The following is a 456528-nucleotide window of genomic DNA, read 5'->3' on the forward strand; positions in this document are numbered from 1 at the left end:
CGGGCAGCAATCGCCCGTCCTGGAGCATCCGCCAGCCTTTGCCCTGACCACCCTGGCCCCGGGCAGTGCCAGCGGCCGCTTGCTGGGCGGCAACCTGTCGATGATCTGCGCCACCATCGGTTCAGCGTTTGAGCTGGACGATGAAGGCATCATTCTGTTTATCGAAGACGTCAACGAGCCTTTGTACCGGGTCGATCGCCTGCTTACGCACTTGCGTCTGGCAGGTAAGCTGAATCGGCTGCGTGGTGTTCTGGTGGGGGATTTCGCCGGGGTTGATAGCGTGGCGCTGCACCGGCTGCTCCAGCAGGAGCTGGGGCCTTTGGGCATACCGGTACTGGCTGGCTGGCGCAGCGGGCATTGCAATCCAAACCTGACGTTGCCACTGGGGGCTCAGGTCAGGCTGGATGCGGACCAACAGCAGTTGGTGCTCGAACAGCCAGTTGTAACCTGACCCTTACCCCTTCGCACCTACTGGCGCAAACTCTCCAGCAACTTGTGACTCGGGTAGCCGTCTGCCGGCCAGCCCAGGGCTTGCTGTGCGCTGCGGATTGCTTTGCGGGTGTTGGCACCAATGATGCCATCGGCATTGCCGGCATCGTAGTTGCGCTGGCTGAGCAGGGTTTGCAGCTCGACACGCTCGGAACGGCTCAGCGGTCGCTCATCTTTTGGCCACTCGCCCAAAATAACCCCGCCGCCGTTGAAGCGCTCGGACAACAGGCCCACGGCCAGTGCATAGGACGATGAGTTGTTGTAGCGCAGAATGGCGCGGAAGTTATCCAGCACCAGGAAGGCCGGGCCCCGGTAACCGGCAGGCAGTAGCAGGGTGGCACTTAGCTGTTCGGAGCCGGCAGGCAAGGTGGCGCTGCCTGTCAGTGAAACGCCCAGTTTCTGCCATTCGCCGACGCTTTTTCTGATCGCGCCATCAGCCAGTGCATAGTCGAAACCGGCGGGCAGTCTCACTTCAAAACCCCAGGGCTGGCCTTGCTTCCAGCCGGAGCTCTGCAAATAGTGGGCAGTCGATGCCAGGGCATCCGCCGAGCTGTTCCAGATATCCCGACGGCCGTCACCATCGAAATCCACTGCGTGGGTTTCATAGGTGGTCGGAATGAACTGGGTCTGGCCCATGGCGCCGGCCCAGGAGCCGAGCATCTTGTCGGGGGTTACATCGCCTTCCTGGATGATCTTCAGTGCGGCGATCAGTTGGCTCTGCGCAAATTCCGGACGGCGCCCTTCGTAGGCCAGGGTGGCCAGTGAGCGAATCACTGACTTATTGCCCTGGAACGTACCGAAGTTGCTTTCCATGCCCCATACCGACACCAGGGCCTGGCGATCAACGCCATAACGCTGCTCGATCTGGCTCAGCAGTTCGGCGTTTTGTTCCAGCAGGCGCTGACCATTACGCACGCGCAACGGCGATAGCGCGCCATCGAGGTATTCCCACACCGGACGGCTGAACTCGGGCTGGCTGCGGTCGGCCTTGATCACGCTCATGTCGGGGGTGAGGCCGCTAAAGGCGTTATCGAACACCTCGGGGCGGATCCCGGCCTTGAGTGCCTGCTCGCGGAAGTTGGCTTGCCACTCGCTGAAGCTTTGGGCGGGGGCAATGACGGGCATGTCGGCGATGGCCACACCAGGGGTCGCCACGGGAGCGGCGGGTGTGACAGGCAGAGGCTGAGCATCGGCTGCGGTGGGCTTTTCTGCGCAGGCGACTAGAAGAATGACGCTGGAAGCAGCGATCAGTTGGCGCATCGGCCAACCACGTTTATGACTTAGGGGCATGCGCAGGTCCAGGTAATGCAAAACAGATGCAGACCTTATCATCCCCGCCGTCAGGCAGCCAGAAAGTAAAAAGCCTCCCGGTCTCTCGACTGGAAGGCTTCGCGGCGGTAGCTGCCTTTGCCTTTGGCGGGGCGTTCCTGGCGGCTGCGGAACAAGGGTTGGGCGACGATGGATTTGGCCTTGTTGGGGCGCTTGCTCATGGCATTTGCTCTCGCTTGGTTTGAACAGACGCAAATCATCGGCCAGATTTTTTGCGTTGTCCAGTACCGTCAAAGCCAGCTCCCGCAGGATTATTCCGCAGGTAGATTCAGTCGTTGCCCACACATCAGCAGTGTTAATCGACTCAGGCTGCTCCAGGCGGACCCGCCTGCCTGCCCCTTGATTTGTGCGTCGATGCGTTGCGCGTCCATCAGCAGTTGTGCCCAGCGTTGCGCTGAATAGCGTTGCAGGGCTTTGCTCATCAACGGTTTGCGCTTGTCCCAGACGGGCGGTCGGGCCTGGCTGAAGGCTTTGTCCAGCGGGATGCCCTGGCTGTATTGCAGCGCAATATTGGCCAGCACCCGGAGTTCGCGGGCCAGTGCCCACAAGATGACCGGCGGCTCAACACCCTCACCGCGCAGGCCTTCAAGCATGCGCAGGGCGTGGGCGGCCTCGCCATTGAGTACGGCATCGACCAGGCCAAACACATCAAACCGCGCGCTGTCAGCCACTGCAGCCTGTACGGTTTCGACAGTGATCTGGCCTTCTTCAGCCATCAGCTTGAGCTTTTCGACTTCTTGCGCGGCTGCCAGCAGGTTGCCTTCGACCCGTGCCGCAATCAGTTCGACAGCGTCCTGGCTGGCGGACAGGCCCGCCTGAGACAAGCGCTGGCGAATCCATTGCGGCAACTGACTGGCATCCACTGGCCAGATCTGTACGAACTGGGTTTGCGGGCCCTCGATCAGTGCTTTGCCCCATTTGGTCTTCTGTGCGCTGCCATCGAGCTTGGGCAGGCTGACGAGCAATAAAGTGTCTTCGGCAGGGCGCGAGCAGTATTCGATCAGGGCAGCTGCGCCTTTGTCTCCGGGCTTGCCCGAAGGCAGGCGCAGTTCCAGCAGACGCTTTTCGGCAAACAGCGACATGCTGGCGCCCGCTTGCAACAACGAACCCCAGTCAAAACTGGCGTCGGCGCTGAAAACCTGGCGCTCATCGAAACCTTGCTGGCGTGCAGCGCTGCGAATGGCATCGGCCGCTTCCTGGCACAGCAGCGGGTCATCGCCGCTGACGATGTAGACCGGGGCAAGGCTGCCTTGCAGGTGTTTGGCGAGTTGGGCGGGGGCGAGTTTCATAGGGGCTTGATAGATAGCGGGGCGCCTGAGCGCCCCGTATGCCTTACTGGTTTTGCAGTTCGAGTGGCGACTGTTGAGGGGTTGCCTCTTGAGCCTTGCGTGCAGCGTCGAGGGCTGCGGCCTCGGCCCGGGCCTTCTCGTCAGCGACCTTTTGCAGATCGGCCAGGCGTTCTGGTGTCAGTTGCTCAAGACGCAGGACCATTTGTTGCACGAGATCGCGGCGCATTTCCTTGCGAGCCATTGCTGCTTCCTGGGCGGAACCGGTGATGTTGCTCGGGTCCTGCAGGTAAATCTTGTGCACTTCTAGCTTGTTGTTGAGCAATGCCAGATTGTTATTACCCTGAATCTCGTAGTTAAGTACGTTCGTCAGTTCATATTCGACCGAGTTACCGGTACCGGCGTAGCTGGCTGCTCGCTGGGATTCTTGTTCGTTGGTCAGTATCAGTTTGTAAGGTGCGCTGGCGGTGATTTTAACGCCGCTGTTTTCCAGCGTCTGGCGCAGCTCGCGCACAGTATCGCCGTAAGCGTTACGCGCGGTGAGATCAAGCTCGGTGATTGTCAGCTGATTGGTGCCGGTACCGCGCAGCTGGAAGCCGCAGGCACTCAACAGAACAGCGAGACCCATCACCAGCAAATTGCGTTTGATCATGTGTAGCTCCCCTTGAAACCAGATAGGCCGACTGAGCGGCCCTGAAGGTTTTATTGGGCGCCCGCACTGGGGGCGGGCGCCTGTTCCAATTTAGCTGGCGACGATATTGACCAGTTTGCCTGGCACAACGATCACTTTGCGGATCGTCAGGCCTTCGGTAAAGCGCAGCACGTTTTCGTTGGTGCGGGCAGCCGCCTCAACGTCTTCACGGCTGGCGCCGGCCGGCATCTCGATATGACCGCGCAATTTGCCATTGACCTGGATAACCAGCTGCAAGGTGTCTTGAACCAGTGCATTTTCGTCCAGCGTCGGCCATGGCGCGTCGATGACTGCACCGGCGTGGCCCAGCTGGTTCCACAGCTCATGGCTGATGTGCGGCGTGATGGGGGCCAGCACCAATGCAACTGTCTCAAGGCCTTCCTGCAGCAAGGCGCGATCCTGTTCGGTGGCTTGCGGTGCTTTTTCGAGCACGTTCATCACGGTCATCACCTGGGCGACGGCAGTGTTGAATTTGTGATGCTGACCGACATCCAGGCTGGCTTGCTTGATGGCCTGGTGGATAGCGCGACGGATTACTTTTTGCCCGTCGTTCAGGGTAGCGATGTCCAGTGCTTGCGGCAGGCCCTGGCCAACGTGGGCGTGAGCCAAGCGCCATACGCGCTTGAGGAAGCGGTGTGAACCTTCAACACCCGAATCCGACCACTCCAGGCTGGCGTCAGGCGGCGATGCAAACATCATGAACAGGCGGCAGGTATCGGCGCCGTATTGTTCGATCATGGATTGCGGGTCAACACCGTTGTTCAGCGACTTGGACATCTTCTGCGTGCCGCCGATTTCCACCGGCAGGCCGTCGCTCTTCAGCGTGGCGCCGATGATCTTGGCCTTGGCGTCACGTTCGATGACAACGTCGTCAGGGTTGAAGAAGTCCTTGCCGCCGTTGTCCAGCGTACGGAAGTAAGTGTCGGCGATCACCATGCCCTGGGTCAGCAGGTTCTTGAACGGCTCGTTGGAGCTCACCAGGCCTTCGTCGCGCATCAGCTTGTGGAAGAAGCGTGCATAAAGCAGGTGCAGGATGGCGTGTTCGATACCGCCAATGTACTGATCAACCGGTAGCCAGTGGTCAGCCGCCGACTTTTCAACCAGGCCGCCTTCATAGTGGGGCGAGGCGTAGCGGGCGTAGTACCACGACGACTCGACGAAGGTGTCCATCGTGTCGGTTTCGCGTTTGGCCGGTGCGCCGCATTTAGGGCAGCTGCACTCGTAGAACTCAGGCATGCGCGCCAATGGCGAGCCGGCGCCATCGGGCACGACGTCTTCCGGCAGCACGACAGGCAACTGGTCTTGTGGTACCGGAACGTCACCGCAGGTATCGCAGTGCACGATCGGGATCGGGCAGCCCCAGTAACGTTGGCGGCTGATGCCCCAGTCGCGCAGGCGGAACTGGGTGCGGGATTGACCCAGGCCTTTGGCGGTCAGGGCCGCTTCCATGGCGTCGAATGCAGCCTGGAAGTCCAGACCGTCGAATTCGCCGGAATTGATCAGGAGGCCGTGTTCGTTATAAGCCGCTTGCCACGGAGCCGGTGTCTCGTCGCCAGCGCTGGTGCGAACAACCGGCTTGATCGGCAAGTTGTACTTGGTGGCGAATTCGAAATCGCGCTCGTCATGTGCCGGAACAGCCATGACTGCGCCATCGCCGTAATGCATCAATACATAGTTGGCGACCCATACCGGGAGCTTTTCACCGGTCAGCGGGTGCTTGACGAACAGCGGGGTTGGCAGGCCCTTTTTCTCCTGGGTCGCCATGTCGGCTTCGGCAACACTGCCGCCCTTGCATTCAGCGATGAACGCTTGCAGCTCGGGATTGCCTTGTGCAGCCTGGGTCGCCAGCGGGTGCTCGGCAGCCACGGCCACGTAAGTCGCGCCCATCAGGGTGTCTGGACGGGTGGTGAAAACCTTGAGCGTACCCGCTTCGCCGATGGAGTCGACGTCGTAGGGGAACTGCACTTCCATGCCGCGGGATTTGCCAATCCAGTTGCGCTGCATGGTTTTGACCTGCTCCGGCCAGCCGGGCATGTCATCGAGGCCTTCAAGCAGTTCATCTGCGTAGGCAGTGATCTTGAAGTAGTACATCGGGATTTCGCGCTTCTCGATCACCGCGCCGGAACGCCAGCCGCGGCCGTCGATCACTTGCTCGTTGGCCAGAACGGTCTGGTCAACCGGGTCCCAGTTCACGGTGCCGTTTTTACGATAGATCACGCCTTTTTCGAACAGGCGAGTGAACAGCCATTGTTCCCAGCGGTAGTAATCGGGCTTGCAGGTAGTGATTTCCCGGGACCAGTCCACAGCCAGGCCGAGACTGCGCAGCTGGGTTTTCATGTAGGCAATGTTTTCGTAGGTCCACTTGGCCGGCGCGACGTTGTTCTTCATCGCGGCGTTTTCGGCAGGCATGCCGAAGGCGTCCCAGCCCATGGGCTGCAGGACGTTTTTGCCAAGCATGCGCTGGTAACGGGAGATCACGTCACCGATGGTGTAGTTACGCACATGCCCCATGTGTAGCTTGCCGCTTGGGTACGGGAACATCGATAGGCAGTAGTAGGTTTCCTTGCCTAGATCTTCGCTGACTTCGAAGGACTTTTGGTTGTCCCAGAATGATTGGGCGGCGGCTTCTATTTCACGGGGCTGATATTGTTCGTGCATGGCTACTTGTACTAATAAAGGGTGGCCTAATCCTCTTCAACTTATACCGGCTATTGTGTTGCCCGGTCAGGTTGGAGCAGGGGTTACAGGAAGTCCCGTAGCATACATGACCCCACTCTATCGAGGGAAACCCTGATTGTCTCATCACTCCGTTGGTCGCAGCAGCACGCTGGTTTTTGAAGCGCAGCTAAACTCTGCGAGGGGAAGAACTATTTCCTTAATGAGGTGAACGGATGGCAGAGACGCAACGCAAAGCTATAAAAACGCAGGTGTATGAGCGGCTGATTGATCGTTTGAGTGTGGCTCTTGATTCAGCAAACACGGCAGTTCGATTACGAGACGAACGTCCTGTCGAGCTGGAACTGCGTGGTTTGAGTCGTGCCGAGTTGGAGTTGATCAACGTCTATTTGAACCGGATCGGGCGTGAGGCTGATGGACGCTCGCAAGGCAGCATGAACGAACGGGATACCCGCCCCAAGGCCAAGGTCATCTGGCTGAAGGACAGGGTACAGGGAGTATAGGGGCACTCGGCGTTTCGGCCGGCCCATGATGCAAACTGTGTCACGACACAGGTACCCTCGGTATGACGTAACAGGTGTTTGAGTTTTTGACCTGCCCTGTTGATGCGTCGCTTTAACCCCCTTAGGCTTCGGGCATCTGTGGAGATGCCCGATGCCTATTCGATATTTCGTTAAACAACTTCTTTTACCCCCCGGAATTCTCTTGCTGTTGCTGGTGCTCGCCTGGTGGCTACGTAGCACCCGTCCGCGGCTGGCCGGCGTGCTGTTTGCATTGGGGGTAGGCGGTTTGTGGCTGATGAGTTTGCCGGTGGTCGTGCAATGGGGCGCCCGCGCGATCGAGCGTGAGCCGGCATTGGCCCCCAGCGAATGGTCGACCCTGGCCGGGCGTGCGGATGCCATTGTGGTGCTCGGCTCCGGACGCGAGCGGGGTGACCCTGCATGGGGCAGCGACCAGCCCACGGCAATGGGCCTGGAGCGCCAGCGTTATGCCGCCCGGCTGGCCAAGGCTTCGGGTTTGCCGGTATTGACCACGGGTGGCCTGCATTACGGCACACCGCCCAGTGAGGCACAGATGATGGCGGACTCGTTGCGCGATGATTTCGGGGTGCAAGTACGCTGGAAGGAAGAGCAAAGCCGGACCACGTGGGAAAACGCACAGATGACGGCCGACATCCTTCTGGCGCAAGGCATCAAGCGGGTAGTGGTGGTCACCCAGGCCTGGCATATGCCGCGTTCGGTGTGGAGTTTTCAACAGGCAGGGTTTGAGGTAGTGCCGGCCCCGGTCGGTTTCTTCAGCGCTGATAGCGAGAGACCGCTGGGTGGCTGGATGCCAGAGTACAAATCGTTCTGGCAGTCCGGGCTGTTGCTTAATGAAGCGGTGGGGCAGATTGCCTACCCCTGGTTGTATCGCTGACTGCACAGTGTTTTTTTGCGGGAGCTGGCTTGGCAGCGTGCAGGAAGTTCGATTTATCCTGCCGGCTGTGGCGACTCCATCGCTGACAAGCCGGCTCCCACAATATTCCTTTTAGCTGTGCTTGCGCATCACACCGTCTTGGCAATCCGGCTGGTGATCAGTGCCCAGCCTAACAACAGGCAGCACAAAATGATCAGTGGCCAAGAGCGCCATTGCAGATAAGGTGTGAGGTTGTGCATCGGCACCACTTCGCCGTACAGGATGCCGCGCTCGAATTGCGGAATTTGTGTGGTGATTTGCCCGTTCGGGTCAATCAGTGCAGTGACACCATTGTTGGTTGCCCGAATCATCCAGCGCCCGGCCTCAAGCGCGCGCATTTGCGCCATCTGCAGATGTTGCAGCGGACCAATAGAGGTGCCGAACCAGGTGTCGTTGCTGATGGTCAACAAAATATCGCTCTGGGCGGCAAGGCCGGCCACGAATTCCGGGTACACCACTTCATAGCAAATCAGCGGCGCGATCTGATAGCCCTTGGCTTGCAGCATGGCCTGGTCGGCCGGGCCGCGAGCAAAGTCGGACATCGGCAGATCAAAGAACGCAATGACCCCGCGCAGCACGTCCTGAAGCGGAACGTATTCGCCAAACGGCACCAGCTTCTGCTTCAGATAGCTGCCATCCCCCTCGCCAACGGCGGTGATACCATTGAAATAGCGCGATTCATGGCGCACTTCCTGGCGAATCGGCACGCCGGTAATCAGCGCTGAATTCCGCTCGGCAGCAAAGCGGCTCATCATGCTCAGGAAGCCTTCGGCGTTCTCCTTGAGCACCGGGACCGCTGTTTCTGGCCAGATAATCAGGTCGGCCCGTTTAGAGCTGAATGTCATGTCGCGGTACAGCGCCAGCTGCGCATCAAGCTGTGCCGGGTCCCATTTCATGCTTTGTTCGATGTTGCCCTGAATCGCCGCAACACTTAGCGGGTCACCCGAGGGGCTGGTCCAGGCGTGATGCTTGAGCGCCATGCCGATGCCCCACGGACCGATCAACAGCGCGGCGCCGGCAACCACAAAGGCTTTGTTTTTGGCCTTGATCAGGCGTGGCAGGTTGCACAGCAAGGCTGCGGTCAGTGCCAGAGTGAAGGAAATCAGCCACATGCCTCCCAGCGGGGCGAGCCCGGCCAGAGGTCCGTCAAGTTGGCTGTAACCCGAATAGAGCCAGGGGAAACCGGTGAGGAACCAGCCGCGAAAGGCTTCCTGGACCACCCACAGCGCCGCAAACGCCAGCGTGTCCGCCAGTGGAGCTTCATTGCGCCGGATCCAGCGTGCCCAGATCCAGGCTGGCAGGGCGAAGAACCAGGCAATTGCCGCCGTAAAGGCCAGCATCAACAGTCCCGCCAGCAGCACGGATGCGCCACCAAAGTGGTGAATGCTGTAGTAAATCCAGCTGGTGCCGGCGCCGAAGAGGCCAAAGCCATAACACCAGCCACGGCCCAGCGCCTGTTTTGGCGACAGGTCGCGCAGACCGAGATAGAACAGGGCCAGGGCTACCAGTGCCAGTGGCCAGATATCGAAGGGGGCCAACGCCAGGGTTGTCAGTGCGCCGGCCACCACGGCCAGCAAGTTACCGGGCCAGCCGGGGGGTGTTATCCAGCGCATTTCAATCCTTAGGGTTTGGGTTTAGCGGGCAATAGGCGTCAGACGAATCAAATGAATCCGGCGGCTGTCAGCATTCAGGATGCGGAAGCGGTAAGGACCTATTTCAGTGATTTCGTTGCGTTTTGGCAAGTGCCCGAATGCACTCATGACCAGGCCGCCCACGGTATCGAATTCATCGTCGGAGAATTCGCTGTCGAAGAACTCGTTGAAGTTCTCGATGGGGGTCAGGGCCTTGATCAGGAAGTCGCCGCTGGGCAGCGGTTTGATATAGCTGTCTTCTTCAACATCGTGCTCGTCTTCGATATCGCCGACGATTTGCTCCAGCACGTCTTCAATCGTCACCAGACCGGCCACACCGCCGTATTCGTCAATCACGATGGCCATGTGGTTATGGTTGGCGCGGAACTCGCGCAACAGTACGTTAAGGCGCTTGGACTCAGGGACAAAGGTCGCCGGACGCAGCAAATCCTTGATGTTGTACTTGTCGCCGTTCTCTTGAAGGATCAGCGGCAGCAGGTCTTTGGCCAGGAGGACGCCCAGGACGTCGTCGTGACTTTCGCCGATCACCGGGTAGCGCGAGTGCGCCGCATCGATGATCGCCGGGAGAAACTCGCGGGGTGTCTGGGTCGCCTTGATGCTGATCATCTGCGAGCGCGGAACCATGATGTCCCGTACCTGCAGGTCAGCCACCTGGATGGCGCCTTCGACGATGGCCAGTGCTTCACTGTCCAGCAGTTTGTTCTGGTGTGCTTCGCGCAGCAGCTCAAGCAGCTCCTGGCGGTTTTTCGGCTCATGGGCAAAGGCCTGGGTCAGTTTACCTAACCATGACTTTTGCCCGTTGCTCGATCGGTCTTCGCTCATAGCGATTTACTCGTATCCCTTGGTAGTTTTAGTGGGTGTTAATCAGCTTCGTCGTCTGCATAGGGGTCAGGGTGACCCAGCTCTGCAAGCAACGTTCGTTCCAGCGCTTCCATCTCTTCGGCTTCTTCATCTTCTATATGGTCGTAACCCAGAAGATGCAAGCAGCCGTGAATCACCAGGTGAGCCCAGTGGGCGTCCAGCGCCTTGCCTTGCTCTGCCGCTTCGCGCTCAACCACCGCAACACAAATCACCAGATCACCGAGTAACGGAATATCCAGGAATTCGTCTGGCACGTCGGCCGGGAAGGACAGAACGTTGGTTGCGTAGTCTTTCTGGCGCCAGGTGCGATTGAGTTCACGGCCTTCGGCTTCGTCGACCAGGCGAATGGTCATTTCCGAGTCGGCAGTACGTTGGCGCAAAGCCAGTTCGCACCATTGGCGGAACCGGGCTTCGTCGGGGGCAGGCGCATCAGTGGCCCGTTGCAGGTCAAGCTCAAGCATCGCGGCGGTAATCCTTTGCAGCGGGCAGTGCGGCCAGCTTGTCTGCAGCTTCCTGTTCATAGCGCCCGTAGGCTTCTACGATGCGCTGCACCAGAGGATGGCGCACGACATCTTTGGACTGGAAGTGGGTGAAACTGATGCCCGGTACATCCTTGAGCACTTCGATGACATGGTTGAGCCCGGACTTGGTGCCTTTTGGCAGGTCAATCTGGGTAATGTCACCGGTGATCACGGCGGTAGAGCCGAAGCCGATACGGGTCAGGAACATTTTCATTTGCTCGACGGTGGTGTTCTGGCTTTCGTCGAGAATGATGAAGCTGTTGTTCAGCGTGCGACCGCGCATATAGGCCAGGGGCGCCACTTCAATGACCTGGCGTTCGATCAGCTTGGCCACATATTCAAAGCCCAGCATCTCGTACAGCGCGTCATACAGCGGGCGCAGATACGGGTCGATTTTTTGCGACAGGTCGCCGGGCAGGAAACCGAGCTTTTCGCCCGCTTCGACCGCCGGGCGCACCAGCAGGATGCGGCGGATTTGCTCGCGCTCCAGAGCATCCACGGCACAGGCCACGGCCAGGTAGGTCTTGCCGGTACCGGCCGGGCCAATGCCGAAGTTGATGTCGTTGCCCAGGATTTCTTTGACGTAGCGCTGCTGGTTGATGCCGCGAGGGCGAATCATGCCCTTTTTGGTGCGCAAAGCGATGCTGGCTTCAGCCACCGGGTTGCTGTCCAGGTCTTCTACTGCTGATTCTTGCAGGAACAGATGCACCATGTCCGGCGAAAGTTCGGAAGCCTTGGTTTCGCGGTACAGGCGGCGCAGCAGGTTTTCTGCGGAGGAGGTCAGTTTGGGGTCGCCGATCAATTCGAATTGATTGCCGCGATTGCGGATTTCGATCGTGAGACGTTGTTCGATCAAGCGCAAATGCTCGTCGAATTGTCCGCACAGATTGGCGAAGCGGCGAGCCTCAAAAGGCTCAAGGAGAAAACGATGTGGTTCGATGGGTGCGTTCAAGGTCGTATTTAGCCGCCCTTAGGCAATTGAGATGAGTTGAAGGATAACGCTAGCAGACCTCGTACGAAAGGACTTCGCTAAATGTTTGACCTTCACTGCAGGAGCGAGCTTGCTTGCGAGCTTTTGAAAGCCAGCAGCTCGCTCCTGCAATATGGAAGGGTTGCTTAATTCAGCAGCGAGCCCCGCAGCGAGTGCGGCTGGGCGGCATCGATGTGTACGTCGGCAAATTGCCCGATCAGTTGCGGGTTGTCGCAGCGGAAGTTGACGATACGGTTGTTCTCGGTTCGGCCTTGCAGTTCACCGGGGTCTTTCTTCGAGTAGTCGGTGACCAGGATCCGCTGGGTTGAACCCACCATCTGTCGGCTGATCTCGAAACCCTGCTGATTCAGGCGATGCTGCAGCGCGTTCAGACGCTCTTTTTTACGCTCCTCCGGCGTCTCGTCAGCCAGGTCAGCCGCCGGAGTACCGGGGCGCTGGCTATAGACAAAGGAGTAAGAGAAGTCGAAGCCGACGTCTTCGATCAGCTTCATGGTCTGTTCGAAGTCTTTTTCGGTTTCGCCGGGGAAGCCGACAATAAAGTCTGAGCTGATGCAGATGCCCGGTACCGCAGCGCGCAACTTGCGCAGCTTGGACTTGTACTCCAGCGCCGTATGGTTGCGCTTCATCGCAGAGAGAATGCGGTCCGATCCCGACTGCACCGGCAAGTGCAGGTGTTTCACCAGTTCCGGCACCTCGGCGTGGGCCTGGATCAGGCTGTCGGAGAACTCCAGCGGGTGCGAGGTGGTGTAACGAATGCGCTCGATGCCGTCGATCGCCGCCACTACGCGAATCAGTTCGGCAAGGTCCGCCAGGCGGCCGCCTTCGGTCAGGCCGCGATAGCCATTAACGTTCTGACCCAGCAGGGTCACTTCACGTACGCCGTTTTCAGCCAGGTGCAGGACTTCGGCCAGCACGTCGTCGAAGGGGCGGCTGACTTCTTCGCCGCGGGTGTAGGGCACCACACAGAACGTGCAGTACTTGCTGCAGCCTTCCATCACCGAGACGTAGGCGCTCGGGCCGTCGATGCGGGGCTCCGGCAGGTGGTCAAACTTTTCTATTTCCGGGAACGAAACATCGACCTGCGGCAGCTTGGTGAGGCGTGCGGCGTCGATCATTTCAGGCAGGCGGTGCAAGGTCTGCGGGCCGAAAACCACGTCGACATAGGGCGCGCGATCACGGATCGCCGCGCCTTCCTGGCTGGCGACACAACCGCCCACGGCAATCACCATGTCGGGATTGGCCAGTTTCAACTCGCGCCAGCGGCCCAGCTGCGAATACACGCGGTCCTGGGCCCGTTCCCGGATCGAGCAGGTGTTAAGCAGGATGACATCAGCGTCTTCAGCGCGCGCTGTGACTTCCAGGGCCTGATGTTCACCCAGCAGGTCGACCATGCGCGAGCTGTCGTACTCATTCATCTGGCAACCGTGGGTTTCGATGTAAAGCTTCTTGGCCATGGGTGTTCATCAAGTGATTCAAAGAACCGCACATTATAGGGGGCATGGCCGCTGCTTCCTAGGGTGGCTATGCTATAGTTTGCGCCCTCTTTTTTATCCTTAGATGTTTACCCGCCCACCATGACCAAACGTGAAGCTCCAATCTACAAGGTGATTTTCCTCAACCAGGGCCAGGTGTTCGAAATGTACGCCAAGCAGATCTATCAAAGTGATCTGTGGGGTTTCCTGGAAGTAGAGGAATTCGTCTTCGGGGAGCGTACGCAAATGGTCGTCGATCCGAGCGAAGAAAAGCTCAAGGCTCAGTTTGAAGGTGTTGTGCGCAGCTTTGTGCCAATGCACTCGATTGTGCGCATCGACGAGGTTGAGCGCCTGGGTACGCCAAAGATCAGCGAAGCACGTGGCATGAGCAACGTGATGCCGTTTCCGTTTCCGATGCCGGAGAAGTAGGGCTCAGGAACCTGTGCCGGCCCTGGAGTGATGCGGGCAGGTCAGGGTAGCGGTGAGAACGGCGAGCGTCCGTCGGCCGATTGCAGTTCCAGCAAGTACTTGCGGAAAATCTGTCCCAGCACCTGGGTCGCGGTTTCGAGTTGGTCGCGGGGCATTTGCTCCGCCACCAGGTCGGCAGTGTCCAGTGCATCTTCGGCGCCATTGACGGCTGCCATTTTCAGCACGATATACGCCTGAATGTTATTGGCCGGTACGCCTTCGCCCTTGTAGAACATGGTGCCGAGCTGGAACTGGGCCATGGCGTGGCCTTGCAGCGACGCTTGCTCGAAGTAGCTCAGAGCCTTGTTGAGGTCGCGCGGGGTGTTTTTACCGTCGTAATAGAACTCGCCTAACTCGTATTCGGCTTCTGCATCCCCGTCTTTTGCCGCAGCTTCGCATGCAGCCAATGCCTCAGCCAGGTCTTCTGGTTGAGTATTCAGGGTGCAGCGACCCATTGCTGGGATCAACAACGAGTTACCGCCTGCCTGGACAAGCAGCGGCTGTAGGAGCAACAGGCAGCCCAGAGCAAGGGCGCGGCCGGTGCGGTTCATGGGAATCGACGTACCTCTGAAAGGCGGGCAAGCCCGGCCATGGGATGTATAGGCGCGCATTATGAAATAAGCGGAGGCAACCTTACAAAGTCTTTACTCGTTTTTCTGCTGCCTGAGCGCGATATCCATTGATTTAAGACGATTTTGGACAGGCGGCATAAACGAATGAGCCATAACCGGGATAAAAAACCGGCAAGGGGCTAAACCCTGCCGGTTTTGCGGGTTACTTCAGCGCGGCAAATGCGCGTTCCGCAGCATCCAGTGTCAGTTGCAACTCGGCATCGCCATGGGCGATCGAGGTGAAACCTGCTTCAAAGGCACTCGGCGCCAGGTACACGCCCCCTTCGAGCATCAGGTGGAAGAAGCGTTTGAACAGGTCGGCATCGCTGGCCATGACGTCTTCGAAGGTGACGATGTCATCGGCGCTGCTGAAGTACAGGCCAAACATGCCTCCGGCCTGGGTTGTAACAAATGGAATGCCGGCGGCATCGGCACGTTGCTGCAAGCCGTCGAGCAGGCGGGTGGTGTAGTCGCTCAGCTCGGCGTGGAAGCCCGGACGGCTGATCAGGCGCAGCGTGGTCAGGCCCGCAGCCATGGCCAGCGGGTTTCCGGACAGGGTGCCGGCCTGGTACACCGGGCCCAGTGGCGCGATGTGCTGCATGATTTCGCGTTTGCCGCCGAAGCAGCCTACTGGCATGCCGCCACCAATGATTTTGCCAAAGGTGCTCAGGTCCGGGGTTACGCCGTAATGGGCTTGGGCACCGCCCAGGGCGACGCGGAAACCGGTCATCACTTCGTCAAAAATCAATACCACGCCGTGTTTGTCACACAGGCTGCGCAAACCTTGCAGGAAGCCCGGAGCAGGTGGCACGCAGTTCATGTTGCCGGCCACCGGCTCGACAATGATGCAGGCCACGGTGTCGCCGACTTCGCTCAGCAGCTGTTCAACCGCGTCGATATCGTTGAAGGCAGTGGTCAGGGTGTGTTTGGCGAAGTCTGCAGGAACCCCGGCCGAACTCGGTACGCCTTGGGTCAGTGCGCCGGAACCGGCCTTGACCAGCAAGCTGTCCGAGTGCCCGTGATAGCAGCCTTCAAACTTGAGAATGTTGTCGCGACCGGTAAAGCCACGGGCCAGACGAATGGCACTCATGGTGGCTTCGGTGCCGGAGCTGACCATGCGCACCATTTCCATCGACGGCACAATCGAGCACACCAGATCGGCCATTTCGGTTTCCATGGCCGTCGGAGCGCCGTAGGACAAACCGTGCTCCAGTTGCGCCCGTACCGCATCCAGCACGTCCGGGTGGCTGTGGCCCAGAATCATCGGGCCCCACGAGCCGACGTAATCCACGTAGCGCTTGTTGTCTTCGTCGGTGACGTAGGCGCCTTCGGCGTGCTTGAAGAACAACGGGGTGCCGCCCACGCTTTTGAATGCACGGACAGGCGAGTTAACGCCGCCCGGAATGTGTTTTTGGGCGTTGGCAAACAGGGTTTCGGAACGAGACATGATGGGCTCTCTCTGAATCAGGATTCGGTATTTAAATGCGTAGCAAAGCGTTGAAGGCGCGAGCGCGGCGGGTCACTTCCCGGGTGCTGTCAGCACCAAACAGGCCGTGTACCACTGCCAGCAAATCGGCGCCGTGTTCCACCAATGGCGCTGCGTTATCCAGGGTGATGCCGCCAATCACACAAATCGGCAGGGCCAGTCGCGAGCGTGCCTGATCAAGCACGTCCAGGGTCGCGGTGGGAGCCCCGGGTTTGGTGCTGGAATTGAAGAAGCGGCCGAAGGCGACATAACTCGCGCCTTCCCCGGCGGCCTGCTCGGCCAGTTCAACCTGACTGTGGCAAGTGGCGCCAATGATCGCCTGTCGGCCCAGCAGGGCACGGGCGGGTGTCAGCGGGCCATCGGTCTGTCCGAGGTGCACGCCGACGCCAAGGCGCGCCGCCAGCTCGGCATCATCATTGATGATCAGGTGCGCCTTGTAGCGCTCACACAAAGTGCGCAAGGCCTCGGCTTCGCGAAGGCGGCGGGCGTCGTCGCTGCTTTTGTCGCGATATTGCAACAGCGTCAGGCCGCCATCGAGGGCCGCCTCGACAAAAGGCAGCAGCTTGCCAGCCAGCAGCTGGCTGTCAGTGATTGCATACAGGCCGCGCAGGGTCATAGGTCGAGCCTCATGGTTACGAACAGAAGTCCAGCGGCAAGCGACGCGGGACAAACTGTCCCTGCCCCAGCTGCTCGGCATCACGCAACGTGCGCCACGTGTAATTGAGTGCGGTTTCTACTGCGCTGACCAGATTTTCGCCGATGGCCAGGCGCCCGGCCAGGGTGCTGGCCAGGGTGCAGCCCGAGCCGTGATAGCTGCCAGGTAAGCGATGGCAGGTAAAGGTGTGACGGCTGCCGTCGCGGCTGTAGAGGCGGTTATGGACTTCGTGTTCATCGCCGTGTCCGCCGGTGATGAGCAGGTGCTGGCAAAAGGGCAGCAGCTTTTCGGCGCATTCATCGGCGCTGCCGTCGGGCAGTTCGGCGAGGATGCGGGCTTCGGGGAGGTTCGGCGTGGCGATGGTGGCCAATGGCAGCAGTCGCTCGCGCATGGCATAGCCCACTTCGTCCTTGCCCAGTCGTCCGCCACCGCCGGCCCGCAGCACCGGGTCACAGACCATCGGCAAGTGCGGGTGGGCCTGAAGCAGTTCGACCACGGTGTCGACCATTTCCAGTGAGCCGAGCATGCCCAACTTGACGGCCGCAACCGTGGAGTCGCTGAGCACGGCATTGGCCTGGGCCAGTACCCACTCGCGATCCAGCACGCGGAAATCGCTGACATTGACGGTATTCTGCACAGTCAGGGCGGTGACCACGGGAGCGGCATGACAACCTTGAACCAGCAGGGCTTCGATATCTGCCTGCAAGCCGGCACCCCCACTGGGGTCATGGCCGGAGAGACAGAGGACAACGGGGCGAGAACTGTAGATATTCATGGTGCGCGAGCTTACCACCAAACGCTTTTTTGGGGCGGCTTGCTCCGCGTCGGTCATCTGGCAGCCAGCAGATTTCATTTGCCGTTAAAAACATCCGGATAAATCGCGCCATGTCCTCTGTAATGGCCGTAATAGAGCCTTCGCTCATAATTTTACGGTGATGTGCATCTGCCACTAATGGCTATGCTAGAGTGACGTCAAATTAATAACAGGTCGTCGGGTCGACGTGCTCTCCAAGGGAACAGGAGCTTGCGCACGTCACCGGGGGCTACCGCTGGGGCTGTATGCGCTATTTGTTCGTGATGTTATTGGGCTGGCTACCGATGCTGGTCAGCGCAGTGGACTTCGATGAAGCCACCCAGAGCCTGCCCTTGGGCCGGGTAATGCAAGTATTCGAAGACGTTGACGGTCAGGCGACGCTGGCAGATGTTATCGCCCGGGACGGTCTGTTCCGCAACCATGAGAAAGACTCGTTGAATGCGGGCTACTCGCACTCGGCTTTCTGGCTCAAGGTGGACTTGAGCTACCTGCCGCAGAACCCGAACATCCATCGCACCTGGCTGCTGGAACTGGCCTACCCGCCAATGGATCACATTGATCTGTATCTGGCCGACGCTTCAGGCAACTATCGCCTGGCCGAGCGCACCGGCGATGCACTGCCTTTCGACAGCCGCCAGATAAAAGAAAACAATTACCTCTTTGAGCTCAACTTCAGCCCGGGGCAAAGCCAGACCGTGTATTTGCGTCTGGCCAGCCAGGGCTCGGTCCAGGCGCCGCTGACGCTGTGGTCGGCGCAGGCATACCTCGAACAGCAGCCGGTACGGATTTATATCCTGGGCCTGATTTACGGCGTATTGCTGGGGATGCTGGTCTACAACCTGTTTATCTACCTCAGTGTGCGGGACACCAGCTACCTCTATTACATTTTCTATATCGCCTCGTTCGGTTTGTACCAACTGTCCGTCAACGGCGCGGCGGTGCAGTACTTCTGGCCGAACAATCCGTGGTGGGCCAATGCCGCCACGCCATTTTTGATTGGCTCGGCGGCATTTTTCGGTTGCCAGTTCGCCCGCACCTTTTTACACACCGCCTCCCACAGCCGCTGGCTGGACCGTGCCCTGATGTTGCTGATGGCCGTGGGCGTGCTGGTCATGGTGCTGGCCCTGACCACCAGCTATGCCGTGTCGTTGCGCCTGGCAACCGGCCTGGCCCTGGCATTCATCGTCACGATCTTTACCTCCGGCGTCGTGGCCTGGGTGCGCGGCTTGCGGGTGGCGCGCTACTTTGTGATCGCCTGGTCGGCCTTTTTGCTCGGCGGTCTGGTCAATACCCTGATGGTGCTGGGCTATCTGCCCAATGTATTCCTGACCATGTATGCCAGCCAGATCGGCTCGGCCATCGAGGTCGGCCTGTTGTCGCTGGCGCTCGCGGACCGGATCAATGCCATGCGTGACTTGCAGGCGCGGACGTTGCAAGAGTCCGGGCAGAAACTGGCCGCAATGAACCAGCAACTGGCCCACACCAACCAGCTTAAAGATGAGTTTCTGGCAACCGTCACCCATGAATTGCGCACGCCAATGAACGGTGTGATCGGCTCTCTGGAGTTGATCAAAACCCTGGACATGGGCCCTGAGCTTGAACTCTACACCCAGACTGCCGAGGGCTCGGCGCGAGAAATGATGCATATGGTCAATGGCATCCTGGCCCTCACAGAGCTGCAGGCCGGCCGGCTTGGCATGCGCGCGCAGTCCTTTGCTTTGAGCGAGCTGGTGCAGAGCCTGAGCGATCAGTACGGGCCGACTGCACGCAACAAGGGGCTGCAATTTTCCTATGAGATAGCGCGCAACCTGCCCGATCAATGGGTCGGCGATGTCGACAAGATTCGTCAGTGTCTGGAGTGCTTGCTGGATAACGCCATCAAGTTCACTCGCGTCGGCGGGGTGATTCTACGGGTCACCGGCAAAACCGCAGGGCCGGGACGCTGGGCGCTGGCCTTGAATGTGATCGACAGCGGAATCGGCTTTGTCCACATTGAAGAGGCCGAGCTGTACCAGAACTTCTTCCAGGTCGATGGCTCCATGACCCGCAGCTACGGTGGTCTGGGTATCGGTCTGGCGATCTGTCGGCGTTTGGTGGAACTGCTGGGCGGGCGCCTGACCCATCACTCGCAGCCGGGCCAGGGTTCGCAGTTCCAGCTGTTGCTGGAGCTTGAATCGCCGCTTGAGAGCACGCAGCAGGCTGAGGGCCTGAGCCGAACCCCGAACGAGTGTGTGGTCTTGCTGGTGGAGGACAGCAGCCCCGGCCAGGTAGTACTGCGCGGCATGCTGCTCAAGCTGGGTTATCGGGTGCTGAGTGTCGACAGTGGCGGGGAGGCAATCGATGTTCTGCGTCGCGAACGGGTAGATGCCGTGGTGCTGGGATGCCCGTTGAACCTGGTCTCGGGGACGTCGATGGGCGGCCAGCTGCTGACCCTGGCGGCCTGTGCGAAGCTGCCGGTACTGGCGCTGTTTGAATCTGAAACCGAGGCCCGGCAAGCGCTGCAGCAGGTCGATGGCATCACTGACTACCTGATCAAGCCCGTGCGTTATGAAGACGTACAGCACCTGATGTCAGAGTGGTTGCTGCAGGGGCCTGAGGGCAAAAGCGCCGGACTTTAGACGCTTATACCCCTTGTGATGATGGTCATGCGTGCTTCACTGGGTCCACCAGATTGATTCTTGGAGCCCGCACCATGAACCTGCATCAGTACGCCGAAACTCACCAGGTCACCAATCAGCCGCCCTCTCTGGACGGCGTCAACCTGTACCGCATCGACCTGCCGCTCCAGCACTGGGGCCGGCACTTCGGTGCGGGCTGGGCGCAATCGCGGATCGATGACTACGGCGCACTGGCAGGTGGCCCCTTGATGGCCGCGGGTTTTCTGGCCAATGAAAACAAACCGGTATTTGTCAGCCATGACCGTTTTGGCCATCGCATTGATCTGGTGGAGTTTCACCCTGCCTATCACGAGTTGATGCGAACCGCGATCGAGCACGGTTTGCCATCGTTGCCCTGGACCGACCCACAGCCCGGCGCCCATGTGGCACGGGCCTGCATGACCTACCTGCACAGCCAGGCCGAAGCCGGCAGCGGCTGCCCCCTGACCATGACCTTTGCCAGCGTTCCGGCCTTGCGCCTGCAGCCGGACATTGCGCAAATCTGGTTGCCGAAAATTCTCGCGCCCCATTACGACCCGCGCAATGTCGATATCAGCCACAAAGCCGGTGTGACCATCGGTATGGCCATGACCGAGAAGCAGGGCGGGACCGACGTTCGCGCCAACACCACTCGCGCCTACCCCGTGGGCGCGGCCGGGCCGGGGGAGGCTTATGAACTGCTGGGGCACAAATGGTTTTGCTCGGCGCCAATGTGTGATGGTTTCTTGACCCTGGCGCAAACCGACAAGGGCCTGAGCTGTTTCTTGTTGCCGCGCCATCGCCCGGACGGCAGCCGCAACGAGTTCTATATCCAGCGTCTGAAAAACAAGCTGGGCAATAGCTCCAATGCCTCCAGCGAAGTCGAGTTTCGCGGCGCGCTGGCGTGGATGGTTGGCGAGGAAGGGCGCGGCGTACCGACGATTATTGAAATGGTTGCCATGACCCGCTTCGACTGCATGGTGGGCTCCAGTGCCTTGATGCGTCAGGCGCTGACCCAGGCCAGCCATCACTGTGCCCACCGGCTGGTGGGTGGCCGGGTGCTGGCCGAACAACCCTTGATGCAAAACGTCCTTGCGGACCTGGCCCTGGAAAGCGAGGCCGCCCTGGCCTTGAGCCTGCGCATGGGCCGCGCGCTGGATCACCTGGATGATGGGCAAGAAGCCAGATTCTCGCGTTTGGTAACGGCGGTGGGCAAATACTGGATCTGCAAGCGGGCCCCGGCCATGATCAACGAGGCCGCCGAATGTATGGGCGGTGCGGGGTATGTCGAAGACAGCATCCTGCCGCGTCTGTATCGCGAGGCACCGGTCAACTCAACCTGGGAGGGATCGGGCAACGTGCAGTGTCTGGACGTGCTGCGGGCCCTGTCCAAAGAGCCGGGGGTGCTGGATGCGCTGTTTGCCGAACTGGGGGACGGGCATGGCAGCGTGCATCTGGCGCAGCACATCGGGCAGTTGAAAAAAGCCTTCACGGACACCGATGACATTCAATACCGGGCGCGGCAACTGACAGAAGATATCGCCCTGGGCCTGCAGGCCAAATTACTGCTGGAGGCGGGTGACAGTGACGTCAGCGACGCATTTATCGCCAGTCGCCTGCAAGGCAGCGGCCGGGCCTACGGAACTATGCCCCGGGGCCTGAACGTCGCCGCGATTGTCGCCCGCTCAACTGCGCAGCTGTGACGCGCACCAATCTGGTAGTCGCTGCCGCAGGCTGCGATGGGCTGCGTAGTGGCCCTTAGCGCAGCCTGCACCCGCGACGACAAGGCCCTGTGCTTTGATCTGCGATGCAGGCAAGATAAAGGCCTGCCAGTTCAGAAGACAGGATGCTTATTGTGACCGAAGCTTTTATTGTCGTTTCAACCGCTGAAGAGGCCGTAGACCGGCTAGCGGCCCTGCACGAACGCGCAACCGTTGCGTTGAGCCAGGCACTCAAGCGTTACCTCAAGGATCGAGTCGAACCCAGCGCCGAAGAACGTGCCCTGTTCCGCTACCCGGAGCTGCGCCTGACCAACACCATCCATGGCGAAATCCCGACCATTACCCGGGCATACGCCAAGGTTCAACTGCCAGGCACTTACAGCATCACCGTGACCCATCCCGGGGCGTTCCGAAACTACTTGCTCGAGCAACTGGTGCCCTTGATGCGCGACTTCACGGTCGAAGTCGAAGTCGGGGTCAGCCAGCAAAATATTCCTTACCCGTATGTGGTCGAACAGGGCGATGAGCTCGCCGGTTCCGGGGTGACTGCCGCCGCACTGGCGCGAGTATTCCCCAGTACCGACCTGTCTGCCGCGACCGATGCGATTGCCGACGGCCTGTACGACTGGGAAAACACCGATCCGCTGCCGCTGGCCCTGTTTGACGCCGCCCGTGTCGACTTCTCGCTGCGTCGCCTGGTGCACTACACCGGCAGTGACTGGCGCCACGTCCAGCCGTGGATCCTGCTGACCAACTACCATCGCTACGTTGACCAGTTCATCCTGCATGGCCTTGAGCAACTGCGCGACGACCCGCGGTTTGTGCGCATGGTGATGCCGGGCAACGTGATCATCGAAAAATCAATGGACTACGGCGAAGCCCAGGCCATTGCGGCAGGCGTGGTCTGGCATCGCTATCAAATGCCGGCATACCACCTGCAGGCCAATGACGGGCATGGCGTGACCCTGGTCAATATCGGCGTGGGCCCGTCCAACGCGAAAAACATCACCGATCACCTTGCGGTACTGCGACCGCATTGCTGGCTGATGATTGGTCACTGCGGCGGTCTGCGTCAGTCGCAAACCATTGGCGACTACGTGCTGGCACACGCCTATATGCGCCGCGACGGAGTCCTTGACCGGGTGGTACCGCCCAATATTCCGATTCCGGCCCTGGCGGAAGTACAGCTGGCGCTGCAGGAAGCTGCGGCCCAGGTCACTGGCGAGCGCGGCGATGAACTGAAAAAACGCCTGCGTACCGGGACTGTCCTGACCTACGACGACCGTAACTGGGAACTGCGCTGGGCCCAGGAGCGTCCGCTGATCAACCTGTCCCGGGCCGTGGCGGTGGACATGGAAAGCGGCACCATTGCCGCCCAGGGTTATCGTTTGCGTGTGCCTTACGGCACCTTGCTCTGCGTCTCGGACAAGCCGCTGCACAGTGAAATCAAGTTGCCGGGCTCGGCCAATGCGTTCTATGAACGGGCTGTGAGCCAGCACTTGAAAATCGGTATCGCTGCCGTGGACTTGATGCGCTGCCAGCTCAACTCGCTGCACTCGCGCAAACTGCGCAGCTTCGACGAGCCGCCGTTCCGCTAGTGGCGGCGGGTCATTTAGCGATCAGGGGCCAGGGCTGTTGCACTGAAGCGCCAACAGCCCCTAGCATTGTCTGCCCTGATCGCCAGATGTCCTGTTTGCCATGTCCCGTCCTGTTCGCCCCGCCCCACGCCGCCCGGCACAAAAAGGTTGTGCCCCTCAAGCTGCCAGTCGTCGTGTGGCCAAAGCGCCGCCGGCTGATCCCAAGCTGTATCTGTTCAACAAGCCGTTCGACGTGCTCACCCAGTTCAGTGATGAAGGCGGGCGGGCGACGCTCAAGGACTTTATCCCCATTCCCGGCATTTACCCGGCAGGGCGTCTGGACCGGGACAGTGAAGGCTTGCTGCTGCTGACCAACGACGGCCAGTTGCAGGCGCGAATTGCCGACCCCAAACACAAACTGCCGAAAACCTACTGGGTGCAAGTGGAGGGCGAGGCCACGCCCGAACAGCTGCAACAGCTGCGTGACGGCGTGCAACTCAATGACGGCAAGACCTTGCCCGCCGAAGCACGGGCCCTTGAGGAACCGCAGCTATGGCCGCGCAACCCGCCCGTGCGGTTTCGCAAAAGCGTGCCGACTTCATGGCTGGAGCTGGTGATTCGCGAGGGCCGCAATCGTCAGGTGCGGCGCATGACGGCGGCGGTGGGTTTGCCGACCTTGCGCCTGGTGCGCGTGCGCATTGGTGACTGGACGATTGAAGGGCTGGACCAGGGGCAATACAAGGAAGTGCCGGCGCGGCTATAGCGCGCCCGACTCGATCAAACCGATAACCACGCTCTTGATGATGAACGCAGCAACGCCCAGGCCCAGCACGAAAAACAGGATAAATGAGCCGAAGCGCCCGGCTTTGGATTTCTTCGCCAGATCCCAGACGATAAAGGCCATGAAAATGATCAGGATGCTGACCAGAATCGTCATCATCCACTCTTCAAGCAGGGCAGGGTCCATCAGTGTTCTCCAGCGTCATCGGGGATAAAAACCGGGAACAGTATACGCCAGGGCATTGCAGCGGATATTGATCCAGGTGCAGACACTTGATCTGCTCCGGGAGCCGGCATGCCAGCTCCCGCAGGCTTTCAGGTGCGCAGGTGGGTCAACGGCAACTCAGTGCTGTTGAGCACTTGATTGAGCACAAAGCTCGAGCGCACGCTGGTCACGCCATCAATGCGGGTCAGGTGGCCCAGCAGCAGTTTTTGATAGTGGTCCATATCGGGCACCACCACTTTCAATTGATAGTCCGCGTCCATCCCGGTTACCAGGCTGCATTCCAGTACCTGGGGCAGGCTGCGGATCGACGCTTCAAAGTTCTCGAAACGCTCTGGCGTGTGCCGGTCCATGCCGATCAGCACGTAGGCAGTCAGGCTTAACCCGAGCTTTTTTCGATCCAGCAACGCGACCTGACGCGCGATATAGCCGTCATCCTCCAGTTGCTTGACCCGCCGCGAGCAGGGAGAGGGAGACAGGCCGATTCGCTCGGCCAACTCCTGGTTCGAGATGCGCGCATCGCGCTGTAATTCCGCCAAAATACTCAGATCGTACCGGTCGAGTTTGCTCACGAAGACACCCTTTCTCATAACTATTGCGTGAAAGTATCCGCTGTAAGTTAAAAATTGCGCAAGTCATGTTTTATTGAGCAATATTAGCAATCCTTTGCTGCGGTCGCGGGCCTATTCTTAACACCAGAATCACTGCCCGGACATACAGTCCACTGCGGCCCGCCGAATCAGGCCAGCCGCGGCCGCCAGCCCCACAGGGGTGTACCGGCCCCCGGGCTACGCACTGTCCAGAAGACGGCGCGAGGTGAGCCAACATCACGAGTGTTGAGCCAGGACAGAAAAATTCAAAGGGCGACCGACGGGTCGCCCTTTTTTATTGTCCGAAAAAAAGGCGCGCAACTGATAGTCTTTCGCAGAACCGGTTCGCGGTTTTCCAGTCTTATCTATACGCCCTATCCCTCCGCGAGAAACAGCATGAAACCGCACATCTGGCGTTTGGCTACAGTTGGCTTGCTTTGCGTGAGTATCAGCGGCCAGGTGTTGGCCGAAGAACAGCGAGGCGATGAAGGTTCTCAGCACGCCCGCCCCGGTAACGGGCAGCAACACGGACAGCCACACGGGCAACAGGGACAGGGCGGCAATAATCAGCCGCGCCCGGAACACAATCAGGGGCGACCCCAGGGCAACCCGGGCAATCAGCCGCGCCCCGAGCACAACCAGCCCCAGGGCGGGCAGTGGCAAAGCCGTCCGCATCAAGAGCCCAACGGTCCCGGCCGACCGGGCCAGCCCGGCCACAACCTGCCGATCCAGCCCCGGCCCGATGCCGTACACCAGAGCCAGGCGCCGAACCGTGGTGGCAATCAGAACTGGCAAGGCGGCGGGCATGGCTCACGGCCGGGTAACAATTTTGGCCCCGGCAACAATCATCCCAACGATCAACGCTGGGCAGGTCGCCCCAGCGGCCATGGCAATGGCTGGGGCGCCGGGCCGCAATACCGGCCGGGTTATATCGTCGACCGATTCCCGGGCCAGCACTGGCAGGTACCTTATCGCGGTCAGAACTACTTCTTTTCCGGTGGTTACTGGTATCGCCCACAAGGCCCGCGTTACATCGTGGTGCAACCGCCTTACGGGATTCGCGTAGGGTATTTGCCCGACTATGCGCGGGAACTATGGATCGGCAGCACCTTGATGTTCCTGGCGGCGGGGGCCTATTACCAGTATCAGCCTGCAACCCAAGACTACATCGTGGTTCAGCCGCCCGTGACACAGCCGCAACCGCAGCCGGTAAGCAATGGTTATGACGTGGTGGCCTACCCGGCGAACGGCCAGAGCCCTGCGCAAATCAACCAGGATCGCTACGACTGTTACCGTTGGGCTGTGCAACAAAGCGGCTTTGACCCGGCCCAGGTCACCTATGCGCCTTCACCGGTAGTGGTTCAAACCTACCGGCAGGCGCAAGGCAACTGTCTGAGCAGTCGCGGCTACCAGGTCAACTACTGAGGGGTTGCCCTGGGCTTGACCACTTCCTGGGGGTCGGCGTGCACCAGCACTTCGGCCCGCGGGTAGGCCTTTTCGATTGCCGCTGCCGCTCTGTCACTGATGGCGTGAGCCTCTGACAGGCTCAACTCTCCCGGCAATTCCAGGTGCAGCTGCACAAACCAGATACTGCCGGAAATTCGCGTGCGCAGATCGTGGGCGCCCAGTACCCCGGGCACGCTGCAGGCCAGCTTCAGCATGTTATCGCTGACGTCGGTCGGTAACTCCTGGTCCATCAGCACCGCAAAACTCTCACGGGCGATCTGGATAGCGCTCCAGAGGATGTACACCGCAATCCCCAGACCAAACCAGGCATCAAGCTGCGGGAAACCGACGCTGGCCAGCACCAGTGCCACTAAAATACTGCCATTGAGCATCAGGTCGGAGCGGTAGTGCAGCGAGTCGGCCCGCACTGCATTGGAGCCCGTGGCCTTGATCACGCGGTGTTGCAGGATCAGCAGGGCCACGGTCATCACCAGGGAAAATATAATCACGCCAATCCCGATCCACGGCGCGCCCAACGGCTCCGGATTTTTCAGGCGCTCGAAGGCCTGAAAAGCGATCAGCACCGCACTCACCCCGATAAACAATGCCTGGGCCATGCCCGCCAGCGATTCGGCTTTGCCGTGGCCATAGCGGTGATCGTCGTCAGCCGGGCGCAACGCGTAATGCACGGCGAGCAGGTTGAGAAACGAGGTCACGCCATCGAGGAGTGAGTCGGTCAACCCGGCGAGCATGCTGATCGAGCCACTGAGCCACCAGGCGATGGCCTTGGTCACGATCAGAAGACTCGCCACCGCCACCGAAGCGCGGGTGGCCAGGCGTAACAGGCGAGCGTGTTCCGGGCTACTGGTCATGGGCCATCCTTATCTACGGGCTTCAGGCTGCGGGGATCAAACCGTACATGGCCAACTGTTGCACGCTGCCTTTGTGCTGGATCAGGCGCGGGTCGTCCAGCGGGAAGCTGCGGCCCAGTTCACTTTCGAGAATGGCCTGGAGCTTGCTGTTGTCCACTTTGCCATCTGCGCCTATGGCTTCGCGCAGTTTTTCCGGGGCAATTTGCGCGGTTTTACCCGGCGGGAAATAAATCGCTCCGGTGGCGAAGTCGACCCCGAAAGCGATCAGGCCCGGAATCACATAAAACAGCAGGCCCACGGCATCGAGCACGGCAATCATGGGATCGATCTTGCCGTCGATCTGGCCGCGTCTGTCAGGGAAGAAAATACTGCCGCAAGCAGTTAATTGGCTGAGCAGGGCTGCAACCACCACGCCGCCAATCACACGGGAAGACATACGCATACAAAAGACCTCGAAGAAGCTTGAAGAGTCGAAACCGGGATTAAGACCGTGCTTAATGCCGAACTGTTCGCCGTTATACTCGTCGCTCTGTTCTGGAGCCACCATGATTTCTCTGCCGATTGATGAAGTTTTACCCGCGCTGCGCCAGGCCTTGCGTGAACGCCACGAAGCGGTGCTCGAAGCACCCCCCGGCGCCGGTAAAACCACCCGTGTTCCGCTGGCCCTGTTAAACGAGCCCTGGCTCGCCGGGCAGAAGATTCTGATGCTCGAACCCCGGCGTCTCGCGGCCCGTGCGGCAGCTGAGCGTCTGGCCAGCGAACTGGGGGAAAAGGTCGGCGAAACCGTCGGATACCGGATCAGGTTAGACAGCAAGGTGGGGCCCGCCACCCGCATCGAAGTTGTCACCGAAGGCATCCTCACCCGCCGCTTGCAGCACGACCCGGCGCTGGAAGGCGTGGGCTTGCTGATCTTTGACGAGTTCCATGAGCGTAGTCTGGATGCCGACCTGGCCCTGGCTTTGAGCCTCAACGGCCGCGAGCTGTTTCGCGATGAACAGCCGCTGAAGATCCTGCTGATGTCCGCCACCCTTGACGGCGAGCGGCTGGCCAGTTTGCTGGACGACGCGCCGGTGCTGCGCAGCGAAGGGCGGATGTACCCGGTGGCCATGCGTTGGGGGCGGCCGTTTGTGCCCGGTGAGTTTATCGAGCCGCGGGTGGTGCAAACGGTGCTCGATGCAATCAATGATGACAGCGGCAGCCTGCTGGTGTTTTTGCCCGGTCAGGCCGAAATTCGTCGGGTCCATCAACAATTGGCTGACGCGCTGGCTTCGCGCAGCGACATCCTGCTCTGCCCGCTGCACGGTGAACTGGACCTGAACGCGCAACGTGCGGCGATCGAGCCCGCTCCCGGGGGCATGCGCAAAGTGGTGCTGGCGACCAACATTGCCGAGACCAGCCTGACCATCGATGGCGTGCGGGTCGTGATTGATGCCGGGCTGGCGCGGGTGCCGCGCTTTGATCCCGGCAGCGGCATGACCCGTCTCGACACCCAGCGCATCTCGCGGGCCAGCGCCACCCAGCGCGCCGGCCGGGCCGGGCGTCTGGAGCCCGGCGTCTGTTATCGCCTGTGGTCCGAAGACCAGCATGCACAATTGGCCGCCTATGGCAGTGCCGAAATTATCCAGGCCGATCTGGCCGGGCTGGCGCTGCAACTGGCGCGCTGGGGGGTAACCCCGGAGCAACTGATCTGGCTTGATGGGCCACCCGCGGCAAGTTATGCACAGGCCCGGCAGTTGCTGGAACGCCTGGGCGCCTTGCGCGACGGGAAACTCACGCCCCACGGCGAAGCCATGGCCGAGCTGCCTGCGCATCCGCGCATTGCTCATTTGTTACTGCGCGGGCAAGACCTGGGGCTGGCCGACATGGCCTGCGATGTAGCGGCGCTGCTGGGCGAACGCGATATTTTGCGCGGCGCCGGGGCCGATGTGCACAGCCGGCTGACCTTGCTCTGGGGCGAAAGCCGCGCCGCGCGGGGCGGGCAGGGCGGTGTGCAGCGGGCCAAACAACTGGCCCGGCAGTATCGGGGCTACTTGCGCGGCAAAGCCACGCAACCGGTCGCAGATCCCGATCACCCACGCTGGCTGGGGGCCTTGCTGGCGCTGGCCTATCCCGACCGCGTCGCGCAACAACGCAAACCCGGGGGGGCGGAGTATCGGCTGGCCAATGGTCGGGCTGCGTTGTTCAGCGAGGTCGACGGCCTGATGAAGCAGCCCTGGCTGGTGATCGCCGACCTGGGCAGCCGTCAGGGGCAACGTGAAGAACGGATCTACCTGGCGGCCGAGTTTGATCCCGGGTTGCTGGACAACGTGCTCAGCGAGCAAGTCAGCGTTGTCGACCAGCTCGACTGGGACGAGCGTGAAGGGGTGTTGCGTGCCGAACGCCAGCGCAAGGTCGGTGAGCTGGTGCTCAGCCGTGAGCCGTTAACCGGGCTGGACGCAACTGCGCGCACCCGGGCGCTGGTCAATCTGGTCCGGCGCAAGGGGCTGGAGTTGTTGCCCTGGAACCCTGAGCTGCGCCAGTGGCAGGCGCGGGTAATGCTGCTGCGCCAGCTGGATCTGAGCGCCCAAGCGCAAAGCGAATGGCCGGATGTGAGTGATGCAGCGCTGCTGGCTTCCCTTGAGGAATGGCTGGCGCCGTATCTGGAGCGCGTTTCGCGTCTGAGTCATTTCGCCAGCCTCGACCTGTCCAACATAGTGCATAACTTGCTCAAATGGCCCTTGCCCCAGCGGCTGGATGAGCTGGCGCCGCATCACATCAAAGTGCCGTCGGGGTCGTCGGTACGGCTGGACTACAGCGAACACCCGCCGATTCTGGCCGTGCGCCTGCAAGAACTGTTCGGCCTGGCAGATACTCCGCGCATTGCCGGTGGCCGGCAGGTAGTCAAGCTGCACCTGCTGTCGCCGGCGAGGCGTCCGGTGCAAGTGACTCAGGATCTGGCCAACTTCTGGCGCAGCACCTACATTGAAGTAAAAAAAGATTTGAAGGGGCGCTATCCGAAACACTACTGGCCCGACGACCCGTTGGTGGCCGAACCGACAGCCCGGATCAAACCGCGTAAACCTTGAAGCTCGACCCCTGACCCCATAGACGCGAGCTGTTGTCTTTAAAAGCTCGCTCCTACAGATGCAGATATAGGGGCGCTCAATCAATCGGTAACAGAAGCCGTCCCAGCACCGGCAGGTGGTCGGAAATGGTCAGGGTATCTTCCTGGCGCACATAGCCTTCGATGCGTTGCAGTTTCGGGCTGTAGAACAGGTAGTCCAGGGTGCGGTCAGGGGCTTCGGCACGCGGGTCGTTGGGGAAATGGGTCAGCCACAGTTCACGGTCGATGCCGGTGGCTTCAGGGTTGCTGGGGATCATCGGGTACTTTTCCCACAGCAAGTGCAATTCACTGTCCGGCGAATAACCCGCTCGCAGTTCGGCGGGCAGGCGCAAAAACTGGCCAATCGGCAACAGGTTGAAATCACCGCCAATCAGCCAGGGCGTGCCCTGGCTTTCGAATTTGTCGAGCAACACACCGGTGGCCTGCATTTGAAGGAGCAGGTTGCTGTTGTCCAGGGTCGGGGCATCGAACTGGGTGTTGATGGCAACAATTTGCCCGCCGTCGTTAAGCGGCAGGTAGTTAACCAGCAGCGCAGGTTTTGGCTGGAACTGACGGCTGATGATATTGGCTTCGGCCACGGGCAATTGCAGGCGCTCGGCGTGTTCGATCTGGTAACGGCTGAGGGTGACCAGTTTGCGCCCGACACTCCCCAGAATATGCCAGTCGGGGACGAAGTCAGCCTTCCAGGTAAAGGCCTGGGTGCTGCAGGGGTATAGATCGACCAGGCGCTCCTGCAGTAGCGCGAGCTGGTCTTGATAGTCACTGGCCTTGGCGTTTTCATCGAGCTCTTGCAGCAGTACCAGATCGGGCTGCTCATCGCGTATCACCCGCGACACTTCATCCAGGCTGAAAGCCATGTCTTCACGGGTCGGGCGCAGGTCCGGACCGCTGCCATCAACCAGGTTGTACCAGAACACATAACGCTTGCCTGCCAGGTACTGGACATTCCAGGTCATAACCTTGAGCGCCTGGCCCGGTACCAGCACCGGGGCTGTGGCCGGGCAGACGAGTGCCAGCACCTCTTTGGCATCGGGTCGCCACGTAACGCTGTAAATCAGACTCGCCAGCGCGGCTGCAAGCAGCAGCAAACCTGACAGGATGGGGCGTAATAAACGTGGCATGGGCTCGGCTTAAGACGTAGCGGGAATTGCCGAGGATACCGGACAGCTGTCCGGCACCCAAGGAGAGGTATACAGCGAATCGTCCCTCTTACTTGTCGGATGGTTCGCCGATGAGCATAAACAAGCGATACAGCACGACTGACAAAAACAGCTGCAAAAAGCTGTTGGCACTTTCCAGGGCCAGCGCGAGCAACGGGTTATCGTCCTTTTGGAACAGCGAGAAGCTCAGCTCCTTGAGCATCATCAACGGCCCGAGTACCGCCAGCAAGCAGACAAAAATCCGCCAGAAGTGTCCGCGGCTCATGGCGAAGCTCGATTTCAGGGCGGCCAGTGGTGGATCACCGCGCAATACCAGGCGGTATTCGGCAAACGCAAACACCACGGTCAGAAAAATCCCGGGAACGAAAAACATCGATAGCCCGAGCACGATCAGCAATGTACTGATGGCCGCGAGCAGGGCGAATCTGGGCCACAGCGTCAGTGCCTGGGCCAGCAGCTCACGATTGCGCGGGCTTTCGCCACGGCTGCGGGCGTCGAGAAACAGAATCAGCGCGCCGGTGTACAGCGGATACAGAAGCAAACCCACGAGCAGGCCATAGCCGGGCGATGGGTCGGGGCCCACGGCGTTATCCACCATGAGCTGCAGCACGGCCTCAAGGATCACCAGCGGCAAGCACAGCGTCACGATTTGTCCCAGATTGCGCTGGAAGAAGTACAGGGAGTCGCGAATAACAGTCAGCGGATTCATTGTCAGGTATCAGCAGTCAAAAGCGGTGCGTCACTTTAACCGATGCCAGGCGATGGAGAGCAAATGTAAACGTTCTTGTTACGACCCGCCCGGTGTTTGTGAGCACGCCGGGCGGTTTATCCGCGCAAGTCCTCGACAGGCTGGCATACTGCGGCCTTGTTTTTCAGCAGCTGCCCGATTGCCTGGGCACCATGGGGTTTGCCGGTGAAAAGAATTGCGGTCTTCGCAGATGTGCAGAACCTCTATTACACAGTTCGCCAGGCTTATGGCTGCCACTTCAATTACGCGGCGTTGTGGGCTGACATCAGTCAGCGCGGTGAAATCGTCGAGGCCTATGCCTATGCGATCGACCGGGGTGACAGCAAACAGCAGCAGTTTCAGCAGATCCTGCGCAACCTCGGTTTCACGGTAAAACTCAAACCCTACATCCAGCGCAGCGATGGCTCGGCCAAGGGCGACTGGGACGTGGGTATAACCATCGACATCATGGATGTTGCGGCCAATGTCGATGAGGTGGTGCTGGCTTCGGGTGACGGTGATTTCGATCTGCTGCTCGAACGCATTGCCAGCAAGCACGGGGTTGAAACCGTGGCTTATGGGGTGCCTGGCCTTACCGCCAATTCATTGATTCGTGCTGCTGGCCGTTATGTACCGATAGAAGGCAGCTTGCTGCTCAAGTAATTTCCATTTTTTACAGGATTGACCCGGTTTGGAACGCATCGCCGTAATTGACTTTGAAACCACAGGTATCTCCCCGAGCAGCAGCTGCCGGGCGACCGAAATTGCGGTGGTGATTCTTGAACAGGGGCGCATTGTCGAGCGTTACCAGAGCCTGATGAACGCGGGTGTGCGGGTGCCGGGCTTCATCGAGCAACTGACCGGCATCAGCAACGCCATGTTGCGCACGGCGCCATCTGCGCAGCAGGTGATGAACGAGGTCAACGAGTTCGTCGGCACCACGCCTTTGCTGGCTCACAACGCCGCGTTCGACCAAAAATTCTGGGACTTCGAGATGGGGCTCATCAAGCGCACCCGCTTGCAGAACTTTGCCTGCTCGTTGCTGCTGGCCCGGCGTTTGATGCCGGCGGCGCCCAATCACAAGCTGGGTACCCTCACCACCTTCGCCCAGTTGCCCCATACCGGCCAGGCTCACCGGGCCATGGCCGATGCCGAAATGGCAGCCAACCTCACGACCCATCTGGCTGAGCAACTGCGTCAAAAGCACGGCCTGCGAGAGTTGAGCCACGATCTGTTGCGCAGCCTGCAAAAAATTCCTGCCGCCAAAATCAACGAACACCTCAAGCGCTGTCGCGGGTTCTGAAGACCAGGGCCTGTGTAGGCGCGAGCTTGCTCGCGAGCCTTTAGCAGCGGCCCTGTCGCGGCCAAAAGTGTACGGCCACTTTTGGCCGGTTCTGTAACTTAATATTGCCCCCGGCTTTGGCTAAACTCCTCCATCCCCTGCCTTTGCCTTCGAGCTGCCTCCATGCCTGCCGCACGTCGTTTCCCGCTACAACTGATCGGTGCCTTTTTTGCGTTGTATGTGATTTGGGGTTCGACCTATCTGGTCATCCGTATCGGCATCGAGTCCTGGCCGCCGCTGATGATGGCCGGGGTCCGCTTTCTGGTGGCAGGCAGCTTGATGTACGGTTTCATGCGCTGGCGCGGGGCGCCCGCACCGACCTTCGTGCAGTGGCGCGCAGCCGGCATGATCGGTTTTCTGTTACTGGCGTGCGGCAACGGCGGGGTGACGCTGGCGGAACACTCCGGGGTCGCCTCGGGTGTCGCGGCGCTGGCCGTGGCCACCGTGCCGTTGTTTACGTTGCTGTTCGGCTATTTCTGGGGCGCCCGCAATACTCGTCTGGAATGGGCCGGGATTGCCCTGGGACTGATCGGTATCGGCATGCTCAACCTGGGTTCCAACCTGCAGGCCAGCCCGATAGGCGCCGCGATGATTTTGTTTGCCGCCGCCGCCTGGGCATTCGGTTCGGTGTGGAGCCGGCACTTGCCGCTGCCGGCCGGGCCCATGGCCAGTGCCGCCGAAATGCTGGTGGCGGGCGCCGTGCTCTTGATTGGCAGCCTGTTGAGTGGCGAGCGCATGACCCAGATGCCCACTGCCGCAGGCTGGGGCGCATTGCTCTATCTGGTGTTCTTCGGTTCGATCATTGCCTTCAGTGCCTACATGTACCTGCTGAAAAACGTACGCCCGGCGGCGGCCACCAGTTACGCCTACGTCAACCCGGCCGTGGCGGTGATGCTGGGCATCGCATTCGCCGGCGAGACCATAGGTTTCGAGGAGTGCCTGGCGATGGCGGTCATCATCAGCGCCGTGGTGTTGATCGGTTTGCCGCAGTGGCGCAAGCAGAAACCGGTCTGAATTAGGGTAAACTGCGCGCCATTGCAACTTATGCACCCCTGCGCTGACCTTTTTCGACGGTATCCCCATGACATTCGCCACCCTTGGCCTGATCGAACCCTTGCTGCGCGCTCTTGAGACGCTCGGCTACAAGACCCCAACCCCGGTTCAGGCCCAAGCGATCCCCGCAGTGCTGGCTGGCCGCGACCTGATGGCCGCCGCCCAGACCGGCACCGGCAAAACGGGCGGTTTCGCCCTGCCGCTGCTGCAGTCGCTGACCATGGAAGGTCCGAAAGTTGCCAGTAACATGGTGCGCGCCCTGGTACTGGTGCCAACCCGCGAACTGGCCGAACAGGTTCACGAGAGCATCCGCCAGTACGCCGAGCATTTGCCGTTGAGCACCTATGCGGTCTACGGCGGCGTCAGCATCAACCCGCAAATGATGAAAATGCGCAAAGGGGTTGATGTCCTGGTGGCCACTCCGGGTCGTCTGCTCGATCTCTATCGGCAGAAGGCGATCAAGTTCACCCAGCTGCAAACCCTGATCCTCGATGAAGCGGATCGCATGCTCGACCTGGGCTTCTCCGAAGAGCTGCGGGATATCTACCGCGTATTGCCGAAAAAGCGCCAGACCCTGCTGTTTTCGGCAACCTTTTCTGATGCCATCCGCCTGTTGGCCGAGCAGATGCTCGACAACCCGCTGAGCATCGAAGTCAGCCCGCGCAACGTAGCGGCCAGCAGCGTCAAGCAATGGATCATTCCGGTCGACAAAAAGCGCAAGCCGGAGCTGTTCCTGCATTTGCTGCGCACCCAGCAATGGAAGCAAGTGCTGGTGTTTGCCAAGACCCGTAACGGTGTCGATGAACTGGTGGGCAAGCTGCAAGGCCTGGGCATCAACGCCGACGGCATTCATGGCGACAAGCCGCAGGCCACGCGTCAGCGTGCGCTGGACCGGTTCAAGGCCAGCGAAGTGCAAATCCTGGTCGCGACCGATGTTGCCGCCCGTGGTCTGGATATTGAAGACCTGCCGCTGGTGATCAACTTCGACATGCCGATCGTGGCCGAAGACTACATCCACCGCATTGGCCGCACTGGCCGTGCCGGTCAGAAGGGCGAAGCGATTTCGTTTGTCTGCGCCGATGAAGTGAACATGTTGTCGGCGATCGAGATGCTGACCCGTCAGACCTTGCCGCGCCATGAACAACAGGACTTCGAGCCGGAGCACCGCGTCCCCGAGACTGATGCAACCGGTCAGGTGATCAAAAAGCCGAAGAAGCCGAAAAAACCGAAAACCTCAGGCGGTGGTGGCAAGCGCAACCTGGGTAAATGGGTCGACAGCGGCGAAGCTGCACCGGTTGAACCTTCGGTCAAACCCGTGCGTAAAGTCCCTGTGTTCAATACCGGCCCGCGCAAGCGCAAGCCGTAAGCCAAACCTGCTTGTCCGCGACGTCATCGCGGGCAAGCTCGCTCTCGCAAGCGTCAGGCTTTGAGCCAGCTCAAAAGCCCCAACCCTGCGGCCCTGCCACTGGCAAAACAGCCTGTTAGCAAATAGCCGCCGGTGGGGGCTTCCCAATCGAGCATTTCCCCCGCGCAGAACACCCCCGGGATGGCTTTAAGCATCAGGTTTTCATCCATCGCTTCAAACCGCACGCCTCCCGCGCTGCTGATGGCTTCGTCCAATGGACGGGTTTTTATCAGGTTCAGCGCCAACCCCTTGATTGCCTGAGCCAGCCTCTGCGGGTCGGCAAAGCACTCGGCCGGCGTCAATTCGCGCAGCAGCGCGGCTTTCACCCCGTCTATCCCCAGTTGACTGTGCAGATGCTTGCTCATGGAGCGCGAGCCGCGAGGTTTGGCCAGTGCTGCGGCAACTTTATCCACAGGCTTGCCCGGCAGCAGATCGATCAGGATGGTGGCCACCCCCTGTTGATTGATCGCCTCACGAATCGGCGCCGACCAGGCGTAAATCAGGCTGCCTTCAATGCCGCTGGCGGTAATCACGCACTCACCCAGACGCGGGGTGCTGTTTTTCAGGGCAATCGCGATGTTCTTCAGGGGGGCTCCGGCAAACTTGCTGCGCAGCACTTCACTCCAGCCCGCCACATCAAACCCGCAGTTGCTCGGCTGCAGCGGCGCCAGTTCCACCCCGCGCCCGGCCAGAAGCGGCATCCACGCCCCGTCCGAGCCCAGGCGAGCCCAACTGCCGCCGCCCAGCGCCAGTAACACCGCATCAGGCTTGAGTTGCTGCTCTCCTGTCGGGCTGTCGATCCTTAACTGGCCATCGGCATGCCAGCCCAGCCAGCGATGGCGGGTGTGGATAACTACCCCGGACTCGCGCAGACGCTTGAGCCAGGCGCGCAGCAATGGCGCGGCTTTCATATCGGTGGGAAATACCCGGCCTGAACTGCCGACAAAGGTTTCGATGCCCAGGTCGTGAATCCACTGGCACAAGGCCGTAGCATCGAAGGCCCGCAGCAGCGGAGCCATTTGCGGGGCGCGCTCGGCGTAACGTGACAGGAATGCCGGGTAGGCTTCGGAATGAGTGATGTTCATGCCGCCGACACCGGCCAGCAGGAATTTGCGTCCGACCGAGGGCATGGCGTCATACAGATCGACCCGCACCCCGGCCTGGCTCAGCACTTCAGCGGCCATCAGGCCTGCGGGCCCACCGCCGATAATGGCGACGTGGCGGGAAGGGGAGGTGGTGGGCTCTGTCATGGCGGGGCTGCAAATCGGCGAAATAAGTCGCGCATTCTACCTGACTAATCTCCATATGCCCTGCAAGACCGCTGCCCCTGCAGGGGGTGGGTTGGCCTTGTGGGCGCTGGCTTGCCAGCGATGGCATCGATGCCAGGATAGAGCCAATTGCGTCGCCTGCATGGCTGGCAAGCCGGCGCCCACAGAAGATGGATGTTGTCTGTATGAAAAACATACAGCTCTCTGCAGCCCATAGACTACGTGGCCTGCAAGAGCTTTCACTCAGGTTATCCACAGGCAGTTCCACAGGCATTGTGGGTAATTAGTAGCAGCCGGAAGACAGCCAGACCTTTTGTGCACTGTGGTGCAGGATCCCGTGGCGTCGGGCCAGGGCTTTGCGATCTTTGCTGTAACCGCCGCCTATAACACCGACGACTGGAATATCCCGTCCCAGGCAGTGGCGCATCACGCTCTCATCGCGCGCGGCGACGCCGGCATCGGTCAGCTTCAAATAGCCCAGGGCATCGTCCTTGTGCACATCGACACCGGCGTCGTACAGCACCAGATCGGGCTGATACAGCGCCAGCAGGTAATTGAGCGCGTCATCCACCACTTGCAGATATTCGGTATCCCCCATGCCCATGGGCAGGCCAATGTCCCAGTCGCTTTGTGCCTTGCGTGCCGGAAAATTCTTTTCGCAGTGCAGGGAAACGGTAATTGCATCCGGCGTATGTTCAAGAATCCGCGCCGTGCCATCGCCCTGGTGTACATCGCAATCGAAGATCAATACCCGGTTTACCCGGCCGCTTTCCAGTAGATAGCGGCTGATGACTGCCAGATCATTGAAGATGCAGAAGCCCGCGGGGTGGTCGTAGTGGGCGTGATGAGTGCCACCTGCCAGATGACAGGCCAGCCCGTGCTCAAGGGCCTGTTCGGCCGCCAGCAACGAGCCGCCGACCGCGCGGATGGTGCGGCGTGCCAGCGCTTCACTCCAGGGCAGGCCCAGGCGTCGCTGGTCCTCGCGGGCCAATTCACCGGCCATGTAACGCTCGATGTAGGCGCGGTCATGGGCGAGGGCGAGGATATCCACAGGGCACAGTTCGGGGCGCAGCAAATCGGCGTCGCGGGTCAGCCCGGACTGGACCAGGTGATCGCGCAGCAGGCGGAACTTGTCCATCGGGAAGCGATGCTCCGCCGGGAACTCAGGGCTGTAGTCATCGTGGTAAATCAGAGGTAAAGGCATGGGATTTCGCACCGAACGAGCGTTTGATATTAACAGCGCTGTACACTGCGAGGTATTCGAAAAGCCCGGTAACAAATCGGAGATAACAGATGGAGCAGATTAAAGAGCTCGAAAGTGCCCGTTTGCGGTTACGCCCGTGGCGTGACACAGATTTGCCCGAGTTCGCTGCGATGTCTGCCGACCCTCAGGTGATGCGCTATTTTCCTGCGCCCTTGAGCCGTCTGGAAAGTGCCGCGCTGATAGGCCGGATTCGTGGTCACTTTGCCGAATACGGCTACGGATTGTGGGCGCTGGAGCGCAAGGATACCGGGGCCTTCATCGGTTTCACCGGGTTGTCCAATGTCAATTTTGCCGCACCTTTCACGCCGGCCGTGGAAATTGGCTGGCGCCTGGCCCCGGAACACTGGGGCCTGGGCTATGCCAGCGAGGCGGCCTGGGCGGCGCTGCGCTGCGCCTTTGACCGATTGGCACTGGATCAGGTGGTGTCATTTACCAGCCAGTTGAACCTGCCGTCGCAAAAGGTCATGCAGGCGATCGGCATGCAGCACGATCCGGACGGTGATTTTGAACATCCCCGGCTGCCTGAAGGGCATCCGCTAAGGTCACATGTGCTGTATCGCATTACGCGGGCACAGTGGCTGGAAACCCTGCACGGCTAGGCAGGCCGAGAGCGGCGAAAGCCAGAATTTTGTTGTCCGGCGTAGCCAAGGCTACCCCGGTATTGCTCTGTGTGAGGAGAATCCGAATGAGCCAAGTGTTGGAAGATCTGGTCAATTTACTGACCCTGGAACCGATCGAAGAGAACCTCTTTCGCGGTAGCAGTCAGGACTTGGGCTTTCGCCAGTTGTTCGGCGGTCAAGTGCTCGGACAATCGTTGTCGGCCATGAGCCAGACAGTCGAAGATGCGCGGCACGTGCACTCGATGCACGGCTACTTTTTGCGCCCGGGGGATGCCGGGTTGCCGGTGGTCTATCAGGTGGACCGGGTGCGCGATGGCGGCAGTTTCAGCACGCGCCGGGTGACCGCGATCCAGAAGGGTCAGCCGATTTTCACCTGTAGCGCTTCATTCCAGTACGACGAAGGCGGCTTTGAGCACCAGACTCCGATGCCCGATGTGGTGGGCCCGGAAAACCTGCCTTCGGAACTCGAAATGATTCGTCAGCGTGCACATCTGATCCCCGAATCGATGCGTGAAAAGTTGCTGTGCGCCAAACTCATCGAATTTCGTCCGGTGGTGGGCGAAGACCCGTTCAACCCCAAGATCACCGACCCGATCAAGTACGTCTGGTTTCGTGCCGATGGCGCACTGGCTGACTCGCCGGCGCTGCACAAATACCTGCTGGCCTATGCCTCGGACTTCGGTTTGCTGACCACCTCGCTGCTGCCCCATGGCAAAGGCGTGTGGCAAAAGGACATGCAGGTAGCCAGCCTTGATCACGCGCTGTGGTTCCACCAGGACCTGCGGGCCGACGACTGGTTGCTGTACGCCATGGACAGCCCGTGGGCGGGAAATTCACGCGGGTTTTCCCGGGGTAGCGTCTTTAACCGCGCCGGCCAGCTGGTTGCGTCTGTCACACAAGAAGGTTTGATTCGTCATCGTAAGGACTGGGCATGACACTCAAGGAAGTAAAACACTGGGTTTTTGATATGGACGGTACTTTGACCGTCGCGGTGCATGACTTTGACGCGATTCGTCGGGCGCTGGACATCCCTGTGCAAGTGGATATTTTGACCCACCTCAACGGCTTGCCTGCCCACGAGGCGCAAGCCAAGCACGCCTGGTTGCTGGAGCACGAGCGTGAACTGGCACTGGCCTCAACCCCGGCACCCGGGGCGGTAGAGTTGGTGCGCGAGCTGGCGGCCCGCGGTTGTCGCCTGGGAGTGCTGACCCGCAATGCCCGGGAGCTGGCGCATATCACCCTGGAGGCCATTGGTCTGGCCCCGCTTTTTGCGCCGCAGGATGTTCTGGGTCGCGACAATGCTGCGCACAAACCCGACCCCGACGGCCTGTTGCAACTGGCCCGGGCATGGGTGGTGGATCCGTCACAGATGGTGATGGTGGGGGATTATCGTTTTGACCTGGATTGTGGTCGTGCGGCGGGCAGTAAAACGGTACTGGTCAACGTGCCCGAAAATCCGTGGCCGGAACTGACAGACTGGCATGCCCGGGACTGTTTCGAACTGCGCAAGCTTATCGCCTGACCCTGTAGAAGCGAGCTCTTCGCGGCCTCTTTGAAAAGCTCGCGAGCAAGCTCGCTCCTACAGATGCAATTGCAGCCATCTGCATGGGGTGCCTTCCGGTCTGGAGGGTGAGGGCTGGGATCTGCCGCATGTTTGCACTGCACACCCCCTGTAGGAGCGAGCTTGTCTCGCGAGCTCTTCGCGGTTACAGGTTTATGGGGGGGAGGGTTGCTCGCCGAACAACACCTTCTGCCCCTCGGGGGAGGTGAACATCCGGTCGCCGTTGTGCCCGACCCCGGGCACTTCTATCAGTCGCTGATTGAGCCCCTGCGGATGGCGCTGGGTCAGATACTCGAAGTAATTCTTGCCCCGCACCAGCCTGAACGCGCCCTGGGCCTCGGCTTCGCAACCCTTGTCGAGGGCCGGGTGGTTCGGGTCGATGTCTTTGGCTCCGAGCAAGTAGGTAATGTCACGTCCGACATAGGCCTGTTCCAGTTGCTCGGGGCTTTCTCCCCGGGCGTAGGCTGGCAGGTGCTGGAGCCCGTATTTCCAGCTATTGAAACCCGGGCAACTGGCCGGATCGAAGGTGGGGATCGGTCGCTGCGCATTGAAATAGGCGTAGGACGAAGGGTTGGCAATCACATAGCGCAGCTTGATCCCGTGCTCCTGCAACGCTTTGCCAGCACGGGTTGTCAGTGCGTAGCGCTGCACCACTTGCGCGCCTCCCGAGTGTCCGGCGACCACTATCTCGTGCAGGGCCGGATAGCGTTTACCATCAGCAAGACGCTCCAGGATCTGATCCAGCGCCGCATAAGAACTGAGGGGCGCAGGACTTGTGGCGGGTGCGCCGGCCATCCAGTCATTGGCGTGCCAGCGCAATATATCGGCGGGCAGGCTATGGCGGGCAGCGTCGCTTTCATTCAAAAACTGTGGGGCGATGATCAGGGTTGTGGATAACTGTCCGGCCCGGGTCGCCGCCTGTTCAACGCTGTGCAGGTAGGTCTGGGCATTGCGCAAACGGCCATGGATCACAATCAGGGCCCGCTGCACCTGGGGGAGCGGCTGTTGCCAGTCCTGGCTCAAGCCCAGCGCCAGTTGTGCGGTGCCGATTTGCAGATGTTCGGGGCTCAGTTCCCTGACCCCCTGTTCTGCAGCCCGTGCCGCCGTGCAGACCAGCAGCAGCCCGAGCATCGAAACCATCAGGCGCGTGCCCATTTACAGCCTTGCTGCCGAAAAGGTGTCGCACTGGTTGATATCACCTTGGGCGAAGCCGGTCTTGAACCACTTCACCCGTTGCGCCGACGTGCCGTGGGTGAAGGAGTCCGGCACTACACGGCCCTGGCTTTGTTGCTGCAGGCGATCGTCGCCGATGGCATTGGCGGCGTTCAGGGCTTGCTCGACATCCCCCGGCTCCAGCCAGTTCAGGCGCTTTTGCGCATGGTTGGCCCAAACCCCCGCCAGGCAGTCGGCTTGCAGTTCCTGGCGCACCAGCAATCCACCTGCACCCTCCATGCGCTGGCCTTGTTGACGGGCCATTTGCATTTTTGACGAGATACCCAGCAGGGTCTGCACGTGATGGCCTACCTCGTGGGCGATCACATAGGCCTGGGCGAAGTCGCCACCGGCCTTGAAGCGCTGGGACATTTCCTGGAAGAAACTCATGTCCAGGTAAACCTTTTGGTCCGCCGGGCAGTAAAACGGCCCGGTGGCTGCCGAAGCAAAACCGCAGGCTGAATTCACCTGGCCGCGAAACAGCACGAGGGTCGGGTCTTTATAGGTACGGCCGGCCTGTTGAAAAATCTGACGCCAGGTGTCCTCGGTATCGCCCAGCACCGCGCGCACGAAGTCGGCCTGTTGATCATTGGCCGGCGGCGCATGCCCGGCTTGCTGGGTGACCTGGGGCGAGGATTGCTCGCTGAGCTGGCCACTGAGTTGCCCAAGGATTTGCATCGGGTCCTGGCCGGTCAACAAGCCGAACCCGACAATCACCACCACCGCCATCAGGCTCAGGCCTTTGCCGCCGCCAATGCGCATCCCGCCGCCCCCGGTGCTTTGATCGCGCACGTCTTCCACGTTGTCGCTGCGTCGGCCTTTTTTCCAAAGCATGGGGCAATCCTCTGATAAATCCTGTTGATAGTGTTGTTGCTGAGCCGGGGCTTCGCCAGACCGGTTGTCAGACGCCTTTCAAGAGCGCAAGGAGTATGGCAGTTACCGCGCCAGGCAAGGTAAAAGCAGGTGTCGGCACGGGTGACAGATTAGCCCGGCCCGGCAAAAAGACCGCCAGTGCCTGAATAGAGTTCCGGGCCCCGCGCTGAAGTGGTTGAATACCGCCTGTCCTCGCCCCGGAGTTGTCAGCCCTGTGAACATTGATACCCGCATCAAATACCGGCACCTGGTGTGCTTTCTGGAGATGGCACGTCAGGGCAGTCTGGCGCGGGCGGCGGATGTGCTGGCGGTGAGTCAGCCGGCCATGTCAAAAACCCTCAAGGAGCTGGAACAGCTACTGACGGTCAGCCTGTTTGTGCGCAGCAAAACCGGGGTCAGCCTGACCGAAGCCGGTGTGGCCTTCCTGCGCTATGCGACGCCCTCGGTGCAGGCCCTGCGCGAAGGGGTGAATGCCTTGCGCGGGGGCGAATATGCGGGCGGGACGGTACGCCTTGGCGTGTTGTCGACCGTTGAAAGCCTGCTGATACCCGAACTGGTGAGCCGCCTGCATGCGCGGCACTCTTCGCTGGTGGTGAGTGTGGTGACGGGGCCGAGTGCCTACCTGTTATCGCAACTGCGGGTGGGAGATGTCGATCTGGTGGTGGGGCGGATGACAGATAGTCCGGAAATTCAGGGGATGAATTTTGAACACCTTTACAGCGAATCCATGACCCTGGTGGTGCGCGCAGGCCATCCGCTGACGCAATTGCCGCTGGATCGCAGTCGGCTGGAACACTATCCGCTGGTACTGCCGCTGGCCAATACCACCATCCGCGCCTTTGCCGACAGCCTGTTCGTACAGTGCGGTATCAGCCAGTCCCGTCAGCGTCTGGAAACCCTGTCGATTACCCTGAGCCGGCGTTATGTGCTGCACAACGATGCGGTCTGGATAGCGCCGCTGGATGCTGTGCGCCTGGATCTGGCGAGTGGTGAACTGCAAGAAGTCGACCTCGGCCAGCGCGAACCCGGGGGCTCGATCGGGATTTGCAGCAACGCCCATGTTCCAATGTCGGTGGCGGCACAGGGCTGTGTCGAGGTGCTGCGGGAGCTGGGGCAGGCCTACTGCGAGGGTATTTATCCATAACCGTATGGTTATGGGTTGAGTCTGGCTTTTCAGTAGTCCTTGCCTGCCTGTTGTTTGAAAATGACCATTATATGCCTGCCCCCCGCCCTGGCTTTTGTCGGAGCGAGGGAGGGGCCTGGCCTTTATAAAAACAACAGGAGATCGACATGTCTGATGCAGACAGCCGGCGTTTTGTCATCCGTGACCGCAACTGGCACCCCAAAGCCCTGACCCCCGATTACAAAACCTCCATTGCCCGTTCGCCGCGGCAGGCGCTGGTGAGCATCCCGCAATCGGTCAGTGAAACCAGTGGCCCTGACTTTTCCCACCTGCAACTGGGCAAGTTCGACAACGACCTGCTGTTGAACTTCAACAACGGCGGTTTGCCGGTGGGCGAGCGGATTCTGCTGGCGGGTCGGGTATGCGACCAGTATGGCAAGCCGATTCCCCACACTCTGGTCGAGCTTTGGCAAGCCAACGCCGGTGGCCGTTATCGCCACAAGAATGACCGTTACCTGGCACCCCTTGACCCCAATTTTGGTGGCGTGGGTCGTACCCTCACCGACAGTCAGGGCTACTACAGCTTCCGCACCGTAAAACCGGGGCCCTATCCTTGGCGTAACGGCCCCAATGACTGGCGCCCGGCGCATATCCACGTTTCCATCAGTGGCCCTTCCATAGCGACGCGCCTGATTACCCAGCTGTATTTCGAGGGTGATCCGTTGATCCCGATGTGCCCGATCGTCAAGTCGATTGCCAATCCTGACGCCGTGCAAAGCCTGATTGCGCGGCTGGACATGGGCGCGGCCAATCCAATGGATTGCCTGGCGTATCGCTTTGATATCGTGCTGCGCGGTCAGCGCAAGACTCACTTCGAAAACTGCTGAGGAGCCCGTCATGCCTATCGAACTGCTGCAGGAAACCCCATCGCAAACGGCTGGCCCTTATGTGCATATCGGTCTGGCACTGGCCGCGGCCGGCAACCCGGCACGGCCCGTGGAAATCTGGAGCGAAATGGCCAAGCCCGGCGCCCCGGGCGAGCACATCTTGCTGCTGGGCAACGTGCACGACGGCAATGGCCACCTGGTGCGCGACTCCTTTCTGGAGCTGTGGCAAGCCAACCATGAAGGGGTCTACGACGAAGACTTTGACTCGGAAAAGGCCTTCAACAGTTTTGGCCGTACCGCCACCACCTTTGATGCCGGTGAGTGGACGCTGAACACCATCAAGCCGGGGGTGGTGAACAACGCAGCCGGCGTGCCCATGGCGCCGCACATCAACGTGTCGTTGTTTGCCCGGGGCATCAACATCCACCTGCAAACCCGCCTGTACTTCAGCGACGAGCCTGAAGCCAATGGCAAATGCCCGGTGCTCAACCTGATTGAGCAACCGCAACGTCGCGAAACCCTGATCGCCCGGCGCTGCGAAGTGGACGGCAAACCAGCCTACCGGTTTGACATCTACTTGCAGGGGCCAAACGAAACGGTGTTTTTCGACTTCTAAGGCCCGGTAAACAACACACTCCCTGCAGGAGCGAGCTCCTTAAAGCCCGCTCCTGCACAAGAGTGTTCAGGCCCGTGTGCGACGTTGCTGCAAGGCAGCTGCCAGACCGCTGATGCAGATAATGGCGATGCCGATACGGGTGGTGAAGTCTGGCGTGTGATCAAAAAGCAACCAGCCCAATATTCCGGAAAACACGATCTGGCAATAGCTGAATGGCGCCAGCAGTGCCGGGGCGGCGACGCGAAAAGACTGGGTCAACAGCAAGTGCGCGGTCATGCCGAATGCGCCCAGGGCAAGCATTTGCAGGCCGTGGGCCAGAGTCGGGGTATGCCAGAAGAACGGCACCAGCGCACTCATCACCAGCACATTGAATAGCCCGGCAAAGAAATTACTGGTGGTGGGGCTGTCATACAGGCTGAGTTTGCGGGTGAGAATCTGATAGCAGCTGAAGCACAGCGCTGCCGCCATCGGTAATAACACCGCAGGGGTGAACAGCTCACCGCCCGGATGAATAATGATCACCACCCCGATAAATCCGCAAACCACGGCCAGCCATTGGCCGAGTGAAACTTTTTCCCCCAGCAGGGGCCCGGACAATGCTGCCACCAGCAGCGGCGCCAGAAAGTTGACCGCGGTGTTTTCGGCCAGTGGGATATACAGCAGGCCGTAGGTGAAAAACAGCCCTGAACCCAGCAGGCATATCGCCCTTAGAACCTGAAGCAAAGGGCGCTTGCTGCGTAAGACCCGCAGCCCCGACTGCGGCAGGAAAATCCCCGCCATCAGCAGGGTGTGCACCAGATAACGGGCCCACACCACCATCACTACCGGGTAAAAGCCACTGAGGTATTTGGACAGTGCATCGTGACTGGAGAACAGGGCCGTGGCCGCCACGATCAGCAAGATGCCTTTCAAAGGCTGGTTAACCCCTGAAAGGGGGGTGGGCATTGTCATCGAATACCTCAAGGTGGTGCTGGGTGTGGAGGTCTGGCCCGCTTTTTATACTTGTGGGATTTTTCGCGGAGCCATGAAGTACATCCACACTAACGCAATGAAGTACATCGCCGGAATCATAGTGAACAACAATGTGTAATTGTTGTTGGTGACGGTCAGTACATAGCCGACGAACTGGGTCATGAACATGCCGCCGATGGCGGCACACATCCCGCCAAAGCCGAACACTGTGCCCATCATGTGTTTCGGCGTGTAGTCCATCACCATGCTCCACACGTTGGCCGTCCAGGCCTGGTGTGCGCCGAGTGCCAGGGCAATCGCGCCGACAGCCACCCACAGCTGGCTGGAGCCTGCGGCCATCACCACGCCAATGATGGCGATCGCACATAACAGCATCGACACCAGGCGCGCCTTGACCGCAGCCATGCCGCGCTTGATCAGCACCGAAGACAGAATCCCGCCACCGACGCTGCCGAAGTCAGCAGTGATGTAAATGATGATCAGCGGGATACCCATCTGCGTGACGCTGATCCCCAGATTGTATTGCTGGTTCAGGAAGGGCGGCAGCCAGTACAGATAGAACCAGAACACTGGGGCCGTCATGGCGTAGGACAGGGCGAATGCCCAGGTGCCACGCATCTTGAGGATGGTGGCAAAAGAAACGGTGGTCTGTTCAGGCTCTTTTTCTTGCTGGATGTAGTTCAGTTCCTCTTTGGACACAGTCGGATGATCTTCAGGGTTGTAGTACTTCAACCCCCAGAAGATCAGCCAGATGCCACCCAGTGCGGCCATGCACAAAAAGGCGGCTTGCCAGCCCCATACATGCAATACCAGTGGCAGCATCATCGGGGTGAACATGGCGCCGACGTTGGTCCCGGCATTGAAAATGCCGCTGGCCACCGCCCGCTCGCTGGCCGGAAACCACAGGCGCGTGGTCTTGACGCAGGCCGGATAGTTGGCCGCTTCGGTCAAGCCGAGAATAAAGCGGCAGATCATGAAGCCGGCAGCCGAGGTGGCCAGGCCATGGGCGCCAGTGGCCAGGCTCCAGAGCAGCACTGCGCAGAAGAACACCCGCTTTACGCCCACCCGGTCAATCAGCCGGCCTTGCAGGACGAAGCCGATGGCGTAGCCCACCTGAAACCAGAAGTTGATGTTGGCGTAGTCCATCGCCGTCCAGCTCATTTCTTTGGCCAGAATCGGTTGCATCACACCCAGGGCGGCGCGGTCGATGAAGTTCAGGGTGGTGGCGAAAAACACCAGCGCGAGCATGCCCCAGCGGGTCTTGCCGATCGCCATGGTGCCGCGGATCTTGTCGCCGATACCCGCGTGTGGACCTTGGGCAGGCTTGGTACGTGCAGTCTGAGAAGGGACCATGGTTGTTTATCCGTTTCTTGGAATTGTTATGTGGTGAAGCTGGAGCAGCAGATTGATGGTGGCGACTGGACAAAAAGTCGTCAATTCGAGATAGGCCATAGTGTTCGATAATCGCCCGCAAAACTAACCGTTTAGTACACAGTGATTGCTCAATAATAGGGCGCCCTTAATAATCAGGCTATTAAGAAATGCTGTCGTTTGCAGGCTGTGCCAATTCAGGGAGTAAAAAATGAAGCGTTCGATTGCCACCGTTTCTTTGAGCGGCACTTTGCCGGAGAAACTGGACGCCATTGCGGCGGCAGGTTTTGACGGGGTCGAGATCTTTGAAAACGACCTGCTTTATTATGACGGCAGTCCGCGCGAGGTGCGCCAAATATGTGCCGACCTGGGCCTGGCCATCAGCCTGTTTCAACCCTTTCGTGACTTTGAAGGCTGCCGCCGCGATCGTCTGGCCCGCAACCTTGACCGCGCCGAACGCAAATTCGATTTGATGCAGGAACTGGGCACGGACCTGGTGCTGGTGTGCAGCAATGCCGCTGCTGACGCCCTGGGTGAGCGGCAGATTCTGCTGGATGACTTGAGCCTGCTCGCTGAACGTGCCGGCGCGCGCAATTTACGCATCGGCTACGAGGCCCTGGCCTGGGGCCGTCACGTCAATACCTGGCAACAGGTCTGGGACCTGGTACGGCAGATTGATCATCCGAACCTGGGGGTGCTGCTCGACAGCTTCCACACCCTGTCGCTCAAGGGCGATCCGAGTGCCATCGCGCAGATCCCGGGAGACAAGATCTTCTTCGTGCAGATGGCCGATGCGCCCGTGCTGGCGATGGACGTGCTGGAGTGGAGCCGGCATTTCCGCTGCTTCCCGGGGCAGGGCGAATTCGACCTGCCAGGCTTTTTGGCGCCGATCATTGAGAGTGGCTACACAGGTCCCTTGTCGCTGGAAATCTTCAACGACGGTTTTCGTGCCGCGCCTACCCGGGCCAATGCCGCCGACGGCTTTCGCTCGCTGCTGTATCTCGAAGAAAAAACCCGTGAGCGTCTGGCTCGCCAGGCCGAACCGGCAACTCTGCTGGAGCCGTTATTCGCGCCGCCAAAGGCGAGCGACTACGACGGCATCGAGTTTCTCGAATTTGCCGTGGATGACAGTCAGGGCGCCCAGTTGACGCAATGGCTTGAGCGTCTGGGTTTCTCCAGGGCCGGTCAGCACCGTTCGAAAAATGTGAGCTTGTTGCGCCAGGGCGATATCAATCTGATTCTCAACGCTGAGCCTTACTCCTTTGCCCACAACTTCTTCGAGGCCCACGGGCCGTCGTTGTGCGCCACGGCGATACGGGTACAGGACAGCACCAGCGCGCTGGCCCGGGCCGTGGCCTACAAAGGTCAGCCCTATCGCGGCCTGGTCGGCCCCAATGAGCTGGAGCTGGCGGCCGTACGGGCGCCGGATGGAAGCCTGATTTATCTGGTGGACCAGGACGCCGCCGGCAACCCCTTGTACCAGTCGGACTTCAACCTCACGCCTGCCCGGGCCGCGTCGGGCGGACTTAAACGCATTGACCACATGGCAATGGCGTTGCCTGCAGACAGCCTCGACAGCTGGGTGCTGTTCTATAAAAGCCTGCTGGACTTCGAAGCCGATGACGAAGTGGTACTGCCTGACCCCTATGGCCTGGTAAAAAGCCGGGCCTTGCGCAGCCGCTGCAGCTCCATTCGCTTGCCACTGAATATTTCCGAGAACAGAAACACCGCTATCTCACATGCCTTGTCGAGCTATCGCGGTTCCGGCGTACATCACATTGCATTCGAGTGTGACGACCTGTTTGCCGAAGTCAGTCGTGCGAAAGACGCAGGGGTACCGCTGCTGGATATCCCGCTCAACTACTATGACGACCTGGCGGCGCGCTTTGATTTTGATGATGAGTTCTTGAGCGAACTGGCCTACTTCAACGTGCTGTACGACCGTGACGCCCAGGGCGGTGAGTTGTTCCACGTGTACACCGAGCCTTTTGCCGGGCGCTTTTTCTTTGAGCTGTTGCAGCGTAAAAACGGCTATGCCGGTTATGGCGCAGCCAACGTTGCAGTTCGCCTGGCAGCGATGGCCAAATCCCGCAGTGGCGCGGCACGTCAGGCCAAGTTATAGGCCGGGCGACTTCCTTCGACGAACGGGGCAGCCCATAATCGCGGGCATTCCCTGATGGCCGTGAGCCTTTAATGACCCAGATTCCAGAAGTCGACAGCGGTGCCACGGCCCCGGCTGTCGAGCCGCGTAAAAGCCGTAAAAACAACCCGGAGAAGACCCGCGAGAATATTCTGCACGAAGCCCTTGCCGAGTTCGTGGAGCAGGGGTTGGCGGGGGCCCGGGTGGACGCGATCGCGGAGCGTACCAACACCTCCAAGCGCATGATCTATTACTACTTCAGCAGCAAGGAGCAGCTCTACGTCGAAGTGCTGGAGAAGCTCTACGGTGAGATCCGGCACATTGAGGGCCAGTTGCATCTCGAAGAGCTGGCGCCGGTGCCGGCGATTCGCAAATTGGTGGAATTTACCTTCGATCACCATGACCTTAACGCGGACTTTGTACGCATGGTCAGCGTCGAAAATATTCACAAGGGCGAGTACATCAAGCGCTCGTCAGGTATCAAGGCCTTGAACGACACAATCGTGCATGCGCTGGAGGATATCTTGCAGCGCGGGGTTGAGCAGAAAGTGTTCCGTGCGGGGCTCAATGCGCTCGACGTGCATTTGCTGGTGAGTTCTTTCTGTTTTTATCGGGTGTCGAATCGCTACACGCTGGGTGAGATTTTTCAGATCGATTTGTCTGACAGCCAGATAAAAAAGCGCCAACGCGAAATGATTACTGACTCGATTTTGCGCTATCTGCAGGCGTGATCGCCGGGCATGCCCGGCAGACTATTGGTAGCCCCTGCCGGGGGGCAGGGGCTACCAATGAGTGATGCAGGCGGTTACCGGCGAACCAGCAATACGCCCGATTCCATGTGGTGGGTCCAGGGGAACTGGTCGAACACGGCGCAACGTTCGATACGGTGGGTATCGTGCAGCTGGGCGATGTTTTCCGCCAGGGTGGCCGGGTTGCAGGAGATGTACAGGATGTTGTCGAAGCGTCGGGTCAGCTCGCAGGTGTCCGGGTCCATGCCCGCACGTGGCGGGTCGACGAAGACGCTGCCGAACTCGTAGCTTTTCAGGTCGATGCCCTGCAAGCGGCGGAACGGACGTACTTCGTTCAGGGCCTCGGTCAGCTCTTCGGCGGACAGACGCACCAGTGTCACGTTATCCACAGCGTTGTCGCGCAGATTGTTCAGCGCGGCATAGACCGAGGTCTTGCTGATTTCGGTAGCCAGCACCTTGCGCACGCGGGTGGCCAGCGGCAGGGTGAAGTTGCCGTTGCCGCAATACAGCTCCAGCAGATCATCCTGACGTTCGCCCAACGCTTCGTATGCCCAGTTGAGCATCTTCTGGTTGACCGTGCCGTTTGGCTGGGTGAACGCACCTTCGGGCTGTTGATAAGTGAAGGTACGGCCTGCCACTTCCAGCTGCTCGACCACGTGATCACGGCCGATCACCGCGCGTTTACCTTTGGAGCGGCCAATCACGCTGATATCCAGATCTTTGGCCAACTGCTCGGCAGCGGTTTGCCAGTGCTCGTCCAGCGGGCGGTGATAGCACAATGTGACCATCGCATCGCCGGACAGAGTGGTCTGGAACTCTACCTGGAACAGCTTGTGGCTCAAGGCCGAGCTGGCTTTCCAGGCGGCCTTGAGCTGCGGCATCAGTTGATTGATGCGCAGGCTGGCAATCGGGAAGTCTTCGATCAGGATCGGCGTGCGCTTGTCATCCGGCGCAAACATGGCGTAGTGACGTTCGCCCCCTTCGCGCCACAGGCGGAATTCGGCCCTCAGGCGAAAGTGCTTGAGGGGCGAGTCGAACACCTGGGGTTCAGGTGCATCGAAGGGCGCCAGCAGCTCGCGCAGGCGATTGGCCTTGGCTTCGAGCTCAATGGCGTAGGTAGCAGAATCGAACGGCAAAGCACTCATGCGTTAAACCAACCCAGCTTGATCACAAACAGAATCGACAGAATGATCAGCGGTGCATTGAGCTCGCGCGCGCGGCCCGACAGCAGCTTGATCACGGTCCAGGAAATAAAGCCGAAGGCGATGCCGTTGGCGATGGAATAGGTGAACGGCATCGCCAGCGCGGTGATCACCACCGGAGCGGCAACGGTGATGTCGTCCCAATCGATTTCGGCCAGGCCGCTCATCATCAATACGGCGACGAACATCAGCGCAGGGGCGGTAGCGAATGCCGGAACGCTGGCGGCCAGTGGCGAGAAGAACAGCGCCAGCAGGAACATGATGCCGACCACGATGGCGGTCAGACCGGTACGGCCGCCGGCGCTCACGCCTGCTGCCGATTCGATGTAGCTGGTGGTGGTCGAGGTACCCAGCAACGAACCGGCCATGGCCGCGGTGCTGTCGGCGATCAGGGCGCGGCCCATTTTCGGCATGTGCCCGTCTTTGCCCATCAGGCCGGCGCGCTTGGCAACGCCGATCAGGGTGCCGGAGTTGTCGAACAGATCAACGAACAGGAAGGCGAAGATCACGCTGATCAGACCGATGTCCAGTGCGCCTTTAATGTCCAGTTGCAGGAAGGTCGGGGCCAGGGATGGCGGCATCGACACTACGCCACCAAATTCGGTGACACCCAGTGCAATCGAAGCAATGGTCACGGCCAGAATGCCGATCAGTACCGCACCGCGCATTTTCAGGGCTTCAAGGCCTACGATCAGGGCAAAGCCCAGAGAGGCGAGAATCACTTTGGGCTGGCTCAGGTCGCCCATGCCCACCAGAGTGGCTTTGTTGGCGACGACGATACCGGCGTTACCCAGCGCAATCAGCGCCAGGAACAGGCCGATGCCGGCGGCAATGGCCGAGCGCAGCGGCAGCGGGATGCTGTTGATGATCCATTCGCGGATACGGAAGATCGACAACAGGAAGAACAGCACCGCCGAAATGAATACCGCCCCCAGCGCCACTTGCCAGGTGTGGCCCATGTGCAGGACCACGGTATAGGTGAAGAAGGCGTTCAGGCCCATGCCCGGAGCCAGGGCAATCGGGTAGTTGGCGATGATGCCCATGGTGGCCGAGCCGATGGCGGCTGCCAGACAGGTGGCGACAAATAACGCGCCTTTGTCCATTCCCGTTTCGCCGAGGATGCTCGGGTTCACGAAGAGAATGTAGGCCATCGCCAGGAAGGTGGTGATACCCGCAAGAATCTCGGTACGCACATTGGTGTCGTGTGCTTTGAGTTGAAACAGCCTTTCCAGCATGCCAGTCCCCGTGGCGCCAAATGCGCCGTGATTAAATCGTTTTCAACAGCAAAGCACAGATTAGGGATCTGTTGATCCTTGGCTGTCGTCCCCTCGGGGCGCGTGTCATGACCAAGCGTCAACAGACCCTGATAGCCTGAGAATTTCTGTCTGTCGGAAAAAGCCGCGCATCATACCAGCAGCTCGGACGTCTGGCTGCTTTGGATGCCCTGCGGCGTCATGTTTTGTTACCTCAAGGGCACAGGCATACTGCGTGCCAGTTATCGGGGGCAAGCCATGAAGTGCACGATCAAACCTGTTTTTGTCTGTTTTAGCCTGTTGCTCAGTGCTGCGTTGAACGCCGCACCGGCGATGCCCTTGAGCCGCGTCGAAATACTCAAGGTGGTATCCACTTCCTGCGCCGTAGAGGATGTGTCCGATGGTCGCGAACAGACCAAATGCGACCATCAGGCTCCCGGCATCAAGGTGTACGTGCTTGAACGCGGCTATGGCGGCCAGCCCAATGTGAGCCTGGACGGCCAGGAAGTGGATGGCGTTCGCACCCCGGTGTGCAATCAGGGTGAAGGACTGGTGACCTGTAATGGTGCCGGTACTACGGTGGGCTACCTGTACAGCTTCGATCTGGGTAACCGGCAGGGCGGCTGGTTCCAGTTCAGCAACACCTCCCTGACGCCCCCGCACAATCGGCTTGGCGCCAGGCTGTATATAAAGTAGCCAGACCCATGGCGGCGAAGCTGACCTAAGCTGATAGCTCCTCTGTGCGAGAAAGCCTATGACCTATAGAGCCCTGATTCCTGTCGCTGAAGGTGTCGACGACCTGCAAACCGTGACTTTGATCGATGTTCTGCGCCGTGCCGAGGTCGAGGTGGTGGTGGCCAGTGTCGAGGGCCGGCGCATGTTGACCTGTGCCCGAGGCACGCGCCTGACAGCCGACGGCATGCTGGTTGACCTGCTGGCCCAGGCTTTCGACCTGATTGTGTTGCCCGGTGGTGCGGTGGGCTGCGAGCACCTGGCGGCCCACCAGCCTTTAATGCAAATGCTGGCCGATCAGGCCCGGGCCGGCGGTTTTTACGCCGCCATTGCCGAGGCGCCTGCCCTGGTGCTGCAGCCTGCCGGGGTACTCAAGCAGCGGCGCATGACATGCCTGCCATCGGTCAGTGACCGGCTTTCGGGGTGCAACTTTATTGACCAGCCGGTGGTGGTGGATGGCAACTGCATAACCGCCCAGGGTTGCGGGGCGGCTTTGGCATTTGCTCTCGCGCTGGTCGAGCAGCTCTGCGGCAAGGCGCGATGCAATGCGCTGGCGGCCCGGATATAGGGGCGGCGCCCCAGGTATCAGGGCTGAGCAGGTGGTTTGTCTTCCACCATCCGGTCGCGGTTGGCCAGGCCGGGGAACAGTTTTATCCACAGCCCCGTGACGACCAGGGTGCCGACTCCGCCCAGCACCACCGCCGGCACGGTGCCCAGCCAGTGCGCTGTAGCCCCTGATTCAAATTCGCCCAACTGATTGGACGCGCCAATAAACAAGCCATTGACGGCACTGACGCGCCCGCGCATTTCATCCGGGGTTTCCAGCTGCACGAACGAGGCACGGATCACCATGCTGATCATGTCGGCCGCGCCCAGTACCACCAGCACCAGCATCGAAAACCAGAACGAGGTCGACAGCCCGAACGCGATGGTGGCGACACCGAATACCCCCACGGCAGTAAACATGATGCGCCCCACCTTGCGCTCGACCGGGAACCTGGCCAGCCACAGTGACATCAGCAAGGCCCCAACCGCAGGCGCCGAACGCAACATGCCCAGGCCCCATGGGCCGGTGAGCAGGATGTCTTTGGCAAACACCGGCAGCAAGGCGGTGGCGCCGCCCAGCAACACCGCGAACAGGTCGAGGGAGATGGCGCCGAGGATGTCCGGGCGGCTGCGAATAAAACGAATGCCGGCCAACAGTGAGTCCAGGGTGGCCTTGCCTTTGTTCAGTGCAGTCTGGCGCGCGGGCAGGTTGCTCATCAACAGCGCGGCTATGAGGTACAGCACCACCGTGGGACCGTAGACCCAGACGCTGCCAAACGCATAGAGCAATCCGCCCAGCGCCGGTGCGACGATGGTGGCCGACTGCTGGGCTGCTTGAGCGGCCGCCACGGCCCTGGGGAACAGGGCGATAGGCACGATTGAGGGCAGCAATGCCTGGGTGGTGGGCATTTCAAATGAGCGGGCGCCCCCCAGTAGAAAGGCCAGGACAAAGATCAGCTCGCGGCTGATATGGTCGGTTGCACTGCTGATGGCCAGGGTCAGGGCAATCATGGCTTGCAGCGTCTGGCACAGGGCTGCCACCCGGCGCCGATCATAGCGATCGGCCACATGCCCGGTGTGCAGCATGAACATCACCCGCGGTGCGAACTCGATCAGCCCGACCCAGCCCAGATCCATCACATTGCCGGTGAGTTGGTAGACATTCCAGCCAATGGCCACGGTCAGCATTTGAAAGGCGCTGGCGGTGAAGATGCGGGCGAACCAGAAGGCCACAAATGGCCGGTGATGACGTAGCAGGAGCGTTTGACTGGTCATTGAAAGGGTCGGGGCAGAGGGCTGGGGAGATTGAGATTATCATCATTGTGTAACAAATAATGACTCGAATTGGCCAGGCGGAGGGGGGCTGAAACTCTGTTGTCCGGGGCTTTTTCGAGAAAACATTCAATTCCTGCAAGGGTGTATTACTGGCCCTGGGACATCATGTCACGCGGCAACAAACCACATTAGCGCCCTGATGGGAATGGACTACTCTTTCAGCAATGTTTGATCCAGGTCAAAACCCGTTGCGGTTTATCTGGATGGCCAGCCGGCCAGACCCCTTGCGTGGTGGATGAAAAAGCGGACACCGATTCGCTGAGGCCATTATCGGCAGGGAAGTTGGATACAGGCGCCGCTTCTGTGTCCTGAACCACCTGATACCTGATAGAGGAAGACTTATGTTCGGTTTGGAGGCTCTGGATCTCGCCCGAATTCAGTTCGCGTTTACCGTGTCGTTTCACATCATCTTTCCCGCCATTACCATCGGTCTTGCCAGTTATCTCATGGTGCTCGAAGGCATGTGGCTGAAAACCCGTGAGGACACCTACCGCGACCTGTACCATTTTTGGTCGAAGATATTTGCCGTCAACTTCGGGATGGGCGTGGTGTCCGGGCTGGTCATGGCCTATCAGTTCGGCACGAACTGGTCGAGGTTCTCTGACTTCGCCGGAGCCGTTACCGGCCCCTTGCTGACTTATGAAGTACTCACCGCATTCTTCCTTGAGGCCGGTTTTCTGGGGGTCATGCTTTTCGGCTGGAACCGGGTCGGTCGCGGCATGCATATGTTCTCCACGGTGATGGTGGCCCTGGGTACATTGGTTTCGACCTTCTGGATTCTGGCGTCCAACAGCTGGATGCAGACGCCGCAAGGCTTCGAAATCATTGATGGCCGGGTTATTCCGGTGGACTGGCTGGCAGTTATTTTCAACCCTTCCTTTCCTTACCGTCTGGCGCACATGGCCACGGCTGCCTTTTTGGCCACGGCGTTCTTTGTCGGCGCTTCGGCAGCCTGGCACCTGCTGCGCGGCCGAAACACCCCCGCCATTCGCCGCATGCTCTCGATGGCGATGTGGATGGCACTGGTGGTGGCACCGGTGCAAGCCTTTATCGGCGACGCCCACGGCCTGAATACTCTTGAGTATCAACCGGTAAAAATCGCTGCGATCGAAGGTCACTGGGAGAACAAACCCGGTGAAGCGTCGCCGCTGATCCTGTTTGGCATCCCGAACATGAAAACCGAGACTACGGACTACAAGATCGAAGTGCCGTACCTGGGCAGCCTGATCCTGACCCACAGTCTGGACAAACAGATCCCGGCAATGAAGGACTTCCCGGCCGCGGACCGTCCGAACTCGACCATTGTGTTCTTCACATTCCGGATCATGGTTGCGCTGGGCATGCTGATGATCTTTATCGGCTTGTGGAGCCTGTGGCTGCGCAAGACCGGGACACTGTACGAGAACCGCTGGTTCCTGCGTCTGGTGTTGTGGATGGGGCCGTCGGGTCTGGTGGCGATTCTGATGGGCTGGTTTACCACTGAGATCGGTCGCCAACCGTGGGTGGTGTACGGGCTCATGCGCACCGCCGACGCGTCGTCCAATCACAGCGTTACGCAAATGAGCATCACGCTGGTCCTGTTTGTGCTGGTGTACTTCGCGCTGTTCGGTGTGGGTCTGGGCTACATGATGCGTCTGGTACGCAAAGGCCCGATTACCCATGAAGGCGATACACACAACGAAGGTGGTCCAGGCCAGCCACGCACGCCTGCCCGTCCTCTGTCTGCTGCCCACGAGGGTACGGATGAAGGCCACAGCGACAGCCTGACTAAGGGGAATTGAGTCATGGGTATTGATCTGCCACTTATCTGGGCAATCATCATCATCTTCGGGATCATGATGTACGTGATCATGGATGGCTTCGATCTCGGGATCGGCATTCTCTTCCCCTTTATCAAGGGCGAAAGTGACCGCGATGTGATGATGAACACTGTTGCTCCCGTCTGGGACGGCAACGAAACCTGGCTGGTGCTGGGCGGCGCGGCATTGTTTGGCGCCTTCCCGCTGGCCTATGCGGTCGTATTGTCAGCCTTGTACCTGCCTTTGATCCTGATGCTGCTGGGCCTGATCTTTCGCGGTGTGGCCTTTGAGTTTCGCTTCAAGGCCAGGCCCGAGAAACGTCATATCTGGGACAAGTCGTTCATTGGCGGTTCTCTGGTGGCTACGTTTTTCCAGGGGGTGGCACTGGGGGCCTTCATTGACGGCATACCGGTAGTCAACCGGGAGTACGCCGGGGGCGGCATGGACTGGCTCTCTCCTTTTACCGTGTTCTGCGGCCTTGCACTGATCGTGGCCTATGCCCTGCTGGGGTGTACCTGGCTAATCATGAAAACCCAGGGCGACCTGCAACAGCAGATGCACAAACTGGGGCGCCCGCTGGCCCTGGCAGTACTGGTGTTGATGGGCATCGTCAGCCTGTGGACACCCTTGGCCCATTCTGAAATTGCTGCGCGCTGGTTCACCCTGCCAAATCTGTTCTGGTTCCTGCCGGTACCGATTCTGGTGTTGCTCACGATGTTCGGTTTGTTCAAAGCGATTGCCCGCAACGCCAACTACACGCCGTTTCTGTTGACCCTGGTGTTGATTTTCCTGGGCTACAGCGGTTTGGGCATCAGCCTGTGGCCGTACATCATCCCGCCATCAATCACGATCTGGGAAGCTGCCGCACCGCCGCAGAGCCAGGGCTTTATGCTGGTGGGCACCTTGTTCATCATCCCGTTCATTCTGGGTTACACCTTCTGGAGCTACTACGTGTTCCGCGGCAAGGTCACCCACGAAGACGGTTATCACTAGTTAGAAGTGCCGCTGCGGCCTGATGGTCGCAGCCTTTTCCCGAGAGGAGGCCGCAACATGGCTGGCAAGGACTATCTACATGAGGTGCAAGAGGCCGAGAAAAAGCCGTTATGGCAACGGGTCGGCTGGCTGCTGGTGATCTGGACCGCCAGTGTGGCGTCATTAGGCGTATTCGCCTGGCTGATCCGACTGTTCATGACCGCTGCGGGCATGAAAAGCCACTGATGGTCGCCACTCATAAAAAAACCCTCTACGGAGGGTTTTTTTGTTTGTGGGTAATTCTCTGGCCCGGCCCGGAGTAGGGGCGAGCTCTTTACCAGGCCCATATTGATCACAGAGTGAGCGCGGCCTTCTTGAACAGCGCGCGAGCAATCGAGTGTGGCCCGGCTGCTCCCGCTGGGGGCTGTGCTTACTTGCGCGCCTTGAGAATGACGAACTTGGGCGTAGCCGCCACTTGTTCAACACCGCGAAACAGTTTGGCCAGCTTGCTGTGATAACCCAGATGGCGATTGCCGACGATATACAGCGCGCCGCCGACGACCAGGGCTTCCCGGGCTTGTTGAAACATGCGCCAGGCCAGAAAGTCGCCCACCACTTGCTGCTGGTGAAAAGGCGGGTTGCACAGCACGACGTCCAGCGAATCAGGTTCTTGCCCTGCAAGGCCGTCTGCGGCACGTACTATTACCTCACGCTCCCCCAGCGCTGCCTGCCAGTTTTCGCGAGCGGACTGCACGGCCATAAACGACTCATCGACCAGCGTGTACTGCGCATCCGGGTTATTCAGGGCACTGGCGATGGCCAGCACGCCATTGCCGCAACCCAGATCTGCTACCCGGGCCGAGCCCAGGTTTTTGGGAAGGTGGGGCAGGAATGCACGGGTGCCGATGTCCAGCCCTTCACGGCAGAAGACGTTGGCATGGTTGAGCAGCTCGATGGCCGGTTCGTCCAGTAAGTAGCGCGAAGGGTAGGGCGAGGTAAACGGCTCTTTGGCTTCAGGGGTGGCCATCAGCAAGCGGGCTTTTTTCACGGCCAGCGAAGCCTGGACCGGGCCGATATAACGCTCCAGCAAATCACCTGCCGCGCGGGGCAAATGCTTGATCATCGCGCCGGCAATCACCTGTGCGCCCGGGGCCAGCTGGCCTTGCAAACGAATGAGTTGCTCTTCGAGCAGGGCCAGGGTTTTGGGTACGCGCACCAGCACACAATCGAAAGGGCCAACCAGAGGCTGGCTGGCGGGGATGACCGTGACGGCATCGAACGCCTGGCCATTGCGCACCAGATTTTTTTCCAGCGCCTGGATGGCGAGGAACGAGTCGCTGCTGCTGGTGACCTGCATATTGGCCACCAGACTGATCGCCAGGGCCCCGAAACTGTCATTGAACACCAGAACCCGGCTGTTGGCGGGCAGACCCTGTTCGGCCAGATGGTTAAGCAAATACTCGTCCGCAGCGTCGAAAGCCTGTAGCGGCTCGTTTTGCTGTTCTGGTTGGCGGATCAAGCGGAGTTGGGCGAAAGGGCTTTCGAGCACAGGCATTTTTACAAACTCTGGGGAATCAACAGTGGCAACCGGGCCGCAGGGCCACTTCGCAGCACTGGCGTCCGTGGGTTTTACAGATGCAGGCGATTTTACTTTTTTTTGCCGGGGATTACCTGATGCGTTTACCCGGCGGGCAACATCCGCCTGGCAGTGGGTGCAAAGCCAGCACAAACCGTCGGTGTTCCTGTGTCTGTCTTTGCGCGACACTACTGCACTAGCCAATGGAGTGCGACATGACTGCCAGTGCAGAAAAATTTACCCGCCAGACGCTGCTTGAGGTTACCCCGCTGACCCCCGGTCTTTTCACGTTGCGTACCACCCGCGACCCGGGTTTTCGTTTCACTGCGGGTCAATTCGCCCGTCTGGGCGTGACCAAGGCCGATGGCAGCACGGTGTGGCGGGCCTATTCAATGGCGTCCTCACCCCATGACGAGTTCCTGGAGTTCTTCTCCATTGTCGTGCCGGGAGGCGAGTTCACCAGTGAGCTCAGTCGTCTGGAAGTTGGCGATACCCTGCTGGTCGAGCGCCAGGCCTATGGTTTTTTGACCCTGGACCGCTTTGTTGACGGGCAGAATCTGTGGATGCTGGCGACCGGGACCGGCATCGCGCCATTTCTGTCGATCCTGCAAGACTTTGAAGTATGGGAAAAGTTTGAGCATATCGTGCTGGTTTACAGTGCGCGGGAAACCAGAGAACTGGCCTATCAGGGCTTGATTGCCGGTCTGGTTGAGCGTGATTACTTGTCGGAATATGCACATAAATTTACCTATGTGCCGATTGTCACGCGCGAGCAGCATGAGGGGGCTTTAAGCGGGCGAGTTACCACATTGATTGAAAATGGAGCACTTGAAGAGCGGGTAAAGATCAGCCTGACGCCCGAACATTCAAGGGTGATGTTGTGTGGCAATCCGCAAATGATCGATGACACCAGAAAGTTGCTCAAAGCGCGGGGGTTGCAACTAAGCCTGAGTCGCCGTCCCGGGCAAGTAGCGGTTGAAAACTACTGGTAACCGGCCGGCCATAAAAAACGGCGCCCGCAGGCGCCGTTTTTTTATCGGATCGTCAAGGTCGATCGTGTTGCGCCTTGAGCAGATCGCGAATTTCGCTCAGCAGCACTTCTTCGGCAGTCGGTACGGGCGGTGCGCTTGGAGCCACAGCCTCTTCACGCTTCAGGCGGTTGATCGCCTTGACGCCCATAAAGATGGCGAACGCGACGATGATGAAGTCGATCACGCTCTGGATGAACTTGCCATACGCCACAACCACGGCAGGTGCATCACCAACGGCGGCTTTGAGGGTAATGGCCAGGTCACTGAAGTCCACACCTCCGATCAACAGACCCAGAGGTGGCATGACTACATCGCCAACGAAGGATGAAACGATTTTGCCGAATGCCGCGCCGATAATGATACCGACGGCCATGTCGACCACATTCCCTTTGACCGCGAAGGCCTTGAACTCACTTATCACGCCCATAGGTTATTCCTTGTTACATATGAAGTTGGTGAGTGCAGTGTAAGTCAGCCTTGCCGATCTTGCCTGCTGTGATGCTTATTGGCTGTTTAATCGACCGGCTCAAGTGCCGATAGTTTTATAAAAAGCGCGGAAACTTGCGGTCGATACCCCCTCAGCTGCCTTAATGCCAGACTTTTATTTCAATCAGGTAGTTGCGACCTTTCTATTTAGAATTTGCTCCCCGGCCCTCTAGCCTTTGGTCAGCGCCCCGATGCGCACCTAATAATCAGAGGACTTACCCATGACCATCCCCCTAGGCTCTGGAGCGTTTTCACAGCGTCGCCTGCTGTGTGTTTTGAGCGCCAGCCTGCTGTCGGTTTCAGTACAGGCCGCCACCTTGACTCGCGACAACGGTGCCGCAGTCGGCGATAACCAGAACTCGCAAACGGCAGGGGCAAACGGCCCGGTATTGCTGCAAGACGTGCAGTTGCTGCAAAAACTTCAGCGCTTTGACCGCGAACGCATCCCGGAGCGTGTGGTGCATGCCCGCGGCACCGGGGCTCACGGCACCTTTACCGTGACCAGTGACATGAGTGATCTGAGCAAAGCCAAAGTATTTGCCGCGGGTGAAACCACGCCGGTGTTTGTCCGTTTTTCGGCTGTGGTGCACGGCAACCATTCGCCGGAAACCCTGCGTGATCCACGGGGTTTCGCCACCAAGTTTTACACCGCCGACGGTAACTGGGACTTGGTAGGCAACAACTTCCCGACCTTCTTTATCCGCGATGCGATCAAGTTTCCGGACATGGTGCATGCCTTCAAGCCCGACCCGCGCACCAACCTTGACGACGACTCACGGCGCTTCGACTTCTTCTCCCATGTACCCGAAGCCACCCGCACCCTGACCGAGCTGTACTCCAACGCAGGTACGCCGGCCAGCTATCGCCAGATGGACGGTAATGGGGTACACGCCTACAAACTGGTGAACGCCAAAGGTGACGTGCGCTATGTGAAATTCCACTGGAAAAGCCTCCAGGGCCTCAACAATCTGGATCCCGCACAGGTCACCCGGGTTCAAGGCCGTGATTACAGCCACCTGACCAACGATCTGGTGGCCCATATCAACAAGGGCGATTTCCCCAAGTGGGATTTGTACGTGCAGGTACTCAAGCCGCAAGATCTGAAAACCTTCGATTTTGACCCGCTGGATGCAACCAAAATCTGGCCGGGGGTACCTGAGCGCAAAGTCGGGCAGATGGTGTTGAACCGCAACCCGGCCAATGTGTTTCAGGAAACCGAGCAGGTCGCTATGGCCCCGGCCAATCTGGTGCCGGGTATCGAGCCTTCCGAAGACCGTCTGCTGCAAGGCCGGGTGTTCTCCTATGCCGATACGCAGATGTACCGCCTTGGTGCCAACGCCATGCAGTTGCCGATAAATGCCCCGCGCAATGGTGTCAACAATGGCAACCAGGACGGTGCGATGAACATCGGTCATACCGTCACCGGGGTGAATTATCAGCCGAGCCGCCTGATGCCGCGCGAAGAGCCGCAAGCTGCGCGTTACAGCGAAATGCCAGTGTCGGGCACCACCCAGCAAGCGAAGATTCAGCGTGAGCAAAACTTCAAACAGGCGGGGGATCTTTACCGTTCCTTCAGCAACAAAGAGCGTCAGGATCTGATTGAAAGTTTCGGTGAGTCTTTGGCGACAACAGACGATGAGAGCAAACACATCATGCTGTCGTTTCTGTACAAGGCCGACCCTGAATACGGCACCGGCGTGACCAAAGTGGCCAAGGGTGACCTGGGCCGGGTCAAGGCACTGGCCGCCAGACTGGTCGACTGACTTAGTTACCAATCCTGCAGGAGCGAGCTTGTTCGCGAGCACGCTCGCTCCCACAGGGCGGTTAAGGTATGAACCTATGAGAACGCTTTTATCCCTGACTCTGCTTATTGTCAGCGGGCTTGCCCTGGCCGCCGAACCCGATGTACAGGCCGAACTCCGGAACTATTACTTCGATGCGGCGCGCCGTGGTGACGTGGCCATGCTCGATACCTTTATCGAGTCCGGCTACAGCCTCAATGTGCAAGACAGCAAGGGTTATACCGCGCTCATCCTTGCGGCCTACAACGGTCAGGGCGAGGCGGTTGAGCACTTGCTGAAGGCTGGCGCAAACCCCTGTGCCCAAGACTTGCGCGGTAATACAGCCCTGATGGGCGCGATTTTCAAGGGCGAAGTCCGGATTGCCCGCCGTTTACTGGGCACTGATTGCAACCCCGATCAGCGCAACGGCGCGGGGCAGACCGCTGCCATGTATGCAGGCCTGTTTCAGCGGGCCGAATTGCTCAAGGATTTGTCGCGCAAGGGGGCGGACCTGAATGCCGAAGATGCACAGGGCAATAGTGCCGCCCGGCTGGCCGATGGCGAAATCCGTATGCCGCGATCGCACTAATACGGGTGTGCTGGGCTATCATCGCGGTTTTTCCGTGGAGTTCAGATGGCCAAGCCCAAGCGCATATACGGCTGCACCGAGTGCGGCGCAACTTTCCCCAAGTGGGCCGGGCAGTGCGGTGAGTGCGGCGTCTGGAACACCCTGGTCGAAACCATTGTTGAAAGTGGTGCTGCCGCGCCACCCAGCGGGCGCACCGGCTGGACCGGGCAACAAGCCCAGATCAAAACCCTGGCCGAGGTCAGCATTGCTGAAATCCCGCGCTTCTCCACCGCCTCGGGCGAGCTGGACCGGGTGCTCGGTGGCGGTCTGGTGGACGGCTCGGTGGTGCTGATCGGCGGCGATCCCGGTATCGGTAAATCGACCATTCTCCTGCAAACTTTGTGTCATATGGCCTCGCGCATGCCTGCGCTGTATGTCACCGGCGAGGAATCGCAGCAGCAAGTAGCCATGCGCGCCCGCCGTCTGGGCTTGCCCCAGGATCAGCTCAAGGTCATGACCGAGACCTGCATCGAAAGCATCATCGCCACCGCCAAGCTGGAAAAACCCAAGGTCATGGTGATCGACTCGATCCAGACCATCTTCACCGAGCAGCTGCAATCGGCCCCGGGTGGCGTGTCGCAAGTGCGTGAAAGTGCGGCATTGCTGGTGCGCTATGCCAAGTCCAGCGGCACTGCGATCTTCCTTGTGGGCCACGTCACCAAAGAGGGCGCGCTGGCCGGGCCCCGGGTGCTGGAGCACATGGTCGACACCGTGCTGTATTTCGAGGGCGAGTCAGACGGTCGTTTGCGTTTGTTGCGGGCGGTAAAAAACCGCTTCGGCGCAGTTAACGAACTGGGCGTGTTCGGCATGACCGACAAGGGCCTGAAAGAGGTCTCCAACCCGTCTGCGATTTTCCTCACCCGGGCCCAGGAAGAAGTGCCCGGCAGTGTGGTCATGGCCACTTGGGAAGGCACACGCCCGATGCTGGTAGAGGTGCAGGCACTGGTGGATGACAGCCACATGTCCAATCCGCGCCGGGTCACCCTGGGCCTGGATCAAAACCGCCTGGCCATGTTACTGGCCGTCCTGCATCGCCATGGTGGAATTCCGACCCACGATCAGGATGTATTCCTCAACGTGGTGGGCGGGGTCAAGGTGCTGGAGACCGCGTCCGACCTCGCACTGATGGCCGCCGTGATGTCCAGCCTGCGCAATAAACCGCTGCCCCACGATCTGCTGGTATTTGGCGAGGTGGGGTTGTCGGGTGAAGTACGACCAGTGCCCAGCGGTCAGGAACGCTTGAAAGAGGCGGCCAAGCACGGTTTCAAACGGGCCATCGTGCCTATGGGCAACGCCCCCAAAGAGTCGCCGCCGGGTCTGAAGGTAATTGGCGTGACCCGTCTGGAACAGGCGCTGGATGCATTGTTTGAGTAGCGCTTCAAACAGCGGCAAGCACCGCGCAGGCCTGACCGCGCAAACGGATCAATAGCCAAGCATAAAACCGTAAAAGAAGGCTCTAGACCAAGGTAAGGGGGTGGTCTTTAGAGCTGGGGGCGCTAAACTCCGGTGGCAGTCTTTCTTGTCCAACTGGCCGGAATATAAAAATGAATAATAAAAATAGCCTGCTACGCCACATCCCGTGGCTGGTGCTGGCAATTGTAGGAGCCTGCGCCCTTGGCGTAGTGGCCTTGCGCCGAGGCGAGGCGGTCAACGCCTTGTGGATCGTAGTGGCAGCCGTTGCCATCTACCTGGTCGCTTACCGTTATTACAGTTTGTTTATCGCCACCAAGGTGATGCAACTGGACCCACTGCGGGCGACACCGGCGGTGGTCAATAACGACGGTCTGGACTATGTCCCGACCAACAAACACATTCTTTTCGGTCACCACTTTGCAGCCATCGCCGGCGCCGGGCCTCTGGTCGGGCCGGTACTGGCTGCGCAAATGGGCTATCTGCCGGGCACGCTCTGGCTGATTGCCGGGGTAGTGCTGGCCGGTGCAGTACAGGACTTCATGGTCCTGTTCATGTCCGTTCGTCGCAACGGTCGCTCCCTGGGCGACATGGTGCGCGAAGAGATGGGCAAGGTGCCTGGCACCATCGCGCTGTTTGGCTGCTTCCTGATCATGATCATCATCCTCGCGGTGCTGGCGCTGATCGTGGTCAAAGCCTTGGCCGAGAGCCCGTGGGGCATGTTCACAGTGATGGCCACCATCCCGATCGCGATGTTCATGGGCATTTACATGCGCTACATCCGCCCGGGCCGTATCGGTGAAATCTCGATTGTCGGCGTGTTGCTGTTGCTGGGTTCCATCTGGCTGGGGGGCCAGATTGCGGCCAGCCCGGAGTGGGCGCCGATATTTACCTTCACCGGTACGCAAATCACCTGGATGCTGATCGGCTACGGCTTTGTGGCGGCGGTGCTGCCGGTGTGGCTGGTACTTGCGCCCCGTGACTACCTGTCCACCTTCCTTAAAATCGGCACCATCGTGGCCCTGGCGATCGGCATTCTGGTCACCATGCCCGAACTGAAAATGCCGGCCCTGACCCAATTCGTCGACGGCACCGGTCCGGTGTGGAAAGGCGGTCTGTTCCCGTTCCTGTTCATCACCATTGCCTGCGGGGCGGTGTCGGGTTTCCACGCACTGATTGCCTCGGGTACCACGCCAAAACTGCTGGATAACGAATGCAACTCCCGTTATATCGGCTACGGCGCGATGCTGATGGAGTCATTCGTGGCCATCATGGCAATGGTTGCCGCGTCGGTGATCGAGCCTGGTGTGTACTTCGCCATGAACAGCCCGGCAGCCATTGTCGGCGGTGACGTGGTGACTGTGGCGCAAACGGTGAGCAGCTGGGGCTTTGCAATTACCCCGGACGCACTGACGGCACTGGCCCATGACATCGGTGAAACCACGGTTCTGGCCCGTGCCGGCGGCGCACCGACCCTGGCAGTGGGGATCGCGCAGATCCTGCACAACGTGCTGCCGGGCGAAAACACCATGGCGTTCTGGTATCACTTCGCCATTTTGTTTGAGGCGCTGTTCATTCTGACCGCGGTCGACGCGGGCACCCGTGCCGGTCGCTTCATGTTGCAGGACTTGCTTGGCAGCTTCGTGCCAGCCCTCAAGCGCACCGAGTCGTGGCCAGCCAACGTGCTGGCAACCGGTCTGTGTGTGGCGATGTGGGGTTACCTGCTGTACCAGGGCGTAATCGACCCGCTGGGCGGCATCAACACCCTGTGGCCGTTGTTCGGTATTTCCAACCAGATGCTGGCGGGGATTGCGCTGATGCTGGCCACCGTCGTGCTGATCAAAATGAAGCGCCAGCGCTACATTTGGGTAACCATGCTGCCAGCGGTCTGGCTGCTGATTTGCACCACCTACGCCGGTTTCATCAAGCTGTTCGACGCCAACCCGGCGGTCGGTTTCCTGGCCCTGGCGAAAAAATACAGCACCGCACTGGATGCCGGCCAAGTGATTGCCCCGGCGAAAAACATCGACCAGATGCAGCACGTGATCATCAATGCCTACACCAACGCCGGTCTGACCGTGCTGTTCCTGTTCGTGGTGTTCAGCATTCTGTTCTATGCCGTTAAAGTCGGTGCCGCGGCCTGGGGGCGTAAAGAACGTACGGATAAAGAAGCGCCGTACCACTCCCTACCGGATGCATGACAGAGGATTGCAAGCATGTTCAATGACCTGAGTCGCCTCGGTAAATACCTCGGTCAGGCCGCGCGCCTGATGGTCGGCATGCCCGACTACGACAATTACGTCGAGCATATGCAAACCAAACACCCGGACAAGCCGGTAATGACCTACGAAGCGTTCTTTCGGGAGCGCCAGGAGGCGCGTTACGGCGGCAAGGGCGGGCCCAAGTGCTGTTAATCCGCTAAGGGCGGGTTGTATCTGACTGTGGGAGCGGGTTTGTCCGCGATGGCATCGACTGTCGATACCTTCGCGGGCAAGCCCGCTCCCACATTTTTTTGTGTTCAACAGGAGACCCGACATGACCTCTCCAATCCCCGTCACCATCCTCAGCGGATTTCTCGGTGCCGGTAAAACCACCTTGTTGCGTCATCTGCTCAAGGCCGAGCACGGGCTGAAAATCGCCGTGATTGAAAACGAATTCAGCGATGCCGGAATCGACACCCAGTTGTTGGGCGATGAGCCGGTGCAAGTCATGACCCTGTCCAATGGCTGTGTGTGCTGCACCATTTACACTGATCTGACCAAGGCGCTGTACCTGTTGCTTGAGCGTCTGGACAGCGGTGAAATCACCTTCGACCGGCTGGTCATCGAATGCACCGGCCTGGCTGATCCGGCGCCGGTGGCACAAACCTTCTTTATTGACGAAGAACTGCGTGAGCGTTATCTGCTGGACGGCATCATCACGCTGGTGGATGCCGCCCACGCCGAGGTTCACCTGAGCCAGACCATCGCCCAGGCGCAAATCGGCTTTGCCGACCGGCTGTTGGTGAGCAAGCGTGATCTGGTGGATGACACCACATTTGATGCGCTGTGCCAGCGCCTGACCCGGATCAATCGCCGGGCGCCGATCCGGGTGGTGGAGCACGGCAAGATTGATCTGGCCGAGCTGCTGGATGTGCGCGGGTTCAACCTGAATGCAGATCCAGGTGGCGGTCTGAATTTGCGTCCGGTACAGCCTGCGGCTTCTGCGGACCGTATTTCCAGCATGGTGCTGCGCACCGAAAAACCGCTGGATATCGACAGCCTCAGCACCTTTATGAACGAGCTGCTGGAAGAGCACGGTAAACAGCTGCTGCGTTACAAGGGTGTATTGAATATTGCCGGTGAAGACCGGCGCCTGGTGTTTCAGGGTGTGCTCAAGCTCTACGGTTTTGATTGGGACACCGAATGGGCCGAGGGCGAGCTGCGCGAAAGCGTGATGGTGTTTATTGCCGATGAATTGCCGGAGGCCACCATTCGCGAAGGGTTTGCACGGCTCTGATCCATCACCGCCTTATATCTGTAGGCGCGGGCTGTTTATGGTTTGAAGAAGCTCGCGAGCAAGCTCGCTCCTACAGGGCGTATCCGCAGAGCGCCCAGAAAAAAGCCCGGCTAGAAAGCCGGGCTTTTTTTCAGCTGTTTGCTATCAGTTGCCGTAAACAGGCAGCTTGGCGCAAATGGCTTTGACCTTCTCGCGAACGGCATCAATAACGGCTTCGTTGTTGATGTCGTCAAGGATGTCGCAGATCCAGCCTGCCAGTTCACGGCATTCTTCAACCTTGAAGCCGCGGGTGGTGACAGCCGGAGTACCGAAACGCAGACCCGAGGTAACGAACGGGGAGCGTGGATCGTTCGGTACGGAGTTTTTGTTCACGGTGATGAAGGCTTTGCCCAGAGCGGCGTCAGCATCTTTACCGGAGATGTCCTGCTTGATCAGCGACAGCAGGAACAGGTGGTTTTCAGTACCGCCCGAGACCACGTCAAAACCGCGCTCGATGAACACCGAAGCCATGGCCTGAGCGTTCTTGACCACTTGTTGCTGGTAAGCCTTGAACTCAGGCTGCAGCGCTTCCTTGAAGCACACGGCCTTGGCCGCGATAACGTGCTCCAGCGGACCGCCCTGGGAACCCGGGAAAACAGCCGAATTCAGCTTCTTCTCGATGTCGGCGTTGGCTTTGGCCAGGATCAGGCCGCCACGTGGACCGCGCAGGGTTTTGTGGGTAGTGGTGGTCACTACGTCAGCATAAGGAACCGGGTTCGGGTAAACGCCCGCTGCAACCAGACCGGCCACGTGTGCCATGTCGACGAACAGGTAGGCGCCGACTTTGTCTGCGATAGCGCGGAAACGAGGGAAGTCGAGGATCTGCGAGTAGGCAGAGAAACCGGCCACGATCATTTTTGGCTTGTTCTCAACGGCCAGACGTTCAACTTCGTCGTAGTCGATCAGGCCATTGGCGTCGATACCGTACTGGATGGCGTTGTACAGCTTGCCCGAGGACGAAACGCTGGCGCCGTGGGTCAAGTGACCGCCGTGGGCCAGGCTCATGCCCAGAATGGTGTCACCGGCCGACAGCAGGGCCAGGTATACAGCGCTGTTGGCCTGGGAGCCGGCGTGCGGCTGAACGTTGGCGTAATCGGCGCCGAACAGTTCTTTTGCACGGTCGATGGCCAGTTGCTCGACGACGTCGACGTATTCGCAGCCACCGTAGTAACGCTTGCCCGGATAACCTTCGGCGTACTTGTTGGTCAGAACCGAGCCTTGAGCTTCCATGACCGCTGGGCTGGTGTAGTTTTCCGAAGCGATCAGCTCAATATGTTCTTCCTGGCGCTGAGCTTCTTGCTCCATGGCGGCAAAAAGGTCGGCGTCGAACTTGGCAAGTGTCAAATCACGGCTGAACATGGCGGTCCTCAAGGATCGGGGGCAGAAAAGGAGGGCATTCTAACCCAATGGGTTTTATCTGGCATATGAAAGCGATTCACGGCGTTCCTGATCAAACTGCAAGCAGGTAACGGCCACTTCAAATGGGTAATTCATCACTGGCAGTGTGCCGCTGCTTGGCCAGTAACTGTTTCTCTAACTGGTGTGCCGGCAGCGGTCGTCCCAGCAGGTAGCCCTGGACTTCGTCGCAGCCGTGCTCGCGCAGGAAAACCAGCTGTTCGTGGGTCTCGACGCCTTCGGCGATGACCGCCAGATTCAGGCTGTGGGCCATTGCAATAATGGCCCGGGCAATCTGGGCGTCCTGCTCGCCACAGGGCAAACCGTCGACAAAGGTACGGTCGATTTTCAGTACGTCGATCGGGAATTGCTTGAGATAGTTGAGCGATGAATAGCCGGTGCCGAAGTCGTCGACGGCAATGCTCAGGCCGAGATTTTTTAGGCTGGCCAGAATTTGCAGCGCCTCGCTGACTTCGCGCATCAGGATGCTTTCGGTCAGCTCGAGCTCAAGACACGCCGGGGGCAGGCCCGTTTCCTTGAGGATGTTGGCAATCCGGTTGCCCAGCTGGCCGTCCGAAAACTGGCGCGCCGAGATATTGACCGAGACTTTGGGCACCCGCACCTTGGCCTGATGCCAGTGTTTGAGTTGGCGACAGGCTGCGGCCAGCACCCAGTCACCGACGTCGACCACCAGGCCCAGCTCTTCGAGCACCGGGATAAAATCCCCGGGCGGCACCAGTCCGCGGCGCGGGTGATTCCAGCGCAACAGTGCTTCAACCCCGGTCAGGCGTTTGCCGTCGCCACTGAATTGCGGCTGGTAATAGAGTACGAATTCTTCCTGCTCCAGGGCATGGCGCAAATCGCTTTCCAGTTCCAGGCGTTCCAGGGCGCTGGCGTTCATGTCGGCCTGATAGAACTGGAAGTTGTTCTTGCCGCGCTCTTTGGCGTGGTACATCGCCGTATCGGCGTTTTTCATCAACTGGCTGAGTTCGTTTCCGTCTTGCGGGCTCAGGGCTATGCCGATACTGGCCGTGACGAAGAATTCACGGCTTTCGAGGACAAAGGGTTGTACCAGGCTGGCGAGGATCTGTTCGGCCACGCTGATGGCCCGGTTCAGGGCCATTTGACGGGTTGCCCGTGGTTGCAGGAGCAGGGTGAACTCGTCCCCGCCCATGCGCGCCACGGTATCGTCGTCGTCCACACAGGCCAGCAGGCGGGTCGCCATGTCTTTGAGCATGCGGTCGCCGGCGGCGTGCCCCAGGGAGTCATTGATCGGTTTGAAACGGTCGAGGTCGAGGAACATCAGGACCACCCACGACTTGTTCCGGTCGCCCTGTTGCAGTGCGGTGTGCAGGCGATCCTGAAACAGTGTCCGGTTGGGCAGGTGGGTCAGGGCATCGTAATAGGCCAGGCGGTGGATTCGCTGCTCACTGGCCTTGCGTTCGCTGATGTCACTGAAAAAACACACGTAGCTGGCCAGGTCGCCTTCATCGTCCAGCACCGCGGTGATCCCGACCCATGCCGGGTAGTGTTCGCCGCTGCGGCGTTTGAGCCACACCTCGCCCTCCCATGAGCGGTGCTGATTGAGTTGCTTGATCACGTAACGCAGATGCGCCTGTTGCTGTTCATCCACGGTCAGCATGCTTGGCAACTGGTCGAGCACTTGCGCTACGGCGTAACCGCTGACCCGGCTAAAGGCCTCATTGGCCTGGACGATATAGCCGGCCGGGTCGGTTATCAGGATCGCCGAGGTTGAGTGTTCGAATACCGTAGCCGCCATTCGCAGGTCTTTTTCTGCGTTGCGCTGCTGACTGATATCGCGGCCAACGCCGAGGATGCCCTCGAACGTATTGCTCTCGTCCCACACCAGTACCAGACGCAGCTCGATGGGGATTTTGCGTCCGTCAGCCCGCAAGCAGTCGAGCAGGAACACCTGGGTTTGCACTTGAGTGCGCAGGGGCGCCAGTTGCTCGGGGGTGTCCAGCGCAGCGCTGACCCGCGCCAGCAGGCTGTAGATACCCGCCAGTTGTTGCGGATTGGCGATGGTCGATTGCCAACCATTGTTGAACACCCATTGCGCGTCGTAGCCCAGCACAGTCTGTACCGACGGACTGACGTAATTCAGGCATAACCTGCTGTCGGTGGAGAAAATCACATCACTGATGCTTTCCGCCAGCATCCGGTAGCGCTGCTCACTGTCGCGCAGCGATTCGCTGGCCTCGATCTGGTCAGTGATGTCTTTGGCAACCCCGACAATCCGCGTTACCTGCTCCCCGGTACCCAGGGCCAGAGCCTGTTCGCGAATCTCAAAACTGCGCCAGACGCCACTGCGATGACGAAAGCGCAACTGGCATTGCAACCGGCGCACATAGTTGCCGTGACGTTGCTGGTGGCGCAGTTCGTGATAGTGCCCGGCGTCGTCGGGGTGCAGCAGCAGCTCCCAGAAATAAGCGCCCATTTGCTTGAGCTCGGCGGCGTTGTAGCCCAGGGTGTGGCCCAGATGGTGATTGCTGAAAATCATCATCTGGCTGGTGACATCCTGCACATACAGGTGGTCCGGCACGGTGCGTACCACGTCGGACCAAAAGCTTTCGCGCTCCTGCAAGGACAGCTCGATCAGCTTGCGGTTGGTAATGTCGGTAATGCTCAGAATGACCGCGTGATAGTCCAGGCGGGTATCGGGCAGACGCAGCACCAGCCATAAATGCTGGTCCCGCCCCCCGGCGTCGGCCAGTTTGATTTCCAGCTCCAGTTGTTGCAGCCGGTTGAGCACGGCCTCGACCAGTTGATAACCAATGGCCGAGCCGGTTTGCGGGGCGCCGCTGATCAGTTTTGACCAGGCGCCGTCCTCGGATTCGACCTCCAGCAACTGCATGGCGACCTGGTTCACTTCGGTGATGCGCAATTGTTCAAACAGCTGGCGCCGATGCTGCGGCTGGTTGTTCAGCCATTGTTTGAGGGCATGGCTGTCCTGGATTTTTTCGCGCTCAAGAAAGCCAGGCAGGCTGGACAGGTCGAGTACGCAAAGCGCGACGCCGGTGCCTTCAAAAATATCGTGATAACGACGCCGGCCTTCGTGCAGCTGGCGCTGGCGGCGGCGCATATTCAAAAGTGCGACCACCGGCAGCATCGAGAACAGCAGGCCGAGCAAGCATTTGCCAATCAGTCCGGGTAGCAGCTGTTGCGCCGCCATCTGGTCATTGAACAGCCCGCGCAACTGCCAGTCGCTGTTGCGCAAGGGGGTCAGCAGTACTGTGTCATCCATGTCCCGGGGATCGGAGCTTGATAGCCGGGTGACAGGAGCGGTACTGGTGCTGAGCACCTGATCCGTCAGGGTGTTTTCGACCTGCCATTGGGGGCGGTTGCTGTTCAGGGTCTGGCGCGTGAGGTTTTGCAGCAGATCCGGGGTCATGCGCAGCAGCCAGTAACCGTTGGTCGTGTCACCGGTCTGGCGCAACAACAGATAAGCAACGCTGGCATCCCTGTTGTTGCCGTAAAAATACCCGGCTGTACGGCTGTACAACCGGATGTTTTTTATCCAGTCGGCCAGGAAGGCCGCATCGGGGCTGATGCCCGTGCTGTCGAGCAGCACTTCTCCGGCTGGACTCAATAAGGCCAGGCTTTGCAGGGGCGGCAAGGTTTGGCGCAGCCGTTCGAGCAGCTCCTGTAGCTGGAGCGAATCTTTGGGGGGGGCATAGGCAGGCAGCAGGTTGAGGGCGGTTTCGGCCCTGAGTTCCATACTCAGGTTGATGTGGTCGGCCAGGTCTGCGCTGTAATTGATGCTCGACAGGCGCTCCTGCTGGATCGCGTTCCGGAACTGTTCAATCAATAGCCAGAACAGCATTGCCAGCAGCAACAGGACCAGGGTTGCCAGTGCGCCTTTTAACGTGCCGCGCACAGGTGTGCCAAGGAGTTGGCCTGGTGTGCGGGGCAGTGTTGGCGGGGTGACATTGGGCAAGCTGTGATCCTGCGGTTTGGCAAACAAGGCGCGCGCGCACTATAAGCCGGACGCCCAGAGGGCGCCTAGCATGCCTTGGGTTGTGGCAAAGTGCCAGCCCTGTGCTGTGCTCTGGTTTGCCCTGATCAACGCATTCAGGTAGCTTTGCCGGTTATTCGAGCGCCTACACTCAGGCATATACTGTCAGCAGGTATTGATGCATATCAGTCCCTGACTTTTTCCTATTGCCTGATCCGGCAATGCTCGCGCCTTATTCATCAGTCACTGACGCTAGGTTCTCCATGGCTCAATACGTATTCACCATGCATCGGCTGAGCAAAGTTGTTCCGCCGAAGCGGGAAATCCTGAAAAACATCTCCCTGTCGTTTTACCCGGGCGCCAAGATTGGCGTGCTCGGTTTGAACGGTTCGGGTAAATCCACCCTGTTGAAAATCATGGCTGGCGTGGACACCGAGTTCGACGGCGAAGCACGCCCGATGCCGGAATTGAACATCGGCTACTTGCCCCAAGAGCCGCAGCTGGACCCGAACAAAACCGTACGTGAAGTGGTTGAAGAAGCCGTTAGCGTGATCAAGGATGCGCAAGCGCGTCTGGATCAGGTTTACGCTGAATACGCTGACCCGGATGCCGACTTCGACAAGCTGGCTGCAGAACAGGCCAAGCTCGAATCCATTCTGCAGGCAAGCGACGGTCACAACCTGGAGCGCCAGCTGGAAGTCGCTGCCGATGCACTGCGTCTGCCGGCCTGGGATGCCAAGGTTGAACACCTGTCCGGTGGTGAGAAGCGTCGTGTGGCCTTGTGCCGCCTGCTGCTGTCGGCCCCGGACATGCTGCTGCTCGACGAACCGACCAACCACCTGGACGCTGACTCCGTGGCCTGGCTGGAACACTTCCTGCACGATTTCCCGGGTACCGTGGTTGCGATTACGCACGACCGTTACTTCCTGGATAACGTGGCTGGCTGGATTCTGGAGCTTGACCGCGGAGCGGGCATTCCTTACGAGGGCAACTATTCGGGCTGGCTTGAAGCCAAGTCCGATCGTCTGGCTGCCGAATCCAAGCAGCAGTCGGCCCATGAAAAAGCCATGAAAGACGAGCTGGAATGGGTCCGTAAAGGCGCCAAGGCCCGTCAGTCGAAATCCAAGGCTCGTCTGCAACGTTTCGAAGAACTGCAATCGCAGGAATTCCAGAAGCGCAGCGAAACCAACGAAATCTACATCCCGGCCGGTCCGCGCCTGGGTGACAAGGTTATCGAATTCAAGAACGTGTCCAAGGGCTACGGCGATCGCGTGCTGATCGACAACCTGTCGTTCTCCATGCCTAAAGGCGCCATCGTTGGCGTGATCGGCGGTAACGGTGCCGGTAAGTCGACCCTGTTCCGCATGCTGATGGGCAAAGAGCAGCCGGACTCCGGCAGCATCGAAATCGGCGAAACCGTGCAGCTTGCCTGTGTGGATCAGAGCCGCGACGACCTGGATGGCAGCAAGACTGTGTTCCAGGCCATTTCTGATGGTTCTGATGTGATCCGCATTGGTAACTACGAAATCCCGTCGCGTACCTATGTAGGCCGTTTCAACTTCAAAGGTGGCGATCAGCAGAAGTTCGTCAAGGACCTGTCCGGCGGTGAGCGTGGTCGCTTGCACCTGGCCCTGACCTTGAAAGAGGGCGCCAACGTGCTGCTGCTCGACGAACCGTCCAACGACCTTGACGTTGAGACCCTGCGTTCGCTCGAAGAAGCGCTGCTGGACTTCCCGGGCGCTGCCATTGTGATCTCTCACGATCGGTGGTTCCTTGACCGCGTCGCGACTCACATCCTGGCGTACGAAGACGACTCGCAAGCGGTCTTCTTTGAAGGCAACTACACCGAGTACGAAGCTGATCGTAAGAAGCGTCTCGGCGAAGCGGCCAACCAGCCGCACCGTGTACGTCACAAGAAGCTGGCCCAGTAAGGCCGGTTTGCAAGAAACAACGGAGCCCCTCGGGGCTCCGTTTTTTTTTGTGCAGACAGGCATGATTTCCGTAGTTGCCTACGAGGAACGAAGGTAGCGCCTGGGGGCGGGTTTCAGTTGGTGCAAAACTGGGTACAAGAATCACTTTTATGGTGCGCAATGACTGCTTTAACTGGACTAATTTATATAAAAGCACCATTTAAATTCATAACTGCGACATTTTGCGCTGTCGCGGTGCTTCATGAGTTGATAAGGTTCTGGGCAATCAGCTTCTAACGACAACAAATTTGCCGAGACTTTTCCATGATCGAATCCGTCGACCACTTCCTTGCCCGCCTGAAAAAACGCGACCCTGACCAGCCTGAGTTCCATCAGGCCGTAGAAGAAGTTCTGCGCAGTCTGTGGCCGTTTCTTGAAGCCAATCCGCACTATCTGACTTCAGGCATTCTCGAGCGCATTTGTGAACCCGAGCGGGCGATTGTGTTCCGCGTGTCGTGGGTCGATGACGAAGGCAAAGTGCGGGTCAACCGCGGCTTCCGGATCCAGATGAACAGCGCCATTGGCCCTTACAAGGGCGGGTTGCGTTTCCACCCGTCGGTGAACCTGGGGGTTCTGAAATTCCTGGCCTTTGAGCAAACCTTCAAGAATTCCCTGACCTCGTTGCCAATGGGCGGCGGTAAAGGGGGCTCGGATTTCAATCCGAAAGGTAAAAGCGATGCTGAAGTGATGCGTTTCTGCCAAGCCTTCATGAGTGAGCTGTACCGCCACATCGGTTCCGATGTTGACGTTCCGGCAGGCGACATCGGTGTGGGGGCACGTGAAATCGGCTTTATGTTTGGTCAGTACAAACGTCTGAGCAACCAGTTTACTTCGGTGTTGACCGGCAAGGGCATGAGCTACGGCGGCAGCCTGATCCGTCCGGAAGCCACCGGCTTCGGTTGCGTGTACTTCGCCCAGGAGATGCTCAAGCGCAGTGGCCAGCGCATTGATGGCAAGCGTGTAGCGATTTCCGGATCCGGCAACGTGGCCCAGTATGCGGCCCGTAAAGTCATGGACCTGGGTGGCAAGGTGATCTCGCTGTCGGATTCCGAAGGCACGCTATTTTGCGAAGCCGGCTTGAGCGAGGAGCAGTGGGAGGCGTTGATGGAGTTGAAAAACGTCAAGCGCGGGCGTATCAGCGAACTTGCCGGCCAGTTTGGTCTGGAGTTCCTGAGCGGCCAGCATCCGTGGAACCTGGCCTGTGACATCGCGCTGCCATGCGCCACCCAGAACGAACTGGACGCCGATGCGGCCCGCACTTTGCTCGGCAATGGCTGCGTCTGCGTCGCTGAAGGCGCGAACATGCCCACCACCCTCGAAGCGGTCGACATGTTTATCGAAGCGGGTATTTTGTTTGCCCCGGGCAAGGCTTCCAATGCCGGAGGCGTGGCAGTGAGCGGTCTGGAAATGTCACAGAACGCCATGCGCCTGCTATGGACGGCGGGTGAGGTGGACAGCAAGCTGCACAACATCATGCAGTCGATCCACCATGCCTGTGTGCACTACGGTGAAGAGAACGGCCGGATCAACTACGTGAAAGGCGCCAACATTGCGGGCTTCGTCAAAGTTGCCGACGCGATGCTGGCCCAGGGCGTGGTTTAAGCCGGATCAATCCTGATGATTTCGACCTGCAGATCCCCTGCGGGCCGAAACCACAGCACTTCATCTCCGAGTTGCGCGCCCAGCAGCGCGCGACCCAGGGGCGAGCCCCAATTGATCAGCCCCTGGCCTGCATCGGCCTGATCCTCGCCCACCAGTTGCACCCGTTGTTCATTGCCCGATTCTTCGGCAAAGGTTACCCAACTGCCAATCTGCACCTTTTGCGTTGATGTCGCAGGGGCGACCACGTGGGCGCTTTGCAGCCGCTGGCTGTAGTAGCGCAGGTCACGCTCAATCTCGGCTAACCGCTGTTTGTCGGCGTCATCGCGGCGGGCGGACTCGGCACTGTGCTGGCGCTGCAATTCGCTGACTTTGGCTTGCAACTGGTCAAGGCCGGCAGCGGTGACATAGTTGGGCTGGTCGCTGATCTGGCGCTCAATCGGCGTATTGGCCTGCTCGGCGGCGGTGTCTTCGTTGACAAATGCGCGGCTCATGGCGGTGTCCCTCCGGGGCTGTAGGCTTTAGAGCCTGCGCCGGAATCAGGGTTCAGACTGGTTTGCCAGGAAACCTGTAGGAGCGAGCTTGCTCGCGAGCTTTTTCAATCCAGCAGCGAACAGCTCGCGAGCAAGCTCGCGCCTACAGTTTTATTTAGTCAGCCAGCTGCAACGCTGCATGCTCTGCCAGCTCCTGCTGGATAAAAGCAGCAATCATGGCGCGGTAGACGCTTTCGGTGACATCGGGGTTGGCTCCCAGCTCCTCTGCCAGGGCGCGGGCCTTGGCGATAACCTGTTCAACCCGCTGTGGCGCTTTCACCGCTGCACTGTCTTTCTTGAAGCCTGCGGCCTGGGAGACATAGGCTCCGCGTTCGGCGATCAGGCTGACGATCTGGCGATCGAGGCGGTCGATCTGCCCGCGCACTTGTTCAAGGGAATCACAGGTGACTGCCATGTTTTTAAACTCCATTCAGTAGTGATACCACTTCAGTTCCAGCATGACTTCGTTCACCGGGGAGCTGAGGTGGCTGAACTCACGTTGTGCGGTCAATCGCAGCCCGAGGTTGCGTGACACTTCCCATTGCTGGTTCAGGCTCAGGCTGCGGCGGATTTCGCCGTTGGTGAAGTAGTCGCCTTTGGCTTCCAGGCTCAGGTTGCCCAGCGGATTGCGCCACAACACACCGGTGTTGAAGCCCGCCGCTGGCGACACAAAGGCCGCGAAGTCGTTGTTGTGCTCTACGCGCAGGGTGCCCAGGGCGAATCCCAGCATATTTTCGCCCAATTGCCAGGTGCCGCCTGCGCCGCCATTGACGTGGCTGACCAGGTTTTCGTCGCCGTGCTTGCCGAGGACGCGCTCGAGCCCGCCGCCTACTTGCCAGGACCAGGGCTGCAGCAAGTCGTTGCGTGGGGTCAATGAACGGATATTGGCCAGGTCCAGCTGCTGGACCTGCCAGTGATTACCCTCGTACTGACGCAGCTTGAGTTGCAGAATTTCAATCTGGGCACCCAGAGGAAATCCCGGAGCGTTGTCGTTCAGGTCGTGATAGGCCATGCGCAGGCCGTATTCGGCAAACGCCTTGTCGTCCCGGCTACCGGCGCCCAGCTGCCAGGTGCGCGACTCGTGGCCGTTTTCGGGCAGTTCGGGTTTTTCGACCTCAAGCCCGGGCGCGGGATTCTGGTTAATGGCCCGCAGCAGTTCGAAGCTGCGCTGTGAGCGCTCGGTGTCCCGCTCAAGGCCATTGGCCCGGTAGCGTTCAAGGCGATAAGCCGCGTCGATAATCAGCGCCTGACGCTCTTTGGGCAGCGCCTTGAATTGCGGGTTTTGCAGCTGGGCCTGATCGGCGCTGACCTGCAGTACCCATTGCTGTTCTTCAGGATCCAGCACCTTGGCGCGATCCAGCAGTTCACGCTCGCGGGACGGGCGATATTCGATGCTTTCCACCAGCCCGGCTTCCTTTACCGCTTTCACGGTGTCGGTGGGGATCGCGGTCAGCGGGAACTGGCTGGTCAGTTGCAAGCCGGGGCGCGCTACTTGCAGCAGTTCAAGCAAGCGGTATGAACAGTTTTCGTCGAAGAAGAAATAGTCGAACTGGATTTGTTTGAGTTCCCACACATGTTCGACCATGCGCTGGGTTTCTTCGGGTGTCAGATTCAGGCGGTATTCCCACAGGTCGCGGTTCTCGAGACTGCGGTATTCCGAGAGCTTTTCCTGGTAGGGCACCAGGGCAAACAGGCCGGGATAGCCGCCGGCCAAACCTTTCCAGGCATACAGAATACTGTTGTCGGAACCTTCAATGTAGGCGCCGAAGTTGATCGCATAGCTGAGCAGCGCGGTCTTGTTGCTCTGCACGTCGGCCTGGTCGATACGCAACAGGGTGTGGCCGAACATCGACGACGGGCTGTTGAGGTAGGCCGCCGGGAAAATCATCACCGTGCTGTCGGGAGCTACATCTTTAAACCACTGGCTGAACTCTGCGCACTCGGCCTTGGGCAGGTCGGTCAGGTTCAGTTGGGCCTTGAGCCAGCGGGTGCGTGCCGGGTATACGCATTGCGGGTGCTTGTCTCCCAGGTTCAGGGGGGCATACAACGCCGTCAGGGTCGCGCGCAGTTCGGCATCCGGATGCTCGGCGCCGTCTTTGGCGAGAAAGAATTTGTCATCGCTGACATAGCTGCGCCAGCCGCCCAGTTTGCGGGCTTCATAATGGCCTAGGGAGATCCAGAACGGATCGTTGGCCAGCTGCTGCACTCGTTGATCGTCAATATGAGGTGCGGCATACAGCGGGGCGCAGGCACAGAGCGCCAGGTAGGCAAGGCGTTTGAGCATGGTGGGCAACTGTTGTCAGACAAATAGAAGTGAAGCTGGAGAATACCCGCTCCGGGAGGAGCGGGCGGTGCTCATTTGTTACGCAGCAGTTGCGTATTTCGCCAGGCGTGCGTCGCCTTTGAGGATGGCCAGAGTGTTGGTGTGTACATCGTCAGCGGTTACGTCGGCTTTGCTGAAGATTTGCTGGAAGTGCTCGTGGGTAACAGCTGCGAAATGATCGCGGTCTTCAGGGGCCACACCCAGGACCACCGCATAGGTGGTCAGTGCTTCGCCATTGCCTTTGGCCATGTCTTCGGACAGTTCGTTCATCATGCCGTTCATGGCAATCCACGATTTGCCGCCGTAAGTCAGGGCATCCTTGGTCGTACAGCCGTTGGTCCCGGAAGTCATACCGAAGGTAGCGTTACCGGAGGTGCCGTTGGTGGTTGATGCGAGGAAGTGAGCCGGTGTGCCGCGCTGACCTTCAAACAACATGTTGCCCCAACCGCAGTTCGGGCCACCCGGTGCTTGCGCCATGGCATTGAGGGAAACAACAGTAAAGAGAGTACCAAGAAGAATCCGTTTCATAAGCTTTGTTCTCTATGAGTGTGCAACCAATGGACAAGGGTGTCTGGCCCAGAAGCGCCAGAACGGGCCGGTTATTAATCCAGCCGCGTAACAAGTAGGAGTCTAGGCACGATCGGACGGTTCCGTGAAATTTTGTAAAACAATCTTCGATCGGGCACATTTTCAGCCTGTAAATACCGGGCCCTGATTTTTCAAGTGCTATGCGCCTTGCCAGTGGGATACAGCCAGCGCCAGAATGCGTTCATCTGCCCCGCCCGATGTAAGGAAGCCCGATGCCTGATCCTGTAGCTGCCAGCTTGCGTCTAGCGCCTGACGCGCTAACCCGTCCGTTCTCCGCTGAACAGTTCAGCTTCTCCAACACCAACGATCTGGAGCCTTTTCGCGGCATTCTCGGCCAGGAGCGAGCGGTCGAAGCCCTGCAATTTGGCGTGGCCATGCCACGTCCGGGTTACAACGTATTTGTCATGGGCGAGCCGGGTACCGGACGCTTTTCGTTCGTCAAACGCTACCTCAAGGCCGAGGGCAAACGCCTGAAGTCACCAAGCGACTGGGTCTATGTCAATAATTTCGACGAGCCGCGCGAGCCGCGCGCACTGGAGCTGCCTGCGAGCACCGCCGGTGCGTTCATCAGCGACATCAATGGTTTGATCGACAACCTGCTGGCGACCTTTCCGGCGGTGTTTGAACACCCGACTTACCAGCAACGCAAGAGCGCCATCGATCGCGGTTTCAATCAGCGTTACGACCGTGCCCTGGATGTGATCGAGCGTCTGGCGCTGGAAAAAGGCGTGGCGCTGTATCGCGACAGCAGCAACGTGGCCTTTACTCCGATGAGCGAGGGCAAGGCGCTGGACGAGGCCGAGTTTTCGCAATTGCCCGACGAAGAGCGTGAGCGGTTCCACGAGGATATTTCCGGGCTTGAGGAGCGGCTGAACGAAGAGCTTGCGAGTCTGCCGCAGTGGAAGCGTGAATCGAACAACCAGCTACGCCACCTGAACGAAGAAACCATCACCCTGGCGCTGCAACCTTTGCTGGCGCCGTTGTCGCAAAAGTACGCCGAAAATGGTGCGGTCTGCGGTTATATGCAGGCCATGCAGGTGTACCTGCTGAAGACTGTGGTCGAGCAACTGGTCGACGACAGCAAAACCGATGCCCAGGCCCGCAAGTTGCTCGAAGAGCAGTACCTGCCGAGCCTGGTGGTGGGCCAGCCCATGAGCGGCGGCGCACCGGTGGTGTTTGAGCCGCACCCGACCTACGACAACCTGTTTGGCCGCATCGAATACAGCACTGACCAGGGGGCGCTGTACACCACGTATCGGCAGCTGCGTCCCGGGGCACTGCACCGGGCCAATGGCGGCTTTCTGATTCTTGAAGCCGAGAAAATGCTCAGCGAACCCTTTGTCTGGGATGCTCTCAAGCGTGCCCTGCAGTCGCGCAAGCTGAAGATGGAGTCGCCGCTGGGCGAGATGGGCCGCCTGGCCACCATCACCCTCAACCCGCAAGTGATTCCGTTGCAGGTCAAGGTCATCATCATCGGTGCCCGCCAGTTGTACTACACGCTGCAGGATCTGGATCCGGACTTCCAGGAGATGTTCCGGGTGCTGGTGGACTTCGATGAAGACATCCCGATGGTCGACGAGAGCCTGGAGCAGTTCGCCCAGTTGCTCACCACCCGCACCTCGGAAGAAGGCATGGCGCCGTTGACCGCTGATGCCGTTGCGCGTCTGGCGACCTACAGCGCACGTCTTGCCGAGCATCAGGGGCGTTTGTCGGCGCGTATCGGTGATCTGTTCCAGCTGGTCAGCGAGGCAGACTTCATTCGCCATCTGGCCAACGACGAGATGACGGATGCCGGACACATCGAGCGGGCGCTCAAAGCCAAGGCCACCCGTACCGGCCGGGTTTCGGCGCGGATTCTTGACGACATGCTGGCCGGGATCATTCTGATCGACACCGATGGGGCGGCGGTCGGCAAGTGCAACGGCCTGACGGTACTTGAAGTGGGGGACTCGGCCTTCGGTGTGCCTGCGCGGATTTCCGCCACGGTGTACCCGGGGGGCAGCGGCATTGTCGACATCGAGCGCGAGGTTAACCTCGGGCAGCCGATTCACTCCAAGGGCGTGATGATTCTGACCGGTTATCTGGGCAGCCGTTATGCCCAGGAGTTCCCGCTGGCGATCTCGGCCAGTATCGCGCTGGAGCAGTCCTACGGTTACGTCGATGGTGACAGTGCCTCGCTGGGTGAGGCCTGTACGTTGATTTCGGCGCTGTCCAAAACAGCCCTCAAGCAGTGCTTTGCGATCACCGGTTCGATCAACCAGTTTGGCGAAGTGCAGGCGGTGGGCGGGGTCAACGAGAAGATCGAAGGCTTCTTCCGTCTGTGCGAGGCGCGTGGTCTGACGGGCGAGCAGGGCGCTATCATCCCGCAAGCCAACGTGGCGACCTTGATGCTGGATGAAAAGGTGTTGCAGGCGGTACGTGATGGCAAGTTCCACGTTTACGCGGTACGCCAGGCGGATGAGGCGTTGAGCCTGTTGGTCGGCGAGCCGGCCGGTGAACCGGATGCCGAAGGTCAGTTTCCGGAAGGCAGCGTAAATGCCCGGGTGGTTGAAAGATTGCGGGCGATTGCCGAGATGATCAACGACGAGGACCTCAAGGAAGCCGAAAAGGAACTACTTGCCGAGGCGCTGGCGGCTAAAAAGCCGGCCTGACGCTGGGGCAACTGTAGAAGCGAGCTTGCTCGCGAGCCTTTCACGGCTTGCACAAGCTCGTTCCTGCAGCGGCCAGGGCATCCGTTTGTCATGGCAGCCTCTCCTGTCAGATTCTTCCTCTATTCTCAATGCAGGACTTCCACTGTCGTCACTGGAATGATGCAGCCCGTAGTGCGTGGCTGATGACAGAATTTACCGAGGGTCGCCGCCATGTCGCGCAACCTTTGTCTTACCCGCCAATGCCTGGGTCTGGTCACCCGTATTGAATGCAGCATTCGTCCGCTGGCAGGCAATACCGGGATGTGGACGCTGTTGTTTGCTGCCGGTCTGGCAGGCGAGCAGCCGACTACGATCAAAGCCCAGGGTCCGTTCCCCGGTCCTTTCGTGGCCGAAACCATTCTGGAATCAATCGTTGAAAGCCTGACGCTGCATGGCTATCGGCTTGCCGATGACCCGCAGATCTGGTGCCTGCACGTGCAGGCCCAGTTGCGCCAGATCAACGGTGGACGCTGTCACGCCTCCCGCTAGGCCGCTGAATCAGCGGGGCGGGGTGACTTCGGGGACTTTGTCGAGCTTGACTTCAAACCCGTACTCGACAGGCAGCAGGTCTTTGCGGGCATAGCTTTCGAGCTGGGTGGGCTGTCCATAGAAATAATGCACGTCAAACAGCGCCGGGCCATTGGGCTCGGCGCTATGGCTTACGGTGAGCACTTCCTTGAGGTAGTTGCCGGTGTCGTCTTTGGCGTAAAAGCGCCAGGCCTCGGACGGGAACAGTTTCTGATCAACAACCAGTGCGTTGCCTTTGAGTTCGAGGCCTTTGGGCAGTTGAGCCGTGTTCAGGGGCTGTTTGTCGATGGCGGCGATAAACATGGGCATCGAGCCAATCGCGTAAGCCGGAGTTTCGGGGAACAGATTTAGGTCATAGGTGATGACCCCGGTATGCGGGTCAACATCGAAGGCTTCGATGGGCAGCTCCAGAGGCTCGCTGCGCTTGCCGTTGTCGTCTTCGGCGAAGAAGGTGACAGGTGCGTCAGCCGTGTCGGGCAAAGCGCCCAGCAGCTCGTCATTGAAGGTTTGCGGGTGACTGAACTCAAGGGTGGCGGCGCTGGCGTCATCTACGGTCTGGCTGATGACGACGCTTTTTATCAGTTGCTCAGGCTCAAGGCTCGCGTCCTTGAGGTAGTTGACCGCCTGATCGTCATACACCACCACCGACAGCGGCAGGGGTTGAATGTCTTTGCCCACTACCGTCTTGTCGAGCCGGCGCACAGGCAGGTCGAGATTTTTGCGGGTGATATTGGCCGTGGAGAAGTCGAGCACGCTGATGTCGAGGTTTTCGATATTTCCGTTGAAATACACCTTGCTGTAGTGATGGGTGTGTTTCTGGTCAAAGTCCTGCTGTTCGTTATCCAGCTGTTGTCCGAATGCTTCGCTCCACGCGGTTTGCTTGAGCATCTGCGCCAGTTGCTGCTGATAGAACGCCAGTTGCTCGGCGTTCTCATTGATCGAGCCTGAGCGCGAAAGGAACTGCCCGCTGTGGTCGCGGGCCTGGATGATCAGCGGATTGAGCGGTGTATCGCGTACCTCTTCGGCCAGCTCGGCGCTGTTGTTGATATCGACTTCGGCGAAGTTTTTGCCCAATGCCAGCAGGGTCACACTGATCGTGCCCTCGGTGCTGGTTTTGCCCACATCCTTGCTGCTCAGGTTGAAGTGGACCACTTTGCCGGGCGCGATCACCTCGACCTTGCCGTGCAGCATCAGGGGCTGAGGTTGCTGAATGTTTTCAGTTTCAATCCCGTCGATATAGGGGTAGGTGACCGTGAGATCGTCCGGGTTGCTCAGATTGGCGCTGGAAGGGCTGAGCTGGATGCCGGGATCGGTTTCAGACCACTCGGTCTGGAAGGGCACCTCTTGCTTGTTGCTCAGGGTTACGGATTGCCATTCAAGTGCATGGGGGAACGGAAACTCGGAATCGCTGTTTGCCGGGAACGGGAACACGGGCTCAAGGTCGGTCAGATAATCGGAGCTGGAGTTTTTACGCACCACAAACAGACCATTGATGTAGGTGTCGCTCAGGGCCTGGCTGCTGGGGTAGTGCTTGAGCAGCGCCAGGTCGTCATCGCCATATTCGGTTTCAATCGGTTTCTCCTCGAGCTTGACCCGGGCCCGTTCGAGCAACAGCAACGAGCCACCCAGATCGGCTACCGCATCCTTGAGTTGTTGGTCCTGAATGGTATCGAGGCTCTTTTCGAATGCGGCGCTGCGCTCTTCCAGGCTGGCCTGCTGGTGTTTGTCGTCAGGCGAGCAGCCACCCGTGATGAGCAAAGCAATTGAAAGCCCGAGACAACCCAAGGGAAATCGCAGATCCATTGTTCAGTTTTCCTGTCCGAAAGCGGTGCTGAGGAGGTCGACACTAGCAGATAATTTATTTAACAGGCTGTTTCAAGGGCTTTATCTCTGACGATTTGTCACTGATATACTCGCGCCCATTTTTTTACTTCCTGTGAGTTTCAATGGAACGCTTTATCGAAAACGCAATGTACGCCTCGCGCTGGATTCTGGCGCCGATTTACTTCGGGCTCTCGCTGGGCTTGCTGGCCCTGGCGTTGAAATTCTTCCAGGAAGTGTTTCATGTAATTCCCAACGTGTTCGCGCTATCTGAGTCGGACTTGATCCTGGTCATCCTGTCGTTGATCGACATGGCCCTGGTGGGAGGGTTGCTGGTAATGGTGATGATTTCGGGCTACGAGAACTTCGTCTCCCAGCTGGACATCGATGACCACAAGGAGAAGCTTAGCTGGCTGGGTACCATGGACTCGACTTCGCTGAAGATGAAAGTCGCAGCGTCGATCGTGGCCATCTCCTCGATCCACCTGCTGCGGGTGTTTATGGATGCACGCAACATCGAGCCGCAGTATCTGATGTGGTACGTGATCATTCATATGACTTTCGTGGTGTCGGCGTTTGCCATGGGCTATCTCGACAAGCTGACCAAGCATTGATTGGTGTCGTGGCGCGCGTTACATGAAGGCGGGCTGCGAAGGCTTTGGGGGCTGTGGTAGTCTGCTCGCCCTTTTTTGGTTCTGGGCGGTTGAGGAACGGCTGTTTTTGCAGCTGGTTTTTTCTGAATCGCCCTACAGCGGAGCAGTGTTATGTCCGAAGTAAATCTGTCGACCGACGAAACCCGCGTTAGCTACGGCATTGGCCGTCAGCTGGGTGACCAACTGCGCGACAACCCGCCACCGGGCGTTAGCCTGGACGCAATCCTGGCTGGCTTGACCGATGCTTTCGCCGGTAAAGAAAGCCGTGTAGGTCAGGAAGAACTGAGCGCCAGCTTTAAAGTTATCCGCGAGCTGATGCAAGCTGAAGCAGCTGCCAAGGCAGAAGCTGCAGCGGGCGAAGGCAAGGCTTTCCTGGCTGAAAACGCCAAGAAGGACGGGATCACCACCCTGGCTTCGGGTCTGCAATTTGAAGTTGTGACTGCAGGTGAAGGCGCCAAGCCATCCCGTGAAGACACTGTACGTGTTCACTACCACGGCACCCTGATTGACGGCACTGTGTTCGACAGCTCCTACGATCGTGGTCAGCCAGCCGAATTCCCGGTCGGCGGCGTAATTGCCGGCTGGACCGAAGCCCTGCAACTGATGAACGCCGGCAGCAAATGGCGCATCTACGTGCCGAGCGAATTGGCCTACGGCGCCCAGGGCGTTGGCAGCATCGCTCCGCACAGCGTGCTGGTATTCGACGTTGAGCTGCTGGAAGTTCTGTAAGACTTCGGTGCTTTAACGGTGACCGCGGGTTTGCACGCAAGCCTGCGGTCACACCAGGCGCTTCATATTTCCAGTTTGGCGTGATGCTCGTGAGCATCGGTCGTGCCGATCGGGCGCAATGCCCGGGCATAGCAAAACAGAAACAGATTTCGCACCAGTTCTTTGAGCACCACCGGCTCACTTGAGTTGAGTCCGTTGAAATCCAGGTCGCCCTGATCCTGTAGCTCGTTGAGCGCTTCTTCTTCCAGCACCGCACAGACTTCCCCGGTTTCCCGATGCAGGATTCGCAGATAGGGATGTGGACGGTCCAGCCAGGCATCAATTAAATAAGTCATGGTCGTCATCTCCTTGATGAATACCAATGAGAATAATTCTTATTCAATTAATAGCAAGTGCCTATTGGCGGATTTGTTTTCTTTGTGGCTAAAAGCTGCTGCGGGTCAAAGTTGATGGCTTTTTGATGTTGCGCGGAAGTTTTGCGAGGGGAGTGGCACCTTCCTGCGCGGAACGCAGGAAGGAATACAGCAGGATCAGACCTTGCGCACGAACTCTGACTTGAGTTTCATTGGGCCGATACCGTCGATTTTGCAGTCGATATCATGGTCGCCATCGCACAGGCGGATGTTTTTGACCTTGGTGCCGACCTTGACCACCAGGGAAGTACCCTTGATTTTCAGGTCCTTGATCACGGTGATGGTGTCGCCGTCGGTCAGGACAGTGCCTGCGGAGTCTTTGTAGACTTTTACATCGCTGGCTTCTTCGGCGTCGCCGCTGGCGGACCACTCATGGGCGCATTCCGGGCAGATCAGCTGGACGCCGTCTTCGTAGGTGTATTCGGAATTGCATTTTGGGCAGGGTGGCAACGTGCTCACTAAAGCTCCTTAAGAGTCCGGATGGCTAAAAGGCACGCATTATATAGGGTTTTGTTGGTGCGCGGTGGTTAGGGATGTGACGAACCTGTGGGAGCGGGCTTGCCAGCGATTGCATCACCTTGCCATCACTGATGGATCGAGGTGTATGCATCGCTGGCAAACCAGCTCCCACAAGGTTTAGTGCGTGCGGGCGACCGCGAACTCGCCCAGCTCAACCAGTGCGTCGCGGTATTCGCTGGGCGGCAGGCTTTCAAGGCAGGCAATTGCACGGGCTACATAATCACGCGCCAGTTGTGCGGTGTATTCCAGTGAACCGGACTCCTCCACGGCAACGCGAATGCTCTCCAGGTCTTCAATGCCACCTTTTTGAATCGCTTTACGAACCAGAGCGGCCTGTTCGGCCGTGCCTTCGCGCATGGTGTAGATCAGCGGCAAGGTCGGTTTACCCTCTGCCAGATCGTCGCCCACGTTTTTGCCCAGGGTTTCGGCATCGCCACGGTAGTCGAGCAAGTCGTCTACCAGCTGGAACGCCACACCCAGGTGATCGCCAAAGGTACGCAATGCTTCGCTCTGTTCAGGCGTGGCACCGGCCAGGGCCGCAGCGCTGTGGGTCGAGGCCTCGAACAGCATCGCGGTTTTGCCGCGAATCACTTCCATGTAGGTTTCTTCGGTGGTGCTGGCGTCGCGCACTTTGGACAGTTGCAGGACTTCGCCTTCGGCAATGATGCGGGTGGCTTGCGACAGGATTTTCATCACTGGCATCGAGCCCAGCTCGACCATCATTTCGAAGGAGCGCGAGTACAGGAAGTCGCCGACCAGTACGCTTGGGGCATTGCCCCAGGTTGCATTGGCGGTCTTGCGGCCGCGGCGCATGCCGGACATGTCCACAACATCGTCGTGGAGCAGGGTCGCGGTGTGCAGGAACTCAATGGTCGCGGCCAGCAAGCGCAAGTCGTCGCCTTCGCGGCCCAGGGCCTTGCCGCACAACAACACTAATAAAGGACGAAGGCGTTTGCCGCCGGCCGAAGTGATGTAGTCGCCGATTTTTGAGACCAGCGGGACGCGTGAAGTCAGCTGCTTCTTGATGATGTCGTCGACGGCGCTAAAATCGTCCGCCACCGCGCGGTAGAAAGCTTGGGGTTGCATCAGCGACAGTTGCTCCAGAAGGGTTGCGCGGCATGCTAGGTCGGGGGGCTGGGCCTGTCAAGGCGTGATGGGCGGCCCCTTGCAACCCTGACGTGGCTTGCGTACAATCGCGCACCCTGAACTTCCTGGGCAGCACCTGCCTTACGCAATTGCACTTGGGCCGTTCCAGCCCCATGCAGCCATGCCAGCCAATACCTTTACCTATAAAGAGCTGGGTGAGCAGGATTATCGGAGAAATACCATGTCGTACGCAGTAATCGTTACTGGTGGCAAGCAATACAAAGTAGCACCAGGTGAATACCTGAAGATCGAGAAACTGGAAATCGCCACTGGCGAATCCGTAACTTTTGATCGCGTTCTGTTGGTCGCCAATGGCGACGACGTTAACATCGGCGCTCCAGTTGTTCCTGGCGCCACTGTTGTTGCTGAAGTGATTTCCCAAGGTCGTCACGACAAGATCCGCATCATCAAGTTCCGTCGTCGTAAGCACCACATGAAGCGTATGGGCCACCGCCAGTGGTACACCGAGATCAAAATCACCGGTATTCAGGCTTAATTTCAGCCTAATTCCTCACTAGGAGAATTGACTCATGGCACACAAAAAAGCTGGTGGTAGTACCCGTAACGGTCGCGACTCAGAAGCCAAACGCCTTGGCGTGAAGATGTATGGCGGCCAGGCTATCATCCCGGGCAACATCATCGTGCGTCAGCGCGGCACTCAATTCCACGCTGGCTACGGCGTTGGTATGGGTAAAGATCACACCCTGTTCGCGAAAGTGGAAGGCGTGATCAAGTTCCAGGTTAAGGGCGCCTTCGGTCGTCGCTATGTAAGCATCGTTCCGAAGACTGCAGTCGTCGCGGCGTAAAAGCTTGGTAGCTGGAAGAGCCCTGTCTTGCGACGGGGCTTTTTCGTTTGTGGGGTGAGTCTCTTGCAAAACTGTTTGTATGGGCTGCCGGCGCTGGATTTAACGGTCGTTGATTGAGGTCGCTGCGCTCATTTTTGCAAGAGTCTTATGTCTTGGTTTTTATCGGCTCGTCCTGATGACGAGAGGCGCGTTTTGTTATGAAGTTTGTTGATGAAGTATCGATCAAAGTAAAAGCTGGCGACGGTGGTAACGGTTGCATGAGTTTCCGTCGCGAAAAATTCATCGAGAACGGTGGTCCGAACGGTGGTGATGGTGGTGACGGCGGCTCGATCTATATGGTCGCTGACGAAAACCTCAACACCCTGGTTGACTACCGTTACACGCGTCACTTTGACGCTCAGCGCGGTTCGAATGGCGGTAGCGCCGATTGCACCGGCCGTAAAGGCGAAGACATGATTCTGCGGGTTCCGGTCGGTACGACCGTGATTGACGCAGGCACCCAGGAAATCATCGGCGACCTGACCAAGGCCGGCCAGCGTTTGCTGGTTGTGCATGGCGGCTGGCACGGTCTGGGTAACACCCGTTTCAAATCCAGTACCAACCGGGCTCCGCGCCAGACCACTCCGGGCAAGCCGGGTGAGCAGCGCGACCTGAAACTGGAATTGAAAGTACTGGCTGATGTCGGTTTGCTGGGCTTGCCGAATGCGGGCAAAAGTACCTTTATCCGTTCGGTATCTGCAGCCAAGCCTAAAGTGGCGGATTATCCGTTCACCACCCTGGTGCCAAACCTGGGCGTAGTCAGTGTCGATCGCTGGAAGAGCTTCGTGATCGCGGATATTCCCGGTCTGATCGAAGGTGCTTCCGACGGTGCCGGCCTGGGGATTCGCTTCCTCAAGCACTTGGCGCGTACGCGTTTGTTGCTGCACCTTGTGGACATGGCGCCAGTTGAAGGCACCGACAGCGCTGCAGATACTGCTGAAGTCATCGTCAACGAGCTGACCAAGTTCAGCCCGTCGCTGGCTGAGCGTGATCGCTGGCTGGTGCTGAACAAGTGCGATTCGTTGCCTGAAGAAGAGCACGATGCGCGGGTCAAGGAAGTTGTGGATCGCCTTGAGTGGACCGGTCCGGTGTATGTGATCTCGGCCATTGCCAAGATTGGCACCGAGAAGCTTTGCCACGACATCATGCGTTATCTCGAAGATCGTGCCGATCGTCTGGCCAATGACCCTGCCTACAAGGCTGAGTTGAGTGAGCTTGATCAGCGCATCGAAGATGAGGCGCGTGCCCAGTTGCAGGCGCTGGATGATCAGCGTGCCCTGCGCCGCAGCGGCGTGAAGAGCGTCCACGACATCGGTGAAGATGACTGGGACGAAGAAGATGTTGATGATGAAGATGGTCCGGAAATCATTTACGTCCGCGACTGATTCCTTGCAGTAAACTGAAGCGCCGCTCAATCGAGCGGCGTTTTGGCATCTACGAAACGGTAATCAAAATAATTCCATGGGCAGCGCTCGGTCGTGCTGCTCTCAGGCATAGGTTGGATGATGATGCGGAGCAAGGTGACGGGTGCGCGGCGTTGGGTCGTAAAGATCGGCAGCGCATTGCTGACAGCGGATGGCAAGGGTCTGGATCGCGCGGCGATGGGCGTCTGGGTCGAGCAAATGGTGGCCCTGCACGAGGCAGGCGTGGAGCTGGTGCTGGTATCTTCCGGTGCGGTAGCGGCCGGGATGAGTCGCCTCGGCTGGACAGTCCGACCCAGTGCGATGCATGAGCTGCAGGCGGCTGCGGCCATTGGTCAGATGGGGTTGGTGCAGGCCTGGGAGTCGAGCTTCGCCGAGCATTCCCGGCACACCGCGCAAATTCTCCTGACCCATGATGACCTGTCTGACCGCAAGCGTTACCTGAATGCCCGCAGTACGTTGCGCGCGTTGGTCGAGCTGGGTGTGATCCCGGTCATCAATGAAAACGACACCGTGGTTACCGATGAAATCCGCTTTGGTGATAACGATACGCTGGCGGCGCTGGTGGCCAATCTGGTCGAGGCTGATCTGCTGGTCATTCTGACGGATCGTGATGGCATGTTTGATGCGGATCCGCGCAACAACCCGGATGCCAAAATGATCTACGAGGCGCGTGCCGATGATCCGGCGCTGGATGCCGTGGCGGGCGGTACGGGCGGTGCGCTGGGGCGTGGCGGCATGCAGACCAAGTTGCGGGCGGCGCGTCTGGCGGCCCGTTCCGGGGCGCACACCATTATCGTCGGTGGTCGTCTGGAGCGGGTGCTGGATCGCCTGAAGGCTGGGGAGCGTCTGGGTACATTGCTGTCGCCAGAACGCGGCATGCTGGCTGCGCGCAAGCAGTGGCTGGCCGGGCATCTGCAGACCCGTGGCACGCTGGTGCTGGATGATGGCGCTGTGTCTGCGTTGTCCCAGGGTAATAAAAGCTTGCTCCCTGTGGGTGTCAAAGCGGTGCAGGGCGGCTTCCGTCGCGGCGAAATGGTGGTGTGCGTGGCGGCGGACGGTCGAGAGATTGCCCGTGGTCTGGCCAACTACAGTGCGGGCGAAGCGCAGAAAATAATCGGACAGTCGTCAGATGCGATTGTCGGTTTGTTGGGGTATATGGCGGAACCTGAACTGGTTCATCGCGATAATCTGATCCTGGTCTGATTTTGAGGTGTGGCATGCGCTTGATTAGCGGTTTGTTGGGGTTGATGTTGGCGATGCCGTTGCTGGCTTCTGCCGAAGAAATCGGCACGGTGTCGACGGTGTTCAAGTTTGTCGGGCCCAATGACCGGATTGTGGTCGAGGCTTTCGATGATCCCAAGGTTGACGGGGTTACCTGCTATCTGTCGCGTGCCAAGACCGGCGGCATGAAGGGCGGGCTGGGGCTGGCCGAGGATCGTGCCGAGGCCTCCATTGCGTGTCGTCAGACGGGCGCTATCAGCTTCAAGGGTGACTTGAAGGATGGTGAGGAGGTATTCAAGGAGCGTACATCGCTGGTATTCAAGACCATGCAGGTGGTGCGATTCCTCGACAAAAAGCGCAATACACTGGTTTACCTGGTGTATAGCGACCGCCTGATCGAAGGCAGTCCGCAGAATGCGGTGACGGCGATCCCGATTTTGCCGTGGCCGCACGAGTAACGGCTCTCAATAAAAAAGCTGCGACGGGGTAAAGCCTTTCGCGGCTTTTTTTGTGCCTGCGCAATGCTGGGGCTGTGGTGGTTCTGTAGGTGCTGACGAACGCAGCAGCCGTATATCTTGCGGGCGCTGTGCGCTCGATCGCAGTCTCGCGCAGCTCCTGCAGGCCGGGTCGCTCTGGCATAAAACGCAGGCAATAAAAAACCGACCCGGAGGTCGGTTTTTTAAAAAGCTTATCGCTTAAGCGGCTGTCGCAAGGTTCAGTGCCTTGACGTGGCCATTCAGGCGGCTCTTATGGCGAGCAGCTTTGTTCTTGTGGATGATGCCTTTATCGGCCATACGGTCGATAACAGGGACAGCCAGAACATAAGCAGCTTGCGCTTTAGCAGCGTCTTTTGCGTCGATGGCCTTAACTACATTCTTGATGTAGGTACGAACCATGGAACGCAGGCTGGCGTTGTGGCTGCGACGCTTCTCAGCCTGTTTTGCACGTTTTTTGGCGGAAGGTGTGTTGGCCACCGTCGAGCTCCTCGAAAGACTTTTGGGAAATAACAAACAAAATAGGCCGCGAATCATGCCGATGACGACAACTCTTGTCAAGGGCGATTGATACGATCCGCTGAGTGGTGGATCGAGGGAGACGGGAGATTTATTTCCGGCGCTTGACCTGTAAACTCGCGAGCTTGGCTCTGTGCTGTTGCGGCGCGCAGTATCGCATAAGTGGGCGCTTTGTTCGCCTGCTCTTTCTCTATAGGCAAAAACTCTTTCAATGAATTTGCTCAAATCGTTAGCGGCCGTCAGCTCTATCACAATGATTTCAAGGGTTCTGGGCTTTGTTCGTGACACCATTATTGCGCGCACCTTTGGTGCCGGAATGGCCACGGATGCGTTCTTTATTGCCTTCAAATTGCCCAATCTGCTGCGCAGGATCTTCGCCGAGGGGGCTTTTTCCCAAGCCTTTGTGCCGATTCTGGCCGAATACAAAAGTCAGCAAGGCGAGGAGGCGACACGCACATTTGTTGCTTACGTGGCCGGACTGCTGACATTGGTGCTGGCGATCGTGACCATTTTGGGGATGATCGCCGCGCCTTGGGTGATCTGGGCTACGGCGCCGGGTTTTGCCACCACCCCGGAAAAGTTCGAGCTCACTTCCGATATGTTGCGGGTTACGTTCCCTTATATATTGCTGATCTCGTTGTCATCGCTGGCAGGGGCGATCCTCAATACCTGGAACCGGTTTTCGGTGCCGGCCTTCGTGCCGACTTTGCTTAACGTCAGCATGATTATTTTTGCCCTGTTTCTGACGCCATACTTCGATCCGCCGGTCATGGCCCTGGGGTGGGCGGTACTGGTCGGCGGTTTAGCCCAGCTGTTATTTCAGCTACCGCACCTGAAGAAAATCGGCATGCTGGTGCTTCCGCGGCTCAACCTGCGGGATACCGGGGTGTGGAGGGTCATGAAGCAGATGCTGCCGGCCATCCTGGGGGTCTCGGTCAGTCAGATTTCGCTGATTATCAACACGATTTTTGCCTCTTTTCTGGTCGCCGGATCGGTGTCCTGGATGTACTACGCAGACCGTTTGATGGAGTTGCCGTCTGGCGTGCTGGGTGTGGCGCTGGGTACGATTCTGTTGCCGACGCTGTCAAAAACCTACGCCAACAAGGATCGCCATGAGTATTCGCGAATCCTCGATTGGGGGCTGCGCCTGTGCTTTGTGCTGGTATTGCCATGTTCCCTGGCGCTTGCCATCCTCGCAGAGCCGTTGACCGTGTCGCTGTTTCAATACGGCCAGTTCACTGCACTGGACTCGGCCATGACCCAGCGTGCCCTGATTGCCTACTCGTTCGGACTGCTCGGGATTATTTTGATCAAAGTCCTGGCGCCGGGGTTCTACGCCCAGCAGAACATACGCACGCCGGTAAAAATCGCAGTATTCACTCTGGTCATTACGCAATTGCTCAATCTGGTATTTATCGTGCCGTTGCAGCATGCAGGCCTGGCGCTGGCGATCAGTGTCGGTGCCTGTATCAATGCCGGCTTGCTGTTTTGGCAGATACGCAAACAGAAGTTGTTTGTCGCTCAGCCGGGCTGGGGCAAATACCTGTTCAAGCTGGTGCTGGCCGTGGCCGTGATGTGCGCTGTTCTGTTGGGGCTGATGCAACTGATGCCGGCCTGGGACCAGGGCCATATGCTGGAGCGCTTCATGCGTTTGGGCGGGTTGGTGGTTGCGGGTGTACTGGTTTATTTCGGCATGTTATTGCTGCTGGGCTTGCGTTTGAAAGATTTCGCCCGCAAGTCTCTTGTGTGAGGTAATTGCAGGTCAGACGTCTATTTTGTCGATTTGACCTGATTTGCCTTGCGCTGTTGCCTGTCGTACAGGGCTGGGTGTGGTTATAATCGGCCACTTTATGAGCAAGAAGCGCGTTATGCAGCTGGTTCGAGGCCTTCACAATCTGCGGCCCCAACATCGGGGCTGTGTCGCCACTATTGGCAACTTTGACGGTGTACACCGTGGTCACCAGGCTATCCTGGAGCGGCTGCGTGAACGTGCACTGGAGTTGGGCGTGCCCAGCTGCGTGGTGATTTTTGAGCCGCAGCCGCGCGAATTTTTTGCCCCTGAGACCGCTCCGGCGCGTCTGGCCCGGCTGCGCGACAAGCTGCAGCTATTGGCTGACGCCGGGGTAGATCGGGTGCTGTGCCTGGCGTTCAATCAACGTCTGTGCGAACTCAGTGCTGCCGAGTTCGTCGACACGATTCTTGTCGACGGTCTGGGTGTACAGCACCTGGAGGTCGGTGACGACTTCCGTTTTGGCTGTGACCGGGTCGGCGACTTTGATTTCCTGCAACAAGCGGGTGTCATGCAAAACTTTACCGTCGAAGCGGCGCAAACCGTTGAACTTGATGGTGTACGTATCAGCAGCACCAAGGTGCGTGATGCCCTGGCCGGTGCTGACTTCGGTCTCGCAGAGCGCTTGCTGGGCCGTCCGTTTCAAATTGCTGGCAGGGTATTGCACGGGCAGAAGCTGGCGCGCCAGCTGGGTACGCCGACTGCCAATATCCAGCTCAAGCGTCGTCGCGTTCCGTTGACCGGGGTTTATCTGGTGAGCGTTGAAGTCGACGGGAAAACCTGGCCGGGCGTCGCCAATATTGGCGTCAGGCCAACCGTTGCAGGGGATGGCAGCGCCCATCTTGAAGTACATCTGTTGGATTACGCCGGCGACTTGTATGGTCGGCGTTTGACCGTGGCATTCCACCACAAGCTGCGTGATGAGCAGCGTTTCGCCTCCCTTGAGGCGCTCAAGACGGCGATCAATGCGGACGTCGCCGCCGCCCGAGCCTATTGGCTGGGTCAACCGCTTAAAAAGAGCCTGAAATGACCGACTACAAAGCCACGCTAAACCTTCCGGACACAGCCTTCCCAATGAAGGCCGGCCTGCCACAGCGCGAACCGCAAATTTTGCAGCGCTGGGACAGCATTGGCCTGTACGGGAAGTTGCGCGAGATTGGCAAGGATCGTCCGAAGTTCGTACTTCACGACGGTCCTCCGTACGCCAACGGCACGATTCACATCGGTCATGCGCTGAACAAGATTCTGAAGGACATGATCATCCGCTCGAAAACCCTGTCGGGTTTCGATGCGCCGTACGTGCCGGGCTGGGACTGTCACGGACTGCCGATCGAGCACAAGGTGGAAGTGACCCACGGTAAAAACCTGAGCCCGGATAAAACCCGCGAGCTTTGCCGTGCCTATGCCACCGAGCAGATCGAAGGCCAGAAGTCCGAATTCATCCGTCTGGGTGTGCTGGGTGATTTTGCCAACCCGTACAAAACCATGGACTTCAAAAACGAAGCCGGTGAAATCCGTGCTTTGGCCGAAATCGTCAAAGGCGGTTTCGTGTTTAAAGGCCTCAAGCCTGTGAACTGGTGTTTCGACTGTGGTTCGGCCCTGGCTGAAGCGGAAGTCGAGTACCAGGACAAAAAATCCGCGGCCATCGATGTTGCATTCCCGATTGCCGACGAAGCCAGGCTGGCCGAGGCCTTTGGTCTGGCGACATTGAGCAAGCCGACATCGATCGTGATCTGGACCACCACTCCGTGGACCATCCCGGCCAACCAGGCGCTTAACGTGCACCCCGAGTTCACCTATGCGCTGGTCGACGTGGGCGACCGGTTACTGGTACTGGCTGAAGAGCTGGTCGAGTCGAGCCTGGCCCGCTACAACCTGCAAGGTTCGGTCATCGCCACCACCACCGGTACTGCGCTTGAACTGATCAACTTCCGTCACCCGTTCTACGACCGTCTGTCGCCAGTCTATCTGGCCGAGTACGTTGAGCTGGGCGCAGGCACCGGCGTGGTTCACTCCGCCCCGGCTTACGGCGTAGACGACTTCGTGACCTGCAAAGCCTATGGCATGGTCAACGATGAGATTATCAACCCGGTTCAAAGCAACGGCGTTTACGTACCGTCGCTGGAATTCTTTGGTGGCCAGTTCATCTGGAAGGCCAACCAGAACATCATCGACAAGCTGATCGAAGTCGGTTCGCTGATGTTCACTGAAACCATCAGCCACAGCTACATGCACTGCTGGCGCCACAAAACGCCGCTGATCTACCGCGCTACCGCGCAGTGGTTTATCGGTATGGACAAGGAGCCGGTTGTCGGCGACACCTTGCGCACCCGTGCGATCAAGGCCATCGAAGACACCCAGTTCGTTCCGGCCTGGGGCCAGGCCCGCCTGCATTCGATGATCGCCAACCGTCCGGACTGGTGCATCTCGCGTCAGCGCAACTGGGGCGTGCCGATACCGTTCTTCCTGAACAAGGAAAGCGGCGAGCTGCACCCGCGTACCGTCGAAATGATGGAAGAAGTGGCCAAGCGCGTCGAAGTCGAAGGCATTGAAGCCTGGTTCAAGATGGATGCTGCCGAGCTGCTGGGCGACGAAGCGCCGCTGTACGACAAGATCAGCGATACTCTGGACGTCTGGTTCGATTCGGGCACCACGCACTGGCATGTTCTGCGCGGCTCGCACCCTATGGGCCACGAGACAGGTCCGCGTGCCGACCTCTATCTTGAAGGTTCCGATCAGCATCGTGGCTGGTTCCACTCGTCGCTGCTGACCGGTTGCGCCATCGACAACCACGCGCCGTACCGCGAACTGCTGACCCACGGTTTCACCGTGGATGAGGCCGGGCGCAAAATGTCCAAGTCCCTGGGCAACGTGATTGCACCGCAAAAGGTCAACGACACCCTGGGTGCAGACATCATGCGTCTGTGGGTTGCTTCGACTGACTACTCGGGGGAAATCGCGGTTTCTGACCAGATCCTGCAGCGCAGTGCGGACGCCTACCGGCGTATCCGCAACACCGCTCGCTTCCTGCTCTCGAACCTGAGCGGCTTCAACCCGGCTACCGATATCCTGCCGGCCGAAGAAATGCTGGCCCTGGACCGTTGGGCGGTTGACCGCGCACTGCTGTTGCAGCGCGAGCTGGAGCTGCATTACGGCGAATACCGTTTCTGGAACGTGTACTCCAAGGTGCACAACTTCTGCGTGCAAGAGCTGGGCGGCTTCTACCTCGACATCATCAAGGACCGTCAGTACACCACTGGCGCCAACAGCAAGGCCCGTCGTTCGTGCCAGACCGCGCTGTTCCATATCAGCGAAGCGCTGGTGCGCTGGATCGCGCCGATCCTGTCGTTCACTGCTGACGAGCTGTGGCAATACCTGCCGGGCGAGCGCAACGAATCGGTGATGCTCAATACCTGGTACGAAGGCCTGAGCGAGATGCCGGAAGGCACCGAGATGGATCGCGCCTACTGGGAGCGAATCATGGCGGTCAAGGTTGCAGTCAACAAAGAAATGGAAAACCTGCGCGCGGCCAAGGCCATTGGCGGCAACCTGCAGGCGGAAGTTACCCTGTTTGCCGAAGATGATCTGGCTGCAGACCTGTCCATGTTGAGCAACGAACTGCGTTTCGTACTGATCACCTCTACCGCCAGCGTTGCGCCGTTTGTCCAGGCACCGGCGGATGCAGTAGTCACCGAAGTCGCGGGCCTCAAGCTCAAAGTGGTCAAGTCGGCACACGCCAAGTGCGCCCGTTGCTGGCATTGCCGCGAAGACGTCGGTGTGAATCCGGAGCATCCGGAAATCTGCGGTCGTTGTGTCGACAACATCAGCGGCGCCGGCGAGGTACGTCACTATGCCTAATACCAGCAATGCCGGGCGCTTCGGGCGCCTGGGCTGGCTCTGGTTGACGTTGCTGGTCCTGGTCATTGACCAGGCCAGCAAGACCTACTTCGATGGCGCCCTGCAGATGTATCAGCGAATCGTGGTGATCCCCGATTTCTTCAGCTGGACCCTGGCCTATAACTCGGGTGCTGCCTTCAGCTTTCTGGCTGACAGCTCCGGCTGGCAGCGTTGGCTGTTTGCCCTGATTGCCGTGGTCGTCAGTGGGGTCCTGCTGGTGTGGCTCAAGCGTCTTGGACGTAACGACACCTGGCTGGCCATCGGGCTTGCACTGATCCTGGGCGGTGCGCTGGGCAACCTGTATGACCGCATCGCCTACGGGCATGTGATCGATTTCATTCTGGTGCATTGGGAACATCGACTGTTCCCTGCGTTCAATGTCGCAGACAGTGCGATTTGTGTCGGAGCAGTAATGCTGGCACTGGATATGTTCAAAAGTAAGAAGTCCGGAGAGTCAGCTCATGACTGAGCAACGTATTGGCCAGAACACAGAAGTCACCCTGCATTTCGCTTTGCGTCTTGAAAATGGCGACACCGTCGACAGCACGTTCGACAAGTCGCCTGCCACTTTCAAGGTCGGTGATGGCAGCCTGTTGCCAGGTTTTGAAGCCGCTCTGTTCGGCTTCAAGGCCGGTGACAAACGCACTCTGGAGATCCTTCCAGAAAACGCCTTTGGCCAGCCAAACCCGCAAAATGTGCAGATAATTCCACGTTCGCAGTTCAAGGACATGGAGTTGTCGGAAGGCTTGCTGGTGATCTTCAACGACGCGGCCAACACCGAGCTTCCGGGTGTGGTCAAAGTTTTTGACGATGAGCAAGTGACTATCGATTTCAACCACCCGTTGTCAGGCAAGACCCTGACGTTCGACGTGGAAATCAAAGACGTAAAAGCGCTGTAATTCAGTGCCCGGCGCAAGCCGGGCCTGATTGGCATTATTTTTCTGCGCGTCCCACGAGGCCCAGCATGCATATCAAACTCGCCAACCCCCGTGGCTTCTGCGCCGGGGTGGACCGGGCGATTGAAATCGTCAATCGCGCTCTGGAAGTATTCGGTCCGCCTATCTATGTTCGCCACGAAGTGGTGCACAACAAATTTGTCGTCGAAGACCTGCGCTCCCGTGGCGCAATCTTTGTTGAAGAGCTGGACCAGGTGCCGGACGATGTAATCCTCATTTTCAGTGCCCACGGTGTTTCCCAGGCTGTGCGTACCGAGGCTGCAGGCCGTGGCCTTAAAGTGTTCGATGCCACCTGTCCGCTGGTTACCAAGGTGCATATCGAAGTAGCCCGCTACAGCCGTGACGGCCGCGAATGCATCCTGATCGGCCATGCCGGTCACCCGGAAGTCGAAGGCACCATGGGTCAATACGATGCCAGGAATGGCGGCGCCATTTACCTGGTCGAAGATGAAAAAGATGTCGCCAACCTGAATGTGATCAACCCGGAAAAACTGGCGTTTGTTACTCAGACCACCTTGTCGATGGACGATACCAGCCGGGTGATCGACGCTCTTCGCGCGCGTTTTCCGGCAATTGGCGGTCCGCGCAAGAATGACATCTGCTACGCCACGCAAAACCGCCAGGACGCCGTCAAGCAACTGGCTGACGAGTGTGATGTGGTGTTGGTGGTGGGCAGCCCCAACAGCTCCAACTCCAACCGTCTGCGTGAGTTGGCCGAGCGCATGGCAACCCCGGCGTACCTGATTGATGGTGCCGAAGACCTGCAGCAAAGCTGGTTTGAAGGGGTCGAGTCGATTGGTATCACGGCGGGTGCTTCGGCGCCTGAAGTGTTGGTACGCGGCGTGATACGCCAATTGCATGCCTGGGGCGCAACGGGTGCTGATGAATTGGCCGGTCGCGAAGAGAACATTACATTCTCCATGCCTAAAGAACTGCGCGTTCGCTCGCTGCTTTAAGCGCATAAATCTTGCGCCGCCTGATTGCGGCGCAAGCTGATACGCCCACTTTTTGCCAGTACCACTTGATAGTGACTCAGGGCTGTCTGTGCCTGGCAAACATGCAACGTCCCGGCCTGAAACGCTCCGCCGATCAGCAAAGGTTCACCCAGCGGGTTGAACCGGACGTAGCTCTTAACGGGCGTATTACCGGCAATCGGTACCTGAAAGCTGCCTTGCCTCTCGGCCAGCACCGGATTGTCCGGATCGAGATGGCCCTGGCCGCTCAGATCCAGAATGGTCTTCCAGCCTCGGCTCCAGTCTTGTTCCTGTGCCTGTACGATCACGTATTGATGGCGTACCAGCGCCTCGGTGCGGGCATTGCGCAGGCTGCCGGCCAGTTGCTCCGCCATGCCCAGGCGCCGTTGCTGTTCTATAAGTGTGTTGTAGACCGGGCTCGCGAACTGGGCGGTCAGCGCAACGATCAACAGCGTGAATGACAGTTGGATCAGGCTCATGCCTCGTTGCTTCATGATGTCCTCCGTGACCATGCGCAATCCTTGCGCCCCTTGATGTATAGATCAGAAAAAAGACGACCTGGCCGGGCAACGGTTTCATCATGTTTAAGCTGTATTGCCTGTCCCATGGCGTACTTGATCAGACGAACTGTCCTCGCGCGTCTTAGGCGCACTCCTACATGTGGAACCATCTCGCCAGACTAGGCTCTGGTTATGGCGACGCAGGACGTGGCGCCAGGAAAATGCTCAGGGATGGCACACATGTTTCGATCTGAAAAAAACCGTCAAACCGGAATGACCCTGATCGAGGTTCTGGTCGCGACGTTGATTTTATCCGGGGGCCTGCTGGGGGGCGCCGTGGCTCATCTCAATGCCCTCAAACACACTGACAGCGCAATGATGAGCACCCAGGCCAATTTTATTGCCTACGACATGCTCGATCGGATTCGTGCCAACGCTGGCGCGGACTACAGTTTTTCAGGGGCGGACCTGCAGCAGGGGGTTGCCGGCCCGGGGAGCGTGCTGGGGCAGGATCTGAATGATTTCAAACGCAATATTCTTCAGTTCGGCGGTGCAAGTGCCAAGGGAGCCATCGCGCTCAGTGGTCAGCAGGTGACCATCACCCTGGAGTGGGATGACTCGCGCGCCAGCAATAGCCCCGGTTCGCTTCGAACCTTTACGCTGACCAGTCGAGTGGCAGCAGATGCCATTGAGCGTGCGTCGTGAGGCGTCCTGAAGCGGGGTTTGGCCTGATTGAGCTGATGCTGTCGCTGGGGTTGGGTTTGCTGGTGGTGCTGGGGCTGACCGAAGTTTTTTTAAGCGCGCGCGAAACCTACGCCAGCCAGCGATCATCCGCGTCGCTACAAGAAGACGCGCGCTACGTGCTGAGCAAAATCGCTCAGGAAGTTCGTATGGTCGGCATGTTCGGTTGTCTGTCGACTGATCGCATCATTGATGCACCTTCCGCTTTTCAGAGACCTATCTCCTGGCAGGGGCCGAAGGGATCCAGGTCGTTACATATGATCAGCGCTGACATAGGCCTTCAGGGGGCAAAGCCCGACTGGACCGTCATATCCGACTGTACGACGTTCGCGCAGGCATACAGCGGGGCGCGACTGTCTCTGGCACCCGGTGAAATAGCCTTTGCCCTGCGTGAGCTGCATTACCGTTTTGAAAACGGGCAATTGAAGTCCGGGGCCAATAATGCCGTGTTGCTGGACAATGTGGCCGCGTTTGACGTGAGCTTTGGGGTGGCCGATTCCTCGAGCGCGCAGTCAGTTTTGCGCTATGAAGACAGTCCTGCCGATGTGGCCGGTATCCGCAGCGTGCGTATCGCCCTGGTCTTGCGAGATCCCGGGGGGCGGGTAAAAGATCAGGGCTATAACGTGCTGGTGGCTCTACGTAATCGACTGGCGTAGGGCGCGTCATGTGTTTTTCTTCGAGCACGCAACGCGGCGTGGCGCTATTGGCCAGTATGATTTTCTTGCTGTTACTCACTCTGCTTGGCCTGACCGCCATGGAGACTGCAGTGCAGCAGGAGAAAATGACCGGCAGCGTCCAGCATGCCAATCATTCATTTCAGGCTGCCGAAACTGCACTGCGCAGCGGTGAGTCCTGGGTGGCTCTGCAGTGGTCCGCAATCGCGGTCTGCAGCTCACCTGCAAGATGCGCCCCGCCAGCAGAGGTGCGCACTCAGCTATCACCCGGAATACACCCGGTATCCGCAGTTCACTGGATAGGCGCTGCGGATGGGCTCTACGGTGTCCAGAACCTTGGTTTGAGCATTGCCCCGGCAGATTTTCCTGCGACCACTTTGAGCCGTTTGTACCGCGTCACGGGCATTGGCCTGTACGGGCAGTCACGTACCGTCCTGGAGAGTGTTTATGCGCATTATCAAGACGAGGATGCCGAAGAGGGTGGGGCAGGCTCCCGGCAATTGAGCAGGATCATGTGGCGGCAAATCCAGTAGGAGGGCGTGATGCGCAGGCATGGGGCAGGCTTTACCCTGATCGAACTCGTTATCGTGGTGGCAATCGTCGGTTTTCTTGGGGCAGTGGTTTATCCGGTTTACAGCGGCTCGGTCCAGCGTGCCTACCGCGCTCAAATAGTGGTCTTGTTGTCGGAGCAATCCCAAAGTCTGGAGCGTTTTTATACGAAAAAAGGTTTATACAGTGGGGCGGAAAATCTTGGTTCGGGCAACGAGCACTATCTGATTACCCACGACCTCGCTGATCATGCCTTCTTGCTGACGGCTACCCGCAGAGCGGGCTCGTCCATGGCGGACGATGCGTGTGGGAATTTCACCTTGGCCCATACCGGTTTGACCGCAATTACCCAGGCCGCTCCGGACCTGACAGTGCAGCAGTGTTGGGGGCGCTAACAATTTATTTTCATTTTGGGCTGAGTTGATTGATGGCTAAGCAACAACGCGTAGTGATTGTAGGGGGCGGCGTTATCGGGCTGCTGACAGCGTTCAATCTGGCAGCCGAAGTCGGGCAGGTAACGCTTCTTGACCAGAGTGCTGTCGGGCAGGAGTCCTCCTGGGCCGGTGGCGGGATCGTTTCTCCGCTTTATCCATGGCGCTACAACCCGGCTGTTACAGCCCTGGCTCACTGGTCGCAGGACTTTTATCCACAGTTGGCAGAACGTTTGTTTGCCGCTACAGGTGTAGATCCTGAAGTTCACACCACCGGTTTGTACTGGCTTGACCTTGAAGACGAGGCGCAAGCCCTGGTGTGGGCCAAGCGTGAAGGCCGGCCCTTGAGTACGGTCGAAATCTCTGCGGTTGAAGGGGCTGTACCGGTATTGGGGGGCGGTTATTCAAGGGCCATTTACATGGCCGAAGTGGCCAATGTGCGTAATCCGCGGCTGGTTAAATCACTGAAGGCCGCGTTGCAAGCCATGCCCAATGTCACCATCCATGAGCAGTGCGAGGTTCTGGGATTTATCCGTGAGGGCGAGAATGTCTGCGGCGTGAGCACGGCTCAGGGGGACATTCGCGGCGATGAGGTGGTGCTGGCGGCAGGTGCCTGGAGCGGTGAACTGCTCAGTAGTCTGGGCCTTGAATTGCCGGTAGTGCCTGTCAAAGGGCAGATGATTCTTTACAAGTGCGCACCTGACTTCTTGTCCTGCATGGTGCTGGCCAAAGGACGCTACGCGATTCCGCGGCGTGACGGGCATGTCTTGATTGGTAGCACCCTCGAGCACGAAGGTTTCGATAAAACCCCGACCCGAACAGCCCTGGAAAGCCTGCAGGCGTCTGCGATCGAGCTGATTCCGGCTCTGGCCGGTGTGCAGCCGGTGGGGCATTGGGCGGGATTACGGCCGGGCTCGCCTGAGGGAATTCCATATATTGGCCGGGTCGCAAGTGTTGGCGGGTTGTGGCTTAACTGCGGGCACTATCGCAATGGGCTGGTACTGGCTCCGGCGTCCTGTCAGTTGTTCGCCGACTTGCTGCTGGGGCGTGAACCGATCATCGATCCGGCGCCCTATGCACCGCAAGGACGCATCCAGAATATCGCTTGAAGCCTGTGGGAGCCCGCAATTGGCGGCTATTGCCGGCAAGCCGGCTCCCGCAAGTCCGGGGTGCTGGCTTTAATCCCGGGGCTTTGGTCCTTGTTCCAGATGGTTTTGCGTGCAATACCACTCTTGCTGCTGGTGCAGGGCGCGATCGCGGGGCAGGTGAACTCCGCAGTGGGCGCAACGAACCATGGGTTGAGCACCCGGGTCGACCGGGTTCTTAGTGGTTGCCAGCCCGGCTTTGTACTTGCGCCAAAACCACACGCCAGCAGCAATCAAAGCAGCCCAGATCAGTAAACGAAGCATGGTTATTCGCTATTCGAGAAAAGATGCGCCAGTTTAGCCAAGCTATTGGCAGGCGCACAGGACCAAATCGAACATAAAAAAAGAGCCCCGCAGGGCTCTTTTTACATGGGCTGGACGATTAGTCGAACAGACCCAGGGTCATGTAGCTGAACCAGGAGCGGCTTGGACCTTCCGGCTCAGGCTCCGGAATGACATTGCCGTCAGCATCTTTAGGCTTCAGATCAGACGGGATCGCGTCTTTGGCATCCTGATACTGCTTCTTGATGTCCAGGTTGGCACGGGTTTCACCCGGTGGCAGCGGTGTGCTGGATTCGATCAGGCCCAGTGTGGCCTTGCTCAACCAGGAGCGGTTATCCGAGTCGGAAACCTGTGGCACAAACTGACCGTCAACCAGGCTTGGGTGGTTCGGGTAGTTGTCTTTCAGTACTTCGAGGCTGGTGTTGGCCAGTTGATCGAGGTGCATGCGCTGATAGGACTCAACCATCACCGCAAGCCCGTCGCCGACTGCAGGGGTTTCCTGGAAGTTTTCGACCACATAGCGACCACGGTTGGCAGCAGCTACATAGGCCTGGCGGGTCAGGTAGTAGTCGGCTACGTGGATTTCATACGCAGCCAGCAAGTTACGCAGATAGATCATGCGTTGCTTGGCGTCGGGAGCGTAGCGGCTATTCGGGAAGCGGCTGGTGAGCTGGGCAAACTCGTTGTAGGAGTCGCGTGCAGCTCCAGGGTCGCGCTTGGTCATGTCCAGCGGCAGAAAGCGGGCCAGCAGGCCTACGTCCTGGTCAAACGAAGTCAAACCTTTGAGGTAATAGGCGTAATCAACGTTTGGATGCTGTGGGTGCAGGCGAATGAATCGCTCGGCAGCGGACTTGGCAGCTTCCGGTTCGGAGTTCTTGTAGTAGGCGTAGATCAGTTCGAGCTGGGCCTGATCGGCATAGCGTCCGAACGGATAGCGCGACTCTAAAGCCTTCAGCTTGGCGGTAGCACTGGTATAGCTGTGGTTATCCAGGTCGGCCTGCGCCTGCTGGTACAGCTCGACTTCGCTCAGGTTGTCGTCCACGACTTCTTTTGTCGACGAGCAGGCGGCGGTCAGTGCGAGGATGGCGATCAGCAGCAGGTGTCTCACTTGCATGGCGGCTTGCGTCCCTATGACGGCCGCTGTCTTGGGCGGGTCCGTCCTGTTATGATGAGCGCCCCGTGAAAAGCCTCGGGGCAAAAGACGCCGTATTTAACCACAAGCGCGCAGCCGAAACCAAAGGCTTGGCGCGGTCCTGATGAGCATGTCCGAGAAAATTCAACTTCGCGAAGAGGTGCCGTCCGAACTGGGTGGCCAACGCCTCGATCAAGTCGCCGCACAATTATTCGCTGAGCACTCGCGCTCGCGCCTTTCCGCCTGGATCAAAGACGGCCGCCTCACTGTGGACGGAGCGGTCATCCGCCCCCGTGACATCGTGCATGGTGGCGCCATCCTGGAGTTGACTGCCGAGCAGGAAGCCCAGGGTGAGTGGGTCGCCCAAGACATTCCTCTGGATATCGTTTACGAAGACGATGACATCCTGGTTATCAACAAGCCTGCCGGCTTGGTGGTACACCCGGCTGCCGGGCATGCCGACGGTACTTTGCTCAATGCGTTGCTGCATCACGTACCGGACATTATTAATGTGCCGCGTGCGGGGATCGTGCACCGTCTGGACAAAGACACCACCGGTCTGATGGTGGTCGCCAAGACCATCCAGGCGCAGACGCAACTGGTTACACAGTTGCAGAGCCGCAGTGTCAGCCGAATCTATGAGTGCATTGTCATTGGTGTCGTTACTGCCGGGGGCAAGATCGATGCGCCCATCGGCCGTCACGGCCAGCAACGCCAGCGTATGGCGGTAATGGAAGGCGGCAAGCAGGCGGTGAGTCATTACCGTGTGCTTGAGCGTTTCCGTTCCCACACCCATGTGCGGGTCAAGCTGGAAACCGGTCGTACGCACCAGATTCGTGTGCATATGTCCCACATCAACTTCCCGTTGGTCGGAGACCCTGCCTATGGCGGTCGCTTCCGTATCCCGCCGGCAGCCAGTGTGACGATGGTCGAATCCCTGAAAAACTTCCCGCGTCAGGCTCTGCACGCGCGCTTCCTTGAGTTGGATCATCCGACGACCGGTAAGCGCATGAGCTGGGAATCGCCACTTCCGGACGATTTTGTCTGGCTGTTGACGTTGCTCAAGCAAGACCGAGAGGCATTTGTCGGGTGAACACCTTCCTGATTCCTGACTGGCCAGCGCCGGCAGGCATCAGGGCCTGTGTGACCACCCGTGCGGGCGGCGTCAGTCTGGCGCCGTTCGACAGCTTCAACCTGGGCGACCATGTCGACGACGATCCCGTAGCCGTTGCACATAACCGCCAGCGCCTGACCCATGTTTTCGACGTACAGCCCGCTTGGCTCAGCCAGGTTCACGGGGTTGTGGTCGTGCCTGCCAATCCTGAACGTATCGTCGAAGCGGACGGCAGCTGGACAGCCACGCCCGGTATTGCCTGTACGGCGATGACGGCAGATTGCTTGCCCGTGCTGTTCTGCGATCGCGCCGGAACCCGGGTTGCTGCCGCCCACGCCGGTTGGCGCGGGCTGGCAGCAGGCGTACTTGAAGCAGCAGCCATGAGTCTCAATGTTGAGCCCCGGGAGATTCTGGTATGGCTGGGCCCGGCGATTGGCCCCAAGGCATTTGAAGTCGGTGCCGAGGTGCGGGAAGTCTTTATAAATGACCTGCCCGATGCTGATGCCGCCTTTGTGCCCAGCATCAATCAAGGTCGTTTTATGGCCGATATCTATGAGCTGGCGCGCCTGCGTCTGGCTCGCATGGGGATTGGCGCGGTCTACGGCGGTGGTTTTTGCACCGTGAGCGACCCGCGTTTTTACTCCTACCGGCGCAGTCCTCGTACTGGCCGTTTCGCATCTCTGGTCTGGATCGAAAAGACCGCCTAGCTGATCTACGTCACTTCCTTCAGGCTTGAAACTCCCGGAATTGCCCGCATCTACTATGGTATCTGGCAGGTTTCTTCATTCAGGAGTTTCCATCCCTCCGGCCTGCTCATAAGGAAGGTGACGAATGCGTATAGATAGATTAACCAGCAAGTTGCAATTGGCCTTGTCCGATGCTCAGTCATTGGCTGTAGGCCTTGACCATCCGGCCATTGAGCCGGCGCACTTGATGCAGGCATTGCTGGATCAGCAGGGCGGTTCGATCAAGCCGCTGCTGATGCAAGTCGGTTTTGATGTAAACAGCCTGCGTAAAGAGCTGACCAAAGAGCTCGATCAGTTGCCAAAAATCCAGAATCCTACTGGCGACGTGAATATGTCGCAGGATCTGGCTCGTCTGCTGAATCAGGCAGACCGTCTGGCCCAGCAAAAAGGCGACCAGTTCATCACCAGTGAAATGGTGTTGCTGGCGGCCATGGACGACAACAGCAAACTGAGCAAGTTGTTGCTGGGGCAGGGCGTGAGCAAGAAAGCCCTGGAAAACGCCATCAACAACTTGCGCGGCGGTGAAGCGGTCAACGACCCGAACGTCGAAGAGTCGCGTCAGGCGCTGGATAAATACACCATCGACCTGACCAAGCGTGCCGAAGAAGGCAAGCTCGACCCGGTGATCGGTCGTGACGATGAAATTCGCCGCACCATTCAGGTGTTGCAGCGCCGGACTAAAAACAATCCGGTCCTGATCGGTGAGCCTGGCGTGGGTAAAACTGCCATTGCCGAAGGCTTGGCGCAGCGGATCATCAATGGCGAAGTGCCTGATGGTCTCAAGGGCAAGCGCCTGCTGTCGCTGGACATCGGTGCATTGATTGCCGGTGCCAAGTTTCGCGGTGAGTTTGAAGAGCGTCTGAAAGCGCTGCTTAACGAACTGTCGAAGCAGGAAGGGCAGATCATCCTGTTTATCGACGAGCTGCACGTGATGGTCGGTGCCGGTAAGGGCGAAGGCGCAATGGACGCGGGCAACATGCTCAAGCCTGCGCTGGCCCGGGGCGAGTTGCATTGTGTGGGTGCGACCACGCTCAACGAATATCGCCAATATATCGAGAAGGACGCAGCCCTTGAGCGTCGCTTCCAGAAAGTGCTGGTTGAAGAGCCGAGTGAAGAAGACACCATCGCAATTTTGCGGGGTCTGAAAGAGCGCTATGAAGTTCACCACAAGGTGGCTATCACCGACGGTGCAATCATTGCCGCGGCCAAACTCAGCCATCGCTATATCACTGATCGCCAATTGCCGGACAAGGCGATTGACCTGATCGACGAGGCTGCCAGCCGTATCCGCATGGAGATCGACTCCAAGCCGGAAGTGCTGGACCGTCTGGAGCGTCGCTTGATTCAACTGAAAGTTGAAGCTCAGGCGCTGAAGAAAGAAGAGGATGAGGCGGCGAAAAAACGTCTCGAGAAATTGCAGGAAGAAATCGAGCGCCTTGAGCGCGAGTATTCCGACCTGGAAGAAATCTGGACCTCGGAAAAAGCCGAAGTGCAGGGTTCTGCCCAGATCCAGCAAAAGATCGAGCAAGCGCGTCAGGAACTCGAAGTGGCGCGCCGCAGCGGCAACCTCAACCGCATGGCCGAGTTGCAGTACGGGGTTATTCCCGATCTGGAGCGCAGCCTGCAGATGGTCGACGAGCACAGCAGCAAAACTGAGAATCAGTTGTTGCGCAGCAAAGTGACCGAAGAGGAGATCGCCGAGGTCGTGTCGAAGTGGACCGGTATTCCGGTATCCAAGATGCTCGAAGGTGAGCGCGACAAGCTGATGAAGATGGAAAGCTTGCTGCATGAGCGTGTAATTGGTCAGGACGAGGCTGTTGTGGCCGTGTCCAACGCGGTTCGCCGTTCCCGTGCAGGCTTGAGCGACCCGAACCGTCCAAGCGGCTCGTTCATGTTCCTGGGCCCGACCGGTGTGGGTAAAACCGAGTTGTGCAAGGCGCTGGCAGAGTTCCTCTTTGATACTGAAGAGGCGATGGTGCGGATCGACATGTCCGAGTTCATGGAGAAACATTCCGTGGCTCGATTGATTGGTGCGCCACCAGGCTATGTGGGCTACGAAGAAGGCGGTTACTTGACCGAAGCTGTACGGCGCAAGCCTTACTCGGTAATCCTGCTGGATGAGGTCGAGAAGGCTCACCCGGATGTGTTCAACGTGCTGTTGCAAGTGCTTGAAGACGGTCGCCTGACTGACAGCCACGGTCGTACAGTGGACTTCCGCAACACGGTGATCGTGATGACCTCCAACCTGGGCTCTGCACAGATCCAGGAGCTGGTGGGTGATCGCGAAGCACAACGGGCTGCGGTAATGGATGCGGTGAGTACCCACTTCCGTCCGGAGTTTGTGAACCGGATCGACGAAGTGGTGATCTTCGAGCCTCTGGCCCGTGATCAGATCGCCGGCATTGCCGAGATCCAGTTGAGCCGTCTGCGCAGTCGTCTGGCAGAACGCGATCTGAGCCTGGAGCTGGACAAGGATGCTCTGGAAAAACTGATCGCAGTAGGTTACGACCCGGTATATGGCGCACGGCCACTGAAACGTGCGATCCAGCGCTGGATCGAAAACCCGCTGGCACAACTGATTCTTTCGGGTCAGTTCATGCCTGGCACCACTGTGACAGCGAGCGTAAAAGACGACGAAATCGTCTTCGCGTAAGCTCCGGCGCCAGTGTTTTAAGGAAGGCCTCGCATTGCGAGGCCTTTTTTTACTTAGGGTGTTGATCTGTAAGGAAAACGCTTGTAAGATGCGCCCCGCAGTAAGTCACCCGCAACGGCAACTTGGCCCAAACCAAGAAGCCCGCTAGAAGAGCTAAATCATTGTCTTCTAACGAAAAATAAGGGTTGACAAGGGTTTGAAAGGTTGTAGAATGGCCCGCCTCAGAGACGCCAACGTAGAGATACGCTGAAGTCAACGAGAGTTGCAAAGAGTCACAATGTTGTAGATTGAAATATGTAGTTCCGCGATAGCTCAGTTGGTAGAGCAAATGACTGTTAATCATTGGGTCCCTGGTTCGAGTCCAGGTCGTGGAGCCATTTTCAAGCCGGGGTATAGCGCAGTCCGGTAGCGCGCCTGCTTTGGGAGCAGGATGTCAGGAGTTCGAATCCCCTTACCCCGACCATTTTTGGGTCGTTAGCTCAGTTGGTAGAGCAGTTGGCTTTTAACCAATTGGTCGTAGGTTCGAATCCCACACGACCCACCATTTTTGGCTTCAGTTAGTTCTGGAGCTAGATCTTAAGATCAGAGGCCAAAAGCACTGATCGCAGAAGGCGCCTCTAGAAGGTGCCTTTTTTTTACCGGGGTATAGCGCAGTCCGGTAGCGCGCCTGCTTTGGGAGCAGGATGTCAGGAGTTCGAATCCCCTTACCCCGACCATTTTCAGCCCAGCAGTAGCGGGTGCGAAAATAAGGCACTGATGACATTCTCATCAGCGGCCAATAAAAAAAGCGACCTTCGGGTCGCTTTTTTTATGCCTGCGAAAAACTGGACGGGTTGGCATGGGGCTTTGTGGGAGCTGACTTGCCAGCAATGAAGACACCTGGTCAGGCCGGCTCCCACATATTCGGCGTGCTACAAGCCGGCGCAGTCTGTGGTGCGTAATTATGCTCTCTGAGCATCAGCCGCCCCTGTAGGGGCGAGCTTGCTCGCGAGCTGTTCGAAAATGCCCCGAGCAAGCGCCTGCAGGTTTAGTGGTAATCAGTGCAGTTTCAGTCGTGGCTCGGTACCGCGTCCGATCCTGCTCTGTAGGAGCGAGCTTGCTCGCGAGCTGTTCGAAAATGCCCCGAGCAAGCGCCTGCAGGTTTAGTGATGATCAGTGCAGTTTCAGTCGTGGCTCGGTACCGCGTCCGATCCTGCTCTGTAGGAGCGAGCTTGCTCGCGAGCTGTTCGAAAATGCCCCGAGCAAGCGCCTGCAGGTTTAGTGGTAATCAGTGCAGTTTCAGCCGTGGCTCGGTACCGCGTCCGATCCTGCTGCCGAGCATCAGCATCAAGGTGCGGAACGTACCGTACAGCGCCATTTGGTGCATGCGGTACAGCGAGATGTAAAACATCCGGGCCAGCCAGCCTTCCAGCATGACGCTTCCCATCAGGCTACCCATCAAGTTACCCACAGCCGAGAAGCTCGACAGTGAAATGAGCGAGCCGTAATCACGGTAGTGGTAATCAGGCAGTTGCGACTTGCCTTCAATCCGCAGTTTCAGCGACTTGGCCAGTAGCGAGGCTTGCTGGTGGGCAGCCTGGGCGCGAGGTGGGACCATCTTGTCGGTACCCGGCTGCGGGCAGGCAGCACAATCGCCAAAGGCAAAAATGTTGTCGTCGCGGGTGGTTTGCAGCGTAGGGCGAACCACCAGCTGGTTGATGCGATTGGTTTCCAGCCCTGCAATTTCTTGAAGAAACCCCGGTGCGCGGATCCCTGCCGCCCAAACCTTCAGGCTCGCAGGAATGACCTGACCGTCCTTGGTGATCAAGCTGTCAGCAGTCACTTCGCTCACCGCTGAGTTGGTCAGAACGGTGACCCCGAGCTTCTCCAGGGTTTTATGCACAGGGCCGCCAATGCGTTCCGGCAACGCGGGCAAAACCCGTGGCCCGGCTTCAATTAGGGTGATGTGCATGTTTTCCGGCTTGATGCGGTCCAGGCCATATGCGGCCAGTTCATGTGCCGCGTTATGCAGTTCGGCGGCCAGCTCGACACCGGTCGCGCCGGCGCCGACGATGGCCACACTGATCTGCTCGACCACATCGGTTTGCCCGGCATGGGCGCGCAGATAATGGTTAAGCAATTGCTGATGAAAACGCTCGGCTTGCTTGCGGGTATCCAGAAACAGGCAATGCTCAGCCGCGCCCTTGGTCCCGAAGTCGTTGGTGGTGCTGCCCACCGCAATCACCAGCGTGTCGTAGCCCAGCTCGCGGGCGGGCACCAGTTCCTGACCATTTTCGTCGAGAGTTGCCGACAATGAGATCTTTTTCTGCTCACGATCCAGCCCGCTCATACGGCCCAGCTGAAATTCGAAATGGTTCCATTTGGCCTGGGCGACGTAGTTGAGCTCGTCTTCGGAGGAGTTCAGCGACCCTGCCGCAACTTCATGCAGCAGCGGTTTCCAGATGTGGGTCAGGTTGGCATCGACCAGCATCACGCTGGCTTTGCCGCGTTTGCCCAGGGTCTTGCCCAGGCGGGTAGCCAGCTCCAGACCGCCGGCACCGCCGCCGACGATAACAATACGATGGTTCATAGGTATCACTCACAAGGCTTGAAAAATTCTGTGTTGCAACGATCCGGGCGAGCGCAATGCAGCTCATAGCGCCAGATAACTCAGGAGGCGGCTCAAAAAGCCCATGCCAATGACCACGATCACCACCACACCAAGGAGCAGCAAGGGCCTGAAAGGCCGGCGCTCAACCTGGTTTTGTGGCAGTTGCAGGTACTCTTCGACATGCTTTTGATCATCTGGGTTCAGGCGGCTGGACATAATTGTGGCCTCGTCAGATAGACGTTGCGGGAGGTGTAAAAGCTACAGCGGTGATTCAACCGGGATTAAAAGGAGCATAGCCGCTGGGCTGCAATGGCTCGACCCGCAGTTCGTCGTCTAGACGAATGATCCCGCTTTCGATTACCCGGGCCGTGATTCCGCCATGGCCACGCACTGCCTGGAAAGTGCCAGGGCCCAGCCGCTGCTCCAGTCGGGCACAGGGCTGGCACCAGCCGGTGGTCTCAAAAATGGCCTGGCCAATCCTGAAGCGCCTGCCTTTAAGGCTGAACAGATTGATCCCGCTGATCACCAGATTGCGTCGCAAATCCGGGGCCAACAGCGGCTGATCTTGCGGGCGCCCCATCAGCGAGTTGATGACGGCCAGATGCTCCCATTGAATCAACGTCACTTGCCGGGCATTGCGGGGCCCCGGGCGCGCATGATCGCCAGTCAGCCCGGCTTCGCGGCGGGCTTCCACGGCGTCGAGTTCCAGCATGTCTGCACGGGACTCGGGGCGTACGCCGATCCAGCGCACGCGGCCGGTTTGCGGCACCTCGGCAAGCAGTTCCTGCAGCGGGCTCACAGGCTGATCCCGACATCGAAAATAATGCTGCGCCCCAGGTTATTGCGCAAAAAGTCCGGCGCATCCGGTTGCGCGAACAACACCCGGGCAAAGGTAGGGCCCACCAGTGACAGCGAGCGCCAACCCATGCGCAAGTATTCGGTAGGGGGCGGGAAGTGGCTGTTAAGGTCCAGAACTTCGCGCTTGAGGCTGGAGAAGGCAATGATGTCCAATTGACTCAAATCGATATCGCGTTCGCGGTAGTTGGTGGCTTTTTTGTGCAGGGTAGGGCCCAGTCGTTGCAGTAGCTTGCTCGCCGGAATTCGTTTGGGTCGTGCCTCGCGACGTACCAGCTGGCTCAGGGAATAGGCGCTGCGGCGGCGCTGGAGCTCTTCACGCCATTCATCATTCAAGCGTCGGCCTTCATCAAGTACAAAGAACACTTCAAAGCGGGCCTCGCCAAACAATACATCCGGAGGTTCCTGGCTGGCCTGGGTGAAGTCTTCGGAGTGATACGGAATATTCAGGCCCTGGAGCAGGCGCTGGCAGACCCAACGCTCACGCTCCCACTTGCGGGCATTGGATAAAAAGGCATTGGCCTGTTCGGCCTGAATGGTGAGCAGGCGCAGATAATCAGAGTCGTCCATGGACGCAGCTTAGCCTTGAAACAGGTGTTCCTGAAAGTCTGCGGTGTAGACTCGTGTGCATCACCAACAGGGGCATCAAACACGGAGGGTTGAGCGGTGTGCTTTAACAGGATGAGGACGCGAACATGATTAGTGCCGCAGTGTTGTCCACTGAAACGATGTTGACCGGCTGGATGCTCTATGTGCCCGTGGTGGTCTGGGCGATCTGGCGAGCGCCGTGGGTTGAGCTGTTTGCCGACCCGCGCCGCCAGCACTTGCTGTTCGGGACTGTATTCGGACTGTTCTTGCTGTGGCTGGTGCGACGTGATTTCGATACGGGTGTGTCGTATCACTTTATTGGCCTGACAGTGGTCACATTACTGCTCGACTGGCCGCTGGCCGTTATCGGTGCGCTTATGGCGCAAGGAGGGCTGGTGCTGCTGGGGCGACAGGACCTGGCCGCGATGGGCGTCAATGGCATGCTGCTGATTGTGTTGCCCATAGCAGTGACGGAATGTTGCGCGCGACTGGTTGAGCGTGCACAACCGCGTAATCCCTTCGTGTATATCTTTTGCTCAGGCTTCTTTGCGGCGGCGCTGGCGGCGTTGTTGTGTTTGCTGGCAGTGCTTGGCGTGTTGTGGCTGGACGGGATCTTCGTCATGGCGCAGTGGCTGGAAGACTTTATTGGCTATCTGTGGCTGATCATCTTTCCGGAAGCGTTCATCAACGGGATGCTGGTCACTGCACTGGTAGTGTTTTGTCCTGAATGGCTCGAGACCTTCAACCGTACCCGTTACCTGGCCGCCCCCTGGAAGGATGAAGACCCCAGGTGACGGTCAGGCGCTGGCCTGCCAGCGCTACAAAGGGCGCTGTAATCGCTGACAAGCCGGCTGGCGCAGGGGGGGTTAATGCAGGCGGTCTGGCAAGTCCTCGGAAAACAGGTCGTCTTCTGCATCCGGGCTTACCGGGATTTTGTGTTCTTCGCTGGCCCAGGCGCCCAAATCGATCAGTTTGCAGCGGTCCGAGCAGAATGGCCGGAACGCGTTGGTGGTTTTCCATTCCACGGCGGTGCCACAAGTCGGGCAGTCTACGGTCATAGGTTTGGTCATGGTTGGCCTCCACGCAAAGTTAAGTAAAAGTGATGCAGGCGCTCGACTTCAGTCTGGAGCGTCTTCAGGTCGCTATCGTTGACCAGGATGTCATCAGCGTGACTCAGGCGTTCTTCGCGGCTGGCTTGAGCCTTCAGAATGGCCTGTACTTGCTGTTCGCTGGTGTTGTCGCGCAATAACGTGCGCTCAATCTGCAAGGCTTGCGGGGCGTCGATCACCAGTACGCGCTGGGTGGTTGCGTACTGCCCGGACTCTATCAGCAGTGGCGAAACCAGAATGGCGTAGGGCGATTTTGCCTGGGCCAGGTTGAGCGCGATTTCTTCCCGAATCAATGGGTGCAGCAGGGCTTCGAGCCAGCGCCGAAGTTCAGGGTCGCTAAAGATCAGGCTGCGCAAGGCGCTGCGATCAAGCTGTCCATCGGCCTGCAGCACGGCATCGCCAAAGTGTTCGGCGATTTTCGCCAGCGCCGGGCGCCCGGGCTCTACCACCCAGCGTGCCGCATGGTCGGCGTCCACCACATGAACACCCAGGGCGGCGAAGTGCTCGGCAGCGGCGCTTTTACCACTGCCAATGCCGCCGGTCAGGCCGAGGATCCAGGGTCTGGAAGATGAGGTATTCATTTCAAACCGAAAGCTACCAATAGAAGGCGGTTATTTGACCACCCCAGAGCAATCCAATCCAGCCGGCAATTGCCAGATAGGGGGCAAAGGGAATCGGGGTGGAGGTTTTGGCCCGGCGTAATGCCAGCAGGCTCAGGCCTGCGATCGCACCCATCAGTGACGAGAGCACAATGGTCAAGGGTAATACTGCAATGCCGCCCCAGGCTCCGAGCATCGCCAGCAGCTTGAAATCACCATAGCCCATGCCGTCCTTGCCGGTGAGCAGCTTGAAGATCCAGAAGATCGACCACAGGCTTGCATAGCCCAGCGCTGCGCCCCATACCGCTTGTGACAGGCTGGTAAAAGTATCGAAGCTGTTGAGCAGCAAGCCCATCCAGAGCAGGGGCAGCACCAGAACATCGGGCACGATCTGGTGCTCGGCATCGATCAGGCAAATAGCCAGCAGCCCCCAGGTCAGCACCAGCATCCAGCCCGCCTGCAGGCTCAGGCCGAAATGCCAGGCTATAAACGCCGACAATAATCCGCAAGCCAGTTCGGTCAGGGGGTAGCGCGGGCTGATAACGGTCCTGCACCGGGAGCACTTGCCACCCAGTAGCAGGTAGCTGAGCAGCGGAATCTTTTCCCACAGGCGCAACGGGTGCTGGCATTGCGGGCAGTGGGAGCGGGGCAGCATCAAGTTATACACAGGCATTTTTTCGGCTGCAGGCAACTCCAGCAATTCCCTGGCCTGTGCTCGCCAGTCCTGCTCGAGCATCCTGGGCAAGCGCCAGGCCAGGACATTGATAAAGCTGCCCACCAACAAGCCGAGGATCAGGGCGCAGACGATAAAAGCGTCGGGGTGGCGGGTGAAAAATTCAATCATGCTCAAATCACTTGGCCCAATTTGAAAATCGGTAAATACATGGCGATCACCAGTCCGCCAACCATGACGCCGAGTACCACCATGATTGCCGGCTCCATCAATGCTGTCAGGTTATCGACCAGAGTGTCGACCTGGCTCTCATAATAGGTGGCTACGTGGTTGAGCATCTCGTCCAGTGTGCCGGACTCTTCGCCAATTGCTGTCATCTGGATCACCATGCCCGGGAATACTCCGACATCGCCCATGGCAACATGGATCTGACTGCCTGTTGCCACCCGCTGCCTGAGTTGCAGTACCGCGTCTTTGAACAGGCTGTTGCCCGTGGCTCCGGCGACTGCCTGCAGCGCTTCAAGCAATGGAACTCCGGCGGCAACGGTGGTGGACAGCGTGCGGGCAAAACGGGCGATGGCCGAAAAATGCAGCAGGTTGCCCAGCACCGGGAGTTTCAACAGCCAGCGATCAAGGCGCTGACGCAACGCCGCGCAGTGTTTGTAGCGATAGCCCAGAGCTGCACACCCCAGGCCGGCCCCGGCGAGCAGCCACAGGCCGAACTGTTGCAGCGCCTGGGAGACAGCGATTACCCAGAGCGTGAACAGTGGCAGTTGGGCGTCAAAAGAGTCGAACACGCGCTGGAACTGCGGCACCACTTCAATCAATAAAATTGCGCAGACCCCTGATGCCACCACCAGCACGGCTATGGGGTAGGTCATGGCCTTTTTGATTTTGTTTTTCAGAGTTTCGGTTTTTTCCTTGTACGTCGCGATCCGCTCCAGCAACACATCCAGTGCCCCGGCCTGCTCGCCAGCCTCAATCAGATTGCAGAACAATGCATCGAACTGTGCCGGCCTTTTTCGCAACGCACTTGCCAGGCTGATACCTGCATTGATGTCCTGCTGCAGATCATTCACCAGCTTGCCCATGGCCTGATGTTCCAGGCCGTTGGCAATTACCTCCAGCGCTTGCAGCAGCGGGATGCCGGCTCTGATCAGCGTGGCCAACTGGCGAGTGAAAAGTGTGATCTGTACGGCTTTGGCGGGTTTGCCTGCGGGGGTGTCGCGGTCTGTATGCCGGCGAATTTTACTAACGGTAATACCTTGTCGGCGTAACCGGGCCCGGATCATTGCCTGGCTGTGGCCAGTGCTTTCACCACTGGCCGGAGCGCCATGGCGATCAGTGCCTTGCCACCGATAAACACTGGTTTTATCTGCCTGTGCTGGCATTTTTTCCATCCCTGAATAGTTGATTGCTTTGTTGTGCTCCTGGCCTCAAAGGCTAGATGGCCCAAAGTCGGGACGGCCATTGGAGCGTTTCCACAGATGTCAGCCATGTAGTTGTGGAGCAACCGCCCGCTAACCTTGATAGCCTGTGCGCACTTTTTGGGCGGCTCAGTACTGCTTTGGCGTTTGGCCACAGGGCCGCGTCCCACTTTTGGAGATTTCATGTGAAACAACAAAAAGGCTTCACCCTGATCGAGTTGATGATTGTGGTTGCGATCATTGGCCTGATCGCCTCTTTTGCACTGCCGGCTTACAACGAACACACCATGAAGGCCCGTTTTGCCGAGGTGAACTCAATCAGCAACAGCTACAAGACCGCCGTCGCGCTGTGTTACAGCGAGAGTAATGATTTGACTGTCTGCGATGCGGGCAGCCACGGCATTCCAGGCCCGGCCGCAGCCACTGACAACCTGGCAGCGGGCATGACAGTGGTAGATGGCGTGATCAGCATGACCGGCACTCAGGCAGCGGGTGGCTGGACCAGCGTGATGACGCCTGCCTTGAGCGGCAGCACACTGGTGTGGACCCAAACCGGCACCTGTCTGCAAAGCGGTGCCTGTAAATAGTCAGGGTTCTGCAGGAGCCAGGCCGGCTCCTGCAATGTGAGATGCCGGAAAAAATGCCAGCCAGGGGCAATCTGATCAAACCCTCTGCCGGGCGCAGATGATTGCCGCTCATGCAGTACGGCCAGGGCGACGGTGCGGGCATTGGGGTGTGCAACCCCTCTCCAGAACCCGCTGATCGACGGCCGACATTGAGGTCCGAAAATGGCGAGAATCAGCCATGACCCAGTGCTATTGTGCGCTCCATGAACACACACAACAGCCTTCTTGCGCCCAGCACCGCCGCCTGCGAAATCGCCCGGTTAAGCCGTGATGCGCGTTTTGACGGGGTGTTTTTTACGGCGGTGCTCAGCACCCGGATCTACTGCCGGCCGGTATGCCCGGCGCGCCCGCCAAAGCCCGAAAACGTGGTGTATTACCCCAGCGCGGCGGCTGCTCAGGCCCAGGGTTTCAGACCCTGTTTGCGCTGTCGGCCAGAACTGGCGCCGGGCAATCTGCTGTGGCTGCATGGCGAGCATCTGGTGTCCCGTGGTTTGAAGTTGATCAATGAAGGTTTCCTGGCCGATCACTCGCTGGAGATGCTGGCCGATCGTCTGGATATCGGTGCCCGGCAATTGCGGCGCCTGTTCGTCAAGCACCTGGGCGCCCCACCGATAGCGGTACATGCGACTCAGCGTTTGCTGTTCGCCAAGCAGCTCCTGAGCGAAACACACCTGTCGATCACCGAAGTAGCCATGGCCTCCGGCTTTGGCAGCTTGCGGCGCTTCAATGCCGCGTTTGCCGAGGCCAATCATGCGCAGCCCAGAGACTTCAGGCGCAGCCCGAAAGCCCGGGCCGACAAGGCATTGGTGCTGCGTCTGGGCTATCGCCCGCCTTACGATTTCAGCGCGTTACTGGGCTTTCTGCAGACTCGGGCCCTGCCAGGCATCGAACAGGTGGACGCCCACAGTTATCAGCGGGTATTTGGTGCCGGCGATGCCCCCGGCTGGTTGCGGGTCAGTGCCTGGCCGGGTGAGCAGCATGCGCTGCAACTTGAGCTGTTGAATGTGCCGCCGGGCCAGATGCTTGGTGTGGTCACCCGGATCCGGCGGATGTTTGATCTGGATGCCGATCCTCTGGCAATAGCTCAGACCTTGAGTAACAGTGCGCTGCTGGCGCCGCTTGTCGAACGCTATCCGGGCCTGCGGTTGCCCGGTGGCTGGGATGGATTTGAAGTGGCGGTGCGGGCGGTACTGGGCCAGCAGGTCAGCGTGGCAGCTGCACGGACCCTGGCCAGCCGCATAGTGCACCGCTACGGCATTGCGATTGAGAGCCCGCCAGGGGCAGGGCTTGATCGTCTATTCCCGGGGCCCGAGCAACTGGCAGAGGCCGATCTGGGTCAGATGGGCATTACCCAGGCGCGGATAGACACAATCAAGGGTATCGCCCGCGCCCTGATCGAAGGCCGGGTGGATTTTGCCGTCGAGCAACCGTTGCACAGCTTTATCCAGCGCTGGGTACAGCTGCCGGGAATCGGCGAGTGGACCGCACATTACATCGCCATGCGGGTGCTCAAACACCCCGATGCATTCCCGGCGGCGGACCTGATACTGCGCCGCGAAGCCAATCCCCACGATACGCCGTTGAGTACCCGGGCCCTGCAAACCCTGGCCGAAAGCTGGCGTCCGTGGCGGGCCTATTCAGTAATGTATTTATGGCGTGCGGCCACTGACTCGGCCGCCGCCCGCAAGGAGTCAACATGACCCGGATTTACTACGATCAAATGCCGTCACCCATTGGCCCGCTGTTTCTGGTGGCCGATGACGAAGGGTTGCGCGAAGTGCGTTTTGAACTGGATCGTCGGCCCCATACGCCACTGGCGGGCTGGGTGCATTCAGCGCCAAAACTGGCTGAAGCGCGGCGTCAGCTCGAGGAGTATTTTTCGGGTACACGGCTGGTTTTCGATCTGTCGCTCAAGCCTGTGGGCACGGCGTTTCAACAGTCGGTTTGGGGGGCGCTGACCACCATTCCCTACGCGGCCACCACCAGCTACGGGCAGATCTCGCAACAAATTCTTCGGCCCAAGGCATCGCGGGCGGTGGGGGCGGCGAACGGGCGTAACCCGATCCCGATCATCATTCCGTGTCATCGCGTGATTGGCAGCAATGGCACGCTGACCGGCTTTGGCGGCGGCCTGGCGGCCAAGCAATGGCTACTGGAACATGAGGTGAAGTGTCAGGGCTTTGTATTGTCCTGACTGCAACCCTGAGGGAGCGAGCTTGCTCGCGACTCAGGCAACGTGCAGTTCCGGGCTGACTGCGCTGATGCCGTCGCGAGCAAGCTCGCTCCTGCAGGTGCGGGTTTTTTACAGGCTCAACCGCATCGACAGATCCACCGCTTTGACATCCTTGGTCATGGCGCCGATCGAGATGTAGTCAACGCCGGTTTCGGCGATCGGGCGCAAGGTGGCATGGTTGATGCCGCCACTGGCTTCCAGCTTGGCTTTGCCTGCATTCAGGCGCACCGCTTCACGCATGTCGTCCATGCTCAGTTCGTCGAGCATGATGATATCGGCCCCGGCTGCCAGCGCTTCCTTGAGTTCGGACAGGCTCTCGACTTCGATTTCCACCGGTTTTCCCGGAGCGATCTTGTGCGCGGCACTGATCGCCTGGGCAATGCCGCCGCAGGCCGCAATGTGGTTTTCCTTGATCAGGAATGCGTCGTACAGGCCTATGCGGTGGTTGTGGCAACCACCGCAGGTCACCGCGTATTTTTGCGCCATGCGCAGGCCCGGCAGGGTTTTGCGTGTGTCCAGCAACTTGACCCCGGTATCCGCCACTTGATCGGCCAATGACTGGGCGTGGGTGGCTACCCCCGATAACAGTTGCAGAAAATTCAGCGCGCTACGTTCACCACTGAGCAGTGAGCGGGCCGGCCCTTCGAGGTGAAACAGCACTTGATTGGGGCTCACGCGCTCGCCGTCGACCACTTGCCAGTGCACTGCAACGCGTGGATCAAGCTGGCGAAATACACAGTCGACCCAGGCCGTACCACTGATGACAGCGGCTTCGCGGGTAATGATTGAGGCAGTGGCCAGACGTTCGGCCGGGATCAGCCGTGCAGTAATGTCGCCACTGCCAATGTCCTCGGCTAACGCACGGCGTACGTTGGCTTCGATTTCGGCGGTGAGGTCGGCCAGGCATAAATTCGGCATAACGGGCTCCACAAACAAAGTGCGCCGATTATAGGGCCATGCTGGCGGTGAACCCAAGGAGCGTGCGGGGTAACTGCCGGTTCTCTGCAACTGTGCGGCTTTTGGCACTTTCGGGATTAATTTGCCGGCGCACAGACTGAAATGCAGAGTCTGCTGGCACAAGCGACAGCTTTTACAAGATAATCCGCCTTCTATTTGGCGTCATGAGTTTGACGTCCAGCGCTGGAGGCCGGGATGCACATTGACGGGAAAGCGGGGGCTGACCACAGGTCCTCAATCGAGCTGGCGATTCACTCGCCTCTCGCCCGCCTGCCTGTGATCCTGTTGCAGGTCCATGACAAGGCCGCACAGCAGCTCAAGTCCCACTTGCAAGTACTGTTCGATAACGCCGATGCAACCCTGTTCGAAATGGCCGACAAGGCCCGCAGCGACGCAGAACAGAGCCTGTTTTTTGAAGCCATGCGCGATGTACGGCTCAAGCGCAAAAACATCGAGCGCAGTTTTCTCGAGCGGTTGCTCTACGCATTTATCAAGTTGACCCAACCCGCTGCCAGTGACTCCACGCTGTTGATGGCAACCCCCGCGCAGGGCGTGTTTTCGCTGTTGGGCAACGACCTTGAGCGCGCCCAGGTCATCAATGCCATGGTGGCGAAGGTGCTGGTACGCGATCAGTCGGCCCTGTGCCACTTGAGCACTCGCCTCAATACGTTGAGCCGGGTCGTGCTCAATGAGCAGAACAACCCGCTGGGGCCGGCCATGCTGTGCGAATACTTTTTGCAGGCCGAGCGTGATCAGGGCATCGAGATCAAGGTCAAGTTGATCATGCTGCAACTGTTTGAAAAGTATCTGCTCAGCCATACCGGGCAATTGTATGCCGATGCCAACCAGCTGCTGATCGCCACTGGCGCGCTGCCCGACCTGGTGTCCGCAACGTCCTGCTGCTCCGCACAACCGGCCGGGCACCCGCAGCAATCCCCTGAAACGGGTGAATATGCGGGCAACCTGGTGGAGTTGTTATTCGATTACATCCGCGGCGATCGCAACCTGTCGGCGCCGTTGCAAAACATCGTCGGCCAGTTACAGGCGCCGATGTTCAGAATTGCGCAGATGGATCAGAACTTTTTCAGCTGTGATAGCCACCCGGCGCGCCGTTTGCTCAATGCAATCGCCAGTGCTGCCATCGGTTGGGACTCCAGTGTCGATTGCCGTAGCCATCCGTTGCACCGGCAAATCAGTCACGTGGTTCAGCAACTGGCGAGTTACTCGGGTCACGATCCCGGTCTGCTCGAGTCCTGGTTGCACGACTTTTTGATGCTTACCCAGACCGAACATGACCGTGTTGAATTGCTTGAACAACATATCCGCGACAACGAACTGGCGACACATCGCCAGCTGCAGGCAATCAGGCCGTGGCTGGTGTCGTCATTGCCTCTGCCCGTCCTCGACGAACAGGACCATTTAGGGCTGCTGCTGGTCAGCCAGTTGCGAATCGGTACCTGGATCGACCAGCAGGACGATCAGGGTTCGCACCTGCGCTGCAAGCTGATCGCGATAGTCGAACCCGAGGGCAGGTATGTTTTTGTTAATCGCAGTGGCATCAAAACCCTGGAAAAAAACCGTTCCGAATTAATTCGCCAACTGCGTTGCGGCACGATATTGCTGCTCGACGACAGCCTGCTGTTCGACCGGGCACTGGCCTCGGTGATTGAGAGCCTGGGCCAATCCGCCGCGCAGTAATACGCGGCGTTACAGATTGCTCCCCATCGGCCTGCGCATCGCGGCATACTGGGCCTTTCGTTTTTCCCGTTGAAGGAGCCTGTATGCAGCTGGACCCCGCGAGCGGTTGGTGCCAAGGCGTATGCCATTGTCCGTCACCCAACTTCAATGCGCGCCCGAACGGCGAAGTCTCCTTGCTGGTTATCCACAACATCAGCCTGCCACCGGGGCAATTCGCTACCGGCAAGGTTCAGGAATTTTTCCAGAATCGCCTGGATGTCACAGAACATCCCTACTTTGAAGGCATCAGTGAGTTACGGGTCAGCGCGCACTTTCTGATTGAACGTGACGGCAAAATCACTCAGTTTGTGTCTTGTCTGGATCGTGCCTGGCATGCAGGTGTCTCGAGCTTCGAGGGGCGTGAGACCTGCAATGACTTTTCGCTGGGGATCGAGCTTGAAGGCACCGACGACCTGCCGTTCAGCGATGCGCAGTATCAGGCGCTGATCGGGTTGACCCGGCAATTGCAAGCGGCTTTTCCCGCCATTACCCTGCACCGGATATGTGGCCACAGTGACGTGGCCCCCGGGCGCAAGACTGACCCTGGCCCGGCTTTTGACTGGACGCGCTTTCGCGGCGCGTTGCAGCACACAGGAGAGATGCAATGAGTTTTGTGGTGTTACTGCTGGCGATACTGATCGAGAAACTCTCGGGTTTGCGTCAGCGTCTTCAGTGCGATGGCGGCTGGCTGCGCGAGCTGCACAAGCTGGAGTCCAGCCCCGGGCTCGGGCGCAGGCCATGGTGGGTACTGGCGATCCTGATTCTGTTCCCGGTGGCTGTATTGGGGCTGCTGCTATGGGTGCTGGAACCTGTGGCCTATGGCTTGCTGGTGCTGCCGGTGCATTTGCTGGTGGTGATTTACAGCTTGGGGCGAGGCGACTTGCTGGCCGGGCTCGGACCGTTCCGGGATGCCTGGCGCCGTGGTGACTTGCAGGCCTGCGCCCATGTTGCCGAGCGCGATCTGGGCGAAACCGCCGACAGTGGCGAGCAATTGCTGGAAAGGGTGCAGAGCCATTTGTTATGGCAGGCGTATCAAAGTTTCTTCGCCGTGATTTTCTGGTACTTCCTGCTGGGGCCGGTCGCCGCCTTGAGCTATCGCCTGCTGGCGCTGGCTGCCGAGCATGGCAACAACCCGGAACTGGTCGAGCGTGCACAGCAGCTGCGTCACGCTTTTGACTGGTTGCCGGTTCGGTTGCTGGGGGCAAGTTTTGCACTGGTGGGCAACTTCGCGGCCGTCAGCCGGGTGATGTTGCATGAACTGCTGAGCTGGGACATCAGCGCCGAACAGTTGATCAACAAGGCTGGCTGTGCCGCCGCTGAAATCCCCGCCCCCCAGGCCGGCCCTGAAGGCGTCGCCAGCCTTGATACCCTGTGGGCGCTGCTGCTGCGGGCTGCCGTGCTGTGGTATGCAGGTTTTGCGGTATGGACATTGTTGCTCTGATGGCCATTTAAAACCCTTGCGAGCAGGCTCGCTCCTACACCGGCAGCGTCCAGCCAAACACTTCACAGGCATTGGCTGTTGAAGCCTTGGCCAGTTGCTCCGGGTGCAGGCCCATCACTTCGGCCAGTGCCCGGCAAATATCCGGCAAATGTTCGGGGCTATTGCGCTGGTTGGGGTACATGGCCGGGGCCATGTCGGGGGAGTCGGTTTCCAGCACTATTGTGTCCGGTGCCAGGTCGGCAAGCACTTTGCGCAGGCGCAATGCCTGTGGCCAGGTCGCCGCACCGCCCAGGCCCAGCTTGAACCCCAGCTTCAGGTATTCACGCGCCTCTTCCCGGCTACCCGCAAACGCATGAATGATCCCGCCGCGCTGGAGCCGGAAACGCTTGAGCGTGGCGATCACTTGCGCATGGCTGCGGCGAACGTGGAGCAGGGCCGGGAGCTGGAAGTCCGACGCCAGCTTCAGCTGCGCTTCAAACAGCTGTTGTTGAGCGTCGCGGTCAAGTTCGGGAAGGAAGAAGTCGAGGCCGATTTCGCCTACGGCGCATAGCTGCGGATGCCCGGCAAGACGGTTCAGCCATTGACCCAGTTCAGTCACATGCTCAGGTCGATGCCGGTCGAGGTACACCGGGTGCAAACCCAGGGCGGCATATAGCTGACTGTCTGTTTGCACCAGATCCCACAACCGCTGCCAGGTATTCTGCTCAACCCCCAGCACCACCATCTGCTCAACCCCCAGTGCTCTGCTGCGTGCCAGCAACGGCAGGCGGTCGGCGTCAAAGTCCGGGAAATCGAGATGGGTGTGGCTGTCGATCAGTTGCATGCTCAGGCCTGATGGATGCGCTGTTTGAACACTCGGGCAATGGCATGAATGCCGGGCTCATAGTGCTGCTCTTCAATCGCCGACAAGGCCAGGCTCAGGGCTTTTTCGGCAATCAGCCTGTGTTGCTGGCCCATGGCATTGACCGGCAATGGCAGGAAGTCCAGCAGTTGAGTGTCGCCAAAGGTGGCAAGACGCAACGGCGGACGCTGGCTCGGGTGCTCCAGCAGTGCATCAAACATCCCTTGCAGCAGAACGTATGAGGTCGTGATCAGCGCCTCGGGGAAGTGCCCCTGGCGAGCCAGCAGATCATCGATGATCCGGCGTCCGCATTCGCGGCTGAAGGCAGCACCATGCTCGATCAGGATTTCGCCGTCGAAATTTTCCAGGGCTTGCTTGAACCCCGCCGCCCGGGCCTGGCTGATACTCAGCTCGGGGCGCGCGCCGATCAATGCAATTTGCCGTGGCATCGGTTGTAGCAAACTGCGGGTCAATTGCAGACTGGCTTCGCAGTCATCGCTGATGACCGAGCAAAAGCGCGAAGGCTCCAGAGTCCGGTCAATCGCAATGATCGGCATGCCCAGGTCTTGCAGTTGACGGTAGCTGTCATCGTCCGCAGGCAAGCAACTGGCGACGAACAGGGCGTCACAGCGGCGGGCGCGAAACAGTTTGAGCAACTGGCGCTCACTGTCCGGCGCATCGTCCGAGCTGGCGATAAGCAATTGATAGCCGCGGGCCCGGGCCCCTTGTTCCAGTTGCTTGGCCAGGCGCGCATAGCTCGGGTTTTCGAGGTCCGGGAGGATAAAGCCCAGGGTGCGCGTGTGCCGGCTGCGCAGCCCTGCGGCTTGTGGGTTGGGGGTAAAACCATGCTCTTCGACCACCGCGCGGACACGCTCGACTGTGCTGCTGCTAATGCGCTGCTGTTCGGCCTTGCCATTGATGACGTAGCTGGCGGTGGTCACGGAAACACCTGCCAGTTGAGCGATATCACTGAGCTTCACGCCGGAAATTCCTTATTTTTTGTAGTACATGTCGACATTTTGGCCAATCCTAACCGATAAAGGCAGTCGATCTTCGTCTGCCTTGTCGGCATCTGGTTTTTTTGCAAGCCCGGCCGTTTTGCATTGATCAATACGACAAGTTGGGCTTCAAGCGCGGGCAATTATGCAGTAACGTGCCGGACATTCTTGATTAAACGTTTCAGCAGGCGTGTTTAATGGATCTTTACCCCGCAGAGCAATGTGCTTGCCACACATGACTCAGGCCTTCGGGGGGAGCTATCTACGCTGACTTAATTCAAAACAATACCTGGTGCCATGGAGCACCGGAAAAGGAGAACGCATGCTCGAGCTCACCATAGAGCAGATTTCCATGGGCCAGACGGCTGTGGATAAGTCTGCGGCGCTGCATTTACTCGCCGATAAGCTGGTCGCCGATGGTTTGGTGGCCGAAGGTTATCTGAAAGGCTTGCAAGCGCGTGAGGCTCAGGGCTCGACCTTCTTGGGTCAGGGAATTGCCATTCCCCACGGCACTCCTGAAACCCGCGACCTGGTGTATGCCACGGGCGTGCGTTTATTGCAGTTTCCCGATGGAGTGGACTGGGGCGACGGTCAGATCGTGTATCTGGCGATCGGCATTGCGGCCAAGTCCGACGAGCATTTGCGCCTGCTGCAACTGCTGACCCGGGCTTTGGGCGAAACCGATCTGGGCCAGGCATTGCGTCGTGCCAGTTCCGCCGAAGCCTTGCTCAAATTGCTTCAGGGCGCGCCACAGGAACTGGCACTGGATGCGCAGATGATCGGCCTCGGTGTCTCCGCCGATGATTTCGAAGAACTGGTCTGGCGCGGTGCCCGCCTGCTGCGTCAGGCCGATTGTGTGAGCAACGGCTTTGCTGCGGTGTTGCAACAGGTGGACGCATTGCCCCTGGGCGATGGTTTGTGGTGGCTGCACAGCGAGCAAACAGTCAAGCGCCCGGGCCTGGCTTTTGTGACCCCGGACAAGCCGATGCGCTATCTGGGCCAGCCACTGAGCGGGCTGTTCTGCCTGGCAAGCCTGGGGGAAGCCCACCAGGCATTGCTTGAACGCTTGTGTGCGCTGCTGATCGAAGGTCGCGGGCATGAACTGGGACGCGCCACCAGCAGTCGTGCAGTACTTGAAGTGCTGGGCGGCGAATTACCGGCTGACTGGCCGAGTGCCCGTATCACCCTGGCCAACGCCCACGGCTTGCACGCCCGTCCGGCGAAAATACTCGCGCAACTGGCGAAGAGCTTTGATGGCGAGATCCGTGTACGAATTGTTGACGGCCAGGAGTCGGCTGTATCGGCCAAGAGCCTGAGCAAATTGCTCAGCCTGGGCGCACGTCGCGGCCAGGTGCTGGAGTTTGTCGCCGAACCCGCAATTGCCGGTGATGCATTGCCGGCGATACTGGCCGCCATTGAAGAAGGCCTGGGCGAAGAAGTCGAGCCGCTGCCGCTGCTGGCCGAGTCAGCAGCACCCGTGGCCGACATCGCCACGCTGCTCATAGCTCCGGCTGACGGCAGCGTGATCCAGGCCATCGCCGCCGCGCCCGGAATTGCCATCGGGCCGGCACACATTCAAGTGCTGCAAATTATCGATTACCCGCTGCGTGGCGAATCAGCGGCGATTGAGCGTGAACGTCTGAAAAAAGCTTTGGCCGAGGTACGTCAGGACATTGAAGGCCTGATTCAGCGCAGCCAGTCCAAGGCCATTCGCGAAATTTTTATCACCCATCAGGAAATGCTCGATGACCCGGAGCTGACGGATGAGGTCGATACCCGGCTCAAGCAGGGCGAAAGCGCCGAGGCCGCGTGGATGTCGGTCATCGAGGCGGCTGCACGTCAGCAAGAGTCGTTGCAGGATGCATTGCTGGCCGAGCGCGCCGCGGATTTACGTGACATCGGGCGCCGTGTTCTGGCGCAGTTGTGTGGCGTGCAAACCCCGGCCGAACCTGATCAACCCTATGTGCTGGTGATGGACGAAGTGGGTCCGTCCGACGTGGCGCGTCTTGATCCGGCACGGGTTGCAGGCATTTTGACGGCCCGTGGTGGCGCCACCGCGCACAGTGCGATTGTCGCCCGGGCCTTGGGAATTCCTGCATTGGTCGGAGCTGGCGAAGCGGTATTGCTGCTGGCGCCCGGCACTCAACTATTGATTGATGGCCAGCGTGGCCGCCTGCATGTCGCACCGGATGCCGACGCCCTGCAGCGCGCCACTTCTGAGCGTGACAGCCGCGAACAGCGCTTATTGGCTGCCTCCGAGCAACGTCATGAACCGGCCGTTACTGTGGATGGGCACGGGGTCGAAGTGTTTGCCAATATCGGCGAGAGCAAGGGTGTGGCCAACGCGGTCGAGCAGGGCGCCGAAGGTATAGGCCTGCTGCGCACCGAGCTGATTTTCATGGCCCACAGCCAGGCGCCGGACGAAGCCACCCAGGAAGCCGAGTACCGTCGGGTGCTCGATGGCCTGGACGGGCGGCCTCTGGTGGTACGCACCCTGGACGTGGGCGGCGACAAGCCGCTGCCGTACTGGCCGATCGAGAAAGAAGAAAACCCGTTTCTTGGAGTACGGGGTATTCGTCTCACCTTGCAACGTCCGCACATCATGGAAAGCCAGTTGCGGGCGCTGTTGCGCTCAGCGGATAACCGCCCGCTGCGCATCATGTTCCCGATGGTAGGCAGCGTGGCCGAATGGCGCGCCGCCCGTGACATGACCGAACGTCTGCGCCTGGAAATCCCGGTGGCTGACTTACAGCTGGGGATCATGATTGAAGTGCCGTCCGCCGCCTTGCTGGCCCCGGTGCTGGCCAAGGAAGTCGATTTTTTCAGCGTCGGCACCAACGACTTGACCCAGTACACCCTGGCCATCGACCGGGGCCACCCGACCCTGTCGGCACAGGCCGACGGTTTGCATCCGGCGGTGTTGCAATTGATCGACATCACCGTGCGTGCCGCCCATGCCCATGGCAAATGGGTCGGCGTATGCGGCGAGCTGGCGGCCGATCCGCTGGCGGTGCCGGTGCTGGTTGGCCTGGGCGTGGATGAGTTGAGTGTGTCTGCGCGCAGCATTCCCGAGGTCAAGGCGCGGGTTCGCGAATTGAGCATGGAGCGTCTCAAGACCCTGGCTACCCAGGCCTTGAGCGTCGGTAGCCCGGAAGAAGTCCGGGCCTTGGTGGAGGCGCTCTGATGGCCAGAATCCTGACCGTAACCCTTAACCCGGCCCTGGACCTGACTGTGCGACTGTCCCATCTGCAACCGGGGCAAGTCCACCGCAGCCAGGCTTTGCTGAGCCATGCCGCGGGCAAGGGGGTGAATGTCGCACAGGTGCTGGCCGATCTGGGTCACAGCGTCACCGTTAGCGGTTTTCTCGGTGAAAACAATCAAGCGCCGTTCAACGCCTTGTTTGCCTGCCGCGGTTTTGTCGACGCCTTTATCCGCGTGCCCGGTGACACCCGCAGCAACATCAAGCTGGCTGAAGACGATGGCCGCGTAACCGACCTCAACGGGCCGGGGCCACAGGTCAGTGAGCTGGCGCAACAGGCCTTGCTCGACAAGCTCGATCAGATTGCCGCCAGCCATGACGCGGTGGTGGTGGCTGGCAGCTTGCCCCAAGGCATCAGCGCGCAGTGGTTGTGTGAATTGCTGCGACGTCTGAAGTCCCTTGGCCTGAAAGTGGTGCTGGACACCAGCGGCGAAGCCTTGAAGCAAGGTTTGAGTGCGGGCCCCTGGTTGATCAAACCCAACACCGAAGAACTCAGCGCCGCGCTGGGGCACGACATTGCCAGCCTTGAGGCGCAGACCGCGGCTGCCGCGCAATTGCAGGCCCGGGGCGTTGAGCATGTGGTGATTTCCCACGGTGCTGAAGGGGTGAACTGGTTCAACCCGGCATTTGCCTTACAGGCGCGGCCGCCCAAGGTTCGCGTCGCCAGCACCGTGGGTGCCGGCGATTCACTGCTGGCGGGCATGCTGCATGGCCTGCTCAGCGGCCACACCCCCGAGCAGACCTTGCGCACTGCCACCGCCATCGGGGCGCTGGCGGTCACGCAAATCGGTTTTGGCATCAGCGATGCGGTGCACCTGGCGACGCTTGAAAGCGGTGTCAGCCTTTGCCCCCTGACACAAGAATAAGAGGACTGCACATGAAATTAGCCATTGTCACGGGCTGCCCCAACGGCATGGTCACCAGCGTGCTGTGCGCCCGATTGCTGGACGCAGCGGCGCAACGTCAGGGGTGGAGCACCAGTGTTGAAGTGCATGACCCCAAGCATCCGGAACGCCAGCTGTCCCAGGCAACCATCGATCAAGCGCAATGGGTTCTGGTGGTCAGCAGCACGCCTCTGGACATGCAACGCTTTGTTGGCAAACCCGTGTTCCAGAGCACCCCGGCCCAGGCCCTGCAGGATGTCGAAGCGATACTGCAGCGCGGCGCCCAGGAAGCCCGGGTGTATGTCGCTCCAGCAGTTACTACCGAGGCGGAGAGCCCGCAGCACGGGCCGAAAATCGTCGCCATCACCGCCTGTCCGACCGGGGTGGCGCACACCTTTATGGCCGCCGAAGCATTGCAGCAGGCGGCCAAGCGTCTGGGCTACGAGCTGCAGGTCGAAACCCAGGGCTCGGTCGGTGCGCGCAATCCGCTGAGCCCGCAGGCCATCAGAGACGCCGATGTGGTGCTGCTGGCGGCTGATATCGAAGTGCCGACCGAGCGTTTTGCCGGCAAGAAGATTTACCGCTGCGGCACCGGTATCGCCCTCAAGCAAGCCGAAGCCACCCTGAACAAAGCCTTGAGCGAAGGCCGGGAAGAGACGGCAGCGGCTGATGGTTCTGCACCGGCCAAGCAAGAGAAAACCGGGGTCTACAAGCATCTGCTGACTGGCGTGTCGTTCATGTTGCCAATGGTGGTGGCGGGCGGCTTGCTGATTGCCCTGTCCTTCGTGTTCGGGATCACGGCCTATAAAGAGCCCGGCACGCTGGCGGCGGCACTGATGCAGATCGGTGGCGATGCGGCGTTCAAACTGATGGTGCCATTGCTGGCGGGCTATATCGCCTACTCGATTGCCGACCGCCCGGGCCTGGCGCCGGGGATGATTGGCGGGCTGCTGGCCAGTACCCTGGGTGCCGGGTTTATCGGCGGGATCATTGCCGGGTTTATCGCCGGTTACTGCGCCAAGGCGATCAATCGCTATGCGCGATTGCCGCAAAGTCTGGAAGCGCTGAAGCCGATTCTGATCATCCCGTTGTTTGCCAGCCTGTTTACCGGCCTGGTGATGATCTATGTGGTCGGCAAGCCAGTGGCCGGCATGCTCGAAGGCCTTACCCACTTCCTCGACAGCATGGGCACCACCAACGCCATTTTGTTGGGCGTTCTACTGGGCGGCATGATGTGTGTCGACTTGGGCGGGCCGATCAACAAGGCGGCCTACGCGTTTTCGGTGGGGCTGCTGGCTTCGCAGAGTTACGCGCCGATGGCCGCCACCATGGCTGCCGGCATGGTGCCGCCGATCGGCCTGGGGATTGCGACCTTTATTGCCCGGCGCAAATTTGCCCAGACCGAACGCGAGGCGGGCAAAGCCGCGTTGGTGCTGGGACTGTGCTTTATCTCCGAAGGTGCGATTCCGTTCGCCGCCAAAGACCCGCTGCGGGTGATTCCGGCGAGTATTCTGGGGGGCGCCTTGACCGGTGCACTGTCGATGTACTTCGGCTGCAAGCTGATGGCACCGCACGGTGGCTTGTTCGTGCTGCTGATCCCGAATGCGATCAACCATGCGCTGCTGTACTTGCTGGCGATTGTCGCCGGTAGCCTGGTGACGGCAGTGGTGTATGCCGTGATCAAACGTGCGGAACCGGCGGAAATGGCGCTGGAGACTGCCAAGGCCTGAGGCCTTGACTCAAACCGCCCGCGAGCCCTTGAACCGCTCGCGGGCAAGCCCGCTCCTGCAGGGGGGCGGGCATCGGTTCAATACACATCCCGCCGATAACGCCCTTGCTCGATCAGTGCTTGTAGCGCTGGCTCGCCCAGCAGCTCGGTCAAGGCCTGATCCACACCCGCCGCCATCCCTTGCAGACTGCCGCAGATATAAATAGCGGCGCCGTCTGCCAGCCATCTGCGTATTTCATCAGCTGACTCGCGCAAGCGATCCTGTACATAAATCTTCTGTGCCTGATCCCGTGAAAACGCCAGATCCAGCCGCGCCAGATCACCACTGGCCAGCCAGCCCTGCAGTTCTTCGCGGCAGTGGAAGTCATGGGCGGCATTGCGTTCACCAAAGAACAGCCAGTTACGCTGCTGGCCCTTGGCAATGCGCGCTTTGAGCAGGCTGCGCAGCCCCGCCAGTCCGGTGCCATTGCCCAGCAAAATAAGCGGACAAGGTTCGGCGGGCAGATGGAAACCACTGTTGCGCCGTACCCTCAGGCTGATGGCAGAACCCACATTTGCGTGTTCCGTCAGCCAGCCCGAACCCAGGCCCAGGCTGCCATCGGCATGGCGCTCCTGACGCACGATCAGTTGCAGCAGGCCATCTTCGGGGATCGAGGCAATGGAGTATTCACGCATGTGCAGCGGGATCAAGGCGTCGACCAATGCCTGTGCATGCATGCCCACCAGATGCCCGCGATTGTCCGGCAGCTGACGCCCGCCCAGGGCCTGGGCCAGGGTTTCTTGCAGACCATCGAGCTGTACCCGGGTGTCTGCCGACAGACCCAGACCTTGCAGGAAATGCTCAATCGCTGCCGGGGACTGCCGTGGCATGACTTCAACCAGATCACCTGCCTGCCATGAATCGCTGGCATGGGGGGCCTTGAGCCCCAGCAGGTAAACCCCGGAGCCGCTGCTGCCAGGGTTGAGCAGTTGGCGTTGTTCAAGGGTCCAGTTGTTGTAACCCGGTGCCTGCCAGTTGGCCGCCGGCGCAGTACCGGTCAGTTGACCGAGCTGTTGCTGCCAGTGCTGCAGCGCCTCGGGGTCGCCGCTGTCGACCTGGACCGGAGTGAACAATGATTGTGCGCCACGCTCGTTCAGCCATTGCTGAACCCGGGTCGCAAAGCCGCAGAAGTGCGGGTATTGGCGATCGCCCAGGGCCAGCAACGAATACTTGAGACTGCTCAGGGCCAAAGGCTGGTTCAGGACTTTGCGTTCAAAGCCACGGGCACTGTCGGGGGCTTCACCATCGCCAAAGGTACTGACGACAAACAGTGCATGGCTGGCCTGCTGCAAGTCCTGCTCGCTGAGCGCTGCCAGCGGTTGCACCCGTACTGCAAATCCGGCGGCCTGCAATTGTCCGGCGCTCTGCCAAGCCAGTTGTTCGGCCAGACCGCTCTGGCTGGCAAAGCCGATCAACCAGGGCGATGCATCGCTGTGCGCCGTGGACAAACCCTGGCGCGCCTGCTTGATCTGACGCTTTTTACGGCGCCGGTCCAGGTACAGCAACCAGCCGGTAATAAAGAACAACGGCATGCTGAGGCTGGCGATGGTCACCAGGATTCGCCCGGGGAGGCCCCAGTAACTGCCCACGTGAAGCGCGTAAATGCTGGTCAGCAATTGCGCCTTGTAGCTTTTGTCTGCGTAGCGCTGGTGTTGTTTGATTACGCCAGTGACCGGGTCGAGCACGATCTGATTGAAGGCGCGCTCATGGGGCGAGTCGCTGCGCAGATAAAAAACCGTGGCCGGCTGCCCGGCCACCGGTGGCATCCGCACGTTGTACAGGCTCAGTTGCGGCCCGGCAGCCTGCTGGATAGTGGCCCAGATGGCATCGTAATCGGCTACAGGGGCCGGCCCCGCAGGGCCGGGCTGACCGCGACCGCCTTTGCGCTGCTGGCTGTTGGGGCTGTCCGAAAACAGTTTTTGCAGGCCTTTGTTGTACCACTCGTAGGACCACGACAAGCCGGTCAGGGCGGCCAGCAGGTAAAAGATCATGCACCAGGTACCCGCCACGGAATGCAGGTCCCAGTTGAAACTGCGGCCTTTTTTGGCCCAGTCCAGGGTCAGCCAGGCACGCCAGTTCAGTGCCTGGCGCGGCCAGCGCAGGTAGAGGCCCGAGAGGCAGAAGAAAATCAGCATCAGGGTGCAGGCACCGGTGATCTGGCGACCGGTTTGGCCCATGGCCAGAAAGCGGTGCAGTTGCAGCATCAGATCGAAGAAGCCCTGGCCGCTGGCGTCGCCCTGATAGGTGCCGGTGTAAGGGTCGACATAGCGCAGTTGACCGCGGCGCTCCCCCGGCGGCGGGGTGAAGAAAATCCGTGCGGCACTGTCGCTGTCCACCCCGACCCAGAGCATGGACACCTGTTTGCCTTCAGTGGCCTCGACCCGGCGTACCAGTTCGGCGGGCGCCAGGGTGCCGCTGTCGAGTTTCTCGACCTTGAGCACCGAGGGGTTGAGCAAGTTCAGCAGTTCGTCCTGGAACGACACCGTCGCGCCGGTAATCCCCATGACGGCCAGGATCAGCCCTGCGGTGATCCCGAAAAACCAGTGCAGCTGAAAAAGGGTTTTCTTAAACACGACGACCGCCTTGCTCGCTCAATTGAATGCTTCACGGCGCAGTTTGCCGTGCAGGTTGTTTACACACAAAAGCCCCGACCATCGTTGGACAGGGCTTTGCGCTAAAGCTGTGGCATCTCTGTGTGGGAGGCTGGCTTGCCAGCGATTGCAGCTGCACGGTTTAACGGTAAAACCGTATCGCTTGCATCGCTGGCAAGCCAGCTCCCACCTGTGATCATTACCAGGTTGGCATCAGAAATGAACGCTGGTGGTCAACAAGGCTGTACGGCCCGCCGCCTGGTTGGCGAAGTGGGTCGAAAAGGCTTTGTCGTAGTAAGTCTTGTCGGTCAGGTTCTGTACGTTCAGTTGCAGATCAACGTTTTTGGTCAGCTTGTAGCTGGCCATTGCGTCGTAGCGGGTGTAAGCCGGAACGTAAGTCGAGTTGGCGACGTTACCGAATACTTCATCCACGTAGAATGCACCGCCGCCGATGGTCAGCTTGGGTGTGATCGCATAAGTGGTCCACAGGCTGGCGCTGTTTTTCGGGGTGTTGGGCAGCTGGTTGCCATCGGTAGCCTTGTTCAAAGGGCCGCCATCGCGCTGCTTGCCGTCCAGATAGGTGTAGCCCGCAAACACTTGCCATTGCTCGGTGATTTTACCGGAGGCAGACAGTTCGATGCCGTCGACGCGGGTTTTGCCGGCGTTCTCGTAGGTGTCAGCGTCTGTCTGGACCCGGGTGTTCTCTTTTTCGGTGCGGAAGATGGCTGCCGTCAGAGACAGGCGGTCGTTGAACACATCCCACTTGGTACCGAGTTCATAGTTGGTGGTTTCTTCCGGTTCCATGTCGCTGGCCAGAATCTTGCCGGTGCGATCCGGAGTACCGCTCAACGGGTTGGTTTCATTGCTGTCCAGCATCGAGCCCGGCGGGGTGGCCGAGGTGGCGTAAGACACGTAGACGCTGCCGTTAGGCTGGATTTTCCACACCAGGCCGAGCTGGCCGGAGAAGAAGTCACTAGTGTCAGATCCCTTGTAAGTGGTCGCTCCGGCGGCCGTGTACGATTTGTACTTGGTCTCGAAGTGGTCGTAACGCAGGCCCATGTTCAGCAGCCACTCAGGTGACAGTTCCAGCGTGTCCATCGCATAAATGGCGCGTGTGGTGTTGGCGCTGTCAGTACCGGCATAGTTGCGTGCGATCGAGCCGTTCCATGGATCATTGGCATTCGGGTTGCCCAGGGATGTGCAGTTCCAGTCGCTTGGGGCGCCGATCATGCCAGGAGTGCAGTTAGAGCCGCCAGCGGTACCCGGGGTGGTGCTGGTATTAACGGTATAGGACGACTTGCTGCTGGTCTCGCGGCTGAGTTCGATACCGGTGGAGTAGCTGTTTTTGAAGCCGGCGATATATACGTCACCAAACAGATCGGTCTGGTTGGTGGTGGTGGCGGTGTTGCTCACGCGGGTGTTGGCCCGGCGCCAGACGCTGCCGTTGTTGACGTTGCCTTTACTGTCGTCCGGCTGGGTCAGGATGTAATCCTGCAGGGTGTTGCCGTGGCGCAGGGTGTTCTTGACGTGCAGGTCTTCGCTGAAGTCGTGTTCAAACGAAAAAGTAGTGATATCGGCGCGGGTTTTGCGGAAATCACGATCTTTCAGGCCGTAGAAATTGCTGCTGTCGCCACCGTCGTTCGGCTTGTCCGGGCTGTCTGCGGTATGGGTTTTGCCCACCGAGAAACCGTAAGGAATACCCGAGTCCGGCAGGTCGTTACTTTCCATGTGGTAGTAATCGACGTTGACCCGGGTATCGGTGCCCAGGCCAAACGCCAGGGAAGGAGCAATACCCCAGCGGTCGTAATTGACATTGTCGCGACCGGCCACATTGCTTTCGTGGCTCATCAGGTTCAGACGACCGGCAACGGTATCGCTGAACTGATAGTTACCGTCCAGGGTATAGCGTTGGGTCTGATCCGAGCCCCAGGTGTAGCCGCCATCAAACGAATTACCCAGATGGGCTTTCTTGCTGACCATGTTGATGGTGCCGCCGGCTGCACCGCGACCGCCGAAGGCCGAGTTCGGGCCTTTGGCGACTTCAATCGATTCAACGGCGAAAATCTCGCGGGTCTGGGCGCCGGTATCGCGCACGCCGTCCAGATAGGTGTCGCCCTGGGCGTCAAAGCCGCGAATGAACGGCCGGTCGCCTTGCGGGTTACCGCCTTCACCTGCGCCGAAGGTAATGCCTGGAACGGTGCGCAATGCGTCTTGCAGGGAAGTTGCGGCCGTATCCTTGATCAGTTGTTGCGGGATCACGGTGATCGAGCGGGGCGTATCAATCAGGGGCGCTGTGTACTTCGGGGAGTCGGCTTTTTCAATCTGGTAGGACTGCTCGTTCTGCTCGCCTGAAACCGTGGTCGCGCCAAGGGAAATACTGTTGCCCTGTGCTTTGCTGTCCGTGCTTTCGGCAGCCTGAGCCATATGGGCTGCAGAGGTCGCGGTAATCGCGACACCGATAGCCGAAGCCAGTAAACGCGGTGAGCTGACAGGTATTTTTATAAGTTGGCGCGACATGTGAAGATCCCTTGCCCCAGAATTTGAGCCGCGAAATATAGTGCAAACAATTCCTTGTATCAATTGAGATCAATTACTATTAGCGCTAAATTTACAATCTTTACAATTTCCCTTTACGGTTTTTTCACACTCATTCGTCTCCGGTGTCCTAACAGGGTTTTACACGAACAATAAGAATCAATACCATTGCCGTCCCTTCGCTAACTGGTATCGCGCCATGCTGTTGCATATTCCCGGCTTGTTTTCCCGTGAAGAGGTGCAGCGCATTCGTGAGGCGCTGGAGCAGACCGAGTGGGCTGACGGCAAAATCACCGCCGGCTTTCAGTCCGCCAGGGCCAAGCACAACCTGCAGTTGCCTGAAGGGCACCCGTTGGCGAAGGAAATTGGCGCGGCAATGATTGAGCGGCTGTGGCAAACCCCGTTGTTCATGTCGGCTGCCTTGCCGCACAAAGTCTTCCCGCCGCTGGTCAATTGCTACACCGGCGGTGGCAGTTTCGATTTTCATATCGACAACGCCGTGCGCCAGCCCAAGGGCAGTCCCGAGCGGGTGCGGACTGACTTGTCGGCCACCCTGTTTTTCAGCGACCCCGATGACTATGACGGTGGCGAGCTGGTGATTCAGGACACCTACGGTGTGCAGCAGGTCAAATTGCCTGCTGGCGACATGGTCCTGTACCCCGGTACCAGCCTGCACAAGGTCAATGCGGTCACCCGTGGCGCACGCTATGCCTCGTTCTTCTGGACCCAAAGCCTGGTGCGTGAAGACAGCCAGCGCACCTTGCTGTTTGAAATGGATAACGCCATTCAGCAGCTGACCCGCGACGTACCCGATCACCCCTCGTTGATCCGGCTCACGGGCACTTATCACAACCTGTTGCGGCGCTGGGTTGAGGTTTAGGGATGCCATTTCAACTGCGTCGTGAAGAAGTACTCGACGGCGAGCAGCTCAAAGCCATGCTCGCTGAAAACCCGGCGCGGGCAGCGCAGGCGATTTTGCTCGCGGCCCGCCAGGGCATCGTCGACGGTCAGGCCTTGCTGGGGCAGATTCTGCTGGACGGGCAGGGGATTGAGCGCGACCCGGCTCTGGCCAGACGCTGGTTTCAGATTGCCGCCAATGCTGATCACCTGATGGCGCGCAACATGTTGGGGCGCTGCTGGGAACTGGGCTGGGGCGGGCCTGTGGACTGGACCCTGGCCAGCCTGGAGTATCGCCAGGCGGCTGAAGCCGGGCTGGACTGGGCGATGTACAACTACGCCAACTTGCTGGCCACCGGGCGCGGCGTGGCTGAAGACCAGATCACGGCTCAGTTTTATTACCGTCGGGCGGCGCAGTTGGGGCACGCCAAATCCATGAACTTGCTGGGGCGTTATCTGGAGGAGGGTGTGCATTGCCCTGCCGATCAAGAGGCAGCATGCCTGTGGTACCGGCGCTCGGCTGAAGCGGGGGACTTTCGTGGGCAGTTCAGCCACGCCTCGGTGCTGGCCGAGTCGGGGGAAATCGATCAGGCGTTGATCTGGTTTGAGCGCGCGTTGGCGGGGGGCAATCTTAAATTTCTCAAGGTCGCGGCCCTGACCTTATTGAATGCCGGGCACCCGCAAATCCGGGCATTGGCCACGGCTTACCAGCAGCGGGCAGCCGAGATTCTGTAGGCGCGAGCTCGCGGCTACAGGCTGCGGGCATAAAAAAACCCATGACAGGTCATGGGTTTTTTTAGGGGCTGCGTTTACAGGTAGAAGGATTTCAGCGGCGGAAAGCCATTGAATTCAACTGCGCTGTAGCTGGTGGTGTAAGCACCGGTGGACAGCCAGTACAGGCGGTCACCGATCGCCAGGTTCAGTGGCAGGCCGTATTTGTAGTTTTCATACATGATGTCGGCGCTGTCGCAGGTCGGGCCGGCGATGACTACTTCTTCCATCTCGCCTTTCTTTTCAGTCCAGATCGGAAACTTGATGGCTTCGTCCATGGTTTCGATCAGGCCCGAGAATTTGCCCACATCGGTGTAAACCCAGCGCTCGACAGCGGTACGGGATTTACGCGCAACCAGCACTACTTCACTGACCAGGATCCCGGCGTTGGCAATCAGCGAACGGCCAGGCTCAAGGATGATTTCCGGCAGTTCGTCACCGAAGTCTTCCTTGAGGAAACGGATGATCTCTTCAGCGTAGGTTTCCAGGCTGTTGGTGCGGGTGATGTAGTTGGCCGGGAAGCCGCCGCCCATGTTGATCAGCTTGAGAACAATGCCGTCTTCTTCCTTGAGACGCTCGAAGATCACTTTAACCTTGGCAATCGCCGCGTCCCACACGCTGATGTCCCGTTGCTGCGAGCCCACGTGGAACGAAATGCCGTAAGGCACCAGGCCCAGGTCACGGGCAAGGATCAGCAGATCCATGGCCATATCGGTCTGGCAGCCGAATTTGCGCGACAGTGGCCAGTCAGCCGTAGTCGAGCCTTCGGTGAGGATGCGCACGTAGATTTTCGAACCCGGGGCGGCCTTGGCGATGTTGCGCAGGTCAGCTTCGGAGTCGGTGGAAAACAGGCGCACGCCCTTCTCGTAGAAGTAGCGGATGTCCTTGGACTTCTTGATGGTGTTGCCGTAGCTGATGCGATCCGGGGAAACGCCCCGATCCATCACTTTGTCCAGTTCATAGATCGACGCGATGTCGAAGCTTGAGCCCTTGTCGCGCAGCAGGTCGATGATTTCGACTGCCGGGTTGGCCTTGACCGCGTAGTACACCTTGGCGAACTCGAAACCTGCGCGCAGGTCATCGTAAGCCTTGCTGATCATGGCGGTGTCGATCACCACGAACGGGGTTTCCTGGGTGTCGGCAAAAGCCTTCATTTTGTTGAAGGTTTCGCGCGCGTAATAGTCTTCGACCTGAATCGACATGAGGAGGGACTCCAAGTGGCAAACGTCATAGATAAATGGGTGCAACTGAACATCCTCCGTATCCCCACTTTGGTTCGCCTACTTCCCAAGGCATGTCCGCCGAAAGCAAAAAAGGTAAATGGACCTTGCTGTCTCGTCGTCAGTACTTGAGCCGGATGGATCGTTTCCAGCATGGATGTTCGGCGCGAACTTTAGGGCGTGATTGCCCTTTGATCAACTAAAAATGTCGCGTATTTGCACGAATTCGTCGGGGGTTCAATTTCGGCTATTTAAGTAACCGACCTTGATGACAGTGTGATGTTCCCGCAGAAGGGGATTTGAAGGGGAGCGATGAGTTGTGCCCTGCTGCGCGAGCCTGGCTTGCCAGCGATGGCATCTGCACGGTCTGTCAGTAAAACCGCGTAGTTTACATCGCCGCCAAGCCAGGCTCCCGCAGGATCGGTTATCTAGGCAGTGGCCATATCAGCCGGTGAAACAATGCTGGTCTTGGCCCCGCGGGAGCGGCCGGAGCTCAAGTAGGCAGCGATGGATTCCTGGGTCACTTCACCGAGGAATACCCGTTCGGCATCCATTACCGGCAACCATGAGCGGTTGAACTCGTACATGCGCGACAGCAGGATGCGCAAGTGTTCGTCGGAGGCTGCAGTGGCGGTGAACTCGCGCAGGTACTGGCCGCAAGTGCCGGTCTGGCGATGCAGGTCGCGACGGCGCACATAGCCCAGGGCCTTGTTGTCGGCACAGGTGACGACGACGTAGCGACGGTCCAGTTCGTCCATCAGTTCCAGTGCTTCGGCCACCGGTGTCTCCGGGCTGACCGACGGCGCGTTGTCGGCCGCGTCTTCAGCCTTGACCAGCAACAGGCGCTTGAGGGTGCTGTCCTGACCGACAAAGTTGCTGACAAAGTCGTCGGCCGGGTGGGCGAGCAGAGTGTCCGGGTGATCCATCTGCAGCAGCTTGCCGCCGCGGAAGATGGCGATTTTGTCGCCCAGCTTGATCGCTTCGTCAATGTCGTGGCTGACCATGATCACGGTCTTGTTCAGCGCGCGCTGCATCTCGAAGAATTCGTTCTGGATCATTTCGCGGTTGATCGGGTCGACCGCGCCGAACGGCTCATCCATTAATAGCAGCGGTGCGTCGGCGGCCAGGGCGCGAATCACGCCGATGCGCTGTTGCTGGCCACCCGACAGTTCACGGGGGTAGCGGGTCAGGTACTGCTTGGGCTCAAGCTTGATCATGCTCATCAGTTCGCGGGCACGGTCATGGCACTTTTGCTTGTCCCAGCCCAGCAGGCGCGGAACGATGGTGATGTTCTCCTCGATGGTCATGTTGGGGAACAGACCGATCTGCTGGATCACATAACCGATATTGCGGCGCAGGGTGACCGGGTCGAGGTCGGTGGTGTCTTCGCCGTTGATCAGGATCTTGCCGGAGGTTGGCTTGATCAGGCGGTTGATCATTTTCAGCGTGGTGCTTTTACCGCAACCCGAAGGCCCGAGGAACACGCAGATTTCGCCTTCGTTGACGGTCAGGCTTACCGAGTCCACGGCTTTTACATCTTTGCCGTTGCTTTGGAAGGTCTTGCTGAGGTTTTGAAGTTCGATCATTTGAGTAATCCTTTTGGAGTCAGCGTGCGTTGCAGCCATTGCAAAAGCAGGTCGGCGAAGATGGCCAGAAGACTGACCAGTACCGCGCCGACGATCAGCATCGACATGTCGCTACGGCTGATTGCAGCAAGAATAAGTACACCCAGACCGCCGGCACCGATGGTGGCGGCAATCGTCATTACACCAATGTTCATCACCACGGCGGTGCGCACACCGGCCAGGATCACCGGTACCGCGATCGGCAGTTCAACCATGCGCAGGCGCTGGGCGAAGGTCATGCCGATACCGCGGGCGGCTTCACGTATGCCCGGTTCCACGCCGGTCAGGGCAAGGAAGGTGTTACGCATGATCGGCAGCAATGAGTACAGGAACACGGCGGTGATGGCGGGCATCGGGCCCAGGCCCTGGCCGAACTTGGAATAGAACGGCAGCAGCAGGCCGAACAGGGCAATCGAGGGGATGGTCAGCAACACGGTGGCGCTGGCCTGCATGGGACCGGCCAGTGACGGGAAGCGCGTCATCAGTACGCCCAGCGGTACGCCAACCACAATGGCCAGGGTCACGGCGATCCCGACCAGAGCAATGTGTTGCAGGGTCAGGTGCATGACCTGATTCCAGTCCATGTTGGAAAAGGCGTTTAGAAATTCCATGTCTTTTCCTCCGGGTCAGTTAGCTAAAAGCTGTGGGTGCTGGCGCAGGAAGTCTGCGGCCACCTTGGACGGGCTTTCGTGGTCGACGTCGACCCGGGCGTTGAGTTGGCGCATGGTTTCGTCGTCAAACAGGTCCGCCAGTGGCTTGAGCAGGTCAGCCAGATCCGGGTGCTGGTCCAGGTAGGCTTTGCGTACTACGGGAGCGGCGGTGTAATCCGGGAAGTAATGCTTGTCGTCGTCGAGCAACTTGAGGTTGAAAGCGCTCAGGCGACCGTCAGTGGTGTAGACCAGCCCTGCAAACACCTGGCCGTTTTTCAGCGAGGTATAGACCAGGCCAGCGTCCATTTGCCGGATGTTTTTGCGGGTCAGGTCCATGTCATACAGCTCGGCCATGCCGATCAACCCGTCGGAGCGATTGGCAAACTCGGTATCCAGTGAGACCAGGGCGCCTTTATTCGCCGGGTCGCGCAGGGCCTTGTTCAGATCGCTGATGCTGTTGATTTCCGGGTGTTCCTTGGCCACGTTTTCTGGCAGCGCCAGGGCATAGGTGTTACTGAACTTGGACGGGTGCAGCCAGACCAGGCCTTTTTTACCGTCGAGCTCTTTGACCCGCTCGAAGGATTGCTCGCTGTCGAGTTTTTCGGTCACGTGGTTATAGGCCACCAGTGACACGCCGGTGTATTCCCAGATCAGGTCCAGCTGCCCGGACTCCTGGGCGCTGCGCGCCAGGCTGCTGCCCAGCCCGCCGGTTACCTGAGCGTTGTAGCCCTTGCTCTTGAGGTATTGCGAGGTGATTTCAGCGAGCAGGGTTTGCTCGGTAAAAACCCGCGCCCCAATCCGGACCAGGGGTTTTTCTGCGGCCTGGGCAATTCCTGCGAACAGCAGGATGCAGCCTAAAAACAAGCTTAATTTTTTCATGCGTATTCCTTTGCTCAGCCAGACCTTATGCAGGTCGTAGACCGCGTTCCAGCCAGCGGCGGCTGATGAAGATCACCAGGCCGTCGAGCAGCAATGCCAGCAGCGCGGTACAGGCTGCGCCGAGGATGAGTTGCGGCTGATTATTGAGGGCGATACCAGGGAAAATCAGGCTGCCCAGGCTGTTGGCGCCAATCAGGAACGCCAGGGGGGCGGTGCCGACGTTGATCGCCAGTGCGACCCGTACGCCACCCATGATGATGGGTACGGCGTTGGGCATTTCGACTCGCCACAGCACTTGGCGCGGGGTCATGCCGATGCCGACGGCGGCTTCTTTGAGTGAACCCTGAACGTTTTTCAGGCCTTCATAGGTGTTGCGCACAATGGGCAGCAACGAGGCGAGAAACAGGGCGAAGATGGCAGGGCCGCTACCGATCCCCAGAAAGCCAAGCGCAATGGCCAGTACGGCCAGCGGTGGCACGGTGTTGCCGATGTTGAAGACTTGCATGAAGCGTTCCGCACGTCCGGCCATACTTGGTCGGCTGAGGAAAATGCCCGCGGGGATCCCTACAAGGAGGGCGGCAAACATTGAAACGAGTACGAGGTACAGATGGGCTTGCAGGTAGAACAACAGATCATCTTGATAGTGTTCGATAGTGCTGATGCCGATCCAGTGGACCAACAGGGCCAGGAGTGCGAGAACAATCACACCTCCTATAAGCCCTTTTCCATAGCGATTAGCCACAGGCGGACTCCTTTTTTTTCTTGGTCGGCGAACACATTGTCGTGTGGCAATGCCATTCCTGGCTGCCGACGATGAGTTCGCGAAGAGCAACGGGTGGGGGGCGAAAATGCGCCGCCATCACCTGTCATTAGCGCAGCCTCGTCAGGCTAACTTGCTGATATTTCAGCACCTGACGGTTTGTCGTATCAGGAGAGTGGACGCCTCCACTGCACAAAAGGTTCACATTTTTTACGGCAGATTGCCACCCTTGTCCGACGAGCCATGGCACCAACGGTGGCTGCATGGGCCTAATTTGAGCTATAATCCGCGCCCTTTTTTGAATCAATCGTCAGGCGATTTCCCATGACCAACCAGGCCGCCGAAGTCGCGAAACGCCGCACTTTCGCCATTATTTCCCACCCCGATGCGGGTAAGACCACCATCACCGAAAAGCTGTTGCTGATGGGTAAGGCGATTGCGATCGCCGGTACGGTGAAATCGCGAAAGTCCGACCGCCATGCCACCTCCGACTGGATGGAAATGGAGAAGCAACGGGGTATTTCGATTACCACGTCGGTCATGCAGTTCCCGTATCGCGACCACATGATCAACCTGCTCGACACCCCGGGCCACGAAGACTTCTCGGAAGATACTTACCGCACCCTGACCGCGGTCGACTCGGCCTTGATGGTGCTCGATGGCGGTAAAGGTGTTGAGCCTCGGACCATCGCCCTGATGGACGTTTGTCGTCTGCGGGACACGCCAATCGTCAGCTTTATCAACAAACTCGACCGCGATATCCGTGACCCGATCGAGTTGCTGGACGAGATTGAAGCTGTCCTCAAGATCAAGGCCGCGCCGATCACCTGGCCGATTGGTTGCTACCGCGATTTCAAGGGTGTTTACCACCTGGCCGATGACTACATCATTGTCTACACCGCCGGTCATGGCCATGAGCGCACTGAAACCAAAATCATCGAGAAGCTCGACTCCGATGAGGCCCGTGCGCACCTGGGTGACGAGTACCAGCGCTTTGTCGACCAGCTGGAGCTGGTCCAGGGTGCCTGCCATGAATTCAACCAGCAGGAGTTCCTCGACGGCCAGCTGACACCGGTGTTCTTCGGTACGGCACTGGGCAACTTTGGTGTCGATCACGTGCTCGACGCGGTGGTCAACTGGACTCCGGAGCCGTTGCCCCGGGTGGCCAACGAGCGCACGGTGGAGCCGACTGAAGAGAAGTTCAGTGGCTTCGTGTTCAAGATCCAGGCGAACATGGACCCCAAGCACCGTGACCGTATCGCTTTTATGCGTATCTGCTCGGGCAAATACGAAAAGGGCATGAAAATGCGCCACGTGCGCACCGGCAAAGACATCCGTATCGGCGACGCCCTGACGTTCTTCTCTTCCGAGCGTGAACAGCTGGAAGAGGCGTTTGCCGGGGACATCATCGGCTTGCACAACCACGGCACGATCCAGATCGGTGACACCTTCACCGAAGGTGAAAGCCTGAGCTTCACCGGTATTCCGCACTTCGCCCCGGAGCTGTTCCGTCGCGTCCGTCTGCGCGATCCGCTCAAATCCAAGCAGCTGCGTCAGGGTTTGCAGCAACTGGCCGAAGAGGGCGCCACCCAGGTGTTTTTCCCGGAGCGCAGCAACGACATCATTCTGGGTGCCGTTGGTGTGCTGCAGTTCGACGTGGTCGCCAGCCGTCTGAAAGGCGAATACAAGGTGGAATGCTCCTATGAGCCGATCACCGTGTACTCGGCGCGCTGGATTGATTGCGACGATAAGAAGAAGCTTGAGGAGTTCAAGATCAAGGCAGTGGAAAACCTGGCGATTGACGGCGGTGGTCACCTGACCTACCTGGCGCCGACCCGGGTTAACCTGGCGTTGATGGAAGAGCGCTGGCCAGATGTGAAATTCCGCGCCACCCGTGAGCATCACTAAGAGCCACGGAGTTCTGGTTAAAAAAGCGAAGCCTGCGGGCTTCGCTTTTTTTTGCCCGTAAATCCTCGAACCTCGGGTTACAAAAGCCCATAACAATTTCGGTCGGGTAAGTCCAAATAGATCTATTGCGGGCAAAAGCTTTTCGGGAAAAAGCGCCGCAGGCGGACTAGGTTTAAATCGTATCTTTCCTACGACAAGGTGGAGTTCGCGATGAGGCTTTTTCAACGCATGGTGTTGTTGCTCAAAGTATTGGTCTTGCTGACGGTGAGTGCTTCAGCCGCATGGGCGAGCAATCCGCTGACGCTTCCGGGAGTCGGGGCTTCGGCCACTGGTGTCGCTGGCCCCACGGTGCATGCCATCTACAAGTCTGACTCTGAACCTGGTGATCAGGGGCAGGGCGGCAGTTCGGGGGATGATGATCAAACGGACGGTGATGGTGGCGCGGATGGCGGAGGCGACAACGGTGACAACGGTGATGAAGGCGACGAGGGGGACAGCCAGTCCTGACAGTCAGAATCCGGCTTTGTCCCTGCTCCCCGGCCCGGTGACAGGATGCAGGAGCTGGATGTTACATGGCCCGTGGGAGCTGGCTTGCCAGCGATAAGGATGCCCGGCTCCCACAGGTTGTTTGTCGGTGTTAAACGCTCAAGAACTGCTCCGCGTGATGGCAGGCAACCTGGCGGTTGTCCAGCAGGCGCAGGGCAGGTTCCTCTGTACTGCACAGCTCGGTCGCATAGGGGCAGCGCTTGTGGAAGGCGCAGCCCGACGGCGGGTTCAACGGGTTGGGCAACTCGCCGACGATTTTGATTTTCGGCTTGTTCGGGTCCGGGTGGATGGTCGGTGTGGCCGACAGCAGCGCCTGGGTATAGGGGTGCAACGGGCGGGTGTAGATCTCCTCCTTGGGCCCCATTTCTACCGGGCGGCCGAGGTACATCACCAGGACCTGATCGGCGACATGCCTGACCACCGCCAGGTTGTGGGAGATGAACACGTAGGCGGTGTTGAACTCCTGCTGCAAATCCATGAACAGGTTGAGCACCTGCGCCTGAATCGATACGTCGAGGGCGGAGGTCGGTTCGTCGGCCACCAGCACCTTGGGTTGCAGCATCATGGCGCGCGCCAGGGCGATCCGCTGGCGCTGGCCACCCGAGAACATGTGCGGGTAGCGATGGTAATGCTCAGGGCGCAAACCCACTTGCTTCATCATCGCCTGCACTTTATCGCGGCGTTCGCTGGCGCTCAGGCTGGTGTTGATCAGTAACGGCTCGGCCAACTGATCACCGACCTTTTGCCGCGGGTTGAGCGAGGCGTAAGGGCTCTGGAACACCATCTGAACGTCTTTGCGCAGTTGCTTGCGTTCAGCCTTGTTGGCCCCGGCGACTTCCTGGCCGGCGATTTTCAGCGAACCTGAAGACGGCTCTTCGATCAGGGTCAGGGCGCGGGCCAGGGTGGATTTTCCGCACCCGGACTCGCCAACCACGGCGAGGGTTTTGCCTGCCTCCAGTTCAAAGGATACACCGTTGAGGGCGCGTACCAGGGCGTGGCCCTTGAACATGCCGCGGGACACTTCGTAGTGACGGGTGAGGTCACGGGCGGTAAGAACGACAGTCATTACGCCACCTCCTGGTTCAAGGGGAAGAAGCAGCGTACCTGGCTGTGAGCCCTGGGCTCCAGCGCCGGACGTTGCTGGCGGCAGGTGTCTTGTACATAAGGGCAGCGCGGCGACAGCAGGCAGCCCTGGGGACGGTCGTAACGCCCCGGCACGATGCCGGGCAAGGTCGCCAGACGGGAAGCCCCCATGCTGTGTTCCGGGATCGCCGCCAGCAGGGCTTCGCTGTAAGGGTGAGCCGGTACGTCAAACAACCCTGGCACGCTACCGACTTCGACCGCCTGGCCGGCGTACATCACGCACACCCGTTGCGCGGTTTCGGCAACCACCGCCAGGTCGTGAGTGATCAGCACCAGGCCCATGTTTTGCTCACGTTGCAGATTGAGCAGCAAGTCCATGATCTGGGCTTGAATGGTCACGTCCAGCGCAGTGGTCGGTTCGTCGGCGATCAGCAGTTTCGGTTCGCCGGCAATCGCCATGGCGATGGCTACGCGCTGGCTCATGCCGCCCGAAAGTTGATGCGGGTAGGCTTCCATGCGGCTGGCCGCGCCGGGAATTTCGACCTTTTCCAGCAGCTCGATGGCGCGTTTGCGTGCTTCTTTCTTCGACATCTTCAGGTGCAGGCGCAGGACTTCTTCGATCTGGAAACCCACGGTGTAGCTGGGATTGAGCGCGGTCATCGGGTCCTGGAAGACCATGGCCATGTCCTTGCCGACGATTTTCCGGCGTTGACGGGCGCTGAGGGTCAGCATGTTTTTGCCGTCGAAATTCAGCGCGTCGGCAGTGACGATACCCGGATGCTCGATCAGGCCCATCAGCGCCATCATGGTCACGGATTTACCGGAACCGGATTCGCCGACAATGGCCAGAACTTCGCCTTTATCCACAGACAGGCTCAAACCGTCGACCACAGGCACAGCCTTGGCGTCGCCAAAGCGGACGTTGAGATTCTTGATTTCTAAAAGTGACATGGGAATCTCCTCAGGCGGCGTTCTTGAGTTTCGGGTCCAGCGCATCGCGCAGACCGTCGCCCATCAAGTTGATTGCCAGCACGCTGAGCAAAATGGTCAAACCGGGCAGACTGACGACCCACCAGGCGCGTTCGATGTAGTCACGGGCCGAGGCCAGCATGGTGCCCCATTCAGGGGTTGGCGGTTGTACGCCCAAACCGAGGAAGCCCAGAGCCGCAGCGTCGAGAATCGCCGAGGAGAAGCTCAGGGTGGCCTGTACGATCAGGGGAGCCATGCAGTTGGGCAGTACGGTGACGAACATCAGGCGCGGCAAGCTGGCACCGGCCAGGCGGGCAGCGGTCACGTAGTCGCGGTTCAGTTCGCCCATCACCGCAGCACGGGTCAGACGCACATAGGACGGCAATGAAACCACGGCAATTGCGATCACGGTGTTGATCAGGCCAGGGCCGAGGATGGCGACGATTGCCACCGCCAGCAGCAAGGACGGCAGGGCCAGCATGATGTCCATCAGACGCATGATGCCCGGGCCGAGGATGCGCGGGAAGAATCCGGCAAACAGGCCCAGAATCACGCCGGGGATCAGGGAAATGACCACCGAGGACAAGCCGATCAGCAGTGACAGGCGCGAACCTTCGATCAGGCGTGACAGCAGGTCGCGGCCCAGTTCGTCGGTGCCCAGCAGAAATTGCCATTGGCCGCCTTCCAGCCACACCGGCGGGGTCAGCAGGAAGTCGCGGTATTGCTCACTCGGGTTATGGGGTGCGACCCAGGGGGCAAACAGGGCGCAAAACACAATCAGGCACATGAACATCAGGCCGGCAACGGCCCCTTTGTTCCTGGAAAAGGCGTGCCAGAATTCTTTGTAAGGCGAGGGATAAAGCAGGCTTTGATCCACTTCGGTAGCGTTGGTCGATGTACTCATGGTCAGAATCTCAGCGCTGGTGGCGAATGCGTGGGTTGGCAAAGCCGTAGAGGATGTCCACTACGAAGTTGACCAGAATCACCAGGCAGGCGATTAACAGGATGCCGTTTTGCACCACGGGATAGTCCCGGGCACCAATGGCTTCGATCAGCCACTTGCCGATGCCGGGCCAGGAGAAGATGGTTTCGGTCAGGACGGCGCCGGCCAGCAGGGTGCCGACTTGCAGACCCACGACAGTCAGTACCGGGATCAGCGCATTGCGCAGGCCGTGCACGAATACGACCCGGGCAGGTGACAAGCCTTTGGCGCGGGCCGTGCGGATGTAGTCTTCGCGCAGCACTTCGAGCATGGATGAACGGGTCATCCGGGCGATCACGGCCAATGGAATGGTGCCGAGCACGATGGCCGGCAGAATCATGTGGTGCAGCGCGTCCCAGAAAGCTTCTGGCTCGTCGCTGAGCAGGGTGTCGATCAACATGAAACCGGTTCTCGGCTCAATGTCGTAAAGCAGGTCGATGCGTCCGGAAACCGGGGTCCAGCCCAGGGTTACCGAGAAGAACATGATCAGAATCAGGCCCCACCAGAAGATGGGCATCGAATATCCCGCGAGGGAGATGCCCATCACCCCGTGGTCAAATAGCGAGCCTCGTTTGAGTGCTGCAATGACCCCTGCCAGAAGCCCGAGGATGCCGGCGAACAACAGCGCGGCCATCGACAGTTCAAGGGTGGCCGGGAACAGCGCTGAAAACTCGGTCCATACGCTTTCACGGGTTCTCAGTGATTCACCCAGGTCACCGTGGGCGAGCTTGCCGATGTAGTCGAAATACTGCTCATAGAGCGGCTTGTTCAGGCCAAGCCGTTCCATGGCCTGGGCGTGCATCTCAGGGTCAACCCGACGTTCACCCATCATGACTTCGACCGGGTCGCCCGGAATCATGCGGATCAGGGCAAAAGTCAGCAAGGTAATGCCGAAGAAAGTGGGTATCAACAACCCCACTCGGCGGGCAATAAAACTAAACATCGTGTGGTGTACCTCATCAGCCGGTTAGGCAGGTCCGCCAGAGCCCGGGTGGGCAATGGCGGGTGTTTTTATTGTTCTACTTCACCCGGGTGGTGGCGAAGTTGTTGTTGGTCAGGGGGCTAAGGATGTAGCCCTCGACGTTTTTGCGCATGGCGGTAAAGAGCATTGGGTGTACCACGTTAATCCAGGGTTGATCCTGATGGAATATCACCTGTGCCTGCTCATAGAGTGCAGCGCGCTGCTCGGGTTCAGTGATGTTGCGGGCCCTGGTGATCAGTGCTTCGAAGTCCTTGCTGCACCAGCGGGCGTAGTTTTCGCCGTTTTTGGCCGCCTCGCAACTGAGCAGTGGGGTCAGGAAGTTGTCCGGGTCGCCGTTATCTCCGCCCCAACCGGTGGAGACCAGATCATGTTCGCCACTTTTTGCACGCTTGAGCATTTCGCCCCATTCCATGACCCGGATGTCGAGTTTGATCCCGATCTTCTGCAGGTCGGACTGTAACAGCTGCGCTCCGAGCATCGGGTTGGGATTGGTCGGGCCGCCGCCATTGCGGGTGAAGAGGGTGAGTACCGTGCCTTCGGGAACGCCTGCTTCCTTGAGCAGCGCCCGGGCCTTGTCCAGGTCCCGGGGCGGGCTTTGCATGTCCTTGTTGAAGCCAAGCATGGTCGGCGGGTAGGGGTTGATGGCAACCAGAGCATTGCCTTCACCGTGCACGGTGTTGAGGTAGGTCTGTTTGTCGAAGGCCATGTCTATGGCTTTGCGCACCCGCACATCGCTGAGGTATTTGTGGCTGGAGTTCATGGCGATGTAACTGGTCATCAGTGCGGCCAGTTCATCCACCTTGAGGTTCGGGTCCTTGCGGATGTTTTTGACTTCATCGGGCTTGGGGTACAGCGCGATCTGGCACTCGTTGGCCTTGAGTTTCTGCAGGCGCACGTTGCTGTCGGTGGTGACGGCGAAGATCAGTACGTCGCTGGGCGGCTTGCCACGGAAGTAATCCGGGTTGGCCTTGAAGCGCACCTGTGCGTCCTTGTTGTAGCGCACAAAAATGAACGGCCCGGTGCCGATCGGCTTGCTGTTCAGCTCTGCGGTTTTACCGGCCTTGAGCAACTGGTCGGCGTACTCGGCAGAGTAGATAGAGTTGAACGGCATGGCGATGTCCCGCAGAAACGGCGACTCGGCGTGGTTGAGGGTGATCTTGACGGTCATGTCGTCAACTTTGTCGACGCTCTTGAGCAGGTCTTTAAAGCCCATGCTTTCAAAGTAGGGGTAGCCGACCAGGGAAAGTTTGTGCCACGGGTGATTCGGGTCCAGCTGGCGCTGAAAGCTCCAGAGCACATCATCGGCATTGAGGGTGCGGGTCGGTTTGAAATAGTCGGTGCTGTGGAACTTCACGCCGGGGCGCAGATAGAAGGTGTATTCGAGTCCGTCGGGGCTGATGTCCCAGCGTTCGGCCAGGGCCGGTTCTACATCGGTGGTTCCGGGGGCGAAGTCGACCAGGCGGTTGAGCACGGTTTCCGCAGAGGCGTCGGCCGTCACGGCAGTGGTGTACTGAACGATATCAAACCCTTCCGGGCTGGCTTCGGTGAAGACCACCAGGTTTTTCGCCGAAACACTGACCGCTGTACTGAGCAGTGCCACAGCAAGAGCGGTGCGTAGTGGAAGTCTTTTCATGGCAACCCTTCTCCAATCGCTTGAACCAGCTAGAGGGTTACGGCTGATGCCCGGATCAGCCGTAACCTTGTTTTTTAATCGGGTGATTAAAGGATGTTGAATGGAATGGTTGTTACCAGACGGAACTCGTTGATGTTGCCGTCAGACTGGTTTTTGCTGGCGCGGTGCGTGGTATAGGTCGCGCGGATCGCGGTGGCCTTGAGTGGTCCGCTCTGGATAGCATAAGACGTGCCAACGCTGTACTCGTAGTGGGTTTCGCCGTCCATGTTCTTGACGTCATAGGCGGTGCCCTTGTAATGGGTACCGTCAATGTCCCAGCCACGGGCGTGGTAGGCGTTGAACTTCAGGCCCGGGATGCCGTACTGCGCCATGTTGATGCTGTAGGCCAGTTGCAGCGATTTCTCGTTCGGGCCGTTGAAGTCCGAGAGCAAGGAGTTGGCCAGGTAAATGCCGTTGGTTTCGTGCAGGTAGTCGAAGTACTCGTCACCGACGATTTGCTGGAATGACAGCGACAGGGTATGAGCCTGGTGGCTCAGGGCGAAGGCCAGGCTGTAGGCGTCGTTGTTGATGTTGCCTAGGGCCTTGCTGCCGGTGTCGAGGGTCTTGTAGTAGTTGAAGTTGGTGTTCAGGCCCAGTACGGCGCTGTCACCGATATCGTGCACGGCGCCGAAGTAGTACTGGTTCCAGAAATCTTCAACGTGGGTGGCATACAGCGTGGTTTTCAGATTTTTGAACGGCTGGTAGTTAAGGCCGGCCACACTGGCGCGATCGGTTTCTACGCCGGTGGCGCCGTATTCACTGCGGAACTTGCTCAGGCTTTGCTCGGTCCGTGGCGATACACGATCGAAGGAGCCGGCGTCGAAGGACAGGTTGTTGAACTCTTCACTGTGCAATCCCACGCCCTGGAAGCTGGAAGGCAATGCGCGGTTGCCGATCACGTCGATGGTCGGGCTGCTGAAGTTCTGTCGGCCTACGGTCAGCGTGGTGTTGGAGATGCGGGCGCTGAGGTTGGCCAGGCCCAGCTTGCTCCATTGACCGACAGCATCACCATCGCTGTGGGTCAGGGTGCGGTTGTTCGGTCCGGCGATGTCCTTGGCGTCGCGGTCAAGGGCAACGGCGTTGTAAGCCGCGACCTGGGTGCTGAAACCGACGGTACCCTCAGTGAACCCCGACCGGTAGTCGATGATGGTGCCCTGTACCCAGTTGATCCGGCGCGGAGTGGTTTCCCGGGTGCCGTTGTGGTTGTAGGTAAAGCGGTCATCACGGCGTTTGAGCTCGTTGGCGTACCAGTTACGCGTGGTACCGCCCAGTGTCTGCTCTTCAACAAAACCCTTGGTTTCACTTTGCGCGCTGGCGCCGGTTTTAAGTTCAGTCGCGATGAATTCTTCAGCAACTGCCATCGAGGCAAGGCCGCTGATGGATAAAGCTAACAATGCGCTGCTTGTGACTTTCATGGTTGAGGCTCCTTGGCTTTCTTTTTTTATTGCCGTTCTTTTTTGTTTGAATCGGCTGTTGTGGAACGTTTTGAAGCATTGCAAACGTTTGCGCTGCGCACGATCGGCGACACTTCAGCGGGCCACTGGAGGTGGCCTGCCGAGGTTGTAGCGAATCGGAGCAGTTAGTCGTTGAGACTCACGCCGGAGAAGGCGTTACGACCAAACGGGCTGACCTGGAAGCCTTCCACCTTGGCGCTGAGCGGCTGGTTGACCGTCGAGTGCGCTATCGGAGTCATCGGCACCTGTTGCTTGATCAATTGCTGGGCCTGTTTGTAGAGCACTGTGCGCTGGTCGCGATCGGTAACGATCTTGGCGTTCTTGACCAGGGTGTCGTACTCCTTGTTGCACCACATGGAGTAGTTGTTGCCGCCGATCGCATCGCAGCTGTACAGGGTGCCGAGCCAGTTGTCCGGGTCACCGTTGTCACCGGTCCAGCCAATCAGGCTGATGTCATGCTCGCCATTTTTGGTGCGCTTGATGTACTCGCCCCATTCATAGCTGACGATCTTGACCTTGAGCCCGATCTTGCCCCAGTCCGACTGCAGCATTTCAGCCATGAGTTTGGCGTTCGGGTTGTACGGGCGCTGTACGGGCATGGCCCACAGGGTGATTTCGGTGCCTTCCTTGACGCCTGCGGCCTTCAGCAGCTCTTTGGCTTTTTCGGGGTTATAAGGTGCGTCGACAATGGTTTCGTCATAGGACCACTGCGTTGGCGGCATGGCGTTGACCGCTTTTTGCCCGGCGCCCTGGTAAACCGCCTTGAGGATGGCGTCCTTGTTGACCGCCATGTCCAGCGCCTGACGCACTTGCAGCTGGTCGAAGGGCTTGTGTTGCACGTTGTAGGCGATGTAGCCCAGGTTGAAGCCCGGCTTTTCGATGACTTGCAGCTTGGGGTCGGCCTTGAGGGCTGCCACGTCCGCAGGGCGCGGGCTAAGGGAAACCTGACATTCGTTTTTACGCAGTTTTTGCATGCGCGCAGACGCGTCGACGTTGATCGAGAAAATCAGGTTGTCGAGTTTGACCTGGTCCGGCTTCCAGTAATCCTTGTTGGCCGCGTAGCGAATGTTCGAGTCTTTTTGATAGCGCTGAAATACGTACGGCCCGGTGCCCACAGGTTTCTGGTTGATGTCGCTGGGCTTGCCGGTCTTGAGCAACTGGTCGGCGTATTCGGCCGACAGGATCGAGGCAAAGCTCATGGCCAGGTTCTGGATGAACGCCGCGTCCACCGAGTTGAGTTTCATGACCACGGTCATCGGGTCGGTCTTTTCGACGCTGGCGATGTTCTTGTCCAGGCTCATCCCGGTGAAATACGGGAATTCGGTCGGGTAGGCCTTACGGAAGGGATGGTCGGCGCTGAGCATGCGGTTGAAGGTGAACAGCACGTCATCGGCATTGAAATCACGGGTCGGGGTGAACCATTTGGTGGTGTGAAACTTGACCCCGTCGCGCAGATGGAAGGTGTAGGTCAGGCCGTCTTCGGAAATATCCCAGCGGGTGGCCAGCGCCGGACCGGCAGCAGTGCCGCCTTTTTCAAATTCGGCCAGGCGGTTGTAAATGGGTTCGGCCGCGTCGTTGTCGGTGGCGGTGGTGTATTGCGCAGTATCAAAACCGGCCGGGCTGCCTTCGGAGCAGAACACCAGGCTGTTGGCGGCGTTCGCGAGCGGGCTGCCGGCAAGTACGCCGGCGCTCAATAGCACAGATAAAACCAGTGGGTTGCGCATGGCGTTCCCAATCCTTTTTTTTGTTTTTGGTCCCTGAACGCGCGCCGTGGGCTGGGCTGTTCAGTGGTTCGGTAGCGTCAGCCAGAGAGCCGCACCCTGCGCAATAAACTTGCTGTACCTCGACGTTAGGACGTCGGCGTGCAGCCGTAAATGCGCCAGGCCTGACAATCACGTAGGAAACGTCTCGACGTCCTATAGCCTCTGCGTCAGTACGCAGCAGCTTCAAGATGAGGGGGATTTCCGTTGTCCTGGCAGGCAAGCGAGTGCGCCATTCAGGCCGCACTCGCCAGTGCTTTTATTTGCTGATGCCTACGCCGTAGAAGGACGTCAGGCCAAGGGGGCTGATTTTGAAGTCCTGGACGGTGCTGCGCATCGGTTGATACACCGTCGAGTGGGCGATAGGTGTCATCGGAACCTGCTCTTTGAGAAGGTGCTGCGCCTGTTTGTACAGCTTGGTGCGCTCAGCCACGTCGGTGGTGGCCTTGGCAGTCTTGATCAGCTTGTCGAACTCTGGATTGCACCACTTGGAGAAGTTGTTGCCTTCAATGGCATCGCAACCGAACAGCGTACCGAGCCAGTTGTCCGGGTCACCGTTGTCGCCGCTCCAGCCAATCAGCATCGCACCGTTTTCACCGCCCTTGGAACGCTTGATGTACTCGCCCCATTCGTAGGTCATGATCTTGGCCTTGATGCCAATCTTGCTCCAGTCCGACTGCAGCATTTCAGCCATCAGCTTGGCGTTGGGGTTGTAGGGGCGTTGAACCGGCATGGCCCACAGGGTGATTTCGGTGCCTTCCTTGATGCCGGCTTCCTTGAGCAGCTCTTTGGCTTTCTCAGGGTTGTAGGGCGCGTCCTTGATCGTGTCGTCATAAGACCACTGGGTGGGCGGCATTCCGTTAACCGCCAATTGCCCCGCCCCCTGATATACCGAATCAATGATTTGCTGTTTGTTTACCGCCATGTCCAGTGCCTGTCGCACCTTGAGCAGGGCCATCGGGTTGGGTTCGTTGCTGCCCTTGATCTTGTCCATGACGTTGTAAGCGATATAGCCGACGTTGAACCCAGGCTTTTCGGGCATCTGCAGGTCTTTGTCGGCTTTAAGTGCCGCGAGGTCAGCCGGGCGCGGGTAAATGGTGACCTGGCATTCGTTCTTTTTCAGCTTCTGGATGCGCACTGACGGGTCAGTGGTGATGGCGAAGATCAGGTTGTCGATTTTGACGTCTTCAGGCTTCCAGTAATCCTTGTTGCCGGTGTAGCGGATGTTGGAGTCTTTCTGGTAGCTCTTGAATACAAAAGGCCCGGTGCCGATCGGCTTTTGATTGATATCGGAAGGCTTGCCTTCCTTGAGCAGTTTGTCGGCGTACTCGGCAGAGCCTATGGATGCAAAGTGCATCGCCATGTTCTGGATAAACGCAGCATCAACCGTGTTCAGCGTGAACTTGACGGTCTTGTCATCGATTTTTTCCACCTTGGCGATGTTTTTATCCATGCCCATGTCGGTGAAATAAGGGAATTCGGTGGGGTAGGCCTTACGGAACGGCATGTCTTTATCGAGCATGCGGTTGAAGGTGAAGAGCACGTCATCGGCGTTGAAATCGCGCGTAGGCTTGAAATAAGGGGTGGTGTGAAACTTGACTCCATCGCGCAGGTGGAAGGTGTAGGTCAGGTTGTCCGGCGAAATGTCCCAGCTGGTGGCCAGACCGGGCTCAACGTTGGTGCCTCCACGTTCGAACTGGCTCAGGCGGTTATAGATGGTTTCTGCTGATGCATCGAAGTCAGTACCAGTGGTGTACTGACCCGGGTCAAAACCGGCCGGGCTGCCTTCGGAGCAAAACACCAGATTGGTCGCCGCCTGGGCGAAAGGTGCACTGGCGAGCAGGCTGGCGCCCACTAGAAACGGAATGACCGCGTGTTTGAACATGGTGACCTCATGATTTTTGTCATTTTTGGTTTGAGGGCGACCTTGTGAGTCGACCCGGCGATACTTATGCACAGCCCATACCCAATGCAATATGCGTAGGCCAACGAACTGATAAAACGTGGAACGATCGTACAAGAATGTCGCTTATGTATAACTTCTGGCGCATTTGATCGTTTGCGTGGCGTTTTTCGACTCATTTAGTTACACGTATGCGACATTTCGGGTGCTGCTCTGCACTGGTATGGAGCGGGCTGTTACTTATCTGGATTTCAGTCGGGAAAAGATGTCAGTCAGTGCTGATTGGGGATGTAGGATTTATCCGATTGTTAATCCGAATGTTCCGGGTGCGGCTTCTGAAAACGCAAAAGCCCTTGCGGCGTGAGCACGGCAAGGGCTTTTGGTGTCGCGTCGGGGACTTATTGCATCTGGACTTCAATCACGCCATCGGCGCTCATGCTGACTTCGCTGGTGCCGGCTTCGACATCGGGAGTCGGTGCGGCGTCCATCGCCGGTGCGGCGGCTTTCATCATCATCGCGCTGCGCATGTAGGGTTGCGGATAACCGTTGGTGTTGAGGTTTAGGTTGACGATCTTGTAACCCTTGCCGCCCAGTGCGTCGGTGGCCAGTTGAGCACGGGCCTTGAATGCGTTGACGGCATCCTTGAGCAATGCGTCTTCACTGGTTTTGCGGGTGGCGTTGGCGACGGTGAACTGCATGTTGCCCATTTTCAGGGTTTGCATCAGATCGCCGGTGAGCTTGGACAGTACGGCAAAATCTGTACTCTCCAGGCGTAGCTCGGCGCGCTCGCGCCAGCCGGTGATCTTCTGGGTCTTGTTGTCATAGATGGGGTAGCTGCTGCGATTGCCCTGGCGCAGGGTCACGGCCTTGACTTGCTTGGCCTCGCCAATGGCCTTGTTCATCGCGGTGGTGATTTCTGCGGCCAGCTTGGCCGAGTCGGTGTTCTGGGCTTCGGTGTACAGGGTCACGATCATCAAGTCGCGCGGCACTTCCTGACTGGCTTCGGCACGCAAGGAAACCTGATTGTAATGAACCTCTTCAGCCAGGGCTGGCAAGCTGGCAAGTGCGCCGAGGCTCAGGGTCAAAAGGGCAGCGGTGGGCTGGAAAGTAGACATAAAGGCTCCTGGGATGGGGAACGCAGTCCAGTCGTGCCAGCTGCGTCAGATCCTTAAGACTGTAGAGAGTGGCCATCAGTTCGCCCAGTTACATTTTCAATACATCTTCCAGCCGTATGCAGGAGCGAGCTTGTTCGCGAGTTCTTCGCTGCTGGATCCAGGCTCGCGAGCAAGCTCGCTCCTGCGGCTTGAGGGGCTGTTAGCCTGTTTTCTGACAAATACACTGTGGCCGTTTGCCGCACTTCTGTCTGTCAGGTCGCCTGCTTGGTTATACTCCCGGCGATTCGCCTGCAGCGCTCATCAGGAGAGCTCATGCTCGCCCCCGTACAGTTATTGTCAGAAACACGCCAAAACCTCTGGCGTCTTACCCTTATCCGCACTCTGGTGCTGGCCGCGCAGGCAGGTTCCGTCGGTATTGCCTACGCATTCGATCTGCTGCCGCTGCCCTGGTTCCAGCTGAGTGTGACCCTCGGGTTTTCCATGCTGTTGTGTGCGTTTACCGCTATCCGGCTGCGTACCACATGGCCGGTGACTGAGCTGGAGTACGCGTTGCAACTGGCGTGCGACCTGTTTATCCACAGTGCATTGCTGTATTTCTCGGGCGGCTCGACCAATCCGTTTGTCTCGTACTATCTGGTGCCCCTGACCATTGCCGCAGTGACGCTGCCCTGGCGTTTTTCCGTGGTGCTTTCCGGCATCGCCCTGGCGCTGTACACCCTATTGATGATGCAGTCCTACCCGCTGGATGCGGGCGCCTTCTTCCGCGAAAAGCTGCAGATTTACGGCATGTGGCTGAGCTTTGCGTTATCAGCGGCAGTGATCACTTTTTTTGCCACGAAAATGGCCCATGAGCTGCGCCGTCAGGAAGAACTGCGCGCCCTGCGCCGTGAAGAAGGTTTGCGCGACCAGCAATTGCTTGCGGTCGCCACCCAGGCGGCAGGTGCGGCCCATGAGTTGGGGACGCCCTTGTCGACCATGAGCGTGCTGATCAAAGAGATGCGCCGCGATCACCTCGATCCGGAGCTGCAGGATGATCTGAGCGTGCTGCAGGACCAGGTCAAATTATGCAAAGAGACGTTGCAGCAGTTGGTACGTGCCGCCGAAGCCAATCGCCGCCTGGCCATTGAAGAGCAGGATGTTACCGACTGGCTGAACGAAGCCTTGAATCGCTGGCACTTGATGCGCCCGGAAGCGACCTATCGTTTTCAATGCCTGGGACACGCGCCGGTTCCGCGTATGGCACCGCCCCCCGATCTGACCCAGGCATTGCTCAACTTGTTGAACAATGCAGCGGATGCCTGCCCTGAAGGGCTGGAGGTTTGCCTGGACTGGGATGCCGTGGATTTGACGATCAGTATTCGCGACCACGGTCCGGGTGTACCGTTGGCCATCGCCGAGCAAATCGGCAAACCTTTTTTTACCACCAAGGGCAAAGGTTTCGGCCTGGGCCTATTCTTGAGCAAAGCCAGCGTGACACGCGCCGGCGGCTCGGTAAAACTCTACAGTCACGAGGATGGCGGCACGCTCACCGAGCTGCGCCTGCCACGTGTCGCCCGAGGAAACGAAAATGAGTGAAGAAATCCAGGTCGAAGGCGAAGAGCTGCCACATTTGCTGCTGGTGGATGACGACGCCACATTTACCCGCGTCATGGCACGGGCCATGGGCCGCCGCGGATTTCGCGTCAGCACCGCAGGGTCGGCTGAAGAAGGCCTGATCCTGGCACAGCAGGACCTGCCTGATTATGCTGCGCTGGATCTGAAAATGGAGGGTGACTCGGGGTTGGTATTGCTGCCCAAGCTGCTCGAACTTGACCCGGAAATGCGGGTGGTGATCCTCACCGGTTATTCGAGCATCGCCACTGCTGTCGAGGCGATCAAGCGCGGCGCCTGCAATTATCTGTGCAAGCCGGCCGATGCTGACGATGTGCTGGCAGCCTTGCTCTCCCAGCATGCCGACCTTGAAACCCTGGTGCCGGACAATCCGATGTCGGTTGACCGCTTGCAGTGGGAACACATCCAGCGCGTTCTGGGTGAGCATGAAGGCAATATCTCCGCTACGGCCCGCGCCCTGGGCATGCACCGCCGCACTTTGCAGCGCAAATTGCAGAAGCGTCCGGTTCGACGCTGAACCGCAGCTGTAGCCATGGTGTTGCGGCTTGCAACCAAATGGCTGCAGCCCCTAATCTGTATCGAAACGTGTCATGGCGTTACAGGCCGGTTGTCCTGACCGGCCTGCAGAGTGCTCTTTACTCCAACCGAGGCTGAACGATGAATCAGAACGCTGAGGCTTCTGTGGTGAATGATGCTGTGCGTGGAGATTTCATACCTCGGGTCTGGGGCCTCATAACACCCTACTGGCGCAGTGAAGAGCGGGCCAAGGCCTGGCTGTTGTTGATCGCGGTGATTGCCCTGTCGTTGGTCAGCGTGGGCATCTCGGTGTGGATCAACCACTGGTACAAGGACTTCTATAACGCGCTGGAGAAAAAGGACGGCGAGGCGTTCTGGAGCCTGATCGGTTACTTCGGGATCATCGCTGCGGTGGGGATTGTCGGTGCGGTGTACCGGCTGTATCTGACCCAGATGCTGACTATCCGCTGGCGACGCTGGCTGACCGAGCAGCATTTTTCACGCTGGCTCGCCCACAAAAATTATTACCAGCTGGAGCAGGGCGGTTATACCGACAACCCTGACCAACGTATCAGTGAAGACCTCAACTCGTTCACCGACAGCACCCTGACCCTGGGACTGGGCTTGATCCGCACCGTGGTCAGTCTGGTTTCGTTCTCGATTATTTTGTGGGGCGTTTCCGGCAGCATCGAAGTCTTCGGCATCACTATTCCCGGTTACATGTTCTGGTGTGCGTTGCTGTATGCCGCTGTCGGCAGTTGGCTGGCGCACTTGATCGGTCGACGTCTGATCGGTCTGAACAACCAACAACAACGCTTTGAAGCTGACCTGCGTTTTTCGATGGTCCGGGTACGTGAAAACGCCGAAAGTATTGCCCTGTACAACGGCGAACCCAATGAACATGAGCGCCTCAGCACCCGCTTCGACAAGGTCTGGAAAAACTTCTGGACCCAGATGAAGGTGCAAAAACGCCTGACGTTCTTCACCGCGGGCTACTCGCAAATCGCCATTATCTTTCCGTTTATCGTTGCGGCACCGCGCTACTTCGCCGGCAAGATCGAGCTGGGCGAGCTGATGCAAATCAACTCGGCCTTTGGCAACGTACAAGAGAATTTCAGCTGGTTTATCGATGCCTACGTCACCCTGGCCGCATGGCGCGCCACCTGCGACCGTCTGCTGAGTTTCCGGCAGGCCATGACCGACAACGAACAGCGTCCGCCGGCGATTGACCTCGAGACCCGGGGCCATGCCTTGAAGATTGATGATCTGAGTCTGGACCTAGCCGATGGCCGGCATTTGCTGCATGAGGCCAGCCTGCAAGTGGCGCCGGGGGAACGATTGATGCTCAGTGGTCGTTCCGGCAGCGGTAAAAGTACCTTGCTGCGGGCAATGGGAGGCCTCTGGCCGCAAGGCGGCGGGGCGATTCGCCTGCCAGAGGAACGCGGGCTGTTTTTGCCGCAGAAACCTTATTTGCCCATAGGCACTTTGCGTGACGCATTGAGTTATCCACAGACCGGCGACAGCTATCCGTCCGAGCGTTATGAGCAAGTACTGCGTACCTGTCGCCTGGAGCATCTGATTCCCAAGCTGGATGAGCCCAACCACTGGCAGCGCCTGCTTTCCGGGGGCGAGCAACAGCGGCTGGCCTTTGCCCGTGTGCTGCTGTATCGCCCGCAGTGGCTGTATATGGACGAGTCGACCTCGGCGATGGATGAGGAAGATGAGGCCATGCTGTATCAAGCCCTGATTGATCAGTTGCCGGGGCTGAGCATTGTCAGTGTGGGGCATCGCAGTAGTCTGACGCGCTTCCATCCACGGCATGTGCGGATTCAGGACGGGCAGTTGATTGCCCGCTAGGGAGGCGGGCGGGAGGCTGCGAGGGTCTCCCGATGCCCGCAGCCCGCATGCTAGAGTGCGGCTCCCTGCGTTCTGGAGCCCGACATGAGTCTTTTACTTCGCTGTGCTGCTCTGAGCCTGATGCTGGCCAGCCTGCCTCTGGTGGCGGCACCCGCCGCTACACCGCCCCTGCATGGGCAGTTCTTGCCTGCCGATGATCTTCAGCTGCGGGCCGGACAGCCCGAGCAACAGCAGTTGATGCTGGTGACCTCGTATTCCGTGGTGCTGGGCAGTCAGCGCCAGTCCAATCAGCAGCCGATTCCCGTAACGTCTCCCTTGTCGGTGCGATTGAAGGGCAAGCCGATGAGTCAGGGGGCGACCGTGCGCCAGGTGCTGATATCGTTCGATGGCGAAAGCAAAAGCCTGAAAAAGCCTGTGTTTGACAGCAAAACCCGGACCTTGAGCCTTTCCTATCCGCAGTCCCAATACCGGGTGGTGATGGATCTGCTGCGCAACGACACGGTCTACTGTCAGTTTTTGACCTACGCCAATGGCCATGTTTGGGCCGACTTGCACACCGGCAGCGTGCGCGCGCGTTGAGCCTTGGGTAAACTGCGGGCCCCGTGAAGTATCAGCAGGCTGGAGTCGGACATGCGTAAAGATAAGAAACAGTTGATTGGTGACGAGATCGGCGATGAGCAGATCAAATTGTTCCTGGACTTCGAGCCTGTGGACGCCACTTCGCCGTCGCTGCACAAACTGATCAAAGCCTATCGTGGTCTGCGCATCGACGATTTCGAGCGTTTCCTGACCTTCTTCAAGGAAGCCGGGTATGACCTGGATGGCAAGGATGAACAGGGCCAGACGTTCGTCGAAATCATCAAGGATCAGCGCCACGCTGCCGATTACATCGAGCTCATCGACAACGCCCGCGGTTAACCAGACGCGCCGCTGACGAGGTACGAGGCGGCGACCAGGGTGCAGCATTGTCGAAGCAACAAAAAAGCCCGTCCCCCAAAAGGGGACGGGCTTTTTTTCAGGCGCAGAGGTTACGCGATGCTGGTGGTGGTCGGTTCAACCAGTTCCAGCAACTCGGAGTTGCGGGTGCTGACTTCACGGTACAGCTGAGCATCGGTTTCGAGGACCTTCTCCCGGGCCGGGAAAATTTCCTTGAGCTTGGTCGCCCATTCGCCAGCAGCCTTTTGAGGGAAGCAACGTTCGATCAGGTCGAGCATGATCGAGACAGTTACCGAAGCACCCGGAGACGCTCCCAGCAGAGCGGCCAGCGAGCCGTCCCTTGCTGCAACCAGTTCAGTGCCGAACTGCAGCACGCCACCTTTTTTCGGGTCTTTCTTGATGATCTGTACCCGTTGTCCGGCCACTTCAAGACGCCAGTCTTCGGCTTTGGCCTGCGGGTAGAAGCGACGCAGGGAGTCCAGGCGTTGTTCCATCGACTGACGCACTTCGCTGACCAGGTATTTGGTCAGGTCCATGTTGTCCCGTGCCACAGCGAGCATTGGCCCGATGTTGCCCGGGCGAATCGACATCGGCAGATCAAGGAATGAACCGTGTTTGAGGAACTTGGTGGTGAAGCCGGCATAGGGTCCGAACAGCAACGATTTCTTGCCATCCACCACCCGGGTGTCCAGGTGCGGTACTGACATCGGTGGCGAGCCCACTGCCGCCTGGCTGTAAACCTTGGCCTGGTGCAGTTTGACCACTTCAGGGTTATCGCAACGCAACCACTGGCCACTTACCGGGAAGCCACCGTAGCCTTTGCTCTCTTCGATGCCTGAAGCCTGCAGCAACGGCAATGCCGCGCCACCAGCGCCCAGGAATACGAACTTGGCATCGATGTGCCGGGTAGTGCCGCTATTGGTGTCCTTGATGCTCACCGTCCAGCCGCTGCCGTTGCGCTTGAGGCCGGTGACCTTTTTGCTGTACTTGATCTGCGTGTCCGGTGCGCTGCCCAGGTGTTTGAGCAGTTGCTGGGTCAGGGCCCCGAAGTTGACGTCGGTACCCTGCATCACGCGGGTCGCCGAGATGGCCTGGTCCGCAGGGCGGCCCTGCATCATCAACGGCATCCATTCGGCCATTTTGCCTTTGTCTTCGGTGTATTCCATGTCTGAAAACGCGTGGTGCCGGCTCAGCACTTCAAAGCGTTTTTTCAGGAAGGACACGCCTTTTTCGCCTTCGACATAGCTCAGGTGAGGCACCGGGCTAATAAAGGATTTGCAGGAACCGAAGGTCCCTTTTTGCGCCAGATAGGCCCAAAACTGCTTCGATACCTCGAACTGGGCATTGATATGCACAGCCTTTTTGATATCGATCGAACCATCTGCCGCCTGCGGCGTGTAGTTCAATTCACAAAGGCCAGCGTGACCGGTGCCTGCGTTGTTCCACGGGTTGGAACTTTCCGCGGCACCCGAGTCCATCTGCTCAACAACTTCCAGCTTGAGGCCGGGGTCGAGCTCTTTGAGCAGTACGGCGAGGGTGGCACTCATGATGCCCGCTCCAACCAGTACTACGTCGACTGCTTCGTTATGCGCCATTAACGCGTCTCCAAAATCTACGGCACCAAATTGACGGCATAGCTGCCAGGTCACCCGGGGCATGTTTGAGTCAGGGCCCCGGGTCACTCATGGCCAGGATCGCCATGTCCGATTATTCGCAATTTCTTGCAGCTTCAGCGCACGCTCAGACCAGGGCCTTCAGGGTTCATATGAACGCATTTCAGTACCCGTGAGGCAATTCGACTTAAGGTCTAGAGCGTCCGTTTGTGCAACCAAATCCGTAAGCGGACAGGCTTTCAGTCGTGTGCGCAGTAGCCCGCGACTGTCCTGCTTGGTGAGACTGTTTCAGACGCTAATGGTGCATGTTCAGACGCAAAACTTTTCATTTGCTCGCCACACTCTTGTGAAGTTGTGAAACCCGTTTTTTTTTCACGCTCTTTTGAAGACGTGAACCTCAAAAAAGGGCTGCCGCAAGCCTGGTACCTGACCCGTGAATGGCATGCCGCAAACGGCATAACGGGAAAAAAGCAGTGGCCTGGCCAATGGCAGCTCTGGCAGATCGAGTAAAGGCGGTGGTTTGCGCAGTGAACAGCAAGCTCGCCAGCTTCACATGATCTGTGTGGGCGACTCTCTGTGGGCGGTGCCGGGGAGCTAATACAAGCGCATTAGCGGTGCTGCGAGGCCCGATCAGGAGACGTCCTTATAATCGGGGGGAGATTGTAACGAAGAAACGCGGGCAATTGATCCTGTTAAATGACTTTTATTGGTTCGCCAGTCAAAGACCTAACAGCGGTAGCACCGCCGAACGCGTTGCACGCGAGGGGATACGGGCGCTGGCGGGTAGTACCTGGTGTAACCAGTTGAGGCGGATTTCTTCGATTTCGACCCAGGCATCGCCGACGGGCGGTTGTTTGCATTGCTTGAATGCCTGGCAGCGGCCTGCGCTGTCCAGTCGGGCGAAGCAGCGACGGGGGCGGGTAAAGCTGAGCAGCGACCATAGACTGTTCATGGGCGGGCACCTCGGGAGTCAGTAACGCAAACACTACCGGCATGAGGTGACAGCCCCATGTATCGGTCATGACAAGGGGGTGACAGCAAGCGGCTAGTTAGCAAGTGCAGTGCACCGCTATACTGGCGGCCTGTTTTACCCAGTCCTGGAGAGATGAGCATGTTGCAACGCCTGTTGTTCGGTTTGATTACTGTGACCAGTTTGACCCTGGTCGGCTGTGCCCACAGCCCGCAACAACTCAGCCCGCAACCCAAGCTGACCGCGCAACTGGCGCCAGTGGGACGTGGTCAACCGGTGGTGGTGCGTGTGGTGGACGGTCGTCCGGGGCCGACTCTGGGCACCCGTGGCGGCATGTATCCGGAGACCAGCGCGATCAGCGTCAGCAGCGCAGATCTGATCCCCAAGCTGCAAGCCCAGGCCGAAGCGGCTGTGCGTCTGTTGGGCTACACGCCGACGTCCAATGCGATGAATGCGCCAACCCTGACCGTGACCCTGGCCGAACTGAAATATCAGTCGCCCAAGGACACCATGTACGTGACCGAAGCGACCATCGGCGCAACCTTTCGCTCTGATGTGAAAAACGGCGGCCGTACCTATAGTGGCCGTTACGGCGCGTCGCTGGACCAGCGCTTTGGCATGGCACCGAACCAGGAAACCAACACCAAACTGGTGAGTGACGTACTGAGTGATGCCCTGACCCGAGTGTTTAAAGACCCGGCTATTGGTCGTTTGCTCGGCGAGTAATGCCAGTAAGACAAAAAGCCCGGACTCTGTGAGTTCGGGCTTTTTTATGGGCAAAGGTTTCAGGCGGCTTCGGCATACAGTTCAAGCCGGCTGACGCCGGTCAGCAGGTCCAGCTCGGGCAAGTCGGCATGGGTGTGGCCGCTTAGTGCGCAATAGACCAGCCAATGGTGATCCTGGACGTTGAATGCCAGACCTTCGATCAACGCCTGCTGTTCATCGCTGGGAGTGATGAGGTAGAGGCGGTCCTGGTTTTCTGCGTGCAGCATGACAAGCTCCGTGTCGGTGTCGAGGGGCCATAGAGTGACCTATCTACATGACGATACGGTGACAGCTGAAATTACCCTGTGCCTGCAGGCGCGAGCTCTTGAAATCTCGCGAGACCGCGCCTGCAGCAGAGAAGGGGTTACAGAGGCAGGCCGGCCTTGACCCGATACTGGTTACGCACCGGCATTGCATACTGCAACACCAGATACGGCCGGTGTTCGACAGGGCAGGCGTCCAGGCGGCGTTGCCATTCTTCCTGGGCCTTGGCCAGTTCTTCGGCAGGGAACACTTGCGCAGCCAGTGGAACCTGCAGTTGCGGGTCGGCATCACTCCATTGTGCGTACGCCAGGTAGTGCGCCGGGAACAGGCGATAGCCGCTCAGAATGTGCCGGTCCATTTCGCTGGCCAGCAATTTGCTGTCCTCGAATGGCTCGCTGACAGGTGTCGAAAAGTTAACGTGCACACGGCCCTTGTAGCCGGTAATGCCGTTGGCAATGCTGGTGTCGTCTTCGCCCGCAGCCTTGCTGTAAGTGCCCGTGGTGGCGCGTATGTACAGCTCGCGAGCCTTGGCCTGGTCACAGGGGTCGTATTCGTAGCTGATGGACACCGGAGTCAGGTTCAGTGACTGAATAACCTCGGCAAACGGCTCGTTTTTACGGCTCATATGGAACATTTTCAGAATCGCCGAATCAGTACGGTCATCACCGTCCTTGGCGCGACCTTCAGCCTGTGCAATCCAGATCGACTGGCAGTCGTTGCGAATCGAATGGTTGATATAGGCCGACAGCAACTGATACGCCGCCAGCTTTTCACGGCGGCCGGTGATCGAGCGATGCACGATGAAGCTCTTGTTGAGGCGCATCAGATCGCTGACAAAGGGTTTTTGCAGCAGGTTGTCGCCAATGGCGATCCGCGGTGTTGGCAGGCCAGCGTGATAAACCGCGTAGTTGACGAAGGCCGGGTCCATCACGATATCGCGGTGGTTGGCCAGGAACAGATAGGCATTGCCGGCCTTCAACTGTTCGACGCCGGTGTAGGTCACACCGTCGGTTGCGTTTTCGATGGTGCGGTCGACATAGACTTCGACCTTGTCCTGTAAGGTGGCGACAGAAGTAACGCTGGCGAACTCTTTACGCAGACGATGCGCTATAAGGGGTTTTAACAACCAGCCGAAAGCGCCGGCCAGGCGCGGAAAGCGAAAGTGGGTCAGGATATCTAGAAACGCCTTGTCGCCGAGCAGCCGGGCCAGCACTGCTGGGACTTCTGCGTCGTCGTAAGGTCGGATGGTATCGAATTCGCCCATCATGCTCTCTTGTTGGAAACGGCTAGGGTTAGTACACAGGGCAGGACAAAAATAATAGCCCTGCAAATAGACGGCGATTATACGCACAAGTCACTCTGGAGACCGCGATGCTTGAGACTGAACACTACGATTGCCCGTATTGCGGTGAGGTGGCTGAAGCCGTGCTCGACCTCTCGGGTGGCGATCAGACCTACGTTGAAGATTGCCCCGTGTGTTGCCGGCCGATTGTGTTCCATCTTCAAACCGACGGTCAGGAGTGGATGCTTGATGTGCGTAGCGAGAACGAGTGATCACCATGCGCCGCATCTACGAGCCCCAGAATCTGATGGAAGCCGAGCTATTGCTGGGCATGCTTGCCAGTGAAGGGGTCGAGGCCCGACTGGACGGGGCTGATCTGGTCGGGGGGACCGGCGAGTTGCCGGCGCTCGGGTTGCTGGGGTTGACGGTGGCCGATGATCAGGCGCAATACGCGCGCCAGTTGATCGATGCGTACAATGCGGCGTCACCCGTGGCGGGCGATGAGCCTGAAAGCTTCCCGGATGTACTGATCTGCTGATCAGTGAATATTTTTTGCATCTATATAGAAGAGTTGTGCTGCCCCATGTGTGGACGTTTTGCCCTGTTTCGCTGGAACCCTGCATTTGCAGCCTTGCCCGGTTTTCCGGCGGATCAGCAGGCCCAGTGGAACATTTCACCCAATGACTCGGTATTGATCCTGCGTGCCGGTGCCGAACCCGGCCAGCGTGAACTGGCGCGGGCACGCTGGGGGCTCACCCCGCCGTGGCTGACTGACCTGTCGCGCACCCCGGCCCATGCCCGGGCCGAAACCGTGGCCGAGCAACCGATGTTTCGCGATGCCCTGCGCCAGCGCCGTTGCCTGATCCCGGCCAACGGTTTTTACGAATGGCGTGGGACCACGCGTAAAAGACCCTACTGGCTGACGCCGGGTGAGGGCGCTTCGCTGTTTTTTGCCGGCATCTGGGAGGCCTATCCGGTCGAGGGGCATGTGTGGCTCAGTACTGCGGTGATTACTCAGGCCGCCGCCAGTCAGCGTCGACCGCTGATTCTGGATGAGGCCGGGCAGCAGGCCTGGCTCGACCCTGAAACCCCGCTGCAGGACCTTCAGGCATTGCTCGCCAGCCCGCAAACGCCATTGCGCGAACGGCCGCTGGCCAATCTGGTCAATGATCCAAAACTTAATGCGCCCGAGTGTCTGACACCGGGTTGAGATACGATGCGCGCCATGTTTATGGAGAGTCATGATGGGTAAGTTAGCGGTAGTGTGCGCGGTGGGCGCCGGGGTATTGCTCGCAGGTTGCCAGGCGGTGAACACCACCAGTGGCGGCGCGGTAGGGGTTGAGCGCAAGCAGTACATGTTCAGCATGCTGTCGAGTCAGCAAGTGGATCAGATGTATGCGCAGTCGTACCAGCAGACTGTCACCGAGGCCAGCAGCAAAGGCGCACTGGACAAAACCAGCGCCAACGCCAAGCGTTTGCAAGCCATTGCCAACCGCCTGGTTGCCCGGGCGCCGTTTTTTCGTCCGGATGCCGCGCAATGGAACTGGGAGGTCAATCTGATCAAGAGCGACGAGCTCAACGCCAACTGCGGCCCGGGCGGCAAGATCATTTTCTATAGCGGGATCATTGATCAGCTCAAGCTCAGCGACGACGAAATCGCCGCCATCATGGGCCATGAAATTGCCCACGCCTTGCGCGAGCACGGGCGTGAATCCATGTCCAAAGCCTATGGCATCGAGATCGCCAAACAGGGCGCGGGGGCGTTGTTGGGCCTGGGCCAGGACAGCCTGCAACTGGCCGATACCGTGGTCAACTACAGCCTGACGCTGCCCAACAGCCGCAGCAACGAAAACGAAGCCGACCTGATCGGCCTTGAGCTGGCTGCCCGGGCGGGTTACAACCCGAATGCAGCGATTACCCTGTGGCAGAAAATGGCCGCGCAAGCGCAAGATGCGCCGCCGGAATTCATGAGCACCCACCCGGCGTCCAGCAGCCGGATTGCGGCATTGCAAGCGGCGATCCCCAAGGTGATGCCGCTGTATGAGCAAGCGCCGAAGACCCAGTAGGGTTAAGACCGCAGTGTTCCCATAGCCGGCAAGCCAGCTCCCACAATTCAGACCGCCTTGTGGGAGCCTGGCTTGCCGGCGATTGCATTGGCCTGCATCGCAGAACGCCTGCTGGGATCAGTGGCCGTTACAGCCAGCCGCTGATCACCATCGCCTTGTACACCGCCACTATGGCCAGCACGAAGAACGCGGTCGCGGCCAGTCGGCGAATCAGGGTCAATGGCAGTTTGTCGGCCGCAAAGTTACCCGCCAGCACCACCGGCACGTTGGCAATCAGCATGCCCAGGGTGGTACCGATAATCACCAGCCACAAATCCGGGTATTGCGCCGCCAGCATCACGGTCGCAACCTGGGTCTTGTCACCCATTTCAGCGATGAAGAATGTAATCAGCGTGGTGATGAAGGGGCCGTATTTGCGGGCTGTACTGGCCTCGTCGTCGTCCATCTTGTCCGGGACCAGAGTCCACAGGGCCGTGGCGGCAAAGCTCGCGGCGAGCACCCAGTGCAACATCACATCGGTGAAGAAGGTGCTGAACCAGGCGCCCACGGCACCGGCTGCCGCATGGTTGGCGAGGGTTGCCACCACGATGCCGGCGATGATCGGCCAGGGTTTGCGAAAGCGTGCGGCGAGAATCAGCGCGAGCAGTTGCGTCTTGTCACCGATTTCGGCCAAGGCAACGATTGCTGTAGGAACGAGTAAGGAATCGAGCATCATCAGGTAGTTTTCCAGGGGCGGGTCGACACGGCTATGACACGTACAGCCTTCCCGCCCCGGGTAAGGTGTTCGTGTCATAGGTCTTGTCAAACCCCGGTCCGTCTGTGCGGACACCTGGGTCGCATGCACCATGGTCTGTTGACCAAGTATGTTGACGCATGCCGGACGAGCGCGAGGCTCGTGGGAGACTACTCCCCTAGGACGGAGCGGATTTTGCCTAGGCAAATCCGATCCGGCAAGCCCTTATTGCGCTTTTCTGTCAGCGGCGTTTGGCGCTGTAAATCCGGAAACCCTGACCTTGCGCCTTGACTGTGCAGTGGCCGAACTGCTCTTCGATCAGCGGCTGGTAGCGCAGGAAGCTATTGGCTACAAGACGAAGTTCGCCACCTGTTTTCAGATGTTTGACTGCTTTTTGCAGCAAGTTTTCTGTGGCGTGGTAATCGGTATGAACCCCGACGTGAAACGGCGGATTGCTCAAAATCGAGTTCAGGCCCATGGGCGCCGCATCAATGCCATCGCCGGTAATGACCTCGGCTTCCAGACCGTTTGCGGCAAGGGTCAGACGACTGCTGGCGGTGGCAAAGGCATCGACATCGAGCAGGGTGACGTTGTTATGCGGGTAGCGGCGCTTGACTGCGGCTCCCAGCACCCCGGCACCGCAGCCGAAGTCCAGCACGTGGCCGCTGGGCAGTTTGTCCAGGTGCTCCAGCAACAGGGCGCTGCCCCGATCCAGGCGGCCATGGCTGAACACACCCGGCAGGCTGACGACTTTCAACGGGCCTTCGGCCAGCGGCAGTTCGTAATGCTGGGCGAGGTCGGCGAGCACCGGTGCGGCCGGGGCGTTGACCACAGTGACTTGCCACAGCTGGCAATGACGCGCGCTGTCGAGCTTGCGCGGCTTGCCAAACGGAACCAGTTGCTTGGATGCGCCTTCGATTCCGCCCTTCTTTTCGCCCACCAGAAATACGTCCGCACCGGGCAGGCGAGCCGCCACGGCGTTGAGCAGATAATCAGCCAGTTCCTTGGACTTGGGCAGAAACACCACGGCGGTGTCGAAGCTGCGCTCAGGCAGCTCGATGCCGAAATGCACCCGTCCTTCAAAGCGCGCATCCAGGGTGGCCTGGTCGCCGGCGTGCCAGCACCAGCCGTGGGCATTTGGCAGTTCGCCGAGCAATTCGTCAGCCGGTAATCCTACCAACAGCAACGAGCCCTGAAAGTATTCAGGCTGACGAAGCAGTACTTCACTGCGCGGATCCATAATCTGCTCCTCAAAAAGGGCCGCAGTCTATCAACTGACGACCCGCAGCGCTGTACCGTTAAAGAATGCTTCGGCGTTTTGCGTCAGTTGGCCGACGATCCGCTGGCGCGCTTCACGACTGCCCCAGGCGCTGTGCGGAGTAATGATCAGGCGCGGGATGTCATGGGCCAGCAGCGGGTTGCCGTCGCGCGGCGGTTCGACGCTCAGTACGTCGGTGGCCGCGCCGCCCAGATGGCCGCTGCGCAGCGCATTGGCCAGGGCCAGTTCATCAATCATGCCGCCGCGGGCAGTGTTGACCACAAAGGCCCCCGGCTTGAGCAGTGCCAGTTCACGGGCGCCGATAAAATTGCGAGTGTGTTCATTGAGCGGGCAGTGAAAGGTCAGGGCGTCGACCTGTGGCAGCAACTCATCCAGTGGCAGCCGGTCGGCTCGGGCCGGACGGCCGGGGATCTGGCCCAGCAAGACGCGCATGCCAAAGGCTTCGGCCAGCCGGGCCACGGCGCTGCCCAGTTCACCGTGACCGAACAGGCCCAGGGTCTTGCCTTCGAGTTCGACAATCGGGAAGTCCAGCAAGCAGAACTGCCTGGCCTGTTGCCACTGGCCCGCAGTCACGGCTTTGTTGTAGTCGACAAGGCGGGTGGCCAGTGCCAGCAACAGCCCCAGAGTGTGCTGGGCCACCGAGGGGGTGCCGTAGCCCTGGCAGTTGGCGACGGTAATGCCGCGTGCGCGTGCGGCTTCAAGGTCAACGTTATTGGTGCCGGTGGCCGCCACCAGAATCAGCTTCAGCTCGGGGCAGGCCGCGAGGGTTCGGGCATTGAGCTGGATTTTATTGCTGATGGCCACGCTGGCGCCTTGCAGACGTTCGATCAGGTTATCGGCGTCGGTGTCCGACCACAGCTGCAACTCGCTGAAACACTGGCGCAGAGGGGCAAGGTCGAGGTCGCCCAGATCCAGTGAGGTGTGATCCAGGAATACTGCGCGCTGAGTGTTCGTCATCAACTGTACCTTTTGTGCTGTCGAGTGAAGGCGTAATGTGGCGAGCCTAACAGAAGAAACAATTTGTAATGGAGCCGTGCATGTACTGGACAGAATTTTTGACCGTTGCCCTGATTCACTTGCTGGCCGTGGCCAGCCCCGGGCCCGACTTTGCTGTGGTGGTGCGTGAAAGCGTGACTCACGGCCGTCGCGCCGGGATGTTTACCGCCTTCGGTGTGGGCACGGCAATTTTCGTCCATGTCGGCTATTCGCTGCTGGGGATCGGGATCATTGTCTCGCAGTCGATTGTGTTGTTTAACGCTCTCAAATGGCTGGCAGCTGCCTACCTGCTGTACATCGGGATCAAGGCGTTGCGCGCCAGGCCTGCTGATCCGGCAGCCGTGGCTGCTTCTTTGCCGGTTGGCGAGCGCACTGCGCGCGGAGCCTTCACTTCGGGCTTTGTAACCAATGGCCTGAACCCTAAAGCCACGCTGTTTTTCCTGTCGTTGTTTACCGTGGTCATCAATCCGCATACGCCACTGTCCATTCAGGCCGGGTATGGCGTGTACCTGGCGGTCGCGACCGGACTGTGGTTTTGCATGGTTGCGATGTTGTTCAGCCATCAGCGCGTGCGCACCGGCTTTGCGCGCATGGGCCACTGGTTTGATCGCACCATGGGCGCGGTGCTGGTCGCCCTGGGTGTGAAGCTTGCGTTCACTGAGATGAATTGATTTTTCGTATCGCTCCATGGGCCCACCCCGGCTAGCGGGAATGCTGCAGGGGCTGGCTTGCCCGCAACGCTAGCCAGCCAGTTGGCCACAGGTTTGGCGTTGCGCCACCGGCGATCTTGTCAATTTCTGGTTTTCCTTCATCCTTGCGGCTCATTGTGCGTGCCCTCGGAGAAGTATCGATGTCCTCAGTCAACCGGTTCTGGCGCCAGGTCAAACTGCCACTGGCAGTCAGCCTTGTCTCGACGCTCGCCGGGCCCGCCTGGGGCGTGAGCTTTAACATAGGCGAGATCGAAGGCCAGATCGATTCCGAACTGTCCATTGGCGCCAGCTGGTCCACGGCCAAGGCCGATCGCAAGCTGATCGGCGCCAACAACGGCGGCAAGGGGCAATCGCAAATCTCGGATGATGGCCGCCTCAACTTCAAGCGCGGCGAAACCTTCTCCAAAATTTTTACCGGCATCCACGGGCTGGAACTCAAGTACGGCGACAGCGGTGTGTATGTCCGGGGCAAGTATTGGTACGACTTTGAACTGCAGGATGACAGTCGTCCCTTCAAACCAGTCAGCGACAGTGGGCGCAAAGCCTCGGCCCAGTCTGCCGGAGCCCAGTGGCTGGATGCCTACGCCTATCACAACTACGCCATTGCCGATCAGCCCGGGGCCGTGCGCCTGGGCAAACAGGTGGTCAACTGGGGTGAGAGCAGCTTTATCGGTGGCGGGATCAATGCCATCAACCCGACAGATGTCGCGGCGTATCGGCGACCGGGCACTGAGTACAAAGACGGACTGGTGCCGGTCAACCTGTTCTACATTTCGCAAAACCTCACCGACAACCTCTCGGCCCAAGCCTTTTATCAACTGGACTGGGAGCAGTCAGAAACCGATAACTGCGGAACATTTTTCTCCCAGTCCGATGTAACCGCCGACGGTTGTGACGGCAATTATCGAGTGATGAGCAAGCGTTCGGCACTGAATGTGGCGGACCTTTCAGCCCTGACGTCGGCGGGTGTCGATGTGAACGGCGAGGGCGTGCTGGTGCGTCGTGGTGCTGATCGCGATGCGCGCAACAGCGGGCAGTTCGGCGTGGCCATGCACTACGTGTTCGAGCCGCTGGACACCGATTTCGGCGCCTACTTCATGAACTACCACAGCCGCGATCCGATCCTCAGCGGGCGTGCGGCATCGCAGTCGGCCTACGACTCGGCCTCGGCTGCAGGCGCTCTGGCGCCGATGATCGTCGCCGGTAACTCCAGTTACTACGTCGAGTATCCCGAGGATATCCGCCTGTACGGCCTGAGCTTCGCCACCACCTTGTCCACAGGCTCGGCATGGAAAGGTGAGCTGAGTTATCGGCCCAATGCGCCGGTACAGCTCAACAGCAATGATCTGCTGTACGCCAATGTGACCCTGTTGCCGGGACTGGCCGCTGCATCGCCGCTGAGCGTTACTCCGGGTGCCGATTCCCAGGGCTATCGGCGTAAGGAGATCACTCAGTTTCAGACCTCTCTGACCCATGTCTTCGACAATGCCATGGGAGCTGACCGGCTGACCTTGATCGGTGAGGTTGGCGTGAGCCACGTGGCCGGTCTCGGCGGCAGTTTGCGCTACGGGCGTGATCCGGTATTTGGTAGCGACGGCAACGACGGCTTCACCACGGCTAATTCATGGGGCTATCGCGCACGTGCCGTGTGGGCCTACAACAACGTGTTTAACAGCCTCAACCTGAAGCCGAATCTGGCCTGGTCCCACGATGTCAGCGGCTATTCGCCGGGCCCCGACAATACCTTTGCCGAAGGGCGCAAGGCAGTGAGCATGGGCATTGATGCCGAGTACCAGAACACCTACACCAGCAGCCTTTCATACACCAATTTCTTTGGTGGGCGTTACAGCACGGTCAGCGACCGGGACTTTATGACGCTGACGGTGGGGGTAAAGTTTTAAGCCGCAGCTCAGAGCCCGTGGAGAAGGGGGTGGCTGGCGCTTTTTGATATAAATATTTTCACTTTGTTGATTTCTGAAATAATACGTGTCATCTATAGCCGCACACAGTCGACGGACTGATCCTGCGCGCCAGCTTGGATGGCAAGTGTTTCTTCACCCCCGAACGCCCTTCAGGAGTCAATAATTTGAACAAGACAGTACTTCTAGGTGCACTGGCCCTGTGCGCTTTCAGCTTTGTGGCCCGCGCCGATGACGCGCCTCTGCGTATTGGTATCGAAGCGGCCTACCCGCCGTTTTCGATGAAAACCCCTGAAGGTGAGATCAGCGGTTTTGACTACGACATTGGCAACGCGCTGTGCGAGGAGATGAAAATCAAATGCACCTGGGTGGTCCAGGAGTTCGACGGCATGATTCCTTCGCTCAAAGTGCGCAAGGTTGATGCGGTGCTGTCTTCCATGTCGATTACCGAAGACCGGCTCAAGTCCGTCGATTTCAGCAAAAAGTACTACCACACCCCCGGCAAGTTCGCGATGAAGGCGGGCACTGTGATCAACGATCCGCTGGTGGATCTCAAGGGCAAACGTGTCGGGGTGCAGCGCTCTTCGACCTATGACCGCTTTGCCACCCAAAAGCTTGAGACGGCCGGGGTCGTGGTGGTGCGCTACTCGACCCAGAGTGAAGCCTTCCTCGATCTGGTCTCGGGCCGTCTGGATGCCACGCTCGCCGACATCATCTACACCGATGAAAGCTTTATCAAAACCCCGCTGGGCCAGGGATACGCCCTGGTCGGACCGGATATCAACGACCCTGCCTTCTTCGGCCGGGGCGCAGGCATCGCTGTGCGTAAAGGCGACACGGCCAACGCCGAACGCCTGAATGCCGCCATTGATGCAATCCGCGCCAACGGCAAGTACGAACAAGTGATGACCAAGTACTTCACGTACGACATCTACGGTCAAAGGTAAGTCAACCCGTATCCCTGATGCGGCTCCCCCGGTGGGAGTCGCCGGGGCTTGTCTCGCGCGTTTTTTGGCGCTCGCTTGAGGAACTGCATCATGCTCCACGGCTACGGATCGAGCATTCTCGAGGGTGCCTGGCTGACCGTAAATCTGGCTCTGACCGCCATGGCCCTGGCCATTGTCCTGGGACTGATTGGCGCGACGCTGCGCTTGTCACCGATCAAGTGGCTGGCACGGCTGGGAGAGGTCTATACCACCCTGATTCGCGGTATTCCGGATCTGGTACTGATTCTGCTGATTTTCTATGGCGGTCAGGATCTGGTGAACCGCATCGCTATGGCCCTGGGCTCCACGGACTATATCGATATCAACCCCTTTGTCGCGGGGGTCTGCACCATGGGCTTCATCTTTGGTGCCTATCTCTCGGAAACCTTTCGCGGTGCATTTATGGCCATCCCCAAAGGCCAGATCGAGGCGGGGCTGGCGTATGGCATGGGCAGCGCCCAGGTGTTCTGGCGAATTCTGGTACCGCAGATGGTCCGTTTCGCACTGCCGGGGTTCACCAATAACTGGCTGGTGCTGACCAAGTCCACTGCGCTGATCTCGGTCATTGGCTTGCAGGACATGATGTTCAAAGCCAAAAGCGCAGCAGATGCGACCCATGAACCCTTTACGTTTTTTCTCGCCGTGGCGGGGCTGTATCTGATGCTGACCAGCGTGTCATTGCTGGTGCTGCGCTTTCTGGGACGACACTACTCGGTCGGCATAAAAGCCGCTGAGTTGTGATTGGGAGCACCTTATGATTCTTGATTACAACCTGATCTGGGAAAACCTGCCGCTGTATTTCGGTGGCGCGTTGATTACCCTCAAGGTACTGCTGATTTCCCTGTTCTTTGGCCTGGTGCTGGCGATTCCGCTGGCGCTGATGCGAGTCTCGCGATCGCCTTTGATCAACTTTCCGGCCTGGCTCTACACCTATGTCATTCGTGGCACGCCGATGCTGGTGCAGCTGTTTCTGATCTATTTCGGGCTGGCGCAGTTTGAAGCCGTGCGCCAGAGCGTGTTTTGGCCATACCTGTCCAGCGCCACCTTTTGTGCGTGCATGGCGTTTGCGATCAATACCAGTGCCTACAGCGCGGAACTGCTGGCGGGCAGTCTGAAGTCCATCCCCTATGGCGAGATCGAAGCGGCCAAAGCCATGGGCATGTCGCGAGTGACTTTGTATCGGCGGATCCTCCTGCCTTCGGCCCTGCGCCGGGTGTTGCCGCAGTACAGCAACGAAGTGCTGATGATGATGCAGACCACGAGCCTGGCGTCGATTGTCACCCTCGTCGATATCACCGGGGCCGCCCGAACGGTCAGTGCACGTTATTACCTGCCGTTTGAAGCGTTCATTACCGCGGCGGTTTTCTATCTGGTGCTGACCTTTATTTTGACCCGTCTGTTCAAGCTGGCCGAGCGCCGCTGGCTGGCGTATCTGGCACCGCGCAAATACTGAGGGGCGTGTTATGGAACACATTAAATACCTGTTGCCGTGGAGCGCCTCGGGCACTGAGCGCCACCTGTCCCTGTTTCGTTTTGGCCAGGGCACGCGCAAGGCCTACATCCAGGCCTCGCTGCACGCGGACGAGCTGCCGGGGATGCGCGTTGCGGTGGAGCTCAAGCGTCGCCTGCTGGAGCTTGAGGGGCAAGGCCGGTTGAACGGGGTGATCGAGCTGGTGCCGATGGCCAACCCCATCGGCATTGCCCAGATGTTTCAGGCGACCCACCAGGGGCGCTTTGAGTTTTCCAGCGGCAAGAATTTCAATCGTGACTTCCCAGTGCTGGCAGACGGCGTGGCTGCGCGGGTAGCCGGCCAGTTGGGTGGCGATGCCGAGGCCAACACACTGCTCATCCGCCGGGCCATGCTCGATGTGCTGAGTGAGCAGCCAGCCCCGGCCTCTGAGCTCGATGGCTTGCGTTGCCTGTTGCTGCGCCATGCCTGTGACGCCGATGTGGTACTGGATCTGCACTGTGATTTCGAGTCGATCATGCTGCTGTACGCCTTGCCGCAAAACTGGCCGCGCTTGCGCTCGCTGGCCGCGCGTTTGCGCGCCGGGGTGGCCCTGTTGGCAGAGGATGCGGGGGGCAGTGCGTTTGATGAGGCCTGTGCGCTGCCCTGGTTGCACCTGGCCGAGCGCTTTCCCGAGGCTGAGATTGCCCTGGGCTGTATCGCCACCACCATTGAACTGCGGGGCATGGCGGATACCGAGTCGGGGCCATGCGTGGAGAGTGCGGAGGCGATTCTCGGTTATCTCGCCGAGCAAGGGCTGATCAGCGGTGCTTGGCCGGACGCCCCGGTTCACAGCTGTGAGGCCATGCCGTTTGCGGGTGCCCAGTACGCCTATGCACCGCATCCGGGGGTTGTGAGCTTTGTCCAGCCGCTGGGGGCGCGGGTCAAAGCGGGCGATCCGCTGTTTGAAGTGATGGACCCGCTGACTGATCGCCACAGTGTGGTGCGCGCCAGTACCGACGGCATCCTCTATGCCCGTGAACGCCTGCGCTTTGCCCAGCCCGGTTTGTGGCTGGCCAAAGTTGCCGGCAATACCCTTATTCGCCAAGGTCGCTTGCTTAGCGACTGATCCCGAGAGTGGATGTCATGTACAAACTTGAAGTTCAGGATTTGCACAAAAGCTACGGCTCCCATGAAGTGCTCAAGGGCGTTTCGTTGCAGGCGAAGGCCGGGGATGTGACCAGTATCATCGGTTCCAGTGGTTCCGGGAAAAGTACGTTCTTGCGGTGCATCAACCTGCTGGAGCAACCCAGCGGCGGCAGTATCGTGCTCGACGGCGAACCGCTCAAACTGATCAGTAGCAGGCGGGGAGGGCTTGAGGCGGCAGATCCGAAACAGTTGCAGCGCATGCGGTCGCGACTGTCGATGGTGTTTCAACATTTCAATCTGTGGTCGCACATGAATGCTCTGGAAAACGTCATGGAGGCCCCGGTGCACGTGCTCGGCATGGGCAAGGGCGAAGCGCGGGACAGGGCCGAGCATTACTTGAACAAGGTCGGCGTGGCGCACCGCATGCGCGCCTGGCCGGCCCATATGTCCGGCGGTGAACAGCAGCGTGTGGCGATTGCCCGGGCCCTGGCCATGGAGCCGGAAGTGATGCTGTTCGACGAGCCGACTTCGGCCCTGGATCCTGAGTTGGTGGGGGACGTGCTCAAAGTGATGCAGGATCTGGCGCAGGAGGGGCGGACCATGGTGGTGGTCACTCACGAAATGGGCTTTGCCCGTGAGGTTTCCAACCAGCTTGTGTTCCTTCATCAGGGTGTGGTTGAAGAGCGTGGCGACCCGCGCAAGGTGCTGGCCAATCCTCAGTCTGAACGCCTGCAGCAGTTTCTTTGCGGCAGTTTGAAATAGCCGGCGACCGCTTCGGATACACTTCGGGGCGTCACAAGCCGACGCAGTGTCTACTGCACGGACCGGCTTTGGGCGCCGCCCCTTTTTTATCCACAGGGAATGTTGAGCCGGATATGCCAAGCCCATCCAAAGACACCACGATTTATGCCGCCGCGGTCATGCGCAAGCTGGCAGAGATCGTGCCCGAGTTGCAGCCTTCATTGCGCAAGGTCGCCGATTTTATCCTGCGTCATCCGCTGCGTGCCGCGACCCTGACGATTGAGGAAATGGCCCACGAGACCAGCACCTCGCCAGCGGCGGTCAATCGCCTGGCCAAAGCCCTGAATCTGGGCGGGTACAGCGGCATGAAGGCCGAGCTGGTGGCAACACTGCAACAAGTGGTGTCACCGGTGGACAAGCTGCGTAACGAACTGGCCCATCGTCCGGACGGGGCGTTTGGCCTGCATGAACAAATTCAAAGTGCCAGCAGCAACCTGGCCACGGCCGTGACCAGCAATCATCCGGACACCTTTGAAGCTTTTGTGAATCATCTGGTCAAGGCGCGCAAGATTTACATCCTGGGCTTCGGTAACAGTGTCTATTTCGCGGGCCTGGCGGCCTCGACCCTGATTCCGTTTTGTGCCGATGCCACGGCTATCAGCATGGAAGGCGGTAACGAAAACGCCGCCTATCGACTGGCTGCGATCACTGATCAGGACGTTTTACTGGCGATCTCTCTGCCGCGGTATTCCATCGACACCCTGCAACTTTCCCGCTTCGCCAGCGAGCGCGGTGCCACGGTGCTGGCCATTACCGACTCACCTGCCTCGCCTCTGAGCAGCATTGCCCGGCATGTGCTGTTTGCCCCGGCCGACCATCCAGTGCTGACCAGTTCCAGCATCGCAGTACTTGCCTTGATCGAAGGACTGGTGGCGGGCGTCATGGCGCGGAACAAGGAGGCGGTCAAACTGGCGACAGAACTGACAGAGAGCGTCATGTCTTACCTGCATATTCCTGTGGGCAGTAAATTGACTAAAAAGTAATCAGCGATGCCGGTGCGGGCGGGGCATATCTATTTGTGGGCAGGCGATCGGACGACTATCGTTTATGGAACACGAATATTGGCGGCCTGAGGAATTTTTACCGCTGGTCGCGTTCCAACGCCCACAGAGGTCTAATGCCAACGACCTTTGCCTCCAGAAAGACTGACAGGAGCTTCACCATGTTCACCTCGCGTCGTTTGATTATTGCCGCAAGTGCTATCGCCTTGCTGGCAGGCTGCGCCTCGCCCAACCCATATGACAATCAAGGCCAGGCCTCTTCGGGCATGAGCAAAACCGCCACCTATGGTGGTCTTGGGGCGTTGGCCGGTGCCGTTGCCGGTGCTGCCATCGACCATAACAACCGTGGCAAGGGTGCATTGATCGGTGCCGCAGTGGCAGGTCTGGGGGCCGCAGGTTACGGCTACTACGCAGACAAGCAGGAAGCTGCGTTGCGCGCGAGTACGGCCAACACCGGGATTGAAGTTCAGCGTCAGGGCGACAACATCACCCTGGTGATGCCGGGCAACATTACGTTTGCCACCAGCTCGGCGAACATTGCTCCCAGCTTCTATCAGCCGTTGAACAACCTGGCGAACTCGCTGAAGCAGTTCAACAACCAGAACCTGATTCAGATCGTCGGCTATACGGACAGCACCGGGAACTACAACTACAACATGCAGTTGTCCCAGCAGCGTGCGCAAAGCGTGGCGACCTATCTGACGTCCCAGGGTGTCAGTGGTCAGTACCTGTCGGTCAGCGGTAAAGGCCCGGCCGACCCGATTGCCAGTAACGCCACGCCTGATGGCCGTGCTCAGAACCGCCGCGTGCAGATCACCCTGGCACCGATTCCGGGCGTGAACTACCAGCAGCAGGGGCAAGTTCAGCAGTACCCGTAAGACCCAGGTCTTGCAGGTGCCGCAGGCATTTGCTGGCAGCATAAAAAAAGCCCCGTGATCCTTACCGATCACGGGGCTTTTTGTTGAGCGCTTTACCGGATGAATTACTTCTTCAGGCCGTAATGCTCATCGAGCATGCCGGGGGCGTTCGGGGTTTTTGGCGCGTAGTCCAATGGTGGCTCAGTGCTGTGCGGCGGGGTGATGCGCTCGCGATGCGGTTGAGGGACATCAGAGTGCAGAGCGGCCAGCAGACGTTGGCGAGTTTGCTCGTCCAGGGCCAAACGGTTGGCGCCCTCGGCGAGGTGGTCTTGTACGTCCTGGTAGCTCTGAGTGAGTTTTTTCACCAGATTGGCGGTGCTGTTGAAGTGGGTAACCACTTCACTTTGATAACTGTCAAAACGTTTCTGAATGTCGTCCAGCTGACGCTGCGTGCTGTTAGGCGCGGCATTAGGCAGCAGACGCGCGATCAGAAAACCAATGGCGACACCTGCAACCAGGGCTAGAGTCGGCAATAACCAAATCAAGAGCGAGTGTTCCACGAGTCCTTCCTCTATAAACGGCTTTGCTTTACGTTAACGGCTCGGACCTGCGCTGTATACCGCGATGCACTCGCAAATATGCCAGACAGAATCTATCAGCTAGACGAGTCGACCCAGTTTGAGGTCACGGAGTTCCTTCTTGCTTACCCGCGAAACCCCTGTAGTAATTGATGGCCCTGTGGGCCAACTGGAAGCCTTGTACCTCGATTTGCCTGAGCCAAAAGGCCTGGCGCTACTGTGTCACCCCAACCCGGTTCAGGGGGGGACGATGATGAATAAAGTGGTTTCGACCCTGCAACGTACCGCCCGTGATGCTGGCCTGATTACATTGCGATTTAATTATCGCGGTACGGGAGCCAGCGAAGGCAGCCATGACATGGGCAGCGGCGAAGTCGACGATGCGCTGGCGGCTGCCCTCTGGTTGCGCGCCCGGCACCCGGAACTGCCGATCACCTTGCTCGGTTTTTCGTTTGGCGGTTTTGTGGCAGCCAGCCTGGGCGGTCGCCTTGAAGCCCGGGGCGAGAAACTGTCGCGCCTGTTCATGGTGGCCCCGGCGGTGATGCGTTTGCGCGCCGAAGACGATTTGCCCCAAGCCTGTGCGGTGACCGTAATTCAGCCCGAAACCGATGAAGTGATCGACCCGCAACTGGTCTATGACTGGTCAAACGCGCTGTCACGCCCCCATGAGCTGCTTAAAGTGGCAGAATGCGGGCACTTTTTTCACGGCAAGCTGCCTGAGCTCAAAGAGTTGGTAGCGCCACGCCTTTCGAATTGATTGCAGCCTGATAAGCGATTACCCATGACCACTCGTACCCGTATTCTCACCGGTATCACCACCACCGGCACGCCGCACCTGGGCAACTATGCCGGGGCTATTCGCCCTGCAATCGTGGCCAGCCTGGACAGTAATGCCGACTCGTTTTACTTCCTGGCTGACTACCATGCCCTGATCAAATGCGATGACCCGCAGCGCATTCAGCGCTCGCGTCAGGAAATCGCTGCGACCTGGCTGGCGGCAGGGCTGGATGTCGAGCGTGTGACCTTCTATCGCCAGTCAGATATCCCGGAAATCCCGGAGCTGACCTGGTTGCTGACCTGCGTAGCGTCCAAGGGCTTGCTCAACCGTGCTCACGCTTACAAGGCTTCGGTCGACAAGAACCTGGAAAACGGCGAGGACCCGGATGCGGGCATCACCATGGGGCTGTTCAGCTACCCGGTGCTGATGGCTGCAGACATCCTGATGTTCAACGCCAACAAGGTGCCGGTCGGTCGCGACCAGATCCAGCACGTTGAAATGGCCCGTGATATTGGCCAGCGCTTCAATCACCTGTTCGGCCATGGCAAAGATTTTTTCGCCATGCCGGAAGCGATAATTGAAGAAAGCGTTGCCACCTTGCCGGGTCTTGACGGGCGCAAGATGTCGAAAAGCTATGACAACACCATTCCGTTGTTTAGTAGCGCCAAAGACATGAAAAGCGCGATTTCGCGGATCGTCACCGACTCCCGTGCGCCGGGCGAAGCCAAGGACCCGGACAATTCGCACCTGTTCACTCTGTATCAAGCCTTCTCTACGCCTGAGCAGTGCGCAGAGTTCCGTGGCGAGTTGTTGCAGGGCCTGGGCTGGGGCGAAGCCAAAGAGCGTCTGTTCAAGCTGCTGGACGCCGACCTGGGCGAGTCCCGCGAGCGTTATCACGAACTGATGTCGCGCCCGTCCGATATGGAAGACATCCTTCTGGCCGGAGCCCAGAAAGCCCGCAAAACCGCGACCCCGTTTCTGGCGCAGTTGCGTGAAGCGGTTGGCCTGCGCTCGTTTGTCGGCGCTGCCCAGACGGCCACGACCAGCAAGAAGAAAGCCACCAAGGGCCCGCGCTTCGTCAGCTTCCGCGATGAAGACGGCAGCTTCCGTTTCCGCCTGCTGGCAGCCGATGGCGAGCAACTGCTGTTGTCGCGCAACTTTGCGGATGGCAAAACCGCAGGTCAGGTGAGCAAACAGCTGCAGGCGGGGGGCGTGCTTGATATTCGTCCTCAGGACCTGAGCTTCAGCGTCTGGGTGGATGACGGGTGCGTCGCCGACAGCCCGGCATTCGCCGATAGTGCGACCCGTGACGCGGCAATCGAAGCCTTGCGTGTGGCGCTGGTGCCTGCGCAGGATTAAAAAGTGCGGCGTTTCGACTCAGGGTTGATTGCCATTCCCAAGGGCCGTCGCTACAGTGGCGGCCCGTTTTTGTTGCCTTGCTAACGAATTATGACGCCTCTAGAACGATATCAAGCTGATCTGAAACGCCCGGACTTCTTCCACGATGCCGCGCAGGAAAACGCTGTGCGCCATCTGCAGCGTCTGTATGACGACCTGGTTGCCTCTTCGCAGAGCAAGCCAGGCCTGTTCGGCAAGCTGTTCGGCAAAAAAGAACAGGCTCCGGTCAAGGGGCTGTATTTCTGGGGTGGTGTGGGCCGGGGTAAAACTTACCTGGTCGATACGTTCTTTGATGCGCTGCCGTTCAAACAGAAGGTGCGTACCCACTTTCACCGTTTCATGAAGCGTGTGCATGAAGAAATGCGCACCCTCAATGGTGAAAAGAACCCGCTGACCATCATCGCCAGGCGGTTCGCCGATGAAGCGCGGGTGATCTGCTTTGACGAGTTTTTTGTATCGGACATTACCGATGCCATGATCCTCGGCACCCTGATGGAAGAGTTGTTCAAAAATGGCGTGACCCTGGTCGCGACCTCGAACATCGTGCCGGACGGTCTGTACAAGGACGGTCTGCAGCGGGCGCGCTTCCTGCCGGCGATTGCGCTGATCAAGCAGAACACCGATATCGTCAACGTCGACAGCGGCGTCGATTATCGTCTGCGCCACCTGGAGCAGGCCGAGCTTTACCATTTCCCGCTGGATGAGGCTTCCGAGAAGTGCTTGCGCGAGAGTTTTAAAGCGTTGACGCATAACTCTTCCAAGGTGATCGAGAATGACGATCTGGTGATCGAGAACCGGACCATTCGCGCGCTGCGTACCTGTGATGATGTGGCCTGGTTTGATTTCCGCGAGCTGTGCGATGGCCCGCGTAGCCAGAACGATTACATCGAACTGGGCAAGATTTTCAATGCGGTGATCATCAGCGGTGTGGAGCAGATGGACGTCAAGACTGACGACATCGCGCGACGCTTTATCAACATGGTCGATGAGTTCTATGACCGGGGCGTAAAGATGATCATCTCGGCTGAAGTCGAGCTTAAAGATCTGTACAAGGGCGGGCGCCTGAACTTCGAGTTCCAGCGCACCCTGAGCCGCCTGCTTGAGATGCAGTCCCATGAATACCTGACGCGGGCGCACAAGCCATAGTCGAGCGCTGTATCAAAAAAGGCCTGCATTGCAGGCCTTTTTTATATCTCGCGATCCATGCAGGAGTCGGACTCGCTGCCACAGAGCGCCTGGTTGAAGGTCAGGCGGCCTGCTGGAACTGCTGGCGGTATTGATTGGGCGACAGTTCGGTGTGCTGCCTGAACAGCCGTGCAAAGAAGCTGGCGTCGTCGTAGCCCACGTCGTAGCTGATGGTCTTGATGCTCTTGCGGGAGGCCGAGAGCAGGCCCTTGGCGGTCTCTATGCGCAGGCGTTGCAGGTAGTGCAAGGGTTTGTCGCCTGTTGCCATCTGAAAGCGGCGCATAAAGTTGCGGATGCTCATGCCGTGTTCACGGGCTACGTCTTCAAAGCGGAACTTGTCCGCAAAATGCTCTTCGAGCCAGTGCTGGATTTGCAGGATTATCACGTCCTGATGCAGCTTTTGCCCGCCGAAACCGATGCGCCCGGGGGTGTAGTTGCGCTGCACTTCGTAAAGGATGTCGCGGGCCACGGCCTGGGCGATGTTGGCGCCGCAGAAGCGCTCGATCAGATAAATATAGAGGTCGCAGGCTGAGGTCGGGCCGCCGGTGCAGTAGAGGTTGTCGGCATCGGTCAGGTGTTTGTCCTGGTTCAGGTGCACCCGTGGGAAACGTTCGGCGAAGGTGCTGAAAAAACGCCAGTAGGTGGTGGCTTCCTTGCCGTCCAGCAGCCCGGCTTCGGCCAGCCAGAACGCGCCATTGGCTTCTGCGCAGAGAACGGCACCGCGGGCATGTTGTGCGCGTAGCCAGGGCAGGATCTGCGGGTAGCGTTGGCACAGGGTGTCAAAGTCGTCCCAGAAGGCCGGGAGGATGATGATGTCAGTGTCTTCCAGTGCGCCATCGACCGGCAGTACCACGTCGCTGAAGCTGGTGACAGGTTTGCCGTCGGGACTGACCAGTCGGGTTTCGAAGCTGGCGTTGAGGCCCTGGCCCAGTTGTTTGCCATGGCGCAGGCTGGCGAGGTGAAAGAAATCCTTGGCTTGCATCAGGGTCGAGGCAAATACCCGATCGATGGCCAAAATGCTGACGCGCCGCAGGGGCGTGGAGAGATGGTTAGACATGATTTGATTATTCTTATAGGTGAAATTGGTCAACTTACGGCTGGATCGTCTTATTTTTTATCCTGTATGTCTAGGGGGAAGGGGTAGAGGCCAATTCCGTAGCAGCCAAAGGCTGCTACGGAAGCGGGACAGCTAGGGTGCCGGGTTCGGCTGGTCCCTGTGGATGGCTTCAATGCCGGCGAGGACTTCATCCGACAGTTTCAGGTCGAAGCTGCCAATGTTGCTGGCAAGTTGCTCCATCGTCGTCGCGCCGATGATGTTGCTGGTGACGAAGGGCTGTTGCGTGACATAGGCCAGCGCCATTTGCGCCGGGTCCAGGCCGTGTTCGCGAGCCAGGGCCACGTAACGTTCGCTGGCAGCCACTGCCTGCGGGTTTGAATAGCGCGAGAAGCGGCTGTAGAGGGTCAGGCGGCCTTTTGCAGGTTGGGCGCCGCCGTTGTACTTGCCAGAGAGCATGCCGAACGCCAGGGGCGAATAGGCGAGCAGGCCGCATTGTTCGCGAATGGCAATTTCAGCCAGGCCGACTTCAAAACTGCGGTTAAGCAGGTTGTAGGGGTTCTGGATCGAAACGGCGCGCGGCCAGCCACGGCTTTCAGCCAGTTGCAGGAATTTCATGGTGGCCCAGGGTGTTTCGTTGGACAGGCCGATATGGCGAATTTTGCCGGCCCTGACTTGTTCGTCCAGGGCTTCGAGGGTTTCTTCGAGGGGGGTAAAGTCTTCATCGGCGTTGTGCTTGTAGCCCAGTTGCCCGAAAAAGTTGGTACTGCGCTCTGGCCAGTGCAGCTGGTAGAGGTCGATCCAGTCGGTTTGCAGGCGTTCAAGGCTGGCATCCAGTGCCTGGACGATATGATTGCGGTTGTGTTTGAGCTGGCCGTCGCGAATGTAGTCGATGCCATTGCCGGGGCCGGCGATCTTGCTGGCCAGGATCCAGTCGGCCCGATCACCCCGGCTTTTGAACCAGTTGCCGATGTAACGCTCGGTGCTGGCGTAGGTTTCTGCTTTGGGTGGCACCGGATACATTTCGGCGGTGTCGATGAAATTGATCCCGGCGTTTTTCGCGTAATCGATTTGTGCGAAGGCTTCATCCTGGGTGTTTTGCTCGCCCCAGGTCATGGTTCCGAGGGCAATGGCGCTGACTTGCAGATTGGTGCGGCCTAGCTGGCGATAGTCCATCAGTGACTCCTTCGGGTAAAGAATCATAAAAGCAGGTTGTATTTTTTTTCGCAATCTGGATAATTGCCGACCTCTTTCTGCGGTGGAAGTGATGCGCCGCCTGCCGAAGAATCTTGCCGTTGAACGGACGCGCTGACCCGAGCCCCCGATAGCGTCTGTATCCGGCTGCCTTTGACTTGTCAAAGTACGCACTATTCAGTAAGATCCGCCGTCTAATTTACAGGGCGGCCCCTGAGGCTATAAAGAATGAAAACTTTTACTGCTAAACCGGAAACAGTTACGCGCGACTGGTTTGTCGTCGACGCTGCTGGCCAGACACTGGGTCGTCTGGCCACCGAAATCGCGAGCCGTCTGCGTGGCAAGCACAAGCCTGAATACACTCCGCACGTTGACACCGGTGACTACATCGTTGTTATCAATGCCGAGCAGATTCGTGTCACTGGTGCTAAAACCACTGACAAAATGTACTACTCTCACTCCGGTTTCCCGGGCGGGATTAAGTCGATCAACTTCGAAAAGCTGATCGCCAAAGCTCCTGAACGCGTGATCGAGACCGCGGTTAAAGGCATGCTGCCTAAAAACCCGCTGGGTCGCGACATGTACCGTAAGCTGAAAGTATATGCGGGCGCTGCTCACCCTCATACTGCTCAGCAGCCCCAAGAACTGAAGTTTTAACGGAATAGTTCATTATGTCGGCGACTCAAAACTACGGCACTGGCCGTCGTAAAACCGCAACTGCACGCGTTTTCCTGCGTCCAGGTACCGGTAACATCTCGATCAACAACCGCACTCTGGAGAATTTCTTCGGTCGCGAAACTGCCCGCATGGTAGTTCGTCAGCCGTTGGAACTGACTGAGACTGTCGAGAAATTCGATATCTACGTCACCGTGATCGGTGGTGGTGTAAGTGGTCAGGCTGGCGCAATCCGCCACGGTATCACTCGCGCACTGATGCAGTACGACGAAACTCTGCGTGGCGCTCTGCGCAAAGCAGGCTTCGTAACTCGCGATGCTCGTGAAGTTGAACGTAAGAAAGTCGGTCTGCGTAAAGCGCGTAAGCGTCCGCAGTACTCGAAGCGTTAATTCGCAGCTTCGTTCAAAAAAGCCCAGTCTCCTTAGGAGCTGGGCTTTTTTTATGGGTGATGAATTGTTGGTGTGACAACTTGCCACATTCAGCAAATGCCTATACTACAAGGCCTGTAGCCGACCCAGAGCGGTAATTACCTTGTCAGAGTAGGGGCTTTTCATTACCATTCTGCAAAATTTTTATAAGTTCAGATTTTTACTTAGTAGATGCCTGATTTAACAGGCCACAAAGCTGATGGGAGAGGACTGAATGAGCAATGACGGCGTAAATGTCGGCCGGCGTCGCTTCCTCGTAGCAGCCACATCCGTGGTGGGTGCTGCAGGAGCGGTGGGGGCGGCGGTCCCGTTCGTGGGGTCGTGGTTTCCCAGTGCCAAGGCGAAAGCCGCAGGCGCACCGGTGAAAGTGAATATTGCAAAGATTGAGCCAGGGCAGCAGATGATTGCTGAATGGCGTGGTCAGCCAGTATTCATTGTCCGCCGCACTGAGGAGATCCTGGCAAATCTCAAGAAGATTGAAGGGCAGCTCGCTGATCCCGAATCCAATCAATCCGATCAACCTGAAAACTCAAAAAACGAGTGGCGATCCATCAAGCCAGAAGTTTTGGTGTTGATCGGAATTTGCACTCACTTGGGTTGTTCGCCGACTTTCCGCCCCGAGGTCGCTCCTGCTGACCTGGGCAAGGATTGGGTAGGGGGTTATTTCTGCCCTTGCCATGGTTCCCACTATGACCTGGCCGGCCGCGTCTACAAGTCGCAACCTGCTCCATTGAACCTGCCAGTACCGCCTTACTACTATGTTGAGGGCAGTGACAATGTGATTGTCGTTGGCCTTGAAGGGGAGAGCGCGTAATGAGCAAGTTCATGGACTGGATTGATGCCCGCTTCCCCGCGACTAAAATGTGGGAAGACCATCTCAGCAAGTACTACGCCCCGAAGAACTTCAACTTCTTCTATTTCTTCGGTTCTCTCGCATTGCTCGTTCTGGTTAATCAGATTGTCACCGGTGTGTGGCTGACCATGAGCTACACGCCGTCGGCAGAAGAAGCTTTTGCTTCTGTCGAATACATCATGCGTGACGTCGAATACGGTTCCATCCTGCGCTATCTGCACTCAACGGGTGCGTCGGCGTTCTTTGTGGTGGTCTACCTGCACATGTTCCGTGGCCTGCTCTACGGCTCCTATCAGAAGCCGCGGGAACTGGTCTGGCTGTTCGGTATGATGATCTATCTGGCCCTGATGGCAGAGGCCTTCATGGGCTATCTGTTGCCTTGGGGGCAGATGTCCTACTGGGGTGCCCAGGTGATCATCTCGCTGTTCGGTGCGATTCCGGTTATCGGTAACGACCTGACACAGTGGATTCGCGGTGACTACCTGATCTCCGGCATTACCCTGAACCGCTTCTTTGCCTTGCACGTTGTGGCCTTGCCTATCGTGATTCTGGGGCTGGTGGTGCTGCACGTTCTGGCCTTGCATGAAGTCGGCTCGAACAACCCTGACGGCGTGGACATCAAAAAGCATAAAGACGAAAACGGCGTACCGCTGGATGGCATTCCCTTCCATCCGTACTACACCGTGAAGGATATCGTCGGCGTAGTGGTGTTCCTGTTTATCTTCTGTTCGATTGTGTTCTTCTTCCCGGAAATGGGTGGCTACTTCCTGGAAAAACCGAACTTTGAACAGGCTAACGCCTTTAAAACGCCGGAGCACATTGCGCCTGTCTGGTACTTCACACCGTTCTACGCGATCTTGCGTGCAATCCCGGACAAGCTGCTTGGCGTCATCGCCATGGGGGCTGCGATTGCCATGCTGTTCGTATTGCCATGGCTTGACCGTAGCCCGGTCAAATCCATGCGCTACAAGGGCTGGCTGAGCAAAATCTGGCTCTGGGTGTTTTGCATCTCGTTCGTGATTCTGGGCGTGCTGGGTGTATTGGCGCCGACCCCGGGTCGTACGTTGCTGTCGCAGGTCTGTACGTTCCTGTACTTCGCCTACTTCATTCTGATGCCGTTCTACACCAGGCTTGAGAAGACCAAACCGGTTCCGGAAAGGGTGACTGGCTGATGAAAAAGCTATTTGCTGTATTGATGCTTGCGGTGATGCCTGTGCTGTCCTTTGCGGCGGAGCAGGGCGTTCAGCTCGACAAGGTCGACATCGATGTTTCTGACAAGGCAGCCATGCAGGACGGCGCGCGTACGTTCGCCAACTACTGCATGGGTTGTCACAGTGCCAAGTTCCAGCGTTACGAGCGTGTAGCCGATGACCTGGGGATTCCCCATGAGCTCATGCTCGAGAATCTGGTGTTCACCGGGGCCAAAATCGGCGACCACATGAACATCGGCATGCAGCCGGAAGACGCCAAGGCCTGGTTCGGTGCTGCACCGCCAGACTTGACCCTGGTGGCGCGTGTGCGTGGTACTGACTGGCTGTATAGCTACCTGCGGTCTTTCTATGAAGACCCGTCACGGCCATGGGGTGTAAACAACAAAGTCTTCCCGAATGTGGGAATGCCGAACGTTCTGGCACCGTTGCAAGGTCGTCAGGTGGTAGGCTGCAAGCAAGTTCAGATCGTCGAAGACGGCAAGAAGCAGTATGATCCGCTCACTGGCACGCCTTTGACACATGAAGCATGCGACCAGCTGACAGTTTTGCCTAAAACCGGCACGCTGACTGAAGAGCAGTTCGATGAGAAGATCAAGAACCTTGTGACCTTCCTGGCCTATTCGGCCAACCCGGTGAAGCTGGAGCATCAGCGCATCGGTACCTACGTACTGCTCTATCTGGCCTTCTTCTTCGTATTCGCTTATCTGCTCAAGCGCGAATACTGGAAAGATGTGCACTGATATCGTTACACGCATCGCTGTTAATCGTGCGCGCCCGAGGGTGTCTCTGAAAAGGTAACAGTGCAGGATGAGTGGCGGGCAAGGTCGCAAGGCCTTGCCCGCCCGGGTTCTGCGGTTGCCGGAGACGTTCCTTGGGCGCGTTCGTTTTTCCGCTCCTGATAATTTCAACAAGCGAGGAGGACCGCCATGGGCGTGACCAATCGGTTGGCCTGTTACTCCGACCCCGCCGACCACTATTCCCATCGAGTACGTATCGTGCTCGCCGAGAAAGGTGTCAGCGCCGAGATCATCAGTGTGGAGGCGGGCCGTCAGCCGCCGAAGCTGATCGAAGTGAACCCCTACGGCAGCCTGCCAACCCTGGTCGATCGTGACCTGGCGTTGTGGGAGTCGACTGTGGTGATGGAATATCTGGATGAGCGTTATCCGCATCCGCCGCTGTTGCCGGTTTATCCGGTGGCGCGGGCCAATAGCCGTCTGCTGATTCATCGCATCCAGCGCGACTGGTGTGTGCTGGTGGACCTGATTCTCGATTCGCGTACCAAGGAGCCGGCTCGGGTCCAGGCGCGTAAAGAGCTGCGTGAGAGTCTGACAGGCGTGTCTGCATTGTTTGCAGACAAACCTTTTTTCCTCAGTACAGAGCTAAGTCTGGTCGACTGCTGTCTATTGCCGATACTCTGGCGCTTGCCCATTTTGGGTATTGAATTGCCGCGGCCGGCCAAGCCGCTGCTTGACTATATGGAGCGCCAGTTTGCGCGTGAGACTTTCCGGGCAAGTTTGTCTGGTGTCGAACGCGACATGCGCTAAGGCTTTAGGAGCCCTTGATGAATTCAAGTCGACCTTATCTGGTGCGTGCGCTCTATGAGTGGATTGTTGATAACGATTGCACTCCGCACATGCTGGTTAACTCTGACTACCCGAAGGTGCAAGTGCCTCAGGGTTTTGCCAGTGACGGGCAGATTGTCCTGAATGTTTCGCCAACCGCCGTGCGTCAATTGCACATGGACAACGAAGCAGTGAGCTTTGAAGGGCGTTTTGGTGGTGTGCCGCACACGTTGTACGTGCCTATTGCGGCCATTCTGGGGGTTTACGCCCGTGAGAATGGTCAGGGTATGGTGTTTGACCTGGAAGAGCCTATGGACGGCGATGACGAGGTTGAGCCGGATGACGATGGGCCGCCGCCAGGTACTGAGCCGCCAAGACCTACGGGTCGGCCTAGCCTGAAAGTGGTCAAGTAACAAAAAAAGGCGACCTGCAAGGGTCGCCTTTTTTGTGTCCGGGCTGCAGGAGCGAGCTTGTCAGTCGATGTACTCAAACAGCTTCACGATTTTCTGTACGCCGGAAACACTTTGCACCAGATTGGTTGCGCGGGTGGCTTCCTGTTTGGTCACCAGGCCCAGCATGTAGACAATGCCGTTCTCGGTAACGATTTTGATCCGTGAGCCCGGGATCTGGCTGTCGGTCAGCATCTGGGTCTTGATCTTGGTGGTCAGCCAGGCGTCGTTGTTGCGGGCGAGGATCGAGGACGGAGCCATGACCTGCAACTCATTGTTGACCTTCTTCACCCGTTGAACCGCGGCGGCAGCCTGCTCGGCCTGGGCCTTGAGCTCGGCGCGGGGAGTCTGGCCGGCCAGCAATACGATACCGTTGTAGCTGGTGACGACGATATGCGAGCCGGTGTCCAGGTCAGGGCTGGCTTTGGCCACGTTCACGGCGACCTTGGTTTCAATCAGCGAGTCATCGATCTTGCTGCCGAAAGTGCGGGTGCCGCGATCATCTTCAATAGGCGTATCGCGGGTAGCTGTCAGCACCGAGCTGCAGCCGGCAGTCAGGCCCAGGCACAGAGTCAGTGCCACAAGGCTAAGGCGTTTAAAGGTCATTCTTCACTCCCGAACAGTTGGCTGTCGATCAGGTCGCACAAGCAGTGGATCGCCAGCAGATGGACTTCTTGAATACGTGCAGTGACATTGGAAGGGACGCGAATCTCCACGTCCTCAGGCAGCAGCAGCGAGGCCATGCCGCCGCCGTCGCGGCCGGTCATGGCAACCACGATCATTTCGCGGTCGTGGGCCGCCTGGATTGCCTGGATGATGTTGGCCGAGTTGCCGCTGGTGGAAATGGCCAGCAATACATCCCCGGGCTGGCCAAGGGCGCGGATCTGCTTGGAGAAAATCTCGTTGAAGCTGTAGTCATTGGCGATCGAGGTGATCGTCGAGGTGTCGGTGGTGAGTGCAATGGCGGGCAAGCTGGGGCGCTCGCGCTCAAAGCGATTGAGCAGCTCGGATGAAAAGTGCTGGGCATCGCCTGCCGAGCCACCGTTACCGCACGAAAGCATTTTTCCTTCATTGAGCAAGGCATTGACCATCACTTGGCTGGCTTGCTCGATGTGGGGTGCAAGAACGTCCATCGCCTGCTGCTTGGTGTCGATGCTGGCCTGAAAAAGCTGGCGAATCCGGGATTGCATGTCCATCTATGTGACCTTAAGTAGGGCGGCTGGTCGAGCGTGATCCAGGTGTTCCTGGGTGACTTCCCGGCACAAGAATGTGCAGCCCGCAAAGCAAAGCAAAATCGTTTAATAAAAGGGTGCTGGAATCGGCCTGACAGCGGGTCAGCTGTCAAAGGCATTCCGTAGCCAGTTCAAGTGAGGTGTTGCGCTGTCCATTGTTACGACATCAAAGCGGCAGGGATGATTGGCCCAGCGCGACTCGCGTTGCAAAAAGTACTGAGCTGCAAGTATCAGCTTTTGCTGCTTGCGTGCGTCAATGCTGGCCAGTGCGCCACCCCATTGCGCGTGTTGCCGGTAACGAACTTCGACGAATACTACTGTATCGCCGTCAAGCATGACCAGATCCAGCTCGCCGCGCTTGCAAAGCCAGTTCTGTGCCAGCAAGCGTAAACCCTGTTGCTCAAGATGCCGCAGCGCCAGGCGCTCGGCATCCTTGCCTGTTTGCAGGCTTGAGCGCTCGGGCATCAGTTGGGAGTATCGGGCAGGCGTTGAATCTGGCCATTAACGAACTCGGCCCACGGCAGCTGACGCTCGACATGTTGTGTCGGGCTCATGCTGAGGCTGCCCGACAAGCCGTCGATCCGGCTGTCTGGCAGAGCCTTGAGCTGGCCCAGGCGCGATGCCAGGGTGTAAGCGTCAACGCCCATGGCGTACAGGCGGCCCATGCTGCTTGAAGCCTGTGGCCATTGTGCAGCCACTTGCTGGCGTAGCGGGTTGCCGGGCTCCAGCAGCCATGGGGTCTCGCAGAAGCGCACGCCATTCATGTCTTTGTACTGGTCCTGATTGCCGCTGGCACTGAAGACGTGGGATGTGGCGTAAACCGGCAGATCGCCTGCGTATTGGTAGTTCAGGGTCGGCTTGATCTGCTGGGCTTGCTGGGGCGTGGCGGCGAGGAACAGGAACTGCAGCGGCTCGGCGGCGTTTTTACGCAGTTGCACCAGATCGCCGACCTGCTGGGCCAGGGCTACGGGTTTGTCGATGTACTCGATACCCACGATGGAGCCGCCGTGGGCGACCCATTCCTGACGGAATGCATTGAGTACGCGCTCGCCCCATTCGCCTTTCGGAACCATGGCGCCGGCGTGGGTCAGGCCGTCGGCGCGTGCGCGGCGAGCCACTTCACGGGCTTCGTCTTCAGCGGCGAGGCCAAACTGAAACAGTTGGGCCGGGCCATGTGCGCTTTCGCTGTAATTGAGGGCCAGTGTAGTGATGGGCAGCTGCGGGCGAGCACTCAGCTGCTTGACCAGTGATTTCTCCAGCGGGCCGATCACCAGTTGCACGCCATCGGCTTGTGCCTTGTTGTAGAAGTCGTCCAGGGATACCAGGCGCGAGCTGTCATAAAACTGGATGCTTGGCGGGTTTTGCCCGGCCTGCTGAGCTTGATAGTGAGCAGCCATGAAGCCATCGCGCAATGCCTTGCTCACAGAGGCCAGCTGGCCGTCCTGAGGCAGTAGCAGGGCGATTTTGGTCAAAGGCTGGCTGGCCAGTTCCTTGAGCTTGATCAGTGGAGCGGGTAGCTGGATGGCAGCGGGGTGATTCGGGTTTTGCGCACGCCATTGGTCTATGGCGTTTTGCTGGTCCTGAACGGTGCCGGCGCTCTTCACGGCCAGGGCCAGGGACATCCATCCGCCCAGAACATCGTTGCTTTGTGCCTGCAGTTGCTCCACCGGCAATGCGGCAACCAATGTCCAGATGGCGTCATTGTTGCTGTTGGCAGCATCGCCGGTCAGGATCGGGCTCATCGCTACACGTTCGCGTGCAGCGGCCAGTGTTTGCCCGTCTGCTTCAAGGGCACGGGCGTGCACGGTATGGGTGCGTACTTGCAAATCGTTCGGTAACTCGCCGATGCGCGACACGCTTGGATGATTCAGGGCGGCCACGGCAGCCTTGGGATCATTGCGCTTCATTGCCAGTTCGGCTGTCAGCGTGCTGGCAAAGACTTGCTGTGCTGGCTTGAGCTGATCCAGCGGGACCTGGGCCAAAATCTGCGCGGCGCGCTGATCATTGTTCTGGCCCATGGCCAGATCAGCCGCGGACAGGCGCAGCAAGGCGGCCTTCTCCGGATTTTTGGTTTCGGAGGCCTGCTGCAGCAACTGCTCAAGGCTGGCATCCGGGGTTCGGGGGAGTTCGCCAAGGCTGGACGAGGGCGAGCTGGCGCAAGCCGCCAACAGGGCAGCAAGGCAGAGGGCAGTGAACAGCCGCAGGCAAGCGATCATGTAGTGTTCCTGTTACTCGAACAAAAGAGCGGGAATTGTACCCAAGCACTGGCCGGGGCGCGATGTTACAGGCGATAAAGCCTGAATTTAGATGAGTTCTGCGGGTTGTGGCGGTGAAATTTTTGCGAATAAGCACTCTGCAGTCTGACTGGAAGGTGCGTTCAGGAGGGGTCTACGCGCTACAATGGCGCCTTTAACTCTCATGAGGTGTGCGTTTTGACTGCTCCAGGTGCTATGAATTCCGTTGTCGGGTCGCTTTATGTGGTGGCGACGCCCATCGGGAACCTGGACGACATCAGTGCGCGTGCGCTCAAAGTGCTGCGTGACGTGTCGCTGATTGCGGCCGAAGACACGCGTCACTCCCTGCGTTTGATGCAGCATTTTGGCATCACCACTCCCTTGGGTGCCTGTCACGAACATAACGAACGTGATGAGGGTAGTCGCTTTATTCAGCGCTTGCTGGCTGGCGAAGATGTCGCCCTGATCTCCGATGCCGGGACGCCGTTGATCTCCGATCCGGGGTATCACCTGGTACGCCAGGCACGCGCGGCCGGGGTCAAGGTGGTGCCTGTGCCGGGTGCCTGCGCCCTGATTGCGGCGTTGTCAGCTGCGGGCTTGCCTTCCGACCGATTTATCTTCGAGGGATTTCTTCCGGCTAAAGCTGTTGGGCGCCGTACGCGCCTTGAGTTGCTGAAGGAAGAGCCGCGCACTCTGATTTTTTACGAGGCACCACATCGTATCCTTGAGTGCCTGCAAGATCTGGAGCTGGTATTTGGTCCGGACCGCCCGGCGTTGCTGGCGCGGGAACTGACCAAGACCTTCGAAACCCTCAAGGGTTTGCCATTGTCCGAGTTGCGCGCCTTTGTCGAGGGCGACAGTAACCAGCAGCGTGGCGAGTGCGTGGTGCTGGTTGCAGGGTGGACTGCGCCTGAAACAGACGAAGCAGTCAGCAGTGAAGCGATGCGCATTCTCGACTTGCTGCTAAAGGAAATGCCGCTAAAACGCGCGGCCGCACTTGCAGCTGAAATAACCGGCGAGCGAAAGAATGTGTTGTATCAAGTGGCGCTGGAAAAACAAAAAGTTGATTAAGGCCTCTGTTTAAGTAGTGGCCTTTTGCTATTTTTTTGTTGTCCGGGCTGGCAGGCAAAGGCTTTGCGCAGGGTGAATGAAACTGCCATCTGGCTTTTAACGCTTGTTCTATACGCTCTGTACAGTTAATCTTCGCGCCGGAGAGTCGATTGGACAGTCGCTGCCCTCTATGAAAATTAGGGGGGGGAGGAAAGTCCGGGCTCCATAGGGCGAAGTGCCAGGTAATGCCTGGGAGGCGTGAGCCTACGGAAAGTGCCACAGAAAATAACCGCCTAAGCGCTTCGGCGCCGGTAAGGGTGAAAAGGTGCGGTAAGAGCGCACCGCACGACTGGCAACAGTTCGTGGCTAGGTAAACCCCACTTGGAGCAAGACCAAATAGGGTTCCAAGGCGTGGCCCGCGCTGGAACCGGGTAGGTTGCTAAAGATGTCCAGTGATGGCCATCGTAGACGAATGACTGTTCACGACAGAACCCGGCTTACAGATCGACTCTCCACCTTTTTTCTTCTGCTTGCGCTGCAGGCAGATTGCCACAAGAAACAAGCGCTCCATCTCCCCCGATGTATTCGCAAGAAAATCTGCCGAGTAATGCCAAAAAGTTCTTACTCTTAACAAACTACTTTAAGTTTGAAGTCCAGGGCTTTGAGTTTGTTGCACTTCGCGAGTCAAAAAATCCCTCCGGTTATTGCTGCACGTCTGTTTACCCTCCTAAATCTCAGTTATGTAAGGATTTTCCTTCGGGCCGCTCCTTGACGGTGTGGTGGGCGCATTCCTATAGTGTGCGCAAGTGGCGAAAAGTGGCATAAAGTGGGTTTTTTAGACGTAAAACGCTAATTTTGGGAGTGACGCCTCGTGTTTCGCGGAGCTAACGCAATCAGTCTCGATGCCAAGGGCCGTCTCGCAATGCCGAGCCGGTACCGTGACGAGTTGATTTCGAGAAGTTCCGGGCAACTGATCGTGACCATTGATGCGGTAGATCCCTGCTTGTGTGTGTACCCCCTCGACGAGTGGGAGCTGATTGAAACCAAGCTTCGGGCGTTGCCTTCGTTGCGTGAAGAGAACCGCCGTTTGCAACGTCTGTTGATTGGTAACGCCGTCGACCTAGAGCTCGATGGCAGTGGTCGTTTTCTGGTGCCGCCGCGTTTGCGTGAATATGCCAGGTTGGATAAGCGCGCGATGTTGGTAGGCCAGTTAAACAAGTTTCAACTGTGGGACGAGGATGCCTGGGAAGCTGTTTCTGCCGCTGACCTTGCAGCCATTCAACAACCGGGCGCGATGCCTGAAGAACTGCGTGATTTAATCCTGTGACTATAGATAGCGACTTCAACCACATCACCGTACTGCTCGACGAAGCCGTAGAGGCTCTCGCCGTACGTCCTGATGGATGCTATCTGGATGGCACCTTCGGTCGCGGCGGACATAGCCGCCTGATACTCCAGAAGCTTGGCCCTGAGGGCCGTTTGCTCGGGTTTGATAAAGATCCCCAGGCGATTGCCACCGGGCAAGCGCTAGCGGCCGAAGACGGCCGCTTTGTCATTGTGCAACGCAGCTTTGCCGAGATGGGCTCCGAGATCGCCGCCCGCGGCCTGGCCGGAAAGGTCAGCGGCGTTCTCCTCGATCTGGGGGTTTCTTCGCCACAGCTCGACGATCCTGAGCGCGGCTTCAGTTTCATGAACGACGGCCCGCTGGACATGCGCATGAACCCGGATGAAGGGATCAGCGCGGCTGAGTTTGTAAACACCGCATCCCAGGACGAAATTGCCCGCGTATTCAAAGAATATGGCGAAGAGCGTTTTTCCGGGCGTATGGCCCGCGCGGTGGTTGAGCGCCGGGCAATTACCCCGTTTGAACGCACGGGCGATCTGGCTGAAGTGCTGAAAGTGGCCAACCCGGCCTGGGAAAAGGGCAAGCACCCTGCAACCCGCACTTTCCAGGGCCTGCGCATCCACGTCAATAACGAGCTGGGTGATCTCAAGGCCGGCCTCGAAGCGGCACTTGAATCCCTGGAAGTCGGCGGTCGCCTGGTGGTGATCAGCTTCCACTCCCTGGAAGACCGCATCGTCAAATTGTTCATGCGTGACCTGGTCAAAGGTGAACCCGACAACCTGCCCCGCGGCTTGCCGGTTCAGCACACCAGTTTCGATCCCATTATAAAAATCCATGGCAAGGCCCAGTTCGCATCTGAAGCGGAGCTCAAAGCCAATCCGCGCTCGCGCAGCGCTGTCATGCGCGTCGCGGAGAAGCTTCGTTGAACAAGCTCTTCGCCAAACCACTTCCCGGCGGAAGTTTTTTCATGCTGCTGCTGTTTATTGCCGTATTGGTTTCGGCAGTGGGCGTTTCCTATAGCGCCCACTGGAACCGCCAGTTGCTCAACACCCTGTACGGGGAGCTGAGTGTGCGTGACAAGGCCCAGGCCGAGTGGGGGCGTCTGATCCTCGAACAAAGCACCTGGACTGCCCATAGCCGTATCGAAACCCTGGCCAGCGAACAACTGAAAATGCGCATCCCGGGCGCAGCAGAAGTTCGGATGGTGGCGCCATGATCAAACTCGAAGGCGCACTCTATCCGTGGCGTTTTCGTGTAGTGCTGGCATTGCTGGCACTGCTGGTAGGTGCGATTGCCTGTCAAATTGTCTACCTGCAGGTGATCGACCATGACTTCCTCAAGGGGCAGGGCGATGCCCGCAGTCTGCGTCACATCCAGATCCCGGCACACCGCGGCCTGATTACTGACCGTAATGGCGAGCCGCTGGCCGTCAGTACCCCGGTGACCACGTTGTGGGCCAACGCCAAGGAAATGCAGGTAGCCAAGGATCGCTGGCCGGCCCTGGCCCACGCGCTTGGGCAAGATCCCAAGGTGCTGACGGCGCGCCTTGAACAGCAAGCCAATAAAGAATTCATCTATCTGGTCCGCGGCTTGACACCCGAGCAGGGCCAGCTGGTGCTCGACCTTAAAGTGCCGGGTGTATATGGCATCGAAGAGTTCCGTCGTTTTTACCCGGCAGGTGAAGTGACTGCGCACATGGTCGGCTTTACCGATATCGACGATAAAGGCCGCGAAGGTGTTGAGCTGGCCTATGACGAGTGGCTGGCCGGCGTGCCGGGCAAGCGACAGGTGATCAAGGACCGGCGCGGTCGTCTGATCAAAGACATTCAGGTTACAAAAAACGCCAAGGCAGGGAAGACCTTGGCGTTATCGATTGACCTGCGCCTGCAGTATCTGGCCAACCGCGAACTGCGCAATGCGCTGGTCGAAAACGGTGCCAAGGCCGGCAGCCTGGTAATTATGGATGTGAAGACCGGCGAGATTCTGGCCATGGTCAACCAGCCGACCTACAACCCGAACAACCGTCGCAACCTGCAGCCGGCGATGATGCGTAACCGCGCCATGATCGACGTGTTCGAGCCGGGCTCAACGGTAAAGCCGATTTCGATGAGTGCTGCGCTGGAAACCGGACGCTGGAAACCCACCGATAAGGTCGAGGTGTATCCGGGCACGCTGCAACTGGGCAAATACACCATTCGCGACGTATCGCGCACTGAAGGCCCGATCCTTGATCTGACGGGCATTCTGATCAACTCCAGTAACGTCGGCATGAGTAAGGTTGCCTTCGATATCGGTGGTGAAGCGATTTTCCGCCAGATGGCCAAAATGGGTCTGGGTCAGGACACGGGCCTGGGCTTCCCGGGTGAGCGCGTCGGCAACCTGCCGAACTACCGCGAGTGGCGCAAGGCTGAAACCGCGACCCTGTCTTATGGCTACGGCGTTTCGGTGACGGCGATCCAGCTGGTACACGCATTTTCGGCGCTGGCCAACAACGGCAAGCTCGCCCCGCTGACCCTGCTCAAGGCCGACAAGCCGGCGCAGGCCGCGCAAGTCATGCCCGAGCAGGTCGCCAAGACCGTTCAGGGGATGCTCCAGGAAGTTATCGAGAACCCGCGCGGCGTCTGGCGGGCCAAGGTGCCGGCCTATCACGTGGGCGGCAAGTCCGGTACTGCGCGTAAAACATCCTCGGGTGGCGTCAAGGGTTATGCCGTCAACTCGTACCGCTCCCTGTTTGCCGGGTTTGGCCCGATGAGCGATCCGCGTTACGCAATCGTTGTGGTCATCGATGAGCCAAGCAAGGCGGGCTACTTCGGTGGTCTGGTTTCGGCTCCAGTATTCAGCAAAGTAATGTCCGGCACCCTGCGCCTGATGAACGTGACGCCGGATAACTTGCCGACGGCCGCGGAGCAACAAGCAGCCGCGACCGCTGCAGCAGCCAAAGGAGGGCGCGGCTAATGTCCCTGAGCCTGAACAAGATTTTCCCTCACGCAGGTCACGATCTGTTGATCCGTGAACTGACCCTCGACAGCCGCAATGTGCGAGCCGGGGATCTGTTCCTCGCGGTACCGGGTGGCAAGCTCGATGGTCGTGAACATATCGCTGACGCCCTGCAACGTGGCGCAGCAGCCGTGGCCTATGAAGTAGAAGGCGCGGACGTATTGCCGATCACCGCCGTACCGCTGATCCCGGTCAAGGGGCTGGCGGCGCAACTGTCGTCTATCGCCGGGCGTTTTTATGGTGACCCGAGCCATCACGTGAACCTGGTGGGCGTTACCGGTACCAACGGCAAAACCAGCGTTACCCAGCTGGTTGCGCAAGCGCTGGACCTGCTGGGGCAGCATTGCGGCATTGTTGGCACCCTGGGCACGGGCTTTTATGGCGCACTGCAAAGCGGTCGCCATACCACCCCGGACCCGATTGCCGTACAGGCCATGCTGGCTGACCTGAAGAAAGCCGGTGCCAAGGCCGTGGCGATGGAAGTGTCGTCCCACGGGCTGGATCAAGGCCGGGTCAGTGCTCTGGCGTTTGATGTTGCCGTCCTGACCAACCTGTCCCGCGACCATCTGGATTATCACGGCACCATGCAGGCGTATGCCGAGGCCAAGGCCAAGCTGTTTGCCTGGCCTGACCTGGGTTGCCGCGTGCTTAACCTTGACGATGACTTCGGTCGCCAGCTGGCGGCAGAAAAACATGATTCGCGTCTGATCAGCTACAGCCTCGAAGACAGCAGCGCCTACCTTTACTGTCGCGAAGCGACCTTCGACGACGATGGCGTGCGCGCCACACTGGTCACGCCACAGGGCGAGCACCATTTGCGCAGCAGCCTGCTGGGTCGTTTCAACCTGAGCAACGTACTGGCTGCGGTCGGCGCCTTGCTCGGCCTGGACTACGCGCTGGATGAAATCCTCGCCGTGTTGCCAAAGCTTGAAGGCCCTGTGGGGCGCATGCAGCGTCTGGGCGGCGGCACCAGGCCGCTGGTAGTCGTTGATTACGCCCACACCCCGGATGCCCTGGAAAAAGTCTTGCTGGCCCTGCGTCCTCACGCCAAAGGCCAACTGCTGTGCCTGTTCGGTTGCGGCGGCGATCGCGATCGCGGCAAGCGCCCGTTGATGGCCGAAGTGGTTGAACGCTTGGCGGACGGGGTTTTGGTTACGGACGATAACCCCCGCTCGGAAGCACCTGGACAAATTTTCGACGACATCCGCGCAGGCTTCGTTACGCCCCAGAGCGTCACCTTCGTCGCCGGTCGCGGTGAGGCCATTGCCCGATTGATTGCAGGTGCCAACGCCGAAGACGTCATTGTGCTGGCGGGTAAAGGTCACGAGGACTATCAGGAAATCAATGGCGAGCGCCATGACTTCTCTGATCTGGTGCAAGCCGAGAAAGCCCTGAATGCCTGGGAGGCCGCCCATGCTTAAGCCTCTGTTGCTGAGCGAAGTTGCCGCTGCCCTGGGTGGTCGGCTGGTCGCTGCCGACAGCCTTTTCAACGGTGTCAGCATCGACAGCCGCGGGATCACCAAGGGCCAGCTGTTTATTGCCCTGACCGGCCCGCGTTTCGATGGCCATGATTATTTGAATGAAGTGGCGGCCAAAGGTGCGGTTGCGGCACTGGTCGAACGCGAAGTGCCCGAGTCGGCATTGCCGCAGCTGGTGGTCAAGAATGCCCGGGTGGCATTGGGTCAGCTGGGTGCGCTCAATCGTGCCGGCTACCACAAGCCGGTTGCCGCGATTACCGGTTCCAGTGGCAAAACCACAGTTAAAGAAATGCTCGCCTGCATCCTGCGCACCCGTGGTCCGGTGCTGGCGACCAAAGGCAACTTGAACAATGACCTGGGCGTGCCGCTGACGTTGCTCGAACTGACCCAGGAACACACGGCGGGAGTGATTGAGCTGGGTGCTTCGCGCCTGGGTGAAATTGCTTATACCGTCGGCATGACCAAGCCCCATGTTGCCGTGCTCAACAATGCCGGAACCGCCCATGTTGGCGAATTCGGCGGGCCGGAAAAAATCGTCGAGGCCAAGGGCGAAATTCTCGAAGGGCTGGACGCTGATGGCGTCGCGGTTCTGAACCTGGATGACAAGGCTTTTGGCATCTGGCAGGCCCGGGCTGCTGGCCGCAAGGTACTCAGCTTTGCCCTGACAAACCCTGAAGCAGACTTTTACGCCAGCAATCTGGCCCGCGATGCACGGGGTTGCCCCGGGTTCGATTTGCACTGCCCGTTGGGTGTTGCCCGCGTTCAGCTCAACCTGCTGGGCACGCATAACGTCGCCAATGCCCTGGCCGCAGCAGCTGCTGCCCATGCCCTGGGCATCTCGCTGTTTGGCATAACCAGCGGCTTGCAAGCCGTGCTTGCGGTCAAAGGTCGCGCAGTGGCGCAACTGACCGCTGGCGGCCTGCGAATTATTGATGACACTTACAACGCAAACCCCACCTCAATGTGCGCTGCCGTTGATATACTCGCCGCCTTTTCCGGCCGCACCGTCCTGGTGCTCGGAGATATTGGCGAGTTAGGTGAGTGGGCGGAGCAAGGACATCGTGAAGTAGGCGCTTATGCCGCCGACAAAGTTTCAGCGCTCTATGCGGTGGGACCCATGATGGCTCATGCCGTCACTGCATTTGGACACCATGCTCGTCACTTCGCCAATCAGGCTGACCTGATCCAGGCGCTTCGTGCTGAGCACGAAACAAACACCACTATTTTGATCAAGGGCTCGCGCAGCGCAGCGATGGAAAACGTCGTTGCGGCTTTGTGCGGTTCCAGCGGGGAGAAACATTAATGCTGCTGCTTCTAGCGGAGTATCTACAACAGTTCTACAAGGGCTTCGCAGTCTTCCAGTACCTGTCCCTGCGCGGGATTCTTGGGGTGCTCACCGCGTTGACCTTGTCCCTGTGCCTGGGGCCGTGGATGATCCGCACCCTGCAAAACCGTCAGATCGGCCAGTCGGTGCGTAACGATGGTCCGCAATCGCATTTGTCCAAGTCCGGTACGCCAACCATGGGCGGCGCGCTGATCCTGTCGGCGATCACCATCAGCACCCTGCTTTGGGCTGACCTGAGCAACCGCTATGTGTGGGTCGTGATGATTGTGACTCTGCTGTTCGGTGCAATTGGCTGGGTCGATGACTACCGCAAGGTGATCGAAAAAAACTCTCGCGGCCTTCCTAGCCGCTGGAAGTATTTCTGGCAGTCGGTGTTCGGTCTGGGCGCGGCGATCTTTCTATATATGACGGCACCCAGCGCAGTCGAAACCACGCTGATTCTGCCCATACTCAAAGACGCCAGCATTCCGCTGGGTATCGGCTTTGTGGTGCTGACCTACTTCGTGATCGTAGGCTCGAGCAACGCAGTCAACCTTACTGATGGCCTGGACGGTCTGGCGATCATGCCGACCGTTATGGTTGGCGGTGCCCTGGGTATCTTCTGCTACCTGTCGGGTAACGTGAAATTTGCCGACTACCTGTTGATCCCGTATGTCCCGGGCGCAGGCGAACTGATTGTGTTCTGTGGCGCACTGATCGGTGCCGGTCTCGGATTCCTGTGGTTCAACACCTACCCCGCACAAGTCTTCATGGGCGACGTTGGCGCACTGGCGCTGGGCGCAGCCCTGGGCACCATTGCCGTGATCGTGCGTCAGGAAATCGTGCTGTTCATCATGGGCGGTGTGTTCGTGATGGAAACCCTGTCTGTGGTGATCCAGGTAGCGTCTTTCAAGTTGACCGGCAAGCGGGTGTTCCGCATGGCGCCGATCCATCACCACTTTGAACTCAAGGGCTGGCCTGAGCCACGCGTGATTGTCCGTTTCTGGATCATCACCGTGATTCTGGTACTGGTCGGCCTTGCCACGCTGAAGCTGAGGTAGAACCTGTGTCTCTGATCGCTTCTGACCACTTCCGCATCGTTGTCGGCCTCGGCAAGAGCGGCATGTCCCTGGTGCGCTTTCTGGCGCAGCAGGGCGTGTCCTTTGCTGTGGCGGATACGCGGGAAAATCCGCCGGAGCTGGCCACGCTGCGCCGTGACTACCCCCAGGTGGAGGTGCGTTGTGGCGAACTGGATGTCGAGTTCCTGTGCCGCGCCGATGAGCTCTACGTGAGCCCCGGCCTGGCATTGGCAACTCCGGCACTGCAGGCAGCGGCTGCCCGTGGCGTGAAGTTGTCCGGTGATATCGATCTGTTCGCGCGTAACGCAAAGGCACCGATCGTGGCAATCAGCGGTTCCAACGCCAAGAGCACCGTGACCACCCTGGTGGGTGAAATGGCCCTGGCTGCCGGCAAGCGTGTTGCCGTCGGCGGCAACCTGGGCACGCCGGCGCTGGATCTGCTCAGTGATGACATCGAGCTGTACGTCATGGAGCTTTCGAGCTTCCAGCTGGAAACCACCAACCAGCTGGGCGCAGAAGTGGCCACCGTGCTCAATGTCAGCGAAGACCACATGGACCGTTACAGCGGTCTGCCGGCCTACCACCTGGCCAAGCACCGGATTTTCCGCGGTGCCAGGCAGGTGGTGGTCAACCGTCAGGACGCCTTGACCCGGCCGCTGATGAGCGAAGGGCTGCCATGCTGGACCTTCGGTTTGAGCGCGCCCGACTTCAAGGCTTTCGGCCTGCGTGAAGAAAACGGCGAAAAATATCTCGCCTTCGAATTTGAAAACCTGATGCCGGTCCGCGAGCTGAAAGTGCGCGGCGCCCACAATCAGGCCAATGCCCTGGCGGCACTGGCGCTGGGGCATGCCGTGGGCCTGCCGTTCGACGCCATGCTGAGCGGCCTGCGCAGCTTCACCGGTCTTGAACATCGCTGCCAATGGGTACGCGAGTTTGAGGGGGTGAGCTACTACAACGACTCCAAGGCCACCAACGTGGGGGCCGCACTGGCCGCCATCGAAGGCCTGGGAGCGGACATGGACGGCAAGCTGGTACTGATCGCCGGCGGTGACGGCAAGGGTGCAGACTTCAGTGGCCTGCACGACTCAGTGGCCAGGTACTGCCGCGCAGTGGTCCTGATGGGCCGCGATGCCGGCCTGATCGCCGACGCCTTGGGCGATAGCGTGCCCCAGGTGCGCGTCAGCTCCCTGGACGAAGCCATTGCCCAAAGCCGTTCGCTGGCCCGCCCGGGTGACGCGGTATTGCTGTCGCCGGCCTGCGCCAGTTTCGACATGTTCAAAAATTACGAAGAGCGTGGCCATCTGTTTGCGCGTGCAGTGGAGGCCCAGGCATGATTTTCGGCATTCTCAAACCTTACCCTTCGCCGTTGATCACGGGCCGTGGCATTGACCTCGACTTCCCGTTTCTGGCCGGTTGCATGGCCTTGCTCGGCCTGGGCCTGGTGATGATCACCTCGGCATCGTCTGAAGTGGCCGCCCTGCAGTCGGGCAACACCCTTTATCACATGATCCGCCACCTGTTTTATATCGTGCTTGGCCTTGTTGCATGCGTGCTGACCATGATGGTGCCGATTGCCACCTGGCAGCGCCTGGGCTGGTTATTGCTGATCGGTGCGTTCGGCTTGCTGGTGATGGTGCTGCTGCCGGGCATTGGCCGTGAAGTGAACGGTTCGATGCGCTGGATCGGCTTCAGTTTCTTTAACGTACAGCCCTCGGAAATCGCCAAGGTTTTCGTGGTGATCTACCTCGCCGGTTATCTGGTCCGTCAGCAGAAGGAAGTCCGCGAAAGCTGGATGGGCTTCTTCAAGCCTTTCATCGTGTTGCTGCCGATGGCCGGTCTGTTGCTGATGGAGCCTGACTTCGGTGCCACCGTCGTAATGATGGGGGCAGCGGCAGCGATGTTGTTCCTGGGCGGTGTCGGCCTGTTCCGTTTCGCCCTGATGGTGGCGCTGGCAGTCGGTGCGGTCTTCGTGCTGGTGCAGGCGCAACCTTATCGTATGGCCCGCTTGATCACCTTTACCGACCCGTGGTCCGACCAGTTCGGCTCCGGTTATCAGCTGACCCAGGCCCTGATCGCATTCGGTCGTGGCGAGTGGTTCGGGGTCGGTCTGGGCAACAGCGTACAGAAGCAGTTCTACCTGCCGGAAGCGCACACCGACTTCGTATTCTCGGTACTGGCTGAAGAGCTGGGTGTGGTCGGCTCCTTGCTGACCGTGGCCCTGTTCGTGTTCGTCTGCGTGCGCGGCATGTACATCGGCATGTGGGCCGAGCGGGCCAAACAGTATTTCGCCGCCTACATGGCGTACGGCTTGTCGTTCCTGTGGATCGGCCAGTTCCTGATCAATATCGGGGTGAACGTCGGCCTGTTGCCAACCAAGGGTCTGACCTTGCCATTCCTCAGTTATGGCGGCAGTTCCCTGGTGATTTGCTGCGTATGTATGGGTCTGCTGCTGCGAATCGAGTGGGAGAGTCGAACCCACCTGGGCAGCGAAGAGACTGATTTCAAAGAAAGTGATTTCGCAGAGGAGCCGAACAATGGGCGCTAATGTGCTGATCATGGCGGGCGGTACCGGCGGACACGTGTTCCCTGCGCTGGCCTGCGCCCGTGAGTTTGAAGCACGCGGCTACAGCGTGCACTGGCTTGGAACCCCGCGCGGGATCGAGAACGAACTGGTTGAACCTGCCGGTTTTACCCTGCACCGGATCAACGTCACCGGCCTGCGTGGCAAGAGCAAGCTGTCGTTGTTCAAGGCGCCGTTTGTATTGCTCAAGGCCATGTTTCAGGCGCGCAAAATCATTCGCCAGCTCAAGCCGGTCTGCGTGCTCGGGTTTGGTGGCTATTTGACCGGGCCTGGTGGTCTGGCAGCCAAAACCTGCGGTGTGCCGGTGATCATTCACGAGCAAAACGCCGTGGCCGGTACTGCCAACCGCTTGCTGGTGCCGATGTCGAGCCGTGTGTGCGAAGCCTTCCCCGGAACCTTCGCGGTATCGGACAAGCTGCGCAGTACCGGTAACCCGGTCCGCCCTGAATTGTTCAGCCTGGCGCCACGGGCCGCACTCGAAGGCCGCAAGGCGCGCCTGCTGGTGCTGGGCGGCAGTCTGGGTGCCGAGCCGTTGAACAAGTTGTTGCCTGAAGCACTGGCCAAAGTACCGGTTGAGGTGCGTCCTGAAGTGTTTCACCAGGCCGGCAAACAGCACGACCAAATTACCGCCGAGCGCTATGGCGCGGTCGGCGTCGAGGCTCAAGTGCAGCCTTTTATCAAAGACATGGCCCAAGCCTATGGCTGGGCCGACCTGGTGGTTTGTCGCGCAGGCGCGCTGACCGTCAGTGAACTGGCTGCGGCCGGTCTGCCATCGCTGCTGGTGCCGTTGCCCCACGCGATTGATGACCATCAGAGCCGTAATGCCGACTTTCTGGCTCGCGAAGGTGCTGCCTTCCTGATGCCGCAAGCGACAACTGGCGCAGCCGAACTGGCCGCACGCCTGACAGAGGTTTTGATGCAACCGGAACGACTGAACAGCATGGCGACCAATGCTCGCCGCCTGGCCAAACCTGATGCAACCCGCAACGTTGTAGATATCTGCCTGGAGGTGGCCAATGGTTGAGAATCAGAAAGCCATGCCGCAACCGGAAATGCGCCGTATCCGTCGCATCCACTTCGTCGGCATCGGCGGCGTGGGCATGTGCGGTATTGCCGAGGTGCTGCTGAACCTGGGTTATGAAGTGTCGGGTTCCGACCTGAACGCATCGCCAGTTACCGAGCGTCTTGAGTCGTTCGGTGCGCACATCTTTATCGGTCACCGCGCCGAGAACGCTGCCACTGCCGATGTATTGGTCGTGTCGAGTGCGGTCAACACCTCCAACCCTGAAGTCGCGACTGCCCTGGAACGCCGTATTCCGGTGGTGCCGCGGGCTGAAATGCTGGCCGAGCTGATGCGTTATCGCCACGGCATCGCCGTAGCCGGTACCCACGGCAAGACCACCACCACCAGCCTGCTGGCCTCGGTGTTCGCAGCCGGTGGCCTCGATCCGACGTTCGTGATCGGTGGCCGACTGAATGCAGCGGGCACCAATGCACAACTGGGCACCAGCCGTTACCTGATTGCCGAAGCTGACGAAAGCGATGCCAGCTTCCTGCACCTGCAGCCGATGGTTGCGGTGGTGACCAACATCGACGCCGACCACATGGCGACCTATGAGGGTGACTTCAACAAGCTGAAGAAAACCTTCGTCGAGTTTCTGCACAACCTGCCGTTCTACGGCCTGGCCGTGCTGTGCCTGGATGATCCGGTGGTGCGTGAAATCCTGCCCCTGGTCAAGCGTCCCACCGTCACCTACGGCTTCAGCGAAGCCGCCGATGTGCGTGCGATCAATGTTCGCCAGCAAGGCATGCAGACCTTCTTCACGGTGCTGCGCCCCGATCGCGAGCCGCTGGATGTGTCGGTGAACATGCCGGGTAACCACAACGTGCTGAACGCTCTGGCGACCATCTGCATCGCATCTGATGAAGGCATCAGCGATGAGGCCATTGTTCAGGGTCTGTCCGGCTTCGAGGGTGTAGGCCGACGCTTCCAGGTCTACGGCGAGCTGCCGGTTGAAGGCGGTCACGTGATGCTGGTTGACGATTACGGTCACCACCCGACCGAAGTTGCGGCCGTGATTAAAGCAGTGCGCGGTGGCTGGCCGGACCGTCGTCTGGTCATGGTTTATCAGCCCCATCGCTTCAGCCGTACCCGCGATCTGTACGACGATTTCGTGCAGGTGCTGGCCGACGCCAACGTACTGCTGTTGATGGAAGTCTACCCGGCCGGCGAAGAGCCGATTCCGGGCGCCGACAGCCGTCAGCTGTGCCACAGCATCCGTCAGCGTGGCCAGCTGGACCCGATCTACATCGAGCGTGGCGTTGAGCTGGCGCCGATCGTCAAGCCGCTGCTGCGTGCCGGCGACATCCTGTTGTGCCAAGGGGCGGGCGATATCGGCCGTCTGGCACCGCAACTTATTAACAGTCCACTATTCGCCGGTGCCGTTGTCGCAGCCAGCGGGGGGAAGTTGAAATGACCGCTGCCTACGCCAATCTGTTCTCCACCATTGCCCCTGCCGACTTCGGTCGCGTTGCCGTGTTGTTCGGCGGCAAAAGCGCTGAGCGCGCAGTGTCCCTGAAGTCGGGCAATGCCGTGCTTGAAGCACTGCAAAGTGCCGGAGTGAATGCCTTCGGGATCGATGTCGGCGACGATTTCATCGCCCGCATCACGCACGAAAAAATCGACCGCGCCTTCATCATTCTCCACGGTCGTGGCGGTGAAGACGGCAGCATCCAGGGCCTGCTCGAATACATGGGCATCCCTTACACCGGCAGCGGCATCCTTGCCTCGGCGCTGGCAATGGACAAATTGCGCACCAAGCAGGTGTGGCACAGCCTGGGTATTCCAACCCCGCGTCATGCCGTGCTGACCAGCGAAGCCGATTGTATTTCTGCGGCGAAGGAACTGAGCTTCCCTTTGATCGTCAAACCGGCACATGAAGGTTCAAGTATCGGTATGGCCAAAGTGAACAGCGCTGACGAGTTGATCGTTGCGTGGGCAGAGGCCAGTAAGTACGACTCGCAAGTGTTGGTTGAGCAATGGATCACCGGTCCCGAGTTCACCGTCGCCACCCTGCGTGACCAAGTGCTGCCACCTATTGCACTGGGCACCCCGCATTCGTTCTACGACTACGACGCCAAGTACCTGTCCTCGGATACTCAGTATCGGATCCCGTGCGGGCTCGATAGCACCAAGGAGCAAGAACTCATGGACCTCACGGCTAAAGCCTGTGAGGCGATAGGTATCGCCGGTTGGGGCCGTCTGGACGTGATGCAGGACACCGATGGCCAGTTCTGGCTGCTCGAAGTCAACACCGCTCCGGGCATGACCGATCACAGCCTGGTGCCGATGGCGGCCCGTGCTGCCGGTCTGGATTTTCAACAGCTGGTGCTGTCGATTCTGGCAGCCAGCGTCGAGGCTCGAGGTTAAAAACATGCAAGGCGCATCGCTTCGTCATCAGCAACCCGTTCCCGGCCGCAAGCCGGTGCCTCGGGGCGCAAGCCGGATGGTGGCTAAAGAGCCGATGTCAGTGCGTCTGCCGAAAGCCAATTTTGGCTTCCTGAAAGTGTTGTTCTGGCCCGTGTTGCTGGTGGTGCTGGGGTACGGCACGTACGAAGGTGCGCAGCGCCTGATGCCGTACGCCGACCGGCCGATCACCAACATCAACGTGCAGGGTGATTTGACCTACATCAGCCAGCAGGCCGTGCAGCAGCGCATTGCCCCTTACATGGCGGCGAGCTTCTTCACCGTCGACCTGGAAGGCATGCGTACCGAGCTGGAACAGATGCCCTGGATTGCCCACGCCGAAGTCCGGCGCGTATGGCCTGACCAGGTGGTGATCCGTCTCGAAGAACAGTTGCCGGTAGCCCGCTGGGGTGATGAAGCGCTGTTGAACAACCAGGGCCAGGCATTCACCCCGCGTGAGCTGGCCAATTACGAACACTTGCCGCAGCTGTTCGGCCCACAACGGGCTCAGCAGCAAGTGATGCAGCAGTATCAGGTGTTGAGCCAGATGCTGCGTCCGATGGGCTTCTCCATTGCCCGGCTGGAATTGCGTGAACGCGGTAGCTGGTTCCTGACCACCGGAGCCGGCAGTGCAGGGCCCGGGATCGAGTTGCTGTTGGGGCGCGATCACCTGGTAGAAAAAATGCGTCGCTTCATAGCCATCTATGAAAAAACGCTGAAAGAACAGATTACAAACATAGCGCGCATCGATTTGCGTTATGCCAACGGATTGGCCGTCGGCTGGCGGGAACCTGTGGCACCGACGATAGCCCAACCCGCTGTCGCGAAGAATTAAGAAGAGGCAGGACCCATGGCAAACGTGCAAAGCGGAAAAATGATCGTCGGTCTCGATATCGGCACCTCCAAGGTGGTGGCGCTGGTGGGCGAGGTCGGGGAAGACGGCACCATCGAAATCGTCGGTATTGGCACGCATCCGTCCCGTGGCCTGAAGAAAGGCGTGGTGGTGAATATCGAATCCACCGTGCAATCGATCCAGCGCGCCATCGAAGAAGCGCAGCTGATGGCCGGTTGCCGGATTCACTCGGCGTTTGTCGGTGTTGCCGGCAACCACATCCGCAGCCTGAACTCCCACGGCATCGTGGCAATTCGGGACCGTGAGGTCAGCTCCGCCGACCTTGAGCGCGTGCTTGACGCTGCTCAGGCCGTTGCGATTCCGGCAGACCAGCGCGTGCTGCACACTTTGCCCCAGGACTACGTGATCGATAACCAGGAAGGCGTTCGTGAGCCACTGGGGATGTCGGGCGTACGTCTGGAAGCCAAGGTGCACGTAGTAACGTGCGCAGTGAATGCAGCACAGAACATCGAGAAATGTGTGCGCCGCTGTGGCCTTGAGGTGGACGACATCATCCTCGAGCAACTGGCGTCGGCTTACTCGGTGTTGACCGATGACGAGAAAGAACTGGGTGTGTGCCTGGTCGACATCGGCGGCGGTACCACCGATATCGCGATCTTCACCGAAGGTGCCATTCGCCACACGGCGGTGATCCCGATTGCCGGTGACCAGGTGACCAACGACATCGCGATGGCGTTGCGCACACCGACCCAGTACGCCGAAGAAATCAAGATCCGTTACGCCTGCGCCCTGGCCAAACTGGCCGGCGCCGGTGAAACCATCAAAGTCCCGAGCGTAGGCGACCGTCCACCGCGCGAACTGTCCCGTCAGGCCCTGGCCGAAGTGGTCGAGCCGCGTTACGACGAGCTGTTCACCCTGATTCAGGCCGAGTTGCGTCGCAGCGGCTACGAAGACCTGATCCCGGCCGGCATCGTGCTGACCGGCGGTACCTCGAAAATGGAAGGTGCGGTCGAACTGGCCGAAGAAATCTTCCATATGCCGGTTCGCCTGGGCGTGCCGCACAGCTTCAAGGGCTTGTCCGATGTTGTGCGCAATCCGATTTACTCCACCGCTGTGGGCTTGTTGCTGTACGGGCTGCAAAAGCAGTCAGACGGCATCTCCATGTCGGGTATCAGCAACCGCGACAACTACAGCAGTGATGAACAAAAAGCCCCTGTGCTTGAGCGCCTGAAGCGCTGGGTCCAGGGCAACTTTTAAAGCTTGAGCAGTAAAAGATTCAAAGCAGTAGAAGTAGGCGAAAAAACTAGAGAAATGAAAGGAGAGGGAAAATGTTCGAACTCGTAGACAACATCCCGCAAAGCCCGGTAATCAAGGTTATCGGTGTTGGTGGTGGCGGTGGCAATGCTGTTAATCATATGGTTAAGAGCAACATCGAAGGCGTGGAATTCATCTGCGCCAACACTGACGCGCAAGCGCTGAAAAGCATCGGCGCCCGAACCATCCTGCAATTGGGCACCGGTGTGACCAAAGGCCTGGGTGCGGGTGCAAATCCTGAGGTCGGTCGTCAGGCCGCTCTGGAAGACCGAGAGCGCATCGCTGAAGTGCTGCAGGGCACCAATATGGTGTTCATCACCACGGGCATGGGCGGAGGTACCGGTACCGGTGCAGCGCCGATCATTGCCGAAGTGGCCAAGGAAATGGGGATCCTCACCGTTGCGGTGGTGACCCGTCCGTTCCCGTTTGAAGGCCGCAAGCGCATGCAGATCGCTGACGAAGGTATTCGTCTGCTGTCCGAAAGCGTTGACTCGTTGATTACGATTCCGAACGAAAAACTGCTCACCATCCTGGGCAAGGACGCCAGCTTGCTGTCGGCTTTCGCCAAGGCCGATGACGTACTGGCCGGTGCCGTTCGCGGTATCTCCGACATCATCAAGCGTCCGGGCATGATCAACGTCGACTTTGCCGACGTACGTACCGTGATGAGCGAAATGGGCATGGCGATGATGGGCACTGGCTGCGCCAGCGGTCCGAACCGTGCACGTGAAGCAACCGAAGCGGCGATCCGCAACCCGTTGCTCGAAGACGTGAACCTGGAAGGTGCACGCGGCATCCTGGTGAACATCACCGCCGGTCCTGACCTGTCCCTGGGTGAGTACTCCGACGTGGGTAGCATCATCGAAGCCTTCGCTTCCGAGCACGCCATGGTCAAGGTCGGTACCGTTATCGATCCGGACATGCGCGACGAACTGCATGTGACCGTGGTTGCGACCGGTCTGGGCGCGAAAATCGAGAAGCCGGTCAAGGTTATCGACAACAGCGTTCAAGCCTCTTACGCAGCCTCTTCGGCACACGCAGCTTCTACTCGTCAGGAAGCACGTACCGAGCGTCAGGAACAGCCAGTGGTTAACTACCGTGATCTGGACCGCCCGACCGTGATGCGTAATCAGGCCCAGCAAGGCGCGACTACCGCTGCCAAGCTCAACCCGCAAGACGATTTGGATTATCTGGATATCCCGGCTTTCCTGCGTCGACAGGCTGATTAATGAAATCAATCAGGGGGATTAAGGTGATTGGTATTCAGCAAAGGTTCGGTCTGCTATTATCGCCAGCCTTTGTTGATACCAGTTCGCAATTTGCGCTGAAGCGGCCAATGCCATGATTAAACAACGCACCCTGAAAAATATTATCCGTGCCACAGGTGTCGGCCTGCACTCCGGTGAGAAGGTCTACCTGACCCTCAAGCCTGCGCCTGTGGATACCGGCATCGTGTTTTGTCGTGCAGACCTTGACCCTGTTGTGCAGATTCCTGCCCGCGCGGAAAACGTCGGCGAGACAACGATGTCGACCACGTTGGTCAACGGCGATACCAAAGTAGACACGGTAGAGCACTTGCTCTCGGCCATGGCTGGCCTGGGGATCGATAACGCCTACGTCGAACTCTCCGCGTCTGAAGTCCCGATTATGGACGGTAGCGCCGGACCTTTCGTGTTTCTGATTCAATCTGCCGGCCTGGAAGAACAGGACGCGCCGAAGAAGTTCATCCGTATCCTGCGTGAAGTGACAGTGGAAGATGGCGACAAGCGCGCCACTTTCGTCCCTTTCGAAGGCTTCAAAGTGAGCTTTGAGATCGATTTCGATCACCCGGTTTTCCGTAACCGTACCCAAAGCGCAACCGTGGATTTTTCCAGCACTTCGTTTGTTAAAGAAGTCAGCCGCGCGCGTACTTTCGGTTTCATGAGTGACATCGAGTACCTGCGCAAGCACAACCTCGCACTCGGCGGTAGCGTTGAAAACGCGATCGTGGTCGACGCCAATGGTGTACTGAACGAAGACGGCCTTCGCTACGAAGACGAATTCGTGAAGCACAAGATTCTCGACGCTATTGGTGACCTCTACCTGCTGGGCAATAGCCTGATTGGTGAGTTCAAGGGCTTCAAGTCTGGCCATGCACTGAACAACCAGCTGCTTCGCAAGCTGATTGAGCAGAAAGATGCGTGGGAAGTCGTGACCTTTGAAGACGCCAGCACAGCACCGATCTCGTACATGCGTCCGGTTGCAGCAGTTTAAGTAAAACTTCTTTCTCTAGTTTTTGAAGGCCACCCCCGGGTGGCTTTTTTTTGCCCTGAAATTGGTGGGGGCTGTACGAGTTCTGTCGGAGCGAGCTCTTGGGCCTGGTTGAAAAGATCGCGATCAAGCCAGTTCCTGCAAAATCTGCTGCCGCTGGGGAAGTCTTCAGGCCTCCGGCTTCGGCTGCAGCGCGTTCAGTCCCGTTTCATTGATGCAAACCACCCGGTTGCGCCCGCCTTTTTTGGCCTGGTAAAGCGCTTTGTCGGCCGTGCTGATCAGGGCTTGCTGGTCATCCCCGGGTTTTGCGTAGCGGCTGCAGGCGCCCAGGCTGATGGTCAGTTTCCTGTGCTCGGCAACAGGCTCCAGCTGCTCCACTGCGCAGCGAATCTTCTCGGCCAGCAGGCGTGTACCTGTTGCCTCGGTCTCGGTCAGTATCACGGCGAACTCTTCACCGCCATAGCGGGCGGCCAGATCGGCGGGGCGACGGGTGTGGGACTTGATCACCTGGGCAACCCGCCGTATGGCTTCATCCCCGGCTTGATGGCCGTAGCAGTCATTGAAAGCCTTGAAATTATCTATATCAATCATGACCAGGGATACAGGATTGCCCGAGCGCTGCGCCCGGCGCCATTCCAGATCCAGGGTTGTGTCCAGGGTACGGCGATTGGCCAGTCCGGTCAGGGGGTCGGTTGCAGCGAGCTCGGCCAGCACCCGCTCGGCCTTGTGCCGCAAGCGCAGCTCCCGCGTCAGCAGCCAGGTGAGCCACAGCAAGCCCAGGCAGAGCAGGAGGGTGGCACTGCCGATCAACAGGGCGGTATGCCACCAGTTGTCGAAAATACTCGAGGTGGAGATGGCGACCACCACCACCAGCGGCAACTCGCCCACCTGAGCGAAGTTGTACAGACGCTCCTGATGATAGACCCCGGACATGGCAGTAAAGCTGCCATGTCGTTCTTCCAGGAAGCGAATGAAGTTAGGGGTCCGGCTAAGGTCCTGGCCGATACTGACGCGGTTTGTCCCGGGATATTGGGTCAACAGAATTCCGTCAGCGCTGACCAGACTGATGTTGCCGGTAGGCCCTATGTCCAGACCGCGGAACATGCTCTGGAAGTAGCTCAATTTTATCTGGCCCACCGCAACCCCCCGGAAATCGCCTTCCGGGCCTGAGACTCTGCGGCTAAGAATAATATTCCAGTCATTGGCGCCCTGGCCGGCGAGAAATGGGCGGCTGATGAAGATTTTGTCGTCTGCCGCACCGAGGTGGGCCTTGAACCACGGCTGCTGGCTGGCCTGGTCCGGCACGGGCATACCCGGTGCAGAGCTGGCAATCAGTTGGCCCGCGGCATCCAGAACGAAGAATCCGGCATTGGACGGGGCTTCATTGGCCCTGGCAAAGAGCAGCGACTGTCGGGTTGCAGAGGGAAGGGTGGAGAGCTCCCGGCTTTGCAGAAAATCGATCAGGCTGGTGAGCGCGGAGTCATAAATCGAAAAGGTGTTACGAATGTCGCGATTGATCAGTTGCACCAGGTTCAGGGCTGAACGCGTGGCATCCTGCTCGGTATTGCGATACTCCCTGACCAGCAAATAGCCAACGATGCCGAGGATGGCAACCACTGACAGCGTTGTTGCCCTGATCAGCATGCGCCGGGTAATGAAGGATGTACGGCGGGAATGTGGAATGGCCTTGACCTCACTGATGCGTTTGGTGCCCAGACCTAAGGTTACGCCATATTGGCATAAGGCCAGCTGGGATGCTGGCCTTATGGTCATTGTTTAGAACACATCGATAGGATAGTCGATGATCACGCGGTATTCGTCTACATCGTTGTCCACCGTCCGGTAGGCATCGTTGCCGCGGTTGGTTGCCCAGCGCAGGCTAACCGCCAGATCCTTGGCCTTGCCATCCTGAACCACATACTTCAGAGCCATGTCGCGCTCCCAGTGATGGGCATTCTTGCCCTGGGGGTTGTACCAGTTTCCGTAACCGATACTGTTGGTGCTGGCCTTGGTCAGGTCCAGTTCGCCGCGCGAATACGAGATGCTGGAAGTCAGACCGGCGATACCCAGACCGGCAAAGTCGTATTCATATTGCAGCTTCCAGGAGCGCTCGTTGGGCCCGTTGAAGTCCGAATATTGCTGCGAGTTGTCGAGGTAAACGCTGTCGCCCTGATTGATGTAGTCAAACGGCGTGTTGCCATTCACCTTTTGCAGCACGGTGGTGAACTTGTGGCCGGCCATGGCAAGCGCAAGGTGCAGGCTGAAGGTGTTGTTGTTGATATCCCCCAGCAGTGCTTTACCGCTGTCGCGGGTGTGATAGTAATGCAGCCCCGGGTTCAGGCTGATGCTGTCAGACAGGGCGTAGGTGTAATCCAGATCGTAGTAGTACTGATCCCACACATCCTTGAGCTGGGCGGCATACAGGTTGCTGGTGATCTCGGGAATGGCGCTCCACGACGCGCCGGCCCAGGTCAGGTGTTTGCTGGTCTGGTCGTCAAGGTTGCCGTAGGTGGTCGTCAGGCGACGCATACCGCTCTGGTTGTAGGGTTTGTTGAAGCTGGCCTGGCCGCCCTCGAACATCCAGCCGTCGAAACTGTGGTTGGTCAGGCTGACGCCACGGAAGGTCTGCGGCAGCATGCGGGTTTCGCCGCCGGCGATGACCGGGTTGGTCAAGAACAGATCACCGGCTTTGAGCTCGGTATCAAAGGCGCGGATTTTCAGCGCCGCACCGGCTGATGAAAAGGCAGTAGGCGCTTTGCCATTGCCATCACTGACCGGCAGGATGCTGCTGCCATCGGTGCCGCCACCGCCGTCCAGTTTCAGGCCGAGCATGCCGTAGGCATCCAGGCCAAAGCCGACTACACCCTGGGTGAAGCCCGACTCAAATTTCCCCACAAAGCCCTGGCCCCATTCCTTGCTGTCATCGGCATGGGGGCTACGGATATCGTGGTTCATGTAATAGTTGCGGGTATGAATCTTGAGGCTCGAGCCTTCAATAAAACCGTCTTTGGACGCTTCGTCGTCTGCGTGGGCGAAAGCGGGGATCGTTGCAGCCAGGGCAATGAATAAAGGACTGAGTTTGAGTGAATGCTTCACCGGTTTGGAGCTCCTTTTTAGTGCTGAAAATTGTTGTAATTCTCGATGAATCCGGTGCCCGGCATAGGGCGCCAAAGGAGCAGGCGCCTTAATTAAAGACCAAAAAAAAGCCGCTATGATAGCGGCTTTTGAAACAGTTAGTCACATCTGTAACGAGTGACCAACTGGGTCGGGAAGTTTTCAGGTGGCTGTTCAGCTGTCTTCAGACTCATCAGAAATGCTGTGTTTTGCCTGTGTTTGCTGGGGCTTGGCGTCGCTGTCGGGACGTGTTGCCAACTCTGTTCGAGCCTGATCAAAAGAAGCTGCGCGGGCTGCATTTTGTGCGACAAACGCGGGTGACTCTTCCGCCATGGCCATAGGCGACAACAACAAAGACGACAAAACGAAAACGCTGGCCATACCCATACTGCTGGACATTTCAAAGACCTTCTTGCTGAGCAAGTTCTGTGTGGTGTCAGCAATTTATAGCGATCCTGACCAGTGAAAAAGCCCTGTTTCATACAAGGACTTTTGCGTTTGGGGTAACAAACCCGGGGAGGTGCCGGGTAGACACATTGAGTGTTCAGGCACTGCTGAGTCTTGTGGGAGCCAAGGGACTGCTGAGTCTTGTAGGAGCTGGCTTGCCAGCGATGGGATCAAGTCAGTGACACCGATGTGCCTGTATCGCCAGCAAGCTGGCTCCCACAGGGCCCGGAGCTGACACATACACTATTGTGGGAGCTGGCTTGCCAGCGATGGCATCAAGTCAGTGACACCGGTGTGCCTGTATCGCCAGCAAGCTGGCTCCCACAGGGCCCGGAGCTGACACATACACTATTGTGGGAGCTGGCTTGCCAGCGATGGCATCAAGTCAGTGAAACCAATGTGCCTGTATCCCCAGCAAGCTGGCTCCCACAACAGGCCCGGGCCTCAAGCCGGTAAAAACAGGCCAAAGGTATTGCGCCCTTCGGCGCTGCGCACAAAGACATCCCCGCCATGCATCTGCGCAATGGCTTTGACGATGGCCAGCCCCAGACCATGATTGGCTCCGCTGTTGTGACGCGAGGCATCCACGCGATAAAAACGCTCGAACAGCCGCGGCAGGTGCTCGTCGGCAATCGGCTCGCCCGGGTTGCTGATGCCGATGGTCACGCCCCCGGCGCTTTGATCGATCTGCACCTCAATCCGTTGCCCGGCTTCGGTGTGCTGTACGGCATTGCTCAGCAAGTTGATCAACGCCCGGCGCAGGTGGGGCTTTTCGATATTGACCTGGGCATCGCCGTTGACCTGCACCTCGACCCGTGCGTCTTCAAGAATGAACTCCAGATACTCCAGGGTCGTCGCCACTTCATCCGCCAGTGAGGCACGGGTCAGCTTGCTGGCCTTGCTGCCTTGATCGGCGCTGGCCAGAAACAGCATGTCGTTGATGATGCTGCGCAAGCGCTCCAGCTCCTCCAGGTTGGACTGCAGCACCTCAAAGTAGTGTTCGGCAGAGCGCCCCCGGGTCAGCGCCACCTGAGTCTGGCCAATCAGATTGGTCAACGGCGAACGCAGTTCATGGGCCACGTCGGCATTGAACGACTCCAGTCGCGTATAAGCCTGCTCGACCCGCTCCAGGGTTGAATTGAAAGCGCTCACCAGTTGATCCAGTTCCGGCGGCAGTGGCGACAAGTGCAAGCGCCCGGACAGGCGTGGCGGGGCCAGTTTCAGCGCTCCTTCAGAGAGCTTGATCAAGGGTTTAAGGCCGATTCTGGCCACCCAGTAACCCAGCAGTGAGGCCAGGACCACACCAATAGATGCCAGGCTGATCAACGCCACCAGCAAGTGGTGCTGGGTCTGGCGGAAGGTTTCGGTATCGATGGCGGTCAGGAAGCGCAGGGCCGGTCGTTGTTCCTTGGCCGGGATCTGGCTGATCAACACCTTGAGCGGGTAGGTCTGGCCGGGCAGATACAGGTCGCGGATCCCGGTCGGGCCCCTGGCAAACTCACGTACCGGCGCCTCGGGATTGCCGTACTCATACTCCGGGTCGCCACTGATGGCCCAAAACCGCAGGCGCTTGTCTTCTTCACTGAGCAGCTTGAGTTTGGCGCTGATCTTGGCCCAGTGCTCGGGGGTTCCATAGCGATTGATCGAGGACTCAAGCACGCTGAAGCGCGCATCCAGTTCGGCCTCGGGCAGACGGCCGATACCCTTGTCGACTTGCTGGTACAGCGCCCAGCCGATCAGCACGAACACCAGCAGCGCCACCAGGGTGAACATCGCGCTCAAGCGCAGGGCGATGGAGTTCAGGCGACCGGGCCGCTTAAACACTGCGCCGCTCCAGTACGTATCCCATGCCGCGAATGGTGTGCAGCAGCTTGTGCTCAAAGGGGCCGTCGAGCTTGGCGCGCAGGCGTTTGATCGCGACTTCGACCACGTTGGCGTCGCTGTCGAAGTTAATGTCCCAGACCATTTCGGCGATGGAGGTTTTGGACAGAATCTCCCCCTGACGCCGCGCCAGTACGCTGAGCAGCGAGAACTCCTTGGCGGTCAGGTCCAGGCGGCTGCCGGCGCGGGTAGCCTTGCGGCTGATCAAATCTATCCACAGGTCGTCGACCGTTACCTGCACCGGTTCGTGGCCGCCGCTGCGCCGGGTCAGGGCCTGCAGACGGGCTACCAGTTCCAGAAATGAAAACGGCTTGCCCAGATAATCGTCGGCGCCTTCGCGCAAGCCGCGAATCCGGTCTTCGACCCGCTCGCGGGCCGTCAGCATGATCACCGGCGTCTGCTTGCGCGCGCGCAGTGCCCGCAGCACGCCGAAGCCATCCAGGCCGGGCAGCATCACATCGAGCACGATCACGGCGTAATCGCTCTCCAGCGCCAGGTGCAAACCCTCGATCCCCTCCCGCGCAACATCCACCGTGTAGCCTTGCTCGGTCAGGCCGCGATGCAGGTAATCGGCGGTTTTTTCTTCATCTTCAATTATCAGGACTCGCATAACCCGCCTCAGTGATTCGTCGCCAGCAAGCTGACGGGTTTGGAACGCTGGAACAGTCGTTCCAGCCACAAGTATATGACCGGCGTGGTGAACAGCGTCAGCGCCTGGCTCACCAGCAACCCGCCGACCACGGCGATTCCCAGCGGCTGGCGCAGTTCGGCACCGGTGCCATAGCCGAGCATCAGCGGCAGGGCGCCGAGCAAGGCGGCGAGGGTGGTCATGATGATCGGCCGGAACCGCGTCAGGCAGGCTTCATAGATCGCTTCTTCCGGGCTTAGCCCGCGAGTGCGTTGTGCGTCGAGGGCGAAGTCGATCATCAGGATGCCGTTTTTCTTGACGATGCCGATCAGCAGTACCAGCCCGATCAGCGCCATGATCGAAAAGTCCTGGCCGCAGATCCATAGCATCACCAGCGCCCCCAGGCCTGCGGAGGGCAGGGTGGAAATGATCGTCAGCGGATGCACGAAGCTTTCGTACAGCACCCCGAGAATGATGTAGACCGCCACCAGCGCCGCCAGAATCAGCCACGGCTGGCTGGCCAGCGAGCTCTGGAAGGCTTGCGCCGCGCCCTGGAAGTTGCCGCTGATGGTGCTTGGCATGCCGATTTCATTTTTCGCCTGATTGAGCATCAGTACGGCATCGCCCAGGGCTACGCCGGGGGCAAGGTTGAATGACAGGTTGGCCGCCGGGAACATGCCGTCATGGCTGATCGACAGCGGACCACTGACTGGCGCATCGACTTTGGCCACGGCCGACAGCGGCACCATCTCGCCCGTCAGCGGCGAGCGCAGGTAGAAATAATTCAGGCTTTCGGCCTTGCCACGCTGCTGCGCGTCGACCTCCAGAATCACGTTGTACTGGTTGGTCTCGGTCTGGAACTCATTGACCTGACGCTGACCAAAGGCGTCATACAGGGCTTCGTCGACATCGGTGGCGGTCAGGCCGAAGCGGGCGGCGGCGTTCCGGTCGATGCTGATAGGGGTGATGCTGCCGCCCAGTTGCAGATCGTTGGACAGGTCGCGGAATGCCGGATTGGTGCGCAGTTTTTCGGTCAGACGCTGGGTCCAGGTATTGAGCGTTGGCCCGTCATTGCTCTTGAGCACGTACTGATACTGGCTGCGGCTGGGGCCCGAGCTGAGGTTGATGTCCTGGCCGGCGCGCAGGTACAGGACGATGCCCGGGACTTTGGCCAGCTGCGGGCGAATCCGGTCGATAAATTCACTGGCCGACACATCGCGGTCGCTGCGGTCCTTGAGGGCAATCCAGAAGCGACCGTTGGCGATAGTCTGGTTGCTGCCGGTCACCCCCACCGAATGGGAGAACGCCTGCACCGCCGGGTCGGCACTGATGATGTTGGCCAGTTGCAGATGTTTTTTGCGCATGTCGGCAAATGAAATATCCGACGCCGCTTCGCTGGTACCCAGCACGAAACCTGTGTCTTGCACCGGGAAGAAGCCCTTGGGGATCAGTACATAGCCGGCAATGGCCATCGCCAGCGTCACCGCGAAAACCCCCAGCATCAGCCGTTGGTGGGCCAGTGCCCGCTTCAGGCCCTTGTCATACAGCGCCAGCAGGCGTTCACCAAAACCGGGGCGGGCATCGGCGTGGTGCACTGGCGAGCGCATGAACAGCGCCGCCAGGGTGGGCGCCAGGGTCAGGGATACCAGCACCGAAATCAAAATGGTCGAGGTCGCGGTCAGGGCGAACTCCTTGAACAGCCGACCCACCACTCCGCCCATGAACAGCAGCGGAATAAAGGCGGCCACCAGCGACAGGCTGATCGAGACCACGGTGAAGCCAATCTCGCTGGAGCCCTTGATCGCCGCATCGCGCATGCTCTGGCCCGCTTCGAGATGACGGTGGATGTTCTCCACCACCACAATCGCATCGTCGACCACAAACCCCACGGCCACCACAATCGCCACCAGCGTCAGGTTGTTGAGGCTGAAGCCGAGCACATACATCAGGGCAAAACTGGCAATCAGCGACACCCCCAGTACCGCCGAAACGATCAGGGTTGCCGACCACTGGCGCAAAAACAGCGCCATCACTGCGATCACCAGCAGCACCGCAATCAGCAGGGTAATTTCCACTTCGTGCAGCGAGGCCCGAATGGTTTTGGTCCGGTCGCTGAGGACCGTGACTTGCACCGAAGCCGGGAGCATGGCCTGCAGGGCGGGGAGGGCGGCCTGGATGCGGTCCACCGTTTCAACAATGTTGGCCCCCGGCTGGCGCGAGATCACCAGGTTCAACCCCGGCTGATGCCCGGACCATGCCTGCACGTAGTCGTTCTCGGAGCCGTTGATCACCCGCGCCACGTCGCGCAACTGCACCGGGGCGCCGTCCTTGTACGAGACGATCAGCTGGCCGTACTCGTCGGCATCGAACAACTGGTCGTTGGTCGACAGGGTGGAAATGCTCGAGGGGCCGTACAGCGCACCTTTGGCCAGGTTGAGGCTGGTTTGCTGAATCGCCAGGCGGATATCGGCCAGGGTCAGGCCGATGGCCGCCAGCTTGTCGGCTGAGGCCTGGACCCGGATCGCCGGACGTTGCTGGCCGGTGATATTGATCAGGCCTACACCGTCGATCTGGCTGATCTGGCGTGCCAGCAGGGTTTCGACGTAATCGCTGAGTTCGGTGCCGGGCATCTGCATCGAGCTGATGCTCAGAATCAATACCGGGCTGTCCGCCGGGTTGACCTTCCTCCAGGTCGGCAGAGTGGGCATGTCTTTGGGCAGCTTGCCGGACGCGGTATTGATTGCCGCCTGTACCTCCTGGGCGGCGGTATCGATGCTTTTATCGAGAGTGAACTGCAGGGTCAGGGTAGTGGAGCCCAACGCGCTGCTGGAGGTCATTTGGGTCATGCCGGGGATGGCGCTGAATTGCACCTCCAGCGGTGTGGCCACCGACGATGCCATGGTGTCGGGGCTGGCGCCGGGCAGTTGCGCCGACACTTGAATGGTCGGGAACTCCGCTTCGGGCAAGGGGGCGACGGGCAGCCGCGGGAAGGCGATCAGCCCCAGCAGCACCAGGGCAAAGGTCAGCAACACCGTGGCGATCGGGTGATCGACACACCAGGCTGACAGTGAACGACCGTTATTCATGGTTGCACCGGTTGGGCGCTGGTCAGCGCTGGCTCGCTCAAGACTTCAACCCGTGATCCCGGTTTGAGACGCGACTGGCCATCGCTGACCAGGGTGTCCCCCGGGTTGACGCCGTTAATGATGTTGAGTCCGCTGTCCTGATACAGCATCTGTACCGGCACGGCTTCGACCTTGTCGCCCACGATGCGATACACAAAATAATTATCCAGGCCGCGCTGCACCACCTGGGGCGGTACCACCAGTGCGTTTTGCGAAACACCGGTCTGAATCTCGACATTCACCAACTGGCCGGGCCACAGGTTGTGATCGGGGTTGTCGAACCGGGCTTTGACCTTGATCGTACCGGTGCTGGCCGACACCTGATTGTCGATCAGGCTCAGCCGGCCTTCGCCCAGTGCCGTGCCGCTGTGGCTGGAGTCGCCAATGAAGGCTTTGACCAGGGCCGGGTCTTTGGCGCCGAGCAACTTATGCAAAGTGGGCAGGAGCTGCTGGGGGAGTGAGAACTCCACGGCAATCGGATCGATCTGGGTGACGGAAAACAGCCCCTGGGTATCACTGACCCGCAGGAAATTGCCCGGGTCGACAGCGCGAATCCCTACTCTGCCGCTTACCGGCGAGTGAATCCGGGTGTACGACAATTGCACCTGCGCCGCTGCAATCGAAGCCTGATTACCTTGTGCGGTGGCTTTGAGCTGATTGACCAGGGCCTGTTGCTGGTCGAGGGTTTGTTTGGACACGCCGTTGTCGACACTCAGCAACTGATAGCGTTTGAGGTCGATCAGGGCGACTTGCAGCTGGGCCTGGTTTTGCCCCAATTGGGCCTTGGCCTGATCGAGGCTGGCCTGGATCGAGCGATCATCCAGGGTTGCCAGCAGGTCACCGGCCTTGACGGTCTGGCCTTCCTTGACCAGCAGTTGGGTGAGGATGCCGTCGATTTGCGGACGAATCATCACGCTGTGCAGCGACAGCACAGCGCCTATGCCGCTGACATAGTGCGGCACATCTTGCCGGGCCACCTGAACCACCCGGACCGGAACCGCCACACCGGCGGTCGATTTAACGGGGGTCGGGCGAGCCGCCCACCAGGCGCCGCAACCAATCAGGGCTACCATAAGCATGCCCAGCAGGATTTTTTTTGTTTGAGTGCGCATGCCGGGTAAACGCCGTGTACGTGGAATTAGGGGACGCTAAGGTTATAGCCGGTCAACCGGGTCAATAAAGTGACCGCAAACTGACATTACCGACAGGCAGATAAAAATAGTGTTCTGGTGGTCAAGTAAACCGCCCCGGCGTCGATAGTTCTTTAAAGGGAGCACTTACGCGTTCCCATTCAAGGGGCGGTCATTATGAAAAACCTGGCGTTGGGTTTTGCAGCTTGCTCGATTTTCCTCCTTTGTCAGACGACTCAGGCTCAGACCCTGATCGGCAGTGGCCAGATTCAGTTCCATGGCGCTATTGTCGAGCCGGCCTACGAGCTGGGGCTGGCCAGTAATGTGGACTACGGCGAGTCCGGCCAACTGATTGAAGTCGCGCCGGGTGTGGTCATCGCCATGAATATGGCCTTGCGCAAAGGCCGTGGCAGCGAGCCTCTGTATTCCATGTCTTTCACCGAGCTGAAAAATCCGCCAAACCCCGGCGCAAACCTGTCGTCGGGGAAAAAAGGCGTGGTGACTATTTCCTACCGCTGATTGCTCCGCGGGGAAGGTCAGGCAGGTATACTGCGCGGTCTTGCGCCACCTGGCCTGATCATTTCCCCCGTATTACGGAGCTTTCATGACTACTCCTACACCAACGACCGCTCCTGATGCCGTGGGCACTGAGCAGGTTGACAGCGAAACCGGCCTCGACACCCCGAAAAAACCGGTCATTCCAGCCTTCACCTTTCCGTTCAAGCCTTCGGAGTTTGCCAAGGCCAAGGCCGAAGGTCAGGCCTACTACCAGAAAAGCGGCCTGGGCGGTCACGATAAAACCCCGGGCGCTCCGCCCCACGGTACCCGTCGCACCATGGGCAAGCGCTGATTTCAGGTTCTACAGTGCCAGCCGTTGAACCTGGCGCATGCCGTGTTTGTGGTACAGGCGCAAGGCCCGCTGATTGTGCTCCATGACTTTAAGGTCAACCCAGGCTTCATTGCGTTGCCGGAACACTGCAAACACATGGCGCAATAGCGTGCCGCCCAATCCTCGGCCCTGCTGCCGGGGATGCACCACCAAATCCTTGAGGTAGGCGCTGGTCCAGGCCTGGGCAACTGCCGCCACCTCGCCTTCGAGCAGCACCACAAAGCACAGTTGCGCATCGTATTCGGCGTCATGCTGCAGGCAGTCTTGCCACTCTTGCAGCGACGGGACACTGCCCTCGCCCTGCCCGTAGCCCTGTACCAGCAAGTCATGGGCGGGTTGCAGCAGCGCTTCGTTGAGCGTCACCAGAGTTACTCCCCGGGGCCACTGTACAGGCTCCGGCGGCTGGTTCAGGTCTTTGCGCAACAGCAGGCAATACTCGCTCATTGAATTCAGTAACCCTGCTCGGCAACCGTGCGCGCGGCCTTGATCAGGCACTGGGTCAGCTCCGGCGACGAGAACTTGGTCAGCACTGCGTTGGCTCCGGCCAGGCGTGCTTTTTCGCTGTTCATGGCACTGTTCAGCGAGGTGTGCAGCAGCACATAAAGATGAGCAAAGTCCGGGGTTTCGCGCACGGTGCGGGTGAAGGCATAGCCATCCATCTCGGACATTTCGATGTCTGACACCAGCACATTGATTTGCTCCGGCGTTCCCTGCAGCTCCAGAAGTCGCTCGATGGCCTCCTTGGCGCTGCGGGCCGTGTGGCAATGCAGCCCCAGGTTGCGCAAAGTAATCACCGACTGTTGCAGCGCGACCTGACTGTCATCCACCACCAGAATCCGGGCCCCGGCCAGCAGTTTGCTGTCTTCGCGGCTGAGGGCCTCGGGGAGGTCTTCGATCCGGGCGGGGGCGATGCCATGAATCACTTTTTCGATATCCAGCACCTGCACCAGCGCCCCGTCGACCTGGGTCACCCCGGTGATATAAGAGCGCTTGCCCGAACCGTAGGGTGGAGGGCGAATGTCGGTGCTCAGGCAGTGCACGATTTTGCTTACCGCCTGTACGTGAAGCCCCTGTTTGGAGCGACTGACGTCGGTGACGATCAGGCAGCCGCCGTCAGGATCAAGCAGCGGTTGTTCGCCGATGGCGCGACTGAGGTCGATCACCGCCAGGGATGCGCCGCGCAATACCGCCACCCCTTTCACGTGGGGGTGCGACTCGGGCATTTTGGTCAGCGCCGGGCAGGGAATGATTTCACTGACCTTCAGCAGATTGATTGCCATCAGCTTGCCGCTGCGCAAAGTGAACAGCAGAAGCGAAAGTGAATCTGCGCGAGCGTTGTTCGATGACATAAAAACCTTCTGGAGGGGCAGTGATACAGGGTTATCGACCTGGAACCGGAATTCTGTAATCGCCGCAGCCCCGTTCCTCGTCAGCGACTAGGTTTATTTCAACCCCAGCCGCCTGGCCATCCGCCCGAGGTTGGCCCGGTCCAGCCCCAGCTCCCGGGCCGCACTGGCCCAGTTATGTTGATGGCGTTCAAGGCAGGCACTGATGAGCTGGCGCTGATAATTTTCGGTGGCCAGGCGCAAGTCACCCACGGCGTCCGGTACGGCCTCAGGCTTGGCCATTGCCGGGGCAACAGTGGTTGTGGGCAACTGCAGATCGGCCGCGGTCAATGTCAGGATCCGTGGCCGCGGATGGCAGCGGCCCAGGGCCTTGAGCGCGCTGCGACCAATCAGGTGCTCCAGTTCGCGCACGTTGCCCGGCCAGTCGTAATGCAGCAGGGCGGCCTGGGCGTCCGCGCTCAGACGCAAGCTGCCCAGGCCCATACGTGAACGGTTCTGCTCCAGGAAAAATCCGCTTAACAGCAGCACATCACGGCCGCGCTCACGCAGGGCGGGGACCTTGAGCGGGTAAACGCTCAGGCGATGATAAAAGTCGGCGCGGTAACGGCCGGCACGCACTTCTTCTGCAAGATCACGGTTGGTGGCTGCGATCAGCCGCACATCAACCTGATGCTCCTGATCCGAGCCCAGGCGCTGCAACTGTCCGCTTTGCAGTACCCGCAGCAGCTTGGCCTGCACCGTCAGGGACAGCTCGCCCACCTCATCCAGAAACAGGGTGCCACCATTGGCCAGCTCGAACTTGCCCCGTCGATCATGGGTTGCGCCGGTAAAGGCACCACGCACATGGCCGAACAGCTCGCTCTCCACCAGGGTGTCGGGCAGGGCGGCGCAATTGAGGCTGATCAGCGGTTTTTCAGCCCGGGGCGAAGCGGCGTGAATCGCCTGGGCCACCAGCTCCTTGCCGACCCCGGTTTCACCGGTGATCAGCACGGTCAGATCGCTGCCGCCCACCAGAGCGATTTCTTCGAGCAGGTGTTTGTGGGCTTTGCTTTGCCCTATCAGTTCTTTATTCGGGGTGCCGTGGGCCTGTCGATAGAGCTCGGCTTTTTGCTGCTCGTCTTCAACCCGTAACGCCAGACGCTCGATACGCCGGGCCACGTTGACCGTGGCGGCGGCCAGGCTGGCAAAGGCTTGCAGGTCGTCCAGATCGATGGGTTCGAAGCGCTTGGGGTCAAGTGCATCGAGGGTCAGCAATCCCCACGGCCGCTCTTCGACAAACAGCGGGCAGCCCATGCAGTCGTGCACTTCGAGGTGCTCGGCCAGTCCGTCGACCAGGCCGTCATAGGGGTCGGGCAGCTCGCAGTTGCCGGGAAAGCGCGTTGGCCCCGGACTGCTGAGCAGCGCTTCAAAGCGCGGGTGTTCACTGATTCGGAAACGTCGGCCCAGGGTGTCGAGACTCAAGCCGTCAACGGCCAGCGGCACCAGCCATTCGCCGTCCAGCCGCAACAGGGCCGCAGCGTCGCAGGGCAACACGGCGCGCAGCGCTTGCAGCAGGCGGCGAAAGCGTTCGCTGTCTGGCAGATCCCGGGACAGGTCGGCCACCAGCGGCAGCAGGGCAGTGAGTAGGGGTTTTGCAGTCATTTTGACCTCATCTAGTCGATATGACTCTAAATCAGGGTGAGTCAAAATGACAATAATGTTTTTATCTTATTGATTTTAAAGGTTTTTATACTTGGCACGAATACTGATAAGTAAAGGGTAATAGTCAAGTCTATGTACTCAGGAGTCACCCTATGCTTACTGCCCAGGACCGTGCCATCGTCAAATCCACCGTGCCATTGCTCGAAAGCGGCGGTGAGGCCTTGATCACCCACTTCTACCGCATGATGCTCGCGGAACATCCCGAAGTCCGCTCGATGTTCAATCAGGCCAACCAGGCCAGTGGTGACCAGCCGCGGGCGCTGGCCACCGGGGTTTTGATGTATGCACGGCACATCGATCAGCTAGACCAGCTGGGCGATCTGGTGGCCCGCATCATCAACAAGCATGTTGCTCTGCAAATCCTCCCCGAGCATTACCCGATCGTCGGCAGCTGCCTGCTGCGGGCCATCGAAGAAGTACTGGGCAGCGACATCGCGACTGCCCAGGTTCTGGCGGCCTGGGGCGCAGCCTACAACCAGCTGGCCGATATCCTGATCGGCGCCGAGGCTGCAATTTACGACGAAAAGGCTGCTGCGCCCGGCGGCTGGAGAGGCGGGCGTGAGTTCAAGCTGGTGTCCCGGGTTGAAGAGAGCTCGGAAATCACCTCGTTCTACTTCCGTCCGGTGGATCAACAGGCGATTCTGGATTGCGCCCCCGGCCAGTACATAGGCCTCAAGCTGATCATCGATGGTGAGGAAGTGCGTCGCAACTACTCACTGTCGGCCCTGGCCCGGGTCGGACGCTATCGCATCAGCGTCAAACGCGAGGCCGGTGGTGTGGTCTCGAACTTCCTGCATGACCGGCTGCAAGTCGGCGACACCCTGGAACTGTTCCCGCCGGCAGGCGAGTTCACCCTGACCCACAGCGAAAAACCGCTGGTATTGATCAGTGGCGGCGTGGGTATTACCCCGACCCTGCCGATGCTGGAAGCCGCGCTGGCCACCCGGCGCCCGATCCACTTTATCCACTGCGCGCGCAATGCCGATGTGCATGCATTCCGTACCTGGGTCGACGAGCTGGCAGCGCAGCACCCGCAGTTGCAGCGCTTCTACTGTTACGCCGAGCAGCATGCTGCGGCGGATCATGTCGGCCTGTTGACCGAAGACGTGCTGGCCCAGTGGTTGCCTGCCGATCGCGACGTGGATGCCTACTTCCTGGGGCCTAAAGGTTTCATGGGCGCGGTCAAGCGTCAGCTCAAGGCCCTGGGCGTGCCCCAGAGCCAAAGCCGCTACGAGTTCTTTGGCCCGGCAGCTGACCTGCAATAACCCTGGAATCGCGAAAATCTGCGGGAGCGAGCATTTGCTCTTGAAACAGCTCGCTCCTGCAGGGTGGCAGGGCGGGGCAGGGGCTTAACACTGGATTAATCTGCCTGCGCCACCGTCGCCGCTCCGTTCAGATACCTCCAGGCCGCAGGTCTGGGTGTAAACTGCGGGTTTTACACACTCAGGCTAAGGGAAGCGGGATGACGGAAGACATGATGCGATTGGGCCCGGAAAAGCGCTTTCTGGTCTTGTTGGGGCTGATCTGCCTGGCACTGATCGGCGGCGCGCTGTACATGCAAATCGTGCTCGGTGAGGCCCCTTGCCCACTGTGCATCCTGCAACGCTATGCGTTGCTGCTGATCGCGATCTTTGCCTTTATTGGCGCGGCGATGCCCACCCGGCGCAGCATGACGGTGTTTGAAGTGCTGGTGGTGCTCAGTGCCATTGGCGGAATCGTCGCTGCTGCACGCCACGTCTTTATTCTGGCCAACCCGGCGGTGAGCTGCGGGCTTGATGTGCTGCAACCGATCGTCGATGGCCTGCCCCTGGCGAGCATTTTCCCGCTGGGCTTTCAGGTCGACGGGTTCTGCTCGACGCCATACCCGCCGGTGCTGGGCCTGTCCCTGGCGCAATGGGCGCTGGTGGCCTTTGTGCTGACCGCGGTTCTGGTACCCCTGGGGATTTATCGCAATCGCAACAAGGCCGTTTGAATTAAACCCGCGCCGCCCCGTACTTCGGTCTTGAAGTGCGGGGCGTTTTTTGTCGCCGCTCAAATGTCAACAGCCTGTGATGAAGCCCCGCAAACAGGGGGTGCGACACTGCGACATATTGTCACGGATAAGTGGTCGCAGCCTGTGGCCGGAACTGATTCAGCGCTGAAAAAACCCTGCGCCGGGTACAACTGGCAACCGTCGATTTTCTGAGCGCGGGGGGGCTTGAAAAGGTCCCTTGGTGGCTCCATGAAAATCGCCTGTAGCCCTTTTTATTTGGGCGTTCAGGCGGGTTGGCAGTCATGGGGGCATGCGCTAAAAAGGGGCGCGTATCGACTGTGGCAATGACGTGCTACATGCCGCCGCAAAGGAGGTTTTCCGGCTCGCAGCGTAACAATAAGTAGGGATTGTTACCGTAGCCGAGAAGAATTATTTCTGGATGAGACATGGTTTATAGGGAGCTACCTAACTACAATCGCCCGCACTGAACGTCCAGCCTGCTCGTCCCTGAGCCCAAGCGGGAAGTTGAAGGGCGACTGGGCAGTTCATGACAGGCGTCCCATGCGACTCCCAGGTACTGGCAACCCTTCTAAGTTCCGCACCAAATGGAATTGGTCTGTAACAAGGCCATTGACCACGTATCGAATAAGAAACCACTGCTAACCCGGAATTTGCCTATCTGCCTGATGGTGATAGAGCAGGGCGACATGCAATTCCGGAAAAGAGCCAACCCTTGGCAGGGCGAAGTGTTGGCGAAAAAAACCAACTGCATTGTGCAAGCTGTTTTAGAGGTCGTGAGATGACTAAAAAAAGGTACCCCAGACTCCTTGGCTTATTGCCACTTTTCGGCACGTTGCTGCTGGGAGGTTGCAATTGGACATTGCTCAATCCGGTGGGGCAGGTCGGGATCGAAGAGAAAAATCTGATCATCACCGCAACACTGCTGATGCTTCTGGTCGTGGTTCCGGTCATTGCGATGACTTTTATCTTCGCCTGGAAATACCGTGCGTCGAACACCAAGGCGACCTACGCACCAAAATGGTCTCACTCCACCAAGATCGAAGTCGTGATCTGGACTGTACCTATCCTGATCATCATCGCCCTGGGCATCCTGACCTACAAGTCGACCCACGCGCTGGATCCATATCGTCCGCTCGAATCTGACGTCAAGCCGATTACCATCGAAGTGGTGGCAATGGACTGGAAGTGGCTGTTCATCTACCCGGAACAGGGTATCGCCACTGTCAACAAGATCGTGTTCCCGGCTAACACCCCGGTTAACTTCCGCGTCACTTCCGACACGGTCATGAACTCGTTCTTCATTCCAGGCCTGGGCGGTCAGATCTACGCCATGGCCGGTATGACCACCAAGCTGCACTTGATTGCCAACCACAACGCTGAGCTGGAGGGCATTTCTGCCAACTACAGCGGCGCTGGTTTCACGGGCATGAAATTCAAAGCGATCGCGACTTCTCAGGCTGACTTTGATGCCTGGGTAAGTGAAGTCAAAGCATCACCTAAACAGCTTGAACAAGCTGAATACGAAGCTCTGTCCAAGCCAAGTCAGAACAACCCCGTTGAGCTCTACTCCTCGTTCACCCCGAACCTGTTTCAGAAAATCGTCGACAAGTACGAAGGTATGAATCCAGGCAAGCCGGTGAAACACGAGAAGAAAGAAGTGGCCGGGACCGATGGGTTGGACACGAGTTCGAATTCAGCTGCCGGGGCAGAGGAGTAAACGATGTTTGGTAAATTAAGTTGGGAAGCGGTCCCGTTCCACGAGCCGATTGTCATGGTCACTATTGCCATGATCGCGCTCGGTGGTCTGGCACTGTTTGCAGCAATCACCTATTTCAAGAAGTGGACCTACCTGTGGACCGAATGGCTAACGTCAGTCGACCACAAGAAAATCGGCGTGATGTACATCATCGTCGCCATGATCATGCTTCTGCGCGGCTTTGCCGACGCCATCATGATGCGTACCCAGCTGGCCATGGCCACCGAGGGTTCGCCTGGCTACCTGCCGCCTGAACACTATGACCAGATCTTCACCGCTCACGGTGTGATCATGATCATCTTCATGGCGATGCCATTCTTCACCGGCCTGATGAACCTTGCAGTGCCGCTGCAGATCGGCGCGCGTGACGTGGCCTATCCGTTCCTTAACTCCCTGAGCTTCTGGCTGCTGGTGTCCGGCGTTGTGCTGGTCAACCTGTCGCTGGGCGTCGGCGAGTTCGCCAAAACCGGTTGGGTTGCCTATCCGCCACTGTCGGGCCTGCAGTACAGCCCTGGCGTGGGGATGGACTACTACATCTGGGCGCTACAGCTATCGGGGCTAGGTACGACGTTAACCGGGGTTAACTTCCTGGCGACCGTGCTGAAAATGCGTGCTCCTGGCATGAAGCTGATGGACATGCCGATCTTCACCTGGACCTGCACCTGGGCCAACGTCCTGATCGTGGCTTCGTTCCCGATCCTGACCGCTACCCTGGCACTGCTGACACTTGACCGTTACATGGATTTCCACATTTTCACCAGTGAACTTGGTGGCAATCCGATGATGTACGTCAACCTGTTCTGGGCGTGGGGTCACCCTGAGGTATACATCCTCATTCTGCCGGCATTCGGGATCTTCTCTGAAGTCATCTCGACCTTCACCGGCAAGCGTCTGTTCGGTCACCACTCGATGGTCTACGCCAGCGGCGCGATCTCGATCCTGGGCTTCATGGTCTGGCTGCACCACTTCTTCACCATGGGTTCGGGGGCCAGCGTCAACGCCTTCTTCGGCCTGGCGACGATGCTGATTTCGATCCCGACGGGGGTGAAGCTATTCAACTGGCTGTTCACCATCTATCAAGGTCGTCTGCGTTTCACCAGCCAGGTTCTGTGGACCCTGGGCTTCATGGTGACCTTCGCCATCGGCGGCATGACCGGCGTACTGCTGGCCATTCCGGGTGCTGACTTCGTACTGCACAACAGCCTGTTCGTAATTGCTCACTTCCATAACGTGATCATCGGCGGCGCAGTATTCGGCTACATCGCAGGCTTCAGCTTCTACTTCCCTAAAGCGTTCGGCTTCAAGTTGAACGAATCCTGGGGCAAGGCAGCATTCTGGTTCTGGATCTCGGGCTTCTTCGTCGCGTTCATGCCGCTCTATGCACTGGGCTTCATGGGCATGACCCGTCGTCTGAACGCCAGCACCAACCCTGAGTGGGTGCCTTACCTGTACGTGGCTCTGTTCGGCGCTGTACTGATCGCTATCGGTATCGCTTGCCAGCTGATCCAGCTGTACGTCAGCGTGCGTGACCGCAAGCTGCCACAGAACGCCTGCGAACACGGCGATCCATGGAATGGCCACACCCTGGAATGGTCGACTTCGTCGCCACCTCCTTTCTACAACTTTGCTGTCGTGCCACGCGTTGACACCATCGATGCGTTCACCGAAGCCAAGGAAAACGGCACTGCTTACCAGGCTCCGGCCAAGTACTCGCCGATCCACATGCCTAACAACACCGCTACCGGTGTGTACATGGGTGCTTTGCTGACCGTGTTCGGTTTCGCAATGATCTGGCACATCTGGTGGCTGGCCATCGTTGGTCTGGTTGGCACTGTCGTGGTCTTCGTTGCCCACGCTGCCCGTGACGACCAGGGCTATATGGTGCCGGTTGAGACCATCGAGCGTATCGAGGCCGAGCAGCACAAGCGTCTGGTAGCCGCCAAAGCAATCCCGGCTACCCGTGTTGAAACCAAGTTGGAACAGGCTTAAACCATGTCGAACTTAGCGACCACTGCTGGACACGCTCATGGTCACGACCATGAGCACGAGGAACACCACGACGCGGGCGAGACTACCGTATTCGGTTTCTGGCTCTACCTGATGACCGACTGCATTTTGTTCGCGTCGATCTTCGCGGTATATGCAGTTCTGGTTAACAACGTAGCGGGTGGCCCGTCGGGCCACGACATCTTCGAGCTGCCTTACGTACTGGGTGAAACCGCCCTGTTGCTGTTCAGCTCGATCACCTACGGCTTCGCCATGCTGGCGTTGTTCAAGGGCAAGAAACAGCAGGTATTGTTCTGGCTGGCCATGACGTTCCTGCTGGGCGCCGGCTTTATCGCCATGGAAATCAACGAATTCCATCTGTTGATCTCCGAAGGCTACGGCCCTAGCCGTTCAGGCTTCCTGTCCGGGTTCTTCACCCTGGTCGGTACCCACGGTCTGCACGTGACCAGCGGTCTGATCTGGATGGCGATCATGATGTATCAGGTGCAGAAAAATGGCCTGACGTCGACCAACAAGACCCGTCTGAGCTGCCTGAGCCTGTTCTGGCACTTCCTGGACGTGGTCTGGATCTGCGTATTCACCGTTGTTTACCTGATGGGGACTTTGTAATGGCTAACGCACATTCCGACGGCGCCAACCACGGCAGCGTGAAGTCCTACGCAATTGGCTTCATCCTGTCTGTAATCCTGACTGTCATTCCGTTCGGCCTGGTGATGTACCCAAGCCTGCCGAAAATGACCACCCTGGCGATCGTGCTGTTGTTCGCCGTGGTGCAAGTAGTTGTTCACCTGGTGTACTTCCTGCACCTGGACCGCTCGGCGGCACAACGCAACAACGTCACGGCGCTGGTATTTGCCGCGATGGTTATCGTTCTGCTGGTGGGCTTGTCCCTGTGGATCATGTTCAGTATCCACACCGAAATGATGGCGAAGTGAGGTAAAACCCGATGTCCTTCAAGCACTTTATCCAAATCACCAAACCGGGGATCATTTTCGGTAACGTGCTTTCTGTGGCAGGCGGGTTTTTCCTGGCCTCGAAGGGGCATTTCGATCTTGCCCTCTTCCTGGCCGCGGTAATCGGCACCTCCCTGGTGGTTGCGTCCGGTTGCGTGTTCAACAACTGCATCGACCGCGACATCGACATCAAGATGGACCGCACCAAGAACCGGGTACTGGTACAAGGTTTGATCTCCCTCAAGGTGGCATTGATCTACGCCACCTTGCTGGGGGTTGCCGGCCTGGTACTGCTGTATCGCGTGGCCAACCCGCTGGCGGCATTGTTCGCCGCGATCGGCTTCGTGATCTACGTCGGTCTGTACAGCCTGTACTTCAAGCGCAAGTCGGTTCACGGCACGCTCATAGGCAGTCTGTCGGGTGCAATGCCGCCGGTTATCGGCTACGTCGCAGTCAGCAATAACTTCGACATGGCCGCGCTGACCTTGCTGGTGATGTTCAGCCTGTGGCAGATGCCGCATTCCTACGCCATCGCGATCTTCCGCTTCAACGATTACCTGGCCGCATCGATTCCGGTGTTGCCAGTGAAGCGCGGGATCAAGGTTGCCAAGAAGCACATCCTGCTCTACATCCTCGCGTTCCTGATCGCGACCCTGATGCTCACCCTTGGCGGTTACGCCGGCATGAGCTACATGGCCGTGGCAGCTGCGATGGGCATGTACTGGCTGTACATGGCGTGGACCGGTTACAAGGCGGTCGACGACAAGGTCTGGGCACGCAAGCTGTTCGTGTTCTCGATCTTCACCATTACCGCCCTGAGCGTCATGATGTCCCTGGACTTCAAAGTGCCTGCTGAGTTGTTACTGACTTACGCGCACTGAGTTAGCCAGATCAAAAAAGCCCCGCCTTCGAAAGAAGAGCGGGGCTTTTTTTTGCCGCCGATTCCTGTGGCTCAGGGGTTTAACCGGGTTGCCGCATTATCGGCATAAGGCCGCAGCACGCTCAGCAGCAACCCACTGGCCAGCAGGTAGCTGCTGGCACAGATCACCAGCGACCAGCGCAGCGCATCCACCCCCAGGGCGGGCGTCAGATGGTCGCTCAGTACCCCCACCGCCAAGGGCCCGAAACCCGCACCCAGGGCCATGATCCCGAAGTTATACAGGGCAATCATGGTCGCCCGGCGCTCAGGGGCGACCAGCTGGGCGATGGCGGTGTAGCTCGGTGCCATCCACCACATGCCGAACACTGACATGCCGAACATGAAGACAGCGGCTTGCGGTACTTGCAGCGCCCCCAGCGACCAGGGATTGCCCGCCGGGTAAAGGGCAAACGCAATGGCCATCGGGCAGGCGATCAACGCCCCGACAATGGGCACACCCAGTTGCCAGCGGCTGTCATGCCGGGCCAGGCCTGCGCTCAGCCAACCGCTGGAAAGTGAACCGATAATGGCCCCCGGCCCGGCAGCGAGGCCCATGATGATCCCGGCGTCCCTGAGGCTCAGGCCGTGGCTGCGCACCAGAAAGGCAGTGCTCCAGATGCTGAAGGCGTAACTGGCAAAGGCCAGCAGGGCTCCGGCCATGGCAATCCGGACAAAGGTTGTGCACTGCCAGGCGGCTCGCATCACCTGCATCAGGCTTTCATGGAGTAAGTCGGGGCGTGACTGGCTGGCTTTTTCCCAGAGTCCGCGCAACGGCTCGGTCGCCGTAAAGCGCAGCAGCACGGCGGCAATGATCCCCGGCACGGCCATCCAGATAAACGCTTCACGCCAGCCGTGGTAATACGCGATCCAGGCTCCCAGGCTCATGCCCAGCAGGGCGCCGATGGGAGCACCGAGCATGAACACGCTGATGGCCTTGGATCGCTGCTGCGGTGGATACAGATCCACGATCATCGACATCGACGCGGCACCGCTGCCGGACTCGCCTACAGCGACACCGATGCGGGCCAGTGCCAGGCTCAGGAAGTTCCCGGAAAACCCGCAGAGCACGGCCATGACGCTCCAGAAAGCACAGCACCAGCCAATCAGATTGCGTCGGTTGCCACGGTCGGCGTAGCGTCCCAGGGGGATCGCAAACACACAGTAGATCAACGCAAAAGCCAGGCCGGTGAGCAGACCGATCTGGGTGTCGGAAACCTGAAACTCGGCCTTGACCGGTTCAATCACCACGCCCATGACCTGGCGATCAATCAGGCTGACAGCCGAAATCAGGAACAGCACAAACAAGGTGTAATGACGGCGAAATCCGCTGACCTGGGTGTTCATCATTTCAATCCTGTGCGGCAGTGTTGATGGTTGAGGGTGTTACAGCTGCGGGCGCCGACCGGCCCAGGGGCTGGCCAGTTCGAGTTGCCCGGCCAGTTGCAGCAACAGGTCTTCGCGGCACAGGCCAACGGTAAACATCATGCCCACGGGCAAGCCCTCAGGGCTGGTGCCCAGCGGCACCGACATCGAAGGCTGGCCACTGACATTGGCCAGCACGGTGTAGCCGATGCTGGCGACGACACCCTGAATATAATCCCCATAGTCCTGGTCCAGGCTGGCGAGCCCCAGCTCGGGGGTGACACTGCTGGTGACCGGGCTGAGCAACAGATCGTAGTCGTTGAATACATGCTCCATGCCACTGCCGATCAGTTCAAAGGCGCGTCGCGCACGGTACAGGCTTTCAGCGCTGAGGGCGGTGGCGTCCGTCAGTAAATGACGACTGATACGCTCCAGCTCATGGGGGTGAAAGCTGCGGCCCAGCACCGCTTCGCGATCACGTACGGCGGCCAGCAGGGTTGCCGCACCGACAGTCCCGTGGGCGCTGTATAGCTGTTGTGGATCAATCGGCAGCGTCAAAGGCGTAACCCGGTGTCCGAGGCTCAACAGCAATTCAACAGTACTGTGCAGAATCGAGCGGATATCGGGGGCCAGTTCAATGCCGGTCATGGCCTGATCAACCACGCCAATGCGCAACGAACCGGGGGCTCGCCCCACGGCTTCGCTGAAACTCCCGGTCTGCGGTGCCAGCCAGTACGGGCTGCCATATTCGTGACCGTGGCTGGCATCCAGCAACAGCGCCGAATCGCGCACGCTGCGTGACACCACATGCCCGCAACTGGCACCGAACCAGCCTTCAAAGGCCTGTGGCCCCTGGGGGTTGCGGTAGCGGGTGGGCTTGAGGCCAAACACCCCGCAATAGGACGCCGGGATGCGGATCGAACCGCCGCCGTCGGTGGCGTGGGCCACCGGCACTATGCCTGCCGCCACGGCCGCTGCCGCCCCTCCCGACGAGCCGCCGGCACTGTGGGCCAGGTTCCACGGGTTACGGGTCTGGCCCCACAGCGACGACTCGGTGGTGGTGCTCAGGCCAAATTCGGGGCTGGCGGTTTTGCCGAAAATCAGCATGCCTGCGTCCTGATAGCGCTGGACGATGGTGCTGTCAAAGGTGGCAGGCGGCGCGTCTGCCAGTAGCCGCGAGCCATTGCTGGTCACGGTGCCCCGCAGGTGGGTGTTCAGATCCTTGAGCAGCATCGGCACCCCGGCCAGAAGCCCCGAGCGTTCTGTACCGGTGGCACGGCGTGCCTGCAGGATCGTCGCAGCATGGTCGTCATGGCGCATGTTCACGGCGTTGATCTGCGGGTTGACTGCATCGCAGCGGGCTTGCGCCCCATGGAGCAGTGCCTGGCCCGAGAGTTCGCCGCAGCGGACCGCTTCGGCCATGGCCGTGGCGTCCAGCGACAAGTAGTCAGCGGCGGATAATTGATTCACTTCAGTGCTCATGTTTTCTGGCCTCGCGAAAGGATTTCGCCCTGCAGGTGACGGGGCGAAATCAGGCTGCTATGGGCTGCGGTCCGGGTCTTAAAACAGGAAGTTCAGCGATTCCTGCCACAACAGGGCATCGGAATGAATCGGGGTAAATACCGGGTTTTTGGTGTAGGTCAGGCCGCTGATCAAGTACACCCCGGGGATCAGCCGGGCGGCATAGGAGGCGGTCACGGCCAGGGTATAGGGCGCGCTTTCCTGGCCGTAGGCCCGGGTGGCTTTGCGTAAATCGTCGCTGTAGTAACTTTTGGTCAGGCCCACGGCGGCCATGTCGGCGGGGCGGCTGGCGAACGGGCCGATGTTGAAGGCGCTGATCTGGAATGCCTTGTTGATGGCGTTGACCGAGTCGGGGGAGTAATCGATTTTGCTGTCCAGGTACCAGCCCCGTGCATCGCCGTAGGGCTTGCTGACCTGCACCGTTTCGGCCAGATACACCCCGTAGTTGTTGTCCGACTTCCTGGTGCTCAAAAACTCGGTGTACTCACTGCTGTTGTACATCGCTCCGGCCCGCAGCCACATGCCGTTGGTGGTCGGGGAGGCGGCCTGTTTGTAGCCGGCCTCGTTGATGAACAGGGCGCGGGCATCCTGCACACTCAGGCGAAAGCCGCTGGGGTTGAGATCGATGTCTTTTTGAATGCCTTCGGGGCTGACGCTGCGGGTCACGGCGGTACTGTTGTAAAAGTGCAGCGACGGGTCGCGGACGATGACGTTGAAGGTGGGCGTCGGCTCGGTGGCGGACATCCCGACCTGGAACGGCACCACACTGCTGGGCCCCAGAGCGGCGGTGGACGCACTGCCACCCAGGGCCATGCCGTAGAACAACCGCACACCGGGGATAAAGCCGTATTCCAGCTCCAGCTGGTGGTCGAAAAAGGACTGGTTGATGGCAAACACCGACATGGTTTTGACCCGTGGGTTGGCCGGGGTGTAGGTCGAGTCCACCCAGTTGCCCGACAGCGTCAGCTGGGCATCGTTGGCAAAACCGATGCGGGTCAGGTCGTAGGTCAGGTACAGATTGACCGAGGTGTTGTAGCTGGGGTTCTGGCCGTTGTACACCTGGGGTTTTCCATTGTGTCCCAGCACGTCATAGGTGTAGCCGTTGTACGAGGTGGCGGTGAAGCCGATGCCGTGCTCGGCCAGTTCCTTGCGCAGCCCCCACAGTTCGGGGTTGATGCGTGCACAAACCGGCACGTTCTTGAATGACAGTTCGGCGCGGGTCAGGGTTTTTTCGTATTGCGCGCACGTTGGCGCTGCTGGAGTGTCAGCGGCCAGCGCGTGATGAGCAAAGGCTGTCGCGGCAACGCAGACGGCTAACGAAGACTTGGAGCACATAGTGTGAGGTTCCCATCCTTAAAATGTTTTCAGGACGACGCCAGGTGTGTGGTGGTCAGCATTAGTACTGCATTTTCACAACCAGCGGATGGGGCCAACGGTGAGTATCGATGAGGCCAGCAGCCAAGGCAAAATCTGTAGCCGCTGACCAGGCACGAGCCTGCGATAAGGGCCGCAGGCCCGGCAAAATTTCAGGGTCGCTGCGTAACCCATCGCAGCCTTGTGCCTCGTCAGCGATCAGCGCTGGGGAAAGTGTTGTTGTGGTGCAAGTCCCTCAGGAGCGCACAACCCCGGGGCGCCGGGCGTGGCTGTTGATGACCTGGCCCAATAGCTGGATCCCGGGCGCAATCAACTCCTGGGCAATGGAGCCAAATCCCAGGCGAATGCTCGGCCGGGTCAGGGTGTCGGGATCAAGGCAGAACGCATTGCCCGGATCAAACAGCACGCCTTTGGCCACGCCTGCGTAGTACAGGCTCAGCAGGTCATGCCGGCCCGCCAGTTTCAGCCACAGGGTAGCGCCGCCACTGGGCATGGCGAACTCGGCGTCGGGCAATGCTTCACGCAGTGCCCGGGTTACCGCGAGGGCGCGCAGCTGCAGGTTCTCACGGGCCTGCTGCAACAGGCGGTCGTAGTGGCCTTGCTGAATAAACAGCGCTGCGGTGATCTGATTGTTGCCGGGGATTTGCCGAATCATCAGGCGTTGCAACTGACGCAACTGCTCGATGACGGGGGCGGGTGCCACGATGTAGCCGATGCCCAGCCCCGGTGACAGCAGTTTGGACAAACTGCTGAGATAGATCACCCGCTGCGCCGGGTCGATGGCCTTGAGTGCCGGCAAGGCGTGGCCGTCATATTCGGTTTCGGGGTCGTCATCGTCCTCGAACAGCACCTGGTCATGCCGTTGCGCATGTTCGAGCAGGGCCAGGCGTCGGGCCTGGCTCATGGTCACCCCGGTGGGGCACTGGTAGGCCGGCGTGCAGTACAGGTAGTCGCACTGTGCCAGGGCCGGGGAAATTTGCAGCCCCTGCTCGTCGACAGGCAAGGGCAGCACCTGGGCGCCATCGTGGGCAAAGGCATTGCGCGGATCGCGATAGCCGGGTTCTTCAACCCCGATGACGCTGCCCGGTCGGGCAAATAATCGCGCCAGCAAGTAAAAGCTCTGCTGACGGCCCAGGGTCAGCAGCACTTGATCGTGGGTCGCAGCGATTCCGCGGCGGGGCAACACGCGGCGAATCAACTGGTCGATCAACTGGCTTTCACCAACGTTCTCGCCTTCTTGCCACCAGCGATCCACCGCTTTGACCTCCAGGGCCTGACGGCTGCACTGGCGCCACTGCGAGAGCGGAAACTGCTTGGGATCGAACTGGCCGTAGATGAAGGGGTAGCGCACTTCGCGCCAGATCGGCGGGCGATCGGCCCACACTATTTCAGGCCCGGCGCGGTGCATGCGGGCAGACCAGTCCGGCGGCTGCGCTGTCGGGGCGGGCGAGGCCCGGGCCTGTTGCGTCGGGGTAATGGCCCCGCAAACAAAGAACCCGTCGCGGGGGCGTGAATCCACATACCCCTCGGCCACCAGTCGCTCATACACCAGCACCGCGGTGTTGCGCGAAACCCCGGTCAGCAGCGCCAGATCCCGACTCGACGGCAGGCGTGTACCGGCGGGCAAACGTCCCTCCAGCATGGCTGTGACAAAGGCGGTGCACAGTTGAACCTGCAGCGGTTCATCATGCTTGCGCACTTTGGGCAGCAGCTGGCGCCACATCAAATCATGCTGGCTGGAGCGCATGGGTAACCCTGGATCATTCGGCGGAACGCCACCCTAACCCAAGACTCTTTTGCAGCGCTATGGAGTCTTTGATCAGTTGCCCGTCACTGTGCACCCGGTCCAGCTCTGCGCGGTACCGGGTACGGTTTTCAGCGGCTTGCGCGAGTGATGCCGTTGCGTTGGTCGGTCAGCCGGCTGATGTACGGTCATGGTGGCCTGAATTGTTAGCCGTTGAATAATTACTGCGATCGGTAAAGTTATTTCTATCGATATAAATTGAGGCACACTCGCCTCCTCATCGATCAAGGAGAAACCCATGAGCACCATTCACCGGCGCCGATCAGCCAGCGAAGGCGGTTACCCCTGTGGGGATGAAACCAGTGCGCGGATTATCGAAGCAGCGTTGAAGCTGTTCGGCGAGCAGGGTTACGAGGGTGCATCGACACGGGAAATTGCCGAGTTGGCAGGGGCCAATGCGCCTGCGCTCAATTACTATTTCAAAAGCAAGGAAGGGGTCTATAACGCCTGCATCGAACATATGGTCGAGCACATCTGGGACTTCCTGGCGCCGACCATCGAAGAGGCGCAGGCGCAACTGGGTGGCCGGCCCGACACTGAGCAGCTGATAGAAACCTTCTGCTCGATCCAGAGCAGAATTGCCGAGTTCATGCTGGTTTCCAACCGCACCAGCAGCTGGCGCAAATTTTATGCGCGCGAGCAGTCCGGGTTGGGGCCGAATGCAGGTGAAGAGGTGATCAACCAGCGCATTGGCCAGCGCATTATCGGTGTGACCAGTGGCATCATCTCGCGGTTGATGGGGCCGCAGGCGAGTCAGGAGGAGTGCATCCTGCGCTCCATGACCCTGACCGGGCAGTTGCTGCCATTCCACCTGACCCGTGCCAGCTCGCTCAGGGCGCTGGACTGGGATGTGCTGACGCCGAAGCGCTACGCCCTGTTGATGAAGATAGTGCACGAGCAGACCGTGGCCCTGTTGCGCGGCCTGGCGCGATAAAACCGCTGCAAACAAACGGGCATGCCCGCGCCGTCCTCTGCAGGAGCGAGCTTTTATCGAACCGATATTGATTGGCAAAAGAATGCAGTCTTCTTGAGAAGCTCGCTTCAGCAGGGTTACAGGAATGATGTTGCACTTACCCCCGGCCTTTCCACGGCACCAGTCTGCGCTCTAGCCAGCGCATCCCCAGGTCGAACAGCAGCGCCAGTACGCCGATCATCAGGATGCCCATGATCACCACGTCGGTGGCCATGAACTTGGACGCTGTGAGTACCATGAACCCCAGCCCTGCGGTGGCTGCGACCATTTCCGCCGCCACCAGGGTGGTCCAGCCAAAACCTATGGCGATGCGCATTCCGGTGAGTATTTCGGGCAACGCGGCGGGCAGGATCACGTACTTGAGCACCTGCCCCCGGCTGGCGCCCATCGAGTACGCCGCATGGATTTGCTCGATGGCCACCGACTTGACGCCGGCCCGGGCACTCAGCGCCAACGGGGCGAACATTGCGAGGTAGATCAACAGCACTTTCGAGCCTTCGCCGATGCCCATCCAGATCACCACCAGCGGCAGGTAGGCCAGCGGCGGCAAGGGCCGATAAAACTCCACCAGCGGGTCGAACACCCCGCGGGCGACCCGATTGACGCCCATCAAAATACCCACCGGAATCGCCGTCAACGCGGCCAGTGCAAAGGCGCCAAATACCCGCAAGGCACTCCAGCCTATGTGGGTCAGCAGGCTGGCATCGGCAAAACCGTCGCGACTGACATCCACGATTTGCGCCCATACCGCTTGCGGTGAGGGCAGAAACAACGGTTTGATCCAGCCGTTACGGGTGGCCAAGAACCACAGGGCGACTATCACGCAGACGGTGCCGAAGCTGAGCAGCAGACTTGAGCCGTTACCCGGTGCACCGTATTGCTCGCCCGGTCTGGCGGGAGCTGCGCGGCGCAGTTCGTTCAGGGTGCGCAGCACGGCATTGCGTTGTTTTTCATCTAGCAGGCTCATTACGCCGCCTCCTCATCACCGTGGATGATGCTCAGGATCTGCTCGCGCAGGGCAATAAAGTCAGGGCTGGATTTCACCGCGCGGGCATCCCGGCATTCGAGAAAACGCGGGCCGAAATCCACCGCGAATTCATGGGTGATACGCCCCGGACGCGGTGACATGATGATCAGGCGGGTGGCCATGAACAGCGCTTCTTCCACATCGTGGGTGATGAAAAACATCATCTTTTGCGTGCGCTGCCAGATCTCCAGAATCAGCTCCTGCAAGCGTTCCCGGGTCAGGGCATCCAGCGCCCCCAGGGGCTCGTCCAGCAACAGCATTTTCGGATCGTTGGTCAGGGCCCGGGCGATCCCGACCCTTTGCTGCATGCCGCCCGACAGTTGATACGTGGCGTGGTCGCGAAACTCCGCGAGCCCGGTCAATTGCAAAAAATGCATGGCCCGCTCATAGCGCTCGGCGCGGGCAATACCGCGCAACTTGAGGCCGAAGGCGACGTTGTCGATCACATTCAGCCACGGCAACAGCGCGTGCTTCTGGAACACCACGCCGCGCTCGGCACCGGGGCCGGTGACTTGATCGCGCAACTCGGCGCCATGGATCCGTGCCGGCACCAGGCCGTGATAATCGCCCAAAGTAATCACGCCGCTGCTGGGTTGAATAAACCCGGCCATCAAATTCAGCAGCGTGGTCTTACCGCAACCCGAGGCGCCCAGGGCGACCACAAAATCTCCGGCGGCGATGTCCAGGTTGACCCCGGACAAGGCACGCACCGGCTGACCCTTTTGCTGTCCCGGATAGAGCACCGAAACATCATGGATTTTAAGGCTGAGGCTCATGGTGGATTCCTCTTTTGTTCGCTGAGTCATGTGGGAGCCGGCAAGCGTGCTCCCACAATCGGGTGACTGGTTTATTTGATGTTTTGCACAAATGCCGGGTTGATCGCCACGCTGTAGTCGGGCAACAGCGCCGGGATCTTCTTTTGCGCCTTGAGGAAGTCAGCGGTGGCTCCCAGGGCCTTGGCGGCCCCGCCGCCCAGCCACGCGGTACCTGCCTGTTCGCTGGCCAGCGGGAACCGGTACAGCGCCAGTACCTGCGGCACTTCTTCAGGTTTGGCACCGGATTGTCTGGCCACGTTGATCACCTGCGGCGAATCGGCGGTCCAGGTTTTTGGCGCGTTGACGTAACTGGCGGTACTGTCTTGCAGCACCTGGGTAAAGGCCTGCATGCCCGGGCCGTTTTCGGCAGCGAATTTTTTGTCCACCACCAGCCCGTCAAACGTGGCCTTGCCCCAGTGGGTCAACTGGCCGGACGTCAGCAGTACATGACCGCTCTGTTTGAGGCGGCCCAGTGCCGGGTCCCAGATAAACGCCGCATCGATATCCCCACGTTCCCACGCGGCCGGAATGTCCGAGGGTTGCAGGTTGATGACCTTGACCTTGCCGGTCAGGCCGAACTGCTCAAGGGCAAACAAGGCGTGAAAGTGGGTGGTCGAGACGAACGGCACCGCCAGGGTTTTGCCCGCCAGATCCTGGGGCGCGACGATGCCGCTGCCATTGCGCACCACCAGCGCCTCGGCGTCGGCGATGTTGTCGAGAATCCAGAACAGTTGCGCGTCCACGCCGCGACTCAGCGCCGCGGCAATCGGGCTACTGCCGGCCACCCCGATCTGCACATCGCCCGAGGCCATGGCCAGCATCACGTCGCCGCCGCTGTCGAAGTTGCGCCACTTGATGTCCCAGCCGGTGGCCTTTTCGAAAGCTTGCCGGGCGATGGCGTCCTTCCATGGCGCAAACATGCTTTGCACGCCGATGGTGACGGTTTGCGCCTGGGCATTGACCGCCAGACCCAGGGTCAGGGCGGTGAGCGGCAGCAACACCGCGCGACGAATCCATTTATTCAGGGGCTTGAGCATGGTGAGGCTCCGGGAAGGGGAAGGCGTTGTTTGAGTCAGCCCGATCTTAGGCGGCGGCCCGAAGCTTGCTTTAGATCCAGTTGCTGCAACCTGTGGTGCCAGAGGTCGTTGCAGGCCTTGCGGGGCAAGGGCTGTAGCGTATCGGGTGCGTCATAAGGGTGCGCCGGGGCAGGAGCTTGAGCCATGTTGGAGCGTTATTTCCGGCCCTTTGAAACCGGGCGCGGGTTACAGGAGCAACTGCGTGAGAGTCTGGTCAGCGCGATTCTGGACGGCGCCATGCCCCCCAGTGAGCCGATGCCGTCGTCGCGCAAACTGTGTGAACTGCTCAAGGTGTCGCGCAACACCGTGGTGCTGGTCTACGAACAGTTGGTACAGGACGGTTACCTGATCCCCTCGGATCGGCGCGGTTACTTCATTAACGAGAAGTACCTGCGTCAGCAACTCAACCTCAGCCTCAAGCCGGCCACCCGCAAGATTTTCGAGCGCCCCGATCACGCGCCGGACTGGGAGGCCCGCCTGCAAAGCAGCTCGTCGCGTTTGCGGGCCATTGTCAAACCGCGCAACTGGCGCGAGTACCGTTACCCGTTTATTTATGGCCAGGTCGAGGCTGACGAACAAACGGCTGCCCGCTGGCGTGACTGTTCGCGTATCGCCAGCACCGGCGCGCATATGCGCAGCTGGGTCGATGATCAGGTGATGCTCGACGATCCATTGCTGGTGGAACAAATCATCCAGCGGGTACTGCCCAGGCGCGGCATCAGCGTCTCGGCGCAAGAAATACTGGTGACCATCGGTACCCAGAATTCGCTGTACATGCTGGGACAACTGCTTGGCCGCCCGGGGTTGGTGATGGGGCTGGAAGAGCCGGGCTATGTCGATGCACGCAATATTTTCGGCCTCAGCGGCTGTGAACTGAAACCGCTGTGCATTGACCGTCAGGGATTGGTGGTCGATGCACAGCTGGATGGCTGCGAGATGCTGTTCTGTACCCCCAGCCATCAATCGCCCACCGGGGTGACCATGCCGCTGTATCGGCGCCTGGAGCTGATGGCCAGCGCCCGGGAGCGGGACTTTTTGATCATCGAAGACGACTACGAAAGCGAGCAGAATTTTTTGGGCAGTAACCATCCGGCGCTCAAGAGTTTTGATGACAGTGGCCGGGTGATCTATCTGGGCAGCCTCACCAAAAGCCTGTTGCCGGGGCTACGTTTGGGTTTTATTGCGGCCGATGCGGAGTTGATCCATGAGCTGCGTGCGCTGCGCCGCTATATCTACCGGCATCCGCCGTCGAATAACCAGCGTGCGCTGGCGCTGTTCCTGTCCATGGGCCATTACGATGCCCATGGGCGGCGCTTGCGTGACCGGCTGGCGCGTAAATGGCGGGTAATCAGCCGGGCGATGGCCGAACACCTGCCCGAGTTCAATGCCACCGGCATGGCGGGCGGGTCATCGTTGTGGGTTCGTTGCCCGCCGGGTGTCGATGCCTGGGTCCTGCAACGGCTGGCGGCCAGGCGCGGGGTATTGATCGAGCCGGGGGATATCCACTACCTGAGCGAACATCGCCCGCGCAATTGTTTCCGGCTGGGGTTTGGCGCGATTGCCCAAGAGCTGATCGAACCCGGGATTACCGCCCTGGGCGCGGCATGGCGGGAGATGAGCAGGAGCGAGCTTGCCTCGCGATGACGGCGGCGCGGTTTTGCAGAGGCAACGAGGTGATTGCATCGCGAGCTCTTCGTTGCCGGTCTGAAAGGCTCGCGAGCAAGCTCGCTCCTACAGGGTGGGGGTTACAACTGTTCGCGGCCGAGGGTGTCTTTGAGCACCGCGAACATCGCATCCAGATCCACCCGCGAGGTCACCAGCGCCGGGGCGAAGATGATTGCATCACCGGTGGTTTTGACGTGCAGGCCGGCGTCATACAGCGCACGCTGGACCCGCGCGCCCTTGGCCCCTGGGGCTTCGCCAGGGGTCAGCTGAATCCCGCTGAGCAACCCGTAACCACGCAAATCGCTGACCTGGGGCAAGCCGCGCAAAGCGCTCAATGACTCCAGGAAATAAGGCGTCAGCTGCGCGCCTTTATTGAACAAGTCCTCATCACGGTAAATATCCAGCGCCGCCAATGCCGCCGCACAGGCCACCGGGTGCCCTGAGTAGGTATAACCGTGAAACAGCTCCGGCCCGGCGCCTTTGCTGGCGTTGATCACGGTGTCGTAGACCTGCTCGTCGACCGCCACTGCGCCCATCGGAATCGCGCCGTTGGTCAAGGCCTTGGCCATGGTGATGAGGTCGGGCCTGACCTCGAAACTCTGCGCCGCAAACCCTTGCCCGGTACGGCCGAAGCCGGTGATGACTTCATCGAATACCAGCAGGATTGCGTGCTTGTCGCAAATCTCGCGCAGGCGCTTGAGGTAGCCGGCAGGCGGCACATACACCCCAATGGAACCGGCAATCGGCTCAACGAAACACGCGGCTATGCTGTCGCCGCCATGCATGGCGATGATCCGTTCCAGATCGTCTGCCAGGTCTGCACCATGCTGCGGCTCGCCCAATTGATAGCGCTGATTTTCTTGCCAGGTATGACGCATATGACTGACGTGGGGCAGCCCGCCCGCCGCGAATGCCTGACGGTTGCGCATCATCCCGGACAGCGCCACGCCACCGAAATTTACCCCGTGATATGCCCATTCGCGGGACACAAAACGCGTGCGCTGGGCCTCGCCGCGAGCACGGTGATACGCCAGGGCGATTTTCATCGCGCTGTCCACCGACTCGGAGCCGGAGTTGGTGAAAAACACTTTGTTCAGGCCTTCAGGCAGCAGTTCGCTCAAGCGTTCGGCCAGTTCAAAGGACAACGGCGAAGCGCGCTGAAAGTGCGGGGTGAAGTCCAGGGTCAGTAACTGTTTGCAAACGGCTTCGGCGATCTCGCTGCGGCCATGGCCAGCGGCACTGCAGAACAGCCCCGAGCTGCCATCGAGCAACGCGCGACCTTCGCTATTCCAGTAGTGCACACCCTCGGCGCGGACAAACAATTGCGGGGCCCGCTGGAACTCGCGGTTATCGGTAAAAGGCAGCCATTGGTGATTCAGATTCATCGTCATGCGTATCACTCCTGAGGGGCAGTCCGGGTGTTCCAGTTGCTCGCAGACTAGGCACCGCAACAGCCGGTGACTTAGATCCAGACGGGCTTTTCGATGGAGCCAGTTCTGGCACCATCGAAAGCGCCGGCTGGCTCTAAGCCTGTGGGGGCGTGCTGACTACAGTGGCGCCATCGAGCACCCCGGAGCGGCGCATGAACCCTGAAACGAGTTGGGCCTTGAGCGCTCTCTGTGTGTTGGTGGCAGCGGTGGTACGCGGGCTGACCGGCTTCGGCTTTGCCGCCATCGCGGTGGTCGGGCTGGCGATGCTTGGATCATTGCAGCAGGCGGTGCCACTGGTGTTGTTCCTGGAGGTCGCATCCAGCGTGATGCTGTTACGCAGTGCCTGGCGCGGGGCCAATTACCCCTTGCTCAGGCGTCTATTGCTGGCGGCGGCCTGCGGTGTGCCTTGCGGGATTTTGCTGTTGACCGGCAGCGACAGCCGCGGGCTGACGCTGGGGGTTTACGGGCTGGTGGGGTTGCTGGCGGTTCTGGGGCTGGCGCGGGTTCGCCTGCCAATGGGCGAGGGCCGGGCGGGGGCCTGGCTGGTGGGTGGCAGCAGCGGCGCGTTGATTGCCGCGTTCAGCATTGGCGGCCCACTGGTGGTGGCGTGGCTCAGCCATTGCGGGTTGCGGGCACAGGTGCTGCGGGCGACGCTGATCATGTTCTTTTTCGCTGTGGATATTGCTGCACTGGTGGGGCTGGCGATGGCCTCGGCTATCCCTTCGGATACAGGCTGGCAAGCGCTGCAGATGTTGCCCGCATTACTGCTCGGGCTGTGGCTGGGCCAGCAATTGTTTTTGCGTATCGAGGCCGAACAGGCTGCCCGTTTTACTCAATGGCTATTGCTGTTACTGGCAGGCACAGGCCTGTTGGGGCGGGCGTGGTCCTGATTTTTTCCAGGGGGAAACTTATGCGATCGAGTGTTTTTATCACGGGTGCCACTTCCGGTTTTGGCGAAGCCTGCGCCAGGCGTTTTGCTGCCGCTGGCTGGGCGCTGGTGCTGACCGGGCGCCGCGCCGAGCGATTACAGGCACTGGCAGATGAACTGGGGGCGCAGACCGAAGTCCTGGCACTGGTGCTCGATGTCCGCGATCGCGACGCCATGCAACAGGCCATCGAGCAACTGCCCCCGGCCTTCAACACCTTGCGCGGTCTGATCAACAACGCCGGTCTGGCCTTGGGCACCACCCCGGCCCAGCAATGTTCGCTGGATGACTGGGACACCATGGTCGACACCAATATCAAGGGCCTGCTGTACAGCACGCGCTTGCTGTTGCCGCGTCTGATTGCCCACGGCGCCGGAGCGGGAATCGTTAATCTGGGTTCGATCGCGGGTAACTGGCCATACCCCGGCAGCCATGTGTATGGCGCGAGCAAAGCCTTTGTCCGGCAGTTTTCCCTGAGCCTGCGTTGTGACCTGCAAGGCACTGGTGTGCGGGTGACCAATCTGGAGCCGGGGTTGTGTGAGAGCGAGTTTTCCCAAGTGCGCTTTGCCGGCGACCAGGCCCGGTATGACGCGTTATACACCGGCGCCCAGGCCATTCAGCCAGCAGATATTGCCGAGACGATTTTCTGGCTGCTCAACCAGCCGGCGCACATCAACATCAATAGCCTTGAACTGATGCCCGTCAGCCAGTCGTGGAGCAACTTTGCAATTGAGCGCGCTCAGGGCACGTGACGCTGGCCCCGGGGGCCATACAGCACTATGCCCAAGAGCCGTTTTGCTACCTGTCCGGCATCAGGAGTTCAACTAGGAAATATCCTAAAGACAGCCAGGAGTCCTTGCCATAGTGTGCCCGCAGGCTGGTTTCATTCAAAAAGCGGCACAGGTGGCAAACCACTCTGGAAGAGTGTTTGCAAACTTACCAGCCCGTCCCGTCAAGGAGGTACTTGCTTCAGTCAGCAGGTGCCGCTGTTGGTTTTGTTATCAATAAACAGCAAAGGCATTGACGAATTAATTGCCTGTGAAGTCCTGTCTTATTCCTGGTCGTGGAGATAAAAAAATGTACGGATCCCTGGCAGAACAAGTACGTGAAACAGCGCAAACAGAACAATCAAAAGAGGACATGTTATTTGCCATTCTTGCTGGAATGACCGGTGTACATCCGGGAATGTCGGCCATAAACCTTGCACGAAGCTATATGAAAGTCTGTGCCGTCAGCGGGTTGAAGCTCAACCCTTACTTTGTCAAAGACGGCAATTCCCGACCCTCCCCTAAAACCGCAAGAATGCTTGCCAATCGCAATTTCAAGGGGTTGGGCGTTACGTCTACCAGTCTTGGACTGGCTGCATTGGCTCCTGCCATCTCGCCCGTTCCGGCTCCCTTCGCGGCCATCCGTCACGCGTCTGCAACCGCCTCGACCACCCTGCATCTACACCGGCTTTCAAGATTGCTGGCGTCCTGCCAACCATTTGCCGTTGGCGACGAACAGGTCGCCCATGCAATCAAATGGCTGCAACTGGCCATAGAAGTAAAGTTGGTAAAACTGGCATTTCGGGGAACAGAAACCGCATTGTCCACCACCTCGACTCTGCTCTCGTTTACCGGCATCGGGCTGGCTGGAAAGATCCCGATGATCATGATCAGCGTGCAACTTGAACTGGCCAGACAAGGGGTCAGTAATAAATATGCCGCCCTGTGCAAGATCGCGGCAATGGAACTGCAATGGGCCGCATTTCTCGAACAAAACAACAGTAACGCCGGTCTGCCGGAATTCAATTTCAACGCATCATCCCCGGCGGCCATGATCGAAAAACTCGAGCAGAGAAAAATGCAGCTGGGTGCGGCAATAACCGGCCAGGTGCGCAGCAGTGCGCTGGACGCCCGTACCGGCAACACCGGGTTAGGACCGGCAACTCTGATCATTAAAGAAATCATGGCCAAATACACCCTGCAAGGGCAGTTCTGCTCGGGGCACGACTATATGGCCATGATCAATGAACCCGCAGGCTGGAATGCCATTGCGGCAAAGCTCATGAACATTTAAGACCGGCTATCCAGGGTGTGTATTCAACCCCCTTGAACGTGCTGGTCATGCCTTGGGTGTCAGGGGTGAAACCCGGCATGGGCCTGCAGGCGCGCACCGCGCTCCTGCAGGCAGTGCGGTGGTGAATCAGAACAGCCATTGAGCGCCGAGGGAGTAGCCGGTCTGGCTGCCCTCATCATTGCCAAGGCGGCCATTGATTTCGGCGTAAAGCCCCAGTTGCGGGGTGATCGCCAACTGGCTGCCGACCTGGGCCCGACCAAAGCTCTTGTCGACGCTGCCCAGTTTTGCCTCTCGGGCTTTTCCGTCCGCGAGGCTGGTCAACAGGATGTCGTCCAGACCTCCGTCACCCATTTCCCTGACCCAGGCAATGTCGCCGTACGGCTGCAGGCTCATGCCGGCCGGCAGGTCGAAACTGCCCCGTACACGCCAGCCGAGGCTGGCCTGCAGGGAGTCGAAACTTTGCTCCTCATAGGTAAGGGCAGTACGCAGCTGCTGTTTTTCGTGAAACTTGTCGATCCGGTAATGGCTGTAATCAAGCCCGGCGAAAGGACCGCTTTTGATTGGGCCGACGTCGAAGTCATAGCCGCCGATCACCCGCGCACCGAGGCTGAGGGCATCGGTTTCACCGGTCTGCTTCTGACTCAGCAGCACCGGGCCGCCGTTGGCCTGGATCAGCAGATTGCGCTTGCTGTCGAAGCTGCTGTGCCCGGCGCTCAGGTCGCCTGCCAGCCATGCCGGGCCGCCGTCGTTGAGCAAGGCATAGAGCGCCGCCTGCCAGCTGTCATTGTCGAGCTTGCCGCCATGTTCCAGCTTGTCGCGGCCATTGAGGTAACTGAGGCTGGCGCCCAGGGTCAGGCTCGGGGTCAATTGATAATCTCCCAGAGCATGCAGGCCCAGTCGACGGCCTTCGTGGAAGGGGCCACTGTCTGCGGTGTACTCACCATCAATGCCTATTTCGCCATCAAAGGTGCCCGCCTCACGACTGGCCGACTGCAAGGTCAGCCAGCGCCGGTCCAGCAGGTTTGCCTGAGCCTGGTGCTGACGTTGCAGGCTGTCCTGCATCGCACGGGCGACGGCCCCGCCAGACGCCGTTGACGCCATGAGGTCGGCATTGGTCAGCTCCAGCACCAGACGGCTGAGCAGGCGCGAATAGTCGCGCAGGCGCTGCTCGATACGTTCCTGGCCAAAGGCATCGGTGAGCACGGTTTCATTGTCTTTTTTGGGATCATGCCAGGTCGCTCCGCCCGGGATTGCCGGGTTTTCGGTCTGGGTGTAGCCGTCCATGTCCCCCAGTTCCCAGTTGGTGGCTTCGACGTAGAGCACCGGAATATTCAGTTTTTCAAAGGATTCGCCATCACTGCAGCAACCGGTGCCGGCAGGATAGGCCGCGTCCAGACCGGGGTTGGTGTGCAGGTCGATATTGAGCTCTTTGGCCAGCTTGAACGCATGTTCGCGCAGTGCCGCCAGCCCCGGGTTGGTCGCACTGTTCTTGCCGGAGTGGGCATACATCATGTCGCCGGTGATCAGGCTGTCGAGGTTGATCATGGCCAGCATGTTGTTCTTCTGGCTGGTACTCAGGCTGTTCACAAAGGCCTTGGATCCTTGCAGGCCTTCTTCTTCGGCGCCAAAGCCGATCACCTGCAGCCCGTACTCCAGCGGCAGGCCGTTGAGATTGCGGGCGATTTCGGTGAGCACGCTGGCGCCCGAACCGTTGTCGTCGACCCCTTGCAGGGCAGGGCGACCGAAGTAGGTATCAAAGTGGGCGCCGACCACCACGTATTGCGGCAGTGTGCCCGGGGCATAAGCCACGACGTTTTGCGAGCTGCGACTGTTGTCGGCGCCCCAGGAAAAATCCTGGCGGGAGATGCTGTAGGCGTCGCCCATCCGGCTTTGCATCCAGTCGGCCGCCCCGGCGAAATTGGCCGTGCCCCTATAGCGGCCCGGATAGTCATGAATCAGCGTGTCGAGGGTGTCACCAGCGTATTCGCCGTAGTCATGGGCCTGGCCTGATGTTGACAGCAGGGCGCCGGCAACGCTGACAGCGAGTGCGAGAGGTTTGATCACAACGTCTTCCTTGAGTTTTTCTTTTTGGATTGAGGCAATACGTCTAGACCATTTGCATGATGTGCGCCCCTTTATCGACTTCTTGAACAATTGACGCCCAGCGTTAAGGGTTCGTCGCCAATATGTAAAAGAGAACCGGTTTTGAATTGAAACCCAGCGCTGCGGCGGGCCGCGAATGCCCCGCAAACGGGCAGGCCCTGGTGCAAGTGCTGCGAAAAGTAGCATGTAGATATCGATGCTTATCTGAAGGAGCTGCCTTGAAGACAGCAGCGCCGCCATCGCGGGCAAGCCCGCTCCCACAGGGGGAGGGGCGGGTTGCGATGCTTCTCTGTAGGAGCTGGCTTGCCAGCGAGCTTTGCCTTGAAACCAGCAGTGCTGCCATCGCGGGCAAGCCCGCTCCCACAGGGGGATGGGCGGATTGCGATGCTGCTTTTCTGTAGGAGCTGGCTTGCCAGCGAGCTCTGCCTGAAGTCAGCGGCGCTGCCATCGCGGGCAAGCCCGCTCCCACAGGAGGAGGGGACAGATTGCGATGCTTTCTGTAGGAGCTGGCTTGCCAGCGAGCTCTGCCTTGAAGACAGCAGCGCTGCCATCGCGGGCAAGCCCGCTCCCACAGGGGGAGGGGACAGATTGCGATGCTTTCTGTAGGAGCTGGCTTGCCAGCGAGCTCTGCCTGAAGCCCGCAGCGCTGCCATCGCGGGCAATCCCGCTCCCACAAGGGGAGGGGGGAGATTGCGGTGCTTTTCTGTAGGAGCTGGCTTGCCAGCGAGCTCTGGCTTGAAACCAGTGGCGCTGCCATCGCGGGCAAGCCCGCTCCCACAGGAGGAGGGGCGGGTTGCGATGCTTTTCTGTAGGAGCTGGCTTGCCAGCGAGCTCTGCCTGAAGCCCGCAGCGCTGCCATCGCGGGCAAGCCCGCTCCCACAGGGGGAGGGGGCAGATTGCGATGCTTTCTGTAGGAGCTGGCTTGCCAGCGAGCTCTGGCTTGAAACCAGCGGCGCCGCCATCGCGGGCAAGCCCGCTCCCACAGGAGGAGGGGGCGGATTGCGATGCTGCTTTTCTGTAGGAGCTGGCTTGCCAGCGAGCTCTGGCTTGAAGTCAGCGGCGCTGCCATCGCGGGCAAGCCCGCTCCCACAGAAGGAGGGGGCGGGTTGCGGTGCTTTTCTGTAGGAACTGGCTTGCCAGTAATTCAGGCTGCGAGGCCTGGCATCTGCACTCAGAAATCTGCCTTGAGCGACATCACGAAGTTGCGCGGCTCGCCGTAGAAGTTGCCGAAGCCTTCGGTGCCGACGGTGGCGTAGTAGCGCTTGTCGAACAGGTTGTTGCCGTTAAGTGCCACGGACCAGGTGTCATCGATGCGGTAGCCGATGCGGCTGTTCCAGATCGCATAACCGGCCTGGCTGATGTCGATGCCGCTGATGGGCGAGACCCGGTAGTTGCTGCTCTGGGCGTTGACTCCGGCGCCGACAGTGATACGGTCCAGTGAGCCGTCCAGGGCATAGTCGGCCCACACGCGCAGCAGGTGGCGCGGCACATAGGTGTTGTAGGCCAGACCATCCTGATCGTCATTGGCATCTTCCAGAACCTTGGTCTGGGTGTAGGTGTAGCCGGCCAGCACTTGCAGGCGCTCAATGACTTCGCCACTGACTTCAGCTTCGAAACCTTGAGCCTGCACCTTGCCGGAGTTCTGTGAGCAAGTACTGTCCGGGCACAGCGGATTGTCCTGGGCCGCGTCTTTCTGAATGGTGCGGAACAGGTTGAAGGAACTGTTCAGGCGCCCGTCGAACCATTCGCCCTTGATCCCCACTTCATAGCTGGTGCCGATCAATGGCTTGAGGGTTTCGCCGTTGAGGGTTTTGTAGCCGCCCTGCGGGGTGAAGATGTCCGTGTAGCTGGCATAGGTGGTCAGGTTGTCGTTGAGGTCGAACAGTACGGCCGCGAACGGGGTGACCTGGCCGGTTTCGGTCGCTCTGGAACTGACTGGCGTGCTTTCGCCCTGGTACCAGTACTCGCTATCGCTGTCGGACTTGTACCAGCTCACGCGGCTACCCAGCACGAAGGTCAGCGGCTCGGCCAGCTTCAGGCGGGCCGTGGAGTAAACACCGTATTGTTTGATCCTCATGTCCATCGGCCCGCCACGTGAGGCATTACTCAGGTAGTAGCTGTCATCAGGTTTGGGCAGGTGATGATCGGGGTTGAGTACATTCTGGCGCTGGGGCAGGACGGCCACGGCGTAAAAGTCATCCTTGTGCGAACGGCTGGCGTTGGCGCCGATGGTCAATTCCTGCTCCAGGCCAAGTGCGTCGAATTTGCCGTTCAGGTAAGCGTCGAAGCCATAGTCGGTCTGGTCATAGTCATAGATGCTGCCCAGCATCAGGGTTTTGGTACTGGTAGCGCCGACCGGTACCGAACCGCTGGGGAACGCGTATTCCATGTCCTGGGTGTTTTTTGAATAGACCCCCGCGACCTTCAGTGACCAGTCGTCATTGAGTTGCTGCTTGAGGTCGCCGAACCAGGTGGTGCGCTTGCTGCGCTGGTTGTTCCAGGCGGTGTTCAGGCAGGTTGAACGTTTGAGTTTCAGGTCGCTGCCATCGGCGTAGCGCGGCAGCCCGCCCCAGCAGGGGGTGGCGTCCACATCTTCATAAGCCAGGCCCACACCGAGGGTGGTATCGGGGCTCAGGTCAAAATCCAGGGCGCCATAGTAGATCTGGTCTTTGCGTGCGCCGATGTCATAGAAGTACTGCCGGGTCTGTTGGGTGAGCACCGCCCGGCCGCGCAGGGTGCCGGAATCATTTAAAGGGCCGCCGGTATCAACCTGACCCCGATAGTTGTCCCAGGTGCCTGCAGACAGTGACAGCTGGGTGTGAGGGGTGGATTCGCCGCGTTTGCGGATGAAGTTCACCGCCCCGGCCGTGCCGCCCGCGCCTTTCATCATGCCTGCGGCACCGCGCAGTACCTCGACCCGGTCGTAGATCGCCATGTCGCTGTTGAAGCTGTCGGCCTGGACGTAGCTGCTGCCGATGTCCAGCGGCACGCCGTCGTACTGGTACTGGCCGGTCATGCGAAAGCCCCGGGAGTAGAAGTACTTGCCACCCATGGGCGAGTCATAAACGGTAATGCCCGGAGTCTTTTCCATGACCTGTTCAATGGTGTTCAGGTTCTGGTCATCGAGCATTTTGCGGGTAATGACGGTAACCGATTGCGGGGTCTCTTTAAGGCTGTGTGAACCCTTGCCGATGGTCACCGCCTGTGCGGTGTAGGAGCCAGAACCTTCGGTGGTGGCGTCGCTGCTGCGCTCGGTGATGCTGGTGACCCCCAGTTGCAATGCTTCGCCGGTTTGCGGTGCCGGTTCGACACTGAAGTTGCCTTGCCCGGTGATACGCAATTGCAAACCGCTGCCCCGCAGGGCGGCTTCCATGGCCTGTTCGGGCGACATGTGGCCGATCACCGCCGGTGCCTGTTTGCCCTGCACCAGCGCGGGTTCCAGCGACACGATCTGGCCGCTCTGACTGGCGATGGTGTTAAGGGTACTGGCCAGGTTGCCGGCCGGCAGATTGAAGCTCAGGTCTTGCGCCAGGGCAGGACTGGCCATGGTTGCCAGGGCAACGGCGAGGCAAAGGGTGTGGGGCCACGGGTTGAGCACGGCATTCTCCTGATCGTGTGAAAGTCTCAGGAGATAGGTGCGCCGAGAAAACAAAACCGGACACCGATGCGAACAATTATCAAAAAAAACTTTCCACGGCCGTTATACCGCCCCGATCAGAGTCAGCCATGGACTGTAACGATCCACACGAATTGGCAGGGTTTCAGCCAGTGCGGTGAAGGCCCGGTCGGGATCGTTGAGCGGGTACACACCCTGCACCCGCAGGCCGCGAACCTGGGGGGCAACCCGCACCAAACCACGGGTGTAAGGGCGCAGGGCCGCGACCACTTGCTCCAGAGGATCGTCCAGCACGTTCAGTTTGCCGTTAAGCCAGTCAGCGCGACGGCGCTGGTCACCCTCCACAGGGACGATTTGCCTGGCATACAGCAGGGCCGACTGACCTTCGTCCAGATTCAGGGACATGCCGTTGAACAGCTGTGCCTGCACGGCGTGTTGCAGCACCACCACCCGGCTTGCTGCAGGCTCCTGAGCCACCAGGAAGCGACTTGCCGAAGCGCGGATTTCACCTTCTGCGGTGCGTACGCAAAAGGGCCGGCCCGCATCCGCGGCCACCTCAATCACCAGCTCGCCGTGACGCAGAATCAGCAGCCGTTGCCGGTTATCGAACCTCAGGTCCACGGCACTGTTGGCGTTCAGGCGCAGGCGGCTGCCGTCAGCCAGGTTGAAGTCCTGGCGCTGACCACGGCCGGTGGACAGATCGGCCAGCAGCGAATTACCCATCGGGCTGCGCGCGCCTAGCCACAAACCGCCACCGAGCAGGCCCAGACCGGCAATAGCGCGCAGCGTGTCGCGCCGGGTTGTGTGGGGTTGCAAGAGCAACTGACGGGCTTCACCGGCTTGTCCGGGCAGCCGATCATCCAGTGAACGCAGAGGGCTGAAGGAGCCGCTGAGGCGCTGCTGCAATTTGTCCCAGGCCTGAGCATGTGCGGGGTCTTTGGCCAGCCAGGCGTTGAAGCGCTCTTGCAGCATTACGTCGGGAGTGCCGGCGCGCAGTTGCACCATCCAGTCGATGGTCTGTTCGCTCACCGGGTCCAGCCGCTGCTTGCTCACAGGCCGGCCTCGCTCAGGTAACACTGGCGCAATGCCTGTTTCATGTAGCGGCTGACCGTGCGTTCGGACAGCCCCAGTTTTTGCGCAATTGCCACGTAACTCAGGCCATCCAGCTGGCTGTAAAGAAAGGTGGCTTTGACGATCATCGGCAAACCGTCGATCGCCCTGTCGATGGCAACCAGAGCTTCGATCAACTGCAACTGTTCTTCGGGGGACGGCGCCACGGCCTCGGGCAGCAAGGCCAGGCGGTCGAGATAGGCGGTTTCCAGTTTGCGCCGACGGTGGCGGTCGAAAATCAGGCGCCGGGCAATGGTGGACAGGTAGGCCCGAGGCTGTTCAATGCTGTCCGGATCTACCCGCGCCGCCAGCATCTGGCAAAAGGTATCGGCGGCGGTGTCCTCTGCGTCGGCGTGATTACGCAGGCGGCGCTGAATATGTTGCAGCAGCCAGCGATGGTGGCTGCTGAAAAAGAAGCCCAGTTTTTGGGTCGCGAGAGGGTGCACCGGTCGGGTTTCCAGATGTGAGTGCGAATAGTTCTCAATATTAGCGGCCACATGATGGCCACTGCAATCGCAGACTTCTGTCAGGCAATCCAGAAATGGGTTTGAGGGGGTGATTCAGGCTGCGATGCTTATCTGTAGGAGCTGGCTTGCCAGCGAGCTCGGCCTTGAAGACAGCGGCGCTGCCATCGCGGGCAAGCCCGCTCCCACAGGGGGGAGGGGCAGATTGCGATGCCTTTCTGTAGGAGCTGGCTTGCCAGCGAGCTCTGCCATGAAACCAGCAGCGCCGCCATCGCGGGCAGGCCCGCTCCCACAGGGGGGAGGGGCAGATTGCGATGCTGCTTTTCTGTAGGAGCTGGCTTGCCAGCGAGCTCTGCCTTGAAACCAGTGGCGCTGCCATCGCGGGCAAGCCCGCTCCCACAGTGGGAGCGGGCAGATTGCGATGCTGCTTTTCTGTAGGAACTGGCTTGCCAGCGAGCTCTGCCTTGAAGTCAGCAGCGTCGTCATCGCTGGCAAGCCCGCTCCCACAGGAGGAGGGGGCAGATTGCGATGCCTTTCTGTAGGAGCTGGCTTGCCAGCGAGCTCTGCCTTGAAACCAGCAGCGCTGCCATCGCGGGCAAGCCCGCTCCCACAGGAAGAGTGGGCAGATTGCGAGGCTTATCTGTAGGAGCTGGCTTGCCAGCGAGCTCTCAGGGGGGCGAGGTGCTCAATAGGTAAAAGCGCTGCGGTGCTTTTGCACGAAATCTTCCCAGGTCACGGGCTGGCGGCCGGTGATGGCGGGGAAGTTGTCGAAGGTCTCTTCAACCCCGGGAATCTGCCGGGCCGCCATGCGCGTGAAGTTGTCGTGCACGCAGGTCATGTAGGCCATTTCGGCTCCGGCCGCGCGCATGTTTTCCAGAAATACGTCAGGTGACTTCGCGTCGTAACGGAACGGCTGGCCCAGGACTCGGGTCATGATGGCGGCGATGTCGCCGTAGGACTGCACGTCGTAGCCCAGGCGGTAGGTCTTGCCGGCATGTTTGTGGGGGTGCAGCAAGGTTTGTGCGGCGACGCGTGCGACGTCTTCGCCATCCACCCAGCTGAAACGTGCATCGCCGGTGTATTGCTCGATAACCCCCGCTTTCACTGCCTGGGTGCCGTCGTAGCTGAGCAGGTTCTGCATGAAGCATTCAGGGCGCAGGTGGGTGAACGAAAAGCCTGACCACTCGATGTAGCGCTCCACGAACTGGTGCCAGGCCCAGTGTCCGATGGTGGTGTCGTCCCGTCCGCAGGCACCCAGGTGAACGATGTGTTGCACGCCGGCTTTTTTCGCCTGGTCCACGAAGGCTTTGCTCTGGCGCAGCATGTCCACGGTGTAGCCCGTCACCAGAAACGCGCGATCGATACCTTGCAGGGCAGGGGCCAGGGTGTGTTCCTTGTCGAAATCCATAATCACCGTGCGAATGCCTTGGGCCTCGAAAGGTTTGGCCTTGGCCGGTGAACGGACGGCGGCCACCAGGGTGATGCTGTCGTCGGCCAGCAGGTTGCGCAGGGTGTCGCCGCCGATCTGGCCGGTGGCACCGGTGATCAGCACCGTTGGTTTTTGCGGGGTCATGGGAGCGCCTGTAGGTTGAGGAGTGGCATGGGCTCCAGTTTACTGGGGAAAAACGGTCTTATTTACGATACCTTTTACCGAATGACATGAATTCAGTTCACGAATACGAGGCGGGTATGTTTACTTCCGAGCGCCTGAAGGGCATCGATGTGTTTGTCTGCGTGACCGAAGCCGGCAGCTTCAAAGCTGCTGCCGAGCGCCTGAACCTGAGCCCTTCGGCCATCAGCAAAGGCATCGCCCGACTGGAGAGCCGGCTGGAGGTGCGCCTGTTCAATCGCACCACCCGGCGTTTGTCGTTGACCGATGCCGGGGCCGCGTTCTATCGGACCTGTACCGGGGTGCTGGCCGAACTGGAAGAGGCCGAGTTGTCCATGCAGGCGGAAAATACCGAGCCGCGGGGCCGGCTGCGAATTGACCTGCCGGCAGCGTTCGGGCGTCTGCAGGCGTTGCCGGTGGTGCTGAAATTTGTGCAGCAACATGCGCTGTTGCTGCCGCACATTTCGTTTTCGGACCGCTTTATCGACCCGGTTGAAGAGGGGGTTGATATCGTCGTCCGGGTCGGCGGTTCGGATGTCTGGCCCGGTGCACTGGGGCATCGTTACCTGGGACGTGAGCGGCATGTGTTCTGCGCCGCCCCGGCTTACCTGAAGATTCACGGTACGCCGGTGACGGACCGCGACCTGGAGCATCATCAGTGTGTTGCCTATGGCCGGGCCGATGGCACGGTCAGCCCCTGGAGTTTTTCCGGCAATCGGCCCGGTGAGACCGAGCGCCGGGTGATGCCGGCCAAATACATCGTCGGTGATGGCGAAGGGCAGGTCATGACGGTGCTGGCGGGTTGCGGCATTGCGCAATTACCGACCTGGCTGATCAAGCAACAGCTGGCCGACGGGTCTTTGGTGCAGGTGCTGCCGCATCTGGCCAGCGACGGCCTGGCGATCAATCTGGTGTGGCCGAAAAGCCGCCAGGCTTTGCCCAAAGTCAGCGCTTTGCTGGATGCCCTGGCGGCCGGGCTGATGCCCCTCGACCGGTAATGGCGGCAGCGACTACCGGTTTTCGGTTACAGCGGCAGCACCCTGTCGTGGATCACGCTTTTCATCACCAGGGTCGAGACCAGCCGTTGTACGTTGGGCAGCGAGGTCAGGCGCTCGTCGTACAGTTGCTGAAAGGCCTGCAGGTCTTTGGCAATCACTTGCAGCAGGTAGTCCGGGTCGCCGAACAGTCTTTGCGCTTCGATAATCTGTGGAATCTGCGGCAAGGCCGCCTCGAAGTCGGCGACGGCCTGGCGGGTCACTTCGCGCAACGTCACAAACACAATCGCAGAAAAGCCCAGGCCCAGTTCTTTCGGCGCCAGCAGGGCCCGATAGCCCAAAATCACCCCCGACTCTTCCAGAGCCCGCACCCGCCGATGACAGGGCGAGAGGCTCAGCCCGACCCGGTCCGCCAGTTCGGTGAGAGAAAGACGGCCGTCCCCATGCAGCTCCGCGAGAATCTTTCGATCAATTCGATCCACCTGGAAGAACCTTCTAATCTGGTCACTAATGATTGGGATAAACGAAAGATAATCCTATCAGCAAATCTCTAATCTTCTACTGAGCGCATTCGCTTCATTCGGCGCATTGCACAATCCCCCCGGCTTCGTAGAAGGCAGACACTCCGTGACTCTCAGCATCCTGGCCGCCTTTTGGGCGGTGTCGTTCCTGTTCATCATCACCCCCGGCGCCGACTGGGCTTACGCGATTTCAGCCGGTATTCGCGGCCGTCGGGTTGCGCCTGCGGTCGCGGGCCTGCTCTCGGGCCACGTGCTGGCGACCCTGGTTGTGGCTGCAGGGGTCGGCGCGTTACTGGCCAGGAGTCCGTTGATCATGTCGCTGCTCACCCTCGGCGGGGCCCTGTATTTGCTGTGGCTGGGCATCAGCATGATTCGCCAGCCGTCCACCCCCGAGGCCGGGCAGATGCAGGTGGCGGATTCATGGTTTCGCTGGGCCTGGAAGGGCACGTGCGTCAGTGGCATGAACCCCAAGGTATTTCTGCTGTTTCTGGCCCTGTTGCCGCAATTCACCGACCCGTTATCGACGTGGCCGATCCCGGCGCAAATCATCGCCCTGGGTTCATTGCATGCGGTGAGTTGCGCAGTGGTTTATCTGCTGGTGGGGTTCAGCGCCCAGGCGGTATTGCAGACCCGGCCGGGGGCGGCGAAAAAGGTCAGCCGGGTGTCCGGGACGGTGATGATCCTTATCGCGCTGGGACTGCTGGCGGAGCAGGTTTTGCGTTGAGCCTGTAAGATTGCCGGCGAGCCCGACCCTGACCCCGGAGTGTGGAACCGCCCATGAAACAAACAGCATTACTGAGCCTGGCCCTGATCCTCGCAACCGGATTCACCGGCACCGCTGTGGCGGCCGGGGATGCCGAGGCGGGAGCCAGACTGTTCAGCAAAACCTGTGGCGGCTGTCACAGCATTGGCGAAAACGCCCGGGGCGGGTTCGGGCCGCAGCTCAACGGCATAATCGGCCGGCCAGCCGGGACCACGGCGGACTACCAGTACTCCGAGGCGATGAAAAACTCGGGTGTGGTGTGGACGCGGGACAAACTGGCCGCGTACATCGAAGCCCCGAAGAAAGTGGTGAGCGGTACGCGGATGATTTTCTGGGGCATCAGTGACCCCGAGAAGATCGACAATTTGCTGGCGTACCTTGAGACCTTTCAGGGGCAGTGATCACTGAATATCTTTGAGGTAGTCCCTGAGGGTCAGCAGCGGGGCGTCGAGTTGTTCCAGCGTGCGGGCGTTTTTCACATCCAGGGACAGGCGCTCGAGCTCGCGGCCCATGGGCTTGTCGGTGCCGCCCAGGGCGTTCAGGGCCAGGCCCAGGCAGGCATCGAGCTTGGCTTGAATGGCGCCGATATCGCCCTTGCGCACCAGCAGGGCAAAGACCTCGCGCTCGTAGTCCGCCATGACCAGGTCGTCACGCAATATCGGGCTTGAGCCTTCGGTCTCGTAGGCCAGTTTCAGCGCGAAAAGGGCGACTGTTTCCAGTGGCAATTCCATGAAGCGGGTTCCTGTGCTGTGGAGCGGGGCGGCGATCATCGCTGTTCTGCCGGCGAAAAAAAAGCCTTGGACCTGCGCACCCCTGAATCGGGCAGGCCCTCAGGGTGCGCCAGCCTCGGCCGGCTGCGAGCTTAGCCCCCACAACACATCCAGCACATGTTGCGTGGCCCGCTCGACATCGCCGTCACGGTGGGCAATCCCCAGTTGGCGCCACAACAGGGGCTGTAACGGGCGCATGGCGATCCGGCTGTCAGGCAGCGGGGTGCAGGCTTCATGGGGCAACAACGTGGCACCATAACCGGCCGCCACCAGGCTTTTGATTGCATCGTTGTAGTTCAGTTGAATACGCGCTGCGGGCTGGTGCCCATCGCTGGCGAACCACTCCGCGGTGAGGCGTGAGAGCCGGGTGGTGTTGTCATTCAGGATCAAGGGCTGCGCTGCCAGCCAGGCGGGGGTCACTACCTGCGGGCATTCCCCGCGCGCCGGCAGGAAGGCCATGACCGGGTCGCGCCGCCAGGGCTTGATCCGCAATTGTTTGACCGGGGTCTGTGGCAGCGCCACCAGGCCGATTTCCAGAGAGCCTTCGGCCAGCCTGTGCAAGGTTTCCCGGGAGGTGAGCACGGCGACCTGCACATCGATAGCGGGATGATGTTGGCTCAAGGTCTCCAGCGCTTGTGGCAACAACTGGGCGATGGCCCCGGTGGAGGCTCCCAGCCGCACGCGTCCGGCCAGCCCCTGCACCTGTCGCTGCACGTCCTCAAGGGCCTGCTGCGCATCTGCCAGCAGACGCCGCGCGCGTTCCACCAGGGTGGCGCCAATCGCCGATGGCTGGACCCGGCCCCGGCTGCGGGATAACAGCCTGGCGCCTACTCGCGATTCCAGATCGGCGATATGCAAACTGACCGTGGGCGGGGCCAGGTTCAGCACCCGGGCCGCCTCGGCAAACGAGCCCAGGTCGGCAATAGCCACCAGCGTGCGCAGCCGGTCCAGGCTGATTTCGCGCATGGATCATTCCTTGTTCAGAAAAACTGAAGTTAATCGTTTGGAAATTCAACTTTTCCTATCTTAGCCCCTCGCTGAAGATTGCCGCTCCTGATTTCCTGAGTTCGAGAGCATTCCATGGCAAGTCCTCTGATCTTCATCGACGGCGACCAAGGCACCACCGGGTTGCAAATTCATCAACGGCTACGGGATCGCCCCGACCTGCGTTTGATCAAGCTCGATCCCGAGCATCGCAAGGATGCCCGGCGTCGCGCCGAAATCATCAACGCCTGCGACATCGCGATTCTGTGCTTGCCCGATGACGCGGCACGGGACGCTGTAGCCAGCATCGAAAACCCTGGCGTACGGGTAATCGACGCAAGCTCGGCGCACCGTACCGATCCGCACTGGACCTATGGTTTCGCCGAGATGAACCCGCAACAGGCCCGGCGTATTGCCACGGCGCGGCGGGTCAGTAATCCCGGTTGTTATCCCACCGGGGCAATAGGGCTGCTGCGTCCGCTACTGGAGGCCGGTTTACTGCCTGGGGACTACCCGCTGACCATTAATGCCGTGTCGGGTTATTCCGGAAAGGGGCGGGCCGCAGTGGAGGAGTTTGAAGGGGAGGGTGCCACCACAGGGGCAGCATTCCAGGTGTATGGCCTGGGGCTGGCGCACAAACATGTGGCGGAGATCCAGCAGCAAAGCGGCCTGCTGCAGCGGCCGGTATTTATCCCGGCCTATGGTGCTTTTCGCCAGGGCATCGTGCTGACCATACCTTTGCAACTGCGCTTGCTGGCGCCGGGGGTGGACGGGTTGCGGTTGCACGAATGCCTTGTGCAGCACTACGCCGCTGCGGCCCATGTCCAGGTGATGGCGCTGCAGGAGGCCAAAGCCTTGACCGGCCTTGATCCGCAGGCGCTGAACGGAACTGATGATTTGCAATTGGTGGTGTGTGAAAACCAGCAGACCGGCCAGGTACTGCTGGCTGCCGTATTCGACAACCTAGGCAAGGGCGCTGCCGGAGCGGCGGTGCAGAACCTGGATTTGATGATGGCGGGGGACTAACGGAGGTTACCTGCAACTATTTTACGAGAGCGGAATGATCAACCCGGTGTCTGGATCACAGATTATCCTTCCTGTATTTATGCCCGGGATTGATTACCAGGTCTTTCGTCTGTTCGTCCAGTTCGCTGCTGTGATAGAGGTCCAGACATTTCAGAAAGTCGAAACGTACATCCTTGATTTCCGGTTCGACTAACGGGTTGTGGTAATTGCGCGCCAAATAACTATCGACCAGGGACTTGATAGCATCTGGCGCCCTTTCCAAGTCGTATTCGGTCCAGTCGCGTAATGCACTCACACTACTGCCGGCATCAATAGCAGCACTCTTGTCATTTTGGTAGGCGTTCGCGACACAGGTGGCCAGGATCATGTCTTTATAGTTCTGGGCATGGGGACGTGCCCCAGCGCCAGGAAAGCTAAACTGGCTGTTCTGTGCATGGCAAACTGACAGATAGAGGGCCAGGGCCGAAACAGTCAGGCCACCTCTCCAGATTATGTTCATGGCAAATTCCAAAAGTTAGCGCGGTCGGTGCTGTATCTCGCTTCTGGTTCATTGAAGTAACACTGGTCGTAGCAGATATTGCCATCGAATAGTGTTGCGTGGCCTTGAGCATCTGACCAGCCTGTAACTTCAAACAGGATCAGCCCCTTTCTACCGGCAAGGGATCCTCCACCAGTGGGCGGGTATTTCAGGATATCAGGTTGCCCCCAACGCTCCTCGAGGAATGCAACAAGATTCCTTACCCGGAAAAAATATTGGCGATTGTCCGCTCCTGATACTGTCTGTCCTGGAGTTTTTGGAATGTTCATGCCAGATTGATTCAAAATATAACTAATTCGAACGGCACAGGTATTACTCCAGCGCTGCTGGGGTATGGGGTTGTTGATATTCTTTTCAACATATCCACCAATTATTTGTGCAACTTTTGCGCCGGAGTTGACAGGGTCGTAAATTCGCTGTGAAGCAGCCCAGGCAACAGAGAAAAAAGGTCGAGTCATTTGTTATCCTTGGTTTTTATTTGGTCAAGCCATGCGCAATGGCAATAGCTTTGTTCATTGAGGAAGAACCCTGTGTCGGCCGCTATTTATTGTTATGTAACCAGTAGATTCGGAGTCTAAATCAGTGGGGTTTAACTTTATGTCGGTCCTTGTTTTCAACGCTTATGGTGGCGATGTATTTAAAGTTAAAGTCCATAGCGCTACTTGGCTTTCTGTCGGGTAAAGACATCCGCTGCGAATAACTCACTCTCTGCGCAATATGTAGAACAGCATTTCCAGGTGTGAATAAGCCATACATCAGGCTTATCCTATCTTTGGCTCGCTGTCGCTTTGTGCAGGGCGAATTGTCAAGTGTGCGCAGAGTTTCAGGGGCGAGTGGGTGGGGATAAAGCGCGGGCAGCGATCCATTCATGTTGTTGCTCCAGGGGTGTCAGCAGCGCTGCACCTTGATGCCGTAACCGTCGAAAATAAATCAGAGCCCTCTGAAAAATAGTCGTCCATTAAAAATTGCCACTGCGCTCCTCCAAGCCCTGATCAAAGCCATGTTCCAAGAGCATCAAGCGCTCTCGGCGATCACTCGCACCTGATTGCAATCTGGTAAGGCCAATTCATATTTTTTATAAATTGGTCTTGCCAATGTATTTTGCCGCGTGTAGTTTTCGAGCCGTGATCATCCAGGCGGCACTCACGCTGCACACAATAAGAGGAGATCCCCATGCCCTGTCTCCATCTCCCGTTGCTGCCGTTCCCCGCCCCCTGTCTCGCCTTGCCCATACCCCGTAGCCCGCGTGCTATTGCCGGAGAATAAAAATGCTGACTGTGATTTGTAACGAGCCGCGCTCGCTCACTGCTGTCCAGAGCCCGATACCCGCCCGCCAGCCCGGCGAAACCCTGATCAGGGTCAAGCGGGTGGGGGTGTGTGGCACCGACCTGCATATCTTCACCGGCAATCAGCCCTTCCTTGAATACCCGCGGGTCATGGGCCATGAGTTTTCCGGCATCGTTGAAGCCAGCGATGAAGGCAGTGGCCTGGTGGCCGGCGACGTGGTCTACGTGATGCCGTATATCTCGTGCGGCACCTGCATCGCCTGCAGCAAAGGCAAGACCAACTGCTGCACCCGGATCCAGGTACTGGGCGTGCACTGCGACGGCGCCTTTACCGAATACCTGAGCGTTGCCCATCAGTTCATCCACAAGGCTGACGGGGTGTCGCTGGATCAGGCGGCAATGATCGAGTTCCTGTCCATCGGGGCCCATGCCGTGCGTCGCTCGAACCTGCAGGCCGGGCAGCGGGTGCTGGTGGTCGGCACCGGGCCCATTGGCATGGCGGCGGCGATTTTTGCCGGGTTGCGCGGGGCCAGAGTCACGGTGCTCGACACCCGCGACGATCGTCTGGATTTTTGCCGCCAGCACCTGGGCATTCACGCCGCGGTGAAAATCGGTGAGGGCGACAAGGACGCTCTGGCCGACCTCACCGAAGGCGATTTTTATGACGTGGTATTCGACGCCACCGGTAACGCCCGGGCCATGGAGCGCGGCTTCGAATTTATCGCCCACGGCGGCACCTACGTGATGATCTCGGTGGTGCGTGACTCGATCACCTTTTCCGACCCCGAGTTCCACAAGCGCGAAGCCACCCTGATGGGCAGCCGCAACGCCACCGTCGAAGACTTCCGCTATGTCGAGCAATGCCTGCGCGACGGCTTGATTCCCGACCGGGCCCTGAACACCCATCGCATTGCACTCAGCGAGGTGGTCAATCTGTTCCCCACTTTGCTGGACCCGCAGCAAGGCGTGGTCAAAGCCATTATCGAGTGCTAGGCGATGAGCGATAACCAATTCCCGCCGATCCTGCAGTTTGGCACCAGCCGCTTTCTTCAGGCCCATGTCGATCTTTTCGTGTCCCAGGCGCTGGAGCGTGGCGCGGCCCTGGGCCGTATTGCCGTGGTGCAGACCACCGACAGCCAGGCCAGCACTGCCCGCACCGCGGCGCTGGCCAGCGGCAAGCCGTACCGGGTGCTGATCCAGGGCATCGACCAGGGTCAGGTAGTCGAACAAAACCTCCAGGCTTCGGCGATCAGCCGCGCAGTGCATGCCGCCCAGCAGTGGCCGGCGCTGCGCCAGGGCTTTGTCGAACAGGTCCGGGTGGTGATTTCCAATACCGGTGACCGCGGTTATCTGCTGGACCCGCGGGACACTCCCGTGCTGCTCGGCGCCCAGGCCCCGGCGCCGATCAGCTTCCCGGCCAAACTTCTGGTTTTGCTCCACGATCGCTGGCAGCACAACCCGCACTCCACGCTGTCGCTGTTCCCCTGTGAACTGGTGGCGCGCAATGGCGATGTGTTGCGTGATCTGCTGGTGGGCCTGGCCCGCAGCTGGGCACTGGGCGACGCATTCGAGAGCTACCTGACGCAGAACTGCCGCTGGGCCAACTCGCTGGTGGACCGCATCGTTTCCCAGGCCCTTGAGCCGGTGGGCGCGGTGGCTGAACCCTATGCGCTGTGGGCGATCGAGCGTCAGGAGGGGCTGACGCTGCCCTGCAGCCACGAAGCCATTGTGCTGACCGATGACCTCGATCATTACGAGCGGCTAAAACTGTTCACCCTGAATCTGGGCCACAGCTATCTGGCCGAGCGCTGGCTCAGTGACGGGCGCCCCGAGCACGAGACTGTGTACCAGGCCATGCATAGCCCGGCACTGCGCGCCGATCTGGAAGCACTGTGGGCCAGCGAAGTGCTCCCGGTATTCGCCGCCCTCGGTCAGCTGGATGCCGCCCGGCGCTATGTCGACAGCGTGCGCGAGCGCTTCGCCAACCCGTTCTTGCAACATCGTCTGGCTGACATCGCCGCTAACCATAAAGACAAGAAACAGCGCCGCCTTCTGCCCCTGATCGAGCTCGCTGAGCAGGTTGCGCCAGGCCTTGAGCAACCGATATTACGGGCCGTCCTGCTCAGCCAGCACTGAGCGGCGCACCAGAACCGTTGAGGATCCACCATGAACCTTGCAAGCTCATCCTTACTTGTACTGACCCCGGGAGATGACGTCGCCGTTGCCCGCGGCGACATCGCCAAGGGCCAGGAACTGTTCGCCGACGGCCTGGGCGTGACGGCGCTGGCCGATATTGCCTCAGGGCATAAAATCGCCCTGCGCGGTGTCGCCCAGGGGCAGCCGGTGCGCAAGTACGGGCAAATCATCGGCCAGGCCAGCGCTGCCTTGCGACCTGGCGACTACGTCCATGTGCACAACCTGCAGATGCCTGCGGCCAGTTCCACCCAGGCGCTGGCCAACGTCTATCAACCCACGGTTTATCACGCCGACGAGGCCCGGTTTGCCGGCTATGTACGTGCAGATGGCCGGGTCGGCACGCGCAACTACATCGGGGTGATTTCCAGCGTCAATTGCTCGGCCACGGTGTGTAAACAGATCGCTGCGACATTCGACGCCGGGCGTCTGCGCGATTACCCCAATGTTGACGGCGTGGTCGCCATCACCCATGGCAGCGGTTGCGGCATGGGCGCCAAGGGCGAGGGCATCGAGATCCTCCAGCGCACCCTGCGCGGCTATGCCGACCACGTCAATTTCGCCGGGGTACTGGTGATCGGCCTGGGCTGTGAAGTCAATCAACTGGCCCCGCTCATGCAGCAACTGGCCGATCGCCCGGCGTTGCTCAAGGCCAGCCTGGTGATCCAGGACGCCGGTGGCACCCGGGAAACGGTGCAGCGCGGGATAGCGCTGGTAGAGGCGATGCTCGACGGAGTCAACCGCCAGCAGCGCAGCAGCGTGTCGGCCAGACACCTCACCGTGGGTCTGCAATGCGGTGGCTCAGACGGATATTCGGGGATCAGCGCCAACCCGGCGCTGGGTGCGGCGGTCGACCTGGTGGTGGGCCATGGCGGCACCGCGATCCTCTCGGAAACCCCGGAAATTTATGGCGCCGAGCACCTGCTGACCGCCCGTGCTGCATCTGCGCAGGTTGCCGACAAGTTGATGAACCGCATTCATTGGTGGGAAGACTATGTACGTCAGCATGACGGCGACATGAACAACAATCCGTCCCCGGGCAACAAGGCCGGGGGCATTACCACCATTCTCGAAAAGTCTCTGGGGGCGGTGGCCAAGGCCGGCGCGACGGGGCTGATGGCGGTGTATCAGTACGGCGAGGCGATTGAACAAAACGGCCTGGTGTTCATGGATACCCCGGGCTACGACCCGGTGTCGGCCACCGGTCAGGTGGCGGGCGGGGCGAACCTGATTTGCTTTACCACCGGACGCGGCTCGACCTATGGCTGCAAGCCGACACCGTCGCTGAAAATCGCCACCAATACCCGGCTGTTTCAACGCATGTCGCTGGACATGGATTTCAATGCCGGGGCGATTGTCGACGCTGAAGAATCGGTGGCCGAGGCGGGGGCGCGTCTGTTCGAGCTGATGCTGGCAACGGCCTCTGGTCGCAAAACCTGCAGTGAAGAAAACGGGCTGGGCGACAACGAGTTTCTGCCCTGGCAAATCGGCGCGGTGATGTGACATGGGCCAACTCACCGAATCGATTGCAGTCGTTACCTGCGGCGAAGCCATGGGTCTGTTCAGCGCCCGGGATGACGGCAGCCTGCGCGAGGCCAAAGATTATGTGCGCGGCGCTGCCGGCGCCGAGTTGAATGTGGCCACCGGCCTGGCACGTCTGGGTTTTGGCGTCGGTTATATCAGCCGTCTTGGCAATGACACCCTTGGCCACTGGCTGGGCGATGTCATGGCCCGCGACGGCATTGATCACCGTTACACAGTGCTGGACCCCGCGCATCCCACCGGCCTGATGTTCAAGTCACGCCGTTCGGACGGCTGTGACCCCGACATCGAATATCACCGCAAAGGCTCGGCGGCCAGTCATCTGAGCCTGGCCGATTACCCCGGCGATTACTGCCGTGGCGCCAGGCATCTGCACATCACCGGTATCAGCCCGGCGCTGAGCGACAGCGTGCGCGAACTGATTTTTCATATGGCCGGCGATATGCGCGCGGCGGGCCGCAGTGTGTCGTTCGATCCGAATTTGCGCCCGCGGTTATGGCAATCCCAAGCCAGCATGGTGGCGTGCCTGAACGATCTGGCCGGTCTGGCTGACTGGGTCTTCCCCGGCCTGGCGGAGGGCCGGCTGCTGAGCGGCCTTGAACACCCGGCCGATATCGCCGGCTTCTACCTGGCCAAGGGCTGCTCGCTGGTGGTGCTCAAGCTGGGTGCCGAAGGTGCCTATTACGCAACCGCCAATGAGAGCGGCTACTGCCCCGGGTACCCGGTGACCCGGGTGGTGGACACCGTGGGCGCGGGTGACGGTTTCGCCGTGGGCGTGATCAGCGCCTTGCTCGAAGGTCTCGGCGTCGCCGGGGCTGTGGCCCGGGGCAATCTGATCGGCGCCCGGGTGCTGGGCTTCCCGGGTGACAGCGATGGTTTACCCACTCGCGCTGAACTCGAGAGGTTTGCAGAACAGTTCTGACACCCGCAGTAAAGATGCCTGCAGGCATCCTGGATAACACCTACTCCAACAATAAGAAGAGGTACGCTCCATGAGTTATCAAGACCTGTATGACTCGCCCGCGCTGGCGAGTGGTGTAAAGAAAGCCGCTATCCGGCTCTTGCCGTTTCTCGCACTGATGTACGCACTGGCATTTATCGACCGGGCCAACGTCGGCTTTGCCAAGATTGCCTATCAGGCCGACACCGGTATCGGCGACGCGGCCTTTGCCCTGGGGGCGGGGATCTTTTTTATCGGCTATGCGCTGTTTGAAGTGCCCAGCAACCTGATCCTGCAGCGCGTTGGCGCGCGAGTGTGGATGGCGCGAATCATGGTCACCTGGGGGCTGGTCTCGGCGTCGATGATGTTCGCCAACAGCGAAACTTCGTTCTACGTGATCCGCTTTTTGCTGGGGGTTTCTGAAGCCGGGTTCATGCCCGGGATCATCCTGTACCTGACCTACTGGTTCCCGGCCAAACAACGCTCGCGGGCCATTGGCCTGTTCTACTTCGGGGTGCCGGTAGCGATGTTGATCGGCAGTCCGCTATCGGGCTTTATCCTCGATACCCACAACCCGTTCGGTCTGGCCAACTGGCAGTGGATGTTCGTGGTTGAAGGCCTGGCCGCCTCGGTGGTCGGGGTGATTGCGTTTTTCTATCTGGCGAGCCGCCCCGGCGATGCCAAATGGCTCAGCGCCGAAGAGAAGCACGCCATGAACACCGTCATCGAAGCCGAGGAAAAGGAGAAAGGCTGCAGCAGCCACAGCTCGATTTTTGGTGTACTCAAAGACAAGCGCGTGCTGATGTTTATCGCCATCTACTTCTGCGTGCAGATCGGCAACGCCCCCCTGGCGTTCTACCTGCCGGCCAAACTGGCCTCGACCCTGGACGGTCACGTCAACACCTCGGTCGGGCTGCTACTGATGATTCCCTGGCTGTGCACCATTGTCGCCATGCGCATTGCCACGGTGTACGCCGACAAGCACAACAACCACCGGCTGGTTGCCACCTGCATGCTTGCCGTAGGCACGCTGGCCTTCGCGTCGATTTCGGTGATAAATACGCCGGTGCTGACCCTGCTGGCGTTCTGTATCGCCATTCCCGGGCTGGTGGCCAGCCAGCCGGTGTTCTGGAGTCTGCCGACCCGCCATCTGGGCGGCACCAGTGCGGCCACCGGGATCGCCTTTATCATTTCCATCGGCAATCTGGGCGGCTTTGTTTCGCCGCAGATCAAGGCCTATGCCGATAGCGTGACGGGGACCAGCAGCACCGGCTTCCAGGTGGTGGCGGCGCTGTGTTTTGTCAGCGTGTTGTTGCTGATGTTGTTGAAGCGCACCCCGTCCCGGGTAGCGACTTACCCGGCGCCGGCGGATCTGACGTCTAGTCGCTCGTAATCACGCCTTGACCTTCAAGGCCGGCCTGCACCCGCAGTTCGGCCTTGACCACCTCCATGGCCGCAGTGGGTATCCGGCCCTTGCGGCTGATCAGGCCGAATGGCATCAGGCGCGCCGAAACCGCGACCGGCAGCGCTGCCAGCACCCCCAGCTTGCTGTAGTACTCGACCAGCGACAGCGGCATCAAGGTAATCATGTCGGTCTGCTGGAGCAGCGCCACGGTCAGCATCGTCGAGGCTGTTTCGAGCTGGCTGGCGGGTGCCTGCACCTGGGCCTGGCGGAAAATCTGCTGGTAGATTTCCCGCAGCGGTGCCGGCTGCGATTGCACGATCCAGGGATAGCGGGCGAGTGTCTCCAGGTTCAGCCCGGTGCTGTGCTGCAACGGATGGCCGGTGCGCGCGACGATCTGAATCAGCTCCTCATCGAACTCCTCGAAGTTCAGTTCGTCGGTGGGCCGGCCCTGGGCGACACGGGCCACGACCAGGTCCAGCTGGTCGAGACTCAGGGCCTGCAGCAGTACGTCGCTGGTATCGATCACCACTGTGATGTTCAGCTTGGGGTGACGCCGGGTCAATTGCGCCAGGGCCCTTGGCAGCAGGTCGCCCGCCAGCGAGCCCATGGCGCCCAGGCGCAGGGTTCCGAGGTTGCCCGATTGCAGTGCGCTCATTTCTTCGTGCAGGCCGCTGAGATCGGCGAACACCAGTTGTGCATAACGAATCGCCGCCTCCCCCAGCTTGTTTGGCAGCAAGCCCTGATGGGTGCGGGTAAACAATGCCTCGCCCACCAGGTTCTCGAGCTCGTGCAGTGCCTTGGTCACCGCTGGCTGGGTCAGCGCCATGATTTGCGCGGTCTTGCGCAATGAGCCTTGTTCAGACACCACAAACAGCAACTGCAAATGGCGCATTCGCAGGCGGCTGCGCAACTGCTCGAGGGAGTTGATCATGGGGCTATTACCTGAGGTGATCGGTGTAGTCGAAACATTCAATTTCGCGTACTGGCAGCGCAGGACAGACTGCGCCCGCGGCACGAAAATAACATGAATAAGCCTGCTGCCAGCGGCAACGGCGCAGCCGGCTTCAATTTCAGGATAACCCCATGTCTACCCTCATTACCCAGGTCGCTGTACGTGACATTCGCTTCCCCACCTCCAAGAGCATGGACGGCTCGGATGCGATGAACTCGACGTCCGACTACTCCGCGACCTATGTCACGTTGCACACGGATTCGGACGATGGCCTGCAAGGCCACGGGCTGACCTTCACCATCGGTCGCGGCAACGATTTGTGCGTCGAAGCGGTCAAGGCCCTGGCCAAATTGTTTGTCACCGGCCGCACCCTGGAAAGCATCACCGACAACTTTGGCGCCTACTGGCATGAAATCGTTGCCGGTGACTGCCAGCTGCGCTGGGTCGGCCCGGAAAAGGGCGTGGTGCATCTGGCGACCGCGGCCATCATCAACGCGCTGTGGGACCTGTGGGCGAAGAAGGAGGGCAAGCCGGTCTGGAAACTGCTGGTGGACATGAGTCCCGAAGAGCTGGTGCGCTGTGTCGACTTCACCTTTATTACCGACGCGCTGACGCCCCAGGAAGCCATCGCAATGTTGCGTCGGGCGGCGCCGGGCAAGGCCGCGCGCGAACAGCAAATGCTGGATGAGGGCTACCCCGGTTACACCACCGCCGCCGGCTGGCTCGGTTACTCCGAAGAGAAAATGCGCCGCCTGGCCCGTGAAGCGGTCGAGGCCGGCTGGACGCATCTCAAGCAAAAGGTCGGGGCCGATATCGAGCAGGACATGCGCCGCGCGCAAATCCTGCGTGAAGAGCTGGGCTGGGATCGCAAGTTGATGATGGACGCCAACCAGACGTGGGACGTGGATCAGGCGGTGACCAACATGCGGCGGCTGGCCGAATTCGATCCCTGGTGGATTGAAGAACCCACCAGCCCCGACGATGTGCTTGGCCACGCAGCGATTCGCCAGCGTATCCATCCGATCGGTATCGCCACCGGCGAGCACGCGCACAACCGGGTGATGTTCAAGCAGTTCTTCCAGGCCGCTGCCATGGATTTTTGCCAGCTCGATCCGGCGCGTCTGGGGGGCCTGAACGAAGTGCTGGCGGTGGTGCTGATGGCGGCCAAATTCGGCGTGCCGGTATGCCCCCATGGCGGCGGCGTCGGCCTGTGCCAGTACTCGCAGAACATTGTGCTGTTCGATTACATAGCGGTGTCGGCGTCCCTGGAAAAACGGGTACTGGAGTATGTCGACCACCTGCACGAAAACTTTCTCGAGCCGATCGTGATCCGCCGCGGGCGCTACATGCCGCCACAACAGCCGGGGTACAGCGTGACCATGAAGGAGTCCTCGCTGGAGCACTTTGAATACCCCAATGGTCCGCAGTGGCAAGACCAGCAATAGGCTCTGTACCCAATGCCGGGAAATGACTGCCAGGCTGGCGGCGAGGTTTCTGCTGCCCGCAGCGGGCTGTGTGATAGCCTTTGGCATCATTTCCCGGACTCTGCCTCGATGGTCTCCTCGTATCCTCCTTCAGAGCGCAAGCTCTATCAGAAAATCGCCGACCGGCTGCGTGAATACATCGTCCAGGGCGACTTCAAGGTCGGCTCGCGCTTGCCTCCCGAGCGCGATCTGACCCAGTTGCTGGGGGTGTCGCGGCCGTCGCTGCGCGAGGCGCTGATTGCCCTGGAAATCGAAGGCAGTATCGAAATCAGGATGGGTTCCGGGGTCTATGTGGCTGCGCGCCTGCAAGAGGGTGGCACACGCACCGTAACCCTCGGCGAGAGCCCCAACGAGTTGATGCAGGCCCGGGCGCTGATCGAAGGCGAAGCCGTGGTGCTGGCGTGCCTGCACGGGAAAAAAAGCGATTATCGCTACCTGCAGGACTGCATCGATGCCATGCGCGCGAGCATCGAAGCCAATCGTCCGCCCCTGGCTGACGACCGCAAGTTTCACCATCGGCTGGCAAAAATGACCGGCAACTCGGCGCTGGTGCGGATCATCACCTCGCTGTTCGATGAGCGCCACAGCCCGATCTCATCGCACCTCAGCGAGCATCTGGAAAACCCAGGCACCTGGGACGCCGCGGTGATCGAACACCAGGCGATCCTGCGGGCACTGGAATGCAAAGACGTGATCGCTGCCCAGACAGCCATGCGCCAGCATTTGCTGCGCTCCGAAGCGCGCTGGCTGGTGGCGCTGGAGGCGGAGTAAGCAGGCACTTCCAGGGTTTGCCCGGTGGTTACTTGAGTCCCCCATGCTGGTTGTGAGCGTTCCTCGTTACCAGCACGGATAGGGTTGGGAGCCGGACCCTGCGCCAGCATTCAGACGATCGACCTGTCTCCAGGTATTAACCCACCATGCCAATGCCTTCAGAATGACTGAGTTCATGGACACCCTTAAAATATTGGCTTGTTCATTTATTTGATGGACTTGTCCTTTTTTAAACTTGCAGGGCAGATGTTTGATGTTGTCGGGCGGGGTGCGCAGATCAATACGAGTGACCTCGGCTTTATGTTCATTGCCATAACGGGATGTTAAAAGTGCCAGTATCACCTTGAGGTCAGACAACTGGTCGGTCCATTGCACCCAGGCTTGTTTGATTTCGCCGTTGATACTGCGGTCATGGCGGGCGGCCAGAAAAGCCAGCGATTCATAGAGGTTCTGCGGAATACTCAATTCGAGTTTGTCAGCAGGTTCAACGTTAAATGCAGGGCTGGTATTCATGGTGCTTCTTCCTCCTTGAGTGTGGGGTATATTCCTAAGGCAACATTGTTTTTATTGGCGTCGCGGGTTAGAAAAGTCCGTTGCTAAAGCCGATAAGCAGCCGTCACCAACCCTTAAACTATCGAGTTTAATGGTTGGTTTAAAATATAGTTAAATCAGTGTTATCGGTATCGCCCATGCCCGTGCAAAGGGGGCTGATTTTAGTTCTATTTTTATAACGGTTGTCCGGTTTTAGACTTGACTACTATAACTTAAGCCAAATAGTTAATCCAAACCTATCCATTTTTCTTGAACGGGTCGAGTCACTGTAGTTACCTGTCTGAGGCGCAGGGTTCAATGGCTTATTTAAAGGTGACATCAATATTCGCAGAGGCTCGAAAGGGGCCGACTTTCGGATTGGTATTGAGCCACTTCAAGCTCGCCAGAAAGTTTTTCCTGACGCTTGAGCCATTCACCAGTCCCATTTCCACGGGGGTATTCATCGGGATGAAGGTCATCGGCGTGTCTTGTTGTGACAGTAAAATTCCGAAGCCGCTGTCGCTGGTCGGCAGAATGGTCGTGGTGTCCTGCACGGGGTAAGTCGAGCTGAAACTGGCGTTCAATACCTGGCCCTGGCAGTCCTGGCCACTCTCCGGGCCCGAGGTGTCGGCAGTCACGGAAAAGGGCACCTGTTTCTCTATAAAACCGACCCGCGCATTCTGCCGCGGGATGCTGCCAAAGTTTACCGCCGAGCCATTATTGGCACTGACCGTTATTTTCGGATTGCAGGAGATGAAACGGATATTGCCCAACCCGGAAATATAAGCGTTGAAGTTACTGTCGGCGACATTATTAAGCCCGCCTACACCGTCGACCTGAAACAAGGAATAAGCACCGGTGTTGGTGATCTTGCCGCCCGCAGGCGGCGGTGCTCCCGTGGCCTTGATATAGATTGAATACGACACGGTTATACTGAGCGACTGTGCCGGGGATAAACATCGGCTGCCCTGTTTGCGGCAGCGGGTTCCGGGGCCGACATCCTGTCTCGCGGAATTGACCAATTTGTAATCGATGCTGTTGTAGTTGACCCCGACTTCAATTGAATTATGAATATTCTTCAAATTCATTTTAGGGTCCCAATACAGATAGGCATTTTCCCCGGCGGGTTTGTTTCGGTCATCCGTACACTGGAAAGTTGAAGTGAATGTCGGGGAACGCCACAACAAGGCGCCCGCTGCTGTATTGGCAGTCGAGACCCTGATTAACTGGGCCAGCACAATATCCTGGCGAATATTGCCGTTTTCTTTACATGACAAGGCATGGCTGCTCTGCGAGAACAGTCCCAACATGATCATCAATCCGGCAGCGAGCCCCGGACGGTTATGCTTCAACAAGAAAAACATGGACTTTCCTTTTATGGTGTTACGCAGACCAGCGAAAGTTCTTGATAGCCCGTGGCCTTTTCGCCCATGGGTTTCAACTCAGGCACCTGTAACGAGCAACTTTCGCTTGGGTCTTCTCCCCACTTGACCATCAACCGGTCACCTGCAGAGGCACCCGAGATGTAAATATCTCCGTTGGTGCCCACGGTGCCGCTGTTCTTGCCTGACGCGCTGAAAATACTGGCGCCCAGGGGCGGGGAGTCAGCGTCATTGATCTTGCTGTGTACCAGCAGGCTTTGGCCGGTATGTGTTTCAAACTTCACATGGGAAATGGCGCCACGTGTGGGCACTACATCTTTGGAGGCCAGGGGAATATCCAGGCCACTGCCAATGTCTTCGGTGCGCAGCGCAACACGGTTGTGGCGATACGGGGTGGCAGAGGTCATGACCGCATACCCGGAGCCGTCGATCGCCACGCCGGGCTGGTTTTCCAGACGCACGCCCTTGGCATCTTCGGCTTCAATCAACACGAAGGTGTTCTGCAGCGGTTGGGTCAGCGTGATCCCTCCCGGGTGGGCGACGATGCCGCCGGACACACCCAGCGAAGTTTGCTGATATTCGTTGCTGTAGCTGTAACCCGCGTTGATCAGGCCCTTGCTCCCCTGATAGCCGATGTTGGCCGAGGACGTCTGCCCGGAATATTCGTCGTGTCCGGTCTGCACCACGTAATTGAGCCGGTTGTCGTCCAGTGCAGAACCACTCAGGCCAGTGCTGTAGGTGTTACCCGACTGCTTGCTGTGACCGACACTGAAACTGGCATTCATGTCGGACGATTCCTTGCGCAAAAAGCTGAACGGAATCGAGACGGTCAGGTTGAGGCTGCGGTCCTTGTAGCCATAGTTACTGCGGCTGTCCTGATAAAAAACCCCATAGCTGGTGTTTTTGTAGCTGCTGTTAAAGCCCGCTTGCAGGGTTCGATCCTCACCGCTGCCGCCCCAGTAAGACTGGTTGCTCAGGTTGGCATACAGGGTCGAACTGCCCCCAAGGCGCTGATTGACCGACAGTTCCACACGCTGGCGTTTATTGCCGAAGGTATCGGTGTAATAGGTGCGGCGACGGGACTCGGCCCAACCCGGAACCCCCAGGTTGTCATTGTCGTTTTCGTCGTAGTACTCGTTGCGGTAAGCCCCGTTTTCATAACGGTCGCGTTCGGCAACGGCATCAGTGAAATCGTAATAACCCGAGGTCGAGTAACGGTAGCCGGCAATGCGAAACTCAGTGCCCAGGTTGTTCAGCGACTTGGAGTACAGGAAGCGCACGCTCTGCCCCTGCTTGCTGTCACCACTGGCCAGGTCGGTATCGGAAAAAGACGCGTCGACCGACACGGCGCCCCAGTTACCCAGGTTTTTACCCAGGCCGGCGACGGCCGAACGATAGTTCTGCGCCATCATCAGGCCGCCGTAGGGCGTGATGTCGTACGCCATCCCGGCGGACAAGGTGCCTTGTACAAAGTTGGGTTTATAGCGGGTGGTGCCATCGTGATACTTGCCCGCTGTCAGCTGATAGTCCCAGATCCCCTCCCGCAACATATTGGGTACTGAAGAAAAGGGCAGGCTGAAACTGCTTCTGGAGCCATTGGCTTCAATGACCGTGACATCCAGATTGCCGCTCAAAGTGCTCGGGTAAATATCGGTCAGGGCAAAGGGCCCAGGAGGCACATTGGTGCTGTAGATGGTGTAACCGTTCTGCCGGACTTCAACCCGGGCACTGGTCAGCGCTACGCCATGTACCACCGGGGCATATCCGCGCAGGCTCTCGGGCAACATATCATTGGCGCTGGACAACTGCACGCCACGGAATTGAACACTGTCAAAAACGTTATTGTCGGTGTTGGTCTGACCGATCACCAGGCGGCTGCGCAAGGACACAATATCCGTTTGTGCCCAGGTCGAAATGTTATCGAAACTGGAGCCCGCACCCGATTGCTGGCTGAGCGTCGAGTTGTTGCGCAAACGCCAGTTGCCGAGATTGACCCCGCTGTTGAGGCTCAGGAACGAGTAGTCAGAGGTTTTGTCTGCCTGATTATTGCCATAGTGGTTGTGGCTGCCGTTGAAGTTGTAGTTAACAAAACCGGCATTGATGCCACGGTCATACACCTTGGGTGAAATGGAGCCTTGTGCCCGTGGCGCCAGATACAGCTGCGGCACATCGATATCCAGGTGCTGCAGTGCCGCGTCATAGTTCAGCTTTGTGCCCGGAACTTGCTGGTTCAAGGCAAAGCAATCGCTGGCATCCTGCACTTGGCGGTCGCTGAGCTTGATGCCATAGCCCTGGTAGTCCTGTGCTGACAGGCACGGCACTATGGGCTGGTCCGGGGCCGCTTTCCTGAATTCGACATCGCGATGGTCAACACGCTGGCCATTCAAATAAATATCGAACGGATAGTGCCCGGGAAGGATGTCATCGCTGCCGGATAAAGCGCTGACCTGGGCGATAGAGTCGTTGCCACGGATAAAGGAGGTATTGAACTGTTCGGTGGCCATGGCAACAGGAGAAAGCAAAAATGGCACAATAAAAAAATAACCTGCGCTGTGACCCATATTGGTGTTGCGTGCCAGCGTGGACGTTGCTGTTTTGTTGTGTACCACTTTGTGTATCCCCTGAATAACCTGACTCAATTTAACGAGACATTTTTAATCTCGGTATGGCCACCATAATTATTGATATAGGTAAACGACAGGCCATTGGCGGACTGAGCATCGGGTGGCAGTGTTATATTCAAACTGTCGTAAGGTTTCACCATGTCGGCATTGACTTTCCAGGTCTTGTTACCCTGGTTAAGCGTCAATACACCCAGGGTCACGTGCAGGGGGCCGTTATTAGTCACGATTAACTTCTGCCCTTGATGCTGCCACTTCAAGGCTTGCGCCTCAGCCTGCAAGTTGGTTTTTAACACCTCAGGGCGATAAAACAATTTAATCCGGGTGCGAATTGCAACTTGCAGCACGTTCTCCTGTTTCGGCGCCGGCGGAATTTCCTGTACGTTGATCCAGAACAACGATTCGCGATCCTGCGGTAATCCTTCGCCTGAATAGATAAAGCGCAAAATGGCGTCTTTATCCGGGGCCAGCTTTAAAATAGGGGGTGTCACAATGATCGGTATATTCTGCGGTATGCGACTCGCATCCCCCGTATCCAGCCAGCTTTGAACCATATAGGTCGCGTCGCTGTCATTATGGATAGAGAGTGATGTCGATTGATTTTCACTGTTATAAATAACCCGCGTTGCGTCCACCTGAATGCCAGCAAACGTGTTCGCGGAACAGGCGAGCAAAGCACACAAGAGTACTTTTTTCATAAAGGTTTCAGCGCTCGGAAATAGGCCGTCCTTGGCCAGTAATGCTCCAGCGGGTTTAATTACTTGTATTCGATAGAGAAGGTAGCGGTCGAGTTCGCCTGGCCGGCAGTCACCACGTCCTGGTAGGACTTGTAGCGGGCGCGCAGGTTGAATGTGGCAGAACCCGGGTTGGCGCCGTCAGCGGCAACAGTGACCAGCGCCGGGCTGGTAACATCCTGGCTGATTGGCAGCGTGGCGCCATTGTGGTCCAGGACTTCAATACCTACACCGGCTGCACCGCCGGTAACGGCCAGCAACTCAGGATGACCGGCAGGGGTGTTGCCATCAAAGCGCAAGGTGTAATCACCGGCTTCACACTTTTCCAGATTGATATCGAACGCTTTGGCACCGCTGGTGGAGCCTGAAGTCGGGAATGCTGTAGTCGGGTACTTGCCCAGGTAAACTTGCTTGTTTTGGTCGCGATCTGAAACTTTACAGGTGGACTGTACGATTTCACCGGTAAAGGCAACATTGCCATTTGCAGCCACTGCAGTGTAAGCAGTAACGGACAGGCTCAGTGCAGCCAGGGACACTAGAATTTTTTTCATGTTTTATTACTCATCAAATAGAGAATCAAGTAAACAGCCAGCAGAACTGCCCGGAACAAACTCGTAACTAAGCGGTGATTGAATTCACAGAAAAACCAATAATCACCATGCGAGCGCGTTCAGCAATGGCAAGGGCCATTGCTTCCAGGAACTATCGATTACGCTGTGTGAGGTCGTTTAATGTCGAATAACACACTTCTGTGTGCTGATGGCATCAACATGTTTTATGACCGGGGAAGATTATTACCGGGGGCAAACTGTCGTGTCAATACAATGGCAGAGTTGCGGATTGTTTGAGGGGTTGTCGTTTTTTTGACGTTATATGTAATGCTGGATAATAATTTTTATCGGGAAGTTGTAATTAAGACTCTTTTAAATCCCACATTGCATGAGCGTGATAAACAGAAAATCGTATGCTGGATAAGGCATTAGCTGCGGTGTTGGAACGATAGTGCAATTTGCCTGCAAGGTGCCGGATCGCCAAAAAATGGGCAGCTTTGAAAATTTGTTTGAGTGATTAATCGCTTTCAGGAGCGGTAATGGACAGCAATATTTTTTTCGCGGCTCGACAATAAACCCTCCAAGCATGCAGCGCTGGATGATTAACCCTAGGTGCATTTGCGCGGATTTTCACGGGGCTTGCAGAAATACGCCAAGTGGCGCGGGATCAATCCTGGCCTGCATCGTAGAAGGTGGCGTTATCAATGCCATTCAGGGGTGAGGCTCATTGAGCCGCTGTGCATCTTCTTTTTTTCCGCAGGTACAGTCCACAAGCTTTTATCACGGTCGTCATATATTGATTCTATCCCGCTCCGATCTAACAGCATTAAGCGTGCGCAACGCCCGTGACTTGTGCGAACTGAAACGCCTCGATGCCCGGGTCCGCGGATACCTGAGTTCAGCTTCATCCCGGTGGTCAGCGATGAACAGGCAGCATAGGCCCCCGATGGTGGAGTCGATCAAAGACTCGCTACAGGGCGCAGGCGCAGAGCTCGGTGCCGCTGCACAGCAGTGTGAGTCCTGCTTGAACTTGATTGGCGGATTCAGCTGGGGATATAGGGAGGAGGGGGGTACAGCGGATAGGGGCAGGCAGGGGTAGATCGTCAGGCACAAAAAAACCGGCTCGGGGGCCGGTTTCTCTGTGCTGCAAGTCCTGTAAGAGACTCGCAGTTGCTGCTGTTTGGTGCCCGAGGGAGACTCGTGTGTTCTATATAAACTAAGGCTTTCAGGCTGATTCTGGAGCTCGGGATACAAGCAGGGATACACGCTGCTTTCTGTTGGGGCATCTTCTTAATCGGGTGCTGCTACGATCAAAGCTCGCGGAGGCTATCAAAAAAGGGAAACCATGCGCACAGATTTCGAAGCTGACCTGCTGACGTTCGTAGTATCCGAACTGAAAAAACTGAATGTCGTAGCTCCCAACAGAGATGTGACCGCCTGTGCGTTGCTTCTTTTCAAGCTCCAAAGAAGATGTCCAATTGCAACGCCACGACGGACAGAGTGCGCAGCGTCTTTCTCTGTCCCTGCTGATCTAAAAAGCGGCTTCGATGGGCTTTGCCTTGCAATCCATCAAGGTCAGGCTCTGTTTCCGTATTTGAGCAGATCCACGTTCAGCATAGATAAAGCTGATGGGCTTCTTGATGACTGGGGGATTCTGCATTTTCATCTCGGCACTGAGCGCTTACCCAATGGACTTATCAAGGGTACTAAGACGGTAGTATTCGGTTTGGTACAGACAGACTGCATTTACTTTCTCGAAGCTCTTCCCCACGGTCCCGGTCATGGTGATGTCTGGGTTCGTGAGAAGCTTATCCACACCATCGAGAAGAATTGGCCGTCTTTGCTACCTTCGAATTCTCGATCCTTTACCCCGGATAACCTGACGGCTGAGGAGCGAGCGAACTGCAGGAAAAAATCCGTAAACGTCACCGTGACGAAGCTTTCTGGTGAAGTGATCTTTCCCCCAGGCGGTGGTGTCATGTGCAATGGCACTGCCATCAATGATTTCATGCAGCTGCAAAGGATCTACGCCCAGTTCGATTGGGCTCGTAAGACGTGTGAATTAAACGAGCAATCAATACGTGATGCGTTAGAGGTCGGCGATAAAGACTTCCGTTTGCATATTGGGTTTGCTGACAGGCAGCTGTATCTGTACGAAGGCAGCACGGGCGTCCGCATTGAGTTCGCCGGACTGGCATAGCCATATTTTCTACCGTCCTTCAGCTAGCCGATCCCCAAAACCTGCCGGGGCCCCTGAGAGATTCCTTACAGCACGGGGCAGGAAACCCGCGGGATTTTTTTAGCAGTAGGGCACCTAGTTTATTGAAATTTTAATCGTTGAAATTGAAAAGGTATTGAAGAAAATAGGAGGGGGTGCTTGGCCCGCAGCAGGGCATTGGATGTGTTGCTGATAGTGAACACCTAGGTGAGTCAACTGGGTCAACCGGTCAAGTGTGGTCAACAAACTTTGGAACCCAGCCACTAACGATTTCGTGCGGGTTTCCTGCCCCGTGTCTCATCGAAATACCCAGGGTCCCCAGCGGCTCTTGAGCCATAGTGCAAATGCACTGGTGAACCAGCAGTTCACCCGGTTCACCTGTTCACTAAGCTGTGCACTTTTCCTCTAATACAATCGCGCGGGTTTCCTGCCCCGTACCTAGCAATAAGTCCCAGGGGCCCCCAGTGCTTTTGACGCGTTGGGAAGTGCCCCTGCTACTATCGCTGAAGGCTCTACCAATGGTGGGGCTAGGGGATGTTCTCTAAAAAGCTATGTTACGAGTGTTACAGGTGTTACGAATAATAGTAAGTATATGATTTTAAAGGTTTTATTTGGTTGTTACGCTGTTCTGAGTAGCACTCTTAAGAAAGTGTTACAAGAGTTGCGGGTGTTACACGTGACGTCCTCTAGGAGTGGTCGCTATCGACCCAACCGTGACGTTAGCCTGAGGCAGCAGTCGGCCAGTAGCTGCCGGTCACGAAGGGCCGTAATCGACCAGAAGCGGCCTAACCTACGTGACTCGCCCCCCTCTCACTGCTTTTAAGGTCAGTCACCTTTTTTGTGTTTATGTACTTCCAGATCAGGATGTTTGGGTTTGTTTTCTTCAGTAACACGACGGCGCTGGTCCTTTTTGCCGGTGGATTCAGCGATCGGTTTGGGGCCGGGTTTAATACTCATGTGTTCAACTCCTTCGATTGATAACGGGTCTGTAAGTAAAGCCGTAAGCATGGACAGTGAAGCTACGGGGCGACCAACTCGGAAAGCTTGGCCGCGATATCTGCAAACGTATCTTCAGCAGTGCTCAGGCCGCTTCTCGAACCGAGTAGAGGACTGACTTCGCGCAGCGATTCGTATGTTGTGTCGTGAATGATGGGAACCAGCAGATCCCTTGCGAGGAGCGCGGAAAGCTCTTTGTCGGCGATGCCTTCGGCTGCTAGGCGGCGCAGCAAAGCAGGGGTGACCAGCACAATTCCTACTCGAGACTTCGCCAATCCCTTATCAATTTCACGCAGTAACGAAGAGCCTAGAAGGACATCTTTCTCGCTGAACCAAACGGAAACACCGAGCGATTCGAGTACATCATGCAGCTCCTTCGCGGATCCTTTCCGGTCGTCCCAGGCGTGACAAAGAAAGACGTCACGTAGATCAGGTACTGTTGCACGCCTCTCGACATTTTCGCGTACCGGTGTGAGCGTTCGTACCTCGGCGGAGGTGTAGGCCACAGAGGATCCGGGTTTCGACCAGCGCGGCTTTGCGCTGCTGGATGAACCGCCGCTACTGCGACCACCCCCGCCATGAGACGGGGAAGAATAGGATGGTGCGTAGGACGAGGATGAATACGATCGCGATCCGTATCCGCTATATCCGCTGCCACATGCGGGACACGCTGCTCTTGCGCTTGCCGAACGATGACCATGTACCGGTGCTGTACATCTAGACATGTCGTAAACCTTCCGTTTGTAACTGCTCGCCCAAGAGATGATTAAGCAGCGGCTGTACCGAGCCATCAGCTTTTGAAAACACCGCAGCCCATCCTTATTGGCTCGAAATCACCTGCGCTTCAGATCGTGATTCCAATATGCTGGCACAAACGATAGCCCATAGCGCGAATTCCGCTAGCAGGCGTAGCGTGAATGTTCGCTCGCGGCTTCCGTTACAAATGCCGCCATGGTCTAGAGCTATCTATCATAGCGGGTAGCTCTCGACCCAGGTTTCAGGTCCCTGACGTTCAACGGCCCAGCCATCGATGCCGTTGTTCAATCGACGAACGTCGCCTATGGGGCGGATACTGCCTTTCTGCGACAGGCAGCAATCAGCTAATAGCAGCCATTCGTTACCGGCAGCATTCGGCCTAAAGTGAACGTGTAGCTGGAGGAGCCGATTTCAAACACTCAGATTGTCCGGTCTATTTTTTTTTCACAATGCGACAGCAAACTCTTCGACATTGTCGTTTCCAAACAGGTTGTTTATCGCTTCGAGGGCGGTTCCCGGCTTGGTTTGCGTAGCAAGCACTGCGAGCCGAGACATGGGGCGGGATATGGAGAAATAGAAGAGGTTGCGGGCACGATAAAAACCCTTCGTATTCTTGCTATTCAGTGCTTTTGTTTTAACAAGCTCTAGTAGCTACTAGCTGTCGCGCAGTGTCGTGCCATGTGGGGGGGGAATTTAAGTACAAGAAGGTCTACCGGGTACTCCCTAGACTCGACATGGGAGCACATGATTATATTGTCGATGCTTGCTGGTGATTGCTGATGTGCGCCTGAGCGAAACCTTTGACTTGGTAACGCCCAGGTGTTCATGCTTCTTGCGGGGAGCTACAGAAGCCCCGCCTGGTCATGTTGGTCGAAGAACTTGCGAATGATTCCAGTAAGTCTGGAATGCGGCTCAGCTCTCACAATCCTTTTGCATGCCAGAACGAACCGATCACCGACATCCCCGAAGTCGTTGAACGCTGCCTTGTGATGCACAAACTGCATGCTTTGAGAGAACACTCCTTCCAGGTCGCGACCGTTGGCTTTGCGGATTTCAGCTTCGTATTCCTTAGGAGTGATGGATCGAAGCAGATGCTCCTCAGCGCTCCCCCAACCTTTAGTCAAACGAATGTGAGCGCATGCCTCAACTAGGGTTGTGGTGTCAGATTGGCGCGCATAAGCGGCATCCAACACAGCCTGCACCTCCGGGCGTATTGGTCTAATGGATAACCACTGTGAACGTTCCACTCCGTCAGGGTAAGCAGTTTCCAATGCTGCCGACCAGGCGGCCAAAAACTGCTGCCCCAGCTTCCCGTCGCCTGTAAGCTCCTCCGCCAGATCCATCAAGTAGCTTAGCGTCGGTGCCTCAATGAACTCTGCTCCCGGAAGAAGGCTGCGTAGCTCATCGACCAGTTGAGCCTCTGTTAGCTCCGGGTGCCAATGGTAGTGCTGAAAGAACTGCGAAACGCTTTTCCCCGTGCTCAAAACTCTGCCGTCGAGCCGGTAACGCTCAATCATTTCCTGAACTGCCTTCGTATCCATCAGACCCGTCCGAAGAACTTCAACGATCATTTTCTCAAACTCACCGCAGCTGTGAATCTTCAGTTCGCTCAGGAGCGAGTCCCACTGCCCGTGTTGGGCATCTTCTTCGCTTTGGTTGTTATCGTTTTGCCGTGCCCGGATGGCTCTGAAAGTCGCGGAAACAGTCCCGTTGTAATCAAGCACGTACTCGAACGTAGGGCCATCCGTCAGCGATTTGAAATGGACGGCGCTCAGCAGGACGGTGGAAGGGATGACTTTCGCTATGACCTCTGGTGAAAGGGCTCCGTGACCTTCGAGCAGGCGATTGGCGACGCGGATGATTTTGCATAGGATGCGGATGTTGGTGATGCCGCAAGTGACCGTGGCCTTTTCCAGTACTTCCGCCCAGTCAGTCTTGATGATTTCTTTGGCAATCCCAAACGCTTCCGCAGGAGTGGTATTCAGCCGGAGTTCCTGGTCTATCACCTTTTCTCGGAACTGCTCCCAGACTCCCTTATCCGTCAGCTTGTCATCGTTGAGCACGAGGAGCACCCTGCACTTGTAAACTTGGACGCACTCGTCAATGAAGCCGAGAATCTCATCAATGTGCAGCTTGTCGTGCTTGCGCTCAATGTCATCTATAACAAGGAATTTGCCCTTGAGAAGGGTGGGGAGAACAACGAGGGGCAGGTCGTCCAGCGCATTAAAGCCTTTGTGCAATCCCTGAGCTACTTTTTTGAGACCTGTGAGTGCGCCAGCAATCTGGGCTGCGACACCGTCATCTTCAAGTCTGGGCAGCAACGCTTGGGCAACCTTGGTCTTGAGATCGGCGACTGAGCTCACCCCAAAAAGTGATACTGCAGCTGCTTTTTTGATCGCTTCATCCGTCGATGTATCTCGAACCTGCTGCCAGAGGTGCGTCTTGCCGGTGCCCCATTTTCCTGAAAGGGCGATGACACGGTTATCCTCAGAAGCCAGGGTCAGCAGTAAGTTTTGCTTGCAGCGCTCGATGGTCATCTCTGCTCCGAATGGTCACATTACATCCTTGCGCAGAAATGTGGTGGCGGGCTGCAAAAAATCAAGGGTTTCGAGATAAAAATATTGTTATAGACCGGGTTGTTCGCTGACTAAGGAAAGTTATGAATAGGCAAGAATTGATTGTAACTTCGCGCAGCAAAGGAATATTTAGCTTTCCAAGCTGGAAAAAAGAAGGTGATGGGCTGTTGATAGCGGCAATGGCGCTGAGGCAGCAATGGCTTTCAAACAAAGAAGAAGTATTGCGGATAATTACAGATCAAAGTCCAAGATCTTCTGAGGTGTTTATCAAAGATGCCGCTCTTGCTCGATCATCGATGCTGCTGCTTGGTGAATCGCCCCTAGTTTCGTAGACACCTCCAAGCCTTAAAATGAGGCCCATTAGGAGGTGCCATGAGCAACCAGCGTTATCCCGAAGAATTCAAAATCCAGGCGGTCAAACAAGTGACCGAAAAGAAGCTTCCTGTCTCGGAGGTGGCTGCACGATTGGGTGTGTCCGTGCACAGCCTCTATGCCTGGGTTAAGCGCTACACCAAGCCCCAGGAACAGCGCGTTGAGGAGGATGATCAGAGCGCTGAGGTTCGTCGTCTACGGGCCGAGCTGAAACGGGTGACGGAGGAGCGAGACATCTTAAAAAAGGCCGCCGCGTACTTTGCCAAGGAGTGCGGCTGAAGTACGCCTTTATTAAGCAGCAAGCGGGTCATTACGCGATTCGACGGCTTTGCCTGACGCTCAAGGTTCATCCCAGCGGCTACTACGCGTGGCTATCAGAACCAAAATCTGCGCGAGCCAAGGACGATCAGCGACTGCTTGGACTGATCAAACACTCCTGGTTGGAAAGCGGTGGTGTTTATGGCTATCGCAAGATCCATGATGACCTGCGAGAGGTTGGTGAGAGCTGTGGCCGTCACCGGGTAGCTAGGTTGATGCGCCTTGAAGGTTTACGTTCTCAGACTGGGTATCGACGGAGGCCGGGAAAATATGGCGGTAAACCAGCCGTTGCCTCACCGAACTTACTGAAGCGCCAATTCGATGTCAGAGAACCCAACAAAGTCTGGGTCACAGACATTACCTACATCCGAACATATGAAGGCTGGCTGTATTTGGCCGTGGTGCTCGATCTGTTTTCACGCCAGATCATTGGTTGGTCAATGAAGTCGCAGATGACCAGCGACGTAGCCATTGATGCACTGCTGATGGCGGTTTGGAGACGTAAGCCGAAGCAAGAGGTGATGATCCACTCGGATCAAGGCAGTCAGTACAGCAGCTCAGACTGGCGAAGCTTCTTGAAAGCTAACAACCTGGTAGCCAGCATGAGTCGTCGAGGTAACTGCCACGACAACGCTGTGGCGGAGAGCTTTTTCCAGCTGCTAAAGCGGGAGCGGATCAAGCGTAAAATCTACACTACACGCCAGGATGCTCGGGATGATGTGTTCGATTACATCGAGATGTTTTACAACCCAAAACGACGCCACAGTTTCAACAATCAGCTGTCACCGGTAGAGTTTGAAAAGCGTTACGCAGCGAGCCTGGAGAGTGTCTAGGAAACCTGGGGCGATTCAGGCAGCCCTGGCCTCGCTCTCATCTGTCCCAGGAACCGTATTTACGATGTAGCAGCGTTGTGGCCCTAGCCCCGGAAGGCGGACGAGGCTAGACGCCTTTCCATCGCTTCCAGGTTCGAGCACTCCACGACGCAGCAGCTCCTTGTTCACGGCATTGATGTTCATGCCTTTGAATACTTCGGAGCGCCACGCCTCGGGCAGCACGTAGTAAGTGTTGGTGGTATGCAGCTCGTCGCCCAGGCCATGCTCCAATGATTTGCGAAAGCCCAGCCGGTCGATGGTGCGCGGCCCGTGCTCGTCGATCTTTGCTGCTGCGGACTCCCAGCGAGTGAATCGGCTTTCACCAAAGCGCTCGATGACTTGGCGCAATCGAGCCAAGATGGCGTCACCTTCATAGTTACCGGCGCCGCCACGTTCATTCAGCCATGCGTTGAGGCAGACACGGGCTGCCGTGGTCGCGGTGCCATCTGGCCAGCCGGTGATGCCCATTGCGGTAGCCAGCTCACCAGCTGCCGCCGCAAGGCCAAAGCGCAGCGCAGCACGATGGGCTTGACCGCTTGCTGAGGCGGGCAGGGACTTGGCAATAAAACCTTCAAGTGTGCGGCGCAGGATGATTGACCAACCGTGCATTTTTCCGGGCTCGCAGAGCGCCGATAGAAAGGCAGTGAGCGGTGTGCCGTAGTACTTGGATACTCGGGCTTTGAGTGCGTCAGAAAGGGCGGCGGCGTCCTCGAAACCATTCAATACGTCGAACATGCCGAGCCCTTTACTGGCGTCTGCAGGCACAGCAAGCATGCGTACCTCCATGCCTGCTTTGAGCTCTTTGTTGGCCTCGGCCATGTGTTGCGCCAAGGTTTTCTCGCCGGTGGAGAGAAACAGCAAACGCCACTCTTGAACCTGTCGGCCCGCTTGGCCACGATCGTTAGCGCGTGCTTTGCCGGTGCCGTTGCCGAGCATGTACACGGTTTCGCCAATGATGCGGGGGGCGCACATGCCGATTTCGTCGAGTACCAGGAGGCCGTCCGAGTGCGCGGCAGCAATGGATTCCAGTGCGTTATCGGTCGAGCGCCATGACCGCACCAAGCATGTGCAGCAGCGGGCCAGCAAAGGCGACGCTGGCCACAAATGCCAAGCGATGATCCCCGGATCATTCTCCGTAAGTCCTTGGCCGATTGACCGGCCAAAGATCTGATTGACCCAGGTGCGGCATTTTTCGGCGACGTTGTGGGCGTCACGGACCTCAATGCTGGCCTGCAGGTCGGCGCATTCGGTGCGGGTGATGTCGTCGAGAGGTTTTCGCCAAGTGCCGGGGGTATGTCTTTGTCGAGGTAGGTGCGGATCTTGTTGAGGGGGGAGGGTGCCAGGCCTTTTTCTTCTATCCGAAAATTCGGTATTTCTCTAAGGAAACAAGTGGGGATACTGGGATGCAGGGATACAGCGGGGAGGGCAGGCAGGGGTAGATCGTCAGGCACAAAAAAACCGGCTCGGGGGCCGGTTTCTCTGTGCTGCAAGTCCTGTAAGAGACTTGCAGTTGCTGCTGTTTGGTGCCCCGAGGGAGACTCGAACTCCCACTTCTTGCGAAAACGGATTTTGAATCCGCCGCGTCTACCAATTCCGCCATCAGGGCTCAATGGCGGCGAAGTATAGAGATGAGGTTTAGGTCGGTCAACAACTTATTGGTCTATTTTTACTAAGTCCGTTAAACTTCCCGGCCCTGCTAGACGAAACCTATCATGCGCGTTGCTGACTTTACTTTCGAGCTCCCTGATTCACTCATCGCACGCCATCCTTTGGCGGAGCGCCGCAACAGTCGCCTGCTGACCCTGGATGGGGAGAGCGGGGCACTGGCACATCGTCAATTCACTGATTTGCTTGAGCATTTACGCCCGGGCGATCTGATGGTGTTTAACAATACCCGGGTAATTCCTGCTCGCTTGTTCGGCCAGAAGGCCTCGGGCGGCAAGCTGGAAATTCTGGTTGAACGGGTGCTCGACAGTCATCGGGTACTGGCGCATGTGCGCTCCAGCAAGTCGCCGAAACCAGGGTCGAAAATCCTGATTGATGGCGGCGGCGAAGCCGAGATGCTGGCGCGCCACGATGCGTTGTTCGAGCTGGGTTTTGCCGAGGAGGTTTTGCCTCTGCTGGACCGCGTCGGGCATATGCCGTTGCCACCTTATATCGACCGTCCGGATGAAGGTTCGGACCGCGAGCGCTATCAGACGGTGTACGCCGAGCGCCTCGGTGCGGTCGCGGCACCGACGGCGGGGCTGCACTTCGATGAGCCGTTGATGCAGGCGATTGCCGCCAAGGGCGTCGAGACTGCGTTCGTGACCCTGCACGTAGGTGCCGGTACGTTCCAGCCGGTGCGGGTCGAGCGTCTTGAAGATCACCATATGCACACTGAATGGCTGGAAGTCGGCCAGGATGTGGTGGATGCCGTGGCGGCGTGCCGTGCACGGGGCGGGCGGGTGATTGCGGTGGGTACGACCAGCGTCCGTTCGCTGGAGAGTGCTGCCCGCGATGGCGTGCTCAAGCCGTTCAGTGGCGATACCGATATCTTTATCTTCCCGGGCCGGCCGTTCCATGTGGTCGATGCCCTGGTGACCAATTTCCATTTGCCTGAATCCACGCTGCTGATGCTGGTTTCGGCGTTCGCCGGTTATCCCGAAACCATGGCGGCCTATAAGGCTGCGGTTGAGCATGGGTACCGCTTCTTTAGTTACGGTGATGCAATGTTCATCACCCGCAATCCTGCGCCGACGGCTCCTGCCCCGGCCCCTGAGGATCAAGCATGAGCAACTGTCGTATGTCTTTCGAGCTGCTTGCCACTGATGGCAAGGCTCGTCGCGGTCGTCTGACCTTTCCCCGCGGTGTGGTCGAGACCCCGGCCTTCATGCCGGTCGGTACCTACGGCACGGTCAAGGGGATGCTGCCGCGCGATATCGTCGATACCGGCGCGCAGATGATTCTGGGCAACACCTTTCACCTGTGGTTGCGTCCTGGCACTGAAGTGATCAAGAAGCACGGCGACCTGCACGATTTCATGAAGTGGCAAGGTCCGATCCTGACCGATTCGGGTGGTTTCCAGGTGTTCAGCCTGGGCGCCATGCGCAAGATCAAGGAAGAGGGCGTGACCTTTGCTTCGCCGGTTGATGGTGCCAAGGTGTTCATGGGGCCGGAAGAGTCGATGCAGGTCCAGCGCGATCTGGGCTCCGACGTGGTGATGATTTTTGACGAGTGCACGCCGTACCCGGCCGATGAAGACGTGGCGCGTGTTTCCATGGAGCTGTCGTTGCGCTGGGCCCAGCGTTCCAAGATTGCCCATGGTGACAACACGGCGGCCTTGTTCGGCATCGTTCAGGGCGGCATGCACCAGAACCTGCGCGAGCGTTCGCTCGAAGGCCTGAACAAGATCGGTTTTGATGGCCTGGCCATCGGCGGTCTGTCGGTGGGCGAGCCCAAGCACGAAATGATCAAGGTGCTGGATTACCTGCCCGGGATGATGCCTGCTGACAAACCTCGTTACCTTATGGGAGTTGGCAAGCCGGAAGATCTGGTTGAGGGTGTGCGCCGCGGTGTGGACATGTTCGATTGCGTGATGCCAACCCGCAATGCCCGCAACGGGCATCTGTTTATTGATACCGGTGTAATCAAGATCCGTAACGCGTTTCATCGCCATGATGATTCGCCGCTGGATCCGACCTGTGACTGCTATACGTGCCAGAACTTCTCCCGCGCTTATCTGCATCATCTGGACAAGTGCGGCGAAATGCTGGGGAGCATGCTCAATACCATCCATAATTTGCGGCACTATCAGGTGCTCATGGCTGGTTTGCGCGAGTCTATTCAACAGGGTACATTGGCCACCTTTGTCGACGCCTTCTATGCCAAGCGCGGGCTGCCTGTGCCGCCCTTGGACTGAGTTTCGGACCTTTAAGAAACAACATTGCAACTGGAGTGCTTAATGAGCTTTTTCATCTCTTCCGCTTTCGCGGACGCTGCTGCACCTGCCGCTGCTGGCCCTATGGGTGGCGGTTTTGAATGGATTTTCCTGGTCGGCTTCCTGGTCATCTTCTATCTGATGATCTGGCGTCCACAGGCCAAGCGCGCCAAAGAGCAGAAAGCCCTGTTGGGTAACCTGCAAAAAGGTGACGAGATCGTAACTACTGGCGGTATCGCCGGCAAAATCGTCAAAGTTTCCGATGCGTTCGTTGTGATTGAAGTGTCGGACACTGTTGAACTGAAAATTCAGAAAGGCTCTGTTGCAGCCACGTTGCCTAAAGGCACGCTGAAAGCGATCTAAAGTTTCAACTTTTAACAATCGACGGGGCGCGCAAGGCGCCCCGCGTTTTAAGCGGGCGGCGTGATTGATGCTGAACAAATACCCTCTGTGGAAATACATTCTGATCCTGGCTGTGCTGGCGATCGGTTTTATTTATTCCGCTCCCAATCTGTACCCTGATGACCCGGCAATCCAGATTTCGGGTGCGAGCACGGCTTTGCAGGTCAGCCAGGCTGATCTGGATCGTGCAAGCAAGGCACTGACCGATGCAGGCATTGAAGTCAAGGGAGCCTCTTTGGCCCAGGGCGGCAAAGGTGGTTTGCTGCGTCTGGTCAAGAAAGACGACCAGCTACCCGCCAAGGATGTGGTGCGCAAGGCTTTGGGTGACGACTATGTCGTAGCGCTCAACCTGGCACAGACCACGCCTCAATGGTTGCGTAGTCTGGGTGCTCACCCGATGAAACTGGGTCTGGACTTGTCTGGTGGTGTGCACTTCCTGCTGGAAGTGGACATGGATAAAGCCGTCGATGCACGTATGAAAGTGTACGAAGGCGATGTCAAAAGTCTGCTGCGTAAAGAGAAGGTGCGTTATCGCAGCCTGCCGCAACTCAATGGCGCCATTCAGTTGGGTTTCACTGATGAAGCGGTCCGTGAGCAAGCGCGTAGCCTGATCCGCAAGAACTTCAATGACTTTGACGTAACCACAGCCGATCTCAATGGTCAGCCGGTTCTGCGTCTGGCGATGACCCCGGCCAAGCTGGCGGAAATCCGTGAGTATTCCATCAAGCAAAACCTGACAACGGTCCGTAACCGGGTCAACGAGTTGGGTGTTGCCGAGCCTCTGGTTCAGCGTCAGGGTGCCAACCGCATCGTGGTTGAACTGCCGGGCGTGCAAGACACCGCCGAAGCCAAGCGTATTCTGGGCAAGACGGCCAACCTTGAGTTCCGTCTGGCAGCAGAGCCGGGCGCTTCCAAAGCCACTTCCGAGACGTTCGAATTCCGCGAAGGCAATCGTCCTGGCGCGCAAATCGAGCGCGGTCTGATCATCACCGGTGACCAGGTGACAGACGCTCAGGCAGGCTTTGACGAGCACGGTCGTCCACAGGTGAACATCAAGCTTGATGGTCACGGTGGCGAGCTGATGAGTCGTTCGACCCGCAGCAACGTGGGCCGCAGCATGGCGGTAATCTTCATCGAGCAGCGCCCGGTGACGACTTACACCAAGCAAGTGGTCGACGGTGTCGAGAAGGACGTGCCGACCCAGACGTTCAAGGAAGACAAGAAGATCATCAGTCTGGCGACCATCCAGTCGCCACTGGGCAGCCAGTTCCGTATTACCGGCCTGAATGGCCAGGGTGAGGCTTCCGAGCTTGCCTTGCTGTTGCGTGCCGGTGGTCTGGCAGCGCCAATGTACTTCGCTGAAGAGCGCACCATTGGTCCTAGCCTGGGTGCTGACAACATCACCAAGGGTATCGATGCATCGCTGTGGGGCATGCTGTTCGTGTCGATCTTCATCATTGCCATCTACCGTTTCTTCGGTGTGATTGCGACGGTGGCACTGGCGGGCAACATGGTCTTGCTGCTGGCTCTGATGTCGGTGCTGGGTGCAACCCTGACCCTGCCGGGGATTGCCGGTATCGTCTTGACCATGGGTATGGCGGTCGATGCCAACGTGCTGATCTTCTCGCGGATTCGTGAAGAGATCGCCAATGGCATGACGGTGCAGCGAGCGATCAATGAAGGCTTCAGTCGTGCATTTACGGCGATTGTCGACTCCAACCTGACAACTCTGCTGGTTGGCGGGATTCTCTTTGCCATGGGTACCGGGCCGGTCAAAGGCTTTGCGGTGACCATGTCCCTCGGGATCTTTACCTCGATGTTCACGGCCATTATGGTGACCCGCGCAATGGTCAACCTTGTGTACGGCGGTCGGGACTTCAAGAAGTTGTGGATTTAAGGGGCTGCCATGTTACGTACAATCAACTTCATGGGCGTTCGCAACGTTGCGTTCGGCGTCACTGTAGTACTCACCGTGCTGGCTTTGTTCAGCATGTTCCACAAGGGCATGAACTACGGCCTGGACTTCACTGGCGGTACGCTCATCGAGCTGACCTACGAGAAGCCGGCAGATCTGACCAAGGTGCGTACCGAGCTTGCCTCGGCAGGCTTCCATGACGCTGTAGTACAGAGCTTTGGTGCTACCACCGATCTGCTGGTGCGTATGCCTGGCGATGATCCGTTGCTGGGCAACAAGGTTGCAGCGGCTCTGGGGCAGGCCGATACGGCTAACCCTGCGGTCATCAAGCGCGTTGAGTTCGTGGGCCCGCAAGTGGGTGAAGAGCTGCGCGACCAGGGCGGCCTCGGCATGCTGATGGCGCTGGGCGGCATCATGCTGTACCTGGCCTTCCGCTTTCAGTGGAAGTTCGCGGTGGGCGCGATCGTGTCTCTGGTACACGACGTGATCGTGACCATGGGCGTGCTGTCGTTCTTCCAGATTACCTTCGACCTGACGGTGCTGGCGGCGGTGCTGGCCATTATTGGCTACTCGCTCAACGACACCATCGTGGTATTCGACCGGGTACGGGAGAACTTCCGGGTGCTGCGCAAGGCCAGCCTGATCGATAACATCAACATCTCGACCACGCAAACCCTGTTGCGCACCATGGCGACCTCGATCTCCACCCTGTTGGCGATCGCGGCACTGCTGATCTTCGGTGGCGATAACCTGTGGGGCTTCTCGATCGCGCTGTTCGTGGGCGTATTGGCGGGTACTTACTCGTCGATCTATATCGCCAACGTGGTGCTGATCTGGTTGAACCTGAGTGCCGAGGATTTGATTCCTCCTGTTGTGACCGACAAGGAGATCGATGACCGTCCATAACGGTTAATCATCTTCGAGTTGTTACCTAAAAAGGCGCGAGTATTGAACTCGCGCCTTTTTTTGTGCTCCAAGGCTGGGATTAGCGTGGGATTTTTCCCATCTGTGATGGTTTGGAGGTTCAAGTGAACAAGTCTTTGCTGGTAGGTGCTGTTTTAGGTGCGGTGGCTGTGACCGCCGGGGGCGCTTTTGCCACCTACACCCTGGTTAAAGGCCCTGAGTCTGCGCAGGTATTGGCTGTTCAGCCGGTCACGCAACAGATCAAGACACCGCGTGAGGTGTGCAAGGATGTGACTGTGACGCGTCAGGCGCCGGTCAAGGATCAGCATCAGATCGTCGGTAGCGTACTGGGTGCAGTCGCTGGTGGTTTGCTGGGTAATCAGGTGGGCGGTGGTAACGGCAAGAAGATCGCCACGGTGGCCGGTGCGGTCGGTGGTGGCTATGCCGGTAACAAGGTTCAGGAAGGCATGCAGAACCGCGATACCTATACCACGACGCAAACGCGCTGCAACACGGTCAACGACATCAGCGACAAGGTTGTCGGTTATGACGTGCGTTACTCGCTGGATGGCAAGGAAGGCAAGGTGCGGATGGATCATGAGCCGGGCAATGAAATTGCCGTCGACAAGCAGGGCAAGTTGATCCTGAATTAATGCCGCTGCCGGGGCGGGCTGTTCAGCGGGGCATTGCGGATATCGAGTCTGCTGGTATGTAGCTCGCTCCTGCAGGTATCCGGAGTCCGGTCAAAGGTTGGCCAGGTCTTTGTTGGAATGGCAGTCAAAAAAAAGCACCCCGAAGGGTGCTTTTTTTATGCGCGGAGTTCGCTTAGCGTTTCAGCGAGGCCGGCAGGTGTGGCTGGATTGCGGTCAGTACAGCTTTGAAGCACTTGGTGTTGCCGGCAACGATGTGGCCTTTTTCAAGGAAATCGTGGCCGCCGGTGAAGTCGCTGACGAGACCGCCGGCTTCCTGGATCAGCAGGGCGCCTGCTGCCATGTCCCACTCGGACAGGCCTGACTCCCAGAATGCGTCATAACGGCCGGCTGCAACGTAAGCCAGGTCCAGGCTGGCAGCACCGGCGCGGCGGATGCCGGCAGTCTGGCCAACCAGGCTGCGGAACATGCCCAGGTAGTTATCCAGGTTGTCCATCTGGTTGTCGCGGAACGGGAAGCCGGTACCCAGCAGGGCGCCATCAAGGCTGGTGCGACCGCTGACACGCAGGCGGCGACCATTGAGCTGGGCGCCACGGCCACGGCTGGCGGTGAATTCTTCCTGGCGAACCGGGTCGAGAACCACTGCGTGCTCAAGGCGGCCACGGTATTTGCAGGCGATGCTTACGGCGAAGTGTGGAACGCCGCGCAGGAAGTTGGTGGTGCCATCCAGCGGATCGATGATCCACAGGTAGTCTTCACCTTCACCGCTGCCTGGGTGCATGCCGGTTTCTTCACCGCGGATGCCGTGTGTCGGGTAGGCCTTGCGCAAGGCGTCGATGATTTTCTGTTCAGCAGCACGATCGACTTCAGAGACGTAATCCTTGGCGTCTTTTTCGTCGACCTTGATGGTATCCAGGCGCTCGATGGAGCGGAAAATCAATTCACTGGCGCTGCGGGCGGCGCGCAGCGCGATATTCAGCATGGGCTGCATGGACGTTTCACCTAGGTCGTTAAAGAAAGCCGAATATTCTATCAGAAAAGTTCAGTAGATGAAGGTTTGCATTAGCTTTCGTAGCTTATGGCGTTTCGCTTAGGTAAGATTTGCTCCCTTTTGTTGGCCTGTGAGCGCTTCCTTTGCTGCCTAATATTCGTGTCGTTCTGGTCAATACCAGTCATCCCGGGAACATCGGCGGTGCTGCGCGTGCCATGAAAAACATGGGATTGTCGCGGCTGGTTCTGGTGGAGCCCAGGTTGTTTCCGCACCATGAGGCTGATGCCCGGGCGTCGGGGGCGGGTGACATTCTTGAGAATGCACAAGTCGTTGCCACCCTGGAAGATGCCCTGGTGGGTTGTAATCTGGTGCTGGGCACCAGTGCCCGTGATCGTCGTATCCCTTGGCCGCTGCTGGACCCGCGCGAGTGCGGGCAGAAAGTGGTGGAAGAAGCGGGGCAGGGGGCTGAAATCGCCCTGGTGTTCGGTCGTGAAGATTCCGGCCTGACCAATGAAGAGCTGCAGCGTTGCCACTTTCATGTGCATATCCCTTCGGACCCCGAATTCAGCTCTCTGAATCTGGGTGCTGCCGTGCAGGTCTTGAGCTACGAGATCCGCATGTCATGGCTGGCGGCTCAGGGTCAGCCGAGCAAAATCGAAAAAGAGGAAGTGGCCTCCACTAAAAGTGGCGAGCTGGCGACCATGGATGAACTGGAGCGCTTCTATGAGCATCTGGAGCAGACCCTGGTGGCCATCGAGTTCATGGATCCGGAAAAACCGCGTCACCTCATGGCGCGCTTGCGCCGACTGTACGGGCGCAGCTCGGTCAGTCGTGCAGAAATGAACATTTTGCGTGGCATTCTCACCGAAACCCAAAAAGCAGCTCGTGGCGAGTTGCTCAAGCGCAAGGATTAATGATGTTCGAGCGTCTGCGTGAAGATATCCAGAGTGTGTTTCATCGTGATCCTGCTGCGCGTAATGCTTTTGAGGTGTTGACCTGCTACCCGGGCATGCATGCCATCTGGATTCACCGCTTGTCCGCTTTGCTGTGGGGGGCTGGCTGGAAATGGCTGGCTCGCCTGGTGTCGAACTTCGGGCGCTGGCTGACCGGGATCGAGATTCACCCGGGGGCCAAGGTGGGGCGTCGGTTTTTCATCGACCACGGCATGGGTATCGTCATTGGTGAGACGGCTGAAATCGGCGACGACGTGACCCTTTATCAGGGTGTGACGCTGGGCGGCACGAGCTGGAACAAGGGCAAGCGCCATCCGACTCTGGAAAACGGGGTTGTGGTGGGGGCGGGGGCCAAGGTGCTTGGTCCGTTTACCGTGGGTGCCGGAGCCAAGGTTGGCTCCAATGCCGTGGTGACCAAAGAGGTGCCTGCCGGGGCGACGGTTGTCGGGATCCCGGGGCGCATTATCATCAAGAGCGACGATGAGGTACAAGCCAAGCGCAAGGCCATGGCCGAGAAGATTGGCTTTGATGCGTACGGTGTTGGCGAGGACATGCCGGATCCGGTGGCGCGGGCCATTGGTCAGTTGCTGGATCATCTGCAGGCGGTCGACGGCAAGCTTGATGGCATGTGCGGGGCGCTCAAGGATCTGGGCAGCACTTATTGCGCTCAGGACCTGCCGCAGCTGCGCGAAGAGGACTTCGCCTGCGTCAAGGACAAGGACAAGGATCAAGGCAAGGCGGTCTAGGTCTTGCTTTGACCCTGGGGGAGCTGGTCTGGTGACGCTGCGCTGAGCAGTTGCCGGCCTCTGGGCCCCCCGGGGTCTTGCGCGTCAGGTCTTGATGCCTCGTGTGCCATTACGCCGCATACCCTGCTACAATGCGCGCGCTGTTTTGCGGGTAATCCCGACTAAAGTACTAGGTCTAATACTTGACTTAAATAGTCGGGAATAGCATACTCGCCTCCATTCCGAATTCCGTGGTACCTGTCCATGAGACTGACTACAAAAGGCCGTTACGCCGTTACTGCAATGCTTGATTTGGCGTTGCACGCACAGCACGGGCCGGTGTCCCTGGCTGATATTTCCGAACGCCAGGGCATTTCCCTATCCTACCTTGAGCAACTGTTTGCCAAGTTGCGCCGCAGCAGTCTGGTTTCCAGTGTGCGTGGCCCGGGCGGCGGCTATCAGCTGTCGCGCGACATGCAGGGTATTCAGGTAGCCCAGGTTATCGATGCAGTGAACGAGTCCGTCGATGCCACGCGTTGCCAGGGGCTTGGCGATTGCCATGCCGGCGACACGTGCCTGACCCACCATTTGTGGTGCGACCTGAGCCTGCAGATCCACGATTTTCTCAGCGGTATCAGCTTGGCTGATCTTGTCACTCGCCGTGAGGTACAAGAAGTAGCCCAGCGTCAGGATCAACGCCGCTGTAATGGCAAGGCGCCACACCTGGATAAGATCGAAGCGTCCGCCGTCGAGTGATTGCATAAAAACGACGGTGCGCCAGCCAGCCTGATTTAGGAGATAGTCCATGAAATTGCCAATTTACCTCGATTATTCAGCCACTACCCCGGTTGATCCGCGTGTTGCTCAAAAAATGAGCGACTGCCTGCTGGTTGACGGCAACTTCGGTAACCCGGCGTCGCGCTCCCACGTATTTGGCTGGAAGGCTGAAGAAGCGGTGGAGAATGGCCGTCGTCAGGTCGCCGATCTGGTTAACGCCGACCCGCGTGAAATTGTCTGGACCTCCGGTGCAACCGAGGCCAACAACCTGGCGATCAAGGGTGCCGCGCATTTCTATGCCACCAAAGGCAAGCACCTGATCACCGACAAGATTGAACACAAAGCCGTCCTCGACACCATGCGTCAGCTGGAGCGCGAAGGCTTTGAAGTGACCTATATCGAACCGGGTACCGACGGTCTGGTAACGCCGGCCATGGTTGAAGCGGCCATGCGTGATGACACCATCCTGGTTTCGATCATGCACGTGAACAACGAAATCGGCACCGTCAACGATATCGCCGCCATTGGTGAGCTGACTCGCTCGCGCGGCGTGTTGTTCCATGTCGATGCGGCCCAGTCCACCGGCAAGGTTGAAATCGACCTGGCAAAACTGAAAGTCGACATGATGTCCTTCTCGGCTCACAAGACTTACGGTCCTAAAGGTATCGGCGCACTTTATGTAAGCCGCAAGCCTCGCGTACGTATCGAAGCTGCCATGCACGGCGGCGGTCATGAGCGCGGCATGCGTTCGGGCACCCTGGCTACCCACCAGATCGTGGGCATGGGCGAAGCGTTCCAGATCGCCAAAGAAGAAATGGCCGCCGAGAACATCCGGATCAAAGCCCTGAGCGACCGTTTCTTCAAGCAGGTTGAACACCTTGAAGAGCTGTACGTCAACGGCAGCATGACCGCCCGCGTACCGCACAACCTGAACCTGAGCTTCAACTATGTTGAAGGCGAGTCGCTGATCATGGCGCTCAAGGATCTGGCCGTGTCGTCCGGTTCGGCCTGTACCTCTGCTTCCCTTGAGCCGTCCTACGTGTTGCGCGCCCTGGGCCGTAACGATGAACTGGCACACAGCTCGATCCGCTTCACTTTCGGTCGTTTCACCACTGAAGAAGAAATTGATTACGCCGCGCAGAAGGTTTGCGAGGCTGTTACCAAGCTGCGCGCACTGTCGCCGCTGTGGGACATGTACAAAGACGGCATCGACATTTCGAAAATCGAATGGGCGGCGCACTAACAATTTAAGTCGCCACAGGCAGGCGCTGTAAACGCAGCGAACAGCAGCATTGCAGTGTCTCAAGAGCGACTCTCTGATGAGTGAGGATTAGTACCATGGCTTACAGCGAAAAGGTCATCGACCACTACGAAAACCCGCGCAACGTCGGCAAGATGGACGCGGAAGACCCGGATGTCGGCACCGGCATGGTGGGTGCACCGGCGTGCGGCGACGTGATGCGTTTGCAGATCAAGGTCAACGAGCAGGGCATCATTGAAGATGCCAAGTTCAAGACCTATGGTTGCGGTTCGGCAATCGCTTCCAGCTCCCTGGCAACCGAGTGGATGAAGGGCAAGACTCTGGATGAAGCAGAGACCATCAAAAACACTCAGCTGGCTGAAGAGCTGGCCTTGCCACCGGTAAAAATTCACTGCTCGGTACTCGCAGAAGACGCCATCAAGGCAGCTGTTCGCGATTACAAGCAGAAGAAAGGTTTGATCTGATCCGTTTGCCCGCTGCCAGCAATGGCGCGGGCAGGGTGATGATACTGGCGATTCGTAAGGAGTCCTGATGGCTATCAGCATGACAGAAGCGGCGGCCCGGCATATTCGTCGTTCCCTTGACGGGCGCGGCAAGGGTGAGGGGATTCGTCTGGGTGTTCGCACTACGGGCTGTTCCGGTCTCGCCTATGTGATGGAGTTCGTTGATGAGGTCGGCAGTGAGGACCAGGTGTTTGAGAGTCATGGCGAAAAGGTGATCATCGATCCCAAGAGCCTGACCTATCTCGACGGTACCGAACTCGATTTCACCAAGGAAGGGTTGAACGAAGGCTTCAAGTTCAACAATCCCAACGTGCGCGGTGAATGTGGCTGCGGCGAAAGCTTCAACATCTGAGGCTACTCGTGGGCACTCCTTGTCATTTCGCATTATTTGAACTGCAGCCGAGCTTCACGCTGGATCTCGAGCAGTTGGCCACGCGCTACCGTGAGTTGGCGCGTGGTGTGCATCCGGATCGATTTGCTGATGCTTCCGAGCGTGAGCAACGACTGGCGCTGGAGCAATCCGCCAGCCTCAACGAGGCCTACCAGACGCTCAAAAGCCCACCCAAGCGCGCGCGTTACCTGCTTGCGATGAATGGGCGTGAGATGCCGCTGGAAGTCACGGTGCATGATCCCGAGTTTCTGATGCAGCAGATGCATTGGCGCGAAGAGCTTGAAGACTTGCAGGACAGCGCCGATATGGCAGGTATTGCTGCATTCAAGCGTCGGCTCAAAGCCGCTCAGGATCAGTTGAACGACAGCTTCGCTGCTTGCTGGAATGATGCAGCGCAGCGCGAACAGGCCGAGCGCCTGATGCGCCGCATGCAGTTCCTCGACAAGCTCACTTACGAAGTGCGCCAGTTAGAAGAGCGCCTCGACGATTAACCCAGTGCCGCCACGGTTGCACGCCTGATATACAGATAAGTCCTGATTACGATGGCCCTACTGCAGATCGCCGAACCCGGCCAAAGTCCTCAACCGCACCAGCGACGTCTGGCTGTGGGGATCGACTTGGGCACTACCAATTCGCTGGTCGCTGCTTTGCGCAGCGGTCTTTCCGAGCCGCTGGCCGATGCTGACGGCAAAGTCATCCTGCCGTCTGCGGTGCGTTATCACGCCGATCGCATCGAGGTGGGCGAGTCTGCCCGTCTGGCGGCTTCCAGTGATCCTTTCAATACCGTGCTGTCGGTCAAGCGCTTGATGGGTCGTGGTCTGTCCGACGTCAAGCAATTGGGCGAGCAGCTGCCTTATCGCTTTGTGGGCGGTGAGTCGCACATGCCGTTCATTGACACCGTGCAGGGCCCGAAAAGCCCGGTAGAGGTGTCAGCCGACATTTTGAAAGTGCTGCGCGAGCGTGCTGAAAAAACCTTGGGCGGAGAATTGGTAGGGGCGGTGATCACCGTGCCGGCTTATTTCGATGACGCTCAGCGTCAGGCCACCAAGGATGCGGCGCGACTGGCCGGGCTAAATGTATTGCGCCTGCTCAACGAGCCGACTGCTGCTGCCGTGGCGTACGGTCTTGACCAGCACGCTGAAGGCGTGGTCGCCATCTATGACCTGGGTGGCGGTACTTTCGATATCTCGATCCTGCGTTTGACCGGCGGTGTGTTTGAAGTCCTGGCCACTGGCGGCGACAGCGCCCTGGGCGGCGACGACTTTGACCATGCGATTGCCAGCTGGATTGTCGAGCAGGCAGGTTTGTCGGCGGATCTCGATCCGGGCACCCAGCGCCAATTGCTGCAAATTGCCTGCGCTGCCAAAGAAGGTCTGACCGATGCTTCGTCCGTATCTGTCGCTTATGGCGACTGGCAGGCCGAGCTGACCCGTGAAGCTTTCGATGCCCTGATCGAGCCGATGATTGCCCGCAGTCTGAAGGCTTGTCGCCGTGCTGTAGGTGACTCCAATATTGAGCTTGATGAAGTTCAGGCGGTGGTGATGGTCGGTGGTTCGACCCGCGTGCCGCGTGTGCGCGAAGCGGTTGCCGAAATGTTTGGTCGTCAGCCATTGACCGATATCGACCCCGATCAGGTGGTCGCCATTGGTGCTGCGATTCAGGCCGACACCCTGGCCGGTAACAAGCGTGATGGTGGCGAACTGTTATTGCTGGACGTGATTCCGCTGTCGCTCGGTCTTGAGACCATGGGCGGCCTGATGGAGAAGGTCATTCCGCGCAACACCACAATCCCGGTGGCTCGTGCGCAAGACTTCACCACCTATAAAGACGGCCAGACGGCCATGATGATTCATGTGCTGCAGGGCGAGCGCGAGCTGATCAGTGATTGCCGCTCCCTGGCGCGTTTTGAATTGCGTGGCATTCCGCCCATGGTGGCCGGTGCCGCCAAAATCCGCGTCACCTTCCAGGTCGATGCTGATGGTTTGCTCAATGTGACGGCCCGCGAGCTGGGGTCGGGTGTCGAGGCAACCATTCAGGTCAAGCCGTCCTACGGTCTGACCGATGGTGAAATCGCCAAAATGCTCAAGGATTCGTTCCAGTACGCCAGTGACGACAAGGTCGCACGGGTGTTGCGTGAGCAGCAGGTCGATGCTCAGCGTCTGATCGAGGCGGTACAGGCGGCGCTGGATGTTGATGGCGATCGTTTGCTGGACGCCGAAGAGCGGATGGTCATCGAACTGCAAATGCAGGAACTGGCCCAATTGTTGAAAGGCACCGATGGTTATGCCATCGAGCAGCAGACCAAGCGTCTGTCGCAAGTGACCGATGCCTTCGCTGCCCGGCGCATGGACTTGACGGTTAAAGCCGCCCTGTCGGGACGCAACTTGAATGAAATCGAGGAATAACTGATGCCGCAGATCATTTTTCTGCCACACGCCGAGCATTGCCCGGACGGTATGGTTGTTGAGGCTGAGACCGGCAAAACCATTCTCGAAGTGGCCCACGACAATCACATTGAAATCGAAAGCGCGTGCGGCGGTGTTTGCGCCTGCACCACTTGTCACTGTGTGATTCGTGAAGGCTTCGACTCCCTCAATGAGGCTGACGAGCTGGAAGAAGATTACCTCGATCGGGCCTGGGGTCTGGAAGCGACCTCGCGCCTGAGCTGTCAGGCCCGGGTTGGCACTGAAGACATCACGGTCGAAATTCCGAAATACTCGCTCAACCACGCCGCCGAAGCGCCGCACTGATAAGGAATTGTCATGAGCCTTAAATGGGTTGATGTGCAGGAAATCGCGATACAACTGGCCGAAGCCCACCCGGATGTCGATCCGCTGACGGTGAATTTCGTCAAGCTGCGCAACCTGGTCATGGCGTTGCCTGAGTTCGATGACATCCCTGATCGTGGCGGCGAGAAGGTCCTCGAAGCCATTCAGGGCTTGTGGATCGAAGAAGCTGACTAAACTTGCAACGCGCGTAATTATGAAATACCCAAGAACCCGCGTATAATTCGCGGGTTTAATTTTTCGCTTAAATCACTGTTTCTGGAGTTACACCATGGCTGTTCAACGCACTTTCTCCATCATCAAGCCTGACGCTGTTGCAAAAAACGTTATCGGCGAGATCACCACCCGTTTTGAAAAAGCCGGCCTGAAGGTTGTAGCTTCCAAACTGAAGCAACTGTCCAAAGCTGAAGCTGAAGGCTTCTACGCTGAGCACAGCGCTCGTGGCTTCTTCGGCGACCTGGTGGCTTTCATGATCTCCGGTCCGGTTGTTGTTCAGGTTCTGGAAGGCGAAAACGCCATCGCTCTGAACCGCGAACTGATGGGCGCTACCAACCCTAAAGAAGCAGCTGCCGGCACTATCCGTGCTGATTTCGCTGAATCCATCGACGCTAACGCTGTTCACGGTTCCGACTCTGAAGCAGCTGCTGCTCGCGAAATCTCCTACTTTTTCGCAGCTACTGAAGTAACCACTCGCTAAGTATTGGCTCGTGAGTGAGGGTGAAGACATGATTGCAACGACTGGCAAAACAAACCTGCTGGGCCTGACTCAGCCCCAAATGGAGAAATTCTTCGACTCAATCGGGGAGAAGCGTTTCCGTGCCGGTCAGGTCATGAAGTGGATTCACCACTTTGGCGTCGATGATTTCGACGCCATGACTAACGTCAGCAAGGCCTTGCGCGACAAGCTCAAGGCCATTGCTGAAGTTCGTGGACCTGAAGTCGTCAGCGAGGACATCTCCACCGATGGCACCCGTAAATGGGTGGTTCGTGTCGAGTCCGGCAGCTGCGTCGAAACCGTTTACATTCCCCAGGGCAAACGTGGCACTTTGTGCGTTTCGTCCCAGGCAGGCTGTGCCCTGGATTGCAGTTTCTGCTCCACCGGCAAGCAAGGTTTCAATAGCAACCTCACCGCCGCCGAAGTAATCGGTCAGGTGTGGATTGCCAACAAATCCTTTGGCAGCGTCCCGGCAACCGCCGACCGTGCCATCACCAACGTGGTGATGATGGGCATGGGTGAGCCGCTGCTGAACTTTGACAACGTGATTGCCGCCATGCATCTGATGATGGATGACCTGGGCTACGGCATCTCCAAGCGCCGGGTGACACTGTCTACCTCGGGCGTGGTGCCGATGATCGATGAGCTGGCCAAGCACATCGACGTTTCCCTGGCGTTGTCGCTGCATGCACCCAATGATGCATTGCGCAGCCAGTTGGTGCCGATCAACAAAAAGTACCCGCTCAAAATGCTGCTTGAGTCCTGCCGTCGCTATATGTCGACCCTGGGCGAGAAGCGTGTCTTGACCGTTGAGTACACCATGCTCAAAGACATCAACGACCACGTCGAACATGCCGTGGAAATGATCGAGTTGCTCAAGGACACCCCTTGCAAGATCAACCTGATCCCGTTTAACCCGTTCCCGCATTCGGGCTATGAGCGTCCAAGCAATAACGCCATTCGCCGTTTCCAGGATCTGCTGCATCAAGCCGGTTATAACGTGACAGTGCGTACCACTCGCGGTGAAGACATCGACGCTGCTTGCGGCCAGTTGGTCGGTCAGGTCAATGACCGTACCCGTCGTAGCGAGCGCTGGGTTGCCGGGCACGAGCAGAGCGGCGAAGGCGATGTAACGCAAAATGCTTCGCCGGCTCCCTGAGAGAGGACATCCATGATCCTGCGCGCCGCGCTTTCTTTTGGCTTGCTCAGCTTTTTGGCTGGCTGTGTGTCATCGGGCGGCTCAAACCCGATGACCACTGACAAGGGGCGTAACGCGGCGCGCGAGGCATATGTTCAACTGGGGCTGGGTTATCTTCAGCAGGGGATGACCGAGCAGGCCAGGATCCCCTTGAGTAAAGCCTTGGAACTCGACAAGACTGATCCGGACACCAATGCTGCCCTGGCATTGGTGTTTCAGTCCGAGCAGGAGTTCGAACTGGCCGGGCAGGCCTTTCGCACAGCACTGCGTGCGCGGCCGGACGATGCCCGGATCCTGAATAACTATGGCAGCCTGCTTTTCGGGCAGCAGCGTTATCAGGAGGCCCATGATCAATTCCACAAAGCCCTGGCCGACAACCTTTATCCCGAGCGTTCGCGCATCTACGAGAACCTGGGGGTCGCTTCACTCAGGCTGGGGCAACGGGATGCAGGTCGCCAGCAGCTCGAAAAAGCCTTGCGCCTGAACCGTCAACAACCCCGTGCACTGCTCGAAATGGCTGAGTTGTCTTACGAAGACAGGCATTATGTGCCCGCACGTGACTATTACGATCGTTTTAGCCTGCTTAGCGGGCAAAATGCACGTAGTCTATTGCTCGGTGCGCGACTGGCGAGTGTTTTCGACGAGCGCACCCCAACTGCCAATTATGGCCAGCAACTAAAACGACTCTATCCCGGCACGCCGGAATATCAGCAATACCTGTCGGAGCAATGATGAAAGCGGCGCAACCCGAAGTTCTAGCAGCGACTCGTGTCAATCCCGGTGAGACTCTGCGTCAGGCCCGTGAAAACAATGGATGGACGTTGGCTGAAGTCGCCTTGAAACTCAATCTCACGGCCAGTTCCCTGAGCAACCTTGAGACCGGGGCGTTCGACAAGCTGCCAGGCCATACTTTTGCGCGCGGTTACATCCGTGCCTATGCCAAATTGCTTGGCATGGATCAGACCAGCCTGGTCCATGAGTTTGATTTGTACACAGGGACTGATGCCAATGGCAGCAACGTGCACAGTCTTGGCCGGATTGAAGAGCCTGTGCGGGTTTCCCACACCATTTTGCGTATTGTCAGCCTGCTGTTGCTGATCGCCGTGATAGGTTGCGGTTTCATCTGGTGGCAGGACCAGACGTCCATGCGCGCCAAGGACCTGATCGGTCTGGCTCCGGAACACGTCGAAGTTGAAGGTGCTGACGGCACGACCCGGATCCACCCGCTCGACGAGCCGGAAGACCAGGCAGTGGCAGAAGCCAAGGTCGAAGGCGAGACGCCTGTGGCGACTGATCCTGCTGCGCAGCAGGCCGGGACAGATGCGCCGGCATTGCCGGTTACGCCTGTAACGCCTGCCGCTACGCCAGCCCCTGTTGCCCCGACCCCGGTTGTGCCGGCACCTGTTGCAGCCCCTGATGCGGCGGCGCCCGCGGCACCGATTGCAGGCACTGGCAAGGTCAATCTGCAATACACCGCCGATTGCTGGACTCAAGTCACCGATGGCACCGGCAAAGTGCTGTTTGGTGGTCTGAAGCGCAAGGGCGAGAATCTTGAAGTGAGCGGCAAGCCTCCACTGACCCTGCGTCTGGGCTATGCCCGTGGCGCACAGGTGACCTACAACGGTCAGGCTGTGGATGTGGCTCCTTTCACCAGTGGCGAGACTGCTCGCCTGAAGTTAGGTCAATAAGTCATGCACGGCGAATCACCAATCAAACGTCGCGAATCGCGAAAAATCTGGGTTGGCTCGGTGCCAGTAGGTGGCGATGCCCCTATTGCCGTACAGAGCATGACCAACAGTGACACCAATGACGTGGCTGCGACTGTTGCCCAGATCAACCGGCTGGAAGCCGCAGGCGTCGATATCGTGCGCATTTCCGTGCCCGATATGGATGCAGCCGAAGCTTTTGGTCGCATCAAGCAACTGGTCAAGGTGCCCCTGGTTGCCGATATCCACTTCGATTACCGGATCGCCTTGCGCGTGGCCGAACTGGGTGTGGACTGCCTGCGGATCAACCCGGGCAACATCGGTCGCGAAGACCGTGTGCGTGCAGTGGTTGATGCTGCCCGTGATCGCGGTATTCCGATCCGTATCGGGGTCAACGCCGGTTCGCTGGAAAAAGACCTGCAAAAGAAATACGGCGAGCCGACCCCTGCTGCTCTGGTTGAGTCGGCACTGCGTCACGTTGAGCACCTCGAACGCCTGAATTTCAGGGACTTCAAGGTCAGCGTAAAGGCCTCGGACGTATTCATGGCGGTTGAGGCCTATCGTTTGCTGGCCAAGGAAATCGTCCAGCCACTGCATTTGGGTATCACCGAAGCCGGCGGTTTGCGTTCAGGCACAGTGAAATCTGCCGTGGGCCTAGGTATGCTGCTCGCCGAAGGGATTGGCGATACTATTCGCATCTCTCTGGCGGCAGACCCGGTCGAGGAAGTAAAAGTCGGTTACGACATCCTCAAGTCCCTGCACCTGCGCTCGCGTGGCATCAACTTTATTGCCTGTCCAAGCTGCTCGCGGCAGAATTTCGACGTGGTGAAAACCATGAACGAACTCGAAGTGCGGCTTGAAGACCTGCTGGTACCGCTGGATGTGGCGGTGATCGGTTGTGTGGTCAACGGCCCCGGCGAGGCGAAAGAAGCCCATGTGGGCTTGACCGGCGGTACACCGAACCTGATTTACATCGACGGCAAGCCGTCGCAGAAGTTGACGAATGAAAATCTGGTGGATGAGCTCGAAAGGCTGATCCGGCAGAAAGCGGCCGAAAAGGTCGAAGCTGACGCAGCAGTTATCGCGCGCGGCTAATCAAACGAATAAAGGATTTTCTGTGAGCAAGTCTTTGCAAGCCATTCGTGGCATGAACGACATCCTGCCTGAGCAGACGCCTCTATGGCGCTACTTTGAGAGCACGGTCTCGCGTTTGCTGGATAACTACGGTTACAAGCAAATCCGCATGCCAATCGTTGAATTCACCGAGCTGTTCAAGCGCTCGATCGGTGAAGTGACCGATATCGTCGAAAAAGAGATGTACACCTTCGAAGACCGCAACGGCGATTCGCTGACTTTGCGTCCCGAAGGTACGGCTGCCTGCGTACGTGCGGTGCTGGAACACGGCATTACCGGTGGTGGCCAGGTTCAAAAGCTGTGGTACATCGGCCCCATGTTTCGCCACGAGCGCCCGCAAAAAGGCCGCTATCGCCAGTTCCATCAAATCGGGGTTGAAGTATTCAACCTGGATGGTCCGGACATCGATGCCGAACTGATCGTGCTCACCTGGCGCCTGTGGGGCGAACTGGGTATCCGCGATGCGGTCACGCTTGAGCTCAACAGCCTGGGCACCAGCGAAGCCCGTGCACGTTATCGTGCCGCGCTGGTCGAATACCTGTCCTCGCGTCTGAGCGAGCTTGACGAAGACAGCCAGCGTCGCTTGAAATCCAACCCGCTGCGGGTGCTCGACAGCAAGAACGCCGATACCCAGGCGGTTCTGGTTGATGCCCCGAAGCTGGTGGATTACCTGGACGAAGAGTCCCGTGTGCACTTTGAGGGCCTCAAGGCGCGCCTGGATGCTGCCGGGATTCCTTACGTGATCAACCCCAAGCTGGTTCGCGGGCTCGATTACTACAGCAAAACCGTATTTGAGTGGGTCACTGACAAACTCGGTGCCCAGGGCACCGTGTGTGCCGGTGGTCGTTATGACGGTCTGGTCGAACAGATGGGTGGCAAGCCCACCACGGGCGTCGGTTTTGCAATGGGTATCGAGCGCTTGATCCTGCTGCTCGAAACCCTTGAGCAAGTCCCGGCAGAAATCGCACGTCAGGTTGATGTTTACCTGTGTGCTTTCGGTGAGGCTGCTGAACTGGCTGCCCTGACGTTGAGCGAAGGTGTTCGTGATCAACTGCCAAACCTGCGCTTGCAGATCAATGCCGGCGCTGGCAGCTTCAAAAGCCAGTTCAAGAAGGCCGACAAGAGCGGTGCGCTGTATGCACTGATCCTGGGTGACGACGAATTGGCCCAGCAAGTAGTAGGCGTCAAACCCCTGCGTGGCCAGGGCGAACAACAAACGATTGCCTGGGATGCTCTTGCCGAGCACTTGGCCACCTGCATCGTGCAGGGTTGAAGCTGTAAAACAGCCGAATTAGCGAATAAGGAGTGTTGGGGTGTCGAGTAACGATGATGATCAGCTGGGCGAGTTGAAAGACTGGTGGCAGCGTAACGGCAAACCCCTGGTTACTGGCGCCCTGCTGGCACTGGTGGTAGTGGCTGGCTGGCAGCTTTGGCACAAATATCAGAGCAATCAGTCGCAAGGCGCGTCGATGCTCTACCAGCAATTGCTTGAGGCCACCCTCACGCCTGACGGTCAGCCCGATGTGGCCCGTGTGGCGGATCTGGCCAGCAAGTTGAAAAACGAATACGCAGGTACGGCCTACGCACAGTTTGGCGGTCTTTTTGTGGCCAAGGTTGCAGTGGACAACGGCAAGCTTGATGACGCCGCCACCGAGCTGAAAATCATTGTCGACAAACCGGCGAATTCGACCCTGGGTGAAGTGGCGCGTCAGCGTCTGGCTCAGGTTCTGGCAGCCCAGGGCAAAGTTGACGATGCCCTGAAGTTGCTCGAAGTCGATTCCGACAAGGCATTCCTGGCCAGCCGTGAAGAGCTGAAGGGCGACTTGCTGGTTCAGCAGGGTCGCACTGACGACGCACGCAGCGCCTACGAAAAAGCCAAAGCAGCGCTCTCCGATGAAGCGGCTGTCGGTGGCTTACAAATCAAGCTCGACGACCTGGCCAAAGGAGATGCGTGAAGTGATGCGTTGGAAACATGCGGCATTGCTGGCTCTGGTCATTTTGGCCGCGGGTTGCAGCAGCAACAGCAAAAAAGAACTTCCGCCAGCCGAGCTGACTGACTTCAAAGAAGAAGTCGTTCTGCAAAAGCAGTGGGATCGCTCGATCGGTGACGGTCAGGGTAAGACCTACAACATGCTGGTTCCGGCTGTTGAAGGTAATACCATCTACGCGGCTGACGTGACCGGTGTAGTGATGTCCTTGGACCGCATGAACGGCGACGTTCAGTGGAAGAAAGACCTCGAACTGCCTGTTTCTGGCGCCGTAGGTGTTGGCTATGGCCTGGTGATGCTCGGTACCTTGCAAGGTGACGTAGTAGCCCTGGACGCCAGCACGGGTGAAGAAAAATGGCGCTCTCGTGTTAACAGCGAAGTGCTTGCTCCACCACAGACCAACGGTGACATCGTCGTGGTGCAAACCCAGGACGACCATCTGGTAGGTCTGGATGCTTCAACCGGTGACCAGCGCTGGATCTACGACAGCACGCCGGGTGTTCTGACCTTGCGTGGTACCGGTGCACCGCTGGTAACCAACCACCTGGCAATTGCCGGTCTTTCGACCGGTAAAATCGTTGCCCTTGATACTCGAAACGGCGTGCCGGTGTGGGAGCAACGTGTTGCCATCCCGCAAGGCCGTTCGGAACTCGAGCGTATCGTCGATATCGACGGTGGTCTGCTGCTGTCCGGTGGCACGCTGTATGTTGCCAGCTACCAGGGCCGCATGGCAGCACTGGAGATGGAATCCGGCCGCGTGCTCTGGCAGCGTGATGCTTCCAGTTATGCAGGTGTCGCACAAGGTTTTGGTAACGTCTACGTCAGTCTGGCGTCCGGTACTGTTGAAGCCATCGATGAACGTTCGACCACTGCACTATGGAGCAACGACGCTCTGGCCCGCCGTCAATTGTCGGCTCCGGAAGTCTTCTCCAGCTATGTGGCAGTCGGTGACATGGAAGGCTATCTGCACCTGCTAAGCCAGGTCGATGGTCGTTTCGTGGGCCGTACCCGCATAGACAGTGATGGTCTTCGGGCGCGTCCGCTGGTGGTCGGTGACATGATTTACGTGTTTGGTAACAGCGGCAAACTGGAAGCCCTGACCATTCGCTAAGGCGTCTATGCTTGAGGCTCTAGGGTCTCAGGCAGCCTTGCCCTGGCAAGGCTTGCGGCACATTTGTGCTGTTCCGAACTCTGGCCGCTGCCTTGCAGCGGCTTTTGTATTTTCTGAAATAACGAAGTGGAGAGCCGCATGGTTCCCGTAATCGCCCTGGTGGGCCGACCTAACGTCGGCAAGTCCACCTTGTTCAACCGCCTGACCAGGACTCGCGACGCCATCGTCGGCGACTTGTCCGGTCTGACCCGTGATCGCCAATACGGTGAGGCCAAGTGGCAAGGGCGTTCCTACATTCTGGTCGACACCGGCGGTATCTCCGGTGACGAGCACGGTATGGACGAAAAGATGGCCGAGCAGTCGCTGCTGGCTATCGAAGAAGCTGACGTCGTTCTGTTCCTGGTAGATGCAAAAGCGGGTTTCACAGCCGCTGACCAGATGATTGGCGAACACCTTCGCAAACGTAACAAGCGCTCGTATGTTGTCGCCAACAAGGTCGACAACATCGATCCTGAATTGGCGCGTGCAGAATTTGCCCCCTTGGGTATGGGCCATGCGATTCCGATCGCCGGTGCCCATGGTCGTGGTATCACCCAGATGCTGGAAATCGCCCTGAGCGACTTCCCTAAAGATCCGGAAGAGGAAGAAGAAGGCGAAGCCGAAGTCGTTCTTGAAGGTCAGGAAGCCAAGCGCATCCCGGGCCCGAGCGAAAAAGACGGGATCAAGATCGCCATCATCGGTCGGCCTAACGTTGGTAAATCAACGCTGGTCAACCGCATGCTGGGTGAAGACCGGGTTATCGTTTATGACGAGCCGGGCACCACGCGCGACAGTATCTACATCCCGTTCGAGCGTAACGACGAGAAGTACACGCTGATCGACACCGCGGGTGTGCGCAAGCGCGGCAAGATCCACGAAGAAGTAGAAAAATTCTCCGTGGTCAAAACCCTGCAGGCCATCAAAGACGCCAACGTGGTGATCTTTGTGATGGATGCCCGCGAAGGCGTGGTCGACCACGACCTCAACCTGTTGGGCTTTGCGCTGGAGGCCGGTCGGGCTCTGGTCATCGCGATCAACAAGTGGGACGGCATGACGCCGAGCGAGCGCGAGTTCGTCAAGGTCGAATTGACCCGTCGCCTGTTCTTTGTCGACTTCGCCGACATCCACTTCATCTCGGCGCTGCACGGCACGGGCGTAGGTAACCTGTACCAGTCGGTGCAGAACTCCTTCAAGTCAGCGGTTACCCGCTGGCCGACCAACCGTCTGACCCAGATCCTGGAAGACGCAGTTGGCGAGCACGCGCCGCCGATGGTCAACAACCGCCGCATCAAGTTGCGCTATGCCCACCTGGGTGGTGCCAACCCGCCGATTATTGTGATCCACGGTAACCAGGTCGAGAAGGTTCCAAAGTCTTACGTCCGTTATCTCGAAAACACCTACCGTCGTGTCTTGAAGCTGGTCGGTACGCCGATCCGCATCGAGTTCAAAGGTGGCGAGAACCCGTACGAAGCCAACAAGAACTCGCTGACCGACCGTCAGGTCAACAAGAAGCGCCGCATGATGTCGCACCACAAGAAAGCCGAGAAGAAGCGCAAAGACAAGCGCTGATCCGCAACCTCTTGTCGCAACGAAAAAGGGCCTTGATCGGCCCTTTTTCGTGTCTGGGGTTTGGGCTATCCTCGATGGGTCCTGTGCCGTAGTCAGAGCCGGGAACATCACAGGGAACGGCCATGATTACCAGCAAGTTGCCGAATGTCGGCACCACTATTTTCACGCGCATGTCGCAGCTCGCGACTGAAACCGGCGCGCTCAACCTGTCTCAGGGGTTTCCTGACTTCGATGGCCCGCAAGCCTTGCGCGATGCGGTGGGACATCACATCGCCAGTGGCCATAATCAATACTCGCCCATGACCGGCTTGCCTGCCTTGCGGGTGCAGGTCGCGGCGAAAATTGCCCGTAGTTACGCTGTGCAAGTCGATGCCGATAGCGAGGTAACCATCACCCCCGGTGCCACCCAGGCCATCTTCTGTGCGATTCAGGCGGTGATTCACCCCGGTGACGAGGTCATTGTGTTTGACCCGTGCTACGACAGCTACGAGCCTTCGGTCGAGCTGGCCGGTGGCCGTTGTGTCCATGTGCAACTGGGGCTGGCTGATTTCTCCATCGACTGGCAGAAGCTCGAGGACGCACTGACGCCCCGCACTCGCATGATCATCCTCAACAGCCCGCATAATCCAAGTGGTGCCTTGATAAGCCGGGCCGAGCTGGACCAGTTGGCTGCGCTGATTGCGGACCGCGATATCTACATCATCAGCGATGAGGTGTATGAGCATCTGGTGTTCGATGGCGTGCCCCATGTCAGTGTTTTGTCCCATCCCGAGCTGTACCATCGGGCCTTCGTTGTCAGTTCCTTCGGCAAGACCTATCACGTCACCGGCTGGAAAACTGGCTACGTGGTGGCGCCAGCGGCCCTGACGGCAGAGCTGCGCAAGGTCCATCAGTACGTCAGCTTCTGCGGAGTTACCCCTTTGCAGTACGCACTGGCCGACTTCATGGCGGCCCACCCCGAGCATGTTGAAGAACTGCCGGCGTTTTACCAGGCCAAGCGCGACCTGTTTTGTGATCTGTTAAGCCCGTCGCGCTTTACCTTTAAGCCGGTGGCCGGGACCTATTTCCAGTTGGTGGACTATTCCCTTATTCGTCCGGACCTCAATGACGTCGACATGGCCTTATGGCTGACCCGTGAACACGGGGTGGCGTCAATTCCGGTTTCGGTGTTCTACCAGACCCCGCCCCCAGGGCAACGTCTGGTCCGCCTGTGTTTTGCCAAACGCGAGGAGACGCTGCGTGCAGCAGCAGAAAAACTATGCGTGATCTAAGTGGGTTACCCGATTTAACCGTTGCCCTGGTGCAGACCACATTGGCCTGGCACGATCGCGAGGCCAATTTTGCGCACTTTGACGAGTTGCTCGAACAGGCGCGGGGGGCAGACCTGGTGGTCTTGCCCGAGATGTTCACAACCGGCTTCAGCATGGAGTCCAAAACCCTGGCGGAGCCCGAGCACGGTCCCACCAGCAAGTGGTTGCAGGCCCGGGCCAAGGATCTCGATGCGGTGGTCACAGGCAGCGTGATTGTGCGGGCCGCTGACGGCAGCCATCGCAATCGGCTGTTGTGGGCACGCCCGGATGGTGAGGTGTTGCACTACGACAAGCGTCACTTGTTTCGCATGGCCGGTGAGCACGAGCACTTCACGCCGGGTGAGCGTCAGGTTCAATTCGAAGTGAAGGGCTGGCGTGTTCGCCCGCTGATTTGTTACGACCTGCGCTTTCCGGTGTGGAGTTGCGACCCCCACGATACCGATCTGCTGCTGTATACAGCCAGTTGGCCGGGTGCGCGACGGCTGCACTGGAACCGGTTACTGCCAGCGCGTGCCATCGAGAACCTGTGTTATGTGGCGGCGGTTAACCGGGTGGGGACAGACGGCAAGGGCATGGTTTATACCGGTGACAGCCATGTCTTTGACTTTCAGGGCGAGTCGCTGCTCAGTGCCGGCGAAGCGGACGGGGTATTTCAGGTATGCCTGACGGCGGGTGAGCTGGCGGCCTACCGCGAGCGCTTCCCGGCCTATCTGGATGCGGATACCTTCGACCTGCACTAAACGGCACCTGCAGGAGCGAGCTCTGCGCATGGAAAAGCTCGCGCCTGCAGAGGGTTGAACATCCGGCACAAAAAAGCCCCCAAGGTCTTTACACCTTGGGGGCTTTTGCGTTTCAGGCCGGCGGCTTTAAGCAGCCTTGGCTTCTGCTTCACTCAGCGAGCGGTTCAGGGCGCTGAACAGGGCCTTGAAGCTGGCGGTGGTGATGTTTTCATCAATGCCCACACCGTGCACGGCACGCTCACCATTGACTCGCAACTCGATATAGGCCGCTGCCTTGGCATTGGTGCCAGCGCCGATAGCGTGCTCGTTGTAGTCCATGATCTCGGCTTTCACCGGCAGCCCTGCCACCAGCGCTTCCAGCGCGCCGTTGCCTTTGCCGCTCCAGCGCAGGTTGGTCTCGCCAGCGCCCTTGGCAGAGATTTCAACTTCTACCGCGCTATGGCCGTTCTCTTCCTGCAGCTTGTGGCTGACCAGTGCGTAAGGGGTGTTGGCCTGCAGATATTCGCTGTGCAACAAGCTGTGGATCTGCTGGGCTGTCATCTCCAGACCCAGGCGGTCGGTTTCGCGCTGAACCACCTGGCTGAACTCGATCTGCATCCGGCGCGGCAAGCTGATGCCGTATTCCTGCTCCAGCAGGTAAGCAATACCGCCTTTGCCTGACTGGCTGTTGACCCGGATCACGGCTTCGTAGCTGCGGCCAATGTCAGCCGGATCGATCGGCAGGTATGGAACTTCCCACAAGGCATCCGGTTTTTGCTGAGAGAAGCCTTTGCGAATCGCATCCTGGTGCGAGCCGGAGAACGCGGTGTGCACCAGATCGCCCACATAGGGGTGACGCGGGTGGACCGGGATCTGGTTGCACTCTTCGACGACCTTGCGCACGCCATCGATGTCCGAGAAGTCCAGCCCGGGGTTCAGACCCTGGGTGTACATGTTCAGGGCCACAGTCACCAGGTCGACGTTACCGGTACGTTCGCCATTGCCGAACAGGCAGCCTTCAACCCGATCAGCCCCGGCCATCAAGCCCAGTTCGGTAGCGGCAACGCCGGTGCCGCGGTCATTGTGGGTGTGCAGGCTGATCAGCACGCTGTCACGGCGATTGATATGACGACCGAACCATTCGATCTGGTCGGCATAGATGTTCGGAGTGGCGCACTCAACGGTGGCAGGCAAGTTGAGGATCATCTTGTGCTCGGGCGTCGGGTTCCAGACCTCGATCACTGCGTCACAGACTTCCTTGGCGAACTCCAGTTCGGTGGCGCTGAAGGTTTCGGGCGAGTACTCGAACGTCCAGTGGGTTTCAGGCTGCTGAGCGGCATATTTGACGAACAGCTTGGCAGCGCTGACGGCGATCTCTTTGATGCCTTCCTTGTCCTGGTTGAACACGATGCGGCGGAATGCAGGGCAAGTCGCGTTGTACAAATGAACGATGGCCTTTTTCGCCCCGCGCAGGGATTCAAAGGTGCGGGCAATCAAGTCTTCACGGCCCTGGGTCAGCACCTGAATAGTGGTGTCGTCCGGGATGTGGCCGTCTTCGATCAAGCTGCGCACGAAGTCGAAGTCGGTCTGGGATGCGGCCGGGAACGAAGCCTCAATCTCTTTAACGCCAACACTGACCAGGGTCTTCCAGAAGCGCAGCTTCTTTACCGCATCCATCGGCTCGATCAGCGACTGGTTGCCGTCGCGCAGGTCGGAGCTGCACCAGATTGGCGCGCTGGTGATGGTTTTCGATGGCCAGGTACGGTCAGGCAAATCAATGACCGGGAAGGCGCGGTACTTGGAAGAAGGGTCTTTGAGCATGGTCATCAGGCAATCCTTATTTTGCTTGCCGACTATCAAGAGGCGGCCAGCCGAAGAAATACAAAGCACAAGGGCGAGGCACCGCGATTAGCTTTGCAGTCGTGCGCTGACGAGGCAAAGGCTGCGGTGTTGACGAAGCAGAATGAGGGTGTGAGAGGTTTTCATGACTTCAACCCTAACCATTGGGCTGGAAGATGGCAAGCGACGAAAAAACATTGAGAGAACTGCTCGAATATGGTCAATATTCGAGCATTTATTGCGGTTATTTATCGCTGCGGTAATTATTATTGCGCGGGTTGGCGACTGTAAGGCGTCTGATGCTGCGAGCAGCCGCCTCTTGCAAGGGCCGGATCAGGGTTGGAACGCACCAATGAAAATCGCCGGATCGACCCGGGCATCGTTCAGGCTGACATTCCAGTGCATGTGCGGACCGGTAGCACGTCCGGTCGAGCCCACTTTGCCCACCACATCACCCCGTGCCAATTGCTGGCCCACCTTGGTGTCGATCTTCGACATATGGCAGAACATGCTGATAAACCCCTGGCCATGGTCAACAAAGACGGTGTTGCCGTTGAAGAAGTAATTGCCGATCAGAATCACTTTGCCAGCGGCAGGGGTCTTGATCGGGGTGCCCGCGGGCACAGCGAAGTCCAGTCCCGCATGGGGATTGCGTTCTTCGCCGTTGAAGAAGCGACGCACGCCGAACTTGCTCGACAGCGGCCCGTTGACCGGTTTGTCCAGCAACAGGTTGCTCGGAGTATTGGGGCTGAACGTGCGGTACGCCTTGAGCTGCACTGCCAGTTCGTTGTCGATACGCTTGATGTCATCCGGGTTCGGATTGACCTGGCGCTTGTTCTTCAGGGTAATGCGCTGTTCAGGGTATTTCTTGCTGCCGACCGTGAAACTCAGGTCACGTCCGGCGGAGCTGATCTGCTGGGGGCCGGGCTTTACGGTCAAGGGGATACCGACGATCGCTCGCCATGTGTCTTGCTCCTTGACCACCAGCACCGGCTTGCCTTGATAGCTGGCCTTGGGGGGCTGGGCGCCGGTGCCCAGTTCAATGACGGCAACTCCGCCCGGTACCGGCTTGTTCAGCAAGCGGGTGATGTAGCTGTCGGCTGCGTGAGCGTTACAGGTCAGACACAGCAGCAATAGTGCAGAGAGAAAACGCGGCATCGATCAATCCAGTAATGAAAGGGTGACAGGCGTGAGGTGGTTGTCCTCCACGCGTACAAGCAACTGGCCTTCGCCCAGCCTGGCCTGCAAGCGCTGGCCGGGACGGGTTTGTGTGGCGCTGCGGATGGCGTTGCCGCGTTCATCCAGCAAGATGCTGTAACCCCGGCCCAGGGTGGCCAGCGGGCTCACCACATGCAAGGTCTGGATCTGGCTTTGCAGTTGCAGGCGCCGGCTTTTGAGGCCTTCCCCAATGGCCCGTTGCAAGCGCTCGGCCAGGCTGTCCAGGCGCTGGCGCAGCAGGGCCAGTTGCCGGCCCGGATGCTGCGCTGCCAGCCGCGTTTCGAGCCGGATCAAGCGTTCGCGACGGGTATTGAGGCTGCGCTCAAAGGCGCGGCGCATGCGCATGTCCAGGTCATCCAGGCGCTGGGCCTGCTGGCGCAGCCGCTCGCCCGGGTGGCGCAGGCGGCGGGCCAGACCATCCAGGCGCAGGCGGTCACGCATCAAGCGGTCGCGGATACGCATCACCAGACGTCGATGCAGGCTGTCGATACGCCGTTGCAGGTCGCTGGAGTCCGGGGCCAGCAACTCCGCGGCAGCCGATGGCGTTGGCGCGCGCACGTCGGCGACAAAGTCGCTGATCGAAACATCGGTTTCGTGCCCGATCGCACTGACGATAGGGGTGACGCAGGCATCCACGGCGCGGGCCACGGCTTCTTCGTTAAAACACCACAGGTCTTCCAGCGAGCCGCCGCCACGGGCCAGGATCAGCGCGTCGAACCCCCGGGCATCGGCTAACTTGAGTGCCCGGACAATTTGCGCCGTGGCTTCTCGGCCCTGTACCGCGGTGGGAATCAGGGTCAGCTCAACTTGCGGCGCGCGGCGGCGGAACACGCTGATGATGTCGCGAATCACCGCTCCGGTAGGTGAGCTGATAATTCCGATCCGTTGCGGATGAGCCGGCAAGGGCACCTTGCGCTCGGCACTGAACAGGCCTTCGGCGCCGAGTTTTTCTTTCAGAGCATCGAAGGCCAGTCGCAGCGCGCCATCGCCAGCCGGCTCAACCGTATCGAGAATCAACTGGTAATCACCGCGGCCTTCAAACAGCGAAACCTTGCCGCGCACCTTTACTGCCAGGCCATCCTTGAGTGCCTGGCGCACCCGGGCTGCGTTATTGCGAAACAGTGCACAGCGCACTTGGGCGCCGCTGTCTTTGAGGGTGAAGTAAACATGGCCGGAGGCCGGGCGGGCGAGGTTGGAGATTTCGCCCTCTACCCAGATGTTGCTGAACACGTCTTCGAGCAAGACCCGCGCCCGGCCATTGAGCTGGCTGACAGTCAGGACTTCTCGGTCGAGGTTGAGTCGTGCAAAAGGATCTTTAATCATGCGCGCCATCATAAGGGTGGATTGTTATCACTGCACCTGTCTGGTTAAAGTCGCGCCACTAAAACAAGGATGAAAAGCCATGGACTTGCCTTTTACCGGTGCCGAGTGGGTGTTGATCGAGCTGGGCATTGCTCTGGCCTATATCGTGTTCGGAGTCGCGGGGTTTGGCACGGCGTTGGTGGCCGGACCGATTTTGATCCTGTGCCTGCCGTTATCGAAAATCATCCCGTTGCTGGTACTGCTGGATTTTGTCGCGGCCTTTGGCAACTGGCTGCCCGCGCGACGTGATGTAGCCCGCCCCGAATTGTTGCGATTGTTGCCGTGCATGGCGCTGGGCTGCACGGTCGGGGTAGTGTTTTTGCTCAATCTGAAGTCAGATCTGTTGTTGCTGTTGATGGGTATTTTCATTACCGCCTATGCGATTTATAGCTTGGCAGTGACGGTGCGCCCGGGTCGGGTAGCTGCAGGCTGGGCTATTCCCACCGGTATTACGGGCGGTCTGTTTGGTGCGTTGTTTGGCAGTGGCGGCTTTCTATACGCGCTGTATCTGAATGCGCGCTTGCCCAAGGATGCTGCGCGGGCAACGCAAAGTGCGTTGATCAGTTGCAGCACAATGGTGCGCCTGGGCCTGTTTGTAATTGCTGGCGTCTATGCCGATGGTGCGCTGCTGTTGCTTGCCGCTTGTCTGTTGCCGGCGATGGCGCTGGGCTTGTGGATCGGTCGCCGATTGACCCGCAAATTGTCTCGCGAAGCCTTTGTGCGGCTGGTCACATGGCTGGTACTGGCCAGCGGGATTGCGTTGATTGCGCGTTATCTGAGTGCTTGACCTGCCACGGTGAGGCATTAAGCTGCGCACCAAACGCTATCTCCTGTGGGAGCTGGCTTGCCGGCGATGCAAAAAATTGCCCGGTTTATGGCTTGAGCGCGATGGTGCCATCGCGGGCTAGCCCGGCTCCCGCAGGTTATGTGTGCTGCTTCCATCTCACGTACATGTGCCGTACCCATGAATTCGCAAAGCATCATCGTTCCCAGAATATCCACCTTGCCGGTTCACGAACCCCGGGCCCGGGCCATCGTGCGCTGGCTGGTGCGCAAGAACATCATTGAGCAAGAGCTGAGCACCTGTGGCCGCGGCGGCAGCCGTATGGCCTACGCCATCGCGCCGGGCGCCGCCAGTGTGGTGCTGCACCCTGAAGCGCTGCCGTTCGGTCAGCCGGTCAATGGTCTGGAAATCATCACCAAGCGCTGCATCTACACCCCGGCCAAGGGGTTTCTCGAAGAGGCAGGCTGTGCCGAATGCCGCAAGGAAGTCGGTGAAGCGCTGTTCGAAAGCCTGGAAGAGTGGATGCCGGGCCGAACCGACAACTTCATTTGTCCGCTGTGCGCCCATGAAGATGACATCAACGGTTTTCTGTTCCTGCAGCCGTGCGCATTCTCCAATCTGGGCTTCATTTTCAACAACTGGGCCGAGGCGGGCTTCAAACAGAGCTTCCTCGACGAATTCGCCGACTGGCTCGACCAGCCGGTGGCGTGGGTCAAGGTCGAGCTCTGAAGCTGTGGGAGCTGACTTGCCAGCGATAGCATCGCTGAGCTGGCTCTGCCCGCCGGGCCGTCTGAATCGCCGGCAAGCCGGCTCCTGCAGGAATCAAGGCCGTACTATCATCTGGAATCTGCCCTGGGAGTCAATAAATCATGGCCTTTAGCGCAAAACTCTCTAAAGGTTTCCGTTGAGAGATGAAGGTGTTTTGAGTACAATAACGCGCTTCCATTTTCCCGCTCGGGAGCCCCAGCGATGCTGCGTATCAGCCAAGAAGCACTCACATTCGATGACATCCTTCTCGTCCCCGGTTATTCCGAGGTTCTCCCGAACGAAGTCAGCCTTAAGACTCGTTTGACCCGTGGCATTGAACTGAATATTCCTCTGGTTTCCGCTGCAATGGACACCGTGACTGAAGCCCGTCTGGCAATCGCCATGGCTCAGGAAGGCGGTATCGGCATCATCCACAAGAACATGACCATCGAGCAGCAAGCTCACGAAGTGCGCAAAGTGAAGCGCTACGAAGCCGGTGTGGTTAAAGAACCCATCACTATCGAAGCCGATGCCACTGTTCGCGAACTGTTCGAACTGACCCGCCTGCACAACATCTCCGGCGTTCCTGTACTGCACAATGGCGACCTGGTCGGCATCGTGACGTCCCGTGACGTGCGTTTCGAAAACCGTCTGGAAGCCACCGTTCGTGAAGTGATGACGCCTAAAGAGCGTCTGGTCACGGTCAAGGAAGGCGCCGACAAGAACGAAGCCCGCGAGCTGTTGCACAAGCACCGCATCGAGCGCGTACTGATCGTCGACGACAAATTTGCCCTTAAAGGCATGATGACCGTCAACGACATCGAAAAAGCCAAGGCTTACCCGCTGGCCAGCAAGGACGACCAGGGTCGTCTGCGTGTAGGCGCGGCAGTGGGAACCGGCAAAGACACCGCCGACCGTGTTGCCGCCCTCGTGGCTGCAGGCGTTGACGTGGTGGTTGTCGACACCGCGCACGGCCACTCCAAAGGCGTGATCGACCGTGTTCGCTGGGTCAAGCAAACCTTTCCTGAAGTACAGGTAATTGGCGGCAACATCGCCACTGGCGCTGCTGCCCTGGCCCTGGCTGAAGCCGGTGCCGATGCGGTCAAGGTCGGTATCGGTCCTGGTTCGATCTGCACCACCCGTATCGTTGCCGGTGTCGGCGTGCCGCAAATCAGTGCCATTGCCAATGTAGCCGCAGCCCTTGAAGGCAGCGGTGTACCATTGATCGCCGACGGCGGCATCCGCTTCTCGGGTGACCTGTCCAAGGCCATCGTCGCCGGTGCATCCTGCGTGATGATGGGTTCGATGTTTGCCGGTACTGAAGAAGCACCGGGCGAAATCGAGCTGTACCAGGGCCGTTCTTACAAGGCCTACCGCGGTATGGGTTCGCTGGGTGCGATGTCGCAATCCCAGGGTTCCTCCGACCGTTACTTCCAGGACTCCTCTGCGGGTGCCGAGAAGCTGGTGCCGGAAGGCATCGAAGGTCGCGTGGCGTACAAAGGTTCTTTGACCGCAATCGTGCACCAACTGATGGGCGGTCTGCGTTCTTCGATGGGTTACACCGGCTGTGCCGACATCGAACAAATGCGCACCAAGCCCGAGTTTGTACGCATCACCGGCGCCGGTATGGCTGAATCCCACGTCCACGACGTGCAGATCACCAAGGAAGCGCCAAACTATCGCGTAAGTTGATAGTGATCGCATCCGGGTCAAAACCCGGGTGCGATACGAATTAAGTCACCGGGGCTGTTTGATTCAGCCCCGTGTCGTTTCTGAAATTAATCGAGATTTTGTCATGGCCCTCGACATTCACGCTCACCGTATCCTGATTCTGGACTTCGGTTCCCAGTACACCCAGCTGATCGCCCGTCGCGTGCGCGAAATCGGCGTTTACTGCGAACTGCACCCGTTCGACATGGATGACGCAGCGATCCGCGAATTCGCACCTAAAGGCATCATCCTTGCCGGTGGCCCGGAATCCGTGCACGAAGCCGACAGCCCGCGCGCGCCACAAGCCGTGTTTGACCTGGGCGTACCGGTTTTCGGTATCTGCTACGGCATGCAGACCATGGCCGAGCAACTGGGCGGCAAGGTTGAAGGTTCCGAGCTGCGCGAGTTCGGTTATGCCCGCGTAGACGTAGTCGGCAAAAGCCGCCTGCTCGACGGCATTGAAGACCACATCGACGCTGACGGCCTGTTCGGTCTGGATGTGTGGATGAGCCACGGTGACAAGGTCACCAGAATGCCATCCGACTTCCACATTCTGGCCAGCACCCCGAGCTGCCCGATTGCCGGCATGTTCAACGATGCCCGCGGCTACTACGGCGTGCAGTTCCACCCGGAAGTGACCCACACCAAGCAAGGCGGCCGCATCCTGTCGCGCTTTATCCTCGACATCTGCGGCTGCGAAGCCCTGTGGACGCCGTCGAAAATCGCTGAAGACGCAATCGCCAACATCCGCGCCCAGGTCGGCACTGACAACGTATTGCTCGGCCTGTCCGGCGGCGTTGACTCTTCGGTGGTTGCGGCATTGCTGCACAAGGCGATCGGCGATCAGCTGACCTGCGTATTCGTGGACAACGGCTTGCTGCGTTTGCACGAAGGTGAGCAGGTAATGGCCATGTTCGCCGAGAACATGGGCGTTAAAGTGATCCGCGCCAACGCGGCGGACCAGTTCCTGAACAACCTGGCTGGCGAAAGCGATCCGGAGAAAAAGCGCAAGATCATCGGCCGTACCTTCATCGACGTGTTCGATGCCGAATCCTGCAAGCTGGACAACATCAAGTACCTGGCCCAGGGCACCATCTACCCGGACGTGATCGAGTCGGCTGGCGCCAAAAGCGGCAAGGCTCACGTCATCAAGTCGCACCACAACGTGGGCGGCCTGCCGGACGAGATGAACCTCAAACTGGTCGAGCCTCTGCGCGAACTGTTCAAGGACGAAGTCCGCCGTCTGGGTCTGGAACTCGGCCTGCCTTACGACATGGTCTACCGTCACCCGTTCCCGGGCCCGGGTCTGGGCGTGCGCATCCTGGGTGAAGTGAAGAAGGAATACGCCGACATTCTGCGTCGTGCTGACCACATCTTCATCGAAGAGCTGCGCAAGGCCGACTGGTATCACAAAGTCAGCCAGGCATTCGTGGTGTTCCAGCCGGTGAAATCGGTTGGCGTGGTAGGTGATGGCCGTCGTTACGCCTGGGTTGTAGCCCTGCGTGCCGTTGAAACCATCGACTTCATGACCGCGCGTTGGGCACACCTGCCTTACGAGCTGCTTGAAACCGTCAGCGGTCGCATCATCAACGAAATCGAAGGCATCTCCCGCGTTACTTACGACGTGTCGAGCAAGCCGCCGGCAACGATTGAGTGGGAATGATTGGACGTCCGGCACTGACCGGCACCAACTAGCAAGAAACACCCTGAAGCCCGCGTAATTGCGGGCTTTTGGTTTTTTGGGTCTGGCAAGTTCTGGCAGCTTTGTGCATCGCCAAGCACCGTGTTTATGTGGCATGGTACGGGGCATTGACTGAGCCAAATGCCATGCTCGGTGTTCGATACCATGTCGCCTTTGTGGGTAAGGGCATGGTATCAAGACTCATAATCCACCCGGTTTTATTGAGTTTTCTCGCGGTTTTGGGTGTGTTTCTGAGCATGGTATTTTTTGAACGGAATTCGCGAGCCTCATGCTGACCGATACCAAGCTACGTAATCTCAAACCGAAAGAAAAACTCTACAAAGTGAACGACCGTGATGGACTTTACGTAGCTGTCACGGCTGCGGGCGCAATCTCGTTTCGCTACAACTACTCCATCAATGGACGACAGGAGACGATCACGTTTGGTCGCTATGGTGTAGGTGGAATCACGCTTGCAGAAGCGCGAGAGCGGCTTGGTGAAGCCAAAAAGATGGTTGCGGCTGGCAAGTCACCTGCCAAGGAGAAAGCCCGTGACAAGGCACGTAGCAAGGGAGCAGAAACGTTTGATGCCTGGGCCGAGAAATGGCTTCGCGGGTATCAGATGGCTGACTCGACCCGTGATATGCGGCGCTCTGTTTATGAGCGTGAGCTGAAACCGAAGTTTGGTAATCAGAAGCTGGTGGAAATCAACCATGAGGACCTGCGAGCGCTGACCGATGCAATCGTGGAGCGAGGTGCTCCAGCAACGGCGGTGCACTCCCGTGAGATCGTAATGCAGGTTTTCCGATGGGCGATTGAGCGTGGCCAGAAGGTCGAGAACCCGGCCGATCTGGTACGTTCTGCGAGCATCGCTAAATTTGAGCCTCGTGACCGCGCTTTGGGTCCAGACGAAATCGCGTTGATGTACCAGTACTTGGACCGTATCGGCACCGCCTCCTCCGTGAGAGCGGCGGCTAAACTGCTGTTGCTCACCATGGTTCGAAAAAGTGAGCTGACCAACGCCACCTGGGATGAGATCAATTTTAGTGAAGCCCTGTGGACCATTCCGAAAGAGCGGATGAAGCGACGCAACCCCCATTTGGTGTTCTTGTCTCGGCAGGTGCTGGATTTCTTCATCGCGTTGAAGACGTTTGCCGGTGGTTCAGAATACGTCTTTCCTTCCCGGTACGATTCTGATCTGCCAATGAGTACCGCAACCATCAATCAGGTACTGACGCTGAGCTATCGGCTCGCGCAGAAAGAAGGGAAGCCGCTGAGTAAGTTCGGACCGCATGATTTGAGACGGACAGCTAGCACGCTGCTGCACGAGGCGGGCTACAACTCAGACTGGATTGAGAAATGTCTTGCACACGAGCAGAAGGGTGTTAGGGCTGTCTATAACAAGGCCGAGTATCGAGAGCAGCGTACTGCGATGTTACAGGACTGGGCCGATATGATTGATGAGTGGACAGCCAATCGGCCCCGTTCGGGCGACGGTTACAGATAATCAAGTTAGAGCTTCGGTCGTTTTTATCTCATTGCCTGTTTTCGCCCCCGTCGCTTGATGGCGGCAGAAACTGCTTGGCGTGATACGCCAAGTTGGCGGGCGATTTCCGCTTGATTCGTAATGCCTTGGTTTAACAAATCATCCATTGAGCTTGTTGGTGACTTGAGTGCCTGGAGCTGGTTATAGGCATTTTTCCTGACTTCTGCCCATGTCTCGATATCCCACCTAGGGAGGACGGCAGCTCCTTGGGACCAGATTTTTTCAATTAAATCCTCATACTCTAGTGTGAACCTCCGGTCGCGCTGGTAAGCGCGGCGAGCTTCATCGCTACGCCGCGGATTGTGAACTTCACAGTAGAGTTTACTCGGTCTCGCTGCGCCCTCGGGATGGGCCGGTAGGGCTGAAGGCCGCAGTAATTCGCCGTGGCGTGCCCAAGTAGAAACCAGCATTCGGCGCTCCACATGCTCACGGAATGCTGCGACCGAAAAGTCCCCGCGCAACTCCTGCATGTCGCAGTATCTCCCCAGCATGCGCGGGGGTTCGTACTTGCCGAACTCTCCCTTCAATGCTCGTTCATAGCGAGCCACCAAGGTATCGGTTTTTTTCCGGGCTTCTGTACGAATAGATTCTGTTAGCGGCACTGCTTTGATATTTCCGCGTTTTAGACGCTTGAAGACCTTTGGCGCCGCCATGCTGATCGCATATTCGGTAGATCGCCAGCATAGCTCGCAGAAGCACCACTCGTAGTGGTTGCTCAACTTCGCACGGATGCGATCAGACGATGTATCGCTTTCTCTAACCAGCACTTTCAGAAGCGGATCGTATGTGCTCGACGCTTTTTCATATTTTCCCATCGCCCGATGATAGCTCTGGATGACAACTAAATTCTAACTTTTTTGCGTCCTGATTCTGGCGTTAGAAGGCATTGTCAAGCATCTGATAACTCTGAAGGAAAGTGACCTCATGGAGAACAAGCCAAAGAGTAAGACGCTCATCAACCGCAAGAAATTGCACGCGATGATCCCGCTTGCTGAGCGCACCATCTACAACATGGAGCAGCGGGGCGAGTTCCCGCGCCGTATCGCACTAACCAGTCGGAACGTTGCGTGGGATCTGACTGAAATCGAAGAATGGATTGACGCGCGCAAATCGTCGGGCACTCACGCTATTCGCCCAGGAATGGGGGTTTAGCCGTGGCGAGTGATGTACTGGCGGTGTCCGGGAATGAACCGCTTGTGCTGAGTTTTATGCTGCCGGTTGTAGATGGATCTGAACTTGATTGCGGGATGAGCTGTTGGCATGCATCGCGTCATATGCTGGGCCAATCCCTTGACTAGCGGCGGCCATGGGCAACTTCTAGTTGGCAGTCTGTTGTCACGGATCGAAGAAAATCACGCCGCGTACCGCAAGAAGCTGGAGGCCGCAGCACTTCCGGGCGAGTCGATTAGGGAAATAGAGGAGCGACTGCGTACCGAAGAAAAAAAGAGGCCTCCACGCCAGGATCTGCCAACGCCAAGGTCGCCAGTTGCAGCTAAAAAGGCGATACCTTGCCCGCGTGAACACGAAAGGCAGGCTGATTCCGTTGTACCTTCGCGGTACGAAGTAAGCGCCCGCGATAGCCGCAGCATGATGGATGTGGCTGTGTTCCGAATATCCAAGCAGAAAAAACGGGCGGGAGAAATCAGCCGCTACAACCTTTCAGACGGTTACGTCGAGGTCACAGCTGGCCCATATGGCATGGCGTCAATTTGGGATTATGACATCGTGCTAATGCTGATTTCTTATCTAACAGAGGCTATGAATCGCTACCGAGAAGGGAAGGGTGAGAAGCCGTGTCGTGTGTTCAAATCGCACGTGTCTGACATTTTGAAATTCTGCCGGAAGGGCGACGGAAGCCGCCAATTTAAAGAAGTAGAGGGTGCTCTAGATCGCCTCAAAGGTACGACTATCAAAAGCGTGCGGGAAAGCTCCCCACGAAACGGTAAGCGCAGCATGCGGGAGGTAGAGTCCGAGGGATTGATTAGCCACTATCGCGTAATTTCGCGTACTGACACCGGCAAGGTGGCCAGTGTCGAGATTGAGGCACCTAACTGGATATATCGGGAAGTCACTTCGGGGGCAAAGCCGGACATTCTGACAGTGCACCCTGATTATTTCCTGATCGAATCGGGAATAGGGCGTTTTGTCTACCGATTGGCGCGCCGTGCCGCAGGTAAAGACGATGCAAAGTGGGCATTTAAAACTCTATATGCGCGTAGCGGCAGCACCGGGACGCTCAAAAAGTTCTCGGAGAACCTGCGCAAGGTCATCGCAACAGATGATTTACCCGAGTACGGCTTGGTGGAAGAAGTTGGCCTGAGTGGGCCGCAGCTTGTAATGATGCGTCGATCAGATAAGAAAATACTGAAATAAGGTCCCTAAGGAAGGTCTGAAGTAAGCAGCCGTTTTTAACGGTCTCGCTGTCTGAGGTGCAAAAAACACCGACTTAATCGAAAAACAGACCTTTCCTCCTGTCAGTTCACTATTTTTTGCGGAAGAGCACCTTTTCAGGGCTCATTGTCCACATCACAGGCGCACCTCGCCTGCATTCAATAGTCGTTTTCGCATCATCCAAAGGTTCGATAAGGCAAACAGTGTGGTCTGCTGCGCGGTGTTTTTCACCAAGCCTCGGAAGCGGACTTTCGTATAACCAAACTGGCGCTTTATTACCCGGAAGGGATGCTCAACCTTGGCCCGGACTTGGGCTTTCGCGTATTCGATTTTGCGGCGCATGCGACCGATCAGGCTCTTTTTTGCATGCTTCTTATAGCTGCTGGGTCGCGCTGCGATCGACCAGATCATCTGGCGATGTTGATGCTCCGCACGCTTCTCCACGCCGGTGTAACCGGCATCGCCAGAGACGTAAATTTCCTCGCCATGCAGCAACTGATCGACCTGAGTCACGTCCGCCACATTCGCCGCCGTACCCACTACGCTATGCACCAGACCGGATTCAGCATCGACACCGATGTGCGATTTCATCCCGAAATAGTACTGATTTCCTTTCTTTGTCTGGTGCATTTCGGGGTCGCGTTTACCGTCCTTGTTCTTGGTCGAACTGGGCGCATGAATGATCGTCGCATCGACCACAGTTCCTTGACGTAGCAGCAAACCTCGGTCGCCCAAATAGCCGTTGATGACCTGCAAAATCCCACCGGCCAGCTCATGTTTTTCCAACAGCCGGCGGAAGTTGAGGATAGTGGTTTCATCCGGAATCCGATCCAAATGCAGCCCGGCAAACTGGCGCAGAATCGTGGTTTCGTAGAGGGACTCTTCCATCGCCGGGTCGCTGTAGCCGAACCAGTTTTGCATCAGATGAACCCGCAGTATGGCCATCAACGGATACGCCGGACGACCGCCTTCACCCTTCGGATAATGCGGCTCGATCAACGTAATCAGGCCTTTCCAGGGCACGACCTGATCCATCTCAATCAGGAAACGCTCACGGCGGGTCTGCTTACGTTTGCCTGCGTACTCGGCATCAGCGAAAGACATTTGCTTCATCGGGGCTCAACCGTTCAGTTCGTGGGACAGGCGTATTTCACCAGACTTGGAAGTCTTTTTCAGAGTTTCCCTAATAGACGGTACTCCAGAACACTAAAGGCCCGGAGATGGCCATTTTTCCGTTTGAATGTGTACTCCTGTGGATAGACCGTCTATTGGGGGCCATTCACCGTCCATTAGGGGCTGATCCACCGTCTATTAGGGGGCGCATCACCGTCTATCAGGGACTGCATATTGTTGTAAGTGATTGAAATCAATGGGTAATAAAACCGTTTTTCTTCCTAAATCTTTATTTAAATCTATTAAATCTCTTAAAGCCTATTTTGCTTTGGCAGTGTCCGTCCTCTAAGCACCTGCCCTCTCTGATATGAAAAAGCGTTCCCTACGCTCACAAACTGTTGCTTGAGATCGACTGCGGCCGTCGTAGCGCACATCCATATCATCGAACCAGATTCCGGCAGGTCTGCCACCAGACAGATCGTAGAGAGCAACGACGGACACCAAAAAGAGAGCATGTGAGCGATTTCAGGTAATTTGGCAGCCAAGCAGCCAGCACCGACTATTACGTAACACACTGGACGAGCTCTCGATCTATTCAGTGATTTCATTGGCAATGCAAGGGCGCACTTTCTGGCTCGGGCTTCGCACAAGATGGTCTAGAGAGTCTTGGTGGTGTGTAATAGACGGGAATAAAAAGCCCCGCAAAGCGGGGCATGTCATCAATGCTTGGATTCGTTGAGCCTCTGCTGTTCAGCAAGCAGGTCCAGCCGGATTTCGTCGAGGTGCTTGCGTTGACGTCTGGAACCAAAGAATGGCAACAGATGAAGATCGCCCAAGTCGGAAAATGTCTTTATCCCCACAGGTACCATCCCCAGTTGCACCTCCGCGTGTAGGCGGATGTAACGTCCGTCAAGCGTATCTAGTAAAGGGCCATGCCCTTTGGCTCGCAGAAGTCGTCCAAGCGCCCAGAAACCTACACCAAGAACGAAGAAGCTACCCAGCATGAAAAAGCCAAACAGAATGTCTGCAATCATGATTGTTCACCCGGTGATTGAGTCTTAGGCGACGGAGCCGCTTCTTTGGTGCCGCTTTCAGTTTCTGCAGCTGTGGCCAAGTCAGCTCCATGTATTACGTTTGCAGGCTCCCTTCCTTCTCCGTTGTCCACGTTGTCACCACCTGAGTTAGGAACAGCTTGTGGAGTACCGGCGCCCAGCGAAATTCCTGCGGTCCCCTCCATACCGGGCACAGACATAGCGGCCATGAGTCCAACTGCTCGGGTTGCGGCTGATGCCACGTTATGGGCAGACAACCCTCCACCATTGTCTTGCGCACCTCCTGCGTACTGCTGAGAGGCTTGCAAGGTCGATTGCAAACTACTGCCGCCCTGATCCTCTTGTGGATTCGTCTGCGGCTGCGCGGCGGCTTTGCCCTTGGAATCGTCGCCGTTGCCTAGCGCAGCTTTCGCCGCCTTTTTGGCTGCCTGCTGCACGCCTTGGCTTGGCTGCGTCAGTGGGCTGCCGCCGCTAGGGCCACTAGAGGCGCTACCGCCGATTTTAGCTCCGGCTGATTTAGCGGCAGAACTACCGCCAGTGCTGGACCCGAGGCCCGAGCTAATAGCGCCAGTGCTGGCTGTGCCACCACCACCGGCAAAGCTGGAGTTGATTGCGCTGGCCAGACCTCCGGTGCCAATACCCCCGGGCGCGGCCGCTACACTTGCGCCACTACCACTACCACTCGCACCGATTGCCCTGGCCGCTGCCGGAGCTAATGCGCCTGCCGTGGCAATGGTAGCCGCCGCGGCTGCTGCACCAGCTACACCAGCCGCGGCCATGCCGCCAATCGCACCGCCGCCACCCGAAGAAACGCCGCTAATCATGCCCGCGATCAGTTCGGGAATGGTCTTGGTCAGGTAGGCGCATACCAGCGATAACCCCACCAAGGTCATCAGAGAGGCTTCGTCATTGGTATAAGCAACCTGCCACTTCTTCGCGACAGTCAGAATCAAGCCGACTATCAACGTCACCATAAATAGCTTGGCACCCACGGAAACTGCGTAGCGAATAACAGCCATCGTGTATTCCCGTGTCCACTGCGATGCGCCGAAAGCCATGAATAGAACAGAGGCGTTGATAACGACATAAGCCTCGACCAATGTCACAAAAATGAATGCCGCGATGAAAGCAAAAGCCATCAGAACGAGGATGGCAGCCAAGGCAACGACGATACTCTGCGAAGGGTTGAAAACGCTCATTCCGGTCAGGATGGCACGAGAAAACTCGACCGCCGTCGCAAACATATCTCCTGGCATTAGCTCAGGGCTTGGCAAGCCTGCTGCATGTGCCCCAGCTTGTCGGAAACTGTTCACAACCGCGCTTGCCCACTCCGTTGAGTGATCGAGCAGTATCAGGAAAAAACCGATGACCATGATGAAGCGGATTAGCTCGCCAACTAGCTCGCCGAAGTCGACTTGTTTGAATACCATCGGGAAGAATGTCCACACAAACTGGATGAGTGCCAGACTCCAAAATAGGTTCACCGCATAGCCATGAAGGCGAGGGGCCCATTCGTTAGAAGCCTCAAGAATCATGTCCAGCAAGCCCTGCATTGAGGTGTCGCTTTGGGCTAGATCGACTCCTGCAGCTGCACTCCCTGCAAGCAGCATTAGAAATAGTCCGCTGCAGCCAGCAATCATAGGTACGCGCATGTCAGTACCCCTTGGCGCCACCGCGACTGTTCGGGCGCTCATTGAATTGTTTGTCGGCGGCATGAGACTGGTTGATCTTTTCGGTAACCACTATGCGGTCATTAGAGATGGAACATATGATGCCGACCAGAGCTGCCCCTCCAAGTCCAGATGCTACACACAGCACAATAAGAAGCCATTTAGAGAACTTCATAGTCAGTACCCCTTCGCGCCGCCGCGAGTATTTGGGCGCTTGTTGAATTGCTCGGAGGCGGCGTCGCCGACCGACTGACGCGCGGTTTCTTGGGCTATGTAATTGCCCTGCAGGGTAATTTGAGTCGCCACCAAGTCGCGCAGTTTCTGAAGCTGCTGCACGTTTGAAGCGGCAATCTCGTTCCCAGCTTGGATGGCCTGCATCCGACCCGATGATGACTGCGAACGGTTCACCAGTTGTTCCAAGTGTGCATCTTCCGTCTCAAATGTGCTGGTATTCATGCCTGCTGCCTGCATAGCTCTTTTTGCGTTATCAAAGCCTTGCGCCGACCATTTTTCGTAGCGATCCGGCATTACGTCAGTCGCCTTACTGCTCGACTGGAGAAATTTCTGCAAATACGCCTCATACCCGGGAAACTGCGTATTGAATTGCGAATCGAGATTCGCCACATTGCGGCCTAATGACTGCGCCCTGTTGTAGATGCTTGTTACACGCTGCATGTCTTGGGTGATCCGGCCAAACATGCTGTTTGGCAACGGAGTCCCCTGCGTGACCATATTGTTGTATTGCTGAACTTGTGTCGAAAGCTGCTCTGCAGTGTTCAACGCCGTATTGACTGCTTCTGCGTACTCGAACATCTGTTGATAGAATGTAGAGCAGTTTGTGCAGTAGATAGCAAAGGCGTTCTGCCATGTAAAAAGCAAAGTAAAAACTGTTATTAATAATCTCCATCCATTTATCATTTTTGTCTCCAATGCGAGCCTGTCATGATAAATGAACGCGATTGCTTGCAATAGCGAGCGACGTAACGTGTGAACTGCACATATCCAAAGCTAAATCGATCAGCGTATTCGGTGTAGAGCCGAGTAAGGGGGTGGCCGAGCAGTATTTTCGTTTCTAACTCCTTCCTGATCGAGAAGAACTCAGCACGGCCAGCTCTTCTTTTGATAGGCTTTAGACTATTACTTTGCATCGACTTTCTCCGTTTGTTCCTATTGGTTTTAGCACGGATAAAAGCCTAGGGAAACATACAATAACTGCGCAGCTAAAATTAATGAAATTTAGCGTGATTGTATGCAGCTCAAGGAAGTTTAAGGCAACTCTAGGCAATTCAATGCGACTGTATGCGATTTAGCGAAATTCAAAGCGATTGATGAGTTTTTAGTTTTAAATCGCATTAAATCGCTTACAACAGTATGGCAAGATGTGTGTTGTACGGGTACGGGCAAGCCCGAACCCATCCAACACCGCCCCTTATTCGCCTGCGGCTCAACGGTATCTTGCTCTGCGAGGCCCGCCGCCGCTGCCTCGTCTAAGAGCGAAAAGCAACAACAGGAGCAGAAGCAATGACAGAGGACACCAAAGGAAAAGCCCAGCCTCGACGGCGCGGAAAGCCGATAGAGGTGTGGGTTACAGATGAGGAAAAGGCGACCATCAGTGAGCGTGCCGAAGAGGCTGGTATGTCCCGCTCCGGTTACCTCCGAGCATTGGGTCTGAATACACCCATTCGCTCGGTCGTCGATCTGAAAGCGGTGGCTGATCTTTGCAGAATTAACGGCGACTTGGGGCGGGTTGCCGGTTTGTTGAAGCTGTGGCTTTTGGAGAAAAACGGGCAGGGAGCAAGCTCGGTCGAGATCGAGCGGATGATGGTCGAGTTTCGAGAGCTGCAGGCGGGTGTTCGGGAAAAGATGAGCGCTGTCGTTTTTGTTAGAAAAGCGTAGGGCTTGACGCCGAAACTCTTTGGATTGTGCAATCCAATTCAGTGCTGAAAGTTGCTAGAATTGCGCATTTTTCCCGTTAGCCGCTTTGAAAGGAAATGCACATGTCGGCTCTTGCTGCGCTTTTGGATTCTTATCGTTCTGCCTCTGTCACCGAGCGCGAGAAGGGCACCTACTTTGAGGAACTGATCTGCGTTTACTTGCGCAATGAAGCGACCTACCGCGATCTGTACGATCAAGTATGGACGTATGCCGACTGGGCCAAGGAGCAGGGCTTGAGTGGTAAGGATGCAGGCATTGATCTTGTGGCTCGTACCCAGGGCACCGGCGAGTATCACGCCATCCAGTGCAAGCTGTTCGCCGAGGACTACAAAGTCCAGAAGAAGGACATCGACAGTTTCTTCACCGCCTCGGGCAAAGCGCCGTTCTCGCACCGCATCATCGTTACCACCACCAACAACTGGAGCGAGCACGCCGAGGATGCCTTGCAGGGCCAACAGCCTCCGGTCAGCAAGATCGATCTGCAAGCCTTGGAAGACAGCCAGATTGACTGGGCCAAGTACCAGTCCAGCAAAGCGGTCGCACTCAAATCCAAGAAGCAACTGCGTGAGCACCAGCAGACAGCATTGAATGCTGTAGCCGCAGGCCTCAAGGATGCTGAGCGCGGCAAGCTGATCATGGCTTGCGGCACTGGCAAAACCTTTACTAGCTTGAAGATTGCTGAGCGCCTAGCTGGTAAGGGCAAGCGTGTGCTGTTTTTGGTGCCTAGCTTGTCCCTGCTGTCGCAGACACTAACGGAGTGGACGCAGGAAACTGAAACCCCGCTGCACAGCTTCGCAGTCTGCTCTGACAGTGACGTAGGCAAGAAGCGCAAGGCCGAGGATGACGCGGTTCAGGTGTTCACCCACGAGCTGCGCTACCCGGCCACCACCAAGGCGGATCGTCTGGCTGCGGAAATGCTCAAGCGTCATGACGCGGAGCACATGAGCGTGGTGTTCTCCACCTATCACTCAATCGACGTGATCAGCCGTGCTCAGCATGAGCATGGCTTGGCTGACTTCGATTTGGTGAATCGCCCCTAGTTTCGTAGACACCTCCAAGCCTTAAAATGAGGCCCATTAGGAGGTGCCATGAGCAACCAGCGTTATCCCGAAGAATTCAAAATCCAGGCGGTCAAGCAAGTGACCGAAAAGCAGCTTCCTGTCTCGGAGGTGGCTGCACGATTGGGTGTGTCTGTGCACAGCCTCTATGCCTGGGTTAAGCGCTACACCAAGCCCCAGGAACAGCGCGTTGAGGAGGATGATCAGAGCGCTGAGGTTCGTCGTCTACGTGCCGAGCTGAAACGGGTGACGGAGGAGCGAGACATCTTAAAAAAGGCCGCCGCGTACTTTGCCAAGGAGTGCGGCTGAAGTACGCATTTATTAAGCAGCAAGCGGGTCATTACGCGATTCGACGGCTTTGCCTGACGCTCAAGGTTCATCCCAGCGGCTACTACGCGTGGCTATCAGAACCAAAATCTGCGCGAGCCAAGGACGATCAGCGACTGCTTGGATTGATCAAACACTCCTGGCTGGAAAGCGGTGGCGTTTATGGCTATCGAAAGATCCATGATGACCTGCGAGAGGTTGGTGAGAGCTGTGGCCGTCACCGGGTGGCTAGGTTGATGCGCCTTGAAGGTTTACGTTCTCAGACTGGGTATCGACGGAGGCCTGGAAAATACGGTGGTAAGCCAGCCGTTGCCTCACCGAACTTACTGAAGCGCCAATTCGATGTCAGAGAACCCAACAAAGTTTGGGTCACAGACATTACCTACATCCGAACATATGAAGGCTGGCTGTATTTGGCCGTGGTGCTCGATCTGTTTTCACGCCAGATCATTGGTTGGTCAATGAAGTCGCAGATGACCAGCGACGTAGCCATTGATGCACTGCTGATGGCGGTTTGGAGACGTAAGCCGAAGCAAGAGGTGATGATCCACTCGGATCAAGGCAGTCAGTACAGCAGCTCAGACTGGCGAAGCTTCTTGAAAGCTAACAACCTGGTAGCCAGCATGAGTCGTCGAGGTAATTGCCACGACAACGCTGTGGCGGAGAGCTTTTTCCAGTTGCTGAAGCGGGAACGGATCAAGCGTAAAATCTACACTACACGCCAGGATGCTCGAGATGATGTGTTCGATTACATCGAGATGTTTTACAACCCAAAACGACGCCACAGTTTCAACAATCAGCTGTCACCGGTAGAGTTTGAAAAGCGTTACGCAGCGAGCCTTGAGAGTGTCTAGAAAACCCGGGGCGATTCACCCTTCACCAGGTAGGCCGGTGTTTTTATTGACTACCAGCGCTTGGATATCCGAGCAAAAGCCATTGCACTATCTCAGCTCTTTGGCCAGATCTAACCAAGCCATTGCAGCCGGAGGCAAATGCGCACCGGCACGCCAAGCGAGTGCAATATTCCAATCCGTGTGTGGCTCTTCAAGAGGTACTAGAGCGATGCCCGCATGTTTATGTTTTTGCGCAAGCATTCGCGGTAAAAATGCCACCCCTAAACCTGCAGCTACCAGGTCGGCGATGAAATCAATCTGCCCGCTGCGGGCCGTCACCCGGGGCACAATCCCTCTTCGATCACAAGCGGCCATAATTAATGCGTTAAGCGCAAACCCCTCATCAAAGAGGATGAATGGCGAATCCGCCAGATCACTGAAGTTCATTCGCTTGCGTCGCGAAAGCGAATGGGCGCTAGGCAGCACAACCACTAAAGGCTCGTTGCGCACTTCCTGATAAGCGAAAGTTTCATCGATCGGAATCAGTAGTGCTGCCAAGTCCACCTCTCCGGCCTCCAGGCACTCACACAGTTTCTTACTACCGTGCTCTATCAGTTCTATATTCACCATCGGATAGCGGCTGCGATAAGTAGCAAACATCTCAGCGAACAATACCCCGGAGCCTACAGGCGGCAAGCCGATCCGCAGCGTACCGCCCTTCAGGTCGCGCAGTTCATTGATCTCTGCGATCAGATCGTTCCGCTCTGCGAGTAATACCAGTGCGCGCCGATAGGCAATCTCACCTGCGGCCGTCAACTCGCTTTTATGGCCGATACGGTTCAGCAGTGGCGTACCTAGCTCATCCTCGAGCGTCCTGACTGCCTTGCTGACTGAGGACTGAGTCAAAGACACAACCTCCGCAGCTTGGGAGAAACCTCCCTGGCGCACCACTTCTACAAACACCCGCAGCGTTCTGAGATTCATGTGTATTCCAATAGCGACTCAATTCGAGTAGAAAAAGTTATTTTTATCATACTCAACAATCCCTTATCGTGAAATTCACTCAGCAACGTCCTACGTCGCTGAAATTTTCTAGAGACCTAGGAGTTGTAGATAATGATTATTTCATCGGCATCCGACTATCGAGAAGCCGCGAGACGCAAATTGCCGCGATTTCTGTTCGACTACATCGACGGCGGCGCCTATGCCGAACACACAATGCGTGCCAATAGCGCTGACCTCGCCAGCATCAGCTTGCGTCAACGCATCTTGAGAAATGTTGACAGTTTGAGTCTCAAGACGACGCTCTTTGGAAAGGAACAGAGTCTGCCGATCATCCTCAGCCCCGTCGGACTGACCGGTATGTATGCCCGTCGTGGTGAAGTACAAGCGGCCAAGGCTGCGGCCACGAAAGGCATTCCCTTTTGCCTGTCCACAGTATCGGTCTGCTCGATTGAAGAGGTTAGTTCCCAGAGTTCGCAATCGATCTGGTTTCAACTCTATGTGCTCAAGGATCGCGGATTTATGCGTAATGCCCTAGAGCGTGCTCAAGCAGCCGGCGTTACCACGCTGGTGTTCACCGTAGACATGCCGACGCCAGGCGCTCGTTACCGTGATGCCCACTCGGGCATGTCTGGGCCACTCGCAGCTTCACGGCGCATCCTGCAAGCCACCACTAGGCCGGATTGGGCGTTTAATGTCGGTATCCTCGGTCGTCCGCATGATTTGGGCAACATCTCCAAGTACCTGGGCAAAGCCACCACCCTGGAAGATTATGTTGGCTGGTTAGGCAATAACTTCGACCCCTCTATCAGCTGGAAGGACCTGGAATGGATCCGCGAGTTTTGGAAGGGCCCGATGATTATCAAGGGCATCCTTGATCCACAGGACGCCAAGGACGCAGTAAGTTTCGGCGCTGATGGCATCGTGGTCTCCAACCACGGCGGTCGCCAATTGGACGGTGTGCTGTCCACCGCTAGGGCTTTGCCTCCCATCGCCGAAGTAGTGGGTGATGACCTGACGGTGCTGGTGGACTCTGGCATTCGTTCCGGGCTGGATGTTGTGCGCATGCTCGCCTTAGGCGCCAAGGCATGCCTGCTGGGGCGCTCGACGGTTTACGCTCTGGCCGCCGACGGACAGCACGGGGTAGAGAATATGCTGGATATCTTCTCGCAAGAAATGCGCGTGGCAATGACGCTCACTGGTGTTACCTCGATTGACAAGATCGATCGAACCGCATTGGTTCCAGTTGAGTAATGAAGGTTCGATCATGTCGCAATCACTGACCGTTAAGATGTTGGAAGCGGTACGCAATGTACCGATTGGCTACGTAGTGTGTGGTGGTGTTGTCTGTACTGTGCCGGCGCTCCTCGCGGCTCGCTTACACAACCCCTTGTTCTGTTGGTCAGCGATTGCCGCATTCTGGAGCTATCTGTCGATTCCGAGCGATAAGTCCCCAAAGGGTTGTATCTTCGGCCTGGTTTTCGGCATCACCGGCGCCGTGGCGTCAGGGCTAGGTGCTTGGACGATGGTATGGCCGCAACTGGCTATAGCACTGTCGGCCCTCTTTGCGTTTGCTGGCGCTTACGCCCAGGTTTGCGGCGCGCGCATTAGCATTCCCGCTTTGCTGACAGCGACGGCATTTGCGGTATCCACTGCATTCCCGGCAAAGGACTTTGCCCAGGGATTTGCTTATGCACGTTACTTTCTATATGGCAGCCTATGGGCTACAGGCTCCGCATTGCTGTTCCAATGGTGTCAGTACGACCAGCCTGATGCTGCAAAGCGGCCAGTTTTATGGTCGGCACTCAGAACAAATTTCACACCGAAATCTAACTTCTTTCTGCATGGGCTTCGCGTTGCGCTGTCGGGAGCACTGTCAGTTTGGTTGGTTCAATTGTGGTCGTTGCATTACGGATACTGGATGACCCTTACGGTGTTTCTGATCATGCAGCCCTACATGCATTCAACGTTGAGGATGTCTCTGGAGCGAGTCGGCGGCACCTTCTTAGGGGGAGCCATTGCTGCCGTTCTTGGTTACGCAATCCATGATCCGTTTTTGTTGGCTGCACTGATACTGCCTGTTTCTATTGGCACCCTGGCAGGGCGCTCTGTGAGCCACATCAGCTATTTGATGTTCCTCACTCCACATTTCATACTGGTCGCGCAGGTTGGCCAGTCAGGAGGATCGGAGCTGGATTTGGTATTTCTACGAATGCTCTACAGCACCGGTGGTGCACTTTTAGCGATCATCGCTTCGCTTGTGATTTTTCCTCGCTGGCAAACGGCTGAGCCGTAGAGGACTAGGGGAGTGTTTCCTAGACCGCCGGTTTGAAAGCCCCTTCCCGTGCAGCCAACCAGTAACACCGCGCAAAAACTCAGTAATAGGCTCCGCGTGAACATGGCGTTCTTCCTCATGGTTTGACTCGGATGTTTGTAGGCCCTGATCGTGCCGTAGTCACGTGCGCCCTATCAAAGAGCGCTATACCCCCTCTACAGGTGCTTGTCATGCGATGAGAGGCGGGAGGGCTGAGCATCTAGAGCGTCGTTCGGGAATGGTTCTTTTCATGGTATGCCTTTTGTTTTGTTTGATAGTTATCTGCTTTTAAAGGTTTTATTGCGCTTGTTGATAATAGAGTGGGAATAAGTCCGGCCGGGTAACCGGTCTGATTTGGAAAGGGCGGTCAACACTGGGTGTTGACCGCCCTTTTTTTATTTCTGTACCCCCAACCTGTAGGAGCGAGCTTTTCAACAGCTCGCTCCGACAGAAGCAGGATGCAGCCCTTACTGTTTCGCAATTGCAGGTGTATCGTATTCGCCTTTTGCGGGCTGCACGCCCGCGCCGGATACGAGAGGTAGTTGAATCAATGTCCTTTACCCGTCGACAAATACTCGGTGGTCTGGCCGGCCTGGTAGTGGTGGGTGTTGGCGCAGGAGGCGCTTCGCGTTACTGGCTGGGCAAGATGGCCGATGCCGAGGCTGGCCACGACTATGAGCTGATTGCCGCACCGCTGGATGTGGAACTGGTGCCCGGTCATCAAACCGAAGCCTGGGCCTTCGGTCCGTCGGCTCCCGGCACCGAGCTGCGGGTGCGACAGGGGGAGTGGCTGCGGGTGCGCTTTATCAACCACCTTCCGGTAGCCACTACCATTCACTGGCACGGTATCCGACTGCCGCTGGAAATGGACGGTGTGCCTTATGTTTCGCAATTGCCGGTATTGCCCGGTGAATACTTCGACTACAAGTTCCGTGTGCCGGATGCCGGCAGTTTCTGGTACCACCCCCACGTCAACAGCAGCGAAGAACTGGGCCGTGGTCTGGTCGGGCCGCTGATTGTCGAGGAGCGCGAGCCCACCGGTTTCCAGCACGAGCGTACCCTGAGCATTAAGAACTGGCACGTGGATGAAGAGGGCGGTTTTCTGCCGTTCAGCATTACCCGTGAAGCCGCCCGTGGCGGCACCCCGGGACGCCTGTCGACGATTAATGGCAGCCACGTGCCGACCATTGATTTGCCAGCCGGACAGATCACCCGGGTGCGCATCCTCAACCTCGACAATACCCTGACCTATCGTCTGAACATCCCGGGCATCGAAGCCAGAATTTATGCCCTGGATGGTAACCCCGTCGAGCCACGGCCTTTGGGCAAGGAATACTGGCTGGGCCCCGGCATGCGTATTTGCCTGGCGATCAAGGCTCCGGCGGCAGGGCAAGAGTTGTCACTGCGAGACGGTCCCGTACGTTTGGGCACGCTGCGCTCGGTTGCCAGCAACGCTGCGGCGGTGGAATGGCCACCGGCGTTGCCCGCCAACCCGATTGCCGAGCCCGATGTGGCGAACGCTGAAAAGATCAACTTCAACTTTGAATGGGTCGGCTCGGTTTCCGAGAACCTGGGCCCTGACCAGCCGCCCAGCCTGTGGCAGATCAACGGCGTGGCCTGGGACATCAAGGACAAGACCTGCGCCGATCGGCCGATAGCCAAACTCAAGCTGGGTCAGAGCTATATCTTCGAATTGAAGAACATGACCCAGTACCAGCACCCGATCCATCTGCACGGCATGAGCTTCAAGGTGCTGGCGTCCAACCGCAAAAAAATCATTCCCTACTTCACCGATACCTACCTGCTGGGTAAAAACGAACGTGCCCGCGTGGCCCTGGTGGCGGATAATCCCGGCGTGTGGATGTTCCACTGCCATGTGATTGACCACATGGAAACCGGCCTTATGGCCGCAATTGAGGTTTCCTGATGCGACAAGGGCGTCAACCGCAAATCATCGATCGCAGCCGCGATCAGGACTACATGCGTGAAGCGCTGGCGCTGGCGGCTCAGGGCGCGGCCCTGGGCGAAGTGCCGGTGGGCGCGGTGCTGGTGCAAAACGGTGAAATTATCGGCCGCGGGTTTAACTGCCCGATCAGCGGCAGCGACCCCAGCGCCCATGCTGAAATGGTTGCCATCCGTGCAGCCGCAGCGGCGGCCAGCAACTACCGGCTGCCCGGCAGCACCCTGTACGTGACCCTGGAGCCGTGCAGCATGTGCGCGGGCCTGATCGTCCACTCCCGGGTGGCTCGGGTGGTGTACGGCGCGCTGGAGCCCAAGGCGGGAATTGTGCAAAGTCAGGGGCAGTTCTTCAGCCAGGGCTTTCTGAATCACCGGGTGCTGTTCGAAGGCGGGGTCTTGGCCGAAGAGTGCGGAGCTATCCTCAGCGAATTCTTCAAGGCCCGTCGGGCCAAATAACGCCCCTCTGCCTCTGTAGGAGCGAGCTTGCCTCGCGACAGGCTCAACGCAGATTCATGGAGGGACCGCGTAGCCTGCATCGCTGTAGGAGCGAGCTTGCTCGCGAGCTGTTCGTGGTGCAGCGGAAAAGCTCGCGAGGCAAGCTCGCTCCTACAGCGTCTCTGGTTTCTTATTTCCTGGCGATGATCACTGCGCGCATCGGCGCCGGCAGGCCTTCGACGGTTTTGCCGGGGTCGTTCGGGTCCAGGTAGTCGCTCAGGGACTGGAACTTCATCCACTCAGTCGCCCGTTGTTCTTCTACGGTGGTGGTGCTTACGTCCACGCAGCGTACGTCGCTGAAACCGGCACGGCGCAGCCAGCGCTCCAGCGCCGGGATCGACGGCAGGAACCACACGTTGCGCATTTGCGCATAGCGGTCTTCAGGCACCAGCACCTGATTGACGTCGCCTTCAATGACCAGGGTTTCCAGCACCAGCTCGCCGCCCTTGACCAGGCAATCCTTGAGGGCCAGCAAGTGTTCGATCGGCGAGCGGCGGTGGTAAAACACGCCCATGGAAAACACGGTGTCGAAACCTTCCAGGTTCGGCGGCAGGTCTTCAAACGGGAAGGGCAGGTGCCAGGCAGCTTCTTGTTGCAGGAAGCGCTGCACGGCCTGGAACTGGCAGAAGAACAACCAGTTCGGATCAACCCCGATCACGCTATGGGCGCCGGCGCCGAGCATGCGCCACATGTAGTAACCGTTGCCGCAACCGACATCGAGGATGCGCTTGTGCTTGAGGTTGATATGCGGTGCGACCCGTGACCACTTCCAGTCCGAGTGCCATTCGGTGTCGACGTGTACGCCGAACAGGTCGAACGGTCCTTTGCGCCACGGCGACAGGCCCATCAGTGCCTGACGCATTTGCGTGCGGGTTGCATCGTCGCAGTCGGTGTCCAGGGTCAGGCCGTTGAGCAGGTCGATCTCGGTCGGCTTCACGTCGGGCAAGGCATCCAGCGCGCTTTGCCAGCGTTCCAGGTCGCCGTGGCCTTTCTCCATTTTGACGTCGAGCTGCGCTTGCAGAGTGTTGGCCCATGCAGCCAGTGGAGTGCCGGCCAGACGCCGGGCGAGGGGGGAAAGATCAATCATGGCAAGGCAATCAACGAGGCAAAGTTAAGACACTGGAACCACGGCACGACTTTCGAGAACCCGGCCGCCAGCAGGCGCTCGCGGTGTTCTTCGAGGCTGTCGGGCTTCATGACGTTTTCGATGGCGCTGCGCTTTTGCGCGATTTCCAGATCGCTGTAGCCATTGGCACGCTTGAAGGCAACGTGCAAATCGGTGAGCAGGGCGTGTTCCTCGGGATCATTGAAGCGCAGCTTCTCCGAGAGGATCAGTGCGCCGCCGGGCAGCAATGACTGGCGAATCCGTGCGAGCAGGGCCAGGCGCTGTTCGGGGGCGATAAATTGCAGGGTGAAGTTCAATGCCACCACCGAGGCGGGCTTGAACTCCAGCGCCAGGATGTCGCCTTCAATCACATCAACCGGCAGCAACTCCTGGAACATCGAGTTTTGGGCGTTGAGGTATTCGCGGCAGCGCTCGACCATGGCTGGCGAGTTATCCACCGCAATCACCTGGCAACCTTCACTGCGTACATGTCGGCGCAGGGCCTGGGTGACGGCACCCAACGAGCAGCCCAGGTCGTACAGGACACTGTCGGGCTGAGCGAACTGGGCAGCAAGCACACCAAGGTTTTCGACAATGGTCGGGTAGCCCGGCACCGAGCGCTTGATCATGTCCGGGAACACCCGCACCACGTCCTCGTTAAAGGCGAAGTCCGGCACCTGGGCCAGGGGCTGGGCGAAAATACGGTCAGGTTCTTTGCTCACGACGGTTCCGGCGCTGGAATATTTGAAGGGCGCGCATTTTAGCCAAGTTGGCGCCGGGATGCGCGGTCTGTCTGATAAACCGCGCATCTTCAACGCGCCGGGGCGCCAGCCTGTCAGTGATCGCGTTTGCTCTGGCTAAACGCCGAGGCGGCAATACCCCATTGCCCGAGCCAGTAAGTGAGAATGATCAGGTAGGGCGCAGCATCGAACGACAGCACAAAGCGGTTGATTCCGATCATGCTGTCGGAGGCGACGAATGCCAGCGCCCCGGCCGCTGCCAGCCACGCCGAGCGCCCGGGTACGCCACTGCCCAGCCGGGCCAGCGCGCGCCAGAGCATGGCGCTGATGGTCAGGGCGTAAATGCAGACCGGGATCAACAAGTCCCCCAATCCCTTGGCTGCCATCACGCTCAGCAGACTGATGCCTGCCAGTAACGCCAATGCCAGTGCCGGCAGCGCCGGGCGGCGGCAGTCCACCAGGTAGGCCTTGAGGTAAGCCAGGTGGGCAAACAAAAACGCGCCCAGGCCATATACAAACAGGTCCACCGGCCAAGCCAGCAGTATGTCGCCGAGCAGGGAAAACATCAGGCCGATGCTGATCCAGCGCCGATAGGCACTGGGCGGTGCATCCTGCAGCCAGCCGAGCAGGGCCAGCACCGGGACGGCTTTGCTGATCAGACACAGGAGCGTGGCGTGCATGTTCAGGCCGTACAGGTACGCGCCGGCACCCATGACCGCGAGAATCAGCCATGGCATGTCAGTTCACCGTGATCTGGCAATCGAATGTTTGCGCGGGTTCGGCTTCTGGCTCCCAGGGCTGCTGAGAGGTCAGGCGCAGGCGCCCGTTGCCGGTGGCAAATGCCTGAAAGCGCCAGGTCGATTGCCCGCCGCTTCCCAGTAACTGGCCGTTGTCGGTGCTGCTGTAAACCTCAGGGCTCAGGCTGCGCAGAATGCCCCCGGCAGAGTCCTGAATCGCCCAGCGGTAACCCGTGGTGGGATTGCTTGGCAGCGACAGGGTCAAATTTTGCCCGTTGTGCAGTTGTATCGGACAGTCGCTTTGATCTTCAACGGTGAGGTTGTTCGCAGGCGGGTGCGCACAGGCTGTCAGCAGGCTGAGGCTGAGCAGTGAGAGGATACGTGCATGGGGCATTGATGGCTCCGGTCAGACGAATACAAGGGCGCAGCATAACCCATGATTCCCGTAGCTTCCTGTAGTCGCTGACGAGGCACGGGGCTTCAGTCAGGGGGTGCTTGCTGCGCCGTCTATCGCAGCCCCGTTCCTCGTCAGCGACGCCACGGCGTTCGGGTGTTGTAACGACCCGATTGCCGTAGCCGCTGGCGAGTGAAACGAGCCTGCAGCAAGGGCCGGAAAATTCTCCCTTGTTTCAGAACAGTACTTTGGCCACATCGGCAAAGCGCTTGGCGAAATGCACGGTGATGCCCTCTTTCAGGTAGTCCGGCAGCTCCTCAAAGTTGCCCCGGTTAGGTTCGGGCAGAATCAACTCGTGAATTTTCTGCCTGCGTGCCGCAATCACTTTTTCACGCACGCCGCCAATCGGTAACACGTACCCGGTCAGCGTCAGCTCGCCGGTCATGGCGATGCCTTTTTTCGGTGCCTGATTGCGGGCCAGCGATAACAGGGCACTGGCCATGGTCACACCGGCACTCGGACCGTCCTTGGGCGTCGCACCTTCCGGCACGTGCAAGTGCACAAAGGCTTCATCGAAGAAGCGCGGGTCGCCGCCAAATTTCTGCAGATTGGCGCTGATGTAGCTGTAGGCAATTTCGGCCGACTCTTTCATCACATCCCCCAGCTGTCCGGTCAGCTTGAAACCGCGATTGAGGGTGTGGATGCGGGTTGCCTCGATCGGCAGGGTTGCGCCGCCCATGCTGGTCCAGGCCAGACCGGTAATGACTCCGGTGCCGCTGATGACCTGCTCGTTACGAAACGGCGGCATACCCAGCGAAGCTTCGAGATCCCTGGGCCCGATCTTGATCACCGCCGCGGGATCATCCAGCAACTTGACCACCGCTTTGCGTACCAGCTTGCCCAGCTGTTTTTCCAGCTGGCGCACCCCGGCTTCACGGGCGTAGCCGTCGATCACGGCACGCAGGGCGCTGTCGCTGATGCTCAGGCTGTTTTTTGATACCCCGGCTTTCTCCAGTTGCTTGGGCCACAGGTGACGCTTGGCAATGGCGATCTTTTCTTCGGTGATGTAACCGGAGAGGCGAATCACTTCCATACGGTCGAGCAATGGCCCGGGGATCGAGTCCAGGGTGTTGGCGGTACACACGAACAGCACTTTGGACAGGTCCAGGCGCAGGTCCAGATAGTGGTCGAGGAAATCGACGTTTTGCTCCGGATCAAGGGTTTCGAGCAACGCCGAGGCCGGGTCGCCCTGGAAGCTCTGGCCCATCTTGTCGATCTCGTCGAGCATGATCACCGGGTTCATCACTTCGACGTCTTTCAGTGCCTGTACCAGCTTGCCCGGCTGGGCGCCGATATAGGTGCGCCGGTGGCCCTTGATCTCGGCTTCATCGCGCATGCCGCCAACGCTGAAGCGATAGAACGGGCGCCCCAGGGATTCGGCAATGGATTTGCCGACGCTGGTTTTACCCACCCCGGGAGGGCCGACCAACAGCACGATCGAGCCGCTGACCGAGCCTTTGTAGGCACCTACGGCCAGGAACTCGAGGATGCGGTTTTTAATATCATCGAGCCCGGCATGGTGGGCATCGAGCACTTTTCGCGCGTGCTTGAGGTCGAGCTTGTCCTGACCGAACACGCCCCACGGCACCGCTGTCGCCCAGTCCAGATAATTGCGGGTCACCGCGTATTCGGGCGATCCGGTTTCCAGAATCGACAGCTTGTTCATTTCTTCGTCGATGCGTTTTTGTGCCTGGGGGGGCAGGGTCTTGCCCTCAAGACGTTGCTTGAACTGCTCGATATCGGCGCTGCGATCATCCTTGGTCAGTCCCAGTTCCTGCTGGATCACCTTGAGCTGTTCCTTGAGGAAGAACTCGCGTTGATGCTCGCCGATCTTGAGATTGACCTCGGCCGAAATTTCTTTTTGCAGCCGCGCGACTTCGACTTCCTTGCGCAGCATCGGCAGGACTTTTTCCATGCGCTTGAGTATCGGTACGCAATCGAGCACTTCTTGCAGCTCGTTGCCGGTGGCCGAGGTCAATGCTGCGGCAAAGTCGGTAAGCGGCGACGGGTCATTCGGACTGAAGCGATTGAGATAGTTTTTCAGCTCTTCGCTGTACAGCGGGTTGAGCGGCAGCAACTCCTTGATCGCGTTGATCAGCGCCATGCCGTACGCCTTCACCTCGTCGGTGGGGGCGGTATTTTCTTTCGGGTATTCAACCTCCACCAGATACGGTGGACGGTGGTGCTTGAGCCACATGCTGATGCGTACGCGGGTCAGGCCCTGGGCCACGAATTGCAGTTTGCCGTTTTCGCGGCTGGCGTGATGCACCTTCACCAACGTGCCGTATTCCGGGAGGCTGGAGGTGTCGAAGTGGCGGGGATCATCGGGAGGGGTGTCGACAAAAAACAGCGCCAGCGAATGATGCGGCGACTTGCTGACCAGCTCCAGGGTTTCGGCCCAGGGCTCTTCATTGACGATGACCGGCAACACTTGCGCCGGGAAGAACGGCCGATTGTGAATCGGGATGATGTAAACCTTGTCCGGCAGATTCTGCCCCGGCAAGGCCAGCTCAGTACCTGCAGCGTGTTCGGTTGATTCGGTCTCGGTGTGCTCTACATCGGTGTACTCAGTTGTATTGTCCGGGAATTCTTGCTGGTCGCTCATGGGGCACCTGCGCAATTGGGTATGTGTCTTAGATGGGGCGTATTGCCAGTGGTTTCAAGGTGAAGGGTTTTTCATCATCAGGGGCATGGGCCGGTGGCAGCCCCGGGCCCCGGGATTGTCATGGTTCCAGGCGGATTCGCAGGCACAAAAAAAGGCGGCCATCTCGCGATGGCCGCCTTTCCCGGAACCGGCTGTAAGCTTACTCAGCCAGTTTAAACGCTACCACGTAGTCACCTTGCTTGGTGCCCAGCGAGCCGTGGCCGCCAGCGACAACGAGCACATACTGGGTGCCGTCCTTGCCGGTGTAGGTCATCGGTGTGGCTTGACCGCCAGCAGGCAGGCGACCTTCCCACAGCAGCTTGCCGTTGCTTACATCGTAAGCGCGCAAGTACTGGTCAAGGGTACCGCTGAGGAAGGCTACACCACCGGCAGTGGTGAAGGTCCCGCCCAGGCTTGGAACACCCATTGGCAGTGGCAGTGGAACTGGCGAGCTGTCACGCACGGTGCCGTTTTTGTGTTTCCAGATCAGCTGGTTGTTGGTCAGGTCGACTGCAGCCACATAACCCCAGGACGGAGCCTGGCAAGGCAAGCCCAGTGGCGACAGCAGCGGCTCGAGGATGACCCCGTACGGAGCGCCCTCGTTAGGTTGCACGCCTTCGGTTTCACTGACACGCGGACCCAGTGCAGCAATTTCTTCACGGGGGATCAGCTTGGAAGTGAACGCCATGTAGCTCGGGTTCAGGAAGGCGATCTGGCGAACCGGATCGACCGAGATGCCGCCCCAGTCAAACACGCCGAAGTTGCCTGGATACACGATGGAACCTTGCAGCGATGGCGGGGTGTACATGCCGTCATAACGCAGGGATTTGAAGTTGATCCGGCACAGCATCTGGTCGAACGGGGTAACGCCCCACATGTCGCGTTCGGTCAGATCCGGCGGGCTCAGGTTCAGGTCCGAGCGAGGCTGGGTTGGCGAGGTGTGGTCACCCTTGACCGCATCGCCAGGTGCTGGCACTTCATGGATCGGTACGATGTCTTCGCCTGTGCGACGGTCCAGCACGTAGATGCTGCCTTGCTTGGTCGAAGCCAGCAGTGCCGGTTTCACGCCATCGGCTGTTTTCATGTCCATCAGGGTCGGTTGACCACCAACGTCCATGTCCCACAGGTCATGGTGAGTGAACTGACGGGTCCAGCGAACTTTACCGGTATTGATGTCCAGAGCAGTCACGCCTGCGCTGTACTTCTCGGAGTCCTCGGTACGGTCGCCGCCATATTGGTCAGGCATCTGGTTGCCCATCGGCAGGTAAAGCATGCCGAGGTTTTCGTCCACTGCGAACATCGACCACATGTTGGGCGAGTTGCGAGTGTAGGTTTTGCCTTCAGCAATCGGCGTGGTGTCGTCCGGGTTGCCGCTGTCCCAGTTCCATACCAGTTTGCCGGTACGTACGTCGTACGCGCGGATCACGCCGGATGGCTCGTTGGTGGACAGGTTATCGGTTACGTGACCACCAATCACAACCAGGTCTTTGGTCACGGCAGGTGGCGAGGTGGAGTAGTAGCCACCCGGAGTGAAGTCACCGATGTTGTGGCGCAGGTCAACCTGGCCATGGTCACCGAAGTCTTCACACATTTTACCGGTGTCGGCATTGATGGCGATCAGACGGGTGTCGGCAGTCGGCACGAACAGACGACGCGGGCACGAGTTGCTCGCAGTAGCGGCCGCAGGCTCGGCAGGGCTTTGTTCAGTGCCGGCTTTGGCGTAGGCCGCTTCGTCGTGATAGCTCACGCCACGGCAAGTCATGTGCGCCCAACCTTTGAAGTTGGCCTCGTTCATGGTGCTGATCTTCGGATCGAAGCGCCAGATTTCCTTGCCGGTATCCGGGTCAAGGGCAATCACCTGGCTGTGTGGGGTACACACGTACAGCATGCCGTTGACTTTCAGCGGAGTGTTTTCGGCAGTGGTTTCGCCGGGATCGCCAGCGCCAGGAATGTCACCGGTGCGGTATGTCCAGGCTGGAACCAGCTTGTGGGCATTCTGCGGGGTGATTTCTTTCAGCGGCGAGTAGCGGTCACCATGGGCAGTACGCCCGTAGGACTGCCAGTCACCATCGGGCATGGCCGGAGCGGTGTTGGTCATGCCAGGTACGGCATCTCGGTCCAGCTGGCCTTTGATTTCACCCGGGCTGGTGAACTGGCTGGCCAGTGCAGCGGCACCGGCAAGCACTACGGCAACGCCCAGCGCGCCGGTAGCAACCGGAGCTGGCTGACCGCGCAGCAGTGGACGACGAAACCATGGCAGCAGCAACACGATGCCGATGGCAAACCACAGCGCCAGACGCGGCACTAACTGCCACCAGTCCAGACCGACTTCCATCAGCGCCCAGACGGTGCTTGCAAACAGCACCAGCGCGTACAGACCCAGCGCCGCGCGGCGCCCGGCAATCAGCAGCGCGCCGGACAAGCCAAAGCCGATACCGGCCAGCAGGTAATAACTCGACCCGCCGAGCGTCAACAGCTTGATACCCCCGACCAACATGGCCAGGCCCATTAGCAGCAGCAAGATACCGAGTAGGCTTGGTAGCAAGCGGCCTCGACTGAAAGCACCATCAGTGCTCATAGTGTGGTTCTCCGTTACGTTAGAGGTGTTCCCGCGCAGGCTGCCTTTGAAGGACGATTCGAGGCGGGGATGATTCATCGAAATAGGTTCTTTGTTGCTCGCTTCAAACACGGGACTTGCAGCTCGTTCCTCAGAACGAGCTTTGAATTTTCAAACCGCCGATCAGGGCGTCATCTACCTTGCTGACGCCGCCGGGGTGGCGGATGTACTGCAGGTTCGGTCGAACGGTCAGCCAATTGGTGACATGCACGCCGTAATAAAGCTCGGCGCTGTACTCGGTATCCTGGGGCGGCAGGTAGTCCGGGTTATCGAAATCGTAGAGGGCGCGGGCCTGATTGGTGGCCTGGGCATTTTTGCGGTAGGCCGGGTTGACATGCACCCGGGCCATGGCGAAACCGATGTCGTCTTTGGGGCGTGCATCGAACACGCCTTTGTAGATGAGACCTGCCTGAACATAGTTGTCCACGGCGTTGGTTTTCTTGTCGTGAGCGGTGGCATTGGCAAAAACACTCAACCCCCTTGACTGGTCGCTGGCGCGGGAAGTGAGCTGTTGTTGCACGCCCAGCCACATCCCGTTTTTGCTTGAACTGCTGCGATATGCTTCGCCGGTTAACGCGGCCGGTTGGCCATTTACATCTTTGTAAACATTTGTTGCCTTGGCATTACTGTAGTAGTAACCCGCCCGATATTCCCCTGGCAGGCCATTAATTTTTGGCGTCCACACCAGTTCGATCGGCAGCACCGCGCCTTGTGTACCGCTGCCGCTGAGCTTGAAGCCATTGCCGCGATCCAGGTTCGAAGGGTTCTGCTCATAGGCGCCGACCTGTGCATACAACTCGGGCGTCAGGTGGTATTTGACCCGCAGCGCCCACTGGCTGACCGGCCAGTTGTACCAGATGCTGCCGGCCCAGTTGCCGACCTGGGAGCCGCAGAAAGCCAGGTTCTGGAAGTCGCAGGGGAAGGTGTTGAAGTCTTCGCCTTGACCGAAACGACCGACCTTGATGTCGAGTTTCTGATCGAAAAATTTCTGCTGGTACCACATCTGCGTCAGGCGGGTGGTCTGGCCACGGCCCCAGACTTCCTGGGCCGAAGTGAAGCCGCCCACACGCGGATCGTTGATCCGGTCATTACTGATGTTGTTACCGCTGCGCTGGGTAATGGTCAGCTGAAATTCAGCGTCGTTCCAGCCCAGAATCTTCTGCAAGTCCAGATGCGTGCCCAGGCCGAACTGATCGCTGTAGCGCGCAGTGCGGTCATGGTCATAGCCGCCATGCAGGTTCGAACCCACTTCGCCGACATAGTCCAAGGAGAACGCATAGCCCTGTTTTTCAAGCTCGCTTCGCGTGCCGCCCCAGTCGCCGAGCATCCATTTGGAGTCGCTGTCGAAAGCCGGGGCCGCCTGCACGCTGGAGGCAAGGCCCAAAACAGCCAGGGAGCCGAGCAGGCTCAGGGCCTTTTGCCCGGCAATAGGGCGTCGTGCGCCGGGTTTGCGCAAAATCTGAAATGTAGACATGGTCGAGATGTAGGTCTTTATAAATACGGCTATGGCAGTGGGTAGCGCTGTCTTTGGAGGCAGGATTAGCACTTGGAGATTTGAAGGCAGAGTGAATCGATTCAGCCTTCGATGGGGAAATGATAAAGCCCTGAAACGTTTAGAAACAGCACTTTAAGTGACATGGATCATTTCTGATTCGGTAACAGTGTGCTGCGACCGTTCGTCCCAGAGGCTTTTTGCCTCATGTTTGAGGCGGATAGCGGTATATGCGGACCAGATTTTTATTGAGAAGCGTCGAAATAATAAGGCCCCGGGCGGGGCGCAAATGGATATTTAAGGGTGGGAGCTGGCTTGGGCACTGGTGACATGGATCATTTCTGATTCAGTAACAGTGCGCTGCAATCGTTCGGCCCAGAGGCTTTTTGCCTCATGTTTGAATGTGGGAGCTGGCTTGCCAGCGATGCAGGCGACCCTGTTTCCCTGCGCAAGCGCGGTGCAGCCATCGCCGGCAAGCCGGCTCCCACAGGATTGGGCACTAAGTGGCATGGGTCATTTTCGCTATCAGTGCGCAGCGCCCGCTCGGCCCAGGGGCTTTTTGCCTCATGTTTGAATGGTGGGAGCTGGCTTGCCAGCGATGCAGGCGACCCTGTTTCCCTGCACAAGCGCGGTGCAGCCATCGCCGGCAAGCCGGCTCCCACAGGAGATTGGGCACCAAGGGCATGGATCATTTCTGATTTGGTAACAGTGCGCTGCGACCGTTCGGCCCAGAGGCTTTTTGCCTCATGTTTGAATGTGGGAGCTGGCTTGCCAGCGATGCAGGCGACCCTGTTTCCCTGCATAAGCGCAGTGCAGCCATCGCCGGCAAGCCGGCTCCCACAGGAGATTGGGCGTTAAGTGGCATGGATCATTTTCGGTAACAGTGCGCAGCGCCCGTTCGTACCAGGGGTTTTCGGCCTCATGTTTGAATGGTGGGAGCTGGCTTGCCAGCGATGCAGGTGACCCTGTTTCCCTGCACAAGCGCGGTGCAGCCATCGCCGGCAAGCCGGCTCCCACAGGAGATTGGGCACTAAGTGGCATGGATTATTTTCGGTATCAGTGCGCTTCTCCCTTTCGCGCCAGCGGCTTTGTGCCTCATGTTTGAATGGTGGGAGCTGGCTTGCCAGCGATGCAGGTGACCCTAGTACAGCCATCGCCGGCAAGCCGGCTCCCACAAGATTGGGTACAGAGGCGAGAGCGCTAGAAGGTGGTACGCAGGCCGACCTCTATCCCTCGCCCCGGAGCAGGGGCAATATCACGCAAAATCGAGCTGGCATAACGCACTGTCTGGTTGGTCAGGTTGTCGCCTTTGACGAACGCCAGCCATTGGCTGTTGCCCACATCAAAGTGATAGCCGGCACTGGCGCCCAGGGTGGTGTAGCCGTCGGTACCGGACTCATTGGCCGGAACTCGCCCCTGATTGCTGGCATGTTCGACATCGATCCGTGCCTGCCAGCGATCCAGCTCCCACAGCAGGCCACTGCTCAGGCGCAGCGGGGCGATTCGTGGCAAGGCTTCACCGGTGTCGAGGTTGGTGGCGCGGGTGTAGTCACCCGACAGTTCAAGTGCGAACTTGCCGTAGGCACTTTCCCCGAGCGTCCAATGATCCTTGGCTTCGAAACCTGTGAAACGAGCCCGTACTCCGGAGTAGGTGTACTCCGGTATGCCGTCCGCATCGGGCTGACCTTCGTCGTTCAGGGTGCGACCTGTACCCAGCAGGCCGATGTAATTGGAGAAGTGGCTGTAAAACACGCCGAAGCTGCCTTTGTGGGTGCCGTTGTCAAAGCGCAGGGCCAGGTCGCTGGACACGGCTTTTTCTTTGGACAGACTGGCGTTGCCCACCTCATAGGTGCCGGTGGCAACGTGGGCACCGTTGGCGTAAAGCTCGTAGAAGGTCGGTGCGCGTTCGGTGTAGCCGAGGGTGGCGGCCAGCGACCAGATGGGGGTGAGGGTAAACACGGCGCCTGACGACAGGCTGGCGGCGGTGAAGCTTTTGGAACTGTCAGCGGCAGAAAAACGCTCGTTACCCTTGGCGTCCGGGTCCACCACGGTATGTTCCAGGCGCCCGCCGAGGCTGAGTTTCAGCCTGTCAGTGGCCTGCAGTTCTTCGAGAATAAACAGCGCGCCGCTGTTGGTGTCGGTCTGCGGCACGAAAGCTTCCTCGCCCAGCGCCGAGAATTCGTTGCGATTGACCTGCGCGCCGATCACCCCGTTCAACGGCCCGAGCGGCAGGTGACGGGCTTCGACCCGGGCTTCGTAGCCCTTGTTCTTGAAGGTGGTACCCACTTCACCCCCTTCGATTTCGCGATGCTCGTAATCGGTGTACCCGGCATTCAGTTTCAGGGCGCTGAACGGCCCTTGCAGGTTGCGTATTTCCGAGGCGAAAGCGTAATGGTCCTGCTTCATGCGGATGCGTACGTCCTGCTCTGCAGGCGAGCCGTAATTGGCGTCGTAAGTGCTGTAGGACAACCCGGCGTAACCGTCATCCCAGGTGTAGGAACCGCCCAAGGCACCGCCATCCTGACGACCGTTACTGTTACCCAGGCGGCCCCTTTTACTATCGTCGTCACTTTGCGGGGCGTGCCGGCTGCGGGCCTCGCCCGGGATTTTCAGGTCATTGAACTCGCGGGCGTTGGCATCCAGGTGCAAGGCGAAAGTGCCATCGCCAGCTTCCAGTTTGCCTGCACTGCTGCGGGTGGTTGCGGCGCCGCCATAACGCAGTTCACCGGCGCCATGAATTCCGTCGATGGCTTCAGTCGGGATGCGGTTGTCGAAGGTGTTGACCACGCCGCCGATGGCATTGCCGCCATAGAGCAGAGCCGCCGGGCCACGGACGATTTCGATCCGCTCAACATTGACCGGGTCCAGTGGCACCGCGTGGTCGTATGACAGCGACGAGGCATCCAGCGCGCCGACACCATTGCGCAGGATGCGGATCCGGTCGCCATCCAGTCCGCGAATGATTGGTCGGCTGGCGCCCGGGCCGAAGTAGGACGAAGACACGCCGGGCTGTTTGTTCAGGGTTTCCCCCAGGCTGCCTTGCTGTTGCAGGGTCAGGTCGTCGCCCTCCAGCACCGTGGTCGGCGAGGCCAGCTGGCTGCTACCCAGAGGATTGCCGGTAATCACTTGGGGTTGCAGTTCGAGGGCATAGGCCGGGGAGGCGATGAGCAGTGCGGTGGCCAGCGGCGTCAGGCGCAGGCGTCGCAGGTTACGTGGGAAAGCAGGGGCGGACATTGCAGGTTCCTTGGCAAGGGACTGGGGAGGACAGGGGGCGCTGAGCGCTCTTTGAGTGGCAAGTAATAGTTACAATATAACATTGCTTTAATGGTCGCCAAGCGGAACTTTCATTTGGCCGTCAGGTCACCGCTAGACTGGCTGCATAGCGAATGCTCTTCCCCCTGAGCAGGTGCTCGGCTAAGGTGCGCGACTTTCCTCTATTGCTTAAAAGGCTCGGCATGACTGAACCCAACAACAACCCATTGCACGGCGTGACGCTGGAACAGATCCTCACTGCGCTGGTGGCGCATTACGAGTGGGAAGGGCTGGCCGAGCGCATCGATATTCGCTGCTTCAAGAGCGACCCGAGCATCAAGTCGAGTCTGACCTTCTTGCGTAAAACTCCCTGGGCGCGGGAAAAGGTCGAAAAGCTGTATGTGAAATACGCCCGTACCAAACGCGAACTTTGACAGACCCATGAACGCAACCGCGATGGGATTGAGCGAAGCCCGGCAGCGCATGCTATGCAGACTGGTGGCGATACTGGGATGGATCGGGCTGGCCATTCAGCTTGATCTGGTGCTGTTTGCGCGCTGGACATCGGGAGCGAGTCTGGTGGGGGGGCTGGTGGCCTACTTCAGTTTTTTCACCATCCTCAGCAACACCCTGGCCGCGACAGTGTTGACCTTTGCCGCTGGCACGCGAAATGCCACAGGCAAGGGGTTTTTCCTGCAGCCCTGGGTCAGCAGCGGCATTGCCGTGAGCATTATCGTGGTGGGTGTGGCGTATAGCCTGCTGCTGCGCCAGCTCTGGCAACCGCAGGGCCTGCAATGGCTGGCCAATGAAGTGCTGCACGACATAATGCCGGTGCTGTTCACGTTGTACTGGTGGTTCTGCGTACCCAAAGGGTCGCTGCGCCTGAGCCATATCGGGCTATGGGTTTTGTACCCTGCGCTGTATTTCGCCTACATCCTGTTGCGCGGCGACTTGCTGGGTACGTACCCGTATCCGTTTGTTGACGTTGAAACCCTTGGTTATGCACAGGTGTTCGTAAATGCCTGCGGGATTCTGGCGGGGTTTGTGCTGGTGGCGCTGGTTGTCGTGGGGCTGGATCGCTGGCGCGGCCGAACAACCCTGTTGTTGTAGGAGCGAGCTGATTGTGCCTGGAAGCGCTCGCTCCTGCAGGTCAGGCAGGGCTATTCTTCTGAACTGCTGTCCAGCCGCCAGTAACCTGCAGCCTTGACGAATTCTTCATCCAGCCCGTGGCTATCCAGCAACACTCTGCGCACTTTGCGCGACAACGCCGTTTCGGTAGCGACCCAGGCATAGAGCTTGCCTTGTGGAACGCTCAGTCCTTCGACGATCTCCAGCAAGTTGTTTGAGCCGTCGCGGTGAACCCAGATCACTTCCACTGAGGCTGCGCTGTTCAAAGTCTGCTCTTCAGCGGCGTTCTCCACCTCGACCACCACCAGGGCGCGACGATTGGCGGGCAGTTCTTCCAGGCGCCTGGCAATTGCTGGCAACGCGGTTTCGTCGCCGATCAGCAAGTAGCTGTCGAACATGTCCGGTACTACCATCGAGCCCCGCGGACCACCGATATACAACGATTGCCCCGGGCTGGCCTGAGCCGCCCAGGTGGCTGCCGGGCCGTCACCGTGCAAAACAAAATCGATGTCCAGCTCAAGTGTGTCCAGGTCATAGCGACGCGGGGTGTAGTCGCGCATCGGTGGCATGGTCTTGCTCTTCATGCCTGCACTCAATTCCAGATTTTCCAGGGTCGCCAGTTCCTCGGCGGTCTGCGGGAAAAACAGTTTGACGTGGTCGTCGCTGCCCAGGCTGATAAAGCCTGTGAGCTCAGGGCCACCCAGGGTGATGCGGCGCATGCGCGGGGTCAGTTCGACCACCCGCAGCACTTCAAGTTTACGACGTTTGATTTCGTGGGTGACCCGGTGAATGGTCCGGGTATCAGCGGTATTCATTGAGCATCCTCCTGTGCGGTAACAGGGCCGTCGACTATGGCTTTGGCAGTGTTGTTGAGCAAATCGCGGACCCGCACAATTTCTGCCGGGCTCCAGCGACCGTGATGCATTTGCAGGGCGTGGCGCAGGTTGTGCACCGCTTCGTGGATTTCTGCCGGACGATCATGGCCGCGCAGTGAGCGCTTGCTGACCTCGATGCGCATACGCACGCCATCCAGGGCAATGGCCTGATCCGTCAGGGACTGGCGACCCAGGTCGGTCACGCAATAGCGTTTTTTCCCGCCCTCAGCATCGCCCTGGATCATTTCGCTTTCTTCAAGGAAGGTCAGGGTCGGGTAGATCACACCGGGGCTGGGGCTATAGGCTCCGTCGAACATGGTTTCGATCTGGCGGATCAGGTCGTAGCCGTGGCAAGGCTGCTCGGCAATCAGGGCCAGCAGCAGCAATTTCAAATCGCCAGGTGCAAATACCCGTGGGCCGCGGCCACCGCGTTCGCGGCCTGAGCGTTTTTCGAAACTGTCCGGGCCCGCGCCATGGTCGCGGTGATGGGGATGATGTTCTCTCATTTCTCTTAGTTCTCTCTGCAAGTTAGATACAACTTAAGATATATCTTAAGAAGAGCGCAAGCGCAGTAGACGAACGGTAATGATTCTCAACACTCGCGCCCCGGTGGCGAGCCGGCTACGAATTGATCATGAACTGCAGGAGCGAGCTTGCTCGCGAGCCTTGCGCGATCTTGCAGAAGAGCTCGCGAGCAAGCTCGCTCCTACAGGAGAAGAGGGGGTCAGAGGGTTTGTGCGGGTTTCGGGATCTGGCACAGGGTGTGGGTGCCGGGTTGCAGGTAAGGCGTGAGAATGGGCGCCATGCCCTTGAGCACTTGCACCGGCAATGCCGAGGTGAACTTGAAGGCTTCGGCCGAGCGCCCGGGTACGAAGGCGGTCAAGGTGCCGAAATGATGATCGCCGATGTAAAACACGAAAGTGGCGGTGCGGTTGATTGATTTGGAACTGAGTATTCGTCCGCCAGCCCCCATGCTTTCGATCCGGTTGTCACCGGTACCGGTTTTGCCGCCCATGGCCAGCGGGGTGCCATTGTCCAGTTTGAAACTGCCCGATACGCGTCGCGCCGTACCTGCATCCACCACTTGGGACAGGGCATCGCGCAGTGCGCTGGCAACTTCGCTGGGCATCACCCGGACCCCTTTGTCGGGATCGTTTACCAGGCGGGTTTCGTACGGCGTATCTGCGGCGAAATGCAGGGTATCAATGCGCAACACCGGCAAACGGACGCCATCGTTAAGGATGATCCCCATCAGCTCCGAGAGCGCTGCCGGACGGTCACCGGAACTGCCCAGTGCTGTGGCGAGGGACGGTACCAGATGGTCGAACGGGTAGCCCACCTGTTGCCAGCGCTGGTGAATATCAAGGAAGGCTTCGATTTCCAGCATGGTGCGAATCCGGCTGTCCCGGGCGCTTCTGTGCTTGCTTTTAAACAGCCAGCTGTAGACTTCCTGACGCTCGAATTCACTGGCGGCTATTGCTTGCTGGAAGGTGGCCTGGGGATTGTTCAGCAGATAGCCCAGCAGCCACAGATCCAGTGGATGGACTTTGGCAATGTAGCCCTGGTCCGGCAGGTCGTAGGTGCCGGGGCCATAGCTTTGGTAAAGCCTGGCCAGACGTTCGTCGGTGATCTTGTCGCTGCTGAGGTGCGAACGTACGAACCTGTTGAACGTGGCCTGCTCAGCATGGGGGAACAGATAGCGGTGCACCGCGGACATGCGAATGGCGGTGGGGTGCATGCTGTCGAGAAAGGTCTCCAGGCGCGCCTTGGAATCCTTGCCTTTGTATTTTTTCCAGAACTTGAGCATGTAGGTCGTACCTTCGCGGTCGGCGAAGCGGCTCAGGTATTCCTGCCGGCGCGGGTTCTGGTCATCGCGAAGCAATTCGGCATTGTTGCTGGGTGCCTGGTAAGAGGTGTAGCGCACCACATCGCGCATAAGGCGCACGAACGGCAGGTTGATCGATTCCCGTATCGCGTCCCGCAGGGAGGGGCTGCGGTTGTTGTCCTGATTGCGGAAGTTGTGGAAGTGATGCATGCCGCCCCCGGTAAAGAAACCTTCCCCGGGGTTGGCTGAATACTGCCGGTCCAGAGCCGCATCGAGCATTTTGGCGAGGCTGGCGCCGGGGTTCTGGATCATGTATGCCAGGGCCCAGCGAGTCAGAGGGTCTTGATCGGTAATCTGGATTTTTTTCAGGTCGGCGCTCGACTGGCTGGCATAACGCTCATGCAGCTCGGAAATGATTTGCAGGTAGGTGGTCATGACCCGCAGTTTGGCGGTTGAACCCAACTCCAGCTTGCTGCCTTCATTGATATCAAAGGGTTGGTCGGTGCTGTCGGTCTGCACCCGCGCGCGCGCGCCATCGGGGGTGAGTTCAAACAGAGTGAAGCTGTAACGCACTTGCGCGGTACTGGTTGGCGTCAGCAAGCTCGGGCCCAACAGACCCAGCTTGCCGGCAAACACGGGGTCAGCCAGTTTGCGCAGGTAGTCACTGGCCTGCTGCTGCAAATCACCCTGCAAGGTGCTGGTGGCTGACAGGTCAAGGCGGTCGAGATCATAGAGCGGGCGCTTGAGCAGGACCGATAGCCGACTGCGGGCGAGGCTGATGCCCTTGTTGGTTTCGACGGGTTGAATCGTCGGCGCCTGTTGCCAGTCGCGGTAGGTCACGCGGCTGGCCAGGGCGGCGGTTGTCAGTGCGGGATCGATCACATTGCTCTGCGCAAGCAATCGTATGTGGCTGTCGGTCAGTTGCGCCAGTTCATCGCGGCCCTTGGTCAAATAATGTGACGGGCGACGCTGGGCAATCATCAGCGACAGCACCTCGCGCAGCGCCAGGCCTTTATCTGCCAGGCTTTTTGGGTCAGTAGCGGGGCTGCTCAACTGTTGATTGACCTGATTGAAGTCGGCGCCGTACCACACGCGCAGACCCTCAGCCATGCCATGCACTTCGCCGTGGCCGGGTACCGCGGAAAGCGGCACGCTGTTGAGGTAGTCGCGTACCACTTTCTGCCGTGCTTCCAGTGTTTGCGGACCACCCTGGTAAGCCCGCACGCTGGCTGAAATCATTTGCCGCAGCTTTTCGCCACCGGACAACGTCAAACCATCCGGAGAGTGGCGGTATTTTTCGAGTTGTGTGGCCAGGGTGCTGCCCCCTGCCGACTGGCCGGGCAAGTGCAACAGTTTGGCCACTTGAGAGTATGCCGCCATGGCGAAACGCGGCCAGTCGACCGCAGGGTTGGCCATTGGCAGTTTTGGGTCCAGCAGGTCGCGGTTTTCAATAAACAGCAGGCTGTGAACCATCAGCGGCGGAATACTCGCAAAGCTGGAGTACAGATGCTGCGGGTAATCGTACTGGTACAGGGGGCTGCCGGCACAGTCGGTGATAGACAGCCCGGCCTGGATTTTTTCGGCGTAGGGCACGAAAAATCCTTTCTCGCTGTAGCTGAGGAGCTCAGGGGAGAAGCGAGTTTGCTCAGCGATTATGTAGTCACGCTTTAACAGACGCGGCAGGAAATCACCCAGGGCACTGTAGCCCAGGCGCTGGTCGAAAGGGCCTGTTCCGGGATAGCGGATCGAGTCTGTGGGACCTGCATGCATCGAGTAGCTCAGGGACGCAGCAAAACGGCTGAACTCCCGGGCCTGGAGTTTTGAAGTGCGCACTTCGTTGGCAATGGCAAACCCGCAGACGATCAGTGTGATTAACACCAGGAGCCAGAATAAACCCCAGCCATAGCGCCTCGATTTGCCCTTTTCTGGTTGGGGCACAGGTTCCGCCATTGTCGTTGATGGCTCTGCGGTTTTATTGGAATTGGAATGCCACAGTACGCCCATAGTTTGCAGATCCAGATGCGCATATTGGCTGCGCTTGAATGAAGCGTAGACGCTGACGCAAGCAGGCGAAAAGATTTGTGCCGTGGAAGTGAACAGAATTTTGCGACCCTGGCCGTTACCCAAGTGTTAAGTGGTATTAGTCCTAAAGTGCAGGACTAGAGCCTTCAAGCAGCAAAACAGGTCTTGGAACGGGGCATGACTGTGCACCAGCCCTATGCAATACTCGCCGCCGATCTCAACAGGGCATTTCCCTTTTGGTCCATCGACCTACAAGGTCAGGGCCGATCAAGAGGCAAGCCAGGTCACTCACCCGGTTTGGTCGAGCGCTCAGTTGATGCACATCCAAAAACAATACGAGGTTGTACTTTTATGCCAGTCGGCAACCACCAGCCCCACGGTGAAACCGCACAAGGCGGTCCGCTCAAGCGCGAGCTGGGCGAACGCCACATTCGCCTGATGGCCCTTGGCGCCTGCATCGGTGTCGGCCTGTTTCTGGGCTCGGCCAAAGCAATTGAAATGGCCGGCCCGGCCATCATGCTGTCTTACATCATCGGTGGCCTGGCCATTCTGGTGATCATGCGCGCACTCGGCGAAATGGCCGTGCACAACCCGGTAGCCGGCTCGTTCAGTCGCTACGCCCAGGATTACCTGGGGCCATTGGCCGGATTTCTGACCGGCTGGAACTACTGGTTCCTGTGGCTGGTGACCTGCGTTGCCGAAATCACCGCGGTGGCGGTGTACATGGGTGTCTGGTTTCCCGATGTCCCGCGCTGGATCTGGGCGCTGGCTGCGCTGATCAGCATGGGCTCGATCAACCTGATTGCAGTCAAAGCCTTCGGCGAGTTTGAATTCTGGTTTGCTCTGATCAAGATCGTCACCATCATTGCGATGGTGATCGGCGGCATCGGCATTATCGCGTTCGGCTTTGGCAACAATGGCGTAGCGTTGGGTATCTCCAATCTCTGGACCCACGGCGGCTTCTTGCCCAATGGCATCCAGGGCGTGCTGATGTCCCTGCAAATGGTGATGTTCGCCTACCTTGGTGTGGAAATGATCGGCCTGACTGCCGGTGAAGCCAAGAACCCGCAAAAGACTATCCCGAGCGCGATCGGTTCGGTGTTCTGGCGCATTTTGCTGTTCTACGTCGGCGCGCTGTTTGTGATTCTGTCGATCTACCCGTGGAACGAAATCGGCACCTCGGGCAGCCCGTTTGTGATGACCTTCGAGCGTCTGGGTATCAAGACAGCGGCAGGCATCATCAACTTCGTGGTGATTACGGCAGCACTGTCATCGTGCAACGGCGGTATTTTCAGCACGGGCCGCATGCTCTACAGCCTCGCGCAAAACGGTCAGGCCCCGGCCAACTTCGGCACCACCTCGAAAAATGGTGTGCCGCGTCAGGCATTGCTGTTGTCGATTGCGGTGTTGCTGATGGGCGTATTGCTTAACTACCTGGCGCCCGGACAAGTGTTCGTGTGGGTGACTGCGATTGCGACCTTTGGTGCGATCTGGACCTGGCTGATGATCCTGCTGGCTCAACTGCGCTTCCGTAAAAGTCTGAGCCCTGAAGAAGCCGCCGGCCTGAAGTACCGCATGTGGCTGTACCCTTACAGTTCATACGCCGCTTTGGGATTCTTGCTGATGGTTGTAGGGCTGATGGCCTACTTCGAGGAAACCCGGATCGCCCTGTTCGTGGGCCCGGCGTTCCTGATTCTGCTGACGGTGCTGTTCTACGTGTTCAAGCTGCAGCCGACCCAGACAACATCGCCAGCGGTCCGTAGTTAACTCCCCCTGCACCGCTCATTCTGCAGTAGCGAGCTTGCTCGCGCTGCAATCACCTCGGTCAATCCGTTAAACCGAAGTGATTGCATCGCTGGCAAGCCAGCTCCCACAGTGCTGCTTACCTGGCAAGTCAGCTCCCACAGTGCTGCTTACCTGGCAAGTCAGCTCCCACAGTGCTGCTTACCTGGCAAGTCAGCTCCCACAGTGCTGCTTACCTGGCAAGCCAGCTCCCACAGTGCTGCTTACCTGGCAAGTCAGCTCCTACAGTGCTGCTCACTTGGCAGGTCGGGCCAGGCGCTTGTTCCAGTCCAGCCATGCGGCCAGCACGGCCATGATTCCCACGCCCATCAGGGCGCTGAAAATCTGCATCACCATGACGTCCCCCCCCAGTGCATTCAGCATGTCGGCCAGCGGCGCCAGAATCACCCCCAGACAAAACACTTCCAGAGAGTAGCGACCCATGCGGCAGGTTTGCCGGGCGAACCAGTTGTTCAGCCAGCCACTGTGGGGCACCAACCTGGCAACCACGTAAGCCAGCGCCAGAAAGTGCAGCAAGCGAACCGGCGAGAGATTGGTCTTGCTGATCGGGTACAGGTATTCCCCCAGCCATGGCGGCATGACTGCGTCGTGCAACTGAGGCCACTTCCATGACAACGCCAGCAGACCTGTGAGCAACAGGTACACCACGGCCGTCATAAACAGGGGTTGATGCGACAACGCGCGAGTTTCAGGCGCCTTGCCTTGTTGCCCGTGAAGCGCAGCCGCGCCCCCCAGAATGAACAGGAATTGCCAGGCCATCGGGTTAAAGAACCACACGCCGCCTTCCTGGGCCGCGAAGTTCCACACCGGTGCCAGCAAGTACAGCGCGAACGACACGGCCAACACGTATCGGGCTTTGCGCAGCAACATCGGCAGCACCAGCGGCAAGCCCAGCAACAGCACGATATACAGCGGCAGCGGGTCCATCAGGTTGGGTTTGAAACGCAGGAGCAGCTCGTCGGTCAGTGCCTGTTGCGGGTTGCTCAGGAAATACTGCAAGCCCATCTCTTGCACCAGATCCCGGGTCTCTACATGGCTGTTGGCAAAGAACACGATGCCCATCAGCACCGCGAGCAAGAAAATATGCACCACATACAGCACCCAGGCGCGGCGCAGGATTTTTACTCCGGCGATCAGCAGGCCGTCACGCTGTGCGATTTTTCCGTAGGCCAGTACCGCGGCATAACCGGCCAGGAAGACAAAAATTTCTGCGGCATCACTGAGGCCGAAATTACGCACGGTCAGTTCGGCCAACGGGTTGTGCGGGATGTGATCCCAGAAGATAAAGATCAGCGCCAGCCCGCGAAAGAAATCGATGCGGTGGTCGCGTCCGTTAATCGTCACGGTGAGTACTCAAACGAAAGGTTGAATTAAGACCGGCGCGCGTAACAGATGATGCGCGCCGTACATCGGCGGCGCGCAGGGTGCGGGTATTGGTAGCTAATTGCAAAGGTTGGATATTGCAGAATATCTCAAGGGCCACAGGTTGGTGTCGTCAAAAGGCATTCATGAACATAAACCTGCATTCCTGCGACTGGCATGCATTGATCTGCGGCACCAACCGCCTGAAATGCTCACTTTGGCAGTGAGCATCCAGAGCGGCCTGATCGGGCCATTGCTCGACAAAAATAAAATGCCCCGGATCCTGGTGATCCACATACAAGTCGTAAGCGATGCAGTCAGGCTCCAGGCGGGTTTTTTCCACCAGCTCGGCGTACCACGGGCGCACAGTTTCAAGGTGTTCGTGCTTGATGAAGTCTTCGGCAATCACTTTCAACATGTTGATCAGTCCTGGTCAGGCTGCGGCAATTTCATTGGGTTCAAAGCTGTCGGCCCGGGCCATTTGCCACATGCGCGAATAGAACTCGCCATTGATCTCGCCGGTCAGCAACTCGCCGGGTTTTAGGAACACGTGCAGTTGCGAGAACAGTTTGATTTCGGTGGCCGAGACACGGCGCACCAGGTGTTTGGCCGAGAGTTGTGCCGGGTGTTCCAGGCCTGCTGCCGCGAGCATTTCGGCCAGTGCCTTGAGGGTGTTGGTGTGGAACTGCAACACCCGCTGCGCCTTGTCCGGTACCACCAGTGCACGCTGGCGCAGAGGGTCCTGGGTGGCGACGCCGGTCGGGCATTTGTTGGTGTGGCACGATTGCGACTGAATGCAGCCGACGGCAAACATGAAGCCCCGGGCCGAGTTGGCCCAGTCGGCGCCAATGGCCAGCACGCTGGCAATGTCGAAGGCGCTGACAATCTTGCCGCTGGCTCCCAGCTTGATTTTGTCCCGCAGGTTCAAGCCCACCAAGGTGTTGTGTACGAACAGCAAGCCTTCGCGCATCGGCGCGCCGATGTGGTCGGTGAACTCCACCGGGGCGGCGCCGGTACCGCCTTCCTTGCCATCGATGACGATAAAGTCGGGGAGGATGCCGGTTTCAAGCATGGCCTTGGCAATCCCCATGAACTCCCACGGATGGCCCAGGCAGAACTTGAAGCCGACAGGCTTGCCGCCGGATAGCTCACGTAACTGGGCGATGAATTGCATCAGTTCCAGTGGTGTTGAAAATGCACTGTGGCGCGAAGGCGAGATGCAATCTTCGCCCATGGGGACGCCGCGGGTTTCGGCAATTTCCGGGGTGACCTTGTGCTTGGGCAGAATACCGCCATGGCCTGGTTTGGCACCCTGGCTCATTTTGATTTCGATCATCCGTACTTGCGGGGTGCGGGCCTGTTCGGCAAAGCGCTCGGGATCGAATCGACCGTCAGAGGTACGGCAGCCGAAGTAGCCGCTGCCCAGTTCCCAGGTCAGGTCACCGCCGTTTTCACGGTGATAGGAACTGATGCTGCCTTCGCCGGTATCGTGGGCAAAGTTACCGAGCTTGGCGCCCTGGTTCAGCGCGCGAATGGCATTGGCACTCAGCGAGCCAAAACTCATCGCCGAAATATTGAAGATGGAGGCCGAGTACGGCTGGGTGCATTGCGGGCCACCGATGATGATGCGGAAGCTGCCGGGGTCGGTGAGCGGTGCCGGGCGCATGGAGTGGCCGATAAATTCGAAGCCGGGCTGGTACACGTCAACCAGGGTGCCAAAAGGTTTGTCGGCGCTTTCGTTCTTGGCGCGGGAATAGACCAGGGAGCGTTGCGCCCGCGAGAAGGGCAGTGCGTCGCTGTCGGACTCCAGCAGGTACTGGCGGATCTCCGGGCGGATAGCCTCCACCAGATAGCGGATATTGCCCAGGATCGGATAGTTACGGCGCACCGCGTGGGGGCTTTGCAGCAGGTCGAAAATCCCCAGCACGCTCAAGATAAGGGTCACGGTGGTGAATGGCCATAACCACTCGTAGTGCATAAATGGCAGGCTGGCGAGAGTGAAAATCACGCAGAAGGCAAAAAACGCATAGCGGCTTAGCAGTGACAGGCTCATAGGGTTTCCTGTTTCAGGCTTGTCTGTTCAGGCGGGCGTCGAACAGAAAAAACGGGGCGGTAAACCCCCGGCGATACAGCTGTAGCAGTCGGCTCCCTCTCTGGACTGGAGGTTTGCTGACAAGGCATCTTACCCATTGAACGGGGCTTAGTGTCTTAAAGACGGCAAATGTCCATACAGAGGGTTCGGTTATGCGCGGCATCTGTGTCTTTGCATGGGCGCCAAGCCATGTGATCCTTCGCGCTCTTTCTACGCTGCTGGCCGATTCTTGTGACGTCTTCTGAACGCTGCACCGCAACCCCTGACATCATCCGTATTGCTGCTGCTCTGCTGATCGGTCCCGATGGCCGAACCCTGCTGGTGCGCAAGCGCGGCACCCTGGCGTTTATGCAGCCGGGTGGCAAGATCGAACCCCACGAGCAGCCGATCGCTGCCCTGGCCCGTGAACTGGAAGAAGAGCTGGCATTAAAGATTGATCCGGCCAATGCCACCTACCTGGGCCACTTTTCGGCACCGGCGGTCAATGAGCCGGGATTTGAAGTGCAGGCCGAGCTGTTTCTGCTGCATATCCAGCAGTCAGTGGCGCCCGCCGCCGAGATTGAAGAAGTGCAGTGGATCGATCCGCAGGGTGATGGCGGGCTGATATTGGCTCCCTTGACCCGAGACCTGATCCTGCCGTTTTATCGCGACACCATGCTGACCTCAGCCTGATTCCTTTTCTGACAAGGACTGACCATGATTCCTGCTCAAGACCTGCTGATTTTCGCTGCGGCGTGTTTGCTGATGGTTTTGACGCCGGGGCCAAATATGATTTACCTGATTTCGCGCTCGATCTGTCAGGGGCGAAAAGCGGGGGTGACCTCATTGGTCGGTGTGGTCGCAGGTTTTTTGGTGCACATGTTTGCCGCCGCAGCCGGGCTGACAGCGGTATTTTTAGCAGTACCAATGGCCTATGAGGTATTGAAGTGGGCGGGGGCCCTGTATCTGCTGTGGATGGCGTGGCAGGCGCTCAAGCCGGGTGCCCGCTCGCCTTTTGAAGCGCAGGAGCTGGCGCCGGACTCATCGCCAAAACTGGTGCTGATGGGGTTTATGACCAGCGTCCTGAACCCCAAGGTCGCGGTGTTTTACCTGTCGGTGTTCCCGCAATTCATCAGCCCCGAGCATGGTTCGATGTTTACCCAGAGCCTGCTGTTGGGCCTGACCCAGATCAGCGTCAGTTTCACCGTGAACCTGTTGATTGCGCTGTTTGCTTCAGGCATCGCCTTCTGGTTTGTGCGTAATCCGCTGTGGCTGGCTGTCCAGCGTTATGTCATGGGCTTTGTACTGGCCGGTCTGGCGGTAAAATTGATGCTGGAACAACGTAAAACCCTATGATTGGGCCCCGATATGGCTATAGAACTGCTTGATCCCTCACACGCCAGTGCGTATCGCCAGTTACTGCTGGAGGCCTACGCGCTGCACCCCGAGGCTTTTGTTTCCAGCCTGTCAAACCGTGAAAAGTTGCCACTGAGTTGGTGGCAAGCACAGCTGGATGATGAATTGAGCGCGCTGTTCGGCGCCTTTGTCGATGACCGGCTGGTGGGGGTAGTGGGTCTGGCTTTCGAGCCGTGGGAAGACGCCCGGCATCAGGCCACGCTGTTTGGCTTGTACGTATCCGGGGGCTTTCGCGGGCAGGGGCTGGGCGAGCACCTGGTGCAGGCAGTGTTGTCCATGGCAGAGCAGGAGCCCGAAATAAAAGTGCTGCAACTGAGCGTGAGCGCCAACAGTCCAGCGGCGCTGGCCTTGTATCGCCGCTGCGGGTTTGAACAGTCGGGGCTTGAAGATTGCGCGATCCGGGTGGGGGAGGAGTATTACGACCGGGTGCATATGCGCCGGCTGGTATAAGCGACCCGCCCCTGCAGGAGCGAGCTTGCTCCCGCAGGTTGTACAGGTTCAGCGAACGGCACTCACCCCGTCCAGGGTCGAGAAAGATGTGTCTTTGGCCGTCAGCAAAAAGTCGCGCATATAAGGGGCGTCGAGCATATCGGCACGTACCGCCGCGTAGAGCGTGGCAAACAACCCTTTCTCACCGAGGCGCTTGGCTTTCACGTAGCCGCGCGAGCTGTATTCATGCAAGGCCCAGTGCGGCATCCCGCATACACCACGGCCACTGGCTACGAGCTGCATCATCATGACGGTCAGCTCGGAGGTGCGCACTTGTGCCGGTTCAACGTCTGCCGGCTCTAAAAAGCGGGTGAAAATATCGAGCCGGTCGCGCTCCACCGGGTAGGTAATCAGAGTCTCAGTGCTCAAATCTTCCGGCACGATAAACGGCTTGCTGGCCAGAGCATGCTGATTGGCAACGGCCAACATGGCTTCGTAGGTAAACAGCGGCACATACGTCAGCCCTGCAATCTCTTGCGGGTCAGAAGTAACCACCAGATCCAGATCGCCCCGGGCCAGTGCAGGCAAGGGGGCGAAGGCAAAGCCCGAAGCCAGGTCCAGTTCGACCTCGGGCCAGGCGTCGCGGAACTGATCGATGGTGGGCATCAGCCACTGGAAGCAGCTGTGGCACTCAATCGCCATGTGCAAACGTCCGGCCGTACCTCCGACCAAACGGGCGATATCGCGCTCGGCGCCGCGCAGCAGCGGGAGCATGGCATCGGCCAGTTGCAGCAGGCGCAACCCGCCGCTGGTGAAACGGACCGGTTTGGTTTTGCGCACAAACAGCGGCATGCCCATGCGTTCTTCCAGCTCTTTGAACTGGTGGGATAAAGCAGATTGTGTCAGGTGCAGCCGTTCAGCCGCTTCGACCAGGCTGTCGGACTCGCGTAATGCGTGCAGGGTTTTGAGGTGACGAATTTCCAGCACGGTGACTCCATGAGTAAATTTGATGATCAACACGAAAACGTTGAGTTTGTCTCATGTTGCAGTGCGTGTCGATAATTGTGCCATTACTTACACGAAGGAATGTCGTTATGGCCCTGGCACACAATCTTGGTTTCCCGCGTATCGGTGCGGATCGTGAACTGAAAAAAGCACTCGAAGCGTACTGGAAGGGCGATATTGACCAGGCTGCCCTGCAAGCTGTGGGGCGTGAACTGCGCGCCAGCCACTGGCAACTGCAAAAAGACGCCGGGATCGACTTACTGCCGGTGGGTGACTTTGCCTGGTACGACCAGGTGCTGACCCACTCGCTGACCTTCGGTGCCATTCCCGAGCGGTTCGCCAGTACCCTGGACGCCCAGGGCCGTCCAACCCTGAATACCCTGTTCGGCATGGCCCGTGGTGCGAGCCAGAGTTGCTGCGGCGAACACGGCAAAGGTCAGTACGCTCAAGAACTGACCAAATGGTTTGATACCAACTATCACTACCTGGTGCCGGAGTTCAGTCAGGATCAGCGTTTTGAACTGAGCTGGAATCAGCTGTTTGAAGAAACTGCCGAGGCCCTGGCCCTGGGTCACAAGGTCAAGCCGGTGATCATAGGACCGCTGACTTTCCTGTGGCTGGGCAAGACCAAGGGCAATGAGTTCAACAAACTCGATCTGCTGGAAAACCTGTTGCCGATATACGCCGCTATTCTTTCCCGTCTGGCTGAACAAGGTGTGGAATGGGTGCAGATTGACGAACCGATTCTGTCGCTTGACCTGCCCCAGGAGTGGAAAAACGCCTTTGAGCGTGCTTACCACATCCTTCAGTACTCACCTCTGAAGAAGCTGGTAGCCACTTACTTCAGCGGTCTGGAAGACAATCTGGGGCTGGCTGTCAGCCTGCCGGTGGAAGGTTTGCACGTTGACCTGGTGCGTGCCCCTGATCAGTTGCATGCCATTCTGGATCGCCTGCCAACCTATAAAGTTTTGTCGCTGGGCCTGGTGAACGGTCGCAACGTCTGGCGCTGTGATCTGGAAAACGCCCTGGCCCAATTGCAGGAAGCCGAAGAACGCTTTGGTGACAATCTGTGGGTTGCCGGCTCTTGCTCGCTGTTGCATAGCCCGGTTGATCTGGACCGCGAAACCCGGCTGGATGCCGAGCTTAAAAGCTGGCTGGCCTTTGCCCGGCAAAAGTGCGACGAAATTGCCGTACTGCGCGATGCGCTGAATATCCCCCAGGATGCCAAAGTGCAGCAGGCGCTGGCCCAAAGCCGTGCGGTGCAGGCCAGCCGCGCCAACTCGCCACGGATTCACAAGCCTGCGGTGCAAGCACGTACCGCAGCGATCACCGCTGCTGACAGCCAGCGTCAGTCGCCGTTTGCCACCCGTATCCAGTTGCAGCGCGCGCGCCTGAATCTGCCGGCATTTCCTACGACCACTATTGGATCGTTTCCGCAGACAGCATCGATTCGGCTGGCGCGGCAGTCTTACAAACAGGGCAAATTGTCGGTCAGTGAGTACACCGACGCCATGCACAGCGAAATTCGCAACGCCGTACAAACCCAGGAGCGTTTGGGGCTGGACGTGCTGGTCCACGGCGAAGCCGAACGTAACGATATGGTCGAGTACTTTGCCGAACAGCTGGATGGCTACGTGTTTACGCAATATGGCTGGGTGCAGAGCTACGGTTCGCGCTGTGTGAAGCCGGCGATCATTTTCGGCGACCTGAGCCGTCTTCAAGCCATGACCGTGGACTGGATCAAATACGCTCAGGGCCTGACCGACAAGGTAATGAAGGGCATGTTGACCGGCCCGGTGACTATGCTGATGTGGTCATTCCCCCGCGAAGATGTATCGCGCAAAGTGCAGGCGCAGCAACTGGCGCTGGCAATTCGTGACGAGGTGATCGATCTGGAAAAAGCCGGGATCAAGATTGTGCAGATTGACGAAGCGGCTTTGCGCGAAGGCCTGCCGTTGCGTCGGGCGCAGTGGCAGGAGTACCTGGACTGGGCAGTGGAGGCTTTTCGCCTGTGTGCTTCGGGAGTCGGGGACGAAACACAGATTCATACCCACATGTGCTACAGCGAGTTCAACGATGTGATCAAGTCGATTGCCGAGATGGACGCTGACGTCATCACCATCGAAACCTCGCGTTCGGATATGGAACTGCTGGATGCGTTTGAAGCATTCGATTACCCGAACGACATTGGCCCAGGGGTGTATGACATCCACTCGCCACGGGTTCCGGACACGGCCGAGATGGTCAAGTTGCTGAGCAAGGCGGCCCAACGTATTCCGGCTGAGCGGTTGTGGGTAAACCCCGATTGCGGCCTCAAAACCCGTGCCTGGGCCGAGACCGAAGCGGCACTGATCAACATGGTGGCGGCGGCGCGGCAGTTGCGGGCGCAGGTAGCCTGAACCCGGCGCAGCACCTGTAGGAGCGAGATTGCTCGCGAGCATTGGAGCTTGAAAGCTCGCGAGCATTTGATGTTGAAACTGGGGGTTGGCTTTATCTGATGATTTTGTCGACGTGTATATCGAGCTTTTTCAGGCGGTACCAGAAGCTGCGTTCTGATATGCCAATCAACTGCGCTGCAGCAGCCTGGACTCCGTGGGCTTGTTGCAGGGCCGCCAGGATGTAGGCTTTTTCCACTTCAGCCAGCGCCGCTTCCAGATCGGGCGGTACGCTCGGGCCCGTGTTCGGCAGGGCGCTGGTCTGGCTCGGCTGGGCACTGAACAGGTACGGCGGCAGGTCACTGTCCTGGATCGTGCTGCTGGTGGCCACAATGGTGGCGCGCTCGACACAGTTCTGCAGTTCGCGAATGTTGCCGGGCCAGCTGTATTCGGCCATTGCCCGCAAGGCACTGGGGCTGAAACCGCTGATCCGTTTGCCAGCAGTAGCCCCCAGATTGTGGGCGAAGTGCCGCGCCAGCGCAGAGATGTCTTCAACCCGCTCGCGCAAGGCAGGCAGGGGAATCGGGAATACATTCAGGCGGTAGTACAGATCCTCGCGAAACTCTTTGTTGGCCACGGCTTCCAGCAGCTTTTTATTGGTGGCTGCAATGACCCGGACATCGACCTTGCGCTCGCGGGGATCTCCAACGGGCTCAATGACTCGCTCTTGCAGCGCGCGCAAGATCTTGGCCTGCAGAGCCAGGGGCATATCGCCCACTTCATCGAGAAACAAAGTGCCTTTGTCCGCTTGCATGAAGCGCCCGACACGATCAGCGACGGCCCCGGTAAAGGCGCCTTTGCGATGACCGAACATCTCGCTTTCCAGCAGCCCTTCAGGAATCGCCGCACAGTTGACCGCGACAAAGGGTTTGTCGGCCCGGCTACCGTGGTTGTGGATGGCACGGGCGACCATCTCTTTGCCGGTACCGCTTTCACCGGTCAGCAGGATGGTGGCGTTGCTGTCACGCACCGAGTCGATGGCCTGCAACACCCGGCGAAAACTCGGGCTGTCACCTATCAGGCTCTCGATATGCCAGTGCTCGTCGAGTTCGGCGCGCATGCGTGCGTTATCGCGCAGGATGTCGCGAAACTGCAGGGCTTTGCTGACGGTGATGTCCAGTTCGTCGATATCGAAGGGTTTGGCAATGTAGTCGTAGGCGCCATCGCGCATCGACTGTACGGCGTTTTTCACCGTGCTGTAGGCCGTCATCACAATGACTGGCAGATGCGGGTAACGCACTTTGACCTCGGCCAGTAACTGCGAGCCGTCCATGCCGGGCATGCGCCAGTCGCTGATGATCAGGTCGATGTCTTCCTGTTCCAGAATGGCCAGTGCGTGCAGGCCGTTGCCTGCGGTAAATACCTGCACCTCGTTCTGGCTCAGCGCGGAACTGAGCAGGTCGCAAAGTTTCGGCTCGTCGTCGACCACCAGGATGTTGTGACTCATGACTCATCCCCTCCGTGGGCCGGAATATAAAGGTTGAAGGTGGTTCCGGCGTTTTTCTCGCTGATGCATTCAATCCGGCCGTCGTGGTTTTCCATAATGGAGAACACTTTGGGCAGACCCAGGCCCGTACTCGATGCCTTGGTGGTTACAAAAGGCGTGAAAATTCGCTCGATCATGTCAGGTTCAATACCTTGGCCGTTATCGATAATGCTGATCACGGTGTCATTGTTGGTGTCACGGGCAATGCGCAATGTCAGGTGCCCTCCGTCAGGCATTGCGTCTATGGCATTGATGATCAGGTTCAGGCAAGCCTGTTTCAGTTGCCGGGTGTCTGCATAAATGGTTGCCCCGGGGGCTTTGTCGTCTATTTCGGTTTTGATGTTGTGGCTGTCCAGTTCGGGCTTGCAGAAGCCCAGAATATCTTCGACCAGAAGTCGTGCCGGCTGGACTGAACGCACCGGTGCACTGGGTTTGGCAAAGTCCAGAAAGTCGGTAATGAGCTCGTTGATTCGAGATACCTCGCTGACCACGTACTCCAGATGGCGCTTGTCGGTTTCGTCCAGATTGGCCCGCCGGTGCAGCAGTTGGGTGGCGGTTTTGATAATGCCCAGCGGATTGCGGATTTCGTGGGCCAGGCCCATGGCGACCTCGCCCAGGGCATGCAGGCGATCACGCCGGCGCAACTGGGCCTCTAGATGATGCAACTGGGCCAGGCGTACGGTCATGTGGTTGAAGGTGCTGCTCAACTCAGCCAGTTCGTCCCGGCCAGACACCGCGACCAGTTGCGTGTAATCCCCGGCAATCACTGCCCGTACACCTTCAGACAGACCGCGCAGTGGCCGGGTCAGGCGCTCGGAAACCAGCCAGCCAACGCTTAGCGAAAGTATCGAGCCGACCAGGAAAATCAGTGCAAACAGGTTGCTCTGATTGACCAGGCCGACAAGGCTGGTATGGCGTAGCAAACCACTGTAAATCACGCCTTGCAGTTCACCGGTACCGTTGAGGATTGGCCAGTACAGTCCGCTGTAGCGAGTGGTGAATTGCTCGCTGGGCTGTTTGGTCTCGCGCAGTATTTGCTCGATGGCAGTCGGCACCTGAAGCTCACGGTCATCAAAGTGCTGACTGGAGAAAATTTCGGAATAGCCATTACCACTGGCCAGGTACAGGCGCAGGTCCAGGGAGTGGACGTCAGCGACGCTGGTCAAAAAGCTGTTGTCCATGTAAGTGGCAACCAGTAATTGATACGCCTCGCCATCCTGGGTGGTAGGAAAGGTCGAAACCACTGTGCCGGTGGGCACGCCGCCCACGTCGATGGTTTGCAGCACGGCATTGGGCGCCATGCTGATCTGGTCAACGATGGCTTCACTGGCCGTGCTGAATACCACTTTGTGGTCACTGCTGCGAATCAGCGCCACCACGTTAATGTCCATTGCACTGGCAATGTCGGCGGTCAACTTGTCGTGGCGCAGGGCTGTATGGGAGGTAGGCGGGTGGGTATAGCGCAGGAACAATTGCGCCGCGCGGGCATTGTCTTGAACGATTTCGCCGATTTCGTCTTTGACGATTTCGGTCGATTCCTGCAGCCAGACGCGCACGTTGTTGTCGAAAATATGCGACAGCGTGGTGGCGGCCAGTTCGGCGGCGATCATGGTGGGGATGACGCTGACCAGCCAGAAGGCCAGTACCAGTTTGCGCTGAACCGTCCAGCGCGAGACCTTGAACGCTGGAGCATTGCGCTTTGATTCAGAGGTGATTGGCATTAATGCTCGCTTATCGCGGCCGCAAGGGCGGGGTCATGACGGTCTGGGCGGACGAATAGTTTTACTAACTTGAGCATGTTATTGACCAACCCGTTGCGATGGCGGAAGAACAGCGTATTGCTCTGGAAGGTGCAGCCCAGGCGAACTTTGCTGGCGTATCCGGCCTGGCCACATTCGTATAGCGCAATTCTGTTACGGATGCAGTAGTCGACGTTCTCCATCCAGCTTCTGAAATACAAGCTGTACTCCCGTGTCAGTTCAAGGTCGTGACCGAAAAATTTGTCCACCAGCCGATGTTCGTCGATCAGTAGCAGATTGAACGCTACCAGTTGATCATCGAGCCAATACAGCACGCAGAGCGCCCTGTCTCCCAGTTGCTGGAGGATACCCGTGAAATAAGCGGGCGGTAAGCGTTCGAATTGCAGGTCGCTGCGGCCCAGGCTGGCTTCGTACAAACGCATGATGTCGGGCAGGACATCGTCAATGCTGCTGCGCCATTCCACCCTGGGTCCGGGTGAGCGCAATTTGCGGCGCATGTCTTTGCGGGTGGATTTACCCAGGGAGCCGAGGTAGCAGTCAACCGAGCCAAAAGGTACGGGCAGCACGGCCCTGGGCAGGCTGGGCATGGACTGATAGCCCGCCGCCTTGCAGCTATGGGACCAGTCATCGTCATGGCTGGGGACGTCCTTGACCGCTATCAGGCCGATATCCAGCTGGCGGGCGTCGTGCTGCGCCAGAAGCAGCAGGCGTGCCAGCAGGGCCGGGCGCTGGTCAGGCGGAATATGGCTGGCGGTGCCCGCGTTGCATTGTTCGGTTACCGGGGAGCCGATGGCGTATAGAGGCAACTGCACCAGCCCCGGCAAAATATGGTTCAGCTTTTCGGTAAATCGTTTACCGATCCCCTGAACCGTGGTGTCGAGGCGATAAGAGGTGGTGAATGCGGTGGCGGCGGCAATCAGGGTCGAGCCTCTGTACAGGGTCAGGTAACGCCACTCGAAGCCCTCAATGCCGGCGTTTTCCACTGCCACGATGTAGTCCCAATCCTCCAGAGAATCTGGGAAGCAGTCATTCCAGGCCTCGCGTTCGATGGCCTGGATTGATGAAAAGGCTTGGGCTGTAATCATGGATCTTCCTTGGTCAGGCTTGCTGCAGGTACTCGACAGAGCCCTGGGCAACGGTGCTGTGGTGCTTGATGAAAGCGTCACTCAGTTCAATCACGCGGCGGTATTGCAGGTCGACGGTGATCATGTGGTAACAGTTATCGAGCAGCACTTTGGTCACCGGGCCGCCCAGATGGCGCTCTACGTAATCGGCATTCCAGCGGCTGGTGATGTCGTCTTCGATGGAGTGCAGTACCAGTGCCGGGGTGGTGATCGACGGCATGCGTTTTTTCACCACGGCGTTCATCCGGTGCAGCTCGCGCACGGTGATGCCTTCCATTGTCAGTAACCCGGCATTGCTGCTTTCACCGGCTTTCATCTGTCGTTCAACGATCGCTCGCAGGCGCTCGTTCTTGATCCCGTAGGGCGGTTTCTCCTCGAAACTGCACAGGTGCACGCCGAACGGAATGGCCATCAGCAAGGGTGTCAGGAACGCCAGTTTATGAATGCTCCAGCCGTCGTAGCGCAAGGTGGTGGAGTACATCAACAGGCCCGCCACTTGCCCCGGGTGTTCGGAGGCCAGGTACATCGACATCACTGCACCCATCGACAGACCGCCGACGAAAACCCGGGCATGGCGCTGGCGGACATCGACGAAGGTTTTACGCACCCCTTCGTACCAGTCTTGCCAGCCAGTGGCCTGCAGGTCGCTGTTGTCACCGCAGTGGCCGGCCAGGGTGGGTACGTACACTGTGCATGTACCGTCCTTGGCCAGCCCCTGGGCCACCCGCCGCAACTCCGTCGGGGTGCCGGTGAGGCCGTGGATCAACAGGATCCCGACCTCACCCGTGCCGAGAACGAAACCGGCGTCGCCTTCGCCCAGGTCGATCTCTGACCGCTTCACCGCTTCATGGCCCGATGCAACAGGCGATCGAGCAGGGCGATGCCAAGGTCGATTTCGGCGTAGCTGATTTCCAGCGATGGAGCCAGGGTGATGACGTTTTTGTAGTAGCCGCCGACGTCCAGAATCAGACCCAGACGCTTGCCGTCGATTTCGATATCGCCCTTCATGCCTTCTTCAACCATGTAGTCCAGGGTTGCCTTGTCCGGGGTAAAGCCGTCTGGCCCGCAGATTTCGCAGCGCAGGGCCAGGCCCAGGCCGTCGACATCGCCGATGATCGGGTAGCGTTTTTGCAGGTCCTGCAGGCCTGCCAGAAAGTATTTGCCTTTCTCCATGACCATCGCGCCGTAGTCGATTTCGCTGGTCATTTTGAACATTTCCAGACCCACCGCAGTGCCTAGCGGGTTGGAGGCGAAGGTGGAGTGGGTCGAGCCTGGCGGGAAGATTTTCGGGTTGATCAGCTCTTCACGGGCCCAGATGCCGCCCAGCGGGTTGAGGCCGTTGGTCAGCGCCTTGCCGAACACGATCACGTCGGGTTTGACGTCGAAGTGCTCGATCGACCATAGCTTGCCGGTGCGCCAGAAGCCCATCTGGATTTCATCGACCACCATCAAAATGCCGTGTTGATCCAGAACCTGCTTGAGTTCGCTGTAGAAGTTCATGGGGGGAATCACATAGCCGCCGGTGCCCTGGATCGGCTCGACGTAAAACGCGGCATATTCGCTCTGGCCGACTTTAGGGTCCCATACACCGTTGTATTCAGTTTCAAACAAACGGGCGAATTGCTGTACGCAGTGGCTGCCATATTCTTCTTTGGTCATGCCTTTTGGACCGCGGAAGTGATACGGAAACGGGATGAAATTGGCGCGCTCACCGAAGTGGCCATAGCGACGGCGGTAGCGGTAGCTGGAGGTGATCGACGAAGCACCTAGCGTACGACCGTGGTAACCGCCTTCGAAGGCAAACATCAGGCTTTTGCCGTTGGTGGCGTTACGGACCACTTTCAACGAGTCTTCGATGGACTGTGAACCGCCAACGTTGAAGTGCACGCGTCCGTCGAGACCGAACTTGTTTTTGGCGTCGACCGCGATGCGCTCCGACAACTCGATCTTGCCTTTGTGCAGGTATTGGCTGGCAATCTGCGGCAGGGTATCAATCTGTTGTTTCAGGGCGTTGTTCAAGCGCGGATTGGAGTAACCGAAGTTAACCGCCGAGTACCACATTTGCAGATCGAGATAAGCCTGGTCACTGGTGTCCCATACATAAGAGCCTTCGCAGCGGCTGAAAATGCGCGGTGGTTCGATGTAGTGGACAGTGTCGCCGTACGAGCAGTACTTGGCTTCTTTTTCCAGAAGAATCTGGTCTTCAGGTGAGGCGATCCGGATATCAGACATGATTGAAAAGCTCCTGTTGTTCACGAGAATAGTGGGGGGCGTTGGCGGCGTTGCTTGGCAATTTGGCCAGCAGGGCCGCAAGTTCAGAGAATGTGTCGAAGCGTGCGTACGGGATGCCGTTGCGCTCGCAGTGTTCAGCCAGACTGTCTTTGGCGAATACGAAGTCGGCGCTTGCGGCCACACACATGTCGGAGCGCCCGTCGCCAATCACCAGCACGCGTTTGCCGCCAGGCGTGGATTTGCATTTGCAGTTGCCTGAAGCCGCATGGCAGGCGTCGCTGGCATGGGGGAAGTCGATGCGCCAACGGTTGTGGTCGACCTGGCGCAGGCGGTTGGCGAGGATCGGCAACAGGCTCACATAGTTGCGGGCCAGGATGCGCGCGATGCCCTGTTCGATGCCGTCACTGACCACTTCGATAGAAGCACCGAGGCCGATGACGTGATCAACGAAATCCGGAAAGTCCGGGTCAATCTCAACGGTATCGAAATAGGCCAGCAGTTCGGCTGGGGAGGCTTTAACCAGCGACAGCTGGCGGCTGAGGCATTCACGCGAACCAATCTCACCTTGCACCCATTGTTCTTCGATCGCTTCCCAGCTGGGGTCGGCGAAACGTTGAAGAATGTTGTCGATGACGTCGGTGCGGGTGATGGTTCCGTCGAAATCACACACGATATGCCATTGCATCATCTGCATTGTCCTGTTGTGGAGACGCGCACTTTGCGCATGTACAGGACAGAGCACGGACTGTGCCAAGTTGCCAAAGCCCCATGGGCCGGGGCTTTGGCCGTTGCCCGCGGTGAGAATCCCCGAGCAGGCTACAATTTTTGTAGCTTGCTACAAACAACATCAGTGCTTGCGTCGAATTCTCAAAAAAGCGACTTATGCGCGCATGAATTCATATGGAACCTCTGTCATGAAAACCTGCGCTCCTGTTTTTTTGCTGCTCTCATTGTTGGGTGTCGGGGTCGTGGCGCGTGCTGCCGACGGCCCCAGTGGCGAAGTGGGGGTCGGGATTGGCTATCAGCCTTACGACCCCAGTGGCAGCCGCTATCAGACAGTACCGCTGCCGTACTTCGATGTGGACTGGGGCGATGTCAGTCTGGATACCGACAATGGCTTGACCTGGAGCAGCTTCAAAGCTGATGGCTGGAGCGCCGGGCCATTTATCAATTACTTGTCGGGGCGTAACGCCAACGGTTCGCTGCGCGGGCTGCGGGATGTTTCGGACATGGCGCAGCTGGGCGGCTTCGTGCAATACAGTCCGGCCGAGTTCTGGCGCGTGTATGCGCAACTGGGCCAGGCGGTGGGCGGTGCCGGCGGGCAGGGAGGGTTATTGGGGCAAGTGGGCGGTGAGCTGGGTTATCCGCTGGGCCTGGGAATTATCGGCAGCAGCCAGTTGGCGGTGAACTTTGCCGATGCCCGGCAAATGTCGACTTTCTTTGGTGTAAGCGCCAGTGAAGCCCGAGCTTCGGGTTTTTCTGCGTACAAGGCCGGCGGTGGTTTCCAGAACGTGACATTGACCCAGAACTTCGAGTTTGCGCTGGCACAACATTGGTCACTGGTGGCCAGTGCCAGCTGGGTTCGTCTGGTGGGTACAGCGGCAGACAGCAGCATCGTCAAGGATGTGGGCGACGTGAATCAAGGGACAGTGCAGACCGCGATCAGCTATAAATTCTAGAGTGCTGTCTGACTCTGCGGGAGCTGGATAGCCGTCTCCCGCAGTTGCTCATCAGTCGATCTTTCAGTGCTCCGGCTCGCCGTCAGCCAGCAAGGCAATCCCGCCAATGATCACCGCCACGCCCGCCCAGTGCAGCGCGCTGATGTGCTCACCCAGGCCCAGCCACGACCCCAGCAGCACCCCCACGAATACCAGCGAACTCAGCGGAAACGCCAACGACAGGCTGCTGCGGCGCAATATCAGCATCCACACGAAAAATGCGCCGATATAGCAGGCAATGGCTGCCCATACCCCGGGATTGAGCAGCATGTCGTGCAGCCATTGCAGGGTGAAATCCGTATTGCCCAACTGATCGCCGCCGACTTTGGTCGCTATTTGCCCTGCGCTTTCCAGGATGATCAGCAATGCCCACAGTACAACCGTACCCAGCCGCCCATGCAGCCATCCACTTTGTGGCAGATTCATCGGTTCAGAGTTTTGCATGATTAATCTCCTAAGATCCGGCGATGCTGACCAGCAACACGCCGAGGGTAATCACCAGAGTGCCCATCCAGCGGCGACGGCTGACGTGTTCACCAAGAAACACCTTGCCGGCGAAGACCACGCCGCAATAGGCCAGCGCTGCGGCCGGAAACAACAAACTCAGCGGCGCCCGGGACAAGGCTTCAAGCCAGATGAAAAATTCGATCACGTAGGCAGCGATACCCGCCCACAGCATGGGAGCCTGGAACACCTGGCCCCAGAACGCGTTGAGGCGAAAGCCGCCTTCGAGTTCGGGTAACCGGTCGAGGCCGATTTTGAAACACAGTTGGCCGATCACATCGAGAACGATGGAAAACGCCACTAGCGCAATAACAGTCAAAGTCACGGAAACAGCTCCTCGAACAACGAAATCAGGGCTTTGTTGGTGGTTGAGTTGCGTAACAAATCGCTTTCGCTCCAGCGTTCTGGTGGCGGCTGATCTGACTTGGCCTCCCAGCGTTTGAACAGGTTGCTGTGTGGGGCCCTGGCGAAGTCGCCGCAGACGTCGATCCCCAGTACGCGCTTGCTGGTGGCCAGGGCGCGTATGGCGTGGAGCAGGTGGGTAAGACGCATGCCGCCCTGATCCCAGTTGGTGGCGGCGTCTTCGCTGGCCAGCACGTCTTTGTCGATGCTGATCCACACCCCTGTGGTGGGCAGGTTCTTGATTAGATTGTCGATAAAGGTGGGCCAGTCCTGATCGGCCAGGTTGCGCCAGTACAGGAGATTTTCGTGTTGCTCATGGCCTGCGCCATCGCCGATGCGGCCCCAGACTTTGGTGGGCGCATGGCGCCATGGAAAGAGTTGCAGAGCCCCGCTGCGCAGGGCCCCCAGGTTGGCGCCTTTGAACTGCGGGCTTTTCAGGTCATCGCTGCAGGGGCCAAGGGTGACGATACGCTTGATATTGTGCAGTCTGAGCGCCCGGTTGATCCATGAACCGCAATGCCGGCGGGGAGCAAAGCGCACCCAGTCGGGGTGGTTGTCGAAATGGATCAGGGTGACAGGCTCGTGCAGGTCTGCCAGCAGGGCCGGGGTCAGGTGATGATAATCACCGGAGCCGACGAAGAATATTTCAGGCCTGTGGGCCGCCCGCCTGGGACGTTCCTGCAGTAATTTGGCGAAGCGCTGGTAATTGCGTTCGGTGGACCACAAACGCAATTTCGGTCCCAGGGCCAGTAAATCCATACGGATCGCGCGACCATCGGCCAGCCGCAGCGCAATGGGCGCCTGGTGGGTCAGGCTGTGATCCAGATCGAGAATGTTCATGTGCTATGTACCCCCGTTTATTCACCGCCGGGTCAGACCAGGCGGGCGTCAGGGGGTAAATGCAAGGGGCGGGCCAGAATTTCGGCGGGTGTGGATCTCTGCTGGAACGAGACAGCTTGCGATCCAGGCCCCCGGGTATTTCAAGTGCAGCGCGACGTTGCTACCGTCAGCAAGCTCGTTCCTGGCGATCAGTGCAAGCGCACCCAGACACTGACCAGTACGGTTGCGGCGATCAGCCAGGCCACGGCGGCCAGTGCCAAAGAGGCTTCAAGACGCATGCGATCCACCAGTACGTAGAGTGCTGCGAGGTAGACGAAGTAGGGAATGATCGACCACATGCCGAAGACGATGGTGGTTTTCAGGTCGTCCAGTGAGCGCCCTTTGCCGACGATGTAGTGGGCAATCAGGGCAAAAGTCGGGAACAGCGGGACCAGACCTGCGATGTAGTAGTTTTTGGTTTTTGCCAGCATCGCCAGGATGATTACCACGGCGGCGCCCAGCGCAGCTTTCAGAATTAAATCCATCAGTGAGCCAGCCCGTATTTTTTGACCTTGTCGAAGAGTGTGGTTTTGGCCATGCCCAACTCCTGGCTGGCCTGGGTCAGGTTGCCGCCACTGCGTTGTAGTGCATCGCTGAGCAGATTGCGTTCGAACGCCTCCACCGCTTCCGAAAAGCCCAGGCCCTGAGCGACGTTGCCGCCCGATTTCTTGAAGGCCGGCAGGCCCAAAGCAAAACGCTCGGCCACGTTGCGCAGCTCTCGCACGTTGCCCGGCCAGTCATGGCTCATCAGGTTGGACAGGGTCTGGTTATCCAGTTCAGGCGCCGTGCGGTCGAAACGCAGAGACGATTGCTGCAGGAAGTACTCGAACAGTTGCAGGATGTCTTCGCGGCGCTCGCGCAGAGGCGGCAGCTCGAGTGTCACCACATTCAACCGGTAATAGAGGTCGCTGCGAAACTGGCTGACTTTGCTCAGCTGATCGAGGTCGGACTTGGTGGCGGCAATCACCCGGCAATCGACATCGATGCTCTGGTTGGAGCCCAGGCGCTCCAGTGAGCGCTCCTGCAGCACCCGCAGCAGTTTGATCTGCAGGTTGAGCGGCATGCTTTCTACTTCGTCGAGAAACAGGGTGCCGCCGTCGGCATGTTCGATCTTGCCGATCCGACGCTTGCCGGCACCGGTAAAGGCATTGGCCTCGTGACCGAATATCTCGCTTTCGAACAGGTTTTCCGGCAGCCCGCCGCAGTTGAGCGCGACGAATTGCCGGGGCTGGCGACGGCTGAAGTCGTGCAGGCAGCGGGCGACCAGCTCCTTGCCGGTACCGGTTTCGCCCTCAATCAGCACGTTGGCCGAGGTATCGGCGACGTTGGCGATCAATTCGCGTAATTGCTGCATGGCGGGCGAGCGGCCGATGATCCGGCCCTCAAGGGAATCACGCTCGGCCAGCTGCCGGCGCAGTGACCACACTTCCCGGGCCAGGCCGCGTTGCTCCAGGGCCCGGCGTGCGATGTCGACCAGGCGTTCAGGAGAAAAAGGTTTCTCCATGAAGTCATAGGCGCCATCGCGCATGGCGCCCACGGCCATGGAAATATCGCCATGCCCGGTAATCAGTACCACCGGCAGGCTGCGATCACGGGCCTTGAGCCGTTTCAGCAGCTCCAGACCATCGATCCCGGGCAGGCGGATGTCACTGATGACAATGCCGGGGAAGTTGTCCCCGACCATTGCCAGGGCTTGTTCAGCACTGCTCACGCCTTCGCTGCGAATATCTTCGAGCGCGAGCGCCTGCTGGCATCCGAGCAGGACATGGGGGTCGTCTTCGACAATCAGGACGGTCAGCTCGTTATTCATATCGGCTCGGCCTTAGCGGGTTGCAACAGCGGTAATAAGAGGACAAACGCAGCACCACCAGTGGCCGGGAACTCGACGCTGAGGCTGCCGCCGGCAGCGGCGGCCAGGCTGGCCGACAGGGTCAGGCCCAGGCCCAGACCCTGCTCGCCGGGTTTGGTGGTGAAGAAGGGTTCAAACAGGTGTTTTCGGCTTTCAGGGTCGATGCCGGGACCGTTGTCACGTACTCGCAGGCGGTACTTGCCGTCGCCGGGTTCGCCTTCCAGCCACAGCTTTTTGGGGGCTGCCTGGTCCTGCATGGCGTCCAGAGCGTTGCCAATCAGGTTGACGAGGATCTGTTCCAGCCGGGTCTGGTCGATCTTGAGCTGGACGTCGCTGAAATCGCGCTGCAGTTCAACTCCGGCTGCTTCCAGGCGAAGCGCGAGCAGTTGCAGGGTCGCCTCCACTGCCTTGCCCAGGCTGGCCTGGCCCTGGTCATCGCCGCGTCGGGCAAAGGAGCGCAGGTTGGCAGTGATGCGGCCCATGCGGTCCACCAGATTGTTGATGGTGTTGAGATTGTCCGCCGCTACCTTCAGGTCGCCGCGCTGGAGAAACCTTATGGTGTTGCCCGACAGTGTGCGCAAGGCGGCCAATGGCTGATTCAGTTCATGGGCAATGCTGGTGGACATTTGACCGATGGCGGCCAGTTTGCCGGCCTGGACCAGTTCGTCCTGGGCCCGGCGCAGGGTGTCTTCGGCCTGACGGCGCTCGCGAATCTGGCCCTTGAGCCGTTCGTTGCTGGCACGCAGGTGGGCGGTGCGTTCCGTGATTTTGCGTTCGAGCTGGTTATTGGCTTCTTGCAGGGCTTCGCGGGCCGCAAGCCTGGTTGCTATCACTTTGCGCCGCTCGTTCCAGGCAATCAGCAAGAAGGCCAGCAGGGCAAAGGCCACCGCCACCAGCATGCCCTGATTGGCAGCTTCGCGGCGCAAGTCTTGTAATGGGGTGAGCAGGGTTATTTCCCAGGGCGTGTCGTTGAGCTTGCGGGTCTGGGCCAGATAGCTGACTTCCTTTTCATCCTTGGCCAGTCCGCTACTGGCGGCAAAGGTGACGGTTTCTACGCCTTCGGCCAGATGCTCACGTTCCACAGGTTGCAGCTCATTAAGCGGCCACCAGTAATACTGCAGGCTGCGCGCCAGCTGCTCTTTGGTGTCGGCGGTCAGGGGGCGGACCGATTTCAGGCGGCGGGTCGGATCACTCGACAGAATGATGATGCCGTTTTCATCGCTCACATAGGCTTCGAGCCGGGCGCGTTGCCAGCGCTCCTCAAGGGCTTCGAGGCGGACTTTGATCACCGCAACGCCAATGATTTTGCCTTGTTCTTCCAGACCGTGGGCCAGGTAGTAGCCCGGCTCGCCGGAGGTGCTGCCAATGCCGTAAAAACGTCCCGGCTGACCGCGCACTGCGTCTTGAAAGTAGGCCCGGAAAGACAGGTCTTCGCCCAGGTAGCTGTCGGCGTCGCGCCAGTTACTGGTGGCCATTACCCGGCCCGTGGTGTCCAGTACATAAATGGCACGGCTGCGGCTGCGGCGGTTTAGGCCTTCGAGGTATTGATTGACGGTAACCCGGTTCTGCGCGGTCGGATCTGCCAGCAAATGCGAAACACTGGACTCCAGCTCCAGCAGGCTGGGCAGGTAGGTGTATTTGCCGAGCTCACTCTCGACAGTGCGTGCATGGAGTTCAAGTTGACGCTCACCGTTCTCGCTGAGGCTGCGGATGCCAAAGTGTTCGCTGACGCGATAGCCCGCGTAGCCCAGCCCGATGGTTAGCAGCAGGATGAGCGGGGGTAACAGCAAATGGCGGAGCAGACGAGGTTTCACGGCAAGTGAGGGCGGGGCACCGCGATAAATAGTGGGGTCGCATTTCATCACAGATGCCTTGGGTCAACCACTGCGCAAGAGCAGCCGATTAACAGAAATCTCCTGTAGCAGCGAGCTTGCCTCGCGATCTTTTGGAAGATCGCGAGACCAGCCCGCTCCTGCAAGGAATGGTGCTGCTTAGTGCTGCAGGATTTTGGCGAGGAAGTGTTGCGCACGCTCGGAACGGGCCGTTACATCACCGAAGAACTCTTCTTTCTCACAGTCTTCGACGATTTTGCCCTGGTCCATGAAGATCACCCGGTTGGCGACCTTGCGTGCAAAGCCCATTTCATGGGTGACGCACATCATGGTCATGCCTTCGTGGGCCAGTTGCACCATCACGTCCAGTACTTCGTTAACCATTTCCGGGTCGAGGGCCGAGGTCGGTTCGTCAAACAGCATGACGATCGGGTCCATGGCCAGTGCGCGGGCAATGGCTACGCGCTGTTGCTGGCCGCCGGAGAGTTGTCCCGGGTGCTTGTGGGCATGTGCCGAGAGGCCAACGCGTTCCAGCAGTTCGAGGCCCTTTTTGGTGGCTTCTTCCTTGCTGCGCCCCAATACCTTGATCTGCGCGATCGTCAGGTTTTCGGTGATGGTCATGTGCGGGAACAGTTCGAAATGCTGGAACACCATGCCCACCCGCGAGCGCAGTTTTGGCAGATCGGTCTTCGGGTCGGCAATCGAAGTGCCATCGACCACGATGTCGCCTTTCTGGAACGGTTCCAGGGCGTTGACGCACTTGATCAGGGTCGATTTACCGGAGCCGGACGGGCCGCAGACTACAACCACTTCGCCTTTTTTGACTTCAGTACTGCAGTCGGTCAGTACCTGGAAGTCCCCGTACCACTTGTTGATGTTCTTGATCGAGATCATACGGCAAACCTTTTTTGCAGACGCTTGACCAGCAGCGAGGCGGAAAAGCTGATGATGAAATACACCAGACCGGCGAAGATCAGGAACTCATTGGAGCGGCCGATGATGTCGCCACTGGAGCGCGAGGCATTGAGGAAGTCCACAAGGCCAACCGTGTAAACCAGCGAGGTGTCCTGGAACAAAATGATGCTCTGTTGCAACAGCAGCGGGGTCATTTTGCGAAAGGCCTGGGGCAGGATGATCAGGCGCATGGCCTGGCCGTAACTCATGCCCAGCGCTTTGGCTGCGCCCATCTGGCCTTTGGGAATGGCCTGTACGCCGGCCCGCACGATTTCGCAGAAGTAGGCGGCTTCGAACATGACGAATGCCACCATGCATGATTCGAATGCACCGATCGGGGTGTCTTTGCCGGTGATCCAGCGCAGTACGAACGGGACCGCCAGGTAGAACCAGGTAATGACCAGCAGTAGCGGGATGGAGCGGAAGTAGTTCACGTAAGCGCCGGCCAGGTTGGCCAGCCACTTGCTGGACGACAAACGCATCAACGCCAGCACGGTGCCCAGGGCAATACCGCCGATAACGCCCAGGACCATGAGTTTCAAGGTCATGAGCATGCCGTTCCACAGGCCCGGCAGGGCAGGAACAATCCCGCTGAAATCGAAGAAGTCCATTATTTGCCCCCCAATGACATCAGGCCGGGCACCGCGACTTTCTTCTCGATCAGGCGCATCAGCAACATCAGGCTCATGTTCAGGGTGAAGTAAATCAGCGTGGCCAGGGTGAAGGCTTCAAACAGGTTGGCGGAAAACTCTGCCGTCTGTTTGGTTTGCGCCAGCAACTCCATCAAACCGATCAGCGATGCCACAGACGAGTTCTTGAACACGTTCAGAAATTCGGAGGTGAGCGGTGGAATGATGATTCGGTAGGCTTGTGGCAGCAGCACGTTCCAGTAGATCTGCGACAGGCTGAAGCCCATGGCGCGCGCGGCGGCTTCTTGCCCGTGGGGCAGGGCCTGAATACCGGTACGTACCTGTTCGCAGACACGGGCGGCGGTGAACAGACCCAGACACACGACAACGCTCAGGTAGGCCGAGGTGGTCGGGTTGAGGTCTTGCTTGTACCAGTCCTGCAGGTTCTGCGGCAGCAGGTCGGGTACCAGGAAGTACCAGATAAACAGTTGAACCAGCAGTGGTACGTTGCGGAAGATTTCCACGTACACCCCGGCGATGCCGGCTACCAGGCGGTTTGGCATGGTGCGCATGACGCCCAGCATCGAACCCAGTATCAGTGCAACAATCCAGGCGACAACAGCGATCGCAATGGTCCAGCCCAGACCGGAGATAAACCAGTCGAGATATGTCTCGCTGCCTATGCCGGTGGACTTGAAGAACACGCTCCAGTCCCAGTTGTAATTCATGCAGGGTCTCCCCTCAGATGGGTCTATAAAAAAGCACTTGCTTCAGGGAATCCGTTCTCACCCGACAGGGTCCGTCAGGCACACCGAGCCCGCTCGATCATCAGGGGTTCGAGTGTTCTCTAATGCAGTAAGAAGCAGTACAGCCGGTGAACAAGACTGGTGAGCGCGTTCAATCGCGCTCACCAGTCGCCTCAGCCAGGGATCAGGCCGCTGGTTTTTCTTCAGGTGCCGGCTTGTCGTTCGGGTTGGCGATCAGCTCTTTGAGCTCTTTGCTCATCGGGAAGTCGAGGTTCAGACCTTTTGGCGGGATAGGGGACTGGAACCATTTGGCGTAGGATTTATTGACGTCGCCAGACTTGTAGTAAGTGATGATGGCGTCATCCACGGCTTTCTTGAAGTCAGGATCACCTTTACGCAGCATGCAGCCATAAATTTCGTACGACTGTGGCGTGCCGGTCACGGCCCAGTCTGTTGGCTTCTTGGCCTTGGCCATTTCACCGGCCAGCAGTGCGTCATCCATCATGAAGGCTACAGCGCGGCCCGACTCAAGCATGTTGAAGGCTTCGCCGTGGTCTTTTGCCGAGATCACGTTCATGCCCATCTGCTTGTCGGCGTTCATCGCCTTGAGGATGCGCTCCGAAGTCGTGCCCGCGGTGGTGACCACGTTTTTGCCTTTCAGGTCAGCGAAGTCCTTGTAAGGCGAGTCCTTTTTGGACAGCAGACGAGTACCGATTTCGAAGATGCCGACCGAAAAGTCTACTTGCTGGGCGCGTTCCGCGTTGTTGGTGGTGGAACCACACTCAACGTCAACGGTGCCGTTCTGCACCAGCGGGATGCGGGTCTGGGAAGTGACCAGGTTGTACTTGACCTTGAGGTCGGGCATGTCGAGTTGCTTTTTCAGCCCTTCGACGATTGCCAGTTGCACATCGTGGGAGTAGCCAACCGGCTTGCCGGAGCCATCAGCGATGTAAGAGAACGGGATGGAGGAGTCACGATGCCCGAGGGTGATGGTGCCGGATTCTTTGATTTTCTTCAGTGTGCCGGTCAATTCGGCTGCAAAAACTGGAGTGCTAATCAGAGCTGCAGCAATAGCTGCGCTCAAAAGTTGCGGAACGATGCGCATCGATGTTTCCTCGACATTGTTTTTTTTATTGAGCCCGTTTGCGGACCCTTTTTGTACTAGGAATAGCCCAACAGGCTTGAGCACTGTTTAAGCATTCGGCTCAGAGTGTAGAGCATGAGTCGTGCCAAACGCGTGAATAATGCTCATCTATATGATTTGTAAGGATTTTTTAATATTTCAAGAATGGCTGTCGATAGGGAATGCCCGGAAAGCCGAATCAATGTGGGGCTTGCCGTTCGGAAAACCGAATGAAACCGGGCTGTAGCAGCGAGCCTGTTCGCGATGAAGGCAATCCGGTTGTCAGAAAACCGGGGAGGGTACCTTCGCGAGCAGGCTCGTTCATGCCGCGCGTCATGCCATCAAGCGGCTGCTACCTTGCGATGCTTCAAGTCCAGTGTGGCCATGTATTGCGCCAGGTGTTCCTGCTCTTGGGCCGTGGTGAACAAGCCGAGCTTGGTCCGGCGCCACAGGATGTCCTGTGCATCCAGTGCCCATTCCTGTGTGCACAGGTAGTCGACTTCACGACTGTAGAGACCGCTGCCGATATGCTCACCCATATCGTCCAGACCTTGCGCACCGTCCAGCAGGTTCCATGAGCGGCTGCCATAGGTGATTGCCCAGCGCTTGGCAATGGCAGCATCCAGCCAGTTGTATTTGCTGGTCAGGGCAGCGCTGAGGGCTTGCGGGGTAGTCATGTTTTCGCCACCCGGCAGGGTGGCCTTGGCGGTCCAGCTTGGCTTGATCTGAGTAAAGTACGGCGTCAGTTGGGCCATGGCCGATTCAGCCAGCTTGCGGTAAGTGGTCAGCTTGCCACCAAACACCGACAGCAAAGGTGCTTCGCCCGGCACGCCGGACAGTGCCAGGGTGTAGTCACGGGTGACCGCCGACGGGTTGTCCGACTCGTCATTGCACAGCGGGCGTACGCCGGAGTAAGTGCGCAGAATGTCGGCACGGCTCACTTGCTGTTTGAAGTGGGCGTTGACCACGTTCAGCAGATAGTCGGTTTCCTGTTCGGTGATGCTGACTTTGGCCGGGTCACCGGTGTATTCGCGGTCAGTAGTACCGATGATGGTGAACTGGTCCATGTACGGAATGGTGAACACTATCCGTTGGTCTTCGTTCTGCAGGATGAAGGCGTTGGGTGCGTCATACAGCTTCGGAACGATCAGGTGGCTGCCCTGAATCAGGCGAATGCCGTATGGCGAGTCCAGCTTGAGATCGTCTTTGATGAACTTGGCCACCCAGGGCCCGGCAGCGTTGACCAAAGCCTTGGCGCGAATCGAAAACAGGCTGCCGTCAGCGCGCTCAAGATTCAGCTCCCACAAGCCTTTGCTGCGACGAGCTCCGACGCAGCGGGTCTGGGTATGTACATGCGCACCTTTTTCCCGCGCAGCCATGGCGTTGAGTACTACAAGGCGTGCGTCATCCACCCAGCAGTCCGAGTATTCGAAGCCTTTGGTGATTTCTGCTTTTAACGGGCTGTCGGTACCGAACTTGAGGCTGGTAGAACCGGCGAGCTTTTCACGCTTGCCCAGGTGGTCATACAGGAACAGGCCGGCACGGATCATCCATGCCGGGCGCAAGTGCGGGCGATGGGGCAAGACAAAGCGCATGGGTTTGACGATATGCGGGGCTTTTGCCAGCAACACTTCGCGCTCGGCCAGGGCTTCGCGCACCAGGCGGAACTCGTAATGCTCCAGGTAACGCAGGCCACCATGAATCAGCTTGCTGCTGGCGGACGAGGTATGACTGGCCAGATCGTCTTTTTCGCAAAGGAACACAGACAAGCCTCGACCGGCAGCGTCTGCCGCGATCCCTACCCCGTTGATTCCACCGCCAATGACGGCGACATCGTAAACCTCGGCGAGGGGAGTGGCAGGCAAGGTGGTCAGGGACATATGTAGGCCTCGCGTTCTTTACGCATATTTGAATTCGAACATTAATGTTCATTTTCGAAAATGGTAGCGGATAAAGGCCGACAGAGCCAGCGCGCTTCGATTGAAAAAACTCATCGAAGGAGGGGAAAAGGAAGAATTTCGAACATTTTAGCGCGTGGGCCAGTTGCCTCGCGATTCACGCGAGGCATGCATGGGCCTGGCCGTGCTGTCATCGCGAGGCACACTCGCTCCTGCGGGAGTTTGTGCGGTGTGGTGTTAAACCACTTCCAGGCGGATTTTGTACTGGGCGAGCAGTTGCGCAAGTTCCGGGACCGGCGGCTGGTCGGTGACCAGACAATCGATCAGGCTGATAGGCCCGAGGCGGACCATCGCGTTGCGCCCGAATTTACTGGAGTCAGCGGCGAGAATGGTCTGTCGGGCATTGGCGATGATGGCCTGGGAAACACGCACTTCCTGATAATCGAAATCCAGCAGGCTGCCGTCTGAATCGATGCCGCTGATACCGACCAGTGCAAAGTCGAACTTGAACTGGTTGATAAAGTCGACGCTGGCCTGGCCCACGATACCGCCATCGCGGCGCACGTTGCCGCCGGCTATCAGGACCTCAAAATCATCCTTGGCGCTCAGGATTGAAGCGACATGCAGGTTGTTAGTGATGATTTTCAGGTGATTGTGGTTGAGCAGCGCCCGGGCAATGGACTCGGTAGTGGTACCGATATTGATGAAAATCGAGGCGTGATCGGGAATCTGGGCGGCGATGGCTTCGCCAATACGGCGTTTTTCATCGCGCATCTGGTCGGCGCGCATGGCGTAGGCGGTGTTTTCAACGCTGGAGTCATAGGCGGCGCCACCGTGATAGCGACGCAACAGGTCGGCTTCTGCCAACTGATTGATGTCGCGACGGATGGTCTGCGGTGTAACGACGAACAACTGAGCCATTTCCTCGATGCTGACATAGCCACGTTCGCGAACGAGTTCGAGGATCTGCTGTTGGCGTGGAGGCAGATTCATGGAGTTTCCTTTGGGCGGCGAAGCAAATTCGCCCATCATGCCGCAGGAAAGCGCTGCCTGCTACTCGCAGGTGCCATGAACCATAGGCGTAGCAGCGAATACCAAAGGTATCCGCTGCTCGCTTATCAGGGCGTGTTTAGTTGCTTTCTTCGTGGGGTTCCCAGTCACGAGTACGGCTCACGGCCTTTTTCCAGCCCGCGTAGAGCTTCTCTTTGCAAGCATCTTCAAGTGCAGGTTCGAACTCGCGTTCAATCACCGCCTTGCCTCGCAACTCTTCCAGGCTGCTCCAGAAGCCGCAGGCCAGACCGGCCAGGTAGGCCGCGCCCAAGGCAGTGGTTTCACGCATTTGCGGACGTTCGACCATGGTGCCGAGAATGTCTGCCTGAAATTGCATCAGGAAGTTGTTGGCGACAGCGCCGCCATCTACGCGCAAGGCCTTGAGACGTTCGCCCGAGTCTTGCTGCATGGCATCCAGTACATCGCGTGTCTGGTAGGCAATCGACTCCAGCGCGGCACGGATGATGTGATCCACGCGGACACCACGGGTCAGACCGAACAGTGCGCCACGGGCATACGGGTCCCAGTAAGGAGCCCCCAGGCCGGTGAACGCAGGTACCAGGTACACGCCATTGCTGTCTTTGACCTTGTTGGCGAAGTATTCGGTGTCATGGGCGTCGTTGATGATTTTCAATTCATCACGCAGCCACTGCACTGTGGAGCCGCCGTTGAACACAGCGCCTTCCAGTGCGTAGGCCACTTCGCCTCGTGGGCCGCAGGCAATGGTAGTCAGCATGCCGTGAGTCGACTTGACGGCCTTGGAGCCGGTGTTCATCAACAGGAAACAGCCAGTGCCGTAGGTGTTTTTGGCCTGGCCCGGCTCAACGCACATCTGACCGAACAGCGCGGCCTGTTGGTCTCCGGCAATACCGCCAATGGCGATGCCGCTTTTGGTACGCCCGTAGATCTCTGAAGACGATTTCACTTCAGGCAGCATTTCGCGAGGGATATCCAGCACCTCAAGCATCCTGGCATCCCAGTCCAGGGTGTGGATGTTGAAGAGCATGGTGCGCGAAGCATTGGTGTAGTCGGTTACGTGGGTTTTGCCGCCGGTAAATTTCCAGATCAGCCAGCTGTCGATGGTGCCGAACAGCAGTTCGCCATTACGTGCGCGCTCGCGGCTGCCTTCGACGTTGTCGAGGATCCACTTCAGCTTGGTGCCGGAGAAGTACGGGTCGGTCACCAGGCCGGTGGTGTCGCTGATGTATTGCTCGTGACCGTCGCGCTTGAGCTGCTCGCAGATCTCGGTGCTGCGCCGGCACTGCCAGACAATGGCGTTGTAGATCGGACGCCCGCTGATTTTGTCCCAGACAACCGTGGTTTCCCGCTGGTTGGTGATGCCGATCGCCGCAACCTGATCATGATGCAGGCCGGCTTGAGCCAGGGCTTCGACCATGACCGCGCTTTGGGTGGCAAAAATTTCCATCGGGTCATGTTCGACCCAGCCTGGCTGCGGATAGTGCTGTTGAAACTCGCGTTGCGCGGTGCAGACTACGTTTGCGTCACGATCGAAGATGATCGCTCGCGAACTGGTGGTGCCTTGGTCCAGCGCAATGATGTAGTTCTTATTCTGAATGTCGGTCATTTGATTGCCTTGCAGAATGAAGTAATGGGTTCAGGGCGCGAGAAAGTTATGGGCAGTAGTCTCGTGCGCCCCGTTTCATAAGTCGATATCAGGAAGCCTGGGTTTTTACCTCTGCGATGGCTTGGGCGTCCGTTGCCACGGGTTCGTCAGCAGGCAAGTGGCGGGCAATCATCCCGCGATATATGGCTGCGCCGAGGCAGGCACCCACGATCGGGGCAAAGATTGGAATCAGGAAATAAGGAATGTCGCGCCCGCCAGTAAGCGAAATGTCACCCCAGCCAGCAAAGAAAGTCATCAGCTTGGGCCCGAAATCACGCGCAGGGTTCATTGCAAAACCTGTCAGCGGACCCATCGAGCTGCCGATTACCGCAATCAACAAGCCAATCAGCAACGGCGCCAATGGGCCGCGGGGCAAACCGTTCTTGTCATCGGTCAGGGCCATGATCACGCCCATGAGGATTGCGGTAATGACCATTTCGACGAGGAAAGCTTGCAAGGTCGAGAGTGCAGGGTGTGGATAGGTCGAGAACACCGAGGCCAGTTCCAGGCTTGCCTGGCTGCCGCGAACCATTTGATGGGTTTGTTCGTAATCGAAAAATAAATTGCTGTAGAGCGTGTATACCAAAGCCGCTGCGCAAAAGGCTCCCGCGACCTGGGCGATGATGTAGAAGGGAAGTTTGCGCTTGTCGAAATCGGTAAACAGACAGAGTGCGATGCTGACGGCGGGGTTCAGGTGCGCACCGGACACGCCCGCAGTCAGGTAGATCGCCATGCTTACCCCAACCCCCCAGATGATGCTGATTTCCCACAGGCCCAGGCTGGCACCGCCTACCTTGAGGGCTGCAACACAACCTGTGCCGAAGAAAATTAGCAGCGCGGTGCCGAGAAACTCGGCCATGCACTGGCCTGAAAGTGTGGGGTGCCGGGTAGCAGTCGTCATTTTAAACCTCGTTTTTGTTGTTTTTTTACGTTGTCAGTCCGGGTTGCCAATGGGGCTGTATTAAAACCGGAGCGTCTCGATCCGGGTTTTTCAGGCCTGGGTAACAGAATGGCTGAAATGCTCGGGTATATTCATATTCGAAAAAATATAGACAAGAAACACTGCTGTCAAAGGTCGAAAGTGAACGCTCAGCCACATTCTGACTTTTTACCGCAGGTTTGGTACTTATTTTTGTGTAAGCAAAGAACACAAATTGGTAGGTTCGAGTTTAACGTTTCAGCTTGCTGGGGCGCTGAAAGGCCTGCTCCAGCGCCTTTTTGCCGTGCAATAGCCTAATATTCGGGCTTGGTTTACTTCGTCCGATTCCTGACTGGAGCTGTCATGACGCCTGCACTGGACCTGCTGAAAAAAGTTCGCGCCGAACACCGGGTACACAGCTACGAACACGACCCCAAGGCCGCGTCCTATGGGTTGGAGGCCGCGGAAAAGCTTGGTCTCACGCCGGCGCAGGTGTTCAAGACACTGTTGGCCAGCAGTGAAAAGGGTGAGCTGCTGGTGGCCGTTGTACCGGTCGTCGGAAGTCTCGATTTAAAAGCGCTGGCCCAGGCGGCTGCGGTCAAGAAAGTCGAAATGGCGGACCCTGCGGCAGCACAGCGTGCGACGGGGTATCTATTGGGCGGCATCAGTCCGCTGGGGCAGAAGAAACGCCTGCGCACCTTTATTGATCAAAGTGCACAGGGTTTTGCGACGATTTTTGTCAGCGCCGGTCGACGCGGACTGGAAGTGGAACTGGCGCCTGCGGTACTGGCAGAGCACACCCAGGCAATCTTTGCGCCTGTGGGGCGTATCTGAGGGGGTTGCAGGAACCCGCTTGCCCCCACGAGCTCTTCGTTATTGCGTTGAAAAGCTCGCTCATGCGGGGTTTTGCAGTTCAAAAATGTGGGATCTGGTCTGGCAGCGACCGCTTAACCAGTTGTACTGAAACGTCTTACGCCAGACTCGGTGTGTTGAATTTGCGCAGCCGTACTGCCGCTGGTCTGGAACATCACCAGATGTTCGGCTGCAACGCGAATGCCGACTTCTGCTCCCGGCAAGTGATCGGCATGGCTCGGGAAAATCGACTCCAGCTGGCTGCCGGTAGGCAGTTGCAGGCGGTACAGGGTCGATGCGCCCAAAAAGGTTTTGCCGATAATTCGCGCCTTCAGCTCACTGTCCGGGGCGTAGACGATATCGTCCGGACGCAGTAGCACATCAACTGCACCTCCGGTCGGCCAGGTGTAGGCACGATTGCCTCGTAATACGCCCAGCTCGGTTTGTACCGACTCCGGGCTCAGCAACTGCCCGCGAATGAAGTAACCCTGACCTATAAAACTCGCAACAAACGGCGTCAGAGGCTCGTGGTAAAGGTTGTAGGGGGTATCCCACTGTTCAAGGCGGCCTTCCTTGAAGACGCCGACATGGTCGCTGACAGCGAAGGCTTCTTCCTGGTCGTGGGTTACCAGAATTGCGCTGGTGCCACGGGCTTTCAGGATGTCGCGCACCTCATGGCTGAGCTTGCGCCGCAGTTCGCCATCGAGGTTGGAGAAGGGCTCGTCAAGCAGTAACAGCTGTGGCTCGGGGGCCAGAGCACGGGCCAGAGCGACCCGTTGCTGCTGGCCGCCGGAAAGCTCGTGGGGGAAGCGTTTGCCAAGGTTCTTGAGGTTGACCAGTTCAAGCAGCTCTTGGGTTACGCGCTCTTTGTCAGGGTGTTTGCGGATGCCGAACGCGATGTTGTCGGCCACGCTTAGATGCGGAAAAAGAGCGTAGTCCTGAAACACCATGCCGATGCGACGTTTCTCGGGTGCCAGTGTGAAACCGGCACTGGAGATGACTTCGCCGGCCAGCTGGATTTCACCCTGGTGTACGGGTTCGAAGCCGGCAATAGCGCGCAACGTAGTGGTTTTCCCGCACCCCGAGGAGCCAAGCAGGCAGCCAATGTCCCCTGCATTGAGATGCAGGTTGAGGTTTTGCACCACGCTCTGGCCCTGGTATCCACAGGCCAGGTCGCGCAGGTTGAGCAATAGCGGCTGGCTCATACGGGTTGGTACGCCGGTTGAACGAGAAATTCGAGCAGTGCTTTTTGCGCGTGCAGGCGGTTTTCGGCCTGATCCCACGCGACAGAGCGCTGGTCGTCCAGCAGGTCGAGGCTGATTTCTTCACCCCGGTGCGCAGGCAGGCAGTGCATGAACAGCACATCTTCGGCGGCAAGGTCGAGCAGGGCGCGGTTGACCTGATAGGGTGCAAACAGCTTTAAACGCTTGGCCGTTTCTTCTTCCTGACCCATCGAGGTCCAGACGTCAGTACTCACCAGATGGGCGCCCGCTACAGCCTCACGGGGATCGCGGACGATGGTTACGCGATCACCAGCCAGGGCCACGAACCCGGGGTTGGGCTCATAGCCTTCAGGGCAGGCCACACGCAGCTGGAAGTCGAACTGGATCGCCGCTTCTATATAGCTGTTGCACATGTTGTTGCCATCGCCGATCCAGGCCACGGTTTTGCCTTTGATCGAGCCGCGATGTTCCTGGTAGGTCTGCATGTCGGCCAGCAGTTGGCAGGGGTGCAGATCGTCCGAGAGGCCGTTGATGACCGGTACCCGGGAATTGGCTGCGAATTCGGTCAAGGTGCTGTGGGCAAAGGTGCGGATCATGACAGCGTCAAGCATGCGTGACATGACAATGGCGCAGTCGCCGATCGGCTCGCCACGACCCAATTGGGTATCGCGTGGGGACAGGAAGATGGCCTGACCGCCAAGTTGAATCATGCCGGCTTCAAAAGACAGTCGGGTACGGGTCGATGACTTTTCGAAAATCATTCCCAGAACGCGGTTCTTCAGGGGTTCGAAGAGTACGCCGCGCTCGCGCAGGTCCTTGAGCTCGATACCGCGACGAATCACGCTGAGTAGTTCTTCGGGCGTGCAATCCATCAGGGAGAGAAAGTGCCTTGCGCTCATCATAAACTACCTTTTTTGCAACGATCGCAGATGCTCAAAGCCGGGTTTTTCGGAAAAACGGGCGAGACCTGCGGCGAAAGCCGCACGGGGCGACGGAAATAGGGGAAGGCGCGATCTTATAAGGAAATGTCGCGTCTTGCCAATAAGGGTCGTGCGTTTAGAGGTTCGAGCGAGACTTGCGCTATATGAGCACCAGGCTTGAACCACCATTGAGTGGTTTGCCTCACCTCAGCGGCCCATTTGTACACTGCCCTCAGGCTGCTTGGCAATTGTGTGCCATGTTGGCGCTGCTCCGCAGGTGGGAATTCGGACTATTGTCTGTCGGGGAGACCGAGCGTCAGGCCCGGCTTTCCGTTACAATGCGCCACCGTGCCGACAACTGAGTCGGAAAGTTCAGCCGAGGTGCTCCATGGATATCATCGAAACTATTAAAGAACAGATTGCTAACAACACCATTCTGCTCTACATGAAAGGCTCCCCGAACGCCCCGCAGTGCGGCTTTTCGGCTAAAGCTGCGCAAGCTGTCATGGCCTGCGGTGAGAAATTCGCTTACGTGGATATCCTTCAGAATCCTGAAATTCGCGCCAACCTGCCGAAATACGCCAACTGGCCAACTTTCCCGCAGCTGTGGGTAGGTGGTGAATTGATCGGCGGTAGCGACATCATGACCGAGATGGCAGCAGACGGTTCTTTGCAGTCGACGATCAAAGCCGCTGTAGAAAAAGCCGCAGCGAGCAAGACTGAAGCGTGAAGACAATCGCCACGGTCACTTTTAGTTAAGTGACCGTGCATAAAAAGCCCCGCTCCTGATTAAACAGGGCGGGGCTTTTTTATTGAGCCGTGGCGTGTTGGTTATTCACCCATTTGCGACTGCAGGTAATTCTCAATCCCTACTTTGTCGATCAGGCCCAGCTGTGTTTCCAGCCAGTCGATATGCTCTTCTTCAGATTCAAGAATATCTTCCAGAAGTTCACGGCTGCCAAAGTCACCTACAACTTCGCAGTGTGCGATCGCGGTCTTGAGATCGGCGTGGCCGGTCCTTTCGATGCGCAGGTCGCACTCCAGCATTTCTTTTGTGTGCTCGCCGATGTGCAGCTTGCCCAGGTCTTGTACGTTTGGCAGGCCTTCAAGGAACAGGATGCGCTTGATCAGTTTGTCCGCGTGTTTCATCTCGTCGATGGACTCGTGGTACTCGTGTGCACCCAACTTCTCCAGGCCCCAATCCTGATACATGCGTGCATGCAGGAAGTATTGGTTGATAGCGACCAGTTCGTTGCCGAGAATTTTGTTGAGGTGCTGGATGACTGAAATGTCGCCTTTCATGGCTAGGGCCTGCCTTAAGTAACCGTATATAAGGCAGAGTTTGATCCGCGTACTTACGACTGTCAAACCTAAGTGTTTGAATAATAAATGAAAATTAATCGGAATAAGAATGTTTGTGTTCCGCGTCTTGGTCCTAAGCGCTTGAATTTTAGACATAAAAAAACCGGACATTAAGTCCGGCTCTTCAAAATTCTCGATTCAGGCGACTGAAAATTCCGCCGGATAACTCATCACAGACTGGCTGGCTTGCAACGAGGACAGGGTTTCACGAACCACTTGCTTGGCCAGACAGGCACATTTGCCACATTGGCTTGCGACACCCGTCGCTTCACGCACTTCACGGTAGCTGCAGCAACCGTCGTAGATTGCGTCGCGGATTTTTCCATCGGTGACGCCAGTGCAAAGGCAAACGTACATAAATAAGAACCATCGCTGGTTGGGATTCAATGCGAAGGATCTTAATGTTAACGAGAATGATTGTCAAAGTACCTTGAGTCTCAATCAGGCCTTGGCGGTCCTGTAGTGACGAACGGTACGAGTCGAGAGTTTTTCGGGGGGTGAAAAAGGGTTAAGGCCGGTTCGGACGAGCGGTGTATGATGGACGGTCATTTTTTCCGCGAGAGCTGGTTTCAAGGCTGTTGTTTCACGATGGCAGCCTGGCCGGGTCCCGTTTTTCACGTTGCACACCAGGAGATATCCAATGAGCGTACTCGTAGGCAAACAAGCCCCTGACTTCACCGTCGCAGCCGTACTCGGCAATGGCGAAATCGTTGACAGCTTCTCGCTGTCCACTGCCATCAAAGGTAAATATGGCCTGGTGTTCTTCTACCCGCTGGACTTCACTTTCGTTTGCCCGTCCGAGCTGATTGCTCTGGATCACCGCATTCCTGAGTTCCAGGCGCGTAACGTTGAAGTGGTAGCCGTGTCCATCGACTCCCATTTCACTCACAACGCATGGCGCAACACGCCAGTGAACAATGGCGGCATCGGCCAGGTGAAATACACCATGGCAGCCGACATCAATCACGCAATCTGCAAGGCTTATGACGTTGAAACCGAAGGCGGCGTTGCTCTGCGTGGCGCATTCCTGATCGATGACAAAGGCGTTGTTCGCTCCCAGATCGTTAACGACCTGCCACTGGGCCGTAACATGGATGAGCTGCTGCGTCTGGTAGACGCTCTGCAATTCCACGAAGAGCACGGCGAAGTTTGCCCTGCCAACTGGAAGAAAGGCGACAAAGGCATGACTGCTTCGACTGCAGGCGTTGCTGCTTACCTGACCGAGAATGCTGACCAGCTGTAAGGGTCTGCTTCAGGCATAAAAAAACCGGACCCTGGGTCCGGTTTTTTTATGGGGTGAAGTAAGCCTTGACCACAGGATCAGTCGTTGAAGTCTTTCCAGCCACCCATTTGTTTCCAGCGGTTAACAATGCCGCAGAACAGCTCGGCGGTCTTTTCAGTGTCATAGCGTGCCGAGTGAGCTTCACGGCCGTCAAAGTCGATATCGGCTGTTTGACAGGCTTTGGCCAATACCGTCTGGCCGTATGCCAGGCCTGCCAGGGTGGCGGTGTCGAAGCTGGAGAACGGGTGAAACGGGTTGCGTTTCATGTCCAGACGCGCGACAGCTGCGTTGAGGAAACCCAGGTCAAAGCTGCTGTTGTGACCCACCAGAATGGCGCGTTTGCAGCCGTTGGCTTTCAGGGCTTTACGCACGCCACGGAAGATGTCGGTCAGGGCCGTTTCTTCGCTGACAGCCATGCGCAACGGGTGATCAAGCTTGATACCGGTAAATTCCAGTGCCGCAGCTTCGATGTTCGCGCCTTCAAAGGGTTCGACACGGTGGAAATAGGTGTGTTCGGGATACACAAAGCCTCTTTCATCCATGCCGATGGTGACCGCTGCAATTTCCAGCAAGGCATCAGTGGCGCTGTTGAAACCGCCGGTTTCAACATCGATTACGACCGGCAGATAGCCGCGAAAACGCTCGGCCATCGGGTGGCGTGAGCCGCCGCCATGACCGCCTTCGTGTTCGTCATCATAATGGTCGTCACTCACAGCTGTTCCTCCAGCAGGCGCCAGCGCAGTTTTTCACCGGCGCGCAGCGGAATTACGGTCAGCTCGCCGAATGGCAGACTGGTTGGGGCGGTCCACTCCTGGCGAACCAGGGTGATGTGTTCGGTACTGGGGGCCAGTCCGTAGAAACGGGGGCCGTTCAAGCTGGCAAAGGCTTCCAGTTTGTCCAGCGCGTTACGCTGTTCAAATGCTTCGGCATACATCTCGATGGCTGCGTAGGCGGTGTAGCACCCGGCACATCCGCACGCGGCTTCTTTGGCATGCTGGGCATGGGGCGCCGAGTCTGTGCCCAGGAAGAACTTCTCGCTGCCGCTCGTGGCCGCATCCAGCAGGGCTTCCTGATGGGTGTTGCGCTTGAGGATCGGCAGGCAATAGAAGTGCGGGCGAATGCCGCCAACCAGCATGTGGTTGCGGTTGTAAAGCAGGTGGTGAGCCGTAATGGTTGCGCCTACGTTAGCCGAAGCTTCATTGACGAACTGCACTGCATCTGCGGTGGTGATGTGCTCGAACACGACTTTGAGGGTCGGGAAGCGATCAACAACGCGGCGCATATGCTCGTCGATAAAGATTTTTTCGCGGTCAAACACGTCGACGTTGGCGCGGGTAACTTCGCCGTGTATCAGCAAGGGCATGCCGACTTCGGCCATGACTTCAAGGACCGGGAAGATCGCATCGATGCTGGTCACGCCAGAATCGGAGTTGGTCGTGGCGCCAGCCGGATACAGCTTGGCGGCGTGCACGAAGCCACAGGCCTTGGCCGTGCGGATGTCTTCAGGCTGGGTACGGTCAGTGAGGTAAAGCACCATCAGCGGCTCGAAACGGCTACCAGCCGGGCGAGCAGCCAAAATGCGCTGGCGGTAGGCATCTGCTTCGGCGGCATTACGCACCGGAGGTACCAGGTTTGGCATGATGATGGCGCGGCCAAAAGTGCGCGCCACATCTGCGACAGTGTGGGGCAACACAGCACCATCGCGAAGATGTATATGCCAGTCGTCGGGACGCAGCAGGGTCAGGCGGTCAGACATTGGGAATTCCAGGCGGGTCAAACTGATGCGAATGCTACCGGAAAAGACTCTCTCAGGCACTCGCTATCAAGTTTTGTCGCGGCTAACCGATATACGAAGGGTCTGCGGTAAACCGACGGACTGTTTTTTTGCAGTACAAGGCTGTGGAGGCTGCGGTGCGCCAGTGTTATTTCATTCTGCTCGGCATGTTTGCCAGCCTGCCAGCCATGGCCCTGACTTTTCAGACTCGACTGGAGAATATTGAGTGGAAGGTCGAGGGCGACAAATTTGAATGCCGGCTGATCCAGCCTATTACCGATTTCGGTTCGGGAGCCTTCGTGCGCCGTGCAGGCGAGCAGGCCGTATTTCGCCTCAATGCCTACAACTCAATGCTGGGTGAAGGTTCTGCAACCTTGCTGGCAGCCGCTGCGCCGTGGCAGCCGGGTCGGGGTGACATTGATCTGGGGCCGGTGCGCATAGGGCGCGGCCACGTACTTTTCAACAGTTCGCAGGCCCAGGCAGGGCGCTTGTTTCGTGGCCTGCTGGAAGGCCGTAGCCCCCTGGTGAGGCATTACTCGCCTGCCGGCGGTTTGTCGGAGGTTCGTTTATTGCCGGTCAAGTTTCGCCAGGCCTACGGCGATTATGAGGCCTGTACTACAAAGCTGTTGGCCAAAAACTTCGAGCAGGTGCGCCAAAGCCAGATCGGATTTCCAGACGGTGGCATCGAGCTGGACATCAAGGCCCGGACCAATTTGCAAGTCATGCTCGACTACTTAAAGGCAGACCCTACGGTCAATCACCTCATCCTTGACGGCTATTCAGACAATAGCGGCAATCGTTTGACCAATCGTGAGTTGTCGCGGCGCCGGGCCCTGGCGGTGATGAACTACTTCAAGGAAAGCGGCATGCAAGAATCGCAGATGACGTTGCGCTTCCATGGCGAACAATACCCCTTGGTGCCTAATACCAGTGCCAGCAACCGCGCTAAAAACCGTCGTGTCAGCGTGCGCATGGAGCGTGTGCCCGAGCCCGGAAAAGCCGCCCCGTCAGCCAGTGTGGCGAGTTTGGGTACGGCGTCCTGAGTTGCGACGACTGGTCGCCTTGTTGAAACTTACTGTCGCTTTGTCGTCTTAACGTGTCGCGCCTCTGTAATTTCTCCCACTTGAGCGGTAGACTGTTCGGCTTTTCGAACAACCCGTGGAGTGATGGCATGGCGGACGTAAACAAGGTCGTTCTGGCTTATTCGGGCGGCCTGGACACTTCGGTGATCCTCAAGTGGCTGCAGGATACTTATAACTGTGAAGTCGTAACCTTCACCGCTGACCTGGGTCAGGGGGAAGAGGTCGAGCCTGCACGCGCCAAGGCGCAAGCCATGGGCGTCAAGGAAATCTATATTGATGACCTGCGCGAAGAGTTTGTTCGAGACTTCGTGTTCCCTATGTTCCGCGCCAACACCGTTTACGAAGGCGAGTACCTGCTGGGTACTTCCATCGCACGTCCGCTGATTGCCAAGCGCCTGATCGAAATCGCCAACGAAACCGGTGCAGATGCCATCTCCCATGGCGCGACAGGCAAGGGTAACGATCAGGTTCGTTTCGAACTGGGTGCCTACGCACTGAAGCCTGGTGTGAAGGTAATTGCGCCATGGCGTGAGTGGGATCTGCTCTCCCGTGAAAAGCTGATGGATTATGCTGAAAAGCATTCCATCCCGATCGAGCGTCACGGCAAGAAAAAATCGCCGTACTCGATGGACGCCAACTTGCTGCACATCTCTTACGAGGGCGGCGTGCTGGAAGACACCTGGACCGAGCATGAAGAAGACATGTGGCGTTGGACCGTCTCCCCGGAGAAAGCGCCTGACACCCCGCAGTACCTGGAACTGACCTACCGCAACGGTGATATCGTCGCGCTGGACGGCGTTGAAATGACCCCGGCTACAGTCCTGGCGACCTTGAACCGTATCGGCGGCGAGCACGGCATTGGCCGTCTCGACATCGTTGAAAACCGTTATGTCGGCATGAAGTCCCGTGGCTGCTACGAAACTCCGGGCGGCACCATTATGCTGCGCGCTCACCGTGCCATTGAGTCGATTACTCTGGATCGTGAAGTTGCACACCTGAAAGACGAGTTGATGCCCAAGTACGCCAGCCTGATCTACACCGGCTACTGGTGGAGCCCTGAGCGCATCATGCTGCAACAAATGATTGATGCTTCCCAGGCTCACGTTAACGGTGTAGTTCGCCTCAAGCTGTACAAAGGCAACGTGATCGTTACCGGTCGCAAATCTGATGAATCGTTGTTTGATGCAAATATTGCAACATTCGAAGAAGACGGCGGCGCTTACAACCAGGCTGATGCCGCTGGATTCATCAAGTTGAACGCCTTGCGCATGCGTATTGCTGCGAATAAAGGCCGTAAACTGTTCTGATATATGCACACATGAAAAAACCCGGCCTTCAGGCCGGGTTTTTTTTGCTCTGCCTGAAGTGTCGTTGTCAACATCAGAGGTATACACATACATGTCTTTGCGGGTAAAAAACTTGCGGCATAGTTTGAATTAATCAGAAACAGATTAATGTGTTCTGATGTTATATTTTGATACGGATCAATTTGAAAAATGCAATGCCAGAGCTGTTGGCGGCATGATCATGGGCTTGATTTCGGGTTGGCGCAGCGTGCGCACTTCAAGTCGCCAGGTGAACCTGATGGAACTTACTACAGTTTGTAGTAATGCCTGTGAGTCGCAATGAAGATTGAATATACAATCTGAGAGCTCTCTTGTCCGGACACAGTGCCCACAAGTTTTGCGAGAGGGACTAATAATCGTTTGGTGTTTTTTTTTTAGGATAAATCTTTATTTCGTGTAGGAATTTTCTTTGAATGTTGGTACCTGGCAAGGAGGTATGCCCAGGCTGTTATGACTAGGTTATTGTATTGGCTCTAAAATTTAGAACGGCGAAAAATGGAATTGTCCCATGAATAAAGTAATGATCGTGGATGATCACCCGGTAGTTCGTCTTGCTGTGCGCGTGCTCATGGAGCGACATGGATACGAAGTCATAGCAGAGACGGACAATGGTGTGGATGCTTTGCAACTTGCTCGCGAGCACACACCCGATATTGTGATTCTGGATATCGGAATCCCCCGGCTTGACGGCCTTGAAGTTATAGCTCGCTTGTCAACAACTGTAATGCCTATAAAGATATTGGTGTTGACCTCGCAAGTGCCCGGCCATTTTTCCATGCGTTGCATGCAGGCGGGGGCCGCGGGTTACGTTTGCAAGCAGCAAGGTTTGACTGAGCTGTTGAGTGCGATCAAGGCAGTGCTTTCAGGGTATAGCTATTTTCCGAGCCAGGCCTTGCACTCCACGCGTTCCAATTTTGGTAGTACCAGTGAAACAGATATGATCAATCGTCTGTCGGGGCGGGAAATGATGGTGCTGCAACAACTGGCAAGGGGTAAGAGCAACAAGGAAATAGCCGACAGCATATTTTTGAGTAACAAGACCGTGAGTACTTACAAAACGCGTCTTCTATTGAAACTCAATGCCCGCTCGCTGGTTGATCTTATTGAATTGGCGCAGCGTAATGGTCTGGAATGAATAGGATGTGAGCCGTTGCTCTTCGACAGCTCCTGAAAACAAAAAGCCTCCGTTAATGGAGGCTTTTGATCTCGCGAGCTAAAAGTCAAAGATCGTAAGGATAATCTTCCAGCTCTTTTTTCAGGCGCTTTTCAGCTAAAAGCGCATCAATCGTCCGGCGTTTGGCCAAATTGGTTTTAGCTACCTCAACCACAGGTTCCACTATCTCTTCCGGATCTGAGACAGGAAAATCTTCTTCCACTTCCAGTTGTTCTTTGCCAGTGCTCATTCAGTTCACTCCAGGCTAAGACATTCAATGGCGCCCCTTATAGCGATAATCGCTGCGCGGGTAAAAAAGATTTTCTCAATCGATCAGCACATAAACGCTCTATCGCTCAATCGTCAGAGGTCTTTTGCTTGAATTCACACAGGTCTTCTATGCGGCAGCTCCCGCAGCGCGGCTTGCGCGCCTGGCAAACGTAACGACCATGCAGGATGAGCCAGTGGTGGGCGTCGAGCAGATAAGGCTTGGGTACGAATTTCATTAATTGCTTTTCAACCTCGACCACATTTTTGCCTGGTGCAATACCGGTTCGGTTACTGACCCTGAAAATATGGGTATCTACGGCCATGGTCAGCTGTCTGAAGGCGGTGTTAAGCACGACGTTTGCTGTTTTACGACCTACACCGGGAAGCGCTTCAAGCTCCTCGCGGGTTTGTGGAACCTGGCCGGCATGCCGTTCAATCAGTAAACGACAGGTTTCGATAACGTTCTTGGCCTTGCTGTTATACAGGCCGATGGTTTTGATGTACTGCGACAGCCCTTCCACTCCCAGAGCGTAGATGGCTTCTGGGGTATTTGCGACTGGAAACAATTTGGCCATTGCCTTGTTCACGCTTACGTCGGTGGCTTGCGCAGACAAGATAACGGCAATCAATAATTCGAAGGGAGACGTGTAGGCCAGTTCGGTTTTGGGCTCGGGATTGTCTTCGTGAAACCGGCGAAATATTTCAAGGCGCTTTGCGGCGTTCATGGGTAAACACAATTCCTGGAGAGCGGTCAGTTATTTCATGGCTAAAATCCATCAGGCTTCGGGTGACTCCAAAGCGCTGATTGCCAATTCTGCCTGTGTAACCGCGTCATTCAAAAGCGCCAGTTGCGCACTGGGCTGTTCTTGGGTGATGGCTTTTTTAAGTTCTGCCCGGCGCATGGCGAGCTGGATTTTTGCACGTTTAAGTTCCGCGTTGTTTATGGCCGGTGCGCTAATTGAGGCTTCTGGGGCAGGTTCAAATTGCGCCAGTGCCTGTTCGGCTGCCTCAAATTGTTGTTGCAGGAGCACTAGCTGGGATTGCTGTTGTGCAGTAGGAGGATGACCAAAGGCTTTAAGCGATTTGTTTAACTGCGCGCGTGCCATTGCCAGTGTGACCTTGGCTTTTTTCAGCGCCATTTCGTCGGCACTGGAAGACCCGGTTGTCGGCTCTTTGAGTTGCCCGGTGCCGTCGACGGCTGACGAACGCTGGGCGCGTGCCAGGCGTTCTGCCTGTTTGTGTTGCTCCTCACGGAGCAGGCGTTCGGTACGTCGCTCAAAGCGGCTGCGTGCGTGATCGCGCTTTTGGTGACGAGCCTTGTACTGTTCGGGCTCGTGGGCAAGTCCGGCAACAATCGGGATTACATTGGCCGGCAGAGGGCGCATCTCTATGCAATCGACAGGGCAGGGCGCAACACAGAGGTCGCAACCGGTGCATTCATCAATGATTACAGTGTGCATGAGCTTGGCTGCGCCGAGGATCGCGTCGACAGGGCAGGCCTGGATGCACTTGGTACAGCCGATACACTCAGCTTCGCGAATGTAGGCTACCTGTGCCGGCGCGGTACCACGCCCGGTGTCCAGGGCCACCACGGGAATGGCAAGCAAATCAGCCAGTGCGGCGATGGTCTCGGTCCCGCCGGGCGGGCATTTATTGATGGGCTCGCCCTGGGCAATACCTTGCGCATAGGGTTTGCAGCCGGGGTGGCCGCATTTTCCGCACTGGGTTTGCGGCAATAAGGCATCAATACGTTGAATCAGGCTCATGGTGTGATCAGTCCAGCGACGGCGGGCCGCACCCGGGCGACACTCATCATGCGCAGTGAATAAGAGGGTGTGAGGCGGTTAAACCAGCGGCGCTGATTATCCGGCAAGACAAGAAGGGCGGCTAGGGATCAACATCCGCTAACGGCTAGTTGGCCGTTAGCGGATGGGGAAGACATGTTACTTGATGCGCTGGCCTGGCTTGGCGCCGCTGTCCGGGCTAAGCAGGTAAATTTCTTCACCGCCGGGGCCGGCAGCCATCACCATGCCTTCAGACATCCCGAAGCGCATTTTTCGCGGTTTCAGGTTGGCAATCATCATGGTCAGGCGACCTTCAAGTTCAGCCGGGTTCGGATAAGCGCTTTTGATCCCCGAGAACACATTGCGTTGTTCGTCGCCGATATCCAGGGTCAGGCGCAGCAGTTTGTCTGCGCCTTCAACCGCTTCGGCCTTGAGGATCAGAGCTACCCGCAGATCCACCGCGGCAAAAGCATCGAAGTCGATCTCGGCTGCAAGCGGTTCTTTTGCCAGTTCGCCGTTGCCTTGAGGAGCGGCTGTGCCGGTATCTGTCTGGCTGGCAACCAGGTCTTCTTTAGATGCATCACTCATGGCTTGTACTTTTACTGGATCGATGCGCGTCATCAGCGGTTTGAACGCATTGAGCTGATGGTTGGCCAGCAGGGTGCTGTGATCTGCCCAGGTCAGTGGCGCAACGTTCAGAAAGGCTTCGGCGTCAGCGGCAAGCACTGGCAGAACCGGCTTGAGGAAGATCACCAGTTGACGGAACAGGTTGATGCCCAATGCGCAGACCGCTTGAACTTCGTCCTGCTTGCCCTCCTGTTTGGCCATTGCCCATGGCGCTTTCTCGGCAATCCAGGCGTTGGCCCGATCGGCCAGGCCCATGATTTCACGCATGGCACGAGCGAAGTCGCGGGCTTCATAAGCCTCGGCAATGCTCGGTGCCGCACTCAGGAACGCATCGGTGAGCTCGGGAGCCGCATTGCCCTCGACCATTACCCCGGCGTTACCCTTGTGAATGAAGCCTGCGCAACGGCTGGCAATGTTCACAACTTTACCCACCAGATCCGAGTTGACCTTCTGTACGAAGTCTTCCAGGTTCAGGTCAAGGTCATCGACGCCACGGCCCAGTTTGGATGCGTAGTAGTAGCGCAGGTATTCCGGCGACAGGTGATCAAGGTAAGTACGGGCCTTGATGAAGGTGCCGCGGGATTTGGACATTTTCTGACCGTTGACGGTCAGGTAGCCATGGACGTTGATCGCTGTCGGCTTGCGATAGCCAGCGCCTTCGAGCATGGCAGGCCAGAACAGGGCGTGGAAATTCACGATGTCCTTGCCGATGAAATGATAAAGCTCGGTGGTGGAGTCCTTGGCCCAGTACGCATCGAAGTCCAGTTCCGGACGGCGAGCACACAGGTTCTTGAAGCTGGCCATGTAGCCGATTGGCGCATCCAGCCAGACATAGAAGTACTTGCCCGGCTCGTCCGGAATCTCGAACCCGAAGTAGGGCGCATCACGGGAAATGTCCCACTGCTGCAGTCCTGCATCCAGCCATTCGGCGATTTTGTTTGCGACTGCATCTTGCAGTGCGCCGCTTCGGGTCCAGCTTTTGAGCATGGCGTCGAAGTCTGGCAGCTTGAAGAAGAAGTGCTGGGAGTCCTTGAGTACCGGGGTTGCCCCCGAGATCGCTGACTTTGGATTTTTCAGGTCGGTTGGTGCATAGGTCGCACCACATTTTTCGCAGTTGTCGCCGTACTGATCATCCGTGCCGCATTTAGGGCAAGTGCCCTTGATGAAGCGGTCGGCCAGGAACATTTTCTTTTCCGGGTCGAAATACTGGGTGATCGAGCGGGTGGCGATATGCCCTGCTTCGCGCAACTTGATGTAAATCGCACTCGACAGCTCACGGTTCTCTTCGGAGTGGGTCGAATGGAAGTTATCGAAATCGACGAGGAACTCGGAAAAGTCGGCGCTGTGTTCAGCCTGGACGTTGGCGATCAGTTGTTCTGGCGTGATGCCTTCTTTCTCGGCGCGCAACATGATTGCCGAGCCGTGGGCGTCGTCTGCGCAGACGTAAGTGCATTGATTGCCGCGATGCTTCTGGAAGCGCACCCACATATCGGTCTGGATGTACTCAAGCATATGGCCAAGGTGAATTGAACCATTGGCATAGGGCAGGGCGCTGGTGACGAGGATCTTGCGTGGCTCGGACATGGGGCTCGGCTACTTGATGAGACGGTGGTCGGCCACTATAAAGCGCCGGGCAATTTATTTCACCCCGTCGACGTGTATCTGATCGTTTACGGTGTTTTTGTAGGTACGATAGCGGGCTGTTTTACTCAGTCTTTTTCGGGAGTTGCCTATGAGCGCAGTCAATCGCGCAGCGGTGGAGGCCGTCCTTCGCCAATACACCGACCCTTATTTGAATCAGGATCCGGTCAGTGCCGGGTGCGTACGTAACATTGAAGTCCAGGGTGAGCACGTCAGCGTTCGGCTGGAGCTGGGTTATGCCGCCGGTCTGTTCAAGAGTGGCTGGGGGCAAATGTTGCAAATGGCTATCAGCAACATGGACGGGGTGTCCTCGGCCAAGGTTGAGGTCAGCTGCGTGATTGCTGCGCATAAGGCCCAGGCTCGGATCCCGGGCCTGGCCAATGTGAAAAACATTGTGGCCGTGGCTTCCGGGAAAGGTGGTGTAGGCAAGTCGACTACTGCTGCCAACCTGGCGCTGGCGCTGGCGCGTGAAGGCGCGCGGGTGGGGATTCTGGATGCGGATATCTATGGTCCGAGCCAGGGGGTGATGTTTGGTATTGCTGAAGGCACCCGTCCGAAAATTCGTGATCAGAAGTGGTTTGTGCCGATTGAGGCCCATGGTGTCGAAGTGATGTCGATGGCGTTTCTGACCGACGACAACACGCCAATGGTATGGCGCGGTCCGATGGTGTCGGGCGCATTGCTGCAATTGGTTACGCAAACGGCATGGAATGATCTGGATTATCTGGTCATCGATATGCCGCCCGGCACGGGTGATATTCAGCTGACCCTGGCGCAAAAAGTCCCGGTGACCGGTTCGGTGATAGTGACGACCCCGCAGGATCTGGCGTTGCTGGATGCGCGTAAAGGTGTCGAGATGTTCCGCAAGGTGAATATCCCGGTACTGGGTGTTGTGGAAAACATGGCGGTGCACATTTGCTCGAACTGCGGTCATGCCGAGCATCTGTTCGGCGAAGGCGGTGGCGAGAAGCTGGCCACTCAGTACGGCGTTGAAGTGCTTGCGTCACTGCCGCTGTCGATGGCGATTCGTGAGCAGGCCGATAATGGCAAGCCAACTGCGATTGCAGATCCGGACAGCCCTGTTGCGTTGATCTATCAGGAACTGGCCCGGCATGTCGGGGCGCGCATAGTTATGTCTGAGGCTGCCTCGCAGGCCATGCCTACAATCACCAGCAGCGACGACTGACGGTTGGCAGCAGGGGATGCAGTTTGGCGCAAGCGCTGAGTAACTGTGGGAGCTGGCTCGCCAGCGATTACATCTACATGGTCTGAAGTCGAACCGCATCCCCCTGCATCGCTGGCAAGCCAGGGGATTACAAAGGGTTGCCGGGTGCATTTATTGCGGGCATAAAAAAACCCCGCTTTTAAGGGCGGGGTTTTTTACTGGATCAGTACAAGTTAGATAACTTGAACTTCCTCAGCTTGCATGCCTTTCTGACCGCGGGTAGCGATGAAAGAAACCTGTTGGCCTTCTTTCAGGCTTTTGAAGCCGTCGGATTGGATTGCTTTGAAGTGAACAAACAGGTCGTCACCGGATTGTGGAGTGATGAAGCCGAAGCCTTTTTCATCGTTGAACCACTTAACGGTACCAGTTTGGCGATTAGACATGGTGTAACTCCTTGAACAAAGAAAACTGCGACGCAGGAAAAGCCCTGGCCGAGACTGAGTGCAAAGAGCAGGAAAAATTCTTGGAGATGGTTGGATCGAAATTCAACATATCGTGTAGAGATTCTCAGTGACACAAGCAGCACAGTGGCGCCACCTTAACCCTTTTTGCCGAACGTGCAAAGGGTCTTTGCAAAGGTTTCTCTAAAAACGTGACTGGCGGTTGTCCGTGCAGCCTGTATTCAGGGGTTGTGCAGCTATTTTCGATATTTTTGTCCCAGACTTTTGAACCGGGCCTTGGGGGGCGGTAAGATGCCCGACAGAATTTTTCTACCTCGCTATTCAGGACTCCCGCCATGAGCATCAAACCAGACAAGTGGATTCGCCGCATGGCGCAAGAACACGGCATGATCGAACCTTTCGTCGAGCGTCAGGTGCGTGGCGAAGGCGAAAACCGCCTGATTTCCTACGGTGTGTCGAGCTATGGCTACGACGTTCGTTGCGCAAACGAATTCAAGGTGTTCACCAACATCAATTCGGCCACCGTTGATCCAAAGAACTTCGATGAAGGCAGCTTTGTCGATGTCACCAGCGATGTGTGCATCATTCCGCCGAACTCCTTTGCCCTTGCCCGTACGGTTGAATACTTCCGTATCCCGCGCAACGTGCTGACCATCTGCCTGGGTAAAAGCACCTACGCCCGTTGCGGGATCATCGTTAACGTGACGCCGCTTGAGCCGGAGTGGGAAGGCCACGTCACGCTGGAGTTCTCCAACACCACCACGCTGCCAGCCAAAATCTACGCCAACGAAGGCGTGGCGCAGATGCTGTTCTTCGAGTCGGATGAAGAGTGTGAAGTGTCGTACAAGGACCGTGGCGGAAAATATCAGGGTCAGCGCGGCGTAACCTTGCCCCGCACCTGACGAGCTGAGGGAATTCCTGGGCGAATTGATACTCTATTGAGTGTATTTCCGGTCACGCACCCAGCGGGCCGGTTTATCGCTCAGGAGTTGCCCTATGAAGATCGATCCGAGTATCCGCGCCCAGCTGGCCAGTCTTGAGCCTAACCAGGTGGGCTTGCTGGCCTGGTCGCTGCTGGCTCAGCCCCAGGTGCAGGCAGGTGGCATTCCCGGTCAGCCAGACCCTGATACACCGCTACCGACCGAGCCGGGCGTACCTACCATTCCGGATGAGCCTCCACCCGCGCCAGTAGCCTGATCGCGGGCAGGTTACCTTGCGCCCCCGCTAGCCCTTTGCCGTGCAATGGCCAGGCGCAGAGCCTGGCTGGCAGGGCATGAATGCCAATCAAGGGATGGCCTATTTCAGATTTCCGCTGAGGAACTGACGCAAGCGCTCGCTTTTGGGATTATCCAGCACCTCCTGTGGTGTGCCCTGTTCTTCCACCAGGCCTTGATGCAAGAACATCACCTGGCTCGCCACTTTGCGTGCGAAGTTCATCTCGTGGGTCACCATGATCATGGTGCGGCCTTCCTCGGCCAGGCCCTGAATCACCCGCAAGACTTCCCCAACCAGCTCAGGATCCAGCGCCGAAGTGGGTTCGTCGAACAGCATGACTTCCGGTTCCATCGCCAGTGCCCGGGCAATAGCCACGCGCTGTTGCTGGCCGCCGGACAGAAATGCAGGGTATTGATCGGCAACACGGGCAGGCAGGCCGACCTTGTCCAGATAGCGGTGAGCCCGCTCTTCAGCGTCTTTTTTGCTGACCCCCAGCACCCGGCGCGGCGCGAGGGTGATGTTTTCCAGCACCGTCATGTGGCTCCACAGGTTGAAGTGCTGAAACACCATGGCCAGGCGGGTGCGCAAGCGTTGCAACTGGTCATCATCGGCCACTCGCATACCTTGTTTGTCGCTGACCATACGAATCAACTGACCATCAAGGGTCATGGTTCCGTCGTTGGGGGTTTCAAGAAAGTTGATACAGCGCAAAAAGGTGCTTTTGCCGGAGCCGCTGGCCCCGATCAGGCAGATGACATCCCCGGTTTTAGCCTTGAGTGACACGCCCTTGAGCACTTCGTTGGTGCCATATTTTTTATGCAGGCCTTCGACGGTAAGTTTGAACATGCTGACCTCAAGGGGAAAGAAGATAGCCGCTGCGATAGGCTTGCTGCCCGGCAACATGGGCGATGACCATCCCGGCGGTGGCCATGCGCCGCAATGAGCGGGCATAGAGCAGGCCTGCAGTGGTGCAATAAACCGGGGTCAGCCGGTCGCTGACAGGGTCAATGACCTCGGCAATCAATTGGCCCGCCTGCAGGTAATCTCCGGGGCTGGCACAAAACACCAGAATTCCCCCGGCCGGCGTCATGACGGGTTCGACACCTGCCAGCGGGGTCGCGGGGTAGAGCAGCGGGGGAAGCACTCCGGTGGTTCCCTCGATGGCGCCAAACCCGATCAGATAATCGAGCAGCGCCTGGCAGTCCTGCTCGGCCAGGGCATGGCTGACATCGCCCTGGCCGCGCAATTCGACGGTGACGGAAACACTGCCCTGTGGCATGGCGAAGTCATGTCCAAAGCGTTGTTGTAACTGCCACCACAGCAGCGTGAAACACTCATCGAATGACAAGCCGCCGGAATCGGTCGCCAGCAGGCTGGCCTGGGCGCCGAGATAGCGTGCCAGCGGCTCGACCTGTGGCCAGGCCTCGGGCGTGGTGTACAGGTGCGCCACGGCCTCGAAATCACAGTGCAGGTCCAGCACCAGATCGGCGTCGCAGGCCAGTGTCTGGAGGGTCAGCCGTTGCGACTGCAGTTGCGTTGTCGCGGTTTGTGCCCCCAGGGCTTCACGCAGGTGCCGACGGATCAGTTGCCGGTTGTACAAGGGGTCCTGGTTTAACAAACCCTCAAGTTCATCACCGATCTGTGTACTTAGATCCAGAAAGTTGCGATTGAAATTTTGCCCGCTTTCCAGTTCATACCGGCCCAGCGGAATGTCCATCAAGACTTGCTCCAGTCCCGCCGGATTGGCCACTGGCACCAGCACGATTTCGCTGCGCAACCGGCCAGCACTTTCCAGGGCTGCCAGATGTTGCTTCAGGTGCCAGGCCACCAGCATGCCGGGCAACTCGTCGGCATGCAGCGAGGCCTGAATGTAGACCTTGCCCTGTGGCTTCGAGGGGCCGTAGTGGAAGCTGTGAATATGCCGTTCGGTGCCCGGGACGGGGGCCAGCAAGGGATGGGTTTGATGTCGCTGCATGGAAAAATCCTAGTGTGCAGGGCCGAGAAAGGCTAACCAGCGGCGCTCCGCCAGGCGGAATAAACCGACCAACAAAAAGGTAACGCACAAGTAGATGATGGCCGCGATCCCGAAGGACTGGAACGTCAGAAAGGTCGCCGAGTTTGCGTCCCGCGCAACTTTCAGTACATCGGGGATAGTTGCGGTAAAGGCCACGGTGGTCGAGTGCAACATCAGAATCACCTCATTGCTGTAATACGGCAATGAGCGGCGCAAGGCCGAAGGCAGAATGATGTAGGCATAGAGTTTCCAGCCGTCAAGACCATAGGCCTTGGCCGCTTCCACTTCGCCATGGGCCATGCTGCGAATGGAACCGGCAAAGATTTCCGTGGTGTAGGCACAGGTATTGAGGGCAAACGCCAGAATCGTGCAGTTCATGGCGTCCCGAAAGAATGCATTGAGTTCGGGCTGAGCACGGACTGCCTCGATGCTGTAGATCCCGGTGTAACAAATAAGCAACTGGATATACAGCGGGGTGCCACGAAACAGCCAGGTGTAGAACTGCACCGGCCAGCGCACCCAGCGTCTGGATGAAACCCGTGCCACGGACAGCGGAATAGACAGTACAAAGCCAATCACCAGGGATGCGCTCAGTAGCCACAATGTCATCGCCAGGCCGGTGATGTGGTAGCCGTCGCTGTAGAGGAACGGTCGCCAGTACTCTTGTAGTAACTCAATCATCGCACTGCCTCTCGAGCGCCCGCGCCGTAGTGGCGTTCAAGGCGGCGTAAAACAAAGTTCGAGGCGCTGGTGATCGCCAGATAAATAAGTGCGGCGATGACCAGAAACAGAAACAACTGGTAGGTACTTTTGCCCGCATCCTGAGCCGCCTTGACCAGGTCGGCCAGCCCGATGATCGACACCAGCGCAGTGGCCTTGAGCATCACCATCCAGTTGTTGCCAATGCCCGGAAGGGCGAAGCGCATCATCTGCGGGAAAACCACAAATCGGAACCGCTGGCCGCGTTTGAGGCCATAGGCGGTAGCTGCTTCGATCTGGCCGCGGGGGACTGAGAGGATCGCGCCGCGAAAGGTTTCTGTGAAATAAGCGCCGTAGATAAAACCCAGGGTTATGACACCAGCACTGAACGGATTGATTTCGATGTATTCCCAGTCCATCGCATCCGTAAAGTTGGTGAGCCAGGTTTGCAGGCTGTAAAAAATCAGCAGCATCAGTACCAGGTCAGGTACCCCGCGAATCAGGGTGGTGTAGAGCTGGGCAGGCACACGCAGCAGCCTGTGGCTGGAGAGTTTGGCGCTGGCGCCGAGCAGTCCGAGCAGTACGCTCACTGCCAGTGACAGCACTGCCAGTTTGATAGTCATCCACGTGCCTTGCAGCAGCAGAGGACCGAAACCCTGCAGGCTGAAATTCGCAAGCCCAAGGTTCTGTAAAAGGTTTTCAAACATCTGAATTGAACCTATGGCAGTCAAAAAAGCGCCCACCCAAGTGTGGGCGCCAGGGCGTTATTTGCCGCTGTACAGATTCAAATCGCCAAAGTGTTTTTTCTGGATCGTGGCGTAGCTGCCATCGTCGTGTAACGCTTTGATACCTTTGTTCAAAAGGTCTTGTAGATCTTTGTTACCTTTTTTCAGGCCGATCGCAGTTTTGGCCGGTAGCAACTCGCTGTCCACGGGCTTGCTGACTTCGTAATCAGCGCCTTGCGGGGTTTTCAAAAAGCCCAGTTCGGCTTGCAGCATGTCCTGGATCGATGCATCCAGACGGCCTGAAGTCAGGTCGGCATACACTTGATCCTGGTTGGCATAGGCCTGAGTGGTAACCCCGGCCTTGTCCAGCACTGCCTTGGCATAGGCCTCCTGGATGGTGCCTTGCTCATAACCGACCTTTTTGCCCTTCAGCGATTCAGGTGTGGCGTCCAGCCCCGCGCCCTTTTTGAACACTAGCGCGGTTGGGCCGGAGAACAGTTCGTTAGAGAAATCGATGACCTTTTCCCGGGCCGGGGTCACGGTCATGGACGAGATCACACCATCGAATTTGTTGGCTTTAAGCCCGGGAATGGTGCCGTCGAAATCGGTTTCGACCCATTTGCATTTCACTTTCAGCTCGGCGCAGATGGCATTCCCCAGATCGATATCGAAGCCCACCAGGCTGCCATCGGCGGCCTTGGATTCAAACGGTGCATAAGACGGATCGACCCCGAAACGCAGCTCTTTATAGTCTTTGGCCAATGCGGTGCCTGCTGCCATGGATAAAGTCAGTGCAGAGAGGACCAGAAATGCTTTTTTCATTATTCAATCCCTAAAACCAATGGGCGCTTGTGGCGCGTGATGACTGCTACTGGAGTGCTACGTCAGGTCAGAAGTAGCAAGTTCCGAACCACAGTGGGACAGGGGGTGGATTAAAGGGTGAGGCAGGCCAGTCAAGCGACGGCCAGTGCCCGAAAAAAGCGCGTGATAAAACGTGCGCACACAAACAGTGCGCGGCCAGTTTTATCTGTGGGAGTTGGCAGGTTTGCTCCCACAGACCGGATTGTGCGGTGGCACTCAGTCTGTGGGAGCCGGCAATGGCATTAACCGCTTACAGCGTTTTATTTGCCGGGAACCAGGGTCAAGCGGGTCTTGCCGTACACCTTGTCGAAGTTCTGCGGTTGCATCGGGAAGCTGATGTATTGGCCCTTGAGCCAGGGATCGATGCCATCGGTGTAATGTGGACTGGCGGGGTTGCTGGACTGTCCGGTGCTGTTTTGGCCCATCATCGGTTCAATCTGACCGAAGTCGACGATCATGCGCATGGCCGGGATCAGCGTGGTCTCGAAGCCGCTACCGCCAACGTTGTAAGCCGCGATATTCAGGGTGCTCTGGTCGCCGCCAGCCGCAACGGGGCCACGCACAGTCTGGCCATCGGCATTGCGCCACAGGTAGTAATGCAATTTTCCCCACTGCCAGGCCTTGTGATCAGCGCCCATCAAGCTGTCGCCGGCGTTGATGGCGGCTGCCAGGCTGCGGGCCAGAATGGTTGGTTTATCTTCTTTTTGCGGGGTGCGAATGTCGTCCCAGAACGGGCTGTCCTCGCGCCCAAGCAAGTGATCGGCCTGTGCCGAGTACGACAGCCCGCCGTTGGCGATAAAGGCCTTCCAGCTGGCACTGGTTTCTGGCCCGAGCTCATCCAGGAAGATCTGCCTGGTGCTTTCTTGCAAGAACAGTTCGTACAGCGCGGCATCCGCCGAGGCCGGCCCGAGTTTGCCGTCAAACGCCATTAACCGGCCAAGGGCCTCGCGGGCCTTGCCCTGATCAGCCGCAGGCAAGGCGGCGATCGCCTGCTTCAGCGGCTGCGCCATGCCGGGAGCAGTAAACATGGTTTTTAATTTGGCAGCGAACAGGGTGGTCTGGTCGTACTGCATCGCGATCATGCTGCGAGCGTCCTGTTTGCCACTGCCGGCCAGCTGCGCAAGGCGCTCGCTGCGCTCCGGGGATAACCACGAGTTGGACAGCTGCATGCCGTAGCCATAGGCAGCGGTGCGCTGGTTGGCCGTCCCCAGCCAGCCTTGTGCCGGGTCCTGGTCGTAGGGATGCAGCATCGGATCGGCGTAGCCGTCCCAGTCGTAGCGGCCGTCCCAGCCCGGCGAGGGGAACAGGCCAAGGCCTTCGCGGCGGTTGGGATACAGCCCGGTCACTTGCCAGCCAATGTGGTTCGCGTCTGCGTACAACAAATTCAGCGCCACAGCGCGGATCTCGCGGCTGGCATCAGAGGCTTTCTCACTGTCCTGGGCGCGGGACAGGTCGAAAAAGGCATCAAGGGTTTTGTCGCCCTTCAAGTCGGGGGTTTGTAACGCCAGGCCCAGGCTGGCGTTTAAATCGGCCGCAGTGCTCCAGGAACTGTTGAGCAACGGTCCGTGGCGCGTTTCGTAAATGGTTTGACGAATCGGGCGCTGACCTTTGACGAAAAAGGTCTCGTTACGCACGGTTGCGGGCAGCCATTTGCCGTCAGCCAGGTAATACAGGCTGTTGCCCTGACGCTTGAGTTTTTCCAGGAATACATCCTGGTTATCACCCATGGCCATGCTCATGCCCCAGGCTACCTTGCCGTTGAACCCGGAAAACAGGGTTGGCAAGCCGGCGATGGAAGCACCTGCGGCCTGATATTTAGGTGCGCGTATTTGCACATAGCTCCAGGCCGAAGGCACACCGATGGGCTGGTGGATGTCGTTGGCCAGCAGGCTTTTGCCGCTGCGGCTGCGCTGCGGGCCAATCGCCCAGTCGCTCGACGCCGTGACTCCGGGCAGACTCAAGCGAGTGACTTGTTCAAGGGCCTGGGTCACAGCGCTTAATCCAGGCAACTGGCTGCCCGGGATCAATCCTTTGAGTTTGTCTGCTTCGCCTGTGGCCAGGGCTTCATTGGGGTAGGTCGGCGTCAGCCAGGGCAGCTTGGCGGTACCGGCTTTTTGCGCCAGGACCAACGAATTGAGCTCTTCCTGCAAATTGACCGACATGGAGAAGTTCAGCAGGCTGAAAATCAGCGCTGAATCTTCAGGCTTCCAGTACTCGATTTTATAGCCGGCTTGCGCCAGATCGGCCGGGAGCTTGTCGCGATAACGGAACAGGTAGGCGTTGACCCCGCGGGCGTACACCTCAAAGAATTTCTTTAGCCGTGGCGAAGCGCTTTTATAGAGCTCGCCAGCGTTCTTTTTCAGGTTAACGCTGCGCATCAACCGGTCGCTGTCCAGTGCATCGGCGCCGTTCAACTCAGCCAGCCGGCCCTGGGCCAGCAAGCGTAAACGGACCATCTGGCTGATGCGGTCGCTGGCGTGCACATAACCAAGGGTGAACAGGGCGTCATGAAAGCTGCTGCTTTCGATCAGCGGCATGCCCTGACTGTTACGGCGTACAGACACATTCTGCGCCAGGCCTTTAAGCGGCTGTACACCGGAGGTCGGGACCAGGCTTTCTGAGGAGTGGTTGTTTATCTGGCAACCAGTCAGGCCCAGCAGGCCGACCACTGCCGCGGCAACGCCGAACCGGGGTAAGAAATGTGTAAGGGCTGGCGAGGCCATGGCAAAGCTCCTGCGGGGGGAATGTCATCGAAAGGCGCTACGTTAGTGAGGCCGATGACGCCGCGCAAGCGCTATCTCAAAGGGTTCCAGAGGGGCTGTGTTCAGTGCGCCCGGCCAGTTTTACCTGCGGATGAAAGTTTTGCCGGGACAGGGCAACTTTGCAGGGCCACAAACAAACACGCCGCACGTGCCCAAGGCAGGTGCGGCGTGTACAAGCAGCCTGGAAACTATCAGGCGCCGTGGCACTTCTTGAATTTTTTGCTGCTGCCGCATGGGCACGGATCGTTGCGGCCAACGTCTTTCAGTTCGTTGCGCACGGGCTCTTGGGGCGCGTGGCCGCAATGAGGGCCATGTACGTGACCGTGGTCGTGGTGGTCATGGGCGTGATCATGCTGCTCATGATCGTGGTTGCAGTCCGGGCCATGAACGTGGGGTTGTTGGGTCATTACTCAATCACTCTGGAATAAAATCGGCAGGGATTATCTCGCCTTTGCGGGTCAGGTGCACGTCGTTACCGTAGAAAAGGCCGGTCTCCAATGTGCCATCCAGCCGATAGGGGATGGGTTGGTCAGGAGATTCAAGCAATTTGATCAGCGGGCGCACCTGCGGCCACAGGTTGGTGCGCACCGGCACCACGAGCACGGCGTGGCTTTTTGCCTCGACGCTGAACCACTGGCTGTACTCCCCCTCGGCCAGTTTTATGGCGTCCAGCTGAATCCTGTAGGTCAGGCCGCGTACGGTCAGCGTCGAGTCGTTGGGGTTGTCGATCCGAAAGTACAGTTTGAAGCGCTGCTCCAGCATTTTGGCCTTGACCAGCTCTACGCGCACCAGATGTACGTCCGGGTCTTTTTCACCCGAGTCAAACCAGGAGGCGCAACCCGACAGCGCCAGAATCATCATCAGGGCAATTGTTCTTGTTATTCGAGCCCGAGAATCCATTCCTTAATTCCTCTTTTGTCTCAGTTGCCCAGATAGCTGGCGCAGCACTTTTTGAACTTGAATCCGCTGGCGCAAGGGCAGGCATCATTTCGCCCGACCTTAAGTGGCACTGTGGGATCAATGAAGTACCAGCGTCCAGCACTTTGTACAAATGATGACTGCTCGCGATGACTATGTTCGCCGTTGGCATCGTGCCAGCGTGCAGTAAAGGTCACAAAGGCATGTTCGGGTTGACCGCCGAAAACTTCGCTGCTTTCAACTTCCAGTCCCAGCCAGGTGCTTTGCGCGCTCCAGTCGCCAATGGACTGACAATCGAGGCCGGCCTGCTGTATTGGCAGCGTGGTACTGACCAGATAATCAATCAAGCCCAGGACATAGGCGCTGTAACGCGAACGCATCAGCGTTTCTGCGCTTGGGGCCGGGTGTCCGGCGTGATAGTGCCCGCAGCAGGCGTCGAGCAAGTTGCCGCTGCCACAAGGGCAAATGGATGTACTCATCGGCTTACCACCAATATTTGCCAAAATTTTCCGGATTGGCCCAGAATCTGGCATTCAGCCAGTCGGGTACTTGTTTGTACTCGCGCAAATCGTAAGTGAACAGGGTCAGTACCTGTTCATCGCGCTGAAAACGCTCACTGCTTTGCAGGGCAAGCGAAAAGAAATCGGTGTCCTTCCAGTTACAGGCACTCAGATCCGCCAGCACTGCAATGCGGCTGGCGTTCAGGTTGCGAATTCCGCCCAGTAGTTCCAGCCCTTCGCGCTTGGGCAGATGTTCCAGACAGTCGATCACCAGGGCCAGGTCAAAGCGCTGTGCGGCCAGTTCTGCCGGTAAAGCCCCGGGGGCCGCGTGGGCGACAACAACTTCGGGGTGAGTCTGTGCAAAAGCTGCCAGCGCCGGAAACTGGCTGGCGCCGACCACGAGCAGGCGTTGTGGCGCAGAACGCTCAAGCAGCGCCGCCAGTGCTTGCTGGGGTGTACGGGTAGAAATACCAGACGTCATCGAAAGTCCTCAATCAGAGCCCCAAGACTAGCGTGCTGAAGCCCCGGGGCCTAGTGGGCACTTGTCCGTGCATTGCCTTTGCTGGCGCATAACCCCGGCGCGGTCTTTACTTTCGGGGCATCGGCCCAATGCCGACCCCCAGGAGAGACCCCATATGAGCATCATCAGGACAGCCGTACCTTTGATTGTTCTCACCAGTGTATTAACGGGTTGCGCCGGTTTGCAAAAAACCGACTGGCCTACCTGTGCTGCTGTAGGTGGCGTTGGCGGAGCGGCGCTGGGGGCGATAAACAGTACCGCCTGGGCGGGCGGCGGTGCGGTATTCGGTGCCGGCATGGCCGCGGCTTACTGCTGGGTGCACGGCGATGGCGACGCGGATGGCGACGGAGTTCCGGACAGCCGTGACCAATGTCCGAACACTCCGAAAGGGGTGAAGGTCGATGCCGCAGGCTGCCCGATAGTGGCGGTTGTGGTGGTTGAAGAGGTGGTGATAGTTAAAGAAGAAACCATCGTGGTACGTGATGTTCACTTCGAGTTCAATTCGGCCAGACTGACCGCCGCCGACAAGGAAAAACTCAATGTGATTGCGACGCGGCTGAAAAAAGACGCGGCCAATGCTCAGCTTAAAGTCACAGGCTATACCGACAGCGTGGGCAAGGAAGCTTACAACCTCAAACTGTCCAAAGAGCGCGCGCACTCTGTGGTCGAGTACCTGATCAGCAGCGGTATACCACGCAGCCAGTTCGTATCCGTGGCCGGCGCCGGTGAGTCGAATCCGGTGGCCAGTAATCAAACCCCGGAGGGCCGTGCCCTGAACCGTCGTACCGAGATAAAAATCATTCGTTAAACCGGCCTCGGCGCTCTGGCGAAAGCCTCAAGCCAGAACGATATCTTCAAGGTCCGCAGGGCGCCCGGGTTTGATCAGACCAATCAACCCCGGGCTGTTTTTTTGCAAGGTTCACTGGCGCCGGCCTCCTGCAAGCCGTTAATGTGCGCTCAAAGAAAAACATAAAAGGGCAGGGGTATGCAGGTACTTAGGGGGCTGGGGAAAGTGTTGATGCTGTTGTTCTGGGGGATTGCGCTGAGCAACATTTACAAGCCGCTGATCAACCCGCTCGATTTACTGATTAATCTGGCTGGCAGTCTGTTACTGCTGACCCATGTACTTGAATTGCTGTTGTTCAATAGCAGTCTGCGGGACCGTCCGCACCCTTGGCGTGACCGCCTTTACATCCTTCTGGTTGGAATCCTTCACGTGCAAACCCTTGGTACTTCTTCAAAGCGAGACGACAGCCATGCGTAAACTTTGTCTGTTGGCCGCCTTGTGCAGCCCTTTTGCCCATGCCGACGTGGTCATGGTGCAAGCCAACTCCCTGATGCGCCTGCCGGGTAACGCCAGTGTGTTGCAGCTGGAAAAACTCGAAGTGGCGGACTACGGCACGCTGCTGATTCCCGCTGGCGTCACCCGGGTCGACATCGACCAGTTGCACCTTGGGCGTGAGGCGCGCATCACCCTGGTGCCTGCCGAGCCTGGCATCGAGCTGCGGGTTGGCCGGGCCGAGTTTGACGAAGGCAGTCAAATCAATGCCCGAGGGGCTCCGGGCACCTTTGAAAAGCCTGCCCGAGCGGCACGGGATCTGAGTGTACGGATTGAATCGCTGCAAGCACCGCAATTGCTCATTGATGCCCGTGGCGGCACGGGAGCGCCGGGTTTTTCCGGGCTTGATGGTGGTAATGGCCAGGCGCCGGGTTGTACCTGGGGTGCGGCGGGTGCCGGGGCCAATGGCGACGACGGAGGTAATGGTCAGGCGGGTGCGGCGGGTGCACGGGTACGGGTTGAACTGCCGCGCGACTACCCGGCGGAGCTGATCAGCGTGCGGGTGGATGGCGGGGCAGGGGGCAAGCCGGGCGAAGCCGGGCGTGCGGGCGCTGGTGGCAAATCCAAGGGTTGTATTGTGTACCGTACCGACGGTGGAAAATCCGGTCGCCCGGGGCTGGCCGGACAACCGGGCGATGCCGGAGCCGCCGGCATGGTGACCATTGAGCGTTTGTAACGGTAATACGCCACCTTTGATCTAGAGCCCTGCCGGGAAGCCCGGCCTCCCGGCAGGGCAGCCCTTAAAACATGGGGCGGGCCGCCGCAATGGCTACCAGCACCAGCCCTACGATCAAGTTACATCCCACCAGGCGCCTGATCCGGCCCATGACCGCCGCACCTGCGGCCCACTGCTGGTCCTGCACGGCTTTGCGCAACTCCGGCAGTTGCAGAGACTGAATCCGGATAAACAGCGCCACCATCACAATGTACAAGCCCATCATTATCTGGACATAACGCGGGGCGGTTTCGAAACCGCTGAAGCGCATCTGCAGCAGCCCTACACCGCTTATCGGCAAAATCACCACCGCCAGCCATACCCAGACAAAAAACCGTTGAAACACTTCTACCCACAGTTTTAACCGCACAGGGCCTTCAAGGGCCGTCACAGCTGCCGGGCGCAGGATCATCCAGGCAAAAAACATCCCTCCCACCCAGATCAGGGCGGCCAGTAAATGCAGGCTGTAGGCGAGGCTAAAGGCGGTCATTGGGGTACTCCGTGCGGCGCAGGATGAATTAGCGGGGTATGATAGCGGCCATTCGAACCACTGAAAATTTATCCAGCGTTTCTCGCGCCCGAAGAACCATGATTAGTAACGAACTAAAATCCCAGATCCAGGGCGCTTACTCGCGTTTTCTCGAAGCCAAGAGCCTCAAACCACGCTACGGCCAGCGTTTGATGATCGCCGAAGTGGCCAAAGTGCTGGGCGATATCGATACCGATGAAGAAGGCCACCGCAGTGGCGAACCGGCTGTGGTCGCCGTCGAGGCCGGCACCGGTACCGGCAAGACTGTCGCCTATAGCCTGGCCGCCATCCCTACGGCCAAGGCCGCCGGCAAGCGTCTGGTTATCGCCACGGCGACCGTGGCCCTGCAAGAGCAGATCGTCTATAAAGACCTCCCCGACCTTATGCGTAACAGCGGGCTGAATTTCAGCTTTGCGCTGGCCAAAGGCCGCGGGCGTTATATGTGTCTGTCCAAACTCGACATGCTGCTGCAAGAAGGCCACGCGCAAACCGCGACGGCGCAGCTGTTCGAGGAAGAAGGCTTCAAGATCGAAGTGGATGAGGCCAGTCAGAAGCTGTTCACCAGCATGATCGAGAAGCTTGCCGGTAATAAATGGGACGGTGACCGCGACAGCTGGCCCCAAGCCCTGGAAGACCAGGACTGGGCGCGCCTGACCACCGACCACAGCCAGTGCACCAACCGGCATTGCCCCAACTTCGGCCAGTGCGCCTTTTACAAGGCTCGCGAAGGCATGAGCAAGGTGGACGTGATTGTCACCAACCACGACATGGTTCTGGCGGACCTGGCGCTGGGCGGCGGTGCAGTGCTGCCTGACCCCCGTGACACGCTGTACGTGTTCGACGAAGGTCACCATTTACCGGACAAGGCCATCGGCCATTTCGCCCACTACACCCGTTTGCGCTCAACGGCCGACTGGCTTGAGCAAACGGCCAAAAATCTCACCAAACTGCTTGCCCAGCATCCGCTGCCGGGTGACCTGGGGCGTTTGCTGGAGCAGGTGCCGGAGCTGGCGAAAGAGATCAAGGCCCAGCAACAGTTCATGTTCACTGCCTGTGAGCAGGTGGCCGACTTCAAAGTGGGCGAAGAGCCTGAAGGTCGTGAGCGCCCGCGTCATCGCTTTATCGGCGGCGTGATCCCCGATCACATGCGTGAAATGGGGATCGAGCTGAAGAAAGGCTTTTCGCGTCTGACCGACCTGTTCACCCGTCTGACAGAAATTCTCAAGGACGGCATGGACGGCGAGGTCAATATTGGCATCACCAGCAACCAGGCCGAAGAATGGTATCCGCTGTTTGGCAGCCTGCTGTCCCGCGCCCAGGGCAACTGGGAGTTATGGACCGCTTTTACCACCGAAGACCCCGAGGACAACCCGCCCATGGCGCGCTGGATGACCCTGGCTGAAAGTGGTTCGCTGTTTGATATCGAGGTCAATGCCAGCCCCATCCTTGCCGCGGAAATGCTCCGTCGCAACTTGTGGAACGTGGCCTACGGAGCCCTGGTCACATCGGCCACCCTGACCGCGCTGGGCACCTTTGATCGTTTCCGCATGCGTGCCGGGCTGCCCAAAGCCGCCGTCACGGCAGTGGTGCCGAGTCCGTTTCATCATGCCGACGCCGGTGTCCTGCGGGTGCCGGACCTCAAGGCTGACCCGCGGGATGCCGTGGCCCATACCGCGGCGATCATTCGCGACTTGCCCGCTCTGGTAGAAGGCTCGCGGGGTACGCTGGTGCTGTTTTCCTCGCGCAAGCAAATGCAGGACGTGTTTGACGGTCTGGAGCGCGACTGGCGCAAGCAGGTGTTTATCCAGGGCAACCTGTCGAAACAGGAAACCCTCAACAAGCACAAGGCACGGGTGGATGGCGGGGACTCGAGCGTGCTGTTCGGCCTGGCCAGTTTTGCCGAAGGGGTCGATTTGCCCGGCGCCTATTGCGAGCACGTGGTAATCGCCAAAATTCCGTTTTCGGTGCCTGATGATCCTGTGGAAGCGGCGCTGGCCGAGTGGATCGAAGCGCGGGGCGGTAATCCGTTCATGGAGATTTCGGTGCCGGATGCTTCGCTCAAACTGGTTCAGGCCTGCGGCCGTCTGCTGCGTACCGAACAGGACCGCGGCACCATTACATTGCTCGACCGGCGGCTGGTCACCCAGCGCTATGGCAAGGCCATCCTCAACGCCTTGCCGCCTTTCCGTCGCGAAATTTCTTAAGCCCGGGCCGGCGTCTTTGCCGGCTTTGCTGTCTATGCTGTTTCTTCAACACCTCACAGGCTGTTTTCGGCCGTTTGGGAGAACCTGATCCATATGATTCGCCGTTCGCTGTCTGCTGTTTTTGCGTTGCTGGTCACGACCCCGCTATTGGCGGCACCTGCCGGTCAACAAACCTTGTTCAACTTCGTTCGTCCTGCCGATGTGGTGCAAGTGGCGACCGTGGATGCGAGCTTGCCGCAATACAACGCGGAGCAAACGGCGGAAGGTGAAGTGCTGCGCCGCGTGACCTTTAACCCGGCTGCTGCGCCAAGCCTGCGTCTCACGCCGCAAACCGGCGCATGGGACTGGTCGCAGTCGGGGATGATGACCCTGCGTATCCAGAATGCGATGAACTGGGCGCTCACCCTCGATGTGACCGTGCAAAGCAATAACGGCAAGACCCTCACCAGCCGGGTCGACTTACCTGCGGGACCGGCGCAAACCCTGTTACTGCCGTTGCAGGCGAATTCGCCGTACAGCCAGGGTATGCGCGCGGGACCGCCTATGCCGATGACTGTCGACGGGCAACGTATCTTGCTGGCCAGCACCCAAGGTGCGATTGATCTCAGCCAGGTGGTATCGGTCACCTTGTCCATCCCGCAACCCAATGCCGCGCAAAGCATTTTGCTCGAACGCTTTGGCGTGCAGGATGATGCCGGTGTGATCAAGGCCGTATACGGCTCGATCGTGGATAGCTACGGCCAGTCGACCCGGGCCAAGTGGCCGGAGCGAGTGGCCAATGATGAACAGCTCAAAGCCGCCGCTGCCAAAGAACAGCAGTTGCTCAAGGGCTGGCTGGCCAAACGGGGGGATCAGGACAAGTTTGGCGGTTCGCTCAAAGGTCCGGGGTTCAAGGCTACCGGCTTTTTTTACACCGAAAAACGCAATGGACGCTGGAATCTGGTGACCCCGCAAGGCCATCCGTTTTATTCCTTGGGCCTGAATGCCGTGACGGCCAACGATAGCCAGACCTACGTTGCCGGGCGTGAGTGGATGTTCACCGATCTGCCCGAGCAGGGTGCGCCTCTGGCCGGTTATTACGGTTCATCGAACAGCAACAACGGTAACGGTTCCGCGCAGGGGCGAGGTTACAACGTTGGCCGCTGGTACAACTTCTATGGCGCCAACCTGCAACGGATTTACGCGCAGCCTTGCGACGCCGGCAAAACAGTCCCCGGGGCCGAGCCTGTTATTCCATGTGCGCCACAAGTTATTGATGCCAAGCGCTGGCAGGAACACGCCCTGGATCGCCTGCAAGCCTGGGGCTTTAACACCATCGGCAACTGGAGCGATCCGGAACTGGGGCTCAATGATCGGGTGCCTTACACCTTGCCGCTGTCGATAGTCGGTGACTACGCCAGCATCAGCACGGGTGCCGACTGGTGGGGCGGCATGCCCGATCCGTTTGACCCGCGCTTTGCCATGGCCACCGAGCGCGCAGTGGCGATTGCTGCCCGCGACCATCGGGATGACCCATGGCTGATCGGTTATTTCGCGGACAACGAACTGGCCTGGGCCGGCCCCGGTAATGATCCGGCATCGCGCTATGCACTGGCCCTGGGCACCTTGCGGCTGACCACGGACGTACCGGCCAAACGTGCATTTCTGAAGCAGTTGCGCGACAAGTACCGTAACCAGCAAGGCCTGTCCAAAGCCTGGGGTGTCGATATCCCGGCGTGGGAGCTAATGGAAGACCCGGGTTTCGAGGCGCCGCTGCCCAGCGCCGAGCACCCGGAAATTGAAGCGGATTATCAGTATTTCCAAAAGGTCTTCGCCGATACCTATTTCAAGACCATTTCCGACTCGCTGAAGTGGCATGCCCCGAATCACTTGCTGCTGGGCGGCCGCTTTGCCGTGAGCACACCAGAAGCCGTGGCCTCGTGCGCCAAGTATTGCGACGTACTGAGTTTCAACTTCTATACCCTGCAGCCGCAGGACGGTTATGACTTCGCCAAACTGCGCGAACTGGACAAGCCGGTGATGATCACTGAATTCAACTTTGGCTCCCGCGACCGCGGCCCGTTCTGGGGCGGCATGACCGAAGTGGCCAGCGAAGAAGCCCGCGGTCCGGCCTATGCCAGGTTTCTCAAGCAGGCAGTGGCTGAGCCGTCGATTGTCGGCGTGCACTGGTTCCAGTACCTGGATCAGCCGGTTACCGGCCGTTTACTCGATGGCGAGAATGGTCACTTCGGCATGATCGGTATCACCGACCTGCCGTTTACCGGCTTTGTCGACAGCGTGCGTAAAACCAACCTGCTGGTCCTCGATCAACTCGGCCAAGAGGCCGCCAAGGCCCAGGTCGATGCTGACCAGGCCGCCAAAGCCCCGGTGCATACACCTCAGGATGGCAGCGCTGGAAGCTCTGGCCCGGGCCATGCCGGCGGTCATTCAGGTAAAGGTCACTGATCTGCGAAAACGGGCGGCGAGTCACTGCGTCGCTCCAGGGGGCCTGCGCCCTTCTAGATAGCATTTGAAAACCTGGCGCTTCCATTCAACTGAATGGAGGCTTCGAAATGGATGCGAAAGGGAGGTGGGCAAGTGGGGTCGAAGCCGTTCAGCGTGCACGCATGCGATTCGGGCCCGCTACGACTGTTCTGCGGGGATTTCACAAAAAATCCACTCTCACGCTGATACCTTCTGCGCCGACTGCGTAATGCACAAAAATTGTGCGTTGGTAGCGGTTTGCTCTGTTTCAAAATCTCACAGGGACTGGAACAATGCATGCCTTGTAGAGCCATGCTTGATTCAGGAGGTGCGGGTGCAGATTCAGGGTTTTCACGACCTTAAGTTCGAAGCAGTACGTGAGGCGTTTGCCGATCTGTTCAATGATCCGCAAGAACGCGGCGCGGCACTGTGCATCCGGGTCGGCGGCGAAACGGTGCTCGATTTGTGGGCCGGCACCTCTGACAAGGACGCAGAGCAACCTTGGCACACCGACACCATTGCCAATCTGTTTTCCTGTACCAAGACCTTTACCGCAGTCACTGCGTTGCAGTTGGTAGAAGAGGGCAAGCTGGAGCTCGATGTGCCTGTTGCCCGGTATTGGCCTGAGTTCGCTGCAGCGGGCAAAGAGTCGATCACGTTGCGTCAGTTGCTCAGCCATCGCGCCGGCTTGCCGGCAATACGTGAATCAATGCCGGCGGCTGCCTTGTATGAATGGCAGACCATGGTGGATGCGCTGGCCGCGCAAGCGCCCTGGTGGACCCCCGGTGAAGGGCATGGTTACGCCGCAATCACTTATGGCTGGTTGGTGGGCGAGTTGATTCGTCGGGCCGACGGGCGCAGTGCGGGCCAATCGATAATGGCGCGTACCGCCAGGCCTTTGGGGCTGGATTTCCATATCGGGCTGGCGGATGAAGAGTTTTACCGGGTGGCCCATATTGCTCGCAGCAAAGGCACGATGGGCGATGCGGCAGCGCAACGCCTGTTGAAAGCGATGATGAATGAGCCGGCTTCGATCAGCACTCGGGCATTCACCAACCCGCCGTCTATCATGACCAGCACCAATAAGCCGGAATGGCGGCGGATGGAGCAGCCGGCGGCCAACGGCCACGGCAATGCCCGAAGCCTGGCCGGTTTCTACAGCGGTTTGCTGGATGGCAGTTTGCTTGAAGCCGAAATGCTCGGGCAATTGACCCGTGAGCACAGCATCGGTCCGGATAAAACCTTGCTGACGCAGACTCGCTTCGGGCTGGGCTGCATGCTGGATCAACCGGATGTAGCCAACGCTACCTTCGGCCTGGGCCCCAAGGCGTTTGGTCATCCCGGGGCAGGAGGGTCGATAGGGTTTGCCGATCCGGAGCGGGATGTGGCTTTTGGCTTTGTTACTAATACACTTGGGCCTTATGTATTGATGGACCCACGGGCGCAAAAGCTGGTTAAAGTCTTGGCGAGGTGTCTATAACCGGGTATTTGTAGGCCGTAGGTCGGAACCCTGTAGCTTTTATGCGTTTAATACGTTTTTTTATGTAGGCATAGCGCCTTTTATTCTTAATTCATTGTGTGGATATTCAATGTCATCTAATAAGACCCTCGCTCTGGCTCTTTGCCTGGCAATCACCGGTTGTGCACAAACTCCACAGAATGACGCCGCAGGTGGCCACAAATGGTGGCAGCTGGGCTCTTCCGACCAAGCGTCGACGCCTTCCGATAAAAGCGCCAGCGCACCTTCCAAGCCTGCAGACACTAAAGTAACTGCGCCGGTCGCCAAAACTGCCGCAGCGCCTGCGACTCCTGCTGTAGCCGAAGCCAAAGAAAGCGCTTTCAGCTGGTGGCCATTTGGTTCCGACTCGGCCAAAAAAGATGCCCCGGCGGAGAAAGAAAAGGTAGTGGCTGGCGCCGCAGCTCCTGCAACAACATCGACCAAGAATTGGTGGTGGCCGTTTGATAGCGCTGCCAAAGACAGCAAGCCCGCAACGGTTGGCGTGATTCCAATGCCAGATCCGAAAATCACTCAGGCCTGGCTGGACGAGTACGAGCCTCGCCTGCGTGCCGCAATCAAAGACACCAACCTGCAACTGGAGCGTCGCGAAAGCTTGCTGGTGATCGTGGCCTCGGCTGATAGCTCGTTCAAGGCTACACGCCCGGATTTGTTGATGCCGTCCATGCTTGGCCCGTTCACACGTGTGGCCAAAGTGGTTGAAGGCGATCCCAAAACTGCAGTACTGGTGCTTGGCCATGCGGACGCCACAGGCGCCATGGCAGCCAACACCCGACTGAGCCTGGATCGTGCCAAATCAGTGGCGGCTATCTTCCGCATGAGCGGTCTGCAGAGCAATCGTCTGACCCTGCGTGGCATGGGCTCGGTAATGCCTCGTGCAGCCAACGACAGTAATGAAGGTCGTGCACTGAACCGCCGGGTTGAAATCCTCATGACTCCGCAAGCGACCATGGTCGCGCTGGTCAGCAAATACAGCCAGCCTGCCTTGTCGCCATCTGATCTGGTTGCAGTGCAGCCGGCTGTTGCGCCGTCGATTGCGAAAAAAGCGGCTGCTCCTGCCAAGAAAGCGGTGGTTGCCAAAAAAGGCGCCCCGGCTAAAGCCCCGGCTAAAAAGGCAGTGAAAGCTGCTCCAGCCAAAAAGCCGGTAGTGGCTAAAGCCGACACCAGCAAAAAGGTTGCTGCTAACGATCAGGCCAAGAACTGATTGATTCAGGAAAGGATTGGCTCATGACTCAATCGCTGGCAGATATGCGCCGTGATTATACCCGTGACGGGCTGACCGAGGCTCAGGCTCCGGATGAGCCTTTCGCGCTGTTTCATCAGTGGTTCAGTGACGCGGTCAAAACCGAGCAGCCACCGGTCGAAGCCAACGCCATGACCCTGGCCACGGTCGATGCACAGGGTCGCCCGCATTGTCGGGTGCTCCTGCTTAAAGGTCTGGATGATCAGGGTTTTACCTTTTTCACCAACTACACCAGCGCCAAGGGCCAGCAATTGGCCGCACGTCCCTTTGCGGCGATGACCTTTTTCTGGCCTACCCTGGAGCGCCAGGTGCGTATCGAAGGTCAGGTGATCAAGGTGTCGGCGAAAGAGTCCGATGCCTACTATCAGGTTCGCCCGTTGGGTAGCCGGATCGGGGCCTGGGCTTCGCCACAAAGCCAGGTGATTGCGGGTCGCGAAGAGTTGATAGGGCTGCTTGAAGCCACAGAGGCGCGTTTCAGCGAGACCCAGCCGCACTGTCCTGAACACTGGGGCGGTTATCGGTTATTGCCTGAACGCATCGAGTTCTGGCAGGGGCGTCCAAGCCGTTTGCATGACCGGCTGAACTATCGTTTTGACGGAGCTCGCTGGACCCTTGAGCGGCTGGCGCCCTGAAGTCGCTACCGGGAAGCTGCGTAATGCAAAACGGTAATTACGCGCTACCCTTACACGAGTTTTTAGAGAGTTGTCAGGCCTGACGAGACTGTACAGGCGCTGAATAAAGGCTGTTTATCTGCGCCGCGCGGTGACATGCACCCGGCTGCAGAGTTTAATGTATCCCTGATCTTTTGGAGTTGATCCTATGCGTAAGTCCGTACTGTTAGTTGCTGCTTTTTCGACCATGACAGTTTTGTTGGGCGGCTGCACCTCGAGCTTGACCGGCGACACCTACTCGCGCGATGAAGCGCGCCGCGTGCAAACTGTTCGCATGGGCACCATCGTTGCCCTGCGTCCGGTACAGATTGAAGGCACCAAAACCCCGATCGGCGCTGCAACAGGTGCTGTTATCGGCGGCGTTGGTGGCAGTGCTATCGGTGGTGGTCGTGGCAGCATCGTGACCGCCGTTATCGGTGCAGTAGCTGGTGGCCTGCTGGGCTCGGCAGCCGAGTCGGGCCTGACCAAGACCCAGGGTGTAGAAATCACCGTACGTGAAGACGACGGCAGCACCCGTGCCTACGTGCAGCAGGTTGAGCCGAACCAGGTGTTCCGTACCGGTGAGCGTGTACGCATCATGACTGTTGACGGTACCAGCCGCGTTACCCAGTAACGCCCAGGCGACACCGTTAAAAACAAAACCCCGGCCAGTGTGAACTGGCCGGGGTTTTTGTTTATCTATGACCCTTATCCGGGAGCGGGCTCGCGCAAGGTCAGGCGACCTGTTGTTTACGGCTAAAGAACGCCGTAACCCCGTAGCCAATCAGCGCCGCCAGAATTGAGCCGGTCAGGATGCCCATGCGGTCCATTCCCACGTAATCACTGCTTCCCGCCACAAACGCCAGGGAGCCTACGAACAGGCTCATGGTGAACCCGATACCGCACAGAATCGCTACGCCAAACACCTGACCCCAGTTAGCACCGGCCGGCAGCGCTGCACAGCCGGTTTTAATCACGATCCAGGTCAAGCCAAACACGCCCAGGGTTTTACCGAGCAGCAAGCCTGTGGCGATCCCCATCGGCACGTGGTGGGTAAAGCTGTGCAGGTTGACGCCTGTCAGCGAGACGCCGGCATTGGCGAAAGCAAACAATGGCAAAATCCCGTAAGCCACCCAGGGGTGCAGCGCATGTTCGATGCCCATCAGTGGTGACGGTTCGGAGTTCCTGGTCCGCAGCGGGATGCAGAATGCCAGGGTCACACCCGCCAGCGTGGCATGCACGCCGCTTTTAAGCACGCATACCCAGAGGATCAGTCCGATGATCATGTAAGGGGCGATCTTGACCACGCCCATGCGGTTCATCGCGATCAAAATCACCAGGCACGCCGCAGCCAGCATCAGGGATACCCCTGACAGCTCGGTGGTGTAGAACACCGCAATCACAATGATTGCGCCCAGATCATCAATGATCGCCAGGGTCATCAAGAACAGCTTGAGTGACGCCGGGACACGTTTGCCGAGCAGGGCCAGCACCCCAAGGGCGAAGGCAATATCAGTGGCCATCGGGATTGCCCAGCCGCCATGGGCGTCCGGGAAATCTTTGTTGATGTACCAGTAAATCAGTGCCGGCACTACCATGCCGCCAACTGCGGCTGCACCGGGCAGTACTACCTGGGACGGTCTGGACAGTTGTCCGTCGAGCAGTTCGCGTTTGACCTCCAGGCCAATCAGCAGAAAGAACAAAGCCATCAGGCCATCGTTGATCCACAGCAGCGAGGGCTTGGCGATTTGCAAGGCACCGATCTGCACGGCCACCGGTACGTCAAGAAAGGCTGTGTAGTAGTGGGAAAGCGGCGAATTGTTGATGATCAAAGCCAGAGCCGCAGCTGCAATCAACAACAGACCGCTGGCAGCTTCCAACTGAAAGAAACGAGTGAAAGTGCTACGCAGAGGCAAGGTGGCTCTCCATCGGATAGTTATGGGGTGCGATACCCGGACTTGTGAACCCGCTGGTTAAAACAAAAACCGGGTTGGCTTTCGTTTCAAACAACGCGTTGATCTCACTTCGACAAAGAGCCTAGCAGTTGAGTGCCCAATGGAGCTGCGTTGAGTTTGAGCAGACTGCAGGAACTGTCCTGTGGATCAAACTGTACCGCTGCCTGGAGCTGAAAAGGGCTGCGTAACAGCCCTTGTCGAAGCCTGGCGGCAGCGGTACAGGGTCAGGCTTCGATACCGAGAATATCCCGGGCAACGGCTTCGGCAATCCGGATGCCATCCACGCCCGCCGACAGAATTCCGCCGGCGTATCCTGCGCCTTCGCCAGCCGGGAACAGGCCTTTGACATTGAGACTCTGCATCGACCCGTCGCGGGTCATGCGCAATGGCGATGAGGTACGAGTTTCGATCCCGGTCAGGATCGCGTCATGCATCGAGAAACCTTTGATCTGCTTCTCGAATGCCGGCAAGGCTTCGCGGATGGCTTCAATGGCGTAGGCCGGCAAAGCCAGTGCCAAATCACCCAGGGATACGCCCGGCTTGTAGGACGGTTCAACACTGCCCAGTGCGGTGGACGGCTTGCCCGCAATAAAGTCGCCAACCAATTGCGCCGGCGCTTCGTAGTTGCTGCCGCCCAACACATAGGCGTGGGCCTCCAGACGCTCTTGCAACTCGATACCGGCCAGAGGTCCACCCGGGTAGTCTTCGGGGGTAATGCCGACCACGATGCCTGAGTTGGCATTGCGTTCATTACGCGAGTACTGGCTCATGCCATTGGTCACGACGCGGCCGGGTTCGCTGGTGGCTGCAACCACTGTACCGCCGGGGCACATGCAGAAGCTGTAGACCGAGCGGCCGTTTTTGGCGTGGTGAACCAGCTTGTAATCAGCGGCGCCCAGCTTCGGGTGACCGGCGTACTTGCCAAGGCGCGCGCTGTCGATCAACGACTGCGGGTGCTCGATACGGAAGCCCACCGAGAACGGCTTGGCCTCCATATACACACCGCGCTCATGGAGCATGCGGAAGGTGTCTCGGGCGCTGTGGCCCAGGGCCATGATCACGTGCCGCGAGTTCAGTTGCTCGCCATCGGCCAGGACCACACCGGTCAAGTGTCCGTCATCGATCAATACGTCGGTAACGCGTTGCTGGAAGCGTACCTCGCCGCCCAGCGCCTCGATTTGCTGGCGCATGTTTTCGACTACGCCGGTCAGACGGAACGTACCGATGTGCGGTTTGCTGACATAGAGGATTTCGTCCGGCGCACCGGCTTTGACAAACTCGTGCAGCACTTTGCGACCGTGGTGTTTCGGGTCTTTGATCTGGCTGTAGAGCTTGCCGTCCGAGAAGGTCCCGGCGCCGCCTTCGCCAAACTGCACGTTCGATTCGGGGTTCAGGACGTTTTTGCGCCACAGGCCCCAAGTGTCTTTGGTGCGCTGGCGCACTTCAGTGCCGCGCTCAAGAATGATCGGCTTGAAGCCCATTTGTGCCAGCAGCAAGCCAGCGAAAATACCGCATGGGCCAAAACCCACCACAATCGGGCGTTCGCGTAAATCCTGGGGCGCGTGGCCGACAACTTTGTAGCTGACGTCCGGAGCAGGATTGACGTTGCGGTCATCCGCGAACCGCAGCAACAGCGGGGCTTCATCGCGCACGCTCAGGTCGATGGTGTAGATGAAGCACAATTCGGAGGTTTTTTTGCGCGCATCGTAGCTGCGCTTGAACAAGGTGAAATCGAGCAGGTCATCGCTGGCGATGCCCAGGCGCTGCACGATGGCAGGGCGCAGGTCTTCTTCGGGATGGTCGATCGGCAACTTGAGTTCGGTAATTCGTAACATGACAGTGTCCAATAGAGGGGCCAGGCAAACCCCGGCAGCCTTAACGCGAACCGGCGATTATAAGCTGCCTGGAGGTCAGACCGTCAGCAACATTTGTCGTTTAGTCGTTACGTGCGCCACCGAAGTAGCCACAACCACGCTGTACCTGACCGTTGACCCGCAGTTCAGCGCCCAGATGCTGAATGCTGCCGTAGACACTGTCCGTGCAGCGTTGCGGGGCGACCCAGAGTTCGATGTGTTGGTTGTTGGCTTCTGTGGACAGGGAGAAGCGACCGTCGCCGACCTGTTCCTCAACAAAAGGCAGTGCCAGTTGTGGCTGGCCTTCGCGTTTTAGCACCATGCCCTTGGCGCCTGCCTGGACTTCCCACGCCGGGCCATTGCCGTTGGCATGCACGGTGATTTGTTTGAAGTTGGGGTCTTTGCAGGCGGAACTGTTGCGCTCCAGGCGATACAGTTGTTGCAGCTGAACTTCGCCGTCAGTGCCGGGGACTTTACCGGTGACAAAGCTGCCGCGAATGTCGGCGAACAACTTGCCGGGCTTGTCAGGCATGTCCGTGGCGTCTTGCACCAGGGTGGTACTGGCACTGTCACGCACCACATAGCGCTGTTGCCCGACGCATGGCTGGAAAATTAACTGGCCATTGGCCGAAACCAGCTCACCTTGCAGACGGGTCATGCCGGCATTGCTGTCAGCGGGTTTACTGTTGAACATTTGGCAGCCCGCAAAAAGGGGCAACAGGGCGAACAAAACCAAGGAACGAGCAGCACGCATCATTGAGACTCCTGACTAGTGCTGCCACGTTACTTAGGCGCGAAGTGCTGCACAAGGGGCGATCTTTTTTTCCGCCGGGCAGGCCCTGCGCGAGCGTGCCCGTTCGAGATTTTTTGATCCGCAAAGCCCGCCCCTGCAAAGGGACTGGTCGATTAGCCGACCTGATAGGTTTGCCCGGTGTGAAGGCCTTCTACGCTTTTGGCGTAGGCCAACGCCACCTCAGCTGCTGCGACCGACTTGAATCCGCGGAAGTATGCGGCATATTTGCCCATGGCTTCGGTCAGCACGGTAGGGCTCACCGAGTTCACCCGCAGGCCGCGGGGCAGTTCGATCGCCGCGGCTTTTACGAAGCCATCCAGTGCGGCGTTTACCAGCGCTGCGCTGCTGCCGGTACGAATCGGCTCACGGTTGATTACACCGCTGGTGAACGTAAACGAGGCGCCGTCGTTAGCAAATTCACGACCGATCAGCAGCAGATTGACCTGCCCCATCAGTTTGTCCTGCAAGCCCAGGGTGAAGTCTTTTTCGCTCATCTCGGCCAATGGCACGAAATTGACGTTGCCTGCAGCGCACACCAGGGCGTCGAAGCGACCGGTCTTTTCAAACAGTTGCCGAATCGAAGCGCTGTTGCTGATATCAACCTGGAAATCGCCACTGCTGCGACCAATGCGCACGATTTCATGGCGGGGCGACAACTCGCGGTCAATGGCTGAACCTATGGTGCCCGTAGCGCCGATCAACAGAATCTTCATTGCCATGTTCCTTCAGTGATGGGGTGTGGGTTGAGTCTAATGCTGGTGTTTTAAGGTGATAAGCGCACTAATGGGCAACCTTTGGTTTTCATATGGAAACAATCAATGAGCGAAGTGGATGACCTGGCGGCGTTCGCGGTGTTGATCGATGCCGGCAGTTTTACCCTGGCGTCCCAGCAACTGGGGTGCAGCAAAGGGCAGTTGTCCAAGCGCATCAGCCACCTTGAAGCGCAGTTCTCGGTGGTGTTGCTGCACCGCACCACCAGACGCCTGAGTCTGACTGCAGCCGGCGCTGCATTGCTGCCCCAGGCTCAGGCGCTGGTAGTACAAGTGGAGCGTGCGCGTCAGGCATTGGCACGGCTCAAGGACGACATGGCAGGTCCGGTGCGTATGACTGTGCCCGTGTCACTGGGTGAAACCTTCTTTGATGCACTGCTGCTGGAGTTCTCCCGGGATTACCCGCAGGTGCAGATTGAGCTGGAGCTCAACAACAGTTATCGCGATTTGGCGCGGGACGGTTTTGATCTGGCGATCCGCTCGCAAGTGAGCAGTCACGAGCGGTTAGTGGCTAGGCCCGTGCTGACCTGGCATGAAGTCACTTGCGCCAGCCCGGCCTATCTTGAGCAACACGGCGAGCCGGATACTCCGCAACAACTGGTGGAGCATCAGTGCTTGCTGAACAGTCACTACAGTGGGCGTGAGGAGTGGCAGTACCACCAGCAGCATGATTTGCATCGGGTTCGGGTATCGGGGGTGTTCGCCAGTAATCACTACAGTTTGCTGAAAAAAGCCGCCCTGATCGGTTCGGGAATCGCCCGTTTGCCGTCTTACATGCTCCAGGCTGAGCTGGCGGACGGGCGTTTGCGCGGCTTGTTGCGTGATTATCAGACCCGCAGCAATCCCATGTATCTGGTGCATCCCTATCAGGGGGGCTTGCCCAGGCGCACCCAGGTGCTGGCGGACTACCTGGCGGGCTGGTTTAAGCGTAGCGGTGAGGCATTAGCCCGGCTTCAGCCATAGCGGCGCGCAATCAGCCGGTCAATTGAACAGGCGCCCGGACCTCTTGCCATCAGGTACAACAGAATTGCGATCCAGGTGCCGTGGGTCGGGTAAGCATCGGGGTAGACGAACAACTGAATGGTCAGGGTCATGCCCAGCAGGGCCAGCGCCGAAAAGCGGGTAGCGAAACCCAGCAGGATCAACACCGGGAACAGATGCTCACTGAGGGTCGCCGCGTATGCAGCTACATCAGGGGGCAGCAGTGGCAGCTGGTAATCGGTGCTGAACAGGTAGGTGGTGGACGCGGCCAGGTGCGGTACGCCGAGCTGGAACGTACCGTTAACCAGGTCGATGGCAAAACCTTCGACTTTGGTCTGGCCTGACTTCCAGAACACGGCGGCAATGGAAAAGCGTGCGATCAAAGCGATCAAACTGTGGGGGATGCGCTGCATGAGTGCAATTGCGTACTCGATCCAACGGCGTAACAGGCAGGAGGTTGCGACAGGCGTGTTCATGGCGAAATCTCGGGAGCAGGGGACAAATCAGTGATGGCGTCATGGGTAATCAGCAGCGCCAGGGCCTGGCTCAAGTCAAAGTAAGGATCAACCTGCAGCGCATGTTCCGCGGCGGGCCCCAGGGCATGGCCGCTCTGCAGATGCCTGATAAAGGCCGTGTAACCGGGTCTGACGGCGAATACCTCGACAGATAATCCATAACGCAGCACCACGGTGCTTTGTGGCAGGCTCAGGTCAAGTCCCTGGCTTAGCTCCTCGTTTTGATGTGCGGCCCATAAATCGGCTACGGCGTAAGGCGAGTCCAGGGTTGCAACGCCGGGGTGCAGCTGCAGGTGCAACTGACCGAGACTTTCTGGCACCTTGAGCATCCGGGCCAGTACCTGCGGATCCACCGCGCAGGCGTCTGCTGCGTGATAGGCCGCTACACACAAGCGCTCAAGACGTGCGGTATCTGCCAGGTAGGGCAGGCTCCTGGCGGGCTCGAAATCGCCAATGAAGTCAGCAAAACGGACGCCATAGGTGCTCATTATCGGGCTGTCAGGCGGGCTTTTTTTAATGAATAGCCGTGCCATTTCCTGAAAAAAATACTCGCCCACCAACCTGGCCACTACGGGATAACTGAATGCCAGCGCATTGATCAACCCTCTCTGGACATTGTTGCGATACACCGCGAAACGGCTCTCGATGTGCCCGTTGCGCGATACCAAACCTCGCGGGCATGGCTGTTGGGAGTCAAGCACGGCTGCGCTGAACGCTTCTTGTAGTCTCATGTTCGCTCCCGGGTCGTTAGCAGGTAACAGTCAGCGAGCTCGGCCTGGGCGAGCAGTTCGCTGAAAACAGGCAATTGGTTGTCGCGCTCGATCAGCGTGGCCACCGGGCCAACGCATTCCAGTACCTGCTGGTACAACGCCCAGACAGCCTGGTCGACGGGGGCGCCATGGCTATCGATCAGCAAGCGCTGCCCTGACTGGTCGATATCTTCTGCAAAGCCTGCCAGATGAAGTTCGCCCACCGCGTGCAAGGGCAGTGCATTGATATAGGCCAGGGGGTCGCGGTCATGGTTGACGCAGGACACGTACACATTGTTAACGTCCAGTAACAGGCCGCAGCCGCTACGGGAGATGACTTCATGAATGAAGCTCGCTTCGTCGAAATGTGTCTGGTCGAACTCCACATAGGTCGCGGGATTTTCCAGCAGTATCTGGCGCTGCAAGGTGTTTTGAACCTGATCTATATGTGCGCAGACCCGCTGCAGGGTGCTCAGGTCATAGCGCAAAGGCAGCAAGTCGTTGAGAAAATGCGGCCCGTGGCTGGACCAGGCCAGATGTTCTGAAAACACCCGGGGCCGGTAGCGGGCAAGCAAAGTTTGTAAACGTTGCAGATGCTCGATATTGAGTGGGGTGTCGCTGCCAATCGACAGGCCGACCCCATGAATCGACAACGGGTAGCGTTCTCTGATCAGACCCAGGTAATGATGGAAGGGGCCGCCTGCCACCATGTAGTTTTCTGCATGTACTTCAAAGAACCCGACATCAGGCAGGGATTCCAGTACATCCTTGAAGTGTTCGGCCTTGAGCCCCAGGCCCGCACGCGGCGGGAGCTGGGAGATACGAGGCGCGATGAGCGAAGCAGTTGAACTGTGCATCATCAGGACCCATGGCTGGACATCAGGATTTGGCAGTGAAAGCGGCAAGTTGGCCAAAGCCGGTGGATGAGGTGTGGCTGGCCGTTTTATCGCAGGTACCTTTAGGCACGAGTTTCCAGGCATCGCCCTGGTAGTCGGTTTTGGAGGTGCCTGCGCAGGTGGTGCCCGCGCCTGCGGCACAATCGTTTTGGCCTTTCAAGGCAACCCCGAAGCACTTCTCCATATCGCCGGCCGCCTGGGCTGGCAAAGCGGCAACGGTCAAAGCAGAGCCCAGGGCAAGAGCCAGGGCTGCAGCGGAAAAAGTGCGGGTGGTTTTGTTGTTCATGGTGAGTCTCCAGGGGTGATATTTACTACGCCGGCCACTGAATGCTGCCGGCTTACCCCACTAGAGAGAGCAGCCCGGGATTTGTTACAGGCGACTGAAAAGAAGTTAGGGTTCCGGTCGGCGCAGCCTTTTCCGGCGCCCATGAAAAACGGCCCCGAAGGGCCGTTTTGTGTCGCAGGCAGCGTCAGCCGCCCAGATAGGCATCACGCACTTTTGGATCGTTGAGCAATTGCTCTCCGGTGCCTTGCATCACCACCCGGCCGTTTTCCAGCACGTAGGCGCGGTCAGCAATTTTTAGCGCCTGGTTGGCGTTCTGTTCCACCAGAAACACCGTCACGCCCTCATCCCGCAGTTGCTCAATAATGTCGAAAATCTGCTGAATGATGATCGGAGCCAGCCCAAGTGATGGTTCGTCTAGCAACAGCAACTTGGGTTTACTCATCAGCGCCCGGCCGATCGCAAGCATTTGCTGCTCGCCACCGGACATGGTGCCGCCCCGTTGATTGAAACGCTCTTTCAGGCGCGGGAACAGGTGCAGAACCTTGTCCATTTGCTCCTGGTATTCGTGCTTCTCAGTAAAGAACCCGCCCATGGCAAGGTTCTCTTCCACGGTCAGGCGGGCAAATACCCGCCGGCCTTCCGGTACCACGGCAATGCTCTTGCGCATGATCTGCGCCGAAGTCAGCCCCACCAGCTCTTCGCCCAGATAACGAATGCTGCCGCTTTGGGCCTGGGGCGAGCCGCACAGGGTCATCATCAAGGTCGACTTGCCAGCGCCGTTAGCGCCGATCAGGGTCACGATCTCGCCCTGACGTACCTCGACATTCACCCCGTGCAGTGCCTGGATCTTGCCGTAAAAGGTAGAGACGTTTTCAAATTGCAGCATTTACGCTTCCCCCAGATAGGCTTTGATCACTTCAGGGTTATCGCGGATCTGCTCCGGAGTCCCGTCGGCCAAAGGTGTGCCCTGATTGATCACTACGATATGGTCGGAAATGCTCATGACCAGTTTCATGTCATGTTCAATCAACAGCACCGTAGCGTTGTGCTCGTTGCGTAAAACGCTGATTAGCGCCTTGAGGTCTTCGGTTTCCTTGGGGTTGAGACCGGCTGCCGGTTCGTCGAGCATGAGGATGCGCGGGCGCGTCATCATGCAGCGAGCGATTTCCAGGCGCCGCTGCTGGCCGTAGGCCAGGGTGCCCGCCGGGCGGTTGGCGAACTCGGTCAGGTTGACCTTGTCCAGCCAGTACGCGGCGTAGTCCATGGCATCGCGCTCGCTTTTACGGAACGCCGGGGTTTTGAACAGCCCCGCGAGGAAGTTGGTGTTGAGATGGCGATGTTGAGCAATCAACAGGTTCTCAACGGCTGTCATGTCCTTGAACAGGCGCACGTTCTGGAAGGTACGCACCACGCCCTTGCGGGCAATTTCATGGCCTGCCAGGCCTTCAATGGGTTCGCCATCCAGCAGGATGCTGCCCGACGATGGCTTGTAGAAGCCGGTCAGGCAGTTGAACACCGTGGTTTTGCCGGCGCCGTTAGGGCCGATCATTGACACTACCTGTTTTTCCTTGACGGTCAGCGCGACGCCATTCACCGCCAGCAAGCCGCCAAAGCGCATGCACAGGCCACTGACTTTCAGTATCTCGCGGCTCATTTTCGCAGCTCCAGATGAGGACGTTGCATTGGCAGCAGACCTTGCGGACGCCAGATCATCATCAGCACCATCAGGGCGCCGAACAGCAGCATCCGGTACTCACTGAAATCACGCATCATTTCCGGCAGCAGGATCATCACCACGGCTGCCAGAATCACGCCCAGTTGCGAGCCCATGCCACCCAGTACCACGATGGCCAGAATGATCGCCGACTCGAGGAAGGTGAACGACTCCGGGGTCACCAGGCCCTGGCGGGCGGCAAAGAAGCTGCCGGCAAAGCCTGCAAAGGTGGCACCCAGGGTGAAGGCCGACAGCTTGATGATGGTCGGATTCAAGCCCAGTGCACGGCAGGCAATTTCGTCTTCACGCAGGGCTTCCCACGCGCGACCGATCGGCATGCGCAGCAGGCGGTTGATCACGAACAGTACGATAAGCACCAGCACCAGCGCGATCAGGTAGAGGAAAATCACCTTGTTGATCGAGTTGTACGCGATGCCAAAGTATTCGTGGAACGTCTGCATGCCCTCGGCTGCGGTTCTGTCGAAGCTCAGGCCGAAGAGGGTCGGTTTCGGGATGTTGCTGATGCCGTTCGGCCCGCCGGTGATGTCCGTCAGGTTACGCAGGAACAGACGGATGATTTCACCAAAGCCCAGGGTCACGATGGCCAGATAGTCACCGCGTAAACGCAAGACCGGGAAACCCAGCAGGAAACCAAAGGTGGCTGCCATCAAACCGGCCAGCGGCAAGCAGATCCAGAAGCTCAGGCCGAAGTAGTGCGCCAGCAATGCATAGGTGTAGGCACCCACTGCATAGAAGCCCACGTAACCCAGGTCGAGCAGCCCGGCCAGGCCGACCACGATGTTCAGGCCAAGGCCCAGCATCACGTAGATCAGGATCAGGGTAGCGATGTCCACGGCACCGCGGGAACCATAGAACGGCCAGATCAGGGCCACGATCACCAGACCCAGAATGATCCAGCGCTGGGTGCTGGGCAGGGTCAGAAAGTCAGTGGCTTTGGACGGCACTTTTGGCATGTTGGGCGAAGCCTTCCAGGCCGCGCTCAGTTGCTGGTTGAACAACACGCGCACAAACATCAGCAGCGAGCAGATCGCGATCACGCTCAGGGTAAAGGTGCTGGTGTTGTGAACTTCGATGTTGATTCCGACGATAGTCAGTTTCAGACCGAGTACCGGGTAGGCGACGGCCCATACCAGCAGGGCGCTGAAGAACGCCGATTTAAGATTCCTAGTCATACTTTTTCAATCTCCGGACGTCCCAGAATGCCGGTCGGACGGAACAGCAGTACCAATACGAGCAGGCCGAAAGCCACTACGTCTTTGTACTGGTCGCCAAAGATATCGGCACCAAAGGCTTCAGCCACACCAAGCACCAGACCACCAAGCATTGCGCCGGGGATACTGCCGATCCCGCCCAATACTGCAGCAGTGAAGGCTTTAAGCCCCACGAGGAAACCGGAACCGGGGTTGATCACGCCGTATTGCACGCTGATCAGAACGGCGGCAACGGCTGCCAGAGCGGCGCCGATCACAAACGTCAGGGCAATCACGTTGTTGGTGTTGATGCCCAGCAGGTTGGCCATCTTCATGTCTTCGGCGCAGGCGCGGCAGGCGCGGCCAAGGCGTGAACGGGAGATGAACAGGGTCAGGCCGAGCATGGCCAGGAGGGTGACCACGAAGACTACGATTTGCATGTAGGAGACAACGACTTCGCTAGCCCCGCCCGGACCGAAGGTGAAGCCGCCGGGGATCAGGTTAGGGATCGATTTGTCTTTCGAGTCCTGGGACAACAGCACCATGTTTTGCAGGAAAATCGACATGCCGATGGCAGAAATCAAGGGGATCAGGCGGTTACTGCCACGCAGAGGACGGTAAGCCACCCGTTCAATGCTGTATCCATAAGCACTGGTGACCACGATGCTGGCGATAAACGCCCCGGTCAGCAGTAATGGCACGCTGTCCAGACCCATCATGGTCAGGCCGGCTATGGCGATAAACGCAATGTAGGAACCAATCATGTACACCTCGCCGTGGGCGAAGTTGATCATTCCAATAATGCCGTAAACCATCGTATAGCCGATGGCGATCAGGGCATAGGTGCTGCCAACGTTGAGGCCGTTAACCAGCATTTGGAAGAAGTGATAGATGTCAGGCATTACAAAGCTCCTAAAAACCTGAGACGCATTTCACTGGTGGAGTCATTTTCCGGCCTGGGTCATGGGGGTTTTCACCCACTTTGAGCGCAGGTCTTCTGCCAGCGAACCGCTGGTGACGGTTTTAAAGATTTTCAGGTGGGCAGACTTCCGGATCACGAAAGCGCGGCCCCTTTTCTGTGAATCCAGGGTTCGTAAAACAAAACCCACTGCTCGCGCAGTGGGCTTCGTTGTCAGATCAGGAACCGGGACTTACTGAGGGCTAACCTCTGTTTTAGGTTTGCCGAAGTGCCATTCGTAGACCACGAACTTGAAGTTCTTCAGGTCGCCTTTGTCATCAAAGCTCAGGTCGCCCATCGGGGTCTTGAATGTCCCGTCATGGATGGCTTTGGCCACTTTTGCAGTGTCTTCGCTTTTGGCTTGTTCAATACCCTGGGCAATGACTTCAACTGCGGTGTAGGCAGGGAATACAAACGGACCGGTCGGGTCTTTTTTGTCTGCGACGAACTTCGCTACCAGTGCCTTGTTTTCAGGCTGTTGGTCGAATGCTTGTGGCAGGGTCACCAGCAAACCTTCGGAAGCGCCCTGGGCGATTTGCGAAATGGAGTCGTTACCCACGCCTTCCGGGCCCATGAACTTGGCGTTCAGGCCTTTTTCCTTGGCCTGGCGCAGGATCAGGCCCAGCTCAGGGTGGTAGCCGCCGTAGTAAACGAAGTCGACATTGGCTTGCTTGAGCTTGGCAATGACCGCCGCGAAGTCTTTATCGCCAGCGTTGACGCCTTCAAAGACTGCGACTTTGACGCCTTTGTTTTCCAGAGTCTGTTTGACCGCGGTGGCGATACCTTCACCGTACTGCTGCTTGTCGTGCAGCACAGCGACGACTTTCGGTTTGACGTGGTCGGCGATGTAGTTACCGGCCGCAGGGCCTTGAGCGCTGTCCAGACCGATGGTGCGGAAGATGTTCTTGTAACCACGGGCGGTGATTTCCGGCGCGGTGGCGGCGGGGGTAATCATGATGATGCCTTCGTCTTCGTAGATGTCCGAAGGAGGCTGGGTAGAGCTGGAGCACAGGTGACCGACTACAAACTTGACGCCGTCGTTGACGATTTTGTTGGCTACTGCAACGGCTTGTTTTGGATCGCAGGCGTCGTCGTATTCCTTGGCTTCAAGCAGGAGCTTTTTGCCGTCGACGTCAACTCCGCCTTTGGCGTTGATGTCTGCAATAGCCTGTTTGGCGCCAGTGAACTGCATGTCGCCATACTGAGTAACAGGGCCTGTTTTAGGACCCGCAATACCGATCTTGATGGTGTCTGCTGCAAACGAATGGCTGGCAACCCCGGCCAAAACCATCGCGGCAAACAATTTGGTAATTTGCTTAGTAGCCATCTCTATTGGTGCTCCACTCTTCTGTTGTAATTTTTATAGTCCTGGAAGCCAAGGCAGCCGGACCGGGTCTTTTCTAGCGAAATTCCCGGCCAATCCCCCCTGCAACTGTACCGGTACAGTGTAGAGCGCCGGTTTAGCGCTTGAATAGCGTGTATCCGAGGGAAAAAGCAGGAAATGTCGCTTAAACGAAAGAAAGAGACAGAATGGCGGCGGAATATGCTGATGTTTTTTATCTGAATGTTGCCAGATCAGCCTTGCCGTCCTTAGCCCTTACTCTTTCTTGGCGTCTCCACCTTTATTCGGGTTTTTCTACCCGGTGAGCGGCGCTATCATTACGCCGATTTTTTACCAGGTGAAACCCATGAACCAAGAACCTAGCACCCTCTATGCCAAGCTGCTTGGCGAGACCTCAACTATTGAATGGGATGCCTTGCAGCCGTTCTTCGCCAAAGGCGATCTGTTGTGGGTTGATCCTGCACTGGACCTGATCGAAGCGGCGCAGGCCGTGACTCAGGATGATGCAGAGAAAGTGGCCGCCTGGATGGCGTCCGGAGTGCTTGGAAAGATGACCGAAGCGCAGGCGCTAGACGTTCTTGAGCGTAACCCGCAGTTGTGGGCAGTGGTGGTTTCCCCCTGGGTTATGGTCCAGGAAAGGGCAGAGAAATAATATAAAGCACCAAGTTAGAGCGTTTTTTGCCGTAGGCATTTCAGGTCGTGAGTGTGTAGGGCAGTAACTGGTTTCGCCGTAGTGGCCAGTTGCCGTAGAGAAACGCCACAGTCCCGACTGTGGCGTTTTTTTGTGCCTGCCAGATGGGTTCGGGCTTACTGGCTCGAGAGTTGAAAGGCTGTGTGCCCGGACTCGGGCAGGGAGCGTTTATTCAGTTCATCGAGCAACTCATGCAGAGCCTCAAAAGGTACCGGGCGGCTTAGCAGAAAGCCCTGGACATAGTCGCAGCCGTATTGCCTGAGGAACTCGAATTGCTGATTGGTTTCAACGCCTTCGGTGACCACCTGCAAGTGCAGGGTGTGGGCCATGACGATAATGGCCTGGACGATTTCCATGTCCTGGCTGGAGGCCGGGATTTCCTGAATGAATGAACGGTCAATTTTTAACGTGTTCAGAGGCAGGCGCTTTAAATAGGCGAGGGAGGAATACCCGGTGCCGAAGTCATCAATCGACAGTGACACGCCGAGGGCGCGAATCTGCCGAAGCAGTTGCGAGGTGCTGTTGATATTTCCCATCAAGGCGTTTTCTGTGACTTCCAGCTCCAGTCGATGGGGGGCGATGCCGGATGTTCGCAGGGCATTTTCAATCTCGTCGGCCAGCTCTACCCGCACCAGATTCAGTGCCGAGCAATTAACCGCGACCCCCAGTTGCTGCCAGCCCATGCGTGACAGGGCAGCCAGGTCCTGACAGGCCTTGCGCAACACCCAGTGGTCCAGTTCGGCGATCAGACCGTTGGCTTCGGCAATGCTGATGAAACGGTCCGGGGCGAGCAAGCCATGCTCAGGGTGCTGCCAGCGCACCAGGGCCTCGAGTTTGGCGACACGGCCTGTCTTGAGGTCAAAGATGGGTTGGTAATGCACCAGTAATCCGCTGCCATCGATCAGTGCATTGCGCAGTTCTTCTTCTATCTGCAGTTCCAGCGACGCGCGGGCTTTCAGGTTCGAGCTGAAGAAGGTCAGGCTATTGCGACCATTGCCTTTGGACTGGTAGAGCGC

Annotated in this window: 418 protein-coding genes, 5 tRNA genes, 1 other RNA gene, 5 pseudogenes and 1 riboswitch (2 of these 430 running past the window's edge); of the genes and pseudogenes, 221 read left to right on the forward strand and 208 right to left on the reverse strand. The window is 58.5% G+C overall.

Annotation, left to right across the window (positions count from 1 at the left end):
• Nucleotides 1-451, forward strand: the final stretch of a protein-coding gene (locus tag JQ848_RS03005) for a S66 peptidase family protein (protein ID WP_010655475.1). 494 nt of this gene lie to the left of the window's left edge; 451 of the gene's 945 nt are visible here — the last part of the coding sequence; the start codon falls outside the window, past its left edge; the stop codon is at nt 449-451.
• A 17-nt stretch (nt 452-468) separates the two neighbouring features.
• Here JQ848_RS03005 and JQ848_RS03010 read toward each other — a convergent pair whose 3' ends face one another.
• The 5 genes from JQ848_RS03010 to leuS all read right to left on the reverse strand — a co-directional run bounded on the left by JQ848_RS03010 (nt 469) and on the right by leuS (nt 6453).
• Nucleotides 469-1779 (reverse strand): lytic murein transglycosylase, encoded by a 1311-nt coding sequence (locus JQ848_RS03010; RefSeq protein WP_003444168.1) that lies wholly within the window; start codon nt 1777-1779, stop codon nt 469-471.
• 50 nt (nt 1780-1829) lie between these two features.
• The gene (gene arfA / locus JQ848_RS03015) at nt 1830-1979 is read right to left on the reverse strand and encodes an alternative ribosome rescue factor ArfA (protein WP_003444166.1); all 150 of its coding nucleotides are present in this window, start codon (nt 1977-1979) and stop codon (nt 1830-1832) included.
• A gap of 90 nt (nt 1980-2069) precedes the next feature.
• On the reverse strand, nt 2070-3107 hold the full coding sequence (gene holA / locus JQ848_RS03020) for a DNA polymerase III subunit delta (RefSeq protein ID WP_003444164.1): 1038 nt from the start codon (nt 3105-3107) through the stop codon (nt 2070-2072).
• A 43-nt stretch (nt 3108-3150) separates the two neighbouring features.
• Nucleotides 3151-3756: an LPS-assembly lipoprotein LptE gene (locus JQ848_RS03025; RefSeq protein ID WP_003444161.1), complete on the reverse strand. Its 606-nt coding sequence runs from the start codon at nt 3754-3756 to the stop codon at nt 3151-3153.
• A 90-nt stretch (nt 3757-3846) separates the two neighbouring features.
• Nucleotides 3847-6453, reverse strand: a complete 2607-nt coding sequence (leuS, locus tag JQ848_RS03030) for a leucine--tRNA ligase (RefSeq protein ID WP_003444158.1) — start codon at nt 6451-6453, stop codon at nt 3847-3849.
• A 233-nt stretch (nt 6454-6686) separates the two neighbouring features.
• Here leuS and JQ848_RS03035 point away from each other — a divergent pair, with 233 nt between their 5' ends.
• Nucleotides 6687-6974, forward strand: coding sequence for a hypothetical protein (locus JQ848_RS03035; protein ID WP_003444155.1), 288 nt, complete (start codon nt 6687-6689; stop codon nt 6972-6974).
• A 151-nt stretch (nt 6975-7125) separates the two neighbouring features.
• Nucleotides 7126-7887, forward strand: coding sequence for a YdcF family protein (locus JQ848_RS03040; protein WP_161719124.1), 762 nt, complete (start codon nt 7126-7128; stop codon nt 7885-7887).
• Between the two features lie 128 nt (nt 7888-8015).
• Here the strand turns inward: JQ848_RS03040 and lnt are convergent, their stop codons facing one another.
• The 5 genes from lnt to miaB all read right to left on the reverse strand — a co-directional run bounded on the left by lnt (nt 8016) and on the right by miaB (nt 13405).
• Nucleotides 8016-9539 (reverse strand): apolipoprotein N-acyltransferase, encoded by a 1524-nt coding sequence (lnt, locus tag JQ848_RS03045; RefSeq protein ID WP_202210250.1) that lies wholly within the window; start codon nt 9537-9539, stop codon nt 8016-8018.
• A gap of 21 nt (nt 9540-9560) precedes the next feature.
• A complete protein-coding gene (locus JQ848_RS03050; RefSeq protein WP_003444149.1) occupies nt 9561-10400 on the reverse strand; it encodes an HlyC/CorC family transporter in 840 nt (279 codons plus the stop codon).
• A gap of 38 nt (nt 10401-10438) precedes the next feature.
• The gene (ybeY, locus tag JQ848_RS03055; RefSeq protein WP_003444147.1) at nt 10439-10900 is read right to left on the reverse strand and encodes an rRNA maturation RNase YbeY; all 462 of its coding nucleotides are present in this window, start codon (nt 10898-10900) and stop codon (nt 10439-10441) included.
• Entirely contained in the window at nt 10893-11912 is a 1020-nt protein-coding gene (locus tag JQ848_RS03060) for a PhoH family protein (RefSeq protein ID WP_003444145.1), read from the reverse strand. The genes ybeY and JQ848_RS03060 overlap by 8 nt, the downstream gene beginning before the upstream one ends.
• Nucleotides 11913-12076: 164 nt before the next feature.
• A complete protein-coding gene (gene miaB, locus JQ848_RS03065; protein ID WP_003444143.1) occupies nt 12077-13405 on the reverse strand; it encodes a tRNA (N6-isopentenyl adenosine(37)-C2)-methylthiotransferase MiaB in 1329 nt (442 codons plus the stop codon).
• A gap of 120 nt (nt 13406-13525) precedes the next feature.
• On the opposite strand from miaB, the gene JQ848_RS03070 reads away from it, so the two are divergent.
• On the forward strand, nt 13526-13852 hold the full coding sequence (locus JQ848_RS03070) for a DUF1820 family protein (RefSeq protein ID WP_003444141.1): 327 nt from the start codon (nt 13526-13528) through the stop codon (nt 13850-13852).
• Between the two features lie 41 nt (nt 13853-13893).
• Here the strand turns inward: JQ848_RS03070 and JQ848_RS03075 are convergent, their stop codons facing one another.
• From JQ848_RS03075 to JQ848_RS03090, 4 genes are all read right to left on the reverse strand, one after another.
• On the reverse strand, nt 13894-14442 hold the full coding sequence (locus tag JQ848_RS03075; RefSeq protein WP_003444140.1) for a tetratricopeptide repeat protein: 549 nt from the start codon (nt 14440-14442) through the stop codon (nt 13894-13896).
• A 223-nt stretch (nt 14443-14665) separates the two neighbouring features.
• Nucleotides 14666-15949 (reverse strand): glutamate-1-semialdehyde 2,1-aminomutase, encoded by a 1284-nt coding sequence (hemL, locus tag JQ848_RS03080; protein WP_003444137.1) that lies wholly within the window; start codon nt 15947-15949, stop codon nt 14666-14668.
• A 31-nt stretch (nt 15950-15980) separates the two neighbouring features.
• A complete protein-coding gene (gene thiE / locus JQ848_RS03085; RefSeq protein WP_202210251.1) occupies nt 15981-16604 on the reverse strand; it encodes a thiamine phosphate synthase in 624 nt (207 codons plus the stop codon).
• Nucleotides 16605-16620: 16 nt separating this feature from the next.
• Nucleotides 16621-17418, reverse strand: coding sequence for a hydroxymethylpyrimidine/phosphomethylpyrimidine kinase (locus tag JQ848_RS03090; RefSeq protein WP_003444128.1), 798 nt, complete (start codon nt 17416-17418; stop codon nt 16621-16623).
• Nucleotides 17419-17702: 284 nt separating this feature from the next.
• On the opposite strand from JQ848_RS03090, the gene JQ848_RS03095 reads away from it, so the two are divergent.
• The 4 genes from JQ848_RS03095 to JQ848_RS03110 all read left to right on the forward strand — a co-directional run bounded on the left by JQ848_RS03095 (nt 17703) and on the right by JQ848_RS03110 (nt 24154).
• Nucleotides 17703-20075, forward strand: a complete 2373-nt coding sequence (locus JQ848_RS03095; protein ID WP_202210252.1) for a hybrid sensor histidine kinase/response regulator — start codon at nt 17703-17705, stop codon at nt 20073-20075.
• Nucleotides 20076-20149: 74 nt separating this feature from the next.
• Nucleotides 20150-21796 carry an acyl-CoA dehydrogenase family protein gene (locus JQ848_RS03100; protein WP_202210253.1) on the forward strand — a complete coding sequence of 549 codons (1647 nt, stop codon included), beginning with the start codon at nt 20150-20152 and terminating at the stop codon, nt 21794-21796.
• Nucleotides 21797-21939: 143 nt separating this feature from the next.
• Entirely contained in the window at nt 21940-23412 is a 1473-nt protein-coding gene (gene amn, locus JQ848_RS03105) for an AMP nucleosidase (RefSeq protein ID WP_202210254.1), read from the forward strand.
• Between the two features lie 175 nt (nt 23413-23587).
• Nucleotides 23588-24154, forward strand: coding sequence for a pseudouridine synthase (locus JQ848_RS03110; RefSeq protein WP_003444118.1), 567 nt, complete (start codon nt 23588-23590; stop codon nt 24152-24154).
• On the opposite strand, the gene JQ848_RS03115 is transcribed toward JQ848_RS03110, so the two are convergent.
• Both JQ848_RS03115 and JQ848_RS03120 read right to left on the reverse strand, forming a co-directional pair.
• Nucleotides 24149-24358: a DUF2788 domain-containing protein gene (locus JQ848_RS03115; RefSeq protein ID WP_003444116.1), complete on the reverse strand. Its 210-nt coding sequence runs from the start codon at nt 24356-24358 to the stop codon at nt 24149-24151. The two genes, JQ848_RS03110 and JQ848_RS03115, sit on opposite strands and share 6 nt — an antisense overlap.
• A 128-nt stretch (nt 24359-24486) precedes the next feature.
• Nucleotides 24487-24966, reverse strand: coding sequence for an Lrp/AsnC family transcriptional regulator (locus JQ848_RS03120; RefSeq protein WP_003444115.1), 480 nt, complete (start codon nt 24964-24966; stop codon nt 24487-24489).
• 414 nt (nt 24967-25380) lie between these two features.
• Here JQ848_RS03120 and JQ848_RS03125 point away from each other — a divergent pair, with 414 nt between their 5' ends.
• The gene (locus JQ848_RS03125; RefSeq protein WP_202210255.1) at nt 25381-26409 is read left to right on the forward strand and encodes a DUF6515 family protein; all 1029 of its coding nucleotides are present in this window, start codon (nt 25381-25383) and stop codon (nt 26407-26409) included.
• On the opposite strand, the gene JQ848_RS03130 is transcribed toward JQ848_RS03125, so the two are convergent.
• Together JQ848_RS03130 and JQ848_RS03135 are read right to left on the reverse strand one after the other, a co-directional pair.
• The gene (locus JQ848_RS03130; protein ID WP_003444111.1) at nt 26403-27302 is read right to left on the reverse strand and encodes a cation diffusion facilitator family transporter; all 900 of its coding nucleotides are present in this window, start codon (nt 27300-27302) and stop codon (nt 26403-26405) included. The genes JQ848_RS03125 and JQ848_RS03130 overlap by 7 nt on opposite strands.
• A gap of 22 nt (nt 27303-27324) precedes the next feature.
• Entirely contained in the window at nt 27325-27744 is a 420-nt protein-coding gene (locus tag JQ848_RS03135) for a hypothetical protein (RefSeq protein WP_003444109.1), read from the reverse strand.
• A gap of 103 nt (nt 27745-27847) precedes the next feature.
• On the opposite strand from JQ848_RS03135, the gene hrpB reads away from it, so the two are divergent.
• Nucleotides 27848-30367 carry an ATP-dependent helicase HrpB gene (gene hrpB, locus JQ848_RS03140; RefSeq protein ID WP_202210256.1) on the forward strand — a complete coding sequence of 840 codons (2520 nt, stop codon included), beginning with the start codon at nt 27848-27850 and terminating at the stop codon, nt 30365-30367.
• A 76-nt stretch (nt 30368-30443) separates the two neighbouring features.
• Here hrpB and JQ848_RS03145 read toward each other — a convergent pair whose 3' ends face one another.
• Together JQ848_RS03145 and JQ848_RS03150 are read right to left on the reverse strand one after the other, a co-directional pair.
• Entirely contained in the window at nt 30444-31526 is a 1083-nt protein-coding gene (locus JQ848_RS03145; RefSeq protein WP_003444041.1) for an endonuclease/exonuclease/phosphatase family protein, read from the reverse strand.
• An 88-nt stretch (nt 31527-31614) separates the two neighbouring features.
• Nucleotides 31615-32274 carry a YciC family protein gene (locus JQ848_RS03150; protein WP_003444039.1) on the reverse strand — a complete coding sequence of 220 codons (660 nt, stop codon included), beginning with the start codon at nt 32272-32274 and terminating at the stop codon, nt 31615-31617.
• A gap of 204 nt (nt 32275-32478) precedes the next feature.
• On the opposite strand from JQ848_RS03150, the gene JQ848_RS03155 reads away from it, so the two are divergent.
• The 4 genes from JQ848_RS03155 to JQ848_RS03170 all read left to right on the forward strand — a co-directional run bounded on the left by JQ848_RS03155 (nt 32479) and on the right by JQ848_RS03170 (nt 36053).
• On the forward strand, nt 32479-32955 hold the full coding sequence (locus tag JQ848_RS03155) for an NYN domain-containing protein (RefSeq protein WP_003444036.1): 477 nt from the start codon (nt 32479-32481) through the stop codon (nt 32953-32955).
• Between the two features lie 28 nt (nt 32956-32983).
• A complete protein-coding gene (locus JQ848_RS03160; RefSeq protein WP_003444033.1) occupies nt 32984-33595 on the forward strand; it encodes a 3'-5' exonuclease in 612 nt (203 codons plus the stop codon).
• 162 nt (nt 33596-33757) lie between these two features.
• Nucleotides 33758-34648 (forward strand): drug/metabolite exporter YedA, encoded by an 891-nt coding sequence (gene yedA / locus JQ848_RS03165; protein WP_003444031.1) that lies wholly within the window; start codon nt 33758-33760, stop codon nt 34646-34648.
• Between the two features lie 67 nt (nt 34649-34715).
• Nucleotides 34716-36053, forward strand: coding sequence for a DEAD/DEAH box helicase (locus JQ848_RS03170; RefSeq protein WP_003444029.1), 1338 nt, complete (start codon nt 34716-34718; stop codon nt 36051-36053).
• A gap of 53 nt (nt 36054-36106) precedes the next feature.
• On the opposite strand, the gene JQ848_RS03175 is transcribed toward JQ848_RS03170, so the two are convergent.
• Both JQ848_RS03175 and JQ848_RS03180 read right to left on the reverse strand, forming a co-directional pair.
• Nucleotides 36107-37342: a TIGR03862 family flavoprotein gene (locus JQ848_RS03175; protein WP_202210257.1), complete on the reverse strand. Its 1236-nt coding sequence runs from the start codon at nt 37340-37342 to the stop codon at nt 36107-36109.
• A 301-nt stretch (nt 37343-37643) separates the two neighbouring features.
• Nucleotides 37644-38564 carry a histone deacetylase family protein gene (locus JQ848_RS03180; RefSeq protein WP_010655530.1) on the reverse strand — a complete coding sequence of 307 codons (921 nt, stop codon included), beginning with the start codon at nt 38562-38564 and terminating at the stop codon, nt 37644-37646.
• A gap of 89 nt (nt 38565-38653) precedes the next feature.
• Here JQ848_RS03180 and JQ848_RS03185 point away from each other — a divergent pair, with 89 nt between their 5' ends.
• From JQ848_RS03185 to JQ848_RS03195, 3 genes are all read left to right on the forward strand, one after another.
• Entirely contained in the window at nt 38654-39223 is a 570-nt protein-coding gene (locus JQ848_RS03185) for a GNAT family N-acetyltransferase (protein ID WP_003444023.1), read from the forward strand.
• 86 nt (nt 39224-39309) lie between these two features.
• On the forward strand, nt 39310-40179 hold the full coding sequence (gene tesB, locus JQ848_RS03190) for an acyl-CoA thioesterase II (protein ID WP_202210258.1): 870 nt from the start codon (nt 39310-39312) through the stop codon (nt 40177-40179).
• On the forward strand, nt 40176-40766 hold the full coding sequence (locus JQ848_RS03195; RefSeq protein ID WP_202210259.1) for an HAD family hydrolase: 591 nt from the start codon (nt 40176-40178) through the stop codon (nt 40764-40766). Before tesB ends, JQ848_RS03195 begins: the two co-directional genes overlap by 4 nt.
• Nucleotides 40767-40958: 192 nt before the next feature.
• Here the strand turns inward: JQ848_RS03195 and JQ848_RS03200 are convergent, their stop codons facing one another.
• Together JQ848_RS03200 and ypfJ are read right to left on the reverse strand one after the other, a co-directional pair.
• Nucleotides 40959-41960 (reverse strand): alpha/beta hydrolase, encoded by a 1002-nt coding sequence (locus tag JQ848_RS03200; RefSeq protein WP_202210260.1) that lies wholly within the window; start codon nt 41958-41960, stop codon nt 40959-40961.
• A complete protein-coding gene (gene ypfJ, locus JQ848_RS03205; protein ID WP_003444013.1) occupies nt 41961-42851 on the reverse strand; it encodes a KPN_02809 family neutral zinc metallopeptidase in 891 nt (296 codons plus the stop codon). It lies immediately after the preceding gene.
• 253 nt (nt 42852-43104) lie between these two features.
• Between ypfJ and pcaQ the strand changes: the two genes are divergently transcribed.
• The 3 genes from pcaQ (at nt 43105) to pcaG (ending at nt 45516) form a co-directional block, all read left to right on the forward strand.
• Nucleotides 43105-44034: a pca operon transcription factor PcaQ gene (pcaQ, locus tag JQ848_RS03210; RefSeq protein ID WP_003444011.1), complete on the forward strand. Its 930-nt coding sequence runs from the start codon at nt 43105-43107 to the stop codon at nt 44032-44034.
• Between the two features lie 146 nt (nt 44035-44180).
• The gene (pcaH, locus tag JQ848_RS03215) at nt 44181-44900 is read left to right on the forward strand and encodes a protocatechuate 3,4-dioxygenase subunit beta (RefSeq protein ID WP_003444009.1); all 720 of its coding nucleotides are present in this window, start codon (nt 44181-44183) and stop codon (nt 44898-44900) included.
• 10 nt (nt 44901-44910) lie between these two features.
• Entirely contained in the window at nt 44911-45516 is a 606-nt protein-coding gene (pcaG, locus tag JQ848_RS03220; RefSeq protein WP_003444007.1) for a protocatechuate 3,4-dioxygenase subunit alpha, read from the forward strand.
• 66 nt (nt 45517-45582) lie between these two features.
• Here pcaG and JQ848_RS03225 read toward each other — a convergent pair whose 3' ends face one another.
• Complete coding sequence (locus JQ848_RS03225; RefSeq protein ID WP_029612181.1) at nt 45583-46467, reverse strand: DMT family transporter; 885 nt, start codon at nt 46465-46467, stop codon at nt 45583-45585.
• A gap of 45 nt (nt 46468-46512) precedes the next feature.
• Entirely contained in the window at nt 46513-47841 is a 1329-nt protein-coding gene (locus JQ848_RS03230) for an MFS transporter (RefSeq protein WP_003444003.1), read from the reverse strand.
• Between the two features lie 229 nt (nt 47842-48070).
• Here JQ848_RS03230 and quiC point away from each other — a divergent pair, with 229 nt between their 5' ends.
• Entirely contained in the window at nt 48071-49981 is a 1911-nt protein-coding gene (gene quiC / locus JQ848_RS03235; protein ID WP_003444001.1) for a 3-dehydroshikimate dehydratase QuiC, read from the forward strand.
• Between the two features lie 71 nt (nt 49982-50052).
• The gene (locus JQ848_RS03240) at nt 50053-50730 is read left to right on the forward strand and encodes a TetR/AcrR family transcriptional regulator (RefSeq protein ID WP_202210261.1); all 678 of its coding nucleotides are present in this window, start codon (nt 50053-50055) and stop codon (nt 50728-50730) included.
• A 74-nt stretch (nt 50731-50804) separates the two neighbouring features.
• Here the strand turns inward: JQ848_RS03240 and trmA are convergent, their stop codons facing one another.
• A complete protein-coding gene (gene trmA / locus JQ848_RS03245) occupies nt 50805-51893 on the reverse strand; it encodes a tRNA (uridine(54)-C5)-methyltransferase TrmA (protein WP_010655535.1) in 1089 nt (362 codons plus the stop codon).
• On the reverse strand, nt 51890-53185 hold the full coding sequence (locus JQ848_RS03250) for an NCS2 family permease (RefSeq protein ID WP_003443995.1): 1296 nt from the start codon (nt 53183-53185) through the stop codon (nt 51890-51892). The genes trmA and JQ848_RS03250 overlap by 4 nt, the downstream gene beginning before the upstream one ends.
• A 276-nt stretch (nt 53186-53461) precedes the next feature.
• Between JQ848_RS03250 and JQ848_RS03255 the strand changes: the two genes are divergently transcribed.
• A complete protein-coding gene (locus tag JQ848_RS03255) occupies nt 53462-53899 on the forward strand; it encodes a DUF4879 domain-containing protein (protein ID WP_161719106.1) in 438 nt (145 codons plus the stop codon).
• A 58-nt stretch (nt 53900-53957) separates the two neighbouring features.
• Nucleotides 53958-54503 (forward strand): DJ-1 family glyoxalase III, encoded by a 546-nt coding sequence (locus JQ848_RS03260; protein WP_003443991.1) that lies wholly within the window; start codon nt 53958-53960, stop codon nt 54501-54503.
• 17 nt (nt 54504-54520) lie between these two features.
• On the opposite strand, the gene JQ848_RS03265 is transcribed toward JQ848_RS03260, so the two are convergent.
• Nucleotides 54521-55756 (reverse strand): MFS transporter, encoded by a 1236-nt coding sequence (locus tag JQ848_RS03265; RefSeq protein ID WP_003443989.1) that lies wholly within the window; start codon nt 55754-55756, stop codon nt 54521-54523.
• A gap of 401 nt (nt 55757-56157) precedes the next feature.
• Here JQ848_RS03265 and JQ848_RS03270 point away from each other — a divergent pair, with 401 nt between their 5' ends.
• From JQ848_RS03270 to JQ848_RS03280, 3 genes are read left to right on the forward strand one after another with little or no spacing between them, the layout of a single operon-like run.
• Nucleotides 56158-57597, forward strand: coding sequence for a cytochrome ubiquinol oxidase subunit I (locus JQ848_RS03270; RefSeq protein WP_003443987.1), 1440 nt, complete (start codon nt 56158-56160; stop codon nt 57595-57597).
• Between the two features lie 3 nt (nt 57598-57600).
• The gene (gene cydB / locus JQ848_RS03275) at nt 57601-58608 is read left to right on the forward strand and encodes a cytochrome d ubiquinol oxidase subunit II (RefSeq protein WP_003443985.1); all 1008 of its coding nucleotides are present in this window, start codon (nt 57601-57603) and stop codon (nt 58606-58608) included.
• 57 nt (nt 58609-58665) lie between these two features.
• Entirely contained in the window at nt 58666-58833 is a 168-nt protein-coding gene (locus JQ848_RS03280; RefSeq protein WP_003443983.1) for a DUF2474 domain-containing protein, read from the forward strand.
• A gap of 184 nt (nt 58834-59017) precedes the next feature.
• On the opposite strand, the gene JQ848_RS03285 is transcribed toward JQ848_RS03280, so the two are convergent.
• The gene (locus JQ848_RS03285) at nt 59018-60142 is read right to left on the reverse strand and encodes a methyltransferase (RefSeq protein ID WP_202210262.1); all 1125 of its coding nucleotides are present in this window, start codon (nt 60140-60142) and stop codon (nt 59018-59020) included.
• 236 nt (nt 60143-60378) lie between these two features.
• Between JQ848_RS03285 and JQ848_RS03290 the strand changes: the two genes are divergently transcribed.
• A complete protein-coding gene (locus JQ848_RS03290) occupies nt 60379-61155 on the forward strand; it encodes a ferredoxin--NADP reductase (protein WP_161719102.1) in 777 nt (258 codons plus the stop codon).
• 52 nt (nt 61156-61207) lie between these two features.
• On the opposite strand, the gene mscL is transcribed toward JQ848_RS03290, so the two are convergent.
• The gene (mscL, locus tag JQ848_RS03295) at nt 61208-61621 is read right to left on the reverse strand and encodes a large-conductance mechanosensitive channel protein MscL (RefSeq protein ID WP_003443977.1); all 414 of its coding nucleotides are present in this window, start codon (nt 61619-61621) and stop codon (nt 61208-61210) included.
• Nucleotides 61622-61901: 280 nt separating this feature from the next.
• On the opposite strand from mscL, the gene katB reads away from it, so the two are divergent.
• From katB to yjiA, 6 genes are all read left to right on the forward strand, one after another.
• The gene (gene katB / locus JQ848_RS03300; RefSeq protein WP_202210263.1) at nt 61902-63443 is read left to right on the forward strand and encodes a catalase KatB; all 1542 of its coding nucleotides are present in this window, start codon (nt 61902-61904) and stop codon (nt 63441-63443) included.
• A gap of 76 nt (nt 63444-63519) precedes the next feature.
• A complete protein-coding gene (locus JQ848_RS03305; RefSeq protein WP_161719100.1) occupies nt 63520-64050 on the forward strand; it encodes an ankyrin repeat domain-containing protein in 531 nt (176 codons plus the stop codon).
• A 45-nt stretch (nt 64051-64095) separates the two neighbouring features.
• A complete protein-coding gene (gene radA, locus JQ848_RS03310) occupies nt 64096-65463 on the forward strand; it encodes a DNA repair protein RadA (RefSeq protein WP_003443972.1) in 1368 nt (455 codons plus the stop codon).
• Nucleotides 65464-65633: 170 nt separating this feature from the next.
• Nucleotides 65634-67700, forward strand: coding sequence for a carbon starvation CstA family protein (locus JQ848_RS03315; protein WP_003443970.1), 2067 nt, complete (start codon nt 65634-65636; stop codon nt 67698-67700).
• Nucleotides 67701-67715: 15 nt separating this feature from the next.
• A complete protein-coding gene (locus JQ848_RS03320; protein WP_003443968.1) occupies nt 67716-67913 on the forward strand; it encodes a YbdD/YjiX family protein in 198 nt (65 codons plus the stop codon).
• Nucleotides 67914-68034: 121 nt separating this feature from the next.
• Entirely contained in the window at nt 68035-68997 is a 963-nt protein-coding gene (gene yjiA, locus JQ848_RS03325; protein ID WP_202210264.1) for a GTPase, read from the forward strand.
• Between the two features lie 144 nt (nt 68998-69141).
• Here the strand turns inward: yjiA and glyA are convergent, their stop codons facing one another.
• Nucleotides 69142-70395 carry a serine hydroxymethyltransferase gene (gene glyA / locus JQ848_RS03330; RefSeq protein ID WP_003443962.1) on the reverse strand — a complete coding sequence of 418 codons (1254 nt, stop codon included), beginning with the start codon at nt 70393-70395 and terminating at the stop codon, nt 69142-69144.
• Between the two features lie 118 nt (nt 70396-70513).
• A pseudogene (locus JQ848_RS03335) lies at nt 70514-73684 on the reverse strand (sensor domain-containing protein); the annotation flags it as partial.
• A 986-nt stretch (nt 73685-74670) separates the two neighbouring features.
• On the opposite strand from JQ848_RS03335, the gene ettA reads away from it, so the two are divergent.
• A complete protein-coding gene (gene ettA, locus JQ848_RS03340) occupies nt 74671-76338 on the forward strand; it encodes an energy-dependent translational throttle protein EttA (protein WP_003443957.1) in 1668 nt (555 codons plus the stop codon).
• Between the two features lie 303 nt (nt 76339-76641).
• A complete protein-coding gene (gene gdhA / locus JQ848_RS03345) occupies nt 76642-77979 on the forward strand; it encodes an NADP-specific glutamate dehydrogenase (protein ID WP_003443954.1) in 1338 nt (445 codons plus the stop codon).
• Here the strand turns inward: gdhA and JQ848_RS03350 are convergent.
• From JQ848_RS03350 to JQ848_RS03365, 4 genes are all read right to left on the reverse strand, one after another.
• Nucleotides 77976-78470 (reverse strand): GreA/GreB family elongation factor, encoded by a 495-nt coding sequence (locus JQ848_RS03350; RefSeq protein WP_003443952.1) that lies wholly within the window; start codon nt 78468-78470, stop codon nt 77976-77978. The two genes, gdhA and JQ848_RS03350, sit on opposite strands and share 4 nt — an antisense overlap.
• A 154-nt stretch (nt 78471-78624) precedes the next feature.
• A complete protein-coding gene (locus JQ848_RS03355; protein ID WP_029612191.1) occupies nt 78625-78924 on the reverse strand; it encodes a chorismate mutase in 300 nt (99 codons plus the stop codon).
• Nucleotides 78925-78939: 15 nt separating this feature from the next.
• Entirely contained in the window at nt 78940-80793 is a 1854-nt protein-coding gene (locus tag JQ848_RS03360) for an Lnb N-terminal periplasmic domain-containing protein (RefSeq protein WP_127196768.1), read from the reverse strand.
• Between the two features lie 78 nt (nt 80794-80871).
• A complete protein-coding gene (locus JQ848_RS03365; protein WP_003443943.1) occupies nt 80872-81360 on the reverse strand; it encodes a DUF3015 domain-containing protein in 489 nt (162 codons plus the stop codon).
• Nucleotides 81361-81632: 272 nt separating this feature from the next.
• Between JQ848_RS03365 and JQ848_RS03370 the strand changes: the two genes are divergently transcribed.
• Entirely contained in the window at nt 81633-84071 is a 2439-nt protein-coding gene (locus tag JQ848_RS03370) for a Lon protease family protein (protein WP_003443940.1), read from the forward strand.
• A 210-nt stretch (nt 84072-84281) separates the two neighbouring features.
• The gene (locus JQ848_RS03375) at nt 84282-84599 is read left to right on the forward strand and encodes a PA4575 family protein (protein ID WP_003443937.1); all 318 of its coding nucleotides are present in this window, start codon (nt 84282-84284) and stop codon (nt 84597-84599) included.
• A 9-nt stretch (nt 84600-84608) separates the two neighbouring features.
• Here the strand turns inward: JQ848_RS03375 and JQ848_RS03380 are convergent, their stop codons facing one another.
• Entirely contained in the window at nt 84609-86441 is a 1833-nt protein-coding gene (locus JQ848_RS03380; protein ID WP_161719094.1) for a hypothetical protein, read from the reverse strand.
• Between the two features lie 143 nt (nt 86442-86584).
• On the opposite strand from JQ848_RS03380, the gene JQ848_RS03385 reads away from it, so the two are divergent.
• The gene (locus tag JQ848_RS03385; RefSeq protein WP_003443930.1) at nt 86585-87073 is read left to right on the forward strand and encodes a TIGR00645 family protein; all 489 of its coding nucleotides are present in this window, start codon (nt 86585-86587) and stop codon (nt 87071-87073) included.
• Nucleotides 87074-87223: 150 nt separating this feature from the next.
• A complete protein-coding gene (locus JQ848_RS03390; protein ID WP_003443927.1) occupies nt 87224-87841 on the forward strand; it encodes an FKBP-type peptidyl-prolyl cis-trans isomerase in 618 nt (205 codons plus the stop codon).
• A 62-nt stretch (nt 87842-87903) separates the two neighbouring features.
• Here JQ848_RS03390 and JQ848_RS03395 read toward each other — a convergent pair whose 3' ends face one another.
• From JQ848_RS03395 to JQ848_RS03405, 3 genes are all read right to left on the reverse strand, one after another.
• Nucleotides 87904-88176, reverse strand: a complete 273-nt coding sequence (locus JQ848_RS03395) for a PA4570 family protein (protein ID WP_003443924.1) — start codon at nt 88174-88176, stop codon at nt 87904-87906.
• A gap of 195 nt (nt 88177-88371) precedes the next feature.
• Entirely contained in the window at nt 88372-88713 is a 342-nt protein-coding gene (locus JQ848_RS03400; protein ID WP_003443921.1) for a zinc ribbon domain-containing protein YjdM, read from the reverse strand.
• Nucleotides 88714-88890: 177 nt separating this feature from the next.
• On the reverse strand, nt 88891-89859 hold the full coding sequence (locus JQ848_RS03405; RefSeq protein ID WP_202210266.1) for a polyprenyl synthetase family protein: 969 nt from the start codon (nt 89857-89859) through the stop codon (nt 88891-88893).
• Between the two features lie 241 nt (nt 89860-90100).
• On the opposite strand from JQ848_RS03405, the gene rplU reads away from it, so the two are divergent.
• The 5 genes from rplU to JQ848_RS03430 all read left to right on the forward strand — a co-directional run bounded on the left by rplU (nt 90101) and on the right by JQ848_RS03430 (nt 93867).
• A complete protein-coding gene (gene rplU / locus JQ848_RS03410) occupies nt 90101-90415 on the forward strand; it encodes a 50S ribosomal protein L21 (RefSeq protein ID WP_003443915.1) in 315 nt (104 codons plus the stop codon).
• Nucleotides 90416-90449: 34 nt separating this feature from the next.
• Nucleotides 90450-90725: a 50S ribosomal protein L27 gene (gene rpmA / locus JQ848_RS03415; RefSeq protein WP_003443913.1), complete on the forward strand. Its 276-nt coding sequence runs from the start codon at nt 90450-90452 to the stop codon at nt 90723-90725.
• A 197-nt stretch (nt 90726-90922) separates the two neighbouring features.
• Nucleotides 90923-92149, forward strand: coding sequence for an Obg family GTPase CgtA (cgtA, locus tag JQ848_RS03420; RefSeq protein ID WP_003443910.1), 1227 nt, complete (start codon nt 90923-90925; stop codon nt 92147-92149).
• 123 nt (nt 92150-92272) lie between these two features.
• Nucleotides 92273-93391, forward strand: coding sequence for a glutamate 5-kinase (proB, locus tag JQ848_RS03425; RefSeq protein WP_003443907.1), 1119 nt, complete (start codon nt 92273-92275; stop codon nt 93389-93391).
• A 14-nt stretch (nt 93392-93405) separates the two neighbouring features.
• On the forward strand, nt 93406-93867 hold the full coding sequence (locus tag JQ848_RS03430) for a CreA family protein (protein WP_003443905.1): 462 nt from the start codon (nt 93406-93408) through the stop codon (nt 93865-93867).
• A gap of 237 nt (nt 93868-94104) precedes the next feature.
• Here JQ848_RS03430 and rpsT read toward each other — a convergent pair whose 3' ends face one another.
• On the reverse strand, nt 94105-94383 hold the full coding sequence (gene rpsT, locus JQ848_RS03435) for a 30S ribosomal protein S20 (protein ID WP_003443902.1): 279 nt from the start codon (nt 94381-94383) through the stop codon (nt 94105-94107).
• A 250-nt stretch (nt 94384-94633) separates the two neighbouring features.
• Here rpsT and murJ point away from each other — a divergent pair, with 250 nt between their 5' ends.
• The 6 genes from murJ (at nt 94634) to ispH (ending at nt 102020) form a co-directional block, all read left to right on the forward strand.
• Nucleotides 94634-96172, forward strand: coding sequence for a murein biosynthesis integral membrane protein MurJ (gene murJ / locus JQ848_RS03440; protein WP_003443899.1), 1539 nt, complete (start codon nt 94634-94636; stop codon nt 96170-96172).
• Nucleotides 96173-96290: 118 nt separating this feature from the next.
• Nucleotides 96291-97241 (forward strand): bifunctional riboflavin kinase/FAD synthetase, encoded by a 951-nt coding sequence (ribF, locus tag JQ848_RS03445; RefSeq protein WP_003443896.1) that lies wholly within the window; start codon nt 96291-96293, stop codon nt 97239-97241.
• Nucleotides 97238-100069, forward strand: coding sequence for an isoleucine--tRNA ligase (gene ileS / locus JQ848_RS03450; RefSeq protein ID WP_003443893.1), 2832 nt, complete (start codon nt 97238-97240; stop codon nt 100067-100069). The genes ribF and ileS overlap by 4 nt, the downstream gene beginning before the upstream one ends.
• Nucleotides 100062-100577: a signal peptidase II gene (lspA, locus tag JQ848_RS03455; RefSeq protein WP_003443891.1), complete on the forward strand. Its 516-nt coding sequence runs from the start codon at nt 100062-100064 to the stop codon at nt 100575-100577. The genes ileS and lspA overlap by 8 nt, the downstream gene beginning before the upstream one ends.
• On the forward strand, nt 100570-101007 hold the full coding sequence (fkpB, locus tag JQ848_RS03460) for an FKBP-type peptidyl-prolyl cis-trans isomerase (protein ID WP_003443888.1): 438 nt from the start codon (nt 100570-100572) through the stop codon (nt 101005-101007). Before lspA ends, fkpB begins: the two co-directional genes overlap by 8 nt.
• 65 nt (nt 101008-101072) lie before the next feature.
• Nucleotides 101073-102020 (forward strand): 4-hydroxy-3-methylbut-2-enyl diphosphate reductase, encoded by a 948-nt coding sequence (gene ispH / locus JQ848_RS03465; RefSeq protein WP_003443885.1) that lies wholly within the window; start codon nt 101073-101075, stop codon nt 102018-102020.
• Here ispH and JQ848_RS03470 read toward each other — a convergent pair.
• Complete coding sequence (locus JQ848_RS03470; protein ID WP_235972393.1) at nt 102017-102532, reverse strand: GspH/FimT family pseudopilin; 516 nt, start codon at nt 102530-102532, stop codon at nt 102017-102019. The genes ispH and JQ848_RS03470 overlap by 4 nt on opposite strands.
• Before the next feature lie 237 nt (nt 102533-102769).
• Between JQ848_RS03470 and pilV the strand changes: the two genes are divergently transcribed.
• The 5 genes from pilV to thiO are packed head-to-tail and all read left to right on the forward strand — an operon-like array spanning nt 102770 to nt 106042.
• Entirely contained in the window at nt 102770-103243 is a 474-nt protein-coding gene (gene pilV, locus JQ848_RS03475) for a type IV pilus modification protein PilV (RefSeq protein ID WP_202210267.1), read from the forward strand.
• Nucleotides 103240-103935 (forward strand): pilus assembly protein PilW, encoded by a 696-nt coding sequence (locus JQ848_RS03480; protein WP_202210268.1) that lies wholly within the window; start codon nt 103240-103242, stop codon nt 103933-103935. The genes pilV and JQ848_RS03480 overlap by 4 nt, the downstream gene beginning before the upstream one ends.
• A gap of 8 nt (nt 103936-103943) precedes the next feature.
• A complete protein-coding gene (locus JQ848_RS03485) occupies nt 103944-104486 on the forward strand; it encodes a pilus assembly PilX family protein (protein ID WP_202210269.1) in 543 nt (180 codons plus the stop codon).
• Between the two features lie 9 nt (nt 104487-104495).
• A complete protein-coding gene (locus JQ848_RS03490) occupies nt 104496-104897 on the forward strand; it encodes a type IV pilin protein (RefSeq protein WP_003443874.1) in 402 nt (133 codons plus the stop codon).
• A gap of 32 nt (nt 104898-104929) precedes the next feature.
• Nucleotides 104930-106042 carry a glycine oxidase ThiO gene (gene thiO, locus JQ848_RS03495; protein WP_160626735.1) on the forward strand — a complete coding sequence of 371 codons (1113 nt, stop codon included), beginning with the start codon at nt 104930-104932 and terminating at the stop codon, nt 106040-106042.
• A 69-nt stretch (nt 106043-106111) separates the two neighbouring features.
• Here the strand turns inward: thiO and JQ848_RS03500 are convergent, their stop codons facing one another.
• Nucleotides 106112-106342 (reverse strand): PP0621 family protein, encoded by a 231-nt coding sequence (locus tag JQ848_RS03500; RefSeq protein ID WP_003443869.1) that lies wholly within the window; start codon nt 106340-106342, stop codon nt 106112-106114.
• A 118-nt stretch (nt 106343-106460) separates the two neighbouring features.
• Nucleotides 106461-107474, reverse strand: a complete 1014-nt coding sequence (locus JQ848_RS03505; RefSeq protein WP_003443867.1) for an outer membrane protein assembly factor BamD — start codon at nt 107472-107474, stop codon at nt 106461-106463.
• A 148-nt stretch (nt 107475-107622) separates the two neighbouring features.
• Between JQ848_RS03505 and rluD the strand changes: the two genes are divergently transcribed.
• The 7 genes from rluD to JQ848_RS03540 all read left to right on the forward strand — a co-directional run bounded on the left by rluD (nt 107623) and on the right by JQ848_RS03540 (nt 112721).
• Nucleotides 107623-108585, forward strand: a complete 963-nt coding sequence (rluD, locus tag JQ848_RS03510) for a 23S rRNA pseudouridine(1911/1915/1917) synthase RluD (RefSeq protein WP_003443864.1) — start codon at nt 107623-107625, stop codon at nt 108583-108585.
• Nucleotides 108582-109313: a peptidoglycan editing factor PgeF gene (gene pgeF / locus JQ848_RS03515; RefSeq protein ID WP_127196776.1), complete on the forward strand. Its 732-nt coding sequence runs from the start codon at nt 108582-108584 to the stop codon at nt 109311-109313. Before rluD ends, pgeF begins: the two co-directional genes overlap by 4 nt.
• Nucleotides 109314-109437: 124 nt before the next feature.
• Complete coding sequence (gene clpB, locus JQ848_RS03520; protein WP_003443858.1) at nt 109438-112005, forward strand: ATP-dependent chaperone ClpB; 2568 nt, start codon at nt 109438-109440, stop codon at nt 112003-112005.
• Nucleotides 112006-112306: 301 nt separating this feature from the next.
• Nucleotides 112307-112382, forward strand: a tRNA-Asn gene (locus tag JQ848_RS03525).
• Between the two features lie 9 nt (nt 112383-112391).
• A tRNA-Pro gene (locus tag JQ848_RS03530) sits at nt 112392-112468 on the forward strand.
• Nucleotides 112469-112473: 5 nt separating this feature from the next.
• Nucleotides 112474-112549, forward strand: a tRNA-Lys gene (locus JQ848_RS03535).
• Nucleotides 112550-112644: 95 nt separating this feature from the next.
• A tRNA-Pro gene (locus tag JQ848_RS03540) sits at nt 112645-112721 on the forward strand.
• Nucleotides 112722-113272: 551 nt separating this feature from the next.
• Here the strand turns inward: JQ848_RS03540 and JQ848_RS03545 are convergent.
• From JQ848_RS03545 to JQ848_RS03560, 4 genes are all read right to left on the reverse strand, one after another.
• Nucleotides 113273-114574: an NAD(P)/FAD-dependent oxidoreductase gene (locus tag JQ848_RS03545; protein ID WP_003443854.1), complete on the reverse strand. Its 1302-nt coding sequence runs from the start codon at nt 114572-114574 to the stop codon at nt 113273-113275.
• 63 nt (nt 114575-114637) lie between these two features.
• Nucleotides 114638-114811 carry a DUF3094 family protein gene (locus JQ848_RS03550; protein ID WP_003443851.1) on the reverse strand — a complete coding sequence of 58 codons (174 nt, stop codon included), beginning with the start codon at nt 114809-114811 and terminating at the stop codon, nt 114638-114640.
• Nucleotides 114812-114866: 55 nt separating this feature from the next.
• Entirely contained in the window at nt 114867-115394 is a 528-nt protein-coding gene (locus JQ848_RS03555) for an MOSC domain-containing protein (protein WP_003443848.1), read from the reverse strand.
• Complete coding sequence (locus JQ848_RS03560; RefSeq protein ID WP_003443844.1) at nt 115391-116020, reverse strand: DUF1780 domain-containing protein; 630 nt, start codon at nt 116018-116020, stop codon at nt 115391-115393. Before JQ848_RS03560 ends, JQ848_RS03555 begins: the two co-directional genes overlap by 4 nt.
• 125 nt (nt 116021-116145) lie before the next feature.
• Between JQ848_RS03560 and JQ848_RS03565 the strand changes: the two genes are divergently transcribed.
• Nucleotides 116146-116832 carry an energy-coupling factor ABC transporter permease gene (locus JQ848_RS03565; protein ID WP_003443841.1) on the forward strand — a complete coding sequence of 229 codons (687 nt, stop codon included), beginning with the start codon at nt 116146-116148 and terminating at the stop codon, nt 116830-116832.
• Between the two features lie 72 nt (nt 116833-116904).
• Here JQ848_RS03565 and yacG read toward each other — a convergent pair whose 3' ends face one another.
• Genes yacG through JQ848_RS03585 form a run of 4 tightly spaced genes read right to left on the reverse strand, consistent with a single transcriptional unit; the run spans nt 116905 to nt 119810 of the window.
• On the reverse strand, nt 116905-117108 hold the full coding sequence (gene yacG, locus JQ848_RS03570) for a DNA gyrase inhibitor YacG (RefSeq protein ID WP_003443840.1): 204 nt from the start codon (nt 117106-117108) through the stop codon (nt 116905-116907).
• Nucleotides 117105-117728 carry a dephospho-CoA kinase gene (gene coaE, locus JQ848_RS03575; protein WP_003443839.1) on the reverse strand — a complete coding sequence of 208 codons (624 nt, stop codon included), beginning with the start codon at nt 117726-117728 and terminating at the stop codon, nt 117105-117107. The genes yacG and coaE overlap by 4 nt, the downstream gene beginning before the upstream one ends.
• A 13-nt stretch (nt 117729-117741) precedes the next feature.
• Nucleotides 117742-118590 carry a prepilin peptidase gene (locus JQ848_RS03580; protein ID WP_328821508.1) on the reverse strand — a complete coding sequence of 283 codons (849 nt, stop codon included), beginning with the start codon at nt 118588-118590 and terminating at the stop codon, nt 117742-117744.
• A gap of 2 nt (nt 118591-118592) precedes the next feature.
• Nucleotides 118593-119810 (reverse strand): type II secretion system F family protein, encoded by a 1218-nt coding sequence (locus JQ848_RS03585; RefSeq protein WP_202210271.1) that lies wholly within the window; start codon nt 119808-119810, stop codon nt 118593-118595.
• A gap of 221 nt (nt 119811-120031) precedes the next feature.
• Here JQ848_RS03585 and JQ848_RS03590 point away from each other — a divergent pair, with 221 nt between their 5' ends.
• From JQ848_RS03590 to JQ848_RS03600, 3 genes are all read left to right on the forward strand, one after another.
• Complete coding sequence (locus JQ848_RS03590; RefSeq protein ID WP_010655555.1) at nt 120032-120433, forward strand: pilin; 402 nt, start codon at nt 120032-120034, stop codon at nt 120431-120433.
• Nucleotides 120434-120675: 242 nt separating this feature from the next.
• Entirely contained in the window at nt 120676-122172 is a 1497-nt protein-coding gene (locus tag JQ848_RS03595) for a DNA-3-methyladenine glycosylase 2 (RefSeq protein ID WP_202210272.1), read from the forward strand.
• Nucleotides 122169-122666 (forward strand): methylated-DNA--[protein]-cysteine S-methyltransferase, encoded by a 498-nt coding sequence (locus JQ848_RS03600; RefSeq protein ID WP_003443830.1) that lies wholly within the window; start codon nt 122169-122171, stop codon nt 122664-122666. Before JQ848_RS03595 ends, JQ848_RS03600 begins: the two co-directional genes overlap by 4 nt.
• Nucleotides 122667-122774: 108 nt before the next feature.
• Here the strand turns inward: JQ848_RS03600 and nadC are convergent, their stop codons facing one another.
• Entirely contained in the window at nt 122775-123623 is an 849-nt protein-coding gene (gene nadC, locus JQ848_RS03605) for a carboxylating nicotinate-nucleotide diphosphorylase (RefSeq protein ID WP_010655557.1), read from the reverse strand.
• Between the two features lie 234 nt (nt 123624-123857).
• On the opposite strand from nadC, the gene JQ848_RS03610 reads away from it, so the two are divergent.
• From JQ848_RS03610 to ampE, 3 genes are all read left to right on the forward strand, one after another.
• Nucleotides 123858-125360, forward strand: a complete 1503-nt coding sequence (locus JQ848_RS03610) for a DUF1631 family protein (protein WP_202210273.1) — start codon at nt 123858-123860, stop codon at nt 125358-125360.
• 83 nt (nt 125361-125443) lie between these two features.
• A complete protein-coding gene (ampD, locus tag JQ848_RS03615; protein ID WP_003443825.1) occupies nt 125444-126007 on the forward strand; it encodes a 1,6-anhydro-N-acetylmuramyl-L-alanine amidase AmpD in 564 nt (187 codons plus the stop codon).
• Entirely contained in the window at nt 126004-126840 is an 837-nt protein-coding gene (gene ampE / locus JQ848_RS03620; protein ID WP_003443823.1) for a regulatory signaling modulator protein AmpE, read from the forward strand. The genes ampD and ampE overlap by 4 nt, the downstream gene beginning before the upstream one ends.
• 34 nt (nt 126841-126874) lie before the next feature.
• Here ampE and JQ848_RS03625 read toward each other — a convergent pair whose 3' ends face one another.
• Nucleotides 126875-127663: a TatD family hydrolase gene (locus JQ848_RS03625; RefSeq protein WP_003443820.1), complete on the reverse strand. Its 789-nt coding sequence runs from the start codon at nt 127661-127663 to the stop codon at nt 126875-126877.
• A 2-nt stretch (nt 127664-127665) separates the two neighbouring features.
• A complete protein-coding gene (gene cra, locus JQ848_RS03630) occupies nt 127666-128661 on the reverse strand; it encodes a catabolite repressor/activator (protein ID WP_010655559.1) in 996 nt (331 codons plus the stop codon).
• A gap of 340 nt (nt 128662-129001) precedes the next feature.
• Here cra and ptsP point away from each other — a divergent pair, with 340 nt between their 5' ends.
• From ptsP to JQ848_RS03645, 3 genes are read left to right on the forward strand one after another with little or no spacing between them, the layout of a single operon-like run.
• Nucleotides 129002-131863, forward strand: coding sequence for a phosphoenolpyruvate--protein phosphotransferase (gene ptsP / locus JQ848_RS03635; protein WP_202210274.1), 2862 nt, complete (start codon nt 129002-129004; stop codon nt 131861-131863).
• Nucleotides 131863-132804 (forward strand): 1-phosphofructokinase, encoded by a 942-nt coding sequence (gene pfkB / locus JQ848_RS03640; RefSeq protein ID WP_202210275.1) that lies wholly within the window; start codon nt 131863-131865, stop codon nt 132802-132804. Before ptsP ends, pfkB begins: the two co-directional genes overlap by 1 nt.
• A gap of 11 nt (nt 132805-132815) precedes the next feature.
• Entirely contained in the window at nt 132816-134552 is a 1737-nt protein-coding gene (locus tag JQ848_RS03645) for a PTS fructose-like transporter subunit IIB (RefSeq protein ID WP_161719073.1), read from the forward strand.
• Nucleotides 134553-134629: 77 nt separating this feature from the next.
• On the opposite strand, the gene JQ848_RS03650 is transcribed toward JQ848_RS03645, so the two are convergent.
• Together JQ848_RS03650 and JQ848_RS03655 are read right to left on the reverse strand one after the other, a co-directional pair.
• The gene (locus JQ848_RS03650; protein ID WP_202210276.1) at nt 134630-137164 is read right to left on the reverse strand and encodes a PepSY domain-containing protein; all 2535 of its coding nucleotides are present in this window, start codon (nt 137162-137164) and stop codon (nt 134630-134632) included.
• A gap of 231 nt (nt 137165-137395) precedes the next feature.
• Nucleotides 137396-139699, reverse strand: coding sequence for a TonB-dependent receptor (locus JQ848_RS03655; protein WP_202210277.1), 2304 nt, complete (start codon nt 139697-139699; stop codon nt 137396-137398).
• Nucleotides 139700-139916: 217 nt separating this feature from the next.
• Here JQ848_RS03655 and JQ848_RS03660 point away from each other — a divergent pair, with 217 nt between their 5' ends.
• A complete protein-coding gene (locus JQ848_RS03660; protein ID WP_160626760.1) occupies nt 139917-140597 on the forward strand; it encodes a Fe2+-dependent dioxygenase in 681 nt (226 codons plus the stop codon).
• A 2-nt stretch (nt 140598-140599) separates the two neighbouring features.
• A complete protein-coding gene (locus JQ848_RS03665) occupies nt 140600-141349 on the forward strand; it encodes a tetratricopeptide repeat protein (protein WP_003443804.1) in 750 nt (249 codons plus the stop codon).
• Between the two features lie 74 nt (nt 141350-141423).
• On the opposite strand, the gene JQ848_RS03670 is transcribed toward JQ848_RS03665, so the two are convergent.
• The 5 genes from JQ848_RS03670 to JQ848_RS03690 form a co-directional block, all read right to left on the reverse strand.
• Entirely contained in the window at nt 141424-142587 is a 1164-nt protein-coding gene (locus JQ848_RS03670) for a type III PLP-dependent enzyme (RefSeq protein WP_003443803.1), read from the reverse strand.
• Between the two features lie 446 nt (nt 142588-143033).
• Nucleotides 143034-144191, reverse strand: a complete 1158-nt coding sequence (locus JQ848_RS03675; RefSeq protein WP_003443800.1) for an osmoprotectant ABC transporter ATP-binding protein OsmV — start codon at nt 144189-144191, stop codon at nt 143034-143036.
• Entirely contained in the window at nt 144188-144841 is a 654-nt protein-coding gene (locus JQ848_RS03680) for an ABC transporter permease (protein WP_003443798.1), read from the reverse strand. Before JQ848_RS03680 ends, JQ848_RS03675 begins: the two co-directional genes overlap by 4 nt.
• A 15-nt stretch (nt 144842-144856) precedes the next feature.
• On the reverse strand, nt 144857-145759 hold the full coding sequence (locus JQ848_RS03685) for a glycine betaine ABC transporter substrate-binding protein (RefSeq protein ID WP_003443797.1): 903 nt from the start codon (nt 145757-145759) through the stop codon (nt 144857-144859).
• A gap of 25 nt (nt 145760-145784) precedes the next feature.
• Nucleotides 145785-146501, reverse strand: a complete 717-nt coding sequence (locus JQ848_RS03690) for an ABC transporter permease (RefSeq protein WP_029612199.1) — start codon at nt 146499-146501, stop codon at nt 145785-145787.
• 342 nt (nt 146502-146843) lie between these two features.
• Here JQ848_RS03690 and JQ848_RS03695 point away from each other — a divergent pair, with 342 nt between their 5' ends.
• Together JQ848_RS03695 and JQ848_RS03700 are read left to right on the forward strand one after the other, a co-directional pair.
• Nucleotides 146844-148427 carry a peptide chain release factor 3 gene (locus JQ848_RS03695; protein ID WP_003443795.1) on the forward strand — a complete coding sequence of 528 codons (1584 nt, stop codon included), beginning with the start codon at nt 146844-146846 and terminating at the stop codon, nt 148425-148427.
• A gap of 210 nt (nt 148428-148637) precedes the next feature.
• Entirely contained in the window at nt 148638-148934 is a 297-nt protein-coding gene (locus JQ848_RS03700; protein WP_003443794.1) for a hypothetical protein, read from the forward strand.
• Nucleotides 148935-149064: 130 nt separating this feature from the next.
• Here JQ848_RS03700 and JQ848_RS03705 read toward each other — a convergent pair whose 3' ends face one another.
• The 9 genes from JQ848_RS03705 to JQ848_RS03745 all read right to left on the reverse strand — a co-directional run bounded on the left by JQ848_RS03705 (nt 149065) and on the right by JQ848_RS03745 (nt 160893).
• Nucleotides 149065-150039 carry a peptide ABC transporter ATP-binding protein gene (locus JQ848_RS03705; RefSeq protein ID WP_003443793.1) on the reverse strand — a complete coding sequence of 325 codons (975 nt, stop codon included), beginning with the start codon at nt 150037-150039 and terminating at the stop codon, nt 149065-149067.
• Nucleotides 150039-151007 (reverse strand): ABC transporter ATP-binding protein, encoded by a 969-nt coding sequence (locus JQ848_RS03710; RefSeq protein ID WP_003443792.1) that lies wholly within the window; start codon nt 151005-151007, stop codon nt 150039-150041. The genes JQ848_RS03705 and JQ848_RS03710 overlap by 1 nt, the downstream gene beginning before the upstream one ends.
• Before the next feature lie 10 nt (nt 151008-151017).
• A complete protein-coding gene (locus JQ848_RS03715; protein WP_003443791.1) occupies nt 151018-151929 on the reverse strand; it encodes an ABC transporter permease subunit in 912 nt (303 codons plus the stop codon).
• 10 nt (nt 151930-151939) lie between these two features.
• Complete coding sequence (locus JQ848_RS03720; protein WP_003443789.1) at nt 151940-152950, reverse strand: ABC transporter permease subunit; 1011 nt, start codon at nt 152948-152950, stop codon at nt 151940-151942.
• A 76-nt stretch (nt 152951-153026) separates the two neighbouring features.
• Nucleotides 153027-154622 carry an ABC transporter substrate-binding protein gene (locus JQ848_RS03725; protein WP_202210278.1) on the reverse strand — a complete coding sequence of 532 codons (1596 nt, stop codon included), beginning with the start codon at nt 154620-154622 and terminating at the stop codon, nt 153027-153029.
• An 86-nt stretch (nt 154623-154708) separates the two neighbouring features.
• Nucleotides 154709-156076, reverse strand: a complete 1368-nt coding sequence (locus tag JQ848_RS03730) for an OprD family porin (RefSeq protein WP_003443785.1) — start codon at nt 156074-156076, stop codon at nt 154709-154711.
• A gap of 164 nt (nt 156077-156240) precedes the next feature.
• A complete protein-coding gene (locus JQ848_RS03735) occupies nt 156241-157839 on the reverse strand; it encodes an ABC transporter substrate-binding protein (RefSeq protein WP_003443782.1) in 1599 nt (532 codons plus the stop codon).
• 295 nt (nt 157840-158134) lie between these two features.
• Nucleotides 158135-159760 carry an ABC transporter substrate-binding protein gene (locus JQ848_RS03740; protein ID WP_003443773.1) on the reverse strand — a complete coding sequence of 542 codons (1626 nt, stop codon included), beginning with the start codon at nt 159758-159760 and terminating at the stop codon, nt 158135-158137.
• Nucleotides 159761-160176: 416 nt separating this feature from the next.
• Nucleotides 160177-160893, reverse strand: a complete 717-nt coding sequence (locus JQ848_RS03745) for an SIMPL domain-containing protein (RefSeq protein ID WP_160626768.1) — start codon at nt 160891-160893, stop codon at nt 160177-160179.
• A 312-nt stretch (nt 160894-161205) separates the two neighbouring features.
• Here JQ848_RS03745 and JQ848_RS03750 point away from each other — a divergent pair, with 312 nt between their 5' ends.
• The 5 genes from JQ848_RS03750 (at nt 161206) to JQ848_RS03770 (ending at nt 165795) form a co-directional block, all read left to right on the forward strand.
• Entirely contained in the window at nt 161206-162468 is a 1263-nt protein-coding gene (locus JQ848_RS03750) for an ATP-binding protein (protein WP_003443771.1), read from the forward strand.
• Nucleotides 162461-163021, forward strand: coding sequence for a response regulator transcription factor (locus tag JQ848_RS03755; RefSeq protein WP_003443770.1), 561 nt, complete (start codon nt 162461-162463; stop codon nt 163019-163021). Before JQ848_RS03750 ends, JQ848_RS03755 begins: the two co-directional genes overlap by 8 nt.
• Before the next feature lie 140 nt (nt 163022-163161).
• Nucleotides 163162-164877, forward strand: a complete 1716-nt coding sequence (locus JQ848_RS03760; protein ID WP_003443768.1) for an ABC transporter ATP-binding protein/permease — start codon at nt 163162-163164, stop codon at nt 164875-164877.
• Nucleotides 164878-164961: 84 nt separating this feature from the next.
• Nucleotides 164962-165456 (forward strand): hypothetical protein, encoded by a 495-nt coding sequence (locus tag JQ848_RS03765; RefSeq protein ID WP_003443766.1) that lies wholly within the window; start codon nt 164962-164964, stop codon nt 165454-165456.
• Nucleotides 165457-165507: 51 nt separating this feature from the next.
• Nucleotides 165508-165795: a PA4642 family protein gene (locus JQ848_RS03770; RefSeq protein ID WP_003443763.1), complete on the forward strand. Its 288-nt coding sequence runs from the start codon at nt 165508-165510 to the stop codon at nt 165793-165795.
• Nucleotides 165796-165905: 110 nt separating this feature from the next.
• Here the strand turns inward: JQ848_RS03770 and mqo are convergent, their stop codons facing one another.
• Nucleotides 165906-167408, reverse strand: a complete 1503-nt coding sequence (gene mqo, locus JQ848_RS03775; protein ID WP_003443760.1) for a malate dehydrogenase (quinone) — start codon at nt 167406-167408, stop codon at nt 165906-165908.
• Between the two features lie 736 nt (nt 167409-168144).
• The gene (locus JQ848_RS03780; RefSeq protein ID WP_003443757.1) at nt 168145-168378 is read right to left on the reverse strand and encodes a hypothetical protein; all 234 of its coding nucleotides are present in this window, start codon (nt 168376-168378) and stop codon (nt 168145-168147) included.
• Between the two features lie 159 nt (nt 168379-168537).
• On the opposite strand from JQ848_RS03780, the gene JQ848_RS03785 reads away from it, so the two are divergent.
• Complete coding sequence (locus tag JQ848_RS03785; protein WP_003443754.1) at nt 168538-169122, forward strand: YajG family lipoprotein; 585 nt, start codon at nt 168538-168540, stop codon at nt 169120-169122.
• Between the two features lie 59 nt (nt 169123-169181).
• Here JQ848_RS03785 and JQ848_RS03790 read toward each other — a convergent pair whose 3' ends face one another.
• Both JQ848_RS03790 and JQ848_RS03795 read right to left on the reverse strand, forming a co-directional pair.
• Nucleotides 169182-169388, reverse strand: a complete 207-nt coding sequence (locus tag JQ848_RS03790; protein ID WP_003443751.1) for a hypothetical protein — start codon at nt 169386-169388, stop codon at nt 169182-169184.
• A 137-nt stretch (nt 169389-169525) separates the two neighbouring features.
• Entirely contained in the window at nt 169526-170689 is a 1164-nt protein-coding gene (locus JQ848_RS03795) for a 1-acyl-sn-glycerol-3-phosphate acyltransferase (RefSeq protein ID WP_029612200.1), read from the reverse strand.
• A gap of 107 nt (nt 170690-170796) precedes the next feature.
• Between JQ848_RS03795 and JQ848_RS03800 the strand changes: the two genes are divergently transcribed.
• From JQ848_RS03800 to JQ848_RS03815, 4 genes are read left to right on the forward strand one after another with little or no spacing between them, the layout of a single operon-like run.
• The gene (locus JQ848_RS03800; RefSeq protein WP_003443745.1) at nt 170797-170979 is read left to right on the forward strand and encodes a CPXCG motif-containing cysteine-rich protein; all 183 of its coding nucleotides are present in this window, start codon (nt 170797-170799) and stop codon (nt 170977-170979) included.
• A 5-nt stretch (nt 170980-170984) separates the two neighbouring features.
• Nucleotides 170985-171245, forward strand: a complete 261-nt coding sequence (locus tag JQ848_RS03805; protein WP_003443742.1) for a putative signal transducing protein — start codon at nt 170985-170987, stop codon at nt 171243-171245.
• Nucleotides 171246-171290: 45 nt separating this feature from the next.
• Nucleotides 171291-171917, forward strand: coding sequence for an SOS response-associated peptidase (locus JQ848_RS03810; protein ID WP_003443741.1), 627 nt, complete (start codon nt 171291-171293; stop codon nt 171915-171917).
• Nucleotides 171918-171951: 34 nt separating this feature from the next.
• Nucleotides 171952-172773 (forward strand): M48 family metallopeptidase, encoded by an 822-nt coding sequence (locus JQ848_RS03815; protein ID WP_127196807.1) that lies wholly within the window; start codon nt 171952-171954, stop codon nt 172771-172773.
• Nucleotides 172774-172900: 127 nt separating this feature from the next.
• Here the strand turns inward: JQ848_RS03815 and JQ848_RS03820 are convergent, their stop codons facing one another.
• The 3 genes from JQ848_RS03820 to JQ848_RS03830 form a co-directional block, all read right to left on the reverse strand.
• Nucleotides 172901-173485 carry a TMEM165/GDT1 family protein gene (locus tag JQ848_RS03820; RefSeq protein ID WP_003443736.1) on the reverse strand — a complete coding sequence of 195 codons (585 nt, stop codon included), beginning with the start codon at nt 173483-173485 and terminating at the stop codon, nt 172901-172903.
• Nucleotides 173486-173576: 91 nt separating this feature from the next.
• Nucleotides 173577-173698: riboswitch (yybP-ykoY riboswitch) on the reverse strand.
• Between the two features lie 49 nt (nt 173699-173747).
• The gene (locus JQ848_RS03825) at nt 173748-174746 is read right to left on the reverse strand and encodes a class I SAM-dependent methyltransferase (RefSeq protein ID WP_003443734.1); all 999 of its coding nucleotides are present in this window, start codon (nt 174744-174746) and stop codon (nt 173748-173750) included.
• 30 nt (nt 174747-174776) lie between these two features.
• Nucleotides 174777-175742 carry a 2-hydroxyacid dehydrogenase gene (locus JQ848_RS03830; protein WP_003443731.1) on the reverse strand — a complete coding sequence of 322 codons (966 nt, stop codon included), beginning with the start codon at nt 175740-175742 and terminating at the stop codon, nt 174777-174779.
• 80 nt (nt 175743-175822) lie between these two features.
• Between JQ848_RS03830 and JQ848_RS03835 the strand changes: the two genes are divergently transcribed.
• The 9 genes from JQ848_RS03835 to JQ848_RS03875 all read left to right on the forward strand — a co-directional run bounded on the left by JQ848_RS03835 (nt 175823) and on the right by JQ848_RS03875 (nt 184672).
• Nucleotides 175823-176452, forward strand: a complete 630-nt coding sequence (locus JQ848_RS03835; RefSeq protein WP_003443728.1) for a LysE family translocator — start codon at nt 175823-175825, stop codon at nt 176450-176452.
• Nucleotides 176453-176631: 179 nt separating this feature from the next.
• Nucleotides 176632-178392 (forward strand): DUF1302 domain-containing protein, encoded by a 1761-nt coding sequence (locus JQ848_RS03840; RefSeq protein WP_003443726.1) that lies wholly within the window; start codon nt 176632-176634, stop codon nt 178390-178392.
• 185 nt (nt 178393-178577) lie between these two features.
• Nucleotides 178578-179357, forward strand: a complete 780-nt coding sequence (locus tag JQ848_RS03845) for an ABC transporter substrate-binding protein (protein WP_003443724.1) — start codon at nt 178578-178580, stop codon at nt 179355-179357.
• 90 nt (nt 179358-179447) lie between these two features.
• Nucleotides 179448-180137 carry an ABC transporter permease gene (locus JQ848_RS03850; RefSeq protein ID WP_003443721.1) on the forward strand — a complete coding sequence of 230 codons (690 nt, stop codon included), beginning with the start codon at nt 179448-179450 and terminating at the stop codon, nt 180135-180137.
• Between the two features lie 13 nt (nt 180138-180150).
• Nucleotides 180151-180849 (forward strand): ABC transporter permease, encoded by a 699-nt coding sequence (locus JQ848_RS03855; RefSeq protein WP_003443719.1) that lies wholly within the window; start codon nt 180151-180153, stop codon nt 180847-180849.
• 10 nt (nt 180850-180859) lie between these two features.
• Nucleotides 180860-181972: a succinylglutamate desuccinylase/aspartoacylase family protein gene (locus JQ848_RS03860; protein WP_202210279.1), complete on the forward strand. Its 1113-nt coding sequence runs from the start codon at nt 180860-180862 to the stop codon at nt 181970-181972.
• 17 nt (nt 181973-181989) lie between these two features.
• Nucleotides 181990-182754 carry an ABC transporter ATP-binding protein gene (locus tag JQ848_RS03865; protein ID WP_003443714.1) on the forward strand — a complete coding sequence of 255 codons (765 nt, stop codon included), beginning with the start codon at nt 181990-181992 and terminating at the stop codon, nt 182752-182754.
• A 113-nt stretch (nt 182755-182867) separates the two neighbouring features.
• Nucleotides 182868-183776: a MurR/RpiR family transcriptional regulator gene (locus tag JQ848_RS03870; RefSeq protein ID WP_202210280.1), complete on the forward strand. Its 909-nt coding sequence runs from the start codon at nt 182868-182870 to the stop codon at nt 183774-183776.
• A gap of 179 nt (nt 183777-183955) precedes the next feature.
• Nucleotides 183956-184672, forward strand: coding sequence for a YiaD family glycine zipper/OmpA-like lipoprotein (locus tag JQ848_RS03875; protein ID WP_003443708.1), 717 nt, complete (start codon nt 183956-183958; stop codon nt 184670-184672).
• A 104-nt stretch (nt 184673-184776) separates the two neighbouring features.
• On the opposite strand, the gene JQ848_RS03880 is transcribed toward JQ848_RS03875, so the two are convergent.
• Nucleotides 184777-185211 carry a Z-ring associated ZapG family protein gene (locus tag JQ848_RS03880; protein WP_003443705.1) on the reverse strand — a complete coding sequence of 145 codons (435 nt, stop codon included), beginning with the start codon at nt 185209-185211 and terminating at the stop codon, nt 184777-184779.
• A 139-nt stretch (nt 185212-185350) separates the two neighbouring features.
• On the opposite strand from JQ848_RS03880, the gene JQ848_RS03885 reads away from it, so the two are divergent.
• The 3 genes from JQ848_RS03885 to zapE all read left to right on the forward strand — a co-directional run bounded on the left by JQ848_RS03885 (nt 185351) and on the right by zapE (nt 188551).
• A complete protein-coding gene (locus JQ848_RS03885) occupies nt 185351-185986 on the forward strand; it encodes an alpha/beta hydrolase (protein WP_003443703.1) in 636 nt (211 codons plus the stop codon).
• A 24-nt stretch (nt 185987-186010) separates the two neighbouring features.
• A complete protein-coding gene (locus tag JQ848_RS03890) occupies nt 186011-187366 on the forward strand; it encodes a tryptophan--tRNA ligase (RefSeq protein ID WP_003443699.1) in 1356 nt (451 codons plus the stop codon).
• A 90-nt stretch (nt 187367-187456) separates the two neighbouring features.
• Entirely contained in the window at nt 187457-188551 is a 1095-nt protein-coding gene (zapE, locus tag JQ848_RS03895) for a cell division protein ZapE (protein WP_202210281.1), read from the forward strand.
• Between the two features lie 100 nt (nt 188552-188651).
• On the opposite strand, the gene JQ848_RS03900 is transcribed toward zapE, so the two are convergent.
• Both JQ848_RS03900 and JQ848_RS03905 read right to left on the reverse strand, forming a co-directional pair.
• Nucleotides 188652-189572, reverse strand: coding sequence for a GlxA family transcriptional regulator (locus JQ848_RS03900; protein WP_177412996.1), 921 nt, complete (start codon nt 189570-189572; stop codon nt 188652-188654).
• A 207-nt stretch (nt 189573-189779) separates the two neighbouring features.
• Nucleotides 189780-190820 carry an NADP(H)-dependent aldo-keto reductase gene (locus JQ848_RS03905; RefSeq protein WP_003443685.1) on the reverse strand — a complete coding sequence of 347 codons (1041 nt, stop codon included), beginning with the start codon at nt 190818-190820 and terminating at the stop codon, nt 189780-189782.
• 246 nt (nt 190821-191066) lie between these two features.
• Here JQ848_RS03905 and rplM point away from each other — a divergent pair, with 246 nt between their 5' ends.
• From rplM to JQ848_RS03940, 7 genes are all read left to right on the forward strand, one after another.
• Nucleotides 191067-191495 (forward strand): 50S ribosomal protein L13, encoded by a 429-nt coding sequence (gene rplM, locus JQ848_RS03910; protein ID WP_003443674.1) that lies wholly within the window; start codon nt 191067-191069, stop codon nt 191493-191495.
• A 14-nt stretch (nt 191496-191509) separates the two neighbouring features.
• Nucleotides 191510-191902, forward strand: a complete 393-nt coding sequence (gene rpsI, locus JQ848_RS03915) for a 30S ribosomal protein S9 (protein ID WP_003216038.1) — start codon at nt 191510-191512, stop codon at nt 191900-191902.
• A gap of 253 nt (nt 191903-192155) precedes the next feature.
• On the forward strand, nt 192156-192755 hold the full coding sequence (petA, locus tag JQ848_RS03920; protein ID WP_003443673.1) for a ubiquinol-cytochrome c reductase iron-sulfur subunit: 600 nt from the start codon (nt 192156-192158) through the stop codon (nt 192753-192755).
• A complete protein-coding gene (locus tag JQ848_RS03925) occupies nt 192755-193966 on the forward strand; it encodes a cytochrome b (RefSeq protein WP_003443672.1) in 1212 nt (403 codons plus the stop codon). The genes petA and JQ848_RS03925 overlap by 1 nt, the downstream gene beginning before the upstream one ends.
• A complete protein-coding gene (locus tag JQ848_RS03930) occupies nt 193966-194745 on the forward strand; it encodes a cytochrome c1 (RefSeq protein ID WP_003443669.1) in 780 nt (259 codons plus the stop codon). Before JQ848_RS03925 ends, JQ848_RS03930 begins: the two co-directional genes overlap by 1 nt.
• A gap of 186 nt (nt 194746-194931) precedes the next feature.
• On the forward strand, nt 194932-195549 hold the full coding sequence (locus tag JQ848_RS03935; RefSeq protein ID WP_010655575.1) for a glutathione S-transferase N-terminal domain-containing protein: 618 nt from the start codon (nt 194932-194934) through the stop codon (nt 195547-195549).
• Between the two features lie 17 nt (nt 195550-195566).
• On the forward strand, nt 195567-195980 hold the full coding sequence (locus JQ848_RS03940; RefSeq protein WP_003443662.1) for a ClpXP protease specificity-enhancing factor: 414 nt from the start codon (nt 195567-195569) through the stop codon (nt 195978-195980).
• A 60-nt stretch (nt 195981-196040) separates the two neighbouring features.
• On the opposite strand, the gene JQ848_RS03945 is transcribed toward JQ848_RS03940, so the two are convergent.
• From JQ848_RS03945 to JQ848_RS03960, 4 genes are all read right to left on the reverse strand, one after another.
• On the reverse strand, nt 196041-196622 hold the full coding sequence (locus tag JQ848_RS03945; RefSeq protein WP_003443659.1) for a BON domain-containing protein: 582 nt from the start codon (nt 196620-196622) through the stop codon (nt 196041-196043).
• Nucleotides 196619-197212 carry a phosphoheptose isomerase gene (locus JQ848_RS03950; protein ID WP_029612203.1) on the reverse strand — a complete coding sequence of 198 codons (594 nt, stop codon included), beginning with the start codon at nt 197210-197212 and terminating at the stop codon, nt 196619-196621. Before JQ848_RS03950 ends, JQ848_RS03945 begins: the two co-directional genes overlap by 4 nt.
• Before the next feature lie 138 nt (nt 197213-197350).
• Nucleotides 197351-197713 carry a YraN family protein gene (locus tag JQ848_RS03955; RefSeq protein WP_127196795.1) on the reverse strand — a complete coding sequence of 121 codons (363 nt, stop codon included), beginning with the start codon at nt 197711-197713 and terminating at the stop codon, nt 197351-197353.
• Nucleotides 197713-199464, reverse strand: coding sequence for a penicillin-binding protein activator (locus JQ848_RS03960; protein WP_003443655.1), 1752 nt, complete (start codon nt 199462-199464; stop codon nt 197713-197715). The genes JQ848_RS03955 and JQ848_RS03960 overlap by 1 nt, the downstream gene beginning before the upstream one ends.
• Nucleotides 199465-199698: 234 nt before the next feature.
• On the opposite strand from JQ848_RS03960, the gene rsmI reads away from it, so the two are divergent.
• From rsmI to lpxC, 18 genes are all read left to right on the forward strand, one after another.
• A complete protein-coding gene (gene rsmI, locus JQ848_RS03965) occupies nt 199699-200553 on the forward strand; it encodes a 16S rRNA (cytidine(1402)-2'-O)-methyltransferase (protein ID WP_003443648.1) in 855 nt (284 codons plus the stop codon).
• Between the two features lie 141 nt (nt 200554-200694).
• Nucleotides 200695-201048, forward strand: an RNA gene (gene rnpB, locus JQ848_RS03970) — RNase P RNA component class A.
• Between the two features lie 355 nt (nt 201049-201403).
• On the forward strand, nt 201404-201859 hold the full coding sequence (gene mraZ / locus JQ848_RS03975) for a division/cell wall cluster transcriptional repressor MraZ (RefSeq protein ID WP_003443645.1): 456 nt from the start codon (nt 201404-201406) through the stop codon (nt 201857-201859).
• On the forward strand, nt 201856-202803 hold the full coding sequence (rsmH, locus tag JQ848_RS03980; RefSeq protein WP_003443642.1) for a 16S rRNA (cytosine(1402)-N(4))-methyltransferase RsmH: 948 nt from the start codon (nt 201856-201858) through the stop codon (nt 202801-202803). The genes mraZ and rsmH overlap by 4 nt, the downstream gene beginning before the upstream one ends.
• Entirely contained in the window at nt 202800-203093 is a 294-nt protein-coding gene (ftsL, locus tag JQ848_RS03985; protein WP_003443637.1) for a cell division protein FtsL, read from the forward strand. Before rsmH ends, ftsL begins: the two co-directional genes overlap by 4 nt.
• Entirely contained in the window at nt 203090-204832 is a 1743-nt protein-coding gene (locus tag JQ848_RS03990) for a peptidoglycan D,D-transpeptidase FtsI family protein (protein ID WP_003443632.1), read from the forward strand. The genes ftsL and JQ848_RS03990 overlap by 4 nt, the downstream gene beginning before the upstream one ends.
• On the forward strand, nt 204832-206295 hold the full coding sequence (locus JQ848_RS03995; RefSeq protein WP_003443629.1) for a UDP-N-acetylmuramoyl-L-alanyl-D-glutamate--2,6-diaminopimelate ligase: 1464 nt from the start codon (nt 204832-204834) through the stop codon (nt 206293-206295). The genes JQ848_RS03990 and JQ848_RS03995 overlap by 1 nt, the downstream gene beginning before the upstream one ends.
• Entirely contained in the window at nt 206288-207655 is a 1368-nt protein-coding gene (locus JQ848_RS04000) for a UDP-N-acetylmuramoyl-tripeptide--D-alanyl-D-alanine ligase (RefSeq protein ID WP_202210282.1), read from the forward strand. The genes JQ848_RS03995 and JQ848_RS04000 overlap by 8 nt, the downstream gene beginning before the upstream one ends.
• Nucleotides 207655-208737: a phospho-N-acetylmuramoyl-pentapeptide-transferase gene (gene mraY, locus JQ848_RS04005; RefSeq protein ID WP_003443623.1), complete on the forward strand. Its 1083-nt coding sequence runs from the start codon at nt 207655-207657 to the stop codon at nt 208735-208737. The genes JQ848_RS04000 and mraY overlap by 1 nt, the downstream gene beginning before the upstream one ends.
• A 5-nt stretch (nt 208738-208742) precedes the next feature.
• Entirely contained in the window at nt 208743-210089 is a 1347-nt protein-coding gene (gene murD / locus JQ848_RS04010; RefSeq protein ID WP_003443619.1) for a UDP-N-acetylmuramoyl-L-alanine--D-glutamate ligase, read from the forward strand.
• The gene (ftsW, locus tag JQ848_RS04015) at nt 210086-211300 is read left to right on the forward strand and encodes a putative lipid II flippase FtsW (protein ID WP_003443615.1); all 1215 of its coding nucleotides are present in this window, start codon (nt 210086-210088) and stop codon (nt 211298-211300) included. Before murD ends, ftsW begins: the two co-directional genes overlap by 4 nt.
• Nucleotides 211290-212360, forward strand: coding sequence for an undecaprenyldiphospho-muramoylpentapeptide beta-N-acetylglucosaminyltransferase (gene murG / locus JQ848_RS04020; protein WP_003443612.1), 1071 nt, complete (start codon nt 211290-211292; stop codon nt 212358-212360). The genes ftsW and murG overlap by 11 nt, the downstream gene beginning before the upstream one ends.
• A complete protein-coding gene (murC, locus tag JQ848_RS04025) occupies nt 212353-213813 on the forward strand; it encodes a UDP-N-acetylmuramate--L-alanine ligase (RefSeq protein ID WP_003443610.1) in 1461 nt (486 codons plus the stop codon). The genes murG and murC overlap by 8 nt, the downstream gene beginning before the upstream one ends.
• On the forward strand, nt 213810-214766 hold the full coding sequence (locus JQ848_RS04030; RefSeq protein WP_010655578.1) for a D-alanine--D-alanine ligase: 957 nt from the start codon (nt 213810-213812) through the stop codon (nt 214764-214766). Before murC ends, JQ848_RS04030 begins: the two co-directional genes overlap by 4 nt.
• A gap of 4 nt (nt 214767-214770) precedes the next feature.
• Nucleotides 214771-215637 (forward strand): cell division protein FtsQ/DivIB, encoded by an 867-nt coding sequence (locus tag JQ848_RS04035; protein ID WP_037001571.1) that lies wholly within the window; start codon nt 214771-214773, stop codon nt 215635-215637.
• A gap of 15 nt (nt 215638-215652) precedes the next feature.
• On the forward strand, nt 215653-216912 hold the full coding sequence (gene ftsA / locus JQ848_RS04040) for a cell division protein FtsA (protein ID WP_003443600.1): 1260 nt from the start codon (nt 215653-215655) through the stop codon (nt 216910-216912).
• 71 nt (nt 216913-216983) lie between these two features.
• A complete protein-coding gene (gene ftsZ, locus JQ848_RS04045) occupies nt 216984-218198 on the forward strand; it encodes a cell division protein FtsZ (protein ID WP_003443576.1) in 1215 nt (404 codons plus the stop codon).
• Nucleotides 218199-218310: 112 nt separating this feature from the next.
• Nucleotides 218311-219222 (forward strand): UDP-3-O-acyl-N-acetylglucosamine deacetylase, encoded by a 912-nt coding sequence (gene lpxC, locus JQ848_RS04050; protein WP_003443572.1) that lies wholly within the window; start codon nt 218311-218313, stop codon nt 219220-219222.
• A 165-nt stretch (nt 219223-219387) separates the two neighbouring features.
• On the opposite strand, the gene JQ848_RS04055 is transcribed toward lpxC, so the two are convergent.
• The 7 genes from JQ848_RS04055 to JQ848_RS04085 all read right to left on the reverse strand — a co-directional run bounded on the left by JQ848_RS04055 (nt 219388) and on the right by JQ848_RS04085 (nt 229526).
• The gene (locus JQ848_RS04055; RefSeq protein WP_003443569.1) at nt 219388-220992 is read right to left on the reverse strand and encodes a sensor domain-containing diguanylate cyclase; all 1605 of its coding nucleotides are present in this window, start codon (nt 220990-220992) and stop codon (nt 219388-219390) included.
• A 3-nt stretch (nt 220993-220995) separates the two neighbouring features.
• Nucleotides 220996-222315, reverse strand: coding sequence for an OprD family porin (locus JQ848_RS04060; protein WP_010655581.1), 1320 nt, complete (start codon nt 222313-222315; stop codon nt 220996-220998).
• 192 nt (nt 222316-222507) lie between these two features.
• Nucleotides 222508-222732, reverse strand: a complete 225-nt coding sequence (locus tag JQ848_RS04065) for a hypothetical protein (RefSeq protein WP_081481295.1) — start codon at nt 222730-222732, stop codon at nt 222508-222510.
• Between the two features lie 492 nt (nt 222733-223224).
• Nucleotides 223225-224604: a heavy metal sensor histidine kinase gene (locus tag JQ848_RS04070; RefSeq protein WP_202210283.1), complete on the reverse strand. Its 1380-nt coding sequence runs from the start codon at nt 224602-224604 to the stop codon at nt 223225-223227.
• Nucleotides 224597-225271, reverse strand: a complete 675-nt coding sequence (locus JQ848_RS04075; RefSeq protein WP_003443564.1) for a heavy metal response regulator transcription factor — start codon at nt 225269-225271, stop codon at nt 224597-224599. The genes JQ848_RS04070 and JQ848_RS04075 overlap by 8 nt, the downstream gene beginning before the upstream one ends.
• A gap of 8 nt (nt 225272-225279) precedes the next feature.
• Nucleotides 225280-228375: a multidrug efflux RND transporter permease subunit gene (locus tag JQ848_RS04080; protein ID WP_010655583.1), complete on the reverse strand. Its 3096-nt coding sequence runs from the start codon at nt 228373-228375 to the stop codon at nt 225280-225282.
• On the reverse strand, nt 228372-229526 hold the full coding sequence (locus tag JQ848_RS04085; RefSeq protein ID WP_202210284.1) for an efflux RND transporter periplasmic adaptor subunit: 1155 nt from the start codon (nt 229524-229526) through the stop codon (nt 228372-228374). The genes JQ848_RS04080 and JQ848_RS04085 overlap by 4 nt, the downstream gene beginning before the upstream one ends.
• Before the next feature lie 195 nt (nt 229527-229721).
• Here JQ848_RS04085 and JQ848_RS04090 point away from each other — a divergent pair, with 195 nt between their 5' ends.
• Nucleotides 229722-230063: a hypothetical protein gene (locus JQ848_RS04090; RefSeq protein ID WP_202210285.1), complete on the forward strand. Its 342-nt coding sequence runs from the start codon at nt 229722-229724 to the stop codon at nt 230061-230063.
• Between the two features lie 85 nt (nt 230064-230148).
• Nucleotides 230149-230394 carry a hypothetical protein gene (locus tag JQ848_RS04095; protein WP_029612219.1) on the forward strand — a complete coding sequence of 82 codons (246 nt, stop codon included), beginning with the start codon at nt 230149-230151 and terminating at the stop codon, nt 230392-230394.
• Between the two features lie 9 nt (nt 230395-230403).
• Here the strand turns inward: JQ848_RS04095 and JQ848_RS04100 are convergent, their stop codons facing one another.
• The 3 genes from JQ848_RS04100 to norR form a co-directional block, all read right to left on the reverse strand.
• A complete protein-coding gene (locus tag JQ848_RS04100; RefSeq protein ID WP_202210286.1) occupies nt 230404-230877 on the reverse strand; it encodes a GNAT family N-acetyltransferase in 474 nt (157 codons plus the stop codon).
• 5 nt (nt 230878-230882) lie between these two features.
• Nucleotides 230883-231782, reverse strand: coding sequence for a chemotaxis protein CheV (locus JQ848_RS04105; RefSeq protein ID WP_003443555.1), 900 nt, complete (start codon nt 231780-231782; stop codon nt 230883-230885).
• A gap of 93 nt (nt 231783-231875) precedes the next feature.
• On the reverse strand, nt 231876-233420 hold the full coding sequence (gene norR, locus JQ848_RS04110; protein WP_010655586.1) for a nitric oxide reductase transcriptional regulator NorR: 1545 nt from the start codon (nt 233418-233420) through the stop codon (nt 231876-231878).
• A gap of 152 nt (nt 233421-233572) precedes the next feature.
• Here norR and hmpA point away from each other — a divergent pair, with 152 nt between their 5' ends.
• The 7 genes from hmpA (at nt 233573) to cyoE (ending at nt 241070) form a co-directional block, all read left to right on the forward strand.
• Entirely contained in the window at nt 233573-234745 is a 1173-nt protein-coding gene (hmpA, locus tag JQ848_RS04115) for an NO-inducible flavohemoprotein (protein ID WP_003443551.1), read from the forward strand.
• A 197-nt stretch (nt 234746-234942) separates the two neighbouring features.
• Nucleotides 234943-235452 (forward strand): disulfide bond formation protein B, encoded by a 510-nt coding sequence (locus tag JQ848_RS04120; protein ID WP_003443547.1) that lies wholly within the window; start codon nt 234943-234945, stop codon nt 235450-235452.
• Between the two features lie 799 nt (nt 235453-236251).
• Nucleotides 236252-237190, forward strand: coding sequence for a ubiquinol oxidase subunit II (cyoA, locus tag JQ848_RS04125; RefSeq protein ID WP_003443541.1), 939 nt, complete (start codon nt 236252-236254; stop codon nt 237188-237190).
• Nucleotides 237191-237193: 3 nt separating this feature from the next.
• Nucleotides 237194-239218, forward strand: coding sequence for a cytochrome o ubiquinol oxidase subunit I (gene cyoB, locus JQ848_RS04130; protein ID WP_003443538.1), 2025 nt, complete (start codon nt 237194-237196; stop codon nt 239216-239218).
• A gap of 3 nt (nt 239219-239221) precedes the next feature.
• Nucleotides 239222-239845 carry a cytochrome o ubiquinol oxidase subunit III gene (locus tag JQ848_RS04135; RefSeq protein WP_003443536.1) on the forward strand — a complete coding sequence of 208 codons (624 nt, stop codon included), beginning with the start codon at nt 239222-239224 and terminating at the stop codon, nt 239843-239845.
• The gene (gene cyoD / locus JQ848_RS04140) at nt 239845-240171 is read left to right on the forward strand and encodes a cytochrome o ubiquinol oxidase subunit IV (protein ID WP_003443534.1); all 327 of its coding nucleotides are present in this window, start codon (nt 239845-239847) and stop codon (nt 240169-240171) included. The genes JQ848_RS04135 and cyoD overlap by 1 nt, the downstream gene beginning before the upstream one ends.
• Before the next feature lie 11 nt (nt 240172-240182).
• Complete coding sequence (cyoE, locus tag JQ848_RS04145) at nt 240183-241070, forward strand: heme o synthase (RefSeq protein WP_003443531.1); 888 nt, start codon at nt 240183-240185, stop codon at nt 241068-241070.
• Nucleotides 241071-241141: 71 nt separating this feature from the next.
• Here cyoE and JQ848_RS04150 read toward each other — a convergent pair whose 3' ends face one another.
• The 4 genes from JQ848_RS04150 to pdxR (JQ848_RS04165) form a co-directional block, all read right to left on the reverse strand.
• Nucleotides 241142-242455, reverse strand: coding sequence for a spinster family MFS transporter (locus tag JQ848_RS04150; RefSeq protein WP_235972399.1), 1314 nt, complete (start codon nt 242453-242455; stop codon nt 241142-241144).
• Between the two features lie 36 nt (nt 242456-242491).
• Complete coding sequence (locus JQ848_RS04155; RefSeq protein WP_202210287.1) at nt 242492-243952, reverse strand: amidase; 1461 nt, start codon at nt 243950-243952, stop codon at nt 242492-242494.
• 78 nt (nt 243953-244030) lie between these two features.
• Nucleotides 244031-245326, reverse strand: coding sequence for a carbohydrate porin (locus JQ848_RS04160; protein ID WP_202210288.1), 1296 nt, complete (start codon nt 245324-245326; stop codon nt 244031-244033).
• A gap of 274 nt (nt 245327-245600) precedes the next feature.
• Nucleotides 245601-247112, reverse strand: coding sequence for a MocR-like pyridoxine biosynthesis transcription factor PdxR (pdxR, locus tag JQ848_RS04165; protein WP_010655589.1), 1512 nt, complete (start codon nt 247110-247112; stop codon nt 245601-245603).
• Nucleotides 247113-247407: 295 nt separating this feature from the next.
• On the opposite strand from pdxR (JQ848_RS04165), the gene JQ848_RS04170 reads away from it, so the two are divergent.
• The gene (locus tag JQ848_RS04170; protein WP_003443517.1) at nt 247408-248103 is read left to right on the forward strand and encodes a CerR family C-terminal domain-containing protein; all 696 of its coding nucleotides are present in this window, start codon (nt 247408-247410) and stop codon (nt 248101-248103) included.
• Nucleotides 248104-248239: 136 nt separating this feature from the next.
• On the opposite strand, the gene JQ848_RS04175 is transcribed toward JQ848_RS04170, so the two are convergent.
• The 3 genes from JQ848_RS04175 to tauA form a co-directional block, all read right to left on the reverse strand.
• Nucleotides 248240-249109 (reverse strand): ABC transporter permease subunit, encoded by an 870-nt coding sequence (locus JQ848_RS04175; RefSeq protein ID WP_003443516.1) that lies wholly within the window; start codon nt 249107-249109, stop codon nt 248240-248242.
• On the reverse strand, nt 249109-249945 hold the full coding sequence (locus JQ848_RS04180; protein WP_202210289.1) for a taurine ABC transporter ATP-binding protein: 837 nt from the start codon (nt 249943-249945) through the stop codon (nt 249109-249111). The genes JQ848_RS04175 and JQ848_RS04180 overlap by 1 nt, the downstream gene beginning before the upstream one ends.
• Before the next feature lie 71 nt (nt 249946-250016).
• On the reverse strand, nt 250017-251021 hold the full coding sequence (tauA, locus tag JQ848_RS04185; protein WP_127196805.1) for a taurine ABC transporter substrate-binding protein: 1005 nt from the start codon (nt 251019-251021) through the stop codon (nt 250017-250019).
• Between the two features lie 183 nt (nt 251022-251204).
• Here tauA and pdxR (JQ848_RS04190) point away from each other — a divergent pair, with 183 nt between their 5' ends.
• Nucleotides 251205-252704, forward strand: a complete 1500-nt coding sequence (pdxR, locus tag JQ848_RS04190; protein ID WP_161719027.1) for a MocR-like pyridoxine biosynthesis transcription factor PdxR — start codon at nt 251205-251207, stop codon at nt 252702-252704.
• 101 nt (nt 252705-252805) lie between these two features.
• Here pdxR (JQ848_RS04190) and aptA read toward each other — a convergent pair whose 3' ends face one another.
• On the reverse strand, nt 252806-254116 hold the full coding sequence (gene aptA, locus JQ848_RS04195; RefSeq protein WP_003443488.1) for an omega-aminotransferase AptA: 1311 nt from the start codon (nt 254114-254116) through the stop codon (nt 252806-252808).
• Between the two features lie 191 nt (nt 254117-254307).
• Here aptA and JQ848_RS04200 point away from each other — a divergent pair, with 191 nt between their 5' ends.
• The 3 genes from JQ848_RS04200 (at nt 254308) to JQ848_RS04210 (ending at nt 257142) form a co-directional block, all read left to right on the forward strand.
• Nucleotides 254308-255045 (forward strand): sulfite exporter TauE/SafE family protein, encoded by a 738-nt coding sequence (locus JQ848_RS04200; RefSeq protein ID WP_010655593.1) that lies wholly within the window; start codon nt 254308-254310, stop codon nt 255043-255045.
• Between the two features lie 20 nt (nt 255046-255065).
• On the forward strand, nt 255066-255833 hold the full coding sequence (locus JQ848_RS04205) for an SDR family oxidoreductase (protein WP_127196092.1): 768 nt from the start codon (nt 255066-255068) through the stop codon (nt 255831-255833).
• A 325-nt stretch (nt 255834-256158) separates the two neighbouring features.
• Entirely contained in the window at nt 256159-257142 is a 984-nt protein-coding gene (locus JQ848_RS04210; protein WP_178105508.1) for a hypothetical protein, read from the forward strand.
• Nucleotides 257143-257268: 126 nt separating this feature from the next.
• Here the strand turns inward: JQ848_RS04210 and JQ848_RS04215 are convergent, their stop codons facing one another.
• From JQ848_RS04215 to JQ848_RS04235, 5 genes are all read right to left on the reverse strand, one after another.
• Nucleotides 257269-259206, reverse strand: coding sequence for an autotransporter domain-containing protein (locus JQ848_RS04215; protein WP_202210290.1), 1938 nt, complete (start codon nt 259204-259206; stop codon nt 257269-257271).
• Between the two features lie 1210 nt (nt 259207-260416).
• The gene (locus tag JQ848_RS04220) at nt 260417-262843 is read right to left on the reverse strand and encodes a TonB-dependent siderophore receptor (RefSeq protein ID WP_408003735.1); all 2427 of its coding nucleotides are present in this window, start codon (nt 262841-262843) and stop codon (nt 260417-260419) included.
• Between the two features lie 102 nt (nt 262844-262945).
• Complete coding sequence (locus tag JQ848_RS04225; protein WP_003443481.1) at nt 262946-263914, reverse strand: FecR domain-containing protein; 969 nt, start codon at nt 263912-263914, stop codon at nt 262946-262948.
• A complete protein-coding gene (locus JQ848_RS04230; RefSeq protein ID WP_003443479.1) occupies nt 263911-264417 on the reverse strand; it encodes a sigma-70 family RNA polymerase sigma factor in 507 nt (168 codons plus the stop codon). The genes JQ848_RS04225 and JQ848_RS04230 overlap by 4 nt, the downstream gene beginning before the upstream one ends.
• Nucleotides 264418-265120: 703 nt before the next feature.
• A complete protein-coding gene (locus JQ848_RS04235; RefSeq protein WP_202210291.1) occupies nt 265121-266008 on the reverse strand; it encodes an SDR family oxidoreductase in 888 nt (295 codons plus the stop codon).
• A 116-nt stretch (nt 266009-266124) separates the two neighbouring features.
• Here JQ848_RS04235 and JQ848_RS04240 point away from each other — a divergent pair, with 116 nt between their 5' ends.
• Complete coding sequence (locus JQ848_RS04240) at nt 266125-267042, forward strand: LysR family transcriptional regulator (RefSeq protein ID WP_003443475.1); 918 nt, start codon at nt 266125-266127, stop codon at nt 267040-267042.
• 26 nt (nt 267043-267068) lie between these two features.
• Here JQ848_RS04240 and JQ848_RS04245 read toward each other — a convergent pair whose 3' ends face one another.
• Nucleotides 267069-267521 (reverse strand): Lrp/AsnC family transcriptional regulator, encoded by a 453-nt coding sequence (locus JQ848_RS04245; protein WP_029612224.1) that lies wholly within the window; start codon nt 267519-267521, stop codon nt 267069-267071.
• Between the two features lie 145 nt (nt 267522-267666).
• Between JQ848_RS04245 and JQ848_RS04250 the strand changes: the two genes are divergently transcribed.
• Nucleotides 267667-268284: a LysE family translocator gene (locus JQ848_RS04250; protein ID WP_127196095.1), complete on the forward strand. Its 618-nt coding sequence runs from the start codon at nt 267667-267669 to the stop codon at nt 268282-268284.
• A gap of 53 nt (nt 268285-268337) precedes the next feature.
• Complete coding sequence (locus tag JQ848_RS04255) at nt 268338-268724, forward strand: c-type cytochrome (protein ID WP_003443457.1); 387 nt, start codon at nt 268338-268340, stop codon at nt 268722-268724.
• Here the strand turns inward: JQ848_RS04255 and JQ848_RS04260 are convergent, their stop codons facing one another.
• Together JQ848_RS04260 and JQ848_RS04265 are read right to left on the reverse strand one after the other, a co-directional pair.
• Nucleotides 268725-269054, reverse strand: coding sequence for a hypothetical protein (locus JQ848_RS04260; protein ID WP_003443445.1), 330 nt, complete (start codon nt 269052-269054; stop codon nt 268725-268727). It abuts the gene before it with no gap.
• A 99-nt stretch (nt 269055-269153) separates the two neighbouring features.
• The gene (locus tag JQ848_RS04265; RefSeq protein ID WP_010655601.1) at nt 269154-270059 is read right to left on the reverse strand and encodes a LysR family transcriptional regulator; all 906 of its coding nucleotides are present in this window, start codon (nt 270057-270059) and stop codon (nt 269154-269156) included.
• 114 nt (nt 270060-270173) lie between these two features.
• Here JQ848_RS04265 and argC point away from each other — a divergent pair, with 114 nt between their 5' ends.
• Nucleotides 270174-271103, forward strand: a complete 930-nt coding sequence (argC, locus tag JQ848_RS04270) for an N-acetyl-gamma-glutamyl-phosphate reductase (protein WP_202210292.1) — start codon at nt 270174-270176, stop codon at nt 271101-271103.
• 55 nt (nt 271104-271158) lie between these two features.
• Here the strand turns inward: argC and JQ848_RS04275 are convergent, their stop codons facing one another.
• Both JQ848_RS04275 and JQ848_RS04280 read right to left on the reverse strand, forming a co-directional pair.
• Nucleotides 271159-271602, reverse strand: a complete 444-nt coding sequence (locus tag JQ848_RS04275; protein WP_003443442.1) for a type VI secretion system amidase immunity protein Tai4 — start codon at nt 271600-271602, stop codon at nt 271159-271161.
• Entirely contained in the window at nt 271599-272099 is a 501-nt protein-coding gene (locus JQ848_RS04280; protein WP_161718275.1) for a type VI secretion system amidase effector protein Tae4, read from the reverse strand. Before JQ848_RS04280 ends, JQ848_RS04275 begins: the two co-directional genes overlap by 4 nt.
• 810 nt (nt 272100-272909) lie before the next feature.
• Between JQ848_RS04280 and JQ848_RS04285 the strand changes: the two genes are divergently transcribed.
• The 5 genes from JQ848_RS04285 to JQ848_RS04305 all read left to right on the forward strand — a co-directional run bounded on the left by JQ848_RS04285 (nt 272910) and on the right by JQ848_RS04305 (nt 278995).
• Nucleotides 272910-273920 (forward strand): zinc-binding alcohol dehydrogenase family protein, encoded by a 1011-nt coding sequence (locus tag JQ848_RS04285; protein ID WP_003443440.1) that lies wholly within the window; start codon nt 272910-272912, stop codon nt 273918-273920.
• Between the two features lie 3 nt (nt 273921-273923).
• The gene (locus JQ848_RS04290) at nt 273924-275063 is read left to right on the forward strand and encodes a mannitol dehydrogenase family protein (protein WP_202210293.1); all 1140 of its coding nucleotides are present in this window, start codon (nt 273924-273926) and stop codon (nt 275061-275063) included.
• Between the two features lie 30 nt (nt 275064-275093).
• Entirely contained in the window at nt 275094-276623 is a 1530-nt protein-coding gene (locus JQ848_RS04295; RefSeq protein ID WP_202210294.1) for a UxaA family hydrolase, read from the forward strand.
• 1 nt (nt 276624) lies between these two features.
• Nucleotides 276625-277584 (forward strand): sugar kinase, encoded by a 960-nt coding sequence (locus tag JQ848_RS04300; protein WP_202210295.1) that lies wholly within the window; start codon nt 276625-276627, stop codon nt 277582-277584.
• A 70-nt stretch (nt 277585-277654) separates the two neighbouring features.
• On the forward strand, nt 277655-278995 hold the full coding sequence (locus JQ848_RS04305; RefSeq protein ID WP_003443425.1) for an MFS transporter: 1341 nt from the start codon (nt 277655-277657) through the stop codon (nt 278993-278995).
• On the opposite strand, the gene JQ848_RS04310 is transcribed toward JQ848_RS04305, so the two are convergent.
• Nucleotides 278982-279938, reverse strand: coding sequence for a LysR family transcriptional regulator (locus tag JQ848_RS04310; RefSeq protein WP_202210296.1), 957 nt, complete (start codon nt 279936-279938; stop codon nt 278982-278984). The genes JQ848_RS04305 and JQ848_RS04310 overlap by 14 nt on opposite strands.
• 152 nt (nt 279939-280090) lie before the next feature.
• Here JQ848_RS04310 and JQ848_RS04315 point away from each other — a divergent pair, with 152 nt between their 5' ends.
• Together JQ848_RS04315 and JQ848_RS04320 are read left to right on the forward strand one after the other, a co-directional pair.
• Nucleotides 280091-281404, forward strand: coding sequence for an L-fuconate dehydratase (locus JQ848_RS04315; RefSeq protein WP_160626822.1), 1314 nt, complete (start codon nt 280091-280093; stop codon nt 281402-281404).
• Nucleotides 281405-281512: 108 nt separating this feature from the next.
• Nucleotides 281513-282214 carry a FadR/GntR family transcriptional regulator gene (locus JQ848_RS04320; protein WP_003443407.1) on the forward strand — a complete coding sequence of 234 codons (702 nt, stop codon included), beginning with the start codon at nt 281513-281515 and terminating at the stop codon, nt 282212-282214.
• A gap of 66 nt (nt 282215-282280) precedes the next feature.
• On the opposite strand, the gene JQ848_RS04325 is transcribed toward JQ848_RS04320, so the two are convergent.
• From JQ848_RS04325 to JQ848_RS04345, 5 genes are all read right to left on the reverse strand, one after another.
• Nucleotides 282281-282727: a hypothetical protein gene (locus JQ848_RS04325; protein ID WP_003443405.1), complete on the reverse strand. Its 447-nt coding sequence runs from the start codon at nt 282725-282727 to the stop codon at nt 282281-282283.
• Nucleotides 282728-283068: 341 nt separating this feature from the next.
• Nucleotides 283069-284109 (reverse strand): fimbrial protein, encoded by a 1041-nt coding sequence (locus JQ848_RS04330; RefSeq protein WP_003443404.1) that lies wholly within the window; start codon nt 284107-284109, stop codon nt 283069-283071.
• A gap of 11 nt (nt 284110-284120) precedes the next feature.
• Nucleotides 284121-286658 carry a fimbria/pilus outer membrane usher protein gene (locus JQ848_RS04335; RefSeq protein WP_235972404.1) on the reverse strand — a complete coding sequence of 846 codons (2538 nt, stop codon included), beginning with the start codon at nt 286656-286658 and terminating at the stop codon, nt 284121-284123.
• Between the two features lie 104 nt (nt 286659-286762).
• Nucleotides 286763-287446, reverse strand: a complete 684-nt coding sequence (locus JQ848_RS04340; protein ID WP_202210298.1) for a fimbrial biogenesis chaperone — start codon at nt 287444-287446, stop codon at nt 286763-286765.
• Nucleotides 287447-287505: 59 nt separating this feature from the next.
• Nucleotides 287506-288033 (reverse strand): fimbrial protein, encoded by a 528-nt coding sequence (locus tag JQ848_RS04345; protein ID WP_202210299.1) that lies wholly within the window; start codon nt 288031-288033, stop codon nt 287506-287508.
• Between the two features lie 1345 nt (nt 288034-289378).
• On the opposite strand from JQ848_RS04345, the gene JQ848_RS04350 reads away from it, so the two are divergent.
• Complete coding sequence (locus JQ848_RS04350; protein ID WP_202210300.1) at nt 289379-290233, forward strand: hypothetical protein; 855 nt, start codon at nt 289379-289381, stop codon at nt 290231-290233.
• Between the two features lie 843 nt (nt 290234-291076).
• Here the strand turns inward: JQ848_RS04350 and JQ848_RS22820 are convergent.
• The 3 genes from JQ848_RS22820 to JQ848_RS04360 all read right to left on the reverse strand — a co-directional run bounded on the left by JQ848_RS22820 (nt 291077) and on the right by JQ848_RS04360 (nt 294540).
• Entirely contained in the window at nt 291077-291208 is a 132-nt protein-coding gene (locus JQ848_RS22820; protein ID WP_017337405.1) for a hypothetical protein, read from the reverse strand.
• A 62-nt stretch (nt 291209-291270) separates the two neighbouring features.
• Nucleotides 291271-291753, reverse strand: coding sequence for a toll/interleukin-1 receptor domain-containing protein (locus tag JQ848_RS04355; RefSeq protein ID WP_235972406.1), 483 nt, complete (start codon nt 291751-291753; stop codon nt 291271-291273).
• A 1092-nt stretch (nt 291754-292845) separates the two neighbouring features.
• The gene (locus JQ848_RS04360) at nt 292846-294540 is read right to left on the reverse strand and encodes a P-loop NTPase fold protein (RefSeq protein ID WP_202210301.1); all 1695 of its coding nucleotides are present in this window, start codon (nt 294538-294540) and stop codon (nt 292846-292848) included.
• Between the two features lie 122 nt (nt 294541-294662).
• On the opposite strand from JQ848_RS04360, the gene JQ848_RS04365 reads away from it, so the two are divergent.
• On the forward strand, nt 294663-294911 hold the full coding sequence (locus JQ848_RS04365; RefSeq protein WP_202210302.1) for a hypothetical protein: 249 nt from the start codon (nt 294663-294665) through the stop codon (nt 294909-294911).
• 40 nt (nt 294912-294951) lie between these two features.
• Nucleotides 294952-296102, forward strand: a protein-coding gene (locus JQ848_RS04370) for an IS3 family transposase (RefSeq protein ID WP_088500423.1) whose coding sequence is annotated in 2 segments (ribosomal slippage) — nt 294952-295186 and nt 295186-296102 — 1152 coding nt in all. Because the reading frame shifts where the segments join, the coding sequence is not laid out codon by codon here.
• Nucleotides 296103-296117: 15 nt separating this feature from the next.
• Here JQ848_RS04370 and JQ848_RS04375 read toward each other — a convergent pair.
• The 3 genes and pseudogenes from JQ848_RS04375 to JQ848_RS04380 form a co-directional block, all read right to left on the reverse strand.
• A pseudogene (locus JQ848_RS04375) lies at nt 296118-297264 on the reverse strand (DUF927 domain-containing protein); the annotation flags it as partial.
• Nucleotides 297261-297496, reverse strand: a pseudogene (locus JQ848_RS23060) (phage integrase central domain-containing protein); the annotation flags it as partial. The pseudogenes JQ848_RS23060 and JQ848_RS04375, both read right to left, overlap by 4 nt.
• A 166-nt stretch (nt 297497-297662) precedes the next feature.
• Nucleotides 297663-297747 (reverse strand) — tRNA-Leu (locus tag JQ848_RS04380).
• Between the two features lie 106 nt (nt 297748-297853).
• On the opposite strand from JQ848_RS04380, the gene queA reads away from it, so the two are divergent.
• The 6 genes from queA (at nt 297854) to JQ848_RS04410 (ending at nt 303933) form a co-directional block, all read left to right on the forward strand.
• Entirely contained in the window at nt 297854-298915 is a 1062-nt protein-coding gene (gene queA / locus JQ848_RS04385; protein ID WP_003443400.1) for a tRNA preQ1(34) S-adenosylmethionine ribosyltransferase-isomerase QueA, read from the forward strand.
• 11 nt (nt 298916-298926) lie between these two features.
• Nucleotides 298927-300042, forward strand: a complete 1116-nt coding sequence (gene tgt / locus JQ848_RS04390; RefSeq protein WP_003443399.1) for a tRNA guanosine(34) transglycosylase Tgt — start codon at nt 298927-298929, stop codon at nt 300040-300042.
• A 42-nt stretch (nt 300043-300084) separates the two neighbouring features.
• The gene (gene yajC, locus JQ848_RS04395) at nt 300085-300423 is read left to right on the forward strand and encodes a preprotein translocase subunit YajC (RefSeq protein WP_003443398.1); all 339 of its coding nucleotides are present in this window, start codon (nt 300085-300087) and stop codon (nt 300421-300423) included.
• A 67-nt stretch (nt 300424-300490) separates the two neighbouring features.
• Nucleotides 300491-302359, forward strand: a complete 1869-nt coding sequence (gene secD, locus JQ848_RS04400; RefSeq protein WP_160626826.1) for a protein translocase subunit SecD — start codon at nt 300491-300493, stop codon at nt 302357-302359.
• A 9-nt stretch (nt 302360-302368) separates the two neighbouring features.
• Nucleotides 302369-303283 (forward strand): protein translocase subunit SecF, encoded by a 915-nt coding sequence (secF, locus tag JQ848_RS04405; protein WP_003443393.1) that lies wholly within the window; start codon nt 302369-302371, stop codon nt 303281-303283.
• A 122-nt stretch (nt 303284-303405) separates the two neighbouring features.
• Nucleotides 303406-303933, forward strand: coding sequence for a glycine zipper 2TM domain-containing protein (locus JQ848_RS04410; protein WP_003443390.1), 528 nt, complete (start codon nt 303406-303408; stop codon nt 303931-303933).
• A 172-nt stretch (nt 303934-304105) separates the two neighbouring features.
• Here JQ848_RS04410 and suhB read toward each other — a convergent pair whose 3' ends face one another.
• Nucleotides 304106-304921, reverse strand: a complete 816-nt coding sequence (gene suhB / locus JQ848_RS04415; protein ID WP_003443386.1) for a type III secretion system regulator SuhB — start codon at nt 304919-304921, stop codon at nt 304106-304108.
• A gap of 143 nt (nt 304922-305064) precedes the next feature.
• On the opposite strand from suhB, the gene trmJ reads away from it, so the two are divergent.
• The 21 genes from trmJ to JQ848_RS04520 all read left to right on the forward strand — a co-directional run bounded on the left by trmJ (nt 305065) and on the right by JQ848_RS04520 (nt 323827).
• Nucleotides 305065-305835, forward strand: a complete 771-nt coding sequence (gene trmJ / locus JQ848_RS04420; RefSeq protein WP_003443383.1) for a tRNA (cytosine(32)/uridine(32)-2'-O)-methyltransferase TrmJ — start codon at nt 305065-305067, stop codon at nt 305833-305835.
• 2 nt (nt 305836-305837) lie between these two features.
• Nucleotides 305838-306620, forward strand: a complete 783-nt coding sequence (gene cysE / locus JQ848_RS04425) for a serine O-acetyltransferase (protein WP_202210303.1) — start codon at nt 305838-305840, stop codon at nt 306618-306620.
• Between the two features lie 243 nt (nt 306621-306863).
• On the forward strand, nt 306864-307355 hold the full coding sequence (gene iscR / locus JQ848_RS04430) for a Fe-S cluster assembly transcriptional regulator IscR (protein ID WP_003443378.1): 492 nt from the start codon (nt 306864-306866) through the stop codon (nt 307353-307355).
• A 49-nt stretch (nt 307356-307404) separates the two neighbouring features.
• Complete coding sequence (locus tag JQ848_RS04435) at nt 307405-308619, forward strand: IscS subfamily cysteine desulfurase (protein WP_003443375.1); 1215 nt, start codon at nt 307405-307407, stop codon at nt 308617-308619.
• Between the two features lie 95 nt (nt 308620-308714).
• Complete coding sequence (gene iscU / locus JQ848_RS04440; RefSeq protein ID WP_003443374.1) at nt 308715-309101, forward strand: Fe-S cluster assembly scaffold IscU; 387 nt, start codon at nt 308715-308717, stop codon at nt 309099-309101.
• Nucleotides 309102-309168: 67 nt separating this feature from the next.
• On the forward strand, nt 309169-309492 hold the full coding sequence (gene iscA, locus JQ848_RS04445; RefSeq protein WP_003443371.1) for an iron-sulfur cluster assembly protein IscA: 324 nt from the start codon (nt 309169-309171) through the stop codon (nt 309490-309492).
• Between the two features lie 8 nt (nt 309493-309500).
• On the forward strand, nt 309501-310022 hold the full coding sequence (hscB, locus tag JQ848_RS04450; protein ID WP_003443369.1) for a co-chaperone HscB: 522 nt from the start codon (nt 309501-309503) through the stop codon (nt 310020-310022).
• Nucleotides 310023-310073: 51 nt separating this feature from the next.
• Nucleotides 310074-311936, forward strand: a complete 1863-nt coding sequence (gene hscA / locus JQ848_RS04455; RefSeq protein ID WP_202210304.1) for a Fe-S protein assembly chaperone HscA — start codon at nt 310074-310076, stop codon at nt 311934-311936.
• A 3-nt stretch (nt 311937-311939) separates the two neighbouring features.
• A complete protein-coding gene (gene fdx, locus JQ848_RS04460; RefSeq protein WP_003443365.1) occupies nt 311940-312281 on the forward strand; it encodes an ISC system 2Fe-2S type ferredoxin in 342 nt (113 codons plus the stop codon).
• Between the two features lie 12 nt (nt 312282-312293).
• The gene (gene iscX / locus JQ848_RS04465) at nt 312294-312494 is read left to right on the forward strand and encodes a Fe-S cluster assembly protein IscX (protein ID WP_003443363.1); all 201 of its coding nucleotides are present in this window, start codon (nt 312294-312296) and stop codon (nt 312492-312494) included.
• Nucleotides 312495-312588: 94 nt separating this feature from the next.
• Nucleotides 312589-313014, forward strand: a complete 426-nt coding sequence (gene ndk / locus JQ848_RS04470) for a nucleoside-diphosphate kinase (RefSeq protein WP_003443361.1) — start codon at nt 312589-312591, stop codon at nt 313012-313014.
• A gap of 28 nt (nt 313015-313042) precedes the next feature.
• Nucleotides 313043-314191: a dual-specificity RNA methyltransferase RlmN gene (rlmN, locus tag JQ848_RS04475; protein WP_003443359.1), complete on the forward strand. Its 1149-nt coding sequence runs from the start codon at nt 313043-313045 to the stop codon at nt 314189-314191.
• 12 nt (nt 314192-314203) lie between these two features.
• Nucleotides 314204-314962: a type IV pilus biogenesis/stability protein PilW gene (gene pilW, locus JQ848_RS04480; protein ID WP_010655613.1), complete on the forward strand. Its 759-nt coding sequence runs from the start codon at nt 314204-314206 to the stop codon at nt 314960-314962.
• Nucleotides 314962-315918, forward strand: a complete 957-nt coding sequence (locus JQ848_RS04485) for a RodZ domain-containing protein (RefSeq protein WP_202210305.1) — start codon at nt 314962-314964, stop codon at nt 315916-315918. The genes pilW and JQ848_RS04485 overlap by 1 nt, the downstream gene beginning before the upstream one ends.
• Nucleotides 315919-315921: 3 nt before the next feature.
• Nucleotides 315922-317031, forward strand: coding sequence for a flavodoxin-dependent (E)-4-hydroxy-3-methylbut-2-enyl-diphosphate synthase (ispG, locus tag JQ848_RS04490; protein ID WP_003443351.1), 1110 nt, complete (start codon nt 315922-315924; stop codon nt 317029-317031).
• Between the two features lie 22 nt (nt 317032-317053).
• The gene (gene hisS, locus JQ848_RS04495) at nt 317054-318343 is read left to right on the forward strand and encodes a histidine--tRNA ligase (RefSeq protein WP_003443349.1); all 1290 of its coding nucleotides are present in this window, start codon (nt 317054-317056) and stop codon (nt 318341-318343) included.
• Nucleotides 318344-318383: 40 nt separating this feature from the next.
• Nucleotides 318384-319025, forward strand: a complete 642-nt coding sequence (locus tag JQ848_RS04500) for a tetratricopeptide repeat protein (protein ID WP_003443347.1) — start codon at nt 318384-318386, stop codon at nt 319023-319025.
• Nucleotides 319018-320169 (forward strand): outer membrane protein assembly factor BamB, encoded by a 1152-nt coding sequence (gene bamB / locus JQ848_RS04505; RefSeq protein ID WP_029612229.1) that lies wholly within the window; start codon nt 319018-319020, stop codon nt 320167-320169. The genes JQ848_RS04500 and bamB overlap by 8 nt, the downstream gene beginning before the upstream one ends.
• Nucleotides 320170-320307: 138 nt before the next feature.
• Complete coding sequence (gene der / locus JQ848_RS04510) at nt 320308-321777, forward strand: ribosome biogenesis GTPase Der (protein ID WP_003443342.1); 1470 nt, start codon at nt 320308-320310, stop codon at nt 321775-321777.
• A 122-nt stretch (nt 321778-321899) separates the two neighbouring features.
• Complete coding sequence (locus tag JQ848_RS04515) at nt 321900-323048, forward strand: pyridoxal phosphate-dependent aminotransferase (protein WP_003443340.1); 1149 nt, start codon at nt 321900-321902, stop codon at nt 323046-323048.
• Nucleotides 323036-323827, forward strand: coding sequence for an amidohydrolase (locus tag JQ848_RS04520; protein WP_003443339.1), 792 nt, complete (start codon nt 323036-323038; stop codon nt 323825-323827). The genes JQ848_RS04515 and JQ848_RS04520 overlap by 13 nt, the downstream gene beginning before the upstream one ends.
• 126 nt (nt 323828-323953) lie before the next feature.
• Here JQ848_RS04520 and leuA read toward each other — a convergent pair whose 3' ends face one another.
• The 3 genes from leuA to xseA all read right to left on the reverse strand — a co-directional run bounded on the left by leuA (nt 323954) and on the right by xseA (nt 328186).
• Nucleotides 323954-325633, reverse strand: a complete 1680-nt coding sequence (leuA, locus tag JQ848_RS04525; protein WP_003443338.1) for a 2-isopropylmalate synthase — start codon at nt 325631-325633, stop codon at nt 323954-323956.
• A gap of 345 nt (nt 325634-325978) precedes the next feature.
• Nucleotides 325979-326803 (reverse strand): peptidoglycan DD-metalloendopeptidase family protein, encoded by an 825-nt coding sequence (locus JQ848_RS04530; protein WP_003443337.1) that lies wholly within the window; start codon nt 326801-326803, stop codon nt 325979-325981.
• A 3-nt stretch (nt 326804-326806) separates the two neighbouring features.
• Nucleotides 326807-328186 carry an exodeoxyribonuclease VII large subunit gene (xseA, locus tag JQ848_RS04535; RefSeq protein ID WP_202210306.1) on the reverse strand — a complete coding sequence of 460 codons (1380 nt, stop codon included), beginning with the start codon at nt 328184-328186 and terminating at the stop codon, nt 326807-326809.
• 79 nt (nt 328187-328265) lie between these two features.
• On the opposite strand from xseA, the gene JQ848_RS04540 reads away from it, so the two are divergent.
• The 5 genes from JQ848_RS04540 (at nt 328266) to JQ848_RS04560 (ending at nt 334654) form a co-directional block, all read left to right on the forward strand.
• Nucleotides 328266-329012, forward strand: coding sequence for a sulfite exporter TauE/SafE family protein (locus JQ848_RS04540; RefSeq protein ID WP_003443335.1), 747 nt, complete (start codon nt 328266-328268; stop codon nt 329010-329012).
• A gap of 177 nt (nt 329013-329189) precedes the next feature.
• Nucleotides 329190-329738: a hypothetical protein gene (locus JQ848_RS04545; protein ID WP_003443334.1), complete on the forward strand. Its 549-nt coding sequence runs from the start codon at nt 329190-329192 to the stop codon at nt 329736-329738.
• Between the two features lie 240 nt (nt 329739-329978).
• A complete protein-coding gene (gene guaB, locus JQ848_RS04550; RefSeq protein ID WP_003443333.1) occupies nt 329979-331448 on the forward strand; it encodes an IMP dehydrogenase in 1470 nt (489 codons plus the stop codon).
• 103 nt (nt 331449-331551) lie between these two features.
• Nucleotides 331552-333129, forward strand: coding sequence for a glutamine-hydrolyzing GMP synthase (guaA, locus tag JQ848_RS04555; RefSeq protein ID WP_003443331.1), 1578 nt, complete (start codon nt 331552-331554; stop codon nt 333127-333129).
• A gap of 307 nt (nt 333130-333436) precedes the next feature.
• Nucleotides 333437-334654, forward strand: coding sequence for a tyrosine-type recombinase/integrase (locus JQ848_RS04560; RefSeq protein ID WP_003443327.1), 1218 nt, complete (start codon nt 333437-333439; stop codon nt 334652-334654).
• A 23-nt stretch (nt 334655-334677) separates the two neighbouring features.
• Here JQ848_RS04560 and JQ848_RS04565 read toward each other — a convergent pair whose 3' ends face one another.
• A complete protein-coding gene (locus JQ848_RS04565) occupies nt 334678-335508 on the reverse strand; it encodes a helix-turn-helix domain-containing protein (protein WP_003443326.1) in 831 nt (276 codons plus the stop codon).
• Between the two features lie 109 nt (nt 335509-335617).
• Between JQ848_RS04565 and JQ848_RS04570 the strand changes: the two genes are divergently transcribed.
• Together JQ848_RS04570 and JQ848_RS04575 are read left to right on the forward strand one after the other, a co-directional pair.
• Nucleotides 335618-335845, forward strand: a complete 228-nt coding sequence (locus JQ848_RS04570; RefSeq protein WP_003443325.1) for a helix-turn-helix transcriptional regulator — start codon at nt 335618-335620, stop codon at nt 335843-335845.
• Nucleotides 335846-335953: 108 nt separating this feature from the next.
• Nucleotides 335954-337066, forward strand: coding sequence for a replication initiator protein A (locus JQ848_RS04575; protein WP_003443324.1), 1113 nt, complete (start codon nt 335954-335956; stop codon nt 337064-337066).
• A 153-nt stretch (nt 337067-337219) separates the two neighbouring features.
• Here the strand turns inward: JQ848_RS04575 and JQ848_RS04580 are convergent, their stop codons facing one another.
• The 5 genes from JQ848_RS04580 to JQ848_RS22930 form a co-directional block, all read right to left on the reverse strand.
• Entirely contained in the window at nt 337220-338197 is a 978-nt protein-coding gene (locus JQ848_RS04580) for an IS5 family transposase (protein WP_106117532.1), read from the reverse strand.
• Between the two features lie 719 nt (nt 338198-338916).
• Complete coding sequence (locus JQ848_RS04585) at nt 338917-339231, reverse strand: hypothetical protein (RefSeq protein ID WP_047282256.1); 315 nt, start codon at nt 339229-339231, stop codon at nt 338917-338919.
• The gene (gene trbL, locus JQ848_RS04590; protein ID WP_003443313.1) at nt 339228-340901 is read right to left on the reverse strand and encodes a P-type conjugative transfer protein TrbL; all 1674 of its coding nucleotides are present in this window, start codon (nt 340899-340901) and stop codon (nt 339228-339230) included. Before trbL ends, JQ848_RS04585 begins: the two co-directional genes overlap by 4 nt.
• A 195-nt stretch (nt 340902-341096) precedes the next feature.
• Nucleotides 341097-341837, reverse strand: coding sequence for a P-type conjugative transfer protein TrbJ (trbJ, locus tag JQ848_RS04595; RefSeq protein ID WP_003443308.1), 741 nt, complete (start codon nt 341835-341837; stop codon nt 341097-341099).
• Entirely contained in the window at nt 341834-342067 is a 234-nt protein-coding gene (locus JQ848_RS22930; protein ID WP_003443306.1) for a TraK family protein, read from the reverse strand. Before JQ848_RS22930 ends, trbJ begins: the two co-directional genes overlap by 4 nt.
• Before the next feature lie 373 nt (nt 342068-342440).
• On the opposite strand from JQ848_RS22930, the gene JQ848_RS04605 reads away from it, so the two are divergent.
• The 3 genes and pseudogenes from JQ848_RS04605 (at nt 342441) to JQ848_RS04615 (ending at nt 345093) form a co-directional block, all read left to right on the forward strand.
• Nucleotides 342441-342815 carry a plasmid mobilization protein gene (locus JQ848_RS04605; RefSeq protein ID WP_095036014.1) on the forward strand — a complete coding sequence of 125 codons (375 nt, stop codon included), beginning with the start codon at nt 342441-342443 and terminating at the stop codon, nt 342813-342815.
• Nucleotides 342816-342916: 101 nt separating this feature from the next.
• A pseudogene (locus tag JQ848_RS04610) lies at nt 342917-343882 on the forward strand (restriction endonuclease); the annotation flags it as partial.
• Between the two features lie 60 nt (nt 343883-343942).
• Nucleotides 343943-345093, forward strand: a protein-coding gene (locus JQ848_RS04615) for an IS3 family transposase (protein WP_104502081.1) whose coding sequence is annotated in 2 segments (ribosomal slippage) — nt 343943-344177 and nt 344177-345093 — 1152 coding nt in all. Because the reading frame shifts where the segments join, the coding sequence is not laid out codon by codon here.
• Nucleotides 345094-345180: 87 nt separating this feature from the next.
• Here the strand turns inward: JQ848_RS04615 and JQ848_RS04620 are convergent.
• Nucleotides 345181-346056 (reverse strand): LysR family transcriptional regulator, encoded by an 876-nt coding sequence (locus JQ848_RS04620; RefSeq protein WP_010655639.1) that lies wholly within the window; start codon nt 346054-346056, stop codon nt 345181-345183.
• Between the two features lie 132 nt (nt 346057-346188).
• On the opposite strand from JQ848_RS04620, the gene lldD reads away from it, so the two are divergent.
• From lldD to tadA, 4 genes are all read left to right on the forward strand, one after another.
• Entirely contained in the window at nt 346189-347328 is a 1140-nt protein-coding gene (lldD, locus tag JQ848_RS04625) for an FMN-dependent L-lactate dehydrogenase LldD (protein WP_003443295.1), read from the forward strand.
• 13 nt (nt 347329-347341) lie between these two features.
• Nucleotides 347342-348370 carry an FUSC family protein gene (locus JQ848_RS04630; protein WP_003443292.1) on the forward strand — a complete coding sequence of 343 codons (1029 nt, stop codon included), beginning with the start codon at nt 347342-347344 and terminating at the stop codon, nt 348368-348370.
• A 568-nt stretch (nt 348371-348938) separates the two neighbouring features.
• Nucleotides 348939-350315 (forward strand): multicopper oxidase family protein, encoded by a 1377-nt coding sequence (locus tag JQ848_RS04635; RefSeq protein WP_003443290.1) that lies wholly within the window; start codon nt 348939-348941, stop codon nt 350313-350315.
• Nucleotides 350315-350803: a tRNA adenosine(34) deaminase TadA gene (gene tadA / locus JQ848_RS04640; RefSeq protein ID WP_003443288.1), complete on the forward strand. Its 489-nt coding sequence runs from the start codon at nt 350315-350317 to the stop codon at nt 350801-350803. The genes JQ848_RS04635 and tadA overlap by 1 nt, the downstream gene beginning before the upstream one ends.
• Nucleotides 350804-350972: 169 nt before the next feature.
• On the opposite strand, the gene cmoB is transcribed toward tadA, so the two are convergent.
• The 8 genes from cmoB to JQ848_RS04680 all read right to left on the reverse strand — a co-directional run bounded on the left by cmoB (nt 350973) and on the right by JQ848_RS04680 (nt 363865).
• Nucleotides 350973-351929, reverse strand: coding sequence for a tRNA 5-methoxyuridine(34)/uridine 5-oxyacetic acid(34) synthase CmoB (gene cmoB, locus JQ848_RS04645; RefSeq protein ID WP_003443286.1), 957 nt, complete (start codon nt 351927-351929; stop codon nt 350973-350975).
• On the reverse strand, nt 351926-352669 hold the full coding sequence (cmoA, locus tag JQ848_RS04650; protein WP_003443285.1) for a carboxy-S-adenosyl-L-methionine synthase CmoA: 744 nt from the start codon (nt 352667-352669) through the stop codon (nt 351926-351928). The genes cmoB and cmoA overlap by 4 nt, the downstream gene beginning before the upstream one ends.
• Nucleotides 352670-352782: 113 nt before the next feature.
• Nucleotides 352783-353424 (reverse strand): lysoplasmalogenase, encoded by a 642-nt coding sequence (locus JQ848_RS04655; RefSeq protein ID WP_010655641.1) that lies wholly within the window; start codon nt 353422-353424, stop codon nt 352783-352785.
• Nucleotide 353425: 1 nt separating this feature from the next.
• On the reverse strand, nt 353426-353818 hold the full coding sequence (locus tag JQ848_RS04660) for a protease inhibitor I42 family protein (protein ID WP_003443281.1): 393 nt from the start codon (nt 353816-353818) through the stop codon (nt 353426-353428).
• Between the two features lie 235 nt (nt 353819-354053).
• Nucleotides 354054-356483: an endopeptidase La gene (gene lon / locus JQ848_RS04665; protein WP_127196111.1), complete on the reverse strand. Its 2430-nt coding sequence runs from the start codon at nt 356481-356483 to the stop codon at nt 354054-354056.
• A 199-nt stretch (nt 356484-356682) separates the two neighbouring features.
• Nucleotides 356683-359100, reverse strand: coding sequence for a glucose/quinate/shikimate family membrane-bound PQQ-dependent dehydrogenase (locus tag JQ848_RS04670; protein ID WP_010655644.1), 2418 nt, complete (start codon nt 359098-359100; stop codon nt 356683-356685).
• A 130-nt stretch (nt 359101-359230) separates the two neighbouring features.
• Complete coding sequence (locus tag JQ848_RS04675; RefSeq protein WP_167542001.1) at nt 359231-360613, reverse strand: carbohydrate porin; 1383 nt, start codon at nt 360611-360613, stop codon at nt 359231-359233.
• A gap of 1218 nt (nt 360614-361831) precedes the next feature.
• Complete coding sequence (locus JQ848_RS04680) at nt 361832-363865, reverse strand: TonB-dependent receptor (protein WP_202210307.1); 2034 nt, start codon at nt 363863-363865, stop codon at nt 361832-361834.
• A gap of 221 nt (nt 363866-364086) precedes the next feature.
• Here JQ848_RS04680 and JQ848_RS04685 point away from each other — a divergent pair, with 221 nt between their 5' ends.
• Nucleotides 364087-364317 (forward strand): VF530 family protein, encoded by a 231-nt coding sequence (locus JQ848_RS04685; protein ID WP_003443274.1) that lies wholly within the window; start codon nt 364087-364089, stop codon nt 364315-364317.
• A 22-nt stretch (nt 364318-364339) separates the two neighbouring features.
• Nucleotides 364340-364993, forward strand: coding sequence for a Pr6Pr family membrane protein (locus JQ848_RS04690; protein ID WP_202211238.1), 654 nt, complete (start codon nt 364340-364342; stop codon nt 364991-364993).
• Between the two features lie 50 nt (nt 364994-365043).
• Here the strand turns inward: JQ848_RS04690 and JQ848_RS04695 are convergent, their stop codons facing one another.
• The 3 genes from JQ848_RS04695 to JQ848_RS04705 form a co-directional block, all read right to left on the reverse strand.
• Nucleotides 365044-365826: a siderophore-interacting protein gene (locus JQ848_RS04695; protein WP_202210308.1), complete on the reverse strand. Its 783-nt coding sequence runs from the start codon at nt 365824-365826 to the stop codon at nt 365044-365046.
• Nucleotides 365823-366392 (reverse strand): PadR family transcriptional regulator, encoded by a 570-nt coding sequence (locus JQ848_RS04700; RefSeq protein ID WP_003443267.1) that lies wholly within the window; start codon nt 366390-366392, stop codon nt 365823-365825. Before JQ848_RS04700 ends, JQ848_RS04695 begins: the two co-directional genes overlap by 4 nt.
• Nucleotides 366393-366610: 218 nt before the next feature.
• Nucleotides 366611-369715, reverse strand: a complete 3105-nt coding sequence (locus tag JQ848_RS04705; RefSeq protein ID WP_202210309.1) for a transglycosylase domain-containing protein — start codon at nt 369713-369715, stop codon at nt 366611-366613.
• Nucleotides 369716-370084: 369 nt separating this feature from the next.
• On the opposite strand from JQ848_RS04705, the gene JQ848_RS04710 reads away from it, so the two are divergent.
• Entirely contained in the window at nt 370085-371500 is a 1416-nt protein-coding gene (locus JQ848_RS04710) for an amino acid permease (RefSeq protein ID WP_003443263.1), read from the forward strand.
• Between the two features lie 270 nt (nt 371501-371770).
• On the opposite strand, the gene JQ848_RS04715 is transcribed toward JQ848_RS04710, so the two are convergent.
• From JQ848_RS04715 to JQ848_RS04725, 3 genes are all read right to left on the reverse strand, one after another.
• A complete protein-coding gene (locus JQ848_RS04715; protein ID WP_003443261.1) occupies nt 371771-372880 on the reverse strand; it encodes an OpgC family protein in 1110 nt (369 codons plus the stop codon).
• A gap of 151 nt (nt 372881-373031) precedes the next feature.
• Complete coding sequence (locus JQ848_RS04720; RefSeq protein WP_010655648.1) at nt 373032-373316, reverse strand: putative quinol monooxygenase; 285 nt, start codon at nt 373314-373316, stop codon at nt 373032-373034.
• Nucleotides 373317-373331: 15 nt separating this feature from the next.
• Nucleotides 373332-374951, reverse strand: coding sequence for an FMN-binding glutamate synthase family protein (locus JQ848_RS04725; RefSeq protein ID WP_010655649.1), 1620 nt, complete (start codon nt 374949-374951; stop codon nt 373332-373334).
• A gap of 270 nt (nt 374952-375221) precedes the next feature.
• Between JQ848_RS04725 and JQ848_RS04730 the strand changes: the two genes are divergently transcribed.
• From JQ848_RS04730 to JQ848_RS04740, 3 genes are read left to right on the forward strand one after another with little or no spacing between them, the layout of a single operon-like run.
• Entirely contained in the window at nt 375222-375662 is a 441-nt protein-coding gene (locus tag JQ848_RS04730) for an NUDIX hydrolase (RefSeq protein ID WP_003443255.1), read from the forward strand.
• A 24-nt stretch (nt 375663-375686) separates the two neighbouring features.
• On the forward strand, nt 375687-376325 hold the full coding sequence (locus JQ848_RS04735) for a LysE family translocator (protein ID WP_003443253.1): 639 nt from the start codon (nt 375687-375689) through the stop codon (nt 376323-376325).
• A gap of 12 nt (nt 376326-376337) precedes the next feature.
• Nucleotides 376338-376835: a GNAT family N-acetyltransferase gene (locus JQ848_RS04740; protein WP_010655651.1), complete on the forward strand. Its 498-nt coding sequence runs from the start codon at nt 376338-376340 to the stop codon at nt 376833-376835.
• 48 nt (nt 376836-376883) lie between these two features.
• Here the strand turns inward: JQ848_RS04740 and metR are convergent, their stop codons facing one another.
• The gene (metR, locus tag JQ848_RS04745) at nt 376884-377801 is read right to left on the reverse strand and encodes a transcriptional regulator MetR (protein WP_003443249.1); all 918 of its coding nucleotides are present in this window, start codon (nt 377799-377801) and stop codon (nt 376884-376886) included.
• 107 nt (nt 377802-377908) lie between these two features.
• Here metR and metE point away from each other — a divergent pair, with 107 nt between their 5' ends.
• On the forward strand, nt 377909-380218 hold the full coding sequence (metE, locus tag JQ848_RS04750; protein ID WP_003443246.1) for a 5-methyltetrahydropteroyltriglutamate--homocysteine S-methyltransferase: 2310 nt from the start codon (nt 377909-377911) through the stop codon (nt 380216-380218).
• 91 nt (nt 380219-380309) lie between these two features.
• On the opposite strand, the gene JQ848_RS04755 is transcribed toward metE, so the two are convergent.
• From JQ848_RS04755 to JQ848_RS04780, 6 genes are read right to left on the reverse strand one after another with little or no spacing between them, the layout of a single operon-like run.
• The gene (locus JQ848_RS04755) at nt 380310-381701 is read right to left on the reverse strand and encodes a sigma-54-dependent transcriptional regulator (protein WP_202210310.1); all 1392 of its coding nucleotides are present in this window, start codon (nt 381699-381701) and stop codon (nt 380310-380312) included.
• Nucleotides 381698-383461 carry a sensor histidine kinase gene (locus tag JQ848_RS04760; protein ID WP_202210311.1) on the reverse strand — a complete coding sequence of 588 codons (1764 nt, stop codon included), beginning with the start codon at nt 383459-383461 and terminating at the stop codon, nt 381698-381700. Before JQ848_RS04760 ends, JQ848_RS04755 begins: the two co-directional genes overlap by 4 nt.
• Nucleotides 383461-384585, reverse strand: coding sequence for a GNAT family N-acetyltransferase (locus JQ848_RS04765; protein WP_003443241.1), 1125 nt, complete (start codon nt 384583-384585; stop codon nt 383461-383463). Before JQ848_RS04765 ends, JQ848_RS04760 begins: the two co-directional genes overlap by 1 nt.
• Nucleotides 384586-384598: 13 nt before the next feature.
• Nucleotides 384599-385465 (reverse strand): alpha/beta hydrolase, encoded by an 867-nt coding sequence (locus JQ848_RS04770; protein ID WP_003443237.1) that lies wholly within the window; start codon nt 385463-385465, stop codon nt 384599-384601.
• The gene (locus JQ848_RS04775; protein WP_003443236.1) at nt 385462-386856 is read right to left on the reverse strand and encodes an aspartate aminotransferase family protein; all 1395 of its coding nucleotides are present in this window, start codon (nt 386854-386856) and stop codon (nt 385462-385464) included. Before JQ848_RS04775 ends, JQ848_RS04770 begins: the two co-directional genes overlap by 4 nt.
• A complete protein-coding gene (locus JQ848_RS04780) occupies nt 386849-387544 on the reverse strand; it encodes an MtnX-like HAD-IB family phosphatase (protein WP_003443234.1) in 696 nt (231 codons plus the stop codon). Before JQ848_RS04780 ends, JQ848_RS04775 begins: the two co-directional genes overlap by 8 nt.
• A gap of 226 nt (nt 387545-387770) precedes the next feature.
• Here JQ848_RS04780 and JQ848_RS04785 point away from each other — a divergent pair, with 226 nt between their 5' ends.
• A complete protein-coding gene (locus JQ848_RS04785; RefSeq protein WP_010655654.1) occupies nt 387771-388535 on the forward strand; it encodes a MipA/OmpV family protein in 765 nt (254 codons plus the stop codon).
• A gap of 63 nt (nt 388536-388598) precedes the next feature.
• Here JQ848_RS04785 and JQ848_RS04790 read toward each other — a convergent pair whose 3' ends face one another.
• The 14 genes from JQ848_RS04790 to JQ848_RS04855 form a co-directional block, all read right to left on the reverse strand.
• Nucleotides 388599-389018 carry an EamA family transporter gene (locus JQ848_RS04790; RefSeq protein ID WP_010655655.1) on the reverse strand — a complete coding sequence of 140 codons (420 nt, stop codon included), beginning with the start codon at nt 389016-389018 and terminating at the stop codon, nt 388599-388601.
• Between the two features lie 10 nt (nt 389019-389028).
• Nucleotides 389029-389403: a DMT family transporter gene (locus JQ848_RS04795; protein WP_202210312.1), complete on the reverse strand. Its 375-nt coding sequence runs from the start codon at nt 389401-389403 to the stop codon at nt 389029-389031.
• Nucleotides 389400-390320, reverse strand: coding sequence for an arginase family protein (locus JQ848_RS04800; RefSeq protein ID WP_003443225.1), 921 nt, complete (start codon nt 390318-390320; stop codon nt 389400-389402). Before JQ848_RS04800 ends, JQ848_RS04795 begins: the two co-directional genes overlap by 4 nt.
• 188 nt (nt 390321-390508) lie before the next feature.
• Nucleotides 390509-390835, reverse strand: a complete 327-nt coding sequence (locus tag JQ848_RS04805; protein WP_177412970.1) for a GlpM family protein — start codon at nt 390833-390835, stop codon at nt 390509-390511.
• Nucleotides 390836-390843: 8 nt separating this feature from the next.
• Nucleotides 390844-392169 (reverse strand): two-component response regulator AauR, encoded by a 1326-nt coding sequence (gene aauR / locus JQ848_RS04810; protein ID WP_202210313.1) that lies wholly within the window; start codon nt 392167-392169, stop codon nt 390844-390846.
• A complete protein-coding gene (gene aauS / locus JQ848_RS04815) occupies nt 392166-394070 on the reverse strand; it encodes a two-component sensor histidine kinase AauS (RefSeq protein ID WP_003443220.1) in 1905 nt (634 codons plus the stop codon). The genes aauR and aauS overlap by 4 nt, the downstream gene beginning before the upstream one ends.
• 129 nt (nt 394071-394199) lie before the next feature.
• Nucleotides 394200-394934 (reverse strand): amino acid ABC transporter ATP-binding protein, encoded by a 735-nt coding sequence (locus JQ848_RS04820; RefSeq protein WP_003443218.1) that lies wholly within the window; start codon nt 394932-394934, stop codon nt 394200-394202.
• Nucleotides 394931-395605: an amino acid ABC transporter permease gene (locus JQ848_RS04825; protein ID WP_003443216.1), complete on the reverse strand. Its 675-nt coding sequence runs from the start codon at nt 395603-395605 to the stop codon at nt 394931-394933. Before JQ848_RS04825 ends, JQ848_RS04820 begins: the two co-directional genes overlap by 4 nt.
• A complete protein-coding gene (locus JQ848_RS04830; protein WP_003443214.1) occupies nt 395605-396351 on the reverse strand; it encodes an amino acid ABC transporter permease in 747 nt (248 codons plus the stop codon). The genes JQ848_RS04825 and JQ848_RS04830 overlap by 1 nt, the downstream gene beginning before the upstream one ends.
• Before the next feature lie 202 nt (nt 396352-396553).
• A complete protein-coding gene (locus tag JQ848_RS04835; RefSeq protein WP_003443212.1) occupies nt 396554-397474 on the reverse strand; it encodes a glutamate/aspartate ABC transporter substrate-binding protein in 921 nt (306 codons plus the stop codon).
• A gap of 359 nt (nt 397475-397833) precedes the next feature.
• Nucleotides 397834-399372 (reverse strand): glycerol-3-phosphate dehydrogenase, encoded by a 1539-nt coding sequence (gene glpD, locus JQ848_RS04840; protein WP_003443204.1) that lies wholly within the window; start codon nt 399370-399372, stop codon nt 397834-397836.
• Nucleotides 399373-399627: 255 nt separating this feature from the next.
• Nucleotides 399628-400383: a DeoR family transcriptional regulator gene (locus tag JQ848_RS04845; protein WP_003443202.1), complete on the reverse strand. Its 756-nt coding sequence runs from the start codon at nt 400381-400383 to the stop codon at nt 399628-399630.
• Between the two features lie 136 nt (nt 400384-400519).
• The gene (gene glpK / locus JQ848_RS04850; protein ID WP_003443190.1) at nt 400520-402025 is read right to left on the reverse strand and encodes a glycerol kinase GlpK; all 1506 of its coding nucleotides are present in this window, start codon (nt 402023-402025) and stop codon (nt 400520-400522) included.
• Nucleotides 402026-402113: 88 nt separating this feature from the next.
• A complete protein-coding gene (locus JQ848_RS04855; RefSeq protein ID WP_202210314.1) occupies nt 402114-402965 on the reverse strand; it encodes an MIP/aquaporin family protein in 852 nt (283 codons plus the stop codon).
• Nucleotides 402966-403346: 381 nt separating this feature from the next.
• Between JQ848_RS04855 and ybaK the strand changes: the two genes are divergently transcribed.
• Nucleotides 403347-403817, forward strand: coding sequence for a Cys-tRNA(Pro) deacylase (ybaK, locus tag JQ848_RS04860; RefSeq protein ID WP_010655659.1), 471 nt, complete (start codon nt 403347-403349; stop codon nt 403815-403817).
• 113 nt (nt 403818-403930) lie between these two features.
• Here ybaK and JQ848_RS04865 read toward each other — a convergent pair whose 3' ends face one another.
• Both JQ848_RS04865 and argF read right to left on the reverse strand, forming a co-directional pair.
• Nucleotides 403931-405040 (reverse strand): ABC transporter ATP-binding protein, encoded by a 1110-nt coding sequence (locus tag JQ848_RS04865; RefSeq protein ID WP_003443186.1) that lies wholly within the window; start codon nt 405038-405040, stop codon nt 403931-403933.
• Nucleotides 405037-405957: an ornithine carbamoyltransferase gene (argF, locus tag JQ848_RS04870; RefSeq protein WP_202210315.1), complete on the reverse strand. Its 921-nt coding sequence runs from the start codon at nt 405955-405957 to the stop codon at nt 405037-405039. The genes JQ848_RS04865 and argF overlap by 4 nt, the downstream gene beginning before the upstream one ends.
• A gap of 409 nt (nt 405958-406366) precedes the next feature.
• Here argF and grxD point away from each other — a divergent pair, with 409 nt between their 5' ends.
• Complete coding sequence (gene grxD, locus JQ848_RS04875) at nt 406367-406708, forward strand: Grx4 family monothiol glutaredoxin (protein ID WP_003443184.1); 342 nt, start codon at nt 406367-406369, stop codon at nt 406706-406708.
• A gap of 101 nt (nt 406709-406809) precedes the next feature.
• On the opposite strand, the gene bfr is transcribed toward grxD, so the two are convergent.
• Entirely contained in the window at nt 406810-407280 is a 471-nt protein-coding gene (gene bfr, locus JQ848_RS04880; protein ID WP_003443183.1) for a bacterioferritin, read from the reverse strand.
• A 198-nt stretch (nt 407281-407478) separates the two neighbouring features.
• Complete coding sequence (locus JQ848_RS04885) at nt 407479-407697, reverse strand: bacterioferritin-associated ferredoxin (protein ID WP_003443182.1); 219 nt, start codon at nt 407695-407697, stop codon at nt 407479-407481.
• A 283-nt stretch (nt 407698-407980) separates the two neighbouring features.
• Here JQ848_RS04885 and JQ848_RS04890 point away from each other — a divergent pair, with 283 nt between their 5' ends.
• On the forward strand, nt 407981-408583 hold the full coding sequence (locus JQ848_RS04890; protein WP_003443181.1) for a peroxiredoxin: 603 nt from the start codon (nt 407981-407983) through the stop codon (nt 408581-408583).
• A 77-nt stretch (nt 408584-408660) separates the two neighbouring features.
• Here the strand turns inward: JQ848_RS04890 and rnt are convergent, their stop codons facing one another.
• Together rnt and pyrC are read right to left on the reverse strand one after the other, a co-directional pair.
• Nucleotides 408661-409335 carry a ribonuclease T gene (rnt, locus tag JQ848_RS04895; RefSeq protein WP_003443180.1) on the reverse strand — a complete coding sequence of 225 codons (675 nt, stop codon included), beginning with the start codon at nt 409333-409335 and terminating at the stop codon, nt 408661-408663.
• A complete protein-coding gene (pyrC, locus tag JQ848_RS04900; RefSeq protein ID WP_127196123.1) occupies nt 409332-410378 on the reverse strand; it encodes a dihydroorotase in 1047 nt (348 codons plus the stop codon). Before pyrC ends, rnt begins: the two co-directional genes overlap by 4 nt.
• Nucleotides 410379-410533: 155 nt before the next feature.
• Between pyrC and JQ848_RS04905 the strand changes: the two genes are divergently transcribed.
• The 3 genes from JQ848_RS04905 (at nt 410534) to JQ848_RS04915 (ending at nt 413959) form a co-directional block, all read left to right on the forward strand.
• On the forward strand, nt 410534-411439 hold the full coding sequence (locus tag JQ848_RS04905) for a flagellar protein MotY (RefSeq protein WP_328821702.1): 906 nt from the start codon (nt 410534-410536) through the stop codon (nt 411437-411439).
• 128 nt (nt 411440-411567) lie between these two features.
• Nucleotides 411568-412785, forward strand: a complete 1218-nt coding sequence (locus tag JQ848_RS04910) for an argininosuccinate synthase (protein WP_003443176.1) — start codon at nt 411568-411570, stop codon at nt 412783-412785.
• A 547-nt stretch (nt 412786-413332) separates the two neighbouring features.
• Nucleotides 413333-413959, forward strand: a complete 627-nt coding sequence (locus tag JQ848_RS04915; RefSeq protein ID WP_003443174.1) for a response regulator transcription factor — start codon at nt 413333-413335, stop codon at nt 413957-413959.
• Nucleotides 413960-414044: 85 nt separating this feature from the next.
• Here the strand turns inward: JQ848_RS04915 and JQ848_RS04920 are convergent, their stop codons facing one another.
• From JQ848_RS04920 to metG, 4 genes and pseudogenes are all read right to left on the reverse strand, one after another.
• Nucleotides 414045-414227 carry a PA3496 family putative envelope integrity protein gene (locus JQ848_RS04920; RefSeq protein ID WP_003443171.1) on the reverse strand — a complete coding sequence of 61 codons (183 nt, stop codon included), beginning with the start codon at nt 414225-414227 and terminating at the stop codon, nt 414045-414047.
• A gap of 106 nt (nt 414228-414333) precedes the next feature.
• The gene (gene nth, locus JQ848_RS04925; protein ID WP_003443169.1) at nt 414334-414972 is read right to left on the reverse strand and encodes an endonuclease III; all 639 of its coding nucleotides are present in this window, start codon (nt 414970-414972) and stop codon (nt 414334-414336) included.
• 51 nt (nt 414973-415023) lie between these two features.
• Nucleotides 415024-416034 (reverse strand): annotated as a pseudogene (gene rsxB, locus JQ848_RS04930) (electron transport complex subunit RsxB); the annotation flags it as partial.
• 156 nt (nt 416035-416190) lie between these two features.
• A complete protein-coding gene (metG, locus tag JQ848_RS04935; RefSeq protein WP_010655664.1) occupies nt 416191-418242 on the reverse strand; it encodes a methionine--tRNA ligase in 2052 nt (683 codons plus the stop codon).
• 148 nt (nt 418243-418390) lie between these two features.
• Here metG and apbC point away from each other — a divergent pair, with 148 nt between their 5' ends.
• Nucleotides 418391-419485: an iron-sulfur cluster carrier protein ApbC gene (gene apbC / locus JQ848_RS04940; protein ID WP_202210317.1), complete on the forward strand. Its 1095-nt coding sequence runs from the start codon at nt 418391-418393 to the stop codon at nt 419483-419485.
• 212 nt (nt 419486-419697) lie between these two features.
• On the opposite strand, the gene JQ848_RS04945 is transcribed toward apbC, so the two are convergent.
• Nucleotides 419698-419907, reverse strand: coding sequence for a cold-shock protein (locus JQ848_RS04945; protein WP_002554837.1), 210 nt, complete (start codon nt 419905-419907; stop codon nt 419698-419700).
• A 353-nt stretch (nt 419908-420260) separates the two neighbouring features.
• Here JQ848_RS04945 and dcd point away from each other — a divergent pair, with 353 nt between their 5' ends.
• Together dcd and JQ848_RS04955 are read left to right on the forward strand one after the other, a co-directional pair.
• Nucleotides 420261-420827, forward strand: a complete 567-nt coding sequence (dcd, locus tag JQ848_RS04950) for a dCTP deaminase (RefSeq protein WP_003443164.1) — start codon at nt 420261-420263, stop codon at nt 420825-420827.
• A gap of 94 nt (nt 420828-420921) precedes the next feature.
• Nucleotides 420922-421122, forward strand: coding sequence for a hypothetical protein (locus tag JQ848_RS04955; protein WP_003443163.1), 201 nt, complete (start codon nt 420922-420924; stop codon nt 421120-421122).
• A 99-nt stretch (nt 421123-421221) separates the two neighbouring features.
• Here the strand turns inward: JQ848_RS04955 and JQ848_RS04960 are convergent, their stop codons facing one another.
• From JQ848_RS04960 to JQ848_RS05005, 10 genes are all read right to left on the reverse strand, one after another.
• Nucleotides 421222-421986 (reverse strand): ABC transporter ATP-binding protein, encoded by a 765-nt coding sequence (locus JQ848_RS04960; RefSeq protein ID WP_003443162.1) that lies wholly within the window; start codon nt 421984-421986, stop codon nt 421222-421224.
• A 7-nt stretch (nt 421987-421993) separates the two neighbouring features.
• On the reverse strand, nt 421994-423115 hold the full coding sequence (locus JQ848_RS04965; protein WP_127196126.1) for a succinylglutamate desuccinylase/aspartoacylase family protein: 1122 nt from the start codon (nt 423113-423115) through the stop codon (nt 421994-421996).
• A gap of 9 nt (nt 423116-423124) precedes the next feature.
• Nucleotides 423125-423835 (reverse strand): ABC transporter permease, encoded by a 711-nt coding sequence (locus JQ848_RS04970; RefSeq protein ID WP_003443160.1) that lies wholly within the window; start codon nt 423833-423835, stop codon nt 423125-423127.
• Nucleotides 423832-424560, reverse strand: a complete 729-nt coding sequence (locus JQ848_RS04975) for an ABC transporter permease (protein ID WP_202210318.1) — start codon at nt 424558-424560, stop codon at nt 423832-423834. The genes JQ848_RS04970 and JQ848_RS04975 overlap by 4 nt, the downstream gene beginning before the upstream one ends.
• Before the next feature lie 57 nt (nt 424561-424617).
• Nucleotides 424618-425400, reverse strand: a complete 783-nt coding sequence (locus tag JQ848_RS04980; protein ID WP_003443157.1) for a transporter substrate-binding domain-containing protein — start codon at nt 425398-425400, stop codon at nt 424618-424620.
• Between the two features lie 299 nt (nt 425401-425699).
• A complete protein-coding gene (locus JQ848_RS04985) occupies nt 425700-428162 on the reverse strand; it encodes a penicillin acylase family protein (RefSeq protein WP_010655669.1) in 2463 nt (820 codons plus the stop codon).
• Nucleotides 428163-428392: 230 nt separating this feature from the next.
• A complete protein-coding gene (locus JQ848_RS04990) occupies nt 428393-428608 on the reverse strand; it encodes an SEC-C metal-binding domain-containing protein (RefSeq protein WP_003443155.1) in 216 nt (71 codons plus the stop codon).
• A 7-nt stretch (nt 428609-428615) separates the two neighbouring features.
• Nucleotides 428616-429101 carry an LEA/WHy family protein gene (locus tag JQ848_RS04995; RefSeq protein WP_202210319.1) on the reverse strand — a complete coding sequence of 162 codons (486 nt, stop codon included), beginning with the start codon at nt 429099-429101 and terminating at the stop codon, nt 428616-428618.
• Between the two features lie 20 nt (nt 429102-429121).
• A complete protein-coding gene (locus JQ848_RS05000) occupies nt 429122-429598 on the reverse strand; it encodes a YchJ family protein (RefSeq protein ID WP_003443153.1) in 477 nt (158 codons plus the stop codon).
• Nucleotides 429599-429602: 4 nt separating this feature from the next.
• Nucleotides 429603-430100: a DUF6231 family protein gene (locus JQ848_RS05005; protein ID WP_003443152.1), complete on the reverse strand. Its 498-nt coding sequence runs from the start codon at nt 430098-430100 to the stop codon at nt 429603-429605.
• A gap of 154 nt (nt 430101-430254) precedes the next feature.
• On the opposite strand from JQ848_RS05005, the gene JQ848_RS05010 reads away from it, so the two are divergent.
• The 3 genes from JQ848_RS05010 (at nt 430255) to JQ848_RS05020 (ending at nt 432154) form a co-directional block, all read left to right on the forward strand.
• Entirely contained in the window at nt 430255-430947 is a 693-nt protein-coding gene (locus JQ848_RS05010) for a PA1041 family peptidoglycan-binding anchor lipoprotein (protein ID WP_003443151.1), read from the forward strand.
• Between the two features lie 177 nt (nt 430948-431124).
• A complete protein-coding gene (locus JQ848_RS05015) occupies nt 431125-431403 on the forward strand; it encodes a DUF1145 domain-containing protein (RefSeq protein ID WP_029612262.1) in 279 nt (92 codons plus the stop codon).
• A complete protein-coding gene (locus JQ848_RS05020; RefSeq protein ID WP_003443149.1) occupies nt 431396-432154 on the forward strand; it encodes a hypothetical protein in 759 nt (252 codons plus the stop codon). The genes JQ848_RS05015 and JQ848_RS05020 overlap by 8 nt, the downstream gene beginning before the upstream one ends.
• Nucleotides 432155-432218: 64 nt before the next feature.
• On the opposite strand, the gene JQ848_RS05025 is transcribed toward JQ848_RS05020, so the two are convergent.
• On the reverse strand, nt 432219-432683 hold the full coding sequence (locus JQ848_RS05025; RefSeq protein ID WP_003443148.1) for a CopD family protein: 465 nt from the start codon (nt 432681-432683) through the stop codon (nt 432219-432221).
• A gap of 98 nt (nt 432684-432781) precedes the next feature.
• Here JQ848_RS05025 and dinG point away from each other — a divergent pair, with 98 nt between their 5' ends.
• From dinG to JQ848_RS05055, 6 genes are all read left to right on the forward strand, one after another.
• A complete protein-coding gene (gene dinG, locus JQ848_RS05030) occupies nt 432782-434926 on the forward strand; it encodes an ATP-dependent DNA helicase DinG (RefSeq protein ID WP_003443147.1) in 2145 nt (714 codons plus the stop codon).
• A 93-nt stretch (nt 434927-435019) separates the two neighbouring features.
• Complete coding sequence (locus tag JQ848_RS05035; protein ID WP_202210320.1) at nt 435020-437371, forward strand: beta-galactosidase; 2352 nt, start codon at nt 435020-435022, stop codon at nt 437369-437371.
• Nucleotides 437372-437723: 352 nt separating this feature from the next.
• Entirely contained in the window at nt 437724-438869 is a 1146-nt protein-coding gene (locus JQ848_RS05040) for a serine hydrolase domain-containing protein (protein ID WP_202211242.1), read from the forward strand.
• 109 nt (nt 438870-438978) lie between these two features.
• On the forward strand, nt 438979-440109 hold the full coding sequence (locus JQ848_RS05045; protein ID WP_127196129.1) for an OmpA family protein: 1131 nt from the start codon (nt 438979-438981) through the stop codon (nt 440107-440109).
• Nucleotides 440110-440132: 23 nt separating this feature from the next.
• Complete coding sequence (gene pdxH / locus JQ848_RS05050; protein WP_202210321.1) at nt 440133-440780, forward strand: pyridoxamine 5'-phosphate oxidase; 648 nt, start codon at nt 440133-440135, stop codon at nt 440778-440780.
• A gap of 187 nt (nt 440781-440967) precedes the next feature.
• On the forward strand, nt 440968-441432 hold the full coding sequence (locus tag JQ848_RS05055) for an outer membrane lipoprotein (RefSeq protein ID WP_003443142.1): 465 nt from the start codon (nt 440968-440970) through the stop codon (nt 441430-441432).
• A gap of 100 nt (nt 441433-441532) precedes the next feature.
• On the opposite strand, the gene nhaA is transcribed toward JQ848_RS05055, so the two are convergent.
• The 4 genes from nhaA to JQ848_RS05075 form a co-directional block, all read right to left on the reverse strand.
• A complete protein-coding gene (gene nhaA, locus JQ848_RS05060) occupies nt 441533-442714 on the reverse strand; it encodes a Na+/H+ antiporter NhaA (RefSeq protein WP_010655673.1) in 1182 nt (393 codons plus the stop codon).
• 263 nt (nt 442715-442977) lie between these two features.
• Nucleotides 442978-444588 (reverse strand): NAD(P)/FAD-dependent oxidoreductase, encoded by a 1611-nt coding sequence (locus tag JQ848_RS05065; RefSeq protein ID WP_003443140.1) that lies wholly within the window; start codon nt 444586-444588, stop codon nt 442978-442980.
• Nucleotides 444589-444688: 100 nt separating this feature from the next.
• Complete coding sequence (locus tag JQ848_RS05070) at nt 444689-445360, reverse strand: COG3650 family protein (RefSeq protein ID WP_202211244.1); 672 nt, start codon at nt 445358-445360, stop codon at nt 444689-444691.
• Between the two features lie 152 nt (nt 445361-445512).
• A complete protein-coding gene (locus JQ848_RS05075) occupies nt 445513-446112 on the reverse strand; it encodes a short chain dehydrogenase (protein WP_127196130.1) in 600 nt (199 codons plus the stop codon).
• Nucleotides 446113-446217: 105 nt separating this feature from the next.
• Here JQ848_RS05075 and JQ848_RS05080 point away from each other — a divergent pair, with 105 nt between their 5' ends.
• Nucleotides 446218-447132 carry a LysR family transcriptional regulator gene (locus tag JQ848_RS05080; protein ID WP_202210322.1) on the forward strand — a complete coding sequence of 305 codons (915 nt, stop codon included), beginning with the start codon at nt 446218-446220 and terminating at the stop codon, nt 447130-447132.
• Here JQ848_RS05080 and JQ848_RS05085 read toward each other — a convergent pair.
• The 9 genes from JQ848_RS05085 to JQ848_RS05125 form a co-directional block, all read right to left on the reverse strand.
• Complete coding sequence (locus tag JQ848_RS05085) at nt 447123-447626, reverse strand: DoxX family protein (protein WP_127196131.1); 504 nt, start codon at nt 447624-447626, stop codon at nt 447123-447125. The two genes, JQ848_RS05080 and JQ848_RS05085, sit on opposite strands and share 10 nt — an antisense overlap.
• Nucleotides 447623-448396 (reverse strand): HvfC/BufC N-terminal domain-containing protein, encoded by a 774-nt coding sequence (locus JQ848_RS05090; RefSeq protein ID WP_003443135.1) that lies wholly within the window; start codon nt 448394-448396, stop codon nt 447623-447625. Before JQ848_RS05090 ends, JQ848_RS05085 begins: the two co-directional genes overlap by 4 nt.
• Complete coding sequence (gene bufB / locus JQ848_RS05095) at nt 448393-449271, reverse strand: MNIO family bufferin maturase (protein ID WP_127196132.1); 879 nt, start codon at nt 449269-449271, stop codon at nt 448393-448395. The genes JQ848_RS05090 and bufB overlap by 4 nt, the downstream gene beginning before the upstream one ends.
• Before the next feature lie 22 nt (nt 449272-449293).
• Nucleotides 449294-449596, reverse strand: a complete 303-nt coding sequence (locus JQ848_RS05100) for a BufA1 family periplasmic bufferin-type metallophore (RefSeq protein ID WP_003443123.1) — start codon at nt 449594-449596, stop codon at nt 449294-449296.
• A 184-nt stretch (nt 449597-449780) separates the two neighbouring features.
• Nucleotides 449781-450482 carry an ABC transporter ATP-binding protein gene (locus JQ848_RS05105; RefSeq protein ID WP_003443115.1) on the reverse strand — a complete coding sequence of 234 codons (702 nt, stop codon included), beginning with the start codon at nt 450480-450482 and terminating at the stop codon, nt 449781-449783.
• A complete protein-coding gene (livG, locus tag JQ848_RS05110) occupies nt 450483-451250 on the reverse strand; it encodes a high-affinity branched-chain amino acid ABC transporter ATP-binding protein LivG (protein WP_003443113.1) in 768 nt (255 codons plus the stop codon).
• Nucleotides 451247-452503 (reverse strand): high-affinity branched-chain amino acid ABC transporter permease LivM, encoded by a 1257-nt coding sequence (locus JQ848_RS05115; protein ID WP_003443111.1) that lies wholly within the window; start codon nt 452501-452503, stop codon nt 451247-451249. The genes livG and JQ848_RS05115 overlap by 4 nt, the downstream gene beginning before the upstream one ends.
• Complete coding sequence (gene livH, locus JQ848_RS05120; protein WP_003443109.1) at nt 452500-453423, reverse strand: high-affinity branched-chain amino acid ABC transporter permease LivH; 924 nt, start codon at nt 453421-453423, stop codon at nt 452500-452502. The genes JQ848_RS05115 and livH overlap by 4 nt, the downstream gene beginning before the upstream one ends.
• Before the next feature lie 249 nt (nt 453424-453672).
• Nucleotides 453673-454812 carry a branched-chain amino acid ABC transporter substrate-binding protein gene (locus JQ848_RS05125; RefSeq protein WP_269465423.1) on the reverse strand — a complete coding sequence of 380 codons (1140 nt, stop codon included), beginning with the start codon at nt 454810-454812 and terminating at the stop codon, nt 453673-453675.
• Nucleotides 454813-455167: 355 nt separating this feature from the next.
• On the opposite strand from JQ848_RS05125, the gene JQ848_RS05130 reads away from it, so the two are divergent.
• Nucleotides 455168-455473 carry a DUF2288 domain-containing protein gene (locus JQ848_RS05130; RefSeq protein WP_003443105.1) on the forward strand — a complete coding sequence of 102 codons (306 nt, stop codon included), beginning with the start codon at nt 455168-455170 and terminating at the stop codon, nt 455471-455473.
• A 155-nt stretch (nt 455474-455628) separates the two neighbouring features.
• On the opposite strand, the gene JQ848_RS05135 is transcribed toward JQ848_RS05130, so the two are convergent.
• Nucleotides 455629-456528 carry the 3' end of a putative bifunctional diguanylate cyclase/phosphodiesterase gene (locus tag JQ848_RS05135; protein WP_202210323.1) on the reverse strand. Its footprint extends 1305 nt past the window's final position, so the window shows 900 of its 2205 coding nt (coding positions 1306-2205); the start codon falls outside the window, past its right edge — the gene reads right to left on this strand; the stop codon is at nt 455629-455631.

It is taken from the genome of Pseudomonas paraversuta, assembly GCF_904067025.1.
In the GTDB taxonomy this organism is placed as follows: Bacteria; Pseudomonadota; Gammaproteobacteria; order Pseudomonadales; family Pseudomonadaceae; genus Aquipseudomonas; species Aquipseudomonas paraversuta.

What these genes read in the sequence shown, in the direction of transcription:
- JQ848_RS03315 (WP_003443970.1), top strand. Translation starts at nt 65,634, where the DNA reads ATGAATAATAAAAATAGCCTGCTACGCCACATCCCGTGGCTGGTGCTG.
- JQ848_RS03115 (WP_003444116.1), bottom strand. Translation starts at nt 24,358, where the DNA reads ATGGACCCTGCCCTGCTTGAAGAGTGGATGATGACGATTCTGGTCAGC.
- JQ848_RS03385 (WP_003443930.1), top strand. Translation starts at nt 86,585, where the DNA reads ATGGAACGCTTTATCGAAAACGCAATGTACGCCTCGCGCTGGATTCTG.
- tauA (WP_127196805.1), bottom strand. Translation starts at nt 251,021, where the DNA reads ATGCTCAAGCCCCTGAATAAATGGATTCGTCGCGCGGTGTTGCTGCCG.
- secF (WP_003443393.1), top strand. Translation starts at nt 302,369, where the DNA reads ATGTTACGTACAATCAACTTCATGGGCGTTCGCAACGTTGCGTTCGGC.
- JQ848_RS04620 (WP_010655639.1), bottom strand. Translation starts at nt 346,056, where the DNA reads ATGAATCTCAGAACGCTGCGGGTGTTTGTAGAAGTGGTGCGCCAGGGA.
- JQ848_RS05100 (WP_003443123.1), bottom strand. Translation starts at nt 449,596, where the DNA reads ATGAACAACAAAACCACCCGCACTTTTTCCGCTGCAGCCCTGGCTCTT.
- secD (WP_160626826.1), top strand. Translation starts at nt 300,491, where the DNA reads ATGCTGAACAAATACCCTCTGTGGAAATACATTCTGATCCTGGCTGTG.
- bufB (WP_127196132.1), bottom strand. Translation starts at nt 449,271, where the DNA reads ATGCACAGTTCAACTGCTTCGCTCATCGCGCCTCGTATCTCCCAGCTC.
- coaE (WP_003443839.1), bottom strand. Translation starts at nt 117,728, where the DNA reads ATGAATACCTCATCTTCCAGACCCTGGATCCTCGGCCTGACCGGCGGC.
- JQ848_RS03840 (WP_003443726.1), top strand. Translation starts at nt 176,632, where the DNA reads ATGTCCTCAGTCAACCGGTTCTGGCGCCAGGTCAAACTGCCACTGGCA.
- JQ848_RS03095 (WP_202210252.1), top strand. Translation starts at nt 17,703, where the DNA reads ATGCGCTATTTGTTCGTGATGTTATTGGGCTGGCTACCGATGCTGGTC.
- ampE (WP_003443823.1), top strand. Translation starts at nt 126,004, where the DNA reads ATGAGTTTTGTGGTGTTACTGCTGGCGATACTGATCGAGAAACTCTCG.
- JQ848_RS03815 (WP_127196807.1), top strand. Translation starts at nt 171,952, where the DNA reads ATGGGTAAGTTAGCGGTAGTGTGCGCGGTGGGCGCCGGGGTATTGCTC.
- JQ848_RS03035 (WP_003444155.1), top strand. Translation starts at nt 6,687, where the DNA reads ATGGCAGAGACGCAACGCAAAGCTATAAAAACGCAGGTGTATGAGCGG.
- JQ848_RS04825 (WP_003443216.1), bottom strand. Translation starts at nt 395,605, where the DNA reads ATGGACTTCTTCGATTTCAGCGGGATTGTTCCTGCCCTGCCGGGCCTG.
- JQ848_RS04700 (WP_003443267.1), bottom strand. Translation starts at nt 366,392, where the DNA reads ATGAGAGAACATCATCCCCATCACCGCGACCATGGCGCGGGCCCGGAC.
- JQ848_RS04800 (WP_003443225.1), bottom strand. Translation starts at nt 390,320, where the DNA reads ATGAACATTCTCGATCTGGATCACAGCCTGACCCACCAGGCGCCCATT.
- JQ848_RS03395 (WP_003443924.1), bottom strand. Translation starts at nt 88,176, where the DNA reads ATGACTTATTTAATTGATGCCTGGCTGGACCGTCCACATCCCTATCTG.
- apbC (WP_202210317.1), top strand. Translation starts at nt 418,391, where the DNA reads ATGAGCGCAGTCAATCGCGCAGCGGTGGAGGCCGTCCTTCGCCAATAC.
- JQ848_RS03625 (WP_003443820.1), bottom strand. Translation starts at nt 127,663, where the DNA reads ATGCAACTGATCGACAGCCACACCCATCTCGATTTCCCGGACTTTGAC.
- JQ848_RS04830 (WP_003443214.1), bottom strand. Translation starts at nt 396,351, where the DNA reads ATGAATTACAACTGGGACTGGAGCGTGTTCTTCAAGTCCACCGGCATA.
- bamB (WP_029612229.1), top strand. Translation starts at nt 319,018, where the DNA reads ATGCGTGAAGTGATGCGTTGGAAACATGCGGCATTGCTGGCTCTGGTC.
- JQ848_RS03500 (WP_003443869.1), bottom strand. Translation starts at nt 106,342, where the DNA reads ATGCTTCGTTTACTGATCTGGGCTGCTTTGATTGCTGCTGGCGTGTGG.
- JQ848_RS03285 (WP_202210262.1), bottom strand. Translation starts at nt 60,142, where the DNA reads ATGCCTGTGCTCGAAAGCCCTTTCGCCCAACTCCGCTTGATCCGCCAA.
- JQ848_RS04695 (WP_202210308.1), bottom strand. Translation starts at nt 365,826, where the DNA reads ATGAATACCGCTGATACCCGGACCATTCACCGGGTCACCCACGAAATC.
- JQ848_RS04660 (WP_003443281.1), bottom strand. Translation starts at nt 353,818, where the DNA reads ATGCCCCATGCACGTATCCTCTCACTGCTCAGCCTCAGCCTGCTGACA.
- JQ848_RS03680 (WP_003443798.1), bottom strand. Translation starts at nt 144,841, where the DNA reads ATGGAATTTCTAAACGCCTTTTCCAACATGGACTGGAATCAGGTCATG.
- katB (WP_202210263.1), top strand. Translation starts at nt 61,902, where the DNA reads ATGACCATCCCCCTAGGCTCTGGAGCGTTTTCACAGCGTCGCCTGCTG.
- JQ848_RS04725 (WP_010655649.1), bottom strand. Translation starts at nt 374,951, where the DNA reads ATGAGCCTGTCACTGCTAAGCCGCTATGCGTTTTTTGCCTTCTGCGTG.
- JQ848_RS03240 (WP_202210261.1), top strand. Translation starts at nt 50,053, where the DNA reads ATGACCCAGATTCCAGAAGTCGACAGCGGTGCCACGGCCCCGGCTGTC.
- JQ848_RS04855 (WP_202210314.1), bottom strand. Translation starts at nt 402,965, where the DNA reads ATGACGACTGCTACCCGGCACCCCACACTTTCAGGCCAGTGCATGGCC.
- JQ848_RS03365 (WP_003443943.1), bottom strand. Translation starts at nt 81,360, where the DNA reads ATGAAACGGATTCTTCTTGGTACTCTCTTTACTGTTGTTTCCCTCAAT.
- pyrC (WP_127196123.1), bottom strand. Translation starts at nt 410,378, where the DNA reads ATGTCTGACCGCCTGACCCTGCTGCGTCCCGACGACTGGCATATACAT.
- JQ848_RS03800 (WP_003443745.1), top strand. Translation starts at nt 170,797, where the DNA reads ATGCTTGAGACTGAACACTACGATTGCCCGTATTGCGGTGAGGTGGCT.
- JQ848_RS04960 (WP_003443162.1), bottom strand. Translation starts at nt 421,986, where the DNA reads ATGTTCAAACTTACCGTCGAAGGCCTGCATAAAAAATATGGCACCAAC.
- JQ848_RS05010 (WP_003443151.1), top strand. Translation starts at nt 430,255, where the DNA reads ATGAGCATCATCAGGACAGCCGTACCTTTGATTGTTCTCACCAGTGTA.
- JQ848_RS04565 (WP_003443326.1), bottom strand. Translation starts at nt 335,508, where the DNA reads ATGGGAAAATATGAAAAAGCGTCGAGCACATACGATCCGCTTCTGAAA.
- JQ848_RS04315 (WP_160626822.1), top strand. Translation starts at nt 280,091, where the DNA reads ATGTCTACCCTCATTACCCAGGTCGCTGTACGTGACATTCGCTTCCCC.
- JQ848_RS03710 (WP_003443792.1), bottom strand. Translation starts at nt 151,007, where the DNA reads ATGTCACTTTTAGAAATCAAGAATCTCAACGTCCGCTTTGGCGACGCC.
- JQ848_RS04975 (WP_202210318.1), bottom strand. Translation starts at nt 424,560, where the DNA reads ATGTTTGAAAACCTTTTACAGAACCTTGGGCTTGCGAATTTCAGCCTG.
- JQ848_RS03370 (WP_003443940.1), top strand. Translation starts at nt 81,633, where the DNA reads ATGCCTGATCCTGTAGCTGCCAGCTTGCGTCTAGCGCCTGACGCGCTA.
- JQ848_RS04160 (WP_202210288.1), bottom strand. Translation starts at nt 245,326, where the DNA reads ATGTGCTCCAAGTCTTCGTTAGCCGTCTGCGTTGCCGCGACAGCCTTT.
- JQ848_RS03380 (WP_161719094.1), bottom strand. Translation starts at nt 86,441, where the DNA reads ATGGATCTGCGATTTCCCTTGGGTTGTCTCGGGCTTTCAATTGCTTTG.
- JQ848_RS03645 (WP_161719073.1), top strand. Translation starts at nt 132,816, where the DNA reads ATGAAATTAGCCATTGTCACGGGCTGCCCCAACGGCATGGTCACCAGC.
- grxD (WP_003443184.1), top strand. Translation starts at nt 406,367, where the DNA reads ATGGATATCATCGAAACTATTAAAGAACAGATTGCTAACAACACCATT.
- rpmA (WP_003443913.1), top strand. Translation starts at nt 90,450, where the DNA reads ATGGCACACAAAAAAGCTGGTGGTAGTACCCGTAACGGTCGCGACTCA.
- der (WP_003443342.1), top strand. Translation starts at nt 320,308, where the DNA reads ATGGTTCCCGTAATCGCCCTGGTGGGCCGACCTAACGTCGGCAAGTCC.
- glyA (WP_003443962.1), bottom strand. Translation starts at nt 70,395, where the DNA reads ATGTTCAGCCGTGATTTGACACTTGCCAAGTTCGACGCCGACCTTTTT.
- JQ848_RS05055 (WP_003443142.1), top strand. Translation starts at nt 440,968, where the DNA reads ATGCGTAAGTCCGTACTGTTAGTTGCTGCTTTTTCGACCATGACAGTT.
- JQ848_RS03070 (WP_003444141.1), top strand. Translation starts at nt 13,526, where the DNA reads ATGACCAAACGTGAAGCTCCAATCTACAAGGTGATTTTCCTCAACCAG.
- iscR (WP_003443378.1), top strand. Translation starts at nt 306,864, where the DNA reads ATGAGACTGACTACAAAAGGCCGTTACGCCGTTACTGCAATGCTTGAT.
- JQ848_RS03280 (WP_003443983.1), top strand. Translation starts at nt 58,666, where the DNA reads ATGGCTGGCAAGGACTATCTACATGAGGTGCAAGAGGCCGAGAAAAAG.
- JQ848_RS04735 (WP_003443253.1), top strand. Translation starts at nt 375,687, where the DNA reads ATGATTCCTGCTCAAGACCTGCTGATTTTCGCTGCGGCGTGTTTGCTG.
- JQ848_RS04205 (WP_127196092.1), top strand. Translation starts at nt 255,066, where the DNA reads ATGCGATCGAGTGTTTTTATCACGGGTGCCACTTCCGGTTTTGGCGAA.
- JQ848_RS04285 (WP_003443440.1), top strand. Translation starts at nt 272,910, where the DNA reads ATGCTGACTGTGATTTGTAACGAGCCGCGCTCGCTCACTGCTGTCCAG.
- murJ (WP_003443899.1), top strand. Translation starts at nt 94,634, where the DNA reads ATGAATTTGCTCAAATCGTTAGCGGCCGTCAGCTCTATCACAATGATT.
- JQ848_RS03150 (WP_003444039.1), bottom strand. Translation starts at nt 32,274, where the DNA reads ATGAATCCGCTGACTGTTATTCGCGACTCCCTGTACTTCTTCCAGCGC.
- JQ848_RS04560 (WP_003443327.1), top strand. Translation starts at nt 333,437, where the DNA reads ATGCTGACCGATACCAAGCTACGTAATCTCAAACCGAAAGAAAAACTC.
- JQ848_RS03585 (WP_202210271.1), bottom strand. Translation starts at nt 119,810, where the DNA reads ATGCCAGCACAGGCAGATAAAACCAGTGTTTATCGGTGGCAAGGCACT.
- lnt (WP_202210250.1), bottom strand. Translation starts at nt 9,539, where the DNA reads ATGCGCTGGATAACACCCCCCGGCTGGCCCGGTAACTTGCTGGCCGTG.
- JQ848_RS04655 (WP_010655641.1), bottom strand. Translation starts at nt 353,424, where the DNA reads ATGCCATGGCTGATTCTCGCGGTCATGGGTGCCGGCGCGTACCTGTAC.
- JQ848_RS03655 (WP_202210277.1), bottom strand. Translation starts at nt 139,699, where the DNA reads ATGTCGCGCCAACTTATAAAAATACCTGTCAGCTCACCGCGTTTACTG.
- JQ848_RS03950 (WP_029612203.1), bottom strand. Translation starts at nt 197,212, where the DNA reads ATGGACATGCAATCCCGGATTCGCCAGCTTTTTCAGGCCAGCATCGAC.
- JQ848_RS03955 (WP_127196795.1), bottom strand. Translation starts at nt 197,713, where the DNA reads ATGCCCGAGCGCTCAAGCCTGCAAACAGGCAAGGATGCCGAGCGCCTG.
- JQ848_RS05115 (WP_003443111.1), bottom strand. Translation starts at nt 452,503, where the DNA reads ATGACTAGGAATCTTAAATCGGCGTTCTTCAGCGCCCTGCTGGTATGG.
- JQ848_RS03260 (WP_003443991.1), top strand. Translation starts at nt 53,958, where the DNA reads ATGACCTATAGAGCCCTGATTCCTGTCGCTGAAGGTGTCGACGACCTG.
- norR (WP_010655586.1), bottom strand. Translation starts at nt 233,420, where the DNA reads ATGACTGCAAAACCCCTACTCACTGCCCTGCTGCCGCTGGTGGCCGAC.
- queA (WP_003443400.1), top strand. Translation starts at nt 297,854, where the DNA reads ATGCGCGTTGCTGACTTTACTTTCGAGCTCCCTGATTCACTCATCGCA.
- JQ848_RS03075 (WP_003444140.1), bottom strand. Translation starts at nt 14,442, where the DNA reads ATGAACCGCACCGGCCGCGCCCTTGCTCTGGGCTGCCTGTTGCTCCTA.
- JQ848_RS03560 (WP_003443844.1), bottom strand. Translation starts at nt 116,020, where the DNA reads ATGGACGACTCTGATTATCTGCGCCTGCTCACCATTCAGGCCGAACAG.
- JQ848_RS04670 (WP_010655644.1), bottom strand. Translation starts at nt 359,100, where the DNA reads ATGAGCACTGATGGTGCTTTCAGTCGAGGCCGCTTGCTACCAAGCCTA.
- JQ848_RS03485 (WP_202210269.1), top strand. Translation starts at nt 103,944, where the DNA reads ATGTGTTTTTCTTCGAGCACGCAACGCGGCGTGGCGCTATTGGCCAGT.
- JQ848_RS03825 (WP_003443734.1), bottom strand. Translation starts at nt 174,746, where the DNA reads ATGGATCCGCGCAGTGAAGTACTGCTTCGTCAGCCTGAATACTTTCAG.
- ybaK (WP_010655659.1), top strand. Translation starts at nt 403,347, where the DNA reads ATGACGCCTGCACTGGACCTGCTGAAAAAAGTTCGCGCCGAACACCGG.
- JQ848_RS03695 (WP_003443795.1), top strand. Translation starts at nt 146,844, where the DNA reads ATGACCAACCAGGCCGCCGAAGTCGCGAAACGCCGCACTTTCGCCATT.
- JQ848_RS03320 (WP_003443968.1), top strand. Translation starts at nt 67,716, where the DNA reads ATGTTCAATGACCTGAGTCGCCTCGGTAAATACCTCGGTCAGGCCGCG.
- rsmI (WP_003443648.1), top strand. Translation starts at nt 199,699, where the DNA reads ATGAATTCCGTTGTCGGGTCGCTTTATGTGGTGGCGACGCCCATCGGG.
- JQ848_RS04885 (WP_003443182.1), bottom strand. Translation starts at nt 407,697, where the DNA reads ATGTACGTTTGCCTTTGCACTGGCGTCACCGATGGAAAAATCCGCGAC.
- ypfJ (WP_003444013.1), bottom strand. Translation starts at nt 42,851, where the DNA reads ATGCTTTGGAAAAAAGGCCGACGCAGCGACAACGTGGAAGACGTGCGC.
- pilW (WP_010655613.1), top strand. Translation starts at nt 314,204, where the DNA reads ATGATCCTGCGCGCCGCGCTTTCTTTTGGCTTGCTCAGCTTTTTGGCT.
- JQ848_RS04580 (WP_106117532.1), bottom strand. Translation starts at nt 338,197, where the DNA reads ATGAAGCAAATGTCTTTCGCTGATGCCGAGTACGCAGGCAAACGTAAG.
- JQ848_RS04995 (WP_202210319.1), bottom strand. Translation starts at nt 429,101, where the DNA reads ATGGATTCTCGGGCTCGAATAACAAGAACAATTGCCCTGATGATGATT.
- JQ848_RS04065 (WP_081481295.1), bottom strand. Translation starts at nt 222,732, where the DNA reads ATGTCCAGCAGTATGGGTATGGCCAGCGTTTTCGTTTTGTCGTCTTTG.
- JQ848_RS04755 (WP_202210310.1), bottom strand. Translation starts at nt 381,701, where the DNA reads ATGAGTCACAACATCCTGGTGGTCGACGACGAGCCGAAACTTTGCGAC.
- JQ848_RS03305 (WP_161719100.1), top strand. Translation starts at nt 63,520, where the DNA reads ATGAGAACGCTTTTATCCCTGACTCTGCTTATTGTCAGCGGGCTTGCC.
- lpxC (WP_003443572.1), top strand. Translation starts at nt 218,311, where the DNA reads ATGATTAAACAACGCACCCTGAAAAATATTATCCGTGCCACAGGTGTC.
- JQ848_RS03230 (WP_003444003.1), bottom strand. Translation starts at nt 47,841, where the DNA reads ATGGTCCCTTCTCAGACTGCACGTACCAAGCCTGCCCAAGGTCCACAC.
- ribF (WP_003443896.1), top strand. Translation starts at nt 96,291, where the DNA reads ATGCAGCTGGTTCGAGGCCTTCACAATCTGCGGCCCCAACATCGGGGC.
- JQ848_RS03750 (WP_003443771.1), top strand. Translation starts at nt 161,206, where the DNA reads ATGCTCGCCCCCGTACAGTTATTGTCAGAAACACGCCAAAACCTCTGG.
- JQ848_RS04320 (WP_003443407.1), top strand. Translation starts at nt 281,513, where the DNA reads ATGGTCTCCTCGTATCCTCCTTCAGAGCGCAAGCTCTATCAGAAAATC.
- JQ848_RS04760 (WP_202210311.1), bottom strand. Translation starts at nt 383,461, where the DNA reads ATGCCAATCACCTCTGAATCAAAGCGCAATGCTCCAGCGTTCAAGGTC.
- JQ848_RS04055 (WP_003443569.1), bottom strand. Translation starts at nt 220,992, where the DNA reads ATGACCATAAGGCCAGCATCCCAGCTGGCCTTATGCCAATATGGCGTA.
- JQ848_RS04965 (WP_127196126.1), bottom strand. Translation starts at nt 423,115, where the DNA reads ATGCAGCGACATCAAACCCATCCCTTGCTGGCCCCCGTCCCGGGCACC.
- hscA (WP_202210304.1), top strand. Translation starts at nt 310,074, where the DNA reads ATGGCCCTACTGCAGATCGCCGAACCCGGCCAAAGTCCTCAACCGCAC.
- glpD (WP_003443204.1), bottom strand. Translation starts at nt 399,372, where the DNA reads ATGTCCCTGACCACCTTGCCTGCCACTCCCCTCGCCGAGGTTTACGAT.
- iscA (WP_003443371.1), top strand. Translation starts at nt 309,169, where the DNA reads ATGGCTATCAGCATGACAGAAGCGGCGGCCCGGCATATTCGTCGTTCC.
- JQ848_RS03100 (WP_202210253.1), top strand. Translation starts at nt 20,150, where the DNA reads ATGAACCTGCATCAGTACGCCGAAACTCACCAGGTCACCAATCAGCCG.
- JQ848_RS04585 (WP_047282256.1), bottom strand. Translation starts at nt 339,231, where the DNA reads ATGATTGCAGACATTCTGTTTGGCTTTTTCATGCTGGGTAGCTTCTTC.
- JQ848_RS03715 (WP_003443791.1), bottom strand. Translation starts at nt 151,929, where the DNA reads ATGAGTACATCGACCAACGCTACCGAAGTGGATCAAAGCCTGCTTTAT.
- JQ848_RS03820 (WP_003443736.1), bottom strand. Translation starts at nt 173,485, where the DNA reads ATGCTCGATTCCTTACTCGTTCCTACAGCAATCGTTGCCTTGGCCGAA.
- JQ848_RS03945 (WP_003443659.1), bottom strand. Translation starts at nt 196,622, where the DNA reads ATGACCTTTAAACGCCTTAGCCTTGTGGCACTGACTCTGTGCCTGGGC.
- JQ848_RS04085 (WP_202210284.1), bottom strand. Translation starts at nt 229,526, where the DNA reads ATGCGCACTCAAACAAAAAAAATCCTGCTGGGCATGCTTATGGTAGCC.
- JQ848_RS04435 (WP_003443375.1), top strand. Translation starts at nt 307,405, where the DNA reads ATGAAATTGCCAATTTACCTCGATTATTCAGCCACTACCCCGGTTGAT.
- metE (WP_003443246.1), top strand. Translation starts at nt 377,909, where the DNA reads ATGGCCCTGGCACACAATCTTGGTTTCCCGCGTATCGGTGCGGATCGT.
- yedA (WP_003444031.1), top strand. Translation starts at nt 33,758, where the DNA reads ATGCCTGCCGCACGTCGTTTCCCGCTACAACTGATCGGTGCCTTTTTT.
- JQ848_RS04820 (WP_003443218.1), bottom strand. Translation starts at nt 394,934, where the DNA reads ATGATCTCGATCAAGAACATCAACAAGTGGTACGGGGACTTCCAGGTA.
- thiO (WP_160626735.1), top strand. Translation starts at nt 104,930, where the DNA reads ATGGCTAAGCAACAACGCGTAGTGATTGTAGGGGGCGGCGTTATCGGG.
- JQ848_RS03875 (WP_003443708.1), top strand. Translation starts at nt 183,956, where the DNA reads ATGTTCACCTCGCGTCGTTTGATTATTGCCGCAAGTGCTATCGCCTTG.
- ndk (WP_003443361.1), top strand. Translation starts at nt 312,589, where the DNA reads ATGGCTGTTCAACGCACTTTCTCCATCATCAAGCCTGACGCTGTTGCA.
- mraY (WP_003443623.1), top strand. Translation starts at nt 207,655, where the DNA reads ATGCTGCTGCTTCTAGCGGAGTATCTACAACAGTTCTACAAGGGCTTC.
- JQ848_RS04780 (WP_003443234.1), bottom strand. Translation starts at nt 387,544, where the DNA reads ATGATGCAATGGCATATCGTGTGTGATTTCGACGGAACCATCACCCGC.
- cmoB (WP_003443286.1), bottom strand. Translation starts at nt 351,929, where the DNA reads ATGATTGATCTTTCCCCCCTCGCCCGGCGTCTGGCCGGCACTCCACTG.
- JQ848_RS03090 (WP_003444128.1), bottom strand. Translation starts at nt 17,418, where the DNA reads ATGAATATCTACAGTTCTCGCCCCGTTGTCCTCTGTCTCTCCGGCCAT.
- JQ848_RS04865 (WP_003443186.1), bottom strand. Translation starts at nt 405,040, where the DNA reads ATGAGCCAGCCGCTATTGCTCAACCTGCGCGACCTGGCCTGTGGATAC.
- JQ848_RS03390 (WP_003443927.1), top strand. Translation starts at nt 87,224, where the DNA reads ATGTCCGAAGTAAATCTGTCGACCGACGAAACCCGCGTTAGCTACGGC.
- dinG (WP_003443147.1), top strand. Translation starts at nt 432,782, where the DNA reads ATGATTAGTAACGAACTAAAATCCCAGATCCAGGGCGCTTACTCGCGT.
- JQ848_RS04705 (WP_202210309.1), bottom strand. Translation starts at nt 369,715, where the DNA reads ATGGGCGTACTGTGGCATTCCAATTCCAATAAAACCGCAGAGCCATCA.
- gdhA (WP_003443954.1), top strand. Translation starts at nt 76,642, where the DNA reads ATGATCGAATCCGTCGACCACTTCCTTGCCCGCCTGAAAAAACGCGAC.
- JQ848_RS03740 (WP_003443773.1), bottom strand. Translation starts at nt 159,760, where the DNA reads ATGTTCAAACACGCGGTCATTCCGTTTCTAGTGGGCGCCAGCCTGCTC.
- JQ848_RS03730 (WP_003443785.1), bottom strand. Translation starts at nt 156,076, where the DNA reads ATGAAAGTCACAAGCAGCGCATTGTTAGCTTTATCCATCAGCGGCCTT.
- JQ848_RS04150 (WP_235972399.1), bottom strand. Translation starts at nt 242,455, where the DNA reads ATGATGAACACCCAGGTCAGCGGATTTCGCCGTCATTACACCTTGTTT.
- JQ848_RS04540 (WP_003443335.1), top strand. Translation starts at nt 328,266, where the DNA reads ATGGACTTGCCTTTTACCGGTGCCGAGTGGGTGTTGATCGAGCTGGGC.
- petA (WP_003443673.1), top strand. Translation starts at nt 192,156, where the DNA reads ATGAGCAATGACGGCGTAAATGTCGGCCGGCGTCGCTTCCTCGTAGCA.
- cydB (WP_003443985.1), top strand. Translation starts at nt 57,601, where the DNA reads ATGGGTATTGATCTGCCACTTATCTGGGCAATCATCATCATCTTCGGG.
- ispG (WP_003443351.1), top strand. Translation starts at nt 315,922, where the DNA reads ATGCACGGCGAATCACCAATCAAACGTCGCGAATCGCGAAAAATCTGG.
- JQ848_RS03265 (WP_003443989.1), bottom strand. Translation starts at nt 55,756, where the DNA reads ATGACCAGTCAAACGCTCCTGCTACGTCATCACCGGCCATTTGTGGCC.
- pilV (WP_202210267.1), top strand. Translation starts at nt 102,770, where the DNA reads ATGGCACACATGTTTCGATCTGAAAAAAACCGTCAAACCGGAATGACC.
- JQ848_RS03790 (WP_003443751.1), bottom strand. Translation starts at nt 169,388, where the DNA reads ATGCTGCACGCAGAAAACCAGGACCGCCTCTACCTCATCACTCCCAGC.
- JQ848_RS04530 (WP_003443337.1), bottom strand. Translation starts at nt 326,803, where the DNA reads ATGCCGCGTTTTCTCTCTGCACTATTGCTGCTGTGTCTGACCTGTAAC.
- JQ848_RS04000 (WP_202210282.1), top strand. Translation starts at nt 206,288, where the DNA reads ATGCTTAAGCCTCTGTTGCTGAGCGAAGTTGCCGCTGCCCTGGGTGGT.
- JQ848_RS04520 (WP_003443339.1), top strand. Translation starts at nt 323,036, where the DNA reads ATGCGTGATCTAAGTGGGTTACCCGATTTAACCGTTGCCCTGGTGCAG.
- JQ848_RS04080 (WP_010655583.1), bottom strand. Translation starts at nt 228,375, where the DNA reads ATGAATAACGGTCGTTCACTGTCAGCCTGGTGTGTCGATCACCCGATC.
- cyoA (WP_003443541.1), top strand. Translation starts at nt 236,252, where the DNA reads ATGACTAAAAAAAGGTACCCCAGACTCCTTGGCTTATTGCCACTTTTC.
- JQ848_RS03130 (WP_003444111.1), bottom strand. Translation starts at nt 27,302, where the DNA reads ATGACCAGTAGCCCGGAACACGCTCGCCTGTTACGCCTGGCCACCCGC.
- pcaH (WP_003444009.1), top strand. Translation starts at nt 44,181, where the DNA reads ATGTCTGATGCAGACAGCCGGCGTTTTGTCATCCGTGACCGCAACTGG.
- rpsI (WP_003216038.1), top strand. Translation starts at nt 191,510, where the DNA reads ATGTCGGCGACTCAAAACTACGGCACTGGCCGTCGTAAAACCGCAACT.
- JQ848_RS04155 (WP_202210287.1), bottom strand. Translation starts at nt 243,952, where the DNA reads ATGAGCACTGAAGTGAATCAATTATCCGCCGCTGACTACTTGTCGCTG.
- aauR (WP_202210313.1), bottom strand. Translation starts at nt 392,169, where the DNA reads ATGAATAACGAGCTGACCGTCCTGATTGTCGAAGACGACCCCCATGTC.
- dcd (WP_003443164.1), top strand. Translation starts at nt 420,261, where the DNA reads ATGAGCATCAAACCAGACAAGTGGATTCGCCGCATGGCGCAAGAACAC.
- murC (WP_003443610.1), top strand. Translation starts at nt 212,353, where the DNA reads ATGGTTGAGAATCAGAAAGCCATGCCGCAACCGGAAATGCGCCGTATC.
- JQ848_RS04740 (WP_010655651.1), top strand. Translation starts at nt 376,338, where the DNA reads ATGGCTATAGAACTGCTTGATCCCTCACACGCCAGTGCGTATCGCCAG.
- iscU (WP_003443374.1), top strand. Translation starts at nt 308,715, where the DNA reads ATGGCTTACAGCGAAAAGGTCATCGACCACTACGAAAACCCGCGCAAC.
- JQ848_RS04305 (WP_003443425.1), top strand. Translation starts at nt 277,655, where the DNA reads ATGAGTTATCAAGACCTGTATGACTCGCCCGCGCTGGCGAGTGGTGTA.
- ileS (WP_003443893.1), top strand. Translation starts at nt 97,238, where the DNA reads ATGACCGACTACAAAGCCACGCTAAACCTTCCGGACACAGCCTTCCCA.
- JQ848_RS03665 (WP_003443804.1), top strand. Translation starts at nt 140,600, where the DNA reads ATGCCATTTCAACTGCGTCGTGAAGAAGTACTCGACGGCGAGCAGCTC.
- JQ848_RS22820 (WP_017337405.1), bottom strand. Translation starts at nt 291,208, where the DNA reads ATGAGTATTAAACCCGGCCCCAAACCGATCGCTGAATCCACCGGCAAA.
- JQ848_RS04300 (WP_202210295.1), top strand. Translation starts at nt 276,625, where the DNA reads ATGGGCCAACTCACCGAATCGATTGCAGTCGTTACCTGCGGCGAAGCC.
- JQ848_RS03135 (WP_003444109.1), bottom strand. Translation starts at nt 27,744, where the DNA reads ATGCGTATGTCTTCCCGTGTGATTGGCGGCGTGGTGGTTGCAGCCCTG.
- glpK (WP_003443190.1), bottom strand. Translation starts at nt 402,025, where the DNA reads ATGACCGACATTCAGAATAAGAACTACATCATTGCGCTGGACCAAGGC.
- hemL (WP_003444137.1), bottom strand. Translation starts at nt 15,949, where the DNA reads ATGTCTCGTTCCGAAACCCTGTTTGCCAACGCCCAAAAACACATTCCG.
- JQ848_RS04120 (WP_003443547.1), top strand. Translation starts at nt 234,943, where the DNA reads ATGACGGAAGACATGATGCGATTGGGCCCGGAAAAGCGCTTTCTGGTC.
- JQ848_RS04890 (WP_003443181.1), top strand. Translation starts at nt 407,981, where the DNA reads ATGAGCGTACTCGTAGGCAAACAAGCCCCTGACTTCACCGTCGCAGCC.
- nth (WP_003443169.1), bottom strand. Translation starts at nt 414,972, where the DNA reads ATGAACGCCGCAAAGCGCCTTGAAATATTTCGCCGGTTTCACGAAGAC.
- JQ848_RS04325 (WP_003443405.1), bottom strand. Translation starts at nt 282,727, where the DNA reads ATGAATACCAGCCCTGCATTTAACGTTGAACCTGCTGACAAACTCGAA.
- JQ848_RS03770 (WP_003443763.1), top strand. Translation starts at nt 165,508, where the DNA reads ATGCGTAAAGATAAGAAACAGTTGATTGGTGACGAGATCGGCGATGAG.
- JQ848_RS04685 (WP_003443274.1), top strand. Translation starts at nt 364,087, where the DNA reads ATGACTGAACCCAACAACAACCCATTGCACGGCGTGACGCTGGAACAG.
- JQ848_RS03935 (WP_010655575.1), top strand. Translation starts at nt 194,932, where the DNA reads ATGGGCGTGACCAATCGGTTGGCCTGTTACTCCGACCCCGCCGACCAC.
- JQ848_RS03470 (WP_235972393.1), bottom strand. Translation starts at nt 102,532, where the DNA reads ATGAAGCAACGAGGCATGAGCCTGATCCAACTGTCATTCACGCTGTTG.
- JQ848_RS03595 (WP_202210272.1), top strand. Translation starts at nt 120,676, where the DNA reads ATGAACACACACAACAGCCTTCTTGCGCCCAGCACCGCCGCCTGCGAA.
- JQ848_RS03960 (WP_003443655.1), bottom strand. Translation starts at nt 199,464, where the DNA reads ATGATCGCTTGCCTGCGGCTGTTCACTGCCCTCTGCCTTGCTGCCCTG.
- JQ848_RS03025 (WP_003444161.1), bottom strand. Translation starts at nt 3,756, where the DNA reads ATGATCAAACGCAATTTGCTGGTGATGGGTCTCGCTGTTCTGTTGAGT.
- JQ848_RS04235 (WP_202210291.1), bottom strand. Translation starts at nt 266,008, where the DNA reads ATGACCCCGCAAAAACCAACGGTGCTGATCACCGGTGCCACCGGCCAG.
- lon (WP_127196111.1), bottom strand. Translation starts at nt 356,483, where the DNA reads ATGAGCGACCAGCAAGAATTCCCGGACAATACAACTGAGTACACCGAT.
- tgt (WP_003443399.1), top strand. Translation starts at nt 298,927, where the DNA reads ATGTCTTTCGAGCTGCTTGCCACTGATGGCAAGGCTCGTCGCGGTCGT.
- JQ848_RS03145 (WP_003444041.1), bottom strand. Translation starts at nt 31,526, where the DNA reads ATGCCACGTTTATTACGCCCCATCCTGTCAGGTTTGCTGCTGCTTGCA.
- JQ848_RS04915 (WP_003443174.1), top strand. Translation starts at nt 413,333, where the DNA reads ATGAATAAAGTAATGATCGTGGATGATCACCCGGTAGTTCGTCTTGCT.
- clpB (WP_003443858.1), top strand. Translation starts at nt 109,438, where the DNA reads ATGCGTATAGATAGATTAACCAGCAAGTTGCAATTGGCCTTGTCCGAT.
- JQ848_RS04955 (WP_003443163.1), top strand. Translation starts at nt 420,922, where the DNA reads ATGAAGATCGATCCGAGTATCCGCGCCCAGCTGGCCAGTCTTGAGCCT.
- aauS (WP_003443220.1), bottom strand. Translation starts at nt 394,070, where the DNA reads ATGAAATGCGACCCCACTATTTATCGCGGTGCCCCGCCCTCACTTGCC.
- JQ848_RS04680 (WP_202210307.1), bottom strand. Translation starts at nt 363,865, where the DNA reads ATGTCCGCCCCTGCTTTCCCACGTAACCTGCGACGCCTGCGCCTGACG.
- thiE (WP_202210251.1), bottom strand. Translation starts at nt 16,604, where the DNA reads ATGACCCTGCGCGGCCTGTATGCAATCACTGACAGCCAGCTGCTGGCT.
- miaB (WP_003444143.1), bottom strand. Translation starts at nt 13,405, where the DNA reads ATGGCCAAGAAGCTTTACATCGAAACCCACGGTTGCCAGATGAATGAG.
- JQ848_RS03360 (WP_127196768.1), bottom strand. Translation starts at nt 80,793, where the DNA reads ATGCTCAAACGCCTTGCCTACCTGGCGCTCTGTGCCTGCGCCCCGCTG.
- JQ848_RS04970 (WP_003443160.1), bottom strand. Translation starts at nt 423,835, where the DNA reads ATGATTGAGTTACTACAAGAGTACTGGCGACCGTTCCTCTACAGCGAC.
- JQ848_RS05000 (WP_003443153.1), bottom strand. Translation starts at nt 429,598, where the DNA reads ATGAGTACATCCATTTGCCCTTGTGGCAGCGGCAACTTGCTCGACGCC.
- nadC (WP_010655557.1), bottom strand. Translation starts at nt 123,623, where the DNA reads ATGCCGAATTTATGCCTGGCCGACCTCACCGCCGAAATCGAAGCCAAC.
- JQ848_RS03580 (WP_328821508.1), bottom strand. Translation starts at nt 118,590, where the DNA reads ATGATTGAATTTTTCACCCGCCACCCCGACGCTTTTATCGTCTGCGCC.
- JQ848_RS03705 (WP_003443793.1), bottom strand. Translation starts at nt 150,039, where the DNA reads ATGACTGTCGTTCTTACCGCCCGTGACCTCACCCGTCACTACGAAGTG.
- yajC (WP_003443398.1), top strand. Translation starts at nt 300,085, where the DNA reads ATGAGCTTTTTCATCTCTTCCGCTTTCGCGGACGCTGCTGCACCTGCC.
- JQ848_RS22930 (WP_003443306.1), bottom strand. Translation starts at nt 342,067, where the DNA reads ATGCAAAGTAATAGTCTAAAGCCTATCAAAAGAAGAGCTGGCCGTGCT.
- JQ848_RS03675 (WP_003443800.1), bottom strand. Translation starts at nt 144,191, where the DNA reads ATGATCGAACTTCAAAACCTCAGCAAGACCTTCCAAAGCAACGGCAAA.
- JQ848_RS04945 (WP_002554837.1), bottom strand. Translation starts at nt 419,907, where the DNA reads ATGTCTAATCGCCAAACTGGTACCGTTAAGTGGTTCAACGATGAAAAA.
- JQ848_RS05015 (WP_029612262.1), top strand. Translation starts at nt 431,125, where the DNA reads ATGCAGGTACTTAGGGGGCTGGGGAAAGTGTTGATGCTGTTGTTCTGG.
- JQ848_RS03810 (WP_003443741.1), top strand. Translation starts at nt 171,291, where the DNA reads ATGTGTGGACGTTTTGCCCTGTTTCGCTGGAACCCTGCATTTGCAGCC.
- JQ848_RS03780 (WP_003443757.1), bottom strand. Translation starts at nt 168,378, where the DNA reads ATGAACAGTCTATGGTCGCTGCTCAGCTTTACCCGCCCCCGTCGCTGC.
- JQ848_RS05035 (WP_202210320.1), top strand. Translation starts at nt 435,020, where the DNA reads ATGATTCGCCGTTCGCTGTCTGCTGTTTTTGCGTTGCTGGTCACGACC.
- JQ848_RS04985 (WP_010655669.1), bottom strand. Translation starts at nt 428,162, where the DNA reads ATGGCCTCGCCAGCCCTTACACATTTCTTACCCCGGTTCGGCGTTGCC.
- holA (WP_003444164.1), bottom strand. Translation starts at nt 3,107, where the DNA reads ATGAAACTCGCCCCCGCCCAACTCGCCAAACACCTGCAAGGCAGCCTT.
- JQ848_RS05070 (WP_202211244.1), bottom strand. Translation starts at nt 445,360, where the DNA reads ATGCGTGCTGCTCGTTCCTTGGTTTTGTTCGCCCTGTTGCCCCTTTTT.
- JQ848_RS04170 (WP_003443517.1), top strand. Translation starts at nt 247,408, where the DNA reads ATGAGCACCATTCACCGGCGCCGATCAGCCAGCGAAGGCGGTTACCCC.
- suhB (WP_003443386.1), bottom strand. Translation starts at nt 304,921, where the DNA reads ATGCAGCCCATGCTGAATATCGCGCTGCGCGCCGCCCGCAGCGCCAGT.
- murG (WP_003443612.1), top strand. Translation starts at nt 211,290, where the DNA reads ATGGGCGCTAATGTGCTGATCATGGCGGGCGGTACCGGCGGACACGTG.
- JQ848_RS03250 (WP_003443995.1), bottom strand. Translation starts at nt 53,185, where the DNA reads ATGCTGGAAAGGCTGTTTCAACTCAAAGCACACGACACCAATGTGCGT.
- JQ848_RS05105 (WP_003443115.1), bottom strand. Translation starts at nt 450,482, where the DNA reads ATGCTGCAATTTGAAAACGTCTCTACCTTTTACGGCAAGATCCAGGCA.
- JQ848_RS03610 (WP_202210273.1), top strand. Translation starts at nt 123,858, where the DNA reads ATGCACATTGACGGGAAAGCGGGGGCTGACCACAGGTCCTCAATCGAG.
- JQ848_RS03745 (WP_160626768.1), bottom strand. Translation starts at nt 160,893, where the DNA reads ATGTCTACTTTCCAGCCCACCGCTGCCCTTTTGACCCTGAGCCTCGGC.
- rplU (WP_003443915.1), top strand. Translation starts at nt 90,101, where the DNA reads ATGTCGTACGCAGTAATCGTTACTGGTGGCAAGCAATACAAAGTAGCA.
- ettA (WP_003443957.1), top strand. Translation starts at nt 74,671, where the DNA reads ATGGCTCAATACGTATTCACCATGCATCGGCTGAGCAAAGTTGTTCCG.
- JQ848_RS04090 (WP_202210285.1), top strand. Translation starts at nt 229,722, where the DNA reads ATGAAAAACCTGGCGTTGGGTTTTGCAGCTTGCTCGATTTTCCTCCTT.
- JQ848_RS03125 (WP_202210255.1), top strand. Translation starts at nt 25,381, where the DNA reads ATGAAACCGCACATCTGGCGTTTGGCTACAGTTGGCTTGCTTTGCGTG.
- hrpB (WP_202210256.1), top strand. Translation starts at nt 27,848, where the DNA reads ATGATTTCTCTGCCGATTGATGAAGTTTTACCCGCGCTGCGCCAGGCC.
- trbJ (WP_003443308.1), bottom strand. Translation starts at nt 341,837, where the DNA reads ATGATAAATGGATGGAGATTATTAATAACAGTTTTTACTTTGCTTTTT.
- JQ848_RS03040 (WP_161719124.1), top strand. Translation starts at nt 7,126, where the DNA reads ATGCCTATTCGATATTTCGTTAAACAACTTCTTTTACCCCCCGGAATT.
- guaA (WP_003443331.1), top strand. Translation starts at nt 331,552, where the DNA reads ATGGCCCTCGACATTCACGCTCACCGTATCCTGATTCTGGACTTCGGT.
- JQ848_RS04345 (WP_202210299.1), bottom strand. Translation starts at nt 288,033, where the DNA reads ATGAAAAAAATTCTAGTGTCCCTGGCTGCACTGAGCCTGTCCGTTACT.
- JQ848_RS03175 (WP_202210257.1), bottom strand. Translation starts at nt 37,342, where the DNA reads ATGACAGAGCCCACCACCTCCCCTTCCCGCCACGTCGCCATTATCGGC.
- ampD (WP_003443825.1), top strand. Translation starts at nt 125,444, where the DNA reads ATGCAGCTGGACCCCGCGAGCGGTTGGTGCCAAGGCGTATGCCATTGT.
- JQ848_RS04690 (WP_202211238.1), top strand. Translation starts at nt 364,340, where the DNA reads ATGGGATTGAGCGAAGCCCGGCAGCGCATGCTATGCAGACTGGTGGCG.
- JQ848_RS03925 (WP_003443672.1), top strand. Translation starts at nt 192,755, where the DNA reads ATGAGCAAGTTCATGGACTGGATTGATGCCCGCTTCCCCGCGACTAAA.
- JQ848_RS04100 (WP_202210286.1), bottom strand. Translation starts at nt 230,877, where the DNA reads ATGAGCGAGTATTGCCTGCTGTTGCGCAAAGACCTGAACCAGCCGCCG.
- JQ848_RS03685 (WP_003443797.1), bottom strand. Translation starts at nt 145,759, where the DNA reads ATGAAAAAATTAAGCTTGTTTTTAGGCTGCATCCTGCTGTTCGCAGGA.
- JQ848_RS04260 (WP_003443445.1), bottom strand. Translation starts at nt 269,054, where the DNA reads ATGGAATTGCCACTGGAAACAGTCGCCCTTTTCGCGCTGAAACTGGCC.
- JQ848_RS04135 (WP_003443536.1), top strand. Translation starts at nt 239,222, where the DNA reads ATGTCGAACTTAGCGACCACTGCTGGACACGCTCATGGTCACGACCAT.
- guaB (WP_003443333.1), top strand. Translation starts at nt 329,979, where the DNA reads ATGCTGCGTATCAGCCAAGAAGCACTCACATTCGATGACATCCTTCTC.
- JQ848_RS03670 (WP_003443803.1), bottom strand. Translation starts at nt 142,587, where the DNA reads ATGTCGATTCAGGTCGAAGACTATTACGCGCGCGAAACCTTCAACAAA.
- JQ848_RS03430 (WP_003443905.1), top strand. Translation starts at nt 93,406, where the DNA reads ATGCGCTTGATTAGCGGTTTGTTGGGGTTGATGTTGGCGATGCCGTTG.
- amn (WP_202210254.1), top strand. Translation starts at nt 21,940, where the DNA reads ATGCTTATTGTGACCGAAGCTTTTATTGTCGTTTCAACCGCTGAAGAG.
- cyoB (WP_003443538.1), top strand. Translation starts at nt 237,194, where the DNA reads ATGTTTGGTAAATTAAGTTGGGAAGCGGTCCCGTTCCACGAGCCGATT.
- JQ848_RS04095 (WP_029612219.1), top strand. Translation starts at nt 230,149, where the DNA reads ATGACTACTCCTACACCAACGACCGCTCCTGATGCCGTGGGCACTGAG.
- JQ848_RS04180 (WP_202210289.1), bottom strand. Translation starts at nt 249,945, where the DNA reads ATGAGCCTCAGCCTTAAAATCCATGATGTTTCGGTGCTCTATCCGGGA.
- JQ848_RS04030 (WP_010655578.1), top strand. Translation starts at nt 213,810, where the DNA reads ATGACCGCTGCCTACGCCAATCTGTTCTCCACCATTGCCCCTGCCGAC.
- JQ848_RS03350 (WP_003443952.1), bottom strand. Translation starts at nt 78,470, where the DNA reads ATGAGCCGCGCATTTGTCAACGAAGACACCGCCGCCGAGCAGGCCAAT.
- fkpB (WP_003443888.1), top strand. Translation starts at nt 100,570, where the DNA reads ATGACTGAGCAACGTATTGGCCAGAACACAGAAGTCACCCTGCATTTC.
- JQ848_RS05020 (WP_003443149.1), top strand. Translation starts at nt 431,396, where the DNA reads ATGCGTAAACTTTGTCTGTTGGCCGCCTTGTGCAGCCCTTTTGCCCAT.
- JQ848_RS03200 (WP_202210260.1), bottom strand. Translation starts at nt 41,960, where the DNA reads ATGGGCACGCGCCTGATGGTTTCGATGCTCGGGCTGCTGCTGGTCTGC.
- JQ848_RS03355 (WP_029612191.1), bottom strand. Translation starts at nt 78,924, where the DNA reads ATGGCAGTCACCTGTGATTCCCTTGAACAAGTGCGCGGGCAGATCGAC.
- JQ848_RS04295 (WP_202210294.1), top strand. Translation starts at nt 275,094, where the DNA reads ATGAACCTTGCAAGCTCATCCTTACTTGTACTGACCCCGGGAGATGAC.
- JQ848_RS03870 (WP_202210280.1), top strand. Translation starts at nt 182,868, where the DNA reads ATGCCAAGCCCATCCAAAGACACCACGATTTATGCCGCCGCGGTCATG.
- JQ848_RS03905 (WP_003443685.1), bottom strand. Translation starts at nt 190,820, where the DNA reads ATGGACTATCGCCAGCTAGGCCGCACCAATCTGCAAGTCAGCGCCATT.
- argC (WP_202210292.1), top strand. Translation starts at nt 270,174, where the DNA reads ATGGCAAGTCCTCTGATCTTCATCGACGGCGACCAAGGCACCACCGGG.
- JQ848_RS05075 (WP_127196130.1), bottom strand. Translation starts at nt 446,112, where the DNA reads ATGAAGATTCTGTTGATCGGCGCTACGGGCACCATAGGTTCAGCCATT.
- JQ848_RS04175 (WP_003443516.1), bottom strand. Translation starts at nt 249,109, where the DNA reads ATGAGCCTGCTAGATGAAAAACAACGCAATGCCGTGCTGCGCACCCTG.
- mscL (WP_003443977.1), bottom strand. Translation starts at nt 61,621, where the DNA reads ATGGGCGTGATAAGTGAGTTCAAGGCCTTCGCGGTCAAAGGGAATGTG.
- JQ848_RS03375 (WP_003443937.1), top strand. Translation starts at nt 84,282, where the DNA reads ATGTCGCGCAACCTTTGTCTTACCCGCCAATGCCTGGGTCTGGTCACC.
- tadA (WP_003443288.1), top strand. Translation starts at nt 350,315, where the DNA reads ATGCGACAAGGGCGTCAACCGCAAATCATCGATCGCAGCCGCGATCAG.
- pfkB (WP_202210275.1), top strand. Translation starts at nt 131,863, where the DNA reads ATGGCCAGAATCCTGACCGTAACCCTTAACCCGGCCCTGGACCTGACT.
- rplM (WP_003443674.1), top strand. Translation starts at nt 191,067, where the DNA reads ATGAAAACTTTTACTGCTAAACCGGAAACAGTTACGCGCGACTGGTTT.
- JQ848_RS04980 (WP_003443157.1), bottom strand. Translation starts at nt 425,400, where the DNA reads ATGAAAAAAGCATTTCTGGTCCTCTCTGCACTGACTTTATCCATGGCA.
- JQ848_RS04630 (WP_003443292.1), top strand. Translation starts at nt 347,342, where the DNA reads ATGTCGCAATCACTGACCGTTAAGATGTTGGAAGCGGTACGCAATGTA.
- cyoE (WP_003443531.1), top strand. Translation starts at nt 240,183, where the DNA reads ATGTCCTTCAAGCACTTTATCCAAATCACCAAACCGGGGATCATTTTC.
- aptA (WP_003443488.1), bottom strand. Translation starts at nt 254,116, where the DNA reads ATGACGATGAATCTGAATCACCAATGGCTGCCTTTTACCGATAACCGC.
- JQ848_RS04675 (WP_167542001.1), bottom strand. Translation starts at nt 360,613, where the DNA reads ATGTCTACATTTCAGATTTTGCGCAAACCCGGCGCACGACGCCCTATT.
- yjiA (WP_202210264.1), top strand. Translation starts at nt 68,035, where the DNA reads ATGACCTCTCCAATCCCCGTCACCATCCTCAGCGGATTTCTCGGTGCC.
- JQ848_RS04570 (WP_003443325.1), top strand. Translation starts at nt 335,618, where the DNA reads ATGGAGAACAAGCCAAAGAGTAAGACGCTCATCAACCGCAAGAAATTG.
- JQ848_RS03050 (WP_003444149.1), bottom strand. Translation starts at nt 10,400, where the DNA reads ATGAGCGAAGACCGATCGAGCAACGGGCAAAAGTCATGGTTAGGTAAA.
- JQ848_RS03490 (WP_003443874.1), top strand. Translation starts at nt 104,496, where the DNA reads ATGCGCAGGCATGGGGCAGGCTTTACCCTGATCGAACTCGTTATCGTG.
- pdxR (WP_010655589.1), bottom strand. Translation starts at nt 247,112, where the DNA reads ATGCGCTCCAGCCAGCATGATTTGATGTGGCGCCAGCTGCTGCCCAAA.
- JQ848_RS04575 (WP_003443324.1), top strand. Translation starts at nt 335,954, where the DNA reads ATGCATCGCGTCATATGCTGGGCCAATCCCTTGACTAGCGGCGGCCAT.
- JQ848_RS03760 (WP_003443768.1), top strand. Translation starts at nt 163,162, where the DNA reads ATGAATCAGAACGCTGAGGCTTCTGTGGTGAATGATGCTGTGCGTGGA.
- quiC (WP_003444001.1), top strand. Translation starts at nt 48,071, where the DNA reads ATGAAGCGTTCGATTGCCACCGTTTCTTTGAGCGGCACTTTGCCGGAG.
- ispH (WP_003443885.1), top strand. Translation starts at nt 101,073, where the DNA reads ATGCATATCAAACTCGCCAACCCCCGTGGCTTCTGCGCCGGGGTGGAC.
- ftsA (WP_003443600.1), top strand. Translation starts at nt 215,653, where the DNA reads ATGGCAAACGTGCAAAGCGGAAAAATGATCGTCGGTCTCGATATCGGC.
- JQ848_RS04255 (WP_003443457.1), top strand. Translation starts at nt 268,338, where the DNA reads ATGAAACAAACAGCATTACTGAGCCTGGCCCTGATCCTCGCAACCGGA.
- JQ848_RS03725 (WP_202210278.1), bottom strand. Translation starts at nt 154,622, where the DNA reads ATGAAAAGACTTCCACTACGCACCGCTCTTGCTGTGGCACTGCTCAGT.
- JQ848_RS03185 (WP_003444023.1), top strand. Translation starts at nt 38,654, where the DNA reads ATGGAGCAGATTAAAGAGCTCGAAAGTGCCCGTTTGCGGTTACGCCCG.
- JQ848_RS05080 (WP_202210322.1), top strand. Translation starts at nt 446,218, where the DNA reads ATGAGCGAAGTGGATGACCTGGCGGCGTTCGCGGTGTTGATCGATGCC.
- JQ848_RS05065 (WP_003443140.1), bottom strand. Translation starts at nt 444,588, where the DNA reads ATGTTACGAATTACCGAACTCAAGTTGCCGATCGACCATCCCGAAGAA.
- JQ848_RS04340 (WP_202210298.1), bottom strand. Translation starts at nt 287,446, where the DNA reads ATGAAAAAAGTACTCTTGTGTGCTTTGCTCGCCTGTTCCGCGAACACG.
- JQ848_RS03855 (WP_003443719.1), top strand. Translation starts at nt 180,151, where the DNA reads ATGATTCTTGATTACAACCTGATCTGGGAAAACCTGCCGCTGTATTTC.
- JQ848_RS03865 (WP_003443714.1), top strand. Translation starts at nt 181,990, where the DNA reads ATGTACAAACTTGAAGTTCAGGATTTGCACAAAAGCTACGGCTCCCAT.
- JQ848_RS04845 (WP_003443202.1), bottom strand. Translation starts at nt 400,383, where the DNA reads ATGAATCTGCCTCCACGCCAACAGCAGATCCTCGAACTCGTTCGCGAA.
- JQ848_RS03930 (WP_003443669.1), top strand. Translation starts at nt 193,966, where the DNA reads ATGAAAAAGCTATTTGCTGTATTGATGCTTGCGGTGATGCCTGTGCTG.
- yacG (WP_003443840.1), bottom strand. Translation starts at nt 117,108, where the DNA reads ATGACCAAACCTATGACCGTAGACTGCCCGACTTGTGGCACCGCCGTG.
- livH (WP_003443109.1), bottom strand. Translation starts at nt 453,423, where the DNA reads ATGCCTGACATCTATCACTTCTTCCAAATGCTGGTTAACGGCCTCAAC.
- JQ848_RS04105 (WP_003443555.1), bottom strand. Translation starts at nt 231,782, where the DNA reads ATGTCATCGAACAACGCTCGCGCAGATTCACTTTCGCTTCTGCTGTTC.
- tesB (WP_202210258.1), top strand. Translation starts at nt 39,310, where the DNA reads ATGAGCCAAGTGTTGGAAGATCTGGTCAATTTACTGACCCTGGAACCG.
- bfr (WP_003443183.1), bottom strand. Translation starts at nt 407,280, where the DNA reads ATGAAAGGCGACATTTCAGTCATCCAGCACCTCAACAAAATTCTCGGC.
- JQ848_RS03600 (WP_003443830.1), top strand. Translation starts at nt 122,169, where the DNA reads ATGACCCGGATTTACTACGATCAAATGCCGTCACCCATTGGCCCGCTG.
- JQ848_RS03550 (WP_003443851.1), bottom strand. Translation starts at nt 114,811, where the DNA reads ATGTCCAGCCGCCTGAACCCAGATGATCAAAAGCATGTCGAAGAGTAC.
- JQ848_RS04710 (WP_003443263.1), top strand. Translation starts at nt 370,085, where the DNA reads ATGCCAGTCGGCAACCACCAGCCCCACGGTGAAACCGCACAAGGCGGT.
- JQ848_RS04280 (WP_161718275.1), bottom strand. Translation starts at nt 272,099, where the DNA reads ATGACTCGACCTTTTTTCTCTGTTGCCTGGGCTGCTTCACAGCGAATT.
- mqo (WP_003443760.1), bottom strand. Translation starts at nt 167,408, where the DNA reads ATGGCGCATAACGAAGCAGTCGACGTAGTACTGGTTGGAGCGGGCATC.
- JQ848_RS04635 (WP_003443290.1), top strand. Translation starts at nt 348,939, where the DNA reads ATGTCCTTTACCCGTCGACAAATACTCGGTGGTCTGGCCGGCCTGGTA.
- JQ848_RS04265 (WP_010655601.1), bottom strand. Translation starts at nt 270,059, where the DNA reads ATGCGCGAAATCAGCCTGGACCGGCTGCGCACGCTGGTGGCTATTGCC.
- JQ848_RS03860 (WP_202210279.1), top strand. Translation starts at nt 180,860, where the DNA reads ATGGAACACATTAAATACCTGTTGCCGTGGAGCGCCTCGGGCACTGAG.
- JQ848_RS03830 (WP_003443731.1), bottom strand. Translation starts at nt 175,742, where the DNA reads ATGACGAACACTCAGCGCGCAGTATTCCTGGATCACACCTCACTGGAT.
- JQ848_RS03010 (WP_003444168.1), bottom strand. Translation starts at nt 1,779, where the DNA reads ATGCCCCTAAGTCATAAACGTGGTTGGCCGATGCGCCAACTGATCGCT.
- JQ848_RS04720 (WP_010655648.1), bottom strand. Translation starts at nt 373,316, where the DNA reads ATGTTGAAAGTGATTGCCGAAGACTTCATCAAGCACGAACACCTTGAA.
- JQ848_RS03900 (WP_177412996.1), bottom strand. Translation starts at nt 189,572, where the DNA reads ATGCAAGCCAAGGATTTCTTTCACCTCGCCAGCCTGCGCCATGGCAAA.
- JQ848_RS04200 (WP_010655593.1), top strand. Translation starts at nt 254,308, where the DNA reads ATGAACCCTGAAACGAGTTGGGCCTTGAGCGCTCTCTGTGTGTTGGTG.
- JQ848_RS03225 (WP_029612181.1), bottom strand. Translation starts at nt 46,467, where the DNA reads ATGACAATGCCCACCCCCCTTTCAGGGGTTAACCAGCCTTTGAAAGGC.
- rlmN (WP_003443359.1), top strand. Translation starts at nt 313,043, where the DNA reads ATGATTGCAACGACTGGCAAAACAAACCTGCTGGGCCTGACTCAGCCC.
- xseA (WP_202210306.1), bottom strand. Translation starts at nt 328,186, where the DNA reads ATGATTAAAGATCCTTTTGCACGACTCAACCTCGACCGAGAAGTCCTG.
- JQ848_RS03170 (WP_003444029.1), top strand. Translation starts at nt 34,716, where the DNA reads ATGACATTCGCCACCCTTGGCCTGATCGAACCCTTGCTGCGCGCTCTT.
- rluD (WP_003443864.1), top strand. Translation starts at nt 107,623, where the DNA reads ATGTCCGAGAAAATTCAACTTCGCGAAGAGGTGCCGTCCGAACTGGGT.
- JQ848_RS04785 (WP_010655654.1), top strand. Translation starts at nt 387,771, where the DNA reads ATGAAAACCTGCGCTCCTGTTTTTTTGCTGCTCTCATTGTTGGGTGTC.
- JQ848_RS03835 (WP_003443728.1), top strand. Translation starts at nt 175,823, where the DNA reads ATGTACTGGACAGAATTTTTGACCGTTGCCCTGATTCACTTGCTGGCC.
- argF (WP_202210315.1), bottom strand. Translation starts at nt 405,957, where the DNA reads ATGAGCGCAAGGCACTTTCTCTCCCTGATGGATTGCACGCCCGAAGAA.
- JQ848_RS04330 (WP_003443404.1), bottom strand. Translation starts at nt 284,109, where the DNA reads ATGTTTTTCTTGTTGAAGCATAACCGTCCGGGGCTCGCTGCCGGATTG.
- trbL (WP_003443313.1), bottom strand. Translation starts at nt 340,901, where the DNA reads ATGCGCGTACCTATGATTGCTGGCTGCAGCGGACTATTTCTAATGCTG.
- radA (WP_003443972.1), top strand. Translation starts at nt 64,096, where the DNA reads ATGGCCAAGCCCAAGCGCATATACGGCTGCACCGAGTGCGGCGCAACT.
- cyoD (WP_003443534.1), top strand. Translation starts at nt 239,845, where the DNA reads ATGGCTAACGCACATTCCGACGGCGCCAACCACGGCAGCGTGAAGTCC.
- JQ848_RS04485 (WP_202210305.1), top strand. Translation starts at nt 314,962, where the DNA reads ATGAAAGCGGCGCAACCCGAAGTTCTAGCAGCGACTCGTGTCAATCCC.
- JQ848_RS03180 (WP_010655530.1), bottom strand. Translation starts at nt 38,564, where the DNA reads ATGCCTTTACCTCTGATTTACCACGATGACTACAGCCCTGAGTTCCCG.
- arfA (WP_003444166.1), bottom strand. Translation starts at nt 1,979, where the DNA reads ATGAGCAAGCGCCCCAACAAGGCCAAATCCATCGTCGCCCAACCCTTG.
- lspA (WP_003443891.1), top strand. Translation starts at nt 100,062, where the DNA reads ATGCCTAATACCAGCAATGCCGGGCGCTTCGGGCGCCTGGGCTGGCTC.
- fdx (WP_003443365.1), top strand. Translation starts at nt 311,940, where the DNA reads ATGCCGCAGATCATTTTTCTGCCACACGCCGAGCATTGCCCGGACGGT.
- JQ848_RS04765 (WP_003443241.1), bottom strand. Translation starts at nt 384,585, where the DNA reads ATGATTACAGCCCAAGCCTTTTCATCAATCCAGGCCATCGAACGCGAG.
- JQ848_RS04365 (WP_202210302.1), top strand. Translation starts at nt 294,663, where the DNA reads ATGAATAGGCAAGAATTGATTGTAACTTCGCGCAGCAAAGGAATATTT.
- JQ848_RS04775 (WP_003443236.1), bottom strand. Translation starts at nt 386,856, where the DNA reads ATGTCTGATATCCGGATCGCCTCACCTGAAGACCAGATTCTTCTGGAA.
- JQ848_RS03755 (WP_003443770.1), top strand. Translation starts at nt 162,461, where the DNA reads ATGAGTGAAGAAATCCAGGTCGAAGGCGAAGAGCTGCCACATTTGCTG.
- JQ848_RS04910 (WP_003443176.1), top strand. Translation starts at nt 411,568, where the DNA reads ATGGCGGACGTAAACAAGGTCGTTCTGGCTTATTCGGGCGGCCTGGAC.
- JQ848_RS03270 (WP_003443987.1), top strand. Translation starts at nt 56,158, where the DNA reads ATGTTCGGTTTGGAGGCTCTGGATCTCGCCCGAATTCAGTTCGCGTTT.
- JQ848_RS03700 (WP_003443794.1), top strand. Translation starts at nt 148,638, where the DNA reads ATGAGGCTTTTTCAACGCATGGTGTTGTTGCTCAAAGTATTGGTCTTG.
- JQ848_RS03255 (WP_161719106.1), top strand. Translation starts at nt 53,462, where the DNA reads ATGAAGTGCACGATCAAACCTGTTTTTGTCTGTTTTAGCCTGTTGCTC.
- JQ848_RS03785 (WP_003443754.1), top strand. Translation starts at nt 168,538, where the DNA reads ATGTTGCAACGCCTGTTGTTCGGTTTGATTACTGTGACCAGTTTGACC.
- JQ848_RS04310 (WP_202210296.1), bottom strand. Translation starts at nt 279,938, where the DNA reads ATGATCAACTCCCTCGAGCAGTTGCGCAGCCGCCTGCGAATGCGCCAT.
- JQ848_RS04035 (WP_037001571.1), top strand. Translation starts at nt 214,771, where the DNA reads ATGCAAGGCGCATCGCTTCGTCATCAGCAACCCGTTCCCGGCCGCAAG.
- JQ848_RS04075 (WP_003443564.1), bottom strand. Translation starts at nt 225,271, where the DNA reads ATGCGAGTCCTGATAATTGAAGATGAAGAAAAAACCGCCGATTACCTG.
- livG (WP_003443113.1), bottom strand. Translation starts at nt 451,250, where the DNA reads ATGAGCCGCGAGATACTGAAAGTCAGTGGCCTGTGCATGCGCTTTGGC.
- JQ848_RS05005 (WP_003443152.1), bottom strand. Translation starts at nt 430,100, where the DNA reads ATGACGTCTGGTATTTCTACCCGTACACCCCAGCAAGCACTGGCGGCG.
- JQ848_RS03290 (WP_161719102.1), top strand. Translation starts at nt 60,379, where the DNA reads ATGACTGCCAGTGCAGAAAAATTTACCCGCCAGACGCTGCTTGAGGTT.
- proB (WP_003443907.1), top strand. Translation starts at nt 92,273, where the DNA reads ATGCGGAGCAAGGTGACGGGTGCGCGGCGTTGGGTCGTAAAGATCGGC.
- JQ848_RS04275 (WP_003443442.1), bottom strand. Translation starts at nt 271,602, where the DNA reads ATGAACATAATCTGGAGAGGTGGCCTGACTGTTTCGGCCCTGGCCCTC.
- trmA (WP_010655535.1), bottom strand. Translation starts at nt 51,893, where the DNA reads ATGAGTGCTTTGCCGTTCGATTCTGCTACCTACGCCATTGAGCTCGAA.
- JQ848_RS04360 (WP_202210301.1), bottom strand. Translation starts at nt 294,540, where the DNA reads ATGACCATCGAGCGCTGCAAGCAAAACTTACTGCTGACCCTGGCTTCT.
- JQ848_RS04350 (WP_202210300.1), top strand. Translation starts at nt 289,379, where the DNA reads ATGCGCACAGATTTCGAAGCTGACCTGCTGACGTTCGTAGTATCCGAA.
- JQ848_RS03735 (WP_003443782.1), bottom strand. Translation starts at nt 157,839, where the DNA reads ATGCGCAACCCACTGGTTTTATCTGTGCTATTGAGCGCCGGCGTACTT.
- iscX (WP_003443363.1), top strand. Translation starts at nt 312,294, where the DNA reads ATGAGCCTTAAATGGGTTGATGTGCAGGAAATCGCGATACAACTGGCC.
- metG (WP_010655664.1), bottom strand. Translation starts at nt 418,242, where the DNA reads ATGTCCGAGCCACGCAAGATCCTCGTCACCAGCGCCCTGCCCTATGCC.
- JQ848_RS04515 (WP_003443340.1), top strand. Translation starts at nt 321,900, where the DNA reads ATGATTACCAGCAAGTTGCCGAATGTCGGCACCACTATTTTCACGCGC.
- JQ848_RS04605 (WP_095036014.1), top strand. Translation starts at nt 342,441, where the DNA reads ATGACAGAGGACACCAAAGGAAAAGCCCAGCCTCGACGGCGCGGAAAG.
- JQ848_RS05045 (WP_127196129.1), top strand. Translation starts at nt 438,979, where the DNA reads ATGTCATCTAATAAGACCCTCGCTCTGGCTCTTTGCCTGGCAATCACC.
- ftsZ (WP_003443576.1), top strand. Translation starts at nt 216,984, where the DNA reads ATGTTCGAACTCGTAGACAACATCCCGCAAAGCCCGGTAATCAAGGTT.
- JQ848_RS04835 (WP_003443212.1), bottom strand. Translation starts at nt 397,474, where the DNA reads ATGCGCATCGTTCCGCAACTTTTGAGCGCAGCTATTGCTGCAGCTCTG.
- JQ848_RS05090 (WP_003443135.1), bottom strand. Translation starts at nt 448,396, where the DNA reads ATGAGACTACAAGAAGCGTTCAGCGCAGCCGTGCTTGACTCCCAACAG.
- JQ848_RS03565 (WP_003443841.1), top strand. Translation starts at nt 116,146, where the DNA reads ATGATTAGTGCCGCAGTGTTGTCCACTGAAACGATGTTGACCGGCTGG.
- JQ848_RS03765 (WP_003443766.1), top strand. Translation starts at nt 164,962, where the DNA reads ATGAGTCTTTTACTTCGCTGTGCTGCTCTGAGCCTGATGCTGGCCAGC.
- JQ848_RS05085 (WP_127196131.1), bottom strand. Translation starts at nt 447,626, where the DNA reads ATGAACACGCCTGTCGCAACCTCCTGCCTGTTACGCCGTTGGATCGAG.
- cgtA (WP_003443910.1), top strand. Translation starts at nt 90,923, where the DNA reads ATGAAGTTTGTTGATGAAGTATCGATCAAAGTAAAAGCTGGCGACGGT.
- JQ848_RS04920 (WP_003443171.1), bottom strand. Translation starts at nt 414,227, where the DNA reads ATGAGCACTGGCAAAGAACAACTGGAAGTGGAAGAAGATTTTCCTGTC.
- cysE (WP_202210303.1), top strand. Translation starts at nt 305,838, where the DNA reads ATGTTCGAGCGTCTGCGTGAAGATATCCAGAGTGTGTTTCATCGTGAT.
- JQ848_RS03990 (WP_003443632.1), top strand. Translation starts at nt 203,090, where the DNA reads ATGATCAAACTCGAAGGCGCACTCTATCCGTGGCGTTTTCGTGTAGTG.
- pdxH (WP_202210321.1), top strand. Translation starts at nt 440,133, where the DNA reads ATGACTCAATCGCTGGCAGATATGCGCCGTGATTATACCCGTGACGGG.
- ptsP (WP_202210274.1), top strand. Translation starts at nt 129,002, where the DNA reads ATGCTCGAGCTCACCATAGAGCAGATTTCCATGGGCCAGACGGCTGTG.
- JQ848_RS04990 (WP_003443155.1), bottom strand. Translation starts at nt 428,608, where the DNA reads ATGACCCAACAACCCCACGTTCATGGCCCGGACTGCAACCACGATCAT.
- leuA (WP_003443338.1), bottom strand. Translation starts at nt 325,633, where the DNA reads ATGACCATGCTCAAAGACCCTTCTTCCAAGTACCGCGCCTTCCCGGTC.
- JQ848_RS03660 (WP_160626760.1), top strand. Translation starts at nt 139,917, where the DNA reads ATGCTGTTGCATATTCCCGGCTTGTTTTCCCGTGAAGAGGTGCAGCGC.
- pcaG (WP_003444007.1), top strand. Translation starts at nt 44,911, where the DNA reads ATGCCTATCGAACTGCTGCAGGAAACCCCATCGCAAACGGCTGGCCCT.
- JQ848_RS03890 (WP_003443699.1), top strand. Translation starts at nt 186,011, where the DNA reads ATGACCACTCGTACCCGTATTCTCACCGGTATCACCACCACCGGCACG.
- JQ848_RS03795 (WP_029612200.1), bottom strand. Translation starts at nt 170,689, where the DNA reads ATGGGCGAATTCGATACCATCCGACCTTACGACGACGCAGAAGTCCCA.
- JQ848_RS04210 (WP_178105508.1), top strand. Translation starts at nt 256,159, where the DNA reads ATGTACGGATCCCTGGCAGAACAAGTACGTGAAACAGCGCAAACAGAA.
- pdxR (WP_161719027.1), top strand. Translation starts at nt 251,205, where the DNA reads ATGTTGGAGCGTTATTTCCGGCCCTTTGAAACCGGGCGCGGGTTACAG.
- JQ848_RS04790 (WP_010655655.1), bottom strand. Translation starts at nt 389,018, where the DNA reads ATGCAAAACTCTGAACCGATGAATCTGCCACAAAGTGGATGGCTGCAT.
- JQ848_RS04290 (WP_202210293.1), top strand. Translation starts at nt 273,924, where the DNA reads ATGAGCGATAACCAATTCCCGCCGATCCTGCAGTTTGGCACCAGCCGC.
- JQ848_RS03850 (WP_003443721.1), top strand. Translation starts at nt 179,448, where the DNA reads ATGCTCCACGGCTACGGATCGAGCATTCTCGAGGGTGCCTGGCTGACC.
- JQ848_RS03995 (WP_003443629.1), top strand. Translation starts at nt 204,832, where the DNA reads ATGTCCCTGAGCCTGAACAAGATTTTCCCTCACGCAGGTCACGATCTG.
- JQ848_RS03805 (WP_003443742.1), top strand. Translation starts at nt 170,985, where the DNA reads ATGCGCCGCATCTACGAGCCCCAGAATCTGATGGAAGCCGAGCTATTG.
- JQ848_RS05130 (WP_003443105.1), top strand. Translation starts at nt 455,168, where the DNA reads ATGAACCAAGAACCTAGCACCCTCTATGCCAAGCTGCTTGGCGAGACC.
- JQ848_RS03505 (WP_003443867.1), bottom strand. Translation starts at nt 107,474, where the DNA reads ATGCAAGTGAGACACCTGCTGCTGATCGCCATCCTCGCACTGACCGCC.
- JQ848_RS03720 (WP_003443789.1), bottom strand. Translation starts at nt 152,950, where the DNA reads ATGTTTAGTTTTATTGCCCGCCGAGTGGGGTTGTTGATACCCACTTTC.
- zapE (WP_202210281.1), top strand. Translation starts at nt 187,457, where the DNA reads ATGACGCCTCTAGAACGATATCAAGCTGATCTGAAACGCCCGGACTTC.
- JQ848_RS03405 (WP_202210266.1), bottom strand. Translation starts at nt 89,859, where the DNA reads ATGCAACCCCAAGCTTTCTACCGCGCGGTGGCGGACGATTTTAGCGCC.
- JQ848_RS03545 (WP_003443854.1), bottom strand. Translation starts at nt 114,574, where the DNA reads ATGAACCATCGTATTGTTATCGTCGGCGGCGGTGCCGGCGGTCTGGAG.
- leuS (WP_003444158.1), bottom strand. Translation starts at nt 6,453, where the DNA reads ATGCACGAACAATATCAGCCCCGTGAAATAGAAGCCGCCGCCCAATCA.
- JQ848_RS04545 (WP_003443334.1), top strand. Translation starts at nt 329,190, where the DNA reads ATGAATTCGCAAAGCATCATCGTTCCCAGAATATCCACCTTGCCGGTT.
- JQ848_RS05025 (WP_003443148.1), bottom strand. Translation starts at nt 432,683, where the DNA reads ATGACCGCCTTTAGCCTCGCCTACAGCCTGCATTTACTGGCCGCCCTG.
- JQ848_RS03940 (WP_003443662.1), top strand. Translation starts at nt 195,567, where the DNA reads ATGAATTCAAGTCGACCTTATCTGGTGCGTGCGCTCTATGAGTGGATT.
- ftsW (WP_003443615.1), top strand. Translation starts at nt 210,086, where the DNA reads ATGATTTTCGGCATTCTCAAACCTTACCCTTCGCCGTTGATCACGGGC.
- lldD (WP_003443295.1), top strand. Translation starts at nt 346,189, where the DNA reads ATGATTATTTCATCGGCATCCGACTATCGAGAAGCCGCGAGACGCAAA.
- JQ848_RS04240 (WP_003443475.1), top strand. Translation starts at nt 266,125, where the DNA reads ATGTTTACTTCCGAGCGCCTGAAGGGCATCGATGTGTTTGTCTGCGTG.
- JQ848_RS03195 (WP_202210259.1), top strand. Translation starts at nt 40,176, where the DNA reads ATGACACTCAAGGAAGTAAAACACTGGGTTTTTGATATGGACGGTACT.
- hmpA (WP_003443551.1), top strand. Translation starts at nt 233,573, where the DNA reads ATGCTTACTGCCCAGGACCGTGCCATCGTCAAATCCACCGTGCCATTG.
- ybeY (WP_003444147.1), bottom strand. Translation starts at nt 10,900, where the DNA reads ATGCTTGAGCTTGACCTGCAACGGGCCACTGATGCGCCTGCCCCCGAC.